This window comes from Ottowia pentelensis (assembly GCF_964341695.1).
Genome location: NZ_OZ224513.1, coordinates 1,882,590 through 2,327,036, shown reverse-complemented (window position 1 = coordinate 2,327,036; position 444,447 = coordinate 1,882,590). Strand labels below are relative to the sequence as shown.

Below are 444,447 nucleotides of genomic sequence, written 5' to 3'. Positions count from 1 at the left end.
CCAGCAGAAGGTCTGGCAAGTGCTGTGCGGCATCCCGACCGGCCAAACCCGCAGCTACGGCGATGTCGCGCGCGATCTCGGTGTGCCGCAGGCCGTCCGTGCCGTGGCGGGTGCCTGCGCGGCCAACGTCCTGGCCATCGCCATTCCCTGCCATCGCGTGGTGCGCGGCGATGGTTCGGTCTCCGGCTATCGCTGGGGTGTAGCACGCAAGCGTGCGCTGCTGGTCGACGAAGTGACCAAGGCTCTGGACTTGGCGGCATGAAAGCCATGGCGAGTCGGGATGGCGTCGTGAAGGCGGGAGCCGACGACTGGGCAGGCATCGGACAGTCGCTCGATGCGCATGGCAATGCGGTGCTGCCCGGCCTGTTGACGGCGGGGCAATGCGATGAGCTCGCGGCGCTCTATCCGCGCGACGATGGCTATCGCACGCGGATCGTCATGGCGCGCCACGGATTCGGGCGGGGCGAATACAAGTATTTCGCCTACCCGTTGCCACCGCTGCTCGACCAGTTGCGCCACGCGCTGTACCCGTGGCTGGCGCCGATCGCCAACCGCTGGAATCGGCTGCTGAAGTTGGCCACGCAGTACCCTCTGGACCTGGACGCATTTTTTCGCCGCTGCCACGAGGCCGGCCAGACCCGGCCGACGCCGCTGATCCTGCAGTACGACGAGGGCGACTACAACTGCCTGCACCAGGACCTCTACGGCGATCACGTCTTTCCCTTGCAGGTGGCCATCCTGCTGTCGGAGCCCGGCAAGGACTTCACGGGCGGTGAGTTCGTCATGACGGAGCGGTCGAACAAGAGCCAGCGCGCGGATGTCGTCGCGCTGCGCCAGGGCGACGCGGTGGTGTTCACCGTCCATCAACGGCCCGCTCCACCCATAGGATCAAGGCGGCGCGGAATCCGCAAGGTCGCCATGCGGCATGGTGTCAGTCGCATCCGCAGCGGCCGGCGCCATACCGTGGGCCTGATCTTTCACGACGCGAGGTGAGCATGCAATCCATGCAATCGCTCGAACTTTTCGAGACACCGGCACAAGACCCGTGCCAGCGCCTGGGGCCGGCCGCGATGGTGCTGCGTGGCTTCGCGCTGCCTTATGTGCAGCAGGTGCTGCCGGCCATCGAGGTCATCGCCGCCACGTCGCCATTCCGGCACATGGTGACGCCGGGCGGCTTCACCATGTCGGTGGCACTGACGAACTGTGGCGCGCTGGGCTGGACAAGCGACCGGCGGGGCTATCGCTATACCTCGGTCGATCCTGATGCCGGAGTGCCCTGGCCGGTCATGCCGGAGGCGTTTGCCCGCTTGGCGAGCCAGGCCGCGAAGGCCGCGGGATTCGAGCATTTCGAGCCCGACGCCTGTCTGGTCAACCGCTACACGCCGGGCGCGCGGCTGTCGCTGCACCAGGACAAGAACGAGCGCGACTACGACGCGCCCATCGTTTCGGTGTCGCTGGGCATGTCGGCCACCTTCCTGTTCGGCGGCCACGCGCGCACCGATCCCGCGGTCAAGGTGCCGCTGCACCACGGCGATGTGGCGGTGTGGGGCGGCGTCGATCGCCTGCGCTACCACGGCGTGATGCCGCTCAAGGATGAGCCCCATGCGCTGCTCGGGAGCCAGCGCATCAATTTCACCTTCCGCAAGGCAGGCTGATTCTGGAGTTCAACCGCAAGAATCGGAGTGCTTGCGATCGAAACTCAGCGTAGTCTGAGCCTGTGATCGATGATGACACCTCTGCCATGAACACGGCCCTTGCCTACGCAACCGAAGACGAGCGCTGGACCGCCGTGCAGGCACGCGACGCCGCCGCCGACGGCCACTTCGTCTACGCCGTGCGCACCACGGGCGTGTACTGCCAGCCGAGTTCGACGGCGCGCCTGCCCAAACGCGAGAACGTGGCGTTCTTCGACTCGGCCCAGGCCGCCGAGGTGGCGGGCTATCGACCCAGCCGCCGCGCCCATGGCGACCAGACCCGTGCGGCCGCCGAGCGCGCGGCCTTGGTGGCTCGCGCCTGCCGCATGATCGAGACGTCGGAAACGCCGCCGCGGCTGGACGAACTGGCCACCGAAGTGGGCATGAGCGCGTTCCATTTCCATCGCCTGTTCAAGACCGAGACGGGCCTGACGCCCAAGGCGTACAGCGTGGCCTGGCGCGCCCGCAAGCTGCGCGAGGAACTGAGCAGCGCCGACGCCTCGATCACCGATGCCATCTATGGCGCGGGCTTCAACGCGAGCAGCCGCTTCTACGAAGCCTCCGGGCAATTGCTGGGCATGCGCGCGCGGGACTGGCGGGCCGGTGGCGCCGGTGTGGTCATCCGCTTCGCGGTGGGCCAATGTTCGCTGGGGGCCATCCTGGTCGCCCAGAGCCAGCGCGGCATCTGCGCCATCCTGCTGGGCGACAACCCCGAGCGGCTGGTGCGTGATCTGCAGGACCAATTCCCCAAGGCCGAACTCATCGGCGGCGACGCCGCATTCGAGCAGTTGGTGGCGCAGGTCGTGGGCTTCGTCGAAGCGCCGGCGACGGGGCTGCAGCTGCCGCTGGATGTGCAGGGCACGGTCTTTCAGGAGCGTGTCTGGCGCGCGCTGCGCGAGATTGCGCCGGGCACCACGGTGAGCTACGCCGAGATCGCCGAACGCATCGGCTCGCCCAAGGCGGTGCGCGCGGTGGCGCAGGCCTGCGCCACGAACCACATTGCCGTGGCCATTCCCTGCCACCGTGTCGTGCGGCGCGATGGGGACATTTCCGGCTATCGCTGGGGCGTGGATCGCAAGCGCGAGTTGCTGCGCCGCGAAGCCGGGAAATGATGGACAGCGTTCTCGTGGCTTCGCTGGACGCGACCCTCGATCGCCTGAACTGGACGGACATCGGCTTGCAGCTCGATGCCGAGGGTTGCGCCGTGCTGCCCGGCCTGCTGGGCGCTGACGTGGCGCGCGATCTGGCGCGACAGAGCGCCGCGCCGGGTACTCGCCGAGAGACTTTGGAGTCCCGCGATGGGGGCTGCGGCGAGTTGTTCTATTTCGAGACCGGGCTGCCGGCGCCGCTGGAGCCGTGGCGCTGGGCGCTGTATGGCCGCCTGGTGGCCATCGCCAATCGCTGGAACGAAACCCTGGGTGTGGCCCAGCGCTATCCGGCGCAGCTGGAGGATTTTTTGCGGCTCAACCACAAGGCAGGCCAGACGCGGGCGCAATCGCATCTGAGCCGGCTCGGCGCCGAAGACCATGTGGCGCTGCACCAGCGCCATGACGGGGCGCAGGTGTTTCCCCTGCAGATCGTCGCCGTGCTGTCCGAACCGGGCGCCGACTTCCAGGGCGGCGAGTTCGTGATGACGGAGCAGCGCCCGCGCATGCAGTCGCGTCCGCTGGTGGTGCCGCTCCAGCTCGGCGACATGGCCGTCATCGCCACGGCGCAGCGCCCGGTCAAGGGTGCCAGGGGCTGCTACCGCGTCCATCTCAAGCACGCCGTCAGCCGCGTGCGCCAAGGCGAACGCATCGGCCTGGAGCTGTTGTTCCACGAAGCGCCCTGACGCGGCCCTGGGTTGACGGCGGACCTTGTTCATGGGGCTGAGCCCGGCGCCAACACGGCCGGCCCGGCGTCGGCCAGGGTGCGGCAGCCGGTCAGCGCCATCGCGGCCTCCAGTTCGTCGCGCAGCAGGCGCAGCATCTGGGCCACGCCGACGGCGCCGCCGGCGGCCAGCGCGTGCAGCACCGGGCGGCCGACCAGCACGGCGCGCGCGCCCAGGGCGATCGCCTTGAGCACGTCGGTGCCGCGGCGAATGCCGCCGTCGACGATCAGCGGCAGCGCGTCGCCCACGGCGGCGAGCACCTGCGGCAGGGCGGTTGCCGTGGCGGGCGCGGTGTCGAGCGTGCGCCCGCCGTGGTTGCTGACGATCAGGCCGGCCACGTTCAGGCCCAGCGCCTGGCGCGCGTCCAGCGGGTGCAGCACGCCCTTGAGCCACACCGGCAGGCGCGTGCGCTGCTGCAGCCAGGCCACGTCGTCCCAAGTGGGGGCGTGCGCGGGCAGGCCGGCGCAGTAGGTGTCGCTTGCCAGCGGCGGCGCCGGGGCATCCTGCAGGTGCACGGCGTGGATGCCGGCGGGCGGCGCGAAGCCGGCGCGGCGCTCGGCGTCGCGCACGCCTTGCACGGGCGCATCCACCGTCAGCACGATGGCCTCGAAGCCCGCCGCCTCGGCACGCTGCACCAGCGCATGGTTGAAGCCCCGGTCGGCCTGCCAGTAGAGCTGAAACCACAGCGGCCCGCGCCCGGCGTCGCCCAACACGGCCTGCGCCACGCGCTCCAGCGGCACGCTGGACTGCGTGCCCAGGATAACGCCCGCGCCCTGCGCCGCCGCCGCCAGCGCGCTGGCCCATTCGCCGTCCGGGTGCGCCAGCCGCTGCAGTGCCATCGGCGCCAGCATGATCGGGTGCGCCCATTCGCGCCCCGCCAGCGTGATGCGGGTGTGGCCGCCGGCCAGCGGGCGCAGCACGCGCGGCCACAGGGGGATTTGCTGCCACGCGGCCTGGTTGGCCTGCAGCGTCCGCTCGTCGCCCGCGCCGCCCTGCAGCCAGGCCCAGGTGGCGGCGTCCAGCCGCTGGCGCGCGGCAGCGGCCTGGTCGGCCAGGGTGACGGAAGTTTGCTTCATGTTCGATAGCTGCTCGCGCTTGATCCATAAGCGCTGGAGCCTGATTTGGCTTGAAACGCTCTCGTTGCCTTCACGTCACGTACTGGCCCACAGGCGCAGCAGGTTGTGATAGGTGCCGGTGAGGCGAGTGGCCTCGGGGCTGTCGCCGTGGCGCTGGCGCAGCTGCAGCAGGGCCATGTCCATGTCGAACAGCAGGCGGCGCTGCTCGTCCGAGCGCACCATGCTCTCGACCCAGAAGAAGCTGGCCAGGCGGGCGCCGCGCGTGACCGGGCGCACCTCGTGCACGCTGGTGGCAGGGTAGAGCACGGCGTCGCCGGCGGGCAGCTTGACGTCCTGGTGGCCGAAGCGCTCGTGCACCCGCAGCTCGCCGCCCTCGTAGTCTTCGGGCGGGGTCAGGAACAGCGTGCACGAGAGGTCGGCGCGCACCCACTGATCGGGCTCGCGCGCGTGCAGCACGGCGTTGTCCACGTGCGCGCCGTAGTGGTTGGCCGCGCCCTCGTAGCGGTTGAACAGCGGGTTGAAGATCTTGCGCGGCAGCGCGGCCGACAGAAACAGCGCGTCGCGCTGCAGCGCCGCCAGCACGAGGGCGCGCAGCGTGCCGGCACTGGGGGAGTCCTGCGCCAGCTGCCGGTTGTTCTTGACCTGCTGGGCCTGCGCGCCGGCGCTGCGGCGGCCGTCGACCCAGGGGGCGCCCGGCGCCCGCAGCAGGGCGCGCGCCTGGGCCAGCTCCTCGGGCGTCAGCAGCTGCTTCAGGTGGGTCAGCATCAGAACAGAACCTTCAGCGTCAAGTCGACGCGGCGCGGCGCGCCGGGTTGGTAGAAGCCCCGGTACAGCGTGTCGGCATACAGCGTGTTGCCGAGATTGGTGACGTTGAGCTTGAGCGAGACGGTTTCGCTCAGGCTGTATTCGGCCATGGCGTCGAAGCTGACGAAGCCGCGCGCCGTGTAGCCGCGCTGGCCTTCGGGGTTCTGGCGGCCGCGGTAGTTGGCGCCCACGCCCAGGCGCCATTGCGGGCCGATGCGGTAGGTGGCCCACACGCTGCCGCTGTGGCGCGGCGTGAGCGCGGGGCGGTCGCCCTGCACCTGCGCGCCGCCGCCGGTGGCGCTGAGCGCGACGTTGCTCTGGTCGATGCGGGCGCTGGGAATCCAGGTGTGGTTCCAGAACAGCTCCCACGCGGGCGTGATGCGACCGGCCAAGTTGAACTCCATGCCGGCGGCGTGGCGGCGGCCCGACAGCAGCTCCTGCTGCGCGGCGGTGTCGGGGTCGGTGTTGCGCTCGTTGTATTTCTGGCTGTAGAACAGCGCCGCGCCGGCCAGTACCTTGCGGTCGAACAGCTCCCACTTGCCGCCGATCTCGAGGTTGCGGCTTTTTTCGGGCGGGGTCTTGGCACTGCGGCCGGTGGCGGGGTTGAGCTGCACGCCGTACTGGTAGGCATCGCCCGAGGTGTTGAAGGAGGTGCCCCAGGAGATGTAGTAGGACGTCAGCTCGTCGGGCTGGTAGATGACGCCCAGGCGCGGGCTCCACAGTTTGTCGGTGCGCGCGTTGCTCAAGGACCCGTCGGCGTTGCGGTAGCTGCCGCTGAAGTGGTCGAAGCGCAGGCCACCCACCAGCTTGAGGGCGTCGGTGATTTGCATCGTGTCTTGCACGTAGGCGCCGATGCTGCGCGAGGCGAAGTGGTTCATCGGCGCCGGAAACACCCGCGTGTCGGGCACCCACGCGCCGTCGTTCGGCGTGCCCACGGTGGTGCCGGGGCGCGCCGGGGTGGCGGGCAGCGCATAGGCGTTGTTGCGCCGGGCGCGCTCGTCGAACACGTCGACGCCGGCCAGCAGCGCGTGCTTTCTGCCGGCCAGATCCAGCGTGTGGCTGTAGTCGCTTTGCAGCATCACGATGTCGCTGTCGCCGATGCGGCCCTTGGAGCCGCGCGTGAGCGCCGTGCGGTCGGTGATGTCGGCGAGCGCCGTGGGGCGCGGCGCGGCAAAGCCGATCGGGCTGCCCAGCAGGTCGCGCGTGTAGCGGCCGGCGCGCAGGCGGGTCTTGAGCTCGCCGCCGCCGTCGAAGCGGTGCACGTGGCCCAGCGTGGCGTAGCTGGCCGAGGTGTTCAGGTGGTCACCCGCCAGGCCGTAGAAGTTCTTGGCCGGCAGGGTGGGGCGGATGCTGCCGTCCGCGCCGATGACCCACGGGTGCGCGTAGTTGGGCCGGCCGCGCACGTCCAGCGCGTACAGGCCAAGCGAGAACTCGTCGCGCGTGCCGATGCCCCAGCGGAGCGTGGGTGCGATGCCCCATTTGCGCTGCCGGGCGCCCCAGTTGTCGGCGTCGTGGCCCAGCACGTTCAGGCGCATCGCCGCGTCGGGGCCGGTCTGCCAGTTGAAGTCGCCGGTGACGCGCTTCTCGTTGCCGCTGCCGACGGTGGCGCTGGCCTCGTGCTGCGTCATCAGAAACGGCTGCTTGCTGACCTGGTTGACCACGCCGCCGGTGGAGCCCTTGCCGAACAGCATCGAGGCCGAGCCCTTGATGATCTCGACGCGGTCGTCGTCGAAGGTGTCGCGCTCGTACAGCGGCGCGTCGCGCATGCCGTCGCGGTAGATATCGCCCGCCTGGCCGAGCGAGAAGCCGCGCAGGCGCACGTCTTCCTCGCCCGTCTCGCCGGCCTGAAACGTCACGCCGGCGGTGGCGCGCAGCACCTCGCGCAGGTCGTCCAGCTTGCGGTCCTGCATCAGCTTCTCGGTCATCACCGTCACGCTTTGCGGGATGTCGAGCAGCCTTTGCTCGCCCTTGCCGATCTCGGTCTTGCTGGCGCGCAGCAGGGTTTTGCTGGTGGTGGCGCCGTCGTCGATCGCCGTGTCGCGCACGGTGACGGTGCCCAGGGTGTCGGTCGGGGCCGAGGCGGCGCTGGCGGGCGCGGTGGCAGGCGTCTGGGCCAGGGCGGCGGTGCCCAGCGAGCCGGCCAGCAGCAGGGCGCCCAAGGGCAGAAGGGGTGCCGTTTTTACTACCGATTCAGTAGCTTGCTGCGCTTGGCTGGTAAGGGCGGGAGGTCGATTAGGTTTGATTTCTTGAGCAGTCGGCATGATCGCGTCGGCAAGCGGGTGGAGAAGGACGCTGGCTGACGGAATGCATGCGGGTGCCGAGGGCACGTCCGCCGCCGCTGGCTGGCTGCGATGAAAGCCTGGATTCTACATAAATGAGAATCATTATTATTTGAATCGATGCCATGGCCAGCCAGGCGGGCGTGAAAAAGGGGCCTTGAGGCCCCCGGTGTGTCGATGCAATGCGCCCAGCGGATCAGCTGGCTTCGCCCATCTGACTTTGCAGGTAGTTGGGCAGCCCCACCTTGGCCAGCAGCTCGATCTGCGTCTCCAGCCAGTCGATGTGCTCCTCGGTGTCGTCCAGGATGTCCTGCAGCAGGTCGCGCGAGACGTAGTCGCGCGCCGTCTCGCAGTGCGCGATGCCGTCCTTGATGGTGACTTGCGCCGCCTGCTCCAGCTTGAGGTCGCAGGCCAGCATCTCGGGCACGTCCTCGCCCACCATCAGCTTGCCCAGGTCTTGCAGGTTGGGCAGGCCGTCCAGCATCAGGATGCGCTCCATCAGGCGGTCGGCGTGCTTCATCTCGCCGATGGATTCCTCGTGCTCCTTCTTGGCCAGCCGTTCCAGCCCCCAGTGCCGCTGGATGCGCGCGTGCAGGAAGTATTGGTTGATGGCGGTCAGCTCGTTCCTGAGCTGGGCCTGCAGGTGCTTGATGACGGTGGCGTCGCCTTTCATGGGGTTCTCCTTGCGTTCGAGTCGGCAAGCTGCCCATTCTAGGAGCGGCCACCGCAGGTGCCCGGCCCGCGCGCGCTGAACACAGACTGCCAGTGTGTCGATTGTTGCGGCTCGCGCGTAACCCGCCTCGCGCCGTTTGTATTCGGGCGCTGCCGACGCGTTTTGTCGGCGGCGTGCCTAGACTCGGTTCACCTCGAACGAATGTGGAGATTTCGATGAATGCACTTCACAAGAGCCTGCTTGCGGTGGCCGCCGGTCTGCTGGCACTGGCGCCGCTGGGAGCGGTGCAGGCCGCCACCCTGGCGCACGCCAGCTACGTCGCGCACCTGTATCCGCTGAACACCAAGGTCGCCAAAACGGCCACCCGCGGCGAGGCGCGCTTCACCATCAACGGCGACCGGCTCACCATCGACATCCGCGTGCACGGCGCGCCGCCCGACATGGTGCACTGGCAGCACTTCCACGGCTTTGCCGATGGCCAGCAGGCGGTCTGCCCGGCCATGGGTTCGGACAAGAACGGCGACGGCATCATCGACCTGATCGAGACCGGCCAGGTGGCCGGCACCACCATGGTGCCCTTCATCACGCAGCCGGCCAGCATGGACGTGGCGCACGGCAGCTATCCGAAAGCCGATGCCCGGGGCAACTACCACTATCACGAGACGATGTCGCTGCCGGCGCTCGAACAGGCGTTTGCCAAGGCTTTCCCCGGCCAGCAGCTCGACCTGAACAAGCGCGTGGTGTTCATCCACGGCGTGCCGGCCGGCACCGCGCTGCCTGCCAGCGTGCAGTCGCTCGGGCCGATCCCGGCGCAGGTCACGCTGCCGATCGCCTGCGGCCAGATCGAGCGCGTGGGCGCACGCTAAGCCTTGCGCTCCATCGCCCGGATCAGCGCCTGCGCCTCGGCCCCTTCCGGAATCGGCTGGCCGCTGTCGCGCCACTGCACCGCGGCCTTGAAGCCGTGCTCTTGCGCATGGCGGCGAAACCACATCCCTTCGGGGTTGTGGCGCGTGATGCCGTCGAACACGGTGGCCATCATTTGCGACTGCTCCAGGCCCATGGCCAGCATCACCTGGTTGGCGATCAGCTTGTGCATCTGCAATTGGCCGATGGGCACGCCGGCGATGCGTTCGGCCAGCTTCAGCACGGCCGCGTCCAGCTCGGCGGCGGGCACGGCCTGGTTGGCCAGGCCCCAGTCGGCGGCGGTGCGGCCGTCGATGATGTCGCCGGTGAACATGAGCTGCTTGGCGCGCGTGGCGCCCAGCCGATAGGTCCACATCGCCGTGGTGGGGCAGCCCCACACGCGGGTGGGCATGTAGCCGATGCGCGCGTCCTCGGCCATCACCAGCAGGTCGCAGCACAGCGCGATGTCGCTGCCGCCGGCCACGGCCGCGCCATGCACCTTGGCAATCGTCGGTTTGGGGCAGCGCCACAGGCTCATGAAGTCCTCGGTGTAGCGCTTCATCGTGCGGTAGTCACGCATGGGGTCCCAGGGCATGGCCTCCTGCTGGCAGGGGTGCTCGATGTGCTGCTCGGCGCTGGCCGCCAGGTCGTAGCCGCCGCAAAAGCCCTTGCCCGCGCCCTCGACGACGATCACGTGCACCTCGTCGTCGTTGCCGGCCCACTCGACGGCGGCGCGGATCTCGGCCGGCATGTCGTCACTGATGGCGTTCAGGCACTCGGGGCGGTTGAGCAGCAGGCGCGCGATGCGCGGCTGGCGGGGGTCCTTGTCGATGCGCAGGGTGTTGAAGGCGGGCATGGGGGTCTTTCGGGTGAATCGGTCATCGTAGCCGCGCGGCTGGCCCATATCGGCTATCGTCCGAGGGATGCAGAACTCGTGGTTTTCCCTTGGCTGGCGCAACCTGTGGCGCGACGTGCGCGCGGGCGAATTGCGCCTGCTGGTGCTGGCGGTGGCGCTGGCGGTGGCGGCACTGACCAGGTGGCTTGTTTCTCCGACCGCCTGCAGGGCGGGCTGCAGCGCGATGCGCGCCAGCTGCTGGGCGGCGACGTGGTGGTGGTGAGCGACCAGCCGCCCGCCGCGGCCTGGCAGGAGCGCGCGCGTGCCGACGGCCTGCAGGGCGTGCTGACGCTGAGCTTTCCGACCATGGGGCGCGCCAGCGACGCGCAGGGCGGCGCCACGCGCCTGGTGGCGCTGAAGGCGGTGGAGGGCGGCTATCCGCTGCGCGGCCAGATGCGCCTGACGCAGCAGCCGGGTGACTTCACCGGCACGCCCACGCGCGCCATTCCGGCACGCGGCCAGGCCTGGGTCGACCCGGCGCTGCTGGAAGCCCTGGGCCTGCGCCTGGGCGACAGCGTGCTGCTGGGCGACGCCAGCTTTCGCATCGCCGCGCTGATCGCGCAGGAGCCCGACCGCGGCGCCGGCTTCATGAGCTTTGCCCCGCGCGTGATGATCAACGCCGCCGACCTGCCGGCCACCGCGCTGGTGCAGCCGGCCAGCCGCGTGACGTATCGACTGGCGCTGGCGGGGCCGGAAGGCGCGGTGCAGCGCTTCACCGTATGGGCCGACGCCGAGCTCAAGCAGCCCGGCGTGCGTGGCGTGCGCCTGGAGTCGCTGGCCAACGGCCGCCCGGAGATGCAGCAGACGCTGGGGCGGGCCGAGAAATTCCTCAACCTGGTGGTGCTGCTGGCGGCGCTGCTGTCGGCGGTGGCGGTGGCACTGGCGGCGCGCGCGTTTGCCGCCCGCCAGCTCGACGCCGCCGCCATGCTGCGTGTGCTGGGCCTGCCGCAGCGCACCATGGCGGGCGCGTATGCGCTGGAGTTTCTGCTGGCCGGGCTGGCGGCCAGCGCGGTGGGCATCGCGCTGGGCTGGGGGCTGCACCACGTGTTCGTCGGCCTGATGGCGGGGTTGCTGGAGGCCAGCCTGCCTGCGCCCAGCGCCTGGCCCGCGCTGGCCGGCCTGGGCCTGGGTCTGACGCTGCTGGTGGCCTTCGGCCTGCCGCCGGTGCTGCAGCTGGCGCAGGTGCCGCCGCTGCGTGTGCTGCGGCGCGACGTGGGCGCGCTCAAGGCGGCGTCGCTGGCAGTGCTGGCCCTGGGCACGCTGGGCTTTGCCGCGCTGCTGCTGGCACTGAGCGCCGACCGCACGCTGGGCCTGATCGCCGTCGGCGGCTTTGCCGGCGCCGCCGCGCTGTTCGCCGCGCTGGCCTGGGGCGCGATGGCGCTGCTGCGGCGCTCGGTGCACGAGCAGACGGCGCCGCGCTGGCTGGTGCTGGCCACGCGCCAACTGGCCGCGCGCCCGGTGTACGCCGTGGTGCAGATCAGCAGCCTGGCGGTGGGCCTGCTGGCCCTGGTGCTGCTGGTGCTGCTGCGCACCGATCTGGTCGACAGCTGGCGCCAGGCCACGCCGCCCGACGCGCCCAACCGTTTCGTCATCAACATCATGCCCGACCAGGCCGAGGCCTTTCGCCACACCGTGCAGCAGGCGGGCGTGGGCAAGATGGACTGGTACCCCATGTTCCGTGGCCAGCTGGTGGCCGTCAATGGCGAGGTCGTGACCCCCGAGCGCTACGCCGACGACCGCGCCCGCCGCCTGGTCGAGCGCGAGTTCAACCTGTCCAACGCTGCCGAGCAGCCGCCCTACAACGAGATCGTCGCCGGCCGCTGGCAGCCCGATGAGGCGGACGCCATCAGCGTCGAGGAGGGCCTGGCGCAGACGCTGGGCCTGAAGCTGGGTGACAGCCTGCGCTTCGACATCGGCGGCATGGAGGTCGAGGCGCGCATCACCTCGCTGCGCAAGGTGGATTGGGCGTCGATGCGGGTCAACTTCTTCGTCATGTTCCCGCGCGCCGAGATGCCCGAGCTGCCCATCACCTACATCGCCGCCTACCGGGCGCCCGAAACGTGGCCCCCACGCTCCTCTGCTTCGCATGATTCGCTGGCCTTGCAGGCCGCGCAGCCTCCGGAGTCGGCCGCTCTTCAGGCTGTCCAGCCTCGCGCAGACGAGCCTGGAGCCGCAGCCCTCAGCCCCGGGGGGACGCCTCCCACCTTGGGGCGGCCTGGCGATGGACGTGCCGGCTTCGACAACGCGCTGGTGCGGCAGTTTCCCAACATCACCAACGTCGACACGGCGCAGTCCATCGCCCAGGTGCAGCGCGTGCTGGACCAGGTGATCGGCGCGGTGCAGTTTTTGTTCGGCTTCACGCTGGCGGCCGGCCTGCTGGTGCTGCTTGCGGCGGTGGGCGCCACGCGCGAGGAGCGCGCGCGCGAGTTCGCCATCATGCGCGCCGTTGGCGCCAGCGGTCGGCTGTTGCGCCAGCTGCAGCGCGCCGAGCTGGCCGGCGTCGGCCTGCTGGCCGGCCTGCTGGCCAGCGTGGCCGCGATGGCGGTGGGCTGGGCGCTGGCGCGGCAGGTGTTCGACTTCAACTGGGCGCCGCCGCCCTGGGTGGTGCTGGCCAGCGCGCTGGCCGGCGCGCTGCTGGCGCTGGCAGCGGGCTGGTGGAGCCTGCGCGAGGTGCTGCGCCGGCCGGTGGTGCAGACGCTGCGCCAGGCCACGGATTGAAACCAGCCGCTACACTGCCGCCAGTCCGCCATCCTCGCCGGGATGGGCTGGAGCCTGAACCGATGCCCGACAACGATTTCTCATCCCCACCGCCGCCGCGCCCGCGCCGCAAGGGCATCTACGTGCTGCCCAACATGATCACGCTGGCGGCGCTGTTCGGCGGCTTCTACGCCGTCGTGATGGCCATGAACGGCCACTTCGGCCTGGCCACGGCCGGCATCTTCGCGGCCATGGTGCTCGACAGCCTGGACGGCCGCGTGGCGCGCATGACGCACACGCAAAGCGCGTTCGGCGAGCAGATGGATTCGCTGTCGGACATGGTCAGCTTCGGCGCCGCGCCGGCGCTGGTGGCCTACATGTGGGCGCTGCAGCCGCTGGGCAAGGCCGGCTGGTTCGCCGCCTTCGTCTACTGCGCCTGCGCGGCGCTGCGCCTGGCGCGCTTCAACGTCAACACGGCGGTGGTGGACAAGCGCTACTTCCAGGGCCTGCCTTCGCCGGCGGCGGCGGCCCTGGTGGCCGGCTTCATCTGGCTGACCAGCGCCATGCTGGAGGCGCAGCGCGACGTGCCGCTGTTTCGCGAACTGCTCTCGATGCTGGGCGGACAGCGCGTGGCGCGTGGCGACTTCTCGTGGCTGATGTTTGCCATCACCCTGTTTGCCGGCCTGACCATGGTCACCAACACGCCGTACTACAGCTTCAAGGACATGCGCGGCGCGCGCAGCGTGCCCTTCGTGGTGCTGGTGCTGGCGGCGCTGCTGATCGCGGTCATCAGCATCGAGCCGGCCACCATCCTGTTCCTGCTGTTCGTGGGCTATGCGCTGTCGGGCTACGTCATCTATGCCTGGCGCAAGGCCAAGGGCGAGCCGGTCAGCATCGTCAGCACCTCGACCGACGAGCCCGACGAGCGCGGCCTGCACGGCGACTGACGCGCGCCGGCTGTGCTATATTTTGTGCCCATGAACCATTCGCTCGCCCTACGACTACTGGCCGTGCCAAACGGGCAGGTGCGATAGCGCGCGCGAGTTTTCCAGCAAAGGCCCGTTTGCACCCGCAGCGGGCCTTTTTGTTTGGCGCAGACATTTTGCTCGCGGGTGCCCCACCCAGACCCCACTCGGAGATCGCCTCATGACCGACCAGCTCATCATTTTCGACACCACCTTGCGCGACGGCGAGCAGTCGCCCGGCGCCAGCATGACCAAGGACGAGAAGCTGCGCATCGCGCGCCAGCTCGAGCGCCTGAAGGTGAACGTGATCGAGGCCGGCTTTGCCGCCAGCAGCAACGGCGACTTCGAGTGCGTGCAGGCCATCGCGCGCGCCGTCAAGGACTCCACCGTGTGCTCGCTGGCGCGCGCCAACGACCGCGACATCGCGCGCGCCGCCGAGGCGCTCAAGGGCAGCGACAACGCGCGCATCCACATCTTCATCGCCACCAGCCCGCTGCACATGGAGAAAAAGCTGCGCATGACGCCCGAGGAGGTGTTCGAGCAGGCCAAGCTGGCGGTGCGCTTTGCGCGCAACCTGCAAGGCAACATCGAGTTCAGCGCCGAGGACGGCTACCGCAGCGACATGGACTTTCTGGCGCGCGTGTGCGAGGCCGCGATCCGCGAGGGCGCCACCACCATCAACATCCCCGACACCGTGGGCTACGCCATTCCCGAGCTGTACGGCAACTTCCTCAAGACGCTGCGCGAGAAGGTGCCCAACAGCGACCAGGCGGTCTGGTCGGTGCACTGCCACAACGACCTGGGCATGGCGGTGGCCAACTCGCTGGCGGGCGTCAAGCTGGGCGGCGCGCGCCAGATCGAATGCACCATCAACGGCCTGGGCGAGCGCGCTGGCAACTGCTCGCTCGAGGAGGTGGTGATGGCGGTGAAGACCCGCCGGGACTACTTCGGCCTGGACGTCGGCATCGACACCTCGCAGATCCTGGCCGCCAGCAGGATGGTCAGCTCCACCACCGGCTTCGTCGTGCAGCCCAACAAGGCCGTGGTCGGCGCCAATGCCTTCGCGCATGCCAGCGGCATCCACCAGGACGGCGTGCTGAAGGCGCGCGACACCTACGAGATCATGCGCGCCGAAGACGTGGGCTGGAGCACCAACAAGATCGTGCTGGGCAAGCTCAGCGGTCGCAACGCCTTCAAGCAGCGCCTGCAGGAGCTGGGCGTGGAGCTGGAGTCCGAAGGCGAGGTGATGGCCGCGTTTGCCAAGTTCAAGGAGCTGGCCGACCGCAAGAGCGAGATCTTCGACGAGGACATCCTGGCACTGGTCAGCGACGAAAGCGTGCAGGGCGAGAAGGAGCACTACGGCTTCATCTCGCTGGCCCAGCACAGCGAAACCGGCGAGCAGCCGCATGCCGAGATCGTCTTCACCTCGGCTGGCAAGGAGGTGCGCAGCCAAGCCGACGGCAACGGCCCGGTCGATGCATCGCTGAAAGCCATCGAGGCGCACGTGAAAAGCGGCGCCGAGATGGTGCTGTATTCGGTCAACGCCATCAGCGGCAACACCGACGCGCAGGGCGAGGTCACGGTGCGGCTGCAAAATGCCGGGCGCGTGGTCAACGGCGTGGGGGCCGACCCCGACATCATCGTCGCGTCGGCCAAGGCATATCTGAGTGCTCTCAACAAGTTGCACAGCAAATCGGATCGAATCGCGGCACAAGGCTAGGGTTTTTACCGACTCTTTGGTGACCGCTTCAATAAAGATGCGCAACTGATTGTTGTTGCGCATCTTTTTTTGTTTTTGTACACTGGCGCCCAGCTTTTGTTCTGGCTCGGGGTTCAATGATGCGTAAATGGGTGGCAACAGGCGGGTGGGCGACAGGCCTGCGCGGATGGACCGGGGCGGTGCTGCTGGCTTTGCTGGCGCTGTTGCCGTTCTCGCCCGCCCAGGCCGCGGGCAAGAAGCACACCCAGGCCGCCACCAGCCACCGCGCCCCGGCCAAGGCCGCCAAGGCGCATCCTGCAAAGTCTCATCCGGCCAAGGCCAGCACCGCCCAACGCAAGACCGAACCCAAGGCCAGCCGCCGTGGCGCGCGCGTTTCGGCCAAGCTGGGCGGGCGGCCCACCGCCGCGGAGCGGCGCCATGGCAAGGCCCGCGTGGCCTCCAAGGCCAACCGCCTGTCGCTGCGCGAGAAAACGGCTCGTGCCACGCGCGAGGAGCCGCCGGCGCGCCTGTCCTTCGGCCAGATGGCGGGCCTGCACGAGGTCACCGGCCCGCTGGGCCTGAAGTCCAGCGTGGCGCTGGTGGTCGACCAGGACACGCACCAGGTGCTGTTGGGCAAGAACGAGCACGCCGTGCTGCCCATCGCCTCGCTGACCAAGCTGATGACCGGCATGGTGGTGTCCGAGGCGCACCTGCCGATGGACCAGGTCATCACCATCACCGACGAGGACGTCGACACCGAGAAGAACAGCCGCTCGCGCCTGACCGTCGGCACCGAGCTGTCGCGCGGCGAGTTGCTGCACCTGGCGCTGATGTCCAGCGAGAACCGCGCCGCCCATGCGCTGGGGCGCACCTTTCCGGGCGGGCTGAACTACTTCGTGTCGCTGATGAACGCGCGCGCCCAGCAACTGGGCATGAAGGACACGCGCTACGTCGAGCCGACCGGCCTGTCCAGCGCCAACCAGTCCAGCGCGCAGGACCTGGCGGTACTGGTGAACGCCGCCTACCAGAACCCGCAGCTGCGCGAACTCACCACCTCGCCCAGCCACGAGGTGGCGGTCGGCCACCGCCTGCTTCAGTTCAACAACACCAACGGCCTGGTCAAGAGCCCCGAGTGGGACATCGGCCTGCAAAAGACCGGCTTCATCAACGAGGCCGGCCGCTGCCTGGTGATGCAGACGCGCATCGCGGGGCGCAAGCTGATCATGGTGTTCCTGGATTCGGCCGGCAAGTACAGCCGCATCGCCGACGCCGAGCGCGTGCGCCGCTGGGTGGAGATGCTGCCGCATCCCAGCACCGTGGCGGGCCACGGCTTTGCCGGTTGATATTGCTATCGATTAAATAGCTTACCGCGCTTGATCGGCGCGGGCTACAGGTTGATTTGGCTCTGAATCAACGGCCCGCGGCGCCGTAGCCCAGCGCGGCTGAAATCTCGCGCGCCGTCTGCTGCAGCTTGGGCAGCCAGCCGTCGTCCAGCCGGTCGGCCGGCGCCGAGATCGACAGGCCGGCGATCAGGTTGCCCTGGTCGTCGTGAATGCCGGCGGCCATGCAGCGCACGCCCAGCTCCAGTTCTTCGTTGTCGTAGGCCACGCCGGCGTGGCGCGCCTTGACCAGCTCGCGCTCGAGCTGGGGCAACTGCGTGATGCTGTTGCGCGTGTGGCCGGGCAGGCCGGTGCGCGTGGCGTAGGCGCGCACGCGCTGCAGGTCCTCGGTGGCCAGAAACAGCTTGCCGGTGGAAGTCAGGTGCAGCGGCGCGCGCCCGCCGATGGCGCGCACCACCTGCATGCCCGAGCGCTCGCTGAGCGCACGCTCGACATACACGATCTCGTCGCCCTGGCGCACGCTCAGGTTCACCGGCTGCTGGGTCAGGCGGTGCAGTTCGCGCATCGGCTGCAGGGCGGCGTCGCGCACCGACAGCCGCGCCTTGACCAGGTTGCCGAGCTCCAGCAGGCGCATGCCCAGGCGGTAGGTGCCGGCCTCGGGGCGGTCGACGAAGCGGCCCACCGTCAGGTCGTTGAGGATGCGGTGCGTGGTGGAGGGGTGCAGGCCCGCCTGCTCGCTGATGTCCTTCAGCGCCATGGCGTCCTCGCGCCCGGCCAGCACCTCGATGAGCGTGAACATGCGCTCGATCACCTGGATCGTCGGCGTCTGGTGGGTGTCGAGGCGGGGCTTGCGCATGGCGGCGGGGCTCAGGTGGGGCGCCGCAAGGATACGCTGATCGGCCGGGCGGGCGCCAGCACGGCGCCGTCGCTGCGCCAGCGCCCGTCCAGCAGGCGCTCCAGCGGCCGAAAGTGCGCCTTGTAGGCCATCTTGGGACTGCCCTCGATCCAGTAGCCGAGGTAGACGTAGGGCAGGCCCAGGCGGCGCGCCTGCTCGATCTGCCACAGCACGCCCCAGGTGCCGAAGCTGGCGCGGGCGTCGGGGTCGTAGAAGGTGTAGACCGCCGACAGGCCGTCGCGCAGCAGGTCGACGATGGAGACCATGCGCAGCACGCCGGGGGCGCCGCCGGTGCCCGGCTCGCGAAACTCCACCAGGCGCGAGTCGACGTGGCTTTGCAGCAGGAACTGGGTGTACTGGTCGATGCTGTCGTGGTCCATGCCGCCACCGGTGTGCCGGCGCGTCTGGTAGCGCAGATAAAGCTGGTAGTGCTCGGGCAGGTAGCGCAGCTTGAGCACGCGCGCCTGCAGCTGCCCATGGTGCGCCTGGGCGCGGCGCTGGCTGCGGTCGGGCCGAAAGTCCGCCACGCGCACGCGCACCGGCACGCAGGCGTGGCAGCCGTCGCACCAGGGGCGGTAGGTGAACATGCCGCTGCGCCGAAAGCCCTGGCGCACCAGGTCGGCGTAGATGTCGGTGCTGATCAGGTGGCTGGGCGTGGCCACCTGCGAGCGCGCCTGGCGGCCCGGCAAATAACTGCAGGGGTAGGGCGCCGTGGCATAAAACTGCAGGGTTTGGAGCGGCAGATCCTTGAGGTGCGTCACGGTGGGCCCAACGTCATCTCGGTCCAGTATACGGGCTTGAATTGCCACGCGGGGGCGGGCTGCACGGCCAGCGCCTGCACCTGCTCGACGAAGGCGCCGCGCGGCACCGGCGCCGCTCCCAGCGAGGCCAGGTGCCCGGTCTGCTGCTGGCAGTCGATCAGCGGCAGGCGGTGGTGGCGCGCCCAGGCCACCAGCGCGGCCAGCGCCAGCTTGGAACCGTCGGTGACGGTGGTGAACATCGATTCACCGAACACCATGCGCCCGATGCCCACGCCGTACAACCCCGCCACCAGCCGGCCGTCGACCCAGGTCTCCACGCTGTGCGCGTGGCCGGCCGCGTGCAGCGCCTGGTAGGCGCGGCGCATCGCGGGGCCGATCCAGGTGCCCGACTGCCCCGGGCGCGGCGCCTGCGCGCAGGCGGTGATGACTTGGTCGAAGGCGCTGTCCATGCGGATTTCGCAGCGCCCGTCGCGCACGAAGCGCTGCAGCGTGCGGCGCAGCGAGCGGTGCAGGCGAAAGCGCGCCGGCGCCAGCACCATGCGCGGGTCGGGGCTCCACCACAGGATGGGCTCGCCGGCGCTGAACCACGGAAACAGGCCCGAGCCGTAGGCGGCCAGCAGGCTGGGCACGTCCAGCGCGCCGCCGGCGGCCACCAGGCCAGGGGCGGGCGAGTGCTCGGGCCAGGCCTGGCTGGCGGGTGGAAACGGCGCGCCCGGCCGCAGCACCGGCAGTGCCGGCGTGGCGCTCATTGCTTGGGTGACCAGGCGATGGCCGACTCGTGCACGCCGAAGCGGCCGAGCGCGCGGTCGGCCAGATAGGCCTTGAGCGTGTCGCGCACGGTCAGAAAGGCGATTTCGTCCCACGGGATTTCGGCCTCGCTGAACAGGCGCGCCTCCAGTGTCTCGCTGCCGGGGTCGAAGCGTGCGCTGCGCAGCCGCGCCAGGTAAAAAAAGTGCACCTGGCCCACGCGCGGAATGCTGATGGCGCTGAAGAAAGGGCCCATCTCGAAGTCGGCGCCGGCTTCCTCCACGGTCTCGCGCGCGGCGCCCTCGGCCATGGTCTCGCCCATCTCCATGAAGCCGGCCGGCAGCGTCCACTTGCCCAGGCGCGGCTCGATGGCGCGCTTGCACAGCAGCACGCGATCGTCCAGGTAGGGCACGGTGCCCACCACCATCAGCGGGTTGACGTAATGAATCTTGCCGCAGGACGGGCAGATGGCGCGCTCGCGCGTGTCGCCGTCGTCGGGCACGCGATAGACCACCGGCGTGCCGCAGGCCTGGCAATACTTGATCGGGTCATGATGCGTCACCCGATCAGTTTAGGGCAACGTGCAGACACACTCGGTTCGCCGCTTTCGTGTTTAATCGAACGCGTGGGATGCCAGACGTGGCAGGGGGCCGCGGGCGGCATCGCTTGTGAAAGGAATCAACCATGAACGCTTCTTCCATCCGTACCTCCCGCGCCGCCGTGGCGGCCGTCACCGCGTCGGCGCTGCTGCTGGCGGGCTGCGCCAACATGAGTGAAACCCAGCGCAACTCGGCCATCGGCGCCGGCGTGGGCGCGGTCGCCGGCGGCCTGATCGGTGACGGCAAGGGCGCCGTCATCGGCGCGGGCGTGGGCGCCTTGGGTGGTTATGCCTGGTCGCGCTACATGGAAAACAAGCGCACGCAAATGCAGCAGGCCACGGCCGGCACCGGCGTGCAGGTCACGCAAACGCCGGACAACCAGCTCAAGCTGAACATTCCCAACGACGTCTCGTTCGCCACCAACAGCGCCGCCATCGAGCCGCGCCTGCGCCCCATCCTGGACCAGTTCGCGCAGGGCCTGGGCCAGCAGCCGGGCATGGAGGTGAACATCGTCGGCTACACCGACTCCACCGGCAACGACGCCATCAACAACCCGCTGTCGCTGGCGCGCGCCAACAGCGTGCGCGACTACCTGTCGGCGCGCGGCGTGCCGGCCCGCACCATTCGCACCGAAGGCCGCGGCTCGCACGAGCCGATTGCCAGCAACGCCACCGAGGCCGGCCGCGCGCAGAACCGCCGGGTCGAGATCTACCTGGGCGAGCGCGCCGCGCAGACCTCGTCGGCCGCGCCGGCGCCGACCTACAACGCGCCGGTCGGCCGGCCGGCGCGCTGAAGCCCGACACGGCGGTCACCCGACATGAAGCTCTACAACTACTTCCGTTCCTCGGCCTCGTTTCGGGTGCGCATCGCGCTGCAGCTCAAGGGCCTGGCCTACGACTACGTGCCCGTGCACCTGGCCAAGGGCGAGCAAAAGGCGGAGGCCTTCGGCGCCGTCACGGCCGAGCACCTGGTGCCCGTGCTGGAGCTGGCGGACGGCCGGCGCCTGACGCAGTCCATGGCCATCATCGAGTACCTCGACGAGGCCCACCCGCAACCCGCGCTGCTGCCCGCCGATGCGCTGGGCCGCGCGCGCGTGCGGGCGCTGGCGCAGCTCATTGCCTGCGAGGTGCACCCGCTCAACAACCTGCGCGTGCTCAAGTACCTGGTGCACGAGCTGAAGGTGTCCGAGGCCGCCAAGAACGACTGGTACAAGCACTGGGTGCGCCTGGGCCTGCTGGCCTGCGAGGCGCACCTGGCCGAGCAGCCCGGGCGCTTCAGCCACGGCGACGCGCCCACGCTGGCCGACTGCTGCCTGGTGCCGCAGATCTTCAACGCCCAGCGCTTCGACTGCGACCTGAGCGGCCTGCCGCGCACCCTGGCGGTGTTCGACGCCTGCATGAAGCTCAGTGCCTTCCAGAAGGCCCAGCCCTCGGCCTGCCCGGACGCCGAGTGATGCGCGGCGCCGAGGGGCTGGTGCCCGACTGGCCGGCACCGCCGTCCGTGCGCGCCGTGTTCAGCACGCGCGGCCGGGGCGCCCATGATGGCGCATCCGCCGCGCCGTTCGACTTCTTCAACCTGGGTGATCACGTGGGCGACGACCCGGCGGCCGTTGCCGCCAACCGCGAGCGCCTGCGGCGCGCGCTGGGCGTGCGCCCGATCTACCTGAACCAGGTGCACGGCAGCGAGGTGCTGGCGCTGCATCCGGATCTGCCCGATGGCGCCCGTGCCGATGCCGCGCTGACCGACCGCCCCGGCCTGGCCTGCACCGTGATGGTGGCCGACTGCCTGCCGGTGCTCTTCACCGACCTGCGCGGTCGCGCCGTGGCCGCCGCCCACGCCGGCTGGCGCGGCCTCGCGGGCGGCGTGCTGGAAGCGACCTTGAAGCAATTTCGCGCCCTGGCCGGCATGCAGCAAGCGCCAGCAGCTATCGATAATGAAGTAAACGAGATCATCGCCTGGCTCGGCCCCTGCATCGGACCGCGGGCCTTCGAGGTGGGGCCGGAGGTGCGCGCCGCCTTTGTCGGCGGTGATGCCGGTGCCGCCGCCTGCTTCATCGCCCAGGCCGACGGCAAGTACCTGGCCGACCTGCCCGCGCTGGCGCGGCGCCGGCTGGCCGCGGCGGGCGTGGCGCGCGCGTACGGCAACGATGGCGGCGCCGACTGGTGCACCGTGGGCAACGCGGCGCGCTTTTTTTCGTACCGGCGCGACCAGCGGCGCCTGGGCGGCAGCGGCCGCATGGCCGCATGCATCTGGCGGGTTTGAGCTTCGCCGCTTGCCGCGCCATGGCCGCGCGCGTATAAAAATGAAAATGCTTTGAAGGTGGCATGCGCGCTGTGCCATGATGGCGGCGTGGCATGGGCGATGCCGATCGCATGCGTCGGCGCCGCCATCGGCCCACCTGGCAGCAAGACACCATGGCTTTTGAAGGAGACGGAGCATGAACCCGGAGCAGATTCTTTCCGCCTGGCAGCAGTGGTTCAGCGGCGGCACACCGCCCGGGTTTCCGTCCATGCAGGGCAGCCTGCGAGAGGGTTGGACCAAGGCGCTGGAGCAGTTCCAGAACTTCGACGCGGGCGAGCTGGGCCTGCCGGCCGGCCAGGGCGCGGTGCCGCAGATTCGCTTCGAGCCGCAGCAGCTGCAAGAGGTGCACCAGGGCTACCTGAAGGAAGCCGCCGAGCTGTGGAACCAGTCGCTGCAGTCCAGCCTGTCGCTGGGCGACCGGCGCTTCAAGGGCGAGGCCTGGGAGCGCAACCCCATGGCCTCGTTTGCCGCCGCGGTATACCTGCTCAACGCGCGCACCCTGATGTCGCTGGCCGAGGCGGCCGAGACCGATGCCAAGACCAAGGCGCGCCTGCGTTTTGCCGTCGAGCAGTGGGCGGCCGCCAGCGCGCCCAGCAACTTCCTGGCCTTCAACGCCGAGGCGCTGACCAAGGCCGTGGCCACCAAGGGCGAGTCGCTGGCGCGCGGCGTGCAGAACGTGCTGACCGACATGCGCCAGGGCCATGTGTCGATGACCGACGAGAGCCTGTTCGAGGTCGGCAAGAACGTCGCCACCACCGAGGGCGCGGTGGTGTTCGAGAACGCGTTTTTCCAGCTCATCGAATACAAGCCGCTCACTGCCAAGGTGCACGAGCGGCCGTTCTTGCTGGTGCCGCCGTGCATCAACAAGTTCTACATCCTCGATTTGCAGCCCGCCAACTCCTTCATCCGCTACGCCGTCAGCCAGGGCATGCGCACCTTCGTGGTCAGCTGGCGCAACCCCGACGCGTCGATGGAAAAGGCCACCTGGGACGACTACATCGAGCAGGCGGCCATCAAGGCCATCGCCACGGTGCAGGACATCAGCGGCGCCAAGCAGATCAACGCGCTGGGCTTTTGCGTCGGCGGCACCATCCTGACCACCGCGCTGGCGGTGCTGGCCGCGCGCGGCCAAAAGCCGGTGGCGGCGCTGACGCTGCTGACCACGCTGATCGACTTCAGCGACACCGGCATCCTGGACGTCTTCGTCGACGAAGGCGTGGTCAAGTTCCGTGAAATGCAGATGGGCAAGGGCGGCATGATGAAGGGCCAGGACATGGCCAGCACCTTCAGCTTCCTGCGGCCCAACGACCTGGTGTGGAACTACGTGGTGGGCAACTACCTCAAGGGCGAGACGCCGCCGCCGTTCGACCTGCTGTACTGGAACAGCGACTCGACCAACCTGCCGGGGCCGTTCTACACCTGGTACCTGCGCCACACCTACCTGCAAAACGAGCTGGTCAAGCCCGGCAAGCTCACCGTGTGCGGCGAGAAGATCGACCTGCGCAAGCTCGACATTCCGGTCTACGTCTACGGCTCACGCGAAGACCACATCGTGCCGATTGCCGGCTCCTATGCGTCCACCCAGCACCTGCCGGGCGAGCGGCGCTTCGTCATGGGCTCCTCGGGCCACATCGCCGGCGTCATCAACCCGCCGGCGGCCAACAAGCGCAGCCACTGGCTGCGCGAGGACGGCCAGTTTCCCAAGAACGTGCAGGACTGGATCGCCGGCGCCACCGAAAAGCCCGGCAGCTGGTGGACCGACTGGTCCGCCTGGCTGACCCGCCACGCCGGCAAGCAGATCGCCGCGCCCAAGAGCTACGGCAAGGCCGGCAAGTACAAGGCCATCGAGCCGGCACCGGGCCGCTACGTCAAGGCCAAGGCCTGATTCAGAGTCAAATCGGCCGACAGCCCCCATCCATCAAGCGCAAACAGCTATCAATAGGAGAGCAAATCATGGAAGACATCGTCATTGTTTCGGCCGTTCGCACCGCCGTCGGCAAGTTCGGCGGCTCGCTGGCCAAGGTGCCGGCGACCGAACTGGGCAGCATCGCCATCAAGGCCGCGCTGGAGCGCGCCAAGCTCGGCCTCGACCAGGTGGGCGAGGTCATCATGGGCCAGGTGCTGTGCGCTGGCAGCGGCCAGAACCCGGCGCGCCAGGCGCTGATCAAGGCCGGCATCACCAAGGAAACGCCGGCGCTCACCATCAACGCCGTCTGCGGCTCGGGCCTGAAGGCGGTGATGCTGGCCGCGCAGGCCGTCGCCACGGGCGACAGCGAGATCGTGGTGGCCGGCGGCCAGGAGAACATGAGCGCCAGCCCGCACGTGCTGCTGGGCAGCCGCGACGGCCAGCGCATGGGCGACTGGAAGATGATCGACTCGATGATCGTCGACGGCCTGTGGGACGTCTACAACCACTACCACATGGGCATCACGGCCGAGAACGTGGCCAGGCAAGAGGGCATCACGCGCGCCATGCAGGACGAGCTGGCGCTGGCCAGCCAGACCAAGGCCATCGCCGCGCAGGCCGCCGGCCGGTTCAAGGACGAGATCACGCCCGTCAGCATTGCGCAGCGCAAGGGCGACCCGGTGGTGTTCGACGCCGACGAGCACATCAACAAGAAGACCACCGCCGAGGTGCTGGCCGCCCTCAAGCCCGCCTTCGACAAGACCGGCAGCGTGACGGCCGGCAACGCCAGCGGCATCAACGACGGCGCCGCCGCCGTGGTGGTCATGACGGCCAAGAAGGCGCAGGCGCTGGGCCTCAAGCCGCTGGCGCGCATCAAGGCCTACGGCATGAGCGGGCTCGACCCCGCCACCATGGGCCTGGGCCCGGTGTCGGCCACCAAGAAGGCGCTGCAGCGCGCCGGCTGGGGCGTGGGCGACGTCGACCTGTTCGAGCTGAACGAAGCCTTTGCCGCGCAGGCCTGCGCCGTCAACAAGCTGCTGGGCATCGACGCCGCCAAGGTCAACGTCAACGGCGGCGCCATCGCGCTGGGCCACCCCATCGGCGCCAGCGGCTGCCGCATCCTGGTCACCCTGCTGTACGAGATGCAGCGCCGTGGCGCGAAAAAGGGCCTGGCCAGCCTGTGCATCGGCGGCGGCATGGGCGCGGCGATGGCGGTGGAGCGCGTTTGAGGCTGTGGCGGTGACGCGGCGGGCGACCGACGCAAACCCGCATTCGGCAGGCGCCCCGATTTGAGTTAAATTGGCTTGGCTGGCGGCCCGCATCGGCCGCAGCAAGCTATCAGTTTTGTAGTCAAACCAGGAGACAGCAAATGAGTCAGAAAGTAGCTTATGTCACCGGAGGCATGGGTGGGATCGGTACCGCGATTTGTCGTCGCCTGCACAAGGAGGGCTTCAAGGTCATTGCCGGCTGCGGCCCCACGCGCGACGCGCAAAAGTGGCTGGACGAGCAAAAGGCCGACGGCTACACCTTCTACGCCAGTGTCGGCAACGTCAGCGACTGGCAGTCCACCACCGACGCCTTCACCAAGGCCAAGGCCGAACACGGCCCGATCGACGTGCTGGTCAACAACGCCGGCATCACGCGCGACCGCATGTTCCTGAAGATGTCGCGCGAGGACTGGGACGCCGTGATCGACACCAACCTCAACAGCATGTTCAACGTCACCAAGCAGGTGGTGCCCGACATGGTCGAGCGCGGCTTTGGCCGCATCATCCAGATCAGCTCGGTCAACGGCCAGAAGGGCCAGGCGGGGCAGACCAACTACTCGGCCGCCAAGGCGGGCATGCACGGCTTTTCGATGGCGCTGGCGCAGGAAATGGCCAACAAGGGCGTCACCGTCAACACCATCAGCCCCGGCTACATCGGCACCGACATGGTCAAGGCCATCCGCCCCGACGTGCTCGAAAAAATCGTCGCCACCATCCCGGTCAAGCGCCTGGGCACGCCCGAGGAGATCGGCTCCATCGTCGCCTGGCTGGCCGGTGAGGACTCGGGCTTCACCACCGGCGCCAACTTCGCCTGCAACGGCGGCCTGCACATGGAGTGAGGGCCCGCGCCCTGCGCACCAGCCCCGCCTTGGCGGGGCCTTTCGCATCAGCCCCGCCAAGGCGGGGCTTTTTTTGCGGCCGCGTCAGGCCAGTGCCGGCGCGGCCTGTTTGCGAAACACCAGCACCAGCCCGGCCAGGATGCCCACCATGCCCGCCAGCGCCAGCGGCGCCATGGCGTTGCCCAGCAGCAGGTAGTCCAGGATCACCGTGACCACCGGCACCAGGTACAGCAGGCTGGTGACGTTGACCAGGTTGCCGCGCTGGATCAGCCGGTAAAACAGCAGCTGCGCGCCGACCGAGATCACCAGCCCCAGGTACAGCAGGGGCAGCAGGAACTGCGCATTCCACTCGAAGCGAAACGGCTCGAAGGGCAGGAAGAACGCATACAGCACCAGCGTCACCGCGTACTGCAGCGGCAGCACCTCGGCCGGCGCCTGCCGGATGCGCTTTTGCATCAGCGCGCCGAAGGTCATCGACAGCAGCGCGCCCAGCGCCAGCAGCAGGCCCAGGGTCGATATCTGCGCCTGCACCAGGCTTTGGTACACCACCAGCACCAGCCCGCCCAGGGCCAGCAGCAGGCCGGCCAGCCGCCCGGCCGAAAAGCGCCGCTCGGTCAGCAGCAGCGTCAGGATCGGCTGGATGCCCAGCAAGGTGGCCAAAAGCCCCGGCGTGATGCCGTGCGCCATGGCCTGGAAGTAAAAGGCCGAATAGAGGCCGATCAGCAGCAGCCCGGTGGCCGCCACGTACCAGCGCGTGCCGGCCAGCGGCCACCAGCGCCGCCCGCGCAGGCCCAGCGCCAGCAGGGCCGCCAGCGCCAGGCCGTAGCGCAGCATCAGCACGGCGACGACCGAGCTGTGGTCCAGCGCCCAGCGGGTGGCGGTGGCGCCGCTGCCCCACAGCAGAACAAAGGTGGACATGGCCAGCGCGGCCGTCCAGGAGAAGGATTTTGAAGTCATGATTTGGCTTGTCTGTCGAAACGGAGAGGCGACCCCGGCCCGTCACCGACGCCAAGCGTCGAGACGGCCGTTGCAACAACGAGAGGGGCCGCAGGGCGGGCTGAAGAATCAGCCCGGGGCGCGTGCGCAGGGCGGGTGAACGCCGGGCGGCGCGCTGCCCGCCGCAGGGGGCGGGGCGACAGAAAAGCCGAAAGGAGGGTTGGACGCACGCACGCGGCCAGCGGGCACGATGGCCGTGCGGGTGGCAAACGATGAAAAGGCGACGTGCGAGTCCATGGGCGTGCTCGAAGAGAAGCCTGCATTTTATGGCGAACCGGCCGCGGGGATAATTCGCCCCATGCCCACCGACCTTTCACCGTGGCGGCTGTCGGTTGCGCCCATGTTGGATTGGACGGACAAGCACTGCCGCTTTTTCCACCGCCAACTGACGCAAAAGACCCGCCTGTACACCGAGATGGTGACCACCGGCGGCCTGCTGCACGGCAGCGAGCGCCGCCACCTGCGCCTGGACGACTGCGAGCACCCCGTGGCCCTGCAGCTGGGCGGCAGCGAGCCGCACGAGCTGGCGCGCTGCGCGCAGATCGGCGCGCGCTGGGGCTACGACGAGATCAACCTCAACTGCGGCTGCCCCAGCGAGCGCGTGCAGCGCGGCGCTTTCGGCGCCTGCCTGATGGCCGAGCCCACGCTGGTCGCCGATTGCGTGAAGGCGATGGTGGACGCCGTGGACGTGCCCGTCACCGTCAAGCACCGCATCGGCATCGACCGCGAGGAGAGCTACGCCTTCGTGCGCGACTTTGTCGGCGCCGTGGCCCAGGCGGGCTGCCGCGTGTTCATCGTGCACGCGCGCAACGCCTGGCTCAAGGGCCTGAGCCCGAAGGAAAACCGCGAGATCCCGCCGCTGCGTCACGAGCTGGTCTATCGGCTCAAGCGCGAGTTTCCGCAGCTCAGCATCGTGCTCAACGGCGGCGTGACGAGCGACGCGCAGATCGCCGCCCACCTGCAGCAGGTGGACGGCGTGATGCTGGGGCGTGAGGCCTATCACCACCCCTGGCCGATGACCGGCTGGGACGCGCGCTTTTGGGGCGGCGCGCCCAACCCGCGCACGCGCGCCGAGGTCGAGGCCGCCATGGTGGCCTACATGCAGCGCGAGGCCATCGAGGATGGCACGCCCTGGTCCGCCATCGCGCGCCACATGCTGGGCCTGCACCACGGCGAGCGCGGCGCACGCCTGTGGCGCCAGATCTGGAGCGACCACCGGCGCAAGCCGCTACCGGCCGCCGAGGTGGCCGCGCAGGCGGCGGCGGTGCTGGCCGAGCGGCAGGCGCAGGCGCTGGCGTCGATTTGAAGCAAAATTCGGCTCTAGACAGCACCAGGCAAGCGCGAGCAGCTATCGAATCAGGATTTACCGGTGCCGATGGGCGGTGGCTCGCCAAGGGGCTTGGGTGGGCAGCTTCGCTCCTGTCCCCCGCTGTCCGTCTGCGACGGCCAGTTCCTCCTCGCTGCGCTGCCCACCCGAGCCCCTTGGCGGGAAGCGGCGGTCACGCCCCCAGCGGCCAGCTCGGCCGGCGATGCAGCGGATCAGGTCGTCGGGGTGCCCGGCGCAGTGAAGTGAAGGAGGAGCCGGCCGCAGGCCGGCGGGGGACATGAACGAAGCCGGGCACCCCGACGGCCTGATCCCACCCCGAGGCCGGCATGCTTGATCGACTCGAATACCATCCCGCATGATGGCCCGTTGCTCATCAAACAATAGCTGCTCGCGCTTTGTGGACAAGCGCCAGAGGCCAAAATGGCAGTGATTTTTCGACCCTGTAACCGAGACACCCCATGACCCACCTGCGCACCCGCGCCGTGCACGCCGGCCAGCACCCCGACCCCGCCACCGGCGCCATCACCACGCCCATCTCCCAGACCACCGCCTTTGCCCTGGGCACGCTGGAGCAGGGCGCCGCCCTGTTCGCCGGCCAGGCCGACGGCTACCGCTACAGCCGCTTCGCCAACCCCACCGTGGCGGCGCTGGAGGCCAAGCTGGCCGACCTCGAAGGCGCCGCCGCCGCGGTCGCCTTTGCCAGCGGCACGGCGGCCTGCTCGTCGCTGCTGCTGGGCCTGCTGCAGCCCGGCGACGAACTGGTCTTTCTGGGCCCCTTGTACGGCGGCACGGAAGGCCTGCTGCGCGGCATGGGCGAGCGCTGGGGCATCCGGGTGGTCGATGCCACGACCGGCGGCCTGGCCGCCGCGCTGACGCCCGCCACCCGCATGGTCTGGGTCGAGACGCTCACCAACCCCACGCTGCGCCTGCACGACCTGGCCGAGGTGGCGCGCCTGGCCCGTGCGCATGGGGCCATCAGCGTGGCCGACAACACCTTTTGCACGCCCATGCTGGCGCGCCCGCTGGAGCAGGGCATCGACCTGGTGCTGCATTCCATGACCAAGTACCTGGGCGGCCACGGCGACGCCACCGGCGGCATCGTGGCCGGCAGTGCGGAACTGATCGCGCCCGTGCGCAAGACCGGCCTGGGCCACGTCGGCGGCAACCTGGCGCCGGCCGAGGCCTATCTGTTCTTGCGCGGCATCAAGACCCTGCCGCTGCGCATGGCCGCGCACTGCGAGGGCGCGCTGGCGGTGGCGCAGTTTCTGCAATCGCACCCCGCCGTGCGCACCGTGCACTACCCCGGCCTGCCCAGCCACCCGCAGCACGACCTGGCGCGCCGCCAGCTGCAGGGTGGCTTTGGCGGCATGGTCACGTTCGAGCTGGCGCGCGACGAGCGCGCCGAGGCCGCCCGCGTGCTCGACCGCCTGCAGCTCTTCACCCAGGCCGTGTCGCTGGGCGACGTCGACAGCCTGGCCTGCCACCCGGCCAGCACCACGCACAGCTTTGTGCCGCAGCAGGCGCGCGAGGCGGCCGGCGTGGGCGAGGGCATGATCCGCCTGAGCGTGGGGATCGAGCATCCGGATGATTTGGTGGCGGACTTGGGGCAGGCGCTGGGGTGAAATCAGGTGGGCGGATACGCTCCGAGTCGCAAGTTGCTCTGATCCACGTCGCCAATTTGCGTGTGGCCGCAGAAGGCTATCGCGCTGTCCAGTTTCTTGCGGATGATGTTCGGAGAATTTCATCCGAGCATGATTTCAGGGATTTCTCTCGCCGTGCTCTGAACTTTCAGTGGCTTTGAAGGTGGTTGCCAACTGCTTGGAAGAAGCGTTTTGATGAGAGTATCTTGACCATACGTGTCGCATCCCGGACGATCATAAGGTCGCTTGTGAAACAGATGCGGGCTCTCCTGATACCACTGCTTCATGGTCTGCATAGGCGTCTTGCTGCCCAGCGCTGACTGCGGCAGTTGGTGGTTGTACAGGGCCACATAACGCAGCAAGGTCTGCTCCATGTCCTCGCGGCTGTTGAACCTGTGCGTCTTGAGCACGTCGGCAATGCGACCGTTGAACCTCTCCACCATGCCATTGGTCCTGGGCGTTCTGGGCTTGGTCAGGCGGTGTTCGATCCCCAACTCGTCGCACAACTGATCGAACTCGTGGTTGCCGCTGGGCTGGCGCTCGCGGCTGGCAAACAGGCGATCGGTGAACTCCTTGCCGTTGTCGGTCAGCAGCTTGTGGATCTTGATCGGGCAGGCCTTGTGCAGTGCCTTCAGGAAGGACTGTGCACTGGCGGCGGTCTTGTTGGCCTTGAGGGCCACGTACACCCAGCGCGTGGCCCGGTCGATGGCCACGAACAGGTAGCGCCGACTGCTCTCATCCTGCATCTGGGGCAGGTACTTCACATCCATGTGCACATAGCCCGGCTCGTAGCTCTTGAAGGCCTTGTGGGCCACGGTAGGCTCCTGGGGCTTGAGGGCATTGAGGTTGCCCGCGCCATGGCGGCGCAGGCACCGATCCAGGCCTGAGCGCGAGACATGGGGGCAAATGAACTCCCGCGTGACAGCCAGCAGGTCATCCAGGGGCAGCAGCAAGGTGCGCCGCAGGTGCACCACCACGCTCTCTTGCGCCGGCGTGAGCACCGTCTGCAGGCGATGGGCCGTGTGCGAGCGATCCCCAAAGACCTGGCGCTTCTTCCACTTGTAGACCGTTTGCTCGGTGATGCCAAAGCGCTGGGCCAGGACACTGGCGGTCTCGTGGCTGGCCGCGATCTCGGCGCGCACGGCCGGTGTCGTGCGGGCGTTCTTGTGCAGGGCTATCAGCATGGCGTGGCACTCCCGGTGGCTTGCAAGGACTCTATCAACTCCCGCAATACGGCTCGGGCCATGAACAGCGGGTAGCGGTTTTCATCTATGCAATCGTCCGGGATGCGACAGCTACGGAAAGTGCTGCGAAGAACGAAATTACGAGTAGGAGGTTTGATGCGCTAAATGTGATCGCTTGCGCTTCTGGTGGTTCGAATGAACGAACTGATTCTGGACGAGTCGTTGCAACTACGAACGATGCAACAGCGACTAGCAGACTCAGAACTGTTGACACGACGGTAATTGGCGAACGATTGAACTCCTCAGTAGCATTTTCCTTGAGTGGCATGATCCTCCTTCGTGCGCGTAGTTGTGATTTATCCAACGAGTGTGGATGTGACCGATAAGCCAAAATTTTAAAACTGCGCGGAACGTTTTTCTGTCTGAATGTGACGGATCGAAGTCTTTATATTTTTCTGTGCACTCAAGTGGTTGAGCCGCCCTCGCCGATCTGAGACCGCTGCAGCGCCACCTGCACTTTCATGATCCCAGCGTTGATTCACACCACCGGAAACGTCCCCGCCCTCAGAATGCTCCGATCCACATTCCCAATCTGCGTATGCCCGCAAAACGCCATGGTGGTGTCCAACTCCTTGTGGATGATCTCCAGCGCCTTGGCCACGCCCGCTTCGCCCGCCGCGCCCAGGCCCCACAAAAAGGCGCGGCCGATGTAGGTGCCGCGGGCGCCCAGGGCCCAGGCCTTCAGCACGTCTTGCCCGCTGCGGATGCCGCTGTCCATGTGCACTTCGATCTGTTTGCCGACGGCATCGACGATGGCGGGCAGGGCGTGGATGGCCGACGGCGCGCCGTCGAGTTGGCGGCCGCCGTGGTTGCTGACGATGAGCGCGTCGGCGCCGCTGTCCACCGCCAGGCGTGCGTCCTCCGCTTCCATGATGCCCTTGATGATGATCTTGCCGCCCCAGCGCTTCTTGATCCATTCGACGTCGCCCCAGTTCAGGCGCGGGTCGAACTGGTCGGCCGTCCAGGCGCCCAGGTTGCTCATGTCGGTCACGCCCTTGACGTGGCCGTGGATGTTGCCGAACTGGCGCCTTTTTGTGCCCGCCATGCCCATGATCCAGCGCGGCTTGGTGGCCAGGTTCAGCAGGTTCATCAGGGTGGGCTTGGGCGGGGTCGAGAGGCCGTTCTTGATGTCCTTGTGGCGCTGGCCCAGGATTTGCAGGTCCAGCGTGATGACCAGCGCGCCACAGCCGGCGGCCTTGGCACGGTCGATCAGGCGCTCGATGAAATCGCGGTCGCGCATCACGTACAGCTGAAACCAGAAGCCCGGCCCGGCGTGCTGGGCCACGTCCTCGATCGAGCAGATGCTCATGGTCGACAGCGTGAAGGGCACGCCGAAGGCGCGCGCCGCGCGTGCGGCGGCGATCTCGCCGTCGGCGTGCTGCATGCCCGTGAGGCCAGTGGGCGCCAGCGCCACCGGCATGGCCACGGGCTCGCCGATCATCGTCGTTGCGGTGCTGCGCCCTTCCATGTTGATGGCCACGCGCTGGCGCAGCTGGATGGGCGCGAAGTCGGCCTGGTTGGCGCGGTAGGTGCCCTCGGTCCAGCTGCCGCTGTCGGCATAGTCGTAGAACATGCGCGGCACGCGGCGCTTGGCCAGCACGCGCAGGTCTTCGATGCAGGTGATCTTGCTCAGGTCGGTCATCGTCTCTCCTCAGGTCGTTCGATCGTAGTCGCTTTCAGGCGCCCGCCGCTTGGCACAATGCCCGCCGTGACCGTGGCCGCTTTTCCCTCATCCGTTCCCCCGCAAGAGCTCAGGACCATGGCCGGTCACGCCGCGTCGGTGTGGGTGGGGCAGGTGGCGGTGATGGCCTTCGGCGCGGTCGACACCATCGTGGCCGGCCGTCATTCTGACCTGTCGCTGGCGGCGCTGGCCATCGGCTCGTCGGTGTTCGTCACGGTCTACGTGTCGCTCAACGGCTTGCTGACGGCGCTGCTGCCGATCTGGGCCGAGCTGCACGGCGGGCGCCGGCTGGCGGCCATCGGCCCCTCGGCGCGGCAGTCGCTGTACCTGTGCGCGGCGGCCAGCGTGCTGGGCATGGCGCTGCTGCTGCACCCGCAGCCCATCCTGCGCGCCACCCAGGTGCCGCCCGAGCTGCGCACGGTGGCGGCCGAATACCTGGCCGTGGTGGGCTGGAGCCTGCCGGCGTCGCTGTTGTTTCGCGCCTTCAGCACGCTCAGCCAGGCGCTGGGCAAGCCGCAGCTGGTGAGCTGGCTGCAGGTGGTGGCGCTGGCCGTCAAGGTGCCGCTGTCGGTGGGACTGACCTTCGGCATCTGGGGCCTGCCCGAGCTGGGCGTGGTCGGCTGCGCCTGGGCCACGTTCGCGGTCAACTTCTTTCTGTGCGCGCTGGCGCTGTGGCTGCTGCGCACGCAGCCCTTCTTTGTCGCGCTGGGTTTGTGGCGACGCGTGGAGCCGCCGCACGGCCCCACGCTGCGAGCCTTTGCGCGCCTGGGCGTGCCGGCGGCGCTGACGCTGGTGGTGGAGATCACCTCGTTCACGCTGATGGCGCTGTTCGTCGCGCGCCTGGGCACCACGGCCACGGCGGCGCACCAGATCGCCGCCAACGTCACCGCGCTGCTCTACATGACGCCGCTGGCCCTGGCGATTGCCGCCAGCGCGCGCGTGGGCTACTGGCGCGGCGCCGGCGACGAGGCGCGCGCCCGCGCGCTGGCCCTGCTGGCCGTCAAGCTGGCGCTGGGCCTGGCGCTGCTGATGGCCGCGGCGGTGCTGCTGCTGCGCGGCTGGATCGTCGACATCTACACCGCCCACGCCGGCGTGGCGCTGCTGGCCGCGAAACTGCTGGCCTGGGTGGCGCTGCTGCACGTGTCCGACGCGATGCAGACCGTGTCGATCTTCGTGCTGCGCTGCTACCGGGTCACGCTGGCGCCCTTTGTCGTCTACTGCGTTCTGCTGTGGGGCGTGGGCCTGGGCGGCGGCTACCTGCTGGCCTATCACGGCCTGGGCCCGCTGGCGCCGCAGCTGTCGCCCGCCGCCTTCTGGCAGGCGGCGGCCGGCAGTCTGCTGGTGACGGCGGGGGTGGTGCGCTGGCTGCTGGGGTGGGTGAGTGCGCGGGCGGTGGAGGCCCAAGCCTGAAGGCCTGCCGACCAATCCGGCAAACCGGTTTCGATCGGCCCTTCGATCTTTTCGGGCTCAGGGCAGTTCCACTTCAAGCCGCGTCGGGATCGCCCGGCGAATCGCATCGCCGACGGGGGAGTGGCGTTCGGCCCACTCGACGATGTCACGCAGTTGCTGCGCGGTTGCGCCATGTCCCGCGATGGTGACCCGGATGCGCATCGCCTGCGGCCCCGGCGGCACGCCATCGCCCAGCCCGAAAATGCCGCGGTCGTCGGAACTGCTGTCGACCACCACCTCGAGTCGGGCAAGCGTCACGCCAAGCTGCGCCGCCCGCATGGCGATGACGGTCGCATCGCAGTTGGCCAGCGCCGCCCGCAGAAACCAGCCCGGCGTGGGTGCGCTGGCGCCGCCACCCACGCTCTTGGGCATGTCGGACAGCAGCGTCGCTCCATTGGGCCCCTCGGCCTTGCACGCCAGGCCGTCCTGGAGCGTGGCGATGGCCGCCTTGTCCGACACCAGGCCCTTGTCCGGGTTGTCCGCGAAGTATTGGGTGATGCGGACGATCGACTCCTGAATCCGTTCATGGCTCATCCTGCCTCCTTGACCGTGTCTGAAAGCCCCGCCAGCCGAGGCACCGGCAGTTTGAAGAGTTTTTGGGCGCCGGGCAAGCGGCGGGGCCGACGGCATTTTCATGAACGCCGGCAATGGATCTCGATGGGTTCAACGCCTTCGCAGGAGCCTCAATTCCTGCGCAGCGCATAGATTTGCGCCTCGACCCGCTGGCCATCGGGCAACTCGGCCAGCACCGCGACGCGCTCGTAGCCGTCGCCCTCGAAGGCATCGAGCCGCGGCCAGTGCAGGTGCAGCTCGGGCGAGGTGAAGACAAAACCTTGCACCGGCTCGCCGGCCTCATCCAGCACGATACCCGGATAGCCGGCGGCGGCGCCCCAGCCTTCGGGCAGCAGGGTGCCGCGCACGGTGGCGGCCTGCCAGGTGCCGTGCAGCGGGGCCAGCACGTGCTCGTTCGGCCGGCCGGGGGCCAGGGTGCCGTAGACAAAGAGTCGATCGCTCATGCTCGCTCCTTCGGTGGGCGTGGATCAGAATGTGTGAATGAATCGCGAGTGCCCGAAAGGATCGTCAAAACGCGTCCGATCGAGGCGCAAAGCACAGCCGTAGCCCGAGCTACGGCGAGCATTTGCAACGCCGGGCGGGCGGGTTTTGGCGGTCAAGGCGGGCATGAGGGGTTCGTTCACACCTTCTTAGGTCCGGCTGACCTGGCGCAGCGTGACGAATTCTTCCGCGCTGGTGGGGTGGATGCCGATGGTGGCGTCGAACTGGGCCTTGGTGGCGCCGCACTTCAGCGCCACGGCAAAGCCCTGCACGATCTCGCCGGCGTCGGCGCCGACCATGTGCAGGCCGAGCACGCGGTCGGTCTTGGCGTCGACGATCAGCTTGACCAGGGTGCGTTCGCTGCCGCCGCTCACGGTGTGCTTGAGCGGCTTGAAATCGCTGCGAAACACCTGGACGGCGCCGAACTGGGCGCGCGCCTGCTGCTCGCTCAGGCCCACGGTGCCGATGGGCGGGTGGGTGAAGACGGCGGTGGGGATGTTGGCGTAGTCCATGCGGCGCGCGGCCTGGCCGGGCGGCGGGCCGAACAGCTCGTCAGCCAGCACCATGCCTTCGGCCAGCGCGACCGGGGTCAGTTCGAGCCGGCCCACCACGTCGCCGATGGCGTAGATGCCGGGCACGCTGGTGGCGAAGCGCTCGTCCACCTCGATGGCGCCGCTGGGCGACAGCCGCACGCCCAGCGCGTCCAGCCCCAGGCCGGCGGTGTTGGCGTGACGGCCGGTGGCGTACAGCACCACGTCGGCCTCGATGGCGCTGCCGTCCTTCAGGTGCACGCGCCGTGCGGCGCCCGCCGCCTCGATACGCGCCACGTCGGCGTGGGTGCGGATTTCGACGCCGTGCTTGCGCATCTCCTCGGCGGTGAAGTCGCGCACCTCGTCGTCGAAGCCGCGCAGGATTTGCTCGCCGCGGTACAGCAGCGTGACCTGCGCGCCCAGGCCGTGGAAGATGCTGGCCATCTCGCACGCGATGTAGCCGCCGCCCACCACCGCCAGGCGCCGGGGAAACACCGGCAGGTCGAACATGTCGTCCGAGGTGACGGCCAGCTCGCGCCCCGGCACGTCGGGCACGAAGGGCGTGCCGCCGGTGGCGATCAGGATGTGGCGCGCGTGGTGGCGCATGGTGGCGCCGCCTTCCAGCGCGACCTCGACGGTGTGCGCATCGAGCAGCCGCGCATGGCCTTGCAGGCGCAGCACGTTCGCGCCCGACATCAGGCCGTCGTAGATGCCGTTCAGGCGGGTGATCTCCGTGGCGCGGTTGGTCTTGAGCGTGGCCCAGTCCAGCGTGGGCGTGCCCGGCAGGCGCCAGCCGAAGCCCGCGCTTTCCGTAAAAGCCTCGGCGTAGTGCGCGCCGTAGCTGTAGAGCTTCTTGGGGATGCAGCCGACGTTGACGCAGGTGCCGCCCATGCGCCCGCTTTCGGCCATGGCCACGCGCGCCCCGCGCTGCGCCGCAAAGCGCGCCGCGCGCACGCCGCCCGAGCCGCCGCCGATGACGAAGAGGTCGTGGTCGAATTCAGTCATGGTGAGGGAGATTTTGCGTAGGGGATGAAAGCAGCTTTCAGTGTAGACAGCCCGCGCCGCACGAAGATGGCGCAGGGGCTTTCGGCCGGGCGCGGGTGGCTTGCGACGGAGTTTGGCTTGGCTCGGACAAGCCCGAATTTCCCCTATAATGCCGAGCTTCGGATTTCCCGCATCGGACGAAATTCGGGGCTCTTAGCTCAGTTGGTAGAGCAGCGGACTCTTAATCCGTTTGTCGTAGGTTCGACCCCTACAGGGCCCACCAAGACACATAAGGAAAACGCGCTACATAAACTGTAGTGCGCTTTTTTCTTTTCGGGCCCGTGTAGCCATGGTGTAGCCACCGGTACGGGGTTTTTGACATGGCCGCAGGTCGAGCCGATCGCCCATGCCATCGCTCTGCCGCCGAACGCCTCGCTCACCTTGATCGTGAGTCGATCGCGTTGCTGCACGGGTTCCGGTTCATGCCTGCTCCTCGTCGTTGATCTGCTCGACGATGCGCTCGATGTGCCCCACGATGTCCGCGCTGATCGCCTCGGCGCGCGCCAGGTCATCCTCGGCGCTGCGGATGCCGTCGATCAGCTTGTCCACCGTCACGCCCTTGCCCCACTGCGCCAGCGGCTTGAAGCGCAGGTACATGAGCGTGGTTCTGGGGTCATCGTCCAGCGTGAGGTCGGCCGCCAAGTGCTCCAGCCCGGCCGACAGCACCAACGGCTGCCACTCGAAGCGCAAGCCTGGATCATCAACTTTGCGGATCGGCCCCTGGCTGCTGGCCAGCCGATGCAGCAAGTCGGTCAGGCCCGCAAACGGCAAGGTCAGATACACGAAGTACAGCTCACGCGTGTGCGTCCAGACGGCCGGCTTGCCGGGCACCTCGCTGCGGCGCGGGTAGCCAAACGGCAGCAGGCCAGTGTCCCGTACCGACTGGCAGAAGGCGTCTTCGGGCCGGGTGCTGTCGGTCCAGCCTGTCGCCTCGCCTTCGTGCCAGCTCACCCCCTGGTAGGTGAGCCGGGCTTCGGCGGCCACCGGGTAGGGCAGCCGCCAGCGCTCGAGACACTGCCGCAGCCGGTCACGGAAGCCGCGCAGATCACCCACCGCGAGCGGGAATGCAATCGTCCTCAGTGGCCCGTCCGGAATGCCGCACATCGACAGCGCCCCTTGTTGCGGCTCGATCACCTGCAGCTGATAGGTCCCTTCCAGCAGTGACTTCGCGGCGCTGTCCCAATTCTCCGGGAACCAGCCGTACATGGCCTGGCCGATCACCACCGGCAGCGGGATGCGCGTCTTGTAGGTGGTGATGGAGCCGGTGATGCCGCGCCAGCGGTCTTCGGCCACCCACTGCTGCCGACCGGCGTCGTGCGCCAGCTCGAACCAGGTGTCCGGCTCGCTGCCCTGCCAGCGCGCCGACCAGCCCTTGTCCGTGCGCTTGAAGCTGGCCTCGTCCAGCGAGCCCAGGATCAGGTAGGGCGGCAAGTCGCCGGCCGATCGAACCGCAGCCGGATCCAGCGCGCGCCAGTTGAATGGGCGTCGCTGCGGCACGTAACGCAGCAGGTGGATGGACGCGGGCGTTTTGGCCTGTTGCTCAACGATGGGGTGATTCATGACCGGACCTCCTTGAACAGGGCCAGGTCAATGCGATTGACGAACATGTCAACACTCCTCTTTAGCCGCTTTGACGACAGGTCGGGGGCGGCAAGCTGGATCAAATCCCCCCGGTCGTTGCGCCCTTGCGGGCAGGCCGACCACGCCTGAAGGGTTCAGCGCAGCAGGATCAACTGCGGCACACCATCGGCGCCGCTCCAGATGAGGGCGTTCTGCTCGAAGCGCGCACCGAGTGCCTTGGCCGCCTCGAGATCGAGACCAAACACCAGGGAACCGTCCTCGCCCGGCCAGTCGTTGGACGGATGCTGGCCGATGCCGGGCGCGAACGTCAGGCCGCGCCGCGTGAGCTCGGCGGCCAACTCGGCCTGCCGGTTCGCATTGGCAGCGTCGCCCGAGCGCTGGCTGAACGGATTGCAGGCGGTCAGGAAGGCACTGCCATCGACCTGGTGCAACTTGTGGGCCGCCAGCAAGTCGGCGCAGACCTTGCCCACCCGCAGGGTGAAGGGCTGCCCGCCCAGCACGCGGTACTCGGTTTCCCGATAGGCTTGAATCGTGCCTGGATCGATGATTGATGCGGCAGCCGAGGATTGCGGGTGCCCAGTCATTTCTTCGGCCTCGCTGCGGAGGTGACCTCGTTGACGTACAACTGCCGGATCGTCAAATAGCACTCGAATCCGTCGTCCTGCGAGATGGTGAGCTCGCCGTCCCCGAACGACCAGGTCGTGCGCGTGCGAGTGCCCTCGTACCAGGACCACGCCGTCGCGCAGTAGGGCTCGCCGTCCTGGATCTGTTGCCAGCGCCGCCGGCTGACCTTGATGGTGGATTCGGCATCGTCATTGCCCCACACCGCGGTGAGGTGCACATAGGTTCTTGACTTGCTGCTTTTGTGCATGATGGGCTCCGGTTGGTTGATCTTCATGGACGCCACGGCCTGCTGGGCGACCGCGGCGATCGGCGGCGGCACCAGCGCATTGGCAAAGCCGGTCATCTGGTGCAATTGCAGGCGACCATCGGCCCACTGCAGGCCCACCGTGGCCAGGCGCTTGCCCGTGTCCTTGCGCCGCACCGACAGCAGCACATAGCTGCCACGCGCGCAGCGCTCGACATAGCTGTCGGCGCAGTGGCGCATGGCGCAGGCCTCATCCAGGATGTCGGCGGCACTGCCCAGCCATACCAGCTCCAACTCGTCGTGCTGGAGCGCCGTCAGCTCGAACGGCGCGCGCCAAGGCTTTAGCTGCCTGGCCCTGGCCAGCTCCTGCTGGTGCCACTGCTCGGCCTTGCGCCACAGCCCGGTCAGCGTCACCTGTCGCAGGGCGCGACTGGTCACGTACCGTGGGTGCGCCGCCGCCCAGTTCAGCAGCAGGTAGCACCGATCATGCAACTGCTGCAATGCCTGCTCGTCGCCGGACAGGACCCTATCGGCAGCCCATTGCCCCAGGCGCGCCGCCATCGGCGCGTCGATGGGATCTTCCGGATTCTTCAGGTAGCTCTTGCGAGGCAGATTCGGGTTGCCATCGAGATTCATCAGTGCCTGCAGCAGCCAGAGCGGCACCAACTGGCGGGTGCCGAATTTCTGCGCCTTCAGCACCAACTCGAGCGCGGCACGCCCACTGCGCTGGCTTTCCTTGGTGTAGTAGTTGCGCAGCGGCCTGATCCAGCCCGTGCCCTCGCGGTGCAGCAGCCGCCACATGGCGGGGCTGACGCCGTGGCTCAGCAGCAGTGCCCGGAGATTGGCCACGGGCTCGCCCTCGGTCGGCAGGTGGCGCCACAGCTGGGCCAGCAGCGGTAGCCATTGCGGCGATTCGGACCGCAGGCGCGGCCCCTGCTGGCGGCGCCAGAGCGTCAGGTTGTAGTCGGCCAGCCGGATCGGGCTGCCGTCCTGGTGCGGCAGCCAGCGGCGGGCGCGGCGCACGATCCGGGTGTCGAGGTCCAGGGCCTGGGCGAGCAGGGCCCGCACGCGCTGTTGCGTGCTCTGGGTGTTGGCGCCGATTCAAAATTGACCAGACGTGCCGATTGAATTTTGACCAGGGGCTTGCACCGGGTTTTTGATGCCCGGCTGTGGATAACTATACGGTCAAAGCTGTTTCTTGAATCTCCTTTTCGCTCGGACGTGGATTGCCGCCAGCAAGCCGTGAAGGGCGTAGCCCGTAGCGGCTTGCTGGCGGCGGCGGCTTTCAGAATGGCTCTGGCTCAGATGCCTCTGCTGCTTGCACCCTGGCTTTTGCCTGCTCGCGTGCCTTGCCCTTTGCCTTGACCTGGCTGGAGCTGTGGCGGAACCGGTAGGACTCGTTGCCCGTCTCCACGATGTGGCAGTGGTGCGTCAGCCGGTCCAGCAGCGCGGTGGTCATCTTCGCGTCGCCGAACACGCTGGACCACTCGGCAAACGCCAGGTTGGTCGTGATCATCACGCTGGTGTGCTCGTACAGCCGGCTGAGCAGGTGGAACAGCAGCGCCCCACCGGCCTGGCTGAATGGCAAATAGCCCAGCTCATCGAGGATGAGCAAGTCCACGTGCAGCAGGCTGGCCGCGATACGCCCCGCGCGCCCTTGCGCTTTCTCCTGCTCCAGCGCGTTGACCAGATCGACCGTTGAGAAGAAGCGCACCCGCTTGCCGTGCTGGGTGATGGCGGCAATGCCCAGCGCGCTGGCCAGGTGCGTCTTGCCCGTTCCGGGCCCACCGATCAGCACCACGTTGTGGGCGTCATCGGTGAACGCCAGGCTGGCCAGCTGACTGACCAACGGTCGCTCCACCGCCGAGGCGTCGAAGTCAAAGCCGGCCAGATCCCGGTGCATGGGGAAGCGCGCCGCTTTCATCTGGTACGACACCGAGCGCATCGCCCGGTCCACCCCCTCGGCCTGCAACAGGTGCTCCAGCAGCCAGCGCGCGCTCTGCAGCGCCGCTGTCTCCCCTTGCCCCAGCAGGTCACCCCAGGCACTGGCCATGCCGTACAGCCGCAGGCCCTTGAGTTCGAGCAGCACATCAGTGGACATAGCCGCCCTCCCGCGTCTGGGCGCCACGCAGCCGGTCGTAGCGGTGGGTGTCGGCGCGAGGTGCCTCGCGCAGCGCCAAGGCCGTGTCCGCCGGCGGCGGGCGCTGTGGATCGCTCAGGCGCGCCAGCACGTTGCGCACATGCTCCACGCTGATGTGACCGCTGGGTGTGGCGTGCTCAAGGACCAGTTCCACCGCCACCAGCAGCGCGTCCAGCCCCGCCGTGGGCACCAGCGCCAGCACCTCCGAGAGCACCCGGTCGCCGCCCTCGTGACGCATGAGGGCGTGGCGCAGTTGCGCCAGCGGCCGGGGCAGGTCGGCAAACGGGGCGCCGTTCCTCAGCGCCCCGGGCTTGCGCTGCACCAGCTCGATGTAGTGCTGCCAGTCGAACACCGTCTGCCCCCGGTTCAATACCCGCTCGTGGCTGGCCACCAGTGCGTCAGCGGCCACCACATCCACCCGGGTGGGGTACAGCCGCGTGCTCACCATGTGGCCGGCCCACTCGCAGGGCACCGAGTAGCGGTTGCGCGCCACCGTCACCAGGCAGGTCCTGCTCACCCGCGCGGGGCGCTCCACGTAGCCGTCAAACGGCGCTGGCATGCCCATGAGATGCTCGCGTTCGGCTTGCAACACATCGGCGATGCTCAGTTCCCGATGTTCGGGGTGGGGCGTGTCCGCCCACACCGCCTTGCAACGCTCGGCCAGCCACGCGTTGAGTTCGGCAAAGCTCGTGAACTTGCGCTCGCGCGCCTCCAGCCATACCCGCCGCCGGCTGTCCTGCACGTTCTTCTCCACCACGCCCTTCTCCCAGCCCGAGGCCACGTTGCAGAAGTCCGCATCGAACAGGTAGTGGCTGCACATCGCAGCAAACCGGGCATTGACCACCCGGCCCTTGCCCTTCTTGACCTTGTCCACCGCCGTCTTCATGTTGTCGTAGATGCCCCGGCGGGCAACGCCGCCCAGCGCTGCAAACGAGCGGGTGTGAGCATCGAACAGCATCTCGTGCCCCTGGCTGGGGTACGCCACCAGCCAGAACGCGCGCGACGCGCACAGCTTCAGGTGCGCCACCTGCGCCTGGTGGTACACCCCGCCCACCACGATGCCTTCTTCGCTCCAGTCAAACTGGAACGCCTCGCCCAACTCGAAGCTCAATGGCACAAACGCCTTCGTGGTGTCCTTGCCCGAGTCCTGCCGCCACGCCCGGATGAAGTCCGTCACCGCGCTGTAGCCGCCCCGGTAGCCCTGGGCCTGGATCTGCACAAACAGCGCGCGTGCCGTGCGCCGCTGATCCCGCGCCCGGTGCGCATCCGTCTTGAGCGCCGCCACCAGCGTCGCTTCGAACGCTGACAGCTTGCCCTCTTTGGCTGGGCGTTCATACCGCGGCTCAACCGCCGCCGGCGCCTTCAGCCACTTCTTGACGGTGTTCCTCGACAAACCCGTCTTCCTCGCGATCTCGCTCACCGAGACCCCGTCGCGCATCTTCATGCGCCTGACCTTGCCAATCATGTCCATGGTGATCACCTCTTTTGCTCCTGCCGAAAAATTCAGCAGTCGCGTGATACACCCTGGTCAATTTTGGATCGGCATCCCCGCCTTCAGATGGTCAGTTTTCGGTCGGCGTCAACACCTTCGCCGACATTCCCGGCGTCGGAGTAAGACTGATAGTGACGTTTGGGGCGTCCTGCTGAAGGATTGTGCCAAGGCGAGACGTGACAAGCGCGGACACGTAGTCTGCGGTGGCTATCCTGAAGTTTGTCGTCGACGAACGAGGCTCGAAACTCTCGTTCTCAAAAAGGTGCTCCGCCAACTTCATGATGCGTTCGATCTCAGGAAGCAGTTGGCTGGCTTTCTTCGTCAACACCATTTGCCGGCCGCTCGGCGCCAGGAGTTGGTCGTCAAACAATACCCGAAGCTGCTTGAGCGAGCCACTGATCGTCGATTGCGTGAGGTGCAAGCGTTCTGCAGCCTGAGACACACTAGCGCAGCGAAGTAGCTCCGCCAGAATTGGGAGTAAGTTCAGATTGATTCGTCTCAAGATTCGCGCGATTTCCATATAAACAATCACCTGTCGGAGATCGATAGATTGTGCGCCCAATGCGAGGTCGAACTCGACGCACCGCCAAAGGTCGGGGTCCAATCAGTTCGAGGAGATCAATCAAGCAAGATCCGAGGCCACTGCTTGAAGTTGACCCTTTTTCACGTGTCGCATCCCGGACGATCATAAGGTCGCTTGTGAAACAGATGCGGGCTCTCCTGATACCACTGCTTCATGGTCTGCATAGGCGTCTTGCTGCCCAGCGCTGACTGCGGCAGTTGGTGGTTGTACAGGGCCACATAACGCAGCAAGGTCTGCTCCATGTCCTCGCGGCTGTTGAACCTGTGCGTCTTGAGCACGTCGGCAATGCGACCGTTGAACCTCTCCACCATGCCATTGGTCCTGGGCGTTCTGGGCTTGGTCAGGCGGTGTTCGATCCCCAACTCGTCGCACAACTGATCGAACTCGTGGTTGCCGCTGGGCTGGCGCTCGCGGCTGGCAAACAGGCGATCGGTGAACTCCTTGCCGTTGTCGGTCAGCAGCTTGTGGATCTTGATCGGGCAGGCCTTGTGCAGTGCCTTCAGGAAGGACTGTGCACTGGCGGCGGTCTTGTTGGCCTTGAGGGCCACGTACACCCAGCGCGTGGCCCGGTCGATGGCCACGAACAGGTAGCGCCGACTGCTCTCGTCCTGCATCTGGGGCAGGTATTTCACGTCCATGTGCACATAGCCCGGCTCGTAGCTCTTGAAGGCCTTGTGGGCCACGGTAGGCTCCTGGGGCTTGAGGGCATTGAGGTTGCCCGCGCCATGGCGGCGCAGGCACCGATCCAGGCCTGAGCGCGAGACATGGGGGCAAATGAACTCCCGCGTGACAGCCAGCAGGTCATCCAGGGGCAGCAGCAAGGTGCGCCGCAGGTGCACCACCACGCTCTCTTGCGCCGGCGTGAGCACCGTCTGCAGGCGATGGGCCGTGTGCGAGCGATCCCCAAAGACCTGGCGCTTCTTCCACTTGTAGACCGTTTGCTCGGTGATGCCAAAGCGCTGGGCCAGGACAGCGGCGGTCTCGTGGCTGGCCGCGATCTCGGCGCGCACGGCCGGTGTCGTGCGGGCGTTCTTGTGCAGGGCTATCAGCATGGCGTGGCACTCCCGGTGGCTTGCAAGGACTCTATCAACTCCCGCAATACGGCTCGGGCCATGAACAGCGGGTAGCGGTTTTCATCTATGCAATCGTCCGGGATGCGACATTCACGGACACCTTACCGTTTGGATCAAAGGAGTCCGCAATGCCCAGAACCCGCCCGCCATATCCGGCGGCATTTCGACAACAAATCCTGGAGCTCGCCCATGCCGGGCGCACGCCGGCCGAGCTCTCGCGGGAGTTCAACGTCACCGCGCAGACCATCTCCAACTGGGTGGCGCAAGACGCACGCGATCGCGGCGCAGCACTGCCCGGCAGGGAAGGTTTGAGCACGGCCGAACGTGAAGAGTTGGTGCGCCTGCGCCGCAGGCTGCGCCAGGTAGAGCAGGAGCGCGATATCTTGGTAAAGGCTACGGCCTGGTTTGCCGCCAGACACGACAAGACGTTCAGCGGGTCTACGAACTCATGAGTGCAAGCCAGGCCGACTCCAAGCGCCGCTTCCCGGTACGCACCATGTGCCGGGTGCTGGGCGTCTCCAGCAGCGGCTACCACGATTGGCTCGCACGCCGCCCCAGCGCCCGGCAGACGGCCAACGCACGTCTTGCCGAGCAAATCCGGCAGGTGCATCAGGCATCGGATGGCACCTACGGCATGCCACGCGTGCGCGCACAGCTCAAGGCCGACGGCCAGAGCGTCAGCCGCAAGCGCATCGCCCGGCTGATGCGACAAGCGGGGCTGCGCGGTGTGAGCCGGCGCAGGGGCTTTGTCGTGACCACCGAGCGCGACAAGCGCCAACGGCCCGCCCCCGATCTGGTCAACCGGCACTTTCGGGCCGACGCGCCCAACCAGCTGTGGGTGGCCGACATGACCTACGTGCCCACGTGGACAGGCTTTGTCTACCTGGCCATGGTGCTCGATGCATTCAGCCGCAAGGTGGTGGGCTGGGCGATGGGAGAGCAGATGACGGCCGATCTGGTGATCTCGGCGCTGAACATGGCGCTGCACACCAGGCGCCCAGATTCGGTCATCCATCACTCCGACCAGGGCAGCCAGTACACCAGCATCGCCTTTGGCAACTGTTGCCAGGAAATGGGCGTGCGCCCCTCCATGGGCACGGTGGGCGATGCGTATGACAACGCCATGGCCGAGAGCTTCTTTGCCACGCTCGAGTGCGAGCTGATTGAGCGGCGCAGCTTCAAGACCAAGACCGAAGCCAGGACGACGCTGTTTACCTGGATCGAGGGCTGGTACAACCCGCGCCGACTGCACTCGTCGCTGGGCTATCTCTCACCCACCAAATACGAGGAGGAGTTTGCCGCGAACAACGATCGCGCCCCCAGCACCGGGTTACCCACCGGCGGCGTCTGCGTGGCATGCGCCACGCCGCCCGTGGATAACCCTGCACCAGAGACGGCTTGAGAATCAAGCCAATACCTGTCCGTGGGATGGGGTCAAGTCCAATGATTCCATTCGCTCCCGGCTTGTTTTCCACAATCACGCTCTGGCCCCAGCGCTTGGACAACGCGTCCCCAAGCGCGCGGGCAACCAGGTCACCTGTGGAACCCGGGGATTGCTGTACCAACAGGGTGACGGGCTTGGATGGGTAGACATCCTTCGCGTGAACCTGTGCAACGGGCAGGAAAATCGCGGCGGCCAGCAGGAAAAGCCTCCTGTGCCAGTACAAAATCTTCATTGATTTGTCTCCTGAATGGGTGCGGGCGCTCCGGGGAACGCGAACATCCCGAAGACTAGCCCCCGCTCTCCGGCTGAACAATTTCGAACTTGTGAAGGGGCGCTTTCATGTCTCCGAAGTCTTGGGCTCAAAACCGGTTTCATCTGCATCAATTCCCCTTTGGTAGCCGGCCGCGTCTCGAGCTTGAGCACGAAGACCGCTCATCCGCAGTTCCTTGCGACGGTACAGATCTCCGGGTCGCACTTGTACAACTTGCGCCGCAGCGCGGGCTACTGCGCCCAGGGCGTGGTGGCGACCAAGAACCGACGGTCCAGATGGGTGGAAATCGGCGTGCGCCGGGCTCCGCTCCCCACGGGCCGCGGCGGCTTTATCCGCATCGGCAGCGCCCACCCCCAGCGCGATCACGACGGCATCAAGGTCCTGCATCACATCAACGCAGTGGACTGCGTCACCCAACGGCAGGTGGTAGCCGCGGTGCAGACGATCTCCGAGGTGCACGTGCTGGCCGATGCCAACCGGGGTCTACGCTAAGGCATCACGTTCGAACATCTGCGCGATCTGGCCACGACACTCGCCGATGTGCCGGCTGCTGATGAGCTCAACGAATCGCGCCAAGCACTGTTGCGACGGATGCCCGCCCGCCCAGGCTGAATCCCCCTGCGGGGCTGCGTCCTGTGGAGGCAGAAAACCCCCTAGACCCGGGCCCCCATACACTGGACTTGTCTACAACGGATCGAACCTCCACGCGTCCCCGAGGTCGGGCCGCTCCAGGCTCATACCACGTTTGGAAAAGACTGATGTCAGGGACAACGCAGACGCCAAAGAGATTCATCGATGGCCACGTCATCACGCAACTCCACGCGCTCTCTCACCAAGTCCCGCTTCAAGCTGGCCACCGAATGCCCGCGCAAGCTTTTCTACACCGGCAAGCGCGAGTACCTCGATCGGTCGCTGGACGACAGCTTTTTGGCCGCGCTGGCCGATGGCGGCTACCAGGTGGGCGAGCTGGCCCGTCTGGCCTATGCCGACGGTGTGCGCATCGATGAGCTCGATCACGCGGCAGCGCTGGAGCGCACCGCAGCACTGCTGCAGCAGGACGAGGTCACCGTCTTTGAAGCGGCGCTGTCGGTCGGCAATTTGTTCATCCGCGTCGACATCCTGCGCAAATGCGGACAGGCGGTCGAACTCATCGAGGTCAAGGCCAAGTCCTATCGCGCCGAGAAGGATAGAGACTTCCGCGGTGCGAAGGGGCAGATTCAATCAGGATTCCATCCCTACCTGCTGGATGTCGCGTTCCAGCGCCATGTGGCACAAGCCGCGCTGCCCGACTGCCAGGTCAAAGCCTTTTTGCTGCTGGTCGACAAGAACAAGCGCGCCACCGTGGATGGGCTCAACCAGCGTTTCAAGATCGTGCGCTCGGATGGCCGCCTGTGGGTGCAGTTGGCTCCCGGCACCCGCGCGAGTAGCGTCGGTGAGCCGCCGCTGACCAAGATCGCCGTCGACAGCCAGATCGACCAGATCCTGGCCGAGCCGCTCGCGGTGGGCCCGGGGCGGTCGCTGCCGTTCGCGCAGGCGGTCGATGCGCTGGCGCGCGCCTATGTCGAGGACAAGGCGATCGACCCGATGCCCTCGTCGGCGTGCGGCGCTTGCCAGTTCAGGGCCCCACGATGGCCTTTGACGGGAGAACCGCGCAGCGGCTTTCACGAGTGCTGGTCGCAGGCCTTTGGCTGGCATGAGTCCGACTTCGAACAAGGCACCGTGCTCGATCTGTGGAATTTCAGGGGCAAGAACGAACTCATCGACCGGGGCACGCTCAAGCTCGACCAGGTCACGCGGGCGGACCTCAAGTTCGATGGCCGGGCGCCTGGGGCGGCAGGTTTGACGGCCAAGCACCGACAGTGGTACGCCTGCCGCGCCGACTGGCCCGGCGGCGGCGGTTTCCATTTCGGTGCCGAAGGCTACCGGGCCGCGCGATCGCCATGGCGCTACCCGCTGCACTTCATCGACTTCGAGACCAGCCAGGTGGCCCTGCCGTTTCACCAGGGTCGCAGGCCTTACGAGACCATCGCGTTCCAGTTCTCGCACCACGTCATGCATCAGGATGGGCGGGTCGAGCACCGCAGCCAGTGGCTCGGCGCCGATCCCGGGGTTGATCCCAACATCGACTTCGTGCGCGCGCTGCGAGAGGCGCTCAGGCATGACCAAGGCACCGTCTTCCGGTGGGCCGCACATGAGAATACGGTGCTCAAGCACATCCGGGAGCAGCTGCTCGATGCGTCTGATGCGCCGGTCGATCGCGATGAGCTGGTGGCCTTCATCGAAAGCATCACCACGGGCAGCGACCGCGGCGCGGGCCTGCGCGACATGGTGGATCTGTGCGATATCGCGGGCAAGTTCTTCTTTCACCCCATGACCCGGGGCAGCAGCTCATTGAAGCAGGTGCTGCCGGCCTTGATGAGCTGCTCTCGGCGGTTGCGTGATCTGTATGGCCACGCCTCCTACGGCGGCCCGGGCAGCAGCCTGAACTTCAGCGAACCGATCGCATGGTGGCGTGAGCATGACGGCGTGGTGATGGACCCGTATCAACTGCTGCCGCCGGTCTTCGATGACCTCACGGCTGAAGAGCTCGAGCTGATCGGCGGTGAACTGGCAGGCGAGCTGCGCGAAGGCGGCGCGGCGATGGTGGCCTATGCGCGCCTGCAGTTCGAGGACCTGCCTGAGTCCAGGCGCCAGGCCATCAAGAGCGCGCTGCTCCGGTACTGCGAGCTCGATACGCTGGCCATGGTGATGGCGGTGCAGGCGTGGGATGCGATGGCCGATCTGTCGCAGGCCAACCGCCACGACCCGCGGGCAGCGGCGGCCGAGTGATCGGGCGCTACGGGCATCAAGATACAGTTTGCATTGTTTTCCGTATTTTCAGCAACGCCGTCATGCTCAATTTTGCGCCGGGGTCTCGCGCCGTCATCCGCGATGAAGAATGGCTTATCCGCCGTGCCGACCCCGCTGCCGACGGCGGCTGGCTGCTCACCTGCGACGGCATCTCCGATCTCGTGCGTGGCCGCGATGCCCTGTTCCTGACCGAGCTGGAAGATCAGATCGACATCCTCGATCCGGCCCAGACCCAGTTGGTGCCCGACACCAGCCCCACCTACAACGCCACGCTGCTGTATCTGGAAGCCATGCGACGCCGCAGCGTCGCCAATGACGACAAGATCCATCTCGGCCACCGCGCGGTGATGAACCTGGTGCCCTACCAGTTGGACCCCGCCTTGCAGGCGCTCAAGCAACCGCGCTCCCGCATCCTGATTGCCGATGCCGTCGGCCTGGGCAAAACGCTGGAGGCGGGCATTCTGGCCACCGAGCTGATACAGCGCGGGCGCGGCAAGCGCATCCTGGTGGTCACGCAAAAAGCCATGCTCACCCAGTTCCAGAAGGAATGGTGGAGCCGCTTTTCCATTCCGCTGGTGCGGCTCGATTCGGTCGGACTGGCCCGGGTGCGCAACCGCATTCCCGCCAACCACAACCCGTTCAACTACTTCGACCGCAGCATCATCTCCATCGACACGCTCAAGAGCAACCTGGAGTACCGCAACTACCTCGAAAACGCCTGGTGGGACATCATCGTCATCGACGAATGCCACAACGTGGCCGCCAGGGCAGGGGAGTCGGGCCTCTCGCGCCGCGCACGGCTGGCCCGGCTGCTGTCCAACCGGTCCGACACGCTCATGCTGCTCTCGGCCACGCCGCACGACGGCTCGGCGCGCAGCTTTGCCTCGCTGATGAGCCTGCTCGACCCCACCGCCATTGCCGACCCCGACCACTACACGCCGGACGACTTCCGCAGCAAGGGCCTGGTCATCCGCCGCTTCAAGAAAGACATCAAGGACCAGGTGCAGGCCGACTTCCAGGAGCGCCAGACCATCGGCCTGCGCCAGAGCGCCAGCGCGCAAGAAGAAGCCGCCTACCGCGCTTTGCTCGACGTGCCCTTCACCCAGGGCGGCCAGCACAAAGCCGGTCGCCAGCAAGAGCTGCAGCGCATCGGCCTGCAAAAAGGCCTGTTCTCCAGCCCGGCCGCAGCGCTGGAATCCACGGTCAAGCGCATGGAGCTGCTTTCCAGCAAGGCCAGCCCCACGCCAGAGGAAGACACCGAGGTGCGCGGCCTGCAAGAGCTGGCCCACAGCCTGCGTGCGTTGACCACCGACGCCACCGCCACCAGCTTCAGCAAATACCAGCGCCTGCTGGCCCACCTGCGTTCACCCGACTTCGCCTGGAAAACCAACGACGCCGCAGACCGCCTGGTCATCTTCTCCGAGCGCATCGAAACCCTGCGCTGGCTGCAAGAGCAGCTGGCCGCCGACCTGAAGATGAAGCCCAACCAGCTGGCTGTGCTGCATGGCCAGATGGCCGATACCGAGCAGCAAGAGCTGGTGGACCGCTTCGGCCGCCTGGACGACCCCATTCGCGTGCTGCTGTGCTCCGACGTGGCCAGCGAAGGCCTGAACCTGCACTACTTCTGCCACCGCCTGGTGCACTTCGATTTGCCCTGGTCGCTGATGGTGTTCCAGCAGCGCAATGGCCGGGTGGACCGCTACGGCCAAAAGCACCAGCCGCAAATCATTTACCTGTTCACCGAGGCCACCACCGACAAAATCAAGGGCGACCTGCGCATTCTCGAAATCCTGGCCGCCAAAGACGAGCAGGCCGCGCTCAACCTGGGCGACCCGTCCGCCTTCCTCAACGTCTTCGACCCCGACAAAGAGGTGGAGAAAGTCACCGACTTCATGGCACAGGGCATGAGCCCCGAGCAGGTCGAAACCCGGCTGGATAAAGCCGCCACCCAGGAGGACGACAACGAGGGCGACTACCTGCTCAGCCTGTTCGGTGGCGACGAGGCCCCAGCGCCGGTTAACAGCACCGGCCAGATTGACGAGCCCACCTCCCTGTTCGACAGCGACTACCACTACACCAAAACCGCGCTCACCCAGCTCAACCAGGGCCACCCGTCCAACCGCCTGTGCCAGTGGACGGCCCACGACGCCGAGCAAATCATTGCCCTCACCGCGCCGCGCGACCTGCAAGACCGCCTCAAGCAATTGCCGCGCGAAGTGCAGGCCGACAACGACCTGTACTCCCTGTGTGCCGACCCCGCCCGCATGGCCACCGCCATCGAAACCGCCCGCCAGGCCCGCGCTGAAGAGGACACCTGGCCCCAGCTGCACTACCTGTGGCCCCAGCACCCCATCATGGACTGGCTGGGCGACCGCGTGCTCACCCACTTCGGCCGCCACCGCGCCCCCTTGCTGCAAAGCGGCAAGCTGCAGCCGCAAGAGCAGGCCTTCATCCTCCTGAGCATGGTGTCCAACCGCAAGGGCCAGCCCCTGCTGGTCGAATGGCAGGTGGCCCATCGCATTGGCAACGGCCCCTTTGCGCTCGAAGACTTTGACTCCTTCGCCGCCCGCGCCGGCCTGCGCGCGGGCGGCCTGCCCAACCGGGGCCACACCGAAGGGCTGGACTCCACCTGCGCCGCCATGCAGCAGGCTCTGCCCCTGGCGGTGGACCAAATGCACGCCCACATGCTCGCCAGACAAGCCGCCTTTGCCAGCCAGTTGCAACAGCGCCTGCAAGGCACCTTGACCGAGCTGCAGCGCCTGCAAGGCCGCCAGGTGCAGCAACTCACGCTCGACCTGGAAAAGCAGCTGGAAACCGTCAAGCGCGGCCGCTTCGAGCAGCGCAGCCAGCAAATCAACCGCGTCTTCGACGACTACCGCCAGTGGGTGCAAGACACCCTCACCACCGAACCCCAGCCCTGGATACAGGTGCTCGCCGCCGTCTGCCACCCCGCTGCCAGCGCTGCAGCCACCTCGCAAGCGTGACCCAAGCCTGACCATGCCCATCCTCGAAGCCGTACAAACCTTCGCTGGCATCACCAACGAAAACGAGTTCTTCAGCCACCACTACCTGGCCGAAGTCTTCAAGGGCGACATCAAGGCCCGCCTCGACGCCTGGGACGCCGAAGAAGCCCAACACCCCGGCGATGACGCCCACCGCGCCCCACCCAAGCGCCTGCAAGCCTGGGCCCAGCGCTGGTTTGCCCTGCGCGGCCAGGTGCAGCGCGGCAAAGACGAACACGAGCGCTGGCAGGCCTATGCGCAACTGCAATCCGGCCTGCTGCAAGCCCTGGGCTATCCGGGCATCACCAAAGAACAAGCCAAAACAGCCTCCAGCGCTGATGCAGCAAGCGCAAGCAGCTATCGAACAGATAGTGAATCAGCGCCTGCCGCCCAACTCTACAGCTTCACCCCCGGCCTGCCGCTGCCCGTGTGGCAACTACACGGCCCGCAAGCTCAGGGCCCGCGCCTGGCCATCATCCCCGCCTACCAGCCCAGCCGCGAAGACGACGACCTGCTCGACCACCAGCTCACCGCCTTCCACTACGGCACTGAGCCTTTACCACCCCAGGTCAAGGGCCAAACCTGGGCCGACCTGCTGGGTGACGCCATCTTCGGCGCCGACCAGCCCCCGCGCTACGTGCTGCTGCTGGGCCTGGATGAATGGCTGCTGCTCGACCGCTACAAATGGCCCAACAACCGCGCCCTGCGCTTTGCCTGGGCCGACATCCTCGACCGCAAAGACGCCGACACCCTCAAGGCCTGCGCCGCGCTGCTGCACAAAGACAGCCTGGCCCCCGGCGAGGGCGGCAGCCTGCTGGAGAGCCTGGACGAAAACGCCCACAAACACGCCTTTGGTGTCAGCGAGGACTTGAAATACGCCCTGCGCGAAGCCATTGAACTGCTGGGCAACGAGGCCGCCCGCCAGCTCGACGAACAAGCCAGCGGCAGCAAAAAAAGCGTCTATTCGGGCCAATACAAGCTCGACGCCGGCGAGCTCAGCCTCGAATGCCTGCGCATGGTCTATCGCCTGCTGTTCATGTTCTACATCGAGGCCCGGCCCGAGCTGGGCTACGTGCCCATCAACAAAAGCGAGGTGTACCTCAAGGGCTACAGCCTGGAAAGCCTGCGCGACCTGGAGCTGCAACCCCTGCCCACGCAACAGGCGCGGGGCGGCCGGTACTTCGACCTCACCCTGCGCCGCCTGTTCAAGCTCGTGGCGCGCGGCTGCGGCATGGGCGGCGAGCAGGCCAGCCTGCGCGACACCACACAGCCCGCGCTGCAAGGCGCCAAAGACACCTTCGCCCTGGCCCCGCTCGACAGCCGCCTGTTCGACGACGCCACCATGCCCCTGCTGGGCAAGGTGCAGTTCCCCAACGACATCTGGCAGCGCGTCATCAAGCTGCTCTCGCTCAGCAAAGGGCAGGGCCGGGGCCGCCGCAGCGGCCGCGTCAGCTACCAGCTGCTGTCCATCAACCAACTGGGCGCCGTGTACGAGGCCCTGCTCAGCTACCGCGGCTTCTTTGCCGACGAAGACCTGTACGAAGTCAAACCCGCGCCCAAAAAAGCCAGCGCTGCCACCAGCGATGACGGCGACGGAGACGACGACACCAGCGACACCGACAGCGCCAGCGACACGGAAGGCACCGGCCGCGCCCCCCGCGCAGCAGACGCGGGCGCCGACCTGCTCGAAAACGCCTGGTTCGTCCCCCGCAGCCGCATCGACGACTACAAAGACGATGAAAAAGTCTATGACGTGGAGGACGGCCGCCGCCGCCTGCGCATGCACCCCAAGGGCAGCTTCATCTACCGCCTGGCCGGCCGCGACCGGCAAAAAAGCGCCAGCTACTACACCCCCCAGGTGCTCACCCAGTGCCTCGTCAAGTACGCCCTCAAGGAACTGCTGGACGAGAACAACGGCCGCGTCCAAAAGGCCGACGACATCCTCACCCTGACGGTGTGCGAGCCCGCCATGGGCAGCGCCGCCTTCTTGAACGAAGCCGTCAACCAGCTGGCAGAAAGCTACCTGGAGCGCAAACAGGCCGAGCTGAAACGCCGCATCCCGCACGACCAGTACCCGCAAGAGCTGCAAAAAGTGCGCATGTACCTGGCCGACCGCAACGTCTTCGGGGTGGACTTGAACCCCGTCGCCGTCGAGCTGGCCGAAGTCTCCCTCTGGCTCAACGCCATCTATGGCGAGCAGGACGAAGCCACCGGCCAGCCCCTGCCTGCCCGCGTGCCCTGGTTTGGCTACCAGCTCTTTGCCGGCAACAGCCTCATCGGCGCGCGCCACCAGGTGTTCAACGCCGCCGCTTTGACAAAAGGCGCCAAACCCGCCTGGCACGAAGAACCCCCACGCCGCGCCACCGCCGAGCAGCCGCGCCGCCCCGACGAAATCTGGCACTTTCTGCTGCCCGACCCCGGCATGGCCGCCTATGCCGACAAAGACGCCAAAAAGCTCTACGGCGCCGAATTCGCGCAGCTCAAAACCTGGCGCAAAGCCTTCTGCGCCCCCCTGGCCGCGCACGAAGTGGCCCGCCTGCAGCAGCTCAGCCAGCGCGTGGATGAACTGTGGGCCGAGCACGCCGCCGCCCTGGCCCGCGACCGCGAGCGCACCGAAGACCCGCTCACCGTCTGGCCCCACGGTTTACAAGCCAAATCGGCCTCCAGCGCAGATGAAGCAAGCGCGAGAAGCTATCAAAATAGTAGTCATGACGACGCGCCAGAGGCCAGCCGCCCCACCCGTATCACCCGCGTCAGCCGCGCGCAAAAAGAAGCCATCCGCCAGCAAGGCCTGCTCAATGAAGACGGCGACCTGGCCACGCCCTTTCGCCGCCTCAAACTCGTCATGGACTACTGGTGCGCCCTGTGGTTCTGGCCCATCACCCGTTGTGCCGACCTGCCCAGCCGCGAACAGTGGTGGATGGAAGTGGGCGCCATTCTGGAAGGCAACGTCATCGACGTCACGCCCCAGGCCAGCCTGGTTTTCAGTCAGCCCGCCATCGGCAGTGGCAAGCTGGTGTTCGGCGCGCGCGCGGCACCGGTGTTCCAGAAAGTGCAGCCCAGCTTCGAGGGCTTTGATGCCCAGCCCGAGCTGCAAGACGCAGGCAGCGCATCACGCGAAAGCGCCGCCGCCCTGCACGACAGGCTGGGCCAGCTGCGCATCAGCAAGCTGCGCCAGCACTTTGCCCGCGTGGCCGTGGTCGAGGCCATTGCCGAACAGCGCCGCTTCATGCACTGGGAGCTGTGCTTTGCCGACGTGCTGCTGGGCGCCGGGCGCAGCGGCGGCGGCGCGGCAAGCGCCGGGTTCGATGTGATTCTCGGCAACCCGCCCTGGCTGAAGGTGGAGTGGAACGAGGCCGGCATCCTCGGCGAGCGCAACCCCCAGTTCGCCATCCGCAAAATCAGCGCCAGTGATTTGGCCAAGCTGCGCGCCGAAGCCTTTGCCCAGTTCCCCGGCCTGCAAGCCGACTGGACGGCCGAGCTGCAAGAGGCCGAGGGCACGCAAAACTTCCTCAACGCCGTGCAGAACTACCCTGTTCTGAAGGGCGTGCAAACCAACCTCTACAAATGCTTTATGCCGCTGGCCTGGGGTTTGGGCGGCGTGCAGGGCGTGGCCGGGCTGCTGCACCCCGAAGGGCCGTATGACGACCCCAAGGGCGGCCACCTGCGCGAAGTGATGTATGCGCGGCTGCGGCGGCATTTCCAGTTTCAAAACCAGGAAATGCTGTTTCCGATTGGCGACCGCGTGAAATACAGCATCAACGTGTACGGCGGCGCGCAAGCCAGCCCGGGTTTTGACAATCTGGCCAATCTGTTTGTGCCCGCCACCGTCGATGCCTGCTACCAGCACGACGGCACCGGCTTGCCCGATGGCATCAAAAACGACAGCGGCCACTGGAACACCGCTGGCCACCGCGACCGCATCGTGCGCGTGGACGAGGCCGCGCTGGCCACCTTTGCCCAGCTCTACGACGAACCCGGCACCCCGGCCCGCCGCGCCCGCCTGCCCGCACTGCACGCCGGGGCCTTGGGCAGCGTGCTGGCCAAGCTGGCCGCCTACCCGCGCCGGTTGGCGGATGTGGGCGAGGGCTACGTCTCCACCGAGATGTGGCACGAAACCATGCAGCAGAAGGACGGCACCATCGCCCGCCGCCCCAGCACCGACCCCGGCTTTGCCGCCACGCCGCACGACTGGGTGCTGTCGGGCCCGCACTTCTTTGTCGCCAACCCGCATATGAAAACCCCGCGTGCGGTCTGTACCGAGAAGGGGCATTACGACAGCATCGACTTGCAAACCCTGCCCGACGACTACCTGCCGCGCACCAACTACCGCCCCATGCCCGACCGCGCCGAATACCTGCGCCGCACGCCGCGCGTCAGTTGGCTGGAGCCGGGCGAAACGCAGGGCAGGCCGGTGACGGAGTTTTTTAGGCACGTCGCCAGAAAAATGGTTGGGGCGTCTTCGGAAAAAACCCTTTCCGGAGCTCTTATGCCTCCTGAAGCGGCGCATATCGACGGAGCTTTTTCCATCGCATTCCAAAATTCCGAGCAGCTGGTAGCTACATCTGCTTGGTGGGCTGCGTTGCCACTCGACTTTCTCTTGAAGTCAACAGGAAAGTCAAATTTTCGCGGCGATACAGCTGACCAGATGCCTGTGCCAAAAGCGCAGGCGTTAGAGGCACAAGAGGTGGTTTCCAGATACCTCGCCCTCAACTGCCTCACCACCCACTACGCCCCGCTGTGGGAGCAGGTCTATGACCTGGACTTTGCCGACCAGTGCTGGAGCCAGCCCGGCAACCCGCGCTTGCCGCACGACTTCTGGCCCGCCCTCACCAGCACCTGGACGCGCGATTGCGCCCTGCGCAGCGACTACGCCCGCCGCATGGCCCTGGTCGAAATCGACGTGCTGGTGGCCCAAGCCCTGGGCCTGACGCTGGATGAGTTGCTGCTGATTTACCGCGTGCAGTTCCCCGTCATGCAAGGCTATGAGCGCGACACCTGGTACGACGCCACCGGCCGCATCGTCTTCACCAACAGCAAGGGCTTGGTAGGCGTCGGCCTGCCGCGCAAGGGTGGCCCCAAAACCCCGCGCACCCGCATGACCACGCCGGATGGCAAGGTGGACATCCGCCCCTTGGGCTGGGACGACCTGTGGACCTACGCCAACGCCGAAGCCGGCGACAGCCCCGAAGTGCTGCACGCCGGCGGCACGCCCAAAGTGCCCGACGGCACGGTGATTACCCAATGGGTGCTGGACGACACCCTCCCCGGCGGCCCCCGCGAAGTGCAACGAACCTACACCGCCCCCTTCGCCCGCGCCAGCCGCGAAGACGATTACCGAGTGGCGTGGGCGTTTTTTGAAGGCGAGCATGAAACCCGGTGACAAGGTCCGCAAGAAGGCCAACCCCGGGCGGGTGGGTGTTCTGGGCAGCGAGGAGAGCGGGCCACCCAACCGGCGGCGCGTGCTGGTGACTTTTCTTGACAGCGGTGAAGAGGAGTTCGTGCTGCGCGACTCGCTGGAGGCCGTGGAGCAACGTGCCCTGGGGCCGTATGAACTGATGTTGAGCGGCCGGTACGGGCGGGTGGCCGATTTGCGTGGGGCCATTACCTACCATCGGCTCAGCGGCAGGTTGGCCAACCTGATCTACAGCCTGAACACGACTTCGACGCGCTTTTTGCCCTACCAGTTCAAGCCGGTGCTGCAATTTCTGGATTCGCCAAGCAGCGGCATTTTGATTGCTGATGAGGTGGGTCTGGGCAAGACCATCGAGGCAGGCCTGATCTGGACCGAATTGCGCGCGCGCCAGGATGCCCGGCGCCTGCTGGTGGTGTGTCCGGCCATGCTGCGCGACAAGTGGAAGGCAGAGTTGTCCAACCGTTTCGGCGTGCAGGCAGAGAAGGTAGAGCGCGCCGGCGAATTGCTGGAACGCCTGCAGCAGGCACAGGCCCGCCCGCAGGACGACTTTGCCTTGATCGCCAGCATGCAGGGGCTGAGGCCGCCATCGGGCTGGAACGATGCCGAAGAGCCCAGCCAGTCGGGGGCGGCGAGGCTGGCCCGGTTTCTGGACGAGTCGGAGCTGGAGGAACCTTTGTTCGACCTGGTGGTGATTGACGAGGCGCACTACCTGAAGAACCAGAACACCCAGACCCACCGGCTGGCGGCGCTGCTCAGACCCGTGGCGCTGAGCATGGTGATGCTGTCGGCTACGCCCATCCAGTTGCGCAGCATCGATTTGTACAACCTGCTTCACCTGCTGGATGAAGACGCTTTTCCGTACGAGGGCATCTTCGACTGGTTGCTGCGCGCCAACGCGCCGGTGGTGCGCCTGCGCGACCGGGTCTTGGCCGGGCTGGTGGACGTGCAGGAGTTTCAGGACACGCTGCGCGAGATTCATGCCTCCGAGCTGTTCCGTGGCAACCAGCAAATCCGCCATTTTCTGGATCACCCGCCCGACGGTGAACGCTTGCAGGGCGCCAGAGGCCGGGCAGAACTGGCCGATCAGCTGGACCGGTTGAACCCGCTCAGCAAGGTCGTGACGCGCACGCTCAAACGCGATGTGGACGCGAATCGCGTGGTGCGTGATCCGCATGTCATCAAGGCCCGCATGAGTGAGGCTGAACGTGCGTTCTACGATTCTGTGACGGCCAAGGTGCGCGAGTTTTGTGCGCGGCTGGATGTTGCCGAGGGGTTCATGCTGACGATTCCGCAGCGCCAGATGGCCAGCTCGATGGCGGCCGCCTGCCAAGGCTGGCACGAGCGGCTGGGGGACTTTGGTGAGCCGGACGACGACGAGTTGCTGGCGGAGCTCGATGCCGATGATTTGGGGTCGCAGTCTGGATCGGACCGCCGCAACAGTGGCGGCCCCTTGTTGCGCGAGTTGGTGTCGATTGCCCGCACGGTGGGCGATGCCAAGGCACTGCGTCAGCAAGACAGCAAGTACCAGGAGCTGGTGCGCAGCCTGCGCGTGTACTGGAAAGACCACCCGGGACGCAAGGTGGTGCTCTTTTCTTTCTACAAGAAGACTTTGCACTACCTGGCGGACAGGCTGGCCGAGGACGGCATGAGCGCCGTCGTGCTGTACGGGGGCATGGACAAGGCTGCTGCGCTGGCGGCGTTTGAGGCCAGCGATGGCCCGAACATTCTGCTGTCGTCGGAAGTGGCATCGGAGGGCGTCGACCTGCAGTTCTCTAGCGTGCTGATCAATTACGACCTGCCCTGGAATCCGGCCAAGATCGAACAGCGGATCGGCCGCATCGACCGCATCGGCCAGGAGCAGCCGCGAATCCTGATCTGGAATTTTGTGTACGAGGACAGCGTGGACGACCGCGTCTGCGAGGCGCTGCTCAATCGCCTGGAAATTTTCAAGCGCGCGCTTGGGTCGATGGAGGCGCTGCTGGGGGAAGAGATTCGGACGCTCACCTACCGACTGCTTTCGCACCAGCTGACGCCAGAGCAGGAGCGCGATCGCATCGACCAGACATGCCTTGCCATTGAACAGGCCAGCCGACAGCAGGCTCAGCTGGAAGCCGAGGCGACGAACCTGATCGCCCATGGTGAATTCATCCAGAACAAGGTGAAAGCGGCCAATGAACTGGGACGCTACATCCTGGGCGACGATCTGTTGGCGTTCGTGGGCGATTTCCTGAGGTCGCACTATCCGGGAACCCGGGTGATCGCCGATGCCAAGCGGCCGGAATTTTTTCGCATCGAACTGTCAACGGACGCACGCGTCGAGTTCAGCGACTTTGTGCAACAGCACAGGCTGCAGGGGCGGACGGCGCTTCTGGCTTCGACCCCGCCGCTGACGCGCTTTGAGAACCGGCAGGGTCAATCCGAGCGCGGTGTTGAACGGATCACCCAGGAGCATCCCTTGGTGCGCTTCGTGTCGGACCGTCACGGCCGTGCTGGTGGAGCGGCCGTCTATCACCCGGTGGTGGCTGCTCAGCTGGAGATCCAGCTCGAAGGTGTGCTCCCCGGAATCTATGTGTTCGCCGTGGCGCGCTGGTCGGTGTCGGGTTCGAGGGAGGTTGAGCGACTGGAATACGTCGTGAAGCGACTGTCTGATGGAGAAGAGCTGGACGCCAACTTGTCGGAGGCCCTGGTCAATGCGATGGCGCTCAGGGGCGTCGATTGGTTTGGCGCCGGGGCGGATGTGGACGCCGAGACGGTCGCTTCCATGCAGGACGAGTGTCGCGCCATGCTGGAGGAAGGATTCCTCCGGTTCCGTGGCGCATACCAGCGGGAAGACGCTGACCGCATCGCGATGATGATCAAGTCGTTGCAGCAGCACCTGGATCGCAAACGCCGGAAGATCGCCGAACGGATTGCCGCCGCTCAACAATCTGGAGACAGCCGCCGCCAGAAGCTGATCCCTGCGCTCAGGGGCCAGATGGTAAAAGAGGAGGCGCGCATCGAGCAGCGCATTGCGGAGCTTCGACTGAAGGCGACGACAAAGTCGCAGGACAAGCTCGTTTCGTCGGGAATTCTGAAGGTGCGATGACCAGGAGGCGTGATAGATGCCATCGATGAGGGATGCGCTGTGGTCGGCGTTGGTAGCGGCAGGACAAGACCTGCCAGCGAGTGGTCCGATCGACAATCCCCCGGGCGTTGATGCTGCTCGGCCGGGACAAATTCGCAATGAGGATGACGCCGAGTCTGTCCAGGCCAGTCGAACGGATCCGGAGCTGAAACGGGGCCGCAAGGCGGTGTTGGCACGGACTTCGAGTGGGGAGGTCCGGGTGGTTCCCGTAACGTACGGGCCCTCGCAGCCTCGCAATCCGAAGCATCGGCACAAGGGGCCTAACAACAAGGTGGCGAAGCCGGCGCCTGCCTCGGTGCGTGTGCCGGACAAGGTGCATGTCGGCGCGCGACGTGAGGTGCTGGGTTCTGCACTGTCGCACACGGTTGCTCCACCGCCTACGGTCTCGACGTCGCTGCCTGTCTCAGCCCGTGTTGCCGAAGTGTTCCCGAACGCACGGTGTCTGGTTGAGCATTACCCCGATACGCCGCGGGCTGCGGCAAATCACGGAGGGACCCTGGACCCGATAGTTCAGCTGGCCCCGTCCGCGGCGGTGGACGTGCACGATGTGACCATCGGCCTGGATTTCGGCACGTCGACTGTCAAGGTGGTGGTGACCGACGCATCGCTGGAGCAGTCGCTCGCGGTGCCGCTGTGTGCGACCGACACTTTTGACGCCTATTTGTTGCCGAGTCGCGTGTATGAGCGTGGGGTGGAGCCAAACCTGGCGTCGGATGAGCGCGCGTATTCGCTCGTTGGCGGCACAGTGGTGCACCGTGATCTCAAGCTGGGTCTGCTGGGTCACCCCGATTCGCTGGCGCACCGGGAGCGTGTTGTCGCATTCTTCGCATTGGTGCTGCGCAGTGTGCGGGCCTGGCTGTTCAAGCGCAACGCGTCCGTGTATCGGCGGGCACGGATTGCCTGGCGGGTGGCGATTGGTCTGCCGTCCACCACGGTGCTCAACAACGTCATGGCGCCACTGCTGCAACGCATGGTTTGCGCGGCCTGGCATGTGGCGGGCCAACGGGGGGCGGTTACGTCCGGGCGAGTGCGCAGGGCGTTGCACGACAACCTAACGCCGGAAGCCCTTGATCTTGAGGTGAATGTGTTGCCCGAGATCGCGGCGCAGATATACGGCTTTGTGGTGTCGCAGCGATTTGACCGCAAGGCGGCCAACCGTTTTGTCATGGTCGACGTCGGCGCGGGCACCATCGACTCTGCACTGTTTCGGGTGCTGCCGCCCAAGCGGGGCATGTGGAGCTTCGAATTTTTTACCGCCGTTGTTCAACCATTGGGCGTTGCCAACCTGCATGCTCATCGGGTGAACTGGTGGGAGCGGATGCTGGCTGGCAATCCACAGGCGGCAGGCCTTCTCGAGCAACTTTCTGCTACCAAATTCGCCACGGACATGGAGCTTGCGCCGCCCGTCACCTATCGGGATTACTTCAAGGGCGTATCCGTCGACAAGATGCCGAGCCCGTCGTCGCCGGACGAAGAATTTTTCCAGCAGCAGGTGATGAATCAAGTGCGTGGTCAGACCATGTGGCGCGCCTGGAAGGAGTCGCTCCTGCCGAAGGAGGCTCTGACCGGCGTGCCCATTTTCGTCTGCGGCGGTGGTTCACGAATGCGGTTCTATGAGCGGATCAACGATGAGATTGGCCGCATGCCGGGGTGTACCTGGCTGAGTGCCGAACCGTGGCTGCTGGGCTTTCCGGAGGACCTTTTTTGCGAGAGTTCCGATCAGGCGTATTTCGACCGACTCTCTGTTGCGTATGGCCTTAGTCGACTGAATCTCGATAGCGTGATTCAGGCGCCGCCCATGCCAAGTATTGAGGTGGCTCAACAAGCCTGGTCCGACCGTTACATTGACAAGGACGCCTGCTGATGTGACGACATGCTCGGTCTTGGTTTCTGGCTGGCCGCGCTGAGGCGATAGAGCGTGAAGAATGCCGTGGACCTCGCAAGGCACTGTGGCATGGGTGTCCTTGTCTTTGGCATTTATTGCAGAAGAGTTGGAATCGCATTTCGATCATTGTTTTTCACTGTCGCCATGGACTGGTAGGTGCACAACGCTCATCTCGAATGAAAGTCACACTATTTGAAAAAAAGTAATGTGATTACTAAACTCCTGCACCCATGAGCCAATCCGATCACATCCTCGAGCTGGCCCGGCAGCTGCGCGTGCTGCGCGCGGCGGATGTGCGCGAGCATGGCTGGTCGCCGCAGCTTTTGATCCGGCTGCACCAGGCGGGCAGGCTGCAGCGGCTGGGGCGCGGTTTGTACGGGCTGCCCGACGCCGAGCTGACCGAGCACCAGACGCTGATCGAGGTGTGCCAGCGCGTGCCCAAGGCGGTGCTGTGCCTGCTGAGCGCGCTGCAGTGGCATGAGATCGGCACGCAACTGCCGCATCAGGTGTGGATTGCGCTGCCGGAGGGTACGCAGGCGCCAATGCCAGGCTACCCGCCGCTGCGCATCACGCGCCTGCGTGGGACCGCGTACAGCGAAGGTGTGCTGACGGTGACCAACCACGGCGCGCCGATCCGCGTGTACAGCGCCGCCAAGACGGTGACGGACTGCTTCAAGTTCCGCAACAAGATCGGGCTGGACGTGGCGCTGGAAGCGCTGAAAGATGCCTGGCGCAGCCGCAAGGTCACCATGGACGAGCTGAGCCACTTTGCCAAAATCAATCGCGTCGAGCGGGTCATGCAGCCCTACCTGGAGGCGGTGACGCAGTGAGCGCGAATCTCCCGGCGTCCATCCTGGCCCGGCTGCTGACGCTGGCCAAGCAGCGGGGCGACGACTACAGCCTGCTGCTCAACCGCTTCGCGATGGAGCGCCTGCTGGCTCGCATCAGCGTGTCCCGGCACGCCGAGCGCTTTTTGCTCAAGGGGGCGATGCTGTTTGCGCTGTGGTACGACGCGCCGCACCGCCCGACGCGCGATGCCGACCTGCTGGGCTTTGGCCCCGACGATGAGGCGAACCTGATGGCCACCTTCCGCGAAGTCGCCGCCATCGATCTGGGGGACGGCATCGTTTTCGACCCCGAATCGGTGAAGGTGCAGGCCATTCGCGAGGACAACAGCTACGGCGGCACACGCATCACGCTGGTGGCACGCATCGGCTCGGCGCGCTGCGCGCTGCAGATCGACGTGGGCTTTGGCGACGCGGTGACGCCGGGGCCGCTGACCGTGACGTATCCCACCTTGCTGGGCGACTTTCGGGCCCCGACGCTGCGGGTCTATCCGGTCTATACCGTGGTTGCCGAGAAGTACCAGGCCATGGTGATGCTGGGGCAGGCCAACAGCCGCATGAAGGATTTTTTCGACCTGGCGGTGATTGCGCGGCGCACGCAGCTGGATGGCGCCACGCTGGCTGCAGCCATTGCCGCCACGTTTGCCCGGCGCCAGACGGCACTGCCTATCGAGCGCCCATTGGCCTTGACCACGCAGTTCAGCGCAGACGCCGCCAAGCTGCGGCAGTGGCAGGCCTTTTTGAGCAAGAACCGCATCGACGCCGCCAGTCTGGGTGACACCGTTGCGTTGCTTCATGATCTGCTGTGGCCGCCGACGCAGGTGGCGGCCATCAGGAGTCAAGCGACGGCCACCTGGCACCCTGAATCCTTGCGCTGGGCCTGACGCGCGTGCCAGCCATGAACGCGCGCCAGCCGTACTGATAAAACCGCTTCTCATGCTCCCATCCCTGCTTGCCAACGATATCCACGCGGCGTTGAAACAGTTTCTGGTTTCCGCCTTCGAGCCCGCTGACGCTTTCCACCACGGCTTGATGCGCCGCTTTGTCGATGATGAGGCGGCCTGGCTGAAGGGCCCGTATGTGCAGGTGGGCCTGCCCTTCGAGGCGGGCCAAAGCGGCAGGGCGTTCTTTGAAGCGTTCGAGACCACGTACCCCGGCTTCCGTCATCAGGAGCAGGCCTGGGAGCGGCTGTTGAGTCAGCGCCAGGGTCTGAGCACCCTGGTGGCCACCGGCACGGGTAGCGGCAAGACGGAGTGCTTTTTGTACCCGGTGCTCGACCATTGCGCCCGTGCCCGGACCGCTGGCGAGGCGGGGGTGAAGGCGCTGGTCATCTACCCCATGAACGCCCTGGCCACCGACCAGGCACGGCGCATGGCCGCGCTGATTGCTCAGACGCCGGCGTTTGCCGGCCTGCGGGTCGGCCTGTACGTGGGCGGCGCCACCGGCAAACCCGGCGAAGGCATGTATATGACGCCCACCGGGGTGATCACCGACCGCGACACGCTGCGCAGGCAACCGCCCGACATCCTGCTGACCAACTACAAGATGCTGGACTACCTGATGCTGCGCCCGAAGGATCGCAAGCTGTGGGCCAGCAATACGCCGACCACCTTGCGTTATGTGGTGGTGGATGAGCTGCATACCTTCGACGGCGCGCAGGGCACCGACCTGGCGCTGCTTTTGCGCCGCCTGCGGGCGCGCCTGAAGGTCGACGCCAGCCACCTGATCTGCGCCGGCACTTCGGCCACGCTGGGGGGCACGTCCGACACGGCACCGCTGCGCGAGTACGCCCGCCAGGTGTTTGGGGTGCCGTTTGCACCCGAGTCGGTGGTGACGGAGAGCCGCCTGTCGGTCGACAGCTTTCTGGACAACGCCACGGTCGATCACATGTTCATCTGGCAACCCGGGCTGGATGAGGTGCTGGATGCGGCCGGGCACGATTCGCCGCAGGCTGCGGTGCGGGCGTGGTTCGGGGTGTTCTTTCCGGGGCTGCCGCAGCCGGCAGTCGATACCCATGTCAACGACACAGCGTGGCGCATGGCGCTTGGAAGTCAGCTCAAGAGCCACCAGCTGTTCGTGAACCTGCTGCGCATCATGAAGGGGGGCGTGGTCGGCTACCAGGCGCTCGAGGATGCCTTTGCCCGCAACATGCCGGCGGCGACCCGGGCCCAGGTGGCACGCGTGCTGGACGCGTTGCTGGTGCTGGTGGCCTGGGCGCTGCGGGAGGGCAATCAACCTCTGGTCATGCTGCGCGTTCAGCTTTGGGCCAGGGAGTTGCGGCGCATGGTGGCCAGGTTGTCCACCGATCCGGCCGAAGTGCGCCTGCGCAGCGAGCGCGATCTGCCCGGCGAGCGCGATGGCGTGTACCTGCCGCTGGTGCAGTGCAGCCAGTGCCGCACGACAGGCTGGCTGTCGCGCCTGGTGCCCGGCAGCAACAAACTGTCGACCAAGCTGGACGAGATCTACAACACCTGGTTTTCGCGCCGGCCCGAAGCGACCAGGCTGTACGCCGCGCAAAGCGTGACGAAGGCCCATGTGGAGGGCGTGAGCCAATTGGCCTGCGTGGCGTGCGGCAACATCCAGCAGGGCGGCGAATCGTGCCTGGCCTGCGCGCACCAGGAGCTGTTGCCGGTCTTTCGCGTCACGGCGCAGCGCACGAGCGTGACCGGCAACGCCCAGTACACCAGGCACGACGACACCTGCCCGAGCTGCGGCGAGCGCGGCCAGTTGCTGCTGCTGGGTGCGCGCAACGCCACCCTGGGCTCGCAGGTGGTGGAGGCCAGCTGGGCCAGCATCTTCAACGACGACAAGAAGCTGATCGCCTTCTCCGATTCGGTGCAGGATGCGGCGCATCGCGCGGGCTTCTTTGGCGCTCGCACCTGGCTGAACAACGTGCGCACGGCATGGGCCCATGTGCTGGACGAGCTTGGGGTGTCGCGCATGTCCTGGGCAGCGTTTTTGAAGCAGGCGGAGCAGCGATTCGACGCACCGGGGTCGGTGCTGAATCTGCCGCCGGCAACGCTGGTGGCCGAATTCATTGCGCCGAACATGACCTGGCAGCGCCACTGGTCGGTCGAGCTGCAGCAGAAAGGACACCTGCCGGCGGACTCGCGCCTGCCTCAGAGGGTCAAAAAGCGCGTGCTGTGGCAGTTGTTTGCCGACCTGACCTATCTGAGCCAACGCGGCCGGACGCTGGAGCGGGTCGGCAAACTCACCCTGAGCGTGCCCTGGACGCGGCTGGAGCCGGTCGCGGTTGGTTTGTTACCCGCGCTTCACGAACACTTCGGACTGCGGGGCCTGGACATTCGCGTTCTGACCCAGTGGCTTTGGGGCATGCTGACGCACATGCGGCGCCGTGGAGGCGTCATGCATGCCGAGTTCGGCACCTACGCCGCCGACGGCGATGTGTGGCACCTGGCCAAGGGCGGCGGCCGTGCTGAATGGATGCCCGCCATGGGCGACTACAGCCCGCACCCGGTCCTGCTCACGCTGGGAACGCGGCGCGGCTTCGACAAGCTGGGCGCCGGCCATCGGAAGAACTGGTATGACCGCTGGGCTGATGCCACCCTGGGCCAGCAGGTGCTGCTGCCGACAGGGGCGACGCCCGAGCTGTATCGCGCCGCGTTCGATGCCTTGCTCGCGGCTGGCATCCTGCTGAAAACCCCGCACCACCAGGGCGACACGCTGGCAATCAACCCGGACACCCTGCAGGTCGACACGGATGTGATCTTCATGACGACCAGGGGCAGCAAGCGCCGGCTGGTCGTGCCGCGCCAGGACGCCGAACAACTTCTTGGCATGCCTTGCCTGGATGCCGTCGAATCCCTGTATGAGCAGCTGATCCCCGACGCTGCGGACTGGTGGAGGAGCCGATTCAGTCGCGGCGATCTGCGACGCGTGATTGCCGCCGAGCATACGGGATTGCTCGCGCGGCCCGAACGCGAGGCCCTGGAAGAGCGCTTCAAGAGCAAGCGCCCCGAGCCCTGGTACGAGAACCTGCTTTCAGCGACACCCACGCTGGAGATGGGCGTGGACATCGGCGATCTGTCGTCGGTGCTGTTGTGTTCTGTGCCGCCGAGTCAGGCCAGCTTTCTGCAGCGCATGGGGCGGGCGGGCCGCCGCGACGGCAACGCGATGACGACCACGCTGGCCGATGGCAACAGCCCGCACGACCTCTACTTCTTCGCCGAGACCGAGGAAATGATGGCCGGCGAGGTGGCCCCGCCCGGCGTCTTCCTGCAAGCGGCTGAGGTGCTGCGCCGCCAGCTGTTTGCCTTCTGCATGGACGACTGGGTTTCCAGTCTCGGCAGCGACAGCGCCTTGCCCGACAAGACCTCGAGCGCGCTCGACGCCGTCGAACAAGCCAGGCTTGACCGCTTCCCGCACGTCTTCAGCGAGCATGTACTGACACACGAGCAGCGCCTGTTCGACAGCTTCGTCGACATGCTGGGCGCCGACATGGATGAGACCGTGCGTCAGCGCTTGCTGGACTTCATGCAGGGTCAGGGCGAAGCAGACGGCCTGCGAACCCGGTTGACGAAAGCCCTGGAGGAGCTTGTCGAAGAGCGCCGCACCTACAAGAAGCGCAAGGACGAGTTGGATGCGGCCAGGGGCAGGCTCCAGCAGCAGCCCCAGGACGAGGCGACGCAGGAAGAGATCAGCAAGCTGCAGCGCGAGCGAGGCAAGATGCTGGAGCTGATCGCCGAGATCAACGGCCGCGATCTGCTCAACACCCTGACCGATGCCGGCCTGATCCCCAACTACGCTTTCCCGGAAGCGGGTATTCAGCTGAAGTCGGTGCTGTGGCGCAAGCGCGCCAGCGACGACGTCCCGGGGCAGGGGGACTACGTGACGCTGGCGACGCAGAAGTACGAGCGTCCTGCGCACTCGGCCTTGTCGGAGTTCGCGCCGGAGAACCGCTTCTACGCCAACCAGCGGCGGGTGGAGGTGGACCAGATCAACATGAATCTGGCGCAGACCGAAGAGTGGCGCTTCTGCCCCAGCTGCCACCACATGCAGAACCTGGCCAAAGCGCCGGACGTGCATGCGACCTGCCCGCGGTGTGGCGACGGCATGTGGGCGGACGCCGGACAACGCCAAACGCTGTTGCGCTTTCGGCAGGCGATTGCCAACAGCAACGACACGGAAGTCCGCATCGACGACAGTTCCGAAGACCGTGAGCCGAAGTACTACGTGCGTCAGCTGATGGCGGACTTCGATCCGTCGAACATCCGCGAGGCATGGCAACTGCCGCTGGGTGGGGCGGCGTTCGGCTTCGAGTTCATTTCGCGCGTGACCTTCCGCGACGTCAATTTTGGCGAGCTGGCCAAAACTGGCGAGGTGTTCAAGGTGGCCGACAAGGAGGCGCAGCGCCCCGGCTTTCGTCTGTGCAGACATTGCGGCATGGTGCAAAAGCCACCACGAAGGAACGCGGAAGCCGGGGAGCAGACCCACAGCTTCGATTGCTCGAAGCGGGGCAGCAGCGATCCGGGCAACCTGCTGCAGTGCCTCTACCTGTACCGCGAATTCGAATCCGAAGCGCTGCGCATCCTGGTGCCTTACACGAAGAACGGGGTCGACGAGCGGGTGGTCCAGTCGTTCATGGCCGCGGTGCAGCTGGGCCTGAAGCGCCGCTTCGGCGGCAAGGTAGACCATCTGCGCATGGTGTTGCAGGACCAGCCCGGCAAGGACGGTGGGCCCCGCAAGCACTACGTGATGCTGTACGACTCGGTGCCGGGTGGCACGGGCTATCTGCACCAGTTGCTGGCGCACGATGCCGGTACGCTGGGCGATGTGTTGACAATGGCACTCGCGGCATTGAACGCCTGCCCTTGCAACGAGGATCCAGAGAAAGATGGCTGCTACCGCTGTCTCTATCAGTACCGCCTGGGCCGGAGCATGGAGCTGGTCTCGCGCAACACCGCCAGGGACGTGCTGTCCGACCTGGTGGGTTCGCTGGGCTCGATCGAGCGGGTGCCGACGATCTCTGACATCTACATCAATCCCAACTTCGACTCGGTCCTGGAGAGGCGGTTCATCGAAAGCCTGAAGAAGCTGGGCGGGGCCGCTGGTTTGCCGCCTATCAAGCTGGTGCAGGACATCGTGCATGGCAAATCGGGATTCATGCTGCAGGTTGGTGACCAGCGCTATCGCGTTCAATCCCAGGTGAGTCTGGGCGATGAGCATCAGGTCCAGGTGTGGAGCAAGCCCGACTTCGTGATCTGGCCCTGGGCTGCCACATCGCGGCGTCGCCCAGTAGCGGTGTTTTGCGATGGCTGGGCCTATCACAAGAGCACGATTCGCGAAGACGCCCTGAAACGCAGCGCAATCCTGGCAGCCGGGAGATTCTGGGTCTGGTCCATCACCCATCAGGATGTGTCAGCGGCGCTGGATGGCAAGCTGGATACCGACCTCGAGTCACCGTTGGTCGCGCTGTCCCGTCATGGCGGTGACCGTGCGTCACCGGGTGTGCCGAGAGCGCAGGAAAAAGCCTTCACGCAGCACGCCATCGCGCGACTGCTTCATTGGCTATCCATCAGCCCCGACGACGGTGACGCGGATCCGGCGGTGGTTGCGATGCAAGGCAACGCGGCATGGGCGACGTTCCTGATGGTTCCTTCGTCCGAAAACGACAAGCGCGCGGCGGTGGCGCAGCACGCCGCATGGCTGCCCCGCGTGCCGTTCTATATCCGGGAGCCGGGACCAGGCTTCGCCCACGTCATGTCGCGCCAGGACGCGCCGGTGAGCGTTGCGGGATGGTGGCCGATGATGCTGGCCAAGGGTTTGCCCGCCGCGGCAGGATGGTCGGCCCCGAGCGCGGTCGTGCTGGACGACGGCGACCAACCCGAGGCGGTGTTGCATTCGGCGTGGCGTCAGTGGCTGCATTTCTTCAATACCGCTCAGTTTCTGCCGGGCGCCCTGATGGCAAGCGCCGCTGGGCTGGATGCACATGACTATGACGCGCTGGGCCAGATCGGGCACGACCCGGCGACGTCGGGGATGCCTGCGCATGAGACCGCATTGGGCGGCGCGTGGCAACAGGTGCTCGAGCACTGCCTTGGCGGGATGTCGGATGGATTGCAGCAGCTGGCCAGTGCGGGTGCGTTGCCTCCCGCGGTGGGCATGGAGTTGGCAGATGACCGGGGCCAGGTCGTGGCAGACGCGGAGTTGTGTTGGGGTGCGGAGAAGCTTGCGCTGCTGCGAGCCGACCAGGCCGATCTGACCACCGTGTGGCTGGCCGCTGGCTGGAGCGTCGAGACGCTGGACGAGTCTTTGGCGTCGATAGGCGGCCAGCCATGGCAGAAGCGAATTGCCGAACGATTGGGACTCTCACTGAAGCAGAACAAGGAAGGATAACGAGATGAGCTTGAAGCCAAAGGTGGCGCTGTCGCAGGACTTCTTGCTGCAGCTGGCGAAACTGGCGGTCACCGTCCAGACCAAGGTCATGCGATGGGCAATCCTGTTTCAATCGGACCCGACCAGCGCCGGGATCAACTACGAGAGCATCCATGGCGCGCGCGACCCGAACCTGAAGTCGGTTCGCATTGATCGAGACTGGCGCGGGATCGTCTTCAAGCCATCTCAGGGCGACGTGTATGTGCTGCTTCACGTCGACCACCACGACCAGGCCTACCGGTGGGCGGAGAACCGCAAGCTGACGATCAATCCGGTCACGGGTGCCATGCAGCTGGTGACCTTGGAGAGCGTCAACGAGGAGGCGGCCGCTGCCAGGGCCCTGCCCGCCGCAGAGCCTGCAACCGCTGCTTCAGCTGAAACCGAAAGGCCACTGTTCAAGGCACTGGATGATCGTGATCTGATGAGCCTGGGTGTTCCAGAGGACCTGGTCGGATCGGTGCGCGACATTGCTTCCGAGACGCAGCTGGACGCCATGCAGGCGCGGTTGCCCGTGGAAGCCTACGAAGGCCTTTTCCTGGTGGCTGCCGGCGATACCGTGAACCAGGTTCTGGAGGCACGAGAAACGCGCGTTGACAGGACGGTGGACACCGGTGACTTCGCCACGGCACTGGAGACGCCGGAATCGCGATCACGGTTCGTCATCGTCGACGGCGACGAGGCCATGGTCGCCATCATGAGCGCGCCGTTGGAGCAGTGGCGTGTGTTTCTTCATCCGACGCAGTCCAAGCTGGTGAACGGCGACCGGAGTGGTCCGGTCCGCGTGCTGGGCGGCGCAGGCACCGGCAAGACGGTGGTGGCCATGCACCGTGCCAAGTGGCTTGCCGAACACCGAACGCCAGCGGGCAGAAAGGTGCTCTTCACAACTTTCACGCGCAACCTGGCAAACGATATCGAGCAGAACCTGAGGACGCTGTGCAGCAGAGAGACGCTGGAAAAGGTCGAGGTCAGGAATCTGGATGCGTGGGTGCATGGTTTCATGAGGGCGCACAAGCTGGAGCATCGGATCGTCTACGACCGCAAGCAGGACGGCGCGCAGCAGGCATGGGAAGCTGCCATGGCGGTGCGGGACACCAGGCTGGAGCTGCCGGACAATTTCTACCAGGAGGAGCTCGAGCAAGTCGTTCTTGCTCAGGGAATATCCACGCTGGACGACTACCGGACGGCACGGAGAACAGGGCGCGGCACCCTGCTCAGCCGCGCCAAGCGAGATGCCATCTGGCCAGTGTTCGAGGAATACAGGGGTCAGCTCAGCTCCCGCAAGCTCAAGGAGGTCGATGACGCGTACCGTGAAGTAGCGGAGTTGCTCGGCGTCGAGACGAGGACGCCGGACTACAGCGCCGTCGTCATTGACGAGACGCAGGACTTCGGACCGCAGGCCTTGAAGCTGATCAGGGCGATGGTTCCCGCCGGCACCAATGACCTGTTCTTCGTCGGCGACGGCCACCAGCGCATCTACAGCCGAAATCGCGCAGCCATGAGCAAGTGCGGTATCGAGATCAGGGGGCGCTCCAGGAAGCTGTACCTCAACTACCGCACCACCGATGAGATTCGCCGACAGGCCGTGGCACTGCTCGAGGGCTGTGAAATCGATGACCTGGATGACGGCCATGACGAGAACCGCCGCTACAAGTCGCTGTCACATGGTCCAGCTCCAGAAATCGTCTCGGCCTCCGGCTTGGAGGGTGCTGCACAGGAAGCGATCAGATTCATCAAGAGCATAAGGTCGGCAAGCTTCTCGCCAACATCGCCGTCATTCTGCGTCATCGCGTCGAGTGAGAAAAATCGGGAGGCGATGTCCGCACTGCTACGCGATGCTGGATTGATCGGCGTAACCATCTCGGCCCAGAACAACCACGCCGACGCGCGTGATGCGATTCACTTCGCCACCATGCATCGAGCGAAGGGACTTGAGTTTGAGAACGTGATCGTCATTGCTCCCAGCAGCTATCTGGGGGATGCCGCGGCAACGCAGAGCCAGCGCCGGCTGCTCTACGTTGCCTTGACGCGCGCTCGATCCGGGGCGATGCTGGTGACCATCCCTTGATGAGGTGAATCGCAGCCAGGCATCTTAGCCCGGACAGGTGTCGCGCACCCAGTTTTCCCATTGCAGGCCTGGGTAGTCGCGAAAGCCGGCTTCGTTGTTGGTGACGAGCACGGCACCGGTGGCGATGGCGTGCGCAGCGATGAGGCGGTCGAGCGCATCGCGGCGGCGCTCGCGCACGGCGGCACGCAGCACGCCGTAGGCCTGGGCCGCGGCTTCGGCAAAGGGCAGCACCGGAATGCGCTGCGTGAGCAGGGCCAGCACCCGCGCATCGTGGTCGCGGTGGCGCGACTGCATTTCCAGTCCGGCGCACAGTTCGGCGTAGGTGACGACCGACATCACCGCCTGCCCCTGGCGCAGGGCAGCCAGGCGCTGCAGCACCTGCTGCGGCTGGCGCTGGATGAGGTGGATGCAGATGTTGGTGTCGAGCAGGTAGGGCATGGCGGGGGCGCGCTCAGTTCCAGTCGCGCTCGGCCTGCTCGTGCATCTCGCGTCCGGCCGCCATGAAGTCGGGACTGAAGGACGCCAGGATGGCAGGCAGGTCGGCCAAGGTTTGCTCTTGCACGGGGCGCAGTACCAGGGTATTGCCGACGCGCTCGATCTCGATGTCCTGCGTGGGATCCAGAAACGCCAGTTCTTTCGGGATTCGAACGGCCAGCGAGTTGCCGCTTTTGAAGATGCGGGTGCGCAGCATGGTGGGTAGCCTTTGGTTTGTATATCCAGTATATACATCGAGTGCTGGACTGCAATGCCCGCGGGGCTGAGACCTATCGCGCATAGGTAAGTACATGATCATATAATTGACGCATGAAATCCCCCTCAGCGGCCAGGCCTGCTCCCCAAGGAGGATCGTCCGGCCGCGCCCCGGGCAGCCCCAGCCGCTCGGGGCAACTGCCCGAGGGCGACGTGCGTCTGACGGCCAACATCCGGGCCGACCTGCACCTGGCCCTGAAGATCCGCGCCGCCCGCGAACGCACCACCATCGGTGAGTTGATCGAGGCGTGGGTGGAAACCTGGAAGGAGACCGATTGATGCCGGCCAAGAAGTCCAAGAGCTCGACGCCCACGGCGGCGTCCGCGGCCATCAGCGACCTTCTGGAGGGCGCCGAGACCAAGTCGCAGCAACTGGCCCGGCTTGTGACCAACGCCTCAGGGGCTGCCGGCACCGTGCAGCAGTACGCCCGCGCCGGTGATGGCCTGGACGCGCTGGACCTGCTGGCCGAGCTGAGGCGGGCCGGAGACGAGGCGGTGGCCGGCGATCTGGGCCGCTACGAACGCATGCTGGCCAGCCAGGCGATCACGCTCGACAGCATGTTTCACAACCTGGCCGAACGGGCCGGGCGCCAGCAGATGCTGCCCAATATGGAGATGCTGCTGCGCATGGCGCTCAAGGCCCAGTCGCAGGCCCGGGCCACGGTGGAGGCGCTGGCGGCCATCAAAAACCCCGTGCCCTACATCCGGCAGGCCAACATCGCCCATGGGCACCAGCAGGTCAACAACGGCCAGGGCAGGGCTCGCGCGGAGAAAGCCAGGACCGCGCCGAACAAACTATTGGAGGTCCACGATGGCGAACGGCTGGAGCATGGAGCGCCGACAGCGGCAGGCCGAGCTGATCAGGCGCTGGCGGCCGTGGGAGCAATCGACCGGACCCAGGACTGAAGAGGGCAGGCAGGTGGTCGCGCGCAACGCCTGGAGGGGAGGGCAGCGGCAGCAGCTGCGGAAGTTGGCGAGGGCGGTGAATGCGGAGCTGGCGCTGATGGGGCAGCTGACGATGCTCGTCGACTGAGCGAAGCCGGCAGCCCATCGTGGCGGCGAACGGTTCGCACGCGCACCGGCGCGGTGCGCCGCCTCCAGCGATGGCTTTCCAGCGTTTGCGCACGGCCAGCGGCAGCGCCAAGGCAGGCGAACGGGTTGAGGCTGTTCATGGCGTGGGTCCCGGGTATTGACCCGCAGGTTGAGTCTATCGTGCATCAATCGCGAGGATCCCACGGCGTGGTCTTCGCTGCCGGCTCGTCTTGCTCGATCCATTCGGGCGCCGTTCATCGCTCAAACTCCGATTCGCCGCTCGGCATCCAGTCACCGTCATCCGCTACGGGTCGGTCAACAGTTCGCAGGTCGTGCCCTCGGCCGCCTTGCCCCAGCGCAGTCTAGCGCGGTGCCAGGCGATGGCGGCGTCGGCCATGGTTTGCATCGTTGTGGCGCTGTTCAGGTTGCCCCCCACTTGAATCGGTAGCTGCTCGCCTTGGGTCGCTTGCCGCGCTCCACCAGCTCCAGCACGCCGTCGGCCACCAGGCCGCAAAGCATGGCGCTGGCGTTGGTGAAGTGCAGGCCGATCAGATCGCCAGCCTTGCGCGCGCTCAGGAAAAACGGCGCGTTGCCGGCGTACTGTTGCAGGCGGATGCACACACGAATCAGCCGTTCCTCGGTCTCGCCGTAGCCGCTGGGCATGGGCGGGATGGGGTCGCCGTCCAGGTTGTCCAGGATTTTGGCCAGCAGCGCGCCTTCGGGGTACTTGACGTTTTCCCATGCGCGGGAAAAGTCGCCCCAGGTCTCGGCAAAGGCTTTGGTGCCGATGGTCGGCAGCGCCAGCTCATGCCACTGCATGGCGATGGCCCGCAGCTCGTCTTTCGTCGCCTCGGGCCTGTTCGCCTTGACGTGCCGCGCCAGATCGAACAACCGCTTGTTGCGGTTGCCGGTCGTTTTCGGCAAAAAACGCGCCGGCTCCACACCCCCACACAACCCCCCCATGACTTGAGATTCCTGTGTCTCATGTGATTCTTGAGATTCTTGTGTCTCTTGTGTAGGGCAAGCGGGCGGCGGCTTTTTTTCGGCGGGTGAACTGGCGATGCTGCGCGACAGATCGAGCACGCCGTGCAGGCCTGAAAATGGGCCTGAGCGGGTCGCGTTGCCGGTCACGCTCATGTAGCGCCCGGCGTTGTAAATCTCGACGTTGATGCCGTGGTAGATGCCTTTCTTGCGGGGCAGCTCGCCAGCGAAGAAACCCCAGCCGTGCAGGCCGTTGCCCGAGGGTGACGTCTCGATGAACCGACAGCCGACGTCTTCCAGCAGGCCCACGGCTTCGGGGCTGGTGTTGCCGTCAATGTCGATCACGGTCAGGCCGTCTTCGGGCACCAGGGCAAAGCCGATACCAGCGTCCCGTCCAGGGCGGTAGGCGGCGCGCGTGGCGTCAAACCCGGCCCAGGAGGTGGGGTCGGTGCTGGATGCCCGTTTGCGCGGCTCTGCGGCCCGATAGGGCACCTTCTTGCCACCCTCGGCACGCCACAGCAGCCAGCGGTCGCGGATGGCCAGCTCGGGCGGGATGCGGTCAAAGACCGGGTCGGGCTGGCGGGTACGATCAACGCTCATTGCTCACCCCCAGCACGGCTTTGATGCCGGCAACCGGCCAGGCCAGGCGGCCATTGATGCGCACGGGGCGCAGTCCATCGGGCCAGGTCTCAGCGCAGGCCCAGCCGCGGAGCGTCTGCGGACGGCGGTTGAGGTAGTGGGCGGCCTGGGCGGTGGGCACCGCAGGCTGGGTCAGATCGCTCAGCGGCGGATAGTTCGCTCCCCGCTCGGCCGGGGCCGTCTCGGGACCGGCAAGCGCTTCGACATCGACCGCAGCTTTCGCGAGGCTGCGCAGAAATGCAAGTGCGGCGGTAGCGTCCGCAGGACTGTCGTCGGCTGGGGCGTGGGCGCCGCAGACCCCAAGGCTGCGCATGACCTCGATCGCCGCCGCGGCCATCTCGGTGTTGCTGAAGAGCTCGTGATTCATGTTTGATCCCATGTCTCCCCAAGTGGACTTCCACCTGGATTGACAAGTGATCATTGAATGCACAAGCGGCGCTCCGCAAGAACCGCCTCAAATCGAGGAAACCGGCTGGAAACCCGCATGGAATAAGGGCTCCCCAGTGTTGAGGTCCGCTTGTGCAGAATCTGCACAAGGGGTTTGTGCAACTTGTGCAGCCTACCTGCGCCGGTCGTCGGGAGGGGTCCAGTGCTTCGCGCTCAGCACATGCACGCGTAGATAGGCCGCGGTCGGGTTGATACCCGACGAAGTCTTGATGCCGCGCTCCACGCAGCGCCTTGCCACCTGATCAACGATGCCAGCAATGGTCGGATTCGCTTCTGCCTCACGAAAGGTTGTCCACAACTCCGCCGCGATGGCTTGAACGAGCATCTTCCAAGGCAGTAGCGGCGGTGGCTCGGACACATCGATCGGCTCGACGGTCGTGCTGGGGCTCTTGTGAAATACATTGACGGGCTGCTGGGTTTCGCCCCACGCGTTCAACCAGTCGATATGGACGTACCCGTCAGCCAGCGCCGATCCATCCCGGAACTCCACCTCGTTGCGGCTGCCGTCGACCACCTGCAGCCGCCCGGGTGCGCCGGAAGGCAACTGTGCCGCCTGAGTGAGGCGAGCCGAATACCAGCGTCGCTCCGAGTCCCACTGCCAAGCTTGATCTTCTGCCTTCGCAGTGGTTTTCTTGTGCACAACCAATGAACCATCAGGCCAATGCTCGCGCCGCTTGTGTGCCAGTTGTTGCATGTAGTGCCTGTCATGCAGCCAGATGCGCCTCGCCTCCTCATCTGGCACAGCAATTAACTTCCACTCATCCGATCGCGAGAAGTCTTGGAGCTGAGCACCTTTTGGCGGCTCGCACTCCAAATACTGGCCGTCTTCCGTGCCGTCCTCGCGCCAGATGACCACTTGCGTCAAATAGTCGGTCGGCCCGTCATCGCTTGGATAGAGAGCGTCAGCGATCAAATCCTGCAACTTGCCGAAGCGGTAGTAGCCATCATCGGACGGCGGCAGTGTGATCTCTTTAGCAGGTATCCCCATATGCGAGCCTCTTGTCTTTCGTCTCGAAGATCCCACCAGTCGCCGGGAGCCTCGCTATCGGCGGGTTTGGCTGGGAGAATTGGGTAGCCGCGTTACGCTGCTCGACTGCGCTCGATTCGCACCACGGCGCGGGCACCCACGGCTTGGGCGTAGCGTTGCAGGCTGCGCAGGGATGGCGCGGCCTTGCCACCTTCCAGGCGGGCCACAATTTTGTGCGTGGTGCCCATGCGCTCAGCCACATCGGCTTGCGTCAACCCGTCGCGGGTGTCGGGGTCTGCCAGCAATTGCGCCTTCAAGGTTTTGAGCGTTTTCATGCCTGGGGCTTCCAGTCGTTTCAGTGCGGCGTCTATGGCCTTGCGGGGCTTGCCGATTCATTCATGCGGCCACTGCGTGGCGGACTTTCAGCGGCGCTTTCTTGATGGCCTGGCGGGCCTGCCACAGGTCATAAGCCCCCTGCATGGAAAGCCACACGCTGGCACGGCCGCCACGCTCGGCACCCAGCCAGGCTTCGATGCGCAAGGCCATTTCTGGCGACACGGCGGCGCGGCCATTCAGCACGCGCGACAGCGCCACACGCGACACGCCCAGTTGTTCGGCGGCTTGCGTCACCGACAAGCCCAGCTCGGGCAATACGTCATCGCGCAGCGTCAGCCCCGGATGGGGCGGGTTCATCATCTCCTTCATGCCGTCACCTCCTTCAAGCGCAGGCGACGGCAACCTTTGCGCGTCGCGCCGTCTGCCGTTTCGGCACCTTCGGCTTGCTGACTTTCACCACCGGCCCCATGCCGGCCGTTGCGGCCATGTCTATCAAGGTGTCCAAGGAAAACAGGTTCACCTTCCCGCGCATCAAGTCGGACACGCGGGGCTGCGTCACCCCGAATAGCTCGGCAGCTTGCGCCTGCGTCATGCCCTGCTCCCGGATGGTTTCGGCAAGGTTCATCATCAACTCGGAGCGTGCACGCATGCTCGCTGCTTCCTGCGGGGTGTTCTCGATAGCGTCCCAGACGCTGGCAAATCGGCGGCGGTCTGTCATGTCGCAATCTCCTTCATCAAGGCTTTGAAGCGCTTGCGGGCCAAATCAATATCGCGCTGGGCGGTCTGCTGGGTCTTCTTCTGGAAGCAGTGCAGCACGTACACGACATCGGCCAGCTTGGCGACGTACACCACGCGGAACGTGCCGGCTTCGTCCCAGACGCGAAGCTCCATGGCCCCGTTTCCAATCGAAGGCATCGGCTTGGCATCGTCGGGCTGTAGGCCGTGCTGCACCCTGTCCAGTTGATAACCGACATCGCGCATGGCCGACGGCGGGAATGCCCTCAAGTCATCCAATGCGGTAGCCCGAAACTCAATCGGCTTCATGGCTGAAGTATATAGATATTTGTATGTTTCCGTTGGTTCCCGACGTCACTTCACGGCCTGTAGCTTGCCCTGCCCAGCTGGGGCGGAACAGTCAGGCATGCTCAGGCGTCACGCTCAGGCGCAGGCCCACGGCGTGCAACACCTTGTGCAGCGTGGCGATCGTCGGGTTGCCGTTTTCGCTCAGGGCGCGGAACAGGGATTTCTCCCCTACGTCAGCACGGCGCGCCACCTCCGCCATGCCATGCGCCTTGGCAACGTGGCGCAGCGCCACCAGCAGCGCGGCGGGGTCTTCCAGCTCGATAGCGGCCTCGATATAGGCGGCGGCTTCCTGGGGGTCTTTCAGCGATTCAGTCAGCCAGGTTGTGTGACTGGCATCGCGCGGCGTGTTCATGGTTTGCCCCCTTTCCTTCCAGTCGTTCAGATAGCCGATGGCGCGGTGGATTTCGGCCTCTTGGCTGCCCTTGTCGCTGCCACACAGAAGCAGCACCAGCACCGGGCCTTGCTTGCTCAGGTACACGCGATAACCCGGCCCGTGGTTGATGCACAACTCTTGCACGCCATCGCGCAGCGGCTTGCAATCGCCCATGTTCCCCGCCTCTACCCGTGTCAGGCGGGCGCGGATTTTGGCGCGGGCGATGCGGTCGGAAAGGCCATCAACCCACTGCACAAACGGCGCGTGCCCAGTGTTGTCGGTGTAGATGCGGATTTCCATGATGGTATCTTAAAACGTACCGTTATGCAGTCATGGCCCGCAGTTTTCCGGGTTCGGTGCTGGCGTCGAACTTCACGCCGGCTTGCTCCAATATCCACGCCTCGAATTTTTCGTGGTGCAGGCGCAGCAGATCGAGCGGGCGCACGGTGTAGTGCTTTTCTGCGGTGGCGCTGGGCTTGTGGCCTTGTATCTGCGCAATCACACCCACGGGCAATTCAAGCCATTCGCTCAGGCTTTTGAACGAGCGGCGCAGGCCATGCAGTGTCAGGCCCTCCACGCCGGCCACGGCGCAGGCTTTGCCGTGCGGGCGCTGCGGATAGCTCAGGGGCTTGTCGGTGGCCGAAAACAGGTAGCGGCCACGCCGGGGCAGGCCGGCCAGCAAGTGGTGCACGTAGGGCGTGAGGGGAATGACGCGCTCGCCCTCCACCTTGTCCCGAATCGTCAGGCCATGCCACTGCACGTTCATGTCGTCCCAGCGCAGGCCCAGCAGCTCGCCGGGGCGCGCGCCAGTCAGCAGCAGGGTTTGCAGATAGGCCGATATGCCCGCGTTGCCGATGGCGCGCACGGCGGCGAACCAGACGGTCAGTTGTCCGCGCATCAGGGCGTCCGACTTCACGCCGGCTTTGCCCAGCGCCTCACGGGCGCGGCGGCTCTTGGCGGGGTTTTGCGCTGGCACGATGGTCTTGTAGTCGGGATGCTCCGCACACCAGCTCAAAAACGCGCGCAGCAGGCGCCAGGCCAGGCGGGCCGATGTCGGGCGGTGCTGGCCTTCGCGCTGCGCCCATGTTTCGATGGTTGCGGTACTCAGCTCTTTCAGCGGCAGCGCCAGCAGCGGGTGCAGCGGCCCGGCCACGGTCAGGCCGCCGCGGAATGGCTCGCCACCGGCGCGAGTCAACACGGCATGGTCATGTGCGTGGCGCTCGCCCCAACGTGGGGTGCGCTCGGCAACGTAGGCGAGCCATGCCTCGCCCACGGTCACAGTTTGGGCGGCGGCGGTGGCCTTTTTGGCTGCGCGCTCGGCTTGCTGTTGGCGCTCTTGCTCGCCGGGGTTGATGCCTGCGTCAATCAGAACGGCCAGGCGGCGCGCTTCGGTGCGAGCTTGCTCGATCGTCCACGTCCGCACGTCGCCGATGGTGCGGCGAATGGTTTGCCGGTTCAGCTTCGCTTCATATACGAACGACTTGTGCCCGGTGTTCGTGACGCGCACACGTAGGCCTGGGACTTTGGTGTCGCGCAAGAATGCTTGAGCTTTGATGTCGTTGCGGCAAGTCAGGCGCTCGATTGCGCCCGCGCTCAATTCCATGGCCTGGGCGGTGTCCGGGACGTCGGTTTTCTTGGGTCGCGCCATCTGTTGAACCTCTCAACCTGCCGGGTCTGGCTACACCGCGGCTACACGGAATTTTGATCAAGGAAAACAGTCCGTATGTTCGCCGTGTAGCCACAGTGTAGCCAAAAACCCCCTGTTTTACCGAATTTCAATCAACACTTTTGGCTGTACGAATCACCAATAAAATTTATAACATGTTGATTTATATATGGTATATCCATATTAATCAACACTCACAAATGATGATCTTGTCGGACTCTTAATCCGTTTGTCGTAGGTTCGACCCCTACAGGGCCCACCAAGCTACATGTCGCATCCCGGACGATCATAAGGTCGCTTGTGAAACAGATGCGGGCTCTCCTGATACCACTGCTTCATGGTCTGCATAGGCGTCTTGCTGCCCAGCGCTGACTGCGGCAGTTGGTGGTTGTACAGGGCCACATAACGCAGCAAGGTCTGCTCCATGTCCTCGCGGCTGTTGAACCTGTGCGTCTTGAGCACGTCGGCAATGCGACCGTTGAACCTCTCCACCATGCCATTGGTCCTGGGCGTTCTGGGCTTGGTCAGGCGGTGTTCGATCCCCAACTCGTCGCACAACTGATCGAACTCGTGGTTGCCGCTGGGCTGGCGCTCGCGGCTGGCAAACAGGCGATCGGTGAACTCCTTGCCGTTGTCGGTCAGCAGCTTGTGGATCTTGATCGGGCAGGCCTTGTGCAGTGCCTTCAGGAAGGACTGTGCACTGGCGGCGGTCTTGTTGGCCTTGAGGGCCACGTACACCCAGCGCGTGGCCCGGTCGATGGCCACGAACAGGTAGCGCCGACTGCTCTCATCCTGCATCTGGGGCAGGTACTTCACATCCATGTGCACATAGCCCGGCTCGTAGCTCTTGAAGGCCTTGTGGGCCACGGTAGGCTCCTGGGGCTTGAGGGCATTGAGGTTGCCCGCGCCATGGCGGCGCAGGCACCGATCCAGGCCTGAGCGCGAGACATGGGGGCAAATGAACTCCCGCGTGACAGCCAGCAGGTCATCCAGGGGCAGCAGCAAGGTGCGCCGCAGGTGCACCACCACGCTCTCTTGCGCCGGCGTGAGCACCGTCTGCAGGCGATGGGCCGTGTGCGAGCGATCCCCAAAGACCTGGCGCTTCTTCCACTTGTAGACCGTTTGCTCGGTGATGCCAAAGCGCTGGGCCAGGACACTGGCGGTCTCGTGGCTGGCCGCGATCTCGGCGCGCACGGCCGGTGTCGTGCGGGCGTTCTTGTGCAGGGCTATCAGCATGGCGTGGCACTCCCGGTGGCTTGCAAGGACTCTATCAACTCCCGCAATACGGCTCGGGCCATGAACAGCGGGTAGCGGTTTTCATCTATGCAATCGTCCGGGATGCAACAGCTACACAAGAAAACCGCGCTACGCAAAACGTAGCGCGGTTTTTTTTGGGTTCATGCGATCACCGCGTGGCGCACCTTGAGTGGCGCCTTCTTGACGGCCTGGCGGGCTTGCCACAAATCATAGGCGCCCTGCATCGCCAGCCACACGCCGGCACGGCCACCACGTTCGGCGCCCAGCCAGGCCTCTAGGCGCAAGGCCATTTCCGGTGACACGGCAGCGCGGCCGTTCAGTACACGCGACAACGCCACGCGCGACACGCCCAATTGTTCGGCGGCTTGCGTCACCGACAGCCCCAACTCGGGCAAGACGTCATCGCGCAGCGTCAGCCCCGGATGAGGCGGGTTGAACATTTCGGTCATCGCAAATTCTCCTAGTGGTAGTCCTGATAGTCCACCAGCACGGCGTCCTGCCCATCGAACGCGAAGGTCAGGCGCCAGTTTCCATTCACCCACACCGACCAATGCCCAGCCAGTTCGCCCGTGAGTGGATGCAGGCGCCAGCCCGGCACGTTCATGTCGTCGGGCTGGGTGGCGGCATTCAATTGCGCCAGCTGCCGCCCCAGCGTGGGGGCATGGCTGGGTTGAATGCCGGCCTTGCTGCCCCGCTCGAAAAAGGCCTGCAGCCCCTTGTGCCGGAATGACTGGATCACCGGGCGATTGTATCTCGTTGCGTTACGGGTTGCAGTGCGGAGGCGCCACCATCCGGTGTGCGGTTTGCCTGTTGCCGTGGGTCGCCATCAGCCGGCTTCACAGGGATCGACGCTGCCGCACGCCGGGGCTTGACCGAAGCCCCGCGCACCTCGATGCGCCGCTCGTCCTGCACCGCGCCGCGGGCGTCGCGCAGCTGCAGCACGTGCCGGCCGGGCCAGGGCAGCCACTGGGCTTGCGGGCCGCGGCCGACTTCGCGCGCGCCGATCCGCCAGCGCAGCGCCTGCGGGTCGGCCGCGCCCGGGTCGGCCTGCAGCAGCAGGCGCTGGTTGGCGGGCGGGATGTCGGGGTCGAGCGCCAGGATGGCCCCATCCTGCGGGCGGGTGATGCGCGCCGGCACGCGATCGGCGGCGTCGGCCGGTTTCAAGCCAAATGGGCCTGAAGCCGGCTCTGAATCTGCGCGAGCAGCTTCTGGATCGATAGCAAACACGGCCTGCTCGGTGCCGGCGATGAACCACTCTTGGCGCGCCGCCTCCAGCCTGTCGCCGAAGCGCACGCGGGTGTGAACCAGCCCGGGCGGCGGCGCGGGCGGGCGCGAGGGCGTGTGCTGGTGCAGCGCGCGCATCAGGCGGGCCCACACCGGCGCGGCGCCGCTGGTGCCGCTGACGTCCCACATCGGGCCGCCGGCGGCGTTGCCCACCCACACGCCGACGGTGTAGCGCTGTGAATAGCCCACGGCCCAGTTGTCGCGCATGTCCTTGCTGGTGCCGGTCTTGACGGCGCTCCAGAAGCGCGTGGCCAGGATGGAGTCGAGCCCGAAGCTGAGGGCGCGGGCGTTGCGGTCGGCCAGGATGTCGGAGGCGATGAAGGCGGCGCGCGGGTCGAGGGCCTGGTGGCAGCCCTCACCCCGGCCCTCTCCCGCAGGCGGGAGAGGGAGTGCATGGGCAGCGCCTGTGGCTTGGCCCACATCGCACCAGCGCCCGCCGTTGGCCAGCGCGCGGTAGGCGTTGGTCAGCTGCAGCAGGGTGACTTCGGCGCTGCCCAGCGCCAGGCTGTCGCCGTAGTAGTCGCCGCCCTGCGGCAGCGCGATGCCCAGCAGCCCCAGTTGCCGGTGAAAGGCGCGCGGCGACACCATGACGATGGTGCGCACCGCGGGCACGTTGAGCGAGGAGGCCAGCGCGCTGCGCACCGACACCCAGCCCTTGAAGCTGAGGTCGTAGTTTTGCGGGATGTACAGGCCGCTGGCGGTTTGCAAATGCGCGGGCGAGTCGTGCAGCAGCGAGGCGGCCGTCAGGCGCCGCTCGGCGATGGCCTGGGCGTACAGCAGGGGCTTGAGCGTGCTGCCGGGCTGGCGCGGTGCGGTGACGGCGTCGACCTCGCCCGCGCGGCTGAGCGCGCCCGTGGAGCCGACCCAGGCCAGCACCTCGCCACTGGCGTTGTCCAGCACCACAACCGCGCCGTCTTCGACGTGGCGCCCGCGCAGCTCCTTGATGTGCTGCTGCAGGCTTTGCAGCGCGATGCGCTGCAGCCGGGCGTCGAGGCTGCTGCGCAGGGTGGCCGGCGCCGGCTGGCCGGCGGGCAGGGCGCCCAGCAGCCGGCGCGCGTAGTGCGGGGCGATTCCGTCCTGCGCCGGCCAGGCGCGGCGCGTCAGCGCCAGCTCGGCCTGCATGTCCAGCGCCACGCAGTCGGTCGCCTGGCCGGGCCCGCGCATGGCCTTGAGCACGCCGCAGGCGCGCTGCGCCACGCGCGCGGGGCTGGCGTTGGGCGCGCGCACCAGGGCGGCGGTGAGCGCCGCCTCGCTCTCGGTGAGGCCGTGCGGCGCCTTGGCGAACAGGGTGCGCGCCAGCGCGTCGATGCCGACCAGCTCGCCGCGCAAGGGCACCAGGTTGAGGTAGGCCTCCAGGATCTGGTCCTTGCGCCAATGGGCTTCCAGCCGGGTGGCCATCAGCGCCTGGTCGATCTTCTGGCGCACGCTGCGCCCGCCCTGGCCCAGGCGCAGGTCTTCGTCCAGCAGGCCGGCCAGCTGCATGGTCAGCGTGCTGGCGCCGCGCGTGCGGGTGTTCCACAGATTGGCCCAGGCGGCGCTGGTCACGGCGCGCCAGTCCACCCCGCTGTGCTCGTAGAAGCGCTGGTCCTCCGACAGCACCAGCGCGTGCTGCAGCGCCGGCGAGATGTCGGCCAAGGCCACCCAGGCGCCGCGGCGCTGCTGCGCGTCGGTGCGCACGCGCTCGATCGGCTCGCCGTGGCGGTCCTGGATCAGCGTCTCGGACGGCCGGTGCTCGGCGCGCACCGCCTCGAAGCTTTGCGCCCAGGCGCTGACCCCCAAATACAGGACGCAGAGGACGCAAAAAGAACGCAGAGGACGCAAAAGAGACATCGATTCAATTGGGGTAAAATGGCAGTGACTGGGAGCACGGTGCATCGAACGCACGAGCCCCCTTTCATGAATTTTTTGCGTCCTTTGCGAGTCCTTCGCGCCCTCTGCGTTCGGCTGTTGGCAGTTACGGCTGCTTGACGTCGATCGCCGCATTGGGCGCTTCGCCGAACATCTCGGGCGCGTACAGCGCCTCGACGCGGCTGGGCGGCATCTGAAAGTGGCCGGCGTTGTTCAGCCGCAGGGTGTATTCGACCTTGATGCTGCCCTTGGGCAGGTAGTCGTAATAGCTGCGAAAGGCCTCGAAGCTGCGCTCCTCGAACGCCGGCCAGCCCTGGCCTTCGCGCTTTTCGCCCTGGGTGGCGATGATGGAGTCGCGCCCCAGGCCGCTGCCCAGGATGGTGGCGCCGGCCGGGATGGGGTCGGTCACCGCCACCCAGGTCATGGGCGCGGCGGCGGTGACTTCCAGCGTCACGCGCACGATGTCGCCGCGGGTGTAGGCGCCATCGGCACCCGGACTGGCATTCGGGCCGGTGGCGTCGACCCGCGCCATGCTCTTGCGAATCTGGTAGCCCGCCGTGCGCGGCGCCAGCAGCGGCACCGCCGCCAGCGACTGCAGCGTCAGCCAGGGCTTGCCCGTGCCCTGGTGCGCCACCGTCAGCTCGCCGGTGCCGCCCGCGGGCCAGGGCAGGCTCAGGGTGTTGCCCACCAGCTGGCCGGGCAAGGCCGGCGTGCCCAGGCCGCGGCCCTGCTCGATGGTTTGGCCGGCCTTGAGCGCGTGGACGTTGTGCCAGTCCACCTGCTCGCTGTCGGTGCCCAGGCTGGCGCGGGTGATGCCGGCCACCGGCGTGGCTTCGTGCGTGCGCGAGAACTGGCGCAGCGCCAGCGAACCCCACAGGTTGGCGGTGGTGGTGCGCCAGGCGCCGTTGTTCTGCCGGCCGATGAAGCCCGTCACCAGCCGGCCGACGTCGCCGCGCCAGGCCGGGTCCTGCATCACCGTCAGCAGCAGGCGCGCGGCGTTGACGTCGCCGCCGGCCATCAGCCACCACCAGGCGTCGTCGGACTCGGTGCTGAAGACCAGGCGCGTGCCCTGCACCGACAGGCGCGCGCGCAGCACCTGCATGGCCTCGGCCAGCTTGCGCGGCTGCTCGGGAATGGCCTTGACGCGGCGCAGCACGTTCACCCAGTCGATGACGGCGCTGGTGGGCCACTGGTTGGGCGCCAGCGTGACGCTGTCCAGCATGGCGGCGTTGGCCGCGCCGTAGCGCGACAGCGCCTCGATGGCGGCCAGCTTGCGCACGTCGAGGTCGGCGCGCGGCGACCAGTGCTTGCGCTCGATGCGGCCGGCCACGAAGTCGGCGAGGCCCTTGATCATGGCCTGGCGCGGCGCCTCGGGCAGGCGCCAGGCGGCATCCAGCCGCGCGGCCTCGTCGGTGGCCGCCAGCAGCCAGGCGGTCAGTGTGTCGCTGCCGCCATGGGTGTCGCCGGCGCGCGGCGGAAAGTAGCTGGCCAGGCCGTCGCCGTCCAGATAGGCCGGCAGCTGGGCCACGGTGCGCTGCCAGGCTTGCTGGTCGCCCATGCCGATGGCCTTGCTGGTCTGCTGCTCCAGGCACGAATAGGGGTAGCGCGCCAGCCAGTCGCGGATGGCGGGCAGGCCGCCGGCCAGGCTGGGCTGCAGGGCCAGCTGCAGGCCGCCGCGCTTGGGCCCGCTGGCGGGCAGGGCGTCGGGCGGCGGCGCCACGGGCACGGTGAAGGCGCCGTCCAGCTGCACCAGCGTGGCCTGTTGCACGGCGAGCGGCACGGCCGGCACCACGCGCTGGCTGAGCTTGAGCGCGTCGCGCGCGCTGCCGTTCACATCGCGCGCCTGCACCACCCACAGCAGGGCCTCGGCGCGGGTGGCGGCCAGCTCGGGCGGGGCAGTGACGTCCCACTGCAGCTCGCGCGCCTCGCCGGCGGGTACGTCCACCGTCTGGGGCTTGAGCTCCAGCAGGGTGGCGCGCGGCGTCAGCTCGACCTTCATCGGTTGCGCCGTGGTGTTGCGCACGGTGAGCAGGGCGCTGAAGCGGTCGCCGGCGCGCACCAGCGGCGGCAGGCCGCTGATGATCTGCAGGTCCTGCGTGGTGCGCACGCTGGTCTGGCCGGTGCCGAACAGGCCCAGGCCCAGGTCGGCCACGGCGACGATCTGGAAGGTGGAGAGCGCGTCGTTCAGCGGCACCTCGATGTGCGCCTGGCCCTGCGCGTCGAGCGCGATGCGCGGCTGCCACAGCAGCAGGGTGTCGAGCAACTCGCGCGTGGGGTGGGCGCTGCCGCCGTCGCCGCCGGCCGGCACCGCCTTGCGGCCGTAGTGGCGCCGGCCGACGATTTCCATTTGCGCGGTGGCCGTCTGCACGCCCCAGGCGCGGCGCGTGAGCATGGCGTCCAGCAGGTCCCAGCTGCGGTTGGGCATCAGCTCCAGCAGCGCCTGGTCGACCGCGGCCAGCGCCACCTCGGCACCGGCGGCGGGGCTGCCGTCGGGGCGGCGAGCGGTGATCGTCACCTGGGCCTTGCCGCGCACCGGGTAGCTGGCCTGGTCGGCCTTGACCTCGACGGCCAGCTGGTGCCCGGCCGCGCCCAGCTTGAGCTCGGCCATGCCCAGGCGGAACGCGGGCTTGCTCAAATCGACCAGCGCGGTGGGCGGCACGTGGTCCTTGCTGTCGACCCAGAAGGCCTGCCACCAGGCGCGCGGCGCCTTGTAGCCCCAGGTGAAGAAGCTGTACCACGGCACCTCGTGCACGCGCCCGCGCAGCGCCAGCACGCTCACGTACACGTTGGGGCCCCAGTCGGGCTCGATCTTGAGCGCCACCGTGGGGTTCTTGCCCGTCAGCTCGAGCACCTCGGTGTGCAGAATGCCTTCGCGCTCGACCGCCACCAGGGCGGTGGCGTGGCGAAAGGGCATGCGCACCTGCAGCGTGGCCGTGTCGCCCGGTCGATAGGTCTTGCGCTCGGCCAGCACGTCCATGCGGTCGTCGTTGCGCCCGCCGAACCACAGCTCGCCCTGGCCGCTGACCCACACCGAGGCGGCGGCGAGCGCGCTGCGGCCGTGCTCGTCGCGCGCGCTGGCCACCAGCTTGATTTCGCCGGGCTGCGTCAGCTTGACGTTGCACGCCAGCACCCCGTGCGGGCCGCTGGTGCCGGTGCAGACGGTGCCCAGGTCCTTGGTCTCGGTGTGGCTGTCGTAGGTGTAGAAGCCCCCCACCATGCGCTTGCGGCTGGTGAGCGTGGTGCGGGCGATGGCGCGCACGTCCAGCGGCACGCCGGCCTTGGGCTTGCCCTGCAGGTCGAGCGCCAGCACCTGCACCGGCGCGTCCTGGCGGGCGGCGGCCCAGCCCTCGGCCTTGATGCCGACGACGACGGCGGCCGGCCACAGCGTGCGCGTGGCGCGCAGGGTCTGCAGCTCGCCGTTGGGGTCGGCATAGGTCGCTTCCAGCACCAGCTGGCGCGGCGCGGGCGCCGGCGCGATGGGTTCGACCACCACCTGGCCCAGGCCTTCGCGGCCCAGCGTGGCGGGCAGCTTGTCGGCCACCAGGTGGGTGTCGCTGTCGGGCGCGGCTTGGCCTTCGCCCTCGGCGGGGCGGGGCGGCTCGAAGCTGAAGGCGCCGTAGTCGTCATAGGAGGGCGTGAAGCCGCGCGTCAGCGCCGACACGCGCACCGGCAGGTTGGCGGCCGCGCCGCCGCCCACGTAGCCGACCTGCACCTGCACCGGCACGCGCGCGGCGGCCACCAGCGGCGCGTCGTCGGCCGGGCCCACGCGGCCCTGCATGAGCGGCAGGCGAAATTCCTCGACGCGAAAGCTGCCGCTGTCGATGGACGGGCCCTCGTCGCCCGCGCCGCGCAGGCTGATGTCGTAGACGCCCAACCGCGCCGCCTGCGGAATGGCGAACGTGCTTTCGGCGCTGCGCCCGCCGGTGGCGGTGGTGCGCCAGGCCAGCGGCTGGGTGTATTCCTGCCCGCTGCCCAGGTGGGTGATGACCAGGCGCGTCGGGTCCTGCTTGGGCAGGCCGAAGCCGGCCTGGGTCTCGGTGCGGATCAGGTGCTTCATCGACACCGTTTCGCCCGCGCGCAGCAGGCTGCGGTCCAGCACCGTATGGGCGCGCGTGTCGGGCGTGGGCTCGGTGCTGGTGGGCACGTTGAAGCGCCAGGGCTCGATGCCGCGCTGCCACGACGACCAGGTGAAGGCCATGTCGGCCACGCCGTGGTTCTGCGCCCGGGCGCTGACGAAATACGCCTGCTGGAAGTCGCCCAGCCAGTCGCCCTCGCGCGCGCAGCTGGGCGGGTTGGGCGACACGTCCTTGAAGTGCGCCAGGCCCTGCGCGTCGGTGCTGGCCTGGGCCACGGGCTTGCCGTGGCAGTCGCTGACCTGCACCGTGGCGCCGGCCACCGGCCGGCCCTGGTCCAGCGTGGTGACCCAGGCCAGCGCGTTCTCGCGCCCCAGCTTGAAGTGCACGGCCAGGTTGGTCACCAGCACGGCGGTGCGCACCACCATGGCGCGCTGCGCGCCGTAGGCCGGATCGAGCAGCGACTGGCCCAGCAAGGCGGAGCTGACTTCGAGCACGTGAAAGCCCGGCGCCAGCGGCACGCCGATGACCTCGAACGGGCGCTCGCCGGCCTTGGGGGCATCGGGCAGCGCGATGCTTTGCACGCCCGCCTGGCCGGCCAGCAGCGACACCGTGCGCGCCTCCACGCTGTCCTTGGTGTTGTCGCCCACGGGCGGCGGCAGCGGGCCCTTGACGTCGCGCGCCGCCTGTGCCCGCGGCACGAGGCGCTGCTCGTAGCGCTGCACCCGGGTGAACCAGGCGACGATGTTGGCGTCGGTCCTGGGCTGCAGGTCGGCCAGCTTCAGGTCGCGGGCCTGCAGGGCGGGCTCGACACGGCGCAGCGTGAGCGGCATCAGCGCCGGGCCGTCGGGGCCTTCGGCAAAGCGCTCGACGATGCCGAAGGGCGCGGCGGCGAACTTGGCCAGCGGCGGCAGCGGGCCGGTGGCGATCGCGAGCGGAAAGCTGTCGGCGTTGGCCAGCGGCCGGCCGCTGGCGTCCTTCAGCTCGGCCGGCAGGCTGAGCGTGAGCGTGGCGCGCTCGGGAAAGGGGCCGTCGAAGCGCAGGCGATCGAGCAGATCGTCGCCCGCGCCGCCCTCTGCCTCCTTGGGCGCGAACTCGGCCTTGTCCGTGTGCAGCCGCACGCCGCCCAGCAGCTTGCGCGCCACCGGCGCGCTGAATGTCAGCTCGATCGGGCGGATCGGCATGCAGGCGGCCTGGGCGTTTTCGCGCTCGCAGCTGGTGTTGGCGGTGAAGGGCTCGCGCACCGTGAAGGCAAAGCGGCGCTCCACCCGGTTGGCGACGCCGCTGGGCGTGGCCACGCCGGCGCCGTAGACCAGCTGCACGCGTGTGGCGGGCGTCAGGCGCCGGTTGCAGGCCAGGGTCAGATAGCGCTGCGGCGCCGCCTGCGCGGCCTTGTCCAGGTCCAGCGCCTTCAGGATGGCGGCGCGCGGCTCGCCCTCGATCAGGCGCACCGGCACGCGCTCGCCCAGGCCATCGGCCACGCAGGCGATGTGGGCCTGCGCGCTCTCGGCCGTGGCCGCGCCGTTCAGGCGCAGCACGAAGGTCTGCTCCTCCTCGATCGGCTGGTAGCTCTCGGGCCAGATGCGCTGCACGAACGGCCCGCCGGTATTGAATCGATAGCTGCTCGCGCCCGCCAGTGCTGCGCCGGAAGGCGATTTGAACCCTGGAACGACGCTCAGCTCGCAGCGCACGCCGGGCGGCAGGTTGGCGGCGAAGTCGTACACCCACTGGCGCGCGCCGACCCAGTGGCCCTGGCCGCGCGCCGCGCTGGCGTCGTCGCAGCGCACGGCGAGCGGCGCGGCGGCCTGCGCGTCGCCGAAGCGCACCGCGTCGTGGTCGAACTTGACCGACACCTGGCGCACGCGCGCCACCTCGCCCTGGGGGCTGAGGGCGGTGATGGTCAGGGCTTGGGCCTGTGCGGACGCCAGGCCGAGCAGCAGCGCCAGGGTGACGCGCAGGTCCGGGCGGGGCGCTCGCGCCGTGCGTGCGGGTGAGAGGAAGGACATGCGGGGTTCCCGGGCCGGTTGAGCGCCCGAGGGTAGCAAACCCCGCAGGGCCGGCGCGGCCGGCCGCCCCGTCGCCTCATGCCAGGTTGCCATTAACGCGTTGAGAACGCCGGGCGGGCGGTGGCGCGCCAAGGAGCTTGGGCGGGCAGCTCCGCTCCTGTCCCCCGCTGTCCGTCTGCGACGGCCATCTCCTCCTTAACCTCGCTGCGCTGCCCACCCAAGCCCCTTGGCGGGAAGCGGCGGTCACCCGTCAAGCGGTCTGCACGGCCAGCAACGCCACGGATCAGGTCGTCGGGGTGCCCGGCGCAGTGAAGTGAAGGAGGAGCCGGCCGCAGGCCGGTGGGGGACATGAACGAAGCCGGGCGCCCCGGCGGCCTGATCCCACCCCGCGGCCGGCATGCTTCATCTTTTCGAATGCGAAACCGTATCAGTTGACGGTGACGTGCGCGTCCTTGACCAGCTTGGCGAACTTGTCGGTCTCGCTGCGGATCTCGCCGGCCATGTCCTCGCTGCTGTTGCCGATGGGGATGGCGCCGATGTCGGCCATGCGCTGGCCGAACTCGGGCGAGCGGATGATCTTGACCATCTCGCTGTTCAGGCGCACGACGATGTCCCTGGGCGTGGCGGCTGGCGCCAGCACGCCGAACCAGGTGCCGATGTTGAAGCCCTTGAGGCCCGCCTGGTCCAGCGTGGGCACGTCGGGCAGGGCGGCCGAGCGGGTGGCGGTGGTGACGGCCAGCGGGCGCAGCTTGCCGGCCTTGATGTGCGGCAGCACCGGCGTGATGGTGTCGAAGGACATCAGGATCTGGCCGCCCAGCAGGTCGCTGGCCAGCGGGCCGCTGCCCTTGTAGGCCACGTGCGTCAGCGTGGTGCCGGTCTGCTGCTGGAACTGCATGCCGATCAGGTGCTGGGCCGTGCCGTTGCCGTTGGAGCCGAAGTTGGCGTGCTCGGGGTGGGCCTTGATGTAGCTCACCAGCTCGGCCAGGTTCTTCACCGGCGTGGCGGCGTTGACCACCAGCACGTTGGGCACCATGGCGATCATGGTGACGGGCGCCAGGTCGCGCTGAAAGTCGTAGGGCAGCTTGCTGTAGACGCTGGTGGCGATGGTGTGGTGCACGGCGCCGATCAGCAGGGTGTAGCCGTCGGGCTTGGCCTTGCTGACGTAGTCGGCGCCGATGGTGGCGCCGGCGCCCGGCTTGCTCTCGACGATCACCGGCTGGCCCAGCGCGGCCGTCAGGCGCTCGCCCAGCGCGCGTGCCAGCACGTCCGTGGTGCCGCCGGCGGCAAAGGGCACGACCAGGGTGATCGGCCGGTTCGGCCAGGACTGGGCCCAGGCGCCGCCGGCGGCGGCAAGCGCCAGGGTGGCGGCGGCAGCGCGCGCCAGGGTGCGGCGCGACAGGCGAGTGGGGGTGACGGGCATGCTGGGGTCTCCGGGGTTGGAATGCTTGGCTGTGGTGGCGGGTCAGGCGACCTGGCGTTGCGGCACGTGGGCGAGCAACTCGCACACGGCGGCCGTCACCTGCGCCGTGCTGGCCGTGCCGCCCAAGTCGCGCGTGTGCAGGCGGGGGGTGGCGGTGACTTGTTCGATGGCGTGCATCAGGCGCTGCGCGGCGGCGGCTTCGCCCAGGTGCTCCAGCAGCATCACGCAGCTCCAGAAGGTGCCGACCGGGTTGGCCACGCCCTGGCCCATGATGTCGAAGGCCGAGCCGTGGATGGGCTCGAACATGCTGGGGTAGCGGCGCTCGGGGTCGATGTTGCCGGTGGGCGCGATGCCCAGGCTGCCGGCCAGGGCGGCGGCCAGGTCGCTCAGGATGTCGGCGTGCAGGTTGGTGGCGACGATGGTGTCCAGCGTGGCGGGGCGGTTCACCATGCGCGCGGTGGCGGCGTCCACCAGCTCCTTGTCCCAGCGCACGTCGGGGAACTCTCGGGCGATCTGCGCGGCGATCTCGTCCCACATCACCATGGCGTGGCGCTGGGCGTTGCTCTTGGTGACCACCGTCAGCAGCTTGCGCGGTCGCGACTGCGCGAGCTTGAAGGCGAAGCGCATGATGCGTTCCACGCCGGCGCGGGTCATCATGCTCACGTCGGTGGCTGCCTCCAGCGGGTGGCCCTGGTGCACGCGCCCGCCCACGCCGGAATACTCGCCCTCGGAGTTCTCGCGCACGATCACCCAGTCCAGGTCCTTGGGGCCGCAGCGCTTGAGCGGCGCGTCGATGCCCGGCAGGATGCGCGTGGGCCGCACGTTGGCGTACTGGTCGAAGCCCTGGCAGATCTTCAGGCGCAGGCCCCATAGCGTGACGTGGTCGGGAATGTGCGGATCGCCCGCCGAGCCGAACAGGATGGCGTCCTTGTCGCGCAGGGCGTCCAGGCCGTCCGCGGGCATCATCACGCCGTGGCGGCGGAAATGATCGCCCCCCCAGTCGAAGGATTCGAACTCGAAGCGAAAGCCTGCGCCGCCGTCGGCCAGCGCCTGCAGCACCTGTTGGCCGGCGGGGATTACTTCCTGGCCGATGCCGTCGCCGGGGATGGCGGCGATGCGGTAAGTCTTCATGGGGTTTCCTGTCGGGATGGCTGGCGAGGCAGCGATGGGCCGAGTCTAGGCAGCGCAGGCCGGGCCTGCGCGCGCCTGTGGTGAAATCATTGTTGACTTCAAGTTAACAGTGAACGCCATGAACCAAGCCATCCAGCCGGCTGACCTGGGCTTTTTTTCGACGCTGGCCAGCGCCGGCAGCCTGAGCGCGGCCGCGCGCGAGCTGGGCGTCAGCACGCCGGCCGTAAGCAAGCACCTGGCGGCCATGGAGGCGCGCCTGGGCGTGCCGCTGGTGCGCCGCACCACCCGGCGCATGAGCCTGACGGCCGAGGGCGAGCGCTACCTGGTGCAGGCGCGCCGCATCCTGGCCGACATCGACGCCCTGCACCACAGCCTGGGCGCGGCGCGCGAGACGCCCAGCGGCCTGCTGCGCGTGAACGCCACGCTGGGCTTCGGGCGCAGCCACGTGGCGCCGCTGGTGTCGCGCTTCGCGCGCCGCTATCCGCAGGTGCAGGTGCAATTGCAGCTGTCGGTCAGCCCGCCGCCGCTGTCGGACAACGCGTTCGATGTCTGCGTGCGCTTCGGCAGCCCGCCCGACGCCCGCGTGCTGGCGCGCCGGCTGGCGTCCAACCGGCGCCTGCTGTGCGCGGCGCCCGCCTACCTGGCGCGGCGCGGCACGCCGGCCAGCGTGGAGGAGCTGGTGCGCCACGACTGCATCGGCATTCGCCAGGGCGACGAAGCCTATGGCCTGTGGCGCCTGGCGACGGCGCGCGGGCGGCCGCAGGCCGTCAAGATCGGCGGGCCGCTGACCACCAACGACGGCGGCGTGGCGGTGAACTGGGCGCTGGAAGGCCACGGCATCCTGCTGCGCGCCGAGTGGGACATTCAGGCCTACCTGCGCAGCGGCCGGCTGGTGGCCGTGTTGCCGCAGTACCGCTCGCCCGATGCCGACATCTACGCGGTTTATCCGCCGGGCCAGCAGCTGACGGCGCGGGTGCGGGTTTTCGTCGATTTTCTGGCGGCGGCGTTCGCGCGCCACGGCGTGCCGGCGCGCGGCGAGTGAACGGGCGAGCCGCTCAGGGCCGGGGCTCGCCCACCAGGCGCGCGCGGTGGCGCGCGATCTGGCGGCGCACCTGGGCCGGCGCGGTGCCGCCCAGGGTGTTGCGTGCGTTCAGGCTGCCGCGCAGCGACAGCACGTCGAACACGTCTTTTTCGATGGCGGGGTGAAAGCCCTGCAGCGTGGCCAGCGGCAGTTCGGACAGGTCGCAGCCATGCGCCTGTGCGGCCTTGACGGCGTGCGCCACGGTTTCGTGCGCGTCGCGAAAGGGCAGGCCCTTCTTGACCAGGTAGTCCGCCAGATCGGTGGCCGTGGCGTAGCCCTTTTGCGCGGCGGCTTCCATGGCGGCGGCGTTGACGCTGATGCCGCCCTCCTTGGCGCCGGTGGCGGCGTTCAGCTGCCCGCCAATCATCTCCGTGAAGATGCGCAGCGTGTCGCGCAGCGTGTCCACGGTGTCGAACAGCGGCTCCTTGTCTTCCTGGTTGTCCTTGTTGTAGGCCAACGGCTGGCCCTTCATCAGCGTGATCAGGCCCATCAGGTGGCCGACCACGCGGCCGGTCTTGCCGCGCGCCAGCTCGGGCACATCGGGGTTTTTCTTCTGCGGCATGATCGACGAGCCGGTGGTGAAGCGGTCGGCGATGCGGATGAAACCGTAGTTCTGGCTCATCCACAAAATCAGCTCTTCGCTCAGGCGGCTGATGTGCACCATGACCAGCGACGCGGCGGCGGCGAATTCGATGGCGAAGTCGCGGTCGCTCACCGCGTCCAGGCTGTTCTGGCACACGCCGTCCATGCCCAGGCTGCGCGCCACGCGCTCGCGGTCCAGCGGGTAGGTGGTGCCGGCCAGCGCCGCGGCGCCCAGCGGCAGCTGGTTGACGCGCTGGCGCACGTCGCCCAGGCGCTCTTCGTCGCGGCCGAACATCTCGGTGTAGGCCAGCAGGTGGTGCGCGAAGCTGACCGGCTGCGCCACCTGCAGGTGGGTGAAGCCGGGCAGGATGACCTCGACGTTGCGCTCGGCCACCTCGATCAGCGCCAACTGCAGCTCGCGCAGCAGCGCGCGGATGGCGTCGATCTCGCCGCGCAGCCACAGGCGGATGTCGGTGGCGACCTGGTCGTTGCGGCTGCGGCCGGTGTGCAGGCGCTTGCCGGCGTCGCCCACCAGCTGCGTCAGGCGCGCCTCGATGTTCAGGTGCACGTCTTCCAGCGCCAGCTTCCAGTCGAACGTGTTGCTCTCGATTTCGGAGCTGATGGCGCTCATTCCGCGCTGGATGGCGGCATGATCTTCTTGTGAAATGATGCCCTGCGCCGCCAGCATTTCGGCGTGCGCCAGGCTGCCGGCGATGTCGGCCGCGGCCAGGCGCCGGTCGAAAAACACGCTGGCGGTGTAGCGCTGCACCAGCTCGCTCATGGGCTCGGAAAACAGGGCCGACCAGGCCTGGGACTTGGTGTCGAGTTGGTTGCTGGACATGGCGGGTGGGAAAGAGTTGCGGCCACGCATCGGCGCGGCATGAACGGCGGCGGGCGCCCGATGAAAGGCACTTCGAGGGCCCTACACTGGGCGAGCCCATGAAGGATTCGCAAATTCTATCGACCCTGACCGAGCGCTGGCTGCCGCCGGCGCCGCCGCCGCCCGCGCCGGTGCTGGTGTTCGACGCCTGCGAGGTGGGCGTGATCCTGCGCGCCGTGCTGTACGTGGAGGCGGTGCTGGCGGTGGCGCTGATGTATGGCGCCGCCTCGCTGGCCGACTGGCTGGGCAGCGTGGCGGTGCTGACGGGCGCGGCGCTGCCGGCCACCCTGCTGTGGCTGGTGATCGGCTGCGCGCTCAAGCGCCCGCTGGCGCGCCTGAAGCCCGCCGCGCAGCTGAGCGCCGGCGTGGCGCTGGGCGCGCTGGGCGGGGTGTACGCGGCCGGCACCATGGCGCTGACGGGCTTGGTCGCGCAGCCGGCCTGGCTGGCCGCCGCCTGCACCGGCGCGCTGCTGGCCGCGGGCCTGGTGGCGGGGCTGATGTGGCGTGCCCGCGGACGCATGCCGGCGGCCACCACGGCGCGGCTGGCCGAGCTGCAGGCGCGCATCCGTCCGCACTTTCTGTTCAACGCGCTCAATTCGGCCATGGCCCTGGTGCGCGAGGCGCCCGCCCAGGCCGAGGAGGTGCTGGCCGACCTGGCGGATTTGTTTCGCCACGCGCTGGCCGACCAGCACGGCGCTTCCAGCGTGGCGCAGGAGATCGAGCTGGCGCGCCGCTATCTGGCGATCGAGCAGGTGCGCTTTGGCGAGCGCCTGAAGGTGGAGTGGGCGCTGGACCCGCGCGTGGGCGCGGCGCAGTTGCCGCCGCTGATCCTGCAGCCGCTGGTGGAAAACGCCGTCGTCCACGGTGTGGAGCCCAGCGCCCAGGGCGCGCGCCTGCGCGTCTCCACCCAGCTGCGCGGCGCCATGGCGCTGATCAAGATCACCAACACCGTGCCGGCCGGGCAGGGCGAGAGCGGCCACGGCATGGCGCTGACCAATGTGCGCGACCGGCTGCGCCTGCTGCACGACCTGCAGGGCAGCTTTCGCACCGCGCTGGTCGACGGGGTGTACCAGGCGCGCATCGAGATCCCGATGCCCCGTGGGGGCAGCGCATGACCCTGCGCGTACTGATCGTCGACGACGAGCCGCTGGCGCGCTCGCGCCTGCGCAGCCTGCTGGGCGACTGCCGCGCGCCGGCCGCGCTGGTGGCGGGCGAAGCGGCCAACGCGGCCGACGCCATGGCGCTGCTGGCGCACCAGGCTTTTGATGTCGCGCTGCTGGACATCCACCTGCCCGGCGCCGACGGCATGCAGCTGGCGCAGGCGCTGCGCGCGCTGGAGCAGCCGCCGGCGGTGGTGTTCGTCACCGCGCACAGCGAATACGCGGTGCACGCCTTCGAGATCGAGGCGCTGGACTACCTGACCAAGCCGGTGCGGTTGGAGCGCCTGCAGGCCGCGCTTCAAAAAGCAGAGCGCCTCGCGCAGAATGGACGGGCGCCAGAGGCCGATTTGGCTTCAGACGCGCTGCTGATCACCGAGCGCGGCCGTACCCTGCGCGTGCCGCTGGCCGAGGTGCTGTACCTGCGCGCCGAGCTCAAGTACGTCACGGTGCGCACGGCCGCCGCCAGCCACCTGCTGGACGGCAGTCTGAGCCAGCTGGAAGAGCGCTGGGGCGAGCGCTTCGTGCGCATCCACCGCAACGCGCTGGTGGCGCGCGCGGCCATGCGCGCGCTGGTGCGCCACGTGGATGCCGACGAGGGCGAGGGCTGGGCCGTGCAGCTGGCCGGGGTGGACGAGGCGCTGGCCGTGTCGCGCCGCCAGCTGGCGGCGGTGCGCGCGGCACTGGGGCAGTGAGCGCGGCGCCGGGGGCGTTCTTGTAGCATCCCCATCCATGTCCCTGAAGATCACCATCGCCACCCGAGAAAGCCGCCTGGCCCTGTGGCAGGCCGAGCACGTCAAGGCGCTGCTGCTGCAGCGCGGCCACCAAGTCACCCTGCTGGGCATGACCACCCGTGGCGACCAGATCCTGGACCGCAGCCTGTCCAAGGTGGGCGGCAAGGGCCTGTTCGTGAAGGAGCTTGAAACCGCGCTGGAAGAAGGCCGCGCCGACATCGCCGTGCATTCGCTGAAAGACGTGCCGATGGACTTGCCGCCCGGCTTCGCGCTGGCGGGCGTGATGGCGCGCGAAGACCCGCGCGACGCCTGGGTGTCGCCGCAATACGGCCGGCTGGAGGATTTGCCCACGGGCGCGGTGGTCGGCACCTCCAGCCTGCGCCGCAGCGTGCTGCTGCGCGCCGAATTCGAGCGTCTGGGTCGCCCCGATCTGCGCATCGAGCCGCTGCGCGGCAACCTGGACACGCGCCTGCGCAAGCTGGACGAAGGCCAGTACGCCGGCATCGTGCTGGCGGCGGCGGGCTTAATGCGCCTGGGCTTGGCCGCGCGCATCCGCCATGTGTTCGACACCGAGCAGATGCTGCCGGCCGCAGGGCAGGGCGCCCTGGGCATCGAGACACGCGCCGGCCGCGCCGAGCTGGCGCAGGCGCTGGCGCCGCTGGCCGATGCCGTCACCACCTTGTGCACCGCCGCCGAGCGCGCCGTCAGCCGCGCCATGGGCGGCAGCTGCTCGATGCCGCTGGCCGCGCACGCCACGCTGGAGGGCACACAGATGCTGCTGCGCGCCGCCTGGGGCGACCCCGAGGGCGCGCCCGGCCTGGTGCGCGCCAGCGAGCGCGCCGACGTGCGCACGCCCGAGCAGGCCGAGGCCCTGGGCCAGCGCGTGGCCGCGGCGCTGCGCGCCGGCGGCGCGCACTGAGTCGGACGTTACCCGCATGCCCGCCCCGCGCGTGCTCGTCACCCGCCCGGCCGCCGCCGCCGCGGCTTGGGTGGCGCAGCTGGCGCGCTACGGCATCGCTGCCGAGGCGCTGCCGCTGATCGAGATCCGGCCCGAACCCCTCACTGGCGCCCTGGCGCAGGCGCGCCGGCAGCTGTCCCGCTACGCCGCCGTGATGTTCGTCAGCGGCAACGCCGTCACCAGCTTATTGGGGTCAGATCACATTTATTTTGATAAATCGGGGTCAGATCACAATTATTCTGAACAAAACGCGGCTGTAGCGCCCACGGATCAAGCGCAAGCAGCTATTGAAACCAGAGCGTGGTCGCCCGGCCCGGGCACCACCCAGGCGCTGCTGGCCGCCGGCTGGCCGCGGGCGCGCATCGACGCGCCGGCGGCGGATGCCGCCCAGTTCGACTCCGAAGCCCTGTGGGCGCAGGTGGCGCCGCAGGTGCGCGCCGGCCTGCGCGTGCTGATCGTGCGCGGGGGCGACGCCGCCGGCCGCCTGGCCGGGCGCGACTGGCTGGCCCAACGGCTGCAGCAGGCCGGGGTGCAGGTCGATCAGCTGCTGGCCTATCGACGCGCCGCGCCGGTGCTGGCGCCGGCCGCGCGCTCGCGCGCGCTGGCGGCGGCCGCCGACGGCACGCTGTGGCTGTTCAGCAGCTCGGAGGCCGTGGCCAATCTGCGCCAATGCCTGCCCGCCGCCGACTGGCGCGGCGCGCGCGCGCTGGCCACGCACCCGCGCATCGCGCAGGCCGCGCGCGACGCCGGCTTCGGCGCGGTGGCGGACACGCGTCCGGCACTGGCGGACGTGGTGGCGTCGATAGAATCGCTGGCATGAATCCCGAGCCGCCGCCCGCCGCGCCTGCCGTCGAAGCCGCGCCGCCGGCGCTGCCGCCCGCAGCGCCTGCTGCGACCCCGGCTCAGGGGGCACCGGCCAGCCCAGCCGCGCGCCCGGGCGTGCCCGGCCCCGGCCTGATCGTGGCCTGGGTGGTGGCCGTGCTGGCCCTGGCGGCGGTGCTGCTGCTGTGGCAAAAGGTCTCGTCCATGCAGGAGCAGCTGGCGCGCCAGAGCGCCGACGCCAACAGCAAGTCGGTCGAGGCGCGCACCCTGGCGCGACAGGCCGATACCGAAGTGCGCGATGCGCTGGGCCGGCTGGCCGCGCTTGACGGTCGCGTGGGCGACCTGGCCGCCTACCGCAGCCAGATGGAGGAGCTGGTGCAAAGCGTGGCGCGCAACCGCGACGCCAACCTGGCCGCCGAGCTCGAATCCGCCTTGCGCGTGGCGCAGGATCAGGCGCAGCTGACCGGCAGCGTGCAGCCTCTGCTGGCCGCGCTGCGCAGCGCCGAGCGGCGCGTGGCCGCCAGCAGCGACCCGCGCCTGGCGCCGGTGGCGCGTGCCGTGGCGCACGACCTGGAGCGCGTCAAGAACGCCAGCATCACCGACACCGCCGGCGTGCTGGCGCGCATCGACCAGGTGCTGCGCCAGGTGGACGAACTGCCGGTGGCCAACGCCGTCGGCCGCGAGCGCAGCGGCACCACGCTGCGCGAGCGCGCCCCGCCCGCGCCCGCCACCTGGTGGCAGCGCTGGAGCCGCAGCGTGCTGGACGAGGCGCGCGACCTGCTGCGCGTCAGCCGCATCGAGCGGCCCGAGGCCAGCATGCTCAGCCCCGAGCAGGCCTTCTTCGTGCGCGAGAACCTCAAGCTGCGCCTGCAGGGCGCGCGCCTGGCGTTGCTGGCGCGCCAGTACGAGGCCGCGCGCGCCGACCTGGCCGCCGCCGCCGCCTCGCTTGGCACTTGGTTCGACCCCGCCTCGCGCCGCACGCAGGCGGCCGCCACGCTGCTGCAGCGCATTCGCGGCGAAACCCACGACGCCGCGCTGCCCAGTGTGGACGACACCCTGGTGGCGCTCAGCCAGGCCGCCGCGGCCGCTCAGGCCCGCTGATCGCCGCCCCGACCATGCGCGCCGCCCTCTGGTTGATTGGCCTGTTTGCCGCCGCCGTGGCGCTGGCCCTGTTTGCCGGCGACAACGAAGGCACGGTCACCGTGTTCTGGCCGCCGTACCGGGTCGACCTTTCGGTCAACCTGGTGCTGCTGCTGCTGGCGCTGCTGTTTGCCCTGCTGTACGGCGCGCTGCGCACCGTTGCCGCCGTGCTGGAGCTGCCGCGCCAGGCGCGGCGCTGGCGCACCCAGCAGCGCGAGCGCGCCACCAACGGCCTGCTGATGGATGCGCGCGTGCAGTTCACCGCGGGGCGCTTCCTGCGCGCGCGCAAGGCGGCCGAGGCGGTGCTGGCGCGCGTGCACGCCAGCGACCCCGACAAGCAGGGCGCGCCGGGGGTGCTGGGCCTGCGCACGCTGGCCCACCTGACGGCCGCCGAAAGCGCGCATGCGCTGCAGGACGAAGCCACCCGCACGCGCCACCTCGACGCCGCCCTGGCCGTGGCCAGCAGCCACGGCGCCGCCGCCGAATTGCGCGAGGCCGTGTTGCTGCGCGCCGCGCACTGGGCGCTCAACGGCCAGGACCCGGCCGCCGCGCTGGCGCGCCTGGGCGAGCTGCCGACCGGCGCGCAGCGGCGCACTGCCGCGCTGCGCCTGAAGCTCAAGGCCGCGCGCCAGGCCGGCCACATGGCCGACGCCATGGAAACCGCGCGCCTGCTGGCCAAGCACCGCGCGTTCTCGCCGCAGGCCGCCGCCAGCCTGCTGCGCGGCCTGGCCGCCGAGCAGATCGCCGGCGCCTACGACGGCGAGCAGCTGCGCCAGATCTGGGCCGCGCTGGGCCCGCGCGAGCGCACCATGCCCGACTTGGCCCTGCGCGCCGCGCAGCGGCTGCTCGACCTGGGCGGCGACACCATGCTGGCGCGCAGCTGGCTGGCCCCCGTGTGGGACGACATGCTGGCCCAGCCCGAGGTCTTCACCGACGCCCAGCGCGTGCGCCTGGCCCAAGTGCTGGAGCAGGCCCTGAGCGAGCAAGGCGCCGATGCCGAATGGCTGGCGCGCATCGAGTCCGCCCAGCAGGCCCACCCGCGCGACGCCACGCTGCAGTACCTGGCCGGCATGGCCTGCCTGCAGCGTGGCCTGTGGGGCCGCGCGCAGCTGCTGCTGGCCCAGGCCGCCCGCACGCTGGACGACGCCCCGCTGCGCCGCAACGCCTGGCGTGCGCAGGCGCGCCTGGCCGAGGAGCGCGGCGACGAGCAGGCCGCGGCGCAGGCCTGGCGGCAGGCCGCGCAGACCTGATCGCTTCCATCCCATCGGCGTCGTGATACGACGTCATAAATCGGCTTTTCTTGACTATGATGCCAACATGATGATCGCGCATCGCCCCCCCCGCAGCCGCCCGCGTTCCCTCACGGTCGAGGTGGTCGAGGCGGTGGGCGACCGCATCCGCGACGGCAGTCTGGCGGCCGGCGCCAAGCTGCCGCGCGAGGCCGACCTGATGGCCGAGTTCGGCGTCAGCCGCACGGTGGTGCGCGAGGCCATGTCGCGCCTGCAGGCCGCCGGCATGGTGGCCACGCGGCACGGCGTGGGCACCTTCGTGGTCGGCGCCGGCGACACGGTGGCGTTTCGCATCGACCCCGAGCAGATGGCCACGCTGCAGGACGTGATCGACGTGCTGGAGCTGCGCATCGCGCTGGAGACCGAATGCGCCGGCCTGGCGGCGGCGCGCCGCACCGCGGACCAGCTGCAGGCCATCCGCGCGGCGCTGGCGGCCTTCGTGGCGGCGCGCGAGTCGGGGCAGGATGCGGTGGGGGCGGACTTTCAGTTTCACCTGGAGATCGCGCGCGCCACCCACAACCGGCACTTCGTCGAGTTGATGAACACCCTGGGGCTGAGCATGATTCCGCGCGCGCGGCTGGCGACCGGGCAGGCGCCGGCGGGCGAGGAGTGGGCCTATCTGGGCCGCCTCAACGCCGAGCACCAGAGCGTGCTGGACGCCATTGCGCGCCAGGACGTGGAGGGCGCCCGTGCGGCCATGCGCACGCATCTGGCCAACAGCCGGCAGCGGCGCCAGCTGGCGGCGCAGGGCCATTGAGTCGGACGGTGAATCAGGGTTTACACCAAGAAAAAAACCGATTTTTAGTTGTACGATGTCATATCAGTAAGTCGTGGAGATGCAATGACCCCCAACGAGCTCAAGACGGCCCTGTCGACCGGCCTCTTGTCCTTTCCCCTGACCGATTTCGACGCCGAGCTGCGCTTTGCGCCCAAGCCCTATGCCGCGCGCCTGGAGTGGCTGATGCCCTATGGCGCCAGCGTGCTGTTTGCCGCCGGCGGCATGGGCGAGTTCTTTTCGCTTGAGCCCGGTGAATACGCCGACGTGGTGAAGGTCGCGGCCGCCACCTGCGGCCAGCGCACGCCCATCGTCGGCGCCAGCGGCGGCGGCACCACGCTGGCCATCCAGTACGCGCAGGCCACCGAGCGCAGTGGCGCCGCCGGCATCCTGCTGATGCCGCACTACCTGACCGAGGCCGGGCAGGAGGGGCTGGTGGCGCACATCGAGGCCGTGTGCAAGAGCGTGAAGATCGGCGTCATCGTCTACAACCGCGGTGCCTGCAAGCTGACGGCCGAGTCGGTGGCGCAACTGGCCGAGCGCTGCCCCAACCTGATCGGCTTCAAGGATGGGCTGGGCGACATCGAGCGCATCGTGCAGATCCGCCGGCGCCTGGGCGATCGCCTGGTCTACATCGGCGGCATGCCGACGCACGAGATTTACGCGCAGGCCTACCAGGCGCTGGGCGTTCCCACCTATTCGTCGGCGGTGTTCAACTTCATCCCGCGCACCGCCATCGAGTTCTACAAAGCCTATGCCAAGGGCGATTCGGCCACGGTCAATCGCCTGCTGGACGAGTTCTTCCTGCCCTACATCGAGATCCGCAACCAGGGTGCGGGCTACGCCGTCAGCATCGTCAAGGCCGGTGCGGCCCTGGTCGGCCACGGCGCCGGCTCGGTGCGCCCGCCGCTGTCCGACCTCAAGCCGCAGCAGCGCGAACAGCTCAAGCTGCTGATCGACCGCCTGGGCGCGCAGTAAGTGCCATCCGTTTCCCAACCCGTCCCCCAACCGAGGAGATCAACCATGAAAAAAACTCTTGCCGGCATCGTCCTGGGCTTGGCTAGCGCCGTGGCCTTTGCCTGGCCCACCAAGACCGTCACGATCATCGTGCCGTTCCCGCCCGGTGGCTCCACCGACATGATCGCCCGCATCATCTCGAACGAGCTGGGCCCCAAGATCGGCGGCACCGTGGTGGTCGACAACAAGGCGGGCGCCACCGGCACCATCGGCGCCGCCCAGGTGGCGCGCAGCGAGCCGGACGGCTACACCCTGCTGGTGGCCTCGCTGGGCCCGTTCGTGATCGCGCCGCACCTGATGAAGGTGCAGTACGACGCGCTCAAGGACCTGGACCCGATCACCGTCGCGGTGCGCGCGCCCAATGTGCTGGTGGTGCCCGCCGCCTCCAAGCACAAGAGCCTGGCCGATGTGCTGAGCTACCTGAAGGCCAACCCCGGCAAGATGAGCTTTGCCACCTCGGGTGCCGGCAGCAGCGACCACCTGACGTCCGAGCTGTTCTGGCAGCAGACCGGCACCAGCGGCCTGCACGTGCCCTACAAGGGGGGCGGTCCGGTGATGACCGACCTGCTGGGCAACCAGGTGGATTCGTCCTTCATGAACATCAACACCGCGCTGCCGCAGATCCAGGCGGGCAAGCTGCGCCCGCTGGTCATCACCAGCGCCAAGCGCTCGCCTCTGCTGCCCAACGTGCCCACGCTGGAGGAAAGCGGCATCAAGGACGCCAACGTCTACTCCTGGCAGGCCGTTGCCGGCCCGCACGGCATGCCCGCCGAGCTCAAGAACCGCTTGCAGCGCGACATCGCCGCCATTCTGAGCGAGCCGGCCACCAAGGCCAAGCTGGAGGGACTGGGTTTCGAGCTGGTGCTGAACACGCCCGAGGAGTTCGCGAAGTACGAGGCAACCGAGTACGCTCGCTGGCAAAAGCTGATCCACGATCGCCACATCACGGCCAACTGATCGAGCCCTGAGCCAAGCGGACACGCGCCGTGTCCGCCTGGTTTTACAAGCAAAATAGGCCTCCAGCGCTTGCCAGTCAAGCGCGATAAGCTATCGATACAATAGTAATCGACGTTTGTCGATCAAGCCTGCCCATCCCATGACTGCTCCCGTCGTCCAGCGCATGCAGGTTGTTCCCGTTGCCGGGCGCGACAGCATGCTGCTCAATCTGTCCGGCGCGCACGCGCCGTTTTTCACCCGCAACCTGGTCATCGTGACCGACAGCGCCGGCCACACCGGTCTGGGCGAGGTGCCGGGTGGCGAGAAGATCCGCCAGACGCTGGAAGACGCCCGCGCCCTGGTCGAGGGCCGCGCCATCGGCGCCATGCACGCCATCCTGAACGACATGCGCAGCCGCTTTGCCGACCGCGACGCGGGCGGGCGCGGCCTGCAGACCTTTGATCTGCGCACCACCATCCACGCCGTGGCCGCCGTCGAATCGGCCCTGCTCGACCTGCAGGGCCAGCACCTGGGCGTGCCGGTGGCGGCCCTGCTGGGCGAGGGCCAGCAGCGCGACGCCGTGCAGATGCTGGGCTACCTGTTCTTTGTCGGCGACCGCGGCAAGACCGATCTTCCGTATGCCAGCGCGCCCGACGCCGAGGATGACTGGCTGCGCCTGCGCCACGAACCGGCCCTGACGCCGGCGGCCGTGGTGCGCCTGGCCGAGGCCGCGCAGCAGCGCTATGGCTTTCAGGACTTCAAGCTCAAGGGCGGCGTGCTGCGCGGCGACGAGGAGGTCGAGGCCGTCAGCGCCCTGCACGAGCGCTTTCCGCAGGCGCGCGTCACGCTCGACCCCAACGGCGGCTGGCTGCTGAAAGAAGCGATCCGCCTGGGCCACAAGATGCGCGGCGTGGTCGCCTATGCCGAAGACCCCTGCGGCGCCGAAGAAGGCTTTTCGGGCCGCGAGGTGATGGCCGAGTTTCGCCGCGCCACCGGCCTGCCCACGGCCACCAACATGATCGCCACCGACTGGCGCCAGCTGGCGCACGCACTGGCGCTGCAAAGCGTGGACATCCCGCTGGCCGACCCCCACTTCTGGACCCTGGCCGGCAGCGTGCGCGTGGCGCAGACCTGCCGCGACTGGGGCCTGACCTGGGGCAGCCACTCCAACAACCATTTCGATGTCTCGCTGGCCATGTTCACCCACGTCGGCGCCGCCGCTCCCGGCAAGGTGACCGCCATCGACACGCACTGGATCTGGCAGGACGGCCAGCGCCTGACCAAGGAACCGCTCAAGATCGAGGGCGGCTACGTACAAGTGCCCAGGAAGCCCGGTCTGGGCATCGAAATCGACATGGTCGAGGTCGAGAAGGCCCACCAGCTTTATCTGCAGCACGGCCTGGGCGCGCGCGACGACGCCGTGGCCATGCAGTACCTGATCTCCAACTGGCGCTTCGATCCCAAGCGGCCTTGCCTGGTGCGCGACTGAGCCCGCCTTTGTTGTCATCTTGTTTCAATCACGCCATGACTGCCTTGCAATCCTTCGACGCCCGCACGGGCCAGCCCATCGATCCGCCGGTCGGCCACCCGCTGCTGGCCACCACGCCCGAACAACTCGACGCCATCGCGCAGGCCGCTGCCGCTGCCGCACCGATCTGGGCTGCCAGCGACGGCGCGGTGCGCGCCCGGCTGCTGGACGCACTGGCCACGGCGCTCGAGGCGCAGCGCGAAGAGCTGGTCGCCCTGGCTGACGCCGAGACCGGCCTGGGCCCGGCGCGCCTGCAGGGCGAGCTGGACCGCACCGCGTTTCAGCTGCGGCGCTTTGGCCGCATGGCGCAGGACGGCGTGCCGTTTCGCCACGTTGACGACCCGGCGGTGGCGGGCGCCGCGCCGGTCGGCCACCCGGCCATGCTGCGCGTGCGCGTGCCGCTGGGGCCGGTGGCCATGTTCGCGGCCAGCAACTTCCCGTTTGCCTTCTCGGTGCTGGGCGGTGACACCGCGGCGGCATTGGCCGCCGGCTGCCCGGTGGTGGTCAAGGCGCACAACGGCCACCTGCTGCTGGCGGACCGCGTGTTTGCGCTGATCCAGGCCGTGCTCAAGGCGCAGGGCCTGCCGGCGGGGCTGATCGGCCTGGTGCAGGGCGAGGGCAATGCCATCGGCACCCAGCTCATCCGCCATCCGGCCATTGCCGCCGGCGCCTTCACAGGCTCGACGCGCGGTGGCGCCGCGCTGCAGGCCGAGGCCAGCGCTCGCCCGCGGCCGATTCCGTTCTACGGCGAGCTGGGTTCGGTCAATCCGGTCATCGCGCTGCCGCACGCCCTGCGCGCCAAGGGCGCCGAGCTGGCGGCCACGCTGGCCGGCTCGATCACGTTGGGCAGCGGGCAGTTCTGCACCAGCCCGGGGGTGATCGTGCTGCTCGACGATCCGGCCAGCGATGCCTTTGTGCAGCAGCTCACTACAGCCCTGGTCGCGCAGCAGCCGCACGCCATGCTCACGCCCGGTCTGCGCCAGGCCTTTGACGCGGGGGTGGGGCGCTGGACGCAAGCCGGCGTGCAGCCGCTGCTGCTGGAGGCTGCCGACGCCGCCCAGCCGCCGCGCCCGGTGCTGGTGCAGGTCGACGCCGCCCGTTTCATCGGCACGCCGCAATTGCACGACGAGGTGTTCGGCCCCGCCAGCCTGATCGTGCGCGCGCACTCGGTGGCCGAGGCGGTGCAGGTGCTGCAGGCGCTGGGCGGCAGCCTGACCGTGACGCTGTGGGGCGCCGACGAGGAGAGCGCCGATGCCCAGGCGCTGGTGCGCGCCGCCATGCAGATGGCCGGCCGCGTGCTGTTTGCCGGCGTCCCCACCGGCGTGGCCGTGACGGCCGCGCAGCAGCACGGCGGGCCCTGGCCCGCGTCCACCCAGCCCTTGACCACCTCGGTGGGCGATGCCGCGCTGGACCGCTTCCTGCGCCCGGTGGCGCTGCAGGACATGCCGGCCTGGCTGGCGGCCCGCGCCGGCCGGCCGGTTTGAGAGGCTGAGCGGTCTCGACCGCGACCCGCGCAAGGAGTGTCTGTCATGACAACCACAGAAACCCGCCCGCCGCACATCATCCGCATGCATGCGGCGGACAACGTGGCCATCGTCGCCAACGTCGGCGGCCTGGAAGCAGGCACCGTGCTGGAGGGCGGGCTGACCCTGCTCGAGCGCGTGCCGCAGGCGCACAAGGTGGCGCTCGTCGATCTGCCCGAGGGCGCGCCCGTGCTGCGCTACGGCATTGCCATCGGCTACGCGCTCAGACCCATCCAGGCCGGCAGCTGGGTGCACGAGCGCCTGCTGCGCATGCCCGAGGCGCGCACGCTCGAGGGCCTGCCCAAGGCCAGCGTGCGGCCCCAGCCGCTGCCGCCGCTGGAGGACTACACCTTCGAGGGCTATCGCAATCCTGACGGCTCGGTCGGCACGCGCAACCTGCTGGCCATCACCGAGACCGTGCAGTGCGTGGCCGGCGTGACCCAGTTTGCGATCGAGCGCATTCGCGCCGAGCTGCTGCCCAAATATCCCAACGTGGACGGCGTGGTGGCGCTGGAGCACAGCTACGGCTGCGGCGTGGCCATCGACGCGCCCGACGCGCTGGTGCCGATCCGCACCGTGCGCAACCTTAGCCTCAACCCCAACTTCGGCGGCGAGCTGATGGTGGTCAGCCTGGGCTGCGAGAAGCTGCAGCCCTCGCGCCTGATGCCGCAGGCCGCGGATGCCGGCGCCCACGCCAACGCCGAGGCGCCGCTGGACGTCGTGGTGCTGCAGGACGAGGCGCATGTGGGCTTCATGGCCATGGTGGAGTCGATCCTGCGCCAGGCCGAGGTGCACCTGGAGCGCCTGAACGGGCGCCGGCGCGTCACCGTGCCGGCCAGCGAACTGGTGGTGGGCGTGCAATGCGGCGGCAGCGACGCCTTCAGTGGCGTCACCGCCAACCCGGCGGTGGGCTTTTGCACCGATCTGCTGGTGCGTGCCGGTGCCAGCGTGATGTTCTCCGAGGTGACCGAGGTGCGCGACGGCATCGACCAGCTCACTGCGCGCGCCGCCAGCCCCGAGGTGGCCGACGCCATGATCCGCGAGATGGCCTGGTACGACGCTTACCTGCGGCGCGGCGGCGCCGACCGCAGCGCCAACACCACGCCGGGCAACAAGACGGGCGGGCTGGCCAACATCGTGGAGAAGGCCATGGGCTCGATCGTCAAGTCGGGCTCTGCGCCCATCTCCAACGTGCTGGCGCCGGGCGACAAACTGTGCTCCAAGGGCCTGACCTACGCCGCCACCCCCGCCAGCGACTTCATCTGCGGCACGCTGCAGATGGCCGCCGGCATGAACCTGCACGTGTTCACCACTGGCCGCGGCACGCCCTACGGCCTGGCGGCCGTGCCGGTCATCAAGGTCGCCACGCGCACCGCGCTGGCGCAGCGCTGGCACGACCTGATGGACCTCAATGCCGGCCAGATCGCCGATGGCGAGGCCAGCATCGAACAGGTGGGCTGGGAGCTGTTTCAGCTGATGCTCGACGTCGCCAGCGGCCGCAAGAAGACCTGGGCCGAGCACTGGAAGCTGCACAACGCGCTGGTGCTGTTCAACCCGGCGCCTGTCACCTGATCTGCCGTGTGCCGGCCGGCTGGGCGGTTCCACGCTGCAGCTGCTCATACACCGCCGTCGCCAGCGCCTGCAGCGCCGGCCGCGGCAACTCGCCCGTGAGGGCGTAACCGAAGCCGCGCTCGACCCAGTAGAAGCTGGCGACCGGGCCCTGCTGGTCGAAGCGGAAGGCTTCGAGCGGTGTGCCGTCGAGCGCGCCCAGGTACAGGGTGATGCGCTGGCCCGTGGCGTTCTGGTACATGAACTGCGCGCGCGCGCCAGCGTCGCCCGGCAGCAGGCGCCCGCCGACCAAGTCGAAGCCCTGCGCCTGCAGCCGCGGCACCGTCAGCGGGCGCGCCAGGCGTTTGGACAGCCACTGCACCAGGTGCTCCTGCTGGTCGGCGGCCACCTCGACCGGGTGGCGCTGCTCGGGCTGGTAGACGGCGTAGGCCACCGCCGCCTGGCGCGCGAACTGCGCCGGCGGCGTGCTCGCGGCGACGGCCTGCGCCGCGTCGTCGGCCTGCCGCCCGTGCAGGCCCCAGCCCAGGCCGAAGGCCAACACCCAGCCCGCCGCCATGCCGGCCCAGGCCAGGCGGCGCCACTGGTTGGCCTGCGTGTCGTGCCAGCGGCCGGCCGCGCCCAGCACGGCCTCGGGCAGCGGGCGGTCCAGCCAGTCGCGGTGCAGCGCGTGCAGCGCGTCGCGTTGCCGGCGCCAGGCCTCGGCCTGCGCGCGCGCCGAAGGATCGAGCGCGGCGTCCAGCGCCTCGGCCCGGGCCGCGGGCAGGCGGCCGTCGACCAGGGCGTGCAGCTCGTCGGGGTGCAGGGGGGCAGGGCGGCTGGCGGTCATGTGGGCATCACTTCAGGCGGCGCAGGGCGGTGTTCGGGTGGGCGGGACGCTGCGGCGAGCGGGCGGGCGTTTGCTCCATCAAGGCCCGCATGCGCTCGCGCGCACGGGACAGGCGCGACATCACCGTGCCCAAGGGCACGCCCAGCACGCGCGCCACGTCGGCGTAGGCCATGTCCTCCAGCGTCACCAGCAGCAGCACGGCGCGCTGCTCGGCCGGCAGGCGCTGCAGGCAGCGGTCGAGGTCGAGCGCGGTGTCATCGGCCACGTCCGCCGCGCCGGCGACGGAGGCCAGCGCCTCGTCGTCCAGCGTCTGCACCGGCAGCAGGGCGCGGCGCTGGTTCAGGTACAGGTTGTGCATCAAGGTGAACAGCCAGGCGCGCAGATTGCTGCCGTGGCGCCACAGCAGCCACTTGCGGCAGGCGCGCTCCAGCGTGTCCTGCACCAGGTCGTCGGCGGCCCAGGCGTCGCCCGTCAGCGCACGCGCATAGCGGCGCAGTCCGGGCAGGTGCTCGACGATCTGCGCGTGGTTCATGCGGCTGCGGCGGGTTCAGGGCATGGCGGTGTGCCACAGGTTGATCTTGCCGTCGCCGCCCTTGTCGCCGGGCTTGCTGTCCTTGCTCCAGTAGTACAGCGGCTTGCCCTTGTAGGCCACCTGCTGGGTGCCGTCGTCGCGCTGGATCAGGCTGTAGCCCTCGCCGCTGGGCGCCGTGGTGGCGGTCAGCGGCGGCCAGTTGGTGGCGCAGCCGTCGTTGCAGGCCGACTTGCCGCTGCCCGCCGCATCCTTGTCGAAGGTGTAGAGCGTCATGCCGCTGGGGCCGACGAGTGCGCCATCGTGGACGCTCACCTGGGCCTGGGCGAGCGTGGGGCCGCCGGCCACGGCGAGGGCGACGAGCAGGGTTTTGAAGGGGATCATGGTGTTCTCCGTACGGTGTTGGCGTGCGTGATTGCGGCCTGACGAGGGATGAACACCGCGGGCGGGGCTTTTATTCCACGGCCCAGGCAAAAAAATCAGCGATGGCGGCTCTTGAGCGCCCGCTCCACCTCGCGCTTGCCCTCGCGCTCGCGGATGGTGTCGCGCTTGTCGTGCGTGGCCTTGCCCTTGGCCAGCGCGATTTCGCACTTCACGCGGCCGTTCTTCCAGTGCAGGTTGATGGGCACCAGGGTGTAGCCCTTTTGCTCGACCTTGCCGATCAGCCGCTGGATCTCGTCCTTCTTCATCAGCAGCTTCTTGGTGCGCACGGCGTCGGGGCGCACATGGGTGCTGGCGGTGCCCAGCGGGTTGATCTGGCAGCCGATGACGAACAGCTCGCCGCCCCGAATCACCACATAGCCGTCGGTCAGCTGCGCCTTGCCGGCGCGCAGGGCTTTTACCTCCCAGCCTTCCAGCACCATGCCGGCCTCGAAGCGTTCCTCGAAGAAATAATTGAACGCGGCCTTCTTGTTCTGGGCAATGACCGGGTTGGTGGAAGCGGGCTTTTTCTGGGTCGCCATCGGGGCTATATGTGGGGCAGGTGCCCACTTGCAAGCGGCACCGGCGCGCGCGGGGCACCTTAAAATCAGGAGCAATCGCGCATTCTATGAAATCCGTCCACAAGTCCGTCCTGATCTGGTACTCGCCGGCCGAGATGTACGCGCTGGTCACCGACGTGGCGCGCTACCCGGAGTTTTTGCCCTGGTGCGACCACGCGCGCGTGCTGTCCGAGACCGAGACGGGCATGACCGCCGAGGTCGGCATCGCCTTCAAGGGCGTGAAGCAGAGCTTTACCACCCGCAACGAGCACGTGCCCGAGCGCGAGGTGCGCATGCACCTGGTCGACGGCCCGTTCTCGCGGCTGGAGGGCGACTGGCGCTTCATGCCGGTGGGCGACGGCACGCAGCGCGCCTGCCGCATCGACCTGAAGCTGGACTACGGCTTTTCCAACGCGGTGCTGGCGGCCGTGGTGGGCCCCGTGTTCGACCGCATCGCCACCAGCATGGTGGATGCCTTCGTCAAGCGCGCCGAGCAGGTGTACGGCGCGGCGATGTGATGGCCGGACCGATTGCGGTGCTGCTGGTGCGCTCGCCCGGTCCACGGCAGATCGAGCAGCGCGAGCTGCGCCTGCCCGCGGGCAGCACGCTGGGCCAGGCGCTGGATGCGGCCGGCTGGCAGGTCGAAGAGGGCCTCGACGTCGGCATCTGGGGCCGCAAGGCGCCGCTGGACCGAGTGTTGCGCGACGGCGACCGGGTGGAGTTGTACCGGCCGTTGACGGTGGATCCGAAAATCGCGCGGCGCGAGCGCTTCGGCCGGCAGGGGGCGCGCACGGCCGGTCTGTTTGCCCGCCGGCGCCCCGGCGCCAAGCCCGGCTACTGACCACGAAAAACGGCCCGCGCGGGCCGTCGGCCGGTGCGTGCGGGCCGCGGGCGCTACCTGCAGCTGGCGGCGATGATCTCGTTGACGCGCTTGAGCTCGGCCGCGCGCTGCGTGTCGTCCAGCACCTCGCGCTCGCCCTGGGCGTTGACGCGGGCCATGCGCATGCCCGAATCCAGCGTGGCCTTGGCGCCCTGGGCGCGCTTGCAGTTGTCGGCGCGCGCGGCAACCTGGCGGGCCTCGTCGGCCTTTTGCTTGGCCGCTTCGGCGGCCTCGGCCTGCTTTTTCTTGTCTTCGAGGGCCTTGTCGACGCCCGGCGCCGGGGCCTTGGCGGCGGTCACCGCGGCCGATGCCGCAGGGGCAGCGGACTCGGCCGCAGCGGGCGCGGCCGCCGACGCGGCGCCGCCACGCGGTTGCGACAGGATGTTCTTGGCCGGCACGTCGGCCGGCGGCGCGCGGTCGCTGAACACGCGGCGGCCGTCCTTGTCGATCCACTGGTACTGCGCCATGGCCGACAGGCTGGCCAGCAGCAGGCCGGCAAGAAGGAGAGGGCGATGCAGGGTCATGGGACGCCCAGTGTAGCGTCAGGTGACGAAAAGTTGCACAAAAGTACAACCCCTTGGCGCTTCGGACGCGGCGAATGTGTCGAATCGGGCACGAAAAGCCGCTGCCGGGGGCTTCGGTACAATCCGTTTTTTGGAGCAAACCATGCGCCTTTTAGGCCCCGCGCTGACCTTCGACGACGTGTTGTTGGTGCCGGCGTTCTCCCAGGTCCTGCCCAAGGACACCGCGCTTTCCACCCAGTTCACGCGCCGCATCCGGCTCAACCTGCCGCTGGTTTCGGCGGCCATGGACACCGTCACCGAGGCCCGCCTGGCGATCGCCATGGCGCAGGAGGGCGGCATCGGCATCGTGCACAAGAACCTGACCGCCGCCGAGCAGGCCGCGCAGGTGGCCAAGGTCAAGCGCTATGAGTCCGGCGTGCTGCGCGATCCGGTGGTGATCACGCCCGAGCACACGGTGCTGCAGGTGATGCAGTTGTCCGACGAGCTGGACATCAGCGGCTTTCCGGTCATCGACCAGGGGCGGGTGGTGGGCATCGTCACCGGGCGCGATTTGCGCTTCGAGACGCGCTACGACGTGCCGGTGCGCGCCATCATGACGCCGCGCGAGCGCCTGATCACCGTGCCCGAGGGCACCAGCCACGCCGAGGCCAAGGCGCTGCTGAACAAGCACAAGCTGGAGCGCCTGCTGATCATCGACGAGCAGGACCGCCTGAAGGGCCTGATCACGGTCAAGGACATCACCAAGCAGACCACCTTTCCCAACGCCGCGCGCGACGACCACGGCCGTCTGCGCGTGGGCGCGGCGGTGGGCGTGGGTGCCGGCACCGAGGAGCGCGTAAACGCGCTGGTCAAGGCCGGCGTGGACGCGCTGGTGGTGGACACCGCGCACGGCCACAGCCAGGGCGTGATCGAGCGCGTGCGCTGGGTCAAGCAGCACTATCCGCAGGTCGACGTGATCGGCGGCAACATCGCCACCGCGGCGGCGGCGCGCGCGCTGGCCGAGGTCGGCGCCGACGGCGTCAAGGTCGGCATCGGGCCGGGCAGCATCTGCACCACGCGCATCGTGGCCGGCGTGGGCGTGCCGCAGATCACCGCCATCCACAACGTGGCCGAGGCGCTGGAGGGCACGGGCGTGCCGCTGATCGCCGATGGCGGCGTGCGCTTTTCGGGCGACATCGCCAAGGCCATTGCCGCCGGCGCGCACAGCGTGATGATGGGTGGCATGTTCGCCGGCACCGAGGAGGCGCCGGGCGAGATCGTGCTGTACCAGGGCCGCAGCTACAAGAGCTATCGCGGCATGGGCAGCATCGGCGCCATGCAGCAGGGCAGCGCCGACCGCTATTTCCAGGAAAGCGCCACCGGCAACCCCAATGCCGACAAGCTGGTGCCCGAGGGCATCGAGGGGCGCGTGCCCTACAAGGGCAGCGTGGTCAGCATCCTGTTTCAGCAGGCCGGCGGCCTGCGCGCGGCCATGGGCTATTGCGGCTGCGCCACCATCGACGAACTGCGCGCCAAGGCCGAGTTCGTGCAGATCACGGCCGCGGGCATCCGCGAGTCGCACGTGCACGACGTGCAGATCACCAAGGAAGCGCCCAACTATCGGGCCGACTGATGCCCAGCGCCCGCCAGCCGCGCGTGGACGCCCTGCGCGGGCTGGCGCTGGTGTGGATGACGGCCTATCACTTCGCGTTCGACCTGAACCACTTCGGGGTCATCTACCAGAATTTTTACGACGACCCGCTGTGGACGCTGCAGCGCACGGCCATCGTCAGCCTGTTTCTGTTCACCGCCGGCCTGGGGCAGGTGCTGGCCGTGCAGGCGGGGCAGGGCTGGCCGCGCTTTGGGCGGCGCTGGGCGCAGATCGCGGGCTGCGCGGCGCTGGTGTCGCTGGGCTCGTGGTGGATGTTTCCGCGCAGCTGGATCAGCTTCGGCGTGCTGCACGGCATGGCGGTGATGCTGCTGTTGGTGCGCGCCGGACTGCAGGGGCGCGCCCTGCGCGGCGCGGCGCCCTGGCTGCTGGGCCTGGCGCTGATCCTTGCTGCGCCGATGCTGGGCCAGTGGGCGGCCACGCAGGCCCCGCCGGCGCTGGCGGCGGCGCTGGACAGCCGCTGGCTCAACGGCCTGGGCGTGGTCACGCACAAGCCCGTCACCGAGGACTACGTGCCGCTGCTGCCCTGGCTGGGCGTGATGCTGCTGGGCGTGGGCGCGGCGCGGGCTTTGCCGCCGGCGTGGCTGGGTGGGCCGGTGGGCCCGCTTGGCCGCGGTTTGGCCTGGCTGGGGCGCCACAGTCTCGCGTACTACATGCTGCACCAGCCGGTGCTGATCGGTGCGCTGATGGCTTGGGGCGCGCTGCGCGGTTTTTAAACCAAATCGGGCTTTGACCGGCGTCCCGCCTGCGCGAGCAGCTATCAAAACAAAAGCGGGCGACAAGCCCGCTTTTGGCTGTGAGGCTTGAAGGTCTTACTCGACCTTGGCCTTCTCGCGCAGCTCCTGCTGGTACTTGGCCAGCTGCTGCTGCTCCATCTGCTGCTTGAGCTGGGCCTTGACGGCGTCGAAGGGCGGGGGCTCGGGCGCCTTGGCGTCGCGCTCGTCCTCGAGCTGGATCACGTGGTAGCCGAACTGGGTCTTGACCGGGGCGTCCGTGGTCTGGCCCTTCTTCAGCTTGGTCAGCGCGGCGCCGAACTCGGGCACGTAGGTGCTGGCCGGGGCCCAGCCCAGCTCGCCGCCGTTGGCGCCCGAGCCGGTGTCCTTGGACTGCTTCTTGGCGATGTCCTCGAACTTGCCGCCCTTCTTGAGCTGGGCAATGATGGACTTGGCGTCGTCTTCCTTCTCGACCAGGATGTGGCGCGCCTTGTATTCCTTGGTGCCGGCGGCCGGCGCCTGCGCCTTGATCAGCTTGTCGTATTCGACCTTGGCTTCCGCGTCGGTCACCGGATGCTTCTTGGCGTAGTCGGCGAACAGCTCGCCGATCAGCACGCTCTGGCGCGCCAGGTCCATCTTGGCCTTGAAGTCGGGCGTGCTCTGCAGGCCCAGCTTTTCGGCCTCCTGCATGAACACCTCGCGCGCGATGACCTCGTCGCGCAGCTGGCCCTGCACCTCGGGCGGCACCGGCTGGCCGGTGCGCGCGGCCTGGGCCTTGATCTGCCCCTCGAGCGCGTCCAGGCGCGCCTTGGGCACCGGCTTGCCGTTGACGATGGCGACGTTTTGGGCCATGGCCGGCAGCGCGAAGGCGCCCGCCAGCAGGCCGGCCGCGCAGGCGGCCAGAAGCTGTTTTTTCATGGTTGCAGTGAGAACAAGAAAATCCCGGACGGGACGAGAGGAAAGGAAAAGGACTGAGGCCTCAACCCGTGGCCTCGATGGCCAGGGCATGCACCCCCTGATGGTCGATGAAGTCCTGCAGGGCATCATACACAAGGCGATGGCGCGCCACGCGCGGCAGCCCGGCAAAGGCCACCGCCGTGATGCGCACCCGAAAATGCGTGCCGAAACCGGTGCCGTTGGCGCCGGCATGGCCTTCGTGCTGCCAGCTTTCATCCAGCACTTCGAGCGCGCTGGGCGCAAAGCGTTGCTGCAGCAGGGCCTGCATCTGCCCGGCCAGGGCGGACGACGGGGCGATGTCGGGCGTCGCCGCGGGGCTCATTCGGGTGCTCCAGGGTGGGCCTGGGAGGATTCGGCCGGCTCGATCAGGTGGCGCGCCACGTAAAAGCCCTGGGCCACGATGAAGACCACCGGAAACACGTAGCCCCACAGTTTGAAGTCGGCCCAGGCGTCGGTCGAATAATAGGCCGCCACGTAGCCGTTGAGGGCGGCCATGAACAGGCAGTAGACGATCCAGGCCACCGACAGGCGCAGCCAGGCGAAGTCGGGCAGGGCGATCTGCGCGCCCAGCATGGCCTTGAGCACGTTCTTGCGGTAGCCCCATTGCGCCACCGCCAGCGCCAGCGCCATGGCGGCGTACAGCACGGTCGGCTTCCACTTGATGAAGCGATCGTCCTGCAGCGCCAGCGTGAGCGCGCCGAAGATCAGGATCAGCCCCAGCGTGGCCTTGTGCATGGTGCTGAGCTTCTTGTCGATGAAGTAAATGACGGCCATCTGCACACAGGTGGCGGCCATCAGCACCGCCGTGCCGGCGTAGATGCCCCACAGCTTGTAGGCGCCGAAGAACAGCAGGATGGGGAGAAAGTCCAGAAGCAGCTTCATGAGGCGGAGATTATCGCGGCTCGAAGTCGAGCGAGGCCGAGTTCATGCAGTAGCGCAGGCCGGTGGGCGCCGGGCCGTCCTCGAACACGTGGCCCAGGTGCGCGCCGCAGTGGGCGCACAGGGTTTCGACGCGCACCATGCCGTGGCTGGTGTCGCGCCGCTCCTCGATGGTGCCGGGGATGGCCTGCGAGAAGCTGGGCCAGCCGCAGCCGGCGTCGAACTTGGTGCCGGACTCGAACAGCTTGGCGCCGCAGCAGATGCAGTGGTAGCTGCCGTCGGCCCAGTGGCGCTCGTACTTGCCGCTGAAGGGCCGCTCGGTGGCGGCGTGGCGCGTGATCTGGAACGCGCCCGGCTCGGCGCCCTTGGCGGTCAGCAGGGCCTGCCATTCGGCCTCGGTCTTGTGCAGGGGATGGGTCATGAGGAACAGCTGATCTGGATCTGGGATGCCCAGTCGGGCGGAAAGCCGGCCCAGTCGGGATGGGCCGGGTGCTCGTCGAACGGGCGCTCGAGCGCGCCCAACAGGTCTTGGAGCAGGCCGAAGTCCTTTAGTTTCGCCCGCGCGATGGCCTGCTCGGCCAGGTGGTTGCGCAGCACGATGGCGGGGTTGGACTTGAGCATCAAATCGGGGCTGTGCGCTGCTGGATCGTGTGCGACAAGCTCTTGATATTGTAGCAACCAGGCGTCGCCCGCGGCGCGTTCGATGAACAGGTCGCGCACCGGATCGCCCGCCGCGCCGGCCATCTGCCGCGCCAGGCGGCGCCAGAAGATGGACCAGTCGGTGCGCTCGCGCGCCAGCAGCACCAGCAGCGCGTCGACCAGCGTTCCGATGGCCGGCGTGGCGCGGGCAAAGCCCAGCTTGGCGGCCATGCGCGCGGCCAGCGCGTCGCTGTAAAAATTGGCAAAAGGTTCGATGGCGGCGATGGCGCGGTCCTGGTCGCCGATCAACGGCAACAGGGCCTGGCCCAGGGCGCACAGGTTCCAGTGCGCGACGGCCGGCTGCTGGTCGTAGGCGTAGCGCCCACCGCTGTCGGAATGGTTGCAGATGTGGCCGGGATCGAAGCCGTCCATGAACTGGAACGGCCCGTAGTCGATGGTCAGGCCCAGGATGCTCATGTTGTCGGTGTTCATCACCCCGTGCATGAAGCCCACCGCCTGCCAGTGGGCGATCAGGCGCGCCGTGCGCTCGGTCACCCGCGCCAGCAGGGCGGCGTAGGGGTTGGCGGCGGCGCGGCAGTCGGGGTAGAAGCGCTCGATGACGTGGTCGGCCAGGGCCTTCAGCTCGGCGTGCTGGCCGCTGTAGCTGAAGTGCTCGAAGTGGCCGAAGCGGATGAAGCTGGGCGCCACGCGCGTCACCACGGCGGCGGTTTCCATGGTCTCGCGGCGCACCGGCAGGTCGGAGCCCACCACGCACAGCGCCCGGGTGGTGGGGATGCCCAGGCCGTGCATGGCCTCGCTGACGAGAAACTCGCGGATCGACGAGCGCAGCACCGCGCGGCCGTCGGCCATGCGCGAGTAGGGCGTGCGGCCGCTGCCCTTGAGCTGCACTTCCAGCCCGCCGGGCGTCTCGCCCAGCAGCAGCGCGCGCCCGTCGCCCAGCTGGCCCGCCCAGACGCCGAACTGGTGCCCGCTGTAGACGCTGGCCAGCGGCCGGGCGCCCGGCGGCAGCGCGTTGCCGCTGAACCACTGCAGCGCCTCGTCGCTGGCCAGCCAGTCCGGGTCCAGCCCCAGCTCGCGCGCCAGCGCCGCGCTGCGGCCGATCCAGTAGGGATCGGGCAGCGGGGCGGGTGCCAACTCGGTGAAAAAACGCGGGCCCAGCGCGGCGAACGCGCCGTGCTCGGCAAACAGCGGGGGGGCCGCAAGGGCAGCGGGGCTCATGCCGCCATTGTCGGCCCCGGCGGCGAATGGCGTGCGGGCGCGGGTAAATACCAGTCTCGCGCGTGCCCGCCGACGGCTTGCCCACCGGTTCGGCGAATGTAGGATTGATATCGACCCATTCATTGACAACACGAGGAGTACCCATGCTGGGCCTGATGCAGAACCAACCGCTCTTGACGTCCATGCTGCTGGACTTTGCGGCGCGCCACCACGGCGACACCCCGATCGTCTCGCGCCGGGTGGAGGGCGACATCCACCGCTACACCTACCGCGATCTGGCCGCGCGCTCCAAGCAACTGGCCAACGCGCTCGACGGCATGGGCCTGGCCGCGGGCGATCGCGTGGCCTCGCTGGCCTGGAACGGTTACCGCCACATGGAGCTGTACTACGGCGTGTCCGGCTCGGAGCGCGTGATGCACACGCTCAACCCCCGCCTGCACCCCGAGCAGATGGCGTGGATCATCAACCATGCCGAGGACAAGGTGCTGTGCTTCGACATGACGTTCCTGCCGCTGGTGCAGGCCATCCACGCCAAGTGCCCCACGGTCAAGCAATGGGTGGCGCTGTGCGACGCCGACAAGCTGCCGGCCGACAGCGGCATTCCGGGCCTGGTCGACTACGAGGCCTGGATCGGCGGGCAGAAGACCGACTATGCCTGGCCGCAGTTCGACGAAAACACCGCCGCCGGCCTGTGCTACACCAGCGGCACCACGGGCAACCCCAAGGGCGCGCTGTACAGCCATCGCTCGACCGTGCTGCATGCCTACGGCGGCGCGCTGCCCGACGCGCTGAACGTGTCGGCGCGCGACTCGATGATGCCGGTGGTGCCGATGTTCCACGTCAACGCCTGGGGCCTGCCTTACGTCGCCGCGCTGGTCGGCTGCAAGGTGGTGTTTCCCGGCCCGGCCATGGACGGCAAGTCGCTCTACGAACTGATGGAGGCCGAGCAGGTGACCATGGCCGCCGGCGTGCCGACCATCTGGCAGATGCTGCTGACGCATGTCCAGAGCAACGGCCTGAAGTTCTCCAGCATGAACCGCACCGTCATCGGCGGCTCGGCCTGCCCGCCGGCCATGATCGACACCTTCCGCGAGGAGTTCGGCATCGACGTGCTGCACGCCTGGGGCATGACCGAGACCAGCCCGCTGGGCACCGTGTGCACGCTCAAGAACAAGCAGCTGTCGCTGCCGCCTGCGCAGCAACTGGCCATACGCGTCAAGCAGGGCCGCGCCATCTTTGGGGTCGACATGAGGATCGTCGGCGACGACGGCCAGGACCAGCCCTGGGACGGCAAGGCCTACGGCGACCTGCTGGTGCGCGGGCCGTGGATCATGGACACCTACTTCAAGGGCGCCAGCCCGCTGGTCGAGGACGCGCAGGGCCGCGGCTGGTTCCCCACCGGCGACGTCGCCACCATCGACGCCGACGGCTTCATGCAGATCACCGACCGCAGCAAGGACGTGATCAAGTCCGGCGGCGAGTGGATCAGCTCGATTGACATCGAGAACATCGCCATGGGCCACCCGGCGGTGGCGATGGCGGCCTGCATCGGCATGCCGCATCCGAAGTGGGACGAGCGCCCCATCGTCGCGGTGGTCAAGAAGCCCGGCGCCCAGCTCACGCGCGAGGAGCTGCTGAAGTTCTACGAGGGCAAGGGCCAGGCCAAGTGGCAGATCCCGGACGACGTGGTGTTCGTCGAGGCCATTCCGCTGGGCGCCACCGGCAAGATGCTCAAGACCAAGCTGCGCGAGGACCTGAAGGACTACAAGCTGCCGGGCCTGTGAGCCGGCCCCGCAGTCACATGGGTGATAGCGACTAGGGCAAATCCCGGTTTGGCCGCGGCGGCATAGCCGGTACGCTGCGGCCCGTTGATTCACTACTCGGAGACCCGACCCATGCGCTTTGCCATCCAGTTCGTCGCGGCCTGTGCCATCGTGGCCTGTGCCGGCGGGGCCTACGCCCAGAAGGGACAGACCGTCAAGATCGCCATGATCGAAGGCCTGTCCGGCCCCATGGGCAACGTGGGCTCCAACCAGCTCAAGAGCTGGCAATACGTGGCCGAGCACCTGAACGCCGCCGAGAACCCCGCCGGCGTCAAGTTCGAGATCGTGCCCATGGACAGCAAGAGCTCGCCACAGGAGGCGCTGAACCTGCTGAAGTCGGCCGTCGATCAGGGCATCCACTACGTCACGCAGGGCAACGGCTCCAACGTGGCGCTGCCGCTGGCCGACGCGGTGGGCAAGAACAACGAGCGCAACCCTGGCAAGGAGGTGATCTACATCAACTACGCCGCGGTCGATCCGGCCTCCACCAACGAGAAGTGCAACTACTGGCACTTCCGCTTCGACGCCGATACCACCATGAAGATGGCGGCGCTCACCAGCTTCATGAAGGACCAGAAGGACATCCACAAGGTGTACATGGTCAACCAGAACTACTCGCACGGCCACCAGGTCAGCAAGTATTTCAAGGAAGGCATCGAGCGCAACCGGCCCGACGTCAAGATCGTCGGCGACGACTTCGTGGCGCTGGGCCAGGTCAAGGACTTCGCCCCCTACGTGGCCAAGATCAAGGCCTCGGGCGCCGACACGCTGGTCACCGGCAACTGGGGCCAGGACTTCACGCTGCTGGTCAAGGCCATGAACGACGCTGGCCTGCACATCCCGATCTACGCCTACTACGCCGGCGTGTCGGGCACGCCCACGGCGCTGGCCCAGGGCAAGGACCAGCAGGTCTACCAGATCGCCTACGGCCACTCCAACATGACGGGCCGCCTGGGCGAGCTGGAAAAGGGCTTCAAGGCCAAGTACAACGACGACCTCTACACTTACTCGGTCTACAACGCCATGGTCGCGCTGTCCGACGCCATGGCCAAGGCCAAGTCGACCGACCCGGTGAAGGTGGCGGCGGCGCTGGAAGGCCTTCGCTTCAAGGGCTTCAACGGCGAGGACGCGCAGATGCGCTCCACCGACCACCAGCTGCAGATGGGCATGTGGATCTCGAAGTGGCAGAAGGTGGATGCCAAGAACAGCTACAGCGTGGAGAACACGGGCTACACCTTCGCGCCGGTGAAGTACCTGGAGCCCTTCGTCGCCAGCACGCCCACCACCTGCCAGATGAAGCGCCCGGGCAAGTAAGCTCATGACCCCTCACGCCGGCGGCGGACGCGAGTCACCAGCCGGCGTTGTTTTTGCCCCGGAAAGTCCCGCATGGAGTTTTTCACCATATCGCTGCTCAACGGGCTGAGCTACGGCCTGCTGCTGTTCATGCTCAGCTCGGGGCTGACCCTGATCTTCAGCATGATGGGCGTGCTCAACTTCGCCCACGCCAGCTTCTACATGGCGGGGGCCTACCTGGCCTACCTGATCTCGGGCCTGGTCGGCTACTGGCCCGCGCTCGTCATCGCACCCATCGCCGTGGGCCTGCTGGGCGCGCTGTTCGAGCAGGTCTGCCTGCGCCGGGTGCACCGCTTCGGCCACGTGGCCGAGCTGTTGGTGACCTTCGGCCTGTCCTACCTGGTGCTGGAGGTGGTGCAGCTGATCTGGGGGCGCTCGGTGGTGCCCTATGGCCTGCCCGAGCAATTGCAGGGGCCGCTGTTCTCGGTCTACGGCACCCAGTTTCCCAAGTCGCGCGCCTTCATCATGGGGGTGGCGGTGCTGATGCTGCTGTCGATCTGGCTGGTGCTCACGCGCACGCGCATCGGCCTGGTCATCCAGGCCGCGCTCACGCACCCCGACACCGTGGAGGCCCTGGGCCACAACGTGCCGCGCGTGTTCATGCTGGTGTTCGGCGGCGGCGCGGCGCTGGCCGGGCTGGCCGGCGTGGTGGCCGGCAACACCTACGTCACCGAGCCCGCCATGGCCTACGCGGTAGGGCCCATCATCTTCGTGGTGGTGGTGGTGGGCGGCATGGGCTCGCTGGCCGGGGCCTTCCTGGCGTCCATCCTGATCGGCGTGATCCAGACCTTTGCCGTCGCCATCGACAAGTCGCTGGGCGACCTGCTGGCCGGCCTGGGCATGGCCGTGTCGGCCAGCGGCGGGCTGGAGCAGGTGCTGCGCCTGACGGTGGCGCAGGTGGCGCCGATCCTGCCCTACCTGTTCATGGTGCTGATCCTGATCTTCCGGCCCAAGGGCCTGCTGGGCACGCGGGAGACTTGACCATGGGCACGATCACGCAACGCAAGGGCCTGAGCGGCCGCGTGCTGACCTGGGGCGGCTTTGCCCTGGCTCTGGTGCTGGCGCCGCTGCTGCTGTCCAGCAGCCTGTGGCTCAACATCCTGTCGCAGATGGGTTACCTGATCATCATCTGCCTGTCCTACAACATGAAGCTGGGGCAGGGCGGCATGCTCAGCTTCGGCCACGCCGTCTACACGGGCCTGGGCAGCTTTGCCGCCGTGATCGCCATCACCTACTTCAGCCGGCACGGCATCGGCGTGCCGCTGGTGTTGGTGCCGCTGGTGGGCGGCCTGGTGGGGGCGCTGGTGGCGGTGCCGCTGGGCTACGTGTCGACCAAGAAGGCGGGCACGACGTTTGCCATGATCTCGCTGGGCATCGGCGAGCTGGTGGTGGCCATCGCCATCATGCTGCCCGACGTGTTCGGCGGCGACGGCGGCATCTCCATCAACCGCACCGATGGCCCGCCGCTGCTGGGCGTCACGTTCGGGCCGCAGATTCAGGTGTACTACCTGATCGCGGCCTACTGCTTCGTGTGCACGGCGCTGATGTTCGCATTTACCGGCACGCCGCTGGGGCGCATGCTCAACGCCGTGCGCGACAACCCCGAGCGCGTGGCCTTCATCGGCTTCAACACCCAGCTGGTGCGCTGGTACGCGTTCATCATCTCGGGCTTTTTCGCCGGCATCGGCGGCGCGCTGGCGGCGATCAATTTCGAGATCTTCAACTCGGCCGACGCGCTCAGCGGGCTCAAGTCCGGCGCCTACCTGCTGTTCACCTTCCTGGGCGGCGTGACCTTCTTCTTCGGCCCCATCATCGGCGCGGTGCTGATGGTGCTGGCCTCGGTGCTGCTGTCGGAGCTGACCTCGGCCTGGCTGCTGTACCTGGGCCTTGTCTTCCTGCTGATGGTGATGTATGCGCCCGGCGGCGTGGCCAGCCTGGTGATGATCAACGTGCGCATGGCGCGCTTCGGCAAGCTGCGGCGCTTCTGGGGCCTGTACGGCGGCCTGCTGCTGACCGGCCTGGTGATGATGCTGGGCGTGGCGGCGCTGGTCGAGATGATCTACCACCGTCAGCTCAACGCCGGTGCCGGGCCCGTGACACACTACCTGGGGCTGGCGCTGGACACCCGCGCGGCACTGCCCTGGCTGGGCGCGGCCGCGCTGGCCCTGGTGGGCTGGGGGCTGCTGGAGGGCGTTCGCCGGCGCTTCGCGCGCGCCTGGGGCGCGGCGCAGGAAGAAATCGAAACCGAAATGCACGCCCGGGGGCAGCAGGCATGACCCACGCCATCGAACTGAAGGATTTGCGCAAGAGCTTCGGCAAGACCGAGATCATCCGCGGCGCCAAGCTGGCGGTGCAGCCGGGCGAGCGCGTGGCCATCATCGGGCCCAACGGCGCCGGCAAGTCGACCCTGTTCAACCTGATCAGCGGGCGCCTGGCGCCCAGCGGCGGCGAGGTGTGGCTGAACGGCCAGCGCATCGACGGCAAGACGCCCTACGAGATCAACCGCCTGGGCCTGGCGCGCAGCTTCCAGATCACCAACGTGTTTCCGCGCCTGAGCGTGTTCGAGAACCTGCGCTGCGGCGTGCTGTGGAGCCTGGGGCACCGCTACACCTTCCTGCGCTTTCTCTCCGGCCTGACGGACGCCAACGAGCGCGCCGAGACCCTGCTGCGCCAGGTCGGGCTGGCGGCCAAGCGCGACGTGCTGGCCGTCAACCTGACCTACGCCGAGCAGCGCGCGCTGGAGATCGGCGTGACCATTGCCGGCGGCGCCAACGTGATCCTGCTGGACGAGCCGACCTCGGGCATGAGCACCACCGAGACCGCGCACTTCATCCAGTTGATCCGCGAGGTGACCGAGGGCAAGACCCTGCTGACGGTGGAGCACGACATGGGCGTGGTGTTCGGCCTGGCCGACAAGATCGCCGTGGTGGTGTACGGCGAGGTGATCGCCTTCGATACGCCCGAGCGCGTGCGCGCCAACCCCCGCGTGCAGGAGGCCTATCTGGGCTCGCCGGTGGCCGAGGCGCAGGAGGGCTTGCATTGATGCTGAAAGTTCGTGACCTGCATGCCTTCTACGGCAAGAGCCATGTGCTGCATGGCGTGCATTTCGACGTGCAGCCGGGCGAGATCGTGGCCCTGCTGGGGCGCAACGGCTCGGGGCGCTCGACCACCGCCAAGGCCATCATGGGCCTGGTGCACTGGCAGGGCCTGATCGAATGGAAAGGCCAGAGCCTGGCCGGCAAGAAGGCCTTCGAGATCGCCCACCTGGGCCTGGGCTACGTGCCCGAAAGCCGCGACATCTTTCCGGGCCTGACGGTGCACCAGAACCTGCTGCTGGGGCAAAAGGGCGCCGGCAAGGGCAGCCGCTGGAGCTTCGACGACATGTACGCCATGTTCCCGCGCCTGAAGGAGCGCCAGCACACGCCCGCCGGCGTGATGTCGGGCGGCGAGCAGCAGATGCTGACCCTGTGCCGCACGCTGATGGGCGACCCCGACCTCATCATCATCGACGAGCCCACCGAGGGCCTGGCGCCCAAGATCGTCGAGCTGGTGGGCGAGTACCTGCAGCGCCTGAAGGAGCGCGGCATCTCGGTGCTGCTGATCGAGCAGAAGCTGACCATCGCCATGCACATCTCCGACCGCGCCCTCGTCATGGGCCACGGCAACATCGTGTTCGACGGCACCCCCGACGGCCTGCGCGCCGACGCCGGCGTGCGCAAGGAATGGCTGGAAGTCTGAACGCCCGCACGCCGGCTGCCTGAGCGGCCCGGCGTCTCACCAGCGACAGCGCGGGCCTTCCGCGCGCGGCCAAACTCACTAAACTGGCCCTTTGGCGGCTGCCGCCGGCGTGCCGGCAGCCCGAGCGCGCGTTTTCTTCCATCCCCTTGCAGGAGTGTCCATGACGGCCCAATACCAGGTTCAAGGCGACATCGCCATCATTTCCCTGAACAACCCGCCCGTGAACGGGCTGGGCTACGACACGCGCATCGGCATCACCGACGGGCTGGACCAGGCCAATGGCGATGCGGCCGTCAAGGCCATCGTGCTGACGGGCGCGGGCAAGGCCTTTTCGGGCGGCGCCGACATCCGCGAGTTCAACTCGCCCAAGGCCATGCAGGAGCCGACGCTGCTGTCGGTCATCCGCGCGGTCGAAAATTCCGGCAAGCCCGTGGTCGCCGCCGTGCACAGCGTGGCCATGGGCGGCGGACTGGAGCTGGCGCTGGGCGCGCACTACCGCATCGCCGCGCCGGGCGCCAAGATCGCGCTGCCCGAGGTCAAGCTGGGCCTGATCCCCGGCGCTGGCGGCACGGTGCGCCTGCCGCGCGTGCTGGGCGTCGAGACGGCACTGAACATGATCGTCAAGGGCGACCCGGTGAACAGCGAGGTGCTGGCCGGCCTGCCGGGCCAGAAGCTGTTCGACAAGCTGGCCGCCTCGCCCGAAAAGCTGCTCGACGAGGCCGTCGCCTTCGCCAGGGAGGTCGCCGCCAAACACGCCGACGGCTCGGCGCTGCCGCTGGTGCGCAACCTGCCGTGCAAGCACCCGCAGGGCGATGCCTACTTCGGCTTTGCGCGCAACATGGTGGCGGGCATGTCGCGCAACTTCCCGGCGCCCGTCAAGTGCGTGGACGCGCTGGAGAACGCCACGCGCTTCAAGTTCGACGACGCGCTGACGAAAGAGCGCGAGATCTTCATCGCCTTGATGCAGACGCCCGAATGCAAGGCGCTGCGCCACGTCTTCGCCGCCGAGCGCGCGGCCAGCAAGATCCCCGACGTGGGCCCCGAGGTGCAGCCGCGCGCCATTGCCAAGGTGGCCGTCATCGGCGCCGGCACCATGGGCGGCGGCATCGCGATGAACTTCCTGAACGCCGGCATCCCGGTGACGATGCTGGAGATGAAGCAAGAGGCGCTGAACCGCGGCGTGGCGGTGATGAGCAAGAACTACGAGGCGCAGGTCAAGAAGGGCAAGCTCAAGCAGGACAAGTACGAACAGCGCATGAGCCTGCTCAAGACCACGCTGAACTACGCCGACATCAAGGACGCCGACCTGGTGATCGAGGCGGTGTTCGAGGAGCTGGGCGTGAAGGAAGCCGTGTTCAAGCAGCTCGACGCCGTGATGAAGCCCGGCGCCATCCTGGCCAGCAACACCTCCACGCTGGACGTGAACAAGATCGCCGCCTTCACCCAGCGCCCGCAGGACGTGGTGGGCATGCACTTTTTCAGCCCCGCCAACGTGATGAAGCTGCTGGAGGTGGTGCGCGGCGCCAAGACGGGCAAGGACGTGCTGGCCACCGTGATGGCGCTCGCCAAGAAGATCAAGAAGACGGCGGTGGTCTCGGGCGTGTGCGACGGCTTCATCGGCAACCGCATGATCGAGCAGTACAGCCGCCAGGCCGGCTTTCTGCTGGACGAAGGCGCCACGCCGCAGCAGGTCGACAAGGCGATCGAGAAGTTCGGCTTTGCCATGGGGCCGTTTCGCATGGGCGACCTGGCCGGCAACGACATCGGCTGGGCCATCCGCAAGCGCCGCGCCGTCGAGCACCCCGACATGAAGTACAGCAGGACCGCCGACAAGCTGTGCGAGCTGGGCCGCTTCGGCCAGAAAACCGGCGCCGGCTGGTACGACTACCAGCCGGGCAAGCGCGACGCCATCCCCAGCCAGCTGGTGGAGGACATGATCGCCAAGCACCGGCAGGAGCTGGGCATCACGCCGCGCAAGATCGGCGACCCCGAGATCATCGAGCGCCTGGTCTATTCGCTGGTCAACGAGGGCGCGCGCATCCTGGAAGACGGCATCGCCAGCAAGGCCAGCGACATCGACATGGTGTACCTGACGGGCTACGGCTTTCCGCTGTGGCGCGGCGGCCCCATGCAGTACGCCAGCCAGGTCGGCCTGTTCAACGTGATGCAAAGCATGAAGCGCTTTGCCCGCAACCCGCGCGACGATGCGTCCTTCTGGCAACCCGCCGCGCTGATCGCCAAGCTGGCGGCCGAGGGCAAGACCTTCGGTTGACCTGATCCGGTGTTACTCCCTCTCCCTCTGGGAGAGGGCAGGGGTGAGGGCCGCAGCGCCCCATCCACCCACTTGAACCATTTCAGCCCCTGGCGCCCGTCCATCAAGCGCCACCAGCTATCAAACAAGGAGTAAACCATGACATCCGCCCTCATCGTCTCCACCGCCCGCACGCCGCTCGCCAAGAGCTGGAAGGGCGCCTTCAACATGACGCACGGCGCCACGCTGGGCGGCCACGCCGTGCAGCACGCCATCCAGCGCGCCGGCATCGAGGCCGCCGCGGTGGACGACGTCATCATGGGCTGCGCCAACCCCGAGGGCGCCACCGGCATGAACATCGCGCGCCAGATCGCGCTGCTGGCCGGTTGCCCCGTCACCACCTCGGGCACCACCGTCAACCGCTTTTGCTCCTCGGGCCTGCAGACCATCGCGCTGGCCTCGCAGCGCATCATTGCCGGCGAGGCCGAGGTGTTCGTGGCCGGCGGCGTGGAAAGCATCTCGTGCGTGCAAAACGAGATGAACAAGCACATGATCTTCGACCCGGCCCTGCAGGCGAAAAAGCCCGAGATCTACTGGAGCATGCTGCAGACCGCCGAGCAGGTGGCCCAGCGCTACAAGATCGGCCGCGACGCCATGGACGAATACGGCGCGGCCAGCCAGCAAAAGGCCTGCGCCGCCCAGGCCGCCGGCCGGTTCGACGCCGAGATCGCCCCCATCACCGTCACCATGGGCGTGGCCGACAAGCAGCTGGGCCTGGTCGCCAAGCAGGTCACCTGCGCCAAGGACGAGGGCACGCGCGAAGGCACCACCAAGGAGGGCATCGCCGGCATCAAGCCCGCGCTGCCCGGCGGCCTGATCAGCGCCGGCAACGCCAGCCAGTTCAGCGACGGCGCCGGCGCTTGCGTGGTCGTCAGCGAGCCATACGCGAGCCAGAAGAACCTCAAGCCCATCGGCCGCTTCCTGGGCTTTGCCGTGGCCGGCTGCGAGCCCGACGAGATGGGCATCGGCCCCGTGTTCGCCGTGCCCAAGGTGCTGAAAAAGCTGGGCCTGACGGTGGCCGACATCGACCTGTGGGAGCTGAACGAAGCCTTTGCCGTGCAGGTGCTGTACTGCCGCGACAAGCTGGGCATCCCCGCCGACAAGCTCAACGTCAACGGCGGCGCCATTGCCCTGGGCCACCCCTATGGCGTGAGCGGCCAGCGCCTCACGGGCCACGCCCTCATCGAGGGCAAGCGCCGCGGCGCCAAGCGCGTGTGCGTCACCATGTGCATCGGCGGTGGCATGGGTGCGGCGGGGGTGTTCGAAGTGCTCTGAGATGAGGCGCGGCGAGGCTTCGACCGCCGCTCCGCCGCAACACTTGAGATCACTATATAAACAATAGCTGTTGGCGCTTGACTGGCGGGCGCTGCAACCGTTTTTACTCAAATGATTTTGCGCGACACGCTCGACTTCCTGCTCTACGACTGGCTCGACGCCTCCGCGCTGACCGCCCGCCCGCGCTTTGCCGAGCACTCGCGCGACACCTTCGACGCGGTGCTGGACACCTGCGAGCGCATCGCGCGCGAGAAGTACGCGCCCTTCAACCGCCTGGTCGACACCGAGGAGCCGCGTGCCGAGCCCGCCGCCGACGGCAGCTTGCGCGTGGTGCTGCCGCGCGCCACGCACGAGGCGCGCGCCGCCTACGCCGAGTCGGGCATGCTGGCGGCGGCGCAGGACTACGAGCACGGCGGCATGCAGCTGCCGTATCTGGTGGAGGCGGCGGCCAACGCCTTTTTCAGCAAGGCCTCGGTCAGCATCGGCTCCAGCCTGCTCACCGTGGGCAACGCCAACCTCTTGATGGCGCATGGCACGCCGCTGCAGCAGCGGGTGTTCGCCGCCAACGAATTCAATGGCCGTTGGGCCGGCACCATGTGCCTGAGCGAGCCGCAGGCCGGCTCGTCGCTGAGCGACGTGGCCACGCGTGCGGTGCTGGAGGACGGCAGCGACCCGCTCGGCGCGCGCTATCGCCTCAAGGGCAACAAGATGTGGATCTCGTCCGGCGAGCACGAGATGACGGAGAACATCGTGCACCTGGTGCTGGCCAAGATTCCGGGGCCGGACGGCAAGCTGGCGCCGGGGGTCAAGGGCATTTCGCTGTTCATCGTGCCGAAGTTTCTGGTGGACGTGGCCGGCCCTCACCCCGACCCTCTCCCGCAAGCGGGCGAGGGTGGTGACGGCAGCGCGCCGCTGCGCGTCACGCTGGGGCCAAGGAACGACGTGGCGCTGGCGGGGCTGAACCACAAGCTGGGCTGGCGCGGCACCATCAACACGCTGCTGAACTTCGGCGAGGGCAAGTTCCCGGTCGACGGCCAAGCGGGCGCCGTGGGCTACCTGGTCGGCCAGCCCGGTGATGGGCTGCGCTGCATGTTCCACATGATGAACGAGGCGCGCATCGCCGTCGGCATGGCCGCTGTCACGCTGGGGCTGGCGGGCTACGAGGCGTCGCTGGACTATGCCAGGACGCGAACGCAAGGGCGCCCGCTACGCAGCAGCGCCAGTGCCGCGGGCGCCGCCGGCAAGGATGCCAGCCAGCCGCCGGTGCGCCTGATCGAGCATGCCGACATCCGCCGCATGCTGCTGGCGCAAAAGGCGACTTGCGAGGGCGCGCTGGCGCTGCTGCTGTACTGCGCGCGCCTGGTCGACGAGCAGCACACCGGCACGCCCGAGGCCGCCGACGAGGCGCGCCTGCTGCTGGAGGTGCTGACGCCGATCGCCAAGAGCTGGCCCAGCGAGAACGCGCTGGAGGCCAACAGCCTGGCGATCCAGATCCACGGCGGCTACGGCTACACGCGCGACTTCCCGGTCGAGCAGTACTGGCGCGACAACCGGCTGAACATGATCCACGAGGGCACGCACGGCATCCAGGCCATCGACCTGCTGGGCCGCAAGGTGCGCATCGAGGGCGGCCGGGGCCTGACCCTGCTGGCCGCGCGCATGCAGGCCACGATCGAAAAGGCGCAGGCGCACGAGGGCATGCATCACGACGCCGCCGCGCTGGCCGCGGCGCTGGAGCGCATCGGCCAGGTCACGCACGCCGCCTGGGCCGGCGGCGACGCCAGCGAGGCGCTGGCCAACGCCGTACCCTACATGCAGGCCTTCGGCCACGTGGTGATCGCGTGGATCTGGCTGGAGCTGGCCTTAGCCGCCATTGCTACAAAATCAGAAGCTGCTCGCGCAGGACTGGTGGGCGCCAAGACCTATTTTTATCATTATGAATTGCCCAAGATCGGCGCCTGGCTGCGCGTGGTGGAAAACCGCGACACGACCTGCGCCGCATTGCCCGAGGAGGCGTTTTGAAATGACAATCCCCCACGCTCACTTCGTTCGCTGCCCCCTGGGGGGGCTTCAGTGCCTTCGGGCGGCCGGGCGGCACTGACATGCTCAAGCACATCGTGATGTGGACATTGGCCGACCAGAACAAGGCCGCCAACCTGGCGCAGGCCAAGACCCTGCTGGAAGGCTGCGCCGACCTGGTGCCCGGCATGGGCCGGCTCGAAGTGGCCGGTGCCACGCCGGGACTGGACTGCACCTGTGACCTGGTGCTGTACAGCGAGTTCGACGACCGCGCCGCGCTCGACGCCTACCAGGTGCATCCCAAGCATGCGCCGGTCAAGGCCTTCCTGCGCTCGGTGGTCGTTGCGCGCCAGTGCATGGATTACGAAACCTGAAACCGGAGGACTTGCGATGGCACGTACCGTTCAACAACTGTTCGACCTGAAGGGCCAGACCGCCCTGATCACCGGCGGCTCGCGCGGTCTGGGCCTGTACATGGCGCATGCGCTGGGCGAGGCCGGCGCGCGCATCATGCTCAGCTCGCGCAAGGCCGACGACCTGGAGCAGGCCACGGCCGAGCTGCAGGCCGCCGGCATCGACGCGCGCTGGATCGCCGCCGACTGCGCCAAGGAGGACGACACGCGCCGGCTGGCCGACGAAACCCTGCAGCGCATGGGCGCCATCGACATCCTGGTCAACAACGCCGGCGCCACCTGGGGCGCACCGGCCGAGGAGCACCCCGTCGCCGCCTGGGACAAGGTGATGAACCTCAACGTGCGCGGCTACTTCATCCTCAGCCAGCAGGTGGCCAACGGTTGCATGATCGCCCGGCGGCGCGGGCGCATCATCAACGTCTCGTCCATCGCCGGGCTCAACGGCAACCCGCTGGGCATGAAGACCATTGCCTACAACACCTCCAAGACGGCGGTCATCGGCTTCACCCGCGCGCTGGCGGCCGAATGGGGGCGCTTCGGCATCACCGTCAACGCCATCTGCCCGGGCTTTTTCCGCACCAAGATGGCCACCTACCTGATCGACGAGCTGGGCGAGGACAACATGACCGCCGGTGCGCCGCTGGGCCGCCTGGGCGACGACGAGGACCTGAAGGGCATCACCCTGCTGTACGCCAGCGAGGCCGGCAAGCACATCACCGGCCAGTGGCTGGCGGTGGACGGCGGCGTGAGCGTGGTGCTGGGGGCCGCATGATCGCGGAACGTGCATGAGCGCGCCGGGCCGCTCCCAAGCGCGCGTCCCGCAGCGCGCAGCGCGGAGGGTCGTGCCGTGAGCCTCGGGTTTCACGCCAGCATCCCGTTTGCCGATCACCTGGGCTTCACGCTCGAGCGCTTCGAGGGTGGCGAGTCCACCTTGCACTTTCTGCCCCGGCCCGAGCACTGCAACTCGTTCGGCGTGGCGCACGGCGGCGCGCTGATGACTTTTCTGGACGTCATCATGGCCACCGCCGCACGCAGCGTGCAGCCCGATTCGGGCGCGGTCACCATCGAGATGAAGAGCAGCTTCATGCGGCCGGCGCCGGTCGCGGCCGGCGCCGCCCTGGTCGGGCGCGGGCGCCTGCTGCACCGCACGCGCAGCCTGGCCTTCGTCGAGGGCTCGGTATTCGCTCCCGGCGGCGAGCTGTGCGCGCACGCCACCGGCACCTTCAAGTACGTGGCGGCGCGCGCCGCCACCATTCCAACCGATTGACCGGAGACCCTTATGCCCACCAACCGCCAGATCCTGCTCGACAACCGCCCCCAGGGCGAGGCCACGCTGGCCAACTTCAAGCTGGTCAGCACCGAAACCCCGGCACTGCAGGACGGCCAGGTGCTGGTGCGCCATCACTACCTGAGCCTGGACCCCTACATGCGCGGGCGCATGAACGACGCCAAGAGCTACGCCGCCTGCCAGCCGCTGGGCCAGGTGTTCCAGGGCGGCACGGTGGGCGAGGTGGTCGAGAGCCGCCACCCCAGGTTCGCCGTCGGTGACAAGGTCGTCGGCTACGGCGGCTGGCAGGAATACAGCGTGGTCGACGCCAACCAGCCCGGCATGCTGAAGAAGGTGGACACCACCCGCGTGCCGCTGTCGCACTACCTGGGCGCGGTTGGCATGCCGGGCGTGACGGCCTGGTACGGCCTGAACAAGATCATCGCGCCCAAGGCCGGCCAGACGCTCACCGTCACCGCCGCCTCGGGCGCCGTGGGCAGCGCCTTCGGCGCGCTGGCCAGGGCGCGCGGCTGCCGCGTGGTCGGCATCGCCGGCGGGCCGGACAAGTGCCGATACGTCACCGACGAGCTGGGCTTCGACGCCTGCATCGACTACCGCCAGCATGGCGACGTGAAAAGCATGAGTGCCGCGCTCAAGGCCGAGTGCCCCGACGGCATCGACGGCCACTTCGAGAACGTGGGTGGCTACATCCTGGATGCGGTCCTGCTGCGCACCAACGCGTTTGCGCGCATCGCCCTGTGCGGCATGATCGCCGGCTACGACGGCCAGCCCCTGCCCATGGCCAACCCGGCGCTGCTGCTCATCAACCGCATCCGGTTGGAGGGCTTCATCGTCAGCGAGCACATGGACGTCTGGCCCGAGGCGCTGGCCGAGCTGGGCCAACTGGTGGGCTCGGGCAAGCTGCGCCCGCGCGAGAGCATCGCCCAGGGCATCGAATCCGCGCCGCAAGCCTTCCTGGGTTTGCTCAAGGGCAAGAACTTCGGCAAGCAACTGGTCAAAATGGTCTGATCCGCCGCCAGGAGAGCCGACATGACCCACGCCACGCACGAAGTCTTCAACCAGCCGCTGCCGCTGGCCGACGTCAACCTGTTCGACATCAACCAGCCGCTGCAAGATGCGGTCAGGTTCAACGCACCCGGCTTGGACACCGGCGCGCTGCGCGAGCTGGGCCGCCTGGCCGGCTCGGCCGAGATGCAGAACCACGCGCGCCTGGCCAACGTGCACACGCCCGAGCTGCGCAGCTTCGACCCTTACGGCCACCGCATCGACGAGGTGGAGTTTCACCCCAGCTACCACGCGCTGATGGGCGCGGCCACGGCGGCCGGCCTGCATGGCACACCCTGGTCGGGCGCCGGCAGCAATCCGCATGTGCTGCGCGCCGTCAGCTTCATGCTGTTCACCGAGCTGGAGCCCTCCATCCTGTGCCCCATCTCGATGACCTACGCCGTCACCCCGGCGCTGCAAGAGAACGCCGCCGTCTATGCCGACTGGGGCCCCAGGCTGACCAGCCGCGCCTATGACCCGGCGCTGAAGGTCTACAAGGACAAGCCCGGCGTGACCATGGGCATGGGCATGACCGAGAAGCAGGGCGGCTCGGACGTGCGCGCCAACACCAGTCAGGCCGTGCCCGATGGGCGCGACGCCTGGGGCGAGCGCTATCGCATCACCGGTCACAAGTGGTTTTTCTCGGCGCCCATGTGCGACGCCTTTCTGGTGCTGGCGCAGGCGGCCGACGGTCTGACCTGCTTCTTTTTGCCGCGCGTATTGCCGGATGGCAGCCGCAACGGCCTGCGCATCCAGCGCCTGAAGGACAAGCTGGGCAACAAGGCCAACGCCAGCTCCGAGGTCGAGTTTCAGGACGCCCTGGCCTGGCGCGTGGGCGACGAGGGCCGCGGCGTGCCGCAAATCCTGGAGATGGGCACGCGCACGCGGCTGGACTGCAGCCTGGGCACCAGCGCGCTGATGCGCCAGGCGCTTGCCATCGCCATCCACCACACGCGCCAGCGCAAGGCCTTCGGCAAGTTCCTGATCGAGCAGCCGCTGATGAAGAACGTGCTGGCCGACCTGGCGCTGGAGAGCGAAGCCGCCACCGCGCTGGCGCTGCGCCTGGCGCGCGCCTTCGAGCGCCACGACGACGCGCACGAGCGCCTGATCGCCCGCGTGCTCACGCCCGTGGCCAAGTTCTGGATCTGCAAGCGCGGCAGCCACTTCAGCGAAGAAGCCATGGAATGCATGGGCGGCAACGGCTACGTCGAAGAGGACGGCCACGGCATCCAGGCGCGCATCTACCGCGAAATGCCGGTCAACTCGATCTGGGAGGGCGCCGGCAACATCATGGCCATCGACCTGCTGCGCGCCCTGCGCAAGGGCGACGTGGCCGGCGCGCTGCAGGCCGAGTTGGCCCCCGCGCGCGGCGCGCACGCCGCGCTCGACCGCATGATCGATGCGCTGCCCACCCGCATCGACGCCTTGGCCAACGAGACCGAGGCGCGCCGCCTGGCGCAGGACGTGGCGCTGGCCCTGCAGGGCGCGCTGCTGGCGCAAACCGCGCCGGCCGCGGTGACGGATGCCTTCTGCGCCTCGCGCCTGGGCGGCGACTGGGGTCAGGCCTTCGGCACGCTGTCGGCCAGCGCCAACATGGACGCCATCGTGAAGCGCGCGATGCCCTGATATATGAATACCGGGATACCGAACGCAGAGGACGCAAAGGATTCGCAGAGGGCGCAAAAGAGAACAAGAAATTTTGATGAAATTTGGCTGTAACCCGCATGCAGTCAGCGTGACAAGCTATATTTGTAATAGTAATTTAATGGGTATTTTTTGCGTCCTCTGCGATTTTTTTGCGTCCTCTGCGTCCGGCTGTTCAAGCCTTTCATTCCCTAAAAAGACCACGCCATGATTCAAGACTTCCAAGGCAAGACCGCCGTGCTGACCGGCGCCGGCTCGGGCTTCGGGCTGGAATGCGCGCGCATCGGCGCCGCGCGCGGCATGAACCTGGTGCTGGTCGACGTGCAGCCCGATGCGCTGGACCAGGCCGAGGCCGAGATGAAGGCCGCCGGCGTCCAGGTCATGGCGCGTCGGGTCGACGTGTCCGATGCGACACAAATGGAGGCGCTGGCGGCTGACGTGAAAGCACGCTTCGGCGCGCCGCACTTCGTGTTCAACAACGCCGGCGTGGGCGCGGGCGGCCTGGTGTGGGAAAACACCGTCGCCGACTGGAACTGGGTGCTGGGCGTGGACCTGTGGGGCGTGATCCACGGCGTGCGCCTGTTCGTGCCCATGATGCTGGAGGCCGCCGCGCAAGACCCCGCGTATCGCGGCCACGTCACCAACACCGCCAGCATGGCCGGCCTGCTGACGCCGCCCAACATGGGCATATACAACGCCGCCAAGGCCGCCGTGGTGAGTCTGACCGAAACGATGTACCAGGACCTGCGCCTGGTTACCGACCAGGTCGGCGCCAGCCTGCTGTGCCCCTACTTCGTGCCCACCGGCATCAGCCACAGCGAGCGCAACCGGCCGCAGGACGGCGCGGCATCCCAGGCCTTGACCAAGAGCCAGCAGATCGGTCAGGCCATGACCGAAAAGGCCGTCACCAGCGGCAAGATCACCGCCGCCGAGGTGGCGCACAAGGTCTTCAAGGCCATCACGGCCAACCAGTTCTACGTCTTCAGCCACGAAAGCCCCAAGGCGCTGGGCAACGTCACGCATCGCATGCAGAACATCGTGGCCATGCAGAACCCGGCCGATCCGTTTCTGGAAACCCCCGAGATCGGCGCGCGCCTGCGCCAGCAGTTGCGCGGCGGGTAAACGCTCAGCGCTCGACCTGCGTCAGCTGCCGCCGCCAGAAGGCCGGCATCAGGTCGAACAGCGGCGTGGGGTCGCGCTGCATCATTTGCGTGTTTTGGGCCGGCAGGGGTGCGATGTTGGCCAGCGGGTCCACGTAGGCCAGTTGCTCCATCCAGCGGATGTTGATCTTGCCGTCCGGCAGTGGACGAGAGTCGATCAACTCCAGCATGTGCCTGGCTTGCTGGCTGCCGCGGCTGGCCGCCAGTTGGTAGTAGTGGATCGCCTCGGCAAAATTGGCCTGCGTGCCCGGCCGGCGGTGATAGCCCTGTGCCTTGGCCAAGGCCGCCTGCGCGTCGGCGTTGGGGGTGGGCGAGGGGCCGGTCGAGCGCTCCGGCGCGCCGCGGTCGTTCTTGAGGATCTGCAGGTTGGTTTCGGCCGCGCGCGACCGGGAACTTGCGCGCTCGAAGAAGCGCAGCGCCTCGGCGCTTCGTTGCTCGTCCGCCGCCATGATGCCCAGCTCCAGATTGGCCTGCACGTCGCACGCCGCCGCCGTCTGCTGCAGCAGGGCCAGGTCGGGCACGCCAGGCGCCAGCGCCTGGCCCAGGCGGTTGCTGGCCAGCTGCGCCGGTGCCTCGCGCGAGGCCAGCACCCAGGCCAGATAGTCTGCCCGCACCGGGTGCTGGCGGCGCAGCAGGGCGATGTTGCGCTTCGCCTCGTCGACCCGGGGCGGACCCACGCAGCCATCGATGGCGCACCACGCCAGGCCAGCGTAGGCCCAGGGCTCGCGGCCCAACCGCGCCGCGCGCTGAAACCACAGCAGCGCCAGCGCCGCGTCGCGCCGCACGCCCGCGCCATGCAGATAGATCAAGCCCAGTTCCCACGCCGCCCGTGCCGAAGCAGGCGTGCTGCCAAAGCTTTTCGATTCCTCGGCCTGCAGCTTCAGGCGCTCCAGTTGACGCGCAACCTCCGTCGACTGTGCACCGCGCGGCGCCAACGCTTGCACGGTGGACGGCAGGGACTCCACTGGCGTTGCCCGCCCCAAAGCCGGCACGAACTGGGTCGCCAAGGCGATCACGGCGATCGGCAATACGGCCGGCGCGCTGCGCAACGAAGCCGCTTGGGGCCACGGCGATGTCGCAGGCCGCGGGCCGAGGCCACGGGCTGCGGACCCTTGCTGTGCCGCACCCAAGGCGACGAAGGCAAGCGGTTTGATGACCAGGTCCTCCAAAGATGCCGAACGAAACGGGATCCGGTCGACGGGGCTGGATCTCTTGATCGTGCCTCGACGCGGGCCGTCCACGCTTCGAGCCGAGTGGGACGTCATGCGCGTTTTCGGCTTTGTCAAGACTCAGTGTGGGCGTCGCGATGGTCTATGCCAATCGCCATGTTGAGATACACCGCCTGCGGTACGCCGACCCGCCGAAGCCGGCGTAAAAAGGGGGCGCGGTGCAGGTTGTTGTTGAAACCGGCGCTTCGGAATGCAGAGCAGTGAGCATCTGTGAACTGGGTAGTTTCTAGTTGTATCTATTGCAAGAACATACACACATCGTGAAAATGTTATTTGATTTGGTTGCACACTTTCTGTTTCCTGAGTGCAAACACGCGACTCTGCGGCGAAAATCCCCAAGGTTTTCCCCTTGCACAGCGCGGTAGAGAACGCTGACTCGGAGGGATGGGTTACAAGTGTCACAACCTGCGGGTTGTAGGGAGAAAGACATGAACACCACCACGGATTGGTTGGGTTCGAGAGAACTCGGTGGCATCGCCAGCACCATGGCCACGGAGGCCACCACCTGGCCGCCCTTCTTGCGCGGCCAGCCCGATCACCCTGTTCGGGTGGTGATGATCGACGACGACCCCCACATGTGCCGGGTGATCGCGCAAGAACTGCTGGCCGATGCCCGCATCGACCTGGTGGCGCAGGCCAACTCGTTGCGCGAGGGGCGGCACATGGTGGCCCGGTACGACTTCGACGTCATGCTGGTGGACCTGAACCTGGGCGACGGCACCGGTTTCGAGCTGATCGAATACATGAAGAGCGCCCATCCGGTGGCCGAGGCGGTGGTGGTGTCGGCGATGGAAGACGAAGAGCACGCCATTCATGCCTTCGAGCTGGGCGCCACCGGCTATCTGGTCAAGGGCTCCTGGTTCGGCAACTTCGCGCAGGCGGTGCTGCACGTGGTCAATGGTGGCGCCACCGTCACGCCCAATCTGGCGCGGCGCCTGCTGCGCCGTTTGGGCGCGCACGGCGAAGGTGCGCTGGGGGCCGGCGCGGCCAGCCGGCATGCCCCCAGCGCCGAGCGCCTGTCCGAGCGCGAGCGCGAGATCCTGCGCCTGGTGGCCAGCGGCCACACCAGCTGCGAGATCGGGCGCGACCTGTCGATCAGCGCGCAAACCGTGAACACGCACATCAAGAACATCTACCGCAAGCTGCAGGTGCGCACGCGGGCGCAGGCAGCCACCCGGGCGTCGCAGTTCGGCCTGCTGTCCTGAAGGCCCCGGGGCCGCCGGCCCTGGGCGCGAAAGGCGCCAACGCCATGGACTTTTCCCTGCTGCTGCCTTGGGTGGCCATGCTGTCCTCGCTGGCCCTGGCGGGTTATGCGCTGGCGCGTGGGGTGCACCGCCGTCGGCGGCTGGATATCGTGTTCGGCGTCACCGCGCTGGCGTTTGCCGCGCTGGCCGTGCTGGACTTGGCTGCCGCCTACGGCTGGATCGGCCCGTCGACAAGGCGCCCGCTGACGCAGCTGGCTTACCAGCTGATGACGCTGGGCGTGATCGTCTTTTTGCTGTTGACGGCCCGTGGCTGGCGCCCGCCGCAGCAGCTGATCGTGGGGGCGCAGGCGGTGCTGGGCCTGGCCTTGATCGTGCGTGCGCCCGCGCCGCTGGGGCCGATGCCGGCCTGGGCCTTGTTCAACCTGCTGTGTGCGACCGTGTTGCTGATGTCGATGGTCTATGCGCTGGTGGCGCGCCGCGCGAGCGCGCCGGTCTGGATGGCGATGGTGGCGGCGCTGGCCAGCCTGAACGTGATGGTGGGGGATTTTCAGGTGGCCAAGGACGGGGTGCTGTCGGCGTCCTGGTCGCAGGTGCTGCTGCTGCTGATACTGCTGGCGCTGTGGCTGGCCTGCACGCGGCGCGTCCGCGCGTTCGCGCCGCCGGGCCCCGCTGCACCGGCACTGGACCGCCAGCGCCTGGCGCAGGATTTGCATGACGGCGTGGGCTCGCAACTGACCACCATCATCTCCGCACTGGGCGCCGGCACAGCCAAGGAGCGCTCGACCGCCGCGCTGCTGCAGGAGTGCCTGGTCGAGCTGAAGCTGCTGGTGGACGGCATGGACGAGGACGCGACCGTGCTCAGCCTGCTGGCCAGCCTGCGCTATCGCATCGAGCCGCTGCTGAGCGCCGCGCACATCCGCCTGCACTGGGCCGTGGCCGATGACGAGGAGCTGGAGCGCGTGACCGGCGACACCGCCCGCCAGGTGCTGCACCTGACGCAGGAGGCACTGGCCAACGTGCTGCGCCATTCCGGCGCCGACCAGGTGTCCATCACCTGCTGTGTCAGCAAGACCCGGCAGGCGCTGATGCTGGAGATCAACGACAACGGCGTCGGCCTGCCCGAGCCCGCGGATGCGCCCACCGGGCAGCGCCCCTGCGGCAAGGGCCTGCGCGGCATGCGCGCGCGCGCGCACCAGCTGGGCGGGCAGCTGCTGATCGAGTCCGCCCCGCACCGCGGCACCCGCCTGCGCATGCTGGTGCCGCTGATGAGCCTCGAAACCGAGGAGTCCTGACCGACGCCGCCGGGCCGCGCGCGTCGGGCGCTGTGGCAAACTCAGCGGCTTTTTGGCCCGCGCCTCGGCCTTTCGCCGCGCGGGCAAGCCCGGTTGTCATGCTCTCCATCGCCTCCCAGATCGCGTCCGAACTCAAGGTGCGCGAAGCCCAGGTCCAGTCCGCCATCGAGCTCATCGACGGCGGCGCCACGGTGCCTTTCATCGCCCGCTACCGCAAGGAGGCCACGGGCGGCCTGGACGACGTGCAGCTGCGCGAGCTGGACGCGCGCCTGGCCTACCTGCGCGAACTGCACGAGCGCCGCGCCGCGGTGCTGAAAAGCATTGACGAGCAGGGCAAGCTGACGCCCGCGCTGCGCGCCGCCATCGACGCCGCGCCCACCAAGCAGGAGCTGGAAGACCTGTACCTGCCCTACAAGCCCCGGCGCCGCACCAAGGGCCAGATCGCGCGCGAATTCGGCATCGAGCCGCTGGCCGACCGGCTGTGGGCCGACCCCACGCTCGACCCGCAGGCCGAGGCCCAGGCCTTCGTCAAGCCCGAGAAGGGCGAGGGCGGCGAGGACTTCACGACCACCACGGCCGTGCTCGACGGCGTGCGCGACATCCTGAGCGAGCGCTGGGCCGAAGATGCGGCGCTGGTGCAAAGCCTGCGCGAATGGCTGTGGGCCGAGGGCCTGCTGCAAAGCAAGCTGGCGGCGGGCAAGAACGAGAACGATGCCGAGGTCGCCAAGTTTCGCGACTACCACGACTACGACGAGCCCATCGGCCGCGTGCCCAGCCACCGCGCGCTGGCGGTGTTTCGGGGGCGGCAGCTGGGCATGCTGGAGGCCAAGCTGGTGTTGCCGGAGGCAGCCAGCCCCTCACCCCAACCCTCTCCCCAAAGGGGCGAGGGAGCCAACAGCCGAAGCGCCGCGCATGCACTCCCTCTCCCGCACGCGGGAGAGGGCAGGGGTGAGGGTACGGCCGGAATCAGGACCACGAGCCCCAGCCTCGCCGAAGGCCGCATCGCCCTGCACTTGGGCTGGTCGCACGGCGGCCGCCCGGCCGACGACCTGCTGCGCAAGTGCGTGTCCTGGACCTGGCGCGTCAAGCTCAGCCTGAGCACCGAGCGCGACCTGTTCGCGCGCCTGCGCGACGAGGCCGAGAAGGTGGCCATCAAGGTCTTCGCCGACAACCTGCGCGACGTGCTGCTGGCCGCGCCCGCCGGCCAGAAGGTGGTGATGGGGCTGGACCCCGGCATCCGCACCGGCGTCAAGGTGGCCGTGGTCGACGCCACCGGCAAGCTGCTCGACACCGCCACCGTCTACCCGCACGAGCCGCGCCGCGACTGGGACGGCGCCCTGCACACCCTCGGCCGGCTGGTCGCCCAGCACGGCGTGCAGCTGATCGCCATCGGCAACGGCACCGCCAGCCGCGAAACCGACAAGCTGGCGGGCGATCTCATCAAATTGATGCAAAATGAGGCTGCAGCGCCCGCCAGTCAAGCGCAAGCAGCTATACAAAAGATAGTTGTCAGCGAGGCCGGCGCCTCGGTCTACTCGGCCAGCGAATTCGCCAGCGCCGAGCTGCCCGACGTCGACGTCAGCCTGCGCGGCGCCGCCAGCATCGCACGCCGCCTGCAAGACCCGCTGGCCGAGCTGGTGAAGATCGACCCCAAGAGCATCGGCGTCGGCCAGTACCAGCACGACGTCAACCAGAGCGAGCTGGCGCGCACGCTGGACGCCGTGGTCGAGGACTGCGTCAACGGCGTGGGCGTGGACCTGAACACCGCCAGCAGCCCGCTGCTGGCGCGCGTGTCGGGCCTGTCGGGCACGGTGGCCAAGGCGGTGGTGCGCTGGCGCGAGCAGCACGGCGCCTTCACCAACCGCCAGCAGCTGCTGCAGGTCAGCGGCCTGGGGCCCAAGAGCTTCGAGCAAAGTGCGGGCTTTCTGCGCATCCGCGGCGGCGACAACCCGCTGGACATGACCGGCGTGCACCCCGAAACCTACGCCGTGGTCGAGCAGATCATCGTCAAGACCGGCAAGCCGGTCGACCAGCTGATGGGCCGCGCCGAGCAGATCAAGGCGCTCAAGCCCGAGGCCTTCGCCACGCCGCAGTTCGGCGCCGTCACCGTGCGCGACATCCTGGCCGAGCTGGAAAAGCCCGGGCGCGACCCGCGCGGCGACTTTCAGGTCGCGCGCTTCAACGACGGGGTGGAGTCGATCGGCGACCTGCGCGAGGGCATGGTGCTGGAGGGCACCGTCAGCAACGTGGCCCAGTTCGGCGCCTTCGTCGACCTGGGCGTGCACCAGGACGGCCTGGTGCACGTCAGCCAGCTGGCCAAGCGCTTCGTCGGCGACGCGCGCGAGGTCGTCAAGACCGGCCAGATCGTCAAGGTCAAGGTGCTGGAAGTCGACGTGCCGCGCGGGCGCATCGGCCTGACGATGAAGCTGGACGCGCCGTCGCCGCGCCGCGACGGCCCGCGCGAGAACCGCTTCGAGCACGCCGGCCGCGACACGCGCGGGCGCGGCGGCTTCGCGGGCGGGCAGGGCGCGCGTGGCGCCGCGCAGCCGCAGGGCGCCACCGCCATGGCGTCGGCCTTCGAGAAGCTCAAGGGTTTGCAAGCCAAATGAGGCTGTGACCGGCGCCGATCAAGCGCGGTCAGCTATCGATTAAATAGTTTTTCGTGCAGCTTCTCGAACGGCCGAAGTCGCGGCAAGCCCACGTGTCTTCAGGCCGGCTTGGGCGAGCGCCTGGTGCGCTGGGTCACGGCGGGCACAGCGCGGCGGCGCGTGCTGGGGTCGGGCGTCCGGGGCGCCAAGTCTTCGTCCGGTTCGGCTTCGGGTGCGTGTCGTGACAGGGCGCGCAGCGCCGTCGTGGCGTGGGCCGCGCCGGACATCAGGGCCAGCCAGCGGACGGTGAATCGGGTCAAGAGCAGGTGCATGGGGGTCTCCTTCATGCATCGGCTGAAAGGCCGCGGCGATGCGTGGGCGCAGCGGGCGGAGCGAACCGCAAGGGTGCGCTCCCTGTGTGAACGCCCTGTGACGACAAGGTTCCACCCGTGACGGCGAAGGGGTAAGCAGATGCGCGGGCTGTGTGCCCGGCAAAATGTTCATCCGACCCCATTTATCCTCACGCGCCCTTGGCCGGCACGTTGGTGAGCAGCGGGCCGAGCCCTTCGCCCATCGTCGGGTGCACCAGGATGGCGTCACGCAGCTTTTGATAGGGCAGGCCGGCCAGCATCGTCATCTGCACCGCCGCCACGACCTCGCCCGCTTCGGGGCCCAACATCATGAAGCCGACGATGCGCTCGTCGGCGCCGATCAGCGCCTTCATGAAGCCCTGCTGCTCGCCGATGGTGCGCGTGCGCAGCACGCCGCGCATCGGCAGCTTGGCCACGCGCACGGCGATGCCTTGCTGCTGCGCCTCGCGCTCGCTCAGGCCCACGCGCGCCAGCGGCGGGTCGGTGAACATGCAGTAGGGCACCAGCCGGCCGCGCGTGGAGCGCTGCCCGCCCGCCAGGTTGTCGCGGATGACGCGGAAATCGTCGAAGGACGCGTGCGTGAACTGCGGGCTGCCGGCGCATTCGCCGATCGCCCACACGCCCGGCGCGCTGGTCTCCAGCCGCTCGTTGACCTGGATGTAACCCCGCGCGCCCAGCTCGACACCGGCCAGCTCGAGGCCGATGCCGGCTGTGTTGGGCGTGCGCCCGGCCGCCACCAGGATGTCGCTGCCTTCGATGGCGCGCTCACCCGACGGCGTGCGCAGCTGCAGCCGGACGGCATCGCCCGATCGGCCTTCGACGCGCAGCGTTTCGGCCGACAGCACCAGCTCGATGCCGGCGTCGCTGAAGATCTGCAGCAGCTCGGCGCCCACGTCCGGGTCTTCGCGCGCCGCCAGCTGCGGCCCGTGCTCGATCACCGTGACCGCGCTGCCGAAGCGCCGGTACGCCTGGGCCAGCTCCAGCCCGACGTAGCCACCGCCCAGCACGATGAGGTGGCGCGGCGCGCGGTCCAGCTCCAGCGCCTCGATGTTGGTCATCGGCGCTGCCGCCGCCAGGCCCGGCACATCCGGGATCGCCGCGTGCGTGCCGACGTTGAGAAACACCCGATTGGCGGTCAGCGTGCGCGTGCCGCCGTCGTTCAGGCGCACGTCCAGCGTTTTGGGCGCGGTGAAGCGCCCCGCGCCCATGATCAACTCGGCGCCGCTGGCCTTGTAATTGCCCAGGTGCATGGTGATCAGGCCGTCGACCATCTCGCGCTTGCGCTGGCGCACTTGCGCCATGTCCACCGTCACCGGCCCGGTCTGCGTGCCGAAGCGGCTGGCGTGCCGGGCCAGGTCGGCCACCTTGGCGCTCCAGATCTCGTTCTTGCTGGGCAGGCAGTTGATGTTGGGGCACGAGCCGCCGATCCAGCGGCGCTCCACCACCGCCGTGCGCTGCCCGCTGCGCGCCAGGTGCCAGGCCAGGTATTTGCCGCCTTCGCCGCTGCCGAGGACAAGCGCGTCGAAGACTTCGGGTTGCGTCATGCTGAACTCCATGGCCGTGCGACTGCCGGCACTCGTCGAACGAGTCTACGCGCCTCGGTGCATTCGGTCTTGGGCGGCGCGCTCTTCTCGTTCGGCGGCGGTCACGCGTTCGTCGCGATTTCAGAGACACGAGGGGAGGGAAATGTTGATCTGACCCCATTCCCGCCGGGAACGGATGGAGGTGAGCGCTGCGGCGCCTGTCACTCACCGGACTCGCCGCGCACGCACTCGATCTCACAATGCGTCTTCATCCAGCGTCCTTTCTGCGTCGATTGATACAAAAACAGGAGCATTCGATGAAAGCCGTTCGCTACATCCAGGCGGGCCAGCCGCCGGAGATCGTCGATGTGCCACAGCCCACGCCCGGCCCCGGCCAGGTGCTGCTGCGCGTGGCCGGCGCCGGCGTGTGCCATTCCGACCTGCACGTGCTCGACCACGGCGGCTTCGCCCACCCCTTCACCCTGGGCCACGAGAACGCCGGCCACATCGCCGCGCTGGGTCAGGGCGTGGTGGGCTACAAGGAGGGCGACGCGGTGGCCGTCTACGGCCCCTGGGGCTGCGGCCACTGCCATGCCTGCCAGCGCTCGGCCGAAAACTATTGCCAGCACCACGCCAGCCTGCCCGCGATGGGCGGCGGCCTGGGCGCCGATGGCGGCATGGCCGAATACATGATCGTGCCCTCGCCGCGCCTGCTGGTGCCGCTGGGCACGCTCGACCCGGTGCAGGCCGCGCCGCTGTCCGACGCCGCCCTCACGCCCTACCACGCCATCAAGGCCGCGCTGCCCTGGCTCACGCCCGATGCCAGCGTGGTGGTGGTCGGCATCGGCGGGCTGGGCCACATGGCGGTGCAGATCCTGCGGGCGCTCACCCCGGCGCAACTCATTGCCTGCGACATCGACGACGCCAAGCTGGCACACGCCGCGCAGCTGGGCGCCCACCACACCGTGAACACGCGCGACGTCAAGGCCGCGCGCGAGGCCATCGCCGCCCTGGTGGGCGAGCGCGGCGCCGCGGTGGCGCTGGACTTCGTCGGTGCGCAAGCCACGGTCGATCTGTGCGCGCGCATCGTCGGCCGCGCCAGCCGCCTGACCATCGTCGGCCTGGGTGGCGGCGTGCTGCACTACGGTGCCAACCGGCCGCCCTACGGCTGCGAAGTCAGCGTGCCCTACTGGGGCACGCGCGCCGAGCTGATGGAAGTCATCGCCCTGGCCGAGGCCGGGCGCATCCACGCCGAAGTCGAAAGCTTCCCGCTGGAGCAGGCGCCGCAGGTGTACCAGCGGCTGCGCGAAGGGCGCATCCGCGGCCGGGCGGTGCTGCGGCCCTGACGCGCCCCCGCCCCGGCACTCTGAAAACAATCAGACCGAAGCCACGGCCCATCCATGCTTGCACGCCGGGCCGGCAATTGATGTTGAGGCGCGAGCCACCGATCCAGCGCCGCTACTCGTCGATCGAGTCTACGTGCCTCGGTGCATTCGGTCTTGGGCGGCGCCGCGTTCCTCGGCGGAACACACCGCTGGAACCAACCCGTGCGCGGAAAGCAGGCGTCGCCTGCTGCAGCACCTCGGGCGCAACGAAGGGCCGGAATGCACTGGATGAGGACGGGCTCTGCGCCGAGCGCTCAGCGGCGCTGGACATCAGGGCACCCGAATTTTGGAGCTTGGCGAATACTCGACGGCTTCAAGCGTCCGGCTAGTCGCCCGGCGAACCTGACTTGAAGACGGGCTCGGCCCACGGAAAAGTGCTGCGCCACGGAAGCGGCACAGCGCTGCAAGAGTGATAGCTGGTGGCGCTTGCTGCGCAAGGGCTGGCGGCCAAAAAATAGCTTGAAACTGGCGCGGTGCATGCCGGCAAAGCCCGGCGCAACGGCAAAACCCCCAAGGAGAAACCTTGGAGAAAAACGAAACGCTGGAATAAATGCGGGCTTGCATAAAGCGGGCGACAAAAGCGCAGCTTTTGGCGGTCCGCTGGAATAATGGGTTGGGTGACACCACTGGCTACTCACCAAATGCTTCAATGAGCACTTTTCGACGTTCTTCAAACAATGGTAGTATTTCGTGTTTCATTCGTGGGTCACCTTTGATGCGTGAAACAAACCTTGAAACGGTTAGATAAAGCTGATCGTCATCTTCCGCGTACTGCTCAAGGGCATTGGAAGCGACCAAATTCAATTTCTGAGGCCCGTATATCTCTTGCATCTCGTCGGGTAACGGGGCCTTTGAATCTTCCTCGAACGACTGGTGGAAAACCTTTTCCGCAGATGCAATGCATGTTTCCACCAGAGATGGGTTAACCCGCTCTCGAATGATCCCTCTCGCAACGCTGCCCATGATGAATGTCGTTTCGCAGGTGAGGACGCTTCCAGGAATTGCCGTTTTCCTGAAATTACTTGCGAAGTCCCAGTTGCGGTCTGGATCGGTAGCGAAGTGCATAAGGTTCCAGCTCCGAACATGCACATCTGGCAGTTCCTGAGCTTTTCGATTGAATGGCCACATCAGAACCCCCTTTTGAGATATTGCTTGTGTTGCCCAACGGCCAAGGTAAGCCGCCGCCGTAGGCGGTCGGCTTGACTGAAATGTTGGGATTTGATCATTACCGAAACGACTGTTTACAGATATCCGATTTTTCAAGGCTTGTCTGCAAAAATATGACCCCACGCACAATGGAAGGAAAAACTCTGCGATTCCGGCTTGTGTGTGCTCCTGAAAATTTAGAAGGTAGCCAGCGTAGCCAAACGACAGAACAGCTAAAAATGTGACGCCCCACACCTGCAAGAAAATAAGGGAACGTGCCTTCCAGCTTTCAGGGAAACGCACATTAGTTCTGTCAATAAAGCGACCCAACAAAGTTGCGACAAGCCCTAGAAACCAGGTTTGCACGAATTTGTACCACAGTGCTTCTATCATTTTTCCCTAATGCCCTGAGTTCAGCCGCCGCCGTAGGCGGTCGGCTGGGATGAACAGTTAGACCCAGAAGCCAAAACGGGTAACCCCAGCGTGACGACGGGCGCAAACTGCGAAAAAACACTGCGCCACCGAAGCGACGCAGCGCATGAAAAATGATAGCTGCTCGCGCTTGCTGTGCAATGGCCAGCGGCCAAAAAGGCTGAAAACTGGCGTAAGGCTCGCAGGCGAAGCCCGGAACAACGGCACGCAAGGCACTGAAAAGCGCTTGAGAAGCTGAATGCCGTTTGATAAACCATGGGCCAAATAAAGCGGATTTTCAGCGGGACTAACGCCTGAGTTAAGCCGAGCCGCGAAGCGGCTTCGGCTTGAATGAATTGTTAGACATCACCCGACTCAGCTGGAGTGCCCTTGTAGCTGTTGAGGATCTCTGCGAGGAACTTGTCGACACCCATAAGACCATCAATTGCCTCGTTGAGTGACATTGGGGTCCCGCGGCTAAGTACAAAGGAGGCTGCCATCCTGTCTCCGCCGAGAAGAAGCTCCAACGCCTCTCTAAGTATTACGGCAGGAACCTCAGGGGGAAACAGGTGCGTCACCTTTGAACGTAAGAACTCAAATCGGGGCGGAGTCAGCGGATATCGGCGTATGGAGTTTGCAGCAAGTTGAGAGAGGACCTGCGCGGTTGGGGTGGCAGCTATGGCGCCCAGGAGGCGCACGAGGTCTTGAGTAACCCGCGAGGCAAGGTCCTCGGGGGAAGAGAAGAAGTTGACGACATGACGCGCCTTAAGCCGCTGCTTGAAGGTACGCAGCTTGTCCGCGGAAACGCCGGTATCCACATGCTTTGGCAGGACGGGATGATTCTCCTCATCCATGACGTAGATGAGGCTCGGTAGGTGGATGGCCTGTGCCTCCTCATACTCGAGCTGAGTGAGAGACTTTCCGGAGGTTTCGTCTATGTGTCCGTACCGCATGCCAAACACACCGACATAGGCATTTGCTGACCTAACCAAGCGAAGACACTCTTCCTTTGGTGTTTCCGGCAATGCTCCAAAGAACTCCATCGCCTTTGAGTTGTGTTCCAGCCGGGTTATTGCATCGCGGACTAGAGCGCGATGGCGCTCAAGGTCGACGAAGGTAGAGCTTAGGAACACGGTTGCTGGCATGTGATGTCTAACTAAGATTAGACGACCAAGTCACAGGGCAACGAAGTCGATAAACCAAAACAAAAACTCCGATGCCGCAGCGGAGAACGGGAGCAATCGCTCGTTTAGCCAAACCTAAAAAATGGCGGATGATTTTGAATGGATCGTCTTGCCTGAAAAGCATTGTAGGTTCACGGACGAGCAGCCCCGGTGCTGATTTCTTCCGCCTTGCGCGCATCTGCGCGGCCAGCCAGCCGCCGATACACCGTCGCGCGGCTCACCCCCAGCGCCCGCGCGGCGTCGGCCACCCGGCCGCCGGCCTGGCGCACGGCCTGGTGGATCAGGTCGGCCTCGACCGCCTTCAACGAGCGCGTGGCCGTACGAGGTGCGCTTGGTGCCGGCTGCGCCGGGGCCTGTGCGGCGAGCTGCACGCGCAGGCCGGACCACAGGGGCACGCTGGCGGCTTCGCCCAGCCGGGCCAGGTCGAACAGCTGCGCCCAGGGCAGGGCGAACAGCTCGCTGGCGTGCAGGGGGGCCTGGGCCGCGCCGTGCAGGGCGGGCAGCATCTGGCGTGCGGTGGCGTTGGCGCCGGTGACCTGGCCGTCGGCGTCCAGGCACAGCAGGCCGGCGCCGGCGCCGCCGCCGCTGACCTGCCAACTGGCCGGCCAGGCCAGGCGCAGGCGCAGCGCGTGCGGGCGGGCCAGCACCAGCGCGTCTTCGATGTTCTGGGCCGACTGGGCCACCAGGTGCTTCAGTTCGGGCCGCTCGGGCACCTCCACGCCGGTCACGTCCAGCATGCCCAGGCAGGCGCCGTCGGGGCCGAACAGCGGGGCGCCGGCGCAGCTGTAGACGGCGGTGTCGTTGAAGAAGTGTTCGCCGCGGTGCAGCCACACCGGCGCGCGCTCGCCCAGGGCGGCGCCGATGGCGGTGGTGCCCACGCTGCGCTCGGACAGGTCCACCCCCACGCGGGCGATGGCGTGCATGGCGCGGTTGCGGTGGTCGATGGCGCCCGCCGTGTCGATGACGCAGCCCTGCGCGTCGGTCAGCAGCACGAAGTAGCGGATGGGCGCGATGACGGCGGCCAGGCGCTGCAGCTCGGGCCGGGCGGCGGCCAGCAGGGTGGCGTGGGCGTCTTGCGCGTCGGCGCGAGCGCGGGCGGGCACGGGGTCGAAGGTCACGCGCGACTGCGGCCGGTGGCCCAGCGCCAGGCAGCGGCGCCAGCTTTGCATGATCCAGGCGCGGTCGACCCAGGCGCTGGCCAGGGCTTCGGTCAGCTCGGTGCCTTCGGTCAGCAGGCTTTGCCGCGCCAGGGCGATCTGCTGCAGGCGCGGCTGGGCGGAGAAGGCGGGCAGGGCGTTCATCGCGGTGTCTCCGTGTCTCAAACTGAGAATAATCGGGCCGGGGGCTGAAAACCAAGGGTTTTGCCTAGGCACCCTGGAATGCGTTGTTCCAAGAATGACCGTTTTTACCCCAAGCTTGAAAACCCACCACGACAAGGAGATGCCCGCGATGAAAGTCGAGCTCAAGGTCAATGGCAAGGCGGTGTCGGCCGACGTGCCGCCCAACACGCTGCTGGTGCAGTTCATTCGCGAGCATTTGCGCCTGACGGGCACGCACGTGGGCTGCGACACGGCCCAGTGCGGCGCCTGCACGGTGATCGCCAATGGGCGCTCCATCAAGGCCTGCAACACGCTGGTGGCGCAGATGGCGGGGGCCGACATCACCACCATCGAGGGCGTGGCCGCGGCCGACGGCACGCTGCACCCGGTGCAGGCGGCGTTCAAGGAATGCCACGGCCTGCAATGCGGCTACTGCACGCCCGGCATGGTGATGAGCACGATCGACCTGCTCAAGCACCACCCCACGGCCACCGAGGGCGAAATCCGCAGCCTGCTGGAGGGCAACCTGTGCCGCTGCACGGGCTACCAGAACATCGTCGCCGCGGTGCAGACCGCGCAAAAGGCCCTGGCCGCCTGAGACCCCACACCAAGGCAAGGAGACACGACATGGGTGCCAATGAATTTGCCAAGCTGCCGCACATCGGCGAATCGCTCAAGCGCAAGGAAGACCTGCGCTTTCTGACCGGCGTGGGCAACTACACCGACGACATCGTGCAGGCGAACCAGAAGTACGCGTACTTCGTGCGCTCGCCGCACGCGCACGCCATCGTCAAGAAGGTGGACACCGCCGCCGCCAGCGCCATGCCGGGCGTGGCGCGCGTGTTCACCGGCGCCGACATCGACGGCAAGATGGGCGGGCTGCCCTGCGGCTGGCTCATCAGCAACCCCGACGGCACGCCGATGAAGGAGCCGCCGCACCCCATCCTGGCGATCAAGAAGGTGCGCTACGTGGGCGACCACGTGGCGATGGTGGTGGCCGACACGCTGCAGCAGGCCAAGGACGCGGCCGAGGCGGTCGAGGTCGACTACGAGGTGCTGGGCGCCGTGATCGACATGCGCAGCGCCGCCAAGGCCCCGGCGCTGCACGACGAGGCGCCCGACAACCACTGCTACAAGTGGACGCTGGGCGACAAGGCGGCGGTCGACGCCGCCTTTGCCGGCGCCGCGCACGTCACCCAGCTCGATTTGACCAACAACCGCCTGATCCCCAACGCGATGGAGCCGCGCGCCGTCAACGCCAGCTACAACCGCGGCACGGACGAGTCGGTGCTGTACGTGGCCAACCAGAACCCGCACGTCGAGCGCCTCTTGATGACCGCCTTCGTGCTGCAGTGGCCCGAGCACAAGGTGCGCGTGGTGGCGCCCGACGTGGGCGGCGGCTTCGGCTCCAAGATCTTCCTGTATGCCGAGGACGTGGCGGCCACCTGGGCGGCCAAGCAGCTCAATTGCGCCATCAAGTGGACGGCCGAGCGCAGCGAGTCTTTCGTCAGCGACGCGCACGGGCGCGACCACATCACCCACGCCGAAATGGCGATGGACAAGGACGGCAAGTTCCTGGCCCTGCGCGTGCACACCCACGCCAACCTGGGCGCCTACCTGTCGACCTTCGCCTCCAGCGTGCCCACCATCCTGTACGGCACCCTGCTGGCGGGGCAGTACGCCACGCCGCAGATCTATGTGGAGGTCGACGGCTGGTTCACCAGCACCGCGCCGGTCGACGCCTACCGCGGCGCGGGCCGGCCCGAGGCGGCCTACCTGATCGAGCGCATGGCCACCCGCTGCGCGTGGGAGCTGGGCTTGAGCCAGGACGAGATCCGCAAGCGCAACTTCGTCACCCAGTTTCCCTACCAGACGCCGGTGGCGCTGCAGTACGACACGGGCGACTTTCCCGCCTGCATGAACGAGGCGCAAAAGCTGGCCGACGTGGCCGGCTATGAGGCGCGCAAGAAGGCCAGCGAGGCCAAGGGCCTCAAGCGCGGCATCGGCTACAGCAGCTACATCGAGGCCTGCGGCCTGGCGCCCAGCAACATCGCCGGCGCCCTGGGCGCGCGCGCCGGCCTGTTCGAGGCCGGCGAGGTGCGCGTCAACCCCACCGGCAGCGTGACGGTGTTCACCGGCTCGCACAGCCACGGCCAGGGGCACGAAACCACCTTTGCGCAGCTGGTGGCCGCGCGGCTGGGCATCGACCCCGGCCAGGTCGACATCGTGCACGGCGACACCGGCCGCATCCCGTTCGGCATGGGCACCTACGGCAGCCGCTCGCTCAGCGTGGGCGGCACGGCCATCATGAAGGCGCTGGACAAGATCGAGGAAAAGGCCAAGAAGATCGCCGCGCACCTGATGGAGGCCAGCGACGCCGACATCGAGTTCAGCGGCGGCGAGTTCAAGGTCAAGGGCACCGACAAGAAGATTCCGTTTGCCCAGGTGGCGCTGACGGCCTATGTGCCGCACAACTACCCGCTGGACAAGCTGGAGCCCGGGCTGGACGAAACGGCCTTCTACGACCCGACCAACTTCACCTATCCCGCCGGCACCTACATCTGCGAGGTCGAGGTCGACCCGGCCACGGGCGTGGTGCGCGTCGACCGCTTCACCACCGTGGACGACTTCGGCGTCATCATCAACCCGATGATCGTCGAGGGCCAGGTGCACGGCGGCGTGGTGCAGGGCCTGGGCCAGGCGCTGCTGGAGCATGGCGTGTACGACCCCGAAAGCGGCCAGCTGCTGACCGGCAGCTACACCGACTACACCATGCCGCGTGCCGACGACTTCCCCCAGTTCAAGCTCGGCCACGTGTGCACGCCCTGCACCCACAACCCGATCGGCAGCAAGGGCTGCGGCGAAGCGGGCGCCATCGGCTCGCCGCCGGCGGTCATCAACGCCGTGCTCGACGCGCTGGCGCCGCTGGGCGTGAAAGACCTCGACATGCCCGCCACGCCGCACCGCGTATGGCAGGCCATTCAATCGGCCAAGGCCTGAAAGGAGCCCCTCATGTACGCATTCACCTATGAGCGCCCCGCCACCCAGGCCGACGCGCTGAAGCTGGCCCAGGCCGGCGGCAAGCTGCTGGCCGGCGGCCAGACCCTGCTGGCCTCGATGAAGCTGCGCCTGGCCGCGCCCGAGCAGCTGGTCGACCTGGCCGGCATCAAGGAGCTGCAGGGCATCCGCCGCGAGGCCGGCACGCTCACCATCGGCGCCATGACGCGCCACTGCGACGTGGCCGAGAGCGCCGAGGTGCGCGCCGACATCCCCGCGCTGGCCGAGCTGGCCAGCCACATCGGCGACAAGCAGGTGCGCGCCATGGGCACCCTCGGCGGCTCGGTGGCCAACAACGACCCGGCCGCCGACTACCCGGCCGCGCTGATGGCGCTGGGCGCCACGGTGCACACCAGCAAGCGCCAAATCAAGGCCGACGACTTCTTTCAGGGCCTGTTTGCCACCGCGCTGGAAGACGGCGAGCTGATCACCGCCATCGGCTTTCCCATTCCCAAGCGCGCGGCCTACGTCAAGTTCGCGCAGCCGGCCTCGCGCTTCGCGCTGATCGGCGTGTTCGTGGCGCAGGGCGACGGCGGCGTGCGCGTCGCGGTCACCGGCGGCGGCAACGGCGTGTTTCGCCACGCCGGCATGGAGGCGGCGCTGGGCCAGCAGTTCAGCCCCGACGCCGTGGCGGGCGTGAAGACCGACGAGGCCCAGATGTCCGGCGACCTGCACGGCTCGGCCGCCTACCGCGCCCACCTGGTCGGCGTGATGACCCAGCGCGCCGTGGCGCAGGCCCTGGCTTGAGGGGCCGATGTCTTCCTCCCTCTCCCTCCGGGAGAGGGCAGGGGTGAGGGCCAGCGGCCTTGATCGGGCCGCAGGATTTTAAGCCATTTCGGGCTCCAGCGCCCGCCCATCAAGCACGATAAGCTATCGTTTATATAGTTTCTGGCTTCACCGCCTCATCTGCCATGCCTGCTCCCTCGGCGCCTGCCCCGATCGCCTCCATCGACGCCCTGATCGCCGCGCTGCAAACCCAAGGCTACTTTGCCGACCGGCGCCTGGCCACGGCGGTGTTCTTGGCGCTCAAGCTGCAGCGCCCGCTGCTGCTGGAGGGCGAGCCCGGCGTCGGCAAGACCGAGCTGGCCAAGGCGCTGGCGCAGGTGCTGGGGCGCGAGCTGCTGCGCCTGCAGTGCTTCGACGGCCTGGAGCAGCGCGAGGCACTGTACGAGTGGAATTACGCCGCACAACTCTTGCATTTGAGAGCCGCAGAGGGAAGGGCGCCCGCCAGCGAGCTGGAGCAGGAGGTCTACCAGCCGCGCTACCTGGTGCGCCGCCCGCTGCTGCAGGCGCTGGAGGCGCCGCCGCCCGGCGCGCTGCTGCTGATCGACGAGGTGGACCGCGCTGACGAGCCCTTCGAGGCCTTCCTGCTCGAATACCTGGGCGAGTACCAGGTCAGCATTCCCGAGCTGGGCACGGTGCGCGCGGCGGTGCCGCCGGTGACCCTGCTCACCAGCAACCGCACGCGCGAGCTCAACGACGCCGTCAAGCGCCGCTGCCTGTACCACTGGCTGGACTACCCCGAGCGCGAGCGCGAGCTGGCCATCGTGCGCGCCCTGGTGCCCGAGGCGCCGCAACGGCTGGCCGACCAGGTCGCCGCCTTCGTGCAGCAGCTGCGCAGCGCGCCGTATGGCGAGCACTTTCAGCGCGCGCCGGGCATCGCCGAGACGGTGGAGTGGGCGCGCGCGCTGGTGGCGCTGGACACCGTCAACCTCGACCCCGAGGTGGTGCTGGACACCGCCGGCATCCTGTTCAAGCAGCGCGACGACGTGGCCGCGCTCGATCGCGCGTTGGCCGACGAGGCCCTGCAGGCGGCGCGCCAGGCCGCGTGACCGCAGACGCCGCCGTGTCCAGCGACCACGCCGTCTCGCAACTGGGCGACGCCCGCAGCGGCAAGCTGGCGGGCAACCTGAGCGCCTTCGGCCGCACGCTGCGGCGCGCCGGAGTGCGCGTCGACGCCTCGCGCATCGCGCTGGCGCAGCAGGCGGTGCAGTGGGTGGGCGTGGCGCACAAGAGCGACCTGAGCGCCGCGCTGGAGGCCGTGCTGGTCAGCCGCGAGCAGGACCGCGTGGTGTTCCGCGAGCTGTTCGACGCCTTTTTTCGCGACCCCGACCTGGCCAAGAAGCTGCTGGCGCAGATGCTGCCCACCGCCGAGGGCCGCGCCGCGCCGCCGCGCCAGCGCCCGCGGGTGCGCGAGGCGCTGGCCCCGCCCAAGGCCGCGCGCCCGGGCGAGCCGCCCAAGCCCGACCAGGAGGTGGACCTGGACGCCGCCATGACGGCCAGCGCGCTGGCGCGCCTGAAGACCGCCGACTTCAATCAATTGACGGCCAGCGAATACACCCTGGTCGAGCGCCTGGTGCGCGACATCCCGCTGCCGCTGCCCACCGTGGCCGCGCGCCGCACGCGCGCCGGCGGCCGTGGCGCGCGCGTGCACTGGGGGCGCACGCTGCGCCAGGCGGCGCAGACCGGCGGCGACGTGATGGCCATCACGCGTCTGCAGCGCCGCCGCCAGCCGCTGCCGCTGCTGGTGCTGATGGACGTGTCGGGCTCGATGGAGCGCTACACCCGGCTGCTGCTGGCCTTTCTGCACGCCGCCACCGCGCGCGCGCTGGTGGCCGGCCAGCGCCAGAGCATTCGCCCCGACGTGTTCGCCTTCGGCACGCGCCTGACCGATTTGAGCGCCAGCTTTCGCCAGGCCGACACCGACGCCATGCTGGTCGAGGCCGGCGCGCACATCCAAGACTATGCCGGCGGCACGCGCCTGGGCGAGTCGCTGGCCAGCCTGCATCGCCACCACGCGCGCCGGCTGGTGGGCCGGCGCACCCTGGTGCTGATCGTGAGCGACGGGCTGGACACCGGCGAGCCCGAGCTGCTGGCGCAGGAACTGGCCTGGCTCAGGCGCCACACGCGCCGCATCCTGTGGCTCAACCCGCTGCTGCGCTTCGACGGCTACCAGCCGCTGGCGCGCGGCGCGGCGGTGCTGCACCAGGCCTGCGACGGCACCCTGGCGGTGCACAATGTGACCAAGCTGAACGAGCTGGCCAGCGCGATCGCGGTACTCATGAAAAAATGAACGCACGAGGAGATTGAACATGGACATGCAAGGCTCGCGGCAACTGGCCGTCACGCAACAACAGGCTTGGGACGCGCTGAACGACCCCGAGGTGCTCAAGGCCTGCATCCCCGGCTGCGAGAGCATCGAGGCCACGGGCGAGAACGCCTATGCGCTGGTCAACGCGATCAAGGTCGGCCCGGTGGCGGCCAAGTTCAAGGGCGCCATCCAGCTCGCCGACATCCAGGCGCCCGGCAGCTACACCATCCACTTCGAGGGCAACGGCGGCATGGCTGGCTTCGGCAAGGGCAGCGCCAAGGTGGTGCTGACGCCCAACGACGCCGGCTGCGAGCTGGGCTACACCGTCAACGCCACGGTGGGCGGCAAGATCGCGCAGGTGGGCCAGCGCCTGATCGACGGCGTGGCCAAGTCCATGGCCGAGAGTTTTTTCCAGCGCTTCGACGAAGAGATGCAGCGTCGCCATCCGGCCGCCGAGGCGCCGGCGGGTGACGCCGCCGGCAACGCCAGCGCGGCGCCGGCGCGCGTGCCCGGCGGCGAGGCAGGCGTACCCGCCTGGGTGTGGGTGCTGGTGGCGATCGTGGTCATCGTCGCCGTGGGTTGGGCCTTGAAGTAGCCGAGGGCCGAAAGGAGCTGTCGAATGGAAAACCTTGACGTCACGGTCCTGCGCGCGCTGCGCGACTGGCGCCAGGATGGCAAGCGGGCCGTGCTGGCCACCGTGGTGCGCACCTGGGGGTCGTCGCCGCGGCCGGTGGGCTGCATCATGGCACTGCGCGAGGACGGCGCGGTGATGGGCTCGGTGTCGGGCGGCTGCATCGAGTACGACCTGATCGACCGCTACACCAAGCAGGGCGCCGCCGACGCGCTGCCGCGCGAAGGCCCGCCGCAGTTCGTCAAGTACGGCGTGACGGCCGACGAGGCGCACCGCTTCGGCCTGCCCTGCGGCGGCACGCTGGAGGTGATGCTGGAGTTCGACCCCGACGCCGCGCGCGTGGCCGAGCTGCTGCAGGCGCTGGACGCCGGCCGCCTGATGCAGCGTCGCGTGCGTCTGGCCGACGGACAGGTCACGCTGCAGCCCACCGAGCACCCGGCCGAGCTGATCCTGAACGCCGCCGAGCTGGTCAACACCTTCGGCCCCGGCTATCGCATGCTGATCATCGGCGCCGGCCAGATGAGCGAGTACCTGGCCACCATGGCCCTGTTTTGCGGTTTCTCGGTGACGGTGTGCGACCCGCGCGAGGAGTTTGCCGGCAGCTGGAGCGTGCCTGGTGCGCGCCTGGTCGGCACCATGCCCGACGACACCGTCGCCGAGATGGCACTGGACGGGCGCAGCTGCGTCATCGCCCTCACGCACGACCCGAAGCTGGACGACCTGGCCCTGCTGCAGGCGCTGGAGACGCCGGCGTTCTACATCGGCGCCATCGGCAGCCGGCGCAACAGTCTGCTGCGCCACCAGCGCATGATCGAGCACCTCGACCAGACCGAGGAAAGCCTGAAGGGCCTGCGCGGCCCCATCGGCATCTACATCGGCAGCAAGACCCCGCCCGAGATCGCCGTCAGCGTGATGGCCGAGGTGCTGGCGGTGAAAAACGGCGTGCCGCTGCCGCGCGACATGAACGTCGCGCACGTCAAGGACCTGCAGGACATCGCGCCCAACGACGCCGGGCAGGTCTGCTTCGTGCCGCAGCCATGAGCGCAGTCGGCGCTGTCGGCGCCGTCGTCATGGCGGCTGGCGCGGGGCGGCGCATGGGCTATCGGCCCAAGTCGCTGCTGCGGCGCGACGGGCGACCACTGATCGAGCGCGTGGTGCGCGCCGTGCTGGACAAGGGCGTGGCGCCGGTGGTGGTGGTGCTGGGCCATCATGCGGCGGCCATCGAGCCGGTCCTGCGCGACATGCAAGGCAGCCTGCCGAACGGCCGCGTGCTGCAATGGGCGCTCAACCCGGCGCCCGACGAGGGGCAGGGCGGCTCGCTGCGCACCGGCCTGGCGGCCCTGCCGCCCGACCTGGACGCGGTGCTGGTGGCGCTGGCGGATCAGCCGCTGCTCGAACCCGCGGACGTCGCGGCCGTGCTGAGCGCCTGGGCCGAGCACCCGCCCGGCATCGACCTGCTGGTGCCGCAGTTCGAGGGTCAGCGGGGCCATCCCATCGTCTTCAACCAGGCCGTGCGCGCCGCGGTGATGCAGGCCAGCGGCGCTGCCGGCGTGCGCCAATGGCGGCGCGCCCACCCCGATCGCGTGCAGGCGCTGCCGGTGCCGCATGCACGCCATGTGGTCGACGTGGATGCGCCCGTAGACCTGCTGGCCGTGGCGCGAACCCACGGCGTGCGGCTGTGCTGGCCGGACAGCGACGGCCGTGAAGAAGTCAGCCGCCCGCCAGGCCGGCCCGGCTCATGATGGCCTCGAACACCGCGTCATCCAGCGCATCGCCGGCCGCCAGGTGCGCATCGGCGCGAAACGCCGCGATGGCGCGGCGCGTGTTCTGGCCCAGCACGCCGTCCGGGTCGCCCGGGTTGTAGCCCAGAAACAGCAGCGCCCCCTGCGCCGCGCGCGCCCGCAGGTCGCGGCTGATGCCGGACGAAAATTTTTCGAACGCCGACTTCAGCTTCACGTCGTACGCGTTCTTCCAGTAGCTGGGCCCGTTGTAGCGGCGCGCAAAACCGGTCCAGTCGCGCGCCCGCAGTCGGGCGTCCAGCCCCTGGCTGGCCATGAAGCGCGCCATGCCGGCCAGCTGGGCAGATTCGCTTTCGGCCATCTGCGTGACCATGTCGCGCGCGGACTGAAAGCCGGCGGCGTCGGCGTTGAAGCCCATCACCTGGCCCAGGCCCCATTTGGCCAGCCGGTTCAGCCGCCCAGGTAGGCCTTGCGCACGGCGTCGTTCTTGAGCAGGTTGGCGCCCGTGTCTTCCAGCACCAGGTGGCCGTTTTCGAGCACGTAGCCGCGGTCGGCGATCTGCAGCGCCTTGTTGGCGTTTTGCTCGACCAGGAACACGGTCACGCCCTCGGCGCGCACGGTCAGGATGATCTCGAAGATCTGCGCAATGATGAGCGGCGCCAGGCCCAGGGTGGGCTCGTCCAGCAGCAGCAGGCGCGGCTTGCTCATCAGGGCGCGGCCGATGGCCAGCATCTGCTGCTCGCCGCCCGAGAGCGTGCCGGCGCGCTGCACGGCGCGCTCGCGCAGGCGTGGAAACAGCTCGAACACGTGCTCGATGCCGGCCTGGATCTCGCCCTTGCCGAGGAAGAAGCCGCCCATCTGCAGGTTCTCGGTCACCGTCAGCGCCGGGAACACGCGCCGGCCCTCGGGCGAGACGGCGATGCCGCGGCGCATGATGTGGTGCGAGGGCAGGTAGGTGATGTCCTGGCCGTCCAGCAGGACGTGGCCGCCGCTGGCGCGCGGGCTGCCGCACACCGTCATCAGCAGCGAGGTCTTGCCGGCGCCGTTGGAGCCGATCAGCGAGACGATCTCGCCCGGGTCGACGTGCAGGCTGACCTGGTCGACCGCGCAGATGGCGCCGTAGTGGGTGCTCAGCGCGCGGACCTCCAGCATGGGCGTCATCATTCTTCTCCCAGGTAGGCCTTGATGACGCGCTGGTCGTTGCGGATCGCCTCGGGCTCGTCGAGTGCGATGCGGCGGCCATGCTCCATCACCAGGATGCGCTCGGACACGCCCATCACCAGGCTCATGTCGTGCTCGATCAGCAGCACCGCCAGCTCGTGCTGCGCGCGCAGCTGCTGGATCAGGCCCTGCAGGTCTTTCTTTTCCTGCGGGTTCAGGCCGGCGGCGGGTTCGTCGAGCATCAGCACGCGCGGCTCGGTGACCATGCAGCGGGCGATCTCCAGGCGCCGCTGGTGGCCGTAGGCCAGGGTGCCGGCCGGCCGGTTGGCGAACTCGCGCAACTCCATGTAGTCCAGCCAGTGCAGGGCGCGCTCGAGCGCCTTCTTTTCGCTGTCGCGATAGGCGCGCGTCTTGAGCAGGCCGGCGGGCAGCGAGGTCTTGAGGTGCCGGTGCTGCGCCACCAGCAGGTTCTCGAGCGCCGTCATGGTCTTGAACAGGCGCACGTTCTGGAACGTGCGCACCACGCCGTGGCGCGCCACCGTGTGGCTGCCCAGGCCGCCGATGTCGCGCCCCTGCAGGCGGATGCGGCCGGTGGTGGGCTTGTAGAAGCCGCTGATGCAGTTGAACACCGTCGTCTTGCCCGCGCCGTTGGGGCCGATGATGGCGAAGATCTCGCGCTCGCGCACGCCGAACTCGATGCCGTCGACGGCCAGCAGGCCGCCGAAGCGCATGCTCAGGCCTTGCACCTCGATGAAGGCTGCGTCGGCCGCCATCACGCCACCTCCACGTGGCGGCGCTTCATCGGCAGCAGGCCCTGCGGGCGCCAGATCATCATCACGATCATCACCAGGCCGAACACCAGCATGCGGTATTCGGAGAACTCGCGCGCCAGCTCGGGCAGCACGGTGATCAGGATGGCTGCGAGGATCACGCCCAGCTGCGAGCCCATGCCGCCCAGCACCACGATGGCCAGGATCAGCGCCGACTCGATGAAGGTGAAGGACTCGGGGTTGACGATGCCTTGGCGCGCGGCGAAGAAGGCGCCGCCGAAGCCGGCGAACATGGCGCCCATGGTGAAGGCCGACAGCTTGATGGTCATCGGGTTGAGGCCCAGCGAGCGGCAGGCGATCTCGTCCTCGCGCAGCGCCTCCCAGGCGCGGCCGATCGGCATGCGCAGCAGGCGGTTGGAAAACCACAGCGTGATCGCCGCCAGCATGAGCGCCATCAGGTACAGGAAGATCACCATGTGCATCGAGTTGAATTCGAGCCCGAAGAACTCGTGGAAGGTGCTGGCGCCTTCCACGCTGGCGCTGCGCGCCATCTCCAGGCCGAACACCGTCGGCTTGGGCAGGCCCGAGATGCCGTCCGGCCCGCCGGTGAAGCTGGTCAGGTTGACCAGCAGCAGGCGAATGATTTCGCCGAAGCCCAGGGTGACGATGGCCAGGTAGTCGCCGCGCAGCCGCAGCACCGGAAAGCCCAGGATGAAGCCGAACAGCGCCGACATCGCGCCCGTGAGCGGCAGCGCCTGCCAGAAGCTCCAGCCGGCCCAGTGGTAGAGCAGGGCGAAGGTGTAGGCGCCGGTGGCGTAAAAGCCCACGAAGCCCAGGTCGAGCAGGCCGGCAAAGCCGACCACGATGTTCAGCCCCAGGCCCAGCATGACGTAGATCAGCGCCAGCGTGGCGATGTCGACCGCGTTGCGCCCGGCCATGAAGGGCCAGCTGACGGCCATCAGCAGCACCACGGTGAGCAGCAGGCGGCGCTGCGGCTGCGAGACTTCGGGCAGCGTCGGCCAGGGAATGCGCCGGGCCGTCGCCAGGCCACCCAGCCAGGGGCGCGCCAGTTGCACCAGAAACACCGCCAGGCAGGCCCAGGCGACCTTGTCCCAGTGCGGCACGACGATGGTGCGCACGCCCACGCGCTCCAGCCGCAGGCCGAAGATGGGCGCCACCAGCAGGGCGGTGATGACGGTCGCGCCCAGCGCGTGCGAGAGGTTCTGGCGCCAGTCGGCGCGCGGGGTGGAGGCGGGCGTGCTCATCAGACTTTCTCCACTTCGGGCTTGCCCAGCAGGCCGCTGGGCCGCACCAGCAGCACGCCCACCAGCACGGCGAAGGCGACGATGTCCTTGTATTCGGACGAGATGTAGGCGGCGGCCAGGGTCTCGGCGATGCCCAGCAGCACGCCGCCCAGCATGGCGCCGGGGATCGAGCCGATGCCGCCCAGCACCGCGGCGGTGAAGGCCTTGATGCCGGCGATGAAGCCGATGAAGGGGTTGAGCTTGCCCACCGCCAGCGCGATCAGCACGCCGCCCACGGCGGCCAGCATGGCGCCCAGGATGAAGGTGAAGGAGATCACGCGGTTGGTGTCGATGCCCAGCAGGTTGGCCATGTGCATGTCCTGCGAGCAGGCGCGCGAGGCGCGGCCCATGCGCGAGTTGCGGATGTACAGCGTCAGCAGCACCATCAGCACCACGGTGACGGCGATCACCAGCACGCGGGCGTAGGGGATGTAGATTTCGAAGCCGCCCGCGCCGGCGAAGCGGAAGGCGCCGGGCAGCAGCGCCGGCACCGCCATGTCGCGCGCGCCCTGGCCCAGCGCCACCCAGTTCTGCAGGAAGATCGACATGCCGATGGCCGAGATCAGGGGCACCAGGCGCGGACTGCCCCGCAGCGGCTTGTAGGCCAGCTGGTCGACCGCGAAGCCGTAGACGCCGGTGATCAGCACCGCCGCCACCAGCATCAGCGCGATCACCAGCCACACCGACAGGCCGCTTTGCACCCCCAGCGCCGACAGCGTGACCAGGCCGACGTAGCCGCCGATCATGTAGATCTCGCCATGGGCGAAGTTGATCATGCCGATGATGCCGTACACCATGGTGTAGCCGATGGCGATCAGCGCGTAGATCGCGCCCAGCGACAGGCCGTTGAACAGCTGCTGGATCAGTTGCGGCAGAAAGTCGGACATGCGTTGTCTCCGTTTGATCGCGCATGCGCCCGGCGCTGCGTGCCGGCGCAGTGAACGACGCCCCGGGTCTGCCCCCTTCGGGTCGGGGAGTTGCCGGGGCGCTTTCTCAGCTCTCTCGCAAGCGAGCGGCCGTGTTTACTTGACGAGCGACTTGCTGCCGTCCTTGTGCCACTCGAAGACCTGGAACTCGAAGGACTTCAGGTCGCCCTTGGCGTCCCAGGACACCGGGCCGATCGGGGTGTCGAAGCTGGTCTTGTGCATGTAGTCGGCCACCTTCTTGGGGTCGTCGCCCACGGCCTTGATGCTGTCCATGATCACCTGCGCGGCGGCGTAGGAGGTCAGCTGGAACGCGCCCGAGGCGTCGCGCTTCTTGTCCTTGAAGGCCTTGACGATGGCGGCGTTCTTGGGGTTGGCCGAGAAGTCGGCCGGCAGTGTCAGCAGCATGCCCTCGACGGCCGGGCCGGCGATGGCGTTGACCTCGGGGTTGCCCACGCCCTCGGGGCCCATCATCTTGACCTTCAGGCCCTGCTCGCCGGCCTGGCGCAGCAGCAGGCCCATCTCGGGGTGGTAGCCGCCGTAGTAGACGAAGTCCACGCCCGCGCTCTTGAGCTTGGTGATGACGGCCGAGTAGTCGCTGTCGCCGGCGTTGATGCCCTCGAACAGCACGACGTCGATGCCGGCCTTCTTCAGGTCGTCGCGCACGTTGGCCGCGATGCCCTGGCCGTACGACTGCTTGTCGTGCAGCACGGCGACCTTCTTGGGCTTGATCTTCTCGGCGATGAACTTGGCCGCCGCCGGGCCCTGCTGGTCGTCGCGCCCGATGGTGCGAAAGATGTAGTGGAACTTCTTGCCGTCGGTCAGCGCGGGGGAGGTGGCCGACGGGGTCACGACCACCACGCCCTCGTTGTTGTAGATCGGCGCGGCGGCAATCGAGGCGCCCGAGCACACGGGGCCGACCACGTAGTGGATCTTGTCGTTGATCACGCGGTTGGCAGCCACCGGGCCCTGCTTGGGCTCGCAGGCGTCGTCCACCACCACGGTCTCGAACTTCTTGCCGTTCGCGCCGCCGGCGGCGTTGAACATCTCGACGGCGGTCGTCACGCCTTCCTTGACCATGTCGCCGTACTGGGTCACCGGGCCGGTGGCCGGGCCGACGATGGCGATCTTGATCTGCGCCTGGGCGGTGGAAAACGCGAACAGCCCCGCCACGCCCAAGGCGGCGGCAACGGTCTTCATGCGAAAGGAAGTGCTCATGACATCTCTCTTCAACGTGACAAATTGATAATCGGGCGCGCGCCGAATACCGGCGCGTCATCCCGTCTGGTAGAGCCGGCGAGTCTACCGCTTTCACCTCTTTGCGCAGATCAAGTCAACCGTGCTGCCAGCAGGTGAATGCGGGCGTCCGCGGGGCCTTCTGCCTTCCGCGCCGCCGCCGCGCCGTGCGGATAATCGAGGCCCTCATGCCCGCGCCCTTGCCTGCCACATCCGCCCTCCCCATCGAGTTTCCCGACAGCCTGCCGGTCAGCGCGCGCCGAGCCGAGATCGAGCAGGCCTTGGCGGACCACCAAGTCATCATCGTGTGCGGCGAAACCGGCTCGGGCAAGACCACGCAACTGCCCAAGATCGCCCTGGCCATGGGCCGCGGCCGGCTGAACGCCCGGCCGGGCGAGCGCGGGCGTCTGATCGGCCACACCCAGCCGCGGCGCATCGCCGCCAGCAGCGTGGCCAAGCGCATTGCCGAGGAGCTGCACACGCCGCTGGGCGAGGTGGTGGGCTACAAGGTGCGCTTTCAGGACCGCCTGTCGCCCGGCGCGTCGATCAAGCTGATGACCGACGGCATCCTGCTGGCCGAGACGCAGACCGACCCGCTGCTGCAGGCCTACGACACGCTCATCATCGACGAGGCGCACGAGCGCAGCCTGAACATCGACTTTCTGCTGGGCTACCTCAAGCAGCTGCTGCCGCGCCGGCCTGACCTGAAGCTGATCGTGACTTCTGCCACCATCGACGCCGAGCGCTTTGCCAAGCATTTCGCCGACGCCAAGGGGCAAGCTGCGCCGGTGATGATGGTGTCGGGCCGCACCTATCCGGTCGAGCAGCGCTGGCGCCCGTTCGAGGAAAGCCGCGACTACGGCCTGAACGAGGCCATCGCCGACGGCGTGGACGAGCTGTGGCGCGAGCCGGGGCAGCAGGGCGACATCCTGGTATTTTTGCCTGGCGAGCGCGAGATCCGCGAGGCGGCCGACCACCTGCGCAAGCACCTGGCCCACAGCCCGGTGCTGCGCAACGCCGAGGTGCTGCCGCTGTTCGCGCGCCTGTCGCAGGCCGAGCAGGACCGCGTGTTCGACGCGCACCACGGTCAGCGCATCGTGCTGGCCACCAACGTGGCCGAGACCTCGCTCACCGTGCCGGGCATTCGCTACGTCATCGACGCCGGCACGGCGCGCGTCAAGCGCTACAGTTATCGCAGCAAGGTCGAGCAGCTGCTGATCGAGCCGGTGAGTCAGGCGGCGGCCAACCAGCGCGCCGGCCGCTGTGGGCGCGTGGCCGACGGCATCTGCATCCGCCTGTACGACGAGAAGGACTTTGCCGGCCGCCCGCGCTTTACCGACCCGGAAATCCTGCGCTCCTCGCTGGCCGGCGTGATCTTGCGCATGAAGAGCCTGCGGCTGATGCCCGAGGGCGCGCGGGTGGAGGACTTTCCCTTTCTGGAGCCGCCCTCGGGCCGCGCCATCGCCGACGGCTATCAGCTGCTGGGCGAGCTGGGCGCGGCCGACGATGCCGGCGAGTTGACCCCGCTGGGCCGCGAGCTGGCGCGCCTGCCGCTGGACCCGCGCGTGGGCCGCATGATCCTGGCCGGGCGCGAGCGCGGCGCCCTGCGCGAGGTGCTGGTGATCGCCAGTGCGCTCAGCGTGCAGGACGTGCGCGACCGCCCGCTGGAGCAGCAGGCCCAGGCCGACCAGCAGCATGCCAAGTTCGACGACGAGAAGAGCGAATTCAGCGGCTACCTGAAGCTGTGGCGGTGGCTGCACGATGCGCGCGGAGGGCACACGGTAGCGGCGACGCGGGCGCAGATGCAGCAACAGCACGGGGGCGCAGGCAAGCCGGCCAACCTGGCCGCGCTGCCGGTGGCGCAGCGGGCCAGGATGGCCCTGGTGGCGGCACAGCAGGCCTTGGGCGCGTCCAAGGCCGTCGGGCCCTCACCCCAACCCTCTCCCAGAGGGCGAGGGAGCAAGACCGGGGGCGCGGGTGCAGGCAAGCTCCCTCTCCCGCTGGCGGGAGAGGGTTGGGGTGAGGGTGAGGGTGCGGCCCACAAACTCAGCAACCGCCAGTACGAGCAACTGCTGCGCCAGAACTTCATCAGCGTGCGCCGCGTGCGCGAGTGGCGCGACATCCACACCCAGCTGCATACCGTGGTGGCCGAGCACCAGTGGCACGAGAACGCGCAAGCGGCCGGCTATGAAGCCCTGCACAAGGCGCTGCTCACGGGCCTGTTGGGCAACGTGGGCTGCAAGATCGAGACCGAGGGCAAGGCGGGTGCGACGGCGGGCGAATACCTGGGGCCGCGCGGCATCAAGTTTCATCGCCACCCCGGCGCGCACCTCAGCAAGCGGCCGGGCCGCTGGGTGGTGTGCGCCGAGCTGGTCGAGACCACGCGCCTGTACGGCCGCGGCATGGCCCACATCGAGCCGCAGTGGCTGGAAGAGGTGGCGGGCCACCTGCTGAAGCGGCAGGTGCTGGACGCGCACTGGGAGAAGAAGGCCGGCGAGGCCATCGCCTTCGAGCGCGGCACGCTGTACGGCCTGCCGGTCTACAGCGGCCGGCGCGTGCGCTACGGCCAGGTCGATCCGGCCGGCGCGCGCGAGCTCTTGATCCGCGAGGCGCTGGTGGGCGGCGAGTGGCCCGAGGACTGGGCGCGCACGCTGCCCTTTCTGCCCGCCAACCGCAAGCTGGTGGCGCAGATCGAGGCGCTGGAGCACAAGTCGCGCCGCCAGGACGTGCTGGTGGACGACGAGCTGATCTATGCCTTTTACGACCAGCACCTGCCCGCCGACGTGGTGGACGGGCGCACGCTGCAGGCCTGGTGGCGCCAGGCCCAGCGCGCCACGCCCGGCTTGCTGACGCTCACGCGCGAGGAGCTGATGCGCCACGAGGCGGCGGGCATCACCACCGCCGCCTTTCCCAAGGTGCTGCGCCTGGGCGGCGTGGACTGCGCGGCCAGCTACCTGCACGCGCCGGGCGACGCGCACGACGGCCTGACGGTGACGGTGCCGCTGTTCGTGCTCAACCAGGTGTCGCCCGAGCGCGCCGAATGGCTGGTGCCGGGCATGCTGAAGGAAAAAATCCTGGCGCTGCTCAAGAGCCTGCCGCAGCGGCCGCGCAGCCGCTTCGTGCCGCTGCCGCAAAGCGCCGAGCGCTTGAACGAGACGTTGGGCGCGCCCGGGCAGTTCGGCGTCGGCAGCCTGAACGCGGCGCTGCTGCGCCTGGTGCGCGAGGCCACCAGCCTCGACGTGAAGCCCACCGACTTCAAGCTGGACATGCTGCCGGCGCACCTGTTCATGAACTTCCGCGTGGTGGGCGACGACGGCCGCCAGCTCGGCGCCGGGCGCGACCTGGGCGCGCTCAAGGCGCAGCTGGGCGGGCAGGCGCGCGGGGCCTTCCAGGCGCTGGCGGGGTTGAAGGCGGCCAAAAACCAGCTGGCGGCCGGCCCTTTGCCGTCTTCAGAACAAAATATGGCTACAGCGCCCGCCGATCCTGCGCAAGCAGCTATCAAAACCGTAGTCGATGAGGCCTTGACGGAGGACACGCGCCACACCCGCTGGGATTTCGGCCAGCTGCCCGAGCTGCTCGAAGTGCGGCGCAAGGGCCAGGTGCTGATCGGCTTTCCGGCCCTGGTCGACGCCGGCGACGCGGTGACGATCGAGGTGTTCGACGAGCCCGAGCTGGCCGCCACCCGCCACCGCGCGGGCCTGCGTCGCCTGTTTGCGTTGCAGGTACGCGACACCCTCAAGCACCTCGAAAAAAACATTCCCGACTTGCAAAAAATGGCCGTCGCGTACATGCCCTTGGGAACCTCGGAGGATCTGCGCCAGCAGATCGTCGACGTGGCGCTGGAGCGCGCCTTTCTGGTCGAGCCGCTGCCCACCGACGAGGCCGCCTTCGCCCGGCGCACCGAGGAGGGCCGCGCGCGCCTGGTGCTGATCGCCGGCGAAGTGGCGCGGCTGGCCGGCGCCATCCTGGCCGAATACGCCTTGGCGGTGCGCAAGATCAAGGACACCCGGGCCGCGCCCGCCGCCACGCAGGACGCGGCCGAGCAGCTGCAGCGCCTGATGCCGCGCGACTTTCTGGCTGCCACGCCCTGGGCCGCGCTGCAGCACGTTCCACGCTACCTGAAGGCCATCGTGCTGCGGCTGGACAAGCTGCGAGCCGACCCGGCGCGCGACGCCGAGCGCATGGCGCAGGCGCGCGCGCAGGAGCAGCGCTTTGGGCGCCTGGTGGCCGAGCGCAAGGGCGTGCAGGACGAGCGCCTGCGCGAGCTGCGCTGGCTGCTGGAGGAGCTGCGGGTGAGCCTTTTTGCCCAGGAGCTGCGCACGCCGCAGCCCGTCAGCATCAAGCGTCTGGACAAGTTTTGGGCCCAAATACGCTAGTTGCGCTGGCCGCAGGGGGGCGGATGGGCGACAATTGCCAAAAGAACAACAGCGATTTGCCGCAAAGGACTAAAGGAGGTCTTTGTCGTCCATGGGTATGCACCCCACCATCGTTTTCGTCGACTTGACGGGCAGCTCGGCTGCCTACGAAGCTTTTGAGAGCGAGGTGGTCGCCGGCATGATCTCCCGCGTCACGCACTGGGTGTCGCGCGTGTGCGAGGTCCATGGCGGGCGCACCGTCAAGCTGCTGGGCGACGGGGTGCTGCTGCAGTTTCCCTCCAGCATCGCCGCGCTGAGCGCGGCCATCTTCCTGCAACAGCGCTACGTGAGCTACCTGGGCGACGTGCCCCAGGGCCTGCGCCTGGGCATGAAGATCGGCCTGGCCAGCGGCTCGGTCGTGCAACTCGACGCCGACAGCTATGGCGATCCGGTCAACCTGGCGGCGCGCCTGTGCGACATGGCCGGCGCCGACACCATCTGGGCCGACGAATCGGTGTTCGAGTGGGCCAGCGCGGGCCACGCCGAGGCGCCGCCGGTGGTGGGCGAGGCGCGCGTGCGTGTGCTGTCCTGGCTGGAGGTGCGCCGCCGCCACCTGGGCCTGATGCGCATTCCGGGCCTCAATCAGCCGCGCTCGGTGTTCCAGGTGCTGTGGAACGCCGACGTGAACCCCGACCAGCTGACGCGGCCCGCCAATCTGGCCGAGCTCCAGGCCCGGACGGCCACGCCCACCCTCAAGCTGAGGTGGCTGGACCAGAGCAAGGTGTTCGACGCGGGCCCCGACACGGTCCACATCGGCCGCACCGACGACAACGACCTGACGATCAGCGACCAGCGGGTGTCGCGCCGGCACGCCGGCATCCAGTGGCAGGACGGCGCCTATGTGCTGACCGACCTGAGCAGCTATGGCACCACGGTGCGCTTTGCCGACGCCGCCGGCCCCGAGGTGCTCTTGCGGCGCACCTCCTGCCTGCTGCACTCGTCCGGCGAGATCGCCCTGGGCGCGCCGTTCAGCGACTTTTCCGCGCCGGTGGTGTCGTTCGAGGTGCAGCGCCGGGACGGCGGTGGCGTGGCGGTCGGCCACAAGACCAACACCTTGCCCCTGTTCGACGCTCCCTGAGCGGTCGGCTACGCCAGGCTGGCCAGAAAGGCGCGCGCCCGCTCGTGGCGTGGCGCGGCAAAAAATTCGGTGGCCGGCCGGTCCTCGACGATGCGGCCCTGATCCATGAAGACCACCCGGTGCGCCACCTCGCGCGCAAACGCCATCTCGTGCGTCACCACCAGCATGGTCATGCGCTGCTCGGCCAGCTGGCGCATGGTGCGCAGCACCTCGGCGGTCAGCTCGGGGTCGAGCGCGCTGGTGGGCTCGTCGAACAGCAGGATGTCCGGCTGCATGGCCAGCGCGCGCGCAATGGCCACGCGCTGCTTCTGCCCACCCGACAGGCGGCCGGGCCAGGCGTCGCGCTTGTCGGCCAGGCCCACCTGGGCCAGCAGCGCCTCGGCCAGCGGCACCACCTCGGCGCGCGGGCGCCTGCGCACCGTCATCGGCGCCTCGATCAGGTTTTGCAGCACCGTCAGGTGCGGAAACAGGTTGAAGTGCTGAAACACCATGCCCGTGTGCTGGCAGATGCGGCGCACCTCGCTCTCGGAAGGATAGCGCGCCACGCCCGTCGCGTCTGCCCGAGCGAGCGTTTTGCCCGCAATCTCGATGTGCCCGCGCTCGATCGTCTCCAGATGGTTGAGGCAGCGCAGCAGGGTCGACTTTCCCGAGCCCGAGGGCCCCAGCACGGCCACCACCTCGCCGCGTGCCACCGTGAGCGACACGCCGCGCAGCACGTGCAGCGCGCCGAAGTGCTTGTGCACCTCGGTGGTGCGCACCATGGGGTCCAAAGTGTCCATGTCAGTTCTTCACGAGCCGACGCGTTGCCCGCAAGGATGTCCACCCAAAGAGCCAGAAGGCCGCGGAGCAGGCCATGCCGGCGAACGCCGTGGCCGGGGTTTCCCCGGTCACTGGCGGTGCCCCCTCGAGGGGGGAGGCGCAACAACGCGAAGCGCGTGGAGTCTGGGGGAGGTCATGGACTTGCATAACGGCGCTCCAGGCGCTGGAAGACCCAGGTCAGCACCAGCGTCATCAACAGGTAGAACGCGGCGGCGACGACGAAGGGCGTGATGCTGAAGTCGCGCTGCACGATGCCGCGCGCGGCGCGCAGCAGGTCGTTGAGCGCCAGCACGTAGATGATGGAAGTGTCCTTGACCAGGGTAATGGTCTCGTTGGCCAACGGCGGCAGGCTGATGCGCCACACCTGGGGCATGACGATGCGGCGCAGGGTCTGCGCGTAGCTCATGCCCAGCGCCTTGGCGCCTTCGTACTGTCCGCGGTCGATCGACTGGATGCCCGCGCGCAGGATCTCGGCGAAATAGGCCGCGTAGTTCAGCGTGAAGGCCACCACGGCCGAGGGGTAGTCCGGCAGCCGCACGCCGATCACCGGCACGAAGGGCAGGGCGTAGTAGACGAACAGCAGCTGCAGCATCAGCGGCGTGCCGCGCATCAGCCAGATGAAGCCGCTGACCGCCCCGCGCAGCGCCGCCAGCCGCGACAGGCGCGCCAGCGCCAGCGCCAGGCCCAGCGGCAGCGAGAGCGCCAGGGTGACGACGAACAGGCCCAGCGTCACGCCCGCGCCGTCCAGCAGCGGGGGCAGGATGCGCAGCAGGTAGTCCATCAACTCAACCGGCTTGATTCGAAGTCTGCCGTTGATTCAGGCTTTCACAACGCTGCTTGTTCACGGGGATCGATGGCACACAACGGGCCTGCAGGCCGCGGAGCAGGCCATGCCAGCGATCGCCGTGGCCGGGGTTTCCCCGGTCACTGGCGATGCCCCCTTGAAGGGGGGAGGCGGAACAACGCGCAGCGTGTGGAGACTGGGGGTGGTTCACTTCAATATGTTCTTGCCGAACCACTTGTCCGAAATCTGCGCGCCGCTGCCGTCCTGCTTCATGGCGGCCAGCGCCTGGTCCAGGCGCGCGTGCAGCTCCGTGTCGCCCTGGCGCAGGCCCACGCCGTAGTCCTCGGTGCCGAAGTTGTCGTCCAGCACCACGTACTCGCCCGGCTTCTTGGCGGCGTAGTAGCGGCCCACCACCTCGTCCAGCACCACGGCGTCCAGGCGGCCGGTGGCCAGGTCCATCAGCGCCGTCACGTTGTCGCCGTATTTCTTCAGCTCCTTGAAGCTCTTGGCCGTGGCCTCGTCCTTGGCGATGGCGTCGACGGCGCTGCTGCCGTCCTGCACGCCCACCGTCTTGCCCGCCAGCTCGGCCTTGGTCTTGATGGCGGCGTCGGCGCGCACCACGACGATCTGGTGGTTCTGCATGTAGGGCGCGGTGAAGGCGATGTTCTTCTTGCGCTCCTCGGTGATGGTCAGGCCGTTCCACAGCGCGTCCACGCGCTGGCCGTTCAGCTCGGCCTCCTTGGCGTTCCAGTCGATGGGCTTGAACTCGACCTGCACGCCCAGGCGCTTGGCCGCCTCGCGCGCCAGGTCCACGTCGAAGCCGACCAACTCGTTCTTGTCGTCGCGAAAGCCCATGGGCGGAAAGTTGTCGTCCAGGCCGATGACGATCTTGGCCGGCAGGGCCGCTGCGGCCGGCGCGGCGGCCTGGGACGTGGCCGGCGCTTCGGTCTTGCCGCAGGCGGCCAGCAGGGCGGTGGAGGCGGCCAGCGCGAGCACGAGGCGGCGGGAGGTGGACAGGGCAGAAGTCATGGCAGTCGGGAAAAGGACAGACAAGGGAAGGGCGCCGCAGCGCGTGCGCCGCAAGGCATGAGTATCGGGAAAACCCTTAATTTTAACGGCTGCATCCGTGCGGCGCCCGCGGCAGTGCCGAAGACGGCGGCTCAACCCGGCTCCAGCGCCTGCAGCAGCTCCTGCTCGATGGTCACCCGCGTGCGCTCGGGCTGCAGTTGCTCGCCGCGCAGCAAAAACATGTCTTCCACCCGCTCGCCCAGGGTCGTCACCTTGGCCAGCTCGACGCTGATGGCGTGGGCGGCCAGCACGCGGGCCATGCTGTAGAGCAGGCCGGTGCGGTCGCTGGCCGACACGGACAGCAGCCAGTGCTGCGCCTTCTCGTCGGGGCGCAGGTCGACGTGGGGCGCCACCGGAAAGCTGCGCACGCGGCGCGACACGCGGCCCAGGCGCGGCGGTGGCAGCGGGCGCAGGCTGTCGACGGCGGCGGGCAGCTCGGCCTCGATGCGGGCCATCAGCGCGGGCGCCTCCTCGGGCAGCAGGTCGCTCACGACCTGGAAGGTGTCCAGCGCCCAGCCGTCGCGCGTGCTGTGGACCTTGGCGTCCTGGATCGACAGGTCGGCGCGGTCGAAGTAGCCGCAGATGCGCGCGAACAGCTCGTCGCGCAGGCTGGCGTGCACCAGCACCTGCAGGCCTTCGCCCACCGGCGAGCGGCGCGCGCGCACGCGCGGCGTGGTGCTGGCGCCGGGGCCCTGCAGGGCGATCTCGTAGGCGTGCCAGGCGATGTCGCCGGCGTCGTGGCGCATGAAGTAGGCCACGTCCAGCGTCTGCCACAGCGGCGGCGGCGCCACCGTGTGGCCGGCCAGGCGCGACAGCTCGGCCAGCGCCTGGCGCTTGCGCGCCTCAACCACGGCATCGCGGTCGGGCGCGCGCCCGCCCAGCGCACGCACCGTCAGGCGGTAGAGGTCTTCGAGCAGCTTGCCCTTCCAGGCGCTCCACACCGTGGGGCTGGTGCCGCGCACGTCGGCCACCGTCAGCAGGTACAGCGCGGTCAGGCGCCGCTCGTGCCCCACGCGGCGGGCAAAGGCGGCCACCACGTCCGGATCGCCCAAGTCCTGCTGCTGCGCCACCTGGCTCATGGACAGGTGCTCGCGCACCAGGAATTCGAGCAGCTCGCGGTCGGCGCGGGCAATGCCGTGCTGGCGCGCGAAGCGTCCGACCTCGCGCGCGCCCAGCTGCGAGTGATCGCCCCCGCGCCCCTTGGCGATGTCATGAAACAGCGCCGCCACGTACAGCAGCCAGGGCTGGTCCCAGCCGGCGGCCAGCTGCGAGCAGAACGGGTATTCGTGCGCGTGCTCGGGGATGAAAAAGCGCCGCACGTTGCGCAGCACCATCAGGATGTGCTGGTCGACCGTGTAGACGTGGAACAGGTCGTGCTGCATCTGCCCCACGATGCGCCGAAACGGCCACAGCGTGCGGCCCAGCACCGAGGTCTGGTTCATCAGCCGAAAGGCGCGCGTGATGCCCTGCGGCTGCTGCAGCAGCGCCAGGAACTGCTGGCGGTTGACCGGGTCGGCGCGAAAGCGCCGGTCCATGGTGGTGCGCGCGTTGTAGAGCGCGCGCAGCGTGCGGGCCGAAAAGCCCTTGACGCCCGGCACGCGCTCCAGCAGCAAAAAGCTTTCCAGGATGGCGTGCGGCTGGCGCGTGTAGAGCGCGTCGTCGGCCACTTCCAGCAGGCCGGCGCGCTCCAGAAAGCGTGCGTTCAGCGGCCGCAGCGCGGGGGCGGGCTCGCCGCGTTCGGCGCGCAGGCGCTCCTCGATCACCTGCAGCAGGATCTGGTTGAGCTGCACCACCGCCTTGGCGGCCCAGTAGTAGCGCCGCATCAGCAGCTCGCTGGCGCGCAGGGCCAGGCGGCCGTCGGGCGTGGTGCGGTCGGCCAGGCCGAAGGACGCGGCCACGGCGCCTTGCAGGTCGAACACCAGCCGGTCCTCGCGCCGGCCCGCCACCAGGTGCAGGTGCATGCGCACGCGCGCCAGCAGGGCCTCGTTGCGGCGCAGCTGGCGCACTTCGAGCGCGGTGGCCAGGCCGGCGCGCGCCAGGTCGTCCCAGCGCTGGCCGATGCCGGCCGCGCGCATGGCCCAGCCGATGATGTGCAAATCGCGCAGGCCGCCGGGCGACTCCTTGCAGTTGGGCTCCAGCGCGTAGGGCGTGTCCTCGTACTTGAGGTGGCGCTGGCGCATCTCCAGCCGCTTGGCGACAAAGAAGTCCAGCGCGTCCAGCGCGGCGGCAAAGCGCTGCTCGAACCGGGCGAACAGCGTGCGGCTGCCGGCGATGCGGCGCGCCTCCAGCAGCGCGGTCTGCACCGTGACGTCGGCGGCGGCGGTCTGCAGCGACTCGGCCACGGTGCGCACGCTGGCGCCGATCTCCAGCCCGGCGTCCCAGCACTGGCCGATGAAGGACTCGATGCGCTCGCGCAGCGCCGCGTCGCGCGCCGGGTCGGCGCCCTCGGGCAGCAGCAGCAGCACGTCGACGTCGGAATACGGAAACAGCTCGGCGCGGCCGTAGCCACCCACGGCCAGCAGCGCGCAGGTGCCGTCGAAGCCGCAGGCCTGCCACAGGCTGCGCAAGGTGTCGTCGGTGAGTAGAGTCAGGTGGCGCAGGGCGCCGTCCACGCTGCGGGTGGACAGGGCCACGTGCCGCAGCCGGGCCAGCAGCGCCTGCTTGTCCTGGCGGTAGCTGGCCGCCGGCGGCGCCGTCGCCACGGGCTGGGCAAGTCCGGGCGACATGGTCGGGTGGATGAGCCGGCGAGGGCGGCTTCAGGCGGCGGCTTGCGCCATGCCCTGCACGAACTCGGGCACCGCCGGGCTGCCAGCGGAGCGCGTCAGCACCTCGTAGCCGGTGGGCGTGACCAGCACCGTGTGCTCCCACTGCGCCGACAGCGAGCGATCCTTGGTGACGATGGTCCAGCCGTCGGGCATTTCCTTGATCTCGCGCCGGCCGATGTTGACCATGGGCTCGATGGTGAAGGTCATGCCTGGCACCAGCTCGACGCCGGTGCCCGGCTTGCCGTAGTGCAGCACCTGCGGATCGTCGTGAAACACCTGGCCGATGCCGTGGCCGCAGAACTCGCGCACCACCGACAGGCCGTGGCCTTCGATGAAGCTCTGGATGGCGTGCCCCACGTCGCCCAGGCGCGCGCCGGGCTTGACCTGGTCGATGCCCAGCCACATCGAGTCGTAGGTCAGCTGGCACAGGCGCCTGGCGGCGATCGAGCATTCGCCGATCTCGAACATGCGGCTGGTGTCGCCGAACCAGCCCTCGGGCGTGATGACGGTGACGTCGACGTTGACGATGTCGCCCTTCTTCAGCACCTTGTCGGCCGGCATGCCGTGGCACACCACGTGGTTGACCGAGGTGCAGACGTGGCCGGGGTAGGGCGGGTAGCCGGGCGGCTGGTAGCCGATGGTGGCCGAACGCGTGCCCTGCGCCGCCATGAATTCGGCCGACCAGCGGTCGATGTCCAGCGTGGTGATGCCCGGGCGGATGAGCGGCGTGAGTTGATCCAGCACCTCGGCCGCCAGGCGGCACGCGGTGCGCATGGCGGCAATGCCCGCCTCGTCCTTGATGGTGATGCTCATGGGGCCAAATTATCCCACCCGAGGCGCGTGGCTGCAGGCGGCGCGCCCGGCGGCGGGCGGGCGGCGCAGATAAAATCGCTCGGCGTTTGCGGCGCGGCCCCAGTCAGCGGCCGCGCACCCGCCGCGCAGCCCGCGCGCCCCGTCCATCGCCTTCCTGTCCACCGTGACCCAGCCCATTCATTTTTTCGACGGCGGCAACGCCCTGAGTGAGTTTCGCGCCCAAGGCCTGCTGCGCCGCCTGCAGGCGGTCGAGCCCGGCATCGACGCGGTGCGCGCGCGCTTCGTGCACCTGGCCGGCTTCGACGCCGCGCCCACCGCGGCCACGCTGCAGCGCCTGGGCGAGCTGCTGAGCTACGGCGAGCCGGCCGCGCCCGCGCTGGGCGAGGGCGCCCCCACCTGGGTCGTCACGCCGCGCCTGGGCACGGTGTCGCCCTGGGCCTCCAAGGCCACCGACATCGCGCGCAACTGCGGCCTGGCGGTGAGCCGTGTGGAGCGCATCGTCGAGTATCAAATCGGCCTCAAGCGCGCGCTGATCAAGCGCCGGCAGCTATCACAAGAGCAGCAAGACGCGGTTGCCGCGCTGCTGCACGACCGCATGACCGAAAGCGTGCTGGCCTCGCGCGAGGCGGCGCAGGCGCTGTTCACCGCGCTGCAGCCTGAGCCGCTGGCGCACGTCGACGTGCTGGCCGGCGGCCGCGCGGCGCTGCAGCAGGCCAACACCGACTGGGGCCTGGCGCTGGCGGCCGACGAGATCGACTACCTGGTGCAGGCCTTCACCCGGCTGGGGCGCAACCCCACCGACGTCGAGCTGATGATGTTCGCGCAGGCCAACAGCGAGCACTGCCGCCACAAGATCTTCAACGCCGACTGGCGCATCGACGGCGTAGCGCAGCCGCACAGCCTGTTCGGCATGATCCGCCACACGCACCGGCAAAACCCGCAGCACACGGTGGTGGCCTACAGCGACAACGCGGCGGTGATGGAAGGGCACGCCTGCGAGGTGTTTCAAGCCAAATCGGCCTCCAGCGCAGGAGAGGCAAGCGCGAGCAGCTATCAAAAAAAGAGTGACGTGCGCCACGTGCTGATGAAGGTGGAGACGCACAACCACCCCACGGCCATCAGCCCCTTTCCCGGCGCCAGCACCGGCGCGGGCGGCGAGATTCGCGACGAGGGCGCCACCGGGCGCGGCGCGCGGCCCAAGGCGGGGCTGACGGGCTTCACGGTGAGCAAGCTGTGGGACGGCGCGGTCGGCAAGCCCGATCACCTGGCCAGCGCGCTGCAGATCATGACCGAGGGCCCGCTGGGTGGCGCGGCCTTCAACAACGAGTTCGGCCGGCCCAACCTGCTGGGCTACTTTCGCGAATACGAGCTGGAAGCGGGCGGCGTGCAGCGCGGCTACCACAAGCCGATCATGATCGCCGGCGGCATCGGCAGCATCGACGCGCTTTTGACGCACAAGATCGAGTTCGCGGCCGGCAGCCTGCTGATCCAGCTGGGCGGGCCGGGCATGAAGATCGGCATGGGCGGCGGCGCGGCCAGCTCGCTGGCCAGCGGGGCCAACGCGGCGCAGCTGGACTTCGACTCGGTGCAGCGCGGCAACCCCGAGATCGAGCGCCGCGCGCAGGAGGTCATCACCCAGTGCCAGGCGCTGGGCGTGGACAACCCCATCCTGGCCATTCACGACGTGGGTGCGGGCGGGCTGTCCAACGCCTTCCCCGAACTGGTCAACGATGCCGGCCGCGGCGCGCGCTTCGACCTGCGCGCCATCCCGCTGGAGGAGTCGGGCCTGGCACCCAAGGAAATCTGGTGCAACGAAAGCCAGGAGCGCTACGTGCTGGCCATCGCGCCCGAGTCGCTGGCGCAGTTCGAGGCGCTGTGCGCGCGCGAGCGCTGCCCGTTCGCGGTGGTGGGGGTGGTGACCGAAGAACGCCAACTGATCGTCGGTGACGTGGATTTGCCCCTTCCCCCGCTGGGGGAAGGCAGGGATGGGGGCCAGCGTGCCGCAACAAGCGCTGCCCTGCCCCCACCCCAACCCTCCCCCAGCGGGGGAGGGAGCCAGGCGGTCGATATGCCCCTGGATGTGCTGCTCGGCAAGCCGCCCAAGATGCAGCGCGACGTGACCAGCGTCGCGCGTACTTTCACGCCTCTCAAGCTGCATGACCTGAGCCTGCAGGACGCGGTGATCCAGGTGCTGAGCCACCCCACCGTGGCCAGCAAGCGCTTTCTCATCACCATCGGCGACCGCAGCGTGGGCGGCCTCACGCACCGCGACCCCATGGTCGGGCCCTGGCAGGTTCCGGTGGCCGATTGCGCGGTCACGCTGGCCGACTACGCGTGCTTTGCCGGCGAGGCCATGAGCATGGGCGAGCGCACGCCGCTGGCCGCGCTGGATGCGCCGGCTTCGGGCCGCATGGCCGTGGCCGAGGCCATCACCAATCTGCTGGCGGCGCCGATCGAGCTGGCGCGCGTCAAGCTGTCGGCCAACTGGATGGCGGCGTGCGGCGAGCCGGGCGAGGACGCGGCGCTGTACGCCACCGTCCAGGCCGTGGGCCTGGAGCTGTGCCCGGCGCTGGGCGTGAGCATCCCGGTCGGCAAGGACAGCCTGTCGATGCGCACGCAGTGGCAGGACGCCGATGGCACGGCGCGCAAGGTGGTCTCGCCCGTCAGCCTGATCGTGAGCGCCTTTGCCAGCGTGTCTGACGTGCGCGGCACGCTGACGCCGCAGCTCGATCGCGATGAGGCCGACAGCTCGCTGATCCTGGTCGACCTGGGCCGCGGGCGCAACCGCCTGGCGGGCAGCGTGCTGGCGCAGGCCATGGGGCAAAGCGGCTGCCCGGTGCAGGATGGCGTGCCCGACCTGGCCGATCCGCAGGATTTGAAGGCGCTGGTGGCGGCCGTCAACGAGCTGCGCGCGGACGGAAAAATCCTGGCCTATCACGACCGCAGCGACGGCGGCCTGCTGGCCACGGTGGCCGAGATGGCCTTTGCCGGCCAGGTGGGCGTGGCGCTGAACGTGGACATGCTGCTGCAGGAAGGCGACGGCGTGCACGACAGCCACATGGAATCGGGCGAGGGCAAGGAGTGGACCAAGCAGGTCAGCGGCCGGCGCGACTGGCTGACGCTGAAGGCCTTGTTTGCCGAAGAGCTGGGCGTGGTGCTGCAGGTGCGCACGGCCGAGCGCAACCAAGTGATGCAGGTGCTGCGCACGCACGGCCTGTCCCGCCACAGCCACGTCATCGGCAAGACGCGGCCGGCGTCCTCGGGCATCGACAAGGGCAAGGGGCAGCTCAGCGTGTGGCGCGACGCCAGGGAGGTCTTCAGCGCCCCTCTGCACGACTTGCAGCAGGTGTGGGACAGCGTGAGCTGGAAGATCGCCCAGGGGCGCGACAACCCTGCGTGTGCCGATGCCGAGCACGCGGCGGCGGGGGCGGTGGATGACCCGGGCTTGCATGTGCATCTGACGTTCGACGTTCACGCGCCGTCGCCCCTCACCCCAACCCTCTCCCCAGAGGGGCGAGGGAGCCAGAATCCCCCTCTCCCGCATGCGGGAGAGGGCAGGGGTGAGGGCGCGGACGCATCCGCTGCAACCGGCCTGGCTCCCGCTCTGGCGCTCAGCCGCCCCAAAGTCGCCATCCTGCGCGAGCAAGGCGTCAACTCGCACGTCGAAATGGCCTACGCCTTCACCGAGGCGGGCTTCGAGGCCTTCGACGTGCACATGACCGACCTGCAGACCGGGCGCGTGCGGCTGGCCGACTTCCAGGGCCTGGTGGCCTGCGGCGGCTTCAGCTATGGCGACACGCTGGGCGCGGGCATCGGCTGGGCGCGCTCGATCACCTTCAACGCGCCGCTGGCCGATCGGTTCAAGGCCTTCTTCGGCCGCAGCGACACCTTCGCCCTGGGCGTGTGCAACGGCTGCCAGATGTTCGCCGAGCTGGCCGACATCATCCCCGGCGCCGACGCCTGGCCGCGCTTCACCACCAACCGCAGCGAGCGCTTCGAGGCGCGGCTGTCGATGGTGGAGGTGCTGGATTCGCCCAGCCTGTTCTTTGCCGGCATGGCCGGCAGCCGCCTGCCCATCGCGGTGGCGCACGGCGAGGGCTACGCCAACTTCAGTCAGCGCGGCGACGCGGCGCGCGTCGTCGCCGCCATGCGCTTCGTCGACCACCACGGCCGGCCGACCGAGCAATACCCCTTCAACCCCAACGGCAGCGCGGGCGGCCTGACGGCGGTGACCACGCCCGATGGGCGCTTCACCGCGCTGATGCCGCACCCGGAGCGGGTGTTTCGCAACATCCAGATGAGCTGGACCGACCAGGACCGCAGCAGCTTCAGCCCCTGGATGCAGATCTGGCGCAATGCCCGGCGCTGGCTTGGCTGAAGGCGCACAATTTCAGGCTGACCATGAACACCGCCGCCATTACCGCCGGGCCGCCCCAGGCCCCCGAGGGCACGCGCTTTCGCGTGCTGTACGCCATCAGCTTCTCGCACTTTCTCAACGACATGATCCAGTCGTTGATCCTGGCGATCTACCCCATGCTCAAGGGCGAGTTCAGCCTGAGCTTCGCGCAGATCGGGCTGATCACGCTGACCTACCAGTTGACGGCCTCGCTGCTGCAGCCGCTGGTGGGCCTGTACACCGACAAGCACCCCAAGCCGCATTCGCTGGCCTTCGGCATGGGCTCCACGCTGTGCGGGCTGCTGCTGCTGTCGGTGGCGCCCAACTTCGGCGTGGTGCTGGTGGCCGCGGCGCTGGTGGGCACGGGTTCGTCGGTGTTTCACCCCGAGTCCTCGCGCATCGCGCGCCTGGCCTCGGGCGGGCAGCCGGGGCTGGCGCAGTCGATCTTTCAGGTCGGCGGCAACACCGGCAGCGCGGTCGGGCCGCTGCTGGCCGCGGCCGTGGTGATGCCGCACGGGCAGCGCGCCATCGCCTGGTTCGGGCTGGCGGCGCTGGTGGCCATCGGCGTGCTGTGGCAGATCGGCACCTGGTACAAGACGCGGCACCTGAGCGGCCCGCGCGCCAAGAAGCCCGCGGCGGCGCTGGCCAGCCCGGTGCCGCCGCGCACGGTGGCGCTGGCCATCGGCGTGCTGCTGGTGCTGATCTTCTCCAAGTATTTCTACCTGACCAGCCTGACCAGCTACTACACCTTCTACCTGATGACGCGCTTCGGCGTGTCGGTGCAGTCGGCGCAGGTGTATCTGTTCATCTTTTTGTTCGCGGTGGCGGCCGGCACGCTGGCGGGCGGGCCCATCGGCGACCGCATCGGGCGCAAGCGCGTGATTTGGGGCTCGATCCTGGGCGTGGCGCCGTTCACCCTGGCCATGCCCTACGTCGACCTGACCTGGACCGTGGTCCTCAGTTTCGTCATCGGCCTGATCATTGCCTCGGCCTTCTCGGCCATCCTGGTGTTCGCGCAAGAGCTGATGCCGGGCAAGGTGGGCGCGGTGTCGGGCATGTTCTTCGGCTTCGCCTTCGGCATGGGCGGCATCGGCGCGGCGGTGCTGGGCGCGCTGGCCGATGCGCGCGGCATCGTGTTCGTCTACCACCTGTGCGCCTTCTTGCCGCTGCTGGGCCTGCTGACGGTGTTCCTGCCCGACCTGCGCCAGCACCGCCCGCCGGCCTCGCGCACGGCGCCGGCCTCGCCCTGCTGACGCGCGTCAGGGCGCGTCGTCCTCGTCTTCGTCGGGTTCGGCCGGCGCGGGCGCGCGCACCGACAGCACCGGCACCGGCGCCACCTTGGCCAGGCGCATCGCCGACGAGCGCATGCTGCCGGTGGCCAGCAGCGAAGGCGGGTGCGCGCCGATGATGACCATGTCGCAGCCTTCGGACTCGATCAGCTCCAGCATGCCCTGCACCGCATCGCCTTCCTCCACCATGACCACCTCGTGCGACAGGCCGGCGTCCTTCAGCAGCGCCACGGCCGGCGCCACCAGCTCCTGCGCGGTGCCGATCACCATCTGCTGCAGCCGGGCCGGATCGCGCGCGGTGATGAACTCGTAGAAACTCGCCGGCTCCTGCACGTTGGCGGCGACGAAGTGGGCGTCCAGCCCGCTCTGGCACAGGCGAATCGCAAAGCGCGTCTGTTCCAGCGACAAGTCGGTGCCGTCCAGCGGCAGCAGGATATTCAACGTCATGGCAGCAACCTCCAAGCCTCGAGTGTGACAGCTCTTGTGCCCCGCATCTTGCCGCGCGGCCCGGCCAGGCCGGTGCGCGGGCGCGCAATCCCGCGCTGGCCACGCGTTCTCCGGGCTTGCCCGGTGATCGAGTCGTGTTCAGTCTGCTAGATTCAGCGCTTGCCTGTTTTTCACCCGAAAGGACTTCCGCCATGCGCCGTACCATCTTGAAGACCCTTGCCCTGGCGCCGGCGGCGCTGGCCTTTCCGCGCGTGTGGGCGCAGGCCGGCAAGCCCGAAAAAAGCAAGCTGACCATTGCCGTCGGCGGCAAGAACCTGTTTTATTACCTGCCGCTCACCATTGCCGAGCAGCTGGGCTACTTCAAGGACGAGGGCCTGCAGGTCGAGATTCCGGACTTCGCCGGCGGCTCCAAGGCGCTGCAGGCGCTGGTGGGCGGCAGCGCCGACGTGGTGTCGGGCGCCTACGAGCACACCATCAACATGCAGGCCAAGAACCAGATCATCGAGTCCTTCGTGCTGCAGGGACGCGCGCCGCAGATCGTGCTGGCCGTGTCGACCAAGACCATGCCCGACTACAAGAGCCTGGCCGACCTCAAGGGCAAGAAGATCGGCGTCACTGCGCCGGGCTCGTCCACCTCGATGATGGCCAGCTACGTGCTGGCCAAGGCGGGGCTCAAGCCCAGCGACGTGTCCTTCATCGGCGTGGGCGCGGCCAGCGGCGCCATCACGGCCGTCAAGTCGGGGCAGGTGGACGCCATCGCCAACCTCGACCCGGTCATCACCATGCTGCAGCGCGACAACTTGATCAAGGTGGTGGCCGACACCCGCACCCTGAAGGACACCCAGGCCGTCTACGGCGGCCCCATGCCCGCGGCCGTGCTGTACACGCACGCCAAGTTCGTGCAGGAAAACCCCCACACCACCCAGGCGCTGGCCAACGCCATGGTGCACGCGCTGCGCTGGCTGACCAAGGCGGGGCCGTCGGACATCGTCAAGGCCGTGCCCGAGTCCTACCTGCTGGGCGACCGCGCGCTGTACCTGGCCGCGTGGGAAAACGTGCGCCAGGCCATCTCGCCCGACGGCATCATGCCCGAGGCGGGCCCCGCCACCGCGCTGCGCATGCTCAAGACCTTCGAGCCCAGCCTGGCGGACAAGAGCATCGACCTGGCCAAGACCTACACCAACGCCTTCGCGCGCAAGGCCGACGTCAAGTATTCCTGATCGAATACTCACATTGTTGTAGCTGCTCGCGCTTGATTGGCGGGCGCCAGAGGCCGATTTGACTTGAAAACCGCCAACGCCCCCGCGCTCGACCTGCAGGCCATCACCTGCGTTTTCACCAGCCGCGACGCGCCCGGCCAGCGCTACACGGCGGTGCAGGACACCGACCTGGCGGTGGCGCCCGGCGAGTTCGTCTCGGTCGTCGGCCCCACGGGCTGCGGCAAGAGCACGCTGCTGAACATCGGCGCCGGCCTGCTGGCGCCCTCGCGCGGGCAGGTGTCGGTGTTCGGCGAGCCGCTGCAGGGGCTCAACCGGCGCGCCGGCTACATGTTCCAGGCCGAGTCGCTGATGCCCTGGAAGACCGCGCTGGACAACGTGATGGCCGGGCTGGTGTTTGCCGCCACGCCGGCGGCCGAGGCGCGCGAGCGCGCCATGGCCTGGCTGGCGCGCGTGGGGCTGGCGGGCTTCGAGGACCGCTACCCGCACCAGCTGTCGGGCGGCATGCGCAAGCGCGTGGCCATGGCGCAAACGCTGATTCTGGACCCGGACATCATTCTGATGGACGAGCCCTTTTCGGCACTCGACGTGCAGACCCGTCAGCTGATGGAAAACGAGCTGCTGGAACTGTGGGCCGAGCCGCCGCAGGGCAAGACCGGCGCCGCCGCGCAGGGGCGGGCGGTGCTGTTCATCACGCACGACCTGGACGAGGCCATCGCGCTGTCCGACCGCGTGGTGGTGCTATCGGCCGGGCCGGCCACGCACCCCATCGGCCAGTTCGTCATCGACCTGCCGCGCCCGCGCAACGTGGCCGAGATCCGCAACCTGCCGCGCTTCGTCGACCTGCACGCTCAGATCTGGGCCGTGCTGCGCGACGAGGTGCTCAAAGGCTACGACCAGCAAAAGCGGAAGGTGGCCTGAGCATGAGCCAAGTCAAGCTGCGCGCCTGGCAGATCGGCCTGCTGATCGTCATCGTCGGCCTGTGGGCCTGGGCCTCCAACGCGTCCGACACGGTGGCCTTTTTCTTCGGCCGCCCGCAGATCGTGGCGCAGCGGCTGTGGGCCTGGTTCGTCACCAACGGCGACATCTACGGCCACATGTGGGTCACGCTGGTGGAGACGCTGCTGGCCTTCGGCATTGGCACACTGGCCGGCATGGGCGTGGGCCTGTGGCTGGCGCTGGCGCCCTTTGCCTCGGCCGTGCTCGACCCCTACCTGAAGGCCGCCAACGCCATGCCGCGCGTCATCCTGGCGCCGATCTTCGCGCTGTGGTTCGGGCTGGGCATCTGGTCCAAGGTGGCGCTGGCCGTCACCCTGGTGTTCTTCATCGTGTTCTTCAACGTCTACCAGGGCGTGCGCGAGGTCAGCCCGGTGGTGCTGTCCAACGCGCGCATGCTGGGCGCCAGCCGGCGCGACCTGATGCGCCACGTGTACGTGCCCAGCGCCATGAGCTGGGTGTTCTCCAGCCTGCACAGCTCGGTCGGCCTGGCCTTCGTCGGCGCGGTGGTGGGCGAATACCTGGGCTCGGCCAGCGGCGTGGGCTACCTCATCCTGCAGGCCGAAGGCAGCTTCGATGTCGACACCGTGGTCGCCGGCATCGTGTTGCTGACCGCCTTTGCCCTGGTGCTCGACGGCCTGGTCGGCGTGGCCGAGCGGCGGCTGATGAAGTGGCAGCCGAGCAGCGGGCAGACCGAGAAGCTGTGAGCTGGGGGCTGGCCGCGCGCCATGATCTGCGCATAAAATATGCGCATTGTGATTACGCATTGCTGATGTCATGACCGAGACGGCCGCTTCCGCCCAACGCAAGCGTGCGACCAACCTCAGCCTGAGCGAAGACGTTCTGCAGGCCGCGCGCGAGCTGGACATCAACTTGTCTCAGGTTTGCGAACAGCATCTGCGCGAGCTGGTCCGCAGCGAACGCGCACGGCGCTGGCGCGCCGAACATGCCGACTTCATCGCGGCCTACAACGCCACGGTGGAGCAAGATGGTTTGCCACTGGAGCGCTGGAAGACCTTTTGATGGCGCGCTTCGACGTGTTTGTCAACAGCGGCCCCCATGCCGCGAGCACCCCATTTCTGCTGGATGTGCAAAGCGGACTGATGGACGGGCTGGACAGCCGCGTGGTGGTCCCCTTGCGACGCCGCTCGCATTTCGCGGCGGTCAAACTGCCGGAAAGCCTGGTGCCCGTGCTGCAGGTGGCCGGTGAAGAGTGCATGCTGGAGACGCCCAAGCTGGCGGCCGTCCCGGCCCGCCTGCTCAAGAAGCCGGTCGCTTCCCTGACCCATGAACAGGCCCGCATCGTTGCGGCGCTGGATTTTTTATTCAACGGTTACTGACGCGTGTGCTGATGCCTCTCTTGACGGGAGGCATCCCATCCCGACCATGCAACACCACAAGATTCTCATCCTCGACTTCGGCTCCCAAGTCACCCAGCTCATCGCGCGCCGCGTGCGCGAGGCCAGGGTGTATTGCGAGGTCCACCCCTGTGACGTCAGCGACGACTGGGTGCGCCAGTACGCGGCCGATGGGCAGCTGAAGGGCGTGATCCTGTCGGGCAGCCACGCCAGCACCACCGAGGAAAGCACCGATCGCGCGCCGCAGGCGGTGTTCGAGCTGGGCGTGCCGGTGCTGGGCATTTGCTACGGCATGCAGACCATGGCGCAGCAGCTGGGCGGCAAGGTGGAGGGCGGGCACACGCGCGAGTTCGGCTACGCCGAGGTGCGCGCGCGCGGCCACACCGCGCTGCTGAACGGCATCGCCGACTTCACCACGCCCGATGGCCACGGCATGCTCAAGGTGTGGATGAGCCACGGCGACAAGGTGACCGCGCTGCCGCCGGGCTTCAAGCTGATGGCCAGCACGCCCAGCTGCCCCATTGCCGGCATGGCCGACGAGGCGCGGCATTTCTATGCCGTGCAGTTTCACCCCGAGGTCACGCACACGCTGCAGGGCAGGGCGATGCTGGAGCGTTTCGTGCTCGGCATCTGCGACGCGCGCGCCGATTGGGACATGCGCGGCCACGTCGAAGAGGCGGTGCAGGCCATCCGCGCGCAGGTGGGCGACGAAGAGGTGATCCTGGGCCTGTCGGGCGGCGTCGATTCCAGCGTCGCCGCGGCGCTGATCCACCGCGCCATCGGCGACCAGCTGACCTGCGTGTTCGTCGACCACGGCCTGCTGCGGCAAAACGAGGGCGACATGGTGATGGACATGTTCGTCGGCCAGCTGCACGCCAAGGTCATCCGCGTGGATGCGGCCGAGCAGTTCCTGGGGCATCTCAAGGGCGTGAGCGAGCCCGAGCAAAAACGCAAGATCATCGGGCGCGAGTTTGTCGAGGTCTTCAAGGCCGAAGCGGCCAAGCTGACAGCGTCAGGCGCTTCGAAAAATGGAGCAAAGTGGCTGGCCCAGGGCACCATCTACCCCGACGTGATCGAGTCCGGCGGTGCCAAATCCAAGAAGGCCGTCACCATCAAGAGCCACCACAACGTGGGCGGCCTGCCCGAGCAGTTGGGCCTCAAGCTGCTGGAGCCGCTGCGCGATTTGTTCAAGGACGAGGTGCGCGAGCTGGGCGTGGCCCTGGGCCTGCCGCACGAGATGGTCTATCGCCACCCCTTCCCCGGCCCCGGCTTGGGCGTTCGCATCTTGGGCGAAGTAAAAAAGGACTACGCCGACTTGCTGCGCCGCGCCGACGCCATCTTCATCGAGGAGCTGCGCGCCACCCGCGACGAGGCGACCGGCAAGACCTGGTACGAGCTTACCAGCCAGGCCTTTGCGGTCTTCCTGCCTGTCAAGAGCGTGGGCGTGATGGGCGACGGCCGCACCTACGACTATGTGGTGGCCCTGCGCGCCGTGCAGACCAGCGACTTCATGACCGCCGATTGGGCAGAGTTGCCCTACGCGCTGCTCAAGAAGGTCAGCAGTCGCATCATCAACGAGGTGCGCGGCATCAACCGCGTCACCTACGACATCAGCAGCAAGCCGCCGGCGACGATCGAGTGGGAGTAAGGGCGATATCCATCGTGTCCCAGAGGGGCATGCCTCCGCGTCCCGCCGAGCGAATCCGGCTGCGCCGCGAGCAAATTTGGTGCAGGCTCGGTCTGGCCTGCGCTCGTCCTGGTCATTCCATTTCCATATCAATAGATCAATAATATCCATGTCACCGATCCCGCAAGGAGAACGACATGGCAAGAACAGCCCGAGGTGCCGACAGTCTGGAGTCGGCCCGTCAAATGCTGGCCGGCGCACAGACCGCTGAGCAGCTTCGCCAAGCACAGGCGGTGGTGTTGCCGCTGGACTATGGCTTGAGCCTGGAGCAAACCGCGCAGGTCATCGGCCGCTCCCCGGCGTGGACCTGCCGCTTGCGCAATCGCTTCCTGGCCGGCGAGGTTGCAGGTGACGGCCAGCGCCCCGCGCGCGGCGGCAGGCGCCACCAGAACATGACGACTGAGCAGGAGCGCCAGGTGCTGGCGCCCTTTCTTGATCGCGCTCGCACGGGCGGCATCCTGGTGGTCGGTCAAGTCAAGTGTGAAATCGAAGCTGCCCTGGGCCGTCCCATGGCGCTGTCCTCGGTCTACAACCTGCTGCACCGCCACGGCTGGCGCAAGCTGGCCCCCGACAAACGCCATCCGCAAAGCGATCCTTTGGCTCAAGAGGAGTGGAAAAAAAACTCCCCGAGCGCCTTGCCGAAATCTGCTCGCACTGGCCGCAGCAAGGCCCCATCAAGCTGATGTTCCAGGACGAGGCGCGCTTTGGACGCATCAACGACGTGCGCCGCTGCTGGGCGCCCAAGCCGGTGCGGCCGCTGTGCCAAGCCATGTTGACCCACGAGTACACCTACGCGTACGCCGCCGTCGATGTGGCAAGCGGCCAGTTGGACTCGCTCATCTTGCCTCACGTCAACACCGAGTGCATGCAGTTGTTTCTCGACGAGGTGAGCGAGCGTCACCCGCACGAGCGCATCGTCATGGTGCTTGACGGTGCCGGCTGGCATGCCAGTGGTGAGCTGCACCCGCCCGCCAACATGCGCCTACTGAGCCTGCCCCCCTATGCGCCGGAGCTCAACCCGGTGGAGCACGTGTGGGACGAGCTGCGCGAGAAGCGATTCCACAACCGCGTCTTCGACAGCCTGGAGGCGCTCGAAGATCACCTTGAGCTCGCCCTGCGAGACTTCGAGAGCAACTGCGAACGGATCCGATCCATCGTCGCCTGGCCGTGGATTATTGATGCGCTATTGAATTAGAAATGGAATCAGACCTTGTCGGCGCGCAGCGAAATACTCTTCACGCCGAACTTCTTCGTCGCGCCCTGCGCATTGTCGGAAAGGAAGCGGTACGCGTCGTTGATCTGCTCGGCGACGATGTGCAGGCCGGCAGTCTCGATGGCGTCCCTGTAGCGGGCAGCCTGCCAGGCGCCGCCGATGCAGGCCGCCCACAGGGTCGTGTTGCAGGTGATGTTCTCCGGCAACTGCACATCGGTCACGATGTCCGCCAGCGCCAGCTTGCCACCGGGGCGCAACAGGCGTGCGATCTCTTGGAACACTTGCGGCTTGTCGACGGCCAGGTTGATCACGCCATTGCTGATGACCACGTCGAAGCAGCCGTCCTCGAACGGTGCGGCGTCGATATAGCCCTTCACATAAGTCAGGTTGCGCACGCCCTGGCGCCGCCGCAGGCCTTCCGCCTTTGCGCGCTGCGAGTCCGTCATGTCCAGGCCGATCACGGTGCCAGCGGGCCCCGTCAGCAGGCTCGCGACAAACGTATCCATGCCCGAGCCGCTGCCCAGGTCGAGCACGCGCGCGCCTTCGAGGTCGTCGAGCAGGTGGAAGTAGTAGCCGACCCCGGCGAACGAGTCGATGGCTTCCGCCGGGATCTGGTCGAGATCACCCGGCCGGTAGCCGAGGCGTTCAGCCATGGCTCGCCCCATCTCGAAGTGAAACTCAGCTTCCGGATGCTCTGCAACATCCTTGTACATCGCCTTGACCTTGCCTTCGAGCTCGGCACGATCGACTTGTGCGGCCATGATGGTCTCCTTGAAAAAAGGCTCAGAAGCTCAGGCTTGCAGCGCCGCGCAGGAAACGTTCGTGCATCACGCTTGATCCGGCGATGGTCACGCCCTCGATGAAGTCGGACTGTTCGTAGCCGCGCGACTTCACGCACGGCGTGCAGGCGTAGAGGGTGCCGCCGCGCGACACGAAGTCGCGCACCAGCTGCGCCAGCGGGTCGAGCGGCTTGACGTGCGTGGTGTCAGCCGCCTTCTTGCGCACGATGTCCACGCCCGCGCTGCTCAGGAAGACTGCGACTTTCAGTCCTGAGCTAATGCCGCCGTTGGCGATGGTGAAGCCCACCGATGACATTTCGTGATCGAGACCATGCGTGATGACCACCACCAGCTCTCTGCTTTCGTCAGCCATGTCCTTGCTCCTTGAGAAATGGTGTGACTCATGCAGCGAAAAACGTGCCAACACCGTCGGGATGGCATTTCTCCTCTGCAACGAGGCCGGTGGGGATGCGAAAGAGGCGTCTCGGCCATGCGAAAAACTGCATGAGCCATGTCTGTTTGGACATGAAGAATCTGCTGGCTCCCTGCAGCCGAAGTCATTAGACTTTTGCCATGGATACCGTCCGAGAGTTGCAGTTCGGCCCCGGCATGCGCGCCGAGCGCCTGACCGAGGCGGCGTTCCTGATCGCCGCGATCTTCACGCAGGACGTGCGCTTCGCTGGTGTCACCTTCGTTCTCACCCTGCTGCAGGTGGTTTCGCCGCGCTGGGCGCCAGTCGCGCAGATCGTCGCGCGGTTCGTGCGTTTTCGCGGCCAGCATCACATCGGCGACATGTACTTCGACCTGGCCGGAAGTCGGGGCGCATGCGCCATTTCCCTGCTGGCGCAATGCACTTGCCTGGCGCTGATTGCGGCGGGCTTTCCGATCACGGGCTTTGTGCTGCTGACGGTGCCGACGGCCTCGTTCCTGATCGCGCCGACATTGGGCTTCTGCGCCGGCTGCTGGTTCTACGTCCTCGGGCGCGACTGGTTCAGCCGACGCGGCTGGCTGAGAGGAGGTTTCGATGATCACCATGACATCGCCGTCGACGGGCAAGCGCCCCGCCATCAACCACAATTGCGTCCTGCGCCGCAACGTTGAGACGCAGCCCTACGGGCGCTGCAGCGTCTGCACGCTCAAGCTCAAGCAGTGCCATGCCTGGCAATCCAGCGGCTGGAGTTTCGCGCTCGCGGCGCTGGCACTGACCCTGCCTCTGATGCCTTCCGGCTGGCCGCAGCAGTTGATTGCGCTCATGCTGCTGGGCGTGATCGTCTGGCAGGGTCTCGCCAACCACAAGCGCACCGACGATTTGATCTTCGGTCAGCACAAGCTGATGGCGCTGACGCAGGAACTGCGCGGCAAACAGCGCGTGATCGAGAGCCAGAACAACACACTCGCCGCACAAGTCGACGCACGCACGGCGGAGCTGCGCGAATCGAACCTGCGCCTGGCTGCCGCCAACCTGGAACTGCTGGAACTGGACAAGCTGCGCTCGGCCGTGCTGTCGAACGTGTCGCACGAGCTGCGCACGCCGCTCACCGGCATCCTTGGCTCGGCACAGAACCTTCGTGATGGCCTTGCGGGTGGCCTCACGACGGCGCAGCAGGAGTACGTGGGCCTGATCGAAAAGGACAGCGGCCGTTTGATCCGCGTCGTCAATGAGCTGCTGGAATGGGGGCGGCTGCAGTCCGGCCGTATCGAGCTGCACCGTTCGCCGGTCCCGCTGCAGCCGATGCTCGCCGGCGTCGCCATGCTCCTGCGACCGGTGGCGGACCGCCGAGGCGTTCGGCTGTCGGTGCCCGCTGGCGAATCGAGCGCGCGGATTCATGCCGATGCGGACAAGCTCAGGCAGATCGTCATCAACCTGGTCGACAACGCCGTGAAGTTCAGCCCACCCGGTTCCTGTGTCGATGTCCGGCTCGAAACAAGCCGGCAGGCCGCCAGAATCTTGGTCGAGGATCAAGGGCTGGGCGTGCCGCCCGAGGACCGTCCGCATGTCTTCGAGCGCTTCTACCGCGGCCACGGAGCCCATGCGGCGGCAGGCAGTGGCTTGGGACTGGCGATTGCCAAGAACCTGGCACGCCTCCATGGCGGTGACATCACGCTGCAGTCCGGCGCGGCGCAGGGGAGCGTCTTTGTCCTGAGCCTGCCGATGGAGGTCGAGGCATGAACCGCATCGTGGTCGCCGATGACGACGCGGGCATCGCCCGCATCCTCGGTGACCGGCTCCGGGACGCGGGGCACGAGGTCGACGTCGCACGCGACGGCGTCGAAGCCTTGCGACTGGCCGAGAGCGCCGACCTCCTGTTGCTGGACCTGGAAATGCCTCGCATGGGCGGCCTGGCCGTGCTGGACAGCCTGCGCAGCCTGCCGGCGGCGCCCCTGGTTATCGTGATCACGGCCTATGGCGACATGGCCAAGGCCGTGCGTGCCATGCGCGCAGGCGCCTACGACTTCATCGCCAAGCCGTTCGATGCGACCACCATCCAGCTGGTGGTGCAGCGGGCGCTGGAGACGAGGCGGCTGAAGATGCACGTGCACAGTTTGTGCAGCGAGCTCGGGCGCAAGCACCTGTGGGTGCGCGGCAGCGACCTCGTGATGGCCAGGATCGCCGACACCGTCGAGCGCGTGGCGCCGAGCCATGCGACCGTGCTGCTGCTGGGCGAGACCGGTACCGGCAAGGAAGTGATCGCACGCGCCTTGCACCGGCAAAGCCGTCGCGGCGACCAGCCGTTCCTGGCCGTCAATTGCGCCTTGCTCAAGGGCGAACTGCTGGAGAGTGAACTGTTCGGGCACGAGAAAGGAGCCTTCACTGGCGCCGACCGCGCACGCGCCGGGCGCGTCGAGACCGCGCGCGGAGGCACTTTGTTCCTCGACGAGATCGGAGAGATGTCGCCGCCGCTACAGGCGAAGTTGCTGCGCCTGTTGCAGGAAAAGGAGTACGAGCGCCTGGGCAGCGACCGAACCCTCAAGGCCGATGTCCGGGTTATCGCCGCGACGCACCGAGACCTGGGCGCTGCGATTCGCGAAGGCAGCTTCCGCGAGGATTTGTACTACCGCCTGAAAGTCATCAGCATCCGGATTCCGCCGCTGCGCGAACGGACCGGCGACATCCTGCCCTTGGCCGAATGGCTGCTGGAGCAGCATGCCGCCGAGGCGGGGCGTACACCCCCCAAGCTGACCGAGGAGGTGCGCCAGGCCGTGCTCCGCTACGCTTGGCCCGGGAACGTGCGCGAACTGTCGAACGCGATGCAACGATGTGCACTGCTGGCCGGTGACACGGTCTCGCTGTTCGACCTGTCAGAGGAATTGGTCGGTGGCGTGTTCGGCGATGCCGAACCGGTCGCCAGCACCGAGGATCTGTTCGATCTGCCCTACAACGAGGCGGTTACCGCCGCACGCCGGCTGATCGTGCAGCGCGCGCTGGAACGCTCAGGCGGCCATCAGACGCGCGCCGCCGAGCAGTTGGGCGTGACGCAGCCGTATCTGTCGCGGTTGGCAAAGCAGCTCGGGTTGCGGGGCGAGGACACCAAAATTTGTTCGTAAGTTGTCGCCGTCGTGGGTCGTGAGAGCCCGTGCGCCGATCAGGCACGCACAGGGCGCGCCGCGCTCTTGGGCCGAAACGCCTGGCACACGGCCTCGTGCGTCTCCAGGTACGGTCCGCCAATCAGGTCGATGCAGTAGGGCACGGCGGCGAAGATGCCATGCACCCGGGACTTGCCATCGGAATCCTTCAGGCCTTCCAGCGTTTCGGCAATCGCCTTGGGCTGGCCGGGCAGGTTGATGATCAGGCTTTGCCCGCGGACGACGGCCACCTGGCGGCTCAGGATGGCGGTGGGCACGAAGGCCAGGCTGATCTGGCGCATTTGCTCGCCAAAGCCCGGCATCTCCTTGTTCGCCACGGCCAGCGTGGCCTCGGGCGTGACGTCGCGCGGCGCGGGGCCGGTGCCGCCGGTGGTCAACACCAGCGCGCAGCCGGCGTCGACCAGCTCGACCAAGGTGCGGCTGATGCCGGCCTGCTCGTCGGGGATCAGGCGCGGCTCGAAGCGGATCGGGTTTTTCAGCGCCCGCGTCAGCCAGTCTTGCAGCGCGGGCAGGCCCTTGTCCTCATAGACGCCTTGGCTGGCGCGGTCGCTGATGGAGACGATGCCGATGGTGACGGGGTCGAAGGACATGTTCAGATGGGGTGATCGTCGGCTGGCGGCGGTGCTTCGTCGGCGGCGTCGAGGGCGGCGCGAATCCACTGGAACAGCTCGCGGTAGGCGCGCGCATGGCGCGGGGCCTGGCCGGCCGGCTCGGTCGCGGGGCTGTCCTTGCGGGCCTGGCGCACCAGGGCGCGTAGCTGCTGCAGGTCGGTGGCGGGGTGCTGCTGGGCCCAGTCGGTGAGGGCCGCGTCGCCTTCCAGCAGGCGCTGGCGCCAGTTCTCGGTGGCGTGCAGGCGCAGCGTGTCGGCGGCCGAGCCACGGCGCTGGGTGTCCAGCGCGGCGCGAATGGCCGCGATCTGCGCCTCGTCCAACTGGCGCATCAGCTTGCCGACGAACTGGCCCTGGCGGCGCCGGCCCTCGAAGTTCTTGATGCGCGCCAGCTCGTCCAGGCCTTCGAGCAGGCGCGCCGGCAGCTCCAGCGGATCGCGCAGGTCGGCGCGCAGCTCCAGCAACTGCTCGCCCAGCGCCTGCAACTCGGCGCTGTGCGCCTTCAGCTCGGTCTTGCTGGGCGCATCGCCGCGCTGTTCGCGCTGCAGTTGCTCGTCGAGTTCGCTGCCTTCGGCGACGAACTGGCCGCGCACGAAGTAGCCTTTTTGGGGTTTGCGGGACATGCGTGAGTGAATGAAAACAGCCCAGTATGATAGCCAGCACCATGCAAGACACATCCAAGCCCCTGGCGGGCTTTTCTTATTCGCGCGGTCATTTCGAAGAGTTGGTGGACGCCGCCATCGCCCACGCCAGGAAGCTGGGCGCCAGCGACGCCGGCGCCGAGGCGTCCGAGGGGCTGGGCCTGTCGGTGGGGGTGCGCCGGGGCGAGTTGGAGACGGTGGAGCAAAGCCGCGACAAGTCACTGGGCGTGACGGTCTACCTGGGCCAGCGCCGCGGCAACGCCAGCACGTCGGACTTTTCGCGCGCCGCGCTCGAAAGCACGGTGCAGGCGGCCTACGACATCGCCCGTTTTACCGCCGAGGACCCGGCCGCCGGCCTGCCGGACGCGGGCGACATCGCCACCGAGCAGCGCGAGCTGGACCTGTTTCACCCCTGGGCCGTCAGCAGCGAGCAGGCGGCCGCCATGGCCCTGGCCTGCGAGCGCGCGGCCTTCGCCGTGGACCGCCGCGTGACCAACAGCGAAGGCGCGGGCGTGTCGGCCGCGCAAAGCCACTTCTTCGCCGCCCACACGCACGGCTTTCGCGGCGGCTACGCCAGCTCGCGCCACAGCCTGTCGGTGGCGCCGATCGCCGGCAAGGGCGAGGACATGCAGCGCGACTACTGGTACAGCTCGATGCGCGATGCGCGCGAACTGGCCGCGCCCGAGGCCGTGGGCCGCTACGCCGCCGAGCGCGCGCTCAGCCGGCTCAAGAGCCGGCGCCTGTCGACCCGCGAATGCCCGGTGCTGTTCGAGTCGCCGCTGGCCGCCGGCCTGCTGGGCCACTTCGTGCAGGCCGTCAGTGGCGGCGCGCTGTACCGGCGCACCAGTTTTTTGCTGGATTCGCTCGGCCAGGCGGTGTTTCCCGATCACATCGACATCGCGGAGGACCCCTTCGTGCGCGGCGGCAAGGGCTCGTCGCCGTTCGACGACGAGGGCGTGCACGTGCAGGCGCGCCAGGTGGTCGAGGGCGGGCGGGTGCAAGGCTATTTTCTGGGCACCTACTCGGCACGCAAGCTGGGCATGAAGACGACCGGCAACGCCGGCGGCTCGCACAACCTGACGCTGCGCTCGCGCCGCACGCGCGCGGGCGACGACCTGGACGCCATGCTGCGCCAGCTGGGCACGGGCCTGTTCGTCACCGAGCTGATGGGGCAGGGCGTGAACTACGTCACCGGCGACTATTCACGCGGGGCCAGCGGCTTTTGGGTGGAGGGCGGGCAGATCGCCTACCCGGTGCACGAGATCACCATCGCCGGCAACCTGCGCGACATGTTCCAGGGCATCCAGGCCGTGGGCGCCGACGCCTACACCTTTGGCGCCAAGACCATCGGCTCGGTGCTGATCGGACGCATGAAGCTGGCCGGCAGTTGACGACTGCTGGGGCAGCCGTCAGCGGTCATTGTCACCGCGCGTGGCGCGTGGGTGCTGCGGCGCCGGACGGTGTTCCCGCTCGGGCCCGCGTTCGGCCTGGCGTGGCGCGCGATCGGGCGACGGATTGAACTGGCGCGCGGGCGGCGCGAACTCGCGTGCGGGCCGCGGTTGATAGGCCTCCGGGCGGTATTGCGGGCGCTCGGCCGGACGCTCCGACAGCGCCGGCTGCGGCGGCCGCCATGCAGGCGCCGCGGGTCGTGCCTGCGGTGTGGGCGCCCATTCGGGGCGGTGTTGTGCCGGGCGGCCGACTTCCGGCTCGGGCGGACGCATCGGGCGCTCGGCTCTGGGTGAGCGGTGCTCGGGGCCCAGTGCTGGTGCGGGTGGCCGCGGGCCCGGCGTCTGGACGGCTGCCGGCGCGGATTCGTGCAAGCCCTGGCCATGGGGCATCGGCGGCATGAAGCCCGCTTGGGGCATGGGTGGCCGCTGGCCTGGCGTCCACGCGGGTGTCGACGTCGATTCATGCGGCCCCGCGCCGTTGGGCGCCGGCGGGCGCGGCAGCATGACGCCCATCGGGGGCACGGGCGACCGCAGCGGCTGCGGCCGCTCGGCGTGCGCGGGCGCGCGGGGCGGGCGCTCGGGCGGTGCCGAGGGGCGGCTGCCCTGCATCCAGCCCGGTGGCAAGTGACTGCCATCGCCGTAGCGCGGGCGGCGCCCGCCGCGCCAGCCGTCGCGGTCGAAACCGCCCTGGGGCGCCACGCTGATGGCACCGGGGCGATGCTGAAAGAAGAAGCTGCCGCCCGGCGCCGGGACGGGGCCGCGCCAATGACCCCAGTCGTTGAGGCGATCGCGGTAGCGCTCGCTGGCGTGGTAGGGCGGGTGCCAGCGCTCGCCCGGCGCCAGCGGGAACCAGGCCATGCCCGGCCCGCCGGCACTCAGGCGCCAACCGCTGCCGGCGCCGACGAACTGCACCAGCGCCGGCGCGTACACCGGGCGGCGCAGCACCGGGCCGGGCACCCAGGCCCAGCGTGGGCCGATCTGCGTCCAGCGGCCGTAGTGAAAGGGCGCAAAGCCCCAGGGCGCGTCGTCCACCCAGGTCCAGCCCCAGGGGCTGACCCAGACCCAGCGCCCGTCGCGGTAGGGCGCCCAGTCGGCCGCCGTGACGGCGGGGTACCAGACCGGGCCGTAGGTGGCGTCGTCGCTCCACTGGCCATAGGCGTCGAGCTGGGCATAGCCCGGCATGTCGGGCGAGACGTAGGCCGTGGCCGGTGACTGCGTGCGCTGCCGCTCGCGCGCGGCCACCCACTGGCCGAAGGCGTCGCGCGGCGGCACGGCGGCGCTGCTCAGCACCGTCAGGTCGCGCCCGGTCAGCACGATCTGCTGGCCCGCGGCCACGGGCATGGACTGGCCGGCCTGGCCATACAGCGTGGCGCTGCCGCTGCGCACGGTGACGCGGGTGGTGTCGCTGGCGGGGCCCACGTCCAAGCGGTATTCGCCCGGCTGGGTGGCGACCAGGGCCAGCTGGGGCGTGTCCAGCTCCACGCGTTCGCCGGCCGGCGGCTGGCGCACACGCAGCGAGGCCGTGCCGGCCGTCAGCGCCCACTGGGTGTGGGTGTCGTCGAGGGCGCTGGTGTCCAGGTCGGCGGGGCCCTGCAGGCGCAGCGCCAGCCAGCCGCCGTCCAGTTCGGCGCGGGCGCCGGGGTCGAGTTGCAGCCGCGTGCCGGTGGTGACCGGCCAGTTGAGGCTGGCCGGGGCCCAGTCGTCTGGTGCGTCGGTGCTGATGCGCACCGCGCCTTCCAGCGCGCTGACGTAGGCCACGCGCGCGGGCGGATCGGCCTGGGCCCAGGCCAGGGCGCTGGCGGCCAGCAGCAGCGTGGCGGTGAGCGCGCGGCGCCAGCGCGGGCCGGCGACGGGAGAAAGCGGGTTCATGGTGGCAGCCTGGCAGCGCAAGGCAGGGGCCTTGCTCCTGCTGTCTTAACGTGCCAGCAGCGCCTTTGGTTTGCCCGGCGCCGCCCGCTCACTGCAAAGATGGCGCGCCAGCTGCTACCAGATGCAAACGCGATGCAGCCTATTTGGCCAGCGCGGCCTTGACCGCGCCGCTGACCGCGCCCATGTCGGCCTTGCCGGCCAGGCGCGTCTTGACGGCGGCCATCACCTTGCCCATGTCGCCGGGGCCGGCGGCGCCCAGTTCGGCCACGATGGCGGCCACCTCGCGGGTGATCTCGTCGGCCGACAGGCGCGCCGGCAGGTAGGCCTGCAGCACGGTGATTTCAAAGCTTTCCTTGTCGGCCAGGTCCTGGCGGCCGGCCTGGGTGTAGGCGGCCACGCTGTCCTTGCGCTGCTTGATCAGCTTGTCGACGATGGCGATGACGGCCGCGTCGTCCAGCGTCACCCGTTCATCGACCTCTTTTTGCTTCATTGCCGCCAGCAGCAGGCGGATGGTGCCCAGGCGCTCGCTGTCGTGGGCGCGCATGGCGGACTTCATGTCTTCGGTGATTTGGTCTTTCAAGCTCATCGCAAGGTCCTTTCAGAAACGACAAAGGCCCGCCAAGCGTCCCCGGCGAGCCTTGTCGAGCGGGCGCGACGGACGCGCCGGTGAATCAGTACAGCTTCTTGGGCAGCTGCATGCTGCGCACGCGCTTGTGGTGGCGCTTGACGGCGGCCGCCTTCTTGCGCTTGCGCTCGGCGGTGGGCTTTTCGTAGAACTCGCGGGCACGCAGGTCGGTCAGCAGGCCCAGCTTTTCGATGGTGCGCTTGAAGCGGCGCAGGGCGACGTCAAACGGCTCGTTTTCTTTTACGCGGATGGTGGTCATTCGAAGACAGTGATTTCCGATGTGCGGCCAGCGGGTGCCAGGGAAGATCGGGCCCTGGCGCCATGCGCCGCGATGCGCCCCGCCTTTAACTAGTATTGGCCGGCAGGGCATTGCCAGCAAAGCCTAGCATTTTATTCGATTTTTTCAGGCGCTGCCAAGGGCGCGGCGGGCAGGCGCCGATGGGCCGCCAGCGCGTCGGCGCAGGCCGCCGCGCTGGCCCAGGCCCACTGGAAGTTGTAGCCGCCCAGCCAGCCGGTCACGTCCACCACCTCGCCGATGAAGTACAGGCCCGGCTGGCGCCTGGCCTCCAGGGTTTGCGAGGACAGCTCGCGCGTGTCCACGCCGCCCACGGTGACCTCGGCCTTGCGGTAGCCCTCGGTGCCGCTGGGGGTGATGGACCAGCGCTGCAGCGATGCCGCCAGCTGCGCCAGCGCCTTGTCGGCGGCCTCGTTGACGGGGCGCTGCCAGGCGGCATCGCGCAGCACCCAGGCTTCGGCCAGGCGCGCCGGCAGCCAGGCGGCCAGCTCGCGCGCGATCCCCCGGCGTGAGCGGGACTTGGCGGCGCGCAGCTCGGCCGCCAGGTCGAGGCCGGGCGCCAGGTCGATCTCGATGGGCGTGCCGGGCTGCCAGTAGCTGGAGATTTGCAGCACCGCCGGGCCCGACAGGCCGCGGTGGGTGAACAGCAGGTCTTCGTGAAAGCGCATGCGCTGGCGTCCCGTGCCGGTGGCGATTTCCACCGGCAGCGCCAGGCCGGCCAGCGCGGCAAACGCCGCCCAGCCGTCGCCATCAAACGTCAGACCCACCAGGCCGGGGCGGGTGTCGACGCACTTCAGGTCGAACTGTCGCGCCAGCCGCAGGCCGAAGTCGCTGGCGCCAATCTTGGGCACCGACAGGCCGCCGGTGGCGACGACCAGGGCGGGGGTTTCGATCACGCTTCGATCACTATGAATAACGTAGCTGCTTGCGCTTGATGGGCAAGCGCCAGAGCCCGATTTGGCTTGAAACTCGACACGATCGACGGCGCACGGCTGCCAGCGCTCGACCTGCCCGCCGAAGGCGGGCGCCGCCGCGCACTCGGCCAGCAGCAGGTCGATCAGGTCTTGCGCCGAGCGGTCGCAAAACAGCTGGCCCTTGTGCTTTTCGTGAAAGGCGATGCCGTGGCGCGTCAGCAGCGCCATGAAGTCCTGCGGCGTGAAGCGCGCCAGCGCCGAGCGGCAAAAGTGCGGGTTGTGGCTGATGAAGTGGCGCTGCGGCGCCGCCGGGTCCAGCGCGCGGTTGGTGAAATTGGCGCGTCCGCCGCCCGAGATGCGCACCTTCTCGGCCACGCGCGCGAAGTGGTCGATCAGCAGCACGCGCAGGCCGCGCTGGCCGGCGCGGGCGGCGCAGAACAGCCCGGCGGCGCCGGCGCCGATGATGACGACGTCAGGGCGCTGCATGCGGGGCCACGGAGACATTCATGCGCCGATGATCGCATGCGGGCCGCCATGAAAAACGGCTGCCGGGGTGGGCCGGCAGCCGTTGCATGCATGAGAGGCGGCAGTCGGCGCCGGGGGTACCGCCTGCCGCCTGTTGACGTCAATACACGTCGTGCTGCGTGTTGAACACGTTGAACTTGCCGGTCGGCGTGATCAGCTTGGCGTCCTTGATGGTGGCCTTGCAGGTGCGCGTCTTGTCGTCGACCACCACGATGGCCGACTCCTTGTCCTTGGCGCTCCACACCGAGAACCAGACCTCGTCACCAGCCTTGTTGTACTCGGGCTGCACCACGCGCTTGGCGCCGTCGTCCTTCAGGCCCGCGCAGGCGGCGATGTCGATGACCTGCGGCGGCTTGGACAGATCCTTGATGTCGAACACCGCCACGCTCTGGCTGACCTTGGCGTCGGGGTTGAGGGCGGTATCGACCCACAGGTTGCTGGACTTCGGATGCGTCTTGATGAACAGCGAACCGCCACCCTGGCCCTTGAGCGAGCGCACCACCTTCCAGGCGTTGTCCTTGTGCTTCTTCGGGTCGGTGCCAATCACCGCGATGCTCTCGTCGCCCAGGCCCGAGGTGGCCCACACCGGGCCGTACTTGGGATCCTTGAAGTTGGCGCCGCGGCCCGGGTGCGGGATCTTGCCCACGTCGATCAGCGCGGCCATCTTGTCTTCCTTGGTGTCCACCACCGCCACCTTGTTGGACGAGTTGGCGGCCGTGAGGAAGTAGCGGCGCGTGCTGTCGAAGCCACCGTCGTGCAGGAACTTGGCGGCGTCGAGCTGCTTGGCCTTCAGGTTGGTCAAGTCGGTGTAGTCCACCATCCAGATCTTGCCGGTTTCCTTGGCGTTGACCAGGAACTCGGGCTTCTCGTGGCTGGAGACGATGGCCGCCACGCGCGGCTCGGGGTGGTACTCGTTGTCCACGGTCATGCCGCGGGTGGAGACGATCTTGCGCGGCTTGAGCGTGTCGCCATCCATCAGCACGAACTGCGGCGGCCAGTAGGTGCCGGCCACGGCCACCTTGTCTTCCCAGCCCTTGAACTTGCTGGTTTCCACCGAACGGGCTTCCAGGCCGACCTTGATCTCGGCCACGTTGTCGGGCTTTTCCATCCACAGATCGATCAGGTTCAGGCGCGCGTCGCGGCCGATCACGTACAGGTAGCGCCCCTTGGCCCCCATGCGCGAGATGTGCACCGCGTAGCCGGTCTTGACGATGTTGATGATCTGCTTGGTGTCGCCGTCGATCAGCGCCACCTCGCCGGCGTCACGCAGCGTGACCGAGAAGATGTTCTCGATGTTGTAGTTGTTCATCTTCTTCTTCACGCGCTCGGCCACCGGCACGTATTCCTTGCGCGACTTCTCCATGTCCTCCAGCGAGAACTCGGGCGGCGTGGGAGGGTCTTGCTGGATGTAGCGCGCCATCAGGTCGACCGTCTTCTCGTCGAACTCGCCCGAGGTCAGCCAGTTGGGCATGCCCGCGGGCGAGCCGTAGCCGATGAAGACCTTGAGGTACTCGGTGCCCTTTTCGACCGTGATGTCGGGCGTCAGCGGCTTGCCGGTGGCGCCCTTGCGCAGTACGCCGTGGCAGCCGGCGCAGCGCTCGAAGTAGATCTGGCGCGCGCGGGCAAACTCCTCCTCGGTCATCGGCGGCGCCTTGGGGTTGCTGGTGGCGTGCATGGCCGCGCCCGAGGCGTAGGGCGCGCTCTCGAACTGGGCCTGCGGGCTGGTGGTGGAGGTGGTGGGCGCACCAGGCTTGGCGGGCTCGCCCGCTTGTTGGGCCATGGCGGAAAGCGCCAGGGAAGACAGTGCCAGGGCCACGAGGCTCGCCAGCTTGCGGGTTCTCATGAATCAACTCCTTGTCGTTGCCGCCGCCCCGGGTTTGAACCCTTTTGGAAGGTTGCCCGCCGCGGGCTGCGGCGATGGTTTGCGACGGGCCTTTCCGCATTATTCGGACGCTCGGCAAGGGCAAAGTTGATGTAAAGCAAGTTGGCTTCGGATAGGGGTTTTTACCGACGCATTCGCTTGAATAATCGACCGGCCAGCCACGGATTTCGGCTGTCGTTCACCGTCCATTTGCTGTTTTCACCCATGCGCTCCGACCCCCGTTTTTCCGCTCTTTCGCCGTCCATCTGGGCGCGCCCCGTTCTCGGCGTCTGCGTGGCCCTGGCCTGCGCGTCCATGGCCACGGCCCAGGCGCAGCCAGGCGCCGATCAGCCAGGCGCCACGCCGAGCCTGGGCGAGGTGGAGGTCAGGCAGTTGCGCGACGAGGGCGACTACGCCACGCGCGACGTGCTGCCGCTGTCGCACGACGTGATCGACACCGACGCCAAGGGCGGCGAGCAGGGCCGCACCCTGGGCGAGGCGCTGCAGGACTTGCCCAACGTCTCGGTGCGCGATGCGCCGGCGCGGCTGGCGGTGGGCGCGGCCTCGTCCTCGTTCGCGCGCGACGGCAACACCGGCATCAACATCCGTGGCCTGGGCGGCAACCGGGTGCTGATGACGGTGGACGGCGTGCGCCTGCCGCGCAGCTACGTGTCGCGCTCGGCCATCTTCGATCGCGAATACCTGTCGCTGGAGCAGTTCAAGCGCATCGAGGTCATCCGCGGCCCGGCCTCGGCCCTGTACGGCTCCGACGGCATGGCCGGCGTGGTCAACTTCGTCACCTACGACCCGCTGGACTTCCTGCTCGACGAAAGCGGCAAGCCCACCAAGACGGTGGGCGGGCGCTTGGCGACGGGCTGGAGCGAGGACGACAACGGCTATTCGCTGGCCGGCACGGTGGCCGGACGGGCCAGCGACAGCGTGCAGTGGCTGCTCAGCGCCAATCGGCGCACCTCGCACGCCATGCAGACCATGGGCCGCAACGACGAGCCCAACGCCAACCGCACCACGGCCAACCCCCAGCACGACGGCGACACCGCCGTGCTGGGCAAGCTGGTGGTGCAGCCCAGCCGCCTGCAGCGCCACGTCCTGACGCTGGAGCGCACCGAGCGCAACTCGACGGTGGACCTGCTGTCCAGCCGCGCGCCGCGGCCGTCCAAGCCAGGCGACGTGCTGAACGAGGACAGCCGCTACGAGGGCACGCGCGAGCGCCTGAGCTGGGACGCGCGCTACGAGCTGGGCACGGCCTGGGCCGACCAGCTGCGCACCGTCGTCGGCGTGCAGCACACCGACTCGCGCCGCGTGGGCACCAGCGACCTGTTCAGCGGCACGCACCGCGTGCGCGACAATTTCTACGGCGAGCGCGCCTGGCAGGTGGGCGCGCGCGCCGAAAAGCTGCTGCGCCATGGCGACTGGACGCACCGCCTGACCTACGGCGCCGACTACGTGCGCAGCAACATTCGCAACCTGTACGACGGCCTGGCGCCGCTGCCGCCCGAGCAGTTTCCGTTCAAGCGCTTCCCGGACACGCGCGAAACCGCCACCGCCCTGTACCTGCAGGACGAATCGGTGATCGGCGACTGGACGCTCACGCCCGGCCTGCGGCTGGACCACTTCGCCGTCGACGTGACCAGCCAGGCGGGCTATTTCCCGCCGTCCAAGGTGCCAGGCAAGTCGCTGTCGGGCTCGGCGGCCTCGCCCAAGCTGGGGGTGCTGTACCGCGCCACCCCGGCCTGGAGCGTGTACGGCCAGTACGCCGCCGGCTTTCGTCCGCCCGAGGCCGGCCAGCTCAACGACCAGTTCGAATACCTGGCGCCCCCCAACACGCGCGTCATCATCCAGCCCAACCCCGACCTCAAGCCCGAAAAAAGCCGCGGCTTCGAGGTCGGCGTGCGCGGCCGGCTGGAGAACCTGAGCCTGGACGTGGCGGCCTTCACCAATCGTTACTCCAACCTGATCGTGGACGCCGAGTTCGTGCGCGAAGTGGGCAACGAGCGGCAGTTCCAGGCCGTCAACATCCCGCGCGCGCGCATCCACGGCTTCGAGGTCAAGGGCCGCTACGACTGGGGCCGGGTGGCCGGCGGGCGCCTGGTCAACACCTTTGCCTTCGGCATGGCGCGCGGCACCAACAGCGACAGCGGCAAGCCCATCAACTCGATCGACCCGGCCCTGCTGATGGTCGGCCTGCGCTACGACACCGCCCAGTGGGGCTTTTCGGCCGACGTGCGCCACCACGCCGCCAAGAAGGCCAAGGACATCGACAGCGAGGCCATCATGGCCGCGCGCGCCGGCACCCAGTTCGCCACCCCGGCGGCCACCACGCTGGACGTGGGCCTGCAGTGGCGCCCGCGCAAGGACGTGCGCCTGAACGTGGGTGTGCGCAACCTGACCGACCGCAAGTACTGGCTGTGGCCCAGCGTGTACGGCGTGGCCGGCAACTCGCCGATCCGCGATGCCTACACCCAGGCGGGGCGCAGCGCCTACGTGTCGCTGGTGATGGATTTCTGAAGCCTGTCGCCGTCGCACAAAGAAACTGGCATCGCGGCGCGGCTTCTGGCACGATTGGGCACACGAAGCGCGTCTTTTCCCGGAGGTGACCGCCATGACCCCCATCGCCCACGTTCTGACGTCCAAGAAGCAGGCCCCGCTGGCCTCGCTGCCGCCCACCGCCACGGTGCTGGACGCGCTCAAGCTGCTGGCCGAGCGCGAGATCGGCGCCGTGCTGATCATGCAGGGCGAGGCCTTGCTGGGCATCTTCACCGAGCGCGACTATGCGCGCAAGATCGCGCTCAAGGGCCAATCCTCGGCCGACACCCTGCTGGCCGACGTCATGACCTCGCGCCTGTACACGGTCAGCCCACGCCAGACGGTGCAGGAATGCATGGGCATCATGACCAAGGCGCGCATCCGCCACCTGCCCGTGGTCGAAGCCGGCGGCGTGGTCGGCCTGGTGTCCATCGGCGACCTGGTCAACGCCCAGCTCGAAGAGCAGCGCTTTCACATCGCCCAGCTGGAAAGCTACATCGCCGGCAACATGGCCTGAGGCGCGATCACCGCCCGAGGCGCGGATAATCGCCCGCATGTCTTGGCTGGTCTTGGGGTTCGAGTCGTCCTGCGACGAAACGGGTGTGGCGCTGGTGCAAACGCAGGAGGGCGGCGCGCCGCCGCGCCTGCTGGGTCAGGCCCTGCATTCGCAGGTGGCCATGCACGCCGACTACGGCGGCGTGGTGCCCGAGCTGGCCAGCCGCGACCACATCCGCCGGGTGCTGCCGCTGACCCACGAAGTGCTGGCCCAGTCGGGCCGCGCGCTGACCGAGGTGGACGTGGTGGCCTTTACGCGCGGGCCGGGGCTGGCCGGCGCCCTGCTGGTGGGCGCGGGCGTGGCCTGCGCGCTGGCGGCCGCGCTCGATCGGCCGGTGCTGGGCGTGCATCATCTGGAAGGGCATTTGCTGTCGCCCTTTCTCAGCGCCGACCCGCCCGAATTTCCGTTTGTCGCCCTGCTGGTCAGCGGCGGCCACACGCAGCTGATGCGCGTGGACGGGGTGGGGTATTACGAGCTGCTGGGCGAAACCATCGACGACGCCGCCGGCGAGGCCTTCGACAAGTCGGCCAAGCTGCTGGGCCTGGGCTACCCGGGCGGGCCGGCGCTGGCGCGCCTGGCCGATTTCGGCGACGCCACGGCCTACGCGCTGCCGCGCCCGCTGCTGCACAGCGGCGATCTGAACTTCTCGTTTGCCGGCCTGAAAACCGCCGTGCTGACGCAGGCGCGCAAGCTGGAGGGCCTGCCCTGCGAGCAGCCGCGCGCCGACCTGGCGGCCAGCGCGCAGGCGGCCATCGTCGAGGTGCTGGTCAAGAAGTCGCTCAAGGCGCTGGCGGCCACCGGCCTCAGGCGCCTGGTGGTGGCCGGCGGCGTGGGCGCCAATCAGCAGCTGCGCGCCGACCTGAACCGCGCCTGCGCCCGGCAGGGCGTGCGCGTGCACTACCCCGAGCTGGCCCTGTGCACCGACAACGGCGCCATGATCGCTCTGGCGGCCGCCATGCGCCTGCAGGCCGGTGCCGGGCAGGCCAGCCGCGACTACGCCTTCGACGTGCGGCCGCGCTGGCCGCTGGATGAATTGAACCGAGAGGCGGCGCCGACACGGTAGGATGGGCGGTTTTTTCGCTCTTGCCCTGCCGCCATGGTGTTGTTGCAAACCATTCGTCGCCTTGCCATCGTGGCCGCGGTGCTGGCGCTGGGCGCCTGCTCCACCCTGAACCCCACGCCGGCGCCGCTGGTGGGCTATCAGCCCGAGGCTTTCAATTCGACCACCCACGCGCGCCACTTCGCCGCCCCGGCCGACCGTACCTGCGAGGCCGCGCGCCGTGCGCTGCTGAGCCAAGGCTACATGGTGACGGCCGCCACGGGCCAGGAGGTGACGGCGCGCAAATACTTTCAGCCCGACCCCGAGCACCACGTGCAGCTGGAGTTTCGCGTCGTCTGCGCGCCCGAGGGCCTGGGCCAGCTGGCCAGCGTGGCGTTTGCCAGCGCGCTCAAGGACCAGTACGTGGTGCGCAAGGTCAAGGAGTCGGCCTCGCTGGGCGTGGGCGGCATCGGCTCGCTGTCGCTGCCGCTGGAGGGCAGCATGGATTCGATGGTAAGATCGCCAGCGAGACGGTGTCGACGGCCGAGGTGTACGAGCGCCTGTTCAACCTGATGGGCGAGTACCTGGGCGGCATGAGCCTGCTCACGTCGCCGATCCGCGCGGTCGCGCCCAGCTGACCCATGCCAGGCCTGCATCGGGCGCGCCGCGCCGCAGGTTTCTTCAATCGGACTTCACATGACTGAACGCTTTTCCCGCCGCACCCTGCTGGGCGCCACGCTCGCCGGCTTGGCGGCGCCCGCCGCCTGGGCCCAGGCCGGCACCGGCGGCGAGCCTATCCGCCTGGCGCTGATCGAGTCGCTCAGCGGCGCCTTCGCCAACACCGGCGAGGCCGTGGCGCGCAACCTGAGCTGGGCCATCGAGCGCGTGAACGCGCGCGGCGGCGTGCAGACCGCCACCGGCGCGCGCACGCTGGCGCTGGAGCGCTTCGACAACAAGGGCCAGACCGAGGAGTCGCTGGCGATGCTGCGCGCGGCCATCGACAAGGGCTGCCGCGTCGTGCTGCAGGGCAATTCGTCGGCCGTGGCCGCCGTGCTGATCGACGCCATCAACAAGCACAACGAGCGCGAGCCGGAGCGGCGCGTGGTGTTTCTCAACTACTCGGCGGTCGATCCGATCCTGACCAACGAGTTGTGCAGCTTCTGGCACTTTCGCTTCGACGCCCACGCCGACATGCGCATGGCCGCGCTGATGAGCGTGATCCGCGAGGACCGGGCGCTGAAGAGCATCTATTTGATCGCGCAGGACTACAGCTTCGGCCAGGCGGTGCTGCGCGAGGCCCGGCGCCAGCTGGGCCAGCAGCGCCCGGACGTGGCCATCGTCGGTGACGAGCTGCACCCCGTGGGCCGCGTGAAGGACTTTTTGCCCTACGCCGTCAAGATCAAGGCCAGCGGCGCGCAGGCGGTGCTGACGGGCAACTGGGGCAACGACCTGACCCTGCTGGTCAAGGCGGCGCGCGAAGTCGGCTTCGACGGGCGCTTCTACACCTTCTACGGCAACGCGCTGGGCGCGCCGGCCGCCATCGGCGAGGCCGGCGTGGGCAAGGTGGTGGCCGTGGCCGACTGGCTGCCCAACGTGCCCACGCCCGAGAGCGCGGCGTTCTACAAGGCCTTTCGCCAGCGCTTTCCCGACCCGCGCGACGACTACGTGCACCTGCGCATGCAACTGATGATCGAGGCGCTGGCCCAGGCCATCGGGCGCGCCGGCGGCACCGAGGCGGTGGCGCTGGCGCGGGCGCTGGAGCACGCCGACGTCAGCCTGGCCGGGCGGCGCGGCCGCATGCGCGCCGAGGACCATCAGTTTCAGCAGCCGCTGGTGGTGGGCGTGATGGAACGCCAGGGCGCGCCCGGCGTGCCCTTCGACGTCGAAGGCTCGGGCTACGGCTTTCGGGTGGTGCGCGAAATCAGCGCCGAGCAGGCGGCGATGCCGAGTTCTTGCAAGATGGTCAGGCCGTAGTCAAACAACCGGACAGCCGGACAGCCGGACAGCCGAACGCAGAGGACGCAAAGATTACGCAAAGGGCGCAAAAGAAGAAATTTTTTTGTCAATTCGATCTTTGCCCTTGTATGGCAAGCGCAAGAAGCTATCAATTCAGTAGTTTTTGAACTGGAATTTTTTGCGTCCTTTGCGTCCTCTGCGTTCGGCTGTTGGCATTTGCGTTCGGCGGGTGGTCTTTGTTCAGCCGGTGGCTAGCCCCTCGATCAGCAGGCGCACGCGCCGCTGGCCCTGCCACTCGTCCAGCTCCAGCCGAAACGCCAGGTGCGCGCGCGCCGGCAGCGGCTCGGTGTGGCCGAACCACATGCCGTCGACCGGCTCGCCCTGGTGGCGCAGCTTGAGCGCCAGGTGCTTGTCGGCCACCAGGCGCTGGCTCAGCACCACCAGCTCCTCGCTGAACACCGGCGCGGCAAAGCCCTGGCCCCACACGGCCTGTTGCAGTTCGTCGGCCACGTCGGCGCGGCGGGCCTCGCGCGGCAGCGCGCCGTCGGTGGCCAGGCGCTGGGTCAGGGTGGCGGCGTCCAGCCATTCGGCCGCCACCTGCTGCAGCGCCTGCTCGAAGGTGTCGAACTGATCCTCGGCAAGGGTGCAGCCCGCCGCCATGGCGTGGCCGCCAAAGCGCAGCAGCACGCCGGGGTGGCGCTTGGCGATCAAATCCAGCGCATCGCGCAGGTGAAAGCCGGCGATGGAGCGGCCCGAGCCCTTCAACTCATGCTCCTTGCCGGGCGCGCCGCTGGCGGCGAAGACGAAGGTGGGGCGGTGCCAGCGCTCCTTCAGCCGCGCGGCGACGATGCCGACCACGCCTTCGTGGAAGTCGGGATCGAACACGGCCAATGCAGCGGGTGGCTCGGCCTCGGGGTCCAGCAGGCCCTCGGCGATCTGCATCGCCTGCTCGCGCATGCCGCCTTCGATCTCGCGCCGCTCGCGGTTGATGGCGTCCAGCTGGCGCGCCAGCTCGTCGGCGCGTGCGGCGTCGTCGGTGGCCAGCAGCTCGATGCCCAGGGTCATGTCGGCCAGGCGGCCGGCGGCGTTGATGCGCGGGCCCAGGGCAAAGCCGAAGTCGAAGGTGCTGGCCTTGCGGGCCTCGCGCCCGGCCGCCGTGATGAGCGCCTGCACGCCCGCCGGCATCTGCCCGGCGCGGATGCGCGCCAGGCCCTGCGCCACCAGGCGGCGGTTGTTGGCGTCCAGCGGCACCACGTTGGCGACGGTGCCCAGGGCGACCAGGGGGAGCAGAGTATCGAGTTTCGGTTGTGTGGCGTTGTCGAACACCCCGCGCGCACGCAACTCGGCGCGCAGCGCCAGCAGCACGTAGAACATCACCCCCACGCCGGCCAAGGCCTTGCTCTCGAAGCTGCAGCCGGGCTGGTTGGGGTTGACGATGACGTCGGCCTGCGGCAGCTCGGCGCCCGGCAGATGGTGGTCGGTCACCAGCACCTTCAGGCCCAGCGCGCGGGCGCGCGCCACGCCTTCGACGCTGGCGATGCCGTTGTCCACGGTGATGAGCACTTGCGCGCCGCTGGCGGCCACGCGCTCGGCGATGGGCGGCGTGAGGCCGTAGCCGTCGACCACGCGGTTGGGCACCAGGTAGCCGACGTGCGCCGCGCCCAGCGCGCGCAGGCCGCGCAGGGCCACGGCGCAGGCGGTGGCGCCGTCGCAGTCGTAGTCGGCCACGATGCACAGGCGCTCGCCGGCGGCGATGGCGTCGGCCAGCAGCGTGGCGGCCTGGGCCGCGCCCAACAGGTCCGCGGGCGGCAGCAGGCGCGCCAGCGCCGGGTCCAGTTCGTCGGCCGCCTGCACGCCGCGGGCGGCATACAGGCGCGCCAGCAGCGGGTGGATGCCGGCCTGCTCCAGCGCCCAGGCGCTGCGCGGGGGAACGTCGCGTACTTCAAATTTCATAGCTGATTGCGCAGGTGGGACAAGCGCAAAGGGTGCATTTTGTTCATAAAACCGGGCAGCAGACCGCGCACCGTGGTGAGCGTCAGCGCGCGCCGCGCGCCGCACAGCGTCAGTTCGACCTTGGCCCCGGTGCGCTGCGCGGCCAGCAGGGGCGCCAGCGCCTCGGCGTCGATGGCCTGCCAGGCGCGGAGGTAGTCGGCGGTGCTGGCCGGCGGCGTTTGCAGGCGGGTGTCGGTGCGGACGTTGGGGCGGATCGGCACCGGGGCGTCCAGCGCGCCGGCGCCCTCGATCCACACGGCGTTGACCGGGTAGCGCCGCGCCGCCTCGCGCGCGTCGTTGACGGGCTGCAGGTACAGCAGCATCTCCAGCTCGCCCTGCAGGCGGCGCAGGCGCGCGCCCTGGGCGGGGTCGGGCGCCACCGTCAGCAGCTCGCGCGTCAGCGGCTGCTGCAGCGCGCGCGCCATCGACGCCGTGCCCAGGTCGCGCAGCAGCTCGCCCTGGGCCAGCCAGCGGTCGGGCGCGAGGTAGCGCAGCGTGAGGCCGTCGTCCTGCAGCAGCGGCTGCAGCGCGGCCAGCAGGGCGCGCGACTCGGCCTCGCTCAGCGCCAGCTCGCTGGGCTCCAGCAGGCTGACCTGGTCCATGCCCACCTGCCAATGGCAGGGCCGCAGCCAGGCGCAGGGCGTGCCCACGGTGCCGGTCTCGAACGCTGCCCAGGCCACGCGGCCGGGCGCGCCGGGCAGGCCGTGGGCGCGCGCCAGCGCCTGCTCGAAGGGTGTGGCCGGGCTGTCCTCGTCCACCTCCAGCGTGGTTTGCAGGCGCATGCGGGCCAGCAGGGCCTGCAGCTTGGGCAACGGGGGCAGTTCGGGCAGCGAGGGGGCCGGGGTGCCGGGGGGCAGGGCGGTGTTGGCGATCAGCAGGTGCAGCGGCTCGAAGGGGACGGGCATGCCCCGATTGTCCGGGATGCCACAATGCCGGGCCGCCGCTCGCGGCAGATTCACCTGCTTGCCCGATGTCTCTTTCCGATCGCCTGTCGTTTGAAACCCTGCTGGGCTGGCGCTACACCCGCGCCGGGCGCGCGGCGCGGCGCAACGGCTTCATTTCCTTCATCTCGGGCGCGTCCATGCTGGGCATCGCGCTGGGCGTGGCGGCGCTGATCGTGGTGCTGAGCGTCATGAACGGCTTTCGCAAGGACGTCACCGACCGCATGCTCAGCATCATCTCGGACGTCGAGGTGTTCGCGCCGGACGGCGGCGCGCTGCTGGACCCGGCGCTGACCCTGGCCGAGGTGCGCCGCAATCCGCAGGTGGTGGGCGCGGCGCCCTACGTCGGCGGGCAGGGCCTGCTGGCGCGCGGCGAGGCCATGCAGGGCGTGATGGTGCGCGGCATCGACCCGGCGCTGGAGCCGCAGGTGACCGAGGTGGCGGCGCAGATCAAGGACACGCTGCTGCCCCAGCTCACGCCGGGCAGCTTCGGCATCCTGCTGGGCAACGACCTGGCGCGCAAGCTGGGCGTGATGACGGGCGACACCGTGACCCTGATCGCCCCCAGCGGCCAGGTCACGCCGGCGGGCGTGGTGCCGCGCCTCAAGCAGATGACGGTGCTGGGCACCTTCAGCAGCGGCCACTACGAGTACGACTCGGCGCTGGCCATGCTCAACATCCAGGACGCCGAACGCATCTTCCGGCTGGAGGGCCCCACGGGCATCCGCCTCAAGCTGCGCGACAAGGACCAGGCGCGCGCGGTGGCCGACCAGCTGGCCGCCAGCCTGAGCGGCAACCTGCTGATCCTGGACTGGACGCGCCAGAACCGCAGCTGGTTCGCCGCCGTGCAGCTGGAAAAACGCATGATGTTCATCATCCTCACCCTGATCGTGGCGGTGGCGGCCTTCAATCTGGTCAGCACCCTGGTGATGACGGTGCAGGACAAGCGCGCCGACATCGCCATCCTGCGCACCCTGGGCGCCAGCCCGGCCAGCATCATGAAGATCTTCGTCGTGCAGGGCGCGCTGGTGGGCGTCATCGGCACGCTGGCGGGGCTGGCGCTGGGGCTTTTGATCGCCTTCAACATCGACGTCATCGTGCCCTTTCTGGAGCGGCTGTTTCACGCCAGCTTTCTGCCGCAGGACATCTACCTGATCAGCAAGATGCCCAGCGACCCGCAGTCCAGCGACATCGTGCCGATCGCGCTGATCTCGCTGCTGCTGTCCTTTGTGGCCACGATCTATCCCAGCTGGCGCGCCAGCCGCGTGAACCCCGCCGAGGCGCTACGCTATGAATGATGCAGCTGGCTGCGCTTGTCCTGTGGGCGCTGGAGCCGTATTGGAGGCCGAGAACCTGAGCAAGCGCTTTCAGGAAGGCGCGCTGGACGTCACCGTGCTGCAGGGCGTCGACCTGACGGTGCAGGCCGGCGAGACGGTGGCCATCGTCGGCCAGTCGGGCTCGGGCAAGAGCACGCTGCTGCACCTGCTGGGCGGGCTGGACGCGCCCACCGGCGGGCGCGTGCGGCTGGCGGGGCAGGACTTCGCCGGCCTCTCGCCCCGCGCGCAGGGGCAGCTGCGCAATCGGCACCTGGGCTTCGTCTATCAGTTCCACCACCTGCTGCCCGAGTTCACCGCGCTCGAGAACGTCGCTATGCCGCTGTGGATTCGCCGCGCCGACCGCGCGCAGGCGGCGCAGCAGGCGGCGCGGATGCTGGCGCAGGTCGGCCTGGAAAGCCGCCTGCAGCATCGCCCGGCCGAGCTGTCGGGCGGCGAGCGCCAGCGTGTGGCGATCGCGCGCGCCCTGGTCACGCAACCCGCCTGCGTGCTGGCCGACGAACCGACCGGCAACCTGGACCGCGGCACCGCCGACACGGTGTTCGACCTGATGCTGCAGCTGGCGACGCGGCACGGCACGGCCTTCGTGCTGGTCACGCACGACGCGCAACTGGCCGCGCGCTGCGGGCGCGCGCTGCGGCTGACGCAGGGGCGGCTGGGATGACATGATCCGCGCCGGCTTGTTGCTGCTGCTGGCGCTGCTGCACGCGCTGGCCGCGCTGGCGCAGCCGGCCTCGCCGCCGGGCGGCACCGACGGGCGCGACGTGTTCATGCTGGTCGAGGCGAGCGGCCACCGGTTGAGCCTGTTCGACGCCGAGCGCCGCACGGTGCTCCAGCGCCTGGACAGCGAACACGCGCTGCAGGGCGCGCCGCGCTTCGCGCCGGACGGGCGCCACGCCTTTTTTGCCGCCGCCGACGGCTGGGTCGTCAAGTTCGAGCTATGGCCGCTGCGCCTGGCGGCGCAGGCGCAGGTGGGCACTGCCTTGCGCGCCATCGCGCTCAGCGGCGACGGACGCTGGCTGCTGGCCGGCAACGCGGCGCCGCGCACCGCCGTGCTGCTGGACACCGACCTGCGGGCGGTGAAGACCTTTGCCCTGCAAACACTGGACGGCCGGCGCGACTCGCGCGTGGCCGACGTGCTTGACGTGGCGCCGCGCCGCAGCTTTGTGGTGGCGCTGCAGGACATCGCCGAGCTGTGGGAGATCAGCTACGACCCCCAGGCGCCGCCCATCTACGACGGCCTGGTGCACGACTACAAGATGGGCGAGGCGATCGCCAAGCCGGGCTACCAGAACGCGCGGCGCACGCCACTGGACGCACCCCTGGGTGAGTTGATGAGCGGCCCCAACGCCGCCTATGCGATCGGCGCCACGGCGCCGGGCGCGGATGATGCGGCGCGCGTGCTGGTGGTCAACCTGGACGTGCGGCGCGCCATCGCCAGCCTGCCGATCGATGGCGCGCCCAATCCGGCCGGCGGACTCGTCTTCGAGCGGCAGGGCGTGCCGCTGCTGGCCATGCCCAACAGCCGCCAGGGCCTGGTCAGCGTGATCGACACGCGAACTTGGCGGCCCGTGGCCAGCCTGGCCACACCGGCGCCCGGCGAGGCGCTGCGCAGCCAGCCGGACACGCCCTACGCCTGGGTCGATGCCGGCCCTGCGCTCAGCATTCTCGATACGCGCACCCTGGCCGCCGTGGCCGAGGTGCGCGGGCCGGCCGATGCGCGGCTGGGGCCGGTGCAGTTCACGCGTGACGGGCGCCTGGCGCTGACGATGGCGCAGGCGGGAGGCGAGGGCGCCCTGCTGATCCACGACGCGGTCACGCTCGGCCTCGTCGCGCGCATCCCGCTGGAGCGCCCGGTGGGCGTCTATCGCGTGCCCGGCCCAGTCGCACGCCCGGCCCCGCAGCGATAGAGCCAACGTTGGTCGAACGGGGCCTTTGCCGGCCCGCTTGCGCTCAATGCGCCTCGGCCTGTTTGGCCGCGCGCACCACGGCCTCGGTGTCGCCCTTGGCGCCGTTGAAGATCAGGTTCAGCAGCACGGCGGCAATCGAGGCCAGCACGATGCCGGACTCGATCAGGATGTGGATGGAGTGGGGCATCCACTGCAGGTAGCGCGGCGCGATGACGGGGATCATGCCGACGCCGATGGAGACGGCCACGATCAGCGCGTTGTTGCGGTTGCCGGCAAAGTCCACGCCGCCCAGGATGCGGATGCCGGTGGCCGCCACCATGCCGAACATGACGATGCCGGCGCCGCCCAGCACCACCGTGGGCAGCGACTCGACCAGCGCGGCCATCTTGGGCAGCAGGCCCAGCAGGATCAGGATGATGCCGCCGGCCACGCAGACGAAGCGGCTCTTGATGCCGGTGACGGCCACCAGGCCCACGTTCTGCGAAAAGCTGGTGTAGGGGAAGGTGTTGAAGATGCCGCCCAGCAGGGTGCCCAGGCCGTCGGTGCGCAGCCCGCGCGAGAGCATGGGTCGCGTGACCTTGGTGTCGGTCATCTCACCCAGCGCCAGGAACATGCCGGTCGACTCGATCATCACCACCAGCATGATCAGCGACATGGTGAGGATGGAGACCGGATCGAAGATCGGCATGCCGAAGTGGAAGGGGATGACCACGTCCACCCACTTGGCCTCGGCCACCTTGTCGAAGTTCATCATGCCGCTGGCCGCCGCCACGACGCCGCCCACCACGATGCCCACCAGCACCGAGATGTTGGCCAGGAAGCCCTTGGCGAACTTGGCCACCCCCAGGATGGTGACCAGCACGATGGCCGACACCGCGATGCCCGACAGCGGCGCGTAGCGCGGGTTGGGCAGGGTGGGCGCCAGCGCCAGGCCCTGCGGCACGGTCGGCACGCCGGGCGCGCCGGTGGCCGCCGCGCTGCGCAGGGTGCTGAGCCACTCGCTGTGCTCGGGCTGCACGATCAGCGGCGCCGTGGGGCCCACGGGCACGCCGAAGATCCAGTTGATGCCCACGCGCATCAGGTCGATGCCGATCACCGCGATGATGGTGCCGGTGACCACGGGCGGAAAAAACCGCAGCATGCGACTGACGCCCGGCGCGATGATGATCGAGATGATGCCGGCGCCGATGATGGAGCCGAACAGCAGTCGCGCGCCGTCGGTGCCGGGGTTGCTGCTGGCGATGGCCACCATGGGGCTGACGGCGGCGAAGGTCACGCCCATCATCACCGGCAGCTTGACGCCGAACCACTGCGTGACGCCGAAGGCCTGGATCAGGGTGGCCAGGCCGCAGCAGAACAGGTCGGCCGAGATCAGCATGGCCACCTCGTGCGCGGGCAGCTTGAGCGCGCGGCCGACGATCAGCGGCACGGCGATGGCGCCGGCGTACATCACCAGCACGTGTTGCAGACCGAGCGCGGTCAGTTTGCCGGTGGGCAGGCGCTCATCGACGGGATGGGTGGGGGTGCTCATGGGGCTTGTCTCCTGGGAAGGGTTCTTTTTGCCGCGGCAATGCTTGTCGTTGTATGGGGGCCGCCGCGGCTCGGCCGTGGGTCGTCAGGCCAGCAAATCGGCCAAGGTGCGCGCCATGACCTGGGTGGCGCGGCGCAGGTCCTGCAGGTCCACGCGCTCGTCGTTGCGCTTGGCGTGGCTCTCCAGCACGGTGCGCGGGCCGGCGCCGTAGATCACGCCGGGAATGCCGCGCTCCACGTACAGGCGCACGTCGGTGTACAGCGGCGTGCCGACGGCGGGCGGCCGGGTGCCGAACACCGCCTCGGCGTTGCGCTGGATGGCTTCCACCAGCGGCGCGTTGCCGGCCAGCGGGGTCATGGCATTGGCCAGCAGGATGCGCCGCACGTCGGTGCGCACGGCGTCCTCGCCGGTCACGCCGCGCCAGCGGTTGAAGTGGCGCGTGGCGTCGGCGATCACCTTGAGCAGGCGCGCCTCGACCTCGGCCGGGTCTTCCTCGGGGATCATGCGCCGGTCCAGCTTGAGCAGCACCTTGCCGGGGATGACGTTGGTGTTGGTGCCGCCTTCGATGCGCCCGATGTTGAGGTAGGGGTGCTCAATGCCGGGCACCCTGGACGTGATTTTTTGATAGGCCGTGTTCTCGGCATACAGCGCGTTCATGATGAACACCGCCGCCTGCAGTGCGTCGACGCCGGTGGCGGGCACGGCCGCGTGCGCCATCCGGCCCTGCACCGTCACCTCCAGCTGCAGGCAGCCGTTGTGCGCCGTGACCACCTCGTAGCTGAAGCCGGCGGCCACCATCAGGTCGGGCTTCGTCAGGCCGTTTTTCAGCAGCCAGCCGGGGCCCAGCAGGCCGCCGAACTCCTCGTCGTAGGTGAAGTGCAGCTCGACCGTGCCGCGCGTGGGCCGGGCCACGGCCTCCAGCGCGCGCACGGCAAACGTGAAGGTGGAGAAGTCGCTCTTGCTGACCGCGCTGGCGCGGCCGAACAGCTGGCCGTTCTCGATCTCGGCGCCGTAAGGGTCGTGCGTCCAGCCTTCGCCCGGCGGCACCACGTCGCCGTGGGCGTTGAGGGCAATGGTCTTGCCGCCCGCGCCGTAGGGCCGGCGCACGATCAGGTTGGTGATGCTTTGCATGCCGTAGTCGCGCACCTCCTGCTCGGGCACGGCGTGCTTTTCGGCGTCGAAGCCCCAGGCCTTGATCAGCTCGGCGGTGCGTTCGGCATGCGGCGCGTTGTTGCCCGGCGGCGTGTCGGTGGGCACGCGCACCAGCTGCTGCAAAAAGGCGACCTGCTCGTCGAAGTGCTGGTCGATCCAGGCGTCGAGTTGGGCGTGGACGGTGGCGTTGTCGGTCATGATTATTTGAATGAAAAGTGGCTCTGGCCCACGCTGGTAAAGCGCGAGCAGCTATTGTTATTGATGTTGATCGGCGGCCACGGCGTCCAGCAGGTGCTGCATGGCGCGCACCGCCAGCTCCATGTCGTTGGCGGTGGTGGATTCGAGCGGGTTGTGGCTGATGCCCGCGTTTTCGCCGCGCACGAACAGCATGGCCTGCGGCATCACCTCGTGCAGCTTCATGGCGTCGTGGCCGGCGCCGCTGGGCAGGCGAAACACCGGCAGGCCCAGTGACTCGACGGCGGCTTCCCAGCGCCGCTGCCAGGCCGGCGCGCTGGGCGCGGCGCTGGCGCGCATGGTCTCGGTCAGCTGGCACTGCACGCCGCGGCGCTCGGCAATGGCGCGGGCCTCGGCCACGATGTCGTTGGACAGTGCATCGCGCTGCGCGTCGGTGGGCGCGCGCAGGTCCAGGCTGAAGCTGCAGCGGCCGGGCACCACGTTGATCGAACCGCTGGGCACAGCCAGCATGCCCATGGTGGCGACCGAATCGCCGTCTTTGGCGGCACGCTGTTCGATGAACAGCGCCAGCTCGGCGGCGGCGCAGGCGGCGTCGCGGCGGCGGTTCATGGGCGTGGTGCCGGCGTGGCTGGCCTGGCCGACGTATTCGCCCACGTGGCGCACGCTGGCGTTGATGGAGGTGACGATGCCCAGCGGCAGATTCAGCTCGTTCAGCACCGGGCCCTGCTCGATGTGCACCTCGATGAAGCCCAGGTAGTCGGCCGGCTCGCGGCGCAGCTTGGGGATGTTGGCGATGCACAGGCCGGCGTTCTGCATGGCCTGGCGCATGGTGATGCCATCCTGGTCCTGCTGCTCCAGCCATTCGGGCCTGAAGTCGCCCACCAGCGCGCCCGAGCCGAGAAAGGTGGCCTTGTAGCGCTGGCCTTCTTCCTCGGCAAAGCCCACCACCTCGAAGTGATAGGGCAGGCGCCGGCCGGCGCGATGCAGTTCGCGCACGCAGGCAATGGGCACGAAGATGCCCAGGCGCCCGTCGTACTTTCCGCCGTTGCGCACGGTGTCGTAGTGGCTGCCGGTGAGCAGGGTCTTGGGCTGGGCCACGGCGGGATCGGCGTCGTAGCGGCCCACCACGTTGCCCACGGCGTCGATGTGCACGCGGTCGAAGCCCGCATCGCGCATGACCTGGCTGATGCGCTGGGCGCAGGCGCGGTGCGCGTCGGTGAGGTAGGTGACGGTGAGCTGGCCGGCCTCGGCAAAGCCGGGGTCGCTGTGCTGGGCCAGCTTTTCGTGCCAGTCCCACACCTCGTCGCCCAGCGTGGGCGGGGCGCCGAACTTGTCGGCCAGGCGAATCTCGGCGATGCGGTTGATCTGGCGCAGGTTCTCGGCGCGCTCGAAGTCGGGGTGGCCCCTCAGGCGGCGTTCGAAGGTCTCGATGGTCTGCCGGCGCCCCAGCCCGGTGCCGCGCGGCCCGCGCACGCACAGCACGAAGGGAAAGCCGAAGCGCGCGTTGTAGGCCGCGTTGAGCTCGCCGATGCGCGCAAATTCGTCGGGCGTGCAGGCCGTCAGGCCGGCCTGGCTTTGCTCGTTCGTCGATTCGGCCGTCAGCGTCCTGGCCACCATGGCCTTGCCCGCCAGCTCGGGGTGGGCGCGGATCAGCGCCAGCTGGGCGTCCGCGCCGGCCTTGTCCAGCGCGTCGGCCATGGCGTGCTTGAGCTGGGCCAGCGAGCGAAAGGGCCGCGCCTGCACGGCCCGCGCGGCGATCCAGGGCGTGTGCTCGTACAGGCCGCCCAGCATGCGCTCGGCATCGGCCGGCGTGGCGCGGTTGAATTCGTCCAGCGTATGGGGCATGGCTCAGTCCTTGCAGGGGTGGGTGGCGATCCAGTGGCGGGCGATGTCGACGCGCCGACACACCCAGACTCCGGGGTGCTGCCCGATGTGGTCGAGAAAGCGCTTGAGCGCGGCAAAGCGCCCGGGCCGGCCCACCATGCGGTTGTGCAGGCCGATGCTGAGCATCTTGGGCCGGTCCAGCCCCTGGGGGTCGCCCTCGGCGTACAGGGTGTCGAAGCTGTCGCGCATGTAGCGGTAGAAGGGCTCGGCGTTGCTGAAGCCCTGCGGCAGGCCGAAGCGCATGTCGTTGCAGTCCAGCGTGTAGGGCACCACCAGGTGGTTCACGTCGCTGCCGTCGCTCTTGCGCACCTTCATCCAGAAGGGCAGGTCGTCGCCGTAGTAGTCGCTGTCGTACAGCAGGCGGCCGTCGTCGACCACCAGGCGGCGCGTGTTGATGCTGTCGCGACCGGTGTACCAGCCCAGCGGGCGCTCGCCGGCGATCTTCTCGATCGTGTCCAGCGCCTCGTTCATCTGCGCGCGCTCGACGGCCTCGTCCATGCCCTGGTAATGGACCCACTTGAGCGCGTGGCAGGCGATCTCGTGGCCGCCATCCTGGAAGGCCTTGGCCATCTCGGGATAGCGCGCCAGTGCGCTGGCGACGCAAAACACCGTCAGCGGCAGGCCGCGCTGCCTGAACTCGCGCAGCACGCGCCACACGCCGGCGCGCGAGCCGTATTCGTAGATGCTCTCCATGCTCAGGTGGCGCTCGGGGTAGGCCGCCGGGTTGAACATCTCGGACAAAAAGGTCTCGCTGGCGGCATCGCCGTGCAGCACGCAGCTTTCGCCGCCTTCCTCGTAGTTGAGGACGAACTGCACCGCGATGCGCGCGCCACCCGGCCAGCGGGCGTGGGGCACGTCGGCGCCGTAGCCGACCAGGTCGCGCGGGTAGGCGGCGGTGCTGTCGTAGAGGGTGTGGGTCATGCAAGTCTCCGGGCGGTTGGGCGCGCGGCGCGGGGTTGGGCCAGCGCCTTGGCGATGTCGAAGGTGGGAACGGGGTGTTCGAGGTTCAGGCCGGACTCGACGTGGTCCAGGTGCGCGCGCATCAGGCGTACGGCCCGCGTCACGTCGCCGGCGGCAAAGCACTCGACCAGCTCGGCATGCTCGGCCGACGAGTCGTGCGCGGCGGTGGTGCTCTGGTACATCAGGGTGGCGATGGCGCAGCGCGCCAGCAGGTCGCGCAGCACCTCGGCCAGCACCGGGTTGCCGATCAGCTCGGCCATGCGCACGTGAAAGTCGCCCAGCAGCTCGGTGCGGTTGGCCACGTCCTCGCGCGCCACGGCCGCCTGCTCGCGCGCCACGTGCTCGCGCAGCGCCTGGATGCGCTCGGGCGTGGCGGCGCGCACGAAGGCGCGCGTCAGCTCCAGCTCGAGCATGCGGCGCACGGCGAACACCTGGCGCGCCTCGGCCACCGAGGGGCTGGCGACAAAGGCGCCGCGCGCCGGCTCCAGCGTCACCAGGCGTTTTTGCGACAGCAGGAACAGCGCCTGGCGCACCAGCGTGCGCGAGACGCCGAAGTGGGTCGCCAGGGTCTGCTCGACCAGGCGCGCGCCCGGCTGCAGCCGATGCGCGACGATGGCGTCGGTGAGCTCCTGGACGATCCGGTCGGTGCTGGAGGCTTCCATGGTGGCGCCCATGATAGACGCCAATTTCAAAATTGTATACACTGCCGTGCACAATTTTTAAGGAGACCCCCATGGGTTTGAGCACGCACGTCCTGGACACCATGCACGGCACGCCGGCCGCCGGAATGCAGGTCAGCCTGTACGAGATGCACGGCGACCAAGCGCGGCTGGTCAAGCGCTTTCGCCTGAACGACGACGGCCGCAACCCCGACGGCCCGCTGTACGACAACGCCAGCCTGCGCGTGGGCACCTACCGCCTGAGCTTCGACGTCGCCGAATACTTTCGCGCGCGCGGCGTGGCCCTGCCGCAGCCGCCTTTCCTGGACGTGGTGCCGCTGGACTTCGGCATCGCCCACACCGACCAGCACTACCACGTGCCGCTGCTGGTCAGCCCCTGGAGCTTTTCGACCTATCGCGGGTCTTGAGGACTCACCCGCGCCGCGCCGCCGCCAGCCGCGGCCACAGCAGGTTCAGCGCCAGCCCGGCCATCACCAGGCCGGTGGCCAGCAGCTTCCAGGGCGGCAGCGATTCGCCCATCAGCAGGGCCGAGGCGCCGATGCCGAACACCGGCACCAGGATGGAGAACGGCGCCACCGTGGCCGCCGGGTAGCGCGCCAGCAGCCAGGCCCACACGCCGTAGCCGAAGATGGTGTTGCCCAGCGACTGCCATACCACCGCTGCCCAGGTGGCGGCGTCGGCCTGCGCCAGCCCGCTGGCGATGCGCGGCCAGCCTTCCAGCCACAGGCTGAGCAGCAAGAGCGGCGGCACGGCGAACAGGCTGGACCAGGCCACGTAGGCCAGCACGTCGACCGGGCCGGCGGCGCGGCTGGCGACGTTGCCCAGCGCCCAGAAGAAGGCCGCGCCCAGCGTCAGCAGCAGGCCGGCCAGCGTGGTGTGGCCGTCGGTGTGGCTGGCGATGATGACGATGCCGGTGAGGGCGATCAGCGCCGCCACCCACTGGTAGGGGCGCAGCCGCTCCTTGTCGATCATCACCGCCAGCGCCACGGTGAAGAACACCTGCGCCTGCACCACCAGCGAGGCCAGGCCCGGCGTGATGTCGCGCTGCATGCCGTAGAACAGCAGCGCGAACTGCCCGACGCCGATGGCCAGGCCGTACAGCGCCAGGTTGCCCCAGGACGCCGCCGGCCGGCGCACCAGCAGCACCAGCGGAAAGGCCGCCAGCGCAAAGCGCAGCGCGGCCAGCAGCAGCGGCGGCAGGTGAGCCAGCGCGAACTTGATGATGACGAAGTTGGTGCCCCACACGGCCACCACCGCCAGGATCAGCAGCAGGTGGCGCCAGGTGAGCGGGGTGGTGCGACGGGTCATGATGCCTTGTCTGGGGCAGCCGAGGGTTGAAAGCGGCGCGCGCGCAGCCGCCGCGCCAGCGAGCGCGCCACGGGCAGCGGCTCGTCGTGCAGGGTGGCGGCCAGCAGCTCGCCGGCCAGCACCGCCAGCGTCAGCCCGCGCGCGCCCAGGCCGGTGCACAGGTGGATCGGCAGGGGCTGCTTTGCTATCGAATCGATGGCTGCTCGCGCTTGATGGGCGGGCGCTGCAGCCCGATTCGACTCGAAATCGTCGCTGGGGCGCCAACGCCATGCACCCACCGCGGGCAGCCGGTCGGGCAGGGTGGCGCGCACGCCGGCCCAGGCCTGGGCGCGGCCGTCGGCCCACTGCGCGGCCAGCGCGGCGCCGGCGCGCGGCAGCAGCTCGCGCAGGCGCTGCAGGTTGGCGGCGTGGTCTTCGGCTTGCAGCCCGGGCGTGGCCTGGGCGCGCTCGAAGGTGGAGCCGGTGACCCAGCGCGGCTCGGCCTCGCCCGGCAGGTGGGCGATCAGGCTGCCGTGGCCGTTGACCGGAAAGGGCGGCAGCGCCGCGTCGGCCGCGCCGCCGGGCATGGGGCCGCAGGCCACCTGGCCGCGCAGCGCGTGCAGGGGCAACGAGTCGTCCAGCAAGGCCAGCGAGTCGAAGCCGGCGGCAATCACCACCAGCTCGGCCTCGGCCAGCGTGTCGCCGCGCGCATCGCGCAGGCGCCAGCCGTCGTCGGCGCGGTCGATGCGGGCGACGGTGCACTGGCCGCGCCACGCGATGCCCGGCGCGCCCAGCATGGCGCGCACCAGCGCGGCGGGTTGGGCCCAGCCGGCGCGCGCGTGCCACAACGCCGGGTGCGCCTCGTCCAGCCGCAGCTGGGCGGCCTGCGCCTGGGCGCGGGTCAGCGGGTGCTCGCCGGCCAGGCTCTCGGCCTGCGCGGCCAGGGGCAGCTCGTCGGCCGACCAGACGGCGGGCCGGCGGCGCTTGCCGGGCTCGTGGCGCTCCAGCACGCCGCTGGCGGCAAAGTCGCGGCCGGCGCGCAGCAGGCCGGCGGCGCGCGTCAGCGTGGCGCGCACGCCGGCGCGCGTCAGCTGCGACAGCGGCCGGTCGTCGGGCGACACGTGCGGCGCCACCACGCCGGCGGGCAGGGCGCTGGCGCCGGCGGCGGGCTCGGGCGCGGCGTCGAGCACGCTCACGCGCCAGCCGCGCTGCGCCAGGCTGAAGGCCACCGCCGCGCCGGCCAGGCCGCCGCCGACGATGGCGCAGCGGGCCGGTGCCTGGTGCCAGCGCGGCTCCTGGTCGGCGCGCACGCGCGGCGTCCAGCGCGGGGCGTAGTGCGCGTGCAGGGCCTGGCGCTTGGGCGGCAGGCCGGGCACGCGCTCGAGCTCGAAGCCGTGCTCGACCAGGCGCTGGCGCACCGCGCCGGCCACGCACCAGGTGGCGGCGCGCGCGCCCGGCCGTAGCAGGCGGGCGGCGGCGGCGAAGGTGGCATCGCTCCACATGTCCGGGTTGCGCTCGGGGCTGAAGCCGTCCAGAAACAGGCTGTCGTGCGCGCCGCTCAGCTCGGCCAGCATGGGCTGCACGTCGCCCACGGCCAAATTCAGCTGCACGCGCTCGCCGTCCAGGCGGATGCGGTGCACGCCGGGCAGCAGGCCGTGCCAGGCGGCGGCCAGCTCGGCGGCCAGCGGCGCCAGCTCGGCAAAGGGCGCGGCGCTGCGCGTGAGGTCGTCGGCCTCGCACACCCAAGCTTCGACGGCGGAGTAATGCAGGCGCGCGGGCCGCTGCGGGTCGCTGCGCCAGGCCTGCCAGGTGGCCAGAAAGTTCAGGCCCAGGCCAAAACCCGTCTCCAGCACCGCCCAGCGCGGCGCGCCGGCCCAGGCGGCGGGCTCATCGGCGTCGGGCAGCAGGCCGCAGCCGTGCAAAAACACGTGCCGCGCCTGCGCCAGGCCGCCGTCGCCCGCGCGGTCGTGGCTGCGGTAGATGTCGCCAAAGCGCGCGCTGGCGGGCGTGCCGTCGTCGCGCCACAGGACGGGGGAGGGCGGCATCCGATACGCTATTTAATCAGTAGCTGCTCGCGCAGATTCAGCGGGCGCTGCAGGCCGATTTGGCTTGAAATTCGCCCGGCCACCGCGCGCCGGCGGCCGTCAGGCCTTGGGCGGCACGTAGCCCGCGGCCTGCTCGGCGCCGTCGCCGAAGAAGTGCGCCTCCATCTGCTGGCGCAGATAGGCGCGCGCGTTGGCGTCGGCCAGGTTCAGGCGGTTTTCGTTGACCAGGGTGGTCTGGTGGCGCAGCCAGTCGGCCCAGGCCTGCTTGCTGACGTTGGCCCAGATGCGCTGGCCCAGCGCGCCGGGGTAGGGCGCGAAGTCCAGGCCCTCGGCCTCGGTGCCGAGCTTGATGCAGTGGACCATGCGTGCCATATCCCGATTTCCTTGCCGTGTGCTGATGCGAATGAAGCCTTGGATTATCGGCGGTCTGCGCCCGCGGCGTGGGCGTGCGGCATGGCGTGGCCCGATTTGGCCGATACTGCGGCCAGCCCGACTCACACCACCCAGCCCCATGACCTCGACCGCCGCCTTCGCCCCGCTCGACCCCGACCTGCACAGCCGAGCCCTGGCGCTGCTGGATGACGAATGGCTGGCGCACGACGTCGACTTGGCCCCCGTGCTGCCCATCGTGCTGGCGCGCGGCGTGGGGCAGGACTGGCACAAGGCGGGCACCTTTCGCCACCACCTGGTGGGCGTGGCGCGCACGCTGGCGCTGTGGCGCCAGCCGCGCGACGTGCGCCTGCTGGGCCTGCTGCACAGCGTGTACGGCAACGCCTTTGTCGACCTGGTCAAGTTCGACCCCACGCGCGAGCGTGCGCGCCTGCGCGAGGCCGTGGGCGAGCGCGCCGAGCAACTGGTGTACCTGTTTTGCACCGCCTCGCGCGCGCAGTTCGTGCGCCAGCTGCTGGCCGGCCGCATCCAGCCCGACGGCAGCGTGCAGGTGGATGAGCAACGCCTGCCGGCCGACGTGGTGGCCGCCTTCATCGTGGTCAGCATGGCCGACACCTGCGAGCAGTGGTTTGCCTGGCAGGAGGACATCTACAGCGGCTTTCCCGACGTGCCCCAAGTGCCGCAGGCCGCGCACTGGATGGCCGCGCTGTGGCCCGGCCCGATGCGCCCGCCCAGCCGGATCTATGCGCACATCAGCCAGCTGGGCGCCGCGCTGCAGCACCCGGCGCTGAAGGGCCTGCTGCCCATGCCGCCGGTGTTCGACCACTGCACGCGCACCCTGGCCGCGGGCGACGAGGCGGCCGCGTCGTCGCTGTACTGGTCGGTCATCGCGCAAGACCAGCCGCTGGTGCAGATGGACGGCGCCGTCGCCGCGCTGGAGCACGCCGCACGCCTGAACCCCTGGGTGGGCGAGCCGCAGATGGTGCTGGCGCAGCTGTACCTGATCGCCGGCCGGAGCAAAGACGCCGAAGTCGCCGCCACCGGCGCCCTGCAGTGCTACAGCGCCTGGGGCAACGCCTGGGACAAGCGCGTGCAGTGGGACGCCTGGATGGCCTGGGCGCGCATCCTGCGCCAGGGCGCGCAGACCGGCGCCTGGCCCGAGCGGCTGGACAAGCTGAACAACGTGGCGCTGCGGCCCGAGCGCCCATAAGCTCATGCGCAATCTGTCTGAGCCCGCGCCGCGATCGGCCCGCCGGCGGGACTAGACTGCGCCCAGTGCGCCCGTCGCCGACGTTTCAAGCCATTTTGGCCTGTAGCCGGCACCAATCAAGCGCGAGCAGCTATTGATTTGATAGTTTCACACCCTTCAAGGAGCATTCGATGAGCGATTCGTGGAAGTTCGAGACCCAGTCCGTGCACGCCGGCTACACGCCCGACCCCACCACCAAGTCGGTGGCGGTGCCCATCTATCAAACGGTGTCCTACGCCTTCGACGACACGCAGCACGGCGCCGACCTGTTCGACCTGAAGGTGTCGGGCAACATCTACACCCGCATCATGAACCCGACCAGCGCCGTGCTGGAGCAGCGGCTGGCGGCGCTGGAGGGCGGCATCGGCGCGCTGGCCGTGGCCTCGGGCATGACGGCGATTCACTACGCCATCCAGACCATCGCCAGCGCGGGCGACAACATCGTCTCCACCTCCACGCTGTACGGCGGCACCTACAACCTGTTTGCCCACACCTTGCCGCAAATGGGCGTGGAAGTGCGCTTTGCCGACTACCGCGACCCGGCCGCGTTCGGCAAGCTGATCGACGCGCGCACCAAGGCCGTGTTTTGCGAATCCATCGGCAATCCGCTGGGCAACGCCACCGACCTGGCCGCGCTGGCCCAGGTGGCGCACGCGCACGGCGTGCCGCTGATCGTCGACAACACGGTGCCCAGCCCCTATCTGTGCCGCCCCATCGAGCACGGCGCCGACATCGTGGTGCATGCCGCCACCAAGTACATCGGCGGCCACGGCAACAGTATGGGCGGCGTCATCGTCGATTCGGGCAAGTTCCCGTGGGCCGAGCACAAGGCGCGCTTTCCGCGCCTGAACGAGCCCGACGTCAGCTATCACGGCGTGGTCTACACCGAGGCCCTGGGCGCGGCGGCCTACATCGGCCGCGCGCGCGTGGTGCCGCTGCGCAACCTGGGCGGCGCCCTCAGCCCGATGAACGCCTTCTTGCTGCTGCAGGGCATCCAGACCCTGCCGCTGCGCATGGACCGCACCTGCGACAACGCGCTGGCCATTGCCCAGTACCTGCAAAAGCACCCCAAGGTGGCGTCCGTCAACTACGCCGGCCTGCCCGATCACCCCGACCACGCCATCGTCCAGCGCCTGATGGGCGGGCGCGCCTCGGGCATCGTCAGCTTCACCCTGAAGGCCGCCGACGGCCGCGCCGCCGGCGCACGCTTTCAGGACGCGCTGGGCCTGTTCTTGAAGCGCGCTGCGAAATTTGGCGGCCATTTTCTGCAATATTGAGCTGGGCAGCGCCTTTCATAGGCGGCAACAAAATTACAGTGTAGGAAACTTTACTGTAACGCCTGAAGTCGCTTGACCGCGATATCGAAGTGATCGGGGTCGATCTCGCAGCCGATGAACGGCAGGCCGAACGTCATGGCGGCCACGCCGGTGGTTCCGCTGCCCATGTAGGGGGCGAGCACGGGAAGGCCGGCCAGCGGACGCACCTTGTCGATGCACCAGCGCATCAGCTCGACGGGTTTTTGGCTGACGTGATGGCGCCGGAAGTGCCCGCCCATCGAGTCTTCGCCGGTCTTCCTTGTGACAGCGCCTTTCCACAGGTGCCGGAACACCTCGCGTTTGGCATCAACGCCGCACCAAGCCCATTCGCAGTCCGCAAAGCTGTCGTTCGGCCCACGGCCAACGTGCTTGTCCCACGCCAGCATGGTGCCTCCCGATGGCAGGTGCTGCATGAAGTTGTCAGCGCCCCACAGGAGGATTCTGGCTCGACCGTATCCGCTGTACTTTTTCTCGTCCGAGCGCGGCGCCGATTCGATCCATATCGTCGGGTCAAAAGGTGCGTCGTCACCGACGATGCGGTCCACCTTTGAGGGGAGATGACGGCCGCCAATCGTTCGCCCCACGCCCGTCTTGTTGCGGGCGCCTCCGTGCTGATACCCAATCCCATACGGTGGGTCCGAGACAATCGCCCCGATCTTGCCGAACACGCCGGCGCGCAGCAGCTCCAGGCTGTCGGCGCAGTACAGGGTGGCGTTGCCAATGACGGCCTTGCGGCGCCAAGGCGCCTCGGGGGTGGGGGTTTGCTCGACGATGTTCATTCTTCAAACCTCCCCGCTGTCCACCGGCAAATCCGGCGCCGGCCCCACGATGGCGCCGTCGCGCACGTACACGTGCTGGCCCACGGTGGCCTCGCCCAGGGCGCGCAGGATGCCGCCGCCGGGCAGTGTGATGGTGGCCACGCCGCTGGCGTAGGCGGTGACTTCGCCGGCCTGCAGGGGGCCGGCGGCGAACAGCTCGCGCCATTGGGCGAAGGCGTTGTCACTCATGGGCTTGCACCGTCAGGGTCTGGTCGATGCGGGGGCCGGCCTGTCGCAGCTCGGTGGCGCGCACGATGCCGGTGCGGGTGACGGCGCCGTCGTCGGTGTAGCGCAGCAGGGTGCCGGGCTTGATGACGCCGGTGGCGGGCAGCACCATCAGCTGCAGGCGCTGCTCGATCTGGCGGCCGGTGTCGCTCAGCTCGGCGATGGCGCGCTGGGCGGCGGCGTCGGCGTGCACCAGCAGCGGGTGCACGGCCTGGGGCGCGGGGTTGGTGCCGGGCGTGCCGGCGCGCTTGCGGTGGTACAGCTTGTCGCCCGGTTCGCCCTGCAGGTAGATGGCGTCGTAATCGGGCTTGTGCAGCCAGGTGACCTCCTCCACCGTCGCAATGCCGGCGGGCAGGGTGATGTCGGGCGTGGCGCTGGCCAGCTCCCATGCGCGCACGGGGTAGCGCGGCAGGATGCGCAGGGTCTGCGCCGTGTCGTGCGGCTGCACGTAGGCGCCCACGGCGGCGGCAATGTCGTTGATGGCGCTGATCCAGCTGCCCTGGTGCGACCAGGTGCCGGCCGGCACCGGCCAGTCGGTCAGCTGCCAGTCCAGCGTCCAGCCCATGCTGACCCCGTTCACCGTCAACACGTCCAGCATCAGCTGCTGGGCGGTGCGGGCGGCGGGCTGGCTGAAGGTCTGCTGAGACGCATATGGCGCGTCCAGCAGCGCCGCGCGGCCGGTGCCGCTGACCTCCAGCACCGCGCGCGGAAACTGCACCGAGCGCCGACGCGACTCGGCCAGCATGCGAAAGGGCTGGCCGTTGACGGTGACCTCCAGCTCCACCGGCAGGCCGTCAGGCCCCGGCGTCAGCAGCGGCAGCGCGGCGGCGTGCAGGCTCAGCTGAAAGCCCCAGGTCCACGAGCGGTGGTCCAGCCGCATGCTGAAGCCGCTGTCCAGCGCCGGCAGCAGGGTGCCGTCGGCGGCCAGGCGCACCTCGATCGAGTTCAGCACGATGTAGCTCCGGCGGCGGGCGACGACGATGCTGCCGCCCGGCTGCGGCCCCGGCCCGCCACCGGCCCGCTCGCACACAAAGCGCAAATGCAGCGGCAGCCCCGGCGCGGCCAGCTCGACAAAGCGCAGGTGCAGCGGCTGCGCCGGGTCGTAGCACGGCGGCTGGCCGGGCGGCAGGACGATGGTGATGGCGTCGCCGGGGCGGCGGGCGTCCTGGTAGTGGGCGATGCCCAGCAGCGCGCGCAGGGCGGCGCGCTGGGCAAAGCGGTGGCGCAGGGGTGCGGCGCCGGCGCGGGCGCTTTGCCAATGGTCGGCCGCGAGGCTGGCGCGGCTGTAGGTTTGCTGCCAGTGCACGCCGGCCGGCCGCCCGTGGCCGATGGCGTGCTGCCAGCGGGCGGCGGCGGGGGCGGCGTGGCGGCGTGCCTGCTGGTAGCGGGCGGCGTCCAGCAGGGCGCGGGCCAGGGCGCGCTGCCAGTGGTGGGCGTTGGTGCTGGCGCGGCGGGCGGACTGGCGCCAGGCGCTGCTGTGGCCGCTGGCGCCGGCCCGGGCGTGCTGCCAGTGGGCGCCATGGCCGGCCTGGCGGGCGCGGGCGATGTGCCAGCCCATGGCGCGCGGCGCGGCGGCGGGGGTGGCGCTTTGGCAGATGCCGGCACTGCGCACGCGCTCGGGCCGGTCCACATTGCTGGCCCAGGCCGCGCCCACGTGGCCCTGCAGGCCGCGCGTGATGCGACCGTGCGCGCCGGCCTGCGCGACGGTGGCGGCGCCGGCATGGCCGTCCAGGCCGTGGGTGATGCGGCCATGCAGGGCGACGTCGATGGCCGACGGGGCGATGCCGCCGCCCTCGTCGCCAAAGCGCAGGCGCAGCGGCTGGGCGCTGTCGGCGGGCTGGCTGTAGCGCAGGTGCAGGTCGGCCACATTCGCGTCAGGTCAAAAAGGTTTCAGTCAGCGCCACCAGGCCGCCGGCGTACAGCTGCGGGCTGTCGTCGCCCGCCGGGGTGCTGCCGCCGGCCACGCGGATGTCGCCGGCGTGGGCGTCGTCGGTCACCAGTCCGCGCGCCAGCGGCACGCCGTCGCCGGCCACCAGCAGGCCCCAGCGCGGGATGCCGCTGGCCAGCACCATGGCGCTGGCGCCGCCGGCCATGGCCAGCTTGAGCACGCCGGCGGTGATGGCGCCCGGCGGGCTGGCCAGCGCGATCTCGGCCTGGTGGCCGCCCGGGTCGGTCACGGCGCCGGTGGGCGGCGTGCTGGTGTACAGGCGCAGCACGGCCGGGCCGGGCGCCGCGCCCAGGCGCGTCAGCGTGGCCTGCAGCTGCGCCAGCGCCAGCGCGTCCGACACGGTCCAGCTCATGCCGGCACCTCGGGCAGCACGCGGTCGGCCGCCACGGGGCGAAAGCTGCCCGTGCTGTCTTGCGCGAGCGCAATGAATTCGGTGCGCTCGTCCAGGCCGGTGAACTCGAAGGCGCCGGTGACCGGATCGCTCCAGGTCTCACGCACCGGCAGCTTGCTGCGCTGGCACAGCAGCACCACGCGGGCCTTGGTGGGGGTGTTGGGCGTGCCTTTGGTTTGGGTGGTGCCGTAGATGGTGCCGGGGCCGCCGACTTCGACATCGCGGGCGAGTTGCAATGGTGCTGTGCGGCGGGTGCTGAACGCGGGCACGGGGGCGCTGGCTGCAATCTGCGCTGCGCTGGCTGCGGTGTGCTGGGTGGAGGGCAAGAAAAGGGTGCCGCCTATGCCGCCTGTGCTGCTGGGGAACGGCTCTGTTGGCGGCGCGAAACTGGCGGTGTAGCGCGCCACGCCCTTGGTCAAGCGAAATTCGTCGATGTGTCCGGAAAACCCGTACTTCCCATCGCTGTAAGCACCAATAGACATCGGGAAGGCATTTGCCGGCAGGACGCCCGAATACGCAGCCGAAGCCGCATTGATCCCGTTTATATAAAGACTCAGGGTATTGCCAAAACGTACAAATGCCAGGCTCGTCCACACCGACACTGCCAGAGCGCCAGCAGCTGATGACATGGCGTATAGCTGCACCCCGGCGAGGTCATACGACCAGGCCGCAACGGCCCCCGTCGCTGTTGTGTAGATCTGAAATGGATACCCGCCCGCCGTCCCCGCCGCCTTATTCACAAGAATCGCCGTCCCAGAAAAAGACGCCGGGCGAACCCACAGCTCGACAGTGAAGTCTCCAGTCGATACATCGAGGTCGGCAGAATCCCCGACCAAAACGACACCGCCCCCCACCCCGGCGCCTACTCCGGTCACCGCCAGCGATGCCCCGCCGAATTGGCTCTGCGTGGTAGAGAGGGCGGCCCCGCCCGCTGCAGTGATCGCCTTTGGTCTTGGGCTGTTATCGTTAAATGTGGTGCTGCCGCCCACACCATCGAAATGCAACAGCGCGGCTACCTTGGCGTAATCCGTATCCCCCACCTCAGGCGCGATGGTGTACGCACCTACCCCCGGCCACGCATAGCGGGAAAATTCGGACAACAACTGCCACTGCGCACCATCGGCGCTGTACTGCAGGGTGCACCCCGCCATGAACACATCCTGCGCGGCGGCGCCAAGGCGCAAACCAATGCTATCAGCGGTGTTCCCTGCGCCAAAGTCCCAGGAGATGGCGAAGCCACCCGCGCGCACGGCAGCAGCAGCGAAGCGGCAGGTGGTGCCAAGGTTGTCATCTTGCAGCGCCGCCAGCGTGCCCGCCGTGGGTGCGATGGTACTGGTGAGTGTGGCAGCAGCGTCCAACCGCCCGGAGGCGCCGTACAGGTGCAACTCGCCCAATTCCAGGTCGCCCCCCGCGTAGGTTTCGACGCCTACGATGCGCCAATATCGTGCCGCAGCCATCTCAGCGTGCCCACGGGCCGGTTACGTCAATGAACACGGTGCCCACCGTACCGCCTGCTGGCGGCCCCGTGCGGACAGCCAGCAGGCGCCGCCCCGTGAGATCGTCAGTCCCGTCAACGATGGTACCCGTGGCGAATGACGCGCTACAGTCTTGCACAGGGTGCAGCAACCCAGGCAACGTGCCCCGGATGCCCGTTGCGAAAAGCTCCAGCGCGCCGGTCATCAAGCCGTTGTTCGGGCCATTGGGGTAGGTGCCCAGCGAATACCCGGCAGTGCCTGCATACGAATCTGCGGTGCCTCCATTGTGGTGTGCACCGATGCGCTGCGCGGCAGTCGATTGACCGATGGCCGTGTGCGAGCGCACCAGATAAGCGCCATTGCGCGCACTGCGGTGCGAGTAGCCCACGCAGCCGTCGGGCACTGTGCCCACGTTGGTCTGGTCGGACTGGTTGCCCGTGAGCAGGTAGCCATATGCGTCACCACTTTTCATGCTGGCAATGTCGCCAGCGAACAAAAGCGTATAGCGGTCGCTGCCCGCAGGGGCCACGGCCAGGTAAAAGCCGCGTTCGTCTGCCACCAGATACCAGGTGCGGGTGGTGGCGTTGGCCACGTTGCTCTTGGACCACCATAGCCCACCCGACAACTGGCTATCCAGCGGCGTGGGGCCGACTCCAGTGGATACATCGGTCATTGCCTCGTAGGCGCGCACGCGGGCGTTGGTGGTGCCGGTGTCGTCAATGCGCAGCACGCAGCCGGTGGCTTCGGGCACACTGGGTTTGAATGCCTTGAGGTTGGTGCCGGTGAAAGCCTCGACCCAGCCGGCTGGCGCCACCTTGGCGGTGATGGTGCCGCTGGCAGCGCCGTCGGCAATGCCGGTGGCGGCGAACGTGGCGGTGGTGCTGGTGGTGGACAGCACGAGCTTGTTGCCGTTGAGAGCCGCGGGCGTGGCGCCAGACAGGGCCATGGTCACGTCGCGTTTGTAGGGGTGCGCGGCGGCGAAGGTGACGGTGGCGATGCCGCTGGCCACCACCACGGATGTGACGCCGCTGCTGCCAAAGCCATCGACCAGGCATGTCTTCAGCAGGCTGTTCAGCGCGCCGGCGGTGCCTGAGAGCACGGGCGCGCCGGTCATTGTGGAGTCGTAGAAAAAGGCCATGGGTGTGTCTCGGTCAGGGCCCGGGCGGGCGGTCTTCGAAGTAGCGGCAGTGCAGCTCGAACGAATAGTCCAGCGCCACCGGCGCCTCGCTGGGCTGCACGCTGCGGCCGATGGCAAAGCTGGCCATGGCGCCCACGGTGTGCACGAACACCGTGTTGCCGGCCGTCCAGGCGCTGGCGCCCCAGCCGGCGGCGGGCATGGTGAAATAGGGCGCGCCGGTGCGCGGGTTGATGGGGGCGAAGTCGGTGTTTTTGCTGCCGGCGGCCACATAGCCCAGGTGCTCGCCCAGGCAGTCGAAGTCGCTGCCGTTTGACTTGAACTGCAGCGCAAAGCGCTCGGTCACGGCGCCCTGGTTGGTGACGGCGATGGGGTAGTCGGTGTCGTTGTAGCGGAAGGCCGCGCTGGCGCCGCTGCGGCTGTCCAGCCAGGTGGTCTTGTCCCAGGTCTGCTGGTCGAACACGCGCTGCACGCGGGCGGCCTTGTCGCCGGCCATCAGCAGGCTGGCGACGTTGGCGCCGGAGGGGAAGGCGTGGCCGAGTTGCTTGTTGAGGCGGATGGTGCCGTCGATGCGCACCTCGCGCGCGCGTGCCATCACGCCCAGCCAGTGGGTGACGGTGACGGGCTGCGACCAGCCGCTGACGTCCGCCACGGCAATGGTGCCGGCGTCCAGGTCGGCCGTGTAGCCGGCGGTGATGGGCGCGCCATCGGCGCCGGTCAGGGCAATGGCCGACAGGCGGGTGCGGCCGCAGTCGATCACGTCGCTGGCGGCGTAGGTGGCGGCGGCCAGCTGCTGCGCGTCGTCGATGCTGATGTAGTCGCCGACGCGGAACTTGGGCACTCGCCCGTCGGGCGGCAGCGTGGTGGCCGGCATGCGGATGATTTCCTCGTCCAGCGGCAGGTAGGCGTAGCTGACGTAGTTCATGCGCAGGCTGGCCGGGTCCACCGGCCAGGGGCGCCAAATCTTGCCGGCCTCGACCGCGCCGACGTCGGCGGCGGCGTACCACCACTCCAGCTTGTCGGCCGGCGTGAGCGCGCTGTCGAGCACGTAGTCGCCGAACTGCAGCTGCAGGTCGCCGAACTCGAAGTCGAGCTTGCCCAGGCAGTGCGTTCCGGTGACATTGCCATCCACGTCCACCACGGCGGTGAGGGCGGCGCCGGCCACGTCCACCAGCAGCATGCTGAAGCCCCCCGGCCCGGGCTGGATGGGGCTGGCCTGCGTCTGCGCAAAGATGCTGGCGGTGCGCCAGTCGCCCTTGCGCGTCCACAGGCTTTGCAGCGTGAAGTCGGCCGGGCCGCTGCCGCCCACCACATAGTCGGTCATGCGCGCCAGACCGGCCTGCAGGTCGATGCTGCCGCTGGCAATGCCGGGGCTGGCGCCGGCGCGGTCGCGGTACAGCACGCCATCGACGTCCTGGTAGACCTTGCCCATCCAGGTGAACTGCACGCTGCCGGGCACGATGCGGTCGGCGGTGTAGGGGCACAGGTCGATCACCACCTCGGGCGGGGTGAAGGTCATGCTGGCGGCCACGGGGGTGACGGCGCCTACCTTGTAGCGCACCACCACGCTGGAGGCGGCCAGCTGCTGCTCGCCCACCGCGGTGGTGGCGTAGCTGCCGCCCTTGACGGCGCTGGCGCTGCCGCTGCTGCTGCTGGTGTTGCTGGTGGTTGCGCTCTTGAACTCGCTGGCGCTTTCGTAATCGGCCTTGTAGCTCTCGGTGCTGCGGGTGAAGTCCACCACCCGCAGGCTGATGCTCTTGCTGGTGTAGGCCACGGTGCCCAGGGCGGCGGCCAGGTTGCCGGCGCCGTCGTCGGTGACGGAGTGCAGCACGATCACGCGGGTGGCGCCGTCGCGCCCGGTGGCGGTGCTGTAGCTGGCGCTGCCGCTGGTGCTGGTTTCGGTCTTGACGTCGATGTACTGGGTGCCGCCGTTGTTGAAGCCGGCACCAAAGTCAACCCCGCCGCCGCCGGGCGTGGTGCTGATGCCGATGGCGGTGAGCTGGCCCGTCCAGGCGGTTTGCGGCACGTATTGCACGGCGCGCACGCTGCTGGCGCCGCCGCCGGTGTGGGTCTTGGTGCTGCTGGTGGTGCCGCCGCTGGTGGTGCTGACCTCTTGCGCGGTGGCCCATTGCACCGATACGGTGCCGGCGGCGGGCTGCTGTGCCAGGGCCAGGGTGATGAAGCCCCCGGCATCGGGGCTGCCGGGCGTGAGAATCTCGGTCTGCAGCGTGCTGAGCTGGTATTCGCACGCGATCTGCCCACCGGCGTCGATCATGTAGGCGGGGCGAAACTGCACCGTCTTGCTGGGGTTGTCGACACGCCCCGCCCCGTCGCCGCTGATGATGCCACCGGCCGATACGCTGCAGTTTTTGACAACGCCGCCGCTGGTGTATTGCAGCGTGAGGGTGCCGGGCTCGAGCATGCCATCGCCTTCGAGCACCCAGGTGTATTCGGGCGGGCGCACGCTGGCGCCTTGGCTGCTGCGGTTGGTGTAGGCGGCGCGCTCGCCCCAGTGGATGGTGATGGTGCTGCCGATGTCGGGCAGGTCCTTGAGCACGATGTCGCCCAGGCCGCTGGCGTAGGCGATGGTGCCGGTCTCGCCGATGCCACCCACCAGGTGGCCGGCGCCATCGTCGACCAGGCTGTACTTCTGGCCCTGGGCGCGGTAGGTGACGACCACGGTGCCGGGCTCGGGCAGGGGCAGCAGCACGGGCAGCACGTAGCTGGTGCTGACGTTGCTGTTGCCCACCTTGATGCGGCGGCTGTGCGGCGTGACGCCCACCTCGACGCGGCGCGGCGCGGCGGCCAGCACCAGGGTGCGCTGCGAGCCGGGGGCCTCGCCCACGTTGGTGCGCGGGTCGCGGCTGCTGGGCACCACCTGGGCATAGATGCTGTCGACCTTGATGAAGTCGTCGGTGATGGCGGTGGCGGCGCTGCTGGCCGCCGCGCCATAAAAGCGCGCCGCGCCGGCGGCCATGGCGGCGCGAATTTTGGTCTTGGCGGCCTGGCGCGCAAAGGCGCGCGAGGGCGGCGAGCCGGGGAAGGCCTGCGCCAGGGGTTTGTCGAGCGTGAGAATGCAGCGCAGGCCCTTGAAGTCGACCGGCGGCACCACACTGGTGTCGGTGTAGGTCTGCTCGGACGAGGCGAGGTTGGTGACGCGCACGGCCTGCGTCACCTGGCCGCCCTGGCCTTCGTTGAGGATCAGAAACAGCGTGTCGCCGACGGCGGGCAGCGTGGTGCCGGGGCGCTGCAGCACGGTGATGTTCTGCTGATCCTTGATGTGGTCCTCCAGCAGGTAGCCGCCCCACTCGGATGCCGGGATGAAATAGCTGGCGATGGCCTGCGCGATCTGGGTGCGCACGGCAAAGGTGTCGCAGGCCACCATGTAGATGTCGACGGCGGCATCGGCCGGGCGGCGCGCGATCATGAGGTACATGTCGAGCGCCTTCTGCGTGTCGGCGGTCTGCACCTGGTAGTGCAGCTGGCGCAGGCTGGTGTCGCCGCCGGCGCGGTCCACCCCGGTCACGTCGGTGAAGATCAGGTTGCTGGCGCCCGAGGCGATGGCGATGCCGGTGGGCCCGCCGCCGCCCTCGGGCACGTCGTCCATCACCTTGCTGGCGAGCAGCTTGACGGCATTGAGTGGGATGGGCATGGGTCTCGGTCGGGGTCAGATTTCGATGAACTTCAGCGTCGGCTGCATCGGCATGTCGGCAGTCTGCTCGCCATCCAGTAGCGGCCACAAAGGACGCGCGTCAATGGCCGCGCCCTCGGTGGCGTCGAACATCACCGTGCGGTCCAGCCCGCGCAGGTGCAGGGTGAACTGCGCGCCGGGCATGTCGGCCCAGGCCTGCAGCGCCTGCACCTGCGCCAGCGTCATCCAGGCAGCGGACTCCTGGCCCTCCAGCGTGATCGGGCGGCCGGCGTTGCGCGCGCGCACGTGCACCATCAGGTCGCCCTGCGTGCCGTAGTCGGTGGCCATCTGCGGCGCCTGCCAGGCGTGCTCGTCGGTCCACACCAGGCGGTCGGACAGCGCCAGCGTGGTGGGCGCGCCCACGGCGGGGGTATGGGTCAGGGTGATGCTCATGGTGCTTCGGTCCGGCGGCTCAGGCGGCGCGGCGCTTGTCGGCGCCCACGCGGGCAATCAGGGCGTTCAGCTGGTCGCGCCCGGCGGGCGTGGTGGTGTCCACGTCGTAGCGCTCGCCGCGCGGCAGCTCCACCCGCACCACGCTGGCCACGCCGGCGCTGACGCCGCTGGCGCGCGCGCCGCCGCTGCTGCGCTCGGGCGCGGCGGGCGCGGGGCCGGGGCGGTCGCTCTTTTGCTTGGCGGCGCGGTCGGCCTCCATGGCGGCGGTCAGGCGTTCCAGTTCTTTTTTCAGCAGGCCCAGGGAGCCGTCGCCCGCCGTCGGGTCGCTGTATCTTTCCAGCAGCGCAATGCGATTGCGCAGGTTGTAGGCTGCCTCGGCGTTCTGGTTGCCGATCATGTCCTCGCCGAACATGGCGGCCAGGCGTTGATTGCGCAGCGCGGGATCTTCGCGGGCGGTAATGGCGTTGCCTTTGGCGTCGCTGGCCCAGCCGTCCTTGTTGCGAAAACCTCCGCCCACGCGCTGCACGCCCTCGCCCAGTTTCTCCTGGTACTCGCCCGCCGCCTTGGCGGCGTCGCGCGCGTCGCTGGCCACGTCGCGCCAGCCCTCGGCGGCCTTGTCGGTGGCGCCCCGGCTCTTGTCGCCCGCGCGGCCGGCTGCGTCGCCATAGTTGCGCGCGGCGTCCACGCCGTTTTGCAACAGGCCGGCCAGGTCCTTGGTGGCCGCCGCTTCCTTGATCTTGGCCTCGGCAATCTTGATGCTGGCGTTCAGCTCGGCCTCGTTCACCTTGGTCAGCTGGCCTTTGGCGCGCAGCTCCTCCAGCTTGGCGCGCGCCACGTTGATCGATCCCTCGGCCTCCACCCGCATGGCGTCGGCCTTGGCCAGCGTGATCTTCACGTCGATCTGCATCTGCTCGATGCGGTAGTGGCGCGCCAGGTTCTCGTCGCCCATCAGGCGGGCCATTTCCTCGCCTTGCGCGGCCAGCTGCTTTTGTGTCTGCAGCAGGCTCACGGCGCTGTCGGCGTCCGCTTTCTTGGCAATGGCGCTGGCGCGTGCGGCCTCGGTCTGGTCGGCAAAGGCGTCGCGCACGTTGGCCGCCGCCAGCGCCACCTGGCGCTCGGCCCCGGCCACCTGCTCGCGCGTGGCGCGGCCGGCCTCGTATTCGGCGCGCACCTGCTCCAGCGCGGTGCGCTGGTCCTTCAGCTTCAGCGTCAGCTCGGCCAGCTGCCCGGCGTGGTTGCGGTCGGCCTCGGCCGCCGCCTGTTTGGCCAGGGCGGCGTTCTTGGCCGCCTCGGCCGACTGGCGCGCGGCGCCGGCCTCCTCGGTCAGCTTGGCCACCTTGTCGCTCAGGCCCTTGATGTCCTGCTCGCGCGCCTTTTGCTCGGCCTCGTTGCCGGCGATCAGGTTTTGCTTGGCCGTCAGCTCGGCCGTGACGATCTCCAGCTCCTTGGCGCGCGCCTGGGCCACGGCCTCCAGCGCGGTGGCGTTGGCGGCTGCCGCCTGCTGCTCGGCCTGCAAGATGGCGCCGTGCTCGCCCTGCACGCGCGCCAGCTCCACCAGCGCGGCGCCCTGGTCCTTGACGGCCTGGGCGTGCTTGCCGGCGTTGGCGGCCTGCTGCGCCATGTCGGCCGCGGCCTTGCCCATGGTCTGGCCAACCGACACCCACGACTGGCTCAACTGCGCGGCAGCGGCGGTGGACTGATCGGCCGCGCCCTTCAGGCCGCCCATGCCGGCGGCTGCCTTGTCGGCGCCCAGCGCAGCGTCGGTGAATGCGCCGGCCGTGGCGCTGATGCGCCCACCGGCGGCGGCCATGCTGTCGCCCAGGTCGCCGCCAATGTCTTTCAGCAAGGCGGCCTTCTGCGCCCAGGTGGTGCCCTTGTCCGTCAGCACCGCCAGCGCGGCGGCGCCGGCGCCGATGGCGCGACCCAGCCCAAACAGCGCCTCGGCAAACCCCTGCAGCGGCACCAGCACCAGGCCCACGGCGCCGGCCAGCGCCCGCGCGCCGGCAATCAGCGCCTGCATGCCGCCGCCGTCGCCAGCAGCGGCAAAGGCCTGCGCCATGGCGTTCCTCAGCCGCTCCCAGGTGCCGGTCAGCGTGTTGTTCTCGCCGGCCATGGTCTTGAGCGACTGCGCCAGCGCCGGGAACAAATCACGCGCGGCCAACCCGCCCGACTCCACCAGCTTGATCAGCTCGGCCTCGGTCAGTCCAAGACCCTTGGCGGCCAGCGACAGCGCGCCCGGCAGGCTCTCGCCCAGCTGCTGGCGCAGCTCTTCCATGCTGACGGTGCCCTTGCTGGCCATCTGGCTCAGCGCCAGCACGGCGCGGCTGGTTTCGGCCGTGCTCAGGCCCAGCGTGGCGCCGGCCTTGGCCACCGATGCAAACAGATCGTTTTGCACCGCCAGCGGAATGTTGGCCGCCGTCGCCGCCGCCGTGAACGACTTGAACGAGCTGGACAGCCCGTCGAAGCCCACGCCGGCCGCATTGCTGGTTTCGCGCAAGAAGGCAATCTGCCGCTCGGCGAGCGCCGCGTCCTTGTAGATGGCCCCAAACGCGCGGCGCAAGCCGGCCACCTGTTCGTTGGCCGCAATGAAGGCGCGCGCCAGCTCGGTGGCGCGCTGGGCAATGCCCATGAACGCCTGCGCCAGCAGGTTGCCGACGGCAAAGTCGCGGATCGTGCCCGCCGTCGCCTGCCACTTGTCGCGCAGCCAGTCGGTGGTGCGGCCAAAGCGCGAGGTGGCGCGCTCGGCGGCGTCGATGCCGCCGGTGTTCGCGCCGACTTTGCCAACCTGCTCGGCCGCCTGTCCGGCGTGCTGGCCAGCCTGCTGCGCCGCCTGGCCCAGGCCGTCGAGCGCCTGGCTTGCCTGGTCGATCCCCTGCTGCGCGCCCTTGGCGTCAGCCGTGATCTTGAGCTCGACGCCCTGCTCAGCCATGGCGCGCGCCCGTGCCCAGGCCACGCTGGGCGCGGGCGAGGCTGAACAGGTTGATTGCTTGGTCTGCCATGGCCGCCATGCTCGCGCGCGCGGCGCCGCGGGGCCGAATGACCGGGGTCAGGGAATGAGGGGCGAGCGGCCCTCATCCCCACCCTCTCCCGCCGGGAGAGGGAGAAAAACGCTCAAACCGGCGCGCCGGCCACCGTCTGGCGGTAGTACTTGCTGATGCCCACGCCGGTCTTGCTGTCGTCCTTCAGGATCGAGCCGGTCACGTCCAGGCTGCCGAAGTTGTCGTTGATGAAGGCCAGCTGCTTGGTCACCGACTGGCTGGCGCGCCACACCTGCACCACGCAGGGGCTGCCGCCGTCGGCCTCGTTCAGGCCGCCGAACACCAGCTCCAGCTCCACCGTCTTTTGCGTCAGCGCCTCGATCACCGCCTGGTCGCCGTAGCTGTAGCTCACCCACAGGTTGTCGGCGCCGGTGATGTCGGCGGCGGTCGGCAGCACGTAGATGCCCTCGGGGCGCACCTCGTAGTTGCCGGCCATGGTCACATTGGTGGCGGCGCCGGCGGTGGCGCCCTTCTTGACGGTCACCGCCGTGGGCGCGATGTGCGCCAGCACGATCAGACCGCCGGGCGCGCCGCTGTGCGGCTCGTCGGTGGCGGTGCCGGCGTCGTTGCCGGCCACGGTGGCCATGGTGGCGCGCGCCAGGTTGGTGATGTTCAGGTCGGCCAGCTTCATCGTCAGGTTGACCTCGTTGACGCGGCGCACCTCGGCGTGCACGCCGCCGCCCAGCGCGGTCATGTCGTCCTGGCGCTTGACGTCCTCGCCGTGCTCGATGGTCAGCTCCAGCACGTTGCCGATTTCGGCCAGCGCGGCGGCGCTGCCGTAGGGGCGGGCATACACCTTGCCCACCTGCATGCTGGGGCGGTAGGTCTTGCTGATCAGGGTGGCTGCGGTCATGGTTCAGGGCTCCGGTTTCAGGGGGTGGTTGGCTTGCGAAACACGCTCTCGGCCTGCCAGGCCGAGGGCAGATAAAAGTAGCCCGCGCTGTAGGCGCCCGCCGGCGCGCGCACCGCCGCCAACGGGCGCGTGGTGCCGGGCAGCCTTTCGCCCAGCAGCGCGCCCATGGCCAGCGCCAGCAGCGGGCCGGCGGCGCGCCGCGCGGCATGGCCGGCGCGCTGCGTGGCCACGTTGCTCACGGCCGCCACCACGTACCAGGTGTGGGTCAGGCGCAGCAGGCGCGGGTCGGGCTCGGGCGCGGGCGAGAACCCTTGGCTGATCACGTGCAGCGCCGGCACGCGCTGGCGCTGCTCGGCCACGCCGGCCAGGTCGGCGGCGGTCAGCACGTGCACGGCGGGGCTCAAGCCGGCAACGGCGGTCTTGAGGATCGCCACGATGGCGTCCTCGAGCCGGCTGAAGTCGTTGATGTCCTGGAGGGTCATGACAGGCCCCAGAACAGCGACGCGGGCCACCAGGTGGCAAACAGCGCGCCCATGGCGATCAGGATCAGGGCCGATCCGGCCATCACAGCGGCCCCCCGGCCTTGGTGACGCCGTTGGCGCCGCCGCTGGTCCACCACATGGCGGCCCCCGTCACGGCGCCCCACTCGCCGGCCGTCACCCGGCCGTCGAGCAGCGCGCGCGCCGCGCACAGCACGACGATGACCGCCAGCACCAGGCGCGGGCGGCTCAGCTGCTGCAACACCTCGATCATCGGTAACCCCCGTCCACGTCGGCGCCGATGCCGCGCGGGGCAAAGGCGTGCTGCGTGTCGCCCGCCGCCGGCCCGGCCGTGGCCGGGCTGCCGGGCGCGCCGCCCCAGGGGCAGCCCAGCACGGCCTTGCCCTCGGCAATGGCGGCCAGCTCGGCGCTGGCGTTCTTGAAGCGGCGATAGACCTCGCTCTCGGGCGCCAGGTCGTCATACAGGTAGTAGCGCGCCACGTCGCAGACGATGCGCGTCAGCTGCGGCGGCGGCACCAGCTCGACCTGGTCGACGCCCACCGGCTTGGCGCAGCCCACCAAAGGCAGCGCAAACACGCGGCCCAGGTAGCCGTCGGCCAGCGCCTGCGCGTCGTCCAGCTTCAGCTGCACGCGCGCGGCCTGCACGGCGGCCTGGTCGTCCGGGTCGGTCAGCTGGATCAGCTCCGGCGTGCCAAAGCGGTCGATCATGTCCTGGACGGTGGCGTATTGCATGGCGTCAGGCGTGCACGTGCTCGGTGATCTGCACCTCCACCAGCTGGCCGGCCGCGGTGGCGGCGCTGAGCGCCCGGCCGCAGTGGTCGGTCAGGCTGCCGGCCGCCGCCTTGCCGCTGCCGTCGGCGGCGGGCTTGACGTAGGCGCCCAGCGTGATGGCGGCGCTGGCCTCGACCAGGGCGCTGTAGCCGGTGATGACGCTCACGGCCTCGCCGATGGCGGCCGATTCCTCGGACACGCCACAGCAATCCTTGCCGCCGCTGGCCGGCGCCACCACGGTGAGCGTGCCGTCAAAGCTGACGAAGCGGTTGGCGGCGAGGGCCACGGCCGCGATGATGGTGAGGGCATGCACTTTGTCGAACTGTCGGGACATGGGTTGCTCCTGTGGCAAGCGGGTTTCAGGGACGGAAAGCGGGGTCTTTCACCCAAAAGACCCGCCGGACACGGGGCCGGGCGGGCGAAGGGCGCGCGAGGCGCCTGGAGTCAAGGAGAGATTCAGGTCTTGGCGGGCGCCTTTTTGGCGGCGGGCTTGGCGGCCGGCGCGGCGCCTTCGGCGGCGGCCTCGGTGGCGGCGGCGCCGTCATCGATGCGCGCCGCCTTGGCGGCCAGCAGGGCGTCGGTGTCGACGGCGTCCAGCGCCGGCAGCGGCTGGCCGGCGGCAATCACGCGGCGCTCGCCGTCCACCATCACGGCGGTGGCCACCAGGGCGATCAGGGCTTGTGCTTTGCTCATGGTTCAGGGCCTCACGCGGGGTTGGTGAACAAAAAGCCCGCCGTGCCGCGCACCAGCGTGGGCGAGCGCTCGAAGGTGGCGCCGTAAATCCAGCTCTTGGTGGCGCGGTCGTAGTACGGCGTCTCGACGAAGGGGTGGCCCTCCAGCCAGCTGGTGAAGCCGAACGCCGGCTCGCCCAGCGACAGGCCCGAGCCGTCGGCGCCGATCACCGGCGCATAGGCCAGGATGGCGTTGTTGCCCCACACGTCGCTCACGGCGCCGTCCTCGCCCGTCACCACCGCGTCGGCCACCACGATGTTGGCCACGTTCAGGATGCTCTTGAGCTGCTCGACGGTGGCCGGCCCCAGGTTGGTGTTGGGCAGGTAGCCCTTGACCTCGGCGTTCATGGTCAGCGCGTTCAGCACGCCGGCGCCCAGCACCAGGGTGTTGGGGCGGCGGCCGGTGGCCTTGCGGATCACCTCGGCCTTGCCGCGCACGTCGGTCACCGGGGTGCCGGTGCTGCTCCACTTGGTGCCGCCCGACAGGCCCAGCACGTTGGCGCCATAGGCGGCGGTGTCGGTGGCAATGGCCGCGGCCTCGATCTCGTAGTCCAGGTTGAGCACCTGCAGCGCGGTGTTGACCGCCACGCGCGAGATGTCCAGGTTGGCGCCCACGTTCAGGCGGCGCGCCTCGTCCTGCTCCTGGATCAGCTCGCGCGGGATCGGCACGTCGATGGCGTGCTGGTCCACCGTGTAGGTGCTGCCCTGCCAGCCGATCTTGACCTGCTTGGTGGCCGCGCCCGGCGCGCGCCGCGTGTTGTAGCGGCGCGTGGCCTCGTCGCCCAGCTGCGCCAGCTGAAAGCCGCGCAGCGCCGTGGGCAGGCGCGGAAACAGCACCTGCGCGGCCATGGCCGTGCCCTGCGCCACGCCGTTGAGCATCAGGTTGCCCAGGATCGGGTTGGCCAGGCGAATGTCTTTGGGAGTCATGTCAGTGGTCCTCGTTGCGGTTTGGGGCCTGCGCTCAGGCGGTGAAGCGGGTCACCTGGGTCAGCGCCTCGGCATAGCTGACGCTGGGGTGCTCGGCCTGGTAGCGGCGCGCCGCCTGGTCGATGTCTTCGTCGCTCTTGCCGCGGGCGTCGAAGGCGGGCGCGTCGGCGCCGCCGGCCAGCTCGCCGAACTGCACCACCGCCGTGCGGCTGCTCATCTGGCCCTGCAGCCAGGCGCACATCTGCAGCGGCGTCACCTGGGTGGTGGTGGCGCCTTCGCTGAAGGACAGCGCCTGCTCGCCGGCGGCCAGCGTCTCCAGCGTGGCCACGGCCAGGTTCTTGTCCTTGGGTAGCAGGCGGCCGGCCTTGATCTCGGCCTCGGCAAAGCTCACGAAGCTGGCGCGGCGCTCGGCCGCCGCCTTTTCGGCAAAGCTTTTCACCTGCGCCTGCGCGGCGGCGTGGGCGTCGTTGGCCGCCTGCAGATCGGCCTGCAGCTTGGCGGTGGCATCCTGGCTGGCCTTGGCCTCGGCGCGCAGCTTCTCCAGCTCGGCCTTGTCGGTATCACTCATGGGGGGCTCCTGTGTTTGAGCGGGGATGGGTGCCGGCGCGCCGGCGGCTTCGGAAAAATCCAGCGTCACGGCCTCGGCCGCGTCCGCCACGGAATAGCTGATGTCCTTCAGGCCCGCCACCGCCGGCGGCTGCGCGCCCAGAAAGGCCACGTGGCGCAGGTACCACTTGCCCGGCGTCGGGTTGTGCGGCGCCGTGGGCGGGTACAGGCTGGCGCTGCGCTTCTTGAAGCGGCCGGCCTTCACCATCTCGGCAAAAGCCGCGTCCACCTGGTGCGCATCGACGGCCAGGTTGCCGGCCTCGTTGACGAACACGCGCTGCACCCAGCCGTAGGCCGGCAGGTTGTCCTTGGGGTGGCCCACCGTCAGCGGCGCCTCGCGCAGCGCGGCGTTGTAGCTGTCGGCCAGCTCTTGCAGCTGGGCGCGGGTGAAGGTGTGGGTGTTGCCGGCGTCGTCACGGTGCGTGCCGGCGCGGAAAATTTCAATACCGCCGGGCAAGGCAGCCGCGCCATCGGCGGGCGCGGCGGCGGGGGCGTTTGCGGGGGCGGTGGGCGCTTGCGATGCCATGGGCGGCATCGTCGCGCGAGGGGTGGCACACCCCTAAATGACTGGGGTCAGTTATTCCAGCTCAAGCGTGCGCTGGCGCTTGGCGCGCTCGGCGCGCAGCCAGCGCGCCTCGATGCGGCGCACGTGGCGCACGCTCATGCCCACCAGCTGCGCCACCCGATCGTAGTCCTGCCGCTGCTGGCCCAGCAGCGCGATCACGCGCGCGGCCATGCCGCTGCGCTGAATGTCGGCGCCCTGGTTGATGTAGGGCTGGCTGCCGCCCAGGTCGGCCGCCAGCCCCAGCATCAGCTCCACCGCCAGCTCGGCGGCGGCCACCGGCGCCAGCGCGTCGGCGCGCGACACCAGGGTGACGAACAGCGAGCGCGCGATGTCGCGCCAGCTGTCGGGCCAGCCGGCGGTGCGCGCCTCGATCGGGGCGATCTGCTCGCCGCTCAGCTCGGCCAGGTCGGGCCGGTCGGCCAGCAAGAGATCCACATCAGCGGCAACATGTTCGCTCATGGCTGGCGCCACTCCCATTGCTTGAGCGCCTCGATCAGCTGCGACAGCTGCGCCCAGTTGCAGAACTTCAAATCGTCCATGCCGGTCTGGCGCTTGACCCAGGCGCGCAGCGCCTGGGCGCTGGGGTTTTGAATCACGCCCTTGCGCCCCAGCGCATTCCACAGCGCCCACACCTTGCGCTCCATCGGGCTGGCCGCCGGGCGCACCGGGCGCGGCGTGGCCACGCCCAGCTTTTCGGCCAGGCGCTGCAGGTGCTCGCGCACCTGGCGCTGCTGCGCCTCGCTGCAGGCCTTGGCGCTGCGCTGGCCGGTCAGCTGCAGCAGCAACGCGCGGTAGTCGTCGTCCGACAGGCCGATCTTGCCGGACAGCACGTGGATGGCGGCGAGGTGCCTGGCCATGTCAGGCCACCTCGCGCAGCAGCAGGCGCTCAGGCGGCAGCTCCAGCGTCTGCGCCAGCAGCTGGCCCTCGCTGGTGCGCGCCAGCGCCAGCGACTGGTCCGTGCGTCCGGCCAGGCCATCCGCCGTCCACCAGCGCCGCGCATGCAGCACCATGCCGCCCGGATAGACCCGGCGCATGACCCAGCGCGAAGCACGGTCGGCCAGCTCGCCCTGGCAGGCGCGCCAGGCGGACAAGATATTGCTCGCGTTGCGCGGCCAGTACCCGTCCCTCAGCCGGTAGACTGTGCGGCGCGTCAGGCCCAGCGCGTCGGCCGCTTCGCTGACCGATTGCCCCCGCACGAAAACCAGCAAATCGGGCGGCGCCGATTCCGGGCCGCTGGCGCGCCCGGAGGGCGTTGGACTACCGCTGGTAGCCACCGCGCTCCGATCGGCGCTTGTACCCCTGTGCAAAACGCGCAATTTGGCGCCGGCACCGCACATCGGCCTCTCCATCTCGGTTTTCATCTTTGTTTCTCCTCGCGCCAGCCGCCGGTGCGGCGGTCCAGCCGGTACAGCACGCGCGGCAGGCTCTCGCAGGTGGCGAGGCGAAACGCCAGCGCCGGCTCGGCCTCGGCCAGCATGTAGGCGCCGTCGCGCGCCAGGCTGGCCGTGCGCACGTCGCCGGCGCCAAAGCGCAGCAGCGTCTTCCAGGCGCCGCTGGTGTTGACCTGCAGCTGCAGCTCGGTGGACTCCGTGCCTGGCATGGCGCTCACTCCGGGCTGACGCCGTTGAGGTGGTTGATGGCGGCCAGGCAGGTGCCGGCCGAATAGCGCAGCTCGCCGGCCCAGGCAAGCTGATCGGCTTCGTGCGGGTCGTTCACGGCGGATGCCAACGCGGTGTTGAGCTCGATCGTGCGGGCCATGCTGGACATGTCGGCCGCGGCGGCGGACAGGTCTTCGATGCAGTCCTCGCGCCTCATGCCGCCACCTGCACCATGGCGTTGTCGTCCTGCGTCACGTCCTTGATCACGGCGTTCACGGCCTTCTCGACCTCGCCGTCCACGCTCTTGATCAGCACCTCGTCGCTGTCGGCGGCCACGGTCACGCCCAGGCGCTTGAGGGTCTTGGCGTCCAGCTTTTCCAGCGCCTTGGCCACCGGGCGCTCGGTGCGGTTGATCAGCATCTCCTGCTGCTCCTCGGTCAGCTCGCCGGCTTCGGTCAGCTTCTTGATGCGCTCGATCAGCTGCGCGTCGCACGGCCAGCTCATGCGCCCGGGCGACTTCTTGAGGCCGTACTTCAGGCCCGCCACCACGTAGCTGCGCGGGCTTTTGAACATGTCGGGGTGGGCCTCGATCAGCTCGCGCAGGCGGTTGTGCTCGGCCGCCACCTTGCGCGCGGCCAGGCGGATGGCGGGCATGCGGCCCTGCTTGATGGTGTCGACCTCGGCCTGCAGCGTGTGCAGCAGGGCCGACAGCGCCTCGCGCGTGGCGCTCAGCAGCTCGGCGCGTTTTTGAAAGTCCAGTTGCGTGGTCATGCTTGCTCCTTTGGCTCGGTGGGTTGGGATGCGGGGGCGCGCGCCGCCTTGGCGCGCTCGATCTCGGCGCGCATGGCGCGCACGGTGTGTGAGGTGCCGGGCTTGGGCGCGGCGGCGGCCAGGTCGGCCACGCGCTCGCCCGCCGTGGCGATGGGCAGCGCCAGCGGCACCAGGCCGGGCACCACGTCCGTCACCTTCACCGCCGCGCCCTTGGCGTGCGCGGCCTGGCGGGCGCGGCGCGCCTGCTCGCGCTCATTCTCGGCCGCCGCCTCGTGCCGCTCGGCCAGGCCGGCCAGGATCGCGAACAGGTAGCCGTGGCCCTTCATGGGCAGCTCCAGGCGGCCGGCGTCGCGCGCGGCCAGCATCTGGTCGATGGCCTCGGCCCAGGCCGGCAGCGGCGCGGCCCAGTCGCGGCCCTTGTGGGTGATGGCGGCGCGCTCCAGCTCGGGCAGCAGCTCCAGCAGCAGCTTGATCTTCTTGCGCGCCGTCAGGCGCTGGCGGGCGGGCTGAAACAGCTGCACGTACTGCAACACCCTTGCGCCCAGCGGAATGCTGACGGCCGCCAGCCGCGCCAGCGCGCGCTGGTCGCTCTCGTGGCTGAACAGGGTCATCAGGTCCAGCTCGGCGCCGCAGTTGGGGCAGGACAGGTCGGTCATGCTCAGCACCTCACCCCGCGCGTGGCGTATTGCTTGTGGTCGTCGGCGCCGGCGCGCGCCGGCTCCCAGCGCGGCGGCTGCCAGGCGGGGCCGTGCAGCACGTTGCGCCGCGGCGGCGGGGTCACCGGGCCGGCATGGACAGGGCGGCGGCGCACGGCAGCCTGCTCGGCGGCGCGGTCGCGCGGCGGCAGGGCGCCGTCCAGGCGGGCCGGCAGCAAGTCGGCGCCATGGTCGGCCAGCCAGGTTTGTGCGGCGGGCGTCAGGCGCCACACGCCGACGCGCGTGGCGGTGGCGGTGTTGACCAGCCAGTTGCAGTCGCGCAGCCAGCGCAGGCGCCGGCCCAGCAGGTGCGCGCTGGTCTGCACGCCCAGCGTGTCGCTCAGCAGATCGAGCAGGCCGTCGATGCCGACGCAGCCGTCCCGCGCGGCGGCGCGCACGATGATGGCGTTGACGGCGCTCAGCCACTGCGGCGCGGGCGCGGTTTTGGGCAGACGGGCGCCGCTCATGCCAGACCCCCCGCCAGCGCCGGCAGCAGGCGCCACAGCAGCGGGCCGGCCACGATCAGCAGCACCAGCGCGGCGCAGGCCAGCAGCGGGCGCCAGGCGCTGGGCGCGCGCCGGTACGGGCCCTGCACCGGGTTGCGCCAGGCGGGGGTCTTGAAGGCCTCGTCGGTGGTGCGCGGCCACCTTCTGGCGCTCTCGCGCCCGGTGATGGGGGCCTCGATGGCGGCGTGCGCCTCGCGCTCGTTGCGCGGCGCGTGCAGCCAGAAGCCGTTGTTTTGCCAGCCGGCCTGCTCGGCCTGCTGCTCCCTCCATTCCTGGTGCACGGCGTTCATGCGGCACCGCCTTTCTTGCGCAGGCAGATGGCGCTGACGGCGCGCGCGCCGGGCCAGTCGGCCAGGGTTTGCGTGATGGCCTCGCAGCCGTCCCTGAAGATGCCCTGCAGGCGCAGGCGCTGGCCCGTGCCCAGGGTGATGCGGATGAGGTAGGCGTGCATGGTGTTCTCCTCTCGGTGTTCGGGTTCAGCAATGCGCGATGACGCTGGCGTCCACGCGCGGGGCGCCCACGGCGGCGGCGGCGTTCATGGCGCGCGCCAGCAGGTTGTGCACCGCCAGCGGGTAGCAGGTGCTCACGGCCCCCTCGCCCGGCTTGGCGCCGCGCGGCGTGCGGATCAGCCGCTGGCGCAGCGCGCCGAAGGCGTCGGGCGTGAAGACGTCGGCCTCGGTCAGCTCGAAGCGGCCGAACTTGTGCGACACATAGGCCTCCAGCTCGCCATCGAGCGGCGGCAGCTCCACCACCTCGCAGCGCTGCATCACCTCGCGCACCTCGGGGTTCTGGCTGTGCAGCACGTGGCGCAGCTCGGGCTGGGCGATCAGCGCCACGCCGATGACGCGCGCCATGCCGTCCTTCAATTCAAGAAAGCGCTTGAGGTGCTTCAAGGTGGCCAGCGGCAGGCAGTGCGCCTCCTCGATCAGCAGCAGGTGGCGCCGCCCGGCGCGGCGGCTGGCCTTGAGCAGCTCGTGCAGCTGGGCAAAGCGCGCCTGCGGGCTGCTCTTGATCTTGAGCTGCGGGTCCAGCGCGTAGGCAATCGCCTCGGCAATGTGCGTGCTGCGCAGCGTCTTGCCCTTGCTGTCGCTGGCCTCCATGGCCAGCACGTAGGGCTTGATCACCAGCACCTCGCGCCCCTCGTCGAGGATGCGCTGCTCCAGCTCTTCGACCAGCGTGGTCTTGCCGGCGCCCGACTCGCCCACGATGGCGACGAAGCCGTGGTTCTGCGCCGCGTCCAGCAGCGCCGCGCGGGCGTAGCGCACCGCCGGGCTCTGATACACGTCGTCGCGCGTCTGCACGTCGTCGACAAAGGGCGAGCGCGGCAGCTTGAAGTGCGCCAGCGCCTTGGCGGTCAGGGGGGTGTTTTGCAGTAACATGGGCTCTTCCTTCTCGGTTGGGTTTTGGTGATCACACTCGGGTTGGGAACTCGGCGCCCTGCAGGCGGCAATCTGCGGGGCGCTTTCTTTTGCGCGGCCCGCTGGGCGGGCCGGGGCCTTCTCCCTCCCCCGCTGGGGGAGGGTTGGGGTGGGGGCCAGCAGCGCCGCCATCACTGCAGCGTCCGGTTGGCCGCCGCCTCGGCCTCCAGCTCGCCGGCGCAGGCGCGCAGCAGGTCGGCCACCGGCTGCTGCAGATGCAGGTGGCTGGCAAACTGGCCGGCGATCTGCACACAGGCGCCGATGACGTGCACCGGGTCGACGCCGGCGCCGGCGTCGGACAGCGTCTGCAGCAGCAGGCGCAGCGCGCCCGCGTGTGCGGGCTCCGGTTGCGCCGGGGCGGGGGTGGCTTTGGTTTTCATGCTTGACTCCGGGTGGTTGGGGTGATCAGTCGTGGGCGGCATCGCTGCCCACCACGCGCAGGCCGGCGCGCACGGTCAGGCGCTGGCGCAGCGCCTCGATCTGGTCCTCGGGCACCTGGCCATCGGGGTACCACTGGCCCAGCAGCGCAAAGCGCTCGGGGCCCATGGCCACGCCCTGGGCGGCCAGCTGCTGGGCGGCGGCAAACAGGGGCAGCAGGCGCGCCACCTGCTGCGCCGCGCGCAGATCGCTGAGGGCCGCCGTTTGCACGGGCTTGGCCTCGGGCAGCAGGCGTGCGGGCATGTCTTGCTGGCCCAGGTGGCTGTGCGCGACGGCGCCGCGGCCGTCGTTGAGCCGCGCAAAAGGGCGCGCGTTTTTCCTCTTGTGCTCCTCGGCCTGCTCGCGCGTGGTGCCTTCGCCCCAGGCCACGGCGGCCAGCTGGGCCTGCGCGGCCTCGGCGGCGGTGGTGGGCGCGCGTCGGTAGGCGTCGCCGATCACCACGTTGTCCAGCGGCCGGCCAAAGGCGTCGAACTCGCGCACGGGCGTCACCTCGATGTAGCGCTCTTGCCCGTCGGCGGCGGGCAGCAGCAGGCGCAGCGCGCAGTCGGCCAGCAGCAAGGGCTGCACCACCAGCTTCTGGCCGTTGTAGATTTGATCGGCCCAGGGCTGCAGGTCGTACAGCTCGCTCTTGCCCGACTGCGGGTGCACGAAGGTGATGCGGCTGTCGCGCACCTGGCGCGTGTCCTCGCGCCCGGTCATGAACCAGGCGCACACCTTCTTGTCGGGCATGCGCACCAGCGCCTCGGGCGTTTGCAAGATCAGGCTCCACAGGTCATCGCGCACGCGCGCCACGCCGTCATCGCCGCGCACGCGGCTGTCCACGTGCTGAATGGCGTTGGCGTTGTAGTCGCGCACCCAGGCCAGGGCCGCGTCGTTGAGCTGCGCCACGGTCTGCACCGGCTCGGCACGAAGGCGGCTTTCAAACTGGCGCTCAACGATGTAGTTGGCGCTCTCGACCCCGCCCTTGGCCCATGCGTGGTGCGTGGCGTGCACCTCGTGGCGCACGCCCAGCGCGTCCAGCAGGCGCCGAATGCCCACGCTGGTGTTGGCGCTGCCCTTGTCCCACAGCAGCAGCTTGGGCACGCCATGCGACAGGCGCCCGTCCTGCTGGCCCCAGGTCCACAGCAGAAACTCGAACAGGCTGGCCTGGTTCTCGCCCGCGGCCTCGAAGTAGCGCACGTCGATCGAGCGGCTGGCGTGGTCGTAGCGCGTGTAGCGCCACACCTTGAGCAGCACCTTGTCCATGGCGGCGGGCTTGTTCTTGTTGAACTCGCTCTCGTGCATCACGCGCTGCTCGCCACCCATGTAGTACACCAGGCACAGCGACGGGTCGATCTGGTGCACGTGGTTGGGGTGCAGGCTGCGCATGCGGATGTGGTTGCGCGCCGCCACCTGGCTGCCGATGTCCACCAGGCGCTCGCGCATCAGCGTGGCCACGCGGCCAGGCGAGACGTTGATGTCGAAGCCGTTTTGTGCCGCCACGTCCATCGCCACCTCGATCGGCATGGTGGCGGTGCCGCGCGCGTTCTGGCGCATGCTTTGGCTGCGCGCGCTGGCCATGAAGTGGATGGCCCCGTCGTCCAGGCGTGTGCGCCCCTTGTCGGCGCGTGGCTTGCGCTCGGGCGCATAGCCGGCGTAGGTGCGCAGGTGGCGGTGCAGCGTGGCCAGGGTGTAGTGGCGCTCGCGCAAGAACTCGCGCTTGAGCGGCGTGGCCTGGCCATGCCCCGCGCGCAGCAGCGCGTCGCGCAGGGCAATCAGCGCGGCCACTTCGTCGGGGGCGATGGGGGCGGCCATGGCGCTTCAGCCCTTGTCGCTGTACGCGCCCAGCGTCTTGTCAAAGGTCACGCGCTCGCGGCCAAGGTCGCGCTCGGCGCGCTCCAGCGCGGCCTGATAGACCTCGGCCATGTGGCCCAGCGCCGCCTGGTAGCGCGGCGTTTCGGTGTCGGGCAGCTCCTGCGCGGTGGCAAACAGCGTGATGCGGCAGGTTTCCAGCTCGCTCACGGCCGTGGCCAGCTTGCGGCCGGCGGCGGCCACCTGCTCGGCCAGCGGCTGCAGGGCGTCGGGCCAGTCGGTGACGGCGACCACCTTGGACTTGGTTTTGAGCTTGAGGGCGACGACCTCCTGATGCAGCTCGGCATTGACGGCCTGCATGCGCTCGCGCTCGGCCAGGGTCTTGCGCAGCTCGGCACGCAGCACGCTGGCGGGCTTCTTGTCGATTTCGTCCAGGCGCTCCAGCGTCTCGGCAATCACCTCGTCGTCCTCGTCCATGAACTCCAGCAGCACGCTGGCGTTCTTGACCTGGCCGGCCAAAACGGCCACCGTGGCCGATTTGGCGACACGCTTGGCAACCCCCATGAAACGACGGGCCGAGCGCGTCGAAAAGCCCATCAGCTCCACCCGGCGCTCAAAGTCACCGTGCGCCGTCAGCTCCTTGAGCATCAGCAGGCGCTTGCCCACCTCCAGGTACATCTCGACGGTGCGCTCCTGGTAGAAGCGGATTTCATCCTCCAGCCGGCCCACGGTGACGGCGCCGCCGTAGCCGAACTGGATGGCCAGGGTGTCGGCGGCCTCTTGCTGCTGCTGCTGGATGACGGCCAGCGCGGCGGCGTCGTCGTTGAGGCGGTCGAACGCCTCGGGGCGGGTGGGGTCTGGCACCGGCTGGGCAACCGGGTTGGCCTTGCGTCCTTGCATGTTTTCTCTCTCTGTCAGTGGTTGGTGTTGGTGTAGTTGTGGCGCTGGTCGGCCAGCTGGCGGCCGGCGGCGTCAAAGGCGGCCTGCACCTTGAAGGCCAGGCGCCCGACGTGGGCGTTGATGCAGTAGTGGCCGCTGTCGAGCTTCTTGACCCAGCCGGCGGCGATCAGCGCGGCGGCCAGGCGCGTGACCTGCGCCGGGCTGATGCGGGCGGCCTCGGCCAGCGCCTTGTTGGGCAGGCCCAGCGGCACGGCGCCGGCCAGCGCCTCGACGAGGGCCAGCGCGCCGTGCACGCTGGCGTAGGCGGTGTCAGTCATGGCGCGGCCCTTTCACCGGGGCCGACGCCGGGGCGCTGGCGGCCGGCGCGGGCGCGCTGGCGGGCAGCGGGCGCGGGTCCAGCCGCTCCCAGTCGATCGTCTGCTTGCGCCCGGTCAGCGCGCGCCAGACGTCGTCCAGGCTGACGGGCCAGCCGCTGGCCTGCGCGGGCGCCAGGGCGGCGCACAGCAGCGCGGCGGCGATGCGGGGGGCGGCGCCGCTCATGCCGCGCGCTCCAGCTCGCGCTGGCACCGGATTTCGGCGGTGATGGACAGGTTGACGATGCGCGCCTCGCACTTGCGCGCCAGCGCCAGGCAGCGTCGGCGCGGAAACTCGGCCAGCGACGGCGCGCTGCGCGCGGTGTCGGCGGCGCGCTTCAGCCACCAGGCGCGGCGCTGCGCGGTCTCTTGGGCGGCGTCAAAGAGCTGTTGGTCGGTCATGATCCGAAGTCCAGTTGCGGGTCGGAGAACCCGGAGACGTTGAAGTGGTGGTGCGCCACCGCCTGCAGGTGCTCGCGCAGGGCGGCCAGCACGGGTTCGGCGTCGGCGCTGCCGTTGCTTTGATAGAAGTCGTGCAGCAGCGCCACGGCGTGCTGAAAGTCGGCGCCCAGCTGCACCAGGTCGCCCTGCTCGGCGCCCTTGCCGATGGGCATGTCCACCAGCAGCTTGCGGCGGCTGGCGGCCAGCCAGCGCGTGGCCAGGTCGATCCCGCACACGTGCTCGTAGGCCGGCAGCAGCACCAGCGGAAAGCGCCCCGACTGAATCCACTTGTACAGCGCCCAATGGTCTTCCAGGCCCATCAGCTCGGCGATGCGCTCGACGCCCAGGTTCTTGGCCTCGCGGGCGTATTCCTTGGTTTGGGCCAGCGCGTCGCGCAAGGTGGCGGGCCGCTGACGCTTCCAGAAGCGGGCGCGGGCTGCGGTAAGGCGGGAGGTCATGACGGCTGGCCTTCCAAACAAAAAGCCGGCGTGGGGCTGGGCAAGCAGGCCCCGGCGCGGGACGATGCGGCCGTCCACCACAAGGAGACAGACATGGATGAAGCAATCGAGGACCTGAGGGGCCGCATCGACGGTGTGGCGCAAGCGCTGATGTGGATCGCGGCCGGGCTGGAGATGGCGGGCGTCATGGACGGCCCCCGCATGAGCGCCGCATGGCGCGCCAGGCAAGTGCCAGCGGGCACCAGCGCGACGCTGGCGGCGGCGTCGCTGCGCACGCTGGGGCAGATGGCTGATGAGCTGGATGCGGCGCGCGCGGCTCGCCGATCACGGGGCGATCCGGCATGAAGCCGAATTCGTCTGGCGCAGGAGCTGGACGACGCACGTAGCTGGCGCCAAGCACGGGGGCACCGGTGACGAAGCCGGCGGCGTCGCGCGCTGGGTTAGGATGACGCTGGGGCATGGCCGGGGCTCAGGCGGCCAGTTGCTCGGGGTCGGCCTTCAGGCCGAGCTTGACGGCAATCTCGTGCGACTGGCCGTAGCGGCCCTTCTCGTAGCCGTTGAGCAGCCGAATCACCTTGCGCGGGCTGTAGCCGTGCTCGCGCGCCCAATCGGTGAAAGTCATGCCGTTGGCGCGGAACTTCGCCTTGACCTGGTCCGTGGTCAGCGGTTTGGTTGTTGGTGACATAGGTTTGAGTTGTTGGGTTTTGGTAGGTGGATTATGGTATGCGATTGCGTACCTTGTCAATTGTTGAGATACGCATATGGGTATTGGCGGCCGACTGCGGGAGGAGCGCGAGCGACTGGGCGCAAACCAGGAAACGTTCGGCGCGCTGGCGGGCGTGCGCAAGCAAGCGCAGTTGCTCTACGAAAAAGGTGAGCGCTCGCCGGATGCCGCCTACCTGGCCGCCATTGCCGCCGCCGGCGCCGACGTGCTCTACATCCTCACGGGCCGGCGCAGCCAGGCCGTGCCCCCGCAAGAGTTACTCCCCGAAGGCGACCGCATCCTGTTGGACAACTTCCATCACGCACCCGAGGGAGTGCAGGCGGGCGTCAAACAAACACTTGGCGCGTTCGCGCCTGCGCCCGTGAAGGGCCGACGTGGGCGAGCGGCGTGACGGATGGCGCGCAGACCATGAGCACGCTATCCGCCGGCGGCATCACGCTGACGATCGAGTGCTGTGCGGTCAATCCGTTGGAAACCGAGGAATACAAGCTGGATCGCCGTGCGACGGGACTGCGCCGGGCGGGAGATTGGGACGGTGCCATTGCTGCGCTGCGCCAGCGCAAGGCGCTGATGGGCGAACAGTGGATGGACGACAAGCTGGCGAAGTACTTGCAGCGCGCCGGGCGCTTTGATGAGGCGATGGCTGAAATCCAGTGGCTGCTCGATCACAGCCAGGCGCGGGCGCGGCGGGCCCTGGGGCATCAACCCGTGAGCGCGCAGCAAGCGGGCCATGCCACGCATTGCATGCTCGTTCATCGGGCCGCCGCGCTGATCTGCCAGCGCGAGCGCCGGGCCGATCTGCAGGCGCACCACGAACACCTGGCCGAGCGCTACGGCGCCATCCGGCAGCGCCTGGCGCCGATCGCCCGCGCCGAGATGAAGGCGGCGCTGGCGCAGCGTCTGAAGGCTGACAAGATCAATAGAGGAGAGAGGCGATGAGCAAACGAACGTTTCAGGTGCGCTTTGCGCGCCCGGTGGTGGGCGCGGATGCGGCGCCGCTGGCGCCGACGCTGCGCGAGCTGTCGGGCGCGCACGGCGCGCATTTGCCGGCCCACGACGTGGGCGGCGAGCGCTATCAGGTGCGCGACCTGGTGCGCACAGGCAGCGTGTGGCGGGGCGTGTTTGGCAAGCTGCGCGATGACGCGCCGCACCTGGTCAACGGCGCCGACGAGGAGCGCGAGTTGCCGCTGGCCGATGGCGACCGGCTGCTGGAGAAGTGCCACTGGCTGTACCGCGAGCGCGGCAACCTGCTGGTGTGGCAGCTCAATCGCGCGTCGGGTGGCCTGACGCGCTTCGAGAACTACCTGAGCCACTTGACGGGCGTGCTGGTGCAGGCGCCTCCCATCATGAACACGGGCCAGATCGAGGAGGTGCTGAACCACCGCGTGTACGAGATTTCATACGGCTACGACCGGCCGCCCGCGCTGGATGCGGGTGCGCCCCGGTGGAATCAGCAGCAGTTCGACAAGATGCGTGCGCTGGACGCGGGGCATGCCAAGTTTGAGTTTCGCGCCCAGCGCAAGGGCCAGCTGACCGAGCGCGCCAAGGAGATGGTGCGCGAGGCGATCGGCCTGACTGGGGTGCGCAAGGTTCGCGTGCGCCTGACCGACCACGATGACCCCATAGAGTTGTTCGCCGCACCGCTCAAAGATAAGATCAGCGTGGAGGTCTTGGGCCGCTACCCGGCCGCAAGCGACGTGTTTGCCGAACTTGAGGATGCCTATGATCGCAATCGCTCCCACATCGGCGCCGCCGATGCGCCAGCTTGATGGCGCCGCGGCCATGCGCCCCTTGCTTGCCCCGCTGCTGGCCGCGCTGCTTGCGGTGGCGGCCGGCGCCTGGCAGGGCTGGCCGCCGGCGCTGGGCGACGCAGCGGCGGTGCTGGCGTTCGCGGGCGCCCTGGCGGCGGTGGCCACGACGATGCTGGGTTTCATCCTGGCGGCGCTGGCGGTGGTGGCCAGCGTGGCGCACACGCCGCTGATGCAGCGCATGCGGCAAACAGGCCACTACGGCGACTTGCTGCACACGATGTTCTATGCGGGCGCGGCGTTCCTGGCCATCGACGTGGGCGCGTTTGCACTGCTGTTTGGCGCGGCGGCCGGCCACGGCGTGATGTTGCTGATGCTGGGCCTGCATGCGGCGGCGCTGGTGCTGCTGGTGGACACGGGGCGCAAGTTTCGGCTGGTGCTGGTGAACCTGTGAGGGCATTGCTGCCATGATGATTTCGCGTACTTGCCGGGTTTTCGCTTTTGGGTTGACCGCCCTGCTGCTGGCCGCGCCGGCGATGGCGCAAATCTACAAGTGCCCGGACGCCAGCGGGCGCACGGTGATTCAGCAGGTGCCGTGCATGGGGGGCAAGACGATGAATGTGCGACCGGCCAGTGGTCACGATCCGGCGCGCGCGCCCGTGCTGGCGCCGGCCGATGCGGCCGCCGGCGGCGGCGCTGCCGCGGCCAAGCCGATGACCGAGGCCGAGCGCATCAACGCCCGCACCGAGGCCAGCCAGCGCGATCGACGGCGCGACGAGCTGGAGCACCGGGGCGTGCCCAGCGCGGACGCGGCGGTGGGCGCCACGCGGCGCAACTGCCGGGCAGAAATGGCGCGGCTGGAGTCGGAGCGCGGCACGGCCAACAACAACCTGGCCGGGGCGACCTTTCTGCAGTCGCTGGCCACGCAGGAGCAGGCGCTGCAAACGCGCTGCGCCGCCGAAGAGCGCACGCGCCGCGACGACTATCAGCGCCTGCTGGCCGAGTGCAAGGCGCTGGGCGGCTGCAAGAACTTTCACTGACGCCCACCCCTAACTGACCCGCGTCATTTAGCCCGCCCCGCGCGCGCGCGGCACCATGCCGTGCATGAGCCCTGACGCGCGCCGCTGCGGCACCTGCCACCACTTTTCAACGCTGCGCGCCTCGCTGCGCGCGCATGGCTTTGGCCACTGCGCCTTTGCCCCCGAGTGGCGGCAGATGAGCCGCAGCGCGCGCTGCGCCTTCAACCCCGCCCGCTGGAGCCCCGCGCCATGAACCTGTTCGACCTCTCGCTTTTTTCGGGTGCCCTGCGCCGCCTGGCGCGCGCGCGCATGGCCGATTGGGTGGTGGCGGCGCTGCTGCTGTCGGCGCTGGTGTGGCTGATGGCGCCGCAGCAGATTCCGGTGTCGGTCTACAAGCTGAGCCTGGTGGCGCTGGCCGCCGTGTGCGGCTGGTGGATCGACCGCAGCCTGTTCCCCTATGCGCGGCCCGAGTTTTACCTGGAGCCGCCGCCCGAGATGGGCGAGGCGCGGGCCGAGACGGCGTTTACCGACGTGCACGTGCTGAGCTTTGCCGAGCCGGTGGGCGGCCTGCTGCCCGAGCACGCGGCCCTGCTGGGCCGCGCGGCCATGCTGCGCCGCGCCATCATCGTGGCGGCCACCATGCTGGCCGTGGGGCTGGGCGCATGAGCCGCAAATTGACCGCGCCGGCGCGCTGGGCCGTGGTGCTGGTGGCGGCCGCGCTGGCGACGGCGCTGGGCTATGCGCTGGCCGAGGCGGCGCCGCCGCAGCCGCCGGCCGCGGCCTGCGGCGCCATGGCGCGGGCCTATTTTGGCTATGGCTATGCGCGCGGGCAAGAGGACGTGCTGGGCGGCGCCACCGTGGTGGGCCAGGCCGACCGCTACGTGCTGCCGCCGATCACCGACGAGGACCGCCGGCGCTGGCGCGCGGCGCACGCGGCGGCGCGCGCGGCCTGGCTGGGGGCGCAGCGGTGAGGGCCGCCGCGCGCTGCGCGCTGGCGCTGGCCGCTGCCCTGGTGCTGCTGGCGCTGGCTGCCACGGCGGCGCTGGCGCAGGTGCCGCCCGAGGCGGCGCGCTACCGCCAGGCGCTGCTGCGCGCGGCGCATGCCCAGTGGGGCCTGCAGGCGCCGGTGGCGGCGCTGGCCGCGCAGGTGCACCAGGAAAGCGCCTGGAACCCGCAGGCCGTGAGCCGCGTGGGCGCGCGCGGGCTGGCGCAGTTCATGCCGGCCACGGCGCGCTGGTGGTGCGGGCGCGAGGCGATCGCGCCCGAAGACTGCCTGCCGCACAACCCCGCCTGGGCGCTGCGCGCCATGGTGGGCTACGACAAATTCTTGTTTGACCGCGCGCCGCCGCGCCTGGGCGCCTTTGACCGCCTGTGGCTGGCGCTGCGCGGCTACAACGGCGGCGAGGCGCATTGGCGCGCCGAGGGCGCGGCCACCGGCCTGAGCGAGCCGACGCGCGCGCAGATCGACGCCGCCTGCGGCAGCGCGCGGCGCGCGGCGCTGCACTGCCGCGAGAACCTGGGCTACCCGGCGCGCATCTTGCAGGTGCTGCAAGCACGTTACGCCGGCTGGGGGCCGGTGTGGACGGAGGCGGCGCCGTGATGGGGCTGGTCAACGTGGTGGCCGGGCTGGCGCTGGCCGCCGTGGCGATGTTCGGCATCACCAGCTGCCAGGAGCACTACCGCGAGCAGGGCCGGGTGGCCGTGCGCGCCGAATGGATCGAGGCCGACAAGGCGCGCGAGCTGCGCGAGACGGCCGCAACGCTGGCGCGCGAGAAGTCCGAGCGCGCCAAGGAACAACGGCAAACCCAGGAGGCCGAAGCCAATGCCCTTGCAGCCACTCAACGCGAGGCGGCTTTGCGCGACCGCCTGGATACCGTTGTGCGCAGCCATGATGGGCTGCAGCGCGAGCTTGCCCGCGCCAACGCCGCCAGCGGCGATCGCCGTGCAGCCGGCACGTGCCCCGCTGCCGACGCCGAGGCTGATGCAGCGGCCACGGCCCGAGGCGTTCTTGGAGCGTGCGCAGACCGATATCGAGCAATGGCGGCAGACGCTGCAGGGCTTGCCAGCCAGGTAGTGGGCCTGCAGGACCATGTGCTGGTGCTGCAGCCGGCGGCGCGCGCGCTGCTGACGCCGGCGCCGGAGGCGCTGCCATGAACGCCTTTTGGGACGGCTGGATTGCCGACGCGGTGCTGCTGCTGATGGTGGTGGCGCTGGCGATCTACATCTGGCGCCTGACGGAGATGCTCGACGGGGTGGCGCGCCGCCACGAGCTGCTGCAGCAAAGCATCGGCAGCCTGCCGCGCGCCGGCGAGATGACCGACCTGCGGGTGCAGGTGGCCAGCCTGGACGCCAAGCAGGCGTCGATGCTGGCGGAGGTGCATTCCACGCGCGCGGCGACGCGCCGCATCGAGGATTTTTTGTTGAGGGCAAGCCGCAAAGACCATGACTCCCAATTTTGAAAACCACCTCACCGCCGACCGCCGCCTGGTGGTGCTGCGCCTGCTGGCGGGCAGCACGGGCTACCAGGCCAACGCCTACATCATCGAGGCGGCGCTGGGCGACATGGGCCACCAGGTGAGCGGCGACCGCGTGGCGGCCGACCTGGCCTGGCTGGCCGAGCAGGGCCTGCTCTCCACCACCAGCGTGGCGGGGGTGACGATTGCCCACCTGAGCCCGCGCGGCCACGACGTGGCCTTCGGCAAGGCCATCGTGCCGGGCGTCAAGCGCCCGCAGCCGGATTGAAAGGAAGCCATCATGAACGACGCCCCTCGCGTGACCAATGAGCAGATCGACAACCTGATCGTGTCTGAAAAGTACCACCGCTTTCCAGGCACGACGGTGACCGTGTGCTGCCTGACGCTGCGCAATGGCTTCAACACGATCGGCGAGAGCGCCTGCGTGACGGCGAGCGCGTTCGACGAGGAAATCGGCAGGCGCATTGCGCGCGCGAACGCGCGCGAAAAAATCTGGGCGCTGGAGGGTTACCTCCTGCGGCAGATGCTGCATTCGGCGTCGCCAACGACGTACTGACATGGGCCGCCGCAGCACCGTCGCCGCCCTGCCGCGCGAGCTGGTCGAGGCCTGCAATGGCCTGATCCGCGACGGGCACACGATCGAGGAAATCCTGGCCGCGCTGCAGGGCATGGGCGCGCAGGTGTCGCGCAGCGCCGTGGGGCGCTACGTGAAGAGCGCGCGCGAGAGCATGGAGAAGTACCGCCAGGCGCAGGAAGTGGCCAAGGTGTGGGTGGACAAACTGGAGGCCGAGCCGAGCGGCGACGTGGGCCGCCTGCTGCCCGAGATGCTGCGCGTGGTGGCCTTTCAGACCCTGACCACCATGGGCGAGTCCGAAGAGCACGTGGGCGCCATGGACGTGATGCTGCTGGCCAAGGCGCTGAAGGACATTGCGGGCACGCAGAAGGTCAGCATCGATACCGAGCTGCAGCTGCGCCGCGTGCGCGAGCAGACGCAGGCCAAGGCGGATGCGGCGGCGCGCGCGGCGGCGCAGGAGATGCAGCAGGCGGGCGTGTCGGAGGCAACCATCGCGGCGATTCGCCAGCGCATCCTGGGGGTGGCGGCGCCGTGACGAAGACCGGCAACGCCAGGCGCCGCCCCGATCAGCCGGGCGCGCTGTTCCTGCCCTTCCAGGCACGCTGGGTGGCGGACGACAGCCGCCTGAAGCTGATGGAGAAAAGCCGCCAGATCGGCATCAGCTGGTCGACGGCCTACAAGGCGGTGGAGCGCACGGCCGCCGCCGGCGCGGCCACCGACCAGTGGGTGAGCAGCCGCGACGATTTGCAGGCGCGGCTGTTTTTGGAAGACAGCAAGATGTTTGCCGAGGCGCTGCAGATGGCGGCCGCCGACCTGGGCGAGCAGGTGATCGACCCCGAGCGCAAGATCACGGCCTATGTGCTGCAGTTTGCCAACGGCCGGCGCATCCATTCGATGAGCAGCAACCCCGACGCGCAGGCCGGCAAGCGCGGCGGGCGCATTCTGGATGAATTTGCGCTGCACCCCGACCCGCGCAAGCTGTGGAGCATCGCCTACCCGGGCATCACCTGGGGCGGCAGCATGGAGCTGGTAAGCACCCACCGGGGCAGCCACAACTTTTTCAACCAGCTGGTGCGCGAGGCGCGCGAGGGCGGCAACCCCAAGCGCATCAGCCTGCACCGGGTGACGCTGCAGGACGCGCTGGACCAGGGCTTTTTGTTCAAGCTGCAGCAAACCCTGCCGCAGGACGACGAGCGCCAGGCGATGGACGAGGCGCAGTACTTTGATTTTGTGAAAAAGGGCGCGGCCGACGAAGAATCGTTTTTGCAGGAGTACATGTGCCAGCCGGCCGACGACGATGCGGCCTTTTTGGAATACGACCTGATTGCCGCGTGTGAATATGCCGATGGCGTGAATTGGAATGCGCCAGAAAAAGGCCCGCTTTATGCCGGCGTGGATATTGGCCGCAAGAAAGACCTGACGGTGCTGTGGGTGGCCGAGAAACTGGGCGACGTGCTGTACACGCGCCACGTCGAGGCGCTGCGCAATATGCCCAAGGGCGAGCAGGAAAAGGTGCTGTGGCCCTGGTTTGAAAAATGCGCGCGCGTGTGCATCGACGCCACCGGCCTGGGCATTGGCTGGGCCGACGATGCGCAGCGCAGGTTCGGCGCCTACAAGGTGGAGGGCGTGACCTTTACCGGCCGCGTGAAGGAAGAGCTGGCCTACCCGGTGCGATCGGCGATGGAAGACCGGCGCCTGCGCATTCCGTTCAGCGGCCCGATTCGCGCCGACCTGCGCAGCATCACCAAGCAGACCACGGCGGCGGGCAACATCCGCTTCACGGCCGAGCGCACGCCGGACGGCCACGCCGACCACTTTTGGGCGCTGGCGCTCGCCTTGCATGCGGCCGGCAACCCGGCGGCGGCTATCGAGTTCATGAGCAGCGGGCCGATTTCAGCCGGCGACTACGAGGGCTACATCTGATGGCCAAAGACCCCAAAAACGACCCGGCCAAGCCCGCCCTGCCGCCGCTGGACAGCGAGGTGGCCAGCCAGGCCAGCGACCCGTTCAGCACGGTCTTCATGGGCGTGCTGCGCAGCAACGACCCGCTGATCATGGAGCGCGGCCTGGCCGGCAGCGAGGCGCACGAGCTGTACCGCGACCTGCGCCGCGACGGCAAGGTGTTTGCCGGCCTGCAAAAGCGCAAGCTGGCGGTGGTGAGCCGCGGCTGGACGGTGGAGCCGGTGACGCAAAGCGAGCAGGGCGCGCGCGACGCCGCCGTGGTCAACGACATTCTGGGCACCTTTGGCTTTGACCGCATCTGCGGCGGCCTGATGGACGCGCTGCTGGTGGGCTGGCAGCCGGCCGAGGTGGTGTGGACGCTGGCCGATGTGGCCGTCGATGGCGCGCCGCGCCAGATGGTGGTGCCGGCGCGGGTGGTCAAGCGACCGCACCGGCGCTTTGTCTACGTGCAGGACGGCGACGCGGCGCCCGAGCTGCGGCTGCTGACGCGCGGCGACATGCAGCGCGGGGTGGCGGTGCCGCCGCGCAAGTTCATCGTGCACCGGGTGGAGGCCGAGGACGACAACCCCTATGGCCTGGGCCTGGGGCTGCAGCTGTATTGGCCGGTGTTCTTCAAGCGCAAGGGGGTGCTGGCCTGGACGAAGTTTTTGGACCGCTTTGGCCTGCCGATCCCCTGGGGCAAGTACCCGCGCGAGGCCAGCCCGCGCGAGAAGGGCACGCTGTTCGACGCGCTGCGCGCCGTCAGCAACGACGGCACGCTGATGACGCCCGAGGGCACCATGATCGAGCTGCTGGAGAGCAAGATCAACGGCAGCGCCACGCCGCACCAGGCGCACGTGGAGTTCATGGACGACTGGATCATGGAGGTGATCCTGGGCCAGTCGCCGCGCGGCGGCAACGGCGGCGCGCTGGCGGCGGCCGCCACCGAGCGCGAGGGCGTGCGCCTGGAGCTGAGCCAGGCCGACAGCGACCTGCTGAGCGAGACGCTGAACGCCACGCTGATCCAGTGGATTTGCGAGTACAACGGCCTGCAGCCCTGCCTGGTGTATCGCAAGATCGAGAAGGACGAAGACCGCAAAGCCGAGTCGGAGACGGACAAGAACATCAGCGAGCTGGGCTTTCAGATGACCGAGGAGGGCGTGAAGGCCAAGTACGGCGATCACTGGGAGCGCAAGGCCGCGCCGCCGGCGCCGCCCGCTTTGGGCGGCGGTGGTGATCCGGCCAGTTTTGCCGAGGGCGAAGCGGCGGCGCCGGATCAGGTGGCCCTCGACCAAGCGCTGGACGCTGCGCTGTCAAACGACGCTATGCAGCGGCAGATGGAAGCCGTGCTGGCGCCCGTGTTCGAGCGCCTGCAGGCCGGTGGTGACCCGCAGGCCATGCTGGGCTGGCTGGCCGAGCGCTTCCCTGATCTGACCGAGGACAAGCTGCAGGAACGTCTGGCGCAGGTGCTGTTTGCCGCCGCCGTCTGGGGCCGACTGCATGGCCAAGCCTGATCGCGACGCGCTGCGCGCCCTGTTCGACCTGGCGCCCGAGGCAGCTATCGAATACCTGCGCAGCAAGGGGTTGCGCATCACCTTCAAGTGGCAGGAGATGCTGGACGAGGCGCACGCCCGATCTTTCACGGTGGCCAAGGCCATGCGGCTGGACGTGCTGCAAGACATCCGCACCGCCCTGCTCGGCGCGCTGAAAGAGGGCAAGACGTTTCTCCAGTTTGAAAAGGAGCTGACGCCGCTGCTACAGTCCAAGGGCTGGTGGGGCAAGCAGATCGTGGTCGATGGCGATGGCCAGGCGCAGCAGGTGCAGTTGGGCAGCCTGCGGCGGCTCAAGACGATCTACCAGACCAACCTGCAGAGCGCCTACATGGCTGGGCGCGCCCAGGCGATCGCGCAGACATCAAACGCCTTCCCCTACATGATGTATGTAGCGGTGATGGACAGTCGCACGCGCCCGAGCCATGCCGCGCTGAACGGCAAGATTTGGCGCAAGGATGACCCGATCTGGCAGGTCATCTTCCCGCCCAACGGCTTCAACTGCCGCTGCCGCACGCGGCCGCTGACCGAGGGCATGATGAAGCGCGAGGGCTTGGAGCCCTCGCCGCCGCCCGAGGTGCTGACGCGCGCCGTCAACGCGGGAAGTGACCCGCTCACGGGCGAGCTGTTCCCGACCGTGCAAACCGGCGTGCGCGTGGCCGACGCCAACGGCAAGCCGATCACGATGTGGGTTGATGCGGGTTTCAACAGCAGCCCGCTGGCCGGCCACGCCTTTGACGAACTGCTGGCACGCAAGGCGGTGGCGGCGCTGGGCGACACAGCGGGGTTTGAGCTGGTGCGTGAGGCGGTGCTGTCGCCATCGCGAATGAAGGCTTGGGACGCTTTCATCGACGGGACGCTTGATTCTGGCGTGCGCAATCGCGCAGGCGAGCCGGCGATTCAGGGGCAGACCATGACCGTAGGCATGCTGCCGCTCGATGCGGCGCGAGAGATGGCGGCGCGGGGATCACCCGTTTTTCCCGTTCTACACGCCGAGGATCGACTGATCATCGGCCGCAAAGCACGTCGGCATGAAGCCATCGGTGACGCGCTGACTGAGGATCAGTGGCGAGCGTTGCCGATCATGCTGAAGGACGCCACGTTTTACCGTCAGCTGGACGGCGGAAACGTGGTTGCAATCATGGATGCAGGCAAGCCCGGGGAAGTGATCAAGGTGGTGTTCGCGCCCGATGGCCGAATGGACACGGCTTTTGTCGTGTCGGCCGATTCGATCGAAGGATCGGTCAAGGGCGGTCTGTGGGAGTTGCTGGGTGGGCGGCGGGGGACTTGAACCCCATCAGTCAATGCCTTCGCACCACCGCGCCTCCTGGGAGCGCATCTACCAACTCACCCAGCAAGGGGGATGCTACCGATGATCACGATCGAAGTCAAAGACCGCCAGGTGTTGGATATGCTCAATCGGCTGATGCGAGGCATGGCCGACACCACGCCCGTGATGGCCGACGTGGCCGCCGGCCTGCTGAGCCAGTCGGAGCGCCAATTCGCTACCGAATCAGGCCCGTTTGGGCCGTGGCCCGACCTGAGCGACACCACCAAGGCGCTGCGCACCGAGCGCGGGACCTGGCCGGGAAAGATGTTGCAGGCATCCGGCGCCTTGGCGGCGTCGGTGCAGGCGGCCCACGGCAACGGCTGGGCCAGCATCGGCTCGAACAAACCCTACGCGGCCATGCAGTTCTTCGGCGGGACCACCAGCTCCACCAGCATGATCCCCGGAAAGGCCATCCCTGCGCGCCCATTTTTGCCGTTCCACCCCGAGACGCATGAACTCACCCCCCAAGCCGAGGCGTCTGTCCTCGACGTCTTGACCAGTTGGCTCGACCAGCTCATCGACGGGTGATTCGTGGGCTGAAATACTGACATCCTTCATTGAGGTTTTGTGGGACGCCTCAGGCAACATCCCAGCACATTCAAACCTCAAGGATCACCATGGGAAACCTGTCATTTGCGGCGTATCTGTCGGATGCGGAAAAGAACAAGCTCGACGACACCATTTCCGCCTACCGGTATCGTCGGCTTGATGCCATCCGCACTGAATTGGCCGGTCACGGCATCCTCCCAACTCGGTCAGCTCTGGGCCGCTACATCAAGGCCGAGCGCGAGCGCCTGGAGAGCCTGCCCGTTCTGGATACGCCTACGACGATCACCATCGTCGACTGTCGATCTGGTCGGGCCGAGATCGTCTACAGCACCCTTTCGGCCGAAGAAATCAGGCGGCGCATCGCGTCATAGGCTCCCGCCGCCGGCAGTTTCCATAGTGGAAAATCATTTTCTTCAACCTCCCACTCTCCATCCACTTTTTCCCCTCAGCTGCCACAAATATTGCACCCGAACCCTTGGAAATATCTCATCTCCGTTCATGTTCTTGCGCTTGGTCAACATCGGCGACACCAAGTCCCTGGCCTGCCACCCCGCCAGCACCACCCACCGCCAGCTCAGCCCCGAAGAGCTGGCCAAGGCCGGCGTGTCAGAAGGCATGGTGCGCCTGTCGGTGGGCATCGAGCACATCGATGATTTGCTGGCGGATTTGGAGCAGGCGTTGGGGAAGGTGTGAGGGGTGCTGGGCTAACGCTCGGCTCAGTCGAATTTGAGCAGGTCGCGATTTAGATCAGTCGCGATTGGTGGCGTCGGAAAACGGGGATTGCAACCACAGCGCGACGTTTCTGCCGTTTGCAAGTTTTGACGGGGACGGCTTGATCAGGACATTTCTTCTGAATCCAGTACGATTTGTAAGCTGCCGGAGCATCGATGACATCGCCGATAAACCTCGCGTTCCTTAGGATTGCAAAGCGTGCCGAGCGCCAAGACGACGCTGTTCTTTCTCGAACTTTCGTCGACTTTGGCGCGGTCATGGCTGCCTTGTCATCGGTTGACCACCACATTGTTTTCGGTCGGCGCGGAACTGGGAAGACACATCTGTTAACGGTCTTACGCAGAGGGCGTGAGCAGGAAGGCACGGTGGCGCTGCAACTCGATATGCGCAACCTCGGTTCCACCGGAGGCATGTACGCTGATCCGTCGATCCCTGTAGCTCAAAGAGCGACCAGACTACTTGTGGATGTACTCGCAGCGATGCATGGGCAACTGTTTGAGCAGGCCATTGCAAGTGACGGTCGGGTAGACCTCGGCGCCGCGGGTCCCGCACTGGATGAGTTCTTTGAGGCACACCGAGCCGTCAAAGTGGTCGGGACTACTTCAGTCGAAATTGCAGCTGCTGCGGAAAATTCTTATGGCGCGGAAGCAAAGGTGGGAGTGACGGCGTCACTGAAAAATCCGTCGCTCGTTGCCGACTGGAAGACCGCTAACGAAGGAACAGAGGCGGTCACAGCGAAGAAGACGGTAGTTGGTCAAGAGGTTCATCGCGTGAACTTCGGAAGTGTCGGAAACGCATTGAGGAAGATCGTCGAGACGTTGCCGCGCGGGCGACTGTGGCTGCTGATCGATGAGTGGAGCGAGGTGCCCCTAGATCTTCAGCCCATGCTTGCAGACCTGATTCGCCGCGCTGTATTGCCGATAAGAGGAATGACTGTCAAGATCGCTGCGATAGAACAGCGAAGCCGCTTTATGCTTCCAGACGCTGGTGTTGGCCATGTAGGTATTGAACTCGGCGCAGACGTTTCGGCCGCCGTAAATCTAGACGACTACATGGTGTTCGAAAACGACGATAGAAAGGCGGTAGCCTTTTTCCGATCGTTAGTGTTTCTGCACACATGCGCTGAATTGGAAGACGCCGGTTCCGAACTGCCACAAAACGAAGCCGCCTTGATATCGACAGGTTTCACGCAGAGTAACGCTTTCGAAGAAATTGTTCGAGCCTGCGAGGGTGTACCGAGAGATGCGATCAACATACTTAGCGCCGCTGCCCAGCGGGCTAACGACACAACGATATCGGTCGGAGACGTAAGATCCGCAGCACAGAGTTGGTATCTCGGTAGTAAAGATGCGGCCGTATCCGCATACGAGGATGCCAAGCGACTTCTGTCATGGTTAATTGACAAAGTGATCAAGGAGCGGCGCGCTAAAGGGTTTTTGCTAAAGAGTGGAGTGCGCGATCAGCTGATTGATTTTTTGTATGATGAACGCGTGTTACATGTTCTGCGGAAAGGGATTTCCGCGAAAGACCAACCTGGACAGCGATACAACGTCTATGGCATTGACTACGGTTGCTACGTTGACTTGATATCGACCGCTCGTGCGCCGCAAGGCGTGCTAGATTTAGGTGACGTGACGACTGAGTACTCTCTAACCGTCCCGCATACGGACCTGAGATCGATTCGACGGTGCATTCTGGAATTGCCGGAGTTCTACAAAACTGTGTCTCCGATCCTGCCTGTTTCCACCGAGAGTGTGTAAGTCAAAAGCCAAGCGGATCACTGCTGGGCGTCAGCATATATAGTCCGCCTTGAAAATTCACACGCTGGCCATCGGCTGTAGAAGCAGCTCGGCCGATTGCGCCTGCCGGGTTAGGCGCAGCGCCCGCACCACCTGCTGACACGCCGCTTCGGCCGCCTGCTGCAACTTGGCTCCACCCAGCCAACGCGCCGTCAAGCTCGCGCAAAACAAGTCGCCCGTGCCCTTGGGCGTGGCGGCTATGCGCGGATGGCGGATGGCCTGGGCCTGGGTGCGGGTGACCAGGGCCACCTGGATCTCGCCGGGCGTCCAGGTGGCGGGCGCGGCGCTGGTCACGGCGATCCATTGCGTGCGCCCGGTCAATAGGGTGCGGGCGGCGGCGACGACCTGATCGAAGGTGCCGACCGGCATGCCGCTCAGGCGCGCCAGCTCGAAGCCGTTGGGGGTCAGGCCGTCGGCCAGGGGCAGCAGGTGCTGGCGGTAGGCGTCGGCCATGCCGGGGGCGACGTATTCGCCGTGATCTTCGTCGCCCAGCACGGGGTCGATCACCACGCGCAGCGCGGGTCGGGCGTGGAGCAGTTCATGGATCCAGCGGCCCAGCGCCTGCGCCTGCTCGGGGCCGCCCAGGTAGCCGCTGAGGACGGCGCGCAGCTGGCCCAGGGCGCCGCGCGCCGACAGGTCGCTGAGATAACCCCCCGAACCAGTCGACGGGCACCGCGCCGCCGTGGATCGTGGGGTAGTGCGGCGTGTTGCTGAGCACCACGGTGGGCACGGCGGCCACCGCCAAGCCCTGCGCCTGCAGCGCGGGCACAGCCACGTTGTTGCCGACGCGGCCGTAGACCACCTGCGACTGCACGGACACCACGTCGATGGCCAGCGGGCGCAGCGCCGGTGCGGTCAATGCGTTTCTCCGGCCTTGGCGTCGTCGCCTGTGCTTGAGGGCCAGTAGTACGAGTCGGGCATGGGGCGCGCGCCGAAGATGGCCTGGCCGACGCGCACCACGGTGGCGCCTTCCTCGATGGCGATTTCGTAGTCGCCGGACATGCCCATCGACAGCTCGCCCAGCTCGACGCCGGCGGGGGCATCCTGCCGCAGCCGGTCGCGCAGGCTGCGCAGCAGCACGAAGCATTGGCGCACGCGCTCGGCCTCGGCCGAGAACAGCGCCAGCGTCATCAGGCCGCGCACGCGCAACGCCGAAAACGCCGGCAGCTCGCGCAGGAAGGCGGCCACCTCGTCGGGGTGCAGGCCGTACTTGCTGGCCTCGCCCGAGGTGTTGACCTGCACGAACACGTCCAGCGCGCGCCCCTCGGCCTGCAGGCGTCGCTCCAGCGCCTCGGCCACGCGCAGGCTGTCGAGCGCCTGGAACTCGCTGGCGCACTGCGCCACCAGTTTGGCCTTGTTGGTCTGCAGGTGGCCGATGACCGACCAGCGCAGGTCGGCCAGGTCGGCCATGGCCTCCCATTTGCGGTGGGCCTCCTGCGGCTTGTTCTCGCCCAGCATGCGGCAGCCCGCGGCGTAGGCCTGGCGCAGCACGGCCTCGGGCTTGGTCTTGCTGACCGGAAGCAGTCGCACGCTAGCCGGGTTGCGCCCGACGCGCTGGCAGGCCGCCGTCATGCGCGCGTGCACGGCGGTCAGGTTGTGGCGAAAGTCGTCCGCCGACTCGGCCTGCGGCCATTGGCCGTGCTGGTCGTGGCGGGTGGCGGTGGCCGGGTGAAGATCAGTGCTCATGGGTCGGTCTCGTGTCGGTCAAAGCATACCCGCCTTGACCGGGACCAGTGCCCGCGAGCGGAGCAGGGGCTTCAGCTCACGCGCCCGCTGCCGTCGTGCATCCAGCGCGCGTGGGTGGGGGCCTTCTTGGTGCGGTCCCACTCGTTGAGCATGTCCCATTTCACCTGCTCCAGCGCCCGGTCCATCTCGGGCGTGGCGGTGTCGACGGCCAGCTCCAGGCGGTGGCCGGAGGGATCGCGAAAGTAGATCGACTTGAAGATGGTGTGGTCGGTGGGGCCGATGACCTCGATGCCGTCGGCCTGCATGCGGGCCTTGACCTTGAGCATGGTGTCGAGGGAGTCGGTCTTCAGCGCCAGGTGCTGCGTCCACGCCGGGGTGTTGGCGTCGGAGGGCGCGATCATGTCGGCCTTGGTGGGCAGCTCGAAGAAGGCCAGCACGTTGCCGCCGCCGATGTCGATGAAGATGTGCATGTACGGGTCCGGCTCCTTGGTGGAGGGGACCTCGTTTTCGGCGATGGCGAGGATGAAGTTGGCGTCGAGGTACTTTTGGTACCACTCGACGGTTTGCTTGGCGTTCTTGCAGCGGTAGGCAACGTGGTGGACACCGTTGAGCATGGCCATGGGGGTTTCTCCGTGGGGATTGGGGGCAGGGAAAGGGCTCAGACGCCCTGGCGCGCGCCCCGCGGGTCATGCGGGCCGCGGCGGCTGTCCATCAGACGGGCGCGTGGGCACGGCGGCCCATGACCCGCTGCAACGCCGCGCGCACGGCCTGGCCGTCGCCGGCGGCACAGACGGCGGCGATATGGGCGTCCGGGCGGACCACCCAGACTTCGTCCGGGCCGGTCTGCAGGGCCTGCTGCAGGGCGCCTTCGGCATCGATGTCGGCGATGCGCAGCACGCGCAGCGGCGCGGCGCTGGCGTTTTGCGCCTGCTCGCGCAGCCTGTGCAGGTCCACCGCATTGCCGGCCAGCAGCAACAGGCCATCGCGTGCCAGCTGCCGCAGGCGCGTGCAGTCCATGTCGGCCATGCGCACCGGCACGTCGGGCAGCACGACGCCCGGCCCGGGCGGCGGCACATGGCCGCGCGGCGGGCGACCGGCAAACGGATGCTTCGCGTCGGGCGTGGTGAGCGGCGAATCGACGTACCAGAAGGGCTCGGACAGGCGACCCGAGTCGATCTGCGGGTGCACCGACGCATCGGTCAGCGCGGCCGTCAGGCGTTCGACGCGGATGCGGTGCTGCTCCTCGGTGTGCGGCACGAGGAAGTCCATGGTCTTGCCGGTGACCTCGATGTTCTCGCGCGAGGCCGCGCAGCGCTCGCTGTCGTAGCTGTCCAGCAGGGTGTCATCGGCCCAGCCGCGCAGCACGAAGGCCAGCTTCCAGGCGGCGTTTTCGGCGTCCATCACGCCGGTGTTGAGCCCGCGTGCGCCAAACGGCGAGACGATGTGGGCAAAGTCGCCGGCCAGCAACACGCGGCCCACGCGCATGCGATCGACCATGCGCGAGTGAAAGCGGTAGACCGACTTCCAGACGATTTCGTAGGGCTTGTCGCCGATGATCTGGCGGATGCGCGCGTCCAACGCGCCGCTGGCTTCTTCCTGCTCGATGTCGTAGTCACCGGGCACCTGCCAGTCGATGCGAAAGGTCGAATCGGGGCAGGGGTGGATCAGCACCTGGCGGCCCGGGTTCCATTCGGGGTCGAAGTAAAAGCGCCGCTCGCGCTCCCAGCCCGGCAGGTCGGCACGGATGTCGCAGATCAGGAACTTGTCGTCGAAGCTGCGGCCGTTGAAGCTGACGCCGAGCTGGTGGCGCAGCTCGCGTGGCGCGGAGCCGGCGGCAACGATGGCGTAGGGGGCGCGCACCTCGATGGGCGTGCCGTCGGCGCGGCGGCAGTGCAGGGTGACGCCCGCTTCGTCCTGCTCGATCTGCTCGACGCCGTGGTCCCACAACGGGGTGATGTGCGCGGCGGCCGCGATCTGCTCGTCCAGCAGCTCTTCGGTGCGGGTCTGCGAGATGTTGACGAAGGGCGGAAACACCGAACGCCCGGTGTCGACGAAAGGCTGGGTGAACAGCGTGGCGCCCTTGTACAGGGTGGTGGCGCGGTCCCAGGTGACGCCTTCGGCGGCGATCTTGTGGCCCACGCCGACCGACTCCCACACGTCGAGCACGTCGCGCTGCTGGCAGATGGCCTTGGAGCCGATGACGTCGCGCCGCGGCCGGCGATCGACCACGATGCAGTCGATGCCCCAGCGGGCCAGCAGCAGGGCGGCCGTCTGGCCGACGGGGCCATTGCCCACGACCACCACCTGGGTGTGGTGGCGGGTCGTGGTCGGTTGGGAATCGGGCTTGCTCACGGTCTTGTCTCCTTGTGGGCCGTCATCCCGGGTCAGTCTTGCAGCGCGTGCCACATCTGCTGGTCGCGCTCCGCGGTCCAGATGCGCGGGTCGCGGATGCCGCTGGCCTCGTCGTGTGCGCGCGTGACGTCGAAGGGCAGGCAGTGCTCGTAGATGAAGACCTGGGCGAACTTCGGGTCCATCGCCTTGCGGGAGTGCTTCATGGTCGCGTTCAGGTCCATGCCCTGCGCGACGGCTTCCTGCGCGCTCTTGTACAGCGTGGCGGTGAAGTCGCGCGTGTAGGCCAGGCCCTTTTTCACCTCGGCGGGCGTCATCAGCGTGGGGCCGCGGCCGGGCACCAGCTTGTCGAAGTTCATGGCGGCGAGGTTGTCCAGTGTCTGCGGCCAGTCGGCCAGATAGGCGTCGCCGGTGTAGCAGGCGGCCTCGTACTCGACCAGGTCGCCCGAGAAGCATATCTTCTGCGTCGGCAGGTAGACGATGGTGTCGCCCTTGGTGTGGCCGCGGCCGATCTGCTGGATCTTGACCTCCAGCTTGCCCAGCCACAGCGTCATCTCGCCCTGGAAGGTGAGGGTGGGCCAGGTCAGGCCGGGCACGCTCTCGACGGCCTGGAACAGGCGCGGAAAGCGGCCGATCTCGGAATCCATGTCTTGCTGGCCGCGCTCGACGATCAAATCCCAGGTGTCCTGGCTGGCGATGATCTGCTCCAGGCCCTCGGCCTTGTAGCCGCTGGCGCCCAGCACGCGCACGGCGTGGTAGTGCGTCAGCACCACGTACTTGATGGGCTTGTCGGTGATCTCGCGGATCTTCTTGATGACGCCTTGCGCCGCCACGGGGGTGGCGGTGGCGTCGATGATCATCACGCCGTCGTCGCCGATGATGACGCCGGTGTTGGGGTCGCCCTCGGCGGTGTAGGCGTAGGCGTTTTCGCTCAGCTTGTCCCAGCTGATCTTTTTCTCTTCGAGGTCGGCCTGGGAAGCGAATTTCTTGTCGGACATGAGGGTCTCCATCGGGTTCGGGATGACCGCATTGTCCAATTAAATTAGTTGTATGTCAATTCATTCGACAATGTTTAATTCAAGATTTTGCCGGGTTGTAACCCAGCCGGTGCGACACCGCCTCGGCGTGGGTGCGCAGCAGCTGCCCGGACGGACCGTCGATCACGGCGTCGAAATGGCCTTGTGGGCCGAACACGGTGATGACCAAGGCGATCTTGCCGTCGGCGTCGAACACCGGCGCGCTGAGGGTGTTGACGCCCGGCTGCGGCGTGGACAGGCCCCGGCCCATGCCGGCGGCGCGGATGTCGGCCAGCATCTGCCGCACCTCGGCGCTGTCGAACGCGCCCGACGTGCCGCCCACCACGCGGCGGTGCTCGTCCTCCAGCATCGAGCGCACCATCTTCTCGGGCAGGTAGGCGGCAAACACGCGCCCGGTGATGGTGTTGAACACCGACATCACCGTGCCCACGCGCAGGTTCACGTGCAGCGGGTAGCGCGGCTCGTCCAGCCGCACCACGGTGGGGCCCAGGTGGCCCCACACGCACAGCGCCACGCTCAGGTCGGCCTGGGCGCACAGCAGGGCGGCTTCCTGGCTGGCCTCGGTCAGCGGGTCGAGCTGCTGCAGCGCGGCCAGGCCCATCTGCAGCGCGGCGGGGCCCAACTCGTAATGGCCGGTGAGCGGGCTTTGCTTGACCATGCCGGCGGCCATGAAGCTGACCAGGTAGGGGTGCGCCTGGCCGGGCGGCATGTCGGCCAGCTGTGCCAGGTCCTTCAGCGGCAGCGGCCGGCGTTGCTCGGTCAGCGCCTGCAGCACGCGCATGCCGACCTCGATGGACTGGATGCGCCGCTGGCGCTTGGCGGGCGCGGCGGCTTCGGCGTCGGTGGGGGCGGGCGGGGTCGATCGCATGGGCCCGATTATTGGGGCAGCGCGCCGGCGCGGCCACGCCCGGCTGCAGGGCGGGGAAAAAACGAGCATGATGCGGGCCGGTCCATCAACCACGCAAGGAATCGCCATGAGCCAACTGAACCTCGCCGTCGTCGTCGGCAGCCTGCGCAAGGAATCCTTCAACCGCCAGTTCGCCGAGGCGCTGGTCAAGCTGCTGCCGGCCGACGTGAAGCCGCACTTCATCCGCATCGACGACCTGCCGCTGTACAACCAGGACAGCGACGGCGCGCCGCCGGTGCCGGCCGTCAAGCGCCTGCGCGACGAGGTCGCCGCGGCCCATGGCGTGCTGTTCGTCACGCCCGAGTACAACCGCTCGATCCCCGGCGTGCTGAAGAACGCCATCGACCAGGCCTCGCGCCCCTGGGGCCAGAGCAAATGGGCGGGCAAGCCGGCGGCGGTGTGCGGCATGTCGGTGGGTGCCATCGGCACTTCGATGGCGCAGGCGCATCTGCGCAATGTGCTGGCGTATCTCGACATGCCCCTGCTGGGGCAGCCGGAAATGTACTTCCAGTGGAAAGAGGGCGTGATCGTCAACGGCGCCATCGGCCCCGCCAGTCACGATCTGGCGCAGAAGTTCATGACTGCGGTGGTCGCCTGGGTGCGCCGGCATCAGGCCTGATTTGACATAAAATCAGCCTCTGGCGCTTGATGGGCGTGCGCAAGCAGCTATCAAGTTGAGAGTATTTGCGGGCTTCGGGACCGGCGCATTGGCATGGTGCGGGAACCTTGGGCCCGCGCCGCCACTCTGTGCCGGCACGGGTGCGCCGTGCCCCATCTCAAGAAAGTCCTGTCGATCGTGATTGCCTCCCTGCTTGCCCATCCCCGCCGCGTGTTCGGCGCCATCGCCCTCATTTGCGCCGCCATGCTGGCCTTCGGCATCCTGTACCTGCAGAACGTGGTGGGGCTGGAGCCGTGCCCGATGTGCATCGTGCAGCGCTACGCGCTGATCATCGTGGGTGTGTTCTGCGCGCTGGCGGCGTTCTCCAAGGGGCCCGGCGGCTGGCGCCTTTGGGGGCTGCTGGCGGTGGCCATGTCGGCCTTTGGCGCCTTCACCGCCGCGCGCCAGAGCTGGCTGCAGTGGAACCCGCCGGCCTTCGCCACCTGCGGGCGCGACCTGTACGGCATGATCGAATCGTTTCCGCTGCAGCGCGCCATCCCCATGATCTTCAAGGGCGGCGGCGACTGCACGGCGGTGGACTGGACCTTTCTGGGCGGCAGCATCGCCAACTGGTCGTTCGTGTGGTTCGTGATCTTCGCGCTGGTGATCCTGGCCGTGCTGCTGCGCGGCGGCCGCGCCGCCGTGCGCGGCTGATCAGGCGATCACCACGCTCTCGATCGCACGGTCGTCACCCAGCACGATCAGCGAGAACAGCAACTCGTCCAGGTTTTGCGCGCGCGCGGTCTTGCGCGCCAGCAGGGGCGTGGCCTTGGGGTTGATGACGACAAAGTCGGCCTCGGTGCCCGGCTGCAGGGTGCCGATCACGCCCTCCAGCCCCAGCGCGCGCGCGGCAGCGCCCGTGTGCAGCCACCACAGCTGCGCGGGGCTCAGGCTCAGGCCCGGCTTGCTCTGGCCTTCGCGGCCGACGTAGTAGGCCGCCAGCATGGTGTGGAAGGGGCAAAAACTGGTGCCGCCGCCCACGTCGCTGGCCAGGCCGTGCGGCACGCCCCGCGCCATGGCGGCCTCGAAATCGAAGAAGCCACTACCCAGAAACAGGTTGCTGGTGGGGCTGACGGCGGCCGCCGTTTGCGTGTCGTGCATCAGCCGGCGGTCGGCGTCGTCCAGGTGGATGCAGTGGGCGTACACCGCGCGCCGGCGCATCAGGCCGAAATCCTGGTACACGCCCAGGTAGGAGCGCGAGTTGGGATACAGCTCGCGCACCCAGGTCACCTCGTCGCGGTTTTCGGCCACGTGCGAGTGGATCCAGGTGTCGGGATATTTGGCGGCCAGCTCGCCGGCGCCGCGCAGCTGCGCCTCGCTGCTGGTGGGGGCGAAGCGCGGCGTGATGGCGTAGCCCAGGCGGCCCTTGCCGTGCCAGCGCCGGATCAGCGCCTCGGTGTCGATCAGGCTTTGCTCGGTCTCGTCGCGCACGCCGTCGGGCGAGTGACGGTCCTGCAGCACCTTGCCGCCGATCATGCGCAGGCCATGGTGCTCGGCACGCGCGAAGAAGGCGTCGGCCGAGGCGGGGTGCGAGGTCGGAAAGACCAGCGCCGTGGTCACCCCGTTGCGCAGCAGCTCGTCGAAGAACACGCCGGCCACCTCGGCGGCGTACTGCGAATCGACGAAGCGTGCCTCGGCCGGGAAGGTGTAGTTCTCCAGCCAGGGCAGCAGGCCGGCCGCCGGCGCACCGATGATGTCGGTCTGCGCGTAGTGCACGTGCATGTCGATGAAGCCGGGCGCGATGATGCGCTCGGGCCAGTGCGTGATGGGCACCTGCGGGTGGCGCCCGGCCAGGGTGCGGTAGGGGCCGGCGTCGAGCACCCGCCGCACGCCGCTGGCGTCGCCGTCGACCACCAGCAGGCCGTCGCTGTCGTACAGCGCCTGGCCCTGGGCATCAAAGCGCAGCAGCTGCGCGCGGTAGGCTTGCATGGCCTCAGTCTCCGCCGACGTAGATGAACTTGAACAGGAAGATGGCGGCAATGATCCACACCATCCAGTGCGCCTCGCGCGCGCGGCCCGTGAGCAGCTTGATGCCGGCGTAGCTGATGAAGCCGAAGGCCAGGCCGTTGGCGATCGAGTAGGTGAAGGGCATCATCAGCGCGGTGATGGCCGCCGGCACCACCTCGGTCGAATCGTCCCAGTCCAGCTCGGTCAGCTCGCGCAGCATCAGGCAGGCGACGAAAAACAGCGCCGGCGCCGTGGCGTAGGCCGGCACGGCGCCGGCCAACGGGGCGATGAACAGCGCCGCCAGAAACAGCACCGCCACCGTGAGGGCCGTCAGGCCCGTGCGCCCGCCCGCCTGCACGCCGGCGGCGCTCTCGACGTAGGCGGTGGTGCTGGAGGTGCCCAGCAGCGAGCCGGCGAAGATGGCCACGCTGTCGGCGAGCAGCGACTTGTTCAGCCGCTCCATGCGGCCGGGCACCAGGAGGCCCGCGCGCTTGGCCACGCCCATCAGGGTGCCAGTGGCGTCGAACAGCTCAACCAGGAAGAACACCAGCACCACGTTCAGGAAGCCGTGCGACAGGGCCGCCTTGATGTCGAGCTTGAGGAAGGTCGGCTCGATCGAGGGCGGCATGTCGAAGATGCCGTGAAACTGGTTGCCGCCGAAGAAGAAGGAGGCGATGGTGACCGCGATGATGCCGATCAGGATGGCGCCCGGCACGCGGAACTTGTCCAGCGCGACGATCAGCAGAAAGCCCAGCGAGGCCAGCACCACCGGCGCCGAGTGCAGGTCGCCCAGCGTGATGTAGGTGGCCTTGGACGGCGCCACGATGCCCGCGCTCTTGAGCGCGATCAGCGCCAAAAACAGCCCGATGCCCACCGTGATGGCATTGCGCAGCGACTGCGGGATGCCGCGAATGATCAGGCCGCGCAGGCCGAACAGGGTGACCGCCATGAACAGGCAGCCCGAGATGAACACCGCGCCCAGCGCGGCCTGCCACGGAAAGCCCATGCCCAGCACCACGGTGTAGGCGAAGTAGGCGTTCAGGCCCATGCCGGGCGCCAGCGCGATCGGGTAGTTGGCGTACAGCGCCATCACCGCCGTGCCCAGCGCGGCAATCAGGCAGGTGGCCACGAACACCGAGTCCTTGGGCATGCCCGCGTCACCCAGGATCGAGGGGTTGACGAAGATGATGTAGGCCATCGTCAGGAAGGTGGTGACGCCGGCGATGATTTCGGTGCGCACCGTGGTGCCGTGGTCTTGCAGTTTGAACACGCGTTCGGTCCAGCTCATGGGCTTGTCTCCTCGAGTTATGGGGCTTGGGAATCAGGGTTGGGGGGAAAGGCCAGCGGCGTGGCCGTGCGCCAGGCTGGCGGCCACGTCCTTGGTTCGCTCACGCAGCCAGCGCGCGCTGCTCGACTGGTGGCTGCGCGGATGCCACAGCTGGTAGTACAGCAGCGGCGGCAGGGCGATGGGGCAGGGCAGGATGACGACCGGCAGCTGGGCCGCCACGCGCTCGCAGTACTGGCGACCGGTGGTCAGCACCAGCAGGGTGCCGGCCACCATCTCGGCCACCAGGCTGAAATAGGCGCAGCGCGCGGCGATGTTGCGCTGCAGGCCTTGGCTGTCGAGGATCTGGTCGATGATGCCGCGCGCGCCGGGGTGCATGGGCGTGGGGGCGATGTGCTCGGCGGCCAGCCAGTCGGCCTCGTCCCAGCCGCGGCGCACGGCCGGGTGCTCGCGGCTGACCAGGCACACCACCTCGTCGCTGAACAGGCGCGCCAGGTGCAGGTCTTCGGGCGGCTGCAGCCAGTTGCCGATCACCAGGTCGATGTCGCCCTGCGCCAGTTGGGCGCGGTAGTCGCTCTCGCGCGTGAGGGCGTGGATCTCGATGCGCGTGAGCGGCGCCTGGCGCTTGACGTCGGCCACCAGGCGCGGCAGGAAGGACGGGTCCAGGTAGTCGCTGGCGGCGATGCGGAAGGTGGTGGTGCTGGTGCGCGGGTCGAACTGGCGCGCCTCGGTGAACAGCGACTCGGCCGCGCGCAAGATGTGGGCCGCCGGCTCGACCATGCGGCGCGCGGCGTCGGTGGGCGCCATGTGGGCGCCGTGGCGCACCAGCAGCGGGTCGCCCGCCAGCTCGCGCAGGCGCTTGAGCGCGCTGGAGACCGCCGGCTGATGCATGCCCAGGCGCAGCGCGGCGCGCGAGACGCTGCGCTCGGTCAGCACGGTGTGCAGCACGCGGATCAGGTGCAGGTCGATGCGGTCGAACAGCTGGCGCTCGGAGACCGCGCTGGCCATGCCGCCGGGCGCGGTGTCGCCGCCCGATGGGCCGGGTGGGGGTGTGCTCATGGTGCCGTGCCCGGTGGAAGGCGTGGGGCTTCAGGCCGCTTGCCGGACGGCGGCCAGCGCGCGCAGGATGGCCTCGCTGGTGGCGGGCGCCGACAGCGGCGGGTCGACCTGGTGCCCGCCCGCGGCCGAGATGGCGTCGCGGATGGCGAAGAACACCGAGAAGGGCAGCAGCAGCGGCGGCTCGCCCACGGCCTTGCTGCGGTGGATCGAGTCTTCGACGTTGGGGCCGTCGAACAGCTTGACGTTGAACACCGGCGGGCAGTCGTTGGCGGTCGGGATCTTGTAGGTGCTCGGCGCGTGCGTGGTGAGCAGGCCCGTCTTGGGGTGCCACACCAGCTCTTCCGTGGTCAGCCAGCCCATGCCCTGGATGAAGGCGCCCTCGACCTGGCCGATGTCCACCGCCGGGTTGAGCGAGCGGCCGGCGTCGTGCAGGATGTCGGCGCGCAGCAGCTTCCATTCGCCGGTCAGCGTGTCGATCACCACCTCGCTCACCGCCGCGCCGTAGGCGAAGTAGTAGAACGGGTGGCCCTGCATCCGGTCCTTGTCCCACGACAGGCCGGGCGTGGCGTAGAAGCCGTCGGACCACAGCTGCACGCGGTCCAGATAGGCCTCGCTGATGACGGTGTTGAAGGCCAGCACCTTGCCGCCCACGTGCACCTGGTCGTTGGCGAAGCGCACGTCCGCGGCCTGGCCGCCGTGGCGCGCGGCCACGCTGGCGGCCAGGCGCTCGCGCAGTTGGCGCGCCGCATCCTGCGCGGCCTTGCCGTTCAGGTCGGCCCCGGTGGAGGCCGCCGTGGCCGAGGTGTTGGCCACCTTGCTGGTGTCGGTCGCCGTGCAGCGCACGCGCTCGAAGCCCACGCCCAGTTCGTGCGCCACCACCTGCGCCACCTTGGTGTTCAGGCCCTGGCCCATCTCGGTGCCGCCGTGGTTGACCAGGATCGAGCCGTCGGTGTAGATGTGCACCAGCGCGCCGGCCTGGTTGAAGTGCTTGACGTTGAAGCTGATGCCGAACTTGACCGGCGTCAGCGCCAGCCCGCGCTTGAGCACCGCGCTGTCGGCGTTGTAGGCGGCCACGGCGGCGCGGCGCGCGGCATAGTCGCTGCTGGCCTGCAACTGCTCGACCAGCTCATGAATGATGTTGTCGCGCACCGGCTGCAGATAGGGCGTGACGTTGCGCTCGTGCTGGCCGTAGAAGTTGGCGCGGCGCACCGCCAGCGCATCGCGCCCCAGGCGGCGCGCGATGCTGTCCAGGATGTTCTCGATCGCGATCGCCCCCTGCGGGCCGCCAAAACCGCGAAACGCGGTGTTGCTCTGCGTGTTGGTCTTGCCGCAATAGCCGTGCATGGCGACCTCGGGCAGCCAGTAGGCGTTGTCGAAGTGGCAGACCGCGCGCGTCATCACCGGCGCCGACAGGTCGGCCGAATGGCCGGCGTGCGACACCATCTGCAGCGTGACACCCAGGATGCGGCCCTCGTCGTCGTAGCCCACGTCGTACTCGTACCAGAAGCCGTGGCGCCGGCCGGTGATCAGGAAGTCATCGTCGCGGTCCAGCCGCAGCTTGACGGGGCGGTTCAGCAGCCGCGCGGCGACGGCCGCGATGCAGGCGAACTGGGCCGACTGCGACTCCTTGCCGCCGAAACCGCCGCCCATGCGCCGGCACTCGACCAGCACCGCGTTGGACGGCACGCCCAGCGCATGCGCCACCAGGTGCTGCATCTCGCTCGGGTGCTGGGTGGAGCAGTGCACGTGCATGCCGCGGCCTTCCCTGGGGATGGCGTAGCTGATCTGGCCTTCCAGGTAGAACTGCTCCTGCCCGCCCACGTCCAGGCTGGCCGTCAGGCGGTGCGGCGCCGCCGCGATGGCGGCGCGGATGCCGGCCTCGTCGCGCCCGCTGGCGCTGCGCAGCAGGTGCATGGGCGGCACCACGTACTGGCCCTTGGCGTGCGCCTGGCGCGGCGTCAGCACGGGCTCGGCGGCCTCCACGCGCAGCACCTGTTTGGCCAGCGCGGCGGCGCGGCGCGCCGCGTCGCGCGTGCGGGCCACCACGGCGAACACCGGCTGGCCCAGAAAGCGGATTTCGCCGTCGCACAGGATGGGGTCGTCGGGCAGGGCCGAGCCGCAGTCGTTGACGCCGGGGATGTCGTCGGCCGTGATGACGCGCACCACGCCGGGCATGGCGCGCACCGCGTCCAGGTCGATGCCCAGCAGCCGGCCGGCGGCGACCGGCGAGGTGCCCAGCGCGCAGTGCAGGGTGCCGGCCAGCTCGGGAATGTCGTCGGCATAGGTGGCGGTGCCGGTGACGTGCAGCACCGCCGATTCGTGCGGCAGGCTGATGCCCACGCGCGCGCCGGCGTCCTGCGCGCGGCCTTCGCCGGCGGCGTCCAGCCGCTGCCGCTGGTTGGCGTGGTAGTCGGCAAAGGGTTCGGCGGGGCGCAGCAGATGGTCGGCAACGGGTTTGTTCATGGTGCTCTCCTTGAACATCGCTTCAGGCCGCCACGTGCGGCATGACGCTGAACACGCTGGTGTCGCCCGGCGCCAGCGGCGCTTCGGCACGGGTCTCCAGCCACAGGCGCTCGATGAGGTTTTGCGCCACCTGCAGGCGGTAGCCGTCGCTGGCGCGCATGTCGGTCAGCGGCGCGAAGTCCTGCTTCATGGCCTGCTGGGCGGCGCGCACGGTGGCCTGCGTCCAGGGCTGGCCCAGCATGGCCGCCTCGGCGTGCGCGGCGCGCTTGACGATGCCGGCCATGCCGCCGTAGGCCAGGCGAATGCTCTGCACGGCGCCGCCCGCCAGCTCGATGGCCATGCCGGCGCACAGCGCCGAGATGTCGCAGTCGAAGCGCTTGCTGATCTTGTAGCCACGCACCTGGCGCGCGAAGGCCGCCAGCGGCACGGCCACAGCCTGCACGAACTCGCCCTCCTGCAGGGCGTTCTTCATGTAGTCCAGATAAAAGTCTGCCAGCGGCATGCGGCGCACCGCGGGGCCGCGGCGCAGCTCGACCTGTGCGTCCAGCGCCATCAGGATCGGCGGCGAGTCGCCGATGGGCGAGCCGTTGGCCACGTTGCCGCCCAGGGTGCCGGCGTGGCGGATGGGCGGCGAGGCAAAGCGCAGCCAGACGTCGGTGAGCTGCGGCGCGCGCCGCACCAGGGCGCGCCAGGCGTCCTCCAGCGAGGCGGCGGCGCCGATCCACAGCTCGCCCTCGCGCTCTTCGACACGCTGCAGGTCGGCCACCTGGCCGGTGTAGATCAGGTCGCCCACGTCGCGGAACTGCTTGTTGACCCACAGGCCGACGTCGGTGGAGCCGGCCAGCAGGCGCGCCTGCGGCTTGGCCAGGCGCAGGGCGGCCAGCTCGTCGGCACTGCGCGGGGCGTGGAAGTGGTCGAGCCGCTCGCCCTGCGGCGTGACGGTGGCGGCGGTGTAGTCGAGCGCGGCGGGGGCTTGCAGGGTTTGCAGCGCCTGCACGACGGCGGCGCGGTCGAGCCGCACCGACGGCAGGTCGAACATGCGCTGGCCGGCGTCCAGGATGGGGCGGTAGCCGGTGCAGCGGCACAGGTTGCCCGACAGCTCGTCGGCCAGCTGCTGGCGCGACGGGCGCGTGCCGGCCTGCTGGTGTGCCTCGTAGCTGGACCACATCGACATCACGAAGCCGGGCGTGCAAAAGCCGCATTGCGAGCCGTGGCACTCGACCATGGCCTGCTGCACCGGGTGCAGCTCGGCGGCATCGGCGGCAGCTTGGGCATCGTGCGTCAGGTCCTGCAGGTCTTCCACCGTGAACAGCGCCTTGCCGTCCAGCGTGGGCAGAAACTGGATGCAGGCGTTGACGCTGGCGAGCTGCAGCTGGCCCTGCGCGTCCAGCTCACCCAGCACCACGGTGCAGGCGCCGCAGTCGCCTTCGTTGCAGCCTTCCTTGGTGCCGGTGGCGCGCTGGCGCTCGCGCAGCCAGTCCAGCACCGTGCGCGTGATGGGCTCGTCGCGCACCGTGACCACGGCGCCGCCGTGGTAGAAGCGGATGGCGGGGGCGGGGCGGTGTTCGGTCATGGCGTGTCTCGGGTTCGATGGCGCGGGCGCCCGTGGGGCCGCACCGATGCCGCAATGATGCGACGTCCTCGCCGGGGCGGCATACCCACCCCTTCATACTCGATATGTTGTTGCTCGTATAACACTCGGGTTAACCCGAGCGGATCGAGCCGAATGGCGTACCGGCGCGCTCAACGCGTGGTACTGGCAGCCGGCGGCGCCTGCAGCAACAGCTGCGCGGCGGTGGCGACGGCGATGACCTCGGGCTCCTTGCCGGTGATGCCGGGAATGCCGATCGGGCAGGTGACGCGCGCCTGCTCGGCCTCGCTGAAGCCGCGCGCCGACAGGCGGTGGCGAAAGGTGGCCCACTTGGTCTTGCTGCCGATCAGGCCGATGTAGGGCAGGTCGTCCCGCTCGCGCAGGCGCTGCAGGCAGGCGATGACGATGTCCAGGTCCTCGGCGTGGCTGAAGCTCATGATCAGCACGCGGCTGCCGGGCGCCAGTTCGTGCACGGCGGCCTGGATGGGGTCGCTGTATTCGGTGCGCACCTGGGCCGGCAGCGCGGGCGGAAAGACCTCGTCGCGGCTGTCGATCCAGCGCACGGCGTAGGGCAGGGTGCACAGCACCCGCACCAGGGCGTGGCCCACGTGGCCGCCACCGAACAGGGCCAGCGGCGTCAGGTTCAGGCTCAAGCGCTGGCGCAGCGCCGGGGCGTCGGCCGCGCCGATGCGCTCGAAGCGCAGCATCACGATGCCGCCGCAGCACTGGCCCAGGCTGGGGCCCAGGGCGAAGCGCCGCACCTCGCCGGGCGCGGGGGCGCCGGCCTGCCCCTGCAGCAGGGCGCGCGCCTGGGCGACGGCGTCGAACTCCAGGTTGCCACCGCCGATGGTGCCGCTCAGGCCCTCGGGCCACACCACCATCCAGGCGCCGACCTCGCGCGGGGCCGAGCCCTTGGTCTCGGCCACCTGCACCAGCACGCCGTCCGCCTGCGGCAGGCGTTGCAGGCAGTCGTCCAGCGCGCCAAGGGTGCTCATGCACCGATTGTGCGTTGCCGGCCCGGCGGCCTTATGGGCCTGCTCTTATGGCGCCCATGCCACGGACGGCATTGGCCAGGCTCAATCGACCTGCGCGCCCGAGGCCTTGACCACCGGCGCCCAGTTGTTCACCTCGTCGTGGATGAAGCGGCTGAAGTCGCGCGGGCTGTTCTTCTCGGACACCGCGCCCAGCTTGGCGTAGGCCTGGATGATCTCGGGCTTGTCGAAGGCGGCGTTGACCACCTGGTTGATCTTGTCGAGCACCGGCTTGGGCGTGCCCTTGGGGGCGACCAGGCCGAACCAGGAGGTGACGTCGAAGGGCGCGACGCCGCTTTCCTCCATCGTCGGCACGTCGGGCGCCGAGGCCGAGCGCTGCTTGGTGGTGACGGCCAGCGCGCGCAGCTTGCCGTTTTGCACGTGCGGCCACGACGAAATCATGTTGTCGAACATGTACTGCACCTGCCCGCCCATCAGGTCGGTCAGGGCCGGCGCGCTGCCCTTGTAGGGCACGTGCACCGCGTGGGTGCCGGTGCGCACCTTGAACAGCTCGCCCGCCATGTGGATCGAGGTGCCGCTGCCCGAGGAGGCGTAGGACACCTTGTCGCCCTGCGTCTTCAGCCAGGCGATGAACTCGGGCACGGTCTTGGCCGGCACGTTGGGGTTGACCACCAGGATGTTGGGCATCTTGGCGCACAGGGCCACGCCGTCGAAGTCGCGGTCGAGGTTGAACTTGATGTTCTTGTACAGCGTCTGGTTGATGGTGCTGGTGACCGCCATCATCAGCAGGGTGTAGCCGTCGGGCTCGGCCGCGCGCACCAGGTCGGTGGCGATGTTGCTCCCGCCGCCGGCCTTGTTCTCGACCACGAAGGTCTGGCCCAGCGCCTCGGTCAGCTCCCTGGCCATCAGGCGTGCCACCACGTCGGTGGTGCCGCCGGCCGAAAAGCCGACGACGATGCGCACCGGCCGGGTCGGCCAGGCGCCCTGGGCGCGTGCGCCCAGGGCGCTGGCGGCCAGCAGGCCCAGGCCGGCCTGGGCGATGTAACGGCGGGTGAGGGGACGGGGCTGGGGCATCGAGAGGTCTCCTTGTGCTTGATTTCGGGAGCCTTCAATGTAACGGCAGCGCGGCCCGATGCGAGCCGCGGTTTTCCCCACCCTGGTTCAGCGCACGTAGGCGGTCTCGCCGTGGCTGGCGATGTCCAGGCCCTGGCGCTCGTCTTCCTCGCTGACGCGCAGGCCGAACACCAAGTCGGCGATCTTGAAGGCGATGAAGGCCGCGATGCCCGACCACACCACGGTCATCAGCACGCTCTTGGTCTGCACCCACACCTGGTGCGCCATGGCGAAGTCGGCGCCCTGCGTGCCGCCCAGGGCGGGCGCGGCAAACACGCCGGTCAGGATGGCGCCGATGATGCCGCCCACGCCGTGCACGCCGAAGACGTCGAAGGCGTCGTCCACCTTCAGCATGCGCTTCAAGCCGCCCACGCCCCACAGGCACACCACGCCGGCCACGGCGCCGATGACGATGGCGCCCATGGGGCCGACGAAGCCGGCCGCCGGCGTGACCGCCACCAGCCCCGCCACGGCGCCCGAGGCCGCGCCCAGCATCGAGGCCTTGCCCTTGTGCAGCGCCTCGGCGGCCGACCAACTCAGCGTGGCGGCGGCCGTGGCCAGCACCGTGGTGACGAAGGCCAGGCCAGCCTGCCCGTTGGCGGCGCCGGCCGAGCCGGCGTTGAAGCCGAACCAGCCCACCCACAGCAGCGAGGCGCCGACCATGGTCAGCGTCAGGCTGTGCGGCGCCATGGCCTCTCGGCCGAAGCCGATGCGCTTGCCCACCATGTAGGCGCCCACCAGGCCGGCCATGCCGGCGTTGATGTGCACCACGGTGCCGCCGGCAAAGTCCAGCGCGCCGTCCTTGGCCAGCAGGCCACCGCCCCACACCATGTGCGCGATGGGCACGTAGCTGAGCGTGAACCACAGCACCGCGAACAGCAGCACCGCCGCAAAGCGCGCGCGCTCGGCAAAGGCGCCCACCGTCAGCGCCACCGTGATGGCGGCAAAGGTGCCCTGGAAGGCCAGGAACACGTATTCGGGGATGGTGGGCAGCCCGCCAAACGTCTCTGGCGTGACGCCCTTGAGGAACAGCTTGTCCAGCCCGCCGAAGAAGTTGCCCTCGCCGCTGAAGGTCAGGCTGTAGCCGTAGATGGCCCACAGCAGGGTGACCAGCGCGAAGATGACGAACACCTGCACCAGCACGCTCAGCATGTTCTTGCTGCGCGCCAGGCCGCCGTAGAACAGCGCCAGGCCGGGAATGGTCATCAGGATCACCAGCAGGGTGGAGGTTAGCATCCAGGCGGTGTCGCCCGAGTTGAGCGCGGGCACGGGCGCGTCGGCGGCAAAGGCTGGGGCGGCCAGCAGCAGCGCCAGCAGGAGGGAAATGCGTTTCATGTTGGGAGGCTCCAGGGTGCGTGCGGTCAAAGGGCTTCGGTGCCGGTCTCGCCGGTGCGGATGCGCAGGACGTGTTCGAGCGCGGTGACGAAAATCTTGCCGTCGCCGATCTTGCCGGTGCGCGCGCCCTGCTCGATGGCCTCGATCACGCGCTCCAGGTCACCGTCGGCCACGGCCGTCTCGATGCGGATCTTGGGCAGGAAGTCGACCACGTACTCGGCGCCGCGGTACAGCTCGGTGTGGCCCTTCTGCCGGCCGAAGCCCTTGACCTCGGACACCGTCAGGCCCGAGGCGCCGACGGCGGCCAGGGCCTCGCGCACCTCCTCGAGCTTGAAGGGTTTGATGATGGCGGTCACCAGTTTCATGTTGCTTCCTTTTTGATAGCTGTTCGCGCTTGATTCATGGCCACTGGAGTGGCTTTTGGCTTAAAACGAATACTTGATGCCCAGCACCAGCGCGGTGCGGCCGGTGAAGCGCCCCGAGGGCGTGACGTAAAGCGCCTTGTCGGCGTTGGTGCCGACCACGGCGGCGCTGGCCGACAGGCCGTTGCCGAAGTCCTTGTTCAGCGTCAGTGCGTAGTCGGTGTAGGCCAGCGCGCCGTTGTGGCGCACGCCCTGGCGGCCAACGTGCGGCACCACCGACCAGCCCTCGCCCAGGTCCAGGTTGGCGCTCAGGTCGAGGTAGCCGCTGCCCTTGCTGTCGGCCACGCCGAACAGATTGGTGAGCGCGTGCGAGTACTTCAGCGTGACCATTTCGTAAGTCAGCGCGCCGTAGATCTCGGTGGTGTTGGGGCTGACCGCCAGCCGCGCGCTGGGGTACTGGTAGCGCAGCAGGCCGACGTCGTAGCCGAGCGGGCCGGCGCTGCCCTTGTAGCCGCCGTAGACGTCCCATTCCATCGGCGCGTCGCCGCCGCCGTCCTTGATCCAGCGGATCGACGACAGCCAGGTGCCCAGGTACAGGCCGCTGGCGTGGCTGTAGTCGGCGCCGGCACTGATGGCGGGATCGAGGCGGCTTTGCGAGATGCCGCGATAGCGGTAGTCGCTGACGGCGCCCAGGTTGAAACTCAGGCTGTGCTCGGGCTTGGCGGCGGCAGCAGTGCTCGGCTCGGCGGTCTGGGCCGACGCGCCCAGGCTGGCGCCCAACAGGCCGGCGGCCAAGAGGGCGGATATCAGGGGGGATGACGAAGGGTGCAAGGTCTCTCTCCTGGGGTTGAAATGGCGGACGCAAGCCTTCAAGCAGATACCGTGCCATGTCAGATCCGGGGCCGCGCGACGGCGCTGCAACGCCGTGGGGGAGCGCGGGCGCTGCTTCAGTGCGACTCCAGTGCGCCCCGGTTCAGGGCGCGTGTGTCGGTGGGTGCTGCACCACTCGCGTGCATGGCCGTGCACGTTTGCGTGCAGGCCGAGGGCGGGCCTTGCGCCGCTTCTGGGGGCCGACACTGATACCCAGTTGCAATCAACGTGTTGAGAACGCCGGGCGGGTGGTGGTGGGCCAAGGGGCTTGGGTGGGCAGCTCCGCTCGTGTCCCCCGCTGTCCGTCTGCGACGGCCATCTCCGCCTTGACCTCGCTGCGCTGCCCACCCAAGCCCCTTGGCGGGAGGCGGCAATCACCCACCAGGCGGCCTGCGCTGCCAGCAACGCCACGGATCAGGCCGTTGGGGTGCCCGGCGCAGTGAAGTGAAGGCGGAGCCGGCCGCAGGCCGGTGGGGGACATGAACGAAGCCGGGCGCCCCGACGGCCTGATCCCGCCCCGCGGCGGGCGTTTAGTCTTTTCGAATGCGAAACCGAATCAGTCGTCCAGCCCCAGGTCCTGCATCTTGCGCGTGATGGTGTTGCGCCCGATGCCCAGCTTTTGCGCCGCCTCGGCGCGGCGGCCGTTGGTCAGCGCCAGGGCGGTGCGCAGCAGTTCGCCCTCGAAGCGCTCGGCCAGCTGCTTCCAGACCTCGGGCTCGCCGGCCTCCAGCCGGGTGCGGGCCTCGTGGGCGAGGGCGGCAGCCCAATCGGCCGGGGCGCTGGCTTCGCTGCCTCCACCCGCGACCGCAGCGGGCAGCGCGGCGCGGGCTTCAGTAAACGCGGTGGCCGGCGCCGGCGCGGTGGCGGGCGGCGATGCCGCGCCGAACAGGTCGGCCGGCAAGTCCTCGGGCTGGATCAGCTGCGTGGGCGCCATCACCGTCAGCCAGCGGCACAGGTTCTCGAGCTGGCGCACGTTGCCGGGGTAGTCGAAGGCGGCCAGGCGGGCCAGCGCGGCGTCGGCGATGCGCTTGGGCTCCACGCCCAGCTCCTGCGCGCTGCGCGCCAGAAAAAAGCGCGCCAGCTCGGGGATGTCCTCGCGGCGCTCGCGCAGCGGCGGCAGGCGCAGGCGGATGACGTTCAGGCGGTGGTACAGGTCTTCGCGGAAGCTGCCTTCGCGCACCTGCTGCTCCAGGTTCTGGTGCGTGGCGGCGATGATGCGCGCATCCACCTTCAGCGGCTGCTGGCCGCCAACGCGGTAGAACTGGCCGTCGCTGAGCACGCGCAGCAGGCGCGTCTGCAGCTCCAGCGGCATGTCGCCGATCTCGTCCAGAAACAGCGTGCCGCCGGCGGCCTGCTCGAAGCGGCCGCGCCGCAGCGCCTGCGCGCCGGTGAAGGCGCCGCGCTCATGGCCGAACAGCTCGCTTTCCAGCAAATCCTTGGGCACGGCCGCGGTGTTGATGGCGACGAAGGGGCCGGCCGCGCGCCGGCTGTGGCGGTGCAGGGCCAGGGCCACCAGCTCCTTGCCCGTGCCGCTGGCGCCGGTGACCAGCACCGTGGCCTGGCTCTGGCTCAGGCGGCCGATGGCGCGAAACACCTCCTGCATGGCGGGCGCCTGGCCCAGCATCTGCGGCATGTCCGCCGCGCCGGCCTCGGCCGCCGGGTCGTGCCGGCTTTCATCGATGGCGCGGCGGATCAGCTCGACCGCGCGCGCCACGTCGAAGGGCTTGGGCAAATACTCGAAGGCACCGCTTTGAAACGCGCCCACGGCGCTGTCGAGGTCGGTGTAGGCGGTCATGACGATGACCGGCAGATCGGGCTGTCGGCGCTTGACCTCGGCCAGCAGTTCGATGCCGCTGCCGCCCGGCATGCGGATGTCGCTGACCAGCACCTGCGGCGCGTCGCCGGCGTCCAGCGCCGCCAGCACCTCGCGCGGGTCGCTGAACAGGCGCACCGGCAGCTGCTCGCGCTCCAGCGCGCGCTGCAGCACGAAGCGGATGGATTGGTCGTCGTCGATGACCCAGATGGGTTTCATGAGAGTAGCTCCATCAGCGCACCGGCAGCAGCAGCTTGAAGCGCGTCAGCCCGCCCGTGCTTTCGTATTCGATCGTGCCCTCGTGCTGCTGCACGAAGGTCTGCGCCAGCGCCAGGCCCAGGCCGGTGCCGTCGGCGCGGCCGGACACCAGGGGCTGGAAGATGCGCTCGCGCAGCTCCGCGGGCACGCCGGGGCCGTTGTCTTCCACCTGCAGCTCGATGGCCAGCCGAAAGCGCTGCTGGCCGATGGTGAGCTGGCGCGCCACGCGCGTGCGCAGGGTGATGCACGCGTCGCCGGCCGTGATGCGCGCGGCCAGCGCCTGGGCGGCGTTGCGCACGATGTTCAGCAGTGCCTGGATCAGCCGCTCGCGGTCGCCGCGCAGCTCGGGCAGCGAGGCGTCGTAGTCGCGCCGGATGTCCAGCCCGCGCGGAAACTCGGCCAGCACCACGGCGCGCACGCGCTCGCACACTTCGTGGATGTTGACCTCGCCCAGCACCAGCGCGCGCTGGTGCGGCGCCAGCAGCCGGTCGACCAGCGCCTGCAGGCGGTCGGCCTCGTGGATGATGACGTCGGTGTACTCGGCGGATTCGGCAAAGTCGCGCGCCGCCGCCGCCAGCGCCAGCAGCTGCGCCGCGCCGCGAATGCCGCCCAGCGGGTTCTTGATCTCGTGCGCCAGGTTGCGCAGCAGCTCCTTTTGCTCGCGCGCCAGGCGGTGCGTGCGCTCCTCGCGGTCCTGGCGCGCCTGCTGCTCGATTTCGATCATCTCCAGCAGCACACCGCCGCGCGCGCCCCCGCGCTCCAGCGGGCTGACGACCACGTGCACCGGCAGCGGATGCGCGCCCGGCGCCGGGCCGTGCAGCGTGGCCTCGAAGCGGCTGACCATCAGCTCGCCGGTGCGCTGCAGCGCATCGCGCAGCGGCGCCGGATCGACGAACCAGTCCAGCGCCTGGCCCTGCACCAGCTTGCGGCGCGACTGGCACAGCGCGTTTTCCAGCGCCGCGTTGACCCGCTCGCAGCGGCCGTCCACGCGCACCACGGCCACCAGGGTGGCGAGCAGGTCGAAGGCGTCGGCTGGCAGGGCGTCGGGCGGGGTGCTCATGCAAGGGAAGGCCGGGTCAGCGGGCGGGTTTATGAGCCAAACTGGCCTGTAGCGCCCGCTGAATCTGCGCGAGCAGCTATGATTTTCAAAGTTCCTTGACCAGCACCTGGCTGCGCCGGTCCCAGTTGTACTTGCGCTTGCGCGCGTCGGGCAGCCAGTCCGGGTCCACCGGCTGAAAGCCGCGCTTGATGAACCAGTGCATGGTGCGCGTGGTCAGCACGAAGATGCTCGTCAGGCCCATCAGGCGCGCGCGCTGTTCCACGCGCTTCAAGACCTTTTCGCCGTCGCCCTGGCCCTGGCTTTGCGGCGACACGGTGAGCGCGGCCATCTCGGCCGTGCCGGCGTCGGGGTAGGGGTAGAGCGCGGCGCAGGCGAAGATCACGCCGTCGTGCTCCAGCACGGTGTAGTTGCCGATGTCGCGCTCGATGTCGGTGCGGCTGCGCTTGACCAGGGTGCCGTCCTTCTCGAACGGCTCGATCAGCTGCAGGATGCCGCCCACGTCGTCGGCGTCGGCCTCGCGCAGGCTTTCCAGCTTTTCGTCGACCACCATGGTGCCAATGCCGTCGTGCACGTAGACCTCCAGCAGCAGCGCGCCGTCGCGCGCGTAGGGCAGGATGTGGCTGCGCTCCACGCCGTGCTCGCAGGCATCGACGCAGTGGCGCAGGTAAAAGCTGTCGTCGGTCGGCCGCTCGGGCTTGGGCAGGCGCGCCAGCATGGCGCGCGCCTCGGCCAGCGGAACCTCGGTGTCGATCGGGTTGTCGTCGGACTCGGGCTCGCCCGGGTGCATGCGCAGGCCGGGCGTCTCGGTCAAGAAGAGCAGCTTGTCGGCCTGCAGCGCCACCGCCACCGAGGTGGCGACTTCCTCCATCGCCAGGTTGAAGGCCTCGCCCGTGGGCGAAAAGCCGAACGGCGACAGCAGCACCAGGGCGCCGCTGTCGAGCGAGCGGCGGATGCCCGCCACGTCCACCTTGCGCACCACGCCCGTGCTCTTGAAGTCCACCCCGTCGATGATGCCCAGCGGCCGCGCGGTGATGAAGTTGCCCGAAATCACCCGCACCGTGGCGCCCGCCATCGGCGTGTTGGGCAGGCCCTGGCTGAAGGCCGCCTCGATCTCGAAGCGCAGCTGCCCCGCCGCCTCCTGCGCGCAGTCCAGCGCCACCTCGTCGGTGATGCGCTGGCCGTGCGAATACCTGGGCTGATGCCCCTTGGTGGCCAGCTGCTCGTTGATCTGCGGCCGAAAGCCGTGCACCAGCACCAGCTTGACGCCCATGCTCTGGATCAGCGCCAGGTCGGTGGCGATGGACGCCAGCTTGCCTGCCGCAATGGCCTCGCCCACCACGCCGACGACAAAGGTCTTGCCGCGGTGCATGTGGATGTAGGGCGCAACCGAGCGAAACCAGGGGACGAAGGTGAAGTTGAAGACGGTGGACATGGGCGAAGGCATGGGGAGGAGGGCGCCTGCAAGCACACGCCCGGGCGGGCGCAAGGATAACGCCCCACGGCGGCAGGGGCCGTGGCCAGCGCGCTGTTTTTATTGGCGAAGCAGCGCCAGGCTGGCCCAAAGTACACCAGCGGAGCCTGCGCGGGTGCAAGGCTGCGGGCTTGTCCACGATCCGACGGGCCCCTGCGTTGAAGGGGCTCGATCATCCTGAAAGGCGTTGCCATGAAATCGTCTGCTCTCGCGGCCTGCGGCCTGGCCGCTCTGTTGGCTTTCTCCTCGGGCGCGGCCAGCGCCAAGGGCTGCATCAAGGGCGCGGCCGTGGGCGCGGTGGCCGGCCACTATGCCGGGCATCACGCCGTGATCGGCGCGGTCGGCGGCTGTTTTGCCGGGCGGCACCTGGCCAAGACCAAGGCGGCCGAGCAAAAGGCCGCCCTGCAGCGGGCCGATCAGCAGCGGGCCGACCAGGGCAGCACGGTGCACGCCGGCACGCTGCAAACCACCGCGCCGGCCCACTGACCGGCCCGCGCCCCGGTCAGGGGCGGCGCTCCAGCGCCAGTTTCAACCCAGGCCCCAGCAGCACGGCGCCGCTGGTGCGATAAATCCAGCGCAGCGCCTGCGATTGTGAATGACTGCCAAGACAAGGCCGTCAAACGGCCCGCTGACGCGGGGTGGCCGGCCAACGCAGCCAGCGGTTGAACACCAGCACCCCCGCCAAAACCGCGACCATGCCCGCCACCTGGCTCGCGTCGGGTATCTGGCCCAGCAGCAGGTTGACCAGCAGCGTAAAGACCGGAACCAGGTTGAAGGCGATGGCTGCCTTGTCCGGCCCGATGGCCTGCACGCCGCGCAGCCAGAACACATAGGCCAGGTAGCCGCCACACACGCCCATGTAGGCCAGGATCGCGTGGGCCCCGAGCGATGCATGGGCCAGGGCGGGCCCGGACGCCTCCAGCCAGGCCGCGGCGACCACCAGGGCCAGCGTGCCGACCAGCACCGTCCAGCGCGCGAACTGCATGGGCGGGATGTGCGCGGCGTAGCGCTTGGACGCCACGCTGTAGAAGCTCCAGGCCAGGCAGGCCACCAGCATCCAGGCATCTCCCGTTGCCACATGCAACTGGCCCAGATGGCCGCCGGTGATGACCAGGCACACACCGGCAAATGCCAGCCCGATGCCGACCCACTGCACCGCCCCGATGGGCGTCTTCAGCATGCGGGCCGACAGCAACACCGACACCAGCGGCGACAAGGCCATGATCAGCGCCGCGTTCAGCGCCGACGTGCTGGTCATGGCCTCGAAAAAGGCGTAGTTGAAGCCGAACACGCCCAACAGACCCAGGGGCACCAGCACCCCCGCATCGCGCGCATGCAAGACCGATTCGGCCCGGCCGCGCCACAGCCGCACAGCCAGGAACACGACCGAGGCCAGCACGAAGCGCTCGGCGGCCGAGGTCAGTGCCGGCAGCTCGCCGGCCAGGGCGTGGGCGGCATTGAAGTTGCTGCCCCAAAACAGGGTGCTGAGGATGATCATCGACCAGATCGAAACCAATGCATTCACGAGGGTTCTCCAGAAATTGTGAAGAACACGAGCCATTGCGACCGCATTCCACAAAGAGATAGCGTATAGATTCCATTTGTGGTATCAATACACAATAATGACAATTGAAATTCCGTTTATGAAATCAAACCTGTCCCTGGACGATCTGCAGATATTCCAACAGGTGGCGCAACACGGCGGCATCACCGCCACCGCGCGAGCCACGGGCCTGCCTGCGGCCACCCTGAGCCGCCGGCTCAAGCAGCTGGAACGGGCCGTGGGTGGACGGTTGCTGGAGCGCAACGCCCACCACTTCGCGCTGACCGAATTGGGGGAGGGCTATTACCAGCGCTGCACGCCACTGCTGGCCGAGCTGCGCGACATCCGCCAGCAATTGAGCGAGCGCCATGCTCGCTTGAGCGGCTGCCTGCGCGTCACGGCGCCCGTGGGTGCAGCGCAGAACTGGCTGGGCCAGTGCTTCAACGCGTTCCTGCACCAGTATCCCGGCATCGAACTGGAGCTGGTGTTGTCCAACCAGATCGAAGACCTGGTCGAGCAGCACATCGACGCTGCCTTTCGTGTGGGCGAGCTGCGTGACAGCAGTTGGGTGGCGCGGCCGGTGCGGGACTCGCACGTGATGTTGTGCGCGGCGCCGGCCTATCTGCAGGCGTGCGGTCTGCCCAGCCACCCCGAGCAACTGCGCCAGCACACATTGATAGCTTCGTACCCGTTGCATGAATGGTGGCTGGAACAGGCGGAGAGTGGCGCCATCTTCCGCTTCAATCCGCAGGCACGCCTGCGTGTCAACGACGTGGCCGTTGCGCAGGACGCCGCCCGCGCCGGCTTGGGCATCACGCTGCTGCCGAGCTACTTCCTGGAGGGCGCCGGCAGCGCCGGTCTGCAGGTCGTGTTGCCCGATTGGCGGGGCATTCGACGCCCACTGTATCTGTACTACCGAGATCGCGACGTCATGCCGGCGCGCCTGAAGGCCTTGATCGACTTCGTGATGACATGGGTGCGCCAGCGGGATGAGCCGGCGTTTTAGGATGCGTGAACGCGGATGCCGTTGGTGATCCAATGCATCCATTTCCATGATCCAGCGCCATTCGCGCCCAGTCCATCCAGCCCCCCCAACATGGTCAGACCATCCGCCGCGCCAGCAGCGCGCGTCACCATCGGCGAACTGATCGCCCGCGGCTCGCGGCGACTGACGGAGGCGGGCGTCGCCTTCGGCCACGGCACCACCAACGCCCGCGACGAGGCCGCCTGGCTGGTGCTGTGGTGCCTGGGCCTGCCGCTGGACAGCCCCCTGGGCGACGAGCCCGATTCCATATCAAATCGGCCTGTGGCGCCCGCCGATCAAGCGCGAGTAGCTACGCTTTTTGATGATCGCATCGCCACCCGCAAGCCCGCCGCCTACCTGACGCGCGAGGCCTGGCTGGCCGGCGTGCCGTTCTATGTGGACGAGCGCGCCATCGTGCCGCGCAGCTTCATTGCCGAGCTGCTGGCCGACGGCAGCATCGACGGCTGGCTGAGCGACCGCACGCGCCGCGTGCTCGACCTGTGCACCGGCAACGGCAGCCTGGCCTGCCTGGCGGCCATGGCCTGGCCCGAGGTGGCCGTGACCGGCGCCGATCTCTCGCCCGACGCCCTGGCCGTAGCACGCATCAACGTCGACAAGCATGGTTTGCAGGCGCGCGTGCAGCTGGTCGAATCCGACGGCCTGGCGGCCTGCCCCGGCCCGTGGGACCTGATCCTGTGCAACCCCCCCTACGTCAACGCGCAAAGCATGGCGCGCCTGCCGCCGGAATATCGCGCCGAGCCCGCCCTGGCCTTGGCCGGCGGCCCCGACGGCATGGACTTCGTCCGCCGTCTGCTGCAGGACGCCCCCGCGCGCATGAGGGAGGACGCCGTGCTGGTGCTGGAGATCGGCAACGAGCGCGCTTTCTTCGAGGCGGCGTTTCCCGAACTGCCCGTGTTCTGGCTGGAGACCAGCGCCGGCAGCGACCAGGTGCTGTTGATCACGCGGCAGGCCCTGTCGGGTGCAGGCGCCGGGATGGCAGGAAGAGTGGCGGGAAAATAAAAAAGCGGCCTTATTGATCCGGCATCAACGAACTTGAATCAGGCCGCATAGCGAACAGGATCATGCTCAGTACTGGGGACGCTCGCGGACGCCATCGGGTGAGAAAGAACGAGCAAAACGCCAATGCGCGGCCTGCGTTGCCACCGTCAAAACGGGGCGCAACCTCAACCAGCGCTCCTCGCCAACTTCCGGTTAAGGCCCATTACCCATCGCGTTTGCCGCAGTGTCGGGGCTCGCACCCGGCCATGGACGCGTCAACGCGCGCTGGCACGGGTGCCGAGCTCACACTACCACCGCCAGATGGACTCCTGGGCTTGGGCGGCACTATGCTTGAACTGTTGTGCAAGCTTGGGCACGGTTCCGGCCCTTTTGTCAGCCCGTGTTGACGGCGATGCGTCTGGGCTGGGCGTGCGCCTGCTTGGGAATTCTCAGTGACAGCACGCCGTCTTTGAGGTTCGCGTCGATGCGTGCCGTATCGAGTTCCCGGCTCAGAGTGAAGCTGCGGCGATAGCGCGGGACACGCAGTTCCGCGTAGATCGCCTCGAGCCCCTCGGGCGTGCCGGGCTGTACGCGGCCTTCGATGTGAAGCGTGTCGCCCTCCACCCGCAGATCCAGCTGGTCGCGTGGCACGCCGGGCATGTCGGCCAGCAACGTAATGCCGGATTCGTCCTCCATAACGTCGATCAGGGGTGTCACGGCGCGTTCGTTGGCGTCTTCCTGGGTCGACTGCTGCTTGTCGTTGTGAGTGATCTCCTGGTTCATGATGATCTCCTTGTCCGTCGTTACTGGATGGTGATGCGCTTGGGCTGGGCCGTCTCGCGCCGCGCGATGCTTACCTGCAACACGCCGTCGCGATAGCTTGCCTTAATGTGATCGGGATCGATGTCGTCTGGCAGGGATACCGTCCGATCAAAGCGCCCCGTCGGGCGCTCGCGTGCATAGACGCGCTGGAATTCGGTCCCGGTCGTCGGCGCGAGCCGCTCGCCCGACAGCCGCAGCACGCCGCGGTCCAAGGTGACTTCGATTTTGCTGGCGTCCATGCCTGGAGCGAACGCGTAGACCTCGATGCTCTGAGGCGTGCGGCCGACGTTGAGTTGCGGCTGCGTGCCGGACGAGACCGAGCGGATGTTGCTGGGCAGCGAGGACACGCCAAAAAACGCGTCGTCGAGCTCGCGCTGCAGGCGATCGAGTTGTCCGAACAAGCTGTTCGGATGGCTAACCAATGAAGTAAACATGGCTTGATCTCCGTTCATGGGTGTTCGCCGGTGGAGGCCTCCGACCGGTCGATTTCCAACTTGGAAGCGCCAAAAAAAATTTCAAGAGGTCTTTTTTGGGCAAGCTTGCAGTTACCGGCCAAGCCCGGTTGGTTCCCGGCGACATGGCGGCCCACCCGCGACTTGGGTTCAGCTGTCCGGAGGACTTTCGTCAGTACCAGCGCGACTGAAGCGCTGCGACAGACCCACACGTTCAGCGATCTGCCAGTAGGTCAGCCGCTGGGCGCGACATGGTGCCACGGCTCGGTCGAGCCGTTCATCTGGACCAAGAGCGCCGGCGACATCCTGCAGAAAGTGATCCGCGCAAACAGCCGCTTAAGTTCCAATCAGAACGCAGCATTACCTTAGCGGGGGCAGTGGTGGCCCTGTGAACGTGCGGGGCTACTACCGCAAGGATGGAACCTACGTCAGCCCGCACACGCGAAGCCGCCCCGGTTCACGCCGTCGATAACTCCCCTGCAATCAAGTGCAAGCTCTACCGGGTTGACTTTGGGCGGGTGTTTGGGCGGGAAAGAAAGCCGACAAAGAAAAAACCCAAAATGAATCAATCACTTAGGGTTATATATGGCGGAGAGGGCGGGATTCGAACCCGCGGTGGGCTATGAACCCACACACGCTTTCCAGGCGTGCGACTTAAACCGCTCATCCACCTCTCCGCGAAGCCGTGCATTGTAGCGTGCCCGCTTGCCGTCCCTGCCGTGTTCAGCCCTCGTTGCGCTGCTGCGCCTGCACCATCTTCATGGCCGAGCTGATGAGGGTGGCCACCTCGGTCATGCTGCTGGGCACCACCAGGGTGGTGGTCGATTCCTGCGCCAGCTTGCTGTAGGCGTTGACGGCGAGTTCGGCCACCTTCAGCTGCACGGCCTCGCCGCCGCCCGGCTGGCGGATGGCGGTGCCCACGCGGGTCAGCGCCACGGCGGTGGCGTTGGCCACTTCGGTGATGGCGGCAGCCTGGCCCTGGGCATTGTTGATGGCGGCCTGCTTTTCGCCTTCGGACTTGGCGATGGCGGCCTGCTTCTGGCCTTCGGCCAGGTTGATTTCTTCCTGGCGCTTGCCTTCGGACGTGGCGATGACGGCGCGTTTTTCACGCTCGGCGGTGATCTGCGCCTGCATGGAGCGCAGGATTTCGGCCGGCGGCGTCAGGTCCTTGATCTCGTAGCGCAGCACCTTCACGCCCCAGTTCAGCGCCGCCTCGTCGATGGCGGCCACCACCTGGGCGTTGATCATGTCGCGCTCTTCGAAGGTCTTGTCCAGCTCCAGCTTGCCGATCACGCTGCGCAGCGTGGTCTGCGCCAGCTGGGTGATGGCGACGATGTAGTTGCTGGCGCCGTAGCTGGCGCGCATCGGGTCGGTGACCTGAAAGTACAGCACGCCGTCCACCTGCAGCTGGGTGTTGTCGCGCGTGATGCAGACCTGGCTGGGCACGTCCAGCGGAATTTCCTTCAGCCCGTGCTTGTAGGCCACGCGGTCGATGAAGGGCACCAGAAAGTTCAAGCCCGGCGCCAGCGTGGCGTGGTACTTGCCCAGGCGCTCGACCACCCAGGCGTTTTGCTGGGGCACGACCTTGATCGAGCGGGTGATGAAGATGACGGCAATGATGACGACGATCAGCGCGATGGACATGGTGCGGTCTCCCGGGTGGCGTTGACGTGAGGGTTCAAGAAGAAGAGGGGGAGGGGACGGGCTCGACCAGCAGGCGGCTGCCTTCCAGCTCGACCACGCGGTGGCGGCCCGCCTGGGGCGCCGCCGCGCCGCGGTACACCGCCGTCCACTGTGCGCCGCGGTAGCGGATCTGCGCCGTGCCGTCGGCGTTCCAGTGCTCGATCTGCACCACCTCGCCGACGTCCAGGTTCACGCTGCGGTCGGCGCGCGGCGACGGGTCGCCCGGGCGGCGCCGGCGCACCCAGTAGCAGGCGAAAACGGCCGCCGCGCCGACCACGGCGGCGACGATCATCTGCGTGTACTGGTCGGCGCCCGCGTGGGCCGTCAGCGCGCCGGCCAGGCCGCCGATGGCCAGCATCAGCAGGTAAAAAGTGCCGGTGGCCAGCTCGGCCGCCACCAGCAGGCCGGTGATGATCCACCACAGCGTCGAGTCCGCCATCGATTCCTCCTCTTGCGCCATCGGCCCGGGGCGAGCCACCGGGGCTATTGTGGGCCATCGCGCCCGCGGCACCGGGATAAACCCGGATTTCCGTACACTTGCGCGCTGCATCGCGTTTATCGGCCGGAGGCCGCCCCATGAAATTCCGCTTTCCCATCGTCATCATCGACGAAGACTACCGCGCCGAGAACACTTCCGGCCTGGGCATCCGCGCGCTGGCCAAGGCAATCGAGGACGAGGGCTTCGAGATCCTGGGCGTGACCAGCTATGGCGACCTGAGCCAGTTTGCCCAGCAGCAGAGCCGCGCCAGCGCCTTCATCCTGTCGATCGACGACGAGGAACTGGGGGGCGACCCGGAGGCCGACACCGCCGTGCAGAACCTGCGCAACTTCATTGCCGAGGTGCGGCGCAAGAACGAGGACGTGCCGATCTACCTGCACGGCGAGACCAAGACCAGCCAGCACCTGCCCAACGACGTGCTGCGCGAGCTGCACGGCTTCATCCACATGTTCGAGGACACGCCCGAGTTCGTGGCCAAGCACATCGTGCGCGAGGCCAAGAGCTATCTGGAGGGCATCCAGCCGCCATTCTTCAAGGCGCTGCTGGACTACGCCGAGGACGGCTCCTACAGCTGGCACTGCCCGGGGCATTCGGGCGGCGTGGCGTTTCTCAAGTCGCCCATCGGCCAGATGTACCACCAGTTCTATGGCGAGAACATGCTGCGCGCCGACGTCTGCAACGCGGTGGAAGAGCTGGGCCAGCTGCTGGACCACAACGGCGCCATCGGCGCCAGCGAGCGCAACGCGGCGCGCATCTTCAACGCCGACCACTGCTTTTTCGTCACCAACGGCACCTCGACCAGCAACAAGATCGTGTGGCACCACACCGTGGCGCCGGGCGACGTGGTGGTGATCGACCGCAACTGCCACAAGAGCAACCTGCACGCCATCATCATGACGGGGGCGATCCCGGTGTTTCTGCGCCCCACGCGCAACCACTTCGGCATCATCGGCCCGATCCACAAGAGCGAGTTCGAGCCCGAGGCCATCAAGGCCAAGATCCGCGCCAACCCGCTGCTGCGCCACGTGGACGCCGATACCGTCAAGCCGCGCATCATGACGCTCACGCAGTCCACCTACGACGGCGTGCTCTACAACACCGAAACCATCAAGCACCAGCTGGACGGCTACGTGGAGAACCTGCACTTCGACGAGGCCTGGCTGCCGCACGCGGCCTTCCACCCGTTCTACGGCACCTATCACGCCATGGGCAAGAAGCGCGCGCGGCCCAGGCAGTCGGTGGTGTATTCGACGCAGTCGATCCACAAGCTGCTGGCCGGCATCAGCCAGGCCAGCCACGTGCTGGTGCAGGACTCGCAAAACGTCAAGCTGGACCGCTACCTGTTCAACGAGGCGTACCTGATGCACACCTCGACCAGCCCGCAGTACAGCATCATCGCCAGCTGCGACGTGGCCGCGGCCATGATGGAGCCGCCCGGCGGCACGGCGATGGTCGAGGAAAGCCTGCTGGAGGCGATGGACTTTCGCCGCGCCATGCGCAAGGTGGAGGCCGACTACGGCGAGAACGACTGGTGGTTCAAGGTCTGGGGCCCCGAGAAGCTGACCCACCAGGGCATCGGCCGCGCCGACGACTGGATCATCAAGAACGGCACCGCCAAGAGCAAGAGCTGGCACGGCTTCGGCAAGCTGGCGCCGGGCTTCAACATGCTGGACCCGATCAAGGCGACCATCGTCACGCCGGGACTCAACCTGGACGGCAAGTTCGACAAGACCGGCATCCCGGCGGCCATCGTCACCAAGTTCCTGGCCGAGCACGGCGTGGTGGTCGAAAAGACGGGCCTCTACAGCTTCTTCATCATGTTCACCATCGGCATCACCAAGGGCCGCTGGAACACCTTGCTGACCGCGCTGCAGCAGTTCAAGGACGACTACGACCGCAACCAGCCGCTGTGGCGCATCATGCCGGAGTTCTGCGCCCAGCACCGCCGCTATGAGCGCATGGGCCTGCGCGACCTGTGCCAGCACGTGCACGAGCTGTACGCGCGCTACGACATCGCGCGGCTGACCACCGACATGTATTTGTCCGAGCTCAAGCCCGCCATGATTCCGGCCGACGCCTACGCCTGCATCGCGCGCCGGCAGGTGCAGCGCGTGCCCATCGACGAGCTGGAAGGCCGCGTGGCCACCAGCCTGATCACGCCGTACCCGCCGGGCATTCCGCTCTTGATCCCCGGCGAGGTGTTCAACCGCAAGATCGTCGACTACCTGAAGTTCGCGCGCGAGTTCGCGCTGCTGTGCCCCGGCTTCGAGACCGACATCCACGGCCTGGTCGAAGAGGAGGGCGAGGACGGGCGCATGCGCTTCTTCGCCGACTGCGTGGTCCAGTGATTCTCGTCGGGCCGTCTTGCGCCGGCCCGGCAACGCGCTACCATAGGATCGTCATCGTCAACCAAGCAAGGAGAACCGATGTTTCCTGAGTACCGCGACCTGATCACCCGCCTGAAGTCCGAGGGCAAGCACCAGCGATTTCTGCACCTGTTCGAGCGCCACAACCAGCTCGACCAACAGATCACCGAAATGGGCACGGCAGATGCCGGCCCCATGCACGCGGCCATCGAAGCACTGAAGAAAGAAAAGCTGCACGTGAAGGACGAGCTCTACGCGCTGTTACGTCAGGAAGCAACAGCGACCGGCTGAAGGGCCGAAACCACTGAGCTGACCCGAACTCGTCAGCAATGAACGCCCGGTGCGCGATGTCCCGGGCGTTTGCGTTTCTGGACGACGCACTTGTCGCGGTCGCGAGTTCGTGGTCCTCGGGCCTGCGCGAGAGCGACCAGCCGCGCCAAGCCGCACCAGGTAAGCGCATGCCGCAGTGGATGCGCAGCAGTCGATAGGCCGCGTACGGGATGGCGTTGCGCCCGGCCTCCCAGTTACGTAAACCCCGCTCGGTGACGTGAAGGAATTTCCCGCACTGGGCCCGCGACCAGCCCAGCGAGCGATACATCGCACGCAGGCGCCGGCCTTGCTCGATGCGGGTTTCGAGCCGGTGGGCGGCCAGCTTGAGCCGCTTTGTTACTTCATACGATGTGTATTATGTTAATAATCAATTGTGTGAAATATGCCACGCTTTCGCCCCACGATCCCCGCTGCGACCATGAATGAGGCTCGATGGGTTGCCAAACGGAGGCTGCGAACTATCATTTGACGTAACGAAACGAATCAATCGTCATTTTGAGATTGCTTCCGCCATGCGATGGATTACCACTCAAACGCTCGCTTCCCTGGTTGACCGCCTGGTCAATCGAAAGCTCGATGCGCGCGACGCAGCGGTGCAGATGGCCCACATCCGCAGCGCCATGCTCGAGCTGCTGGGCGACGACGGCGCGCGGCGCCATCCGCAGGTGGCTCGGCGCATCCAGTTTTGCGCCGACGAAATGGCGCTGTGGTACGCGCGCTCGGACCTGGTGGCCGCGCTGGCCGATCTCTACGACGAAGAAACGGCGCAGCGCCGGGTGGCCCGCCAGTCGGTCCTGTTTCGCGGCCTGCTGCCCAAGAGCATGATGGCGCGGCCGGGGGCGCTGCGCGACTGAAGATCCGCGCCACCCATCGGGCCATCGGCGCACCCTCAGTGCATGTGGCCCCACAGCACCAGGGCTTCGCGCCCCTCCACCAGCAGATCGACCTCGGCGCCCACGGGCAGCAGCACCTTGGTCGGCGCGTGGCCGAACGGCAGGCCGGTCAGCACCGGCACCTTCAGCTGGCTGCGCAGCTGCTCGACCACCTTGGCCAGGGTGTAGCCGCGGTCGTGTCCGTTCAGGCGATAGTCGGTGAACTGCCCCAGCAAAATGGCTTTCTGGCGCGCCAGCACGCCGGCGTGCAGCAGCTGCAGCAGCATGCGCTCGACACGATAGGGGTGCTCGCCCACCTCTTCCAGAAACAGCACGCCGCCTTTCACCTCGGGCCACCAGGGCGTGGCCAGCAGCGACTGCACCATGGCCAGGTTGCCGCCCCACAGCGGGGCGTGCCGCGCCAGATGGGCGGGTCGCCCGGCCAAGGTCGCCACGTCGCGCGCCGGCAGACGCCAGCCCGTGCCCTCGCTCGCTCCGCTCACCACGTCATCGAAGCAGGCCAGCATGATCTCGTCGGGGCCGCCCGCCTTGACGGCTCCATGGCCTTCGGCGGCATCCGCCGCGTCCGAGGCGCCAAAGCCCTCGCACAGCGCGGGCCCGGCCCAGGTGACGGTCTGGCCGCGCGCCAGCAGGCCCAGTTGCAGCACGGTGAAATCGCTGAAGCCGACCCAGCGCGTGCCGCGCTCGGCCGCGCGTGCCAGCGCCCGCCAGGGCAGTTGCGGCAGCAGGCGGCTCAGGCCGTAGCCGCCGCGTGTGATGAGGGCCACGTCGGCGCCGCTGGCGGCCGCGCGCTCGATGGCGGCCAGGCGCGTGGCGTCGTCGCCGGCAAAGCGCTGCCAGGCGGCCAGCGCGTCGGGGTCGACCTCGACCTCGTGGCCCATCGTCTGCAGGCGCTTGATGCCGCGCCGAAAGGCCGCGCGGTCGCGCACCGCGCCGGAAGGTGAATAGACGTAGATGTGGGCCATGCCGATGCGATTTTGAATGATTTTCGGTTGTAGCGCTTGCAGATCAAGCGCCGGCAGCTATCAAAATTGTATCATTGGCTGCCCGCAATCGGGTGCGCTCAAGCCGCCGTGGGTGCAAAGTGCGCCATGGCGTGGTCGGCCACCACGGCGCCGCATTCGGGCACGAAGTGGCCGCAGGCGGGCAGCACGATGGGCGGCGGGCAGCCGCGGATGTCGGCGTGCAGGACGCGCATCACGGGCTCGCCCAGCACCGGGTCGGCGGCGCCGATCAGCATCAGGCTGCGCCCCTGCCAGTCGTGGCGCCAGAAGTCGCGCGCCCGCCGGGCCGTGGCGGCGCCCTCGTCGGGCGGCTGCTCGGCCACCAGGGCCGGAAACGCGCGCAACGCGGCGCGAAAACCGGCGTTTGGAAAGGGCGCCGCGTAGGCCGCGCATTCGGCTGCGCTCAATGACGGGTTGCCGCGCGCCAGCAGGCGGGCGATGTCGAAGGCCGGGTTTTTGGCACACATCTCGCGCCAGGCCACGAAGCCGGCGGGCAGCGGCGCCTCGCCGGTGGCCAGCAGCGTGTTCATCACCAGCAGGCCGTGGTAGCGCGCCGGGCTGGCCATGGGCAGGGTCAGGCCCAGCAGGCCGCCCCAGTCCTGCACCACCAGCACCACGCGCCGCAGGTCCAGCCGCTCGACCAGCTCCAGCAACACCTGGCGATGCCAGTCGAAGCGGTGCGCCGCCTCTTTCTTGGGCTTGTCGCTCTTGCCGAAGCCGATCAGGTCGGGCGCCACCACGCGCTGGCCGGCGGCGGCCAGGCGCGCGATCAGGTGGCGGTACAGATAGCTCCAGCCGGGGTTGCCGTGCAGGCATAGCCAGGTCAGCGGCGCGTCGCGCGGGCCTTCGTCGACATAGTGCAGGCGCAGGCCGGCCAGCGCCGGCAGGTCGCTGACGTAATGCGGCGCCCAGGGGTAGCCGGGCAGGCCGTCGAAGGCGGCGTCGGGCGTGCGCAGGGCGTCTTCGCGCAGCGGGCTGGGGTTGCCGCGCCGGGTCTCGAAGAAGGCGCGCAGCAGCGCCCCGCCCTCCTCGGCCAGCACGCCGCCCTGCACCACGGTCTGGTGATTGAGCCGAGATTCGCCAAAGACATTCAGCACCGAGCCGGCGGCGCCGGTGCGCGGATCGGGCGCGCCGAACACCACGCGCGCCAGGCGCGCATGCAGCATGGCGCCGGCGCACATGGCGCAGGGCTCCAGCGTGACGTAGAGCGTGCAGCCGTCCAGCCGGTAATTGCCCAGCGCGCGGGCAGCGGCGCGCAGCGCGGCGATCTCGGCGTGGGCGGTGGGGTCGTGCTGGCCGATGGGCGCATTGCGGCCGGTGGCGATGACGCGCCCGCCCTGCACCACCACGGCGCCCACCGGCACCTCGCCCGCGGCGGCGGCGGCCCGGGCTTCGGCCAGCGCCAGGCGCATGGCTTGCTCGTCGCTGGCGACCAGGGTGTCGGGCGGTGCAGTCACTATGCTATCGATAGCTGCTCGCGCTTGACTGGAGCCGGCTTCAGCCACTTTTCTTATAAATCGCGTTATTTGGCGTCGTCCGGCAGGTCGCGCGGCGTCTGCAAGGCGTTTTCGATCTGCTGCTTGAACTGCTGCTCGATGCGCTGGCTTTGCTCGCGCACGTTGCCGCTGGCGGGTGCCGCGGCGGCGCCGGCCGTGGCCGGGGGCAGGGCCAGCTGGTTCAGGCTGGCGGTTTGGCGCGTGGCCAGCCAGGCCACCACCAGCATGGCCAGCAACACGCCAATGAGTCCGAGGCCGCGCATGATCAGGCGCCTTGCCCGGCGGTGCTCGCCAGGCCCAGACGCTCCATCCAGCGCGCCAGCCCGCGCTCGGCCTCGGTGCCGGCCGCGTAGTGCGCGTGCATGGCGGCATGCGCCTCGGGGCGGTGCTGGTTGAGCTTGACCGCGCATTGCCAGGATTCGACCTGCAGCTCGAAGGCCACGATGGCCGCCAGCATGCGCTGCTGAAACGCCGCGTCCAGGCTGCGCCACTGCGCCGCATAGGCCGGGTCGTGGTCGGCGATCAGGGTCTTGAGCAGCGCGTCCTTGGCGGCCGCATCCTGCGCGTCGATCAGCCGCGCCCGCACGCGGCAGTGCACCGCCACGTAGCTCCAGGTCGGCACGCGCGCCTGCTCGGCGTACACGTCGGGCGACATGTAGGCGTTGGGGCCGAGGAAGGTCACCAGCGCCTGCGGCCGCGCCTGCAGCTGCTGCCACTGCGGATTGGCGCGCGCCATGTGGGCCAGCAGGGTCCAGCCGCCCTGCCCGTCCACGTTCAGGTGCATGGGCAGGTGGCTGACCTGCGGCAGGCCGGCCTCGTCGGTGGTGATCAGGCTGGCCAGCGGCTGCTCGCGCACGATCTGCGCGGCCACGGCGGCGTCGCTGCTGCTGTGCGTGGGGTTGAGGTACATGGTGGAATGCGGGCGGGGTATGGCAGCGGCGATGGTAGCGCGCCCGGCGCCTCAGGCCGCATGATGCGCGATGCGGTACAGCGCCGTGGACATCGCCGTCACGCCGGCGGCGGCAAACTTGGCCTCCTGCGCCAGGATGTCGCGCCGCTCCAGCAGCGCCACGCCCCAGTCCGGCTCGTAGTGCCGGCGCACCTCCGCCTCCTCGACCGAGAACGGCGGGCCCTGCATCTCGTGCTGCGGGTATTCCAGCGTGACCAGCAGGCCGAGGCAACCCGCCGGCAGCCGCGCGTAGGGCCCGGCCACGTAGCGCGCGCGCAGCTCGGGCGGCAGCGCGATCAGGGCGGCGCGGTCGTACACGCCGGCGCAGTCGGCCAGCGCGGCGGCGTCCAGCCCGAACACGTCGCCGCAGATCAGCTCGATCGCGCCGGCCACATGGTGCGTGCCGTAGTGCGAACTGCGCACCGTGGGCGTCAGCCCGTGCTCGGCAAAGAACTGCTGCACCGCCAGCGGCGACAGTTCCACCCCCAGCACCGGATGGCCCTGCCCCGCCAGCCACAGCATGTCCAGCGACTTGCCCGCCAGCGGCACGAACACGCGCCCGCCCGCCGGCACGCCCACGGCCGGCCAGTGCTTTTGCAAGAGCGGCAGCACGTGCGACTGGTGAAATCCGGTTTGCCCTTGCTGCCAGCGCTGCAGCCAGAAATCGTGGTCCATGGTGATCGATCCAGATGGGGCCTCGGCCCGATCATCCAGTGTAGCCAGCCGGTACGCATGCGGTATCGTGCCCGCTCGCACGCCACGGGAGGAGATCCGCATGCCGTCAACATTTCGCCGCCTCGGCGCCGGTGCCGCGCTGGCCCTTGCCCTGGCCGGTTGCGCCGGGCCTGCGCCCACGTCGGCGCCGGCGCACGAGCCAGCCCCCGATCTGGTGCCGCTGCACACGCTGGCGCCCACCGTGCAGCAGGACATGCGCTACTTTGGCAGCCACAACTTCATGGGCCGGCGCGTGGCCGGCTACGAGGCGCCGCGCTGCTGGCTGAGCCGCCCGGCCGCCCTGGCGCTGGCCGCCGTGCAGCGCGATCTGGCGCCCTGGGGCCTGGGCCTGAAGGTGTTCGACTGCTACCGCCCGCAGGCCGCGGTCGACGACTTCGTGCGCTGGGGCGCCGACCTGACCGACCAGCGCACCAAGGCCGAGTACTACCCCAGGGTGCCCAAGAGCGAGCTGTTCGCCCGCGGCTACATCGCCGAGCGCTCGGGCCACAGCCGCGCCAGCACGGTCGACCTGAGTCTGGTGGTGCTGGACGCGGCCACCGCGCGCACGGTGCTGCTGGGCGCCATCGCCAACGGACAGGAAATCGACATGGGCACGCCCTTCGATCTGTTCGACGAGCGCTCGCACACCGACAACCCCACGCTGGGCGTGACCGTGCGCCACAACCGCCAGTGGCTGCGCGCCGTGATGCAGCGCCACGGCTGGCGCAACCTGCCCGAGGAGTGGTGGCACTACACCCTGCAAAACGAGCCCTACCCCGATCGCTATTTCAAGCGGCCGGTGCGCTGAAGGCCGTGCAGCGCCGATCGCGCTCGCTATAATTTTTGGACGCGGCGCGAACCCCCGTTCACGCCGCGCGCTGGGGGTGCCCCGGCGCACCACAGACCTGTGGGCGTCGCGGCTGAGAGCAAACCCTTTGAACCTGACTGAGATCATCCTCGCGCAGGGAAGCAAGGCCAGCCGCCGTTGACCACGGCACGCCTTCATTTCCTGCCATCGCCCTGGAGCAAGCCGATGGCAAGCCCTTCCTCTCCCGACGCCGCGCACGGCGCCGCCCTGCCGATCGGCGCGCACGAGCGGCGCTTCGGCGCGCTCGACCACGCGGCCCTGTGGTTCAGCCTGGGCGTGGGCCTGCTGGTGATGCAGGTCGGCGCCGCGCTGATGCCGGCGCTGTCGCCGCGCGACGCCCTGCTGGCCATCGGCCTGGGCTCGCTGCTGGGCGCGGGGCTGCTGGCCTGGGTGGGCTCGCTGGGGGCGCGCCACGGGCTGTCCAGCTCGGCGCTGATCGGCGCGGCGCTGGGACGCTCGTTCGCGCTGTTGCCGGTGGGCCTGAACGTGCTGCAACTGCTGGGCTGGACGGCCTTCGAGCTGGTCATCATGCGCGACGGCAGCGCCGCGCTGCTGCAGCGCGTCGGCCTGGGCGGCGCCTGGGCAGCGCCGGTGCTGACGCTGCTGTGGGGCGCGCTGCTGATGGCGCTGGCCGCCGGCTCGATGGTGGGCCTGGTGCGGCGCTTCGTCAGCCGCTTCGGCCTGCCGCTGGTGGTGCTGTCGCTGGCCTGGCTGAGCTGGCAGTTCGGATCGCGCCTGGCCGAGCAAGGGCTGGCCGCGTGGTGGCACCGTCCCGGCACCGGCGAGATGAGCGCACTGCAGGCGCTGGACCTGGTGATCGCCATGCCCGTGTCCTGGCTGCCGCTGGTGGCCGACTACGCGCGCTACGGACGCAGCACGCGCGGCACGCTGTCGGGCATCTGGCTGGGCTATGTCGTGGCCAACCTGTGGTGCTACGCGCTGGGCGTGGTGGTGGTGGCCACGGCGCCAGCCAACGCCGACCTGCTGGCCACCATGCTGCTGGCACAGGGCGGGCTGATCGCGCTGGGCTTCATCCTGATCGACGAGGTCGACAACGCCTATGGCGACGTGCACTCGGGCGCGGTGTTGGCGCATTACCTGACGCGCTCGCGCTGGAGCATTCGCCGGCTGGGCATAGTCCTGGCGGCGCTGGCCACCGCCGCCGCGCTGGCGCTGCCCATCCACAGCCTGGAGCCCTTCCTGCTGCTGCTCAGCTCGGTGTTCGTGCCGCTGTTCGGCGTCGTGCTGTCGCAGCTGGCGGGCGGCGGTTTGCCGGCGGCCCGCGCGGTGCGCGCCGGCCCGGCGCTGCTGTGGCTGGCCGGCATCGCCTGCTTTCACCTGGGCGGCGTGTTCTGGCCGCAGTGGGGTTCGGCCCTGCCCTGCCTGGCCTTCACCCTGATCGGCGGCTGGCTGCTGCGCCTGCTGCCGCAAGGACCGCGGCCCAGCGCGTCGGCGCCCGGCGCTTGAAGGACTACCACGCCCCCCGGTGGTCGGGCACGCGCCGCACCAGCGGCAGCGCCAGCAGCAGCACCACGGCCACCGCGCCGTAGATCCAGGCCTGCATGGCGCCGGGGTTGGCGGCGGCGGCCAGCACGGCGGTGGCCAGCGACACGGTGGCGATGGTGCCGATCTGCAAGAACAGCGTGCGCATGGCGGCCAGCGTCGACGCGTTTTGCGGCGCCAGCTGCAGCCCCGCATTGCGGCTGGCCGGGTTGACCACGCCCACCCCGATGCCGACCAGAAAGGTCGCGCCCATCAGCCAGGGGTACGGCGCCCAGCCCGCTGGCGGGTGCAGCGCCACCCCCAGCAGGCCCAGCACGATGGCCAGCGCGCCCAGAACCAAGGGCCGTCGGTAGCCGGTGCGCCGCAGCCCCCAGGTGGCCAGCAGCGAGAACACGATGGCCGCCACGCCCTGCGCAATCAGCAGGCTGCCGGCGGCCAGCACGTCGATGCCATAGCGGTTGGTGGCGTACAGCGGAACCAGGGCCACCGCGCCGATGCTCATGCCGCCGAAGATGGCGTTGACCGCATTGACCGCGCCGAAGCCCGTGCCATAAATCAGGCGCGGCGCGATGAAGGGCTGCGCCGCGCGCCGGATGCGCACCACGAACCCCACCCCGGCCAGCAGCGCCACCGCCAGCGCGGCCGCAAACGCCGCCACGCTGGCGCCCTGCTCGCCCAGCAGGTTGATGGCCAGCATGCCGGCCAGCAGGCACAGCCCCAGCAAGGCCATGCCGACGAAGTCCATGCCCGCGCGGCGCTCGCGCGACACCGGCCGGTCGCGCGGGATGTAGCGCAGCGCCAGCACCACGATGGCGATGCCGATCGGCACGTTGACGAAAAACACCCCGCGCCATGACCAGTAGGCCACGCACAGCCCGCCGAAGACGGGGCCGATCATGGCGCCGATCGGGAAAATGCTGCCGAACAGGCTGACGAAGCGGTCGCGCGCAGCGCCGAAGTGGTCCACGATCAGGCCCGTTGCCGACGGCGTGAAGCCCGCTCCACCGGCGGCCTGCAGCACCCGCAGCGCAATCAGGGTCCCTATGTCGTTGGCCAGCGCGCAGCCCAGCGAAGCCAGCGTGAACACCACCACCGAGCCGATGAACACGCGCCGGCGCCCCAGCCGCTCGCTCAGCTTGCCGGCGATGGGCAGCATCAGCGCGAAGCCGAACGAGTAGCCGGTCAGCGTCCAGCCGGCCCAGTTGATCGAGGTGTCCAGCCCCTGCTGCAGCGCATGCAGTGCCGTCGCCACGATGGTCGAGTCGATCGACATCATCATCAGCGCCAGCGCGATGGTGGCGAAGGCCGGCCCGCGGCGCACCGTCGCTGGCCCGGCACTGGCTTCACGCTCGGGCGCGGACGAGGCCGCGATGGGACGGGGGGCTTGCATGGCGAAGCCAAGCATAGCGGCGCCGCGCCGGCTGCGCTGGGCAGGGGACGTTGGGCCGGCAGTGACACCCTCGTAGCGCACCTAAAAGAAAAACCCCGCTACCTTTTGAGTAGCGGGGTTTCCTTGCGGTATTTGGCTCCCCGACCTGGGCTCGAACCAGGGACCTACGGATTAACAGTCCGATTATGGCAATATTTGCCACTGTTGATGGTTGTCGATATACTTCATGAAAATCAACATGTTAGATATCATTACTGATGATTTGTACAGTTAGTGATGTTGATTGAAATTCGCCAAAATAGGGTTTTTTTGGCTACACAGTGGCTACACGGAGACTCACGGATTACCTGCAAAAAGGAATTCAACGATGGCACGCCCGAAGAAAACCGACACCCTGGATACCGCCCAGGCTATTGAATTGACTGCTGGTGCAATCCAGCGCCTGACGTGCCGCACCGACACCAAGGCCCAGGCTTTCCTGCGTGACACCAAGGCACCCGGCCTGCGCGTGCGCGTCACCAGCACCGGTCACAAGTCATTCGTGTACGAAACCAAGCTGAACCGGCAAACCATCCGCCGCACCATTGGCGACGTGCGCGCCTGGACCATCGAGCAAGCCCGCACCGAAGCGCGCCGCCTGGCCGTGCTGGTTGACGAAGGCGTCAACCCCATCGATCAAGAGCGCCAGCAGCAAGCCGAGCGCGAGGCCAAGAAGGCCGCCGCCGCCGCGCTGGCCGTCACGGTGGGCGACGCATGGGCCGCCTACATTGCCGAGCGCCGCCCCCACTGGGGCGAGCGCCACTACCTGGACCATGTTGCCATCGCGCGCCCCGGTGGCGAGCCGGTAAAGCGTGGCACGGGCGTCATTCAACCGGGGCCGCTGGCCGCTTTTATGTCCCAGCAGTTGCGCGCCTTGACGCCCGAGGCCGTGGAAAGCTGGGCCGCCCGTGAGGCGAAGACACGCCCGACACAAGCCCGCCTTGCCTTGCGCCTGCTGCGCGCTTTCCTGAGCTGGTGCAGCGAGCGAGTCGACTTCGCCGCCGTGGTGCCAGCGCAAAACCCGGCAAAGAGCCGCCGCGCCCGCGAGGCACTGGGCAAGGCCGGCGTGAAGTCCGACGCCCTGCTGCGCGAACAATTGCCCGCATGGTTCGCCGCCGTGCGCGCCCTGCCCGCTGCGCCTGCCGCCTACCTGCAAACCCTGCTGTTGACGGGTGCGCGCCCTGGCGAGCTGCTGGGCCTACGCTGGGACGATATGAACGTGCAATGGCGTGGCCTCACGCTGCGCGACAAGGCCGAAAGCAAGGGGGGCGAGGATGGCACCCGACAAATTCCCTTGACGCCTTATGTGCACCACCTGCTGGCCGGCCTGCCCCGGCGCAATGAATGGGTGTTTGCCAGCACCACGAAGCCGGCGCCGATAGCGACGCCGCGCTGGCCGCACGTTGACGCCTGCCGCGTGGCCGGTATCGAGCACCTGACACTGCACGGCCTGCGCCGCAGTTTTGGCAGTCTGGCCGAATGGCTGGAACTGCCCGCTGGCGTGGTGGCCCAGATTCAAGGCCACAAGCCCAGCGCCACCGCTGAAAAGCATTACCGCGTGCGCCCGCTCGATTTGCTGCGCCTGCACCACGAGAAATTCGAGGCGTGGATTTTGGAGCAGGCCGGCGTGACCTTCGACGCCGCCAAGGAGCCGGGCAAGCTGCGGGCCGTGACCCCATAACGGTACGTTTTGCGATACCATCACGCGAATCCGCGTCTACACCGACAACACCGGGCGCCCGCCCTTTGTGCACTGGATTGATGGCCTTTCCGACCGCATCGCCCGCGCCAAAATCCGCGCTCGCCTGACACGGGTAGAGGCAGGAACATGGGCGATTGCAAGCCGCTGCGTGATGGCGTGCAAGAGTTGCGCATCAACCACGGGCCGGGCTATCGCGTGCACCTGAGCAAGCAAGGCCCGGTGCTGCTGCTGCTGCTGTGCGGCAGCGACAAGGGCAACCAGGATGCCGAAATCCGCCGCGCCATCGGCTATCTGAACGACTGGAAAGAAAGGGGCAGACCATGAACACGCCGCACGATGCCAGCTATACCACCTGGCTGGCCCAATCCTTGAAAGACCCGCAAGAGGCCGCCGCCTACATCGAGGCCGCCATCGAACTGGAAGACCCCGCCGCGCTGCTGCTGGCGCTGCGTCACGTCGCCAAGGCGCACGGCATGGCAGAGGTGGCCCGCCGGGCCGATGTGGGCGAAAAGTCCCTGTTTCGCGCCCTGAGCGGGAACGGCAACCCGACCATTGCCACGCTGCACAAGGTCTTGCACGCCGTGGGCCTGCGCCTGAGCGTGACGCCTGAGCGCGCCCAAGCATGAAGCCACTCAAAACCTTGAAAGCCTAGCGGCTGGCAAAGCCCGCCGTGTGCGCCCGCACGGTGGTTCGGATCAAGCGCAGTCGGGCCGCATAAACAAGGCGACCCAGCAGCCTGTGGCGCCGAGCGACACACCCAGGACATACACGCATGGAAGCACCTCGCAAAGAAATCCAATTGCCGCCATCGGCGGATGGCTACTACCGCTTTGACTTGCTGCCAGGACTGATCGCCGACGCCCGCCATCGGGACGATGGGGGCCCCCCCGACCATCTGACGAGGGTGGTCATCTGGCGCGACGATGGCACGGAAGCGGGTCAGTACGTCGAGTGCTTGCCGCCAGAAGGTGCGAAGCTCAAAGACTTCACGCGCGCCGACGGGTGGACGCTGACGCCGATGCCGCCTAGAAAGCCGGGAGAACCCCCGCTTCCTCACGAACACGACAGGAGCCATGTCAATCTGTTGCCAAAGCAGCGGCGCAATCTCTGGCCCGATGGCGCATTGGTGGTCACACAAGAATGGACGTCGCACGAGTACGACCGAGCCTGTAGTTGGAACGAGGAGCGCGACCAGTATGCCGATCTATTGACGCAGGCGGCGCAAATGCCTTCGGACACTCCGGGGCGACTGCAGGTTGTGGACGGCAACCGCAACGAGATCGAGTACCGGGACGGTTTGTCACTGAACGGCGGCTACGTCCACATCGCCTGGTTGAACGCATGGGGCGATACCCAGCAGCCCGTCAACGTGTTTCACAACAGCCCCGCCACGACAGCGGAGCCGATCGATGTGTCCGAGCAACAGCCGCTGCTGCCGTGGAAGATGGAGGTTCAAGCCATCGCGGCGGAATTGTGGATCACCTGGCGCCAGATGGGTGCCAATCCGACCATCGCTGGCATCGTTGATCAGGTGGCAAAGCGCTGCGCAGAACGCGGCATCAAGACCTCAAGTGGCGTCAACCCGCGCTCGGGCTATCTGCGCACGCATGTGCTGAGTTCAAAGCACTGGACCCCTCCACCCGACGACCGGCGCGGGTAGCTGCGCAAGTTGCACAAGCCCCTTGTGCAGAGTCTGCACAAGCAGGCCTCAATACTGGCGAACCCTTATTTCATGCTGGTTTCCAGCCAGTTGCGTCGATTTGTCGCGGGTCTTGCCGAGCATCGCTTGTGCATTCAATGATCTCTTGTCAATCCCGGTGGAAGGCCACCGGGAGAGACGTGAGATCAAGCATGCAACACAGGTTCTTCAGCAACCCCGAGACGGCAGCTGCGGCCATCGAATACTTTCGTAGCCTTGCGCGTTGCGGTGCCGACGCCGCGGCCGATGACAGTCCCGCGACGACCGGCGCCGAAATCAATCTCCTGCTCAGCCTCGTGAAGGCCGCCTCCGTCATCGAAGCGACCGCCGGTCCTGAGACGGCCCCCGCTGAATCGGGTGCCAGCTACCCGTCGTTGCGCGATCTGACCCAGCCTGCGGTGCCCACAGCCCAGGCTGCCTACTACCTCAACCGCCGCCCGCAGACGCTCCGGGGCTGGGCCTGCGCTGAGACCTGGCCCGAAGGGTTGCGCCCCGTGCGCATCAATGGCCGCCTGGCCTGGCCGGTTGCTGGCATCAAGGCCGTGCTGGGGGTGTGCAATGAGCTTTGATCGCACCCGCCTGCCTGCCCCCAGCGACTACTACACCGGCACCGCCGCCCTGAAATTCTGCGAGCGCAAGGGCAAGTGGCGCACCACCGAATGCCGCTTTCACGGCCACGACTCCATGCGCATCCACGCCGCCACCGGCGCATTCGTGTGCATGGCTGGCTGGGGTGCGCGTGGCGGCGACGTGCTGGCCTATCACATGGCCGAACACGGCCAGGACTTCATCACCGCCGCCAAGGCGCTCGACTGTTGGCTTGAGGACGACAAGCCCCCGACGCGACGCGCCCGACGAATCGCAATCGAGACCTTGGACAGCCTCAAAACCCCCGAGGCGCTGCTGAGAATCAGCACCGTGGTTGCCGTCACCGGTCTGTCTGAATCGTCCATCCGCCGCAAGGTGGCCAGCGGCGATTTCCTCGCCCCCGTCAAAGATGGCACCCGCTGCACCCGCTGGGTTTCGGCCAAGGTGCAAAACTGGCTGCGGGCCAAGGGGGCGCAGTGACCAGCGCGGCAAAAAAACGGGATTTGTCCCATTTTCCGACGATCAGCATCCGCACGGCGCCCGAAAACGATCTGATCTACGACCAGTTCGGCATCGCCAATGCCGACGATTGCGCCCTCGCTCTATCCAACCGCGACAACGGCATTCAGGAGCCGCTGGCCGAGCTGGGCGCCGCGCCTGTGAAGCTGCTGCAGGACAGCCTGCGCCGCGCCATTGAATCGGTAATTGACGTGACCGAGTTCAACGCGCAGATTGAATTGGAGCGCCAGGACAGCGCCAACGTCGAAGCCCATCGGCGCGTGGAGTTCAATGCGATTCGAGGGGCCGACTGATGGGACGCGACAAGCGCAACAAGGGCGATTCCAGCCGCGTGGCAGGCGGCTTCTGCGCCATGCCTTGGGACGTGCTGGACAGTGCAGCCTATCAGGCCCTGAGCCACCCTGCGCGCAGTCTGTTGATGGAACTGGCGCGGCAGTACGTGCGCGACAACAACGGCAGGTTGCTCGCCAGCCAAGCCTATCTGGCAAAGCGCGGCTGGAAGTCCAGCGACACCATCACGCGAGCCAAGCGCGAACTGATCGATGCCGGGTTCATTTACGAAACCGTCAAGGGCCATCGTCCGAACAAGGCGAGCTGGTATGCCATCACCTGGTACACGTTGGACAGGCTGCCCGGCTACGACATGGGGGCGGTTGAAGGTTTCCAGCATGGTGCCTACCGAAAAACGCAAGCCCTACACCGTCTCACGGTGTAAAGAGGCCCGCCATAGCGCCGTCTCACGGTGTAGAGAGTGCGCCGTCTACACCGTCTCACGGTGCTATCAAGGTCGTTTTCGCGCCCTCGCCTACACCGCCAGACGGTGACCATCTAGATATGCCATCTCCTGCAGCTGTCCTGACTGCTATTGCCCAACCTGCATCGCCGCCGGTCAAGGCCACGGCCTGCGCTACGGTGCCGGCGCTTCGCTGGGGGCGAGCTATGGAGAGCATGCCACGGAGGGATCCCCGCGATTGACGGACGGGTCATCGGCATGTACTCACGCGGCATGAGCATACGCGAGATTCAAGGCCACCTGCTGCAGCTCTACGGCCAGGAAGTCTCCCCCTCCCTGATCTCGGCTATCACCGCCGAGGTCATGGGCGAGGTCCAAGAGTGGCAGGCTCACCCGCTCGATGCCATGTACCCGGTGGTGTTCTTCGACGCGCTGCGGCTGAAGATACGCGATGAAGGCGCCGTCAGGAACAAGGCGGTGTACCTGGCCCTGGCCATCGATGCCAGCGGCCACAAGGACGTGCTGGGCCTGTGGATCGAGTAAAGCGAAGGCGCCAAGTTCTGGCTCAAGGTGTTCAACGAGCTGAAGAGCCGCGGCCTGCAGGACATCCTGATCTGCGTGGTCGACGGTTTGAAGGGCTTTCCCGAGGCCATTGAGGCGGTGTTTCCCCAGGCCATGATCCAGACCTGCATCGTGCACCTGATCCGCAACAGCCTCGATTTCGTGGGCTGGAAGGATCGCAAGGCGCTGGCTGCACAGCTCAAGCCCGTGTATCAGGCGTTCAACGCCGAGGTGGCCGAAGCGGCGCTGGCAGCGTTCGAGCAAAGCGCGTTGGGCCAGCGCCGCCCGCCCATTGCCCAAGCCTGGCGCCGCCAGTGGAGCCAGGTGGTGCCGTTCTTTGCGTTTCCCGCCGAGGTGCGCCAGATGATCTACACCACCAACGCGATCGAGAGCTTGCACATGCGGCTGCGCAAGATCGTCAAGAATCGAGGCCGCTTTCCAAGTGATGAGGCGGCCACCAAACTGCTGTTTCTGGCCTTGCGCAACATCACGGCCAACTGGACAATGCCGCCGCGCACCTGGAAAGAAGCGGCCAATCAGTTCGCCATCGTCTTTGGCGATCGCTTCACGCTCTCAGCGAACTGAGAGCGTGAAACTTCCGGCCTCTGCACACAAAAATTCGGATAGGTCCCGCCAAGCTCATGGTCTAGGGCTCCACAAGCCGCCGCACCTGCATCAGCTCCGCCTCCAGCGCCCGCGCCAACTCCCGCAGCCGCTGCCGCTGCCCGCCCTTCCAGGCGTTGCGCGCCGCCGCCTGCCGGCCCTCTTCAGTCCTGGGCCCGGTCGATTGCTCCCACGGCCGCCAGCGCCGGATCAGCTCGGCCTGCCGCCGCCTGCGCTCCATGCTCCAGCCGTTGGCCATCGTGAATCTCCAATAGTTTGTTCGGCGCGGTCCTGGGTTTCTCCGCGCGAGCCCTGCCCTGGCCGTTGTTGACCTGCTGGTGCCCATGGGCGATGTTGGCCTGCCGGATGTAGGGCACGGGGTTCTTGATGACCGCCAGCGCCTCCACGGTGGCCCGGGATTGGGACTGGGCCTTCAGCGCCATGCGCAGCAGCGTCTCCATGGCGGGCAGCGTCTGCTGGCGCTCAGCACGCTCGGCCAGGTGGTGAAACATGCTGTCGAGCGTCAACGCCTGACTGGCCAGCATGCGTTCGTAGCGGTCCAGCTTGCCGGCCACCGCCTCGTCACCGGCCTGCCTGAGCTCGACCAGCAAGTCCAGCGAGTCCAGGGTGTTGTCGGTCTCGGTGTAGCGCTTCACGGTCGAAGCCGCTCCCGAGGACTGGGTCACCAGACGGGCCAGTTGCTGCGACGGAGTCTTGGCGCCCTTCAGGAGGTCGCGGATGGGCGTGGGCTCGGCGCAGGACTTCTGGGTCTTGCGGGTCTTGGCGGCCATCAGTCCTTGTCCTTCCAGGTTTCCACCCACGTCTCGATCAGCTCGCCGATGGTGGTGCGTTCGCGCGCGGCGCGGATCTTCAGGGCCAGGTGCAGGTCGGCGCGGATGTTGGCCGTCAGGCGCACGTCGCCCTCGGGCAGCTGGCCGGAGCGAGAGCTACTGCCCGAGGCGCGACGGGCAGGCCCAGCCGGGGGAGCGAGCTGAGTTGCTGACGTCCGCTTCATGATCGGATTATGCACTCATGTACTTACCTGTGTGCAAGAGTGTGCACCTCACCTGCGCGGTCGGCGATCACGCGGCGATCTGCCGGGCCATCTCCTGAACAACGGTGTGCAAGATGGCCCTGAGACAGCGCGCTTCGCCCGCCATCGTCGCCGCCAGCTCAGGGCGCGCATGGGCGATTTGAGCGTTCTCGGCTTCGACCTCGGCATACAGCGTTTCAGCTTCGGAAGCAACGCGGCTGCGCAGGTTTTCGAGCAGGCGTTCAGCCGTGCTTTTGACCAGATTCAGCGCCGCACCCGCCTCCAGCAGCAGGCCACGGCGGATGTCCGAGAAGTGCCGCACGCCCAGCACCGGCCAGGCCAGCTGGGTTTGTGCAGGCCAGCCGGTTTTGTCGAAGGCCGGTGAGTCGTAGACGGCGACGCTGAGCAGGTCGTAGAACGGCGCCAGCTGAACGCCTTCGTGCGACACCAGAAAGCTGAGGTTTTTCAGGTGCGCATCGCTGTTGCCGACCAGCACATTGAACACCAGCCAGCCAAACAGTCGCGAGCGTGGCACCGCCGGACTGCGGCAGGCACTGGCCAGCGCGGCCAGGCTTTCCATGCTGCCCTGGCTGTATTTGAAACTGCGGTCGAGCCCCAGCAGCTGGCAGGCGTCGATCACATGGCGGCGTTGCCAACCTTGCGCACCTGCAAGCCGATCGAAGCGATCAATCAGGTACACCGGTGACGGCACGTAGCGCCGATGCACCTCGGGCACCTCCAGCCCAAGCCGCCTGGCCAGGCGCATCACAAACCACTCGTTGATGACGGAATGGGGGTAGTCCGAATTCGGGTGATCGGGCTTGAGGATATGGGTGGAAGGCGTGGCGCCTGCCGGTTCAAACAGTGCGCCATCTTGCAGAACGACGGCCAGCTTGTGCTGCGCACCGGCCAGCGACATGCGCTTGATGGCGGCGTGCGTCAGCGGCGCCCTGGGCAACTGGCGGATGCGCGCCTGCAGCGCCTCGTCGGGCAAGGGGCGCAGGGGCTCGGTGGTTTGCGGTGCGGCCTCTGGCGGCAGCAAGGTCAGCGACCCGGCGGACTCCGCGCCGTACCAGGCCAGCAGGCCGAAGGCGTCGGCTGCGTCCAGCCGGGCATCCTTGGCCAGCAGCACCCGTTGATCCTCTTCTGGCAGCAGGTTGTCGAAATACCACTGCACCGGGCGCTGACTGGCGCCGTCCGGCAAAGGCTGCTGGGACAAGGGAATGTGCGGGCTGAGCGCAAAGCCCTTGGGGTTGGCCAGCCAGTCCGGGGTGTACTGAAAGCTCCACAGCCCCGCCACCTCCTGCAAGCGGCCAACTTCTTGCTGGTTGATCCACGCGCGCAAAGACCGGCCAGTCATGCCCCACCCTTGTGATTGGCCGGGTCGTTCAGATAAGCCGCCACAGTCTCGGGCACGTCCACCATGACACGGATGCCCAAGCCCGCCAGCACCTGAAAGAGCTTGCCCCACTGCACCGTCTCGCCGCCGCGCTCGATCTTGCCCAGGAAGTTCTCGCTCACGCCGATGCTGCCGGCGGCATCGTCCTGGCGAATCTTCTGCGCCTTGCGGCTGGCGCGCACCACCTGGCCGATCGCGGCGGCGTTGGGGATGGGTATGTTCATGATCAATCCTCACGTTGGCGAGGATTTTTGATCAAACCTGGAAGTTTGGCAATGAATCCTTATGATTGTGTGGATTTTTATAAACACAGCCCTATTACCCCGAAAATCCTAGCAATTTAAAGGATTTTGATCGCGACACGGCTCAAATTCGTTCAAGATGTCTTTGCTCGACGCTCATGGGAGCATGGATTTCTTCCATCAAGGAGATTGAAGAGTGCGAGGTCCAACCTCACTCAGGTTGATGTTCGACGGTCGACGTACAGAGAACACGCGCTCGGTTTAGGGGAAAGAAATGGACACGAGCCGCCCGGACGCTATGGCAATCCAGCCTGGATTTATGGAGTCTATTGAAGCCGCCATACCCTCCGCTCCATGGGGCAAGCTCCAGCGTTCACCGGATGAAACCATCACCCATGGTTTGCTCGACCACATGACGGACGTTGCCGCTGTCTCGCACCGACTGCTGCACATTCCCGCCATTGCCCGTGCCTTGCGGCGCACCGCAGGCGGCCGCACTTTGACCGACACCGACCACGCCCGCCTGGCCGTACTGGCCTATCTACACGACATCGGCAAGGCCAATGCCGGCTTTCAAAGGGCGATCTTGTCGGCGCCGATTGAATTCTGACCACCTGTGCCGATTGAATTTTGACCAGGGGGTTGAGGCCGAGCTTGGCGTGCTCGGCTGTGGATAAGTGTATGTCCTGTCTGGTTGGTTGGTTGGTCTGCTGACGGATGCGCGTGCAAAGGCGCGCAGGGCGTAGCCCGAAGCGGCTTTGCACGCGCGGCACTCGTTCATTGACCTGGTTCGGCGGCGGCCCCTTGAGGCTTTCTGCGCGCCTGCTCACGCCGGCTGATCTGACTCCTGGCCGTGGCACTCGAATGCCGGAAGCGATGACTCTCGTTGCCCGTCTCCACGATGTGGCAGTGATGCGTGAGCCGATCCAAGAGCGCCGTCGTCAGCTTGGCATCGCCAAACACCGCGCTCCACTCGGCGAAGTCCAGGTTGGTGGTGATCATCACGCTGGTGTGCTCGTACAGCCGGCTGAGCAAGTGAAACAGCAAGGCGCCGCCCGCCTGGCTGAAGGGCAAGTAGCCCAACTCATCGAGGATCACCAGGTCCATGCGCAACAGGCTGGCTGCGATGCGTCCGGCCTTGCCCTGGGCCTTCTCCTGCTCCAGCGCGTTGACCAGATCCACCGTGGAATGAAACCGCACGCGCTTGCCATGCTCGGTAATGCCCGCGATCCCCAGCGCGGTGGCCAGATGCGTTTTGCCGGTACCCGGCCCGCCCACCAGCACCACGTTGTGCGTCGCGCTGGTGAACTCCAAGCTTGCCAGCCGGCCGATCAGGGCCTCATCGACCGGCGAAGCCTCGAAGTCAAAGCCAGCCAGGTCGCGGTGCATCGGGAACCGGGCGGCACTCATCTGGTGACGGATCGAGCGCATGGCCCGATCCGTGGCTTCGGCCTGCAGCAGATGTTCCAGCAGCCAGTGGGTGCCGGCCATCTCCTGGCTGCCCTGCTCGGTCAACTCGGCCCAGGCTGTGGCCATGCCGTGCAGGCGCAGACCCTTGAGTTCGACGCCAATGTCGCGCGCCGTCGTCATAGCAGTGGCGGCGCTCATGACAGCTCCCCCGTCAGGCTGAAGGCGCGCAGGCGGTCATAGCGCGCGGTGTCGGCCAGCGGCGTCACGCTCGTGCGCAGCGCGGTGCTTGCCTGCTGCGGCGCCGCTGGCGCCGCCAGGCGAGCCAGCACGTTGACCACGTGCTCGACGCTCACGCGCCCGGATGGCGGCGCGCCTTCGAGCGCCAGCTCCACCGCCACCAGAACCGCCTCCAAGCCGACGCCGGGCACCAGCGCCAGCACCTGGGCCATCACGCGGTCACCACCAGGCTCGCGCAACAGGCCTCGCCTGAGCCGTTGCAATGGCTCGGGCAGGTCACGGAATGGGGCGCCGTTTCTGAGCGCTCCGGGCTTGCGCTGCAGCAGCGGCAGGTAGTGCTGCCAGTCGTAGTGTGTCTGGCCTTCGCCCGCCAGTCGCTCGTGCTCGGCCACGATGGCGTCGCCCGCAGCGATCACCACCCGATTCGGGTACAGCCGCGTGCTGACCATCTGTCCGGCCAGCTCGCAGGGAACCGAGTAGCGGTTGCGCGCCACGGCGACCAGGCAGGTGCTGGACACGCGAGCGAGCTTCTCGACGTAGCCATCGAAGGGCGCAGGCATGGGCATCAGGTGAGAGCGCTCGTGCTCCAGCATCTCGGCGATGCTGAACTGCCGATGCTCGGGGTGGCGCTCTTGCGCCCACAGCGCCCGGCATCGCTCGGCCAGCCAGACGTTGAGTTCCAGGAAACTGCCAAAGCGCCGCTGACCGGCCTCTACCCAAATGCGACGGCGACTGTCCTGCACGTTCTTCTCCACCACGCCTTTCTCCCAGCCGGAGGCCACGTTGCAGAAGTCGGCATCGAACAGGTAGTGGCTGCACATCACCGCAAAGCGAGCGTTGACGGTGCGGCCCTTGCCTTTGTGCACCTTGTCGACAGCGGTGCGCATGTTGTCGTAGATGCCGCGACGCGGAATGCCGCCCAGCGCCTCGAAGGCGCGCGTGTGGGCATCAAAGAGCACTTCGTGACCCTGGCCGGGATAGGCCACCAGCCAGAAGGCTCGACTCGCGCACAGCTTCAGGTGCGCTACCTGCAGGCGCCGGTAGATGCCGCCCACGACCAGACCCTCTTCACTCCAGTCGAACTGGAAGGCTTCGCCCAGCTCGAACGCCAGCGGCACGAAGGCGCGCGGCGCACCCGTTTCACCGCCACCTTGGCGCCAGGCGCGAATGAAGTCGGTGACGCGCGAGTAGCTGCCCTTGTAGCCCGCTGCCTTGATCTGCGCGTGCAAGGCCCGGCCACTGCGCCGCTCATGCTTGGGGCGCCTGGCATCGGCGCGCAGTGCCTGGATCAGCGCTTCGTGCCAGGCGGTGAGTTTGCCGGGCCTGGCGTCGCGCCGATACCTGGGCTGGCTGCCCTCGGGCGCCTTGACCCATTTCTTGACCGTGTTGCGCGACAGGCCCGTGCGCCGCGCAATCTCACTGAACGACAGACGGTCACGAAAGTGCAGCCGCCTGATCTTGCCCATCATGTCCATGGTGATCACTCCTGAATTCCCCGCTGCTTAAATGTTCAGCAGGTCAGTTGAGCACCCTGGTCAAATTTACTTCGGCACTTCGCCTCTCAGATGGTCAAAATTCGGTCGGCGGCAACATATCTGAAGGCCTCGCGCAACGCCGCGCTCTCGCCCTATGAGGTCAAGGCCGGATGGGACATCCCGGCCGTGCTGGACCAGGGCGTCAACTCCGACCTCCCCGGCGAAATGCACGCCGTGGTGCGCGAGAACGTCTTCGACACGAGGAGCGGACGCCACCTGTTGATTCCCAAGGGATCGCGTGTCTTGGGCTACTACAACACCAACCTGTCGTTCGGCCAGGAACGCGTGCAGGTGGTGTGGCACCGCATCATCTTTCCGGACGCTTCGAGCATCAACCTGGGAACGATGGTCGGCCAGGACGCCAGTGGCTATGCCGGCTTCCAGGATCAGGTCAACAACCACTGGGGCCGCGTCATCGGCGGCGCCGTGCTGTCCTCCCTGTTCTCGGCCGGCTTCCAGATCTCGCAACGGCCGCGCGACAACGCCAACCAGGGCCTCACCTCGGCCGAGATTGCGGCCGCAGCCGTGGGAATGCAGGTCAGTCAGGTCGGCGCGCGCCTGGCCGACCGCAACCTCAACATTCAACCGACGCTTGAAATTCGACCCGGCTACCGCTTCAACATCCGGGTGAATAAGGATATGCTCTTTGCTGGGCCTTACAAGGACATGCCACCGCTCTCCAGGTGAAACCTTACAAGAGCCGCCGCAGGGCGGCTTTTTTTTAGTCAACTGTGACGCGCATCAAAACGACCATCCGCCTGCTTGTCGGCGTCAACGAAACGTTGCGGGAAAGAGTCCGCATGCATGGCGACATGGCGTCCATCATCGAGCTGGCGATTCACCAGGCCGACTTCACGGGCATGAACATCCGGCAGCGGCGCGGTCGTCGCCACGCCGGGCTCGAACCGCTGCCATGGAGTGCACCGACCACCGTCTCCATCGGTGAACAGGCGTGGCAACGTCTGAATGTGCTGACTCAGGAAACCGGCTTGCCGCGCAACACGGTCATCAATCAAGCGCTGAGGCTGTATCTGGCTTCGACCGATCCTGGGCAGCCCGATCACTAATCTGACTGTGCAAACTGCATCATTTATGACACAGTAAGAATAACCGACACTACTACTGCTACCGAGCCTGCATTTGGTCCGTCCTCGCCAAGTCAGTTTTCCAAACAATCTATCAACCGTGACAGTCCGTACTGCGGCTTACTGCTGAATGGGCAGGCCGACGAGGCGCTCAAGCTCTGTAATCGCCAGGCCCGGCACGGTGTCGATCAGGCGCAGGCCTTCCAACGTGCACTCCAGCGTGCACAGGTCGGTGTAGATGCGTTTCACACAGGCCAGACCTGTGAGCGGGTAGCTGCACTGCTTGACCACTTTGCACTCGCCGGTCTTGGTCAGCAAGTCCATCATCACCCAGGTCTGCTTGGCGCCCACGGCCAGATCCATGGCACCGCCCACGGCGGGTATGGCGCCGGCCTCGCCCGTGCTCCAGTTGGCCAGGTCGCCGGTGCTGCTGACCTGGAAGGCGCCCAGCACGCAGATGTCCAGATGGCCGCCGCGCATCATGGCGAAGCTGTCGGCGTGGTGAAAGTAGCAGCCGCCGGGCAGCAGCGTCACGGGCTGCTTGCCGGCATTGATCAGGTCGTAGTCCTCTTCACCCGCGACGGGTGCCGGGCCCATGCCGAGGATGCCGTTCTCCGACTGCAGCACCACCTCGCGCCCCGCCGGCAGGTGGTTTGCCACCAGGGTCGGCTGGCCTATGCCCAGGTTCACGTAGGCGCCGTTGAAAATATCCTGCGCCACGCGTGCGGCGAGTTCCGTCTTGCTTCGTTTTTGATAGTTGCTCACGCTTGTATCTCCTTCGCTTGTGGCCTTATTTCCTGAAACCACCGGCCTGGGTGGCAACGCGTGCCACCTTGACCACCCGGTTGACGAAGATGCCGGGCGTGACCACCGCCTCGGGGTCGAGTTCGCCCAGCTCCACCACTTCATGCACCGTGGCCACGGTGAACTTCGCGGCCATGGCGCACACCGGGCCGAAGTTGCGCGCCGACATGCGATACGTCAGGTTGCCCCAGCGGTCGCCCTTTTCCGCCTTGACCAGGGCCACGTCGCCGTGGATGGGGTATTCCAGCACGTAGTGCTTGCCATTGATCTCGCGCGTCTCCTTGCCCTCGGCCAGCTCGGTGCCGTAGGCTGTGGGGCAAAAGAAGGCGCCGACACCGGCGCCGGCAGCGCGCATGCGCTCGGCCAGATTGCCCTGGGGCACGATCTCCAGTTCGATCTTGCCGGCGCGGTACAGCTCGTCGAACACCCAGCTGTCCGCCTGGCGCGGAAAGCTGCAGATGATCTTGCGCACCTGGCCGCTTTTCAGCAGCGCGGCCAGGCCGGTATCGCCATTGCCGGCGTTGTTGTTGACCACTGTGAGATCGCGCGCACCCTGGGCGATCAGACCGTCAATCAGTTCAATGGGGTTGCCCGCCGTGCCAAAGCCGCCGATGAGCACCGTGGCGCCGTCCTTCACGCCCGACAGCGCCTGGGCGATCGAATCCGCAATCTTGTTGATCATGTCTTGCCGTGTAGTAAGGGGAAGTAAGACCGAGCGGTGATACACCGGTAGTGGTCGAATTACGAACAAATGTTCGTATAATGAATTCTAGGACGAATTGCCATGCATGACACTCCTCCCGCTGTAAGTAATCCCCACAGGCCCGGCGACAACTACGTGCAGTCCTTCGCGCGCGGGCTGGAGGTGATCCGCTCCTTCAGCGCCAGCGCGCCGCAGCAGACCTTAAGTGAGGTGGCGGCGTGCACCGGCCTCACGCGCGCCGGAGCGCGGCGCATCCTGCTGACACTGCAGACACTGGGCTACCTGGAAAGCGACGGACGCCTGTTTCGCCTCACGCCACGCATTTTGGATCTAGGGTTTTCCTACCTGAGCTCCATGCCCATTTGGGACTTAGCCGAGCCCATGATGGAGGCGCTCGCCGGGCGCGTGCACGAGTCCTGCTCGGCAGCTGTGCTTGATGGGCTGGACATCGTCTATGTGCTGCGCGTGCACACCCACAAGATTATGAGTATTAACCTGGCCGTTGGCGCACGTCTGCCGGCGTTCTGGACCTCGCTGGGGCGTGTGCTGCTGGCCGCCCTGCCCGAGAGCGAGTTGCGCGAGCGCCTAACCAACCTGCCGCGCAAGTCCTTCGCACACCTCACGGTGCTGGATGATGAGACGCTGCTGACGCGCATATCCGACGCCCGCACGCAGGGCTGGTGCCTGGTTGATCAGGAACTTGAGGAAGGTCTGATTTCGGTGGCCGCGCCATTGAGAAATCGCAGCGGCCAGGTGGTGGCGGCACTGAACATCAGCGGACAGGCGAACCGCACCAGCATCGAAATGCTGCGTGAGAGGCTGCTGCCAGAATTGCTTACCACATCGGAAAAAATTTCACGCACCATCAGCATGCGCGTGCAGCCACGCTGACGCACTCCTGATTTCATCCCACACTGAGCGCTATGGATATCAACTTTACTTTGGAACAGCAGGCCTTCCGAAAGGACGTCCGTGAGTTCATCGCTACCCGACTGCCTTCAGCGATCCGCGAGCGACTTCGCCAAGGCCATTTACCCAACCGGGAAGAAACCATCACTTGGCAGCGCATCCTAGCTGAACGCGGCTGGTCGGCGCCACACTGGCCCAAGGAATACGGTGGTGCGGCTTTGGGCCAAGTAGAACGGCTAATTTTATTGGATGAGCTTTATCGGGCTCCTGCTCCGTTACCGCAAATCTTCAATATGAACATGCTTGGTCCGGTGCTGATGCAATTCGGCACCCTCGAGCAGCGAGAATATTTTTTGCCTAAGCTGGCCAACATGGATCTATGGTTCTGTCAAGGCTTCTCCGAACCCGATGCAGGTTCAGACTTGGCCGCGCTGCGAACCACCGCCCGGCGTGAGGGCGATTACTACGTCGTCACTGGTCAAAAGACTTGGACCTCCACCGCACAGTGGGCTGACTGGATCTTCGCCTTAGTGCGCACGGACCCGAAAGCACGCAAACAGTCAGGCATCTCGTTTTTATTGATCGACCTGAAAACGCCCGGCATCACGGTTCGCCCGATTCGATCGATCGATGGCACAGATCATGTCAACGAAGTTTTCTTCGAGAACGTCAGAGTCCCTGTGGCCCAACTCGTGGGCGAGGAAAACAAGGGCTGGGATTGCGCCAAATTCCTGCTGACCAATGAACGCACCGGCATTGCCAACGTGGGCCTCTGCCAAGAGCGCTTGGAACTGGCCCGCGAGCTAGTAGCGCACACCGGCACTGCAACAGAAGACCCCGGGCTACAACGCGAGCTTGCCGTCCTTGACGCGGAAATCCGCGCGTTAGAACTCACCAATTACCGCTTTCTGCTGACAGCATCCGAGCAAGCAGCCCTGCCAGCCTTTGCCTCGATACTCAAACTCAAAGGCACGGAGATCCAGCAGGAACTGCACATGCTGCTGGGCAAACTCGCTGGCGATGACGGGTTGGAGCAGCCACCGTCGGCCGAGCGGGGACCTCATCTGGTGCAACGGTATCTTTTCTCCCGTGCATTGAGCATTTATGGGGGCACTTCTGAAATCCAAAAGGATATCCTCGCTCGCGCTGCCCTCGCCTAGCCTGAAGACCACCATGAATTTTGAAATTAGCGACGAACTTAAGAGTGCTCGGGACAGTTTGGCCCGCGTTCTTGCCGACCACTTCTCGCCTCAGCACCGGCATGCCTTGGCCGCCGATAGCACGAGCTATGCAGAGCAGGCGTGGAAAGAAATTGCAGGCCTTGGCCTGACTGGGTTGCAGGTTCCGGAAGCCTTTGATGGCCTCGGTGGTAACTTCACCGACCTCTTGCCATTACTCTATGAACTCGGACACTCGCTTGCTCCAGTCCCGTTTTTATCCACCTGCGTGCTGGGTGCTGTCGCGCTGCGAATGGCGGGCAATCCCGAAGTGCAACGCACGCTGCTGCCAACCCTGGCCGCAGGCAACCTGAAAGTGGCTTGCCCACACACGCTGACACCCGACTCTGTTCCTGGCGATGTCTCAGTGCATACCCACAACGACCATTGGCTGCTCAACGGCGCGCAAAAGCAATTGCCGTATGCGGTGTCGGCCGACTGGCTTATCCTTGTCGCGAAGACCGACTCGACCAAAGGTTCGCAACAGGGTCTTTTCCTGGTCGCACGGCATGCACAAGGCGTGCACTTTCGAGCGTTCCGACTGATCGACGGCACACCTGCCGCCGATGTTCGCTTTGAAAATACACATGCTACCGCCCTATGCGCTCCAGGCAGTTCCGAGGTCAGGGCCAGCATCGACGCCATGGCTGCAGCCGGCATCGCCGCAACCTGCGCACAAATGGTCGGGGCCATGGAAGCGGCACTCCAACTAACAGTCGAATATCTGAAAACGCGCCGGCAGTTCGGCCGCCCAATTGGTGAGAACCAAGCCTTGCGCCATCGCACCGCGGAAATGCTGGTCTCGCTGGAGACGGCACGTAGCTTGGCAATCGCGGCGGCTGTCGCAGCTGGCACGGGTGGCTTTGGACAGGCACATACTCGTGCCGACCTGCATCGTGCCAAGTTTTTGGTCGGCCGTAATGGACGTACGCTCTGCCAGACTGCGATACAGCTCCACGGTGGCATTGGCATGACCGAAGAATATGCCGTAGGTCACTATCTACGCCGAATCCACGTACTCGATCAGCAGTTCGGAAACGGTGCCGCACACTTGCGGCAACTTACCCAACAAGGGTGAAGAGCGGGGCGTTCAACGCCCCGCTTTGATGATCCCGCGTGTCACTCGCTTTCGTTCAAACACTTTGGACCAGTTCCGGCACCGCCACGAACAGGTCGGCCACCAGCCCGTAGTCGGCCACGCTGAAGATCGGCGCCTCCTCGTCCTTGTTGATGGCGACGATGACCTTGCTGTCCTTCATGCCGGCCAGGTGCTGGATGGCGCCCGAGATGCCGCAGGCCACATACAGCTGCGGCGCGACGATCTTGCCGGTCTGGCCGACCTGCAGGTCGTTGGCGGCGTAGCCCGCGTCCACCGCGGCGCGGCTGGCACCGATGGCGGCACCCAGCTTGTCGGCCAGCGGGGTCATGACTTCGTCGAACTTTTCCTTGCTGCCCAAGGCGCGGCCGCCCGAGACGATGATCTTGGCGGCCGTCAGCTCGGGCCGGTCGCTCTTGGCCAGCTCGGCGCCGACAAAGCTCGACTTGCCGCTGCCGGCCACTGCGGCCACGGTCTCGACGGCGGTGCTGCCGCCCGTCGCGGCGGCGGCGTCGAAGCCGGTGCTGCGCACGGTGATCACCTTGGTGGCGTCCTGAGACTGCACGGTGGCAATGGCGTTGCCGGCGTAGATCGGGCGCTCGAAGGTGTCGGGGCTGTCGACCTGGGTGATGTCGCTGATCTGCGCCACGTCCAGCTTGGCGGCCACGCGCGGGGCCACGTTCTTGCCGGCGGCGGTGGCCGGAAACAGGATGTGGCTGTAGTTGCCGGCCAGCGCCAGCACCTGGGCGGCGACGTTCTCGGCCAGCCCATGGGCCAGGCCTTCGGCGTCGGCGTGCAGCACCTTGGCCACGCCGGCAATCTGCGCGGCGGCCTGGGCGGCGGCGCCGGCGTTGTGGCCGGCCACCAGCACGTGGACGTCGCCGCCGCAGGCCTTGGCCGCGGTGACGGTGTTGAGGGTCGCGCCCTTGATGGCGGCGTTGTCGTGTTCGGCAATGACGAGTGCGGTCATGTTTTTTCTACCCTCTTGATCAGATCACTTTGGCTTCGTTGCGCAGCTTGTCCACCAGCGTGGCCACGTCGGGCACCTTGATGCCGGCGCCGCGCTTGGGCGGCTCGGCCACCTTCAGGGTCTTCAGGCGCGGCTTGACGTCGACGCCCAGGTCCTCGGGCTTGACGGTGTCGAGCGGCTTTTTCTTGGCCTTCATGATGTTGGGCAGCGTGACGTAGCGCGGCTCGTTCAGGCGCAGGTCGGTGGTCACCACCGCGGGCAGGCTGATGGCGATGGTCTCCAGGCCGCCGTCGACCTCGCGCGTGACCTTGGCCTTGTCGCCGTCGATCTCGACCTTGCTGGCGAAGGTGGCCTGCGGCAGGTCGGCCAGCGCGGCCAGCATCTGGCCGGTCTGGTTGGCGTCGTCGTCGATGGCCTGCTTGCCCAGGATCACCAGGCCCGCCTGCTCCTTGTCGAGCAGGGCTTTCAGCAGCTTGGCCACGGCCAGCGGCTGCAGTTCTTCGGCGGTCTCGACCAGGATGGCGCGGTCGGCGCCGATGGCCATGGCGGTGCGCAGGGTTTCCTGGCACTGCGCCACGCCGCAGGAGACGGCGACGATCTCGCTGACGGCGCCCTTTTCCTTCAGGCGCACGGCCTCTTCGACGGCGATCTCGTCGAAGGGGTTCATGCTCATCTTGACGTTGGCAATGTCCACCCCGGTGCCGTCGCCCTTGACGCGCACCTTGACGTTGTAGTCCACCACGCGCTTGACCGCGACGAGTGCTTTCATTTTTTCACCACCATTGAATGGCAATACAACAGCAATTCAGCGATCACTGCGTGGCCTTGCCGCCATCAGAAGCTGCGGCCTCGTATTGTTTGAACATGCGCACGACATCACGCCGGTAGTCTTCCGTGCTGCCACGGTAGTCTTCCAGATGCAAGCGCTGCCGCGCGGCCTTCATGGCATCAGAATCGACAACCTTGTGGACCGCGCCTGCAAGGGCCGATTTGATCTTGTCAGGGGTGTCCGCTCGCACAGCCAATCCGTAATAACTGTTGAACACCATATCGGTCATTCCCAACTCATAAAAGGTCTTGACCCCAGGGAAGAAAGACGTCCGATCCGGTGATCCCGTGTAGGCCAACACCCTCACCTTGGAACTGCTCATCACCGTCTGGGTCAAGCCCACGGTCGCGAAGTACCCATCAATCTCACCGGCCATCACCGCCTTGACGCCATCTACGCCGCCCTTATAGGGCACCATGCGATGCTTGATCTGCAGGTGTTTGGTCATACGGGCAGCTAATATGGAATAAGAGCTCACGCCGATACCCAAGGTCCCCACGTCCAACTCTCGATCCAGACCCCTGAGATTCTCGAGTTGCTCCCAACCTCGATTGGCGGGCACGATGAAGGCATAGTTGGTTTGCGCCAAGGGCGAGATGATCTCGAACTCCGAAGGCTCATAGGCCAGTTGGGGCGTGGTCAACTTGGCGTTGAACAGGCCATCGGACTGGAATAGCAAGGTATGGCCATCTGCCGGTTGCATCTTGACAGCCAAAGTGCCCACCGAAGTGCCACCACCGGGACGATTTTCTACTATTACGCTCGTTTTCAACTCCTTGGCCAGCTCCTGTGCAAAGGCCCGGGCCATACCATCGGTGGATGCACCGCCCGCCGGAAAAGGCACAACGATGCGTACCGTTCGGTTCGGCCAGACCTCTTGCGCTGGCACAGAGGATGCAGCACACAAGCCTCCCAGACACGCGAGCGCCGCCGTTATTGATTTCAATCGATTCAACAAATTCATCGAAATTCCTTTAAGCGGCATATATCTCAAACAAGCCTGCAGCCCCCATACCTCCGGCGATGCACATCGTGACTACGGCATATTTGGCGCGACGACGGCGGCCTTCCAGCAGCACATGACCAGCCAGTCGTGCTCCTGTCATGCCGAAGGGATGCCCAATAGCAATCGAGCCGCCATTGACGTTGAGCCGTTCGTTGGGAATGCCCAGCCGATCACGGCAGTAGACGGCCTGCGAGGCGAAGGCCTCGTTGAGTTCCCACAGGTCGATGTCCTCGACTTTCAGGCCGTGGCGAGCAAGCAACTTGGGCACAGCAAATACTGGGCCGATGCCCATTTCGTCGGGCTCGCAGCCCGACACTGCAAAGCCGCGGAAGGCGCCTAACGCCTGCAGGTTGGCACGTTCGGCGGCCTTGGCCTCCATCAATACGCAGGCGGACGCGCCATCGGACAACTGCGAGGCATTGCCCGCGGTGACGAACTTGCCCGGGCCTTTCACTGGCTCCAGCGCCGCCAGCGCCTCGTAGGTGGTGCCGCGGCGGTTGCAGGTGTCGTGGTCGATGGTGACCTCGCGCTGGCTGATCGTGCCCGCGGCCTTGTCGGCCACAGCCATGAAAGTTGTCACCGGGATGATCTCGTCGCGGTACAAGCCCGCCAGCTGCGCCTGCTCGGTACGGCTTTGGCTCTGCTGCGAGTAGCGGTCCTGCGACTCGCGACTCACGCCATAGCGCTGCGCCACCACATCGGCGGTGTCGATCATGGCCATGTACAGCTCGGGCTTGTGCTCCACGATCCACGGGTCGGATCCGCCCTCGGCCCCAGCCACCGGTACCTTTAGGCCGGAGATGCTTTCCACGCCACCGGCCACGATGGCTGCCTCGCCATCCATCACGATGCGGCCGGCGGCTTCGGAAATGGCCTGCAGGCCCGAGGCGCAGAAGCGGCTCACGGTGGTGCCGGCCACAGAAATCGGTAGGCCGGCGCGGATCGCGGCCTGGCGGCCGATGTTGCGCGCCATGCGGCCCTCGGGGTTGCCGCAGCCCATGACCACATCCTCGATGAGGCCCGGGTCGATGCCGGCGCGCTCGACGGCCGCGCGCACCGCGAAGGCCGCCAGGGTCGGCCCCGGCGTGATGTTGAATTCGCCGCGGTGCGCCTTGGTCAGGGGCGTGCGGGCGGTGGAGACAAAGACGGCTTCACGCATGGTGTGCAACAGGTTCAGACAGTGACGTGCGCCAGGCGGAACCGCGCCAGCGCGGTGTCGCCTTCCCACTCGATTTGCAGTTCTACGGGTGCGTCGGCGACCAGCGCCTCGTTCGCATCCACGATGTTGGTCAGAAGGCGCGGCCCCTCGGCCAGCTGCACCAAGGCCACGTTGTACGGCAGCCTGCTCTCGAAGGCCGGGTGGTAGGCCGTGTGGTAGACCACCCAGCTCACGAGCGTGGCCTTGCCGCTGGAACGCTCCCAGCGCGGCTCGGGCTTGAGGCAGTGGGGGCAATGCCTGCGCGCGGGCAGCCAGGCGTTGCCGCAGCTGCACCGCTGGAACACCAGGTGGCCTTCGCGCAGCGCGTCCCAGTAGGGGCGGCTCAGTTCAGTCGGTTCGGGCTTGGGCATGTCCATGTCAATTCCCCAGCAGGAGCGTGCCATGCGTGTGCATGGTTCCGCCCTGGTTGCTCACCACGCACAGCTTCGCGCCGGGCACCTGCAGACGCGCCGTGCCGCGCATCTGGCGCACGCCTTCCATGATCAGCTGCAGGCCCGGCATGCCGGTCTCGGACAGCAGGCCGCCGCTGGTGTTCACCGGCAGCCGGCCGCCATGCGCGATGGCCCCGCCGCGCACGAAAGCGCCGGCCTCGCCCTTGCGGCAAAAACCGTAGTCCTCCAGCGTCATCAGCACCGTGACGGTGAAACAGTCATAGAGCTGCGCCACGTCCACGTCCTGCGGCCTGGCGCCCGCCATCTGGAAGGCCGTGTGCGCCGCGCGAGCGGCCTCGGTGGAGGTCAGCGTGGCGCGCTGCGGTAGCTCGAACGAGGTTTGGCCGTGGCCGAAGCCCAGCACCGGCACCGGCTGCGCCACCCCGAGCTCCTGGGCCCGCTTGGCGCTCATGACCACCAGCGCCGCGCCACCGTCGGACACCAGGGCGCAGTCGTCCTTGCGCAGCGGGTCCACCACCCAGGGCGAGGCCATGTACTTATCCAGATCCAGCGGCGCGCGCAACTGCGCGTTCGGGTTGCCGGCGCCATGGTTGCGGCTGGCCATGGCCACTGCGGCGAAATCCTCGGGCCGCGTGCCATATTCGATCATGTGGCGACGGTGGATCATCGCGTAGCCGGCGGCGGTGGAGAACCAGCCGTAGGCCGCATCGTCGCCGCGCGGACGGCCGTACACCGCGCGGTTCCCGGTGCGGGGGTTGTCCGCGTAGCACACCAGTGCCACGTCGCACTGCCCCGCCTCGATCGCCATGATGGCGAAGGACAGCAGCGTGATGTTGGCCGCGCCGCCCTGGTCCCAGCAGCCGCCCATGCGCGGGGTGATGCCCAGCGCCTCGGCCACCTTCTGCCCGTACATGAACTGGTGAGCCGAGGTCGGCACCTTCACGAAGACGGCATCGACCAGCGACTTGTCCACACCCGCGTCGTCCAGTGCATGGCGGCAGGCCTCCACGTTCAGGGACACGGTGTCGTGGCCCGGCAACTTGCCGAAGGCCGTGTGGCCGATGCCGGCGATGACGTAGCGTCCGCTCAGGCTCATGGTCAATTCCCCGTGAAGCGCGGCGAACGCTTCTCTGCGAAGGCCTGGCGGCCCTCGGCGGCGTCTTCCGAGCGTTGCAGGATGTTCTGCACCAGTTGCTCGAAGCGCAGGCCGGCGGCCAGGCCTTCCTGCGATCCGCGCAGCGCCAGCTCCTTGATCGCCTGCACCGCCAGCGGCGCATTGGCCGCCACGCGGCGGGCCAATTCCAGGGCGGTGGCCATCACCTGGTCGGCCGGCACGACGCGGTTCACCAGGCCCCAGCGGGCCGCCGTCTCTGCATCGATGGCATCGCCGATCAACAGCAGCTCCATGGCGATGGCGTGGGGCAGCTGCGCCGGCAGGCGCTGCGTGCCGCCGTTGGCGGGAATGATGCCGCGCTTGACCTCGCTGAGCGCGAAGGTGGCGTGGTCCGCCGTCACCCGCAGGTCGGTGGCCAGCATCAGCGTCATGCCGCCGGCCAGGCAGTGGCCGTTGATGGCGGCGATGACCGGCTTGTACACCTCCAGGCCCCGATTGAGCAGCATGCCCTTTTGCGTCTGCCATAGCTCGGATTGGGGCACCTTGCGGCCGATCCAGGACTTGAGATCCGCGCCCGCGCTAAATACCTTGTCACCCGCGCCGGTGACGATAGCCACGCGGATCGCGTCGTCATCACGCACCCGCGTCCATGCTTCAGAGAGCGCTTGATAGTGCTCCGCATCCAGCGCGTTGCGTTTCTCGGGCCGATTTAGGGTGATGACCGCAATGCCGCCATCGAGCAAGTCAAGGTCAATGGACATATGCGTTCCGGCCAATCAACGGTTACCCAGCAACTGGCGCGCCAGCACCATGCGGTGCACTTCAGAGGGGCCTTCACCGATGCGCTTGATCCGCATCTCGCGATACCAACGTTCCAATGGCAGTTCCTGCGACACGCCCAAGCCACCGAGAATCTGGATCGCACGATCGACCACTCGACCCGCCGTCTCGGTGGCAGTCACCTTGGCGATGGACGAGGCCACCTTCAGGTCGCCGCGACCCAAGTCGGCAATCCACGCCGCCTGCCAAGTAAGCAAGCGCGCAGCGCGCAACTCCATCTCGCTATCAGCAATCATCCACTGAATGGCCTGCTTGTCGGCCAGCTTGGTTCGAAAGGTCTCGCGCTCCTTGGCCCAGTCGATGGCGATCTGCAGTGCCGCCTGCGCCACACCGATGGTGCCCGCAGCGTAAGGAATGCGACCTTCAATCAGCCACTTCTCGCAAATCGCAAAGCCTTGCCCCTCTTCGCCCAGCCGGTCTTCCACCGGTATCTCCACGTCCTTGAAGGTGATCTCGTAGGGCGAATATGAGCGGATCACGGGAATGGGTTTGAGGCTCATACCCTCCGGATTGCCATTGACGATGAAGGCTGTTATGCCTCCACGGTCGCCCTGCTCGCCGGTGCGTGCGAAGACGATGCCCCAATCGGCACCCTTGGCACCGGTGATCCACATCTTGCTGCCGCTCAGGAAATATTTGTCGCCCTTGCGCACGGCACGTGCACGTATAGAGCGAGCCGGGTTGGCGCCGCCGGAGGCCTCGCTGATCGCGAAGTAGATCTTCTTGCCTTGTCGGATGCCAGGCACGCCGTAGCGCTCGATCTGATCCGGAGTGCCCAGCCAGATGGCATTCGGGGGATCCGCACCGAAGGCGCCACAGGCCGGCACATAGGCGCCCATACGGCACTTTGCGGCCTCCTCAGCCACCACTGCCTGGCCTAACAGGCTCAGGCCTGCGCCGCCATACTCGACCGGCGAACGCACGCACCACAGGCCGATCTGCCGCGCCTTGGTCTGTAGCCGGTTCAAAACATCGGTAGGCAACTCATAGGCGTCGTGCGGCAACTTGTCTTCGGCGGGTTTTACCTCCGCAGCCATGAAGCGGCTCACGGTGTCTTGGATCTGGCGGAGCTCCTCGGAAAGCTCCCAGCTGTCTGTATTCATGGTGTCTCGTCGGATAGGGTTGGTTTCAGCCAAAGGGAATTCTGACTCGTGGAATCAAGTTCGTCAAGTGGAACTTAACCCTTGACGAATATCGTACAGAAAGAAATAATGGACTCGCGTCCATCCCTCGGAATTTTTGACTACCTACTTCAGCCACACCATGTCCATTTCCCATTTCCTACGGTCGCTGCTGTGTGTCGCGACCCTGCTCTCTGCCGCTCTGTTCTCCGTCGCCGCCCAAGCGCAGGTCACCCGCATCGTGGTACCTTTCAATGCCGGCGGCGCCACCGACAGCTACGTGCGCGCTATCGCCGACGAGATGACCCGTCGAGGCATCCAGACCATCGTGGAAAACAAGCCAGGTGGCTCCGGCATGATCGCTGCCGACTTCGTCGCGCGAGCGAAGCCGGACGGCCTCACTCTGTTCATGGGGTCCAACAGTACGCTGGCCAACAACGTCGTGCTGTTCAAGAAGATGACGTACGACCCGTTCAAGGCCTTTACACCGGTGTCACACATTGGCTACCAGCCCAGTATCCTGATTGCCCGTGCCGACGCACCGTTTACCTCCCTAAAGGAGTACGTTGCCTATGCCAAGGCTCACCCCGGACAGATCAATCGTGCATCGGTGGGCGCGGGCAACATTACCAACTTGGCCGGCGTGATGCTGGATCGCGCAGCCGGCATCACCACCACGCACATACCTTATACCGGCGACCCCCTCGCAATCCAGGCCCTGCTGGCCGGTCAGGTGGACGTCTACGTTGGTTCTTTGACGCTCGCACTGCCGTACACGCAGGCCGGAAAGCTGCGCGTGCTCGGCGTGTTCGACGACAAGCGGCTGGAACAACTACCCAACACGCCAACCTTGAAAGAGTCAGGCTACAACCTTGATGCCTACGCTTGGTACTGCCTGGTAGCCCCCGCTGGGACACCGGTCGCCACGGTGGACAAGCTCAATCGCACGATCAACGAAATCCTGCAGGACAAGGAGTTCGTCGCCCATGCGAGCCAGATCGGGGTGGTACGCCGCGGTGGCACTCCTCAGGAATTAGGCCAGTTCATCCAAGCCGAATACGATCGCTGGGCGCCGGTGTTGACCGAACTCGGTCTCGCTAAGAAGTTTTGACCGGGTTCTCTGTTTATGATTATCACCACGCCCCGCCCGCTGTACCGCAGCGAGCAACTGACGCGCACCTTCGCGCCGCGCAGCATTGCCGTCGTCGGCGTTTCCACCAATCCGGCCTCGTTCGGTTCCATCACCTACGCAAACATCGCCGGCCCGGGACGCTTCACCGGTCCTGTTTACATGGTGAATGCAAAGTACGATCGCATCGGCGACCAGCCATGCTATCCCTCCGTCGGCGCCCTACCGGAAACGCCGGATTGTGTCTTTATCGCCGTGCCGCGCGAAGCTGTCGAGGCGGTGGTGGTCGAGTGCGCGAAGCGTGGGGTGGGTGGAGTGGTGCTGTTTTCATCCGGTTTCTCGGAAACCGGCATCCCTGAGCGCATCGCACAACAGCAGCGCCTACTAGAGATTGCTCGCGCGGCCGACATGCGCCTGGTGGGCCCCAACTGCGTGGGCTTCATGAACTATGGGCTAGGCTTGGTAGGCACCTTCGGAACGGCCTCCTACAAAGGTTCACCTCGGCCACGGGCAATTGGACTGGTGAGCCAATCGGGCGCCATCGGTGCCGCTCTGGCTCAAGCTCAGGAACACGGCCTGTCATTGAGCCACATGCTGACCTGCGGCAACGCCAGCGATATCGATGTAGCCGACCAAGTGGCCTATCTGGCCACCGACCCCGGTTGCCAAGCGATCGCCTGCGTATTCGAGGGCATGAACGATCCGGCGCGCTTCCTAGCGGCCGCCGCCCTGTGCCGCGAAACCGGCAAACCTCTGGTGGTTCACAAGCTGGGCACCAGCGTGCGCGGAGCACAGGCGGCGGTGTCACACACCGGCTCGGTGGCCGGCTCCCAGGCGGCCTACCGCGCGGCCTTCGAGCAAGCAGGCGTGATCATGGTCGATGAACTGGAGGCGCTGCTGGACACCACTTCCTTCTTTGCCAAGGCGCCAGCGCCCCAGGCACGCGGCGTTGCGGTGGCGGCCGTATCTGGTGGCGCTTGCATCCTGCTGGCCGACAAGGCGGAACTGCATGGTGTGGATCTGCCCCACCCCACCCCCGCGACGATGGCGGTGCTCGAAAACCTGATCCCCGAATACGGTGCGCCGGGCAACCCCTGCGACATGACGGCGCAGGTACTGTCCACCCCCCAGCAGCTGCTCGACTGCTTTGAGGCCCTGATGGCCGACCCGCAATACGGCGCCTTAGTGGTGCCGCACACCTTCGCATACGCGCCGGCCACTGCCCGCATCGAGACGTTGGGTAAGGCGGCGGCCGAACACGGCAAGATTGCCTGCAACGTGTGGATGACGCAGCACCTGGAAGGCCCCGGTGCCATCGAGAGCGAGCACAACCCCCATGTAGCCACCTTCCGCTCCATGAACCACTGCATGGCGGCCCTGGCGGCTTGGCACAGGCGGGCCGACTGGCTACTCGAGCAGGGGCCTGCCGCGCCGCGGGTATCGCAGCCCTCGGCACGCGAGCGTGCGGCCGGTCTCATCGCTGCCTCGCCCAACGCCACGCTCACCGAGCGCGAAGGCAAGGAGGTGCTCGCCGCCTATGGCGTGCCGGTCGTGCGCGACCTGCTCACACACTCTGCCGACCAAGCGGCGACCGCCGCTCGCGAAGTGGGCCTGCCCGTGGTGCTCAAAGTCGAGTCGCCTGACATCCCGCACAAGACCGAGGCCGGCGTGATCCGACTGAACCTCAAGACGGAGGGCGAAGTGCGCCAAGCCTTCGCCGACGTGATGCGCAACGCGCAGGCGGCGACGCCGTCTGCGCGCATCACCGGCGTGTTGGTGCAACCTATGGTGCCCCAAGGCACCGAGATCATGGTGGGCGCGCGCGTCGATCCGCAATTCGGCCCGATGGTGGTGGTTGGCCTGGGCGGAATCTTCGTGGAATTGCTCAAGGACACTACCGTGCGGCTGGCGCCCGTGGGCATCCCACAAGCGCGCAAGATGCTGGGGGAGCTCAAGGCCCAGGCGGCACTCAATGGCTTTCGCGGCGCGCCACCGGTGGACCGCGAACGCTTGGCCGAGGTAATCGCCCGGATTTCCGAATTCGCCTCCGACCAGCGCGATCGCATCGCGGAACTGGACGTCAACCCTCTCATCTGCGCCGGCGAGCGCATCATCGCCGTCGACGCCCTCATCGCCAAACCGCAAGCATGACCGACAACACCCCCCAAGTGGCCGTCCGGCTGACCACCTCGCCGCTGGAGCAATTCCGCGCCCGCCTCGCTGGCGGCGAGCTGGCCTACCAGGTCGATGAAGACGGCCGCGCCCTGTTCTACCCCCGCGTGGCCGCGCCCGCGGGCTACCGCGGCGAACTGCGCTGGGCCACCAGCGCCGGCCTGGGCACCGTCTACGCCACCACCGTCATTTCGCCCAAGGGCGAGCCCGCCTACAACGTGGCGCTGATCGACATGGACGAGGGCTTTCGCCTCATGAGCCGGGTCGAGTCCATCCCCGCCGAACAGGTGCGCATCGGCCTGCGGGTGAGGGTGCGCATCCACCCCGCCGAGGGCGACGAAGGCCCCCATCCCGTGTTCGACCCCATGGAGGCCGCATGAACACCACCTTGAAGCGCGGCTCGGCCGCCATCGTCGGCGTGGCCGAATCCGACCTGGGCGAAGTCGCCGCTGGCATGAGCGTCATCGATTTGATGGCGCAGGGCGTGCACCGCGCGCTGGCCGACTGCGGCCTGGCGCTGGCCGATGTCGACGGCGTGTTCGCCGCCGCCGGCCAGAGCCGCATGCCCAGCACCGCCCTGTGCGAATACCTGGGCCTGAAGCCCCGCTACCAGGACTGCACCATGATGGGCGGCTCCTCCTTCATGACCCATGTGGCGCACGCGCAGGCGGCCATCGAGCTGGGCCTGTGCGAGGTGGCCGTGATCGCCTACGGCAGCACGCAGCGCAGCGCCGGCCGCAAGAACGTCGCGCCGCGCGAGTACAACCCCTACGAGACGCCCTTCCGCCCGGTCCTGCCGGCCAGCGCCTACGCCCTGGCGGCCTCGCGCCACATGCACCAGTACGGCACCACGCGCGAGCAGCTCGCGCAGGTGGCGGTGGCGGCGCGCCAGTGGGCGCTGCGCAACCCGGCGGCCTGGGAAAAGGAGCCACTGACGGTGGAGCAGGTACTGGCCGCGCGCATGGTGAGCCACCCGCTGACGGTGCGCGACTGCTGTCTGGTGACCGACGGCGGCGGCGCGCTGGTCATGACCAGTGCAGCCCGGGCGAAGACCCTGCGCAAGCCACCCGCCTTCGTGCTGGGGGTGGGCGAGAGCATCAGCCACCAAACCATCAGCAACATGGCCGACCTGACCGTCACCGGCGCGGCCCGCTCCGGCGCGCAGGCCTATGCCATGGCCGGCCTGAAGCCGCAGGACATCGACGTGGTGCAGGTCTATGACGCCTTCACCATCACCACCCTGTTGTTCCTCGAAGACCTGGGCTTTTGCCCCAAGGGCGAAGGCGGCCGCTTCGTCAGTGACGGCGCCATCGCCCCAGGCGGCCGGCTGCCGGTGAACACCAATGGCGGCGGCCTGTCCTACTGCCACCCGGGCATGTACGGCCTATTCGTGCTGATGGAGGCCGTACGCCAACTGCGCGGGGAATGCGGCGAACGTCAGGTCGCCGGCTGCGAAACCGCCATCGCCCATGGCAACGGCGGAGTACTGTCCAGCCATAGCACCGTGGTGCTCGGGAGCGCCAGCACCATCTGACGCGCACGACCCGAGTCGTGCACCTGGATCAAGAGCCCGCGCACCCGGGCCACTGCTGACCGCGCGCGCAGAGCCCTCTGTTCACTGACCCGTAAATCGCGGCGTGCGCTTTTCCTGGAACGCGGCGCGTCCCTCTGCATGGTCGCGGGTCTGGGACAGCTGCGGCCCCACCAGCAACTCCATCTCCAGAAACTGCTCCAGGGTCGGCGAGACGCTGTGGGCGAACAGCTGCTTGGCCATGGTCAGAGCCAAGCCGGGGCCTTGGGCGTACTGCGTGGCCAGGGCCAGCGCCTCGTCCAACACGCGCTCGGGCGGCTCCAGGCGTTGCACCAGCCCCTGCGTAGCGGCCTCCTCGCCGGTAAGCTTGCGGGCGCTGTATACCAGTTCCTTGGCGCGCGAAAAACCCATCTGCCGCGCCAGGAACCAGATCGCACCGCCATCCGGCGCCAAGCCCACCTGGGTGAAGACCTGCGAGAAATTTGCACCCGGCGTCGCCACCACGATGTCGCAGGCCATGGCCAGGCTGAAGCCGATGCCCACGGCCGGGCCGCGCACCGCCGCCACCACAGGTTTGTCCATGCCGTGAAGCGCGCGCACCATGGCATGCATGGTCTTCATACGCTGGCGCGAGCCGGCCAGGCCGCGCCCGCCCATCTTGCCCACGTCAGCGCCAGCGCAGAATGCGTCGCCAGCGCCGGTCAGCACGACGGCGCGAACGGCATCGTCCTCGGCCACGTCACTGAAGGCCGCCAATAAGGCGCGGCGCATCTCTAGATCCAGCGCGTTCCTGCCGGCCGGGTTATTCATGGTGACCACGGCGACGACGCCGCGTCGCTCGATGTCGATGCTGCTCATGGAAGACTCTTTCTGGACGAAGGGAGGGAAAAGACGGCGACAGGATATCAGTTTCGTTTGACGGAATCAATTCCACGGAATAGACTATGCCGCTATGACAACCGACAATTACTCCGTCCAGGGCGGCACCGCCGTCATCACCCTGAACAATCCCCCCGTGAACGCCATGGGCCATGCGGTGCGCCAGGAGCTGGCGGCGCAGCTAGAAGCCGCGTGGGCCGATGCGCAGGTGCAGGCCATCGTGATCACCGGCGCCGGCAAGCTCTTTTGCGGCGGAGCCGACGTCAAGGCCTTCAACACCCCGGCCTCGCGGGCCGAGCCGAGCTCGCGCACCATTGTCAAACAGATCGAGGCATCCACCAAGCCGGTGATCGCCGCCATCCACGGCAACGCACTGGGTCTGGGCCTGGAGTTCGCCATGGGCTGCCATTACCGCATTGCCCAGCGCGACGCCAAGCTGGGCCTGCCCGAGGTCAAGCTGGGCCTGCTGCCCGGCGGCGGCGGCACTCAGCGACTGCCGCGGCTGGCGGGCGTGGAAGCGGCCCTGCGCATGATCGTCGAAGGCAATCCCGTGGGCGCCGACGAGGCCCTGGCGATAGGCCTGGTGGATGAGGTCGCAGCCGGCGAACTGCTGCCCGCGGCGCTGGACTTCGCGGCCCGCGTCAGCGGCCGCAGCGAGCACCCGGTGGCCTCGCGCCGCCAGGCCGCCGCGCCGGCCGAGGCGGGCTGGTTCGAGACGCAGCGCGAGAAGCTGGCCAAAGCCAAGCGCGGCCTGCCCGCGCCGCTGGAATGCCTGGCCTGCATCGAGGCCGCGGTGTCTATGCCTTTCGACGAAGGCATGCAATTCGAGCGCCAGCGCTTCGACGTGCTGGTCAACGGCACCGAGTCCAAGGCGCTGCGCCACCTGTTCCTGGCCGAGCGCGCCGCCGCCAAGATCCCCGACCTCCCGGCCGACACGCCGGTCGCCCCGGTACGCTCGGTGGCGGTGATCGGCGCCGGCACCATGGGCGGCGGCATTGCGATGAGCTTTGCCAACGCCGGCATTCCCGTGACGCTGGTCGAGGCCAGACAGGAAGCGCTGGATCGCGGCCTGGCCACCATCCGCAAGAACTACGACGGCACGGTGGCCAAGGGCAAGCTGGCGCGCGAAGAGGCCGACGCGCGCATCGCCCGCATCGTGCCCACCCTGGATTTCGGGCAGGTCGCAGGCGCCGACCTGGTGATCGAGGCGGTGTTCGAGGATATGGACGTCAAGAAAGAGCTCTTTCGCAAGCTCGACGCCCTGAGCAAGGCCGATGCGATCCTGGCCACCAACACCTCCCGCCTGGATGTGAACGAGATCGCCGCTACCACCACCCGCCCCGGCTCGGTGATAGGCCTGCACTTCTTCAGCCCGGCCAACGTGATGCGGCTGGTGGAGGTCGTGCGCGGCCAGGCCACCGCGCCCGGGGTGATCGCCTCCTCCATGGCGATGGCACGCCAGATCGGCAAGCTGCCGGTGCTGGTCGGCGTGTGCGACGGCTTTGTGGGCAACCGCATGGTGGCGCAGTACGCACGCGAGGCCGAGTTCCTGCTGGAGGAAGGTGCCTTGCCGCAGCAGGTCGATGGCGCGCTGCAGAAGTTCGGCTTGGCCATGGGCCGCTTCGCCATGTCGGACCTGGCCGGCCTGGACATCAGTTGGTCCAGCCGCAAGCGCCAGGCCGCCACCCGGCCGGCGCACCTGCGCTACTCCAAAGTAGCCGACCGCCTGTGCGAGCTGGGCCGCTTCGGCCAGAAGACCGGCGCCGGCTTCTACCGCTACGAAGCCGGCAGCCGCACGCCGGTGCCGGACACCGTGGTGAGCCAGATCATCGAGGAGTGCGCGCGCGAGGCAGGCATCCAGCGCCGCGCCATCACCGACGAGGAGATCGTGGAGCGCTGCATCTACGCGCTGGTGAACGAGGGTGCCAAGGTGCTGCAGGAAGGCATCGCCCAGCGCGCCTCCGACATCGACCTGATCTACGTGAACGGCTACGGCTTCCCCGCGTGGCGCGGCGGCCCGATGTTCTACGCCGACACCGTGGGCCTGGCCACGGTGTACCAGCGTATCTGCCAATTCCACGCGCAGCACGGTGCGTTCTGGACACCAGCGCCGTTGCTCAAGAAACTGGCCGAGGAAGGTAGCAGCTTCAAGGAACTGGGCAATGCTCCGCGCAACGCCTGATGGCGCGAAGGGAAGTAGAGACCACGCCCCAACCGTCGGGTGTCGGTAGTCCCAGCAGAAAGCCCCGCGTTGCGGGGATTTTTTTTGGATCACCAACTCACGAGCCGGGGATCGCCTACGTTTCACTCCGCCATGCTGGCGGCTGCCGTTGCCCTAGCCTTCTTGGCTGCTGGTTTTTTTCGCCCTGGCTCGGGAACATCGACCGCGGTTTCCGCCATGAGCAGTTTCAAGTCGGCTGAGTGTTCGGGGCTGGCGCCGAGGCGCGTGGAGATGTCACGGCCTGCGGCGAGCAGGATGTCGGCTAGTTCCTGGTCGAGCGAATCCACCCGTATGCTGGGGCCGGTCAGTGCCAGGCAGTGGCGCACTGCGCCATGGAGGTCGAAAATGGGCACCGCAATGGCGGTCAGTCCCGGCACGCGCTGGCCGCGCGAAATGGCATAACCTTGACGACGAAAACGCGTCAACTCCCGGTTGAAGGCCCCGCGGTCGAAGTTTGACTCGCTCATGTTGGCCTTGACCACCCGTTCCAAGTCTTGCGATTCCATGTAGGCCAGCAGGATGCGGCTACTCGCCCCCAGATACAGGGGCATGTGTTGACCCGGGCGCGCCATGGACATCAGGGGCGCCGGCGTGTCCACCACCTCCAGCACCATGCGGTCATTACCGACGATGGCGTTAAGCGTGATGGTCTCCGAGGTTTGCTCATTGACCTGCACCATGATCGGCCGCGCAATTTCACGAACGCTCAGGGTGCTGCGCACCAGCCCACCGAGTCGCGCCAGTTTGAGCGACAAGCAATACTGCTGGTTGTCCATGCGCACCAAGAAACCGGCTCGCTCCAGCGTGTTGACCAAGCGGAAAGCCGTGGTCTTGGGCATGCGAATGCGTTCTGCGATCTCCTGCAGCGAAAGACTTAAGTGCTCGTTGTCGTAGGCGTCAAAAATGGCGAGTGCGCGTCCAACGGCACGAATCATGGAATTCTCCTGGTCCGCATTCCGAACCTTGGAACAACTATATCCCATTCTCCTGCTGCAATGCGGTGAAACGGCGACGATGTGCGCTGGCATTTCCCAGCCACGCCGACAGCACGAGTGCGCGCTTTAGGTACAGACCCGCATCGTATTCATCGGTGAAGCCGATGGCACCATGCAACTGGATCACTTCGCGCGTGATGCGTAGCCCACTGTCGCTGGCCCGCGCCTTGAAGCGACTCGCCATCCGTACCCGTTCGACCGTCGGCGTGTCGACGTCAAGCACATGCACCGCCTCGTCGCGCACGGCGCGTACCAGTTCCTGCTGCACGTACAAGTCAGAGGCTTTGTGCTGCAAAGCCTGGAAGCTGCCGATCGGCTTGCCAAACTGCACGCGAGTGCGCATATAACCGAGCGCCATCTGCAGCGCCGCCTCAATCACGCCCTGCATCTCCGCGCCAGCCAAGACTGTCGCTTCGTCCAGCGCGCGTTCAAGTGCGGCAAGGCCCTCCGGGCTGGCCGCACTGACCACTTGGGAGGGGGTGACTCGCACTTTGTCGAACTGCAACAAGCCGCTGGGCGTTTCGTCGGCGCGCTGCTCGTGGTGTATCGTCAGACCTTGCGCCTTTGCATCGATCCAGTACAGGCCACAACCCGTCGCTCCACGCGCGCTGACGATGAACCCGCCCGCGCCAGCCGCACCAGCGACGAAACGCTTGGCGCCGCTGAGCAGCAGGTCGGCAGCGCCATCGGCCTCGACCCGCGTCTCGATCGCAGCGGTATCAAGGGAGCCCAAGCCTTCCTGCCAAGCCACGCAGGGCAACAGGCTGGCGTCCAACAACCGTGGCAGCAGGGTTTGCTTGAGCGCCTCGTTATCGCCGTGCAGCAACACGCGGGCCGCGAAGGTAGCTGGCACCAGAGGATCGGCCATCAAGCCCTTACCCAACTCCTGCAGCACCACGGCCAGTTCGGCGAAGCCCAGGCCCAAGCCACCGTACACCTCGGGCACCACGATACCCAGCCAGCCCAGTTCAGCCATATGGCGCAGGTGCTCGGCTTCATAGCCCGGCAGCGTACCGCGGCGGGCCCTCAGGCGCTTCATGTCAATATTGCGGCCGACATAGCCGGCCGCGCTTTCACGCAGCATCTCAATTTGCTGCTGCGCATCGGATAGGGTGTTTTCCTGCATGGTCTTTCTCAGGAAGGCAAGTCCAGGACGTTCTTGCTCAGGATGTTGCGCTGCACCTGGCTGGAGCCGCCGTAGATGGTGAAGGCACGGCACTCCAAGAAGGGATAGAGGATGTCCATTTCCTCGCCGTCGACGTCGACGTCGCCCAACAAGGCACCCAGGTCACCGGCGGCCTCCACCATCAACTCGGTGACGCGCTGGCAAGTTTCGGTGGCCCAGATCTTGAGCATGGAAACCTCGAAGCCAAAGCTGCCGCCGGTGCGCATGATCTGCGCGAAGCGCTCGTAGGCGGCAGCCGAGTCGAGCACATCCATTGTGACCTGCGTGAGTTTGTCCGCGAAGGCCGGGTCGCCGACCTTTCCGCTGGCCTGGGCCAACTTCTGCAGGCGCAGCAGAGCCAGCATGGACTGGCGCGGCGAGCCGGACCAGATGCGCTCGAAACCAAGCAGCGCCTTGGCCACGTTCCAGCCATCGTTGAGCTCGCCCACCATGTTGGCGACCGGAGTGCGCACGTTGTCCAGGAACACCTCGCACAGCTCCTCGTGGCCGGCAATGTTGCGGATGGGCCGCACGGTGATGCCGGGTTGGCGCATGTCGATCATGACGAAGCTAATGCCCGCCTGCTTCTTCACCGTCTTGTCGGTGCGCACCAGGGCGAACATGTGTGTGGCGTCGAAGGCAACGCTGGTCCAGATCTTCTGACCGTTGATCACGAACTCGTCCCCCTCGATGCGCGCCTCGGTGCGCAGGCTGGCGAGGTCGGAGCCGGCGTTGGGCTCGGAGTAGCCCTGGCACCAAGTGTGCTCGCCCGCCAGGATTTTGGGCAGGAAGCGCCTGCGCTGTTCGTCGGTGCCGCGCGCGATCAGCAACGGGCCGATGTTCATCAGACCTTGGTCCATCACGCGCGGCGCGCCGCTGCGTTCCAACTCCTCCAAATACACTAGGATTTTGGACTGGGTCAGACCCATGCCGCCCCACTCCCTGGGCCAACTGGGCACGAGCCAACCGGATTTCGACAGGGTCAGGTACCAATCCTTGACCTCTGCCCACCTGGGCCGGCGGCTCAGGTGGCGCAGATGCTGCGGCACATGCCGCTGGAAGAAGGCCGCGGCGATACCCCGGAAGTCCTCATCGTCGAGGGAATTCCAGTCCTTCTGGGTGGCTTGCTCGCTCATGACCGACCTCAAATGCCCTTGAACACCGGCGGACGCTTCTCGAGAAAAGCTTTCGCCGCCTCGAGGTGATCCTGCGAGTTCATCGATAGCATCTCGTAGGCAATGGAGGCGTCCAGGATCAGGTTCAGCTGCTGCTTGATCCATTTATTAACCGAAAGCTTTGTCCAGCGCACCGCGAGGGGCGGCACCGCATTCAACTCGCGAGCGATCTTCATCGCCTCCTCCAGAACTTGCTCGGGCGGGGCCGCGTGGTTAATCAAGCCCATGGTCTGCGCCTCAGCGCCGCTCATCAACTTGCCGCGCATCAGGAATTCCTTGGCGCGGTTCGGACCAACCAAAATTGGCCAGATCACCGCGCCACCATCGCCGGCCACCAGTCCTACCTTGACATGAGAATCGCCGAATTTGGCCGTCTCCGAAATCACGGTCGAATCGGCAAACAACGCCAACGTAGCACCCAGGCCCACGGCGTCACCGTTGATCGCGGCCACGATGGGCTTCTCCACTTCCAGGATGCTCTGGAACAGGCGCTTGGTTGACCCCGGCGTGGCCAGTGCGAAGCGCCAAGCCTCCTCGGTACCGAAGCGACTGACCATACGCTTGATGTCACCTCCGGCGGAAAAAATCTTGCCGGCACCGGTCAGCACGATCACGTTCACCTGCGGGTCGTGTTGCAGGTCCAGCCACACATGCTCCAACTCCGCGTGCATCTCGGCGTGGATGGCGTTGCGATTTTCGGGCTGATTCAGCATGAGGGTGGCGATGCCGTTGTCGCACTGGATCGACAGGTATTTGTAACGCGCGTAGTCAGGAGTCATGGAGGTCTCGCTTAGGTTTATTAAATCCACTGAGTGGACACAGTTCCGTTTTGCCGCTACATTGTCATCCCATGGAGTACAACTGTCAAGCCATGCTGCAGGAACTGATGGACAAAGAGGCCATCCGTGATTGCCTGTACCGTTACTGCCGCGGCATCGATCGCGCCAACGAGGAGGTACTTCGCACCGCGTACTGGCCCGATGCCCATGACCGCCACGGGGCCTACGTGGGCAATGTTGAAGGGTTCTTCGCCCAGGCACTGCCGCGCCTGCGCTCGGGTGGGCGGGGCGTGCACCAAATCTCCAACATCCTGATCGAGCTGCATGGCGACATCGCTGCCGTGGAAAGCAGCTTCCTCGCGTTGCAGACGAACGGCGCGACACCGACACATGAAACCTTCTTGTGTGGCCGCTATCTTGACCGATTTGAGAAGCGCCGGGACCACTGGCGCATAGCAGACCGCATCGTGGTGTACGACTGGATCGAGGAACGCACCCGTCGGGAGCTAGCGCAAGACAACGACAACCTGTTCGGCAAGCGCCAACCCAACGGTGGACGCCTCTTGAAGGACCCGCTGTATGCCTTCCTGACGGCAGTACGCGCGCAAGCTGACCCAACTTCTCAGAAAGATCACATTTGACAGCTTGGCCCACTAATAGCAAAAATTGGAATTAGTTTCGAAATATTGACCTACGACTTCTCAAAGGAGACACCATGAATGAGCACCCCACCGGCATCTCACGCCGCCACACCTTGATGGCCTTAGCCGCATCGGGTGTCTCCTGGGTCACCGAGGTGGCGTATGCCGACACTTACCCCAGCAAGCCGATTCGGATCGTGGTGCCCTATGCCGTGGGTGGTTTCACCGACATCGTGTCGCGCCTAGTGGCACAAAAAATGTCAATCAAGCTGGGCCAACCGGTAATCGTGGAAAACAAGGCTGGTGGCTCGACGATCATTGGTGCCGAAGCAGTGGCCAAATCAGCGCCAGACGGATACACCTTGCTGATGGCCGTTACTACGACGATTTCGACCAACCCCTTTTTGTTCAAAAAACTGCCTTACAAGCCCACTGACTTCGTGCCGGTGGCGCTGACCGGGTTGACACCATTCGTACTCAGCGCGCACCCCTCTGTACCGGCGAACACGCTGACCGAATTGATCGCGCTGGAAAAAGCCACGCCCGGCACTCTGAACCTTGCCACCTTGGGCCTGGGCAGTTCTACACACTTGGTGGGCGAGATGTTCAACGCGCTGGCGGGTGTGAAACTCAACATGATTCCATACCGCGGGGCGGGTCCGGCGTTGAGCGACCTGATAGCAGGCCATGTGCAACTCTTCTTTGACGGCATCGCCACCTCCGCTCCGCTGTTTCGTAGCGGCAAGCTCAAGGGCATTGCCATTACCGGCGACAGCCGCTCGCAAGCCGCGCCACAGGTGCCTACCTTCGCCGAAGCGGGCCTGCCGGATATGAAGGCAGCCTCTTGGTATGGCCTGCTCGCTCCGGCGCGCACCCCGCAGGCCATCGTTGAGCTGCTGAACCAGGCTACCAACGAAGCGCTGCAATCGGCCGATGTACACGCCCGCATTGCACAAGACGGCGCTTCGGCGCCCATCCTCACCCCGCAGCAGTTCGGCGACCTGATCGAAACACACACTCGCAACTGGGAGCGAATCATCAAGCCGTTGAACATCAGCCTGGAAATCTGATCTCCATGACGAACCGCACCCCGCGGGCGCTGTCGGGACGCGTCGCGCTGATCACCGGCTCTACCGACGGCATCGGCTTAGCAGTGGCCCGCAGCTTGGCAGCACAAGGCTGCACCGTCATGCTCAATGGTTTTGGCGAGACTCAGGCCATCACCAATCTATGCGAGGAACTTGCCTTCACACACACGGTGGACGTGAGCCATGCCGACGCCGATCTGAGGCGTGAGAACGAAGTTTCAGGCTTGGTGCCGCGCGTGGTGGAACGCTTTGGTCGGCTGGATATCCTCGTGAACAACGCCGGCACGCAGCACAAGGGACCGGTGGAGCAACACCCACCGCATCGCTGGCGCGAGGTGTTCGCACTGAATCTGGACGCCGCTTTTCACACAATTCGAACCGCGCTTCCGGGCATGCGCGCCGGCGGCTGGGGCCGCATCGTCAACATCGCATCGGTGTACGGCCTAGTTGGCGGCGTGGATCGCAGCAGCTATGTCGCCTCCAAGCATGCGCTGGTGGGTCTGACCAAGGCCGTGGCGCTGGAAACCGCCACCACGGCAATCACCTGCAACGCAGTATGCCCAGGCGATGTCTCCACCCGCATCTTCTATCGCAACGCCAAACTGCTCGCCGAGCGCGAGCAGATCACCCGTACCGAGGCACAACAACGTATCGCCGCGACCAACATGCCCTCGGGCCAGGTCGTCTCACCCGAGCAGGTGGCCGCGCTGGTGGCCTTCCTGTGCACTGAGGCTGCGAACGAGATTCGCGGTGCTGCTTTGCCTGTAGACGGCGCATGGCTGGCCCGATGATTCCCCTGTAAATAACACCATGAAAACTACAACCCCGCGCCCCGGTGCGCTTTCCCATCTTCGCGTCCTGGACCTGAGCCGAGTCTTTGCCGGCCCCTGGGCCGGGCAGATGCTGGCCGATCTCGGCGCTGAGGTGATCAAGGTCGAACGCCCGGGCGAAGGTGACGACTCGCGCCGCCTCGGGCCACCCTTTCTGCGCGATGACGCAGACCAGCCCACTCGCGACTCTGGCTTCTACCTAAGTGCCAACCGCAATAAGAAGTCGATAAGCGTCGACATCTCGCGGCCTGAGGGCCAGGCCATCATCCGTGCGCTGGCCCTATCCTGCGACGTGTTGATCGAGAACTACAAGGTCGGCGACCTTGCGCGCTACGGGCTCGACTACGCCGCGCTGCGTTCAGACAACCCACGCCTGGTGTATTGCTCCATCACAGGCTTCGGCCAGACTGGTCCTTACCGCAAGAAGCCCGGTTACGACTCCATCTTCCAAGGCATGGGCGGATTGATGGCCATCACCGGGCATGCCGATGGTGAGCCCGGTGGCGGCCCCCAGAAAGTGGGCCTGATCGTGTCGGATCTAATGGCTGGGATGTACGCCTCGGTCGCCATCCTAACAGCGCTGGAGCACCGCGATGCTGTGTCAGGCGAGGGCCAATACATCGATCTGGCCCTGCTGGACTCTCAGGTAGCAGCGCTGTCGCACGCAGCCATGGGCTACTTGGTCTCGGGAGACTTGGTGCCGCGCTGCGGCACCAAGTCTCCGACGGCCGCACCATCGCAGATGTACCGCTGCCAGGACGGCGCCGTGATGCTGGTGGTGGGCAACAAGGCCCAGTGGGGCAAGTTCACTCAAGTAATGGGGCGGCCCGATCTGCCAAACGACCACCGCTTCGCCACCAACCAAGATCGCATCCGCCACCGTGATGAGCTCAATGCCATTTTGGAACCCATTTTTCTGGCGCATCCCAAACGATATTGGATTGACGCGCTGGCCGAAGCCGGCGTGCCCTGCGGGCCGGTCAACGAATTGCACGAAGTCTTCTCCGACCCACAGGTGCAAAACCGCGGAATGGTGGTGCAGATGCGGCACCCTCGTCGCGGCGCCATGCCGATGCTGGCCAACCCGATCCGCCTGTCTAGCACGCCGGTGCAGTACCGCATGCCTCCACCAGACCTGGGTCAGCACACCGACGAAGTACTGATGCAATTGCCTGGCTATGACGCGACGCGGCTGAAGCAACTACGAGACGACGGCGTTATCTGACCCCCTCCCTACCGAACACATCAGGATCCCATCATGAAGCCTGTACTACTGCTGGAAAACAAGATTGCCCTCGTGACCGGCGCGGGCCGCGGTATCGGTCGCGCCATTGCCGTCGCCTATGCCAACGCTGGCGCACGCGTCATCATCACCGACCTAAGCGAAGCGGCGTGCGCCGACACGCGCGCCGAAGTGGAAGCCGCCGGCGCCCGGGCCTGGACCTACGCGCTGGACGTGAGCAACGCCGCCGCCTGCGTACAGCTGGCGACGGCGGTGGAACGCGATATCGGCGACCTGCGGGTGCTGGTAAACAACGCCGGCCTGATGATCCGCGAGAAGGTGGACAGCCCGCGTGCCCCCGAGGCGGTGCGCCGCCTGATGGAGGTGAACTACTTCGGCACCTTCAACGTGTTGCACGCCTTCCTGCCAGCACTACGCCGCACTCAGGGCTGCGTCATCAACTTGGCCTCCGGCGCGGCACTTACCGGCCTGCCTGGATGCGTGGGCTACTCACCCTCCAAGGGAGCGGTCAAAATGCTCACGCAGTCCATGGCCGCCGACCTGGGCGCTGATGGCATTCGCATCAACGCCATCGCCCCCGGGGTGATCGAGACGGCAATGACCGAGTCGACCCGCAACGATCCCGAACGCCTGGGCCGGTTCATGGCGCGCATCCCCGCCGGTCGCTTGGGCCAGGCAAAGGAGATTGCCGGCCCCGCGGTCTTCCTGGCCTCGGACCTAGCCAGCTATGTCAACGGCATCACCTTGCCTGTCGATGGCGGCAAGCAAGCTGTGTAAGCAAAACCATCCCATAGGAGACATCATGAAGACAGCAACCACCCTCACACGCAGAATACTCTTATGTGCTCTGTGCGCGCCAGCCGCCGTTCTGGCGCAGGCACCCGCCTGGCCCGCGCGACCGCTGAAGCTGGTGGTGCCCTATCCGCCCGGCGGCCTGACCGACGTGCTCGCGCGGCTCGTCTCCCAGAAGGCCAGTGAGCAGTTGGGCCAGCCCATCGTCGTGGAAAACCGCCCCGGTGCCAGCACCATTGTGGGCGCTGAGCAGGTAGCCCGAGCGGCACCGGATGGCTACACCCTGCTCATGGCAGCGACCACCACGCTCACCACCAATCCGCTGCTATTCAAGAAGCTCCCGTACAAACCAACGGACTTCACACCCGTGGCCTTGGTCGGCACTGTCCCCTTCGCGCTGGTCGTGTCCCCCTCCGTACCGGCAAAGGACCTGCGTGAATTCGTGGCTTATGCCAAGGCTCACCCCGACCAGATGACGTTTTCCACTTCCGGACAGGGCGCCTCCTCACACTTGGTAGGCGAGATGTTCAAAGCGGCCACGCAAACCCAGCTGCGCGACATACCATACAAAGGGTCTGCCGCCGCGCTGACGGCGGTGCTGTCCGGTGAAGTAAGTGCCACATTCGATGGCCTCACGAACTACCTTCCTTACGCGCGTGACGGCAAGCTCAAGATTCTGGCGATGTTCAGCGAGCAGCGCGTGCCGGCAGCGGACGCTATCCCCACTCTCCTGGAATCGGGATATCCGGATGCGGTGGCTTATTCCTGGTTCGGTGTAGTGGCTCCGGTCGGCACTCCGGCCACGGTGGTAAACCGGCTCAACCAGGCATTCAATACCGGCCTGCGGTCGCCAACGCTAAATGATCGCCTGCGTACCGACGCAACATCGGGCCCCATCCTCTCGCCCGAAGCTTATGGCGAGTTCATGCGCAGTCAAGCGCAGTTGTGGGAAAAGGTCATCACACCGCTCAATCTGAACCTGACGCCTTGAAGCGCAATGGCGTCATGTGGTCGGTGAGCGTCCAGTCCTCCCATCTTGAAAGCGTGCTCGTGGCATAGGAGTCTCGTGTCCACCTCAACTCTTGGTGGACTCGTGAACACTATCCCCGATCAACAAGCCGGTCCGCGTCGTCGGCGTCGGCTGCACAGCGATGAGTTCAAAGCTGATGCGGTAGCGGCCTGCGCGCAGCCGGGCATGTCGATGGCCGCGGTGGCGATGGCCCACGGCATCAACGCCAACCTGCTTCGGCGCTGGGTGCACGAAGCAGAGATGCGGCCGAGCCGCGACATCGTGCGGGCAGACGCCGGCAACGCAGCCAAGGCGCAAGAGTCCAAGACGGTCTTCGTCCCTGTCAGCCTGCCGGCGCCGACGCCACCGGCCCTGGACATCCGCGTCGAACTGCGGCGCGGGCCGACGACGGTCACGGTGTCCTGGCCGGCAGGTGCCGCAGCCGAGTGCGCAGCCTGGATGCGCGAGTTGCTGCAATGATCCGCATTGACGCGATGTGGCTGGCCGCCGAGCCGATCGACATGCGCGCCGGAGCCGAACGCCTGCTGGCACGCGTGGTGCAGGTCTTCGGCGCGGCGCAGGCGCACCACGGCTACCTGTTCGCCAACGCCCGCGGCACGCGCATCAAGCTGCTCGTGCACGACGGCTTCGGCGTGTGGTGCGCGGCGCGTCGGCTCAACGCCGGGCGTTTCGTCTGGCCTGGAGCGACGAACGTGACGTCCTCGCTGTCGCTCACACCGGCGCAGTTCGACGCCCTGGTGCTGGGCCTGCCATGGCAGCGTCTTGCCGAGCTCAGTGTCATCACACGGGCCTGACAGGTCGGCGCCAGCGTCCCCTGGCGAGCGTTGACAGTGGATGTGCCGATGTTTGCATCGGCACGCTCGGGCACCATACGCTCTATGCTTGGCGCGGCCGATCTTCTTGCAACGAATCCTTCTGGGCTGTCGGCCGAGGCGGCCGCGCTGATTGCCCAGTTGCGCCAGCGCCTGCAGGACCAGGAGCAGCAGTTGGCCGAGCGTGACGCGCTGCTGCAGCGCAAGGACCGCGAGATCGCACTGCGCGAGGCCAAGATCGAGAAGATCACCTTCGAGCTGGCCAGGCTCAAGCGCTGGAAGTTCGGCGCCAAGTCCGAGGCCATGAACGCCGAGCAGCGTCGCCTGTTCGAGGAGACGCTGGCCGAGGACGAGGCTGGCCTGCGCGAGCAGCTCGAGCGGCTTCGGCGTGAGGCGGCCGCTGCTGCTGCCGCTGCCTCGGGCATGACAACCAAGGCGCCCTCGCGCAGGCCACGCCGCAACCCGTTCCCCGAGCACCTGCGCCGTGTGGAACACCGTCACGAGCCTGAACACACCGACTGCCAGGAGCCCGGTTGCGGACGTCCCATGACGCGCATCGGCGAGGAGATCAGCGAGCGGCTGGACATCGTGCCGGCCGAGTTTTTCGTGCACCGCCACATCTACGGCAAGTGGGCCTGCCGCTGCTGCCAAGTGCTGCGCCAGGCGCCCAGCGTCGCACAGGTCATCGAAGGCGGCATCGCCGCCAGTGGCTTGGTCGCGCACACGCTGATCAGCCGCTTCGTGGACCACATGCCGTACTACCGGCAAGAGACGGTCAACGCCCGCAGCGGCGTGCACACGCCGCGCTCCACGCTGGCGTCCATCGCCGGCCAGGCGGGGGCTGCGCTGGAGCCGCTGCACGATGCACTCAGGCGCTTCATCCTCAGCTGCGCAGTGCTGCACGCCGACGAGACCCCGGTGGCCTTGCTGGACCCGGGCGCGGGCAAGACGCGAAGAGCCTACGTCTGGGCCTACGCCAGAAGCTGGCACGACGCGGTGCCCGGTGTGATCTACGAGTTCTGCGCGGGACGCGGAGCGCAGTACCCGCTGGCATTCCTGGAAAGACACGGCGAGCGATGGTCGGGCACGTTGCTGACCGACCGCTACAGCGCTTACGAGACCGTGGTCGATCCGCGGCTGTACCCGGACCGCCGGGGCGCCGCCTGCGTCGCGCACGCGCGCCGCAACTTCGAGGAGCTGACGCAGGGCGGCACCAGCGTGGTGGGCCTGGAGGCGGTGCGCCGCTTCGCGCGAATCTACGGAATAGAGGCCGAGCTTAAGGACCTCAGCGACGATGAGCGCCGCGCACATCGCCAGCGGTTGGCCAAACCTTTGTGGCAGGAGCTGCAGCATTGGTTGCAGCTGGAGCGCCGGCTGGTGGCCGACGGTGGCCCGACGGCCAGGGCCATCGACTACGCACTGGTGCACTGGGCCGCGCTGACGCGTCACCTGGACGACGGCGCGGTCGCCATCGACAACAACCACCTGGAGCGCCAGATCAAGCCGTGGGCCATGGGGCGCCGGGCATGGATGTTCGTGGGCAGCGAGCTGGCCGGCCAGCGGGCCGCCATCGTGATGAGCCTGGTGCAGTCGGCGCGCATGAACGGGCACGATCCCTGGGCCTATCTGCGCGACGTGCTGCAGCGCCTGCCCACGCAGCCGAACAGCCGGATCGAGGACTTGCTGCCGCATCGCTGGCAGCCACTGGCCGATACAGTGAACGGATGAAGAACATCGAGACGCTCATCGCTGACGGCGCGGCGACATCACCATCGGCATGATCGCAGGCGTGGAGTGCAGCGCCACGGCAGCCGATGGTCACAACGCGCTGGCCATGCTCGTGCGGCGCGAGGGCGAAACCATCAGCGCCTTGCTGCGCCGTCTGGACAAAGCCGTCGGCAGGTACTACCTCACCGACGAGCCAACTGACGAGATCAACCCGCACTGACGGCTCCGTCAGCTGGGTCAAGGTGGTCCGACTGGACGTTCACTGTGGTCGAACAAAAGGGCAACACACATTCAGATCACTTCGCCGCCGTTAGGACTGATCACCTGGCCGGTAATGTAATCGGCCTCGTCGGAGGCCAGGAAGGCGACCAGCCAGGCGACTTCCTCGGGCTCGCCCCGCCGCTGCAGCGGCACGTTGGCCTGCAGGTCTCGGCGGTATACCTCGGAGTGGGCGAAAGCGCCCAAGATCGGCGTGCGCACCCGCCCAGGTGCCACTGCGTTCACCTGGATATTCCACTCGGCAAACTCCTTGGCCCAAGCCTTGGTCAGGCCGATGAGGGCGGCCTTCGCACCGGCGTAATGCGAACTGCGCTTGCGCCCCGACATCCCCAGGATGGACGAAGTGTTGATGATCTTGCCCCGGCGCCGCGCCTTCATGCCGGGCAGCACCGCGCGGGTACAGTACCAGGAACCCATTACATGTACCTGAAACATGCGAGTGAGGTCGGCGTCGGAAATGGCGTCGAACGCCTGTTGGCGGCCGGAGATGCCGGCGTTGTTCACCAGGATGTCGATTTCGCCGACCTGCTGGCGCACCGCGTCGATGGCCTCGGTGATGGCACCCGCATCGCCCACGTCCCCGACGCAGGGCACGGCGCGACCGCCGGCACCTACGATCTGTGCCACGGTCTCGTCGGCCGCCGTCGGGTCAAAGTCATTGACAATCAGCACCGCGCCGCGCTCGGCGAGCACCAAGGCATCAGAGCGGCCGATGCCGGAACCGGCGCCGGTCACCAACGCCACGCGTCCTTCCAGGGATTTCATGCGCACCTCCCTCACAAAACCTGCTGCGTGCGCAGCGCCTCGACTTGCGCCGCGTCCAGCGCCAGGCGCTCGTGCAGGATGGCCTCTGTGTCCGCCCCCAGGCGGGCGCTGGGCTGATAGGAAACTGCGGCATCCTCCCCGCCAAAACGCAGCGGCGTACTAGGCACCACGATACGGCCGTACTCGGGATGGTCGATCCACCGCAGCGAGCCGCGTGCATGCAGGTGCGGATCGTTCACTACCTCTTCCAACGTGCGCACCGGCGCACAGGGCACGCGGTTCTGGATCAGGCGCTCGAACAGTTCCGCCTTGTTGTAGCCGCGAGTAATCTGACCCAGCATGCCGTCCAACAGATCCATGTGGCTGCAACGTTCCTTCACCGTGGCAAAGCGTGGATCCTGCGCCAGGTGCTGGCACTGCAGCGCCTCCACCAGGCTGCGCCAATGCTGCTCGTTGTTGGTGATGATGGCGATGTAGCCATCGGACGTGGGGTATACGTTGTATGGACACAGCGACATGCCCGTGTGGCGGTTGCCAGTGCGAGGCGCCTCGCCCGAGCCGTAGAACAGCCCCAGGCTCGAGGCCAGCGTGGGATACACCGCCTCCATCATGGAGACCTCAATGGTACGGGCGTTGCCGGTGCGCTCGCGCTCATACAACGCCGTGGCTATCGCGCCGTACAGGTGGATGCCGGCCATGAAATCGGCGATGGCCGGGCCCGACTTCACAGGCGGCGCGTCGGTATAGCCAGTGGTGTCGATTACGCCGGTCATGGCTTGCACCGTCAGATCCATCGCCGGGTAGTCGCGGTAGGGGCCGGTCTTGCCGTAGCCGGAGCCGGCCGCGTAGATCAGTTTTGGATTGGCCTGACGCAGCACGCCCTCGCCCAAGCCCAGCCGGTCCATGACGCCCGGCGCAAAGTTTTCCACCAGCACGTCCGCCTGCTTCACCAACTCCAGCAGCAGCTCGCGCCCCTGCGGGGACTTGAGGTTCAGGGTCATGGTGCGCTTGTTGGCATTGAGCATGGCGAACGGCATTGCGGCGCCACTGGCGCCCGAGCGCTTACGCAAATGCTCACCGCCGGGCGGCTCGATCTTGATGACCTCGGCTCCGCCTTGCGCCAAGAGAAAGGTGGCGTAAGGGCCGTTGTAAATCTGCGTCAGGTCCAGGACGGTGACGCCGGAAAAAGGGTAGGACATGGGTGAGCTCCTGTTCGTTTCCATTTTACCTGCAAATTCCATTTTTTTTAAATTTTGAATAAATTTGGAACTCACTCGACAGTTGGCATCTGCATTCGAATCGCTGCGAGCCCGCTGCGCTACACCCCATCTCAATTGTTCGTCCCGCGGCTCGGGACGTTGAGTGACCCCATTAGGAACACCCTCAATTGAGTTCCATTTGACAGAACCAGGTCCGATAAATACACTGCATGAGCATTCACCATTTTTGCCAAGCAACCGCGGCCAACCGTAAGGAGACGACCTGTGTTCAATCATTCCCTGTCCCGACGCACAGTCCTGGGCGCTTCCCTCATGACACTCGTCTGGGGCGCTGCTGCCCAACCGGACGGGTGGCCCAACCGGCCGATCCGCCTTGTAGTTCCGGGCTCTCCAGGCTCCGGCATGGATATATACGCCCGCATGATCGGCGTTCCATTGCAGGCAGCCTTGAAGCAACCGGTGGTGATCGACAACAAGGCGGGTGCCAACAGCATTATCGGTAACGATGCTGTCGCCAAGGCTGCACCCGACGGCTACACGTTCCTCCTTACGCCCTCTTCGGCGATCGCGATCAACCCGCTCGTCCAAGCCAAGATGCCCTACGACACCGAGAAGGACTTGTTGCCGGTGGCGCAGGTCGGTGCGGCCGGAATCCTGCTGATCGCTAACCCAAAATCGGGCTTCAAGAATCTGCAGGACATGATTGGCTATGCCAAGGCCAACCCGGGCAAGTTGGCCTACGGCAGTTGGGGCAACGGCTCCAGCGGCCACTTGGCCATGGAGGGCATCAAGGCACACTACGGCTTGGACATGCCACACGTTCCGTACAAGGGAACGGCCACAGAAGTTCAGGATCTTCTGGCGGGCAACATCATGGTCGGCTTCACGGATATCGCGTCGCCCATTCCGCACGTGCGCGCCGGCAAGCTGGTTGCCATTGGCGCTACCGGCTCAGCCCGTGGCCCCGCTCTTCCGGAGGTGCCCACCGTAAAGGAGCAGGGCTACAACTTCGACGCCGATGGCTGGTACGGCGTATTCGCCCCGGCTGGCACCCCGATGGGTATCGTGCATCGCATGAACGAGGAAATCAATAAGATCCTCGCCACGGAGGACATGCGGCAGAAATTCGCTACGCAGAACATGCTCAAACCGCCCATCAAGACAGCCGAAGAGTTCGCCACCACGGTCAAATCAGACATCGCATTGTGGCAGCACATGGCCAAGGGCGTGAAGCTGCAGCTCTACTGAAGCGAAGAACGCGTATCCCACAGCGGACTTGCAGCAGTCCGCTGATCGGCGCTCCCGGGGCAGCGCGATGGGACACGACAGGTCGCCGCGCTTCCATCACCCAAAGGCCGTTTCACCGCATCGCCAAGGGCACATATGTCAATGCTGTTTTCGCCGTTCCAGATGCGTTCGCTCAGTTTCCGTAACCGCATCGCGGTCTCGCCCATGTGCACGTACTCGAGTACAGAGGGCATGCCAAACAACTGGCACCTTGTGCACCTCGGCAGTCGTGCCATGGGCGGAGCTGGCATCGTTATGACCGAAGCGTGCGCGGTCTCACGCGAAGGTCGCATCAGCCCGATGGACCTCGGCATTTGGACGGATGAACATTCTCAAGCCTTCCGGCCCATCGTAGAGTTCATACGACAAGCCGGCGCCGTTCCAGCAATTCAGCTCGCGCATGCGGGCCGTAAGGCAGCCACCGCAGTTCCTTGGCAGGGACATAAGCCAATCTATGACCAACCTCAAGGGTGGACACCGCTTGGGCCGAGTCCGGTTTCGTACGCCAACAACTATCCGCCGCCGCTCGAAATGGGTACAGCCGACTTGAAAAAGGTGGTGGACGATTTTGCCGCGGCCGCACGGCGCGCCACTGCCGCCGGATTCGAGTTGATCGAGTGCCACATGGGACATGGATACTTGTTGCACTCCTTCCTCTCGCCGATCTCCAACCAAAGGCGCGACGACTACGGCGGCACCCTGGAGAATCGAGCACGTCTGCCCTTGCATGTGGCGACAGCCGTGCGTGAGTCGCTACCGAAGCAATTTCCGCTGTTCGTGCGAATTTCCTGCACAGACTGGGTGGCGGGTGGCTGGGATCTCGCACAGTCCATTCAACTCGCAAAGTGGATGAAAGACATCGGCGTAGATCTGATCGACTGCTCCAGCGGCGCCGTGACGGCCGATTCGCCCATTCCTGCGGCCCCAGGCTTCCAAGTGCCCTTCGCCACCGCCATACGTGAGCAGGCCGGTATCGCCACCGGCGCCGTGGGACAGATCACCGAACCTGTGCAGGCCGAACAGATCGTCGGCACCGGGCTTGCGGATCTGGTCTTTCTCGGCCGCGGCTTTCTGGATGATCCATACTGGGCACTGCACGCAGCTCGCAAGCTCAAAGCGAATTCAGATTGGCCGATCCAGTATGCACGTGCCGTTGGCGCCAGCCGTGCACGAGCAAATGCATCTCGGTGAGAGTCCCTTGATTGTCGGCGCCGATTGAATTCTGACCACCTGTGCCGATTGAATTTTGACCAGGGGGTTGAGGCCGAGCTTGGCGTGCTCGGCTGTGGATAAGTGTATGTCCTGTCTGGTTGGTTGGTTGGTCTGCTGACGGATGCGCGTGCAAAGGCGCGCAGGGCGTAGCCCGAAGCGGCTTTGCACGCGCGGCACTCGTTCATTGACCTGGTTCGGCGGCGGCCCCTTGAGGCTTTCTGCGCGCCTGCTCACGCCGGCTGATCTGACTCCTGGCCGTGGCACTCGAATGCCGGAAGCGATGACTCTCGTTGCCCGTCTCCACGATGTGGCAGTGATGCGTGAGCCGATCCAAGAGCGCCGTCGTCAGCTTGGCATCGCCAAACACCGCGCTCCACTCGGCGAAGTCCAGGTTGGTGGTGATCATCACGCTGGTGTGCTCGTACAGCCGGCTGAGCAAGTGAAACAGCAAGGCGCCGCCCGCCTGGCTGAAGGGCAAGTAGCCCAACTCATCGAGGATCACCAGGTCCATGCGCAACAGGCTGGCTGCGATGCGTCCGGCCTTGCCCTGGGCCTTCTCCTGCTCCAGCGCGTTGACCAGATCCACCGTGGAATGAAACCGCACGCGCTTGCCATGCTCGGTAATGCCCGCGATCCCCAGCGCGGTGGCCAGATGCGTTTTGCCGGTACCCGGCCCGCCCACCAGCACCACGTTGTGCGTCGCGCTGGTGAACTCCAAGCTTGCCAGCCGGCCGATCAGGGCCTCATCGACCGGCGAAGCCTCGAAGTCAAAGCCAGCCAGGTCGCGGTGCATCGGGAACCGGGCGGCACTCATCTGGTGACGGATCGAGCGCATGGCCCGATCCGTGGCTTCGGCCTGCAGCAGATGTTCCAGCAGCCAGTGGGTGCCGGCCATCTCCTGGCTGCCCTGCTCGGTCAACTCGGCCCAGGCTGTGGCCATGCCGTGCAGGCGCAGACCCTTGAGTTCGACGCCAATGTCGCGCGCCGTCGTCATAGCAGTGGCGGCGCTCATGACAGCTCCCCCGTCAGGCTGAAGGCGCGCAGGCGGTCATAGCGCGCGGTGTCGGCCAGCGGCGTCACGCTCGTGCGCAGCGCGGTGCTTGCCTGCTGCGGCGCCGCTGGCGCCGCCAGGCGAGCCAGCACGTTGACCACGTGCTCGACGCTCACGCGCCCGGATGGCGGCGCGCCTTCGAGCGCCAGCTCCACCGCCACCAGAACCGCCTCCAAGCCGACGCCGGGCACCAGCGCCAGCACCTGGGCCATCACGCGGTCACCACCAGGCTCGCGCAACAGGCCTCGCCTGAGCCGTTGCAATGGCTCGGGCAGGTCACGGAATGGGGCGCCGTTTCTGAGCGCTCCGGGCTTGCGCTGCAGCAGCGGCAGGTAGTGCTGCCAGTCGTAGTGTGTCTGGCCTTCGCCCGCCAGTCGCTCGTGCTCGGCCACGATGGCGTCGCCCGCAGCGATCACCACCCGATTCGGGTACAGCCGCGTGCTGACCATCTGTCCGGCCAGCTCGCAGGGAACCGAGTAGCGGTTGCGCGCCACGGCGACCAGGCAGGTGCTGGACACGCGAGCGAGCTTCTCGACGTAGCCATCGAAGGGCGCAGGCATGGGCATCAGGTGAGAGCGCTCGTGCTCCAGCATCTCGGCGATGCTGAACTGCCGATGCTCGGGGTGGCGCTCTTGCGCCCACAGCGCCCGGCATCGCTCGGCCAGCCAGACGTTGAGTTCCAGGAAACTGCCAAAGCGCCGCTGACCGGCCTCTACCCAAATGCGACGGCGACTGTCCTGCACGTTCTTCTCCACCACGCCTTTCTCCCAGCCGGAGGCCACGTTGCAGAAGTCGGCATCGAACAGGTAGTGGCTGCACATCACCGCAAAGCGAGCGTTGACGGTGCGGCCCTTGCCTTTGTGCACCTTGTCGACAGCGGTGCGCATGTTGTCGTAGAGTGAACGTCCAGTCGGACCACCTTGACCCAGCTGACGGAGCCGTCAGTGCGGGTTGATCTCGTCAGTTGGCTCGTCGGTGAGGTAGTACCTGCCGACGGCTTTGTCCAGACGGCGCAGCAAGGCGCTGATGGTTTCGCCCTCGCGCCGCACGAGCATGGCCAGCGCGTTGTGACCATCGGCTGCCGTGGCGCTGCACTCCACGCCTGCGATCATGCCGATGGTGATGTCGCCGCGCCGTCAGCGATGAGCGTCTCGATGTTCTTCATCCGTTCACTGTATCGGCCAGTGGCTGCCAGCGATGCGGCAGCAAGTCCTCGATCCGGCTGTTCGGCTGCGTGGGCAGGCGCTGCAGCACGTCGCGCAGATAGGCCCAGGGATCGTGCCCGTTCATGCGCGCCGACTGCACCAGGCTCATCACGATGGCGGCCCGCTGGCCGGCCAGCTCGCTGCCCACGAACATCCATGCCCGGCGCCCCATGGCCCACGGCTTGATCTGGCGCTCCAGGTGGTTGTTGTCGATGGCGACCGCGCCGTCGTCCAGGTGACGCGTCAGCGCGGCCCAGTGCACCAGTGCGTAGTCGATGGCCCTGGCCGTCGGGCCACCGTCGGCCACCAGCCGGCGCTCCAGCTGCAACCAATGCTGCAGCTCCTGCCACAAAGGTTTGGCCAACCGCTGGCGATGTGCGCGGCGCTCATCGTCGCTGAGGTCCTTAAGCTCGGCCTCTATTCCGTAGATTCGCGCGAAGCGGCGCACCGCCTCCAGGCCCACCACGCTGGTGCCGCCCTGCGTCAGCTCCTCGAAGTTGCGGCGCGCGTGCGCGACGCAGGCGGCGCCCCGGCGGTCCGGGTACAGCCGCGGATCGACCACGGTCTCGTAAGCGCTGTAGCGGTCGGTCAGCAACGTGCCCGACCATCGCTCGCCGTGTCTTTCCAGGAATGCCAGCGGGTACTGCGCTCCGCGTCCCGCGCAGAACTCGTAGATCACACCGGGCACCGCGTCGTGCCAGCTTCTGGCGTAGGCCCAGACGTAGGCTCTTCGCGTCTTGCCCGCGCCCGGGTCCAGCAAGGCCACCGGGGTCTCGTCGGCGTGCAGCACTGCGCAGCTGAGGATGAAGCGCCTGAGTGCATCGTGCAGCGGCTCCAGCGCAGCCCCCGCCTGGCCGGCGATGGACGCCAGCGTGGAGCGCGGCGTGTGCACGCCGCTGCGGGCGTTGACCGTCTCTTGCCGGTAGTACGGCATGTGGTCCACGAAGCGGCTGATCAGCGTGTGCGCGACCAAGCCACTGGCGGCGATGCCGCCTTCGATGACCTGTGCGACGCTGGGCGCCTGGCGCAGCACTTGGCAGCAGCGGCAGGCCCACTTGCCGTAGATGTGGCGGTGCACGAAAAACTCGGCCGGCACGATGTCCAGCCGCTCGCTGATCTCCTCGCCGATGCGCGTCATGGGACGTCCGCAACCGGGCTCCTGGCAGTCGGTGTGTTCAGGCTCGTGACGGTGTTCCACACGGCGCAGGTGCTCGGGGAACGGGTTGCGGCGTGGCCTGCGCGAGGGCGCCTTGGTTGTCATGCCCGAGGCAGCGGCAGCAGCAGCGGCCGCCTCACGCCGAAGCCGCTCGAGCTGCTCGCGCAGGCCAGCCTCGTCCTCGGCCAGCGTCTCCTCGAACAGGCGACGCTGCTCGGCGTTCATGGCCTCGGACTTGGCGCCGAACTTCCAGCGCTTGAGCCTGGCCAGCTCGAAGGTGATCTTCTCGATCTTGGCCTCGCGCAGTGCGATCTCGCGGTCCTTGCGCTGCAGCAGCGCGTCACGCTCGGCCAACTGCTGCTCCTGGTCCTGCAGGCGCTGGCGCAACTGGGCAATCAGCGCGGCCGCCTCGGCCGACAGCCCAGAAGGATTCGTTGCAAGAAGATCGGCCGCGCCAAGCATAGAGCGTATGGTGCCCGAGCGTGCCGATGCAAACATCGGCACATCCACTGTCAACGCTCGCCAGGGGACGCTGGCGCCGACCTGTCAGGCCCGTGTGATGACACTGAGCTCGGCAAGACGCTGCCATGGCAGGCCCAGCACCAGGGCGTCGAACTGCGCCGGTGTGAGCGACAGCGAGGACGTCACGTTCGTCGCTCCAGGCCAGACGAAACGCCCGGCGTTGAGCCGACGCGCCGCGCACCACACGCCGAAGCCGTCGTGCACGAGCAGCTTGATGCGCGTGCCGCGGGCGTTGGCGAACAGGTAGCCGTGGTGCGCCTGCGCCGCGCCGAAGACCTGCACCACGCGTGCCAGCAGGCGTTCGGCTCCGGCGCGCATGTCGATCGGCTCGGCGGCCAGCCACATCGCGTCAATGCGGATCATTGCAGCAACTCGCGCATCCAGGCTGCGCACTCGGCTGCGGCACCTGCCGGCCAGGACACCGTGACCGTCGTCGGCCCGCGCCGCAGTTCGACGCGGATGTCCAGGGCCGGTGGCGTCGGCGCCGGCAGGCTGACAGGGACGAAGACCGTCTTGGACTCTTGCGCCTTGGCTGCGTTGCCGGCGTCTGCCCGCACGATGTCGCGGCTCGGCCGCATCTCTGCTTCGTGCACCCAGCGCCGAAGCAGGTTGGCGTTGATGCCGTGGGCCATCGCCACCGCGGCCATCGACATGCCCGGCTGCGCGCAGGCCGCTACCGCATCAGCTTTGAACTCATCGCTGTGCAGCCGACGCCGACGACGCGGACCGGCTTGTTGATCGGGGATAGTGTTCACGAGTCCACCAAGAGTTGAGGTGGACACGAGACTCCTATGCCACGAGCACGCTTTCAAGATGGGAGGACTGGACGCTCACGTCGTAGATGCCGCGACGCGGAATGCCGCCCAGCGCCTCGAAGGCGCGCGTGTGGGCATCAAAGAGCATTTCGTGACCCTGGCCGGGATAGGCCACCAGCCAGAAGGCTCGACTCGCGCACAGCTTCAGGTGCGCTACCTGCAGGCGCCGGTAGATGCCGCCCACGACCAGACCCTCTTCACTCCAGTCGAACTGGAAGGCTTCGCCCAGCTCAAACGCCAGCGGCACGAAGGCGCGCGGCGCACCCGTTTCACCGCCACCTTGGCGCCAGGCGCGAATGAAGTCGGTGACGCGCGAGTAGCTGCCCTTGTAGCCCGCTGCCTTGATCTGCGCGTGCAAGGCCCGGCCACTGCGCCGCTCATGCTTGGGGCGCCTGGCATCGGCGCGCAGTGCCTGGATCAGCGCTTCGTGCCAGGCGGTGAGTTTGCCGGGCCTGGCGTCGCGCCGATACCTGGGCTGGCTGCCCTCGGGCGCCTTGACCCATTTCTTGACCGTGTTGCGCGACAGGCCCGTGCGCCGCGCAATCTCACTGAACGACAGACGGTCACGAAAGTGCAGCCGCCTGATCTTGCCCATCATGTCCATGGTGATCACTCCTGAATTCCCCGCTGCTTAAATGTTCAGCAGGTCAGTTGAGCACCCTGGTCAAATTTACTTCGGCACTTCGCCTCTCAGATGGTCAAAATTCGGTCGGCGGCAACAGGAGCTTGCCAAATCCCCGTCCCGGTGGCTACACCGTGGCTACACGACCCGAAAAAAGAAAAACCCCGCTACCTTTTGAGTAGCGGGGTTTCCTTGCGGTATTTGGCTCCCCGACCTGGGCTCGAACCAGGGACCTACGGATTAACAGTCCGGCGCTCTACCGACTGAGCTATCGGGGAACAAGCCTCAAATTATAGCTTGGATTTTTGGGCTTTCCGGCCAACCTCAGGCTAATTTTGCGGTGCCGCCATCATTGACCGCGTCCACCCGATCGAACACCGCCATGCTTTCCACGTGCGCCGTGTGCGGGAACATGTTGACCACGCCGGCCGCGCTGCAGCGGTAGCCGGCCTGGTGCACCAGCAGGCCGGCGTCGCGCGCCAGGGTGGCCGGGTTGCAGCTGACGTAGACGATGCGTCGGGGCGGCTGCCAGCCGGCCGCGCCCGCCGGCAGGGGCTCGGCCCCTTCGGCGCCGGTGCGCGCCTGGTGGATGGCGGCCAGGGCCTTGGCCAGCGCAAAGGCGCCTTCGCGCGGCGGATCGACCAGCCAGCGGTCGGCCGTGCCGTCGCGCACCAGCTGCTCGGGGCTCATCTCGAACAGGTCGCGCACCACGAACTCGGTGGGCGCAAAACGCTGGCCGTCGCGCGCCGCCGCCTGGTTGGCCTGCAGGTTTTGCCGCGCGCGCGCCACCAGGGCGGCGCTGCCCTCCACGCCCAGCACCTGGCCGGCCTGGGTGGCCAGCGGCAGGCTGAAGTTGCCCAGGCCGCAGAACCAGTCGATCACGCGTTCGCCGCGCTGCACCTGCAGCAGGCGCAGCGCGCGCGCCACCAGCACGCGGTTGATGTGCGGGTTGACCTGGGTAAAGTCGGTGGGCCGAAACGGCAGACCGACGCCGAACTCGGACAAGGCGTAGGCCAGCGGCGCGGCGCCTTCGGGGTCGAGCAAGTGCGCGGTGTCGGGCCCCTTGGGCTGCAGCCACCATTGCACACCGTGTTCGGCGGCAAAGGTGCGCAGCTTGTGCTGATCACCCGCGCTCAGCGGCTGCAGGTGGCGCAGCACCAGCGCGATCACCTCGTCGCCGCAGGCCAGCTCGATCTGCGGGCAGGTGTCGCGCGCATCCATGCCGGCAATGAGCGCGCGCAGCGGCAGCAGCAGTGCGCTGACCGCGGGCGGCAGCACGTGGCATTCGCGCATGTCGGCCACGTAGCGGCTCTTGCGCTCGTGAAAGCCGATCAGCACCTCGCTCTTTTTCAGCACGTGGCGCACCGACAGGCGCGCGCGCCAGCGATAGCCCCAGGCCGGCCCTTCGATCGGGCGCAGGATCAGTTCGGGCCTGACCTTGCCCAGGTGCCACAGCTGGTCTTCGAGCGCACGCTGCTTGATGGCGACCTGCGCACTGGCGTCCAGGTGCTGCATCTTGCAGCCGCCGCAGGCGCCCGCGTGCAGGCCGAAGTGCGGGCAGCGCGGCGCCACGCGCAGGCTGCTGGCGCGGTGCACGGCGGTGAGCGTGGCCGCCTCCCAGTTGTTCTTCTTGCGGTGCACCTGGGCGCTCACCCATTCGCCGGGCAAGGCACCGTCGACGAACACCACCTTGCCGTCGGCGCGGTGGGCGATGCCCTGGGCGTCCAGGTCCATCGATTCGATGCGCAGCGCGTCCGCCGGCACGTCGGGGCGGGTGGCTTGGTCTTCGGGGTTCATGGTCAAATCGGGCTGTGGCGCTTGTCCATCAAGCGCGACAAGCTATCAATTCAGTAGTTTTTCGTGGATGGCAGAAATGACAACGGGCGCCCACGCGAGCGCCCGTTGCCTGCGGCCGGCCGCGGCTCAGCGCGGCGGCAGATAGCGCGCCGGGTCCACCGGCTTGCCGGAGCGGCGGATCTCGAAGTGCAGCTTGACGCGGTCCGAATCGGTGGAGCCCATCTCGGCGATCTCCTGGCCCTTCTTGACGTTCTGGTCTTCCTTGACCAGCAGCTTCTGGTTGTGGGCGTAGGCCGTCAGGAAGGTGTTGTTGTGCTTGATGATGACCAGGTTGCCGTAGCCGCGCAGGCCGGCGCCGGCGTAGACCACGCGGCCGTCGGCGGCGGCCAGCACCGGCTCGCCGGCCTTGCCGCCGATGCCCAGGCCCTTGTTCTTGTCCTCGTCGAAGCGGGCGATCACCGGTCCCTTGGCCGGCCAGATGAACTTGATGCTGTCGGCGCCCGCCGAGGGCGGCGGAGGTGGCGGCGCCGGCGGCGTTGGCGCCGCTGCCACGGTGGGGGCCGGTTCCGCCGCCGGTGCAGGCGCCGGAGCGGCCGGCGGGGGCACGCCGGGCGTGGTCTGGGTGGCCACGGGGACGGGCGCCGTCTTGCCGGCGGCCGGCGCGTGCGCTGGCGCGCGGGCGCTCTCGACCGGTGCCGGCACCGCTGGCGGCGGCAGCGAGCCCACCGGCGGCACCACGCGCAGCACCTGGCCGACTTCGATCGCGTTGGGGTTCTCCAGCTTGTTCCAGCCGACGATTTCGCGCCAGGGCTGGCCGACCTCGGTGGCGATCTTCATGATGGTGTCGCCCGTTCGCACCGTGTAGTAGCCGGGCTTGCCGGCGTTTTCGGCGCCGGGCAGCGTGGCAGCGTCCACGGCCGCCGTGCCGACGTTGCGGTCCTCGACCGGCGCGCGGTTCATCGACATCGACGAACACCCCGCCAGCAGCGTGGCCGCCAGCACCACAGCCCACCACGCCTTGCGACCTGACACCTGCATATATCTTGTCCTTGACCCTAGGAAACGCCCGATTTTAGAGGCACGAAGTGAACGCCCTCCAACACCGTCTGCCGAATCGCCTGGCGCGTCTTGTCGATCACCACCAGCGCCTGGGCGCCGCCGGCCTGCACCGTGGGCGCCACGATGCGGCCACCATACGCCAGTTGCTCGATCCAGGCCTCGGGCACCTGCTCGCCGCCGGCGGCCGAGACGATGCCGGCATACGGCGCGCCGCTGGCAAAGCCCTGCATGCCGTCGCCCACGATCAGGTGCACGTTGGGCACGCGCAGGGGGCGCAGGTTGGCGCGCGCCTTCTCGTGCAGCTCGCGCAGGCGCTCGACGCTGTAGACCTCGCTGGCCAGCTGCGCCAGCACCAGCGCCTGATAGCCGCAGCCGGTACCGATGTCCAGCACGCGCCCGGGCCGGCCGTCGGCGCCACGGGCCACGCCCTGCATCAGCAGCTCGACCATGCGCGCCACCACGCTGGGCTTGGAGATGGTCTGCCCCAGCCCGATGGGCAGGGCCGTGTCCTCGTAGGCCTGGGCCACCAGCGCGTGGTCGACGAAGCGGTGGCGGTCGACCGCGCCCATGGCGCGCAGCACCTCCGGGTCGCGGATGCCGCCGGCCGCCAGCGCCTGCACCATGCGCCCGCGCGCCGGGATCGCATCGCGCGCGGCGCCGGGCAGCGCGGCGGGGGCCGGCGCGCGGGCCGCCGCGGCCGTCGGCGCCGCGCTGGGCGCGGGCCGCTTGGCTGGCGCCGGGCGCGAGCCCAGGTCGATGCGCGCGGGAAAGCCCGGCCGCTCGGGTGGCCGCGCCATCAGGGCTTCTCCCCGGCCATCATGTGGCCCAGGCCCTGCGCCCAATAGGCCAGCGCCGCGTGGTCGGTCAAGTCCACCGACAGCGGCGTGAGCGACAAATGGCCTTGCGCGGTGGCATGAAAGTCGGTGCCCTCGCTGGCGTCCAGCGCGCCGCCGGCGCCACCGATCCAGTACATGGTCTCGCCGTAGGGGCTGGTCATGGTGATGGCGTTTTGCGCCGCGTGGCGCCGGCCCAGGCGGCAGACCTTGGGCGGCTTCAGCTCGGCCAGCGGCAGGTTGGGGATGTTGACGTTGAGCAGCCAGGGCTGCTCGCGCGACAGCGACTGCGCGCCGATGCGTCGCACCAGGTCGCCCGCGGCCTGCGCCGCCGCGTCGATGTGCGCCCAGCCCTTTTCGACCTGCGAGAAGGCCATGGCCGGGATGCCGAACAGATAGCCCTCCATGGCCGCGCCCACGGTGCCCGAGTAGATGGTGTCGTCGCCCATGTTGGCGCCGTTGTTGATGCCCGACACCACCAGGTCGGGGCGGTACTGCAGCAGCCCGGTCAGCGCGATGTGCACGCAGTCGGCCGGCGTGCCGTTGACGTAGCGAAAGCCGTTGGGCGCGCGGTGCACGTACAGCGGCGCGTGCAGCGTCAGCGCGTTGGACTTGGCGCTGTTGTTCTGCTCGGGGGCGATCACCTCGACCTCGGCGAACGCCGCCAGCGCGGCGTGCAGCGCCACGATGCCCGGCGCCTGGTAGCCGTCGTCATTGCAAAGCAGAATCTTCATGGTCGAGAGCGGGTGAATGCAACCGATTGTAGGGGTGCGCCGCATTCGAGTGGCCGGTCACGCGCGCGACCGGCACGGCGCGCGCGGCGCTTCTATCATCGGGCCGACGGAGGGCTTGGTCTTGAGCCCGCCACCGATCACAAGGAGAACCGAACATGCATGCCTGGCTGTGCGAAGACCCCGTGGGCGTGGACGCCCTGACGTGGAAGGAGCTGCCCACCCCCGCCCCGGCCAAGGGCCAGGTGCTGATCCGCATCCAGGCGGCCAGCCTGAACTTTCCCGACCTGCTGATCGTGCAGAACAAGTACCAGTTCAAGCCCGAGCTGCCCTTCGTGCCCGGCTCCGAATACGCCGGCGTGATCGAGGCCGTGGGCGAAGGCGTGACCGAGCTGAAGGTCGGCCAGATGGTGGCCTGCCTGTCGGGCACCGGCGGCTTTGCCACCCACACCCTGGCGCCGGCCAAGCTGTGCATGCCGCTGCCGCCGGGCTTTCCGCCGGTCGACGCCGCCGCCTTCATCATGATCTATGCCACCAGCCACCATGCGCTGCTGGACCGCGGGCAGCTGAAGGCCGGCGAGACCGTGCTGGTGCTGGGCGCCGCCGGCGGCGTGGGCATGTCGGCGATCCAGATCGCCAAGATCGCCGGCGCGCGGGTGATCGCCGCCGCCTCGACCGACGACAAGTGCGCCTTCTGCCAGCAGCTGGGCGCCGACGAGACCATCAACTACAGCACGCAGGACCTGCGCGAGCGCCTGAAGGCGCTGACCGAGGGCAAGGGCCCCGACGTCATCTACGACCCGGTGGGCGGCGCCTTCACCGAGGCGGCCTTCCGCTCCATTGGCTGGCGCGGGCGCCACCTGGTGGTGGGCTTTGCCGCGGGCGAGATCCCCTCCATCAAGATCAACCTGGCGCTCATCAAGGGCGCCAGCATCGTCGGCGTGTTTTGGGGCGACTTCGCGCGCCGCGAGCCGGCCGCCAACGCCGCCATGATGCAGGAGCTGGTCGGCTGGTACGCGCAGGGCAAGATCAAGCCGCAGATCGACCGCCAGATGCCCATGGGCGAGCTGAAGGCGGCCTACGCGCGCATGAACAGCCGCCAGGTGCGCGGCAAGCTGGTGCTGGTCAACGACTGACGCGACGCGCTCCGGCGCCCCAGGCGGACGCGCGCTGATCGACACCCGGCCCGGCCCATGAGCTTTCAGGTCACGCAGGAGCCCACCCCCGGCGGCGACCCGATCGCCGCCGACCTGGCCCTGCTGCAGCACGCCGGCGTGCCCCGCGCCCGCCTGTGGGAAGGCCCCGTGTCCCTGGTCGTGCCGCGCAGCTACCGGCGGCACGCCAGCTTCGAGCCGGTGGCGGCGCAGTTTGCCGCGCGCGGCTGCCCGGTGTACGAGCGCCCCTCGGGCGGCGGCCTGGTGCCGCAAGGCCCTGGCATCCTCAACCTGAGCCTGGTCTACACCCTGCCCGGCGGCCCCGGCACGTGGATGGAGCGGGTTTACCTGCACCTGTGCGCGCTGCTGCAAGACGCGCTGCAGGCGCTGGGCGTGGCAAGCCATTGGCAGGCCGTCAGCGGCTCGTTTTGCGACGGCCGCTTCAACCTGGCCTGCGGCAGCGGCGCGCAGGCGCGCAAGATCGCCGGCACCGCGCAGTACTGGCGCCCCCTGCCCCGCCACCCCGCGGGCCCCACCACCCACGCCGTGCTGGCCCACGCCGTGCTGCTGGTCGAGCCCGACCTGGCCGCTGCGCACGCCTGGGCCAACGCCTTCGAGCAGGCCCTGGGCAGCGAGCGCCGCTACGACCCCGCCAAGACCGTCAGCCTGGCCCAGGTGCTGGGGCCGCGGGCGCCGGACGGCCTGATGCCGCGCGTGCGCCACCTGCTGTCGGCAGCCCTGGAGCACGCCGGACTGCCCGGGGCGGCCAATGCTTCCAGTCAATCCTGAATTGATAGCTTTTCGCGCTTGATCGGCGGGCGCTGCGACCTTATTTTGTTCATAGAACAAAATTCAGGATACCAAACGGCGGCAGCCGTCCACAATCGCCCCATGCACCCGAACCCCAAGGCCCACGCGCCCCGCTACTGGCTGATGAAGTCCGAGCCCGACGAGTGCAGCATCGACGACGCCCTGGCCGCCCCCGGCCAGACCGTGCCCTGGACGGGCGTGCGCAACTACCAAGCGCGCAACTTCATGCGCGACGCCATGCAGGTGGGCGACGGCGTGCTGTTCTACCACTCCAGCTGCCCCGAGCCCGGCATCGCCGGCATCGCGCGCGTGGCCTCGGGCGTGCGACCAGACTCCACCCAGTTCGACCCCGCATCGCCCTACTTCGACGCCAAGTCCAGCCCCGGCAAGCCGCGCTGGCTGCTGCTGGACGTGCAGGCGCTGCGCAAGACACGGCTGCTCACGCTGGCCGAACTGCGCCAGCACCCCCATCTGGCGGCGATGCGGGTGCTGCAGCGCGGCAATCGCCTGTCGATCACGCCGGTGGAGCCGGGCGAATGGGCGGTGATTGGCGCCTTGCTGCAGGCGCAGTCGTAGCGGCGTCAGCATCGGGCAAGCAGGCGCCCGGTCGCCCGCCGCATCGGTTCGACCCGAATGCGATCGCACGCGCACGCATCGAACCTGAAGGCCGGGCGCTGACGGGTGGCTTGATCGCGCCGACGGCCGCAAGTCAGCCGTTTCATTCAAGTCAAGGCGTCGTCCGGACTCCAGAATCGCTTTCCTCGAACCCGTCGGGTTCACTTGTCCAGGAAAGGAACCATCATGTCCCCCGTCTCTGCCTTCAACTGCCTTTGCGCCGACCGCCCCGGCGCCGGCTGCGCCTGCGGCTGCCAGCACAGCCCTGCCGTGTCACCGCCGGCCGCGCCCGTCGCCTGCGCTTGCGCTTGCGCCGGCCGCTGCGGCTGCGATGCGAGCGAGTCCGGCTGCCTGTGCGCCGCGCCGCCAGCGGCCCACTGAATTCACGAGGTCCGCCATGGCAACGCAACGCGCCTGGACCACCATCCTCACCCTCGCCGGGGGCCTGCTTTTGGGCCTGTGCCTGCCCTCCACCGCGCTGGCATCGGGCATGGGGATGATCCGCCTGGTGCAGGACGGCGGCGGGACGACCACCGTCTTCTACCCCAGTGCGGCCAGCGAGGCGCCCGTTTCGCAAGGCCCGTTCCGGCTGTCCTGGGCGGATGACGGCGCGCCACAGCCCGGCAACGGCAGGCTGATCGTCATCTCGCACGGCTCGGGCGGCTCGCCCTGGGTGCACGCCGATCTCGCCCGCACCCTGGTGCAGCGGGGCTTCGTGGTCGCGCTGCCCCAGCATGCAGGCGACAACTTCATCGACCCGTCCGAGCCGGGCCCGGCCAGCTGGAAGCGGCGCCCGCTCGAAGTCGGCCAGGCGATCGACCGGGTGGCGCTCGACCCTCGGCTGTCGCCGCTGCTGCGCCTGGATGCCGTCGGCGTGTTCGGCGGCTCGGCCGGTGGCCACACCGCGCTGTCGCTGGCAGGCGGCGAATGGTCGCCGGCGCGCTTTCGCGACCACTGCCTGCAGCACATCGCCGAGGACTTTTCATCCTGCGTCGGGTTCGCGATGCGGTTGCGCGGCGACGGGCTCGACCGCCTGAAAATCGCCCTCGCCAAGCTGATCATCCGCTGGCGCTTCGACGACGACACGCCGCAGCGCCACACCGACCCGCGCGTTCAAGCCGTGGTGGCCATGGTGCCCTTCGCGGCGGACTTTGCGCCGGCGTCGCTGGAAAACCCCGTGGTGCCGCTTGGCCTGATCGTCGCCGAGCAGGACGTCAATCAGCTGCCGGCCTTTCACGTCAAGGCCGTGCAGGCCGCTTGCGCGCCCCGTTGCCGGGTGCTGGCCGACCTGGCCGATGGCGGTCACGGGGCGATGCTGTCGCCGCTGCCGCCGTTCGAGCCCGGGAGCATCGCCGATCGGCTTCTGAGCGATCCGCCGGGTTTCGACCGCGAGACGCTCATCCCGGCGCTGCATGAAACGGTCGCCGACTTCTTTGTCCAGAAACTGCTCGGACCGTGACCGCCGGGCGCCATGGAACCTTCACCGGGAGCCCGGCGACCCTCACGGCGCCAGGCGATACACCGCCACCTTCAGCGCCCTGCCCTCGTCCACGTCCGCGAAGGCCGCGGGATTGGCCAGGCGCTCGACGAACGCCAACCCCGGCGCCTGCTCGTGCATGTGATGGTGCAAGAAATCCATGCCCAGCTCGGGCGCGTTCAGGCACAGCAGGGCGTGGCCGCCGGGCGCCAGCAGCGCGGGCAGGCGGCGCATCAGGCGCGGGTAGTCCTTGGTGGCGACGAAACTGCCCTTCTGGTGGCTGGGCGGGTCGGCAACGATCAGGTCCCAGGGGCCGTGGCGCGCGATCTTGCCCCAGGACGTGAAGATGTCGTGCGGCCAGAACTGGGCGCCGCCGGCCAAGCCGTTCAGCTGGTGGTTGTGCTGGCCGGTGGCCAGGGCGGCGCGCGCCATGTCGATGTTGCCCACCTGCGCCGCCCCGCCCTGCAGCGCGGCGACGGAGAAGGCGCCCGTGTAGGCAAAGAGGTTGAGCACGCGCGCGCCGCGGCCGTGCCGGGCGCCGAAATCGGCCGCCCAGGCGCGCACCCAGCGGCGGCCGGCCGCCATGTCCAGAAACAGGCCGTGGTTTTGCCCGCGCAGAACCTGCACCCGATAGCGCGCGCCGGCTTCGGTGACGATGTGTGGGTCGGGCACGCTGCCGGCCATCGGGCGCGTGTCGGCGCGGCCGGCGCCGCGCTGCTGAAAGACCCAGTTCAGCGGCTGGCCGGGCGCGATCTGCTGCCAGCGCGCCTGCAGCGCGGCGCCGACGGCGGCCAGTTGCGCCTCGCTGGCGGGCGCGAAGCTGGTGAGCAGCAGGACGGGCGGATAGGCGTCCAGCGTCCAGTGCTCGCAGCCGGGGTACAGGCCGCCGCGGCCGTGGAAAATGCGCTCGGCATCGGTCGGCAGCGGCATGGCGGCTATGGCGTCGAGCAGGGCTTGCATGGTGGCGCGATGCTGAGTTTTGAACGTTTTTGGCCTGCAGCCCTTGTGGATCGAGCGCAAGAAGCTATGATTTTCGTAGTTTTCCAGACCCGGTCCTGACCCGGACAATCGTCAGCAAATGAAAATCTTTCGAGCCCGCGATTTCAAGGCCGACCGCCCCTGGGGTGCGCTGGACATTGCCGACATGGGCGGCATCACCACGCGCCTGCACTGGACCGACCGGCCGTATCAGTGGCACGTCAACGACGGCGAAGAGGTGTTTGCCGTGCTGGACGGCCGGGTGGACATGCACTGGCGCGAGGGCGGCGTGGAGCACGTGGCCACGCTCGAAGCGGGCGACATCTTCTACGCCACGGTGGGCACCGAGCATGTTGCACACCCCATCGGCGAGGCGCGTATTCTGGTGGTCGAGCGCGCCGGCAGCATCTGAGCGATCCAGGCTGTCCACGGCGCGCACGGCTTCGGCCCGATCGGGCAGCGAGGAGAGCGTGATGAGCCAGGAGCAGCAGGCGCCCGAGACCCGGGGCGTGACGGTGGAGCTATTGCAGGCGATGGACCTGGGCCCCGAGATCGAGGGCCTGGCCGGACGCCAGTTGCGCATGCGCAAGGTGACCATCGCGCCCGGCGGCGTGTTCGGCCCGGTGCACAGCCACGTCGACCGGCCGGGCACGGTGTTCATCCTGCAGGGCACCATCACCGACCACCGCAACGGCGTGGCCACCGACTACGGCCCCGGCCTGGGCTGGCCCGAGGACCACGCCACCGTGCACTGGCTGGAAAACCGCGGCACGGTGGCGGCGGTGGAAATTTCGGTCGATATCGTGCGCAATCCCTGATCGGGCGTCCGACGTCGGCGCGAGTGCCGCACGCAACCCACGTTCAGTGCCGGGCCGCGACGTGCTGCACGCTCAGGCGGTCGTCGATGGTCACGGTGGTGCGCACGATGCATTTCTCATCAAAAACGACATCATGTTGCGTCAAATAGAACCAAACAACAGACTCAGGCCAACGTGCGACCCACCCAACGACAAGGCCCGAACTGTCACCCGTTCGAGCCTTGCGTCAGAAGCTGCCGAATGCCGTCCCCAACGCAATGACGAGCACCAACGCGGGCAACGGAAACAGCATGGTCACCGCCGCGATATCGCCATAGGATTGCCGATGGTTGAGCTTGCAGATGGACAGCAGCGTGATGATGGCGCCGCAGTGCGGCAGCGTGTCCATGCCACCTGCGGCCATGACGGCCACGCGGTGCAGCAGCGCGGGACTGATGTTGGCCGCCTCGGCCATGCGCAGGTAGTCTTCGCCCAGCGTCTGCAGCGCAATGCTCAGGCCGCCCGACGACGAGCCGGTAATGCCCGCCAGCACGTTCATGGCAATGGCCTCCGACACCAGCGGGTTGTCGGACACGCGCAGCACCGCATCGCGGATCAGCGCAAAGCCCGCCAGCGAGGCGATGACCGCACCGTAGCCCACCTCCGACGCGGTATTGAACAGCGGCAGCATGAAGCCGAACACGCCCTGGTTGAGCGTGTGCTTGAGGTCATGCCAATGGCCCAGCCGCACCAGCACCAGCGTGGTGCAGGCCAGCAGCAGCGCAATGATCAGCGACCACAGGCCGGTGACGCGCTGCGGCTCCAGCGCCGGAAAGCGCTCGGCCATGAAGGACAGGTCCAGCGCCGGGAACACCCAGTAGGTGAACAGCGCATTGACGCCAATCACCAGCACCAGCGGCAACAGGGCCAGCACCAGCGGTATCCCGGCATGGCGCGCCGCCTCGGCCGCGGCCTGGGCCGGTGTGGGCGCATCGCCGCCCTCCTCGTCCTCGGCATGCTGGCCATAGCCCTCGCCCGCTGCGCGCGCGGCGGCCGCCCGCCGCAGCAGCCAGAACAGCCCGCCGCCCAGCATGATCGCCGCCGCCAGCAGCCCCAGGCCCGGCGCGGCAAAGCCGTTGGTGCCGAAGTACGGGATGGGAATGGCGTTCTGGATGGCCGGCGAGCCCGGCAGCGCCGTCATGGTGAAGGTGAACGCCCCCAGCGCAATCGTGGCGGGCACCAGCCGCTTGGGGATGTCGGCGGCCTCGAACAGATTGCGCGCAATGGGGTAAATGGCAAACGCCACCACAAACAGCGACACGCCGCCGTAGGTCAGCAGCGCACAGGCCAGCACCACCGTCAGGATGGCATTGCGCTCGCCCAGCGTGCGCACAATCCAGCGCGCCAGCGTGCTGGCCGCACCCGAGTCCGCCATCAGCCGCCCAAACAGCGCGCCCAGCAGAAACAGCGGCAGGTACTGCAGCACATAGCCACCCAGCGCGCTCATGAAAGTGTCGGTGTACAGCGGCAGCAGCCAGCGCGCATCGCCCGACAGCACCACCGCCAGCGCCGCCATCAACGGCGCCAGCAGCAGCACCGTGACGCCCCGGTAGGCCAGGAACATGAGCAGCGCCAGCGACACCACCACGGCCAGCACGCTCAGCATGGCACAGCCTCCATCGACTGCCGCGCCCCAGGCACGCGAAAACAAGAATGCACCAAGGCCGGAGCCCTCCCTCGTTTTGTTTCATCCCCGTTTCGCGGCGCCGGCGGCGCCACGGCATGGGCGGCAAGTATGCCGCCTGCCGGTTGCTTCGCACAGACCACGCTCGAGCGCGGCTGCAGGGGCGGGCCCGCTGCGCGATCCGGCGGCCCGGCGATGAAAAAGCCGCGCAGTCCCTGCGGAACCTGCGCGGCCAGCGAATGAACCAGGAGCGCTATTTGCGCTGCGCCGGCACGTCGGTGCACGAGCCGTGGGCGATCTCGGCCGCCATGCCGATGCTTTCGCCCAGCGTGGGGTGCGGGTGGATGGTCTGGCCGATGTCCACCATGTCGGCGCCCATCTCGATGGCCAGGGCCACCTCGCCGATCATGTCGCCAGCGTGCGTGCCGACGATGCCGCCGCCCAGGATGCGGCCGTGGCCGTGCGCCTCGGGGCTGTCGTCGAACAAGAGCTTGGTGTAGCCCTCGTCGCGGCCGTTGGCAATGGCGCGGCCCGACGCCGTCCAGGGGAACAGGCCCTTCTTGACCTTGATGCCCTGCGCCTTGGCCTGGTCCTCGGTCAGGCCGACCCAGGCGACCTCGGGGTCGGTGTAGGCCACGCTGGGGATCACGCGGGCGTTGAAGGCGGACTTGGCCAGCTTGTCGTCGCCCTGCAGCTCGCCGGCGATCACCTCGGCCGCCACGTGGCCCTCGTGCACCGCCTTGTGCGCCAGCATGGGCTGGCCGACGATGTCGCCGATGGCGAAGATGTGCGGCACGTTGGTGCGCATCTGGATGTCGACGTCGATGAAGCCGCGCTCCGTCACCGCCACGCCAGCCTTGTCGGCACCGATCTTCTTGCCGTTGGGGCTGCGGCCGACGGCCTGCAACACCAGGTCGTAGGTCTGCGGCGCGGGCGCGTTCTCGCCCTCGAAGCTGACTTCGATGCCCTTGGCGGTGGCCTTGGCCCCCACCGTCTTGGTCTTGAGCATGATGTTGTCGAAGCGCGGCGCATTCATCTTCTGCCACACCTTGACCAGGTCGCGGTCGGCGCCCTGCATCAGGCCGCCCAGCATCTCCACCACGTCCAGGCGCGTGCCCAGCGTGCTGTAGACGGTGCCCATCTCCAGCCCGATGATGCCGCCGCCCAGGATCAGCATCTTCTTGGGCACGCCCTGCAGCGCCAGCGCGCCGGTGCTGTCGACCACGCGCGGATCGTCGGGCATGAAGGGCAGGCGCACCGCCTGGCTGCCGGCGGCGATGATGGCGCGCTTGAACTGCACCACCTTCTTGCCGCCGCTCTTGTCCTGGCCGCTGCCCGACGTCTCTTCGACCTCGACGTGGTTGGCGCCGACAAACGTGCCGACACCGCGCACGATCGTCACCTTGCGCATCTTGGCCATGGCGCCCAGGCCGCCGGTCAGCTTGCCGACGACTTTTTCTTTATGGGCGCGCAGCTTGTCGATGTCGACCTTGGGCTTGCCGCCGTAGTCGATGCCCAGGGCGGCCAGGTGGCTCACCTCGTCCATCACCGCGGCCACGTGCAGCAAGGCCTTGCTGGGGATGCAGCCCACGTTCAGGCACACGCCGCCCAGGGTGGCGTAGCGTTCGACGATGACGACCTTCAGCCCCAGGTCGGCGGCACGGAAGGCCGCCGAGTAGCCGCCCGGGCCACCGCCCAGGACCACCACGTCGCAGTCCAAGTCCACCGTGCCGCCAAAGCTGGCTGCTACAGGAGCAGGAGCTGCCGGCGCTTGCCTGGCGGGCGCTGGAGCCGGTTTTGATGCCGAAGCGGCAGGCGCCGGCGCCGGTGCGGGGGCCGCGTCGGCCTCCAGCGTCAGCACCAGCGACCCTTCGTTGACCTTGTCGCCCACGTCGACCGCCAGCGACTTGACGACGCCGGCGTGGCTGGAGGGAATCTCCATGCTGGCCTTGTCGGACTCGACGGTGATCAGGCTTTGCTCGACCTTGACCGTGTCGCCGGGCTTGACCAGCACTTCGATGACGGCGACGTCCTTGAAGTCGCCGATGTCGGGTACCTTGACTTGCACTTCGCTCATCGTTGTCCCCTTACAGCAGAATGCGGCGGAAGTCCGCCAGCACCTGGGCCAGATAGGCGTTGAAGCGCGCAGCGCTGGCGCCGTCGATCACGCGGTGGTCGTAGCTCAGCGACAGCGGCAGGCTCAATCGCGGCTGGAACTGCTTGCCGTCCCAAACGGGCTTCATGGCGCTCTTGGACAGACCCAGGATGGCCACCTCGGGCGCATTGATGATGGGCGTGAAGTGCGTGCCGCCGATGCCACCGAGCGAGGAGATCGAGAAACAGCCGCCCTGCATGTCGGCCACGCCCAGCTTGCCGTCGCGCGCCTTCTTGGCCAGCTCGCCCATCTCGGCGCTGATCTGCAGGATGCCCTTCTTGTCGGCATCCTTGAGCACGGGCACCACCAGGCCATTGGGCGTGTCGGCCGCGAAGCCGATGTGGAAGTACTGCTTGTAAATCAGCGCGTCACCGTCCAGGCTGGCGTTGAAATCGGGGAACTTCTTCAGCGCCGCCACCACCGCCTTGATGACGAAGGCCAGCATGGTGACCTTGACGCCGCTCTTCTCGTTCTCCTTGTTGGTGGCCACGCGGAAGGCCTCCAGCTCGGTGATGTCGGCCTCGTCGTTGTTGGTGACGTGCGGAATCATCACCCAGTTGCGCGACAGGTTGGCGCCGCTGATCTTCTTGATGCGCGACAGCTCCTTGCGCTCGACCGGCCCGAACTTGGTGAAGTCGATCTTGGGCCAGGGCAGCAGGTCCAGCCCCACGCCGCTGCCGGCGGGTGCCTTGGCCGCCTGCGCCTGCGTCTGCACCGCGCCGGCCATGACCGAGCGGGTGAAGGCCTGCACGTCCTCGAACGTGATGCGGCCGTTGCGCCCGCTGCCCTTGACCTCGGCCAGCGGCACGCCCAGCTCGCGCGCGAACTGGCGCACCGACGGGCTGGCATGCGGCAGCTGGCCGCTGGGGGGCACGGTGGGGTTGTGGGGCGGTGCCGCCACGCTGGCCGCGGGCGCGGGTGCCGGGGTCGGCGCGGGCGCTGCGGCGGGAGCCGGCGCGGCAGCGGACGGCGCGGGCGCCGCCGCGGCCGGTACGGCCGCGCTGGCCGCGCCTTCGAGGATGGCCACCAGGTCGCCCTGGTTGACCTTGTCGCCCAGCTTCACCTTCAGCTCTTTCAGCACGCCGGCGGCGGGCGACGGGATTTCCATCGAGGCCTTGTCGGACTCGACGGTGAACAGCGACTGCTCGGGCGCGAGGGTGTCGCCCGGCTTGGCCAGCAGCTCGATCACCGCGACGTCCTTGAAGTCGCCGATGTCGGGCACGCGCACCTCGATGCGGCCGCTGGCTGCCGGTGCTGCGGCGGGCGTGGTGGCCGGCGCAGATGCTTCTTGTTTGCTAGCTGCCGGCGCTTGGCTGGCGGGCGCTGGAGCCGCATTCGACTCGGAAGCGGCGGCCTCGGCGCTGTCCAGCACCGCGATCACGCTGCCCTGGCTGACCTTGTCGCCCAGCGCCACCTTGAGCTCCTTGACGACGCCGGCGTGGCTGGAGGGGATTTCCATCGACGCCTTGTCGGACTCGACGGTGATCAGCGACTGCTCGACCTTGACGGTGTCGCCCACCTTCACCAGCAGCTCGATCACCCCGACCTCGCTGAAGTCCCCGATGTCGGGGACCAGGATGTTGACCAATGCCATGTCTTGTCTCCGGGTAGTGCTGCTTCAGGCGTGCAGGGGGTTGATCTTGTCGGTGCGGATGCCGTACTTGGCGATCGCCTCGCTCACCTTGGCCATGGGCAGCTGGCCCTCGTCGGCCAGCGCCTTCAGCGCCGCGACGGTGACGTAGTGGCGGTTGATCTCGAAGTGCTCGCGCAGGCGCCAGCGGAAGTCGCTGCGGCCGAAGCCGTCGGCGCCCAGCACGGTGTAGCTGCGGCCGGCCGGGATGTAGGCGCGGATCTGGTCGGTGTAGGTCTTGATGTAATCGGTCGACGCCACCACCGGGCCGGCATGCGGCCCCAGCTGACGGGCCACAAAGGGCACGCGCGGCTTTTCGGTCGGGTGCAGCAGGTTCCAGCGCGCCACGTCCTGGCCTTCGCGCGCCAGTTCGTTGAAGCTGGGGCAGCTCCACACGTCGGCCTGCACGCCCCAGTCGGTGGCCAGCAGCTTTTGCGCCTCCAGCGACTCGCGCAGGATCGAGCCCGAGCCCAGCAGCTGCACGCGCAGCTTGCCGGCGGCGCCGGCCTTGCACAGGTACATGCCCTGCAGGATCTGCTCCTCGGTGCCGGCCGTGAGGCCCGGCATGGGGTAGTTCTCGTTCAGCAGGGTGACGTAGTAGAAGACGTCTTCCTGCTTCTCGACCATGCGGCGCAGGCCGTGGTGCAGGATGATGCCCACCTCGTGCGCGAAGGCCGGGTCGTAGCTGACGCAGTTGGGAATGGTGCCGGCCAGCACCAGGCTGTGGCCGTCCTCGTGCTGCAGGCCCTCGCCGTTGAGCGTGGTGCGCCCGCTGGTGCCGCCCAGCAAAAAGCCGCGCGAGCCCAGGTCGCCCGCGGCCCAGGCCAGGTCACCGAAGCGCTGGAAGCCGAACATCGAGTAGTACACGTAGAACGGCATCATGATGCGGTTGTTCGTGCTGTAGCTGGTGGCGGCGGCGATCCAGCTGGCCATGCCGCCGGCCTCGTTGATGCCTTCCTGCAGGATCTGGCCGTTCTCCTGCTCCTTGTAGTACATCACCTGCTCGCGGTCGACCGGCAGGTACTGCTGGCCCTTGGGGTTGTAGATGCCGATCTGGCGGAACAGGCCCTCCATGCCGAAGGTGCGCGACTCGTCCACCACGATGGGCACCACACGCGGGCCGAAGGCCTTGTCGCGCAGCAACTGGGTGAGAAAGCGCACGAAGGCCTGGGTGGTGCTGATCTCGCGGCCCTCGGCCGTGGGCTCCAGCACGGCCTTGAAGGTCTCCAGCGCCGGGATGGTGAAGCTCTCGTCGGCCTTCTCGCGCCGCGTGGGCAGGTAGCCGCCCAGCGCCTGGCGGCGCTCTTGCAGGTACCTCATCTCCGGCGTGTCGTCGGCCGGCTTGTAGTAGGGCAGCTTGTCGAGCTCGCTGTCGGGAATCGGGATGTTGAAGCGGTCGCGGATGTACTTGATGTCCTCGTCGTCCAGCTTCTTGGTCTGGTGCACGGTGTTCTTGGCCTCGCCGGCCTTGCCCATGCCGTAGCCCTTGACGGTCTTGACCAGCAGCACCGTGGGCTGGCCCTGGTGCTCGTTGGCGGCGTGGAAGGCCGCGTAGACCTTCTCCGGGTCGTGGCCGCCGCGGCGCAGCTCCCAGATCTCTTCGTCGGTCAGGTGCTCGACCAGCTTCAGCGTCTCGGGGTACTTGCCGAAGAAGTGCTTGCGCAGGTAGGCGCCGTCCGTGGCGCGGTAGGTCTGGTAGTCGCCGTCCACCGTCTCCATCATCAGCTGGCGCAGCTTGCCCGACTTGTCGCGTGCCAGCAGCGGGTCCCAGCCCTTGCCCCACAGCAGCTTGATGACGTGCCAGCCGGCGCCGCGGAAGTCGCCCTCCAGCTCCTGGATGATCTTGCCGTTGCCGCGCACCGGGCCGTCCAGGCGCTGCAGGTTGCAGTTGATGACGAAGATCAGGTTGTCGAGGTTTTCGCGCGCCGCCAGGCTGATGGCGCCCTTGCTCTCGGGCTCGTCCATCTCGCCGTCGCCCAGAAACACCCACACCTTGCGCTTGCTGGTGTCGGCGATGCCGCGCGCCTGCAGGTACTTCAGAAAGCGCGCCTGGTAGATCGCCATCAGCGGGCCCAGGCCCATGCTGACGGTGGGAAACTGCCAGAAGCCGGGCATCAGGTGCGGGTGCGGGTAGCTCGACAGGCCCTTGCCATGCACTTCCTGGCGGAAGTTTTCGAGCTGCTCCTCGCTGATGCGGCCTTCCAGGTAGGCGCGGGCGTAGATGCCGGGCGCGCTGTGGCCCTGGAAGTAGACGCAGTCGCCACCGTGGTCCGGCCCCTCGGCGTGCCAGAAGTGGTTGAAGCCGGCGCCCCACATGCTGGCCAGCGAGGCGAAGGAGCCGATGTGGCCGCCCAGATCGCCCCCGTCGGCCGGGTGCAGGCGATTGGCACGCACCACCATGGCCATGGCGTTCCAGCGCATGTAGGCGCGCAGGCGCTTTTCGATCTGGATGTTGCCGGGGCAGTGCGCCTCCTGCTCGGGCTCGATGGTGTTGACGTAGCCCGTGTTGGCCGAGAACGGCAGGTCGATGCTGCTCTGGCGCGCGTGTTCGAGCAACTGCTCGAGCAGGAAGTGCGCGCGCTCGGGCCCTTCCTTTTCGATGACGGAGGACAGCGCGTCCATCCATTCACGGGTTTCCTGGGCATCAATGTCCGAACCAACATTGAAGGGCGAATCAGGCGCTGCAGGCATCGCTTTGTCTCCGGTCAGAAAGGTTGAAAGTCATTGTGTACGAAATCGCGGGCGCATCATCGCACAAAGGGCTTTAAATTTCAAATGTTGATTTGTATTTTTATATTATGATAATTTAACATTGCCTTCGACGTGCCGCATCGCGGCCGGCACCCTGCACAGTCACCCGCACACTTACACTTGGCGCATGCAGTATCCCCCCACCGTGCACCCGCCGCCCCACCCTGCCGAGCCCGCGCGGCACTGGCGGGACCGCTGGCCGCTGCTGCGCGGCGAGGCCTGGGTGCACGTGGCGCCGCTGCTGGCGGTGCTGCTGTTCGTGGTGGTCATCCTGGCGGCCTTCAGCTATTTGCGCATGGAAGAGGTGCGCCGCGAGCAGGAAGCCCTCAAGCGCGACGTCGAATACGCCCAGCAGCGCCTGCGCCTGCGCCTGCTGGAGCGCCAGGAGCAGGTGATGCGCCTGGCGCGCGACATCTCCAACCGCGAGGTGCAGCAGCCGCAGTTCGGCAGCCGCGCCGAGTCGCTGGTGGCGCAGTACCCCGAGCTGCTGTCGATCGGCTGGATCGACGTGCGCCGCCACGTCACCGCGCTGGAGACGCGCCCCAGCGTGCAGCCTCAGCCGCGCTGGATGGAAGACGGCCAGCTGCGTGCCGAGGAGGCCGAGAACGGCTACGGCCTGGCGCGCGACCTGCGCCAGCCGGTGTACGTACTGCCGCCGACGGCCAAGAACGCCGAGCCCACGCTGGAGCTGCACGTGCCCATCACGCCGCGCGGGCAGTTCGCCGGCGAGCTGCTGGTGGAGTACAGCGTGGACGGCCTGCTGCGCTACGGCGTGCCCAGCGAGGTGCTGGCCAAGTACGCCGTGGCACTGCTGGACGACAAGGGCCATCTGCTGAGCGGCCAGAGCATTCCGGCGCGCGCGGGCCTGTCCGAGCGCCTACCCTGGGCCGGCAACGTCAACGAGTTCGAGATTCCGGTGTCGCCGGTGGGCAATGCGCTGGTGCTGCGCGCGCAGGCCTGGCGCACCTCGCAGGGGCTGGTCGGCAACGCCATCTTCTGGCTGGTGCTGCTGCTGTCGGGCACCACGGTGTGGATGCTGGTGGCCAACTGGCGCCAGTCGGTGCGCCGCCATCAGGCGCAGCAGGCGCTGCAGGCCGAGACCAGCTTTCGCCGCGCGATGGAAAACTCCATGCTCACGGGCATGCGCGCGCTGGACCTGCAGGGGCGCATCACCTACGTGAACCCCGCCTTCTGCAAGATGACGGGCTGGCGCGAGGAAGAGCTGCTGGGCCAGACCGAGCCCTTCACCTACTGGCCCAACGAGGACCACGACCAGCTGGCCGCGCGCCTGACCGAGGAGCTGGGCGGCGCGGCCGACCCGGCGGGCTTTCAGATGCGCGTCAAGCGCCGCGACGGCTCGGTGTTCGACGCCCGGCTGTACGTGTCGCCCCTGATCGACGCCACCGGCAAGCAGGCCGGCTGGATGGCGTCGATGACCGACATCACCGAGCCCAACCGCGTGCGCCGGCAGCTGTCGGCCTCCTACGAGCGCTTCACCACCGTGCTGGAGGCGCTGGACGCCTCGGTCTCCGTCGCGCCGCTGGGCAGCAAGGAGTTGCTGTTCGCCAACAAGCTGTATCGCCAGTGGTTCGGCGCCACCACCGAGGGCCACCTCAAGCTGGTGCTGCGCGGCGGCACCGCCAACACCAGCGCCCTGGTCAGCGACGAGAGCCTGGACGCGGTCGATTCCTTCGTCGGGCTGCCGCTGGACAACCTGGCCACCACGCCGCTGGCCGAGCACGCCGAGATCTACCTGGAGCAGCTGGGCAAGTGGATGGAGGTGCGCTCGCGCTACCTCAACTGGGTGGACGGGCGCCTGGCGCAGATGGTGATCGCCACCGACATCACCGCGCGCCACCAGGCCGAGGAGCAGGCCGCCGCGCAGGCCGAGCGCGCGCAAAACGCCAGCCGGCTGATCACCATGGGCGAGATGGCCTCCAGCGTGGCGCACGAGCTGAACCAGCCGCTGACGGCCATCACCAACTACTGCACCGGCATGATCTCGCGCATCCGCGGCGGGCAGATCAGCCAGGACGAGCTGCTGGGCGCGCTGGACAAGACCGCGCGCCAGGCCCAGCGCGCCGGCCAGGTGGTGCAGCACATCCGCAGCTTCGTCAAGCGCAGCGAGCCGCGCCGCCAGTGGTCGGACGTCGGCCCCATCGTCGATCAGGTGGTGGAGCTGGCCGAGCTCGACCTGCGCCGCCGCCAGGTGCGCCTGGTGCACCACGTGGCGCCGTCGCTGCCGGCCATGTTCGTCGACCCGATCCTGATCGAGCAGGTGCTGATGAACCTGATCAAGAACGCCGGCGACGCCATCGACGGCGCCGACCGTCCGCCGGACGAGCGCGTGGTCGACCTGGGCGTGTCGCAGCGCGACATCGAGGGCGTGGCGGCGGTGCAGTTCTGCGTCACGGATGCCGGCCCCGGCCTGTCCACCGAGGCCATCGAGCGCCTGTACGAGGCCTTCTTCTCGACCAAGAGCGAGGGCATGGGCATCGGCCTGAACCTGTGCCGCTCCATCGTCGAGTCGCACCAGGGGCGGATTCGCGCCGAGAACCTCTACAATGCCGGCCGGGTGGTGGGCTGCCGCTTCACGTTCTGGATTCCGGTGGGCCCGCCCCATTCAACGCAGTCCGCCGACGACGCGGGCCAACACGTCAAGGCGATGGCATGAATCTCACACCCAAGCGCGGAACTGTCTATGTAGTGGACGACGACGAGGCCGTGCGCGACTCGGTGCAATGGCTGCTCGAAGGCCAGGACTTTCGCGTGCGCTCGTTCGAATCGGCCGAATCCTTTCTGGCGCGCTACGACCCGCGCGAAATCGGCTGCGTGCTGATCGACATCCGCATGAGCGGCATGAGCGGGCTCGACCTGCAGGACCGCTTGGCCGAGCGCGATTCGCCGCTGCCGGTGGCCTTCGTCACCGGCCACGGCGACGTGCCGATGGCGGTGGACACCATGAAGAAGGGCGCGATGGACTTCATCCAGAAGCCCTTCAACGAAGAAAAGCTGGTGCCGCTGGTCGAGCGCATGCTCGAGCAGGCGCGCACCGCCTTTGCCGAACACCAGCAGGCCGCCAGCCGCGACGCGCTGCTGTCCAAGCTGACGGGCCGCGAAGCCCAGGTGCTGGAGCGCATCGTCGCCGGCCGGCTGAACAAGCAGATCGCCGACGATCTGGGCATCAGCATCAAGACGGTCGAGGCGCACCGCGCCAACATCATGGAAAAGCTGGGTGCCAACACCGTGGCCGACCTGCTCAAGATCGCCCTGGGCCCCTCGACGGCCAAGGCCTGACACTACCGTTTTGATAGCTGCTTGCGCTCTATCCGCGGGCGCCAGCGGCACTTTTCGTTCATATATCGATGCCCGCCCAACTGATCGACGGCAACGCCCTCGCGCGGCAGATTCGCCAGCAGGTGCAAAGCCGCACCGCCGCCCTCCAGGCGCGCGGCGTGCAACCGGCGCTGCACATCCTGCTGGTGGGCGACGACCCGGCCAGTCAGGTCTACACCCGCCACAAGGTCAACGACAGCACCGAAACCGGCCTGGCCGCCACGCTGGAGCGCCTGCCAGCCGACCTGCCCGAGGCCGATCTGCTGGCGCGCCTGGACGCCCTCAACCGCGACCCGGCCGTGCACGGCATCCTGGTGCAATTGCCCCTGCCGCCGCACATGGATGCGCACAAGGTCATCGAGGCCATCGCCCCCGCCAAGGATGTCGATGGCTTTCACGTGCAAAGCGCCGGCGCGCTGATGACCGGCCTGCCCGGCTTCTGGCCCTGCACGCCGCACGGCTGCATGAAGATGCTCGAATCCATCGGCTGCCAGCTGCGCGGCAAGAACGCCGTCGTCATCGGCCGCTCCAACATCGTCGGCAAGCCGATGGCGCTGATGCTGTTGCAGCAGGACGCCACCGTCACCGTGTGCCACTCGCGCACGGCAGACCTGAAGGCGCACACGCTGCAGGCCGACGTCGTCGTCGCCGCCGTGGGCAAGCGCAATGTCTTGAAAGCCGACATGGTCAAGCCCGGCGCCGTGGTCATCGACGTCGGCATGAACCGCGACGAGGCCGGCAAGCTGTGCGGCGACGTGGACTTCGAGGGCGTGCGCCAGGTGGCCGGCTGGATCACGCCCGTGCCCGGCGGCGTCGGCCCCATGACCCGCGCCATGCTGCTGGTCAACACCATCGAGGCGGCCGAGCGCGCCAGCGCCTGAGCGGCGACCTTGAAGGCGGGCCGCGCCGCCCCCATGTGCAAGGGCATGAACACGCCCGCCGCCAACCCCCTGCTCGACTTCTCCGACCTGCCGCGTTTCGACGCGATCCGGCCCGAGCACGTCGCCCCCGCCGTCGATCAACTGCTGCAGGAGGCCGAGGCCGCGCTCGAGTGCGTGGTGCAGCCCGAGCAGGCGCCCGAGTGGAGCGCCCTGTCGCGCACGCTGGACGTGGCCACCGAGCGCCTGGGCCGCGCCTGGGGCGCTGTCTCGCACCTGAAGGCGGTCATGGACGCGCCCGAGCTGCGCGCCGCCTACAACGAGGCGCTGCCGCGCATCACCGAGTTCTTCACCCGGCTGGGCTCGGACGAGCGCCTGTACGCCAAATACAAGGCCATCGACCCGGCCCAGCTGAACGCCGAGCAGCGCGAGGCCCTCAAGCACACGCTGCGCGGCTTCGTTCTGGGCGGTGCCGAATTGACGGGCGAGCCCAAGGCGCGCTTCGCCCAGATTCAGGAGCGCGCGGCCGAACTGGCGCAAAAATTCAGCGAGAACGCACTGGACGCCACCGACGCCTTCGCCCACTACGCCAGCGAAGCCGACTTGGCCGGTGTGCCGGACGACGTCAAGGCCGCCGCCCGCGCCGCCGCCCAGGCCGAAGGGCGCGAAGGCTACAAGCTGAGCCTGCAACTGCCCAGCTACCTGCCGGTGATGCAGTTCGCCAAGAGCAGCACACTGCGGCAGCTGCTGTACCGCGCCTACGTCACGCGCGCCAGCGATCAGGCCGAAGGCGACGCGCGGCGCTTCGACAACGGCGACATCATGCGCGAGCTGCTGGCGCTGCGCCAGGAGGAGGCGGCGCTGCTGGGCTACGCCAACTTCGGCGAAGTTTCGCTTGTGCCCAAGATGGCCGACTCGCCGGCGCAGGTGATCGCCTTCCTGCGCGAGCTGGCCGGCAAGGCGCGGCCCTTTGCCGAACGCGACGTGCGGGACCTGCGCGAGTTTGCGCGCGCCACGCTGGCGCTGAACGACCCGCAGGCCTGGGACTGGCCCTATGTGGGCGAGCAACTCAAGGAAGCGCGCTACGCCTTCAGCGAGCAGGAGGTCAAGCCCTATTTTCCGCTGCCCAAGGTGCTGGCGGGCCTGTTCAAGATCGTGGAGACCCTGTTCGAGGTCGACATCCGCCGCGACCACGCCAGCGTGTGGCACCCCAGCGTCGAGTTCTATCGCATCGAACGCGAGGGCCGCCTGCTGGGGCAGTTCTACCTCGACCCGCTGGCGCGCACCGGCAAGCGCGGCGGCGCCTGGATGGACGACGCGCGCGCGCGCTGGCTGCGCCCGGACACCGGCGCACTGCAAACCCCGGTGGCCTACCTGGTGTGCAACTTCGCCTCGGGCGTCGACGGCAAGCCGCCGCTGCTGACGCACGACGACGCGACCACGCTGTTCCACGAATTCGGCCACGGCCTGCACCACATGCTGACCCAGGTGGCCGAGCACGACGTGTCCGGCATCAGCGGGGTCGAATGGGATGCGGTGGAGTTGCCCAGCCAGTTCATGGAGAACTTCTGCTGGGAATGGAGCGTGCTGCGCCACATGACGGCGCACGTCGACACCGGCGAGCCCCTGCCGCGCGCCTTGTTCGACAAGATGCTGGCCGCGCGCAACTACCAGGCCGGCCTGCAGACGCTGCGCCAGGTCGAGTTCGCGCTGTTCGACATGCGCCTGCACACCGAGCCGGCCACCGCGCAGGACGTGCAGGCCCTGCTGGACGCCGTGCGTGCCGAGGTGGCGGTGCTGCCGGCGCCGGCCTTCAACCGCATGGCGCACACCTTCAGCCACATCTTTGCCGGCGGCTATGCGGCCGGCTACTACAGCTACAAGTGGGCCGAGGTGCTGTCGGCCGACGCCTACGCCGCGTTCGAGGAAAGCGCCGCCGCCGACGGCACGCCCAGCGTGGAGACGGGGCGCCGCTACCGGCAGGCCATCCTGGAGGTCGGCGGCAGCCGCCCGGCCATGGAGTCCTTCAAGGCCTTTCGCGGACGCGAGCCCAGCATCGACGCCCTGCTGCGCCATCAGGGCATGGCCTGAGGCCGATGGCAAGCGGCCGCGCACGGCCATGCGCAGTCTTTTCCAATTCAGGTATGAGCCTGAACGAGCCGGATTGAAGGTTGGGTTCAGGCCAAGCGTCTGGATCGTTTTTCAATTGTCGCAAACAGCGCCATGCGCGCTGCATTGAGCTGTTCAGCGGCCTGCAAGTCAGTCACTTGCACGGCCTGCTGTTGCAGCAGCTGGACAGTGATGCCGCGGCGCAACTGCTTGTCAATGTCCGGCAAGCTCGCGAGCTTCTCCAACGGCGTTTGCACCAGCTCGGGTGGGTAGGTCTTGCGAATTTTGCCCTTGGCATCCATCACCTGCTTGGCAAACAGGCAAGGGCGGTGCAGGTTGACGTAGGTGTTCAGATGCTCTTGGCAGAACGTGTTGATCAGGCCGGCAAAGCGCTGCGGAATATGGCTGTAGCCGAACGTCTTGCGCACCACGGCGGCGTTCTTGCTCTCGGCCAACGCGTTGTCATTGCTCTTGCGCGGGCGCGACTTGGTCTGCTCGGCCTGCAGCTTGCCCAGCAAGGCGGCCACCTGTCGATTGACGAACTCGCCGCCGTTGTCCGAATGAAAGCCGCGGATCGGAAACGGAAACTGAGCCATGAGCTGCTCCAACACCGGCAGCAAGAACGCCTCGCTGATGCGCTCGCAGCAAGCCACCACCTCCCACTGAGTGAGGATATCGACGGCATTGACGTAGTACACCCCCTTGATGCGATCGAGATCGCCCTGATGGACGCTGTCGATGCGAATGAAGCCCACTCGCCCGCCGGGGTCGGGCGCGCGTCGCTGGCCAATGGCATTGAGCACGGGCCGGGTTTTGGTCAAGGACACCCGGGCGGCTTTGTATGGGCCGCTCTTGCGCAGGTTGTACAGGTGCGAGGGCGACAGTTGCGCCAGGCGTTCAAAGCGCGCATCACCGTGCACATGCCAGGCGCGGCGCAGCAGGTGCACCGTCGCCGGCCCCGACAAGCAGCCATGGGCGCGATCAACGCTCACCAGCAGCGCCACATCGGCGGGGCTGTAGCGCCGGGCAAAGGCATGCGCTGGCACGCGGTAGCGCTTGGCCAGAGGCTGGCCTTCCAGCACGCGCGCCAGCAGCCGCGTCAGTTGCGCGCGCGAGTAGCCGCTGGTGCGCGCCAGATAGCGCAGCACGATGCCCTTGTCGGGCCTGGACAGACGCGTATAGCCCAAGCGGCGCACCACGCTGGCAATGTGCGCATAGCGCTCTTGATCATCGGCGAAGGCGCTGAAGCTGACCTCCAGCGTGCCTTCGAGAAACGCCTGCAATTGGGCAATGCTGCCCAGCCGGGATTCGTCCATGTCGATCACCATCTGAAAAATGATCGACCCAGATCGCCCATTCAGGCTCATATCTCGTTGGAATCTCGGCAACTCGTTCAGGCTCATACCTCGTTGGACAAGACTTGCGCTTGCGCGGCCATCTTGTACCATTGCAGGCTGCGCCACGCTGCCGTGAGCAGCGGCACGCGATGGATCGATTGCCGACCACTTCCCGCAGGGCCCCCATGAACCCACGTCTCACCTCACGCCGACACCTGGCCGCAGCACTGACCCTGGCGCTCGGCCTGTTGGCGGCCGGCGCCTCGGCGCAGGTCTATCGCTCGGTCGGCCCCGACGGGCGCATCACCTTCTCCGACACGCCGCCGGCAGCGCAGCCCGCGACGCCGCGTGGTCAAGCGCCTGCCGCCGCCGACACCAGCGCCGCCCTGCCCTATGCGCTGCGCCAGACGGCGCAGCGCTACCCGGTCACGCTCTACACCGGCACCAACTGCGAGCCCTGCGCCAGCGGGCGCAAGCTGCTGAGCGAGCGCGGCATTCCGTTCACCGAAAAGACCATCGACACCAGTGCCGACGTCGCCGCCCTGCAGCAGCTGACCGGGGCCGACAGCCTGCCGGCGCTCAGCATCGGCCAGCAGCAGCTCAAGGGTTTCTCCGCCACCGAGTGGACGCAGTACCTGAGCGCCGCCGGCTACCCCGCGCAGTCCCAGTTGCCGGCCCGCTGGCAGGCGCCCGCCCCCACGGCCCTGGCGCCCCAGACGGTCAAGCCAGCGGCAGCTGCCGCCGACGCGCCCGCTTCGCCAGCCGAGCCCGTGGTGACACCGCGCGCCACGGCCACCAATCCCGCCGGTATCCGTTTTTGAACCTGGAGGCAGCGGTCTTGACGCGGTGACCGATCCGCCGGAACGAAAAGAGCCACCTCGCGGTGGCTCATTTTTTTGGTCAACGGCGCTGAGCCGCCGGCCCCGGATCAGGGCACGTCGCGGCGCACGGAACCGGTGTAGAGCTGGCGCGGACGGCCGATCTTGTACTCGGGATCGCCGATCATCTCGTTGAGCTGGGCGATCCAGCCCACGGTGCGGGCCAGCGCGAAGATGCCGGTGAACAGCTTGACCGGAATGCCGATGGCGCGCTGCACGATGCCCGAGTAGAAGTCGACGTTGGGATAGAGCTTGCGCTGCACGAAGTAGTCGTCTTCCAGCGCGATTTTCTCCAGCGCCTTGGCCAGCGCGAACAGCGGGTCGTTGTGCAGACCCAGCTCGTCCAGCACCTCGTTGCAGGTCTGCTGCATCAGCTTGGCGCGCGGGTCGTAGTTCTTGTACACGCGGTGGCCAAAGCCCATCAGCTTGACGGTGCTGTTCTTGTCCTTGACCTTGGCCACGAACTCGCCGATCTTGGCCACGCCGCCCTCGCGCTGGATGCCTTCCAGCATGTTCAAGGCAGCCTCGTTGGCGCCGCCGTGGGCGGGGCCCCACAGGCAGGCCACGCCGGCGGCGATGGCGGCGAACGGGTTGGTGCCCGAGCTGCCGCACAGGCGCACGGTGGAGGTGGAGGCGTTCTGCTCGTGGTCGGCATGCAGGATGAAGATGCGGTCGAGCGCTCTTTCAAGCACCGGACTGACCTTGTAGTCCTCGCACGGCGTGCCGAACATCATGCGCAGGAAGTTGCCGGCGTAGGACAGGTCGTTGCGCGGATACATGAAGGGCTGGCCCATGCCGTACTTGTAGGCCATGGCCACCAGGGTGGGCATCTTGGCGATCAGGCGGATCGCCGAGATGTCGCGGTGCTCGGGGTTGTTGATGTCGGTGCTGTCGTGATAGAAGGCCGACAGCGCGCCCACCAGGCCGGTCAGCACAGCCATCGGGTGCGCGTCGCGGCGAAACCCGCGCAGGAAAAACTGCATCTGCTCATGCACCATGGTGTGGTTGATCACCAGCTTGTGAAAGGCGCCGCGCTGGGTATCCGTGGGCAGTTCGCCATTCAGCAGCAGGTAGCAGGTGTCGAGGTAGTCGCACTTGGTGGCGATCTGCTCGATCGGGTAGCCGCGGTACAGCAACTCGCCCTTGTCGCCGTCGATGTAGGTGATGGTCGACTGGCAGGAGGCCGTCGACATGAAGCCCGGATCGTAGGTGAACATGCCGGTCTGGGCGTACAGCTTGCGGATGTCGATGACGTCCGGACCGATCGAACCCGAGTACACCGGCAGCGCGACATCGGGGCTGCCATTGGAAAACGACAGGGTGGCTTTGGTGTCGGAGATGTTCATGGCGAATTTCCTCAGTTTGAATTGGCGTGGGCGATGCGAGCGGTCGGAATCAGGCCCGCATCAGTTCAAGAACCTGCCGCACATCCGGTGCATCCAGATCGCCCGTGGGCTCGGTGCGCCGCAGCAGCAGGTCCAGCAAGTCGTTGTCGGCCAGATCCATCAGGCGCCCGATGGCATCGGCCTGGCGCACCGTCAAATCGGCCTCATGGCGGACGAAAAAGCGCTCGATCAGCAGGTCGTTTTCAAGCAGCCCGCGTCGGCAGCGCCATTTGAGCTTGCTCAGGCGGCGCTCGTCGATCCGTTCATCCAGCATGCGAATCGGTGGCGGCAGTATCCGCTCAAATGGCGCGACGCACCATCAGCTCCTTGATCTTGCTGATGGCGGCCGCGGGCTTGAGGCCCTTGGGGCAGACATCGACGCAGTTCATGATGGTGTGGCAGCGGAACAGGCGATACGGGTCGTCCAGATTGTCCAGGCGTTCGCCCGTGGCCTCGTCGCGGCTGTCGGCAATGAAGCGGTACGCCTGCAGCAGGCCGGCGGGGCCCACGAACTTGTCCGGATTCCACCAGAAGCTGGGGCACGCGGTCGAGCAGCAGGCGCACAGGATGCACTCGTACAGGCCGTTGAGCTCTTCGCGCTCCTCGGGCGACTGCAGGCGCTCGGTCTCGGGCGGCTGGGTGTGGTTGATCAGGTAGGGCTTGATCGAGTGGTACTGCTTGAAGAAGTCCGTCATGTCGACGAACAGGTCACGCACCACCGGCAGACCGGGCAGCGGCTTGAGCACGATCGGGTCTTTCAGCGTGCGCAGGTTGGTCAGGCAGGCCAGGCCGTTCTTGCCGTTGATGTTCATGGCATCCGAGCCGCACACGCCCTCGCGGCACGAGCGGCGAAAGGCGATGGTCGGGTCTTGCGCCTTGAGCTTGATCAGGGCGTCCAGCAGCATGCGTTCATGGCCTTCGAGCTCCAGCTCGATGGTCTGCATGTAGGGCTTCTCGTCCTTGTCCGGGTCGTAGCGGTAGATCTGGAAAGTGCGCTTTTGCATGGTGTGGTGGTCCTTCAAACCCGGGCGATCAGAACGTGCGAACCTTGGGCGGAATGGTCTCGACGGAAAGCGGCTTGAGCCGCACCGGCTTGTAGCTCAGGCTGTTGGTCTGCGAATGCCACAGCGTGTGCTTGAGCCAGTTGACATCGTCGCGCCCCAGCGGTGCCGTGGGGTGGTCGGCCGGGTGCTCGTAGTCTTCCACGGTGTGGGCGCCGCGGCACTCCTTGCGGGCGGCGGCCGACACCATGGTGGCCTGTGCCACCTCGATCAGGTTCTCCACCTCCAGGGCCTCGACGCGCGCCGTGTTGAAAATCTTGGAGTGGTCCTTCAGGCCCACCTTGTTCACGCGCTCGCGCAGTTCGGCCACCCTGACCACACCCTCGTCCATGGTGGCCTGGGTACGGAACACGCCGGCGTGCGACTGCATGGTGCTGCGGATGTCGTTGGCGATGGTTTGCGCGTATTCGCCGTCACTGGCCTCTTCCAGCCGGTTCAGGCGCGCCAAGGTCATGTCGAGTGCATCGGCCGGCAGCGGCTTGTGGTGCGGCGTGTGCTTGTTGAATTCGACGATGTGATCGCCCGCGGCCTTGCCGAACACCAGCAGGTCCAGCAGCGAGTTGGTGCCCAGGCGGTTGGCGCCGTGCACGCTCACGCAGGAGCACTCGCCCACCGCGTACAGGCCGTTGACCACGTGGTTGTCGTCGCCACCGGCCTGCACCACGACCTGGCCGTGGATGTTGGTGGGAATGCCGCCCATCTGGTAGTGGATGGTGGGCACGACCGGAATGGGCTCCTTGGTGATGTCGACGTTGGCGAAGTTGTGGCCGATCTCGTACACCGAGGGCAGGCGCTTGTGGATGGTGTCGGCGCCCAGGTGGTCGAGCTTGAGCAGGATGTAGTCCTTGTTGGGGCCGCAGCCGCGCCCCTCTTTGATTTCCTGGTCCATCGAGCGCGAGACGAAGTCGCGCGGCGCCAGGTCCTTCAGGGTCGGCGCGTAGCGCTCCATGAAGCGCTCGCCCTCGCTGTTGATCAGGATGGCGCCCTCGCCGCGGCAGCCTTCGGTCAGCAGCACGCCGGCCCCCGCCACGCCGGTGGGGTGGAACTGCCAGAACTCCATGTCCTGCAGCGGGATGCCGGCGCGCGCCGCCATGCCCAGGCCGTCGCCGGTGTTGATGTAGGCGTTGGTGCTGGCGGCAAAGATGCGCCCGGCGCCGCCGGTGGCCAGCATCACCGCCTTGGCGTGCAGCGCGTAGACATCGCCGGTTTCCATTTCAAGTGCGGTCACGCCCACCACGTCGCCGTCGGCGTCGCGAATCAGGTCCAGCGCCATCCACTCGACAAAGAAAGTGGTGTTGGACGCCACGTTCTGCTGGTACAGCGTGTGCAGCATGGCGTGGCCGGTGCGGTCGGCCGCCGCGCAGGCGCGCTGCACGGGTTTTTCGCCGTAGTTGGCGGTGTGGCCGCCGAACGGGCGCTGGTAGATGGTGCCGTTGGCGTTGCGGTCGAAGGGCATGCCCATGTGCTCGAGGTCATACACCACGTGCGGGGCCTCGCGGCACATGAACTCGATCACGTCCTGGTCGCCCAGCCAGTCGCCGCCCTTGACGGTGTCGTAGAAGTGAAAGTGCCAGTTGTCCTCGCTCATGTTGCCCAGCGAGGCGCCGATGCCGCCCTGCGCGGCCACGGTGTGCGAGCGCGTGGGAAAGACCTTGGAGAGGACGGCGACGTTCAGGCCGGCGCGCGCCAGTTGCAGCGAGGCGCGCATGCCCGAGCCGCCCGCCCCGACGATGACGACGTCGAACTTGCGAACGGCAGTGTTTTCCTTGGTGTAACTCATGGTCGTTGATTGGATGAATTCTTGGGATGGGCTTGTGGTGGTGTGTGCGCGGCGCCTTACAGACGCCAGAGCACCTGCACGGCCCAGCCCCCGCAAGCCACCAGCCAGATCACGGTGAGCGCCTGCAGCAGCAGGCGCAGCCCGGCGGGCTTGCCGTAGTCATACCAGATGCTGCACATGCCGATCCAGGCGTGCCACAGCAAGGCCACGATCACCGCGAAGGTCAGCGCCTTCATCCACTGCGCGGCAAAGATGGCGGACCAGGTGTCGTAGCCGATCGGGCCCCTGGTGAACAGCAACTGCAGCAGCACCACCAGGGTGAAGACCGCCATCAGCGCGGCACTGATGCGCTGCACCAGAAAGTCGCGCCAGCCGTAGTGCGCGCCGACCACGGTGCGCTTGTAGCCATAGGTTGCAGACATTGTTGCGCTCCTCGCTTTCGAATCAGTACAAACCAAACAGCTTGGCGCCCAGGATCAGCGTCAACGCGATGCTCACGAGCAGCACCCAGGCAGCGGAGTGGCGGCCGAATTCCTTGGTGGTGCGATGCGAGACGTCGAGGTACAGGTGGCGCACGCCGGCCAGCAGGTGATGCAGGTAGGCCCAGATCAGGGCCAGCACCACCAGTTTGATGAACCAGCCAGGAAAAATCCACAAGCCCGCGGTGAAGGCCGCGCCGAGTTCGCCGAACGAGATTTCGGACGAAATCGACTTGTCGAACAGCCAGATGAGAAACGGCAACAGCACGAACATCAGCGCGCCGCTGGCGCGGTGCAGGATCGACACCCAGCCCGCCAAGGGCAGGCGATAGGTGCGGATGTCGTGGAAGAGGTTGAGGTTGCGGTACTGCGGCCGCGGCTTGGAGACTTCACTCATGGGGTGCCCTCGTGCGATGGTGTAACTGCCTTGTAATTTCTGGCGATGAGGTGCGCAAATTCTATTGCAACGCAGCAAACCACATCGCGGCCTGCTGTCTCTGGCGTGTCGCGGTGCCCTCCGAACACCGGCCCGCCTCCGGCTCAGTTGAGCTGGTTGCGGTAGTGATGGGTGTCGGTGCGATACAGGCCGCGGCGCAGTTCCATCGGCACGTCGTTGTAGGTGTAGGCGATGCGCTCGACGCTCAGCAAGGGCGTCGCCTGCGGCACCTGCAGCAGCCGTGCCTGGGCGGCGTCGGGTGCCACGGCGCGGATCTTTTCGTCGGCACGCACCATGCGCACGCCGAACTCGGACTCGAACAGCGCATACATGGGGCCGTGATAGTCCATCAGGCGCTCGGCCGTGAGGCCCTTGAACGGTCCGCCGGGCAGCCACAGGTCTTCCAGGATCGTGGGCACGCCGCCGAAGCGCAGCAGCCGGCGCGACTGCAACACCGGATCGCCCGTGCGCAGGCCCAGGGCACGCGCCACGTCCGCCGGCGCGCGGCCACGCCGGCAGTCGACGAAGTCGCGCTGCGCCGGCCCTTCGCCGTCGGCCGCGCCCTGGTCCGGATGCAGGCGCAGAAAGCGGTACTGCACCTGCTGCTCGGCGTGCGTGGCCACGAAAGTGCCGCGCCCCTGGCGGCGCACCAGCAGATGCCCGGCGGCCAGCTCGTCGATCGCCTTGCGCACCGTGCCTTGGCTGACCTTGTAGCGCGCCGCCAGCTCGAACTCGCTGGGAATCACCTCGCCCGGCTTCCACTCGCCCTGCTGCAGCCCGTTCAGGATCAGGGCCTTGATCTGCTGGTACAGCGGGCTGAACGCCGGCGCCGCTCCAGTCGCCGCCACCAGTCCCGGCGGGTCGTGCGAATCGTTGTCCGCAGGCATGAAGGAATGGGTGGTTGTGGCCATGGTGACACCGTAAACAGGCGTGTCGACGCCCGTGTGAGATCGCAAGAATCATATCTTATATAAGACATAAGATCAATTGACCTTGAGGCCCGTTCACCGCTACACTTGCGGGTTGTCTGGATCGCGCATTTCAATGGCCCGAGTGCCGTCGTGGGCGCTGACCGAGCAAGAATTTTTTCATCGCAACCGTCTGGAGAACCTTCCATGAGCAAGAAACCCGTTCGCGTGGCCGTCACCGGCGCCGCAGGTCAGATTGGCTACGCCCTGCTGTTTCGCATCGCCTCCGGCGAAATGCTGGGCAAGGACCAGCCCGTCATCCTGCAACTGCTGGAGATCCCCGACGAGAAGGCCCAGAAGGCGCTCAAGGGCGTGATGATGGAACTGCAGGACTGCGCCTTTCCCCTGCTGGTGGGCATGGAGGCACACAGCGATCCGATGACCGGCTTCAAGGACACCGACTACGCCCTGCTGGTGGGCGCCCGTCCGCGCGGCCCGGGCATGGAGCGCGCCGACCTGCTGGCCGCCAACGCCCAGATCTTCACCGCCCAGGGCAAGGCGCTCAACGCCGTGGCCAGCCGCAACGTCAAGGTGCTGGTGGTGGGCAACCCGGCCAACACCAACGCCTACATCGCCATGAAGTCGGCGCCCGACTTGCCGGCCAAGAACTTCACCGCCATGCTGCGCCTGGACCACAACCGCGCGCTCAGCCAGGTGGCCGAGAAGACCGGCAAGGCCGTGGCTGACATCCGCAAGCTGTGCGTGTGGGGCAACCACTCGCCCACCATGTACGCCGACTACCGCTTCGCCACCATCGGCGGCCAGAACGTCAAGGACCTGATCGACGACCAGGTCTGGAACGAAACCGTGTTCCTGCCCACCGTCGGCAAGCGCGGCGCCGCCATCATCGAGGCGCGCGGCCTGTCCTCGGCCGCCAGCGCCGCCAACGCGGCCATCGACCACATGCACGACTGGGCGCTGGGCACGGGTGGCGAGTGGGTCACCATGGGCATTCCGTCGCAGGGCTGGTATGGCATTCCGAAGGACACCGTGTTCGGCTTTCCCGTCACCTGCGAGAACGGCGAATACAAGGTGGTCGAAGGCCTGCCGATCGACGCCTTCAGCCAGAAGTGCATCGACAAGACCCTGGCCGAGCTCGAGGGCGAGAAGGACGGCGTGAAGCACCTGCTCTGAGCCGAACCCAGCTGCTCACACCAAGGCCATCATGCCCGCTCATCCCCGTGACGTCCTCAGCACCGCGCAGGCGGGCGCCGTGGCGCTGCCGGTGTGCGATCACTACAGCGGCGTCGAGTCGCGCATGCGCAAGAGCCTGCAACTGCAGGCCGAGATGACGGCCGAGGTCGGCACCTGCGTGTTCGACGTGACGCTGGACTGCGAGGACGGCGCCCCCGTGGGCGGCGAAGCCGCGCACGCCCGGCTGGTGACCGAGCTGGCGCTGGCGGCCGCGCCCGAAGCCCGCGTGGGCGTGCGGGTGCATCCGGTGGATCACCCCGCCTTCGAGGCCGACATGGCCCAGATCGCCGGTCAGGCGGGGCATCGCCTGCGCCACATCATGATCCCCAAGGTGGAGTCGGTGGATGACGTCGCGCACGCCGAGCGCACGCTGCTGCGCCACTTCGCCCCCGGCCTGCCGCTGCACGCGCTGATCGAATCGCCCGCGGCCGTGCACCGGGCCTTCGACATCGCGGCGCATCCGCGCGTGCAGTCGCTCAGTTTCGGTCTGATGGATTTCGTGTCGGCCCACGCCGGCGCCATCCCCGCCGACGGCATGGGCATCGAGGGGCAGTTCAAGCACCCCCTGGTGCTGCGTGCCAAGCTCGAAATCGCCTCGGCCGCCCACGCATCGGGCAAGGTGCCCTCGCACGGCGTGGTCACCGAGTTCAACGACACCGCCGCGCTGCGCCGCGCCGCGCAACGGGCGGCGCGCGAGCTGGGCTACACGCGCATGTGGAGCATCCACCCCAACCAGATCCGTCCCATCGTCGAGGCCTTTGCACCCGACGAGCGGCAGATCGATCAGGCCAGCGCCATCCTGCTGGCGGCCGCCCAGGCCGACTGGGCGCCCATCAACCACGGCGGCGTGCTGCACGACCGGGCCAGCTATCGCCTGTTTTGGCAGGTCTTGCAACGGGCGCACGCGACCGGACGCACCCTGCCCGCCCCGGCGGCCGCATGGTTCTGACACCGCCTGCGTGCCATGATCCGCATTTCCCATCCTTTCAAGAGTGACCACCGCATGAAACTCCCCGCCCTTGCCTTCGTTGCCGCCGCCCTGGGCCTGTCGGTCGGCGCTGTCCAGGCGCAGACGCCCACGGCGCCCAAGAAGCCGGCTGCCACCCACAAGGCGCCAGCGAAAAAGGCACACGCCAAGAAGACCGTCACCAAGAAGGGCGTGCCGGCCAAGACCGCCAAGGCGGTCGAGACGAATACGCCCGTCGAGTCGCTGAGCTCGCGCCTGACCGATGGCGAGCTGGCGATCGCCAAGACCATCCAGACCGGCACCATTCCCTGTGAACTGGGCGCCCATGTCACCGTGACGGCGGACGAGAAGAACCCCGGTTTCTTCTATGTCAGCTCGGGCAAGCAGCGCTACTACATGCACCCGGTCGAGAGCCGCACCGGCGCCGTGCGCATGGAAGACAACCGCGCCGGCGCCCTGTGGCTGCAACTGGGCAACAAGTCGATGCTGATGAACCAGAAGCTGGGCCAGCGCGTGGCCGATGCTTGCGTGTCGCCGGCCCAGCAGGCCGTCGCGGCGCAACTCGAGTCGCATCCCCAGCCCGCGCTGTTCGACGCGCCCAAGCCCTGACGATTTTTTCCCCGGTACCGTTCCCGCTAACTGTGGCGGGACGCTGCTCTCGTTTGCCTTTTTTCAGGATCCACTCATGTTGCAAGCCTACCGTGCCCACGCCGCCGAACGCGCCGCCCTGGGCATCCCGCCCCTGCCCCTGGATGCCAAGCAGGTGGCCGACGTGATCGAGCTGATCAAGAACCCGCAGAATCCCGAAGCTCAGGGCGAGGCCGAGTTCCTGCTGGACTTGCTGACCCACCGCGTGCCCCCGGGCGTGGACGATGCCGCCAAGGTCAAGGCCTCCTTCCTGGCCGCCGTGGCCCATGGCGACATCCAGGTCGGCCTGATCTCCAAGGCCAAGGCCACCGAGCTGCTGGGCACCATGGTGGGCGGCTACAACGTGCACCCGCTGATCGAGCTGCTGGACGACACCGAAGTCGCCGGCGTGGCCGCCGAGGCGCTGAAGAAGACGCTGCTGATGTTCGACTTCTTCAACGACGTGGCCACCAAGGCCAAGGCCGGCAATGCCAAGGCGAAGGAAGTGATGCAAAGCTGGGCTGATGCCGAGTGGTTCACCAGCCGCCCCAAGGTCGACGAAAAAATCACCGTCACCGTGTTCAAGGTGCCCGGCGAGACGAACACCGACGACCTGTCGCCCGCGCCCGACGCCACCACGCGCCCCGACATCCCCATGCACTACCTGGCGATGCTGAAGAACACCCGCCCGGACGCGGCCTTCAAGCCCGAGAAGGACGGTGTGCGCGGCCCCATGCAGTTCATCGAGGACCTGAAGAAAAAGGGCCACGTCGTCGCCTACGTGGGCGACGTGGTGGGCACCGGCTCCAGCCGCAAGTCGGCCACCAACTCCGTCATCTGGGCCACGGGCCAGGACATCCCCTTCGTGCCCAACAAGCGCTTTGGCGGCGTCACGCTCGGCGGCAAGATCGCCCCCATCTTCTTCAACACGCAGGAAGACTCCGGCTCGCTGCCCATCGAAGTGGATGTGAGCAAGATGGAGATGGGCGACGTGCTCGACATCTACCCCTACGCGGGCAGGATCGAGAAGGCCGGCGCAAAAATAGCCGACTTCGCGCTCAAGAGCGACGTGCTGCTGGACGAAGTGCAGGCCGGCGGCCGCATCAACCTGATCATCGGCCGCGCGCTGACCGCCAAGGCGCGTGAGTTCCTGGGCCTGGCCGCCTCCACCGCCTTCCGCCTGCCGCAAGCGCCCGCCGAATCCAAGGCCGGCTTCACCCTGGCGCAGAAGATGGTCGGCCGCGCCTGTGGCCTGCCCGAAGGCCAGGGCATTCGCCCCGGCACCTACTGCGAGCCCAAGATGACCACCGTGGGCAGCCAGGACACCACCGGCCCCATGACGCGCGACGAGCTGAAAGACCTGGCCTGCCTGGGCTTCAGCGCCGACATGGTGATGCAGAGCTTCTGCCACACCGCCGCCTACCCCAAGCCCGTGGACGTGAAGACGCACCGCGAGCTGCCGGCCTTCATCAGCAACCGCGGCGGCGTGGCCCTGCGCCCGGGCGACGGCGTGATCCACAGCTGGCTCAACCGCCTGCTGCTGCCCGACACCGTGGGCACGGGCGGTGACTCTCACACGCGCTTCCCGATCGGCATCAGCTTCCCCGCAGGCTCCGGCCTGGTGGCCTTCGGCGCCGCCACGGGCGTGATGCCGCTGGACATGCCCGAATCCGTGCTGGTGCGCTTCAAGGGCCAGCTGCAACCGGGCGTGACCCTGCGCGACCTGGTGCATGCCATTCCGCTGTACGCCATCAAGGCCGGCCTGCTGACCGTGGCCAAGGCCGGCAAGATCAACGTCTTCTCGGGCAAGATTCTCGAAATCGAGGGCCTGCCAGACCTGAAGGTGGAGCAGGCGTTCGAGCTGTCCGACGCCTCGGCCGAGCGCTCGGCCGCCGGCTGCACGATCAAGCTGAACCCCGCGCCGATCAAGGAATACCTGCAGTCCAACGTCGTGCTGATGAAGAACATGATCGCCAACGGCTATGCCGACGCCAAGACCCTGCAGCGCCGTATCGAGAAGGTCGAGGCCTGGCTCGCCAAGCCCGATCTGCTGGAGGCCGACAAGGACGCCGAGTACGCCGCCGTGATCGAGATCGACATGAACGAGATCAAGGAGCCCATCGTCTGCTGCCCGAACGACCCGGACGACGCCAAGTTCCTGTCCGAAGTCGCCGGCACCCCCATCGACGAGGCCTTCATCGGCTCGTGCATGACCAACATCGGCCACTTCCGCGCCGCGGCCAAGCTGCTGGGCGGCCAGCGCGACATCCCCGTCAAGCTGTGGGTGGCCCCGCCCACCAAGATGGACCAGAACGAGCTCATCAAGGAAGGCCACTACGCTGCCTTCGGAACTTCAGGCGCGCGCACCGAAATGCCCGGCTGCTCGCTGTGCATGGGCAACCAGGCGCAGGTGCGTGAAGGTGCCACCGTGATCTCCACGTCCACCCGCAACTTCCCCAACCGCCTGGGCAAGAACACCAACGTGTTCCTGGGCTCGGCCGAGCTCGCCGCCATTGCCTCGCGCATCGGCAAGCTGCCCACGCGTGAGGAATACCTCAAGGAAATGGGCGTGATCGACGCGGACAAGGCCAGCGTCTACCGCTACATGAACTTCGACCAGATCGAGGAATACGCCGAGGTCGCCAAGGGCGTTCCCGCCTGATCGACGCCGAAGCGCTTGCCGCGGCAAACGCTTGGTTTTCAGCCGCCCCGGGCCCCTGCCCGCGGCGGCTTTTTCGTGGCCCCGCGCGCCATGAATTGTGTTCGCTGGCCATGCGCTGCGCACCTCCTACAATCAAACGCTTTGTCTCACAACACCGGACGCGATCGGACCACCCGCTCGGCCGGGCTCCAAGGAGGTGAAGGGCGTGCAAGGTTTGCACCTGACCGCTGATCTGTATGCGTGCCAATGCGCACCGCAATTGATGACCGACCCCGACGCCATTGCCCGGCTGTGCCGCACACAGACCGAGGCGGCTGGCCTGACCCGCGTGGACGACCGCTGGGTGCAGTTTCCAGCATGGCAAGGCCAGCCCGGTGGCGTGACCGGCACCCTGCTGCTGGCCGAATCGCACCTGGCGATCCACACTTGGCCCGAGACCGGCAACGTCACGCTCGACGTGTACGTGTGCAATTTCTCCACCGACAACTCCACCAAGGCCAGCCAGTTGCTGGAAAACGTCGTGCGGGCCTACCGACCGCAGCGCGTGGTGCGCAATCGCCTGCTGCGCGGCGACATCGGCGCGACGTCGCCCCAGGCCTCACCCGCGCCCGAGGAGGAAGGCTGGATCGTCGAGAACCTGACGCCGTCGGCGGCCTTCAGCCTGCGCGGCACGGTGCTGGAGCGCCAGAACACACCGCATCAGTCGCTGGAGCTGCTGCAAACGCCCCGCTTCGGCCGCGTGCTGCGGCTCGATGGCCGCTTCATGACGTCCGAGAAGGAAGAATTTTTCTACCACGAGGCGCTGGTGCACCCGGCCGCCATCGCCCACCCCGCGCCGCAGCGTTGCCTGATCATCGGCGGCGGCGATGGCGGCGCCGCCGAAGAGCTGCTCAAGCACCCCAGCGTGCGCGAGGTGGTGATTGCCGAACTCGACGCGCAGGTCGTCGAGCTGGCCCGCCAGGAACTGCACGCGGTGCATCGCGGCGCGCTGGACGATGCGCGCGTGCGCATCGAGATCGGCGACGGCATGGCCTATGTGGACCGCTCGCCCGGCCAGTTCGACCTGATCCTGATGGACCTGACCGACCCGGACACCCCTGCCAGCGCGCTGTACGAGCCGGCGGCGCTGGCCCGCATGCAGCGGGCGCTGGCGCCCGGCGGGGCGCTGGTGCTGCACCTGGGCAGCCCCGTGTTTCACCCGGCCCAGGTGCGCACGCTGCTGGGCCACCTGCACCAGCGCTTTGCGCAGGTCAGCCCCTACGGCCTGTACATCCCGCTGTACGGCGCCTACTGGGGGCTGGCCGTGGCGTCCGACGCGCTGCGCCCCGCCAGCCTGGCCAAGCCGGACGTGCAGGCGCGCATCGACCAGCGTGCCATCGCTCGGCTGCAGCACTACAACGCCGACGTGCACGGCGCGCTGTTCGCCCTGCCCAACTACTACCGCGCCATGCTGGCTTGAAGCGGCCCTCAGCGCGAGCGGCGGTGGCGATACACCCACGGGGGCGTGGGCCGCGCCTGCGCCCACAGGCCGGTGCGTTGCCGGCGGGCTTGGCGCTCCAGGGCTTGCAGATCACCGTCGCCGCGTGCGTAACCCGGCGCCACCCACGCCATGCCGGCTCGCACCTGGGCCTGGGCCACGTCCGCGCCCTGGCAGCGCACGCGCGCCACCGAGCGGCCATAGACGTCCTGCTCCCGGATCTCCACCTGGGCACGCTGGCGCTGGCACAGCGCGGCCAGCGCCTGCCGCGACTTGCGCCCGAACGCCTGGCGCAACTCCGGCGCGTCGATCTCGGCCACGCGCAGCCGCAGCGTGCGCTCGTGCGGCGCCTGCGGGCAGCGCACCTTGAGCGAATCGCCGTCGCCGACGCTCAGAACCCAACACAACAAGGCCGTCGCCAACACGCCTGCTTCTCCATTCGTTTCGGGGCGCCGATGGTAACGGTTGGATCACGGCGCCACCGCAGCGAGCGAGCACGGCGACAAGCCGAAAAACCGCTGCTCAAAATTGAGGCATCGCCCGCAAAGCCAGACGGGGCGCGGCTTGCGCGGCTTGTTCAGGCACTTTTCCACAAGTCGGCCCACAAGGCGCGGGGACAAATCGCGGGCTTGCGTCACGCGGAAATATCACCTTGGCTTGACGCGAAGCATCTCGTTTGGCGATGTCAAAACAAGAAATATGGTTGATAATCCAATAAGCCAACTCATTTGAAGATGCCTGAACCGCTCAGCGCGCCATGACTGCCCTCGCCCGCTCCTCCGATCGTCGATTGGACATGACCTCGCTGCGCCTCTTCGTGGCCGTGGCCGAGGCCGGCAGCATCGCGCAGGCGGCGCAGCGCGAAAACATTGCCGCCTCCGCCGTCAGCAAGCGCGTGGCCGAGCTCGAAGCCGCCCTCGGCACCGCCCTGCTCTACCGCCAGGCGCGCGGTGTCACTCTCACGCCGGCGGGCCAAAGCCTGCTGCACCACGCCCGCAACGTGCTGTACGGCCTGGACCAGCTGCACGGCGAGCTGAGCGAATACGCGAGCGGCGTGCGCGGCCACGTGCGCATGCACGCCAGCATGTCGGCCATCGTGCAGTTTCTGCCGGAAGACCTGGGGCGCTTCGTCCACGGCCACCCGCAGGTCAAGATCGATCTGGAAGAGCATTTGTCCTCCGAGGTGGAGCGCGCCGTGCTGGAGGGTGCCGCCGACCTGGGCATCTGCAACACCGGCAGCGGCGCGAGCACGCTGCAGCTGCGCCCCTACCGCGAAGACCATTTGGCATTGATTGCGCCGCCAGGCCTTGTCCCCAAAGCGCGAGCAGCTATTCATTTTGTAGACACGCTGGACTACGACCACGTCGGCCTGCACGCCGGCAGCTCGATCGCCCTGGCCATGCATCAGGCGGCGGCGCAGGCGGGCCGCAGCGTGCGCCTGCGCATTCGCGTGACCGGGCTGGACGCCATGTGCCGCATGATCGCCAACGGCCTGGGCGTGGGCGTGATGCCGCAGCGCGCCTTCGATCTCGTCCACGGCGCCAGCGCGCTGCGCTGCATCCCCTTGCAGGACGACTGGGCGCGGCGCCGCATCAGCCTGGTCGCGCGCGACTTCGCCAGCCTGCCGGTCACCGCCCGCGCCCTGGTCGAGCACCTGACGGCCGCCGGCAAGGCCTAAAATTTCAATCACCCAAAGGAAGTTCTCCGCACCATGTCCGCCCGCACGCTGTACGACAAGATCTGGGACGAGCACGTCGTCCACACCGAAGACGATGGCACCGCCATCCTCTACATCGACCGTCACCTCGTCCATGAGGTCACCAGCCCGCAGGCCTTCGAGGGCCTGCGCCAGGCGCATCGCAAGGTCTGGCGCACCAGCAGCGTGGTGGCCACGGCCGACCACAACACGCCCACCACCGGTTGGGAGCGCGGCTACGACGGCATCGAAGACCCGATCAGCAAGGAACAGGTGAGCACGCTGGACGCCAACATCAAGAGCGTGGGCGCGGCAGCGTACTTTCCGTTTCTGAACCAGCGCCAGGGCATCGTGCACGTGATCGGCCCCGAGAACGGCGCCACCCTGCCGGGCATGACCGTGGTCTGCGGCGACAGCCACACCAGCACGCACGGCGCCTTCGGCGCGCTGGCGCACGGCATCGGCACCAGCGAGGTCGAGCACGTGCTGGCTACGCAGACCCTGTTGGCCAAGAAGGCCAAAAACATGCTGATCCGCGTCAACGGCCAGGTGGCGCCGGGCATCACCGCCAAGGACATCGTGCTGGCCATCATCGGCCGGATCGGCACCGCCGGCGGCACCGGCTACACCATCGAATTCGGCGGCGACGCCATCCGCGCCCTCAGCATGGAAGGCCGCATGACGGTGTGCAACATGGCCATCGAGGCGGGCGCGCGCGCCGGCCTGGTGGCGGTCGACGACAAGACCATCGACTACGTCAAGGGCCGCGCCATGGCGCCCGGTACCGACCCGGTGACCGGCCAGTTCGTCGGCGGCCCCGAGTGGGACCAGGCCGTGGCCTATTGGCGCACGCTGCACAGCGACGAAGGCGCCAAGTTCGACGCCGTGGTCGAGCTGGACGCCCGCGCCATCGTGCCGCAGGTCAGCTGGGGCACCAGCCCCGAGATGGTGGTCGGCATCGACGCCCGCGTGCCCGACCCCGACAAGGAAAAGGACGCCAGCAAGCGCCACGCCATCGAGCGCGCGCTGACCTACATGGGCCTGCAACCCAACAAGGCCATGAGCGACATCCACATCGACAAGGTCTTCATCGGCAGCTGCACCAACAGCCGCATCGAGGACCTGCGCGCGGCCGCCGCCACGCTCAAGAAGATCGGGCGCAAGGTGGCGCCCAATGTCAAGCTGGCGATGGTGGTGCCGGGCTCGGGCCTGGTCAAGAAGCAGGCCGAGGCCGAGGGGCTGGACAAGGTCTTCATCGCCGCCGGCTTCGAGTGGCGCGAACCCGGCTGCAGCATGTGCCTGGCCATGAACGCCGACCGCCTGGAGCCCGGCGAGCGCTGCGCCTCCACCAGCAACCGCAACTTCGAGGGCCGCCAGGGCGCGGGCGGGCGCACCCACCTGGTCAGCCCGGCCATGGCCGCCGCCGCGGCGGTACACGGCCACTTCGTCGACATTCGCCAATTTGCCTGACCCCCAACCCAAGGAGCCAACCATGAGCAAGACCGCCACCCTCCTCGCCCTCGCGCTGACCTTCGTGCTGGCCGGATGCAACACCGTCAAGGGCGTCGGCCAGGACGTGCAAAAAGCCGGCGGCGCCATCGAGCGCGCCGCCGACAAATAAGCCAGGCCATCACTTCACCATGGAAAAATTCACCGTGCACAAGGGCCTGGTGGCCCCGCTGGACCGCGAGAACGTCGACACCGACGCCATCATCCCCAAGCAGTTCCTCAAGTCGATCAAGAAGACCGGCTTCGGCCCCAACCTGTTCGACGAATGGCGCTACCTGGACCACGGCGAGCCGGGCATGGACCCGGCCACGCGCAAGCCCAACCCGGACTTCGTGCTCAACCAGCCGCGCTATGCGGGCGCCTCCATCCTGCTGGCGCGCAAGAACTTCGGCTGCGGCTCCAGCCGCGAGCACGCCCCGTGGGCGCTGCAGCAATACGGCTTTCGCGCCATCCTGGCGCCCAGCTTTGCCGACATCTTCTTCAACAACTGCTTCAAGAACGGCCTGCTGCCCATCGTGCTGCCCGACTCGGTCATCGCCCGCTTGTTCGACGAGGTGCAGGCCTTTGTCGGCTACCAGCTGACGGTCGATCTGGAGCGCCAGGTGGTCGTCCAGCCCGATGGCACCGAAGTCGCCTTCGACGTGCAGCCGTTTCGCAAGCACTGCCTGCTGAACGGCCTGGACGACATCGGCCTCACGCTGCGCCACCAGGACGAGATCAAGAGCTTCGAGGCGCGCCGCCTGGCCGCCAAGCCCTGGCTGGCCCACACCTTCGGCACCCTGGGTTGAACCGGCGCGTGGTGGTGCGCCCAGGGGTTTCAAGCCAAATCAGCCTCCAGCCCGCTTGCAGAAAGCGCAAGCAGCTATTAATAAAATAGTGTCCGAGTCATGAAAATTGCAGTTCTCCCGGGTGACGGCATCGGCCCCGAAATCGTCGCCGAGGCCGTCAAGGTCCTGAAGGCCCTGGACTTGAAGTTCGAGCTGGAAACCGCCCCCGTCGGCGGCGCCGCCTACGAGGCCGCGGGCCACCCGCTGCCCGAATCCACGCTGACTCTGGCCAAGAGCGCCGACGCCATCCTGTTCGGCGCCGTCGGCGACTGGAAGTACGACCAGCTCGACCGCCCCCTGCGCCCCGAGCAGGCCATCCTCGGCCTGCGCAAGCACCTGGGCCTGTTCGCCAACTTCCGTCCCGCCATCTGCTACGAGCAGCTGGTGGGCGCCTCCAGCCTCAAGCCCGAACTGGTCGCGGGCCTGGACATCCTCATCATCCGCGAACTGACGGGCGACATCTACTTCGGCCAGCCGCGCGGTCGCCGCAGCGCCGCCGACGGGCACTTTCCGGGTGCCGAGGAAGCCTTCGACACCATGCGCTACACGCGCCCCGAGATCGAGCGCATCGCCCGCGTGGCCTTCGAAGCCGCGCGCAAGCGTGGCAAGAAGGTCACCAGCGTGGACAAGGCCAACGTGCTGGAAACCTTCCAGTTCTGGAAGGACGTGGTGATCGAGACGCACAAGGACTATCCCGACGTCGAGCTGCAGCACATGTACGTCGACAACGCCGCCATGCAGCTGGTCAAGGCGCCCAAGGCCTTCGACGTCATCGTCACCGGCAACATGTTCGGCGACATCCTGAGCGACGAGGCCTCCATGCTGACCGGCTCCATCGGCATGCTGCCTTCCGCATCGCTCAACGACAAGAAGCAGGGCCTGTACGAGCCCAGCCACGGCAGCGCCCCCGACATCGCGGGCCAGGGCGTGGCCAACCCGCTGGCCACCATCCTGAGCGCGGCGATGATGCTGCGCTTTTCGCTCAATCAGCCCGCGGCCGCCGACCGCATCGAGGCCGCCGTCAAGAAGGTGCTGGCGCAGGGCCTGCGCACGCCCGACATCCACAGCGCAGGCACGACCAAGGTCGGCACGGTGCAGATGGGTGATGCGGTGGTGCAGGCGCTGGGCTGAACCCAAAGCCCCGCTGCCCGCGCTATGCCCGGGCGGCCCCGGGCATAGCGCGGGCGCGCCGGTGCAGCGCGATGCCGAGCATGGCCAGCATGTTCCAGGCCGGCAGCCACCAGGCCAGCGCCACGGTGACCAGCGCGCACAGCACCACCACCGCGGCGCGCTGCAGTTGCCACCGCGCGGCCGGCTCGTCGAAGCCGTCAGCGCTGCGCAACGCAGGCGTGCGCAGCAGGCGTGCGATGCGCAACCAGGACAGCAGGGCCAACAGGGTCAGGTGCAGGCTGTAGACCAGCGCCGCCGTGCCCAGGTCGCCGTGCTCGGCCATCAGGCTGCAGGTGAAGGGCAGCAGGGTGATCAGGGCCAGCTGCGTCAGCTCGATCGTCATGGCCGGCTTGTCCAGCTCGTCGTACTGGCGCAGCGCGCGGCTTTGCGCCAGCCAGAACAGCGCCGTCACCCAAAAGGCCAGCAGCCAGATCAGCGCCTTGGGCAGCAGGTTTTCCAGCTCGGCGCCCAGGCTTGCGTTGCTGGCCTCGGGCAAGGCCACCAGCTTGAGGTCAAGCGCCAGCAGCGTCAAGGCCACGGCGTAGACGCCGTCCGACAGGGCTTCGAGGCGGCTCTTGGGCATCAGCAAGGTGGAGGGCATGAGGGGCTCGCAGGGCAAGCGGCAACTGTAGCCGAGGATGGCCGCCAGGCGCCCGAAAACCAGCGGTGCAGGGCCGGACTCCGGTACAATATCTCCCCATGTTCGCCGCCGAATCGTTCCTCCAGAACACCGCCGCCGCCTCGGCTGGCGTGGCGGCGTGCGCAATCATCACCAAAAAGACGACCGGCTGATCCAGCCCTGGCTCGTCGTGCGCCCTTCCTGGCCAGACGAGCCGGGCGAGCAGTGTGGCCGTTGACCGGTTTTTCACTTGTAAAGGGCTAGAAAATGAGCAGTTTGGTTGGTTTGGTCGGCTGGCGCGGCATGGTCGGCTCCGTCCTCATGGATCGCATGCAGGAGGAAAAGGACTTCGACTTGATCGAGCCCCTGTTCTTCTCCACCTCCAACGCCGGCGGCGCGGCGCCCGCGATGGCCAAGAACGAAAAGAAGCTGGCGGACGCGCACGACATCCGGCAACTGGCGCGCTGCGACATCATCGTGACCTGCCAGGGCGGCGACTACACCAACGAGGTGTTCCCCAAGCTGCGCGCCGCGGGCTGGAAGGGCCACTGGATCGACGCCGCCAGCGCGTTGCGCATGAAGGACGACGCCGTCATCATTCTCGATCCGGTCAACATGCCGGTCATCAAGAATGCGCTGGCCAAGGGCGGCAACAACTGGATCGGCGGCAACTGCACCGTCAGCTGCATGCTGATGGGCGTGGGCGCGCTGTACAAGGCCGGCCTGGTCGAATGGATGAACACGCAGACCTACCAGGCGGCCAGCGGCGGTGGCGCGCAGCACATGCGTGAACTGCTGACGCAGTACGGCACGCTGAACGCCGAGGTGGCGAACCTGCTCGATGACCCCAAGAGCGCCATCCTGGAGATCGACCGCAAGGTGATCGGCAGGCAGCGCGCCCTGTCGGCCACCGAGACCGCCAACTTCGGCGTGCCGCTGGGCGGCAGCCTGATCCCCTGGATCGACAAGGACCTGGGCGACGGCATGTCCAAGGAAGAGTGGAAGGGCATGGCCGAAACCAACAAGATCATGGGCCAGGGCGAAGGCTTCGGCACGCCGGCGATTCCGGTCGATGGTTTTTGCGTGCGCGTGGGTGCCATGCGCTGCCACAGCCAGGCGCTGACCTTCAAGCTCAAGAAGGACGTGCCGGTGGCCGACATCGAGGCCATGATCGCGGCCGACAACGACTGGGTGAAGGTGGTGCCCAACACCAAGGAAGCCACGCTCAAGGATTTGACGCCGGTGGCCGTGACCGGCACCATGAGCATCCCGGTCGGCCGCATCCGCAAGCTGGCCATGGGCCCCGAGTACCTGGGCGCCTTTACGGTGGGCGACCAGCTGCTGTGGGGCGCGGCCGAACCGCTGCGCCGCATGCTGCGCATCCTGCTGGAGCGCTGAGCGTCTTTCGGCCCGGCAGACTGGGTCGTTGTGAGCAGACAACATTGGCCGCACATGCGGCCAAACTTTGTACATGTGTCAGGACTTAACAGGCGTCTCAGCTTGTCAGTCCAATACGTTGATGTTAACGTCGATTTCCAAGTCGGTATTGGCAGGACGCCCCTGCCCCACACTCAAAAGCCATGCACAAGACCATCGTCCAGAGCCATGAGGGATTGCCCGAGCTGGCCGCCACCGCGCGTCAGCCACTCATCCGAAAAGCCGCTCTGGCCTCGGCCGTCGCACTGGCCCTTCTGGGCGCCAGCCTGGATGCCCAGGCGCTCGCCCTGGGCGCCGTCTCGGTGCGTTCGGCACTCGGCGAGCCCCTGCGGGCCGACGTCGAAATTCCGCAGATTTCGTCCGAAGAAGCTTCCACCCTGCAGGCCAGCGTAGGCACGCCGCAGGCGTTCCGCGCCGCCGGCGTGGAATACAGCCCAGCGCTGGCCGGTGCGCGTGTCACGCTGCAGCGCCGCGCCAACGGCCAGGCCTATTTGCGCATCATCGGCAGCCGGCCGATCAACGAGCCCTACGTCGGCGTTCTCATCGAGGCCAGTTGGGCCAATGGCCGCGTCGTGCGCGACTACACCTTGCTGCTCGATCCGCCGGACCGTGAGGCCTTGCCGGCGGTGGTGGCGACCCAGCCTCAGGCCCCGGCGCCCGCACGTCCCGCCGTCGCCGAACAGACCACGCCACGTCCCAGCGCCACGCCCGCGCCCAGAGCCGCACCCCGACCCGAGCGCACGGCAACCACAGCCGGCGGCGAGCAGATCACCATCCAGCGAGGCGACACCCTCTCGCGCATTGCCGGCGCCCACGCCATCGACGGCGTGTCGCTCGACCAGATGATGGTTGCCCTGCTGCAGGCCAATCCCGACGCCTTCATCCGCGGCAACGTCAACCTCATCAAGGCCGGCGCCGTGCTGCAAATGCCCAGCGCCGAGCAAGCCCGGGCCACCCCGCGCCAAGCCGCGCGCAGGGCCGTGGTGGCGCAAAGCAAAGACTTTCAGGCCTATCGCCACGCCGTGGCCAAGGCGGCGCCGGCGCAACCCAATGAGGCCAGCGGAGGCCAGACGGCCAGCGGCAGCGTGCAGGCGCAGGTGAGCGACCGCAAGGCGCCAGCGCCCACCCCCGACCAACTGAAGATCAGCAAGGGCGGCGCGCCGGGCGGGGCCGAAACCACCGCGGCGCTCTCGCGCCAGGCGCAAGAACAGGCCGACCGCGAAGCCGAGCTCAAGCGCAACATCAGCGCGCTCAAGGACCTGACCAGCACGGCCAGCGCTCCCGCGACAAGCGCTCCCGCCCCAACACCTGCGGCAGCGGCCGCCAGCAGCGAGGCCCCGGGCGTGAACGTTCCTCTGGCTGCCGGTGCCACCGCGGCTGCGACGGCCGCCTCCGCCGCGACGGCCGCTGCGGCAAGCACCACCTCCACCGAAACCAGCGCTGTAGCGCCGGCCCCCGACGCCAGCGCGGCTGCCACGGCCGAGACGGCGGCCGCGGCGGCATCGACGCCCGCAGACGTGGCATCGGCCACCGTCGCCGCCGCCACCGCACCCGCGCCCGCGCCCGCGGTTGCTGCACCCGCGCCGGCCCCGGCGGCAGAGCCTTCCTTCCTCGACGGCCTGACGGACAACCCCCTGCTGCCCATGGCAGGCGCCGGCCTGATCGCGCTGCTGGCCGGCCTGGGCATCTACCGCGCCCGCCAGCGCAAGCAAAAGGACGCCGCACGCGACAGCGAATTCATCGAAAGCCGCCTGCAGCCCGACTCGTTCTTCGGCGGCAGCGGCGGCCAGCAGGTCGACACCAAGGAGCGTGCCAGCGGCGGCTCCTCGTCCATGGCCTATTCGCCCAGCCAGCTCGACGCCGCGGGCGACGTGGACCCGGTGGCCGAGGCCGACGTCTACCTGGCCTACGGCCGCGACATGCAGGCCGAGGAAATCCTCAAGGAAGCCCTGCTCACCCACCCCGGCCGCATCTCGGTGCACCGCAAGCTGGCCGAGATTTATGCCAAGCGCCGCGATGCCCGCGCGCTCGAGGCGCTGGCCACCGAGGCCCATACGCTCACGCAAGGCGACGGCCCCGACTGGCAAGCCATTGCCAGCCTGGGTGCCGAGTTGGACCCCAATAACCCCTTGTACAAGCCCGGCGGCATGCCGGTGCCCAAGGTGGCGCCGGCCAGCGCCCGCCGCCAGTTCGGCGCCGACACCGAGCCGCAGACGGCACAGGTCATTCTGGGCAAGGACAAGGATGAAGCCACGTCCACCGGCCGCCCGCCACTCGACCTGAACCTCGACCTGGGCGAATCGGTGCGCCAGGCCGCGCCCAAGCACAGCACGCCCGCCGGGCTGGGCGCCGCGGCCGTGACGGCGGCTACGGGAGCCGCCATTGGCGCCGTGGCCGCTGCGGCCGACAGCGTGCCGACGTCGGCCCGCCAGGCTCTGGACACGCCCGCTCCGGTCAAGGCCGACAGCGAGTTCGTCGACCTGGACCTTGGCATGGACTTTGCCCCGCCGTCCGAATTGGCCGCCACGTCCGCACCGGCGCCCGCGCTGGCGGCCGCGCCCTTGGCTGCCTCGCCAAAATCCAACTCCGGCATGATCGAGTTCGACATGGATGCGCTGTCCGTCGACCCCGACTCGCGCTCGGGCGACATCAAGACCGAGCAGCCCGATGATGCCGACGACAACCCGCTGTCCACCAAGCTGTCGCTGGCGCAGGAGTTCCGTGCCATCGGCGACATCGACGGTGCGCGCACCCTGGCGTCCGAGGTCGTGGCCGAGGCCACGGGCGCGCTCAAGGTTCGCGCCGAGCGCTTTTTGACGGAGCTCTGATCCGCAGGCTCTGGGTCCCACAGGCCTCACGCCAGCCGGCGCCCGCGAGGCGCCGGTTTTTTTGCTGAGGGTTTTTAAGTGGGCCTGGCGCGCCACAATCCGCCCATGACCCGAATTGCCCTGGGGCTCAGCTTTGCCGGCACCCGCTACCACGGCTGGCAAAGTCAGCCGTCCGGCCAGACCGTACAGGACCGGCTGGAGCGCGCCCTGCTGCAATTTGCCACCCAGCCCCTGCACACCCTGTGCGCGGGCCGCACCGACGCCGGGGTGCATGGCCTGATGCAGGTGGTGCACTTCGACACCACGCTGCAGCGCGAGCCGTTTTCGTGGGTGCGCGGCACCAATCGCTACCTGCCGCCCGACATCGCCGTGCAGTGGGCGCAAGCAGTACCCGATGCCTTCCATGCCCGCGCCAGCGCCCTCGCCCGCCGCTACACCTACATCGTCCTGCAGTCCCCGGTGCGCCCCAGCCTGGACGCCGCGCGCGTGGGTTGGAGCTTTCGCCCGCTCGACGGCCCGGCGATGCGCACGGCTGCGGCCCATCTCGAAGGCGAGCACGACTTCAGCTCCTTTCGCGCCAGCCTGTGCCAGGCGCTGTCGCCCGTCAAGCAACTCGCCCCCATCGTCATCGAGCAGCGCGGTGCCTACTGGCGCTTCGATTTCGAGGCCAACGCCTTCCTGCACCACATGATCCGCAACATCATGGGCTGCCTGATCCAGGTCGGCCAAGGCCTGCACCCGCCCGACTGGCTGGGCGAGGTGCTGCAGGCGCGCGACCGCGACGCCGCCGCGCCCACCTTCGCGCCCGACGGCCTGTACTTTCGCGGGCCGGTGTACGCCGAGCACTGGGGCCTGCCGACGCGCACCGCAGCCTATGATTGGCTGCCATGAAAAATCACGCCCCCACGCTCCCCGCTGCGCGTGGTTCGCTGCCCCCCGAGGGGGCTCGCGCCGCCTTGGGGTGGCCCGGCGGCGGCGCGGCCACACGTGCCGGTCCCCGCACCCGCATCAAGATCTGCGGCCTGACGCGCGAGCAGGACGTGGATGCCGCCGTGGCTGCCGGCGTCGACGCGGTGGGCTTCGTGCTCTACGCCAAGAGCCCACGTCACGTCACGCCGCAGCGGGCGGCCGAATTGGCGCGGCGCCTGCCGCCGCTGGTGACGCCGGTGCTGCTGTTCGTCAACGCAAGCGCTATAGAAATAGAAGCTGCCACCGCCCTGCTGACGCCGTCCATCTTGCAATTTCATGGTGATGAAACACCCCAGGCGTGCGCCGCGGCCGCGCAGCGCGCCCATTGCCCCTTCTGGCGCGCGGCGCGCATGCCGGTCGACGCCGCCAGCGGCTTCGACTTGGTAAAATTTGCCCACGATTACAGCGCCGCCCAGGCCCTCTTGCTGGATGCCCAGGTCGATGGCTACGGCGGCGGCGGAAAGACATTCGATTGGTCACGCCTGCCACCAAACGTTCCCGCTCACCTCGTCTTGTCTGGTGGGCTCACACCTGCAAACGTGAGCGCAGGTCTTGCGGCGCTGCGCGGCCGCGGGCATTCGCTCGCGGTTGACGTCTCGTCCGGCGTCGAAGCCGATGGCCCTGGGGGCAGCACGCTCAAGGGCATCAAGGACGCCGAAAAAATCATGCGTTTCGTCGCCGCCGTGCGCGCGAGCGATGCGCACTTTGCAGGATTGAACACCCCATGATCGACTATCACCAGCCCGACGCCAGCGGGCACTTCGGCCGCTACGGCGGCAGCTTCGTGAGCGAGACGCTCACCTACGCCATCAACGAGCTGAAAGACGCCTACGCCAAATACCAGCACGACCCGGACTTCCTGAGTGAATTCAGGTACGAGCTGGCGCATTACGTCGGCCGCCCCTCGCCCATCTACCACGCCGCGCGTACCAGCCGCGAACTGGGGGGCGCGCAGATCTACCTCAAGCGCGAGGACCTCAATCACACCGGCGCGCACAAGATCAACAACGTCATCGGCCAGGCCATGCTCGCCAAGCGCATGGGCAAGCCGCGCATCATTGCCGAAACCGGCGCCGGCCAGCACGGCGTGGCCACCGCCACCATCTGCGCGCGCTATGGCTTGGAATGCGTGGTCTACATGGGCAGCGAGGACATCAAGCGCCAAAGCCCCAACGTCTACCGCATGAAGCTGCTGGGCGCCACCGTGGCCCCGGTCGACAGCGGCAGCAAGACCTTGAAGGATGCGCTGAACGAGGCCATGCGCGACTGGGTGGCCAACGTGGACAACACCTTCTACATCATCGGCACCGTGGCCGGCCCGCACCCCTACCCGATGATGGTGCGCGACTTCCAGAGCGTGATCGGCACCGAATGCCTGACGCAGATGCCCGAGCTGGCCGGCCAGCAGCCCGACGCGGTGCTGGCCTGCGTGGGCGGCGGCAGCAACGCCATGGGCATCTTCTACCCCTACATCCCGCACGAGCAGGTGCGTCTGATCGGCGTCGAGGCCGCGGGCGAAGGCCTGGACTCTGGCCACCATTCGGCCAGCCTGGAGCGCGGCAGCCCCGGCGTGCTGCACGGCAACCGCACCTACATCCTGCAGGACGCCAACGGCCAGATCACCGAAACGCACAGCATCAGCGCCGGCCTGGACTACCCCGGCGTCGGCCCCGAGCACGCCTGGCTGAAGGACAGCGGCCGCGCCGAATACGTGGGCGCGACCGATGCCGAGGCGCTGGCCGCCTTTCATCACCTGTGCCGCGTCGAGGGCATCATCCCCGCGCTCGAATCCAGCCACGCCTTTGCCCACGCGCTCAAGCTGGCGCCCACCATGCGGCCCGACCAGTCCATCCTGGTGTGCCTGTCGGGCCGGGGCGACAAGGACATCGGCACCGTGGCCGACCTTCAGGGTGCCGACTTCTACGACCGCCCCTCGATGCGCGGCCACGTGGTGAAGGGGGCCAAGGCATGAGCCGCATCACCGCCACCTTCGACACCCTCAAGGCCCAGGGCCGCAAGGCGCTGGTGCCCTACGTCACCGCCGGCTTTCCCTATGCCGACATCACGCCCGCGCTGATGCACGGCATGGTCGCCGCCGGCGCCGACATCATCGAGCTGGGCGTGCCCTTCTCCGACCCCAGCGCCGACGGCCCCGTGATCCAGAAGGCGGGCGATCGTGCGCTGGCGCTGGGCATCGGCCTGACGCAGGTGCTGGCAATGGTCAAGGCCTTTCGCGCCAAGGACCAGACCATCCCCGTGGTGCTGATGGGTTACGCCAACCCCATCGAGCGCTACGAGCAGCAGCATGGCGAAGGCGCCTTCGTGCGCGATGCATCCGCCGCCGGCGTGGACGGCGTGCTGGTGGTGGACTATCCGCCCGAGGAATGCGCCGAGTTCTCCGCCGCGCTCAAGGCCGCGGGCATGGACCTGATCTTTCTGCTGGCCCCCACCTCCACCGACGAGCGCATGCAGCAGGTGGCCCAGGTGGCCAGCGGCTACGTGTACTACGTGTCGCTCAAGGGCGTCACCGGCTCGGGCGCGCTCAACACCGACGAGGTGGGCGCCATGCTGCCGCGCATTCGCCAGCACGTGCACATCCCCGTCGGCGTGGGTTTCGGCATCCGCGATGCCGAGACCGCCCGCGCCATCGGCCGGGTCGCCGACGCCGTGGTCATCGGCAGCCGGCTGATCCAGCAGATCGAGCAGCAGCCGCACGAGCGCGTGGCCGCCGCCGCCGCCGACTTTTTGCGCCCGATCCGCGCCGCCCTCGACGCCTGAGCGCGCCACCCCCAAAGGAACCCAACATGAGCTGGCTTGAAAAACTGCTGCCCCCCAAGATCCAACCCAGCGACGCCGCCGAGCGCCGGCAGATGCCCGAGGGCCTGTGGATCAAGTGCCCCGAGTGCGACACGGTGCTGTACAAGACCGACCTGGAGCAGAACCAGAACGTCTGCCCGCACTGCGGCCACCACCACCGCATCGGCGCGCGCGAGCGGCTGAACGTCTTTCTCGACGGCGAAGGCCGCTACGAGATCGGGCAAGAGGTGGTGCCGGTCGACGCGCTCAAGTTCAAGGACAGCCGCAAGTACCCCGAGCGCATCAAGGAAGCAATGGAAAACACCGGCGAAACCGACGCGCTGGTGGTGATGGGCGGCGCCGTCAAGAGCATCAGCGTGGTGGCCGCCGCCTTCGAGTTCGACTTCATGGGCGGCAGCATGGGCAGCGTGGTGGGCGAGCGCTTTGCGCGCGGCGTGCACACCGCCATCGAGCAGAAGGTGCCCTTCATCTGCTTTACCGCCACCGGCGGCGCGCGCATGCAGGAGGGCCTGATGAGCCTGATGCAGATGGCCAAGACCAACGCCGCCCTCACCCGCCTGGCCAAGAAGGGTCTGCCCTACATCAGCGTGCTGACCGACCCCACCATGGGCGGCGTCTCGGCCGGCTTCGCCTTCGTGGGCGACGTGGTCATTGCCGAGCCCAAGGCCCTGATCGGCTTTGCCGGCCCGCGCGTGATCGAGAACACCGTGCGCGTCAAACTGCCCGAAGGCTTTCAGCGCGCCGAGTTCCTGCAGGACAAGGGCGCGGTCGACTTCATCTGCGACCGGCGCGAGCTGCGCGACAAGGTCGCCAGCATCCTGGCCATGCTGCAGCGTCAGCCGGCGGATGCAGTGGAGTAACTCGCGACCCGCCGGCGCGCGCGCAAAGTCACGCCGCCCCCATCATCACTGCATTGCCCAGCAGCCCCGCCTGCAGCGAGCCGATGACGATGCCCAGCACCTGCAGCACGACGACAGCCAGCAGGGGCGACAGATCGATTCCGCCGACCAGCGGGATCACGCGGCGCAGCGGCGCCAGCATGGGCTCGGCCAGGCGCTCCAGCACGTCGGTCAGCAGGGTGCGGTTCTGCATCCATGACATCACGGCCGCGACGATGACGATGGCCGTGCCCACCGACACCGCCAGCTTGCCCACCCCCAGCAGCGCCAGCACCGGCAGCACACTCCAGCGCTGGCTGGCCAGCAGGCTCATCAGCATGGCGTACTGCACCAGCTTGAGCAGCCACACCGCCAGCAGGCTGGCCACGTCCAGGTGCCCGCCCGCGGGCAGCAGGCGCTGCAGCGGCAGCACCAGCCAGTCCGACAGGGCCTGCACGAAGCGCCCCACCGGGTTGGCGAAGGACATGCGGCGCCAGCGCATGGCCAGCCGCAGCAGGCAGGCCGCGCCGACCAGGGTGACGGCCACTTCGACCAGGAAGGTTAGGATCTCGAACAGCATGCGGGTGCGGACATCGGGTTGGGTTGGAACATGCGTACGATGATAGCGGCCCCCACCCGCGCCCCGACACCACGCCCATGACCGCCCTCACCTTGACCGCCCTGCCCCTGTTTCCGCTCGACACCGTGCTGTTTCCGGACGGCGTGCTGCCGCTGCAGGTGTTCGAGCCGCGCTACCTCGACATGGTGGGCCGGTGCCAGCGCGCCGGCGCGCCCTTCGGCGTCGTGGCGCTGGCCCAGGGGCGCGAAGTGCGCGCGGCCGGCGCGCCGCCCGAGCAGTTGGCCTCCATCGGTACGCTGGCGCACATCCGGCGCCTGGAGCAGCCCCGGCCCGGCCTGCTGCTGATCGAATGCGTGGGCGGCGATGGCTTTCGCATCGAGCGGCCGAGCCTGCTCAAGCACGGCCTGTGGGTGGCCGACGTGAGCCTGCTGGCGCGCGACACGCCCATGGCCGTACCGGACGACCTGCGCTCCGTGGCCGAGGCCCTGCGCCGGCTGCTGGCCGATCCGCGTGCGCATCTGCACGCCACCGGCGCGCCCGCGTCGGACGGCGACGAGCGCTTCGACGACTGCGGCTGGGTGGCCAACCGCTGGTGCGAGCGGCTGCCCCTGCCCACCGCCGCCCGCCAGCGCCTGCTGGGCATCGACAGCCCCCTGCTGCGGCTCGAACTGGTGGCCGACCTGCTGGAGCGCGCGGGAATCGACTCCGGCCCCTCGGCGTGAACTATTAATTTGATAGCTTCTCGCGCTTTATCGGCACCGGGAATTGGTCGAATCGACCGCAAAATCAGACTGCCTTACCGTTGCGAGCCAACAAGTCGGTAACCAAGCAAGAGCAATCGGCCACCAAGGCACAGCCAGCCGACCAGGACGGCCATGCCGCTCCTTGAAACCGATTGCTCCATGTCTCACTCCTCTTTTGCTTGTGATGACTCGCTGCCCGATGCGGCCGACTCAAAGCGGAAACACGGCCTTGATCCACAGAGCGTTACCTTGCGTGCCGTTCTTGACGTTGCGCTCGAATTGCCACTTGGCGGTCATGAACCAGCCCTTGCCGCCGTCGTACTTGAGGCTTGGCCCGATCGCCATGCCGCTGGTCTTGCTGTCGGCCAAGCTCACACCGGCCTGTCGGTCCAAGCGGGTCTGCTGGCGGTAGTAACCACCGACCCCGAGCGTCCAGCCGTTGCCCAGACCCCAGCCTGCGGCATAGTCGAAGTGGAACTCCTGGCCCGACGTGTAGTCGGTGTCCTTGTTGCGCTGGTTGAAGAGGTAGCCGATGCGCAGGTCGCCGTTGAAACCCTTGGGGTCCACATAATTCAATAGATACAACGGCTCGATCGACGCATAGTTGCGCCCGATGTTGGCCATGTCGTTCTTGTTGTACCCCCCCGTGGGGAGGGTGAGATCCAGCGCCACGGCGCTGTGAAACTGCGGACTGTGGGTGTACCCGATACCGACACCGATCGTCATGTCACCCACACCGGACTTGCTCTGGCTGGCGCCCATCGCGCTGACTTTCAGATTCACGAGTGGCAGCAGCGCATGCGTGGCCAGGTCACCGCCCAGGACCTTGACGCCTGGCACCCACACCAGACGGGGCACGATGGCAGTGGCCTGGACCTTGAATCCCGGGATGCCCATGCTGTTTCCTCTCGAATCGTTCATCCGGTCGGCCGAGTAGTGGTTCGCATAGATCAGGCCGTAGACGCCGGGCGGCGCCCCGGCGCCCGCCATGAAATTCTCGCTGCCGTTGGCGTAGGTCGAGCCGCCACCTTCGGTGGCGTGGGCGGCACCAGCCAGGGCCAACAGGCTGGCGGCCAGAAATTTGGCGGATGAGTTCATGCTTGTCTCCAGTCTTCCGAGTTGAATGCCCTGAGGGGCGTAGAAACGCCCTGAGGGGCGTAGACGAACAGCTTTCGAGACCCGCCGGTAGCGCTTGGCTTGGCCGGGCGCGTCGGACGCCGACACGGACAGGTTCTCGAGTCAGAGTAAAACGGCGTGCTTCATCGGATCGTCCGCGGGACTGGCGACCAACTTGATGCGAGACACGCACAACAGCGCAACCAGGCCAATCGCGGCGACGGCGTAGCCGATGGCGCTGTAGCCGAACGCGACAACCAGCGTGCCACTGAGAAACGGCCCGATGGCAGAGCCGGCCATCACCATGGCCGGAGTCGATGCAACAGCCCTGCCGCTGGGATCCAGCCTGGCGATCAATCCAAAAAGAAAGACATGGCTGAAGATCATCACGAACACATAGACGCTGGTCGCTGCGGCGTACACCCCGAAGTTTTGTGACTGAGTGATCGTCAGCGCCAACGCCCCTTGGAGAATGGGTGCGGCCATGCCCACCGTGCGCGGGCTGACCTTCTTTTGCAGGGCAGCCGCAATTACGGCGGGGAACAAGTTGGCGAAGCCCACCGCGATGAGCACCATGTTGGCGCGCTCCTGGCCAAATCCATGGTCTACGCCAATGCGCTCGACGTAGCTGAACATCATGGCCTGGTTGAGAGTCAGCAGCACGACGGTGACGATGGCAAGCCATGCGGCACCTGGGATCTTCGACGTGCTGTGATGCGCTTGCCTATCCACCGAGCGCGCTTCCCCAGGCGGAAAGAACAGGGCCGACGCGACGACTGCGATGACCATCAAGACGAAGAAGACCAAAAACAGTGCATGGCCGCCATGAGCGGCAATGATCTTGGGAACGGCGCCGAAGAAGAGAATCCCAAACACACCGACTGCAAACTGAACCAGCGCAAACAGCCGATGCGGATTGCTGCTTCGACCAATGACGCCATGGGTGAAGGTGAGGCCGCACCCGACGCCAACCCCGGCAACAAAGTGCAGCACAGCCAGGATCGGAAACGCAACCTGCTTCGATGCCGCGAAGAAGGCCACGGCCGTAAGGACATAGCCCAGCGTCGCCATCCAGCGCCGGGGCAGGCGATCGAATCGAGGCGCGAGCGTCACGCTGGTCAGCGCCACCGCCATCAGGAACAGCGTGACCAGACCACCGGCCTGCTGCGGATCGAACTTGTAGTGCTGCACCAGGGTGCCGACCCACAGCGGCAGGGCCACCATGTCGACCATGCCTGCCACGTGCGAGAGCATGAGCACGGCACGCCCGCGAAAACTGTCGATTTTTGTCATGGTGTGTTTCTTTGAAGGCTAGGCACTGGGTTGAGATCGGGCTACTGACGGGGCCGGCGGGTCATTCGTCGCTGACGAGCCCCCCGGCCAGGATGATTTCTGTGGTCGCGGCGAAGTGCTCGCCGAGTAGGCGGCATGCGGCGTCGGCGTCGCGCGTCATCGCCGCGTCGAGCAGCGCGCGGTGTTCGCCATCGACGTCGCGGCCGCGCTCGTGTGTGCTGCTCTTGGCCAAGTTGCGGTAGCGCTCGGACTTGTCGTAGAGCAGCCCGCACAAGCGCAGTGTCCACGGCGAAGCGCAGCCGTCGACCAGCGCTTCATGAAAGGCACGATGCGCCGCCGACCAGGGCGCGTCGCGCTCGGGCGATGTCGGAGGCGGCGTGCGCGACAGACGGTGAAAGCAGCTGAGCAACCGCGACTCCCATTCGATGTCGCCGTGCGCGATCGCCTCGCGCAGCGCCATCTGCTCGACGCGCGAGCGCGTCTGCGCCAGGTCCAGCAACTCGGCGCGTGACACCGGCGTGACATGAAAGCCGCGCTGCTCCTCCAGCGCCACCAGCCCTTCGGTGACCAGCCGCGACAGCGCCTCGCGCACCGCGGTGGCACCGACGCTGTAGCGCTCGCTGAGCGCCTGGATGCGCAGCCGCTCCTGCGGCAGCAGCTCGCCGCACAGGATGGCCACGCGCAGCCGTTCGAAGGCAACGGCGGTGAGGCTTTTCACGGGGGCGCTGGCGGCAAAGGTTTCCATACGGGTCGGTTCATGGGCTTCGCCGAGCTCGGTCGGCAAGGCCGCAATTCGGCCCGATCCGTGCGCCGCGCGCATCGTTCATTTGAACCAATCGATTTCTCTGTGGTTTATCGACGATCCGTTCCATACGATGTGATTCATTGATTCATCGGTGATCGCACCAAGCGGAGAACCTTCCCATGAGCCCCATCCAGGACATCGCCTTCGTGCGCTACCAGGTCACCGACCTGGAGCGCATGCAGGGCTTTCTTGCCGACTTCGGCCTGCACACCGCGGCGCGCACGCCGCAGGCGCTGTACTCGCGTGCCGCCGGCGCGGCGCACCATGTGCACGTCGCCGAACTCGGGCCGGAGAACGCCACCGTCGGCTTCGGCCTGCTGGCGCGCAGCGCCGAGGCGCTGCGCGAAGTGGCGCAACGCGTCGGCCAGCCCGTGCAGCCGAACCCCGAGCCGGGCGGCGGTGAACGCGTACGTTTCACCGACCCGTGCGGCTTCGCCGTCGACGTGATCCACGGTCAGGCGCAGCACGCGCCGCTGCCGGCGCGCGCAGCGCTCGCCTTCAACGACGCGGCCAGCCGGCGCCGTCTCGGCCAGCCGATTCGGCTCGGGCCGCAGCCGTCGTGCGTGATGCGGCTTGGCCATCTGGCGCTGCTGGTGGCCGACTTCCCGAAGATGCTGGCCTTCTACCGCGATCTCCTCGGCTTCGTGCCGTCCGATACCTACTGGGCCGGCAGTGAGGCCAACACCATCGCCGCCTTCATGCACTGCGGCCTGGGCGAGCAATGGACCGACCATCACACGCTGGCGCTGATCAGTGCCGAGGACGGCCGCAGCCGCTTCGACCACAGTGCCTTCGAGGTGATCGACCTAGACGACGTGATGCAGGGCGGCGAATGGCTGAACCAGCGCGGCCATTCGCACTCGTGGGGCGTTGGACGCCACATCCAGGGCAGCCAGATTTTCGACTACTGGCGCGACCCCTTCGGCCACAAGATCGAGCACTGGACTGACGGCGACCTGGTCAACGACCGCACGCCGGTCGGCCACGCACCGATTTCGCCCGACGAGCTGAAGCAGTGGGCGCCGCCCATCACCCCGGAATTTTTCGCCTGAATCTCTTGACCACCTGACCAAAGGACCCGTCCCCATGAAACTTGCCCGCTACACCATCGACGGTCACACCACGATCGGCGCCGTCGTCAATGACCGCGTGATCGAGATCGCCACGCTCGCCCCCGCCGCCCCGAAGACCATCCGCGAGCTGCTCGCCCTTGGCCCGGCCGGCCGCGCCCGCATTGCCCACGCCTTGGAAACCGACCCGAAAGGCACGCCGCTCGCCAGGGTGAAGCTTGAAGCGCCGATCCCCGACGCGCAGAAGTACATGGCCATCGGCATGAACTACCACGACCACGCGGAGGAATCGCGCAAAGCCGGCGTGCCGGTGCCGAAGAACCAGCTGTGGTTCAACAAGCAGGTGAGCTGCATCACCGGCCCCTACGACCCGATCTACAAGCCTCGCGTGTCCGAGAAGATGGATTACGAAGCGGAGATGGGCGTCGTGATCGGCAAGCGTTGCCGCTACGTGAAGGCCGAGGACGCGCGCAGCGTGGTCGGTGGCTACTTCGTTGCCAACGACGTGACCGCGCGCGACTGGCAGTTCAAGAGCCCGACCTTCACGCTCGGCAAGAGCTTCGACAGCCACGGCCCGATCGGCCCGTGGATCACCACCGACGACGAGATCACCGACCCGCACGCGCTGGACATGAAGCTGTGGGTCAACGGCGAACAGCGCCAGCACGCCAGCACCGGCGGCATGATCTACAACATCTGGCAGCAGATCGAAGAACTGTCGCAGGTGATGACGCTCGAGCCGGGCGACCTGATCGCCACCGGCACCTGCGCCAACGTCGGCATCGCGCTGGGCAAGTTCCTGCAGCCGGGCGACGTGGTGCGGGTCGAAATCGAGAAGCTCGGCCACATCGAGAATCGGGTCGAGGCCGAACCTTCGCCCCGGGCCTCTTGAGCCATCGCCGCCATCTGCTGTGACGGAGACAGCCATGAATGTTGACACGCTCCGCGGCGACGGCCCGCAGGACGAACTCTTCGACGTCGCCATCGTCGGCTACGGCCCGGTCGGCCAAGCGCTGGCGCTGGCGCTGGCGCAGCAGGGACACCGCATCGCCGTGATCGAGCGCTGGCCGGCGCCTTTCGGCCTGCCGCGCGCAGTCGGACTGGACCACGAGGTGATGCGCATCCTGCAATCGCTGGGCGTCACGCAGGAGTTCGAGCCGCACACCACGCGCAGCCAGGTCTACGAATGGCGCAACGGCGCGGGTGAGCTGCTGGTCGCCTTTCCGGGCCTGGACGAGACCGGGCCTTCCGGCTGGCCCGCTGGCCCCAGCTTCAGCCAGCCGACGCTCGAGCGCATCCTCAGCGAGCGCGTGCGCAACGACCATGGCGGACAGGTCGAGGTGCTGCTGGGCATGGCGGTCAGCGGGATCAGCGAGAGCGAGAACCGCGTGCTGCTCGAAGCCTGGCCGAACAGCCCCGACACAGCCTCCGGCGCGGCGGGACCGCGCCGCATCGCCGCACGCTGGGTTGTCGGCTGCGACGGCGCCGGCAGCATCGTCCGGCAGCAGATGTGCGCGACCTACGAGGACATCGCTTTCGCCGCGGATTGGCTGGTCGTCGACCTGCAGCCAAAGGATCCGGCGCGCTGGAGCTCGGAGTTGATCCAGGTCTGCGACCCGAAACGGCCAACGACGATGGTCAGCGGTGGCCCCGGTCGGCGGCGCTTCGAGTTCATGATGCTCGAGGGCGAGCGCAAGGAAGATTTCAACAATGCGCAGGCGGCCTGGGCATTGCTTGAACGCTGGGGCTGGACGCCAGCCAACGCGGTGCTGGAACGGCATGCGGTCTACACCTTCCGCGCCTGCGTCGCCGATGTCTGGCGCCGCGGCCGCGTGATGATCGCCGGCGACGCAGCGCACCTGACGCCACCTTTCGCCGGGCAGGGACTGTGCGCCGGGTTGCGCGACGCCATGGCGCTCGCGTGGCGCCTGGACTTGGTGCTGCGCGGCGGCGCCGCCGACGGCCTGCTCGACAGCTACGGCGACGAGCGCCGGCCGCATGCGCGCGCGCTGATCGAGTTTGCGGTGGAACTGGGCCGCATCATCTGCGTGCTCGATCCAGATGCAGCGCGGCAGCGCGACGCTCGGCTGCGTGCCGATGCTGCCGAACTGAGTCGGCGCAAGTTTCCGGCGCCGCCGCTCGGCGCCTCGCCGCTGGTTCGCGGCGCCGACCCGCAGGCCGGTTGCCTGGGCCGCCAGGGCCGCGTCTATCAGCGCGGGCGGGTGGGCCGCTTCGACGACCTGGTCGGCACCGGCTTCGTGCTGATCGGCGATGGCCACGATCCGGCCAACCGACTCGGCTCCGAGCAGCTCGCCTTCCTGCAGCGTATCGGCGTGACCAGCGTCGGTATCGGCCAGGGCTGCGCGCTGCGCGACATCGACGGCACGTATCGACGCTGGTTTGATGAGCTGGGCTGCAGCGCGGTGTTGCTGCGCCCCGATTTCTACGTCTACGGCGCCGGCGAGGCCGCGGAGCTGGTCGATGATCTGATGGCGGCCTGGGCCGCCTGAACCCCTGCAACACTGAAAGACATCATCTCGTGAATTCACCCTTCGCTATTGGCCGCCGCCGCTTCATCTGCTCGTCCGCGCTGTCGCTGTGGGCCGCCGGCGCCTTCGCGCAGACTGCGACCTTCCCGTCCCGCTTGGTCAACCTCGTCGTGCCCTGGCCGGCGGGCAACCCAACCGACGCCGTCGCGCGGCAGTTCGCGCCGCTGCTGAGCAAAGGCTTCGAGCAGACGGTAATCGTCGACAATTTCGTCGGCGCTGGCGGCGCGCTGGCGGCGCAGAAGGTGCTGCGCGCGCCCGCTGACGGTCACACGATGCTGCTGGCGAGCAGCACCGACCTGATCATGACGCCGCTGGGCTTGAGCGCGGCGCGCTTCAAATCCGACGACTTCCGGCTCGTCGGACTCATCGGACGTACGCCCTACGCGCTCGCCGTCCGCCCGGATCTACCGGTCGCCGACCTGCGCGAGCTGCTGGCGGCAATGCGCAAGCCCGGTGCCCGCGAGTTCAGCTACGGCAGCATCGGGCCGGGCAGCCTGATCCACCTGGCTGGCGCGCAGTTCGCCAAGGTGGCCAGCACCTCTATGCTGCACGTGCCCTACAAGGGGCTGCCACCGATGATGCAGGAGCTGATGGGCGGCCAGATCGACCTCGCGTTCCTGCCGCTGGCGGGCAACGTGCCGGCGATGATCGACGCGCATTTTGTGGCGCGCCACAAAATGCGAATTTTGTGCCCTGTTTTCTTATGTGCCGTGCTTGGAGGCCAGGAGCGCACCTCCTGGGCCTCTGGTCAGAATCGGGGCACATAACAGCAGCCGCAGCGCAACATGACGTCCCCTTCATTTTCTCGGAGAGGTGATTGTCATGTTGGAACGTCATTTCCGGTCGCTCAAGGCGATCGACCGCATCAAGGCCCAGTGGCTGGGGCCGCAGATTGAGCGCTATGCACAGTTTCTGGACGAGTTGCACACGAGCAACTCCACGGTTCGGCAGCATGTTCGCGCTCTCGGGCACTTCAACGACTTCGTGATTGGCCGAGGTGCCACCTGTCTGGACGATCTACCCGACCATGTGGATGCCTTCGTGGAGCACTGGCAGGCCGGGCACGGACGCTGGTGCAAGAGCGCGCAAGATCGGGCCGCCGTCGTTGCACAAAGCCGTGTCCCAGTGGAACGGATGCTCAGCCTGGCCGTGCCTGGCTACACGCGGCCAAGCAACCGGCCGGCCATGCCGTTCTCCACCAGCGTTCCTGGCTTCTTTCCCTTCCTTCTCAAGGAGAAGGGTCTGCGCCAGACCTCGATACACAACTACACCTTCACGTTGCGTCCATTCGATTCATATTTGGCACAAGCAGGTATTTCCCTGGACAAGCTGACTCCAGCCTGCATCACCGAGTTCATCAATGACCGGGCGAAGACGTTGCACAAGTCCGGCATGCTCAATACGGCGGGGGCCTTGCGTGTCTTCCTTCGCTATCTGCACCGTGAAGGCATCATCGCCAACGATCTGGTTCGCAGTGTGCCGCGCGGCCGTGTCTACCGCCAGGCATCCATTCCGCGCGCCATCGGCTGGGCGGACGTCGAGCGATTGCTGGCCAGCATCGACCGCCGCAGCGACCTGGGTAAACGCGACTATGCCATCCTGACGTTGCTGACCAGCTACGGATTGCGTGCCAGGGAGATCGTAGCCTTGTGTCTGGACGATCTGGATTGGGCCCATGGGCAGATCGGCATTCCCATGCGCAAAGGCGGCCATTCGACCCGTTATCCGCTTTCGGCGGCGGTGGGCGAAGCGATCATCGCCTATTTGCATGTCCGAAGAACCGATATAGACGACCGCCGAATCTTTCTCACGGTCCGCTCGCCCTATACCCCGATGAACCACTGGACGGTTTCATCCATGGTGGCTGGCCATCTGCGCAGCATCGGCATTCAGGTAGCACGCGCCGGTTCCCACACCTTGCGTCACTCCTGCGTTCAGCACTTGGTGGAAGCCGACTTGCCATTCAAGGTCATTGGCGACTACGTTGGCCATCGCCATCCTGAATCCACACTGGTCTATGGCAAGGTGGCGGTGCACAAACTGCGAGAGATGGTCATTGGCCACGGGGAGGACGTGCTATGACCGCCCTCTGGAACGGCTTTCACAGCGCCTTGGCTCCTCACATCGAACAGTACCTGCGCGCCAAGCGCGCCATGGGATGCAAGTTCGCCTGCGAGGATCGTCAATTGCGACTGCTCGACCGATTTCTCGATGACCGCGGTGTCGAATGCATCGAGGCGATCGATGGAGAGTGCTTGCAGGCATTTCTGGATTCCCGCCATCGCACCAACCCTCGCAGCTACAACAACCTGCTCGGAGATGTCCGACGGCTGTTCGAGTGGATGGTCGGTCAGCAGGTTCTGGTGGGCTCCCCGTTGACGGCCAGGGCTCAACCTCAGACAGCTCGCCGGCTTCCCTTCCTGTTTTCAGACGACACCATCCGGCGCTTGCTGATCTCGGCCAGAGCGTTGCCAGACAACTCACGCGCTCAACTGCGGGGTGCCAGCTACGAGATGATCCTTGCACTGCTCGCGGGTCTTGGCCTGCGGGTGGGTGAAGTCGCTCGCCTCCAATGGGGTGACGTGGACCTGGTGCGAGAAGTGCTGGAGATCCGCAACACCAAGTTCGGCAAGGATCGGCTGGTGCCCTTTGGCCCCAAGCTGGCGGCCAGGCTGCGTGGCTACCAAGCCCAACGCGAGCAACGAGGCTACGCCTGCGCGGGCGCCCACTACCTGTTTTCCTGGAACGGCCGCACGCCGATCAGCACGAACAGCATCCGCAACACCTTCCGCGATGACTTGCTGCCTCAGCTCGCCCTGGTGACCCCGCCCGGTGTCTTTGGTCCTCACGTTCATTGCCTGCGGCACTCGTTCGCGGTGCGCACCTTGCTGAACTGGTATCGCCAGGGAATAGCACCGACAGACCGACTCCATCACCTGTCCACGTTCCTGGGACACCTCAACCCCAGTAGCACTGCGGTGTATCTCACCATTACCAGCGAGCTTCTCGATGCCGCCAATCAGCGCTTCGAGTCCTTCGTCCCGATGCTCTCCGGTGGAGGCGAATCATGAAACAGCAGGGTCTTCCGTCGGCCATCCATCGCTACTTCTTGGAGTATCTGCCTCGCCACAAGGGCTTGCAGTCCAGCACGATCCGCAGCTATCGGGACAGCCTGCGCCTGTTCCTGATCTTCGTCGCCGATGCCAACCGGATCGGGGTCAGCGAACTGGCGTTCGAGCACTTGGGCTACGCCGCTGTGCAGGACTTCCTGAACAACATGGAGGTTAAACGGGGCAACGCCATCAGCACCCGCAATCAGCGCCTGACCGCCCTGCACATGTTCTACGAGTATCTCGGCCGGACGACCCCCGAGATGTTGCCAGCCAGCGCCAAGGTTGCTGCCATCCCGATGAAGCGCTGTCCACTGCCAGAGATGAAGTTTCTCGCGCGCGATGAGGTCGAGGCGATGTTTGCCCTCATTCCGGCCCACGATCGTCTTTCGCAGCGGGATCGCGCGCTTCTTATGCTGCTGTACAACACCGGCGCGCGCGTCTCGGAGGTTGCACAGCTGAAGGTGGGGCAACTTGATTTGCAGTCGCCTGCCCGCGTCAGATTGCTGGGCAAAGGATCGAAGTGGCGAACTTGCCCCCTCTGGAGCCAGACCGCCAAGGCCTTGCAGAGCATGCTGGATGAACGGCCCGAGCGTTTGCCACCGGATGCTCCGGTGTTCGTCGGAGTGGCTCAAGAGGGGATGACCCGCTTCGGCATCTACAAGCGCATCCGCCACTACGCCAAGCTCTGGGAAGCTTCCGTCACAGCATCGTCACCCACCCACGTGACTCCTCATGTATTTCGGCACACCACGGCGGTCCATCTTCTCGAATCGGGTGTGGAGGTCAACGTCATTCGAGGCTGGTTGGGGCACGTCAACCTGGAGACGACCAATCGTTATGCCGAGATCACCATCCGCATGAAGGCCGAGGCCCTGAAGCTTTGCGAGCCCGTCGCGGTGGCGCCAACGCGCAAATCCGCGTGGCGCGACGATGCTGCCATGCTGGCCTGGCTGTCGTCCTTGTAGCACCAATCACTGGACGGTCTTGTTGGCCGTCCAGCTTCAAGACAATCACCCATCCGCCAAGACCTCTGGTATGCAACGATTCCGCTTGTCTACCGTTTTGTGCCCATCCGCCCGTCGGAAACCGCTCACGTGCGCCGAGATCAATCCTCGATGGCACATAAGAAAACAGGGCACAAAAGATGGGCAAGCTGCGCTGCTACGGCGTCGCGGCGCCGAGCCCGCACCCACGGCTTCCCACGCTCGCCACGCTGTCCAGCCAGGACCCGGCCTTCCAGGGCTTCGAGTTCGACAGCTGGGCCGCTCTGGCGCTGCCGCGCACGGTGCCGGAGCCGGTCCTGGCGCGCTTACACCGCGCGTTCCAGGCGGCGATGCAGAACGCGCCGTTGCGCGAGTGGCTGGAATCGACCGGCAGCGTCATCGCGCCACCGATGACGCTGGTCGAGCTGGACGGCTTTCTTGCCGAGCAAGTCAAGGTCCATGCCGCCTTAACCAAGGCGCTCGGGCTGCAACCCGTCTGACCCAACCCTCACAGGAGCTTTCATGCAAGAAACCATCATCCTCACCTGCGCCCTCACCGGCGCTGGCCCGCTGTCGAAAAATCCGGCGCAACCGATCACGCCGCGGCAGATCGCCGAATCGGGGCTGGCTGCCGCCGAGGCCGGAGCGGCCATCCTGCACGTGCACGTGCGCGACCCGGAAACCGGCCAGTTCTCCGGCGAGCTGGACCTGTACGAGGAGGCCGTTGGCCTGATCCGGCAAGGCAATCCGGAGGTGATACTGAACCTGACCACCGGCCTGGGTTCGGGCTTTTATCCGAAGGATCCGCTGCTGCCGTTCGAGGCGGGTCCGGAAACGCACATCTGGACGCCCGAGCGGCGCGTCGAGCACGTGCTGAAGCTGCGGCCAGAGATCTGCACGCTCGACCTCGTCACGGCACAGGTGTTTGGCGGCGTCGTCATCAGCACCGAGCCGGTGTTGACGCGTATGGCAACGCTGGTGCGCGAGGCCGGCGTGGTGCCCGAGATCGAGTTGTTCGACAGCGGCGACGCGGTGCTGGCCAAGCACCTGATCAAGAAGGGCGCGCTCGACGGGCCGGGCATGTACTCGTTCGTGATGGGCCTGAACTTCACCATGCCGGCCGACCCCGAGACAATGACCTACATCCGCAACCTGCTGCCCGCCGGCGCCCAATGGCAGGGCTTCGGCATCGGCCGCGACCAGTTCCCGATGGCGATGCAGTCGGCGCTGCTCGGCGGCCACGTGCGCGTGGGCCTAGAGGATAACGCCTTCATCTCCAAGGGCGAGTTCGCCAAGAGCAACGCCGAACTCGTGGTCAAGGCGCGACGCATGGTGCAAGACCTCGGACCGGCCATCGCGACGCCTGCGCAGGCGCGCAGGATCTTGGGCCTGCGTGCTGCCTGAAATCGCTGTGCAGGGCGCTTTCGCACATGAGCGCGCCTGCACCCAGTGCGGGGCATACATGACGCAGGCCAACGAAAGCTGAACCCTGCGGCCCGCTTGCCTGTCTCGGGCCTTTCCCACCCCAAAACTCAAATTCACGCAAAACATCCCGCGCGATTGCTGATTTTTTCTACGCACCTTGGAGTTCATTAAATGCATAACCTGTTTCGCAAGTCCCTGTTCGTCAGCGCCATGTTCCTGGCCTCACTGGCTTCAGCCCAGACCTATCCGAGCAAGCCGGTCACGATCGTCGTGCCATACCCCGCGGGAGGGCCTTCCGACTATGTGGCGCGGAAAATCCATCCGGGCGTCAGCAAGGCGCTCGGTCAGCCGCTCGTGATCGAAAACCTGGGTGGCGTCGGTGGTACCTTGGGGATTCAGAAGGCGCTGAGTGCGTCCGCGGACGGCTATACGATCATCCAGGGCAGCCCCATCGATCTGATCGTCACGCCGCTTTCCCTCGCGTCGGCGAAATACAAGTCCGAAGACCTCCGCATGGCCGCGCAGATCGTCAAAGGGCCCCTGGTGCTTCTGGCACGCAAGGACTTTCCCGCCGGCAATGCGGAGGAACTGATCGCGCAGGCGGCCCGCCCCGACGCCAAGGACCTGGCGTTCGGCAACAACGGACAAGGTGGCCTGTATCACCTGGCGGCAGCACAGTTCAGCCAGCGTGCGGGGCTCAAGGCGATTCACGTCTCCTACAAAGGGACGGGGCAGGCCATGAGCGACCTGATGGGCGGTCAGATCGACCTGTTGTTCGCGGTCTTCGCGGGCAACATTCCCGCGCTCGTCGCCGATGGAAAGGTCAAGGTCATCGGCCTGGCGACGCACGCCCCTCTCGCTGCCTTTCCGAAGCTCCCCGTGCTGACTGGACACCCAAAGCTGTCCGACTTCGAATACTCGTCCTGGACCGCCGTCATGGTCCCGCGCGGCACCCCCGATGCGGTGGTGGAGCGCCTGAACAAGGTGGTCTACGAAACCATCGCCAACCCCGACATCCGAGCCGATTTCGAGGCCATGGGGAACACGATGGTTGCCCCGCATTCGGTGGCCGAACTCGAGGGCATCTATCGCAGCGAGATCGAGCGCTACAGGGCCATCGCCAAGACCATCAACCTAGTCCCTCAGTAATGGTCGCTGATTGTTATCCGGTGGAGGACGTCTGGCTGCCCAGCCGCATCGCAAAGCTGGCCTTGTCGGTGACACCGAGTTTCACGTAGACCGAGCGCAGGTGGTGGCGCACAGTCGCCGGCGACAGGCCGAGCAACTCGGCCACCTCCCGGTACGACTGGCCGGCCGCAAAGGCGTTCGCCACGTCGCGTTCGCGACGGGTCAGCATGTCGCGCAGCTCGCGCCGGCGCATCGAAACGAAAGCGCGGTCGCCGATCCATCGTATCGTTGCGTGCAGGTGGCGCCCGAGAAACTCGCGCTGGCGCGCGACGATGCGCTCGACCAAGGGTTTGGGAAGCTGCGGCCCCGTCCATCCAGGCCACTCCAGCTGCAACGTCTCGGCCGTCGCAGGCTCGCCGACGCGTAGCAGACCCAGCGTGTCGGTCGCCAGCAGGACGGTGCGCTCCGGGTTGCGTTGCGCCGCAAGCTCGTCGGCCAGCGCCATCTCCAGGCCGGCTGCGAGGTGCGGGGCGAGCCGTTCGAGCGTCTTCAGGTCGCGCGCCGAGAAGCGCGGTGTCGCATTGCGCCGCACCAGCGATACGAATCCAGAAACGCCAAGGGCGGCATCGACGTCGGCCACGCAGATCGATTGCTCGATGCCCATGTGCTCGGTCAGCGCCGCCGTGCTCGGTTGGGACCGCAACTCTTGCAGGCCGAAATAGTGGGCGCGACCGGGATCGGAGACGACGCGTTGAGCGACGATGTTGTCGGGGTCGCTCAGGTTCAGGCGATCTGCGATGTCGGCAGGCAGCCGAAAGGTGTGCGAACAATGCACATCGTGCATGCCGCGGCCGAACGATCCGCGCCCCCACCAGGCCGCGTCGAACGCGATCTGTTCGGCGATGATCCTCAGCGCGCGCCGCTGGTACTGCTCGACGTCACCGCAGCGCGACGCAACATAGAGCTGCCGCAGCAGCGTGCTCAGGGCATCCAGCGTCAAGGTGGCCACTTTGACGTGCTCCTCAGGCCGCTTCGTTCATCATGGGCAGTGTGCGAGGGTGACCGTGAAGCGTCCAAGTGTCATGCCTATATCCCCATGTGACTGCGTTTGGTGCGGGCTGTCGGCTCACGCAGCCAACGGCAGCGCCAGCCCCGACGTATCGGCCGCCGCGACGAAGCGGTCGGGCCGCACCGCCACAGCCTTGGCGCCATAGCGGCGCATCCAGGCGATCAGCGTGCCGTCCAGGTCGACAATGTCGTTAGCACCCTTGCCCTGTTCTACAGGGGAGATCACGGTCAGATAGCGGGCATCGAGGGCATCCCAGCCCGCCTGCTCTGCGGGCGTAAGCAGCGAGCGCGGATCGACGCCGTCGCCCAGCAGGGCAAAGCCGTCGCCGAGCTGCTCGTCGAGCCAGCACAGCCGGCCGCGCGCATCGCCCACCCGAGGCTGCGGAATCATCTTGCCGACGGCGCTCTCGGGCGTGGGTGAGCCACGCAGCCAGCCGGCCTCGTACCAGGGGTTCCACAGCAACGGCGGCTCCGGCGGGGGCTCGCCCGGCTTGGGTGCCATGGCGGCCATCTCCTCTTCGCTCAGCTGCTGCTGGATGATGCGGCCCAGCTGCACCGCCACACCGGTGTAGAAGGCGACGTTGGGTTCGCGCTCGGCTTGGTAGCTGTCCAGCAGCGTCTCGGGCAGCTTGCCGCGCAGTACCTCGCGCAGCTTCCACGTGATGTTGAACGCATCACGAATGCCCGACTGCATGCCGGCGCCGGCCCAAGGCGGCATCAGGTGGCCGGCATCGCCCAGCAGGAACACGCGCCCGGCGCGCCAGCGCTCGGCATGGCGGATGTGGTGTTTGTAGAAAGCATGTTGGTGGATCTGCACGTCATCGGGCGTCACGCCCAGCGAGTTCAGCAGCTTCCACAGCTGCTCGTGCGTGGCGAAGTCGGCCTCGGATTCGTGCGGCTCGAGTGGAAATTCCCAGCGGTGGTTGCCCTGCGCGAGCGCGATGTCGACCACCGGCCGCTGCTTGTCGGACCAGAAGGTCAGGATGTGGCGCTCGGGCCACCAGCGCTTGACCTTGGCGTCGATCACCACCCACTTGACCTCGCGCGTCTCGCCGATCAGCTTGATTCCCAAACGTTCGCGCGTGGTACTGGCGCCGCCGTCGCAGGCCAGAACGTAACGCGCGCGCACCTTCCGGGTGGCGCCGCTGGCCAGATCGCGCGTGCTCACCTCGACCCCTTCGGCGTCCTGCGCCAAGTCGGTCACCTCCACGCCGTAGCGCACGTCGACGTGATCGGCATGGCGCTCGCCCGCCTGGCGCAGTACCTGCTCCATTGCCGGCTGGTAGATGGCGTAGGACGTGGGGTGACGTCCGATGCGCGAGGGCGGAAAGTCCAGCCGCGTGATCTGCTGGCCGTCGTAGGTGACCCAGCGCAGCGCCACCGTCGGATCCATGGTGCGCGCCAGCACCTCGTCCAGCCCGAGCGACTGAAAGCAGCGCATGGTCCAGTCGCTCACGGTGACGGCGCGGGCGCGTGGGTAGATCTCGCGGTCACGCTCGAAGGCGATGGTCCGAATGCCGTAGTGGCCCAGGCACAGCGCCGCGGCCAGGCCGCTGGGGCCGTAGCCGACGATGGCCACATCGGCGTCGAATTTGTCCTGTGACGTGCTCATTTCACGCCACCTCCACCACGGGCGCCGGCATCGGTGAGCCATCTTCCGGTCGAACGCCGTAGGGTCGATGGCCCCAGGCGCTCACGTGGTCGTAGTCGCCGACTTGCCAGCTGGCATCGTCCACCTTGACGCCACCGGCGCCGATCTCGATCAGGAAACCGGAGGGCGAGTGGGCGTAGAACGAGATCATCTTGTCGTTCGGGTGTTGGCCGATGTCCATCACCACCGGCAGGCCGAAGCTCAGGCAGCGGTCGCGTGCGCGGCCAACGTCGGCCACGCTGCCGACTTCGATCATGAAGTGGTGGATGCGCTTTCGCGGCCCCGGGGCGGGCGAGCGCGGCGCCACGGCCATCGAGTGGTGGCGCTCGTTGGCGTGGAAGAACGAGACCTCGACGTTCACGCCCGGCACCGGCACCAGGTTGATGTGGTCGCTGAGGCGCACCCCCAGCACCTGGTTGGCGAAGGCGATGGTCGCGGGATAGTGCTCGGCCTCGAACACGACGTGGCCGACGCCGCCGGCACCGGTGACGAAGCCCGAGCCCACCAGGGCAGATCGAAACGGTGCCTCCTGCGTCGGCGCGGCGGCGTACACCTCGTGGCGGTTGCCTTCGGGATCGTCGAAGTGCAGCATCCGCTCGGCGTGGCGCACGGCGAGTTCATCGTCCGTGCCCCAGGTGCCCTTGATTCCCCGGCTGTCGATCTGGCAGGCAAACGCGTCGACCTCAGCGGCCGAGGCCAGCTTCCAGCCGGCGAAGGCGAAGTCGTTGACGTCACCCTGGCGCAGGATGAAGCGCGCCGGCGAGGCGTCCAGGCGCAGGCGCAGCGTGTCCTGCGGGCCGTGGCTCACGCCGACGCCCAGCACCTCGGTGGCAAAGCGCTCCCAGCGCGGCATGTCGGACACGTCAAAACCGAGGTAGCCCAGTTCGTGGACGGAAAGAGTCATGGTCGTCTCCTGTCGGATGTCAAAAAAGAGAAAGGCCGGGCCACCTCGGGCCCCGAAGGCTCGAAGAATCGGATGAAGGGAAAGGACGACAGGCGCCGGCGCGCGCCGGTGCAACCGTCAGTCGGCGTGCAGCAGGAAGCTGGTCACCACGTCGTTGAAGCGCTGCGCGTGCTCCCACTGCGCCCAGTGGCCGCAGTTGGTCAGCAGCAGGTAGTCGGCGTTGGGCATCACCCTGAACGGCTCCAGGCCCTGCGCCGGGTTGACCTTGTCCTGCAGGCCCCAGATGAACAGCGCGCGGTGCGCCACGTTGGCCAGGCGCGGGTCCAGGCTGATGAAGGTCTCCTTGCCCGGGCCGCCCGGCGGCGGCACCAGGGGCGGGTTGGCGCGGATCCCGGGATCCATGCTGGCCTCGAAGCGGCCGCGGATCAACTCGGGCGTCAGCAGCGAGCGGTCATGCACCAGATGGCCGATGAAGGCCTGCAACTTCTCCAGGCTGGGGCCCTCGCCCAGGTAGTAGTTCAGCAGCAGCTTGATGCCCTCGGTCGGGCCCTTGGCGCCGGCCACCACGCCGCCGCCCGGGCCCATCAGCACCAGCCGGTCCACGCGCTCGGGGTGGTCCATCGCCAGGCACAGGGCCGAGCCGCCGCCGAACGAGTTGCCGACGAGGTGCGCGCGCTTCAGGCCCAGCGCATCCATGAAGTGACGCACCGCCCGCCCACCATTGTGAAACGGGCCCAAGCCACCGAAGGCGTTCAGGTTCTTCGAGCTTTGGCCCCAACCGGGAAAGTCGATCACCCAGCAGCGAAAGTGCTGCGACAGCGCGTCGATGTTCTTGCTGTAGTTGCTGGCGCCGGTGGCGCCGGGCCCGCCGCCGTGCAGCAGGATCACGTCTTCGCCCGCGCCGCTCACGCGGTAGGCGACGCGCCAGGCGGCGCCACTTTCGGTCTGTCCTTCAACGAACTGGGTTTGCGTCATGCCGACTTTCCATCGCACCGTCTCGCCTCGTGGCCGCGCACCGTGCGCATGGATCGTTCGCGTCAGGCGAGCCAACCCAGAGAAGATTGATGCAAGTCTATTTAAATTGACATTTTCGTCAATGACAATAATGTCAATTTAAGGGAAAACACCGATTAGAACTGGCTCGACGGAGCAACGGGTGGCAGCGGAACCTGCAAGGCTTGATCGATCAGTTCGGGCGCCACGCCCAGCGCATTCAATATGGCACGCACCACCTCCCGCGTGCGCTCCTGGCCGCCCGCTTCTACGTTCGAAGTCCGCAACGCAAACACCATCACGCCAAAGGCGATCGCATCGGCCAACTCGATGTCCTTGACCTTGACCAGTCCCTGCTCGATCGCCTCCACCAGGTCGGCGTGGGCGCGCTGTACCGCCAGATGGCCGACACCCGACACCGAGCCCATGAAGGCACGAAACACCGGGTCGAGCCGGGCCTTGCGGTAGAACATTCGCGCCGCCGTGGCAAGGCGGATGACCGGGTTGGGCTCGCCCGCCACCGCCGGGATGATGGCCGCTATCAGCTCGTCCGAAATCTGCGCCATCGCGGCGTCCAGCAATTCACGGGTGGTCTGGAAGTAGTTGTAGAAGGTGCCCCTGGACACGCCGGCGGCCTGCACGAAGTCGCCGATCACCGGGATGTCCGGCCCTTGGCGGGCAAAGATCGGAATCGCCGCCTCGATGATGGCGGCGCGCGTTCGGGCCTTCTGGGCCTGTCCGCGCGCCGTTCTCGGGTGCACGGTCCTCTCGGCCCGTGGCTTGGCTTGGTCTGGCATCTCAAAACCTGCGATCCGGCGCGGGCGGCGTGACCCGGCGCGAGCGGCCTGGCCATGGCCGCATCGGGCCACTCATTAAAATACCCGGTTGACCCTTTTGGGGCCTCCCACTCGGGTGCTTCGCCGCGATTATCCCCGCGTCACCCTGACGTCAACGCGCCCTGCCCTCACCGCGACCTCATGAACCAAGCCTCCACCCCCGCTGCCGCGACCGCTCCCGATCAAGACGACAACAAGCTGGTCGCCGAGCGGCGCGACAAGCTCAAGGCCTTGCGCGCCACGCAGGCGGCGGGCGGGGCCGTCGCCTTTCCCAACGATTTCAAGCCCAAAGACCGCGCAGCGGCCATCCATCAAGCGCACGATGCTACTGAAAAAGAAGCATTCGAGGCCGATCTGGCTGCCGGCAAGAAGACTATCGTCAG

General features: G+C 67.9%; 415 protein-coding genes, 3 tRNA genes and 8 pseudogenes (2 of these 426 running past the window's edge). 209 read left to right on the top strand and 217 right to left on the bottom strand.

What is annotated here, in order from left to right; translation table 11 throughout:
• The 5 genes from ACWHMB_RS11285 to ACWHMB_RS11265 form a co-directional block, all read left to right on the top strand.
• On the top strand, window positions 1-262 hold the final stretch of the coding sequence (locus ACWHMB_RS11285; RefSeq protein WP_377485122.1) for a methylated-DNA--[protein]-cysteine S-methyltransferase. 317 nt of this gene lie to the left of the window's left edge; the window shows 262 of its 579 coding nt (coding positions 318-579); its start codon lies beyond the left edge, outside the window; its stop codon occupies window positions 260-262.
• A complete protein-coding gene (locus ACWHMB_RS11280; protein WP_377485120.1) occupies window positions 259-993 on the top strand; it encodes a 2OG-Fe(II) oxygenase in 735 nt (244 codons plus the stop codon). Before ACWHMB_RS11285 ends, ACWHMB_RS11280 begins: the two co-directional genes overlap by 4 nt.
• 11 nt (window positions 994-1,004) lie before the next feature.
• On the top strand, window positions 1,005-1,655 hold the full coding sequence (gene alkB / locus ACWHMB_RS11275; protein ID WP_377485428.1) for a DNA oxidative demethylase AlkB: 651 nt from the start codon (window positions 1,005-1,007) through the stop codon (window positions 1,653-1,655).
• Between the two features lie 86 nt (window positions 1,656-1,741).
• Window positions 1,742-2,806: a bifunctional DNA-binding transcriptional regulator/O6-methylguanine-DNA methyltransferase Ada gene (gene ada / locus ACWHMB_RS11270; protein ID WP_377485118.1), complete on the top strand. Its 1,065-nt coding sequence runs from the start codon at window positions 1,742-1,744 to the stop codon at window positions 2,804-2,806.
• Window positions 2,807-2,820: 14 nt separating this feature from the next.
• Window positions 2,821-3,525, top strand: a complete 705-nt coding sequence (locus tag ACWHMB_RS11265; RefSeq protein WP_377485117.1) for a 2OG-Fe(II) oxygenase — start codon at window positions 2,821-2,823, stop codon at window positions 3,523-3,525.
• A gap of 29 nt (window positions 3,526-3,554) precedes the next feature.
• Here ACWHMB_RS11265 and ACWHMB_RS11260 read toward each other — a convergent pair whose 3' ends face one another.
• The 4 genes from ACWHMB_RS11260 to bfr all read right to left on the bottom strand — a co-directional run bounded on the left by ACWHMB_RS11260 (window position 3,555) and on the right by bfr (window position 8,396).
• Window positions 3,555-4,640, bottom strand: a complete 1,086-nt coding sequence (locus ACWHMB_RS11260) for an alpha-hydroxy acid oxidase (protein ID WP_377485115.1) — start codon at window positions 4,638-4,640, stop codon at window positions 3,555-3,557.
• Window positions 4,641-4,715: 75 nt separating this feature from the next.
• Window positions 4,716-5,405, bottom strand: a complete 690-nt coding sequence (locus ACWHMB_RS11255; RefSeq protein ID WP_377485113.1) for a Fe2+-dependent dioxygenase — start codon at window positions 5,403-5,405, stop codon at window positions 4,716-4,718.
• On the bottom strand, window positions 5,405-7,603 hold the full coding sequence (locus ACWHMB_RS11250; RefSeq protein ID WP_377485111.1) for a TonB-dependent receptor: 2,199 nt from the start codon (window positions 7,601-7,603) through the stop codon (window positions 5,405-5,407). The genes ACWHMB_RS11255 and ACWHMB_RS11250 overlap by 1 nt, the downstream gene beginning before the upstream one ends.
• A gap of 316 nt (window positions 7,604-7,919) precedes the next feature.
• On the bottom strand, window positions 7,920-8,396 hold the full coding sequence (gene bfr, locus ACWHMB_RS11245) for a bacterioferritin (protein WP_377485109.1): 477 nt from the start codon (window positions 8,394-8,396) through the stop codon (window positions 7,920-7,922).
• 215 nt (window positions 8,397-8,611) lie between these two features.
• Between bfr and ACWHMB_RS11240 the strand changes: the two genes are divergently transcribed.
• On the top strand, window positions 8,612-9,262 hold the full coding sequence (locus tag ACWHMB_RS11240) for a hypothetical protein (protein WP_377485107.1): 651 nt from the start codon (window positions 8,612-8,614) through the stop codon (window positions 9,260-9,262).
• On the opposite strand, the gene ACWHMB_RS11235 is transcribed toward ACWHMB_RS11240, so the two are convergent.
• Window positions 9,259-10,155 carry a crotonase/enoyl-CoA hydratase family protein gene (locus ACWHMB_RS11235; RefSeq protein WP_377485105.1) on the bottom strand — a complete coding sequence of 299 codons (897 nt, stop codon included), beginning with the start codon at window positions 10,153-10,155 and terminating at the stop codon, window positions 9,259-9,261. The genes ACWHMB_RS11240 and ACWHMB_RS11235 overlap by 4 nt on opposite strands.
• 180 nt (window positions 10,156-10,335) lie before the next feature.
• Between ACWHMB_RS11235 and ACWHMB_RS11230 the strand changes: the two genes are divergently transcribed.
• From ACWHMB_RS11230 to ACWHMB_RS11215, 4 genes are all read left to right on the top strand, one after another.
• Window positions 10,336-12,912, top strand: a complete 2,577-nt coding sequence (locus ACWHMB_RS11230; RefSeq protein ID WP_447648537.1) for an ABC transporter permease — start codon at window positions 10,336-10,338, stop codon at window positions 12,910-12,912.
• 62 nt (window positions 12,913-12,974) lie between these two features.
• Window positions 12,975-13,838: a CDP-diacylglycerol--serine O-phosphatidyltransferase gene (gene pssA / locus ACWHMB_RS11225; RefSeq protein ID WP_377485101.1), complete on the top strand. Its 864-nt coding sequence runs from the start codon at window positions 12,975-12,977 to the stop codon at window positions 13,836-13,838.
• A 199-nt stretch (window positions 13,839-14,037) separates the two neighbouring features.
• Entirely contained in the window at window positions 14,038-15,576 is a 1,539-nt protein-coding gene (locus tag ACWHMB_RS11220) for a 2-isopropylmalate synthase (protein WP_377485099.1), read from the top strand.
• Window positions 15,577-15,695: 119 nt separating this feature from the next.
• Window positions 15,696-16,898 (top strand): serine hydrolase, encoded by a 1,203-nt coding sequence (locus ACWHMB_RS11215; protein WP_377485425.1) that lies wholly within the window; start codon window positions 15,696-15,698, stop codon window positions 16,896-16,898.
• Window positions 16,899-16,965: 67 nt separating this feature from the next.
• Here ACWHMB_RS11215 and ACWHMB_RS11210 read toward each other — a convergent pair whose 3' ends face one another.
• From ACWHMB_RS11210 to ACWHMB_RS11195, 4 genes are read right to left on the bottom strand one after another with little or no spacing between them, the layout of a single operon-like run.
• On the bottom strand, window positions 16,966-17,751 hold the full coding sequence (locus ACWHMB_RS11210) for an IclR family transcriptional regulator (protein WP_293225005.1): 786 nt from the start codon (window positions 17,749-17,751) through the stop codon (window positions 16,966-16,968).
• Between the two features lie 11 nt (window positions 17,752-17,762).
• Window positions 17,763-18,551 carry an arginyltransferase gene (locus ACWHMB_RS11205; RefSeq protein ID WP_377485097.1) on the bottom strand — a complete coding sequence of 263 codons (789 nt, stop codon included), beginning with the start codon at window positions 18,549-18,551 and terminating at the stop codon, window positions 17,763-17,765.
• Window positions 18,548-19,300 carry a leucyl/phenylalanyl-tRNA--protein transferase gene (gene aat, locus ACWHMB_RS11200; RefSeq protein ID WP_377485096.1) on the bottom strand — a complete coding sequence of 251 codons (753 nt, stop codon included), beginning with the start codon at window positions 19,298-19,300 and terminating at the stop codon, window positions 18,548-18,550. Before aat ends, ACWHMB_RS11205 begins: the two co-directional genes overlap by 4 nt.
• Window positions 19,297-19,860 carry an NUDIX hydrolase gene (locus ACWHMB_RS11195; RefSeq protein WP_377485094.1) on the bottom strand — a complete coding sequence of 188 codons (564 nt, stop codon included), beginning with the start codon at window positions 19,858-19,860 and terminating at the stop codon, window positions 19,297-19,299. Before ACWHMB_RS11195 ends, aat begins: the two co-directional genes overlap by 4 nt.
• A gap of 122 nt (window positions 19,861-19,982) precedes the next feature.
• On the opposite strand from ACWHMB_RS11195, the gene ACWHMB_RS11190 reads away from it, so the two are divergent.
• The 6 genes from ACWHMB_RS11190 to phbB all read left to right on the top strand — a co-directional run bounded on the left by ACWHMB_RS11190 (window position 19,983) and on the right by phbB (window position 26,211).
• A complete protein-coding gene (locus ACWHMB_RS11190) occupies window positions 19,983-20,690 on the top strand; it encodes an OmpA family protein (protein WP_377485092.1) in 708 nt (235 codons plus the stop codon).
• 24 nt (window positions 20,691-20,714) lie between these two features.
• Complete coding sequence (gene maiA / locus ACWHMB_RS11185; protein WP_377485090.1) at window positions 20,715-21,350, top strand: maleylacetoacetate isomerase; 636 nt, start codon at window positions 20,715-20,717, stop codon at window positions 21,348-21,350.
• The gene (gene pgeF / locus ACWHMB_RS11180) at window positions 21,350-22,159 is read left to right on the top strand and encodes a peptidoglycan editing factor PgeF (protein ID WP_377485088.1); all 810 of its coding nucleotides are present in this window, start codon (window positions 21,350-21,352) and stop codon (window positions 22,157-22,159) included. The genes maiA and pgeF overlap by 1 nt, the downstream gene beginning before the upstream one ends.
• A 247-nt stretch (window positions 22,160-22,406) precedes the next feature.
• A complete protein-coding gene (locus ACWHMB_RS11175; RefSeq protein ID WP_377485421.1) occupies window positions 22,407-24,083 on the top strand; it encodes a PHA/PHB synthase family protein in 1,677 nt (558 codons plus the stop codon).
• 68 nt (window positions 24,084-24,151) lie between these two features.
• Window positions 24,152-25,333 (top strand): acetyl-CoA C-acetyltransferase, encoded by a 1,182-nt coding sequence (locus ACWHMB_RS11170; RefSeq protein ID WP_377485086.1) that lies wholly within the window; start codon window positions 24,152-24,154, stop codon window positions 25,331-25,333.
• A 140-nt stretch (window positions 25,334-25,473) separates the two neighbouring features.
• Complete coding sequence (gene phbB / locus ACWHMB_RS11165) at window positions 25,474-26,211, top strand: acetoacetyl-CoA reductase (RefSeq protein WP_293224990.1); 738 nt, start codon at window positions 25,474-25,476, stop codon at window positions 26,209-26,211.
• A gap of 84 nt (window positions 26,212-26,295) precedes the next feature.
• Here phbB and ACWHMB_RS11160 read toward each other — a convergent pair whose 3' ends face one another.
• The gene (locus tag ACWHMB_RS11160) at window positions 26,296-27,168 is read right to left on the bottom strand and encodes a DMT family transporter (RefSeq protein WP_377485084.1); all 873 of its coding nucleotides are present in this window, start codon (window positions 27,166-27,168) and stop codon (window positions 26,296-26,298) included.
• Between the two features lie 337 nt (window positions 27,169-27,505).
• Between ACWHMB_RS11160 and dusA the strand changes: the two genes are divergently transcribed.
• Together dusA and ACWHMB_RS11150 are read left to right on the top strand one after the other, a co-directional pair.
• The gene (gene dusA, locus ACWHMB_RS11155) at window positions 27,506-28,513 is read left to right on the top strand and encodes a tRNA dihydrouridine(20/20a) synthase DusA (protein WP_377485082.1); all 1,008 of its coding nucleotides are present in this window, start codon (window positions 27,506-27,508) and stop codon (window positions 28,511-28,513) included.
• Window positions 28,514-28,992: 479 nt separating this feature from the next.
• The gene (locus ACWHMB_RS11150; RefSeq protein WP_377485080.1) at window positions 28,993-30,156 is read left to right on the top strand and encodes a trans-sulfuration enzyme family protein; all 1,164 of its coding nucleotides are present in this window, start codon (window positions 28,993-28,995) and stop codon (window positions 30,154-30,156) included.
• Between the two features lie 236 nt (window positions 30,157-30,392).
• Here the strand turns inward: ACWHMB_RS11150 and ACWHMB_RS11145 are convergent.
• A pseudogene (locus ACWHMB_RS11145) lies at window positions 30,393-31,358 on the bottom strand (IS481 family transposase); the annotation flags it as partial.
• Between the two features lie 538 nt (window positions 31,359-31,896).
• Window positions 31,897-33,060 carry an alpha-hydroxy acid oxidase gene (locus tag ACWHMB_RS11140; protein WP_377478489.1) on the bottom strand — a complete coding sequence of 388 codons (1,164 nt, stop codon included), beginning with the start codon at window positions 33,058-33,060 and terminating at the stop codon, window positions 31,897-31,899.
• A 117-nt stretch (window positions 33,061-33,177) separates the two neighbouring features.
• Here ACWHMB_RS11140 and ACWHMB_RS11135 point away from each other — a divergent pair, with 117 nt between their 5' ends.
• Window positions 33,178-34,509, top strand: coding sequence for an MATE family efflux transporter (locus ACWHMB_RS11135; RefSeq protein WP_377478487.1), 1,332 nt, complete (start codon window positions 33,178-33,180; stop codon window positions 34,507-34,509).
• 57 nt (window positions 34,510-34,566) lie between these two features.
• Here ACWHMB_RS11135 and ACWHMB_RS11130 read toward each other — a convergent pair whose 3' ends face one another.
• The 3 genes from ACWHMB_RS11130 to gorA form a co-directional block, all read right to left on the bottom strand.
• On the bottom strand, window positions 34,567-35,082 hold the full coding sequence (locus ACWHMB_RS11130) for an OsmC family protein (protein ID WP_377478485.1): 516 nt from the start codon (window positions 35,080-35,082) through the stop codon (window positions 34,567-34,569).
• Between the two features lie 149 nt (window positions 35,083-35,231).
• A complete protein-coding gene (locus ACWHMB_RS11125; RefSeq protein ID WP_377478483.1) occupies window positions 35,232-35,564 on the bottom strand; it encodes a gamma-glutamylcyclotransferase family protein in 333 nt (110 codons plus the stop codon).
• Window positions 35,565-35,750: 186 nt separating this feature from the next.
• The gene (gorA, locus tag ACWHMB_RS11120) at window positions 35,751-37,136 is read right to left on the bottom strand and encodes a glutathione-disulfide reductase (RefSeq protein WP_377478481.1); all 1,386 of its coding nucleotides are present in this window, start codon (window positions 37,134-37,136) and stop codon (window positions 35,751-35,753) included.
• Window positions 37,137-37,322: 186 nt separating this feature from the next.
• Between gorA and ACWHMB_RS11115 the strand changes: the two genes are divergently transcribed.
• Window positions 37,323-37,398: transfer RNA gene (locus ACWHMB_RS11115), tRNA-Lys, on the top strand.
• Window positions 37,399-37,595: 197 nt separating this feature from the next.
• Here the strand turns inward: ACWHMB_RS11115 and ACWHMB_RS11110 are convergent.
• The 7 genes from ACWHMB_RS11110 to ACWHMB_RS11080 form a co-directional block, all read right to left on the bottom strand.
• Complete coding sequence (locus ACWHMB_RS11110; protein WP_377478479.1) at window positions 37,596-38,735, bottom strand: hypothetical protein; 1,140 nt, start codon at window positions 38,733-38,735, stop codon at window positions 37,596-37,598.
• A gap of 155 nt (window positions 38,736-38,890) precedes the next feature.
• Window positions 38,891-39,340, bottom strand: coding sequence for a DUF3293 domain-containing protein (locus ACWHMB_RS11105; RefSeq protein WP_293221882.1), 450 nt, complete (start codon window positions 39,338-39,340; stop codon window positions 38,891-38,893).
• Entirely contained in the window at window positions 39,337-40,692 is a 1,356-nt protein-coding gene (locus ACWHMB_RS11100) for a PcfJ domain-containing protein (RefSeq protein WP_377478477.1), read from the bottom strand. The genes ACWHMB_RS11105 and ACWHMB_RS11100 overlap by 4 nt, the downstream gene beginning before the upstream one ends.
• Before the next feature lie 217 nt (window positions 40,693-40,909).
• Window positions 40,910-41,725, bottom strand: a complete 816-nt coding sequence (gene istB / locus ACWHMB_RS11095; RefSeq protein ID WP_244386885.1) for an IS21-like element helper ATPase IstB — start codon at window positions 41,723-41,725, stop codon at window positions 40,910-40,912.
• Window positions 41,715-43,235 carry an IS21 family transposase gene (gene istA / locus ACWHMB_RS11090; RefSeq protein WP_244451717.1) on the bottom strand — a complete coding sequence of 507 codons (1,521 nt, stop codon included), beginning with the start codon at window positions 43,233-43,235 and terminating at the stop codon, window positions 41,715-41,717. The genes istB (ACWHMB_RS11095) and istA (ACWHMB_RS11090) overlap by 11 nt, the downstream gene beginning before the upstream one ends.
• Window positions 43,236-43,326: 91 nt before the next feature.
• Window positions 43,327-43,860 (bottom strand): LysR family transcriptional regulator, encoded by a 534-nt coding sequence (locus tag ACWHMB_RS11085; protein ID WP_377478475.1) that lies wholly within the window; start codon window positions 43,858-43,860, stop codon window positions 43,327-43,329.
• A gap of 59 nt (window positions 43,861-43,919) precedes the next feature.
• On the bottom strand, window positions 43,920-44,891 hold the full coding sequence (locus ACWHMB_RS11080; protein ID WP_377542642.1) for an IS481 family transposase: 972 nt from the start codon (window positions 44,889-44,891) through the stop codon (window positions 43,920-43,922).
• Between the two features lie 149 nt (window positions 44,892-45,040).
• Between ACWHMB_RS11080 and ACWHMB_RS11075 the strand changes: the two genes are divergently transcribed.
• The 11 genes from ACWHMB_RS11075 to ACWHMB_RS11025 all read left to right on the top strand — a co-directional run bounded on the left by ACWHMB_RS11075 (window position 45,041) and on the right by ACWHMB_RS11025 (window position 73,209).
• Window positions 45,041-46,314, top strand: a protein-coding gene (locus ACWHMB_RS11075; RefSeq protein WP_377484623.1) for an IS3 family transposase whose coding sequence is annotated in 2 segments (ribosomal slippage) — window positions 45,041-45,299 and window positions 45,299-46,314 — 1,275 coding nt in all. Because the reading frame shifts where the segments join, the coding sequence is not laid out codon by codon here.
• A gap of 457 nt (window positions 46,315-46,771) precedes the next feature.
• Window positions 46,772-47,119, top strand: coding sequence for a hypothetical protein (locus ACWHMB_RS11070; RefSeq protein ID WP_377484580.1), 348 nt, complete (start codon window positions 46,772-46,774; stop codon window positions 47,117-47,119).
• A gap of 303 nt (window positions 47,120-47,422) precedes the next feature.
• Window positions 47,423-49,456, top strand: a complete 2,034-nt coding sequence (locus ACWHMB_RS11065) for a DUF2779 domain-containing protein (protein WP_377484581.1) — start codon at window positions 47,423-47,425, stop codon at window positions 49,454-49,456.
• 62 nt (window positions 49,457-49,518) lie between these two features.
• Window positions 49,519-52,461 carry a DEAD/DEAH box helicase gene (locus ACWHMB_RS11060; protein WP_377484583.1) on the top strand — a complete coding sequence of 981 codons (2,943 nt, stop codon included), beginning with the start codon at window positions 49,519-49,521 and terminating at the stop codon, window positions 52,459-52,461.
• 13 nt (window positions 52,462-52,474) lie between these two features.
• Complete coding sequence (locus ACWHMB_RS11055) at window positions 52,475-57,862, top strand: class I SAM-dependent DNA methyltransferase (protein WP_447648536.1); 5,388 nt, start codon at window positions 52,475-52,477, stop codon at window positions 57,860-57,862.
• On the top strand, window positions 57,849-60,980 hold the full coding sequence (locus tag ACWHMB_RS11050; protein WP_447648535.1) for an SNF2-related protein: 3,132 nt from the start codon (window positions 57,849-57,851) through the stop codon (window positions 60,978-60,980). The genes ACWHMB_RS11055 and ACWHMB_RS11050 overlap by 14 nt, the downstream gene beginning before the upstream one ends.
• 25 nt (window positions 60,981-61,005) lie before the next feature.
• On the top strand, window positions 61,006-62,883 hold the full coding sequence (locus ACWHMB_RS11045) for a hypothetical protein (protein ID WP_377484589.1): 1,878 nt from the start codon (window positions 61,006-61,008) through the stop codon (window positions 62,881-62,883).
• A gap of 251 nt (window positions 62,884-63,134) precedes the next feature.
• Entirely contained in the window at window positions 63,135-63,734 is a 600-nt protein-coding gene (locus ACWHMB_RS11040; protein WP_377484591.1) for a type IV toxin-antitoxin system AbiEi family antitoxin domain-containing protein, read from the top strand.
• Complete coding sequence (locus ACWHMB_RS11035) at window positions 63,731-64,633, top strand: nucleotidyl transferase AbiEii/AbiGii toxin family protein (RefSeq protein WP_377484593.1); 903 nt, start codon at window positions 63,731-63,733, stop codon at window positions 64,631-64,633. The genes ACWHMB_RS11040 and ACWHMB_RS11035 overlap by 4 nt, the downstream gene beginning before the upstream one ends.
• Before the next feature lie 52 nt (window positions 64,634-64,685).
• Window positions 64,686-71,105 carry a DEAD/DEAH box helicase gene (locus tag ACWHMB_RS11030; RefSeq protein WP_377484595.1) on the top strand — a complete coding sequence of 2,140 codons (6,420 nt, stop codon included), beginning with the start codon at window positions 64,686-64,688 and terminating at the stop codon, window positions 71,103-71,105.
• A gap of 4 nt (window positions 71,106-71,109) precedes the next feature.
• The gene (locus ACWHMB_RS11025) at window positions 71,110-73,209 is read left to right on the top strand and encodes a UvrD-helicase domain-containing protein (protein ID WP_377484597.1); all 2,100 of its coding nucleotides are present in this window, start codon (window positions 71,110-71,112) and stop codon (window positions 73,207-73,209) included.
• Between the two features lie 24 nt (window positions 73,210-73,233).
• Here ACWHMB_RS11025 and ACWHMB_RS11020 read toward each other — a convergent pair whose 3' ends face one another.
• Window positions 73,234-73,647 (bottom strand): type II toxin-antitoxin system VapC family toxin, encoded by a 414-nt coding sequence (locus ACWHMB_RS11020; RefSeq protein WP_377484599.1) that lies wholly within the window; start codon window positions 73,645-73,647, stop codon window positions 73,234-73,236.
• Window positions 73,648-73,660: 13 nt separating this feature from the next.
• On the bottom strand, window positions 73,661-73,900 hold the full coding sequence (locus ACWHMB_RS11015; RefSeq protein WP_377484601.1) for an antitoxin: 240 nt from the start codon (window positions 73,898-73,900) through the stop codon (window positions 73,661-73,663).
• Window positions 73,901-74,013: 113 nt separating this feature from the next.
• On the opposite strand from ACWHMB_RS11015, the gene ACWHMB_RS11010 reads away from it, so the two are divergent.
• Window positions 74,014-74,238 carry a hypothetical protein gene (locus ACWHMB_RS11010; protein WP_377484603.1) on the top strand — a complete coding sequence of 75 codons (225 nt, stop codon included), beginning with the start codon at window positions 74,014-74,016 and terminating at the stop codon, window positions 74,236-74,238.
• Entirely contained in the window at window positions 74,238-74,864 is a 627-nt protein-coding gene (locus ACWHMB_RS11005) for a hypothetical protein (RefSeq protein WP_377484605.1), read from the top strand. Before ACWHMB_RS11010 ends, ACWHMB_RS11005 begins: the two co-directional genes overlap by 1 nt.
• Before the next feature lie 546 nt (window positions 74,865-75,410).
• On the opposite strand, the gene ACWHMB_RS11000 is transcribed toward ACWHMB_RS11005, so the two are convergent.
• The 16 genes from ACWHMB_RS11000 to ACWHMB_RS10925 form a co-directional block, all read right to left on the bottom strand.
• The gene (locus ACWHMB_RS11000; protein WP_377484607.1) at window positions 75,411-76,571 is read right to left on the bottom strand and encodes a hypothetical protein; all 1,161 of its coding nucleotides are present in this window, start codon (window positions 76,569-76,571) and stop codon (window positions 75,411-75,413) included.
• Window positions 76,561-76,755: a hypothetical protein gene (locus tag ACWHMB_RS10995; protein WP_377484625.1), complete on the bottom strand. Its 195-nt coding sequence runs from the start codon at window positions 76,753-76,755 to the stop codon at window positions 76,561-76,563. The genes ACWHMB_RS11000 and ACWHMB_RS10995 overlap by 11 nt, the downstream gene beginning before the upstream one ends.
• 414 nt (window positions 76,756-77,169) lie before the next feature.
• Window positions 77,170-78,045, bottom strand: coding sequence for a hypothetical protein (locus ACWHMB_RS10990; protein WP_377484609.1), 876 nt, complete (start codon window positions 78,043-78,045; stop codon window positions 77,170-77,172).
• Between the two features lie 92 nt (window positions 78,046-78,137).
• A complete protein-coding gene (locus ACWHMB_RS10985; RefSeq protein WP_377484611.1) occupies window positions 78,138-78,359 on the bottom strand; it encodes a helix-turn-helix domain-containing protein in 222 nt (73 codons plus the stop codon).
• A gap of 61 nt (window positions 78,360-78,420) precedes the next feature.
• Window positions 78,421-78,729: a HigA family addiction module antitoxin gene (locus ACWHMB_RS10980; RefSeq protein WP_377484613.1), complete on the bottom strand. Its 309-nt coding sequence runs from the start codon at window positions 78,727-78,729 to the stop codon at window positions 78,421-78,423.
• A 13-nt stretch (window positions 78,730-78,742) separates the two neighbouring features.
• The gene (locus ACWHMB_RS10975) at window positions 78,743-79,078 is read right to left on the bottom strand and encodes a helix-turn-helix domain-containing protein (RefSeq protein WP_377484615.1); all 336 of its coding nucleotides are present in this window, start codon (window positions 79,076-79,078) and stop codon (window positions 78,743-78,745) included.
• Window positions 79,075-79,404, bottom strand: coding sequence for a type II toxin-antitoxin system RelE/ParE family toxin (locus tag ACWHMB_RS10970; RefSeq protein WP_377484617.1), 330 nt, complete (start codon window positions 79,402-79,404; stop codon window positions 79,075-79,077). Before ACWHMB_RS10970 ends, ACWHMB_RS10975 begins: the two co-directional genes overlap by 4 nt.
• A gap of 91 nt (window positions 79,405-79,495) precedes the next feature.
• Window positions 79,496-80,116: a type II toxin-antitoxin system RelE/ParE family toxin gene (locus ACWHMB_RS10965; RefSeq protein WP_377484619.1), complete on the bottom strand. Its 621-nt coding sequence runs from the start codon at window positions 80,114-80,116 to the stop codon at window positions 79,496-79,498.
• 22 nt (window positions 80,117-80,138) lie between these two features.
• Window positions 80,139-81,464 carry a tyrosine-type recombinase/integrase gene (locus ACWHMB_RS10960; protein WP_377484621.1) on the bottom strand — a complete coding sequence of 442 codons (1,326 nt, stop codon included), beginning with the start codon at window positions 81,462-81,464 and terminating at the stop codon, window positions 80,139-80,141.
• 282 nt (window positions 81,465-81,746) lie between these two features.
• The gene (locus ACWHMB_RS10955) at window positions 81,747-82,718 is read right to left on the bottom strand and encodes an IS481 family transposase (protein WP_377542819.1); all 972 of its coding nucleotides are present in this window, start codon (window positions 82,716-82,718) and stop codon (window positions 81,747-81,749) included.
• 161 nt (window positions 82,719-82,879) lie between these two features.
• Complete coding sequence (locus tag ACWHMB_RS10950) at window positions 82,880-83,188, bottom strand: HigA family addiction module antitoxin (RefSeq protein ID WP_377484199.1); 309 nt, start codon at window positions 83,186-83,188, stop codon at window positions 82,880-82,882.
• Window positions 83,189-83,199: 11 nt separating this feature from the next.
• The gene (locus tag ACWHMB_RS10945; protein WP_377484202.1) at window positions 83,200-83,478 is read right to left on the bottom strand and encodes a type II toxin-antitoxin system RelE/ParE family toxin; all 279 of its coding nucleotides are present in this window, start codon (window positions 83,476-83,478) and stop codon (window positions 83,200-83,202) included.
• Complete coding sequence (gene pbpC, locus ACWHMB_RS10940; RefSeq protein WP_377484204.1) at window positions 83,475-85,853, bottom strand: penicillin-binding protein 1C; 2,379 nt, start codon at window positions 85,851-85,853, stop codon at window positions 83,475-83,477. Before pbpC ends, ACWHMB_RS10945 begins: the two co-directional genes overlap by 4 nt.
• Window positions 85,854-85,977: 124 nt before the next feature.
• Window positions 85,978-91,950, bottom strand: a complete 5,973-nt coding sequence (locus tag ACWHMB_RS10935) for an alpha-2-macroglobulin family protein (RefSeq protein ID WP_447648534.1) — start codon at window positions 91,948-91,950, stop codon at window positions 85,978-85,980.
• A 427-nt stretch (window positions 91,951-92,377) separates the two neighbouring features.
• The gene (locus tag ACWHMB_RS10930; RefSeq protein WP_377484208.1) at window positions 92,378-93,370 is read right to left on the bottom strand and encodes a Bug family tripartite tricarboxylate transporter substrate binding protein; all 993 of its coding nucleotides are present in this window, start codon (window positions 93,368-93,370) and stop codon (window positions 92,378-92,380) included.
• A 42-nt stretch (window positions 93,371-93,412) separates the two neighbouring features.
• Window positions 93,413-94,501: a tartrate dehydrogenase gene (locus tag ACWHMB_RS10925; RefSeq protein WP_377484210.1), complete on the bottom strand. Its 1,089-nt coding sequence runs from the start codon at window positions 94,499-94,501 to the stop codon at window positions 93,413-93,415.
• Between the two features lie 118 nt (window positions 94,502-94,619).
• On the opposite strand from ACWHMB_RS10925, the gene ACWHMB_RS10920 reads away from it, so the two are divergent.
• Window positions 94,620-95,543 carry a LysR substrate-binding domain-containing protein gene (locus ACWHMB_RS10920; protein WP_377484213.1) on the top strand — a complete coding sequence of 308 codons (924 nt, stop codon included), beginning with the start codon at window positions 94,620-94,622 and terminating at the stop codon, window positions 95,541-95,543.
• Window positions 95,544-95,556: 13 nt separating this feature from the next.
• Here the strand turns inward: ACWHMB_RS10920 and argH are convergent, their stop codons facing one another.
• The gene (gene argH, locus ACWHMB_RS10915; protein WP_377484216.1) at window positions 95,557-97,035 is read right to left on the bottom strand and encodes an argininosuccinate lyase; all 1,479 of its coding nucleotides are present in this window, start codon (window positions 97,033-97,035) and stop codon (window positions 95,557-95,559) included.
• Between the two features lie 68 nt (window positions 97,036-97,103).
• Between argH and ACWHMB_RS10910 the strand changes: the two genes are divergently transcribed.
• The 12 genes from ACWHMB_RS10910 to garD all read left to right on the top strand — a co-directional run bounded on the left by ACWHMB_RS10910 (window position 97,104) and on the right by garD (window position 110,495).
• Window positions 97,104-98,159, top strand: coding sequence for a sensor histidine kinase (locus ACWHMB_RS10910; protein WP_377484218.1), 1,056 nt, complete (start codon window positions 97,104-97,106; stop codon window positions 98,157-98,159).
• Window positions 98,156-98,896, top strand: coding sequence for a LytR/AlgR family response regulator transcription factor (locus ACWHMB_RS10905; RefSeq protein WP_377484221.1), 741 nt, complete (start codon window positions 98,156-98,158; stop codon window positions 98,894-98,896). The genes ACWHMB_RS10910 and ACWHMB_RS10905 overlap by 4 nt, the downstream gene beginning before the upstream one ends.
• 37 nt (window positions 98,897-98,933) lie before the next feature.
• On the top strand, window positions 98,934-99,854 hold the full coding sequence (gene hemC, locus ACWHMB_RS10900) for a hydroxymethylbilane synthase (RefSeq protein WP_377484223.1): 921 nt from the start codon (window positions 98,934-98,936) through the stop codon (window positions 99,852-99,854).
• Between the two features lie 16 nt (window positions 99,855-99,870).
• Window positions 99,871-100,713 carry a uroporphyrinogen-III synthase gene (locus ACWHMB_RS10895; protein WP_377484226.1) on the top strand — a complete coding sequence of 281 codons (843 nt, stop codon included), beginning with the start codon at window positions 99,871-99,873 and terminating at the stop codon, window positions 100,711-100,713.
• Entirely contained in the window at window positions 100,710-101,816 is a 1,107-nt protein-coding gene (locus ACWHMB_RS10890; protein ID WP_377484228.1) for a uroporphyrinogen-III C-methyltransferase, read from the top strand. Before ACWHMB_RS10895 ends, ACWHMB_RS10890 begins: the two co-directional genes overlap by 4 nt.
• 14 nt (window positions 101,817-101,830) lie before the next feature.
• Entirely contained in the window at window positions 101,831-103,105 is a 1,275-nt protein-coding gene (locus ACWHMB_RS10885) for a heme biosynthesis protein HemY (RefSeq protein ID WP_377484230.1), read from the top strand.
• Window positions 103,106-103,172: 67 nt separating this feature from the next.
• On the top strand, window positions 103,173-103,901 hold the full coding sequence (locus ACWHMB_RS10880) for a FadR/GntR family transcriptional regulator (RefSeq protein WP_377484232.1): 729 nt from the start codon (window positions 103,173-103,175) through the stop codon (window positions 103,899-103,901).
• An 84-nt stretch (window positions 103,902-103,985) separates the two neighbouring features.
• Window positions 103,986-104,897, top strand: a complete 912-nt coding sequence (gene kdgD / locus ACWHMB_RS10875; protein ID WP_377484235.1) for a 5-dehydro-4-deoxyglucarate dehydratase — start codon at window positions 103,986-103,988, stop codon at window positions 104,895-104,897.
• 45 nt (window positions 104,898-104,942) lie between these two features.
• Window positions 104,943-105,893: a Bug family tripartite tricarboxylate transporter substrate binding protein gene (locus ACWHMB_RS10870; protein WP_377484237.1), complete on the top strand. Its 951-nt coding sequence runs from the start codon at window positions 104,943-104,945 to the stop codon at window positions 105,891-105,893.
• A 139-nt stretch (window positions 105,894-106,032) separates the two neighbouring features.
• Entirely contained in the window at window positions 106,033-107,361 is a 1,329-nt protein-coding gene (gene gudD / locus ACWHMB_RS10865; protein WP_377484239.1) for a glucarate dehydratase, read from the top strand.
• 35 nt (window positions 107,362-107,396) lie between these two features.
• Complete coding sequence (locus ACWHMB_RS10860; RefSeq protein WP_377484241.1) at window positions 107,397-108,884, top strand: aldehyde dehydrogenase (NADP(+)); 1,488 nt, start codon at window positions 107,397-107,399, stop codon at window positions 108,882-108,884.
• Window positions 108,885-108,929: 45 nt separating this feature from the next.
• Window positions 108,930-110,495: a galactarate dehydratase gene (garD, locus tag ACWHMB_RS10855; protein WP_377484243.1), complete on the top strand. Its 1,566-nt coding sequence runs from the start codon at window positions 108,930-108,932 to the stop codon at window positions 110,493-110,495.
• Here garD and ACWHMB_RS10850 read toward each other — a convergent pair.
• The 4 genes from ACWHMB_RS10850 to smpB all read right to left on the bottom strand — a co-directional run bounded on the left by ACWHMB_RS10850 (window position 110,488) and on the right by smpB (window position 112,809).
• A complete protein-coding gene (locus ACWHMB_RS10850; RefSeq protein ID WP_377484245.1) occupies window positions 110,488-111,318 on the bottom strand; it encodes an anti-sigma factor family protein in 831 nt (276 codons plus the stop codon). The genes garD and ACWHMB_RS10850 overlap by 8 nt on opposite strands.
• Window positions 111,319-111,325: 7 nt before the next feature.
• Complete coding sequence (locus tag ACWHMB_RS10845; RefSeq protein ID WP_377484247.1) at window positions 111,326-111,850, bottom strand: RNA polymerase sigma factor; 525 nt, start codon at window positions 111,848-111,850, stop codon at window positions 111,326-111,328.
• A 15-nt stretch (window positions 111,851-111,865) separates the two neighbouring features.
• Complete coding sequence (locus ACWHMB_RS10840; RefSeq protein WP_377484250.1) at window positions 111,866-112,231, bottom strand: COG4315 family predicted lipoprotein; 366 nt, start codon at window positions 112,229-112,231, stop codon at window positions 111,866-111,868.
• A gap of 95 nt (window positions 112,232-112,326) precedes the next feature.
• Window positions 112,327-112,809: an SsrA-binding protein SmpB gene (gene smpB, locus ACWHMB_RS10835; protein WP_377484252.1), complete on the bottom strand. Its 483-nt coding sequence runs from the start codon at window positions 112,807-112,809 to the stop codon at window positions 112,327-112,329.
• An 86-nt stretch (window positions 112,810-112,895) separates the two neighbouring features.
• Here smpB and ACWHMB_RS10830 point away from each other — a divergent pair, with 86 nt between their 5' ends.
• Together ACWHMB_RS10830 and ACWHMB_RS10825 are read left to right on the top strand one after the other, a co-directional pair.
• Window positions 112,896-113,345, top strand: a complete 450-nt coding sequence (locus tag ACWHMB_RS10830; protein WP_377484254.1) for a type II toxin-antitoxin system RatA family toxin — start codon at window positions 112,896-112,898, stop codon at window positions 113,343-113,345.
• The gene (locus tag ACWHMB_RS10825; protein ID WP_377484256.1) at window positions 113,345-113,668 is read left to right on the top strand and encodes an RnfH family protein; all 324 of its coding nucleotides are present in this window, start codon (window positions 113,345-113,347) and stop codon (window positions 113,666-113,668) included. Before ACWHMB_RS10830 ends, ACWHMB_RS10825 begins: the two co-directional genes overlap by 1 nt.
• 53 nt (window positions 113,669-113,721) lie before the next feature.
• Here the strand turns inward: ACWHMB_RS10825 and ACWHMB_RS10820 are convergent, their stop codons facing one another.
• The gene (locus ACWHMB_RS10820; RefSeq protein ID WP_377484258.1) at window positions 113,722-114,231 is read right to left on the bottom strand and encodes a DUF4124 domain-containing protein; all 510 of its coding nucleotides are present in this window, start codon (window positions 114,229-114,231) and stop codon (window positions 113,722-113,724) included.
• A 142-nt stretch (window positions 114,232-114,373) separates the two neighbouring features.
• Here ACWHMB_RS10820 and guaB point away from each other — a divergent pair, with 142 nt between their 5' ends.
• Both guaB and ACWHMB_RS10810 read left to right on the top strand, forming a co-directional pair.
• Window positions 114,374-115,843 carry an IMP dehydrogenase gene (gene guaB / locus ACWHMB_RS10815; RefSeq protein WP_377484261.1) on the top strand — a complete coding sequence of 490 codons (1,470 nt, stop codon included), beginning with the start codon at window positions 114,374-114,376 and terminating at the stop codon, window positions 115,841-115,843.
• Window positions 115,843-116,595 (top strand): DUF1624 domain-containing protein, encoded by a 753-nt coding sequence (locus tag ACWHMB_RS10810; protein WP_377484263.1) that lies wholly within the window; start codon window positions 115,843-115,845, stop codon window positions 116,593-116,595. The genes guaB and ACWHMB_RS10810 overlap by 1 nt, the downstream gene beginning before the upstream one ends.
• Before the next feature lie 96 nt (window positions 116,596-116,691).
• Here the strand turns inward: ACWHMB_RS10810 and ACWHMB_RS10805 are convergent, their stop codons facing one another.
• From ACWHMB_RS10805 to ACWHMB_RS10785, 5 genes are all read right to left on the bottom strand, one after another.
• A complete protein-coding gene (locus tag ACWHMB_RS10805) occupies window positions 116,692-117,510 on the bottom strand; it encodes a peptidylprolyl isomerase (protein WP_377484266.1) in 819 nt (272 codons plus the stop codon).
• Between the two features lie 61 nt (window positions 117,511-117,571).
• The gene (locus tag ACWHMB_RS10800; protein WP_377484268.1) at window positions 117,572-117,871 is read right to left on the bottom strand and encodes a BolA family protein; all 300 of its coding nucleotides are present in this window, start codon (window positions 117,869-117,871) and stop codon (window positions 117,572-117,574) included.
• Window positions 117,868-118,431, bottom strand: a complete 564-nt coding sequence (locus ACWHMB_RS10795; RefSeq protein ID WP_377484270.1) for a septation protein A — start codon at window positions 118,429-118,431, stop codon at window positions 117,868-117,870. Before ACWHMB_RS10795 ends, ACWHMB_RS10800 begins: the two co-directional genes overlap by 4 nt.
• A gap of 10 nt (window positions 118,432-118,441) precedes the next feature.
• Window positions 118,442-118,849 (bottom strand): peptide-methionine (R)-S-oxide reductase MsrB, encoded by a 408-nt coding sequence (msrB, locus tag ACWHMB_RS10790; protein WP_377484272.1) that lies wholly within the window; start codon window positions 118,847-118,849, stop codon window positions 118,442-118,444.
• On the bottom strand, window positions 118,846-120,306 hold the full coding sequence (locus tag ACWHMB_RS10785) for a protein adenylyltransferase SelO (RefSeq protein WP_447648533.1): 1,461 nt from the start codon (window positions 120,304-120,306) through the stop codon (window positions 118,846-118,848). The genes msrB and ACWHMB_RS10785 overlap by 4 nt, the downstream gene beginning before the upstream one ends.
• A gap of 143 nt (window positions 120,307-120,449) precedes the next feature.
• On the opposite strand from ACWHMB_RS10785, the gene ACWHMB_RS10780 reads away from it, so the two are divergent.
• From ACWHMB_RS10780 to ACWHMB_RS10710, 15 genes are all read left to right on the top strand, one after another.
• Window positions 120,450-122,090 carry a 3-(methylthio)propionyl-CoA ligase gene (locus ACWHMB_RS10780; protein ID WP_377484275.1) on the top strand — a complete coding sequence of 547 codons (1,641 nt, stop codon included), beginning with the start codon at window positions 120,450-120,452 and terminating at the stop codon, window positions 122,088-122,090.
• Between the two features lie 111 nt (window positions 122,091-122,201).
• On the top strand, window positions 122,202-123,443 hold the full coding sequence (locus ACWHMB_RS10775) for a branched-chain amino acid ABC transporter substrate-binding protein (RefSeq protein WP_377484278.1): 1,242 nt from the start codon (window positions 122,202-122,204) through the stop codon (window positions 123,441-123,443).
• Window positions 123,444-123,515: 72 nt separating this feature from the next.
• Entirely contained in the window at window positions 123,516-124,463 is a 948-nt protein-coding gene (locus tag ACWHMB_RS10770) for a branched-chain amino acid ABC transporter permease (protein ID WP_377484280.1), read from the top strand.
• A gap of 2 nt (window positions 124,464-124,465) precedes the next feature.
• Window positions 124,466-125,758, top strand: a complete 1,293-nt coding sequence (locus ACWHMB_RS10765) for a branched-chain amino acid ABC transporter permease (RefSeq protein ID WP_377484282.1) — start codon at window positions 124,466-124,468, stop codon at window positions 125,756-125,758.
• Complete coding sequence (locus ACWHMB_RS10760) at window positions 125,755-126,525, top strand: ABC transporter ATP-binding protein (protein WP_447648532.1); 771 nt, start codon at window positions 125,755-125,757, stop codon at window positions 126,523-126,525. The genes ACWHMB_RS10765 and ACWHMB_RS10760 overlap by 4 nt, the downstream gene beginning before the upstream one ends.
• Window positions 126,525-127,220, top strand: coding sequence for an ABC transporter ATP-binding protein (locus ACWHMB_RS10755; RefSeq protein WP_377484286.1), 696 nt, complete (start codon window positions 126,525-126,527; stop codon window positions 127,218-127,220). Before ACWHMB_RS10760 ends, ACWHMB_RS10755 begins: the two co-directional genes overlap by 1 nt.
• A 160-nt stretch (window positions 127,221-127,380) precedes the next feature.
• On the top strand, window positions 127,381-129,492 hold the full coding sequence (locus ACWHMB_RS10750) for a 3-hydroxyacyl-CoA dehydrogenase NAD-binding domain-containing protein (RefSeq protein WP_377484288.1): 2,112 nt from the start codon (window positions 127,381-127,383) through the stop codon (window positions 129,490-129,492).
• A 138-nt stretch (window positions 129,493-129,630) separates the two neighbouring features.
• Window positions 129,631-130,806, top strand: a complete 1,176-nt coding sequence (locus ACWHMB_RS10745; protein WP_377484290.1) for an acetyl-CoA C-acyltransferase — start codon at window positions 129,631-129,633, stop codon at window positions 130,804-130,806.
• A gap of 111 nt (window positions 130,807-130,917) precedes the next feature.
• Window positions 130,918-132,828: an acyl-CoA dehydrogenase gene (locus ACWHMB_RS10740; RefSeq protein ID WP_377484292.1), complete on the top strand. Its 1,911-nt coding sequence runs from the start codon at window positions 130,918-130,920 to the stop codon at window positions 132,826-132,828.
• 80 nt (window positions 132,829-132,908) lie between these two features.
• A complete protein-coding gene (locus ACWHMB_RS10735; protein WP_377484294.1) occupies window positions 132,909-133,199 on the top strand; it encodes a Dabb family protein in 291 nt (96 codons plus the stop codon).
• A gap of 16 nt (window positions 133,200-133,215) precedes the next feature.
• On the top strand, window positions 133,216-134,010 hold the full coding sequence (locus ACWHMB_RS10730) for an SDR family oxidoreductase (protein WP_377484296.1): 795 nt from the start codon (window positions 133,216-133,218) through the stop codon (window positions 134,008-134,010).
• A gap of 75 nt (window positions 134,011-134,085) precedes the next feature.
• Complete coding sequence (locus tag ACWHMB_RS10725; RefSeq protein ID WP_377484298.1) at window positions 134,086-134,505, top strand: PaaI family thioesterase; 420 nt, start codon at window positions 134,086-134,088, stop codon at window positions 134,503-134,505.
• A gap of 12 nt (window positions 134,506-134,517) precedes the next feature.
• A complete protein-coding gene (locus ACWHMB_RS10720; protein WP_293226763.1) occupies window positions 134,518-135,534 on the top strand; it encodes an NADP-dependent oxidoreductase in 1,017 nt (338 codons plus the stop codon).
• A 21-nt stretch (window positions 135,535-135,555) separates the two neighbouring features.
• Window positions 135,556-137,196 carry an isovaleryl-CoA dehydrogenase gene (locus ACWHMB_RS10715; protein ID WP_447648531.1) on the top strand — a complete coding sequence of 547 codons (1,641 nt, stop codon included), beginning with the start codon at window positions 135,556-135,558 and terminating at the stop codon, window positions 137,194-137,196.
• 225 nt (window positions 137,197-137,421) lie between these two features.
• A complete protein-coding gene (locus ACWHMB_RS10710) occupies window positions 137,422-138,336 on the top strand; it encodes an SDR family oxidoreductase (protein ID WP_293226757.1) in 915 nt (304 codons plus the stop codon).
• 4 nt (window positions 138,337-138,340) lie between these two features.
• Here the strand turns inward: ACWHMB_RS10710 and ACWHMB_RS10705 are convergent, their stop codons facing one another.
• Window positions 138,341-139,390: a hypothetical protein gene (locus ACWHMB_RS10705; protein ID WP_447648530.1), complete on the bottom strand. Its 1,050-nt coding sequence runs from the start codon at window positions 139,388-139,390 to the stop codon at window positions 138,341-138,343.
• 641 nt (window positions 139,391-140,031) lie between these two features.
• Between ACWHMB_RS10705 and ACWHMB_RS10700 the strand changes: the two genes are divergently transcribed.
• The 3 genes from ACWHMB_RS10700 to ACWHMB_RS10690 all read left to right on the top strand — a co-directional run bounded on the left by ACWHMB_RS10700 (window position 140,032) and on the right by ACWHMB_RS10690 (window position 144,709).
• The gene (locus ACWHMB_RS10700) at window positions 140,032-140,808 is read left to right on the top strand and encodes a LuxR C-terminal-related transcriptional regulator (RefSeq protein ID WP_377484303.1); all 777 of its coding nucleotides are present in this window, start codon (window positions 140,032-140,034) and stop codon (window positions 140,806-140,808) included.
• A gap of 44 nt (window positions 140,809-140,852) precedes the next feature.
• Window positions 140,853-142,100: a sensor histidine kinase gene (locus ACWHMB_RS10695; RefSeq protein WP_293226752.1), complete on the top strand. Its 1,248-nt coding sequence runs from the start codon at window positions 140,853-140,855 to the stop codon at window positions 142,098-142,100.
• Between the two features lie 98 nt (window positions 142,101-142,198).
• A complete protein-coding gene (locus ACWHMB_RS10690) occupies window positions 142,199-144,709 on the top strand; it encodes a Tex family protein (RefSeq protein ID WP_377484306.1) in 2,511 nt (836 codons plus the stop codon).
• Window positions 144,710-144,807: 98 nt separating this feature from the next.
• Here the strand turns inward: ACWHMB_RS10690 and ACWHMB_RS10685 are convergent, their stop codons facing one another.
• Window positions 144,808-145,020: a hypothetical protein gene (locus tag ACWHMB_RS10685; RefSeq protein WP_377484308.1), complete on the bottom strand. Its 213-nt coding sequence runs from the start codon at window positions 145,018-145,020 to the stop codon at window positions 144,808-144,810.
• Window positions 145,021-145,208: 188 nt separating this feature from the next.
• The gene (locus tag ACWHMB_RS10680) at window positions 145,209-146,603 is read right to left on the bottom strand and encodes a mercuric reductase (RefSeq protein ID WP_377484310.1); all 1,395 of its coding nucleotides are present in this window, start codon (window positions 146,601-146,603) and stop codon (window positions 145,209-145,211) included.
• 296 nt (window positions 146,604-146,899) lie between these two features.
• On the opposite strand from ACWHMB_RS10680, the gene ACWHMB_RS10675 reads away from it, so the two are divergent.
• Window positions 146,900-147,928: an NAD(P)-dependent alcohol dehydrogenase gene (locus tag ACWHMB_RS10675; protein WP_377484312.1), complete on the top strand. Its 1,029-nt coding sequence runs from the start codon at window positions 146,900-146,902 to the stop codon at window positions 147,926-147,928.
• Between the two features lie 364 nt (window positions 147,929-148,292).
• Here the strand turns inward: ACWHMB_RS10675 and ACWHMB_RS10670 are convergent, their stop codons facing one another.
• The 5 genes from ACWHMB_RS10670 to ACWHMB_RS10650 all read right to left on the bottom strand — a co-directional run bounded on the left by ACWHMB_RS10670 (window position 148,293) and on the right by ACWHMB_RS10650 (window position 152,009).
• The gene (locus ACWHMB_RS10670; RefSeq protein ID WP_377542776.1) at window positions 148,293-148,418 is read right to left on the bottom strand and encodes a DUF1010 domain-containing protein; all 126 of its coding nucleotides are present in this window, start codon (window positions 148,416-148,418) and stop codon (window positions 148,293-148,295) included.
• A 179-nt stretch (window positions 148,419-148,597) separates the two neighbouring features.
• Window positions 148,598-149,506: a hypothetical protein gene (locus ACWHMB_RS10665; protein ID WP_377484317.1), complete on the bottom strand. Its 909-nt coding sequence runs from the start codon at window positions 149,504-149,506 to the stop codon at window positions 148,598-148,600.
• Between the two features lie 20 nt (window positions 149,507-149,526).
• Window positions 149,527-149,802, bottom strand: a complete 276-nt coding sequence (locus ACWHMB_RS10660; protein WP_377484320.1) for a DUF1010 domain-containing protein — start codon at window positions 149,800-149,802, stop codon at window positions 149,527-149,529.
• Between the two features lie 81 nt (window positions 149,803-149,883).
• On the bottom strand, window positions 149,884-150,669 hold the full coding sequence (locus ACWHMB_RS10655; RefSeq protein ID WP_377484323.1) for a DUF4062 domain-containing protein: 786 nt from the start codon (window positions 150,667-150,669) through the stop codon (window positions 149,884-149,886).
• A 170-nt stretch (window positions 150,670-150,839) separates the two neighbouring features.
• A complete protein-coding gene (locus ACWHMB_RS10650; protein ID WP_377484325.1) occupies window positions 150,840-152,009 on the bottom strand; it encodes a helix-turn-helix domain-containing protein in 1,170 nt (389 codons plus the stop codon).
• A 148-nt stretch (window positions 152,010-152,157) separates the two neighbouring features.
• Between ACWHMB_RS10650 and ACWHMB_RS10645 the strand changes: the two genes are divergently transcribed.
• The 8 genes from ACWHMB_RS10645 to ACWHMB_RS10610 all read left to right on the top strand — a co-directional run bounded on the left by ACWHMB_RS10645 (window position 152,158) and on the right by ACWHMB_RS10610 (window position 160,548).
• Window positions 152,158-152,625 (top strand): (2Fe-2S)-binding protein, encoded by a 468-nt coding sequence (locus ACWHMB_RS10645; protein ID WP_293226728.1) that lies wholly within the window; start codon window positions 152,158-152,160, stop codon window positions 152,623-152,625.
• A 29-nt stretch (window positions 152,626-152,654) separates the two neighbouring features.
• A complete protein-coding gene (locus ACWHMB_RS10640) occupies window positions 152,655-155,027 on the top strand; it encodes a xanthine dehydrogenase family protein molybdopterin-binding subunit (RefSeq protein WP_377484328.1) in 2,373 nt (790 codons plus the stop codon).
• A gap of 12 nt (window positions 155,028-155,039) precedes the next feature.
• Window positions 155,040-155,831, top strand: coding sequence for an FAD binding domain-containing protein (locus ACWHMB_RS10635; protein ID WP_377484330.1), 792 nt, complete (start codon window positions 155,040-155,042; stop codon window positions 155,829-155,831).
• A gap of 164 nt (window positions 155,832-155,995) precedes the next feature.
• Window positions 155,996-156,916 (top strand): AAA family ATPase, encoded by a 921-nt coding sequence (locus ACWHMB_RS10630; RefSeq protein WP_377484333.1) that lies wholly within the window; start codon window positions 155,996-155,998, stop codon window positions 156,914-156,916.
• Window positions 156,913-158,157: a vWA domain-containing protein gene (locus ACWHMB_RS10625; protein WP_377484335.1), complete on the top strand. Its 1,245-nt coding sequence runs from the start codon at window positions 156,913-156,915 to the stop codon at window positions 158,155-158,157. Before ACWHMB_RS10630 ends, ACWHMB_RS10625 begins: the two co-directional genes overlap by 4 nt.
• A gap of 19 nt (window positions 158,158-158,176) precedes the next feature.
• A complete protein-coding gene (locus ACWHMB_RS10620; protein WP_377484337.1) occupies window positions 158,177-158,770 on the top strand; it encodes a CoxG family protein in 594 nt (197 codons plus the stop codon).
• A 24-nt stretch (window positions 158,771-158,794) separates the two neighbouring features.
• Entirely contained in the window at window positions 158,795-159,847 is a 1,053-nt protein-coding gene (locus ACWHMB_RS10615; RefSeq protein ID WP_377484339.1) for an XdhC family protein, read from the top strand.
• Complete coding sequence (locus ACWHMB_RS10610) at window positions 159,844-160,548, top strand: nucleotidyltransferase family protein (RefSeq protein WP_377484341.1); 705 nt, start codon at window positions 159,844-159,846, stop codon at window positions 160,546-160,548. Before ACWHMB_RS10615 ends, ACWHMB_RS10610 begins: the two co-directional genes overlap by 4 nt.
• Here ACWHMB_RS10610 and ACWHMB_RS10605 read toward each other — a convergent pair.
• From ACWHMB_RS10605 to ACWHMB_RS10580, 6 genes are all read right to left on the bottom strand, one after another.
• The gene (locus ACWHMB_RS10605) at window positions 160,517-160,975 is read right to left on the bottom strand and encodes an N-acetylmuramidase domain-containing protein (RefSeq protein ID WP_377542774.1); all 459 of its coding nucleotides are present in this window, start codon (window positions 160,973-160,975) and stop codon (window positions 160,517-160,519) included. The two genes, ACWHMB_RS10610 and ACWHMB_RS10605, sit on opposite strands and share 32 nt — an antisense overlap.
• 20 nt (window positions 160,976-160,995) lie before the next feature.
• Complete coding sequence (locus ACWHMB_RS10600; protein ID WP_377484343.1) at window positions 160,996-161,706, bottom strand: ABC transporter ATP-binding protein; 711 nt, start codon at window positions 161,704-161,706, stop codon at window positions 160,996-160,998.
• Window positions 161,706-162,479 (bottom strand): high-affinity branched-chain amino acid ABC transporter ATP-binding protein LivG, encoded by a 774-nt coding sequence (gene livG / locus ACWHMB_RS10595; RefSeq protein ID WP_377484345.1) that lies wholly within the window; start codon window positions 162,477-162,479, stop codon window positions 161,706-161,708. Before livG ends, ACWHMB_RS10600 begins: the two co-directional genes overlap by 1 nt.
• Window positions 162,479-163,741, bottom strand: a complete 1,263-nt coding sequence (locus tag ACWHMB_RS10590; protein ID WP_293220016.1) for a high-affinity branched-chain amino acid ABC transporter permease LivM — start codon at window positions 163,739-163,741, stop codon at window positions 162,479-162,481. The genes livG and ACWHMB_RS10590 overlap by 1 nt, the downstream gene beginning before the upstream one ends.
• Complete coding sequence (gene livH, locus ACWHMB_RS10585) at window positions 163,741-164,667, bottom strand: high-affinity branched-chain amino acid ABC transporter permease LivH (RefSeq protein ID WP_293220013.1); 927 nt, start codon at window positions 164,665-164,667, stop codon at window positions 163,741-163,743. The genes ACWHMB_RS10590 and livH overlap by 1 nt, the downstream gene beginning before the upstream one ends.
• 135 nt (window positions 164,668-164,802) lie before the next feature.
• Window positions 164,803-165,921, bottom strand: coding sequence for a branched-chain amino acid ABC transporter substrate-binding protein (locus ACWHMB_RS10580; RefSeq protein ID WP_293220010.1), 1,119 nt, complete (start codon window positions 165,919-165,921; stop codon window positions 164,803-164,805).
• Window positions 165,922-166,127: 206 nt separating this feature from the next.
• Between ACWHMB_RS10580 and hrpA the strand changes: the two genes are divergently transcribed.
• Both hrpA and ACWHMB_RS10570 read left to right on the top strand, forming a co-directional pair.
• The gene (hrpA, locus tag ACWHMB_RS10575) at window positions 166,128-170,315 is read left to right on the top strand and encodes an ATP-dependent RNA helicase HrpA (RefSeq protein WP_377484349.1); all 4,188 of its coding nucleotides are present in this window, start codon (window positions 166,128-166,130) and stop codon (window positions 170,313-170,315) included.
• Window positions 170,316-170,406: 91 nt separating this feature from the next.
• Window positions 170,407-171,432, top strand: coding sequence for an FHA domain-containing protein (locus ACWHMB_RS10570; protein WP_377484352.1), 1,026 nt, complete (start codon window positions 170,407-170,409; stop codon window positions 171,430-171,432).
• Between the two features lie 8 nt (window positions 171,433-171,440).
• Here ACWHMB_RS10570 and ACWHMB_RS10565 read toward each other — a convergent pair whose 3' ends face one another.
• The 5 genes from ACWHMB_RS10565 to map form a co-directional block, all read right to left on the bottom strand.
• Window positions 171,441-172,211, bottom strand: coding sequence for an amino acid ABC transporter ATP-binding protein (locus ACWHMB_RS10565; protein ID WP_377484354.1), 771 nt, complete (start codon window positions 172,209-172,211; stop codon window positions 171,441-171,443).
• Between the two features lie 173 nt (window positions 172,212-172,384).
• Window positions 172,385-173,032: an amino acid ABC transporter permease gene (locus ACWHMB_RS10560; protein WP_293224516.1), complete on the bottom strand. Its 648-nt coding sequence runs from the start codon at window positions 173,030-173,032 to the stop codon at window positions 172,385-172,387.
• Between the two features lie 210 nt (window positions 173,033-173,242).
• Window positions 173,243-174,064, bottom strand: coding sequence for an amino acid ABC transporter substrate-binding protein (locus ACWHMB_RS10555; protein WP_293224514.1), 822 nt, complete (start codon window positions 174,062-174,064; stop codon window positions 173,243-173,245).
• A 131-nt stretch (window positions 174,065-174,195) separates the two neighbouring features.
• Window positions 174,196-176,829: a [protein-PII] uridylyltransferase gene (locus ACWHMB_RS10550; protein WP_377484356.1), complete on the bottom strand. Its 2,634-nt coding sequence runs from the start codon at window positions 176,827-176,829 to the stop codon at window positions 174,196-174,198.
• Window positions 176,830-176,859: 30 nt separating this feature from the next.
• Window positions 176,860-177,681: a type I methionyl aminopeptidase gene (gene map / locus ACWHMB_RS10545; protein WP_293224511.1), complete on the bottom strand. Its 822-nt coding sequence runs from the start codon at window positions 177,679-177,681 to the stop codon at window positions 176,860-176,862.
• Between the two features lie 163 nt (window positions 177,682-177,844).
• On the opposite strand from map, the gene purL reads away from it, so the two are divergent.
• Together purL and ACWHMB_RS10535 are read left to right on the top strand one after the other, a co-directional pair.
• On the top strand, window positions 177,845-182,059 hold the full coding sequence (purL, locus tag ACWHMB_RS10540) for a phosphoribosylformylglycinamidine synthase (protein WP_377484360.1): 4,215 nt from the start codon (window positions 177,845-177,847) through the stop codon (window positions 182,057-182,059).
• A gap of 23 nt (window positions 182,060-182,082) precedes the next feature.
• Window positions 182,083-183,330: an MFS transporter gene (locus ACWHMB_RS10535; RefSeq protein ID WP_377484363.1), complete on the top strand. Its 1,248-nt coding sequence runs from the start codon at window positions 182,083-182,085 to the stop codon at window positions 183,328-183,330.
• 6 nt (window positions 183,331-183,336) lie between these two features.
• On the opposite strand, the gene ACWHMB_RS10530 is transcribed toward ACWHMB_RS10535, so the two are convergent.
• Window positions 183,337-183,813, bottom strand: coding sequence for a universal stress protein (locus ACWHMB_RS10530; RefSeq protein ID WP_293225505.1), 477 nt, complete (start codon window positions 183,811-183,813; stop codon window positions 183,337-183,339).
• A gap of 191 nt (window positions 183,814-184,004) precedes the next feature.
• Between ACWHMB_RS10530 and ACWHMB_RS10525 the strand changes: the two genes are divergently transcribed.
• The 8 genes from ACWHMB_RS10525 to ACWHMB_RS10490 all read left to right on the top strand — a co-directional run bounded on the left by ACWHMB_RS10525 (window position 184,005) and on the right by ACWHMB_RS10490 (window position 190,266).
• Complete coding sequence (locus tag ACWHMB_RS10525; RefSeq protein ID WP_377484365.1) at window positions 184,005-185,033, top strand: ABC transporter substrate-binding protein; 1,029 nt, start codon at window positions 184,005-184,007, stop codon at window positions 185,031-185,033.
• A 63-nt stretch (window positions 185,034-185,096) separates the two neighbouring features.
• Window positions 185,097-185,951, top strand: coding sequence for an ABC transporter ATP-binding protein (locus ACWHMB_RS10520; RefSeq protein WP_293225510.1), 855 nt, complete (start codon window positions 185,097-185,099; stop codon window positions 185,949-185,951).
• Window positions 185,952-185,953: 2 nt separating this feature from the next.
• Window positions 185,954-186,733 carry an ABC transporter permease gene (locus tag ACWHMB_RS10515; RefSeq protein WP_293225512.1) on the top strand — a complete coding sequence of 260 codons (780 nt, stop codon included), beginning with the start codon at window positions 185,954-185,956 and terminating at the stop codon, window positions 186,731-186,733.
• Between the two features lie 70 nt (window positions 186,734-186,803).
• Window positions 186,804-187,049 (top strand): type II toxin-antitoxin system CcdA family antitoxin, encoded by a 246-nt coding sequence (locus ACWHMB_RS10510; protein WP_293225514.1) that lies wholly within the window; start codon window positions 186,804-186,806, stop codon window positions 187,047-187,049.
• Entirely contained in the window at window positions 187,049-187,366 is a 318-nt protein-coding gene (locus tag ACWHMB_RS10505) for a CcdB family protein (RefSeq protein ID WP_293225516.1), read from the top strand. The genes ACWHMB_RS10510 and ACWHMB_RS10505 overlap by 1 nt, the downstream gene beginning before the upstream one ends.
• Before the next feature lie 46 nt (window positions 187,367-187,412).
• Window positions 187,413-189,032: a glutamine-hydrolyzing GMP synthase gene (gene guaA / locus ACWHMB_RS10500; RefSeq protein WP_377484368.1), complete on the top strand. Its 1,620-nt coding sequence runs from the start codon at window positions 187,413-187,415 to the stop codon at window positions 189,030-189,032.
• A gap of 176 nt (window positions 189,033-189,208) precedes the next feature.
• Window positions 189,209-189,754, top strand: a complete 546-nt coding sequence (locus ACWHMB_RS10495) for a helix-turn-helix domain-containing protein (protein WP_377516474.1) — start codon at window positions 189,209-189,211, stop codon at window positions 189,752-189,754.
• Entirely contained in the window at window positions 189,682-190,266 is a 585-nt protein-coding gene (locus ACWHMB_RS10490) for an IS630 family transposase (protein ID WP_377516475.1), read from the top strand. The genes ACWHMB_RS10495 and ACWHMB_RS10490 overlap by 73 nt, the downstream gene beginning before the upstream one ends.
• An 8-nt stretch (window positions 190,267-190,274) precedes the next feature.
• On the opposite strand, the gene ACWHMB_RS10485 is transcribed toward ACWHMB_RS10490, so the two are convergent.
• Both ACWHMB_RS10485 and ACWHMB_RS10480 read right to left on the bottom strand, forming a co-directional pair.
• On the bottom strand, window positions 190,275-191,045 hold the full coding sequence (locus ACWHMB_RS10485) for a methyltransferase domain-containing protein (protein WP_377483069.1): 771 nt from the start codon (window positions 191,043-191,045) through the stop codon (window positions 190,275-190,277).
• A 22-nt stretch (window positions 191,046-191,067) separates the two neighbouring features.
• Window positions 191,068-191,436, bottom strand: a complete 369-nt coding sequence (locus ACWHMB_RS10480; RefSeq protein WP_377483071.1) for a DsrE family protein — start codon at window positions 191,434-191,436, stop codon at window positions 191,068-191,070.
• A gap of 200 nt (window positions 191,437-191,636) precedes the next feature.
• Here ACWHMB_RS10480 and ACWHMB_RS10475 point away from each other — a divergent pair, with 200 nt between their 5' ends.
• From ACWHMB_RS10475 to ACWHMB_RS10465, 3 genes are read left to right on the top strand one after another with little or no spacing between them, the layout of a single operon-like run.
• Window positions 191,637-192,164 carry a DUF4395 family protein gene (locus ACWHMB_RS10475; protein WP_377483073.1) on the top strand — a complete coding sequence of 176 codons (528 nt, stop codon included), beginning with the start codon at window positions 191,637-191,639 and terminating at the stop codon, window positions 192,162-192,164.
• Window positions 192,088-193,233: a sensor histidine kinase gene (locus tag ACWHMB_RS10470; protein ID WP_377483075.1), complete on the top strand. Its 1,146-nt coding sequence runs from the start codon at window positions 192,088-192,090 to the stop codon at window positions 193,231-193,233. The genes ACWHMB_RS10475 and ACWHMB_RS10470 overlap by 77 nt, the downstream gene beginning before the upstream one ends.
• The gene (locus ACWHMB_RS10465) at window positions 193,230-194,609 is read left to right on the top strand and encodes a sigma-54-dependent transcriptional regulator (RefSeq protein ID WP_293224029.1); all 1,380 of its coding nucleotides are present in this window, start codon (window positions 193,230-193,232) and stop codon (window positions 194,607-194,609) included. Before ACWHMB_RS10470 ends, ACWHMB_RS10465 begins: the two co-directional genes overlap by 4 nt.
• A 38-nt stretch (window positions 194,610-194,647) precedes the next feature.
• Here the strand turns inward: ACWHMB_RS10465 and mog are convergent, their stop codons facing one another.
• Together mog and yjgA are read right to left on the bottom strand one after the other, a co-directional pair.
• Window positions 194,648-195,238, bottom strand: a complete 591-nt coding sequence (mog, locus tag ACWHMB_RS10460; RefSeq protein ID WP_377483077.1) for a molybdopterin adenylyltransferase — start codon at window positions 195,236-195,238, stop codon at window positions 194,648-194,650.
• 2 nt (window positions 195,239-195,240) lie between these two features.
• On the bottom strand, window positions 195,241-195,879 hold the full coding sequence (gene yjgA, locus ACWHMB_RS10455; RefSeq protein ID WP_293224026.1) for a ribosome biogenesis factor YjgA: 639 nt from the start codon (window positions 195,877-195,879) through the stop codon (window positions 195,241-195,243).
• A gap of 41 nt (window positions 195,880-195,920) precedes the next feature.
• Between yjgA and pmbA the strand changes: the two genes are divergently transcribed.
• Window positions 195,921-197,288 (top strand): metalloprotease PmbA, encoded by a 1,368-nt coding sequence (gene pmbA, locus ACWHMB_RS10450; RefSeq protein WP_377483079.1) that lies wholly within the window; start codon window positions 195,921-195,923, stop codon window positions 197,286-197,288.
• Window positions 197,289-197,306: 18 nt separating this feature from the next.
• On the opposite strand, the gene ACWHMB_RS10445 is transcribed toward pmbA, so the two are convergent.
• From ACWHMB_RS10445 to ACWHMB_RS10425, 5 genes are all read right to left on the bottom strand, one after another.
• Window positions 197,307-199,214: a DUF6600 domain-containing protein gene (locus tag ACWHMB_RS10445; RefSeq protein ID WP_377483081.1), complete on the bottom strand. Its 1,908-nt coding sequence runs from the start codon at window positions 199,212-199,214 to the stop codon at window positions 197,307-197,309.
• Window positions 199,215-199,353: 139 nt separating this feature from the next.
• Window positions 199,354-199,800, bottom strand: a complete 447-nt coding sequence (locus ACWHMB_RS10440; protein WP_293224020.1) for a GatB/YqeY domain-containing protein — start codon at window positions 199,798-199,800, stop codon at window positions 199,354-199,356.
• Between the two features lie 85 nt (window positions 199,801-199,885).
• Window positions 199,886-200,098 carry a 30S ribosomal protein S21 gene (gene rpsU, locus ACWHMB_RS10435; RefSeq protein ID WP_293224018.1) on the bottom strand — a complete coding sequence of 71 codons (213 nt, stop codon included), beginning with the start codon at window positions 200,096-200,098 and terminating at the stop codon, window positions 199,886-199,888.
• A 131-nt stretch (window positions 200,099-200,229) separates the two neighbouring features.
• Window positions 200,230-201,552: an NAD(P)/FAD-dependent oxidoreductase gene (locus tag ACWHMB_RS10430; protein WP_447648529.1), complete on the bottom strand. Its 1,323-nt coding sequence runs from the start codon at window positions 201,550-201,552 to the stop codon at window positions 200,230-200,232.
• Between the two features lie 121 nt (window positions 201,553-201,673).
• Window positions 201,674-203,416, bottom strand: a complete 1,743-nt coding sequence (locus ACWHMB_RS10425; protein ID WP_293224014.1) for a nitrite reductase — start codon at window positions 203,414-203,416, stop codon at window positions 201,674-201,676.
• Window positions 203,417-203,659: 243 nt separating this feature from the next.
• Between ACWHMB_RS10425 and ACWHMB_RS10420 the strand changes: the two genes are divergently transcribed.
• The 5 genes from ACWHMB_RS10420 (at window position 203,660) to ACWHMB_RS10400 (ending at window position 209,547) form a co-directional block, all read left to right on the top strand.
• Window positions 203,660-205,960 (top strand): TonB-dependent hemoglobin/transferrin/lactoferrin family receptor, encoded by a 2,301-nt coding sequence (locus tag ACWHMB_RS10420; RefSeq protein WP_377483085.1) that lies wholly within the window; start codon window positions 203,660-203,662, stop codon window positions 205,958-205,960.
• Between the two features lie 94 nt (window positions 205,961-206,054).
• Window positions 206,055-206,495 carry a CBS domain-containing protein gene (locus tag ACWHMB_RS10415; RefSeq protein WP_293224010.1) on the top strand — a complete coding sequence of 147 codons (441 nt, stop codon included), beginning with the start codon at window positions 206,055-206,057 and terminating at the stop codon, window positions 206,493-206,495.
• A 37-nt stretch (window positions 206,496-206,532) separates the two neighbouring features.
• Window positions 206,533-207,597, top strand: a complete 1,065-nt coding sequence (tsaD, locus tag ACWHMB_RS10410) for a tRNA (adenosine(37)-N6)-threonylcarbamoyltransferase complex transferase subunit TsaD (protein WP_447648528.1) — start codon at window positions 206,533-206,535, stop codon at window positions 207,595-207,597.
• 33 nt (window positions 207,598-207,630) lie between these two features.
• Window positions 207,631-208,146: a DUF2242 domain-containing protein gene (locus tag ACWHMB_RS10405; protein ID WP_377483089.1), complete on the top strand. Its 516-nt coding sequence runs from the start codon at window positions 207,631-207,633 to the stop codon at window positions 208,144-208,146.
• 123 nt (window positions 208,147-208,269) lie between these two features.
• Window positions 208,270-209,547, top strand: a complete 1,278-nt coding sequence (locus ACWHMB_RS10400; protein WP_377483092.1) for a branched-chain amino acid ABC transporter substrate-binding protein — start codon at window positions 208,270-208,272, stop codon at window positions 209,545-209,547.
• Between the two features lie 222 nt (window positions 209,548-209,769).
• On the opposite strand, the gene recJ is transcribed toward ACWHMB_RS10400, so the two are convergent.
• Window positions 209,770-211,482: a single-stranded-DNA-specific exonuclease RecJ gene (gene recJ, locus ACWHMB_RS10395; protein ID WP_447648527.1), complete on the bottom strand. Its 1,713-nt coding sequence runs from the start codon at window positions 211,480-211,482 to the stop codon at window positions 209,770-209,772.
• On the bottom strand, window positions 211,479-212,426 hold the full coding sequence (locus ACWHMB_RS10390) for a hypothetical protein (protein WP_447648526.1): 948 nt from the start codon (window positions 212,424-212,426) through the stop codon (window positions 211,479-211,481). Before ACWHMB_RS10390 ends, recJ begins: the two co-directional genes overlap by 4 nt.
• 65 nt (window positions 212,427-212,491) lie before the next feature.
• Between ACWHMB_RS10390 and ACWHMB_RS10385 the strand changes: the two genes are divergently transcribed.
• Genes ACWHMB_RS10385 through ACWHMB_RS10375 form a run of 3 tightly spaced genes read left to right on the top strand, consistent with a single transcriptional unit; the run spans window position 212,492 to window position 215,706 of the window.
• Window positions 212,492-213,760, top strand: coding sequence for a lipoprotein-releasing ABC transporter permease subunit (locus ACWHMB_RS10385; RefSeq protein WP_377483098.1), 1,269 nt, complete (start codon window positions 212,492-212,494; stop codon window positions 213,758-213,760).
• A complete protein-coding gene (lolD, locus tag ACWHMB_RS10380; RefSeq protein WP_293223792.1) occupies window positions 213,753-214,460 on the top strand; it encodes a lipoprotein-releasing ABC transporter ATP-binding protein LolD in 708 nt (235 codons plus the stop codon). The genes ACWHMB_RS10385 and lolD overlap by 8 nt, the downstream gene beginning before the upstream one ends.
• Window position 214,461: 1 nt before the next feature.
• A complete protein-coding gene (locus ACWHMB_RS10375; RefSeq protein ID WP_377483100.1) occupies window positions 214,462-215,706 on the top strand; it encodes a cytochrome D1 domain-containing protein in 1,245 nt (414 codons plus the stop codon).
• A 43-nt stretch (window positions 215,707-215,749) separates the two neighbouring features.
• On the opposite strand, the gene ACWHMB_RS10370 is transcribed toward ACWHMB_RS10375, so the two are convergent.
• The 5 genes from ACWHMB_RS10370 to ACWHMB_RS10350 form a co-directional block, all read right to left on the bottom strand.
• On the bottom strand, window positions 215,750-217,237 hold the full coding sequence (locus ACWHMB_RS10370) for a nucleobase:cation symporter-2 family protein (RefSeq protein WP_377483102.1): 1,488 nt from the start codon (window positions 217,235-217,237) through the stop codon (window positions 215,750-215,752).
• A gap of 84 nt (window positions 217,238-217,321) precedes the next feature.
• Window positions 217,322-218,587 (bottom strand): M20/M25/M40 family metallo-hydrolase, encoded by a 1,266-nt coding sequence (locus tag ACWHMB_RS10365; RefSeq protein WP_377483104.1) that lies wholly within the window; start codon window positions 218,585-218,587, stop codon window positions 217,322-217,324.
• 57 nt (window positions 218,588-218,644) lie between these two features.
• Complete coding sequence (uraD, locus tag ACWHMB_RS10360; RefSeq protein WP_447648525.1) at window positions 218,645-220,429, bottom strand: 2-oxo-4-hydroxy-4-carboxy-5-ureidoimidazoline decarboxylase; 1,785 nt, start codon at window positions 220,427-220,429, stop codon at window positions 218,645-218,647.
• Between the two features lie 3 nt (window positions 220,430-220,432).
• Window positions 220,433-221,389: an allantoinase PuuE gene (gene puuE, locus ACWHMB_RS10355; RefSeq protein ID WP_377483108.1), complete on the bottom strand. Its 957-nt coding sequence runs from the start codon at window positions 221,387-221,389 to the stop codon at window positions 220,433-220,435.
• The gene (locus ACWHMB_RS10350) at window positions 221,386-222,090 is read right to left on the bottom strand and encodes a GntR family transcriptional regulator (protein ID WP_293222968.1); all 705 of its coding nucleotides are present in this window, start codon (window positions 222,088-222,090) and stop codon (window positions 221,386-221,388) included. Before ACWHMB_RS10350 ends, puuE begins: the two co-directional genes overlap by 4 nt.
• A gap of 71 nt (window positions 222,091-222,161) precedes the next feature.
• Between ACWHMB_RS10350 and uraH the strand changes: the two genes are divergently transcribed.
• Complete coding sequence (gene uraH / locus ACWHMB_RS10345) at window positions 222,162-222,515, top strand: hydroxyisourate hydrolase (RefSeq protein WP_377483111.1); 354 nt, start codon at window positions 222,162-222,164, stop codon at window positions 222,513-222,515.
• 4 nt (window positions 222,516-222,519) lie between these two features.
• Here uraH and ACWHMB_RS10340 read toward each other — a convergent pair whose 3' ends face one another.
• The 3 genes from ACWHMB_RS10340 to ACWHMB_RS10330 all read right to left on the bottom strand — a co-directional run bounded on the left by ACWHMB_RS10340 (window position 222,520) and on the right by ACWHMB_RS10330 (window position 225,812).
• Window positions 222,520-223,416, bottom strand: a complete 897-nt coding sequence (locus ACWHMB_RS10340; RefSeq protein ID WP_377483113.1) for an EamA family transporter — start codon at window positions 223,414-223,416, stop codon at window positions 222,520-222,522.
• The gene (gene mnmC / locus ACWHMB_RS10335; protein ID WP_377483115.1) at window positions 223,413-225,440 is read right to left on the bottom strand and encodes an FAD-dependent 5-carboxymethylaminomethyl-2-thiouridine(34) oxidoreductase MnmC; all 2,028 of its coding nucleotides are present in this window, start codon (window positions 225,438-225,440) and stop codon (window positions 223,413-223,415) included. Before mnmC ends, ACWHMB_RS10340 begins: the two co-directional genes overlap by 4 nt.
• 99 nt (window positions 225,441-225,539) lie before the next feature.
• On the bottom strand, window positions 225,540-225,812 hold the full coding sequence (locus tag ACWHMB_RS10330; RefSeq protein WP_293222960.1) for an oxidative damage protection protein: 273 nt from the start codon (window positions 225,810-225,812) through the stop codon (window positions 225,540-225,542).
• A 139-nt stretch (window positions 225,813-225,951) separates the two neighbouring features.
• On the opposite strand from ACWHMB_RS10330, the gene ACWHMB_RS10325 reads away from it, so the two are divergent.
• Together ACWHMB_RS10325 and ACWHMB_RS10320 are read left to right on the top strand one after the other, a co-directional pair.
• Window positions 225,952-227,040 (top strand): DUF6817 domain-containing protein, encoded by a 1,089-nt coding sequence (locus ACWHMB_RS10325; RefSeq protein WP_377483117.1) that lies wholly within the window; start codon window positions 225,952-225,954, stop codon window positions 227,038-227,040.
• Window positions 227,041-227,210: 170 nt separating this feature from the next.
• Window positions 227,211-228,356, top strand: a complete 1,146-nt coding sequence (locus ACWHMB_RS10320) for an O-acetylhomoserine aminocarboxypropyltransferase/cysteine synthase family protein (RefSeq protein ID WP_377483119.1) — start codon at window positions 227,211-227,213, stop codon at window positions 228,354-228,356.
• A 50-nt stretch (window positions 228,357-228,406) separates the two neighbouring features.
• On the opposite strand, the gene ACWHMB_RS10315 is transcribed toward ACWHMB_RS10320, so the two are convergent.
• The 36 genes and pseudogenes from ACWHMB_RS10315 to ACWHMB_RS10140 all read right to left on the bottom strand — a co-directional run bounded on the left by ACWHMB_RS10315 (window position 228,407) and on the right by ACWHMB_RS10140 (window position 255,832).
• Window positions 228,407-229,174, bottom strand: a complete 768-nt coding sequence (locus tag ACWHMB_RS10315; protein ID WP_377483121.1) for a DNA methyltransferase — start codon at window positions 229,172-229,174, stop codon at window positions 228,407-228,409.
• A gap of 3 nt (window positions 229,175-229,177) precedes the next feature.
• A complete protein-coding gene (locus ACWHMB_RS10310; protein ID WP_377483123.1) occupies window positions 229,178-229,402 on the bottom strand; it encodes a hypothetical protein in 225 nt (74 codons plus the stop codon).
• Window positions 229,395-231,305: a hypothetical protein gene (locus ACWHMB_RS10305; RefSeq protein ID WP_377483124.1), complete on the bottom strand. Its 1,911-nt coding sequence runs from the start codon at window positions 231,303-231,305 to the stop codon at window positions 229,395-229,397. Before ACWHMB_RS10305 ends, ACWHMB_RS10310 begins: the two co-directional genes overlap by 8 nt.
• A gap of 7 nt (window positions 231,306-231,312) precedes the next feature.
• Entirely contained in the window at window positions 231,313-231,738 is a 426-nt protein-coding gene (locus ACWHMB_RS10300) for a hypothetical protein (protein WP_377483126.1), read from the bottom strand.
• A complete protein-coding gene (locus ACWHMB_RS10295; RefSeq protein ID WP_377483128.1) occupies window positions 231,735-233,234 on the bottom strand; it encodes a LamG domain-containing protein in 1,500 nt (499 codons plus the stop codon). The genes ACWHMB_RS10300 and ACWHMB_RS10295 overlap by 4 nt, the downstream gene beginning before the upstream one ends.
• Before the next feature lies 1 nt (window position 233,235).
• The gene (locus ACWHMB_RS10290) at window positions 233,236-234,390 is read right to left on the bottom strand and encodes a hypothetical protein (protein WP_377483131.1); all 1,155 of its coding nucleotides are present in this window, start codon (window positions 234,388-234,390) and stop codon (window positions 233,236-233,238) included.
• A gap of 13 nt (window positions 234,391-234,403) precedes the next feature.
• Window positions 234,404-238,039, bottom strand: coding sequence for a hypothetical protein (locus tag ACWHMB_RS10285; RefSeq protein ID WP_377483133.1), 3,636 nt, complete (start codon window positions 238,037-238,039; stop codon window positions 234,404-234,406).
• Between the two features lie 15 nt (window positions 238,040-238,054).
• The gene (locus ACWHMB_RS10280) at window positions 238,055-238,471 is read right to left on the bottom strand and encodes a hypothetical protein (protein WP_377483135.1); all 417 of its coding nucleotides are present in this window, start codon (window positions 238,469-238,471) and stop codon (window positions 238,055-238,057) included.
• 19 nt (window positions 238,472-238,490) lie between these two features.
• Entirely contained in the window at window positions 238,491-241,400 is a 2,910-nt protein-coding gene (locus tag ACWHMB_RS10275) for a tape measure protein (protein WP_377483138.1), read from the bottom strand.
• 182 nt (window positions 241,401-241,582) lie between these two features.
• Complete coding sequence (locus ACWHMB_RS10270) at window positions 241,583-242,362, bottom strand: phage tail tube protein (RefSeq protein ID WP_377483140.1); 780 nt, start codon at window positions 242,360-242,362, stop codon at window positions 241,583-241,585.
• A gap of 17 nt (window positions 242,363-242,379) precedes the next feature.
• Window positions 242,380-242,844, bottom strand: coding sequence for a phage tail terminator protein (locus ACWHMB_RS10265; RefSeq protein ID WP_377483142.1), 465 nt, complete (start codon window positions 242,842-242,844; stop codon window positions 242,380-242,382).
• A gap of 82 nt (window positions 242,845-242,926) precedes the next feature.
• Complete coding sequence (locus ACWHMB_RS10260; RefSeq protein WP_377483144.1) at window positions 242,927-243,115, bottom strand: hypothetical protein; 189 nt, start codon at window positions 243,113-243,115, stop codon at window positions 242,927-242,929.
• Window positions 243,112-243,594, bottom strand: a complete 483-nt coding sequence (locus ACWHMB_RS10255; protein WP_377483146.1) for a gp436 family protein — start codon at window positions 243,592-243,594, stop codon at window positions 243,112-243,114. Before ACWHMB_RS10255 ends, ACWHMB_RS10260 begins: the two co-directional genes overlap by 4 nt.
• A 4-nt stretch (window positions 243,595-243,598) precedes the next feature.
• Window positions 243,599-243,967, bottom strand: coding sequence for a DUF2190 family protein (locus ACWHMB_RS10250; protein WP_377483149.1), 369 nt, complete (start codon window positions 243,965-243,967; stop codon window positions 243,599-243,601).
• Window positions 243,968-244,089: 122 nt separating this feature from the next.
• On the bottom strand, window positions 244,090-244,326 hold the full coding sequence (locus ACWHMB_RS10245; RefSeq protein WP_377483150.1) for a hypothetical protein: 237 nt from the start codon (window positions 244,324-244,326) through the stop codon (window positions 244,090-244,092).
• Between the two features lie 11 nt (window positions 244,327-244,337).
• A complete protein-coding gene (locus tag ACWHMB_RS10240; protein WP_377483152.1) occupies window positions 244,338-245,291 on the bottom strand; it encodes a major capsid protein in 954 nt (317 codons plus the stop codon).
• A 34-nt stretch (window positions 245,292-245,325) separates the two neighbouring features.
• On the bottom strand, window positions 245,326-246,423 hold the full coding sequence (locus ACWHMB_RS10235) for a hypothetical protein (RefSeq protein ID WP_377483154.1): 1,098 nt from the start codon (window positions 246,421-246,423) through the stop codon (window positions 245,326-245,328).
• Window positions 246,424-246,474: 51 nt separating this feature from the next.
• Window positions 246,475-246,921: a hypothetical protein gene (locus ACWHMB_RS10230; RefSeq protein WP_377483156.1), complete on the bottom strand. Its 447-nt coding sequence runs from the start codon at window positions 246,919-246,921 to the stop codon at window positions 246,475-246,477.
• The gene (locus ACWHMB_RS10225) at window positions 246,918-247,319 is read right to left on the bottom strand and encodes a regulatory protein GemA (protein WP_377483158.1); all 402 of its coding nucleotides are present in this window, start codon (window positions 247,317-247,319) and stop codon (window positions 246,918-246,920) included. Before ACWHMB_RS10225 ends, ACWHMB_RS10230 begins: the two co-directional genes overlap by 4 nt.
• 1 nt (window position 247,320) lies before the next feature.
• Complete coding sequence (locus tag ACWHMB_RS10220; protein ID WP_377483346.1) at window positions 247,321-247,554, bottom strand: hypothetical protein; 234 nt, start codon at window positions 247,552-247,554, stop codon at window positions 247,321-247,323.
• A gap of 36 nt (window positions 247,555-247,590) precedes the next feature.
• Window positions 247,591-247,800: pseudogene (locus ACWHMB_RS10215) on the bottom strand (hypothetical protein); the annotation flags it as partial.
• Between the two features lie 20 nt (window positions 247,801-247,820).
• A complete protein-coding gene (locus tag ACWHMB_RS10210) occupies window positions 247,821-248,063 on the bottom strand; it encodes a hypothetical protein (protein WP_377483160.1) in 243 nt (80 codons plus the stop codon).
• A 5-nt stretch (window positions 248,064-248,068) separates the two neighbouring features.
• Window positions 248,069-248,278 carry a hypothetical protein gene (locus ACWHMB_RS10205; protein WP_377483161.1) on the bottom strand — a complete coding sequence of 70 codons (210 nt, stop codon included), beginning with the start codon at window positions 248,276-248,278 and terminating at the stop codon, window positions 248,069-248,071.
• Window positions 248,275-248,832, bottom strand: a complete 558-nt coding sequence (locus ACWHMB_RS10200) for a hypothetical protein (RefSeq protein WP_377483162.1) — start codon at window positions 248,830-248,832, stop codon at window positions 248,275-248,277. The genes ACWHMB_RS10205 and ACWHMB_RS10200 overlap by 4 nt, the downstream gene beginning before the upstream one ends.
• A complete protein-coding gene (locus tag ACWHMB_RS10195; RefSeq protein ID WP_377483163.1) occupies window positions 248,829-249,488 on the bottom strand; it encodes a hypothetical protein in 660 nt (219 codons plus the stop codon). Before ACWHMB_RS10195 ends, ACWHMB_RS10200 begins: the two co-directional genes overlap by 4 nt.
• A 2-nt stretch (window positions 249,489-249,490) precedes the next feature.
• Window positions 249,491-249,994, bottom strand: coding sequence for a hypothetical protein (locus tag ACWHMB_RS10190; RefSeq protein WP_377483165.1), 504 nt, complete (start codon window positions 249,992-249,994; stop codon window positions 249,491-249,493).
• Window positions 249,991-250,323, bottom strand: a complete 333-nt coding sequence (locus ACWHMB_RS10185) for a hypothetical protein (protein WP_377483167.1) — start codon at window positions 250,321-250,323, stop codon at window positions 249,991-249,993. Before ACWHMB_RS10185 ends, ACWHMB_RS10190 begins: the two co-directional genes overlap by 4 nt.
• Window positions 250,320-250,484, bottom strand: coding sequence for a hypothetical protein (locus ACWHMB_RS10180; RefSeq protein ID WP_377483169.1), 165 nt, complete (start codon window positions 250,482-250,484; stop codon window positions 250,320-250,322). Before ACWHMB_RS10180 ends, ACWHMB_RS10185 begins: the two co-directional genes overlap by 4 nt.
• Before the next feature lie 25 nt (window positions 250,485-250,509).
• The gene (locus ACWHMB_RS10175) at window positions 250,510-251,412 is read right to left on the bottom strand and encodes an ExeA family protein (protein WP_377483171.1); all 903 of its coding nucleotides are present in this window, start codon (window positions 251,410-251,412) and stop codon (window positions 250,510-250,512) included.
• 170 nt (window positions 251,413-251,582) lie between these two features.
• On the bottom strand, window positions 251,583-251,831 hold the full coding sequence (locus tag ACWHMB_RS10170; protein WP_377483173.1) for a hypothetical protein: 249 nt from the start codon (window positions 251,829-251,831) through the stop codon (window positions 251,583-251,585).
• Between the two features lie 25 nt (window positions 251,832-251,856).
• The gene (locus tag ACWHMB_RS10165) at window positions 251,857-253,683 is read right to left on the bottom strand and encodes a transposase (protein WP_377483176.1); all 1,827 of its coding nucleotides are present in this window, start codon (window positions 253,681-253,683) and stop codon (window positions 251,857-251,859) included.
• 6 nt (window positions 253,684-253,689) lie between these two features.
• On the bottom strand, window positions 253,690-254,580 hold the full coding sequence (locus ACWHMB_RS10160; RefSeq protein WP_377483179.1) for a hypothetical protein: 891 nt from the start codon (window positions 254,578-254,580) through the stop codon (window positions 253,690-253,692).
• A 14-nt stretch (window positions 254,581-254,594) separates the two neighbouring features.
• On the bottom strand, window positions 254,595-254,897 hold the full coding sequence (locus ACWHMB_RS10155) for a helix-turn-helix domain-containing protein (protein WP_377483181.1): 303 nt from the start codon (window positions 254,895-254,897) through the stop codon (window positions 254,595-254,597).
• Entirely contained in the window at window positions 254,890-255,120 is a 231-nt protein-coding gene (locus ACWHMB_RS10150) for a hypothetical protein (protein WP_377483184.1), read from the bottom strand. The genes ACWHMB_RS10155 and ACWHMB_RS10150 overlap by 8 nt, the downstream gene beginning before the upstream one ends.
• A complete protein-coding gene (locus ACWHMB_RS10145; RefSeq protein ID WP_377483186.1) occupies window positions 255,117-255,335 on the bottom strand; it encodes a hypothetical protein in 219 nt (72 codons plus the stop codon). The genes ACWHMB_RS10150 and ACWHMB_RS10145 overlap by 4 nt, the downstream gene beginning before the upstream one ends.
• The gene (locus ACWHMB_RS10140) at window positions 255,332-255,832 is read right to left on the bottom strand and encodes a hypothetical protein (protein WP_377483189.1); all 501 of its coding nucleotides are present in this window, start codon (window positions 255,830-255,832) and stop codon (window positions 255,332-255,334) included. Before ACWHMB_RS10140 ends, ACWHMB_RS10145 begins: the two co-directional genes overlap by 4 nt.
• 93 nt (window positions 255,833-255,925) lie before the next feature.
• Here ACWHMB_RS10140 and ACWHMB_RS10135 point away from each other — a divergent pair, with 93 nt between their 5' ends.
• Window positions 255,926-256,177 carry a hypothetical protein gene (locus tag ACWHMB_RS10135; protein WP_377483191.1) on the top strand — a complete coding sequence of 84 codons (252 nt, stop codon included), beginning with the start codon at window positions 255,926-255,928 and terminating at the stop codon, window positions 256,175-256,177.
• 124 nt (window positions 256,178-256,301) lie between these two features.
• Here the strand turns inward: ACWHMB_RS10135 and ACWHMB_RS10130 are convergent, their stop codons facing one another.
• Window positions 256,302-256,517, bottom strand: coding sequence for a DNA-binding protein (locus ACWHMB_RS10130; protein ID WP_377483194.1), 216 nt, complete (start codon window positions 256,515-256,517; stop codon window positions 256,302-256,304).
• A 76-nt stretch (window positions 256,518-256,593) separates the two neighbouring features.
• On the opposite strand from ACWHMB_RS10130, the gene ACWHMB_RS10125 reads away from it, so the two are divergent.
• From ACWHMB_RS10125 to ACWHMB_RS10025, 21 genes and pseudogenes are all read left to right on the top strand, one after another.
• Complete coding sequence (locus ACWHMB_RS10125; protein ID WP_377483196.1) at window positions 256,594-256,947, top strand: helix-turn-helix domain-containing protein; 354 nt, start codon at window positions 256,594-256,596, stop codon at window positions 256,945-256,947.
• Window positions 256,944-257,495, top strand: a complete 552-nt coding sequence (locus tag ACWHMB_RS10120) for a hypothetical protein (RefSeq protein WP_447648524.1) — start codon at window positions 256,944-256,946, stop codon at window positions 257,493-257,495. The genes ACWHMB_RS10125 and ACWHMB_RS10120 overlap by 4 nt, the downstream gene beginning before the upstream one ends.
• On the top strand, window positions 257,492-258,325 hold the full coding sequence (locus tag ACWHMB_RS10115) for a DUF6731 family protein (protein ID WP_377483200.1): 834 nt from the start codon (window positions 257,492-257,494) through the stop codon (window positions 258,323-258,325). Before ACWHMB_RS10120 ends, ACWHMB_RS10115 begins: the two co-directional genes overlap by 4 nt.
• 13 nt (window positions 258,326-258,338) lie before the next feature.
• Window positions 258,339-258,758 carry a hypothetical protein gene (locus tag ACWHMB_RS10110; RefSeq protein WP_447648523.1) on the top strand — a complete coding sequence of 140 codons (420 nt, stop codon included), beginning with the start codon at window positions 258,339-258,341 and terminating at the stop codon, window positions 258,756-258,758.
• A 52-nt stretch (window positions 258,759-258,810) separates the two neighbouring features.
• The gene (locus ACWHMB_RS10105; RefSeq protein ID WP_377483206.1) at window positions 258,811-259,344 is read left to right on the top strand and encodes a DUF4124 domain-containing protein; all 534 of its coding nucleotides are present in this window, start codon (window positions 258,811-258,813) and stop codon (window positions 259,342-259,344) included.
• Window positions 259,345-259,408: 64 nt separating this feature from the next.
• A complete protein-coding gene (locus ACWHMB_RS10100; RefSeq protein ID WP_377483209.1) occupies window positions 259,409-259,576 on the top strand; it encodes a hypothetical protein in 168 nt (55 codons plus the stop codon).
• Complete coding sequence (locus ACWHMB_RS10095) at window positions 259,573-259,989, top strand: putative holin (RefSeq protein WP_377483211.1); 417 nt, start codon at window positions 259,573-259,575, stop codon at window positions 259,987-259,989. The genes ACWHMB_RS10100 and ACWHMB_RS10095 overlap by 4 nt, the downstream gene beginning before the upstream one ends.
• Window positions 259,986-260,294 carry a hypothetical protein gene (locus ACWHMB_RS10090; protein ID WP_377483213.1) on the top strand — a complete coding sequence of 103 codons (309 nt, stop codon included), beginning with the start codon at window positions 259,986-259,988 and terminating at the stop codon, window positions 260,292-260,294. Before ACWHMB_RS10095 ends, ACWHMB_RS10090 begins: the two co-directional genes overlap by 4 nt.
• A complete protein-coding gene (locus ACWHMB_RS10085; RefSeq protein WP_377483215.1) occupies window positions 260,291-260,923 on the top strand; it encodes a transglycosylase SLT domain-containing protein in 633 nt (210 codons plus the stop codon). The genes ACWHMB_RS10090 and ACWHMB_RS10085 overlap by 4 nt, the downstream gene beginning before the upstream one ends.
• A complete protein-coding gene (locus tag ACWHMB_RS10080) occupies window positions 260,920-261,477 on the top strand; it encodes a hypothetical protein (protein ID WP_377516424.1) in 558 nt (185 codons plus the stop codon). The genes ACWHMB_RS10085 and ACWHMB_RS10080 overlap by 4 nt, the downstream gene beginning before the upstream one ends.
• A complete protein-coding gene (locus ACWHMB_RS10075; protein ID WP_377483219.1) occupies window positions 261,474-261,782 on the top strand; it encodes a hypothetical protein in 309 nt (102 codons plus the stop codon). Before ACWHMB_RS10080 ends, ACWHMB_RS10075 begins: the two co-directional genes overlap by 4 nt.
• Window positions 261,766-262,065, top strand: coding sequence for a VpaChn25_0724 family phage protein (locus tag ACWHMB_RS10070; RefSeq protein ID WP_377483221.1), 300 nt, complete (start codon window positions 261,766-261,768; stop codon window positions 262,063-262,065). The genes ACWHMB_RS10075 and ACWHMB_RS10070 overlap by 17 nt, the downstream gene beginning before the upstream one ends.
• Window positions 262,066-262,077: 12 nt before the next feature.
• Window positions 262,078-262,353: a Gp49 family protein gene (locus ACWHMB_RS10065; protein ID WP_377483225.1), complete on the top strand. Its 276-nt coding sequence runs from the start codon at window positions 262,078-262,080 to the stop codon at window positions 262,351-262,353.
• 1 nt (window position 262,354) lies between these two features.
• Entirely contained in the window at window positions 262,355-262,906 is a 552-nt protein-coding gene (locus ACWHMB_RS10060; RefSeq protein ID WP_377483227.1) for a phage protein Gp27 family protein, read from the top strand.
• Window positions 262,903-264,294 carry a phage terminase large subunit family protein gene (locus tag ACWHMB_RS10055; protein WP_377483230.1) on the top strand — a complete coding sequence of 464 codons (1,392 nt, stop codon included), beginning with the start codon at window positions 262,903-262,905 and terminating at the stop codon, window positions 264,292-264,294. Before ACWHMB_RS10060 ends, ACWHMB_RS10055 begins: the two co-directional genes overlap by 4 nt.
• Window positions 264,294-265,826 carry a DUF935 domain-containing protein gene (locus tag ACWHMB_RS10050; protein ID WP_377483232.1) on the top strand — a complete coding sequence of 511 codons (1,533 nt, stop codon included), beginning with the start codon at window positions 264,294-264,296 and terminating at the stop codon, window positions 265,824-265,826. Before ACWHMB_RS10055 ends, ACWHMB_RS10050 begins: the two co-directional genes overlap by 1 nt.
• On the top strand, window positions 265,813-267,153 hold the full coding sequence (locus tag ACWHMB_RS10045; protein WP_377483234.1) for a phage head morphogenesis protein: 1,341 nt from the start codon (window positions 265,813-265,815) through the stop codon (window positions 267,151-267,153). The genes ACWHMB_RS10050 and ACWHMB_RS10045 overlap by 14 nt, the downstream gene beginning before the upstream one ends.
• Window positions 267,154-267,234: 81 nt before the next feature.
• Window positions 267,235-267,720, top strand: coding sequence for a phage virion morphogenesis protein (locus tag ACWHMB_RS10040; protein WP_377483237.1), 486 nt, complete (start codon window positions 267,235-267,237; stop codon window positions 267,718-267,720).
• Between the two features lie 89 nt (window positions 267,721-267,809).
• On the top strand, window positions 267,810-268,112 hold the full coding sequence (locus tag ACWHMB_RS10035) for a hypothetical protein (RefSeq protein WP_377483239.1): 303 nt from the start codon (window positions 267,810-267,812) through the stop codon (window positions 268,110-268,112).
• 127 nt (window positions 268,113-268,239) lie between these two features.
• Window positions 268,240-268,434 (top strand): annotated as a pseudogene (locus tag ACWHMB_RS10030) (PLP-dependent transferase); the annotation flags it as partial.
• Window positions 268,435-268,628: 194 nt separating this feature from the next.
• The gene (locus ACWHMB_RS10025) at window positions 268,629-270,233 is read left to right on the top strand and encodes a hypothetical protein (RefSeq protein WP_377483241.1); all 1,605 of its coding nucleotides are present in this window, start codon (window positions 268,629-268,631) and stop codon (window positions 270,231-270,233) included.
• A gap of 57 nt (window positions 270,234-270,290) precedes the next feature.
• Here the strand turns inward: ACWHMB_RS10025 and pdxK are convergent.
• The 6 genes and pseudogenes from pdxK to ACWHMB_RS09995 all read right to left on the bottom strand — a co-directional run bounded on the left by pdxK (window position 270,291) and on the right by ACWHMB_RS09995 (window position 276,212).
• Window positions 270,291-271,131 (bottom strand): annotated as a pseudogene (gene pdxK, locus ACWHMB_RS10020) (pyridoxine/pyridoxal/pyridoxamine kinase).
• Window positions 271,128-271,958 carry a YggS family pyridoxal phosphate-dependent enzyme gene (locus tag ACWHMB_RS10015; protein ID WP_377483243.1) on the bottom strand — a complete coding sequence of 277 codons (831 nt, stop codon included), beginning with the start codon at window positions 271,956-271,958 and terminating at the stop codon, window positions 271,128-271,130. Before ACWHMB_RS10015 ends, pdxK begins: the two are co-directional and overlap by 4 nt.
• Before the next feature lie 71 nt (window positions 271,959-272,029).
• Entirely contained in the window at window positions 272,030-272,578 is a 549-nt protein-coding gene (locus tag ACWHMB_RS10010; RefSeq protein ID WP_377483245.1) for a VOC family protein, read from the bottom strand.
• Window positions 272,579-272,669: 91 nt separating this feature from the next.
• Window positions 272,670-274,310 (bottom strand): FAD-dependent monooxygenase, encoded by a 1,641-nt coding sequence (locus ACWHMB_RS10005; RefSeq protein WP_377483247.1) that lies wholly within the window; start codon window positions 274,308-274,310, stop codon window positions 272,670-272,672.
• A gap of 32 nt (window positions 274,311-274,342) precedes the next feature.
• Window positions 274,343-275,305 (bottom strand): MBL fold metallo-hydrolase, encoded by a 963-nt coding sequence (locus tag ACWHMB_RS10000; protein ID WP_377483249.1) that lies wholly within the window; start codon window positions 275,303-275,305, stop codon window positions 274,343-274,345.
• A 79-nt stretch (window positions 275,306-275,384) separates the two neighbouring features.
• The gene (locus tag ACWHMB_RS09995) at window positions 275,385-276,212 is read right to left on the bottom strand and encodes an IclR family transcriptional regulator (protein ID WP_377483251.1); all 828 of its coding nucleotides are present in this window, start codon (window positions 276,210-276,212) and stop codon (window positions 275,385-275,387) included.
• Window positions 276,213-276,318: 106 nt separating this feature from the next.
• On the opposite strand from ACWHMB_RS09995, the gene ACWHMB_RS09990 reads away from it, so the two are divergent.
• Complete coding sequence (locus tag ACWHMB_RS09990; protein WP_377483253.1) at window positions 276,319-276,870, top strand: NADPH-dependent FMN reductase; 552 nt, start codon at window positions 276,319-276,321, stop codon at window positions 276,868-276,870.
• A gap of 174 nt (window positions 276,871-277,044) precedes the next feature.
• Window positions 277,045-277,563, top strand: coding sequence for a disulfide bond formation protein B (locus ACWHMB_RS09985; RefSeq protein WP_377483338.1), 519 nt, complete (start codon window positions 277,045-277,047; stop codon window positions 277,561-277,563).
• Here the strand turns inward: ACWHMB_RS09985 and guaD are convergent, their stop codons facing one another.
• The 13 genes from guaD to argA form a co-directional block, all read right to left on the bottom strand.
• The gene (guaD, locus tag ACWHMB_RS09980) at window positions 277,564-278,838 is read right to left on the bottom strand and encodes a guanine deaminase (protein ID WP_377483255.1); all 1,275 of its coding nucleotides are present in this window, start codon (window positions 278,836-278,838) and stop codon (window positions 277,564-277,566) included.
• 4 nt (window positions 278,839-278,842) lie between these two features.
• The gene (locus tag ACWHMB_RS09975; protein WP_377483257.1) at window positions 278,843-280,144 is read right to left on the bottom strand and encodes an NCS2 family permease; all 1,302 of its coding nucleotides are present in this window, start codon (window positions 280,142-280,144) and stop codon (window positions 278,843-278,845) included.
• A gap of 33 nt (window positions 280,145-280,177) precedes the next feature.
• Window positions 280,178-281,149, bottom strand: coding sequence for a LysR family transcriptional regulator (locus tag ACWHMB_RS09970; RefSeq protein ID WP_377483340.1), 972 nt, complete (start codon window positions 281,147-281,149; stop codon window positions 280,178-280,180).
• A gap of 81 nt (window positions 281,150-281,230) precedes the next feature.
• Complete coding sequence (xdhB, locus tag ACWHMB_RS09965) at window positions 281,231-283,663, bottom strand: xanthine dehydrogenase molybdopterin binding subunit (RefSeq protein WP_377483259.1); 2,433 nt, start codon at window positions 283,661-283,663, stop codon at window positions 281,231-281,233.
• A gap of 22 nt (window positions 283,664-283,685) precedes the next feature.
• A complete protein-coding gene (gene xdhA / locus ACWHMB_RS09960) occupies window positions 283,686-285,236 on the bottom strand; it encodes a xanthine dehydrogenase small subunit (protein ID WP_377483261.1) in 1,551 nt (516 codons plus the stop codon).
• Between the two features lie 170 nt (window positions 285,237-285,406).
• The gene (gene xdhC / locus ACWHMB_RS09955; RefSeq protein ID WP_377483264.1) at window positions 285,407-286,249 is read right to left on the bottom strand and encodes a xanthine dehydrogenase accessory protein XdhC; all 843 of its coding nucleotides are present in this window, start codon (window positions 286,247-286,249) and stop codon (window positions 285,407-285,409) included.
• Between the two features lie 81 nt (window positions 286,250-286,330).
• Window positions 286,331-287,320 carry a Bug family tripartite tricarboxylate transporter substrate binding protein gene (locus tag ACWHMB_RS09950; protein ID WP_377483266.1) on the bottom strand — a complete coding sequence of 330 codons (990 nt, stop codon included), beginning with the start codon at window positions 287,318-287,320 and terminating at the stop codon, window positions 286,331-286,333.
• Window positions 287,321-287,407: 87 nt separating this feature from the next.
• Window positions 287,408-288,694 carry an ammonium transporter gene (gene amt, locus ACWHMB_RS09945; protein WP_377483268.1) on the bottom strand — a complete coding sequence of 429 codons (1,287 nt, stop codon included), beginning with the start codon at window positions 288,692-288,694 and terminating at the stop codon, window positions 287,408-287,410.
• A 26-nt stretch (window positions 288,695-288,720) separates the two neighbouring features.
• Window positions 288,721-289,059: a P-II family nitrogen regulator gene (locus ACWHMB_RS09940; RefSeq protein ID WP_293223661.1), complete on the bottom strand. Its 339-nt coding sequence runs from the start codon at window positions 289,057-289,059 to the stop codon at window positions 288,721-288,723.
• Window positions 289,060-289,119: 60 nt separating this feature from the next.
• Window positions 289,120-289,851, bottom strand: a complete 732-nt coding sequence (locus ACWHMB_RS09935) for a TorF family putative porin (RefSeq protein ID WP_377483271.1) — start codon at window positions 289,849-289,851, stop codon at window positions 289,120-289,122.
• Between the two features lie 631 nt (window positions 289,852-290,482).
• Entirely contained in the window at window positions 290,483-291,958 is a 1,476-nt protein-coding gene (ntrC, locus tag ACWHMB_RS09930) for a nitrogen regulation protein NR(I) (protein WP_377483273.1), read from the bottom strand.
• Between the two features lie 13 nt (window positions 291,959-291,971).
• The gene (gene glnL, locus ACWHMB_RS09925) at window positions 291,972-293,057 is read right to left on the bottom strand and encodes a nitrogen regulation protein NR(II) (RefSeq protein WP_377483275.1); all 1,086 of its coding nucleotides are present in this window, start codon (window positions 293,055-293,057) and stop codon (window positions 291,972-291,974) included.
• A gap of 85 nt (window positions 293,058-293,142) precedes the next feature.
• Window positions 293,143-294,489 (bottom strand): amino-acid N-acetyltransferase, encoded by a 1,347-nt coding sequence (gene argA, locus ACWHMB_RS09920; RefSeq protein WP_377483279.1) that lies wholly within the window; start codon window positions 294,487-294,489, stop codon window positions 293,143-293,145.
• Between the two features lie 231 nt (window positions 294,490-294,720).
• On the opposite strand from argA, the gene ACWHMB_RS09915 reads away from it, so the two are divergent.
• Window positions 294,721-295,014 carry a hypothetical protein gene (locus ACWHMB_RS09915; RefSeq protein ID WP_377483281.1) on the top strand — a complete coding sequence of 98 codons (294 nt, stop codon included), beginning with the start codon at window positions 294,721-294,723 and terminating at the stop codon, window positions 295,012-295,014.
• 130 nt (window positions 295,015-295,144) lie between these two features.
• On the opposite strand, the gene ACWHMB_RS09910 is transcribed toward ACWHMB_RS09915, so the two are convergent.
• On the bottom strand, window positions 295,145-296,053 hold the full coding sequence (locus ACWHMB_RS09910) for a DMT family transporter (RefSeq protein ID WP_377483283.1): 909 nt from the start codon (window positions 296,051-296,053) through the stop codon (window positions 295,145-295,147).
• Between the two features lie 118 nt (window positions 296,054-296,171).
• Between ACWHMB_RS09910 and ACWHMB_RS09905 the strand changes: the two genes are divergently transcribed.
• A complete protein-coding gene (locus ACWHMB_RS09905; RefSeq protein WP_377483285.1) occupies window positions 296,172-297,077 on the top strand; it encodes a LysR family transcriptional regulator in 906 nt (301 codons plus the stop codon).
• 90 nt (window positions 297,078-297,167) lie between these two features.
• The gene (prmB, locus tag ACWHMB_RS09900; protein ID WP_377483287.1) at window positions 297,168-298,115 is read left to right on the top strand and encodes a 50S ribosomal protein L3 N(5)-glutamine methyltransferase; all 948 of its coding nucleotides are present in this window, start codon (window positions 297,168-297,170) and stop codon (window positions 298,113-298,115) included.
• Window positions 298,116-298,487: 372 nt separating this feature from the next.
• Here prmB and ACWHMB_RS09895 read toward each other — a convergent pair whose 3' ends face one another.
• Together ACWHMB_RS09895 and ACWHMB_RS09890 are read right to left on the bottom strand one after the other, a co-directional pair.
• Entirely contained in the window at window positions 298,488-298,877 is a 390-nt protein-coding gene (locus ACWHMB_RS09895) for an Hsp20/alpha crystallin family protein (protein WP_377483289.1), read from the bottom strand.
• Window positions 298,878-298,897: 20 nt separating this feature from the next.
• Window positions 298,898-299,350: an Hsp20/alpha crystallin family protein gene (locus tag ACWHMB_RS09890; protein WP_377483291.1), complete on the bottom strand. Its 453-nt coding sequence runs from the start codon at window positions 299,348-299,350 to the stop codon at window positions 298,898-298,900.
• Between the two features lie 3 nt (window positions 299,351-299,353).
• Between ACWHMB_RS09890 and ACWHMB_RS09885 the strand changes: the two genes are divergently transcribed.
• Window positions 299,354-299,737: a hypothetical protein gene (locus ACWHMB_RS09885; protein ID WP_377483293.1), complete on the top strand. Its 384-nt coding sequence runs from the start codon at window positions 299,354-299,356 to the stop codon at window positions 299,735-299,737.
• 217 nt (window positions 299,738-299,954) lie between these two features.
• Here ACWHMB_RS09885 and ACWHMB_RS09880 read toward each other — a convergent pair.
• The 3 genes from ACWHMB_RS09880 to ACWHMB_RS09870 all read right to left on the bottom strand — a co-directional run bounded on the left by ACWHMB_RS09880 (window position 299,955) and on the right by ACWHMB_RS09870 (window position 301,490).
• Window positions 299,955-300,045 (bottom strand) — tRNA-Ser (locus tag ACWHMB_RS09880).
• A gap of 46 nt (window positions 300,046-300,091) precedes the next feature.
• Window positions 300,092-301,012, bottom strand: a complete 921-nt coding sequence (locus tag ACWHMB_RS09875; protein WP_377483295.1) for an SPFH domain-containing protein — start codon at window positions 301,010-301,012, stop codon at window positions 300,092-300,094.
• Between the two features lie 34 nt (window positions 301,013-301,046).
• On the bottom strand, window positions 301,047-301,490 hold the full coding sequence (locus ACWHMB_RS09870) for an NfeD family protein (protein WP_377483297.1): 444 nt from the start codon (window positions 301,488-301,490) through the stop codon (window positions 301,047-301,049).
• A 137-nt stretch (window positions 301,491-301,627) separates the two neighbouring features.
• On the opposite strand from ACWHMB_RS09870, the gene ACWHMB_RS09865 reads away from it, so the two are divergent.
• The 3 genes from ACWHMB_RS09865 (at window position 301,628) to ACWHMB_RS09855 (ending at window position 305,100) form a co-directional block, all read left to right on the top strand.
• Window positions 301,628-303,898, top strand: a complete 2,271-nt coding sequence (locus tag ACWHMB_RS09865; RefSeq protein ID WP_377483299.1) for an Orn/Lys/Arg family decarboxylase — start codon at window positions 301,628-301,630, stop codon at window positions 303,896-303,898.
• A 78-nt stretch (window positions 303,899-303,976) separates the two neighbouring features.
• Entirely contained in the window at window positions 303,977-304,207 is a 231-nt protein-coding gene (locus tag ACWHMB_RS09860; RefSeq protein WP_293226440.1) for a YdcH family protein, read from the top strand.
• 551 nt (window positions 304,208-304,758) lie between these two features.
• Entirely contained in the window at window positions 304,759-305,100 is a 342-nt protein-coding gene (locus ACWHMB_RS09855) for a hypothetical protein (protein WP_293226454.1), read from the top strand.
• A 35-nt stretch (window positions 305,101-305,135) separates the two neighbouring features.
• On the opposite strand, the gene ACWHMB_RS09850 is transcribed toward ACWHMB_RS09855, so the two are convergent.
• From ACWHMB_RS09850 to ACWHMB_RS09830, 5 genes are all read right to left on the bottom strand, one after another.
• A complete protein-coding gene (locus tag ACWHMB_RS09850; RefSeq protein ID WP_377483301.1) occupies window positions 305,136-306,104 on the bottom strand; it encodes an LD-carboxypeptidase in 969 nt (322 codons plus the stop codon).
• A gap of 98 nt (window positions 306,105-306,202) precedes the next feature.
• Window positions 306,203-307,600, bottom strand: coding sequence for a tRNA adenosine(34) deaminase TadA (gene tadA, locus ACWHMB_RS09845; protein WP_377483303.1), 1,398 nt, complete (start codon window positions 307,598-307,600; stop codon window positions 306,203-306,205).
• Window positions 307,601-307,665: 65 nt separating this feature from the next.
• Window positions 307,666-307,902, bottom strand: coding sequence for a hypothetical protein (locus ACWHMB_RS09840; protein WP_377483305.1), 237 nt, complete (start codon window positions 307,900-307,902; stop codon window positions 307,666-307,668).
• Window positions 307,903-307,904: 2 nt separating this feature from the next.
• A complete protein-coding gene (locus tag ACWHMB_RS09835) occupies window positions 307,905-308,549 on the bottom strand; it encodes an FMN-binding negative transcriptional regulator (RefSeq protein WP_377483307.1) in 645 nt (214 codons plus the stop codon).
• 51 nt (window positions 308,550-308,600) lie between these two features.
• Window positions 308,601-309,263: a thiopurine S-methyltransferase gene (locus tag ACWHMB_RS09830; RefSeq protein ID WP_377483309.1), complete on the bottom strand. Its 663-nt coding sequence runs from the start codon at window positions 309,261-309,263 to the stop codon at window positions 308,601-308,603.
• A 100-nt stretch (window positions 309,264-309,363) separates the two neighbouring features.
• Here ACWHMB_RS09830 and ACWHMB_RS09825 point away from each other — a divergent pair, with 100 nt between their 5' ends.
• Together ACWHMB_RS09825 and ACWHMB_RS09820 are read left to right on the top strand one after the other, a co-directional pair.
• Window positions 309,364-310,110 (top strand): M15 family metallopeptidase, encoded by a 747-nt coding sequence (locus ACWHMB_RS09825; RefSeq protein ID WP_377483310.1) that lies wholly within the window; start codon window positions 309,364-309,366, stop codon window positions 310,108-310,110.
• Window positions 310,111-310,335: 225 nt separating this feature from the next.
• Window positions 310,336-311,637 (top strand): purine-cytosine permease family protein, encoded by a 1,302-nt coding sequence (locus ACWHMB_RS09820; protein WP_447648522.1) that lies wholly within the window; start codon window positions 310,336-310,338, stop codon window positions 311,635-311,637.
• 4 nt (window positions 311,638-311,641) lie between these two features.
• Here ACWHMB_RS09820 and ACWHMB_RS09815 read toward each other — a convergent pair whose 3' ends face one another.
• The gene (locus ACWHMB_RS09815; RefSeq protein ID WP_447648521.1) at window positions 311,642-313,063 is read right to left on the bottom strand and encodes an MFS transporter; all 1,422 of its coding nucleotides are present in this window, start codon (window positions 313,061-313,063) and stop codon (window positions 311,642-311,644) included.
• A gap of 367 nt (window positions 313,064-313,430) precedes the next feature.
• Here ACWHMB_RS09815 and ACWHMB_RS09810 point away from each other — a divergent pair, with 367 nt between their 5' ends.
• The 9 genes and pseudogenes from ACWHMB_RS09810 to ACWHMB_RS09770 all read left to right on the top strand — a co-directional run.
• Complete coding sequence (locus tag ACWHMB_RS09810; protein ID WP_377483316.1) at window positions 313,431-314,783, top strand: tyrosine-type recombinase/integrase; 1,353 nt, start codon at window positions 313,431-313,433, stop codon at window positions 314,781-314,783.
• Between the two features lie 147 nt (window positions 314,784-314,930).
• Window positions 314,931-315,128, top strand: coding sequence for a type II toxin-antitoxin system RelE/ParE family toxin (locus ACWHMB_RS09805; RefSeq protein WP_377483318.1), 198 nt, complete (start codon window positions 314,931-314,933; stop codon window positions 315,126-315,128).
• Entirely contained in the window at window positions 315,125-315,430 is a 306-nt protein-coding gene (locus ACWHMB_RS09800; RefSeq protein ID WP_377483320.1) for an addiction module antidote protein, read from the top strand. The genes ACWHMB_RS09805 and ACWHMB_RS09800 overlap by 4 nt, the downstream gene beginning before the upstream one ends.
• Window positions 315,431-315,576: 146 nt before the next feature.
• Window positions 315,577-316,464, top strand: a complete 888-nt coding sequence (locus tag ACWHMB_RS09795; RefSeq protein WP_377483321.1) for a hypothetical protein — start codon at window positions 315,577-315,579, stop codon at window positions 316,462-316,464.
• 413 nt (window positions 316,465-316,877) lie between these two features.
• On the top strand, window positions 316,878-317,072 hold the full coding sequence (locus tag ACWHMB_RS09790; protein ID WP_377483342.1) for a hypothetical protein: 195 nt from the start codon (window positions 316,878-316,880) through the stop codon (window positions 317,070-317,072).
• On the top strand, window positions 317,062-317,571 hold the full coding sequence (locus ACWHMB_RS09785; RefSeq protein WP_377483323.1) for a helix-turn-helix transcriptional regulator: 510 nt from the start codon (window positions 317,062-317,064) through the stop codon (window positions 317,569-317,571). Before ACWHMB_RS09790 ends, ACWHMB_RS09785 begins: the two co-directional genes overlap by 11 nt.
• Window positions 317,568-317,903 (top strand): hypothetical protein, encoded by a 336-nt coding sequence (locus ACWHMB_RS09780; RefSeq protein WP_377483326.1) that lies wholly within the window; start codon window positions 317,568-317,570, stop codon window positions 317,901-317,903. The genes ACWHMB_RS09785 and ACWHMB_RS09780 overlap by 4 nt, the downstream gene beginning before the upstream one ends.
• Window positions 317,903-318,325, top strand: a complete 423-nt coding sequence (locus ACWHMB_RS09775; protein ID WP_377483328.1) for a helix-turn-helix domain-containing protein — start codon at window positions 317,903-317,905, stop codon at window positions 318,323-318,325. Before ACWHMB_RS09780 ends, ACWHMB_RS09775 begins: the two co-directional genes overlap by 1 nt.
• Window positions 318,326-318,574: 249 nt before the next feature.
• Window positions 318,575-319,489 (top strand): annotated as a pseudogene (locus ACWHMB_RS09770) (IS256 family transposase); the annotation flags it as partial.
• Window positions 319,490-319,671: 182 nt separating this feature from the next.
• On the opposite strand, the gene ACWHMB_RS09765 reads toward ACWHMB_RS09770, so the two are convergent.
• The 4 genes and pseudogenes from ACWHMB_RS09765 to ACWHMB_RS09750 form a co-directional block, all read right to left on the bottom strand.
• A complete protein-coding gene (locus ACWHMB_RS09765) occupies window positions 319,672-320,298 on the bottom strand; it encodes a hypothetical protein (RefSeq protein WP_377483330.1) in 627 nt (208 codons plus the stop codon).
• The gene (locus ACWHMB_RS09760; RefSeq protein ID WP_377483332.1) at window positions 320,298-320,522 is read right to left on the bottom strand and encodes a hypothetical protein; all 225 of its coding nucleotides are present in this window, start codon (window positions 320,520-320,522) and stop codon (window positions 320,298-320,300) included. The genes ACWHMB_RS09765 and ACWHMB_RS09760 overlap by 1 nt, the downstream gene beginning before the upstream one ends.
• 67 nt (window positions 320,523-320,589) lie before the next feature.
• Window positions 320,590-321,900: a HipA domain-containing protein gene (locus tag ACWHMB_RS09755; protein ID WP_377483344.1), complete on the bottom strand. Its 1,311-nt coding sequence runs from the start codon at window positions 321,898-321,900 to the stop codon at window positions 320,590-320,592.
• A gap of 23 nt (window positions 321,901-321,923) precedes the next feature.
• Window positions 321,924-322,163 (bottom strand): annotated as a pseudogene (locus tag ACWHMB_RS09750) (transcriptional regulator); the annotation flags it as partial.
• A gap of 292 nt (window positions 322,164-322,455) precedes the next feature.
• On the opposite strand from ACWHMB_RS09750, the gene ACWHMB_RS09745 reads away from it, so the two are divergent.
• Window positions 322,456-322,791, top strand: a complete 336-nt coding sequence (locus tag ACWHMB_RS09745; RefSeq protein WP_377483334.1) for an HD domain-containing protein — start codon at window positions 322,456-322,458, stop codon at window positions 322,789-322,791.
• 167 nt (window positions 322,792-322,958) lie between these two features.
• Here the strand turns inward: ACWHMB_RS09745 and istB (ACWHMB_RS09740) are convergent, their stop codons facing one another.
• Window positions 322,959-323,789, bottom strand: a complete 831-nt coding sequence (gene istB / locus ACWHMB_RS09740; RefSeq protein WP_377485458.1) for an IS21-like element helper ATPase IstB — start codon at window positions 323,787-323,789, stop codon at window positions 322,959-322,961.
• Window positions 323,786-325,303 carry an IS21 family transposase gene (gene istA / locus ACWHMB_RS09735; RefSeq protein WP_377516452.1) on the bottom strand — a complete coding sequence of 506 codons (1,518 nt, stop codon included), beginning with the start codon at window positions 325,301-325,303 and terminating at the stop codon, window positions 323,786-323,788. The genes istB (ACWHMB_RS09740) and istA (ACWHMB_RS09735) overlap by 4 nt, the downstream gene beginning before the upstream one ends.
• Before the next feature lie 90 nt (window positions 325,304-325,393).
• On the opposite strand from istA (ACWHMB_RS09735), the gene ACWHMB_RS09730 reads away from it, so the two are divergent.
• Together ACWHMB_RS09730 and ACWHMB_RS09725 are read left to right on the top strand one after the other, a co-directional pair.
• A complete protein-coding gene (locus tag ACWHMB_RS09730) occupies window positions 325,394-326,050 on the top strand; it encodes a TrbI/VirB10 family protein (RefSeq protein WP_377516453.1) in 657 nt (218 codons plus the stop codon).
• A gap of 44 nt (window positions 326,051-326,094) precedes the next feature.
• Window positions 326,095-326,430, top strand: coding sequence for a hypothetical protein (locus ACWHMB_RS09725; protein ID WP_377481240.1), 336 nt, complete (start codon window positions 326,095-326,097; stop codon window positions 326,428-326,430).
• 138 nt (window positions 326,431-326,568) lie between these two features.
• On the opposite strand, the gene ACWHMB_RS09720 is transcribed toward ACWHMB_RS09725, so the two are convergent.
• Window positions 326,569-327,213 (bottom strand): 3-oxoacid CoA-transferase subunit B, encoded by a 645-nt coding sequence (locus ACWHMB_RS09720; protein ID WP_377481243.1) that lies wholly within the window; start codon window positions 327,211-327,213, stop codon window positions 326,569-326,571.
• A gap of 25 nt (window positions 327,214-327,238) precedes the next feature.
• On the bottom strand, window positions 327,239-327,934 hold the full coding sequence (locus ACWHMB_RS09715; RefSeq protein WP_377481245.1) for a 3-oxoacid CoA-transferase subunit A: 696 nt from the start codon (window positions 327,932-327,934) through the stop codon (window positions 327,239-327,241).
• Between the two features lie 102 nt (window positions 327,935-328,036).
• Here ACWHMB_RS09715 and ACWHMB_RS09710 point away from each other — a divergent pair, with 102 nt between their 5' ends.
• Genes ACWHMB_RS09710 through ACWHMB_RS09700 form a run of 3 tightly spaced genes read left to right on the top strand, consistent with a single transcriptional unit; the run spans window position 328,037 to window position 331,159 of the window.
• The gene (locus ACWHMB_RS09710; RefSeq protein WP_447648520.1) at window positions 328,037-328,846 is read left to right on the top strand and encodes an IclR family transcriptional regulator domain-containing protein; all 810 of its coding nucleotides are present in this window, start codon (window positions 328,037-328,039) and stop codon (window positions 328,844-328,846) included.
• A gap of 32 nt (window positions 328,847-328,878) precedes the next feature.
• Window positions 328,879-330,024, top strand: coding sequence for an acyl-CoA dehydrogenase family protein (locus ACWHMB_RS09705; protein WP_377481251.1), 1,146 nt, complete (start codon window positions 328,879-328,881; stop codon window positions 330,022-330,024).
• A 13-nt stretch (window positions 330,025-330,037) separates the two neighbouring features.
• Entirely contained in the window at window positions 330,038-331,159 is a 1,122-nt protein-coding gene (locus ACWHMB_RS09700) for an acyl-CoA dehydrogenase family protein (RefSeq protein WP_377481254.1), read from the top strand.
• A 55-nt stretch (window positions 331,160-331,214) separates the two neighbouring features.
• Here the strand turns inward: ACWHMB_RS09700 and ACWHMB_RS09695 are convergent, their stop codons facing one another.
• Genes ACWHMB_RS09695 through ACWHMB_RS09660 form a run of 8 tightly spaced genes read right to left on the bottom strand, consistent with a single transcriptional unit; the run spans window position 331,215 to window position 338,650 of the window.
• On the bottom strand, window positions 331,215-332,147 hold the full coding sequence (locus ACWHMB_RS09695) for an electron transfer flavoprotein subunit alpha/FixB family protein (protein ID WP_377481257.1): 933 nt from the start codon (window positions 332,145-332,147) through the stop codon (window positions 331,215-331,217).
• A gap of 19 nt (window positions 332,148-332,166) precedes the next feature.
• Window positions 332,167-332,916, bottom strand: coding sequence for an electron transfer flavoprotein subunit beta/FixA family protein (locus ACWHMB_RS09690; protein ID WP_377481259.1), 750 nt, complete (start codon window positions 332,914-332,916; stop codon window positions 332,167-332,169).
• A gap of 43 nt (window positions 332,917-332,959) precedes the next feature.
• Window positions 332,960-333,940, bottom strand: coding sequence for a Bug family tripartite tricarboxylate transporter substrate binding protein (locus tag ACWHMB_RS09685; protein WP_377481262.1), 981 nt, complete (start codon window positions 333,938-333,940; stop codon window positions 332,960-332,962).
• 10 nt (window positions 333,941-333,950) lie between these two features.
• Entirely contained in the window at window positions 333,951-335,141 is a 1,191-nt protein-coding gene (locus tag ACWHMB_RS09680; RefSeq protein ID WP_377481265.1) for an acetyl-CoA C-acyltransferase, read from the bottom strand.
• Between the two features lie 14 nt (window positions 335,142-335,155).
• Complete coding sequence (locus tag ACWHMB_RS09675; RefSeq protein WP_377481268.1) at window positions 335,156-335,557, bottom strand: Zn-ribbon domain-containing OB-fold protein; 402 nt, start codon at window positions 335,555-335,557, stop codon at window positions 335,156-335,158.
• 1 nt (window position 335,558) lies between these two features.
• Window positions 335,559-336,689 (bottom strand): thiolase C-terminal domain-containing protein, encoded by a 1,131-nt coding sequence (locus ACWHMB_RS09670; protein ID WP_377481271.1) that lies wholly within the window; start codon window positions 336,687-336,689, stop codon window positions 335,559-335,561.
• A 2-nt stretch (window positions 336,690-336,691) separates the two neighbouring features.
• Entirely contained in the window at window positions 336,692-337,468 is a 777-nt protein-coding gene (locus ACWHMB_RS09665) for an enoyl-CoA hydratase/isomerase family protein (RefSeq protein WP_377481274.1), read from the bottom strand.
• 15 nt (window positions 337,469-337,483) lie between these two features.
• Window positions 337,484-338,650 carry an acyl-CoA dehydrogenase family protein gene (locus ACWHMB_RS09660; protein ID WP_447648519.1) on the bottom strand — a complete coding sequence of 389 codons (1,167 nt, stop codon included), beginning with the start codon at window positions 338,648-338,650 and terminating at the stop codon, window positions 337,484-337,486.
• A gap of 160 nt (window positions 338,651-338,810) precedes the next feature.
• Between ACWHMB_RS09660 and ACWHMB_RS09655 the strand changes: the two genes are divergently transcribed.
• Genes ACWHMB_RS09655 through ACWHMB_RS09640 form a run of 4 tightly spaced genes read left to right on the top strand, consistent with a single transcriptional unit; the run spans window position 338,811 to window position 343,503 of the window.
• Window positions 338,811-339,779, top strand: coding sequence for a Bug family tripartite tricarboxylate transporter substrate binding protein (locus ACWHMB_RS09655; RefSeq protein ID WP_377481280.1), 969 nt, complete (start codon window positions 338,811-338,813; stop codon window positions 339,777-339,779).
• 15 nt (window positions 339,780-339,794) lie between these two features.
• Window positions 339,795-341,948 (top strand): acetate--CoA ligase family protein, encoded by a 2,154-nt coding sequence (locus ACWHMB_RS09650; RefSeq protein WP_377481283.1) that lies wholly within the window; start codon window positions 339,795-339,797, stop codon window positions 341,946-341,948.
• Entirely contained in the window at window positions 341,945-342,349 is a 405-nt protein-coding gene (locus ACWHMB_RS09645) for a Zn-ribbon domain-containing OB-fold protein (RefSeq protein ID WP_377481286.1), read from the top strand. The genes ACWHMB_RS09650 and ACWHMB_RS09645 overlap by 4 nt, the downstream gene beginning before the upstream one ends.
• Window positions 342,346-343,503: a thiolase gene (locus tag ACWHMB_RS09640; RefSeq protein WP_377481289.1), complete on the top strand. Its 1,158-nt coding sequence runs from the start codon at window positions 342,346-342,348 to the stop codon at window positions 343,501-343,503. Before ACWHMB_RS09645 ends, ACWHMB_RS09640 begins: the two co-directional genes overlap by 4 nt.
• Window positions 343,504-343,584: 81 nt before the next feature.
• Here ACWHMB_RS09640 and ACWHMB_RS09635 read toward each other — a convergent pair whose 3' ends face one another.
• Window positions 343,585-344,358: an enoyl-CoA hydratase/isomerase family protein gene (locus ACWHMB_RS09635; RefSeq protein ID WP_377481291.1), complete on the bottom strand. Its 774-nt coding sequence runs from the start codon at window positions 344,356-344,358 to the stop codon at window positions 343,585-343,587.
• A gap of 94 nt (window positions 344,359-344,452) precedes the next feature.
• On the opposite strand from ACWHMB_RS09635, the gene ACWHMB_RS09630 reads away from it, so the two are divergent.
• Entirely contained in the window at window positions 344,453-346,561 is a 2,109-nt protein-coding gene (locus ACWHMB_RS09630; RefSeq protein ID WP_377481294.1) for a 3-hydroxyacyl-CoA dehydrogenase NAD-binding domain-containing protein, read from the top strand.
• 122 nt (window positions 346,562-346,683) lie between these two features.
• On the opposite strand, the gene ACWHMB_RS09625 is transcribed toward ACWHMB_RS09630, so the two are convergent.
• The 4 genes from ACWHMB_RS09625 to ACWHMB_RS09610 are packed head-to-tail and all read right to left on the bottom strand — an operon-like array spanning window position 346,684 to window position 350,714.
• Entirely contained in the window at window positions 346,684-347,535 is an 852-nt protein-coding gene (locus ACWHMB_RS09625) for an IclR family transcriptional regulator (RefSeq protein WP_377481297.1), read from the bottom strand.
• A gap of 37 nt (window positions 347,536-347,572) precedes the next feature.
• Window positions 347,573-348,721: an acyl-CoA dehydrogenase family protein gene (locus ACWHMB_RS09620; RefSeq protein ID WP_377481300.1), complete on the bottom strand. Its 1,149-nt coding sequence runs from the start codon at window positions 348,719-348,721 to the stop codon at window positions 347,573-347,575.
• Between the two features lie 8 nt (window positions 348,722-348,729).
• Window positions 348,730-349,896: an acyl-CoA dehydrogenase family protein gene (locus ACWHMB_RS09615; protein ID WP_377481303.1), complete on the bottom strand. Its 1,167-nt coding sequence runs from the start codon at window positions 349,894-349,896 to the stop codon at window positions 348,730-348,732.
• A gap of 8 nt (window positions 349,897-349,904) precedes the next feature.
• Window positions 349,905-350,714, bottom strand: a complete 810-nt coding sequence (locus tag ACWHMB_RS09610; RefSeq protein WP_377481306.1) for an enoyl-CoA hydratase/isomerase family protein — start codon at window positions 350,712-350,714, stop codon at window positions 349,905-349,907.
• Between the two features lie 71 nt (window positions 350,715-350,785).
• Here ACWHMB_RS09610 and ACWHMB_RS09605 point away from each other — a divergent pair, with 71 nt between their 5' ends.
• From ACWHMB_RS09605 to ACWHMB_RS09560, 10 genes are all read left to right on the top strand, one after another.
• Window positions 350,786-351,355, top strand: coding sequence for a nuclear transport factor 2 family protein (locus ACWHMB_RS09605; RefSeq protein WP_447648518.1), 570 nt, complete (start codon window positions 350,786-350,788; stop codon window positions 351,353-351,355).
• A 74-nt stretch (window positions 351,356-351,429) separates the two neighbouring features.
• The gene (locus ACWHMB_RS09600) at window positions 351,430-352,425 is read left to right on the top strand and encodes a Bug family tripartite tricarboxylate transporter substrate binding protein (RefSeq protein ID WP_377481311.1); all 996 of its coding nucleotides are present in this window, start codon (window positions 351,430-351,432) and stop codon (window positions 352,423-352,425) included.
• 5 nt (window positions 352,426-352,430) lie between these two features.
• On the top strand, window positions 352,431-353,234 hold the full coding sequence (locus tag ACWHMB_RS09595; protein ID WP_377481314.1) for a 3-hydroxybutyrate dehydrogenase: 804 nt from the start codon (window positions 352,431-352,433) through the stop codon (window positions 353,232-353,234).
• Between the two features lie 19 nt (window positions 353,235-353,253).
• Window positions 353,254-354,498: a CaiB/BaiF CoA transferase family protein gene (locus ACWHMB_RS09590; RefSeq protein ID WP_377481317.1), complete on the top strand. Its 1,245-nt coding sequence runs from the start codon at window positions 353,254-353,256 to the stop codon at window positions 354,496-354,498.
• A 33-nt stretch (window positions 354,499-354,531) separates the two neighbouring features.
• Window positions 354,532-355,293, top strand: coding sequence for an SDR family NAD(P)-dependent oxidoreductase (locus ACWHMB_RS09585; RefSeq protein WP_377481321.1), 762 nt, complete (start codon window positions 354,532-354,534; stop codon window positions 355,291-355,293).
• A 25-nt stretch (window positions 355,294-355,318) separates the two neighbouring features.
• Complete coding sequence (locus ACWHMB_RS09580; protein ID WP_377481324.1) at window positions 355,319-356,299, top strand: Bug family tripartite tricarboxylate transporter substrate binding protein; 981 nt, start codon at window positions 355,319-355,321, stop codon at window positions 356,297-356,299.
• A gap of 102 nt (window positions 356,300-356,401) precedes the next feature.
• A complete protein-coding gene (tnpA, locus tag ACWHMB_RS09575) occupies window positions 356,402-356,797 on the top strand; it encodes an IS66-like element accessory protein TnpA (protein WP_377516450.1) in 396 nt (131 codons plus the stop codon).
• On the top strand, window positions 356,794-357,132 hold the full coding sequence (gene tnpB, locus ACWHMB_RS09570; RefSeq protein WP_377485453.1) for an IS66 family insertion sequence element accessory protein TnpB: 339 nt from the start codon (window positions 356,794-356,796) through the stop codon (window positions 357,130-357,132). The genes tnpA (ACWHMB_RS09575) and tnpB (ACWHMB_RS09570) overlap by 4 nt, the downstream gene beginning before the upstream one ends.
• An 84-nt stretch (window positions 357,133-357,216) precedes the next feature.
• Complete coding sequence (tnpC, locus tag ACWHMB_RS09565; RefSeq protein WP_377485456.1) at window positions 357,217-358,878, top strand: IS66 family transposase; 1,662 nt, start codon at window positions 357,217-357,219, stop codon at window positions 358,876-358,878.
• Window positions 358,879-358,927: 49 nt separating this feature from the next.
• Window positions 358,928-359,098 carry a hypothetical protein gene (locus tag ACWHMB_RS09560; RefSeq protein ID WP_377516451.1) on the top strand — a complete coding sequence of 57 codons (171 nt, stop codon included), beginning with the start codon at window positions 358,928-358,930 and terminating at the stop codon, window positions 359,096-359,098.
• A 71-nt stretch (window positions 359,099-359,169) separates the two neighbouring features.
• Here the strand turns inward: ACWHMB_RS09560 and ACWHMB_RS09555 are convergent, their stop codons facing one another.
• Together ACWHMB_RS09555 and ACWHMB_RS09550 are read right to left on the bottom strand one after the other, a co-directional pair.
• Window positions 359,170-359,922 carry an SDR family NAD(P)-dependent oxidoreductase gene (locus ACWHMB_RS09555; protein ID WP_377484831.1) on the bottom strand — a complete coding sequence of 251 codons (753 nt, stop codon included), beginning with the start codon at window positions 359,920-359,922 and terminating at the stop codon, window positions 359,170-359,172.
• Between the two features lie 11 nt (window positions 359,923-359,933).
• A complete protein-coding gene (locus ACWHMB_RS09550; protein ID WP_377484833.1) occupies window positions 359,934-361,121 on the bottom strand; it encodes a CaiB/BaiF CoA transferase family protein in 1,188 nt (395 codons plus the stop codon).
• Between the two features lie 423 nt (window positions 361,122-361,544).
• On the opposite strand from ACWHMB_RS09550, the gene ACWHMB_RS09545 reads away from it, so the two are divergent.
• Both ACWHMB_RS09545 and ACWHMB_RS09540 read left to right on the top strand, forming a co-directional pair.
• The gene (locus ACWHMB_RS09545; RefSeq protein WP_377614793.1) at window positions 361,545-362,390 is read left to right on the top strand and encodes a Bug family tripartite tricarboxylate transporter substrate binding protein; all 846 of its coding nucleotides are present in this window, start codon (window positions 361,545-361,547) and stop codon (window positions 362,388-362,390) included.
• Window positions 362,391-362,531: 141 nt separating this feature from the next.
• Entirely contained in the window at window positions 362,532-363,620 is a 1,089-nt protein-coding gene (locus ACWHMB_RS09540; protein WP_377484837.1) for an NADH:flavin oxidoreductase/NADH oxidase, read from the top strand.
• Between the two features lie 202 nt (window positions 363,621-363,822).
• Here ACWHMB_RS09540 and istB (ACWHMB_RS09535) read toward each other — a convergent pair whose 3' ends face one another.
• From istB (ACWHMB_RS09535) to surE, 12 genes and pseudogenes are all read right to left on the bottom strand, one after another.
• Window positions 363,823-364,653 (bottom strand): IS21-like element helper ATPase IstB, encoded by an 831-nt coding sequence (gene istB / locus ACWHMB_RS09535; RefSeq protein ID WP_377485458.1) that lies wholly within the window; start codon window positions 364,651-364,653, stop codon window positions 363,823-363,825.
• Window positions 364,650-365,597 (bottom strand): annotated as a pseudogene (locus tag ACWHMB_RS09530) (Mu transposase domain-containing protein); the annotation flags it as partial. The gene istB (ACWHMB_RS09535) and the pseudogene ACWHMB_RS09530, both read right to left, overlap by 4 nt.
• A gap of 36 nt (window positions 365,598-365,633) precedes the next feature.
• Window positions 365,634-365,804, bottom strand: coding sequence for a hypothetical protein (locus ACWHMB_RS09525; RefSeq protein WP_377516451.1), 171 nt, complete (start codon window positions 365,802-365,804; stop codon window positions 365,634-365,636).
• A gap of 49 nt (window positions 365,805-365,853) precedes the next feature.
• Window positions 365,854-367,515 carry an IS66 family transposase gene (tnpC, locus tag ACWHMB_RS09520; protein ID WP_377485456.1) on the bottom strand — a complete coding sequence of 554 codons (1,662 nt, stop codon included), beginning with the start codon at window positions 367,513-367,515 and terminating at the stop codon, window positions 365,854-365,856.
• An 84-nt stretch (window positions 367,516-367,599) separates the two neighbouring features.
• A complete protein-coding gene (gene tnpB / locus ACWHMB_RS09515) occupies window positions 367,600-367,938 on the bottom strand; it encodes an IS66 family insertion sequence element accessory protein TnpB (protein WP_377485453.1) in 339 nt (112 codons plus the stop codon).
• The gene (gene tnpA, locus ACWHMB_RS09510) at window positions 367,935-368,330 is read right to left on the bottom strand and encodes an IS66-like element accessory protein TnpA (RefSeq protein ID WP_377516450.1); all 396 of its coding nucleotides are present in this window, start codon (window positions 368,328-368,330) and stop codon (window positions 367,935-367,937) included. The genes tnpB (ACWHMB_RS09515) and tnpA (ACWHMB_RS09510) overlap by 4 nt, the downstream gene beginning before the upstream one ends.
• A 79-nt stretch (window positions 368,331-368,409) precedes the next feature.
• Window positions 368,410-368,994 (bottom strand): annotated as a pseudogene (gene istA / locus ACWHMB_RS09505) (IS21 family transposase); the annotation flags it as partial.
• A gap of 220 nt (window positions 368,995-369,214) precedes the next feature.
• A tRNA-Asn gene (locus tag ACWHMB_RS09500) sits at window positions 369,215-369,290 on the bottom strand.
• A 46-nt stretch (window positions 369,291-369,336) separates the two neighbouring features.
• Window positions 369,337-370,809, bottom strand: a complete 1,473-nt coding sequence (rlmD, locus tag ACWHMB_RS09495; RefSeq protein WP_377482042.1) for a 23S rRNA (uracil(1939)-C(5))-methyltransferase RlmD — start codon at window positions 370,807-370,809, stop codon at window positions 369,337-369,339.
• A gap of 126 nt (window positions 370,810-370,935) precedes the next feature.
• Complete coding sequence (locus tag ACWHMB_RS09490; protein ID WP_377482039.1) at window positions 370,936-371,847, bottom strand: peptidoglycan DD-metalloendopeptidase family protein; 912 nt, start codon at window positions 371,845-371,847, stop codon at window positions 370,936-370,938.
• Between the two features lie 17 nt (window positions 371,848-371,864).
• Window positions 371,865-372,665, bottom strand: a complete 801-nt coding sequence (locus ACWHMB_RS09485; protein ID WP_377482036.1) for a protein-L-isoaspartate(D-aspartate) O-methyltransferase — start codon at window positions 372,663-372,665, stop codon at window positions 371,865-371,867.
• Complete coding sequence (surE, locus tag ACWHMB_RS09480) at window positions 372,665-373,435, bottom strand: 5'/3'-nucleotidase SurE (protein WP_377482033.1); 771 nt, start codon at window positions 373,433-373,435, stop codon at window positions 372,665-372,667. The genes ACWHMB_RS09485 and surE overlap by 1 nt, the downstream gene beginning before the upstream one ends.
• 155 nt (window positions 373,436-373,590) lie before the next feature.
• Here surE and ACWHMB_RS09475 point away from each other — a divergent pair, with 155 nt between their 5' ends.
• The 4 genes from ACWHMB_RS09475 to ACWHMB_RS09460 all read left to right on the top strand — a co-directional run bounded on the left by ACWHMB_RS09475 (window position 373,591) and on the right by ACWHMB_RS09460 (window position 377,470).
• A complete protein-coding gene (locus ACWHMB_RS09475) occupies window positions 373,591-374,568 on the top strand; it encodes an NADPH:quinone oxidoreductase family protein (RefSeq protein WP_377482030.1) in 978 nt (325 codons plus the stop codon).
• Window positions 374,569-374,625: 57 nt separating this feature from the next.
• Entirely contained in the window at window positions 374,626-375,375 is a 750-nt protein-coding gene (locus ACWHMB_RS09470) for a lipoyl protein ligase domain-containing protein (protein ID WP_293221798.1), read from the top strand.
• Between the two features lie 102 nt (window positions 375,376-375,477).
• Window positions 375,478-375,972 (top strand): EVE domain-containing protein, encoded by a 495-nt coding sequence (locus tag ACWHMB_RS09465; RefSeq protein WP_293221800.1) that lies wholly within the window; start codon window positions 375,478-375,480, stop codon window positions 375,970-375,972.
• A 436-nt stretch (window positions 375,973-376,408) separates the two neighbouring features.
• Window positions 376,409-377,470 (top strand): alpha/beta hydrolase family protein, encoded by a 1,062-nt coding sequence (locus ACWHMB_RS09460; RefSeq protein ID WP_377482027.1) that lies wholly within the window; start codon window positions 376,409-376,411, stop codon window positions 377,468-377,470.
• Between the two features lie 42 nt (window positions 377,471-377,512).
• Here the strand turns inward: ACWHMB_RS09460 and ACWHMB_RS09455 are convergent, their stop codons facing one another.
• Window positions 377,513-378,448 carry a class I SAM-dependent methyltransferase gene (locus tag ACWHMB_RS09455; RefSeq protein WP_293221805.1) on the bottom strand — a complete coding sequence of 312 codons (936 nt, stop codon included), beginning with the start codon at window positions 378,446-378,448 and terminating at the stop codon, window positions 377,513-377,515.
• Between the two features lie 118 nt (window positions 378,449-378,566).
• On the opposite strand from ACWHMB_RS09455, the gene ACWHMB_RS09450 reads away from it, so the two are divergent.
• Both ACWHMB_RS09450 and ACWHMB_RS09445 read left to right on the top strand, forming a co-directional pair.
• Window positions 378,567-378,878 (top strand): cupin, encoded by a 312-nt coding sequence (locus ACWHMB_RS09450; protein ID WP_377482023.1) that lies wholly within the window; start codon window positions 378,567-378,569, stop codon window positions 378,876-378,878.
• A gap of 61 nt (window positions 378,879-378,939) precedes the next feature.
• The gene (locus ACWHMB_RS09445) at window positions 378,940-379,284 is read left to right on the top strand and encodes a cupin domain-containing protein (RefSeq protein ID WP_293221809.1); all 345 of its coding nucleotides are present in this window, start codon (window positions 378,940-378,942) and stop codon (window positions 379,282-379,284) included.
• Between the two features lie 226 nt (window positions 379,285-379,510).
• On the opposite strand, the gene ACWHMB_RS09440 is transcribed toward ACWHMB_RS09445, so the two are convergent.
• The 4 genes from ACWHMB_RS09440 to aceE all read right to left on the bottom strand — a co-directional run bounded on the left by ACWHMB_RS09440 (window position 379,511) and on the right by aceE (window position 387,423).
• Window positions 379,511-380,929, bottom strand: coding sequence for a GntP family permease (locus tag ACWHMB_RS09440; RefSeq protein WP_377482020.1), 1,419 nt, complete (start codon window positions 380,927-380,929; stop codon window positions 379,511-379,513).
• A gap of 271 nt (window positions 380,930-381,200) precedes the next feature.
• Complete coding sequence (gene lpdA, locus ACWHMB_RS09435) at window positions 381,201-383,024, bottom strand: dihydrolipoyl dehydrogenase (protein ID WP_377482016.1); 1,824 nt, start codon at window positions 383,022-383,024, stop codon at window positions 381,201-381,203.
• Window positions 383,025-383,034: 10 nt separating this feature from the next.
• Window positions 383,035-384,696: a dihydrolipoyllysine-residue acetyltransferase gene (gene aceF / locus ACWHMB_RS09430; RefSeq protein ID WP_377482013.1), complete on the bottom strand. Its 1,662-nt coding sequence runs from the start codon at window positions 384,694-384,696 to the stop codon at window positions 383,035-383,037.
• Between the two features lie 24 nt (window positions 384,697-384,720).
• Window positions 384,721-387,423 carry a pyruvate dehydrogenase (acetyl-transferring), homodimeric type gene (gene aceE, locus ACWHMB_RS09425; protein ID WP_377482009.1) on the bottom strand — a complete coding sequence of 901 codons (2,703 nt, stop codon included), beginning with the start codon at window positions 387,421-387,423 and terminating at the stop codon, window positions 384,721-384,723.
• Between the two features lie 187 nt (window positions 387,424-387,610).
• Between aceE and ACWHMB_RS09420 the strand changes: the two genes are divergently transcribed.
• The 4 genes from ACWHMB_RS09420 (at window position 387,611) to ACWHMB_RS09405 (ending at window position 393,788) form a co-directional block, all read left to right on the top strand.
• Window positions 387,611-390,157: a PAS domain-containing sensor histidine kinase gene (locus tag ACWHMB_RS09420; protein ID WP_447648517.1), complete on the top strand. Its 2,547-nt coding sequence runs from the start codon at window positions 387,611-387,613 to the stop codon at window positions 390,155-390,157.
• Window positions 390,154-390,780, top strand: coding sequence for a response regulator transcription factor (locus tag ACWHMB_RS09415; RefSeq protein ID WP_377482003.1), 627 nt, complete (start codon window positions 390,154-390,156; stop codon window positions 390,778-390,780). The genes ACWHMB_RS09420 and ACWHMB_RS09415 overlap by 4 nt, the downstream gene beginning before the upstream one ends.
• Before the next feature lie 68 nt (window positions 390,781-390,848).
• Window positions 390,849-391,700, top strand: coding sequence for a bifunctional methylenetetrahydrofolate dehydrogenase/methenyltetrahydrofolate cyclohydrolase (locus tag ACWHMB_RS09410; RefSeq protein ID WP_377482000.1), 852 nt, complete (start codon window positions 390,849-390,851; stop codon window positions 391,698-391,700).
• Between the two features lie 45 nt (window positions 391,701-391,745).
• On the top strand, window positions 391,746-393,788 hold the full coding sequence (locus ACWHMB_RS09405; protein WP_377481997.1) for a M3 family metallopeptidase: 2,043 nt from the start codon (window positions 391,746-391,748) through the stop codon (window positions 393,786-393,788).
• An 86-nt stretch (window positions 393,789-393,874) separates the two neighbouring features.
• Here ACWHMB_RS09405 and ACWHMB_RS09400 read toward each other — a convergent pair whose 3' ends face one another.
• Window positions 393,875-395,173, bottom strand: a complete 1,299-nt coding sequence (locus ACWHMB_RS09400) for an integrase (RefSeq protein ID WP_377542571.1) — start codon at window positions 395,171-395,173, stop codon at window positions 393,875-393,877.
• Window positions 395,174-395,328: 155 nt separating this feature from the next.
• Between ACWHMB_RS09400 and ACWHMB_RS09395 the strand changes: the two genes are divergently transcribed.
• A complete protein-coding gene (locus ACWHMB_RS09395) occupies window positions 395,329-395,964 on the top strand; it encodes a glutaredoxin family protein (protein WP_377479239.1) in 636 nt (211 codons plus the stop codon).
• A 107-nt stretch (window positions 395,965-396,071) separates the two neighbouring features.
• Here the strand turns inward: ACWHMB_RS09395 and gltA are convergent, their stop codons facing one another.
• The 7 genes from gltA to ACWHMB_RS09360 all read right to left on the bottom strand — a co-directional run bounded on the left by gltA (window position 396,072) and on the right by ACWHMB_RS09360 (window position 402,049).
• Window positions 396,072-397,367 carry a citrate synthase gene (gltA, locus tag ACWHMB_RS09390; protein WP_293226706.1) on the bottom strand — a complete coding sequence of 432 codons (1,296 nt, stop codon included), beginning with the start codon at window positions 397,365-397,367 and terminating at the stop codon, window positions 396,072-396,074.
• A gap of 49 nt (window positions 397,368-397,416) precedes the next feature.
• The gene (locus ACWHMB_RS09385; protein ID WP_293226703.1) at window positions 397,417-397,680 is read right to left on the bottom strand and encodes an FAD assembly factor SdhE; all 264 of its coding nucleotides are present in this window, start codon (window positions 397,678-397,680) and stop codon (window positions 397,417-397,419) included.
• Between the two features lie 25 nt (window positions 397,681-397,705).
• Window positions 397,706-398,410, bottom strand: a complete 705-nt coding sequence (locus ACWHMB_RS09380) for a succinate dehydrogenase iron-sulfur subunit (RefSeq protein ID WP_293226702.1) — start codon at window positions 398,408-398,410, stop codon at window positions 397,706-397,708.
• Window positions 398,411-398,438: 28 nt separating this feature from the next.
• On the bottom strand, window positions 398,439-400,247 hold the full coding sequence (sdhA, locus tag ACWHMB_RS09375) for a succinate dehydrogenase flavoprotein subunit (protein ID WP_447648516.1): 1,809 nt from the start codon (window positions 400,245-400,247) through the stop codon (window positions 398,439-398,441).
• Window positions 400,248-400,303: 56 nt separating this feature from the next.
• On the bottom strand, window positions 400,304-400,669 hold the full coding sequence (gene sdhD, locus ACWHMB_RS09370; RefSeq protein ID WP_293226696.1) for a succinate dehydrogenase, hydrophobic membrane anchor protein: 366 nt from the start codon (window positions 400,667-400,669) through the stop codon (window positions 400,304-400,306).
• A 22-nt stretch (window positions 400,670-400,691) separates the two neighbouring features.
• A complete protein-coding gene (gene sdhC, locus ACWHMB_RS09365; protein ID WP_293226693.1) occupies window positions 400,692-401,123 on the bottom strand; it encodes a succinate dehydrogenase, cytochrome b556 subunit in 432 nt (143 codons plus the stop codon).
• A gap of 143 nt (window positions 401,124-401,266) precedes the next feature.
• Window positions 401,267-402,049, bottom strand: a complete 783-nt coding sequence (locus ACWHMB_RS09360; RefSeq protein WP_377479245.1) for a GntR family transcriptional regulator — start codon at window positions 402,047-402,049, stop codon at window positions 401,267-401,269.
• A 228-nt stretch (window positions 402,050-402,277) separates the two neighbouring features.
• Between ACWHMB_RS09360 and ACWHMB_RS09355 the strand changes: the two genes are divergently transcribed.
• The 5 genes from ACWHMB_RS09355 (at window position 402,278) to speE (ending at window position 409,039) form a co-directional block, all read left to right on the top strand.
• Window positions 402,278-403,264, top strand: coding sequence for a malate dehydrogenase (locus ACWHMB_RS09355; RefSeq protein ID WP_377479232.1), 987 nt, complete (start codon window positions 402,278-402,280; stop codon window positions 403,262-403,264).
• 31 nt (window positions 403,265-403,295) lie between these two features.
• Complete coding sequence (locus tag ACWHMB_RS09350; protein WP_377479229.1) at window positions 403,296-404,273, top strand: HpcH/HpaI aldolase/citrate lyase family protein; 978 nt, start codon at window positions 403,296-403,298, stop codon at window positions 404,271-404,273.
• A 54-nt stretch (window positions 404,274-404,327) separates the two neighbouring features.
• The gene (locus ACWHMB_RS09345) at window positions 404,328-404,900 is read left to right on the top strand and encodes a hypothetical protein (RefSeq protein ID WP_293221505.1); all 573 of its coding nucleotides are present in this window, start codon (window positions 404,328-404,330) and stop codon (window positions 404,898-404,900) included.
• A 76-nt stretch (window positions 404,901-404,976) separates the two neighbouring features.
• The gene (acnB, locus tag ACWHMB_RS09340; protein WP_447648515.1) at window positions 404,977-407,580 is read left to right on the top strand and encodes a bifunctional aconitate hydratase 2/2-methylisocitrate dehydratase; all 2,604 of its coding nucleotides are present in this window, start codon (window positions 404,977-404,979) and stop codon (window positions 407,578-407,580) included.
• 196 nt (window positions 407,581-407,776) lie between these two features.
• A complete protein-coding gene (gene speE, locus ACWHMB_RS09335) occupies window positions 407,777-409,039 on the top strand; it encodes a polyamine aminopropyltransferase (protein ID WP_377479220.1) in 1,263 nt (420 codons plus the stop codon).
• A gap of 8 nt (window positions 409,040-409,047) precedes the next feature.
• On the opposite strand, the gene ACWHMB_RS09330 is transcribed toward speE, so the two are convergent.
• Window positions 409,048-409,482 (bottom strand): thermonuclease family protein, encoded by a 435-nt coding sequence (locus ACWHMB_RS09330; RefSeq protein ID WP_377479217.1) that lies wholly within the window; start codon window positions 409,480-409,482, stop codon window positions 409,048-409,050.
• Window positions 409,483-409,814: 332 nt separating this feature from the next.
• On the opposite strand from ACWHMB_RS09330, the gene ACWHMB_RS09325 reads away from it, so the two are divergent.
• The 5 genes from ACWHMB_RS09325 (at window position 409,815) to leuB (ending at window position 414,220) form a co-directional block, all read left to right on the top strand.
• Window positions 409,815-410,735: a LysR substrate-binding domain-containing protein gene (locus ACWHMB_RS09325; protein WP_377479214.1), complete on the top strand. Its 921-nt coding sequence runs from the start codon at window positions 409,815-409,817 to the stop codon at window positions 410,733-410,735.
• Window positions 410,736-410,768: 33 nt separating this feature from the next.
• Window positions 410,769-412,223 (top strand): 3-isopropylmalate dehydratase large subunit, encoded by a 1,455-nt coding sequence (gene leuC / locus ACWHMB_RS09320; protein ID WP_377479211.1) that lies wholly within the window; start codon window positions 410,769-410,771, stop codon window positions 412,221-412,223.
• A gap of 22 nt (window positions 412,224-412,245) precedes the next feature.
• Window positions 412,246-412,374, top strand: a complete 129-nt coding sequence (locus ACWHMB_RS09315) for an entericidin A/B family lipoprotein (RefSeq protein WP_293221493.1) — start codon at window positions 412,246-412,248, stop codon at window positions 412,372-412,374.
• Between the two features lie 19 nt (window positions 412,375-412,393).
• Complete coding sequence (leuD, locus tag ACWHMB_RS09310; RefSeq protein ID WP_377479208.1) at window positions 412,394-413,050, top strand: 3-isopropylmalate dehydratase small subunit; 657 nt, start codon at window positions 412,394-412,396, stop codon at window positions 413,048-413,050.
• A gap of 99 nt (window positions 413,051-413,149) precedes the next feature.
• A complete protein-coding gene (gene leuB, locus ACWHMB_RS09305) occupies window positions 413,150-414,220 on the top strand; it encodes a 3-isopropylmalate dehydrogenase (RefSeq protein WP_377479205.1) in 1,071 nt (356 codons plus the stop codon).
• Between the two features lie 22 nt (window positions 414,221-414,242).
• On the opposite strand, the gene ACWHMB_RS09300 is transcribed toward leuB, so the two are convergent.
• Entirely contained in the window at window positions 414,243-414,860 is a 618-nt protein-coding gene (locus ACWHMB_RS09300; protein WP_293221488.1) for a TMEM175 family protein, read from the bottom strand.
• Between the two features lie 285 nt (window positions 414,861-415,145).
• On the opposite strand from ACWHMB_RS09300, the gene asd reads away from it, so the two are divergent.
• The 7 genes from asd (at window position 415,146) to accD (ending at window position 423,789) form a co-directional block, all read left to right on the top strand.
• Window positions 415,146-416,276, top strand: coding sequence for an aspartate-semialdehyde dehydrogenase (gene asd / locus ACWHMB_RS09295; RefSeq protein ID WP_377479201.1), 1,131 nt, complete (start codon window positions 415,146-415,148; stop codon window positions 416,274-416,276).
• A 182-nt stretch (window positions 416,277-416,458) separates the two neighbouring features.
• Entirely contained in the window at window positions 416,459-419,143 is a 2,685-nt protein-coding gene (locus ACWHMB_RS09290) for a FimV/HubP family polar landmark protein (protein WP_377479198.1), read from the top strand.
• A gap of 105 nt (window positions 419,144-419,248) precedes the next feature.
• On the top strand, window positions 419,249-420,034 hold the full coding sequence (gene truA, locus ACWHMB_RS09285) for a tRNA pseudouridine(38-40) synthase TruA (RefSeq protein WP_377479195.1): 786 nt from the start codon (window positions 419,249-419,251) through the stop codon (window positions 420,032-420,034).
• A complete protein-coding gene (locus ACWHMB_RS09280; protein ID WP_377479242.1) occupies window positions 420,031-420,840 on the top strand; it encodes a phosphoribosylanthranilate isomerase in 810 nt (269 codons plus the stop codon). The genes truA and ACWHMB_RS09280 overlap by 4 nt, the downstream gene beginning before the upstream one ends.
• Window positions 420,837-422,084 carry a tryptophan synthase subunit beta gene (gene trpB, locus ACWHMB_RS09275; protein ID WP_377479193.1) on the top strand — a complete coding sequence of 416 codons (1,248 nt, stop codon included), beginning with the start codon at window positions 420,837-420,839 and terminating at the stop codon, window positions 422,082-422,084. Before ACWHMB_RS09280 ends, trpB begins: the two co-directional genes overlap by 4 nt.
• Window positions 422,081-422,890 (top strand): tryptophan synthase subunit alpha, encoded by an 810-nt coding sequence (gene trpA / locus ACWHMB_RS09270; protein WP_377479190.1) that lies wholly within the window; start codon window positions 422,081-422,083, stop codon window positions 422,888-422,890. The genes trpB and trpA overlap by 4 nt, the downstream gene beginning before the upstream one ends.
• A gap of 26 nt (window positions 422,891-422,916) precedes the next feature.
• Complete coding sequence (accD, locus tag ACWHMB_RS09265) at window positions 422,917-423,789, top strand: acetyl-CoA carboxylase, carboxyltransferase subunit beta (RefSeq protein ID WP_377479187.1); 873 nt, start codon at window positions 422,917-422,919, stop codon at window positions 423,787-423,789.
• Between the two features lie 28 nt (window positions 423,790-423,817).
• Here accD and ACWHMB_RS09260 read toward each other — a convergent pair whose 3' ends face one another.
• Window positions 423,818-424,387 carry a YggT family protein gene (locus tag ACWHMB_RS09260; RefSeq protein ID WP_377479185.1) on the bottom strand — a complete coding sequence of 190 codons (570 nt, stop codon included), beginning with the start codon at window positions 424,385-424,387 and terminating at the stop codon, window positions 423,818-423,820.
• Between the two features lie 77 nt (window positions 424,388-424,464).
• Between ACWHMB_RS09260 and ACWHMB_RS09255 the strand changes: the two genes are divergently transcribed.
• Window positions 424,465-425,109, top strand: coding sequence for an LON peptidase substrate-binding domain-containing protein (locus ACWHMB_RS09255; protein WP_377479183.1), 645 nt, complete (start codon window positions 424,465-424,467; stop codon window positions 425,107-425,109).
• A gap of 231 nt (window positions 425,110-425,340) precedes the next feature.
• Here the strand turns inward: ACWHMB_RS09255 and ACWHMB_RS09250 are convergent, their stop codons facing one another.
• The 3 genes from ACWHMB_RS09250 to ACWHMB_RS09240 form a co-directional block, all read right to left on the bottom strand.
• Window positions 425,341-426,228, bottom strand: coding sequence for a SphA family protein (locus ACWHMB_RS09250; protein ID WP_377479180.1), 888 nt, complete (start codon window positions 426,226-426,228; stop codon window positions 425,341-425,343).
• A gap of 141 nt (window positions 426,229-426,369) precedes the next feature.
• A complete protein-coding gene (locus ACWHMB_RS09245) occupies window positions 426,370-427,539 on the bottom strand; it encodes an MFS transporter (protein ID WP_377479177.1) in 1,170 nt (389 codons plus the stop codon).
• A 61-nt stretch (window positions 427,540-427,600) separates the two neighbouring features.
• A complete protein-coding gene (locus tag ACWHMB_RS09240) occupies window positions 427,601-428,359 on the bottom strand; it encodes a GntR family transcriptional regulator (protein WP_377479174.1) in 759 nt (252 codons plus the stop codon).
• Window positions 428,360-428,463: 104 nt separating this feature from the next.
• Here ACWHMB_RS09240 and ACWHMB_RS09235 point away from each other — a divergent pair, with 104 nt between their 5' ends.
• The 10 genes from ACWHMB_RS09235 (at window position 428,464) to ACWHMB_RS09190 (ending at window position 438,633) form a co-directional block, all read left to right on the top strand.
• On the top strand, window positions 428,464-429,396 hold the full coding sequence (locus ACWHMB_RS09235; protein ID WP_377479171.1) for a VOC family protein: 933 nt from the start codon (window positions 428,464-428,466) through the stop codon (window positions 429,394-429,396).
• Between the two features lie 34 nt (window positions 429,397-429,430).
• On the top strand, window positions 429,431-430,306 hold the full coding sequence (locus ACWHMB_RS09230) for a fumarylacetoacetate hydrolase family protein (protein WP_377479168.1): 876 nt from the start codon (window positions 429,431-429,433) through the stop codon (window positions 430,304-430,306).
• A 34-nt stretch (window positions 430,307-430,340) separates the two neighbouring features.
• Entirely contained in the window at window positions 430,341-431,924 is a 1,584-nt protein-coding gene (gene mhpA / locus ACWHMB_RS09225) for a bifunctional 3-(3-hydroxy-phenyl)propionate/3-hydroxycinnamic acid hydroxylase MhpA (protein ID WP_377542609.1), read from the top strand.
• 29 nt (window positions 431,925-431,953) lie between these two features.
• Window positions 431,954-432,730: a Bug family tripartite tricarboxylate transporter substrate binding protein gene (locus ACWHMB_RS09220; RefSeq protein WP_377516454.1), complete on the top strand. Its 777-nt coding sequence runs from the start codon at window positions 431,954-431,956 to the stop codon at window positions 432,728-432,730.
• Between the two features lie 55 nt (window positions 432,731-432,785).
• Window positions 432,786-434,045, top strand: a complete 1,260-nt coding sequence (locus tag ACWHMB_RS09215) for a tyrosine-type recombinase/integrase (protein WP_377516468.1) — start codon at window positions 432,786-432,788, stop codon at window positions 434,043-434,045.
• The gene (locus ACWHMB_RS09210) at window positions 434,042-435,034 is read left to right on the top strand and encodes a tyrosine-type recombinase/integrase (RefSeq protein WP_012248434.1); all 993 of its coding nucleotides are present in this window, start codon (window positions 434,042-434,044) and stop codon (window positions 435,032-435,034) included. Before ACWHMB_RS09215 ends, ACWHMB_RS09210 begins: the two co-directional genes overlap by 4 nt.
• Window positions 435,031-436,041, top strand: coding sequence for a tyrosine-type recombinase/integrase (locus ACWHMB_RS09205; protein ID WP_012248435.1), 1,011 nt, complete (start codon window positions 435,031-435,033; stop codon window positions 436,039-436,041). Before ACWHMB_RS09210 ends, ACWHMB_RS09205 begins: the two co-directional genes overlap by 4 nt.
• 179 nt (window positions 436,042-436,220) lie before the next feature.
• Window positions 436,221-436,559: a tripartite tricarboxylate transporter substrate-binding protein gene (locus tag ACWHMB_RS09200; RefSeq protein WP_377479560.1), complete on the top strand. Its 339-nt coding sequence runs from the start codon at window positions 436,221-436,223 to the stop codon at window positions 436,557-436,559.
• 22 nt (window positions 436,560-436,581) lie between these two features.
• On the top strand, window positions 436,582-437,463 hold the full coding sequence (locus ACWHMB_RS09195; protein WP_377479563.1) for a BKACE family enzyme: 882 nt from the start codon (window positions 436,582-436,584) through the stop codon (window positions 437,461-437,463).
• Window positions 437,464-437,655: 192 nt separating this feature from the next.
• Window positions 437,656-438,633: a Bug family tripartite tricarboxylate transporter substrate binding protein gene (locus ACWHMB_RS09190; RefSeq protein ID WP_377479565.1), complete on the top strand. Its 978-nt coding sequence runs from the start codon at window positions 437,656-437,658 to the stop codon at window positions 438,631-438,633.
• 13 nt (window positions 438,634-438,646) lie between these two features.
• On the opposite strand, the gene ACWHMB_RS09185 is transcribed toward ACWHMB_RS09190, so the two are convergent.
• From ACWHMB_RS09185 to ACWHMB_RS09165, 5 genes are all read right to left on the bottom strand, one after another.
• Entirely contained in the window at window positions 438,647-439,621 is a 975-nt protein-coding gene (locus tag ACWHMB_RS09185) for a helix-turn-helix transcriptional regulator (RefSeq protein WP_377479568.1), read from the bottom strand.
• 117 nt (window positions 439,622-439,738) lie between these two features.
• Window positions 439,739-441,292: a bifunctional 3-(3-hydroxy-phenyl)propionate/3-hydroxycinnamic acid hydroxylase gene (locus tag ACWHMB_RS09180; RefSeq protein WP_377479571.1), complete on the bottom strand. Its 1,554-nt coding sequence runs from the start codon at window positions 441,290-441,292 to the stop codon at window positions 439,739-439,741.
• A 1-nt stretch (window position 441,293) separates the two neighbouring features.
• Window positions 441,294-442,235, bottom strand: a complete 942-nt coding sequence (locus tag ACWHMB_RS09175) for a VOC family protein (RefSeq protein WP_377479573.1) — start codon at window positions 442,233-442,235, stop codon at window positions 441,294-441,296.
• A gap of 117 nt (window positions 442,236-442,352) precedes the next feature.
• A complete protein-coding gene (locus ACWHMB_RS09170) occupies window positions 442,353-443,210 on the bottom strand; it encodes an alpha/beta fold hydrolase (protein WP_377479575.1) in 858 nt (285 codons plus the stop codon).
• A 155-nt stretch (window positions 443,211-443,365) separates the two neighbouring features.
• Window positions 443,366-444,025, bottom strand: a complete 660-nt coding sequence (locus ACWHMB_RS09165; RefSeq protein WP_447648514.1) for a TetR/AcrR family transcriptional regulator — start codon at window positions 444,023-444,025, stop codon at window positions 443,366-443,368.
• A gap of 180 nt (window positions 444,026-444,205) precedes the next feature.
• On the opposite strand from ACWHMB_RS09165, the gene lysS reads away from it, so the two are divergent.
• Window positions 444,206-444,447, top strand: partial view of a lysine--tRNA ligase gene (gene lysS / locus ACWHMB_RS09160; RefSeq protein WP_447648513.1) — the start only. Its footprint extends 1,321 nt past the window's final position; the window shows 242 of its 1,563 coding nt (coding positions 1-242); the start codon lies at window positions 444,206-444,208; the stop codon falls past the right edge of the window.

What these genes read in the sequence shown, in the direction of transcription:
- ACWHMB_RS10975 (WP_377484615.1), bottom strand. Translation starts at nt 79,078, where the DNA reads ATGACAGACCGCCGCCGATTTGCCAGCGTCTGGGACGCTATCGAGAAC.
- ACWHMB_RS09455 (WP_293221805.1), bottom strand. Translation starts at nt 378,448, where the DNA reads ATGCAAGCCCTGCTCGACGCCATAGCCGCCATGCCGCTGCCGACCGAT.
- ACWHMB_RS09200 (WP_377479560.1), top strand. Translation starts at nt 436,221, where the DNA reads ATGGGCAAGCTGCGCTGCTACGGCGTCGCGGCGCCGAGCCCGCACCCA.
- ACWHMB_RS11280 (WP_377485120.1), top strand. Translation starts at nt 259, where the DNA reads ATGAAAGCCATGGCGAGTCGGGATGGCGTCGTGAAGGCGGGAGCCGAC.
- ACWHMB_RS10935 (WP_447648534.1), bottom strand. Translation starts at nt 91,950, where the DNA reads ATGTCCTTCCTCTCACCCGCACGCACGGCGCGAGCGCCCCGCCCGGAC.
- ACWHMB_RS10820 (WP_377484258.1), bottom strand. Translation starts at nt 114,231, where the DNA reads ATGACCCTGCATCGCCCTCTCCTTCTTGCCGGCCTGCTGCTGGCCAGC.
- ACWHMB_RS09460 (WP_377482027.1), top strand. Translation starts at nt 376,409, where the DNA reads ATGGCAACGCAACGCGCCTGGACCACCATCCTCACCCTCGCCGGGGGC.
- ACWHMB_RS10125 (WP_377483196.1), top strand. Translation starts at nt 256,594, where the DNA reads ATGGGTATTGGCGGCCGACTGCGGGAGGAGCGCGAGCGACTGGGCGCA.
- ACWHMB_RS10965 (WP_377484619.1), bottom strand. Translation starts at nt 80,116, where the DNA reads ATGGAAATCCGCATCTACACCGACAACACTGGGCACGCGCCGTTTGTG.
- gudD (WP_377484239.1), top strand. Translation starts at nt 106,033, where the DNA reads ATGACTGCTCCCGTCGTCCAGCGCATGCAGGTTGTTCCCGTTGCCGGG.
- ACWHMB_RS10315 (WP_377483121.1), bottom strand. Translation starts at nt 229,174, where the DNA reads ATGAACATCGTCGAGCAAACCCCCACCCCCGAGGCGCCTTGGCGCCGC.
- ACWHMB_RS11140 (WP_377478489.1), bottom strand. Translation starts at nt 33,060, where the DNA reads ATGACCGACCTGAGCAAGATCACCTGCATCGAAGACCTGCGCGTGCTG.
- ACWHMB_RS10960 (WP_377484621.1), bottom strand. Translation starts at nt 81,464, where the DNA reads ATGGCGCGACCCAAGAAAACCGACGTCCCGGACACCGCCCAGGCCATG.
- ACWHMB_RS10195 (WP_377483163.1), bottom strand. Translation starts at nt 249,488, where the DNA reads ATGACCGACCTGTCCTGCCCCAACTGCGGCGCCGAGCTGGACCTGATG.
- ACWHMB_RS10870 (WP_377484237.1), top strand. Translation starts at nt 104,943, where the DNA reads ATGAAAAAAACTCTTGCCGGCATCGTCCTGGGCTTGGCTAGCGCCGTG.
- ACWHMB_RS09400 (WP_377542571.1), bottom strand. Translation starts at nt 395,173, where the DNA reads ATGAGCCTGAATGGGCGATCTGGGTCGATCATTTTTCAGATGGTGATC.
- ACWHMB_RS10850 (WP_377484245.1), bottom strand. Translation starts at nt 111,318, where the DNA reads ATGACCGCCAGCCGCCCTGCCCCCCTGCACCCCGACGAGCTGCACGCC.
- ACWHMB_RS09445 (WP_293221809.1), top strand. Translation starts at nt 378,940, where the DNA reads ATGAGCCAGGAGCAGCAGGCGCCCGAGACCCGGGGCGTGACGGTGGAG.
- ACWHMB_RS09685 (WP_377481262.1), bottom strand. Translation starts at nt 333,940, where the DNA reads ATGAATTTGTTGAATCGATTGAAATCAATAACGGCGGCGCTCGCGTGT.
- istB (WP_377485458.1), bottom strand. Translation starts at nt 323,789, where the DNA reads ATGAGCGCCGCCACTGCTATGACGACGGCGCGCGACATTGGCGTCGAA.
- ACWHMB_RS10800 (WP_377484268.1), bottom strand. Translation starts at nt 117,871, where the DNA reads ATGAGCCCCGCGGCGACGCCCGACATCGCCCCGTCGTCCGCCCTGGCC.
- ACWHMB_RS09905 (WP_377483285.1), top strand. Translation starts at nt 296,172, where the DNA reads ATGAAATCAAACCTGTCCCTGGACGATCTGCAGATATTCCAACAGGTG.
- ACWHMB_RS11135 (WP_377478487.1), top strand. Translation starts at nt 33,178, where the DNA reads ATGGCCGGTCACGCCGCGTCGGTGTGGGTGGGGCAGGTGGCGGTGATG.
- ACWHMB_RS10765 (WP_377484282.1), top strand. Translation starts at nt 124,466, where the DNA reads ATGGGCACGATCACGCAACGCAAGGGCCTGAGCGGCCGCGTGCTGACC.
- ACWHMB_RS10685 (WP_377484308.1), bottom strand. Translation starts at nt 145,020, where the DNA reads ATGCACCTGCTCTTGACCCGATTCACCGTCCGCTGGCTGGCCCTGATG.
- ACWHMB_RS09640 (WP_377481289.1), top strand. Translation starts at nt 342,346, where the DNA reads ATGAACACCACCTTGAAGCGCGGCTCGGCCGCCATCGTCGGCGTGGCC.
- ACWHMB_RS11160 (WP_377485084.1), bottom strand. Translation starts at nt 27,168, where the DNA reads ATGACTTCAAAATCCTTCTCCTGGACGGCCGCGCTGGCCATGTCCACC.
- ACWHMB_RS10000 (WP_377483249.1), bottom strand. Translation starts at nt 275,305, where the DNA reads ATGTCCGACAAGAAATTCGCTTCCCAGGCCGACCTCGAAGAGAAAAAG.
- ACWHMB_RS10265 (WP_377483142.1), bottom strand. Translation starts at nt 242,844, where the DNA reads ATGACCCTCCAGGACATCAACGACTTCAGCCGGCTCGAGGACGCCATC.
- alkB (WP_377485428.1), top strand. Translation starts at nt 1,005, where the DNA reads ATGCAATCGCTCGAACTTTTCGAGACACCGGCACAAGACCCGTGCCAG.
- ACWHMB_RS10805 (WP_377484266.1), bottom strand. Translation starts at nt 117,510, where the DNA reads ATGAAAAAACAGCTTCTGGCCGCCTGCGCGGCCGGCCTGCTGGCGGGC.
- ACWHMB_RS10660 (WP_377484320.1), bottom strand. Translation starts at nt 149,802, where the DNA reads ATGGTTTATCAAACGGCATTCAGCTTCTCAAGCGCTTTTCAGTGCCTT.
- amt (WP_377483268.1), bottom strand. Translation starts at nt 288,694, where the DNA reads ATGAAACGCATTTCCCTCCTGCTGGCGCTGCTGCTGGCCGCCCCAGCC.
- guaB (WP_377484261.1), top strand. Translation starts at nt 114,374, where the DNA reads ATGCGCCTTTTAGGCCCCGCGCTGACCTTCGACGACGTGTTGTTGGTG.
- ACWHMB_RS10495 (WP_377516474.1), top strand. Translation starts at nt 189,209, where the DNA reads ATGGCAAGAACAGCCCGAGGTGCCGACAGTCTGGAGTCGGCCCGTCAA.
- sdhD (WP_293226696.1), bottom strand. Translation starts at nt 400,669, where the DNA reads ATGTCTGCAACCTATGGCTACAAGCGCACCGTGGTCGGCGCGCACTAC.
- ACWHMB_RS09990 (WP_377483253.1), top strand. Translation starts at nt 276,319, where the DNA reads ATGAGCCAACTGAACCTCGCCGTCGTCGTCGGCAGCCTGCGCAAGGAA.
- puuE (WP_377483108.1), bottom strand. Translation starts at nt 221,389, where the DNA reads ATGACCCACACCCTCTACGACAGCACCGCCGCCTACCCGCGCGACCTG.
- dusA (WP_377485082.1), top strand. Translation starts at nt 27,506, where the DNA reads ATGCCCACCGACCTTTCACCGTGGCGGCTGTCGGTTGCGCCCATGTTG.
- ACWHMB_RS11080 (WP_377542642.1), bottom strand. Translation starts at nt 44,891, where the DNA reads ATGCTGATAGCCCTGCACAAGAACGCCCGCACGACACCGGCCGTGCGC.
- ACWHMB_RS09940 (WP_293223661.1), bottom strand. Translation starts at nt 289,059, where the DNA reads ATGAAACTGGTGACCGCCATCATCAAACCCTTCAAGCTCGAGGAGGTG.
- ACWHMB_RS10285 (WP_377483133.1), bottom strand. Translation starts at nt 238,039, where the DNA reads ATGCCCATCCCACTCAATGCCGTCAAGCTGCTCGCCAGCAAGGTGATG.
- ACWHMB_RS09230 (WP_377479168.1), top strand. Translation starts at nt 429,431, where the DNA reads ATGAAACTTGCCCGCTACACCATCGACGGTCACACCACGATCGGCGCC.
- ACWHMB_RS10225 (WP_377483158.1), bottom strand. Translation starts at nt 247,319, where the DNA reads ATGGCCAGGCACCTCGCCGCCATCCACGTGCTGTCCGGCAAGATCGGC.
- ACWHMB_RS09240 (WP_377479174.1), bottom strand. Translation starts at nt 428,359, where the DNA reads ATGCGCGCGGCGCACGGATCGGGCCGAATTGCGGCCTTGCCGACCGAG.
- ACWHMB_RS09610 (WP_377481306.1), bottom strand. Translation starts at nt 350,714, where the DNA reads ATGACTCCTGACTACGCGCGTTACAAATACCTGTCGATCCAGTGCGAC.
- map (WP_293224511.1), bottom strand. Translation starts at nt 177,681, where the DNA reads ATGAGCATCACCATCAAGGACGAGGCGGGCATTGCCGCCATGCGCACC.
- trpB (WP_377479193.1), top strand. Translation starts at nt 420,837, where the DNA reads ATGATCGACTATCACCAGCCCGACGCCAGCGGGCACTTCGGCCGCTAC.
- ACWHMB_RS09195 (WP_377479563.1), top strand. Translation starts at nt 436,582, where the DNA reads ATGCAAGAAACCATCATCCTCACCTGCGCCCTCACCGGCGCTGGCCCG.
- ACWHMB_RS10130 (WP_377483194.1), bottom strand. Translation starts at nt 256,517, where the DNA reads ATGTCACCAACAACCAAACCGCTGACCACGGACCAGGTCAAGGCGAAG.
- ACWHMB_RS10530 (WP_293225505.1), bottom strand. Translation starts at nt 183,813, where the DNA reads ATGACGTTGAATATCCTGCTGCCGCTGGACGGCACCGACTTGTCGCTG.
- ACWHMB_RS10255 (WP_377483146.1), bottom strand. Translation starts at nt 243,594, where the DNA reads ATGCAATACGCCACCGTCCAGGACATGATCGACCGCTTTGGCACGCCG.
- ACWHMB_RS10650 (WP_377484325.1), bottom strand. Translation starts at nt 152,009, where the DNA reads ATGAACGCCCTGCCCGCCTTCTCCGCCCAGCCGCGCCTGCAGCAGATC.
- ACWHMB_RS09825 (WP_377483310.1), top strand. Translation starts at nt 309,364, where the DNA reads ATGCCGTCAACATTTCGCCGCCTCGGCGCCGGTGCCGCGCTGGCCCTT.
- ACWHMB_RS10185 (WP_377483167.1), bottom strand. Translation starts at nt 250,323, where the DNA reads ATGAACGCCGTGCACCAGGAATGGAGGGAGCAGCAGGCCGAGCAGGCC.
- ACWHMB_RS10235 (WP_377483154.1), bottom strand. Translation starts at nt 246,423, where the DNA reads ATGGCATCGCAAGCGCCCACCGCCCCCGCAAACGCCCCCGCCGCCGCG.
- ACWHMB_RS10300 (WP_377483126.1), bottom strand. Translation starts at nt 231,738, where the DNA reads ATGAGCTGGACCGTGTCGGACGCGCTGGCGCTGGCGCAGCTGCAGGCC.
- aceE (WP_377482009.1), bottom strand. Translation starts at nt 387,423, where the DNA reads ATGCCTGCAGCGCCTGATTCGCCCTTCAATGTTGGTTCGGACATTGAT.
- ACWHMB_RS10100 (WP_377483209.1), top strand. Translation starts at nt 259,409, where the DNA reads ATGAGCCCTGACGCGCGCCGCTGCGGCACCTGCCACCACTTTTCAACG.
- ACWHMB_RS10760 (WP_447648532.1), top strand. Translation starts at nt 125,755, where the DNA reads ATGACCCACGCCATCGAACTGAAGGATTTGCGCAAGAGCTTCGGCAAG.
- ACWHMB_RS09830 (WP_377483309.1), bottom strand. Translation starts at nt 309,263, where the DNA reads ATGGACCACGATTTCTGGCTGCAGCGCTGGCAGCAAGGGCAAACCGGA.
- ACWHMB_RS10560 (WP_293224516.1), bottom strand. Translation starts at nt 173,032, where the DNA reads ATGGACTACCTGCTGCGCATCCTGCCCCCGCTGCTGGACGGCGCGGGC.
- ACWHMB_RS09975 (WP_377483257.1), bottom strand. Translation starts at nt 280,144, where the DNA reads ATGAGCTGGACCGAACGCGTGTTCAAACTGCAAGACCACGGCACCACG.
- ACWHMB_RS10245 (WP_377483150.1), bottom strand. Translation starts at nt 244,326, where the DNA reads ATGAGCAAAGCACAAGCCCTGATCGCCCTGGTGGCCACCGCCGTGATG.
- ACWHMB_RS10770 (WP_377484280.1), top strand. Translation starts at nt 123,516, where the DNA reads ATGGAGTTTTTCACCATATCGCTGCTCAACGGGCTGAGCTACGGCCTG.
- ACWHMB_RS10415 (WP_293224010.1), top strand. Translation starts at nt 206,055, where the DNA reads ATGACCCCCATCGCCCACGTTCTGACGTCCAAGAAGCAGGCCCCGCTG.
- ACWHMB_RS10535 (WP_377484363.1), top strand. Translation starts at nt 182,083, where the DNA reads ATGAACACCGCCGCCATTACCGCCGGGCCGCCCCAGGCCCCCGAGGGC.
- ACWHMB_RS10170 (WP_377483173.1), bottom strand. Translation starts at nt 251,831, where the DNA reads ATGAAAACCAAAGCCACCCCCGCCCCGGCGCAACCGGAGCCCGCACAC.
- ACWHMB_RS11015 (WP_377484601.1), bottom strand. Translation starts at nt 73,900, where the DNA reads ATGCTGCGCACCCGCATCTTCAAAAGCGGCAACTCGCTGGCCGTTCGA.
- ACWHMB_RS09860 (WP_293226440.1), top strand. Translation starts at nt 303,977, where the DNA reads ATGTTTCCTGAGTACCGCGACCTGATCACCCGCCTGAAGTCCGAGGGC.
- ntrC (WP_377483273.1), bottom strand. Translation starts at nt 291,958, where the DNA reads ATGAAACCCATCTGGGTCATCGACGACGACCAATCCATCCGCTTCGTG.
- ACWHMB_RS10905 (WP_377484221.1), top strand. Translation starts at nt 98,156, where the DNA reads ATGACCCTGCGCGTACTGATCGTCGACGACGAGCCGCTGGCGCGCTCG.
- ACWHMB_RS11175 (WP_377485421.1), top strand. Translation starts at nt 22,407, where the DNA reads ATGCAGGGCAGCCTGCGAGAGGGTTGGACCAAGGCGCTGGAGCAGTTC.
- ACWHMB_RS10615 (WP_377484339.1), top strand. Translation starts at nt 158,795, where the DNA reads ATGGAAAACCTTGACGTCACGGTCCTGCGCGCGCTGCGCGACTGGCGC.
- ACWHMB_RS09995 (WP_377483251.1), bottom strand. Translation starts at nt 276,212, where the DNA reads ATGCGATCGACCCCGCCCGCCCCCACCGACGCCGAAGCCGCCGCGCCC.
- ACWHMB_RS10365 (WP_377483104.1), bottom strand. Translation starts at nt 218,587, where the DNA reads ATGACCGACAACGCCACCGTCCACGCCCAACTCGACGCCTGGATCGAC.
- ACWHMB_RS09525 (WP_377516451.1), bottom strand. Translation starts at nt 365,804, where the DNA reads ATGATCGCAGGCGTGGAGTGCAGCGCCACGGCAGCCGATGGTCACAAC.
- ACWHMB_RS10095 (WP_377483211.1), top strand. Translation starts at nt 259,573, where the DNA reads ATGAACCTGTTCGACCTCTCGCTTTTTTCGGGTGCCCTGCGCCGCCTG.
- ACWHMB_RS09690 (WP_377481259.1), bottom strand. Translation starts at nt 332,916, where the DNA reads ATGAAAGCACTCGTCGCGGTCAAGCGCGTGGTGGACTACAACGTCAAG.
- ACWHMB_RS09970 (WP_377483340.1), bottom strand. Translation starts at nt 281,149, where the DNA reads ATGGCCAGCGCGGTCTCCGAGCGCCAGCTGTTCGACCGCATCGACCTG.
- ACWHMB_RS10035 (WP_377483239.1), top strand. Translation starts at nt 267,810, where the DNA reads ATGGGAAACCTGTCATTTGCGGCGTATCTGTCGGATGCGGAAAAGAAC.
- ACWHMB_RS10445 (WP_377483081.1), bottom strand. Translation starts at nt 199,214, where the DNA reads ATGAACCCGCTTTCTCCCGTCGCCGGCCCGCGCTGGCGCCGCGCGCTC.
- ACWHMB_RS10295 (WP_377483128.1), bottom strand. Translation starts at nt 233,234, where the DNA reads ATGGCTGCGGCACGATATTGGCGCATCGTAGGCGTCGAAACCTACGCG.
- ACWHMB_RS10630 (WP_377484333.1), top strand. Translation starts at nt 155,996, where the DNA reads ATGCCTGCTCCCTCGGCGCCTGCCCCGATCGCCTCCATCGACGCCCTG.
- argH (WP_377484216.1), bottom strand. Translation starts at nt 97,035, where the DNA reads ATGCGTGGCCGCAACTCTTTCCCACCCGCCATGTCCAGCAACCAACTC.
- ACWHMB_RS09380 (WP_293226702.1), bottom strand. Translation starts at nt 398,410, where the DNA reads ATGCAAAAGCGCACTTTCCAGATCTACCGCTACGACCCGGACAAGGAC.
- ACWHMB_RS10025 (WP_377483241.1), top strand. Translation starts at nt 268,629, where the DNA reads ATGACATCGCCGATAAACCTCGCGTTCCTTAGGATTGCAAAGCGTGCC.
- ACWHMB_RS10700 (WP_377484303.1), top strand. Translation starts at nt 140,032, where the DNA reads ATGAACACCACCACGGATTGGTTGGGTTCGAGAGAACTCGGTGGCATC.
- ACWHMB_RS10175 (WP_377483171.1), bottom strand. Translation starts at nt 251,412, where the DNA reads ATGTTACTGCAAAACACCCCCCTGACCGCCAAGGCGCTGGCGCACTTC.
- ACWHMB_RS10200 (WP_377483162.1), bottom strand. Translation starts at nt 248,832, where the DNA reads ATGACCACGCAACTGGACTTTCAAAAACGCGCCGAGCTGCTGAGCGCC.
- ACWHMB_RS10070 (WP_377483221.1), top strand. Translation starts at nt 261,766, where the DNA reads ATGACTCCCAATTTTGAAAACCACCTCACCGCCGACCGCCGCCTGGTG.
- ACWHMB_RS09290 (WP_377479198.1), top strand. Translation starts at nt 416,459, where the DNA reads ATGCACAAGACCATCGTCCAGAGCCATGAGGGATTGCCCGAGCTGGCC.
- bfr (WP_377485109.1), bottom strand. Translation starts at nt 8,396, where the DNA reads ATGAAAGGCGACGCCACCGTCATCAAGCACCTGCAGGCCCAGCTCAGG.
- ACWHMB_RS09810 (WP_377483316.1), top strand. Translation starts at nt 313,431, where the DNA reads ATGGCACGCCCGAAGAAAACCGACACCCTGGATACCGCCCAGGCTATT.
- ACWHMB_RS11010 (WP_377484603.1), top strand. Translation starts at nt 74,014, where the DNA reads ATGAAATCCCCCTCAGCGGCCAGGCCTGCTCCCCAAGGAGGATCGTCC.
- ACWHMB_RS11235 (WP_377485105.1), bottom strand. Translation starts at nt 10,155, where the DNA reads ATGCCCGCCTTCAACACCCTGCGCATCGACAAGGACCCCCGCCAGCCG.
- ACWHMB_RS10135 (WP_377483191.1), top strand. Translation starts at nt 255,926, where the DNA reads ATGGATGAAGCAATCGAGGACCTGAGGGGCCGCATCGACGGTGTGGCG.
- ACWHMB_RS10775 (WP_377484278.1), top strand. Translation starts at nt 122,202, where the DNA reads ATGCGCTTTGCCATCCAGTTCGTCGCGGCCTGTGCCATCGTGGCCTGT.
- ACWHMB_RS11105 (WP_293221882.1), bottom strand. Translation starts at nt 39,340, where the DNA reads ATGACTGGGCACCCGCAATCCTCGGCTGCCGCATCAATCATCGATCCA.
- ACWHMB_RS09645 (WP_377481286.1), top strand. Translation starts at nt 341,945, where the DNA reads ATGACCGACAACACCCCCCAAGTGGCCGTCCGGCTGACCACCTCGCCG.
- ACWHMB_RS10160 (WP_377483179.1), bottom strand. Translation starts at nt 254,580, where the DNA reads ATGCAAGGACGCAAGGCCAACCCGGTTGCCCAGCCGGTGCCAGACCCC.
- ACWHMB_RS09440 (WP_377482020.1), bottom strand. Translation starts at nt 380,929, where the DNA reads ATGCTGAGCGTGCTGGCCGTGGTGGTGTCGCTGGCGCTGCTCATGTTC.
- ACWHMB_RS09350 (WP_377479229.1), top strand. Translation starts at nt 403,296, where the DNA reads ATGCCCGCTCATCCCCGTGACGTCCTCAGCACCGCGCAGGCGGGCGCC.
- ACWHMB_RS09385 (WP_293226703.1), bottom strand. Translation starts at nt 397,680, where the DNA reads ATGCTGGATGAACGGATCGACGAGCGCCGCCTGAGCAAGCTCAAATGG.
- recJ (WP_447648527.1), bottom strand. Translation starts at nt 211,482, where the DNA reads ATGAAATTTGAAGTACGCGACGTTCCCCCGCGCAGCGCCTGGGCGCTG.
- ACWHMB_RS10890 (WP_377484228.1), top strand. Translation starts at nt 100,710, where the DNA reads ATGAATCCCGAGCCGCCGCCCGCCGCGCCTGCCGTCGAAGCCGCGCCG.
- ACWHMB_RS11030 (WP_377484595.1), top strand. Translation starts at nt 64,686, where the DNA reads ATGCTCCCATCCCTGCTTGCCAACGATATCCACGCGGCGTTGAAACAG.
- ACWHMB_RS11125 (WP_377478483.1), bottom strand. Translation starts at nt 35,564, where the DNA reads ATGAGCGATCGACTCTTTGTCTACGGCACCCTGGCCCCCGGCCGGCCG.
- ACWHMB_RS09660 (WP_447648519.1), bottom strand. Translation starts at nt 338,650, where the DNA reads ATGAATACAGACAGCTGGGAGCTTTCCGAGGAGCTCCGCCAGATCCAA.
- tnpC (WP_377485456.1), top strand. Translation starts at nt 357,217, where the DNA reads ATGCTTGGCGCGGCCGATCTTCTTGCAACGAATCCTTCTGGGCTGTCG.
- ACWHMB_RS11000 (WP_377484607.1), bottom strand. Translation starts at nt 76,571, where the DNA reads ATGAGCGTTGATCGTACCCGCCAGCCCGACCCGGTCTTTGACCGCATC.
- ACWHMB_RS10065 (WP_377483225.1), top strand. Translation starts at nt 262,078, where the DNA reads ATGAACGACGCCCCTCGCGTGACCAATGAGCAGATCGACAACCTGATC.
- ACWHMB_RS10140 (WP_377483189.1), bottom strand. Translation starts at nt 255,832, where the DNA reads ATGACCTCCCGCCTTACCGCAGCCCGCGCCCGCTTCTGGAAGCGTCAG.
- ACWHMB_RS11220 (WP_377485099.1), top strand. Translation starts at nt 14,038, where the DNA reads ATGACCGACCAGCTCATCATTTTCGACACCACCTTGCGCGACGGCGAG.
- ACWHMB_RS10480 (WP_377483071.1), bottom strand. Translation starts at nt 191,436, where the DNA reads ATGGCTGACGAAAGCAGAGAGCTGGTGGTGGTCATCACGCATGGTCTC.
- glnL (WP_377483275.1), bottom strand. Translation starts at nt 293,057, where the DNA reads ATGAGCACCCCGCCCGACGCCCTGCCAGCCGACGCCTTCGACCTGCTC.
- ACWHMB_RS09680 (WP_377481265.1), bottom strand. Translation starts at nt 335,141, where the DNA reads ATGCGTGAAGCCGTCTTTGTCTCCACCGCCCGCACGCCCCTGACCAAG.
- ACWHMB_RS10655 (WP_377484323.1), bottom strand. Translation starts at nt 150,669, where the DNA reads ATGCCAGCAACCGTGTTCCTAAGCTCTACCTTCGTCGACCTTGAGCGC.
- ACWHMB_RS09190 (WP_377479565.1), top strand. Translation starts at nt 437,656, where the DNA reads ATGCATAACCTGTTTCGCAAGTCCCTGTTCGTCAGCGCCATGTTCCTG.
- ACWHMB_RS09170 (WP_377479575.1), bottom strand. Translation starts at nt 443,210, where the DNA reads ATGACGCAAACCCAGTTCGTTGAAGGACAGACCGAAAGTGGCGCCGCC.
- ACWHMB_RS10565 (WP_377484354.1), bottom strand. Translation starts at nt 172,211, where the DNA reads ATGGACACTTTGGACCCCATGGTGCGCACCACCGAGGTGCACAAGCAC.
- ACWHMB_RS09625 (WP_377481297.1), bottom strand. Translation starts at nt 347,535, where the DNA reads ATGATTCGTGCCGTTGGACGCGCACTCGCCATTTTTGACGCCTACGAC.
- ACWHMB_RS09420 (WP_447648517.1), top strand. Translation starts at nt 387,611, where the DNA reads ATGCAGTATCCCCCCACCGTGCACCCGCCGCCCCACCCTGCCGAGCCC.
- leuC (WP_377479211.1), top strand. Translation starts at nt 410,769, where the DNA reads ATGTCCGCCCGCACGCTGTACGACAAGATCTGGGACGAGCACGTCGTC.
- ACWHMB_RS10645 (WP_293226728.1), top strand. Translation starts at nt 152,158, where the DNA reads ATGAAAGTCGAGCTCAAGGTCAATGGCAAGGCGGTGTCGGCCGACGTG.
- kdgD (WP_377484235.1), top strand. Translation starts at nt 103,986, where the DNA reads ATGACCCCCAACGAGCTCAAGACGGCCCTGTCGACCGGCCTCTTGTCC.
- ACWHMB_RS10320 (WP_377483119.1), top strand. Translation starts at nt 227,211, where the DNA reads ATGAGCGATTCGTGGAAGTTCGAGACCCAGTCCGTGCACGCCGGCTAC.
- ACWHMB_RS10340 (WP_377483113.1), bottom strand. Translation starts at nt 223,416, where the DNA reads ATGACCCGTCGCACCACCCCGCTCACCTGGCGCCACCTGCTGCTGATC.
- pgeF (WP_377485088.1), top strand. Translation starts at nt 21,350, where the DNA reads ATGCGCGGCGCCGAGGGGCTGGTGCCCGACTGGCCGGCACCGCCGTCC.
- ACWHMB_RS09475 (WP_377482030.1), top strand. Translation starts at nt 373,591, where the DNA reads ATGCATGCCTGGCTGTGCGAAGACCCCGTGGGCGTGGACGCCCTGACG.
- ACWHMB_RS10325 (WP_377483117.1), top strand. Translation starts at nt 225,952, where the DNA reads ATGACCTCGACCGCCGCCTTCGCCCCGCTCGACCCCGACCTGCACAGC.
- ACWHMB_RS09850 (WP_377483301.1), bottom strand. Translation starts at nt 306,104, where the DNA reads ATGGCCCACATCTACGTCTATTCACCTTCCGGCGCGGTGCGCGACCGC.
- ACWHMB_RS10690 (WP_377484306.1), top strand. Translation starts at nt 142,199, where the DNA reads ATGCTCTCCATCGCCTCCCAGATCGCGTCCGAACTCAAGGTGCGCGAA.
- ACWHMB_RS10400 (WP_377483092.1), top strand. Translation starts at nt 208,270, where the DNA reads ATGACTGAACGCTTTTCCCGCCGCACCCTGCTGGGCGCCACGCTCGCC.
- rlmD (WP_377482042.1), bottom strand. Translation starts at nt 370,809, where the DNA reads ATGAACCCCGAAGACCAAGCCACCCGCCCCGACGTGCCGGCGGACGCG.
- ACWHMB_RS09325 (WP_377479214.1), top strand. Translation starts at nt 409,815, where the DNA reads ATGACTGCCCTCGCCCGCTCCTCCGATCGTCGATTGGACATGACCTCG.
- ACWHMB_RS09805 (WP_377483318.1), top strand. Translation starts at nt 314,931, where the DNA reads ATGGGCGATTGCAAGCCGCTGCGTGATGGCGTGCAAGAGTTGCGCATC.
- ACWHMB_RS09890 (WP_377483291.1), bottom strand. Translation starts at nt 299,350, where the DNA reads ATGTTTACTTCATTGGTTAGCCATCCGAACAGCTTGTTCGGACAACTC.
- ACWHMB_RS09585 (WP_377481321.1), top strand. Translation starts at nt 354,532, where the DNA reads ATGAAGCCTGTACTACTGCTGGAAAACAAGATTGCCCTCGTGACCGGC.
- ACWHMB_RS10060 (WP_377483227.1), top strand. Translation starts at nt 262,355, where the DNA reads ATGGGCCGCCGCAGCACCGTCGCCGCCCTGCCGCGCGAGCTGGTCGAG.
- ACWHMB_RS11260 (WP_377485115.1), bottom strand. Translation starts at nt 4,640, where the DNA reads ATGAAGCAAACTTCCGTCACCCTGGCCGACCAGGCCGCTGCCGCGCGC.
- ACWHMB_RS09785 (WP_377483323.1), top strand. Translation starts at nt 317,062, where the DNA reads ATGAGCTTTGATCGCACCCGCCTGCCTGCCCCCAGCGACTACTACACC.
- hemC (WP_377484223.1), top strand. Translation starts at nt 98,934, where the DNA reads ATGTCCCTGAAGATCACCATCGCCACCCGAGAAAGCCGCCTGGCCCTG.
- ACWHMB_RS09710 (WP_447648520.1), top strand. Translation starts at nt 328,037, where the DNA reads ATGCATGACACTCCTCCCGCTGTAAGTAATCCCCACAGGCCCGGCGAC.
- ACWHMB_RS09205 (WP_012248435.1), top strand. Translation starts at nt 435,031, where the DNA reads ATGAAACAGCAGGGTCTTCCGTCGGCCATCCATCGCTACTTCTTGGAG.
- istA (WP_377516452.1), bottom strand. Translation starts at nt 325,303, where the DNA reads ATGGACATGATGGGCAAGATCAGGCGGCTGCACTTTCGTGACCGTCTG.
- ACWHMB_RS10990 (WP_377484609.1), bottom strand. Translation starts at nt 78,045, where the DNA reads ATGGGGATACCTGCTAAAGAGATCACACTGCCGCCGTCCGATGATGGC.
- ACWHMB_RS10015 (WP_377483243.1), bottom strand. Translation starts at nt 271,958, where the DNA reads ATGAGCACTGATCTTCACCCGGCCACCGCCACCCGCCACGACCAGCAC.
- ACWHMB_RS11040 (WP_377484591.1), top strand. Translation starts at nt 63,135, where the DNA reads ATGAGCCAATCCGATCACATCCTCGAGCTGGCCCGGCAGCTGCGCGTG.
- ACWHMB_RS09300 (WP_293221488.1), bottom strand. Translation starts at nt 414,860, where the DNA reads ATGCCCTCCACCTTGCTGATGCCCAAGAGCCGCCTCGAAGCCCTGTCG.
- ACWHMB_RS10610 (WP_377484341.1), top strand. Translation starts at nt 159,844, where the DNA reads ATGAGCGCAGTCGGCGCTGTCGGCGCCGTCGTCATGGCGGCTGGCGCG.
- ACWHMB_RS10515 (WP_293225512.1), top strand. Translation starts at nt 185,954, where the DNA reads ATGAGCCAAGTCAAGCTGCGCGCCTGGCAGATCGGCCTGCTGATCGTC.
- ACWHMB_RS09485 (WP_377482036.1), bottom strand. Translation starts at nt 372,665, where the DNA reads ATGGCGCGGCCACCCGAGCGGCCGGGCTTTCCCGCGCGCATCGACCTG.
- ACWHMB_RS09250 (WP_377479180.1), bottom strand. Translation starts at nt 426,228, where the DNA reads ATGAACTCATCCGCCAAATTTCTGGCCGCCAGCCTGTTGGCCCTGGCT.
- lpdA (WP_377482016.1), bottom strand. Translation starts at nt 383,024, where the DNA reads ATGAGCGAAGTGCAAGTCAAGGTACCCGACATCGGCGACTTCAAGGAC.
- ACWHMB_RS09235 (WP_377479171.1), top strand. Translation starts at nt 428,464, where the DNA reads ATGAGCCCCATCCAGGACATCGCCTTCGTGCGCTACCAGGTCACCGAC.
- ACWHMB_RS10475 (WP_377483073.1), top strand. Translation starts at nt 191,637, where the DNA reads ATGGATACCGTCCGAGAGTTGCAGTTCGGCCCCGGCATGCGCGCCGAG.
- ACWHMB_RS11170 (WP_377485086.1), top strand. Translation starts at nt 24,152, where the DNA reads ATGGAAGACATCGTCATTGTTTCGGCCGTTCGCACCGCCGTCGGCAAG.
- ACWHMB_RS09545 (WP_377614793.1), top strand. Translation starts at nt 361,545, where the DNA reads ATGGATATATACGCCCGCATGATCGGCGTTCCATTGCAGGCAGCCTTG.
- ACWHMB_RS10785 (WP_447648533.1), bottom strand. Translation starts at nt 120,306, where the DNA reads ATGAGCCCCGCTGCCCTTGCGGCCCCCCCGCTGTTTGCCGAGCACGGC.
- rpsU (WP_293224018.1), bottom strand. Translation starts at nt 200,098, where the DNA reads ATGACCACCATCCGCGTAAAAGAAAACGAGCCGTTTGACGTCGCCCTG.
- ACWHMB_RS10090 (WP_377483213.1), top strand. Translation starts at nt 259,986, where the DNA reads ATGAGCCGCAAATTGACCGCGCCGGCGCGCTGGGCCGTGGTGCTGGTG.
- ACWHMB_RS10755 (WP_377484286.1), top strand. Translation starts at nt 126,525, where the DNA reads ATGCTGAAAGTTCGTGACCTGCATGCCTTCTACGGCAAGAGCCATGTG.
- ACWHMB_RS09605 (WP_447648518.1), top strand. Translation starts at nt 350,786, where the DNA reads ATGGAGTACAACTGTCAAGCCATGCTGCAGGAACTGATGGACAAAGAG.
- ACWHMB_RS10710 (WP_293226757.1), top strand. Translation starts at nt 137,422, where the DNA reads ATGATTCAAGACTTCCAAGGCAAGACCGCCGTGCTGACCGGCGCCGGC.
- ACWHMB_RS11215 (WP_377485425.1), top strand. Translation starts at nt 15,696, where the DNA reads ATGCGTAAATGGGTGGCAACAGGCGGGTGGGCGACAGGCCTGCGCGGA.
- ACWHMB_RS11060 (WP_377484583.1), top strand. Translation starts at nt 49,519, where the DNA reads ATGCTCAATTTTGCGCCGGGGTCTCGCGCCGTCATCCGCGATGAAGAA.
- ACWHMB_RS09675 (WP_377481268.1), bottom strand. Translation starts at nt 335,557, where the DNA reads ATGGACATGCCCAAGCCCGAACCGACTGAACTGAGCCGCCCCTACTGG.
- ACWHMB_RS09580 (WP_377481324.1), top strand. Translation starts at nt 355,319, where the DNA reads ATGAAGACAGCAACCACCCTCACACGCAGAATACTCTTATGTGCTCTG.
- ACWHMB_RS10580 (WP_293220010.1), bottom strand. Translation starts at nt 165,921, where the DNA reads ATGAGCACTTCCTTTCGCATGAAGACCGTTGCCGCCGCCTTGGGCGTG.
- ACWHMB_RS10640 (WP_377484328.1), top strand. Translation starts at nt 152,655, where the DNA reads ATGGGTGCCAATGAATTTGCCAAGCTGCCGCACATCGGCGAATCGCTC.
- ACWHMB_RS09815 (WP_447648521.1), bottom strand. Translation starts at nt 313,063, where the DNA reads ATGCAAGCCCCCCGTCCCATCGCGGCCTCGTCCGCGCCCGAGCGTGAA.
- trpA (WP_377479190.1), top strand. Translation starts at nt 422,081, where the DNA reads ATGAGCCGCATCACCGCCACCTTCGACACCCTCAAGGCCCAGGGCCGC.
- guaA (WP_377484368.1), top strand. Translation starts at nt 187,413, where the DNA reads ATGCAACACCACAAGATTCTCATCCTCGACTTCGGCTCCCAAGTCACC.
- tnpB (WP_377485453.1), bottom strand. Translation starts at nt 367,938, where the DNA reads ATGATCCGCATTGACGCGATGTGGCTGGCCGCCGAGCCGATCGACATG.
- aat (WP_377485096.1), bottom strand. Translation starts at nt 19,300, where the DNA reads ATGAGCGCCACGCCGGCACTGCCGGTGCTGCGGCCGGGCGCGCCGTTT.
- ACWHMB_RS09395 (WP_377479239.1), top strand. Translation starts at nt 395,329, where the DNA reads ATGAACCCACGTCTCACCTCACGCCGACACCTGGCCGCAGCACTGACC.
- ACWHMB_RS10270 (WP_377483140.1), bottom strand. Translation starts at nt 242,362, where the DNA reads ATGACCGCAGCCACCCTGATCAGCAAGACCTACCGCCCCAGCATGCAG.
- ACWHMB_RS10675 (WP_377484312.1), top strand. Translation starts at nt 146,900, where the DNA reads ATGAAAGCCGTTCGCTACATCCAGGCGGGCCAGCCGCCGGAGATCGTC.
- ACWHMB_RS09165 (WP_447648514.1), bottom strand. Translation starts at nt 444,025, where the DNA reads ATGCCAGACCAAGCCAAGCCACGGGCCGAGAGGACCGTGCACCCGAGA.
- ACWHMB_RS10250 (WP_377483149.1), bottom strand. Translation starts at nt 243,967, where the DNA reads ATGTCCCGACAGTTCGACAAAGTGCATGCCCTCACCATCATCGCGGCC.
- smpB (WP_377484252.1), bottom strand. Translation starts at nt 112,809, where the DNA reads ATGGCGACCCAGAAAAAGCCCGCTTCCACCAACCCGGTCATTGCCCAG.
- ACWHMB_RS10260 (WP_377483144.1), bottom strand. Translation starts at nt 243,115, where the DNA reads ATGATCGAGGTGTTGCAGCAGCTGAGCCGCCCGCGCCTGGTGCTGGCG.
- ACWHMB_RS09470 (WP_293221798.1), top strand. Translation starts at nt 374,626, where the DNA reads ATGAGCTTTCAGGTCACGCAGGAGCCCACCCCCGGCGGCGACCCGATC.
- ACWHMB_RS09210 (WP_012248434.1), top strand. Translation starts at nt 434,042, where the DNA reads ATGACCGCCCTCTGGAACGGCTTTCACAGCGCCTTGGCTCCTCACATC.
- ACWHMB_RS10290 (WP_377483131.1), bottom strand. Translation starts at nt 234,390, where the DNA reads ATGGCCTTTTTCTACGACTCCACAATGACCGGCGCGCCCGTGCTCTCA.
- ACWHMB_RS09650 (WP_377481283.1), top strand. Translation starts at nt 339,795, where the DNA reads ATGATTATCACCACGCCCCGCCCGCTGTACCGCAGCGAGCAACTGACG.
- ACWHMB_RS10635 (WP_377484330.1), top strand. Translation starts at nt 155,040, where the DNA reads ATGTACGCATTCACCTATGAGCGCCCCGCCACCCAGGCCGACGCGCTG.
- ACWHMB_RS09670 (WP_377481271.1), bottom strand. Translation starts at nt 336,689, where the DNA reads ATGAGCCTGAGCGGACGCTACGTCATCGCCGGCATCGGCCACACGGCC.
- ACWHMB_RS09775 (WP_377483328.1), top strand. Translation starts at nt 317,903, where the DNA reads ATGGGACGCGACAAGCGCAACAAGGGCGATTCCAGCCGCGTGGCAGGC.
- gltA (WP_293226706.1), bottom strand. Translation starts at nt 397,367, where the DNA reads ATGAACATCTCCGACACCAAAGCCACCCTGTCGTTTTCCAATGGCAGC.
- ACWHMB_RS10240 (WP_377483152.1), bottom strand. Translation starts at nt 245,291, where the DNA reads ATGACTCCCAAAGACATTCGCCTGGCCAACCCGATCCTGGGCAACCTG.
- ACWHMB_RS10555 (WP_293224514.1), bottom strand. Translation starts at nt 174,064, where the DNA reads ATGACTTCTGCCCTGTCCACCTCCCGCCGCCTCGTGCTCGCGCTGGCC.
- pbpC (WP_377484204.1), bottom strand. Translation starts at nt 85,853, where the DNA reads ATGTCTCTTTTGCGTCCTCTGCGTTCTTTTTGCGTCCTCTGCGTCCTG.
- ACWHMB_RS11255 (WP_377485113.1), bottom strand. Translation starts at nt 5,405, where the DNA reads ATGCTGACCCACCTGAAGCAGCTGCTGACGCCCGAGGAGCTGGCCCAG.
- ACWHMB_RS10910 (WP_377484218.1), top strand. Translation starts at nt 97,104, where the DNA reads ATGAAGGATTCGCAAATTCTATCGACCCTGACCGAGCGCTGGCTGCCG.
- ACWHMB_RS10430 (WP_447648529.1), bottom strand. Translation starts at nt 201,552, where the DNA reads ATGTCTCCGTGGCCCCGCATGCAGCGCCCTGACGTCGTCATCATCGGC.
- ACWHMB_RS09840 (WP_377483305.1), bottom strand. Translation starts at nt 307,902, where the DNA reads ATGCGCGGCCTCGGACTCATTGGCGTGTTGCTGGCCATGCTGGTGGTG.
- asd (WP_377479201.1), top strand. Translation starts at nt 415,146, where the DNA reads ATGAGCAGTTTGGTTGGTTTGGTCGGCTGGCGCGGCATGGTCGGCTCC.
- ACWHMB_RS10735 (WP_377484294.1), top strand. Translation starts at nt 132,909, where the DNA reads ATGCTCAAGCACATCGTGATGTGGACATTGGCCGACCAGAACAAGGCC.
- ACWHMB_RS10045 (WP_377483234.1), top strand. Translation starts at nt 265,813, where the DNA reads ATGGCCAAGCCTGATCGCGACGCGCTGCGCGCCCTGTTCGACCTGGCG.
- ACWHMB_RS09760 (WP_377483332.1), bottom strand. Translation starts at nt 320,522, where the DNA reads ATGAAGCGGACGTCAGCAACTCAGCTCGCTCCCCCGGCTGGGCCTGCC.
- ACWHMB_RS09540 (WP_377484837.1), top strand. Translation starts at nt 362,532, where the DNA reads ATGCTGTTTTCGCCGTTCCAGATGCGTTCGCTCAGTTTCCGTAACCGC.
- ACWHMB_RS10280 (WP_377483135.1), bottom strand. Translation starts at nt 238,471, where the DNA reads ATGAGCATCACCCTGACCCATACCCCCGCCGTGGGCGCGCCCACCACG.
- garD (WP_377484243.1), top strand. Translation starts at nt 108,930, where the DNA reads ATGACAACCACAGAAACCCGCCCGCCGCACATCATCCGCATGCATGCG.
- ACWHMB_RS11130 (WP_377478485.1), bottom strand. Translation starts at nt 35,082, where the DNA reads ATGAGCCATGAACGGATTCAGGAGTCGATCGTCCGCATCACCCAATAC.
- ACWHMB_RS10665 (WP_377484317.1), bottom strand. Translation starts at nt 149,506, where the DNA reads ATGATAGAAGCACTGTGGTACAAATTCGTGCAAACCTGGTTTCTAGGG.
- ACWHMB_RS10925 (WP_377484210.1), bottom strand. Translation starts at nt 94,501, where the DNA reads ATGAAGACTTACCGCATCGCCGCCATCCCCGGCGACGGCATCGGCCAG.
- ACWHMB_RS09280 (WP_377479242.1), top strand. Translation starts at nt 420,031, where the DNA reads ATGAAAAATCACGCCCCCACGCTCCCCGCTGCGCGTGGTTCGCTGCCC.
- ACWHMB_RS10950 (WP_377484199.1), bottom strand. Translation starts at nt 83,188, where the DNA reads ATGACCGAAATGTTCAACCCGCCTCATCCGGGGCTGACGCTGCGCGAT.
- ACWHMB_RS10600 (WP_377484343.1), bottom strand. Translation starts at nt 161,706, where the DNA reads ATGACGCCCATGCTGGAGGTCCGCGCGCTGAGCACCCACTACGGCGCC.
- ACWHMB_RS09665 (WP_377481274.1), bottom strand. Translation starts at nt 337,468, where the DNA reads ATGTCCATTGACCTTGACTTGCTCGATGGCGGCATTGCGGTCATCACC.
- ACWHMB_RS10010 (WP_377483245.1), bottom strand. Translation starts at nt 272,578, where the DNA reads ATGGCCATGCTCAACGGTGTCCACCACGTTGCCTACCGCTGCAAGAAC.
- argA (WP_377483279.1), bottom strand. Translation starts at nt 294,489, where the DNA reads ATGTCCACCGTCTTCAACTTCACCTTCGTCCCCTGGTTTCGCTCGGTT.
- ACWHMB_RS09410 (WP_377482000.1), top strand. Translation starts at nt 390,849, where the DNA reads ATGCCCGCCCAACTGATCGACGGCAACGCCCTCGCGCGGCAGATTCGC.
- surE (WP_377482033.1), bottom strand. Translation starts at nt 373,435, where the DNA reads ATGAAGATTCTGCTTTGCAATGACGACGGCTACCAGGCGCCGGGCATC.
- ACWHMB_RS09655 (WP_377481280.1), top strand. Translation starts at nt 338,811, where the DNA reads ATGTCCATTTCCCATTTCCTACGGTCGCTGCTGTGTGTCGCGACCCTG.
- yjgA (WP_293224026.1), bottom strand. Translation starts at nt 195,879, where the DNA reads ATGTCCCGCAAACCCCAAAAAGGCTACTTCGTGCGCGGCCAGTTCGTC.
- ACWHMB_RS10115 (WP_377483200.1), top strand. Translation starts at nt 257,492, where the DNA reads ATGAGCAAACGAACGTTTCAGGTGCGCTTTGCGCGCCCGGTGGTGGGC.
- ACWHMB_RS10810 (WP_377484263.1), top strand. Translation starts at nt 115,843, where the DNA reads ATGCCCAGCGCCCGCCAGCCGCGCGTGGACGCCCTGCGCGGGCTGGCG.
- ACWHMB_RS10370 (WP_377483102.1), bottom strand. Translation starts at nt 217,237, where the DNA reads ATGAGCACCCCCACCCATCCCGTCGATGAGCGCCTGCCCACCGGCAAA.
- livG (WP_377484345.1), bottom strand. Translation starts at nt 162,479, where the DNA reads ATGGCGGCCGACGCAGCCTTCATCGAGGTGCAAGGCCTGAGCATGCGC.
- prmB (WP_377483287.1), top strand. Translation starts at nt 297,168, where the DNA reads ATGGTCAGACCATCCGCCGCGCCAGCAGCGCGCGTCACCATCGGCGAA.
- msrB (WP_377484272.1), bottom strand. Translation starts at nt 118,849, where the DNA reads ATGACCCATCCCCTGCACAAGACCGAGGCCGAATGGCAGGCCCTGCTG.
- ACWHMB_RS09755 (WP_377483344.1), bottom strand. Translation starts at nt 321,900, where the DNA reads ATGACTGGCCGGTCTTTGCGCGCGTGGATCAACCAGCAAGAAGTTGGC.
- ACWHMB_RS10920 (WP_377484213.1), top strand. Translation starts at nt 94,620, where the DNA reads ATGAACCAAGCCATCCAGCCGGCTGACCTGGGCTTTTTTTCGACGCTG.
- ACWHMB_RS09180 (WP_377479571.1), bottom strand. Translation starts at nt 441,292, where the DNA reads ATGAGCACGTCACAGGACAAATTCGACGCCGATGTGGCCATCGTCGGC.
- ACWHMB_RS09865 (WP_377483299.1), top strand. Translation starts at nt 301,628, where the DNA reads ATGAAATTCCGCTTTCCCATCGTCATCATCGACGAAGACTACCGCGCC.
- ACWHMB_RS11065 (WP_377484581.1), top strand. Translation starts at nt 47,423, where the DNA reads ATGGCCACGTCATCACGCAACTCCACGCGCTCTCTCACCAAGTCCCGC.
- ACWHMB_RS09835 (WP_377483307.1), bottom strand. Translation starts at nt 308,549, where the DNA reads ATGTACCTCAACCCCACGCACAGCAGCAGCGACGCCGCCGTGGCCGCG.
- ACWHMB_RS09715 (WP_377481245.1), bottom strand. Translation starts at nt 327,934, where the DNA reads ATGATCAACAAGATTGCGGATTCGATCGCCCAGGCGCTGTCGGGCGTG.
- ACWHMB_RS09415 (WP_377482003.1), top strand. Translation starts at nt 390,154, where the DNA reads ATGAATCTCACACCCAAGCGCGGAACTGTCTATGTAGTGGACGACGAC.
- ACWHMB_RS10845 (WP_377484247.1), bottom strand. Translation starts at nt 111,850, where the DNA reads ATGAACCACGCGCAGATCGTCGAGCACCTGCCCGGACTGCGCCGCTAT.
- pssA (WP_377485101.1), top strand. Translation starts at nt 12,975, where the DNA reads ATGCCCGACAACGATTTCTCATCCCCACCGCCGCCGCGCCCGCGCCGC.
- ACWHMB_RS09730 (WP_377516453.1), top strand. Translation starts at nt 325,394, where the DNA reads ATGGTCAAAATTCGGTCGGCGGCAACATATCTGAAGGCCTCGCGCAAC.
- ACWHMB_RS09245 (WP_377479177.1), bottom strand. Translation starts at nt 427,539, where the DNA reads ATGACAAAAATCGACAGTTTTCGCGGGCGTGCCGTGCTCATGCTCTCG.
- ACWHMB_RS11150 (WP_377485080.1), top strand. Translation starts at nt 28,993, where the DNA reads ATGACCCACCTGCGCACCCGCGCCGTGCACGCCGGCCAGCACCCCGAC.
- ACWHMB_RS10275 (WP_377483138.1), bottom strand. Translation starts at nt 241,400, where the DNA reads ATGGCTGAGCAGGGCGTCGAGCTCAAGATCACGGCTGACGCCAAGGGC.
- ACWHMB_RS10750 (WP_377484288.1), top strand. Translation starts at nt 127,381, where the DNA reads ATGACGGCCCAATACCAGGTTCAAGGCGACATCGCCATCATTTCCCTG.
- mnmC (WP_377483115.1), bottom strand. Translation starts at nt 225,440, where the DNA reads ATGCCGCCCTCCCCCGTCCTGTGGCGCGACGACGGCACGCCCGCCAGC.
- ACWHMB_RS09550 (WP_377484833.1), bottom strand. Translation starts at nt 361,121, where the DNA reads ATGTCCTACCCTTTTTCCGGCGTCACCGTCCTGGACCTGACGCAGATT.
- ACWHMB_RS09635 (WP_377481291.1), bottom strand. Translation starts at nt 344,358, where the DNA reads ATGAGCAGCATCGACATCGAGCGACGCGGCGTCGTCGCCGTGGTCACC.
- ACWHMB_RS10860 (WP_377484241.1), top strand. Translation starts at nt 107,397, where the DNA reads ATGACTGCCTTGCAATCCTTCGACGCCCGCACGGGCCAGCCCATCGAT.
- ACWHMB_RS10695 (WP_293226752.1), top strand. Translation starts at nt 140,853, where the DNA reads ATGGACTTTTCCCTGCTGCTGCCTTGGGTGGCCATGCTGTCCTCGCTG.
- ACWHMB_RS10840 (WP_377484250.1), bottom strand. Translation starts at nt 112,231, where the DNA reads ATGATCCCCTTCAAAACCCTGCTCGTCGCCCTCGCCGTGGCCGGCGGC.
- ACWHMB_RS10550 (WP_377484356.1), bottom strand. Translation starts at nt 176,829, where the DNA reads ATGTCGCCCGGACTTGCCCAGCCCGTGGCGACGGCGCCGCCGGCGGCC.
- mhpA (WP_377542609.1), top strand. Translation starts at nt 430,341, where the DNA reads ATGAATGTTGACACGCTCCGCGGCGACGGCCCGCAGGACGAACTCTTC.
- ACWHMB_RS11240 (WP_377485107.1), top strand. Translation starts at nt 8,612, where the DNA reads ATGAATGCACTTCACAAGAGCCTGCTTGCGGTGGCCGCCGGTCTGCTG.
- sdhC (WP_293226693.1), bottom strand. Translation starts at nt 401,123, where the DNA reads ATGAGTGAAGTCTCCAAGCCGCGGCCGCAGTACCGCAACCTCAACCTC.
- gorA (WP_377478481.1), bottom strand. Translation starts at nt 37,136, where the DNA reads ATGACTGAATTCGACCACGACCTCTTCGTCATCGGCGGCGGCTCGGGC.
- ACWHMB_RS10970 (WP_377484617.1), bottom strand. Translation starts at nt 79,404, where the DNA reads ATGAAGCCGATTGAGTTTCGGGCTACCGCATTGGATGACTTGAGGGCA.
- ACWHMB_RS10385 (WP_377483098.1), top strand. Translation starts at nt 212,492, where the DNA reads ATGTCTCTTTCCGATCGCCTGTCGTTTGAAACCCTGCTGGGCTGGCGC.
- ACWHMB_RS10180 (WP_377483169.1), bottom strand. Translation starts at nt 250,484, where the DNA reads ATGCACGCCTACCTCATCCGCATCACCCTGGGCACGGGCCAGCGCCTG.
- ACWHMB_RS09705 (WP_377481251.1), top strand. Translation starts at nt 328,879, where the DNA reads ATGGATATCAACTTTACTTTGGAACAGCAGGCCTTCCGAAAGGACGTC.
- ACWHMB_RS10465 (WP_293224029.1), top strand. Translation starts at nt 193,230, where the DNA reads ATGAACCGCATCGTGGTCGCCGATGACGACGCGGGCATCGCCCGCATC.
- ACWHMB_RS09405 (WP_377481997.1), top strand. Translation starts at nt 391,746, where the DNA reads ATGAACACGCCCGCCGCCAACCCCCTGCTCGACTTCTCCGACCTGCCG.
- ACWHMB_RS11020 (WP_377484599.1), bottom strand. Translation starts at nt 73,647, where the DNA reads ATGCCCTACCTGCTCGACACCAACATCTGCATCCACCTCATCCAGCGC.
- phbB (WP_293224990.1), top strand. Translation starts at nt 25,474, where the DNA reads ATGAGTCAGAAAGTAGCTTATGTCACCGGAGGCATGGGTGGGATCGGT.
- ACWHMB_RS10210 (WP_377483160.1), bottom strand. Translation starts at nt 248,063, where the DNA reads ATGCCAGGCACGGAGTCCACCGAGCTGCAGCTGCAGGTCAACACCAGC.
- aceF (WP_377482013.1), bottom strand. Translation starts at nt 384,696, where the DNA reads ATGGCATTGGTCAACATCCTGGTCCCCGACATCGGGGACTTCAGCGAG.
- ACWHMB_RS10110 (WP_447648523.1), top strand. Translation starts at nt 258,339, where the DNA reads ATGCGCCCCTTGCTTGCCCCGCTGCTGGCCGCGCTGCTTGCGGTGGCG.
- ACWHMB_RS09260 (WP_377479185.1), bottom strand. Translation starts at nt 424,387, where the DNA reads ATGCTGTTCGAGATCCTAACCTTCCTGGTCGAAGTGGCCGTCACCCTG.
- leuB (WP_377479205.1), top strand. Translation starts at nt 413,150, where the DNA reads ATGAAAATTGCAGTTCTCCCGGGTGACGGCATCGGCCCCGAAATCGTC.
- ACWHMB_RS10895 (WP_377484226.1), top strand. Translation starts at nt 99,871, where the DNA reads ATGCCCGCCCCGCGCGTGCTCGTCACCCGCCCGGCCGCCGCCGCCGCG.
- ACWHMB_RS09765 (WP_377483330.1), bottom strand. Translation starts at nt 320,298, where the DNA reads ATGGCCGCCAAGACCCGCAAGACCCAGAAGTCCTGCGCCGAGCCCACG.
- ACWHMB_RS09345 (WP_293221505.1), top strand. Translation starts at nt 404,328, where the DNA reads ATGAAACTCCCCGCCCTTGCCTTCGTTGCCGCCGCCCTGGGCCTGTCG.
- ACWHMB_RS10880 (WP_377484232.1), top strand. Translation starts at nt 103,173, where the DNA reads ATGATGATCGCGCATCGCCCCCCCCGCAGCCGCCCGCGTTCCCTCACG.
- ACWHMB_RS10740 (WP_377484292.1), top strand. Translation starts at nt 130,918, where the DNA reads ATGATTTTGCGCGACACGCTCGACTTCCTGCTCTACGACTGGCTCGAC.
- ACWHMB_RS09450 (WP_377482023.1), top strand. Translation starts at nt 378,567, where the DNA reads ATGAAAATCTTTCGAGCCCGCGATTTCAAGGCCGACCGCCCCTGGGGT.
- ACWHMB_RS10830 (WP_377484254.1), top strand. Translation starts at nt 112,896, where the DNA reads ATGAAATCCGTCCACAAGTCCGTCCTGATCTGGTACTCGCCGGCCGAG.
- ACWHMB_RS10525 (WP_377484365.1), top strand. Translation starts at nt 184,005, where the DNA reads ATGCGCCGTACCATCTTGAAGACCCTTGCCCTGGCGCCGGCGGCGCTG.
- ACWHMB_RS09360 (WP_377479245.1), bottom strand. Translation starts at nt 402,049, where the DNA reads ATGCCTGCGGACAACGATTCGCACGACCCGCCGGGACTGGTGGCGGCG.
- ACWHMB_RS09855 (WP_293226454.1), top strand. Translation starts at nt 304,759, where the DNA reads ATGCGATGGATTACCACTCAAACGCTCGCTTCCCTGGTTGACCGCCTG.
- uraD (WP_447648525.1), bottom strand. Translation starts at nt 220,429, where the DNA reads ATGCCCCATACGCTGGACGAATTCAACCGCGCCACGCCGGCCGATGCC.
- ACWHMB_RS09620 (WP_377481300.1), bottom strand. Translation starts at nt 348,721, where the DNA reads ATGCAGGAAAACACCCTATCCGATGCGCAGCAGCAAATTGAGATGCTG.
- istA (WP_244451717.1), bottom strand. Translation starts at nt 43,235, where the DNA reads ATGGACATGATTGGCAAGGTCAGGCGCATGAAGATGCGCGACGGGGTC.
- ACWHMB_RS11210 (WP_293225005.1), bottom strand. Translation starts at nt 17,751, where the DNA reads ATGCGCAAGCCCCGCCTCGACACCCACCAGACGCCGACGATCCAGGTG.
- ACWHMB_RS10075 (WP_377483219.1), top strand. Translation starts at nt 261,474, where the DNA reads ATGAACGCCTTTTGGGACGGCTGGATTGCCGACGCGGTGCTGCTGCTG.
- acnB (WP_447648515.1), top strand. Translation starts at nt 404,977, where the DNA reads ATGTTGCAAGCCTACCGTGCCCACGCCGCCGAACGCGCCGCCCTGGGC.
- ACWHMB_RS09215 (WP_377516468.1), top strand. Translation starts at nt 432,786, where the DNA reads ATGTTGGAACGTCATTTCCGGTCGCTCAAGGCGATCGACCGCATCAAG.
- ACWHMB_RS09615 (WP_377481303.1), bottom strand. Translation starts at nt 349,896, where the DNA reads ATGAGCGAGCAAGCCACCCAGAAGGACTGGAATTCCCTCGACGATGAG.
- ACWHMB_RS09465 (WP_293221800.1), top strand. Translation starts at nt 375,478, where the DNA reads ATGCACCCGAACCCCAAGGCCCACGCGCCCCGCTACTGGCTGATGAAG.
- ACWHMB_RS11050 (WP_447648535.1), top strand. Translation starts at nt 57,849, where the DNA reads ATGAAACCCGGTGACAAGGTCCGCAAGAAGGCCAACCCCGGGCGGGTG.
- ACWHMB_RS10145 (WP_377483186.1), bottom strand. Translation starts at nt 255,335, where the DNA reads ATGACCGACCAACAGCTCTTTGACGCCGCCCAAGAGACCGCGCAGCGC.
- tsaD (WP_447648528.1), top strand. Translation starts at nt 206,533, where the DNA reads ATGTCTTGGCTGGTCTTGGGGTTCGAGTCGTCCTGCGACGAAACGGGT.
- istB (WP_244386885.1), bottom strand. Translation starts at nt 41,725, where the DNA reads ATGTCCACTGATGTGCTGCTCGAACTCAAGGGCCTGCGGCTGTACGGC.
- ACWHMB_RS09820 (WP_447648522.1), top strand. Translation starts at nt 310,336, where the DNA reads ATGGCAAGCCCTTCCTCTCCCGACGCCGCGCACGGCGCCGCCCTGCCG.
- ACWHMB_RS11045 (WP_377484589.1), top strand. Translation starts at nt 61,006, where the DNA reads ATGAGGGATGCGCTGTGGTCGGCGTTGGTAGCGGCAGGACAAGACCTG.
- ACWHMB_RS10955 (WP_377542819.1), bottom strand. Translation starts at nt 82,718, where the DNA reads ATGCTGATAGCCCTGCACAAGAACGCCCGCACGACACCGGCCGTGCGC.
- ACWHMB_RS10825 (WP_377484256.1), top strand. Translation starts at nt 113,345, where the DNA reads ATGGCCGGACCGATTGCGGTGCTGCTGGTGCGCTCGCCCGGTCCACGG.
- ACWHMB_RS09875 (WP_377483295.1), bottom strand. Translation starts at nt 301,012, where the DNA reads ATGTCCATCGCGCTGATCGTCGTCATCATTGCCGTCATCTTCATCACC.
- hrpA (WP_377484349.1), top strand. Translation starts at nt 166,128, where the DNA reads ATGCCCGCGCCCTTGCCTGCCACATCCGCCCTCCCCATCGAGTTTCCC.
- ACWHMB_RS10150 (WP_377483184.1), bottom strand. Translation starts at nt 255,120, where the DNA reads ATGAGCGGCGCCGCCCCCCGCATCGCCGCCGCGCTGCTGTGCGCCGCC.
- ACWHMB_RS11110 (WP_377478479.1), bottom strand. Translation starts at nt 38,735, where the DNA reads ATGAATCACCCCATCGTTGAGCAACAGGCCAAAACGCCCGCGTCCATC.
- ACWHMB_RS09490 (WP_377482039.1), bottom strand. Translation starts at nt 371,847, where the DNA reads ATGCAGGTGTCAGGTCGCAAGGCGTGGTGGGCTGTGGTGCTGGCGGCC.
- accD (WP_377479187.1), top strand. Translation starts at nt 422,917, where the DNA reads ATGAGCTGGCTTGAAAAACTGCTGCCCCCCAAGATCCAACCCAGCGAC.
- ACWHMB_RS10155 (WP_377483181.1), bottom strand. Translation starts at nt 254,897, where the DNA reads ATGACTGACACCGCCTACGCCAGCGTGCACGGCGCGCTGGCCCTCGTC.
- ACWHMB_RS11005 (WP_377484605.1), top strand. Translation starts at nt 74,238, where the DNA reads ATGCCGGCCAAGAAGTCCAAGAGCTCGACGCCCACGGCGGCGTCCGCG.
- mog (WP_377483077.1), bottom strand. Translation starts at nt 195,238, where the DNA reads ATGTCCTTCGACCCCGTCACCATCGGCATCGTCTCCATCAGCGACCGC.
- ACWHMB_RS09555 (WP_377484831.1), bottom strand. Translation starts at nt 359,922, where the DNA reads ATGAAATCCCTGGAAGGACGCGTGGCGTTGGTGACCGGCGCCGGTTCC.
- ACWHMB_RS10420 (WP_377483085.1), top strand. Translation starts at nt 203,660, where the DNA reads ATGCGCTCCGACCCCCGTTTTTCCGCTCTTTCGCCGTCCATCTGGGCG.
- ACWHMB_RS09950 (WP_377483266.1), bottom strand. Translation starts at nt 287,320, where the DNA reads ATGCCCCAGCCCCGTCCCCTCACCCGCCGTTACATCGCCCAGGCCGGC.
- ada (WP_377485118.1), top strand. Translation starts at nt 1,742, where the DNA reads ATGAACACGGCCCTTGCCTACGCAACCGAAGACGAGCGCTGGACCGCC.
- ACWHMB_RS10040 (WP_377483237.1), top strand. Translation starts at nt 267,235, where the DNA reads ATGATCACGATCGAAGTCAAAGACCGCCAGGTGTTGGATATGCTCAAT.
- truA (WP_377479195.1), top strand. Translation starts at nt 419,249, where the DNA reads ATGACCCGAATTGCCCTGGGGCTCAGCTTTGCCGGCACCCGCTACCAC.
- ACWHMB_RS10205 (WP_377483161.1), bottom strand. Translation starts at nt 248,278, where the DNA reads ATGAGGCGCGAGGACTGCATCGAAGACCTGTCCGCCGCCGCGGCCGAC.
- sdhA (WP_447648516.1), bottom strand. Translation starts at nt 400,247, where the DNA reads ATGAGTTACACCAAGGAAAACACTGCCGTTCGCAAGTTCGACGTCGTC.
- ACWHMB_RS10440 (WP_293224020.1), bottom strand. Translation starts at nt 199,800, where the DNA reads ATGAGCTTGAAAGACCAAATCACCGAAGACATGAAGTCCGCCATGCGC.
- ACWHMB_RS09800 (WP_377483320.1), top strand. Translation starts at nt 315,125, where the DNA reads ATGAACACGCCGCACGATGCCAGCTATACCACCTGGCTGGCCCAATCC.
- ACWHMB_RS10165 (WP_377483176.1), bottom strand. Translation starts at nt 253,683, where the DNA reads ATGGCCGCCCCCATCGCCCCCGACGAAGTGGCCGCGCTGATTGCCCTG.
- ACWHMB_RS10745 (WP_377484290.1), top strand. Translation starts at nt 129,631, where the DNA reads ATGACATCCGCCCTCATCGTCTCCACCGCCCGCACGCCGCTCGCCAAG.
- ACWHMB_RS10985 (WP_377484611.1), bottom strand. Translation starts at nt 78,359, where the DNA reads ATGAAAACGCTCAAAACCTTGAAGGCGCAATTGCTGGCAGACCCCGAC.
- ACWHMB_RS09695 (WP_377481257.1), bottom strand. Translation starts at nt 332,147, where the DNA reads ATGACCGCACTCGTCATTGCCGAACACGACAACGCCGCCATCAAGGGC.
- istB (WP_377485458.1), bottom strand. Translation starts at nt 364,653, where the DNA reads ATGAGCGCCGCCACTGCTATGACGACGGCGCGCGACATTGGCGTCGAA.
- ACWHMB_RS10485 (WP_377483069.1), bottom strand. Translation starts at nt 191,045, where the DNA reads ATGGCCGCACAAGTCGATCGTGCCGAGCTCGAAGGCAAGGTCAAGGCG.
- lolD (WP_293223792.1), top strand. Translation starts at nt 213,753, where the DNA reads ATGAATGATGCAGCTGGCTGCGCTTGTCCTGTGGGCGCTGGAGCCGTA.
- ACWHMB_RS09795 (WP_377483321.1), top strand. Translation starts at nt 315,577, where the DNA reads ATGGAAGCACCTCGCAAAGAAATCCAATTGCCGCCATCGGCGGATGGC.
- ACWHMB_RS10230 (WP_377483156.1), bottom strand. Translation starts at nt 246,921, where the DNA reads ATGAGCGAACATGTTGCCGCTGATGTGGATCTCTTGCTGGCCGACCGG.
- xdhB (WP_377483259.1), bottom strand. Translation starts at nt 283,663, where the DNA reads ATGAACAAACCCGTTGCCGACCATCTGCTGCGCCCCGCCGAACCCTTT.
- ACWHMB_RS09630 (WP_377481294.1), top strand. Translation starts at nt 344,453, where the DNA reads ATGACAACCGACAATTACTCCGTCCAGGGCGGCACCGCCGTCATCACC.
- ACWHMB_RS11025 (WP_377484597.1), top strand. Translation starts at nt 71,110, where the DNA reads ATGAGCTTGAAGCCAAAGGTGGCGCTGTCGCAGGACTTCTTGCTGCAG.
- ACWHMB_RS10885 (WP_377484230.1), top strand. Translation starts at nt 101,831, where the DNA reads ATGCGCGCCGCCCTCTGGTTGATTGGCCTGTTTGCCGCCGCCGTGGCG.
- ACWHMB_RS10715 (WP_447648531.1), top strand. Translation starts at nt 135,556, where the DNA reads ATGACCCACGCCACGCACGAAGTCTTCAACCAGCCGCTGCCGCTGGCC.
- leuD (WP_377479208.1), top strand. Translation starts at nt 412,394, where the DNA reads ATGGAAAAATTCACCGTGCACAAGGGCCTGGTGGCCCCGCTGGACCGC.
- ACWHMB_RS10930 (WP_377484208.1), bottom strand. Translation starts at nt 93,370, where the DNA reads ATGCCCGTCACCCCCACTCGCCTGTCGCGCCGCACCCTGGCGCGCGCT.
- uraH (WP_377483111.1), top strand. Translation starts at nt 222,162, where the DNA reads ATGGGTTTGAGCACGCACGTCCTGGACACCATGCACGGCACGCCGGCC.
- ACWHMB_RS10680 (WP_377484310.1), bottom strand. Translation starts at nt 146,603, where the DNA reads ATGACGCAACCCGAAGTCTTCGACGCGCTTGTCCTCGGCAGCGGCGAA.
- livH (WP_293220013.1), bottom strand. Translation starts at nt 164,667, where the DNA reads ATGTCCGACTTTCTGCCGCAACTGATCCAGCAGCTGTTCAACGGCCTG.
- ACWHMB_RS10470 (WP_377483075.1), top strand. Translation starts at nt 192,088, where the DNA reads ATGATCACCATGACATCGCCGTCGACGGGCAAGCGCCCCGCCATCAAC.
- ACWHMB_RS09600 (WP_377481311.1), top strand. Translation starts at nt 351,430, where the DNA reads ATGAATGAGCACCCCACCGGCATCTCACGCCGCCACACCTTGATGGCC.
- ACWHMB_RS10375 (WP_377483100.1), top strand. Translation starts at nt 214,462, where the DNA reads ATGATCCGCGCCGGCTTGTTGCTGCTGCTGGCGCTGCTGCACGCGCTG.
- ACWHMB_RS10980 (WP_377484613.1), bottom strand. Translation starts at nt 78,729, where the DNA reads ATGAAGGAGATGATGAACCCGCCCCATCCGGGGCTGACGCTGCGCGAT.
- ACWHMB_RS10720 (WP_293226763.1), top strand. Translation starts at nt 134,518, where the DNA reads ATGCCCACCAACCGCCAGATCCTGCTCGACAACCGCCCCCAGGGCGAG.
- ACWHMB_RS11190 (WP_377485092.1), top strand. Translation starts at nt 19,983, where the DNA reads ATGAACGCTTCTTCCATCCGTACCTCCCGCGCCGCCGTGGCGGCCGTC.
- ACWHMB_RS10405 (WP_377483089.1), top strand. Translation starts at nt 207,631, where the DNA reads ATGGTGTTGTTGCAAACCATTCGTCGCCTTGCCATCGTGGCCGCGGTG.
- ACWHMB_RS10510 (WP_293225514.1), top strand. Translation starts at nt 186,804, where the DNA reads ATGACCGAGACGGCCGCTTCCGCCCAACGCAAGCGTGCGACCAACCTC.
- ACWHMB_RS10730 (WP_377484296.1), top strand. Translation starts at nt 133,216, where the DNA reads ATGGCACGTACCGTTCAACAACTGTTCGACCTGAAGGGCCAGACCGCC.
- ACWHMB_RS09700 (WP_377481254.1), top strand. Translation starts at nt 330,038, where the DNA reads ATGAATTTTGAAATTAGCGACGAACTTAAGAGTGCTCGGGACAGTTTG.
- ACWHMB_RS10590 (WP_293220016.1), bottom strand. Translation starts at nt 163,741, where the DNA reads ATGAGCACGCCCGCCTCCACCCCGCGCGCCGACTGGCGCCAGAACCTC.
- ACWHMB_RS10390 (WP_447648526.1), bottom strand. Translation starts at nt 212,426, where the DNA reads ATGCCCGTCCCCTTCGAGCCGCTGCACCTGCTGATCGCCAACACCGCC.
- ACWHMB_RS09560 (WP_377516451.1), top strand. Translation starts at nt 358,928, where the DNA reads ATGATCGCAGGCGTGGAGTGCAGCGCCACGGCAGCCGATGGTCACAAC.
- guaD (WP_377483255.1), bottom strand. Translation starts at nt 278,838, where the DNA reads ATGCAAGCCTACCGCGCGCAGCTGCTGCGCTTTGATGCCCAGGGCCAG.
- ACWHMB_RS09745 (WP_377483334.1), top strand. Translation starts at nt 322,456, where the DNA reads ATGGACACGAGCCGCCCGGACGCTATGGCAATCCAGCCTGGATTTATG.
- ACWHMB_RS10425 (WP_293224014.1), bottom strand. Translation starts at nt 203,416, where the DNA reads ATGAGAACCCGCAAGCTGGCGAGCCTCGTGGCCCTGGCACTGTCTTCC.
- ACWHMB_RS09255 (WP_377479183.1), top strand. Translation starts at nt 424,465, where the DNA reads ATGACCGCCCTCACCTTGACCGCCCTGCCCCTGTTTCCGCTCGACACC.
- ACWHMB_RS09915 (WP_377483281.1), top strand. Translation starts at nt 294,721, where the DNA reads ATGAAATCGTCTGCTCTCGCGGCCTGCGGCCTGGCCGCTCTGTTGGCT.
- ACWHMB_RS10350 (WP_293222968.1), bottom strand. Translation starts at nt 222,090, where the DNA reads ATGGAAGCCTCCAGCACCGACCGGATCGTCCAGGAGCTCACCGACGCC.
- ACWHMB_RS10050 (WP_377483232.1), top strand. Translation starts at nt 264,294, where the DNA reads ATGGCCAAAGACCCCAAAAACGACCCGGCCAAGCCCGCCCTGCCGCCG.
- xdhA (WP_377483261.1), bottom strand. Translation starts at nt 285,236, where the DNA reads ATGACCGAACACCGCCCCGCCCCCGCCATCCGCTTCTACCACGGCGGC.
- tnpB (WP_377485453.1), top strand. Translation starts at nt 356,794, where the DNA reads ATGATCCGCATTGACGCGATGTGGCTGGCCGCCGAGCCGATCGACATG.
- maiA (WP_377485090.1), top strand. Translation starts at nt 20,715, where the DNA reads ATGAAGCTCTACAACTACTTCCGTTCCTCGGCCTCGTTTCGGGTGCGC.
- ACWHMB_RS11055 (WP_447648536.1), top strand. Translation starts at nt 52,475, where the DNA reads ATGCCCATCCTCGAAGCCGTACAAACCTTCGCTGGCATCACCAACGAA.
- ACWHMB_RS10570 (WP_377484352.1), top strand. Translation starts at nt 170,407, where the DNA reads ATGGGTATGCACCCCACCATCGTTTTCGTCGACTTGACGGGCAGCTCG.
- ACWHMB_RS09590 (WP_377481317.1), top strand. Translation starts at nt 353,254, where the DNA reads ATGAAAACTACAACCCCGCGCCCCGGTGCGCTTTCCCATCTTCGCGTC.
- xdhC (WP_377483264.1), bottom strand. Translation starts at nt 286,249, where the DNA reads ATGAGCACCCTTGGCGCGCTGGACGACTGCCTGCAACGCCTGCCGCAG.
- ACWHMB_RS10620 (WP_377484337.1), top strand. Translation starts at nt 158,177, where the DNA reads ATGGACATGCAAGGCTCGCGGCAACTGGCCGTCACGCAACAACAGGCT.
- ACWHMB_RS10310 (WP_377483123.1), bottom strand. Translation starts at nt 229,402, where the DNA reads ATGAGTGACAACGCCTTCGCCCAATGGCGCGAGCTGTTCGCCGCCGGC.
- ACWHMB_RS09175 (WP_377479573.1), bottom strand. Translation starts at nt 442,235, where the DNA reads ATGACTCTTTCCGTCCACGAACTGGGCTACCTCGGTTTTGACGTGTCC.
- ACWHMB_RS09355 (WP_377479232.1), top strand. Translation starts at nt 402,278, where the DNA reads ATGAGCAAGAAACCCGTTCGCGTGGCCGTCACCGGCGCCGCAGGTCAG.
- ACWHMB_RS10795 (WP_377484270.1), bottom strand. Translation starts at nt 118,431, where the DNA reads ATGAAGCTGCTTCTGGACTTTCTCCCCATCCTGCTGTTCTTCGGCGCC.
- ACWHMB_RS10780 (WP_377484275.1), top strand. Translation starts at nt 120,450, where the DNA reads ATGCTGGGCCTGATGCAGAACCAACCGCTCTTGACGTCCATGCTGCTG.
- ACWHMB_RS09315 (WP_293221493.1), top strand. Translation starts at nt 412,246, where the DNA reads ATGAGCAAGACCGCCACCCTCCTCGCCCTCGCGCTGACCTTCGTGCTG.
- ACWHMB_RS10330 (WP_293222960.1), bottom strand. Translation starts at nt 225,812, where the DNA reads ATGGCACGCATGGTCCACTGCATCAAGCTCGGCACCGAGGCCGAGGGC.
- ACWHMB_RS10190 (WP_377483165.1), bottom strand. Translation starts at nt 249,994, where the DNA reads ATGAGCGGCGCCCGTCTGCCCAAAACCGCGCCCGCGCCGCAGTGGCTG.
- ACWHMB_RS09870 (WP_377483297.1), bottom strand. Translation starts at nt 301,490, where the DNA reads ATGGCGGACTCGACGCTGTGGTGGATCATCACCGGCCTGCTGGTGGCG.
- ACWHMB_RS09595 (WP_377481314.1), top strand. Translation starts at nt 352,431, where the DNA reads ATGACGAACCGCACCCCGCGGGCGCTGTCGGGACGCGTCGCGCTGATC.
- tnpC (WP_377485456.1), bottom strand. Translation starts at nt 367,515, where the DNA reads ATGCTTGGCGCGGCCGATCTTCTTGCAACGAATCCTTCTGGGCTGTCG.
- pmbA (WP_377483079.1), top strand. Translation starts at nt 195,921, where the DNA reads ATGCAAGACACATCCAAGCCCCTGGCGGGCTTTTCTTATTCGCGCGGT.
- ACWHMB_RS10505 (WP_293225516.1), top strand. Translation starts at nt 187,049, where the DNA reads ATGGCGCGCTTCGACGTGTTTGTCAACAGCGGCCCCCATGCCGCGAGC.
- ACWHMB_RS09895 (WP_377483289.1), bottom strand. Translation starts at nt 298,877, where the DNA reads ATGAACCAGGAGATCACTCACAACGACAAGCAGCAGTCGACCCAGGAA.